The following is a 449,000-nucleotide window of genomic DNA, read 5'->3' on the forward strand; positions in this document are numbered from 1 at the left end:
GGTCGAACAGCCAGAAATCGTAGTAGCCGAGATCGAACAGAATGAGGGCGCCAGCTACCCACTCGCCGGTGGGTAGCTGGCTCCGTTCATGGGTGCTCGCGTCGGTCGTCCGAAATCGCGTTGGAAGTCCCGTTGAGAGCGATTCGGTGAGATGGAGTTTCGCCCCGGCTCGGTCATCATCGAGTGCGTAGACATCTTTGGCGTCTTGGTAGAGCGAGATGATCGTCGCGTCGACGATGAGGACGTCTCGAAATCGTTCGAGACGTCCGCTCAGCTCGGTTTGGCCGGTGTCGAGATTCTCGATGGCCTCATCGAGAATCTCTCGAAGGAGTGCGACGAACCCTGGTTTGAACCAGCCGTGAAACGTCGCATACGAGAGTTCGTCGCAGTCAGCCATCTCGACGTAGCGTTCGAGAAACGCCTGAATGGATCGATCAGAACCAGCGGCAAAGCCGAGGGAGAGCGTGTAAAACAACGCGACGACGTCGAGTTTCCGCTCTCGCTGGATAAGATTCGTTGCGCGAGCACGCTCGCGCAACTCATCGGATGGAAACGCTCTTTGAATTCGGTTCACAACTACTGAATCCGGTGGTTTGTACACACTTCCCACCGGATTCTCACATTCCTAGTTACTGACGATTCTAGCTTGGCGTCTCTGGATACCCCGACCTGTTAAACTAGAACGGATGGACTCTGGGCATACGTTCGAATCAGGATTACAGCTACCATCACACGAGCAATTATCCACATCTTTTGGATTCCAGCGGCAGCTCGTAGCTTCGTACACCCATCGCCGAAGTGTCGACCGAGATGCCCGTCCGTATTCTGTCGCAAATAGCGGCTCTCGACCGTACTCGTCAGTAACGTCAGGCCGTTCTGTCTCGATATACAATTGAATTGCGCTTATGACCTCGTCTTTAATCACGATGTTTCGCTCACCATCACCAGCTGTGTTCGAATTTTTGTTTCCATTCTTTAGCCTCGTTCCTGTTTCCGGTCTGTGACGGAAGCGGAGTTCTTTCTTCTTGGGATCAAAATCAGGGACATCAAGAGAGTGTACGCCACCAATACGTGGTCCACCATTCCAGAGAAGCTCTGTGAGAGCATGCATACCAGAACCTCGTCGACGTTGCCGGAGTCGATGAAGGATACCTGTGGCTTCAGATTTCGGAATCGCCTCGTCACGAGCTCTTGGAGTCAGACCGAGTTCCTCCTTATCGAGGATTCTGTAAATTGATTCGTCGCATAGTTCCCGTTGGCTGAGCCACCGAAGCCATGTGCGTGCGTTCTTCGTATACGTAAGGATCGTTGCGTCAGAGTCATATTCCGACTGTAAGTAGTCGACGTACGCATCAACCAACGGTGAAGAAATCTCTACTGGGTTCGTAATGTCATTGTCTGCTGCGAATTCAACGAATCGAGGAATTGTTCGCTTGTACTGGGCCCGCGTTGACGGGCTCCGATTCTGCCTGCGTGAAAGAAATCGCTTGTAGAGATCAGAGAGGGTGGCTTGAGCAAATCTATTTCGAGGAGAACTCTCTTGGGACGTATCGTCCACATCCATTTGCTTCAGCACTTTCTCGATAGTCTCAGGGTCATCGATCTCCGACAGCAGATGGACAATATTCTCGTTCATTGTCCCTCCAGGAACTGCAAAATTGAATACTGCCAAATTTCACTGGGCACGACGCAACTAGTTTGGTGTCGTGTGTGAGGTGACGCTACACCAGGATATTCTTCCGCTCTCTCACTGGCTTGTTTCACTTCCCGTCGAAGCGTCGATTCACTCGCTCTCCCATGGGAAGTCGTCAATAATGGGTTATCAGAGATTTCTGTAGGCTTTTTCCGTTCATAGGCTATGAACTCTTCAAGAGCTTCAGAAGTTTCTGGAGAAATATTTGCAACTCTCTGTGTTACGAGACCAGCCTTGCTTACAAGGTGCGTTTCTGGGATCGAGATTACGATAGTACCGTTATCCGAATTGGCGTTTTCAAGCTCGAGATTTCGTACACACCCTGCTTGGCTACATGTATCAAGTATGAGTTCTACATATACGTGGACCCGAGTACCAAACTGACGCTCACGGAGGTAGGTTACCAACGATGAAATCCGATCGGATAGACTTTGGATGTCAGCACCTGTAGAGATACCGAGAATGTGTTCATCGATCTCACTATAATCTATCACATCTGATGATTTGATTTCCGAGAGCAATATTGCCTTGAGAATGTTTGGATCCTCTTGGTGAATGAATGACTGAAAGTTTATTAGAGAATTCATATGTCCACAGATAGTAGTAATATCCTGAGCAGTATTCTCTGCCAGGTACTCAACAAATCGGCACAGTTGATGACTTTCTAACCAAGCTTCAGAGGAACTGGGTTCTGGAATCCACTCTCTGAGTTTAGTGATTACAGTTTGATGTGACCAAAAAGTTGAGTCGGGTGCACTACTTGACAATTCACTCAGGTAGGATTCAGCTGCACTGTCGAGAGACTCAAAAGAGTCACTCGTTCCCTCGACCTGCTCAAAGCAGGTCATTGTATCACCTCCAGAATTATTCGACTAAGATAGAACCTCCAGCTGAAATTATGCCATTTCAGGGAGTTCTCTGATAAGTGGTCACTCAGTGACCACTCCGGTTCCAAGAATTCGTGTTTGTAGAAGTGCAGTGGTCACTCAGTGGGTACTGTCAAAGTGTATCTTGAGAGTTGAGGTGCAGATAGTGGTTAAGGTCGTTACCTGACAGAGATCTCTATGAAAAGAGTATAGAAGCAAACATCCGTCTTTAGTTAATACTCACAGTAATACCCAGCAGCATCATTTTCTGTCCAGATTCAGCCTTTTCAAGTCGGCTGCGGGAAGAAAATAGCGTTTGCGAGGAGAACTTATCGATCGATATCGACAACACCAGAGTCCGAGCCATGACTCTTCTCGTCCCTGATACTGGTGCGCATAATCCATAGCCAAGTATTACTACTGGGCTTAACTAAAGACCAATGAGAAGCAAATGATGGGGTTAGTTGTCTTCGTTGTTCCGTTCCTTGTGCAGCAACTCTCTTATTAATTCTTTATACTCAGTACTATTGCTTGAATAATACTTCTCAGTGGTTTCTGTAGACTTATGGTTTAGAGCGTCACGTCGGGCTTCAGGCGAGAGCCCTGCTTCTTCCATTGAATGACTGAAAGTGTGGCGAAGTGCATGGACTGTTACTTTTTTCCATTTTCGAACATCTGAATCAATACCGAGTACATCTTTTTCTCGCTCAGACACCTTCGACTCTCCAAGATTTTCCTGTATTCCTGCGTTCCGAGCTGCTTCTTTAACAATTGCCAATAGACGACTTTCAGAGAGGTGTCCGCCGTGTTTGGAGGGGAATACGTAATCGTGATCCTCTGAAGACGGATACGTTGGTCGATACAAAGTCAACCAGTGTTTGAGCTCCACTGATAACGCATCACTGATTGGGAGAGAGTACCTATCGCTTGTCTTTGTATCTGATAGGCAGATTGTTCTGTTCTCAAAGTCAACGTCTCCAACTCTAATTTTTCGGAGATCGATATTACGTGGGCCCAGTTCTGCTCCAACTGTGACCATCAACCGATCTCGAAAAGTATCCAGTTCATCATACAGAGCCTCTAATTCGCTTTTATTTAGGGGCTCTCGTTCGATCGCTGGGGGTGTACGGAACCGTTCGATATCTATGTTCTCAAGAAAAAGATAATCAATTTGAGCCTCTTTTTCTGTTTCCAACCGGATCCATTTGTACAGCCCCTTGATTACCGTTAGATCTGATCTAAGTGTAGCTTTTCGCTTACCCTGTCGAGCTCTCTTCTTCAAGTAAGAGCGTACATTCTGAGATTTTGCCGTGAGAGCTTCTACCGAATTCTCATCTAAATGCTCAATATACCCTCTTAAATACGACTGATAGGTTTTCGCAGTGCTTCTAGATATTGTTGCCCCGCATTCGGAATACAGATATTCATTTCCTAGTTTTGATCTTGTATTCAGCTCTAACTTATCTTTAATTTCGCTGTTTCTCTCATTCATCGTTTGACACCCCAGCCATATTAATTTCGTATTCTATTCGCCCTGATGACCTAGTTTTACTGACTAAACCTTGATCACACAAGGTCTGGAGTGTGCTCTTGAGCTCTACCAGTGATCCATCAACCTGCGATGCGATCTGATCAAGTGAGATTGATCCTTGGCTGCGAATGAGGTCATATATTCGGCTCTGCCTTCCCGAATCCTTGCTCTGATGTTGGGAAATTTTCCTAAGGTCCTCATCAGTTGATTTTTCTTCTAAATTTTCTTGTAATGATTCCTGGAGGTCGCCTATTTTTCCCTCCAAATCTTGTACTGCTGTTACTAACTGTTTGACCTTGAATTCGTTCTCTCCTTCAAGTGATTTTGCATGATCTTCTATGGCCGCTCGTAGACATGCACTTCGATTTCCGGCGTATCTCTCGGCTGCCATTTTGTCAAGCAATTGTATCTGCCGCTCCAGAATCGTCACACTCGGACGGACGACATCCGAAGGGTGATTCTCTGTCTGATCTCCAGAAGACCCGTCAACCGCATCTCTGGTCAACACAGGCCACCCCCCTTTAGCGGTGCTTCGTAGAGATATTCGGTGACTCTTTGTGCAGCAATCTGGCGTTCTGAACAGCTAATTCTACGCGGCCCATAGGGCTTATCTCTGTACAACTGACAGTTCTTATCGGGGTTTGCGATTATCATGTATCGTAGACTCCGCCTCCGGGGCGTGGGGGCGCCCCGGCCCCTCCCAGCAAGAAGACCACACCTGTGGCTATTGGTAAGGGAGAGAGGCGGTCGGAGCATGTTCACACGGAGTTTCCTCCGTGTGGACTACTGTTCTCTGCCCAGCCTCTTATTTTGTCGCATTTGTCAGATTGGAATTTTCTACAATTCTCAGAATATGGGGAATAGTACGGAGTATACGGCTCGAAAACGGTTAAAAAGTAATATTCGAAAATCTAATGTGAAATAACATCGGTAGAGCGAGTGGAAAATTCTGGTTGAAACACCCTAAATGTGTTTCACGAAAATACAAAATCTAAAACCGAAAAAAGGAGTCGAATGTCCAATATGTTCTGTATGGGGGAGACATTCCTACCTTGGTGGCACGAATCTGTCCCGAACCGTCGAAAAATGATCTTCAGTCAGATGAGTGTACTCGCGCGTCGTTTCTGCGCTCGCATGATTGGCAACTAGTTGCCTGTATGATATATCTATACCTGAATCCGCAAGAAGAGTGATAAACGAATGGCGGAGCGTATGGGGTGTCACTCGGTGCCATTGTCGGACATCCCTTTCTAGCATTGACCCGTCATTCCGTTGAATCTGTGATTCACCAATTACCTCTTGCAATCCAGCCTGCTCAGCTGCGTCACGAACTATCTGATTAAAACTACTGTTCGTTTCTAATTTCAGGCCACATTGGCTCGGAAACACATATGGACTCTCATCCGACCTCGCATAGCCGGTTCGATGATGTTGAAGCCAGAACTCTAACTCATACGCCAATTTGTCACTTATTGGGACATCATAGGGTTTCGATCCCTTCGGGTCAGATATATGAATCTGTAAATAGTCAAAATCTAGATCTGCTATTTTGAGGTCCCGTAAATCTGAATTTCGAAGGCCAGTCTCAACTGCAACCACTGCCATGAGCCGATTTCGATAGGAATCGAAGGCATCGAACAACCGGCGTAACTCCTCCCGAGAGAGAGCTTCTCGCTCGATTGGTTCTGGCGTCTGGTAGCGGCTTACATCGATATTTCCTACTCGTAAGGGTTCTAATTGTAGCTGGTCGCCTTCCTCCGTTCGGAGTCGAATGTACTTGTACAGTTCACTAATTGTCGTTACTTTCCCCTCAATTGTCGATCGGCGATTCCCGAGTCGGACACACTCCTCGACGAACTCTAGCACGTCTGTAAACGTCGCTTCGAGGACTGATGTGTTATCGTCGTGAAGAAATATAACGTACCCTCTGAGATTGGATTCGTACGTCTTCGTGGAACTGGACGCCAGCTTTAGATCCGCTGCGTGCTGTAGATATTCTTTTGCGTACTTGTTCGGTACCGCAAAACAGCCTGTTTCGATGTCTTGTGTCATTATTTTGTTCCTCGGTTTTGTGAGGAAATATTCTGACCAGCATGTCTGTATCGTTGTTTTCCATCAGTTGTCTCGACCACGAATCCCAGGTCAACTAGCCGGGCTATACTTTCCTGAAGCTGTGATGGATTCAGCTCGGTCTGCTCGAGGAAATCCTCCATCCGTAACGGCGACCCAGAACTGTCTAGAGCATCAATTATAATCTGCATCCCCTCCGTCAACTCGACGCCCCATACAGCTGAGCGTAGCTCTGTTTCTTTCTGACCTTCGTCCCTCCCTACGCTGGCATTATCGACATCTGCCTGGAGCTCCTGCATTCCTTGCTGGAGTGCATCTAACTGCCGCGCAACTTGGCGAGCTGCAAATTGGCCATCCCCTTCGAGAGTTTTTCGATGGCTTTCAATTGCTGCACGCAGACATAGACTCACATTTCCCTGATAGTGCCGAGTCGCCATTTTCTGTAACGTTTGATCGAGTCGCTCCGTGATTGTGAATTTCCGACGGACGAACGTTGGATCCGCTTCAGTCATAGCCACTCACGAGTGTTATCCTCAGAGAGATCGTGGTTGATTTGCTGTTGGGCATGGTCATAGCGGCGTCCCCTCAAGTACAGTGCTCGGGACTAAACGATACATACGTGTCCAGACTTCCCAGACACGCTCTGCTGTTCCGTTGCTTACGACCTGTTGTTGCGCGTCATCCGTTACGCGGGGACGACTTCGACCTTCTTCAGCAAGTCCGTAGTCAGAGAGTGACTGTCCGAACTGGGTCTGCAGTTGTGACTCAACGTCAACGTGTGTGAACCCCCGGAGAGACGGTTTCTCAATTTCTGATGTTATGAACCCCGCCCGAAGCCGCTGTAGCGTTACTTGATCTGGTGTAACGAGCAGTGTATCCTGATAGCGATATGCCTGCAGTTCGTTGTGGAGTTTGGTGAGAAGATCGTCTCGAGAGTAAATACGTTCTCCAGCCAAACTCGATGCCGCCGTTTTGACTAATTTCACCGGGTTTCCGACACCAATCTCCCAGTACTCAATTTCTCCAACAGAATTCTGCAAATCCCCTGGATTATTGGATTGCTTAGTCCCTCCTGTAATGAGGAATAGCCAACTCTCCCGAAGATCGTCGAGATGCAGCCAGCTATTCCGTGACACGACTGTCACCTCCCGTTCCCTGGGTGGGAATCGAGTCCCCCCTCAGTGTAGCTGGGACCTCGTTATTACAACAAGACGGACAGAGAGGTGGTTCAGAGAGGTCACCGGTCCAATCGACCGAGTCGTACGGATAGGACTTATCACAGCGCTCACATCGCCAATCGTGTACCTCAAACCTGTCCGCTAATTCTGGATATTGATCTGAGAGGGTCGGTGTGAGCTTTGCATCCTCGTGACTCTCCAGATGACGTATAGCCTCTTCTCGGGGGTATTCATGCAGCGGCAGTAATCCTACAGAATCTACGCTCTCGTAGGTTGCATTTCCTTGACCACACCGATCTCTAAAAGAACAAACGCTACACTCCCAGCCGTACTCGGGATTTGCCGGTGGCAACTCCTCGTCAAGTCGGTACGACGTATGTGTCTCCGTCCAGGCTAGGACCGTATTGCGCCAGAACCACGGATCGAATTCGATGTGGAACGCTTTGACATTGAGAGTTTCTCGACTTCCGTACAGAACGACTGCTTCCGTCACTTTCCGGTTGTGTTTCTCACTCAATCCCTTCATGTAGGCATGCGCTTGTGCCCGATGATGTCTATTCGGCGATCGAACGTTGTCTACGGATTGTTTGGTTTTGATCTCTGTGAGAAGCAATGGCTCACCATCTGAATCTACGATCACAGGATCCGTTTCTCCCTTGATCTGGATCTTACCAGTGTCCGTTTGGACGGTGAAATCGACCCAGAGCGAGTTCGAGACGTATTCGTGGTTGTCAACTACAGCTTCCCTAAGAAAGGTCAACACGAGATCTTCCTCAAATTGTGACCCGAACCAGAAGATCCCCGCTGGGTCCGGCTTTTCTGCTGGTGCGTTGTGTTGTCGATACGCGATTTTTCGGTGACACTGCAGTAGTTGGCCTGGACTGTGTTTTCTGGGGGATGGCACCGGCGAAGGACCGTTGAAATACGGTTTTCCGTCTTCGATGTTCCGCCTGAACTCCCTTTCTCGATACCAGTCTCGAAATCGTTCTCCAGAAATCTCGTTAACCAGGTTGCCCACGGGCATCTGGTGTTCCTCTTCACTATCTCCTTCGCCCATTGTGTTCCTCTTCTCTGGTGGCTTGATCGTTGGCCATGCAGGTGAGAAACACACGGAGAAGTCACTTGATCAATAGGCGATTGTGTTCACGAGTCTGATCCATCGGGATTCACGTCCTCGAGATTCTGTAATGTTCGGAATGCTGTTTGATTGAGATTGTTCAGCAGAAGGGTGATCGCGAGGTTCGGCCCAGCGGCAACAGTCTGGCGCTCGGAGTCATAGATGATGACGTCGGCGTCCGATAGTGTTGATAGATGCGTCTGAGAAAGTGCATTGTACACGTTGCGATACGGTTCACCAGTCGCGCGTTCCAACGGGACATCTTGTTCTCGAGCAGCGATCTCTCGAGCGAGGGTTCGAACCGAGAGGTCTCTATCGCTCTCTGCAACCAACTCGATCACGTAGCGGCGTCGTGGCGCTCTGAGGGAGTGATACACCCTCGAGAGATAGTCGTCACCGCAGTTGTTACGGCCCATAGTGAATTCGTTGGCCGGGCTCGAGAGAGTGGGACGGCTGTGCTCCGAGGGGGATTCTCCGGGTGATTCCCTGCATGGACGTTTGCAAACCCATCCAGCGGATTAGTTCTTTTGAAAGAACTAATGACGGTTAGTTCTTTCAAGAGAATAAATGGCTAACTACGATCTGACCAGGGGTTTTCATAATGAGCGATGGACCTGGTCGGAAACCGACGGTCACTGACGACGACATCCTCGACATCTTTCGTTCGAGTTCTGATCCCGTTCTGACTACGTCAGAAGTGGCGTCTCATTTTGATATCACACATCGAGGTGTTCGAGATCGGTTGGAGAAACTCGAGCAAGAGGGAATACTTGAGTGTAAGAAAGTTGGAGCTCGAGGAATGGTCTGGTGGTATCCTGGAAACACATCGACCCGTTAACATTTTAACTCATTCACTATAGGGTTGTATATAGGGGGTCGGGATTAAGTTAAATTGATCCGGGTGCCTCATCATCCATGAAGTTCTATAAAGCTATCCAACCTACTGCTAGCGAATTATCGGTTTCTCCAATGATGTTCTGACAGCCATCATTGCGTCAGCAAGTGAGATTATTGACGAACTTCTATCCAGTCCAAACAATACGTTGGTCGTCCCCACGTCCATGGCGCTCGATCTCTTCAGTAATGTTCTCAAGCACGACCAATGACATGCTGGTCCCGCCACCATCAGACGCATAGCCTAACTCCTCGTCAACCAAGCGGTCGAACTCTTCGCGATCCAGTTCTTGGTGCTCGTGGATTAGTTGTCGGATTTCGCCGGGCTGCGAATCGGGCGAGTTGCGCATTCGCTCGTAGAAGCTACGACGCCCTCCGACGTCTATTTCAGACACATCAACATCAGGGACAGGAGGGAGTTCGCCACCACTTTCGCTATTCTGGCGAATTGCTGTCTGTACCGACGGAAGTTCTTCGAACTCGAGAGTGAGCGATTCAATGTTTCCATCGTCCCCAAAATCAACATCTACGAGTGACTCTAGGGACACGAATCCGCCTGTATCAAGTTCTATCTCGAAGTCGCCGTGCTCAGAATATTCGATCGAGAGTTCTTCAGTTCGACGTTGTCCAAAGGCTTCGATCTCTTCTTGGAGGATGACACCTTCGCCGTTGAATTTGATCTTGTTCATGGCTGTGGCCTGCTCTCAGTGGGATGGGCAGATTAATATATTCTGGGATTTTCAGTGAGTCTCTGAGATTCAGTGAGAAAGAGAGAGGCGATTATTATATGATTGGAATGCCATAGTGGGCCGTTGGTTGGATCAATCACTGACGCAACGAAGTGTGATGTGTCGTAATTCCCTGTTTTGCAGCACCGGCGGTAATGTCGATGATGAGGAAATACTATACATGTTGGGTGTCACTAACCAATAGAAGATACCAATGACTTCCGTGGCAAATATGAGAGACAAGATCAAGCAGAGTGTGGCAAGTAACTGGGGGTTCATGGACACACCAGAAACTTGGGTCCTACGAGGGGAAGATCTAGTGATTGAAGAGGTTGGTACAGATGGATTCGGTGAAACAAGAAGTATTTCTCAACCATCCTTTGCATCCTTACCTGATCCAAACCATGACGAGGAAACACAAATCAGAGTGAAGCATAAAGGGACTCCCTTTGACCAGTTACCTGTCCTGAGCCTAGATGGCCATAAGATCACGATGATCCAACCGAAGACTGATCACAATCAAGGAGTGAGGTACCTCTCCGACTACGAGGCCAAACTTAGCCAGATAATGTCACAGGACGACTTTATGGCTAAACAGGGCAATACGATTGACGTCCAGATCCGATAGATCTGGATTTGGTTTTGAGGTGTCGTATAAGCTCGTATCTGCGACACTCAGTCAAGATTATACTGTTCTCCGGTCACTCCCTGAAGCTGGGTGCAATTTCACTTCCAACCCAAGGCACACCACTATGTGCCTGTTTCACAAACTATTAGACAGGCCACAATAAAAACCCTGGACGTAATAGGACCGAATCCAAAGAACCCGATACTGAACCACGACAATGGATCTTGACCCCGACCGGTACCGGCAGATGAGTAAGAGAGAAATCCTTCGAGAGCTCATCGAACACGTCTCCACCTCTGAAGAGAATCAAGAGGAGAAGGAACACCGGAGCGGGAGTTCTACAGACCTCAATCTCTATCTCCTGGACAACCGTGGGTACGAGATTGGCTCACTCGACGATTACATCAACCACATCACGAAAAGCGGGCGAGTGAGTGGGCACGCCAAGAATTTCGTATCGAATCACACCTTCTCAGAAGAGAATTTGGGTCCTGAAACTGCGCTTGTCAGCATCACAACACCGGAAAAATCGAGAACTGACGACTCTATTTGGATTCAACAGGGCGAGTACATTTGGGTTCTCACAACCGAACGCCAAGATTGGCGAAAGAAGACAATTGAGAACCTCATCAAGTACCTACCACAAGTCGAACGGTTATACCTCTCGTCAGAGTACCTTGACGCCCTTACACAGGAAGATATCATCCGAGACTCCTACATCTCAGGGTTCACTTCCCAATATCACGCCCCCTACGCGGATCGACATGCGACACTCCGCTTCCACGGAGGTCGCAGGGAGGATCTCGAGAAGGCAGAGAGGTATTTCAATGCCAAACCAACCCGGATCGAGTTCGACCAAACAAACAGTCCCGAAGCCGCGATTCAGGGAGCGAGTACGAACGACGGTCGCCTAACACTCCAATCAGTTGTTGATGGATCACAGGACAAGGCTGTTGAAACGCTGCTAAGCGTTTCTGAGGAATACCAGGAGCTGGACAAGGCGAACTTCGAGGTTGATCACGAGCCGACACACAACAGCTTCGAGAACGGATTTTCGGTAGACGGATTTACGGCTATCGAACTTACTGACCCAGATCGGTCCACTGAGACGGGTGAAGCGCTGGTTGAAGAGTTGAAGGAGAACGTCCTCAATGGTCCGCAGTACAAGTTCGGCCAGCGGGATCGGAATACCCTACGAGTGTTCGACACTCAGCATGACGAGATTTTTGATCTTGCTGTTGAGGGCCCGAACATCATCGTCTACCCGCGTGAGCCAGCAACTGCGATGAGTCTCAGAGATATCGTGCAGGAAATTTACGAGTACGACTCGACGTACTCGCAAAAGAAGGTCGAGAATCCTGTTGCGCGGCCCTGATAGAAATGTCGGAGTCACCAAACGTAGATCGGCAGCTTAGGGAGAAACAGACCTATAATCTGTTCTATAGCGCGATGACAGCTCGCGCGACCCCCTGCCTTGCTGATCACGGTTGGCGAATGCCGATCAAGTTTGGCGAAATCCATGATACATACGCTGGTGTTATTTCAGAGCCGGATTTCGTGCTGTATGATGGGGACACCTGCCTGCTCGTCGAAGTCAAGTCGGGAAACAATATCGAGGAGAGACACATCAGGCAGATGCGACGGTGTAACGAACTCACTATCGACGGTGTAGAGGACGAACTTGAAGCGGCAGATGTGCAGGAGAAGACACCGTACGATGGATCAGTTCGGACGATTGACCGTTGCATTGTATACCAGGACATCGATAAAGAGTGGGTTGGGAACTGTCGTAACGAGTGGGAGAATTGCCGAGAGCGTCTCGAGGAACTCGAGGAAGAAGCTGCGGTTCTCACACAGGACTTCGGTGGGAAGTTACGACGGGTAGCTGGTGAATTCAAGTCAGGTCGTCTCCAGAACCGGTTCGATGAAGGGGTTGAGTTGCCCGAGAACCCGAAAGAGGAGTTCGTGTTGACCGAGAATATGGATAAAGAGATTCTCGCGATTGCCATCTGCGGGATCTGGGGCGAGCAATCGATTGGGCATGAGATCCCTGTGATGGTGAACGTGAACCAGATCCGTGATTACTTCTCACCGACGTTCAATGTGCCTCCTGACAGGGTTAATCGGGTTCTCTATTATTTGCAGGAGATCGGTGCTTGTGATCACGTAGAGGACTTGACTTACGAGTTCTCGCGTGACCATATTTCGGAGATGCTGCAAATCATGCAGACGGTTCGTAGGGAACCGGTTGAGGATGTGCTTGAGGACGTGGATGAGGACCACATTCCGGATGAGCATCAAGCGACACTCGATATGGTTTCTGAAGAGGGAATCGCCGATGGTGGTGACAAGGACGATACTGACGAAGATGACAACGACGACGAGGAAGGCAGCCATGAGGAAGATAGCGACGGGGAAGAAGGCAATCCTGACGAGTCAAATCAGGGATAAAGTGGTCAAAACACGATCTTGACTGCGCTATGTGTCGTGTTTTGCGGTGATGAGGTGAAAACGACGCTAGCCGGCCGGCTAGACCGGAACCGTATCTGCATCAGTTTCAATATCGCAATTGTTGAAGTCACCAAAATGTATACACAATTTCGTAAGAGAGTGCGTCAATTGTTTATTGATTAAATGGCTTCTCGACGTCGACTATCAAAGAAGGCACGACAACAGCGACCCGCGTCTAACAGCTAGATGAACTCCAAACACGACCCGAGGGTCAATCACCACCCAAAATCAGAAAATAAGGGATACAAACGCTGTACCCTGCAGGTGCGTTGGCTCAGAACCGTGCAGTTTCTGGATGGGCCCTGACGGATTCGAACCATCGACCACTCGGTATCCCACGAAACCCGACTGATCGAGTTCCGATATGAGCCGAGCGCTCTAACCAGACTGAGCTAAGGGCCCGTACTCGGATGAAATCGTGGTTCCAAGTTAACCCTTACTCTCCGCCGGCACTCGAGTCGCCCCATCCACCGCCTGCCTGATCAACTCGAGTCGCCAGTCCTCGAGTGGACCCGTATCGGCAGGTCGCCCAGACCACGCAGGTAGGACAGAAAGAGGTCGGTGCGTTCGTTGGATCTCGACTGGCAGCGAGAACGCGAGTACAGACGGCGACGGGACTATGGTGCTGGCGGTCGAATCCAGAGCCGATGTCGGATCGCCGCCTCGAGCGAGTCTTGCGGTCGACGCTCCGCGAAGCGGGTGAGAATTTCGAGCGGCTTCGGGAGTCGACCGACGAGCAGTTGACAGAGGCCAGGGAGGCCTATCGAGTGGCCAAGAACGCCCGGCAGTTACCCGAAGACGAGGAGGGGCGTGCCAGGATCGTCTGTCGGCGCTTTGCCGAGCGACGAGCGGCGACACTCGACGATCGGTATCGGCCGGCGTGTTTCGAGGCAGGCCACCCCGATTGTGAGGGGTGTGCCGAGGACGTCCGCGAGGGGCGGATCGAAACCTGGTGAGTCGTCGACTCGTCAGCCACCAGACGAGGCACAACCGTCGGAAAACCGGCGTTTCGAGAAATCGGGCGAAAAACGGTCGAGCGCCGCGAGCGTCAGCTCGAGCTCGAGGCGTCGGGGCTGTCGTCGGCTTCCGGCCAGAACGCGTAGACCAGGAGCGCGGCGATCAGCGCCAGTCCGAGGACGAGGCCCTCGAAGACGGAGATTTGCACGCCGAACCACGCGAGGATGGTCCGGAGTTCGACCACGATCGGGACGGTGAAGGCGATCGCCACGAGCAGTGCACCGCCGGAGATGCGCATCAGCGAATCACCCCCGTGAGGGTAGCGATGGTGGTGTCGGCGAACTGTGCCAGACTCGAGACGGGATCGATCGTCGCGAGCGAGTCACCGACCACACTGACGGCCATCGACGCGACGAACTGGATGTGCTGTGGGAACGCAGTGACGTCGGGGCCGAAGAGGCCGCCGCGTTCGACGATGCTGAGCAGCGGGAGCGAGTAGGCGAAGACGACGAGGACGAGCGCGATCGCCGTCCAGAGTTTGAGGTTGTCGAGGACGAGTGGAGAGTCCTCGGGGCCCGAGAGCGTGTCGGCGTAGCTGTTGTCGGGCAGGTCACTGCGTTTTCCGGCGACCGCCGTGAGGACGACGTTCGTGAGGAACAGCACGATCGAGATGGCAAGCAGCGCACCCCCGATTGCGATCTGGGCGTCGAGTTCGGCGACGCTGCCGACGCCGGCCTGGAATTCGAATCCTTCGTACTGCGGTTCGGCCGTACGTCGGGGCATCCCGAGAAGCCCGGCGCGGTGCATCGCGTTGGTCATGAACGTCATGCCGACGAACCAGAGGACGACCTGGACGAGGGCTACCGAGCGGTTCCAGAGGTCACGGCCGGTCAGCTGTGGCATGAACCAGTAGGTAGCGGCCATTAACGTCAGCGCCACGGCGGTGCCGACGGTGAGGTGGAAGTGGCCGGGGACCCAGAGAGTGTTGTGGACGAGGTAGTTGATGTTCATCCCGGCGTTGATCATTCCGGAGAAGCCGCCGGCGGCGAACATGATGCCGGCCAGCGCCATCCCCGCGAAGACGGGGTCACGCCACGGCAGGGCCTTCAGCCACGCGAGTCGGCCGCTGCCACCGCGCTGGCGCGCACCGTGTTCCATGCTGGCGACGACGGTGAAGGCGGTCAGCAGGCTCGGCAGCAGGAGGAACATCGTGTTCGTCATCGCGATGAACTTGAATCCCTCGGAGATGCCGGGGTCGAGATACTGGTGGTGGATCCCGACCGGCGTCGAGAGCAACAAGAAGAGGACGAACACGACGCGAGCGAGCGGGTCGCTGAACAGTTTCCCGCCGGAGACCTTTGGCAGCAGGACGTACCACATCATGTACGCCGGCATCAGCCAGAAGTAGACGACGGGGTGGCCGAAGAACCAGAACAGCGTTCGGGTCAGCGTCGGGTTCACGGAGTCGATCAGTCCGAGCGACCACGGCAGCAGGAAGACGAGGATCGCCGTCGCGACGCCGAGGGTCGCGATGTACCACATGATCATCGTCGTCAGGACCATGAACGTCGGCAGCGGGATCCGCTCGCCGGGGTTCTCCTGTTTCCAGTTCCACCACGAGCGGAACCAGTCGGCGCCGGCGAGCCACGTGCCGACGACGAAGATAACGAGCCCGGCGTAGAACAGCGGGTGGGCCTGCATCGGCGCGTAGAACGTGAACAGCACGTCCGCGCTGATGTCGGTTGCATCGGTGAAGCCAGCCAGGATCGCCCCGCCGGCCATCACGGTGCCGAGACTCATCAGGCCGTACCAGAGCCAGGTAAAGCGGATGTCTTCGACCGGGCGATCGAGACTCGTGGTCACCGCCCAGGTGAACACGCCCACGAGGAAGAAGATCGTGAACGTAATCACGAGGAAGACGCCGTGTGCGGTCAGGACCGTATAGTAGGTCTCCGAATCGATGAAGCGGTAGATGTCCGTCCGGTGGAGCGTCTGGATGATCCCGAACAGGCCCCCGAGCGCGAGCGCGAGGAACGAACTGTACAGGGCAGAGCGAATCACCTTCGCCTCTGCGGGGAACTGATCGAGGTAGATACCGCCCTCGTCCTCGGTAGTCGCGTCTGTCGATTTCACGGCCGCTTCACTCATTCGTCGTCACCTCCGTCGGTGTCGGCGTCGTCGGTTGCTTCATCGTCATCAGTTTCCGTGTCGTCGCCGTCGTCAGCATCCTGGTCGTCGGATTCCTCGTCTTCGTCGTCCTCGAGTCCGTCGACGACGCTGACGGTGCCGGATTCCTCGTAGTCGTCGACCGTGACGGTCCAGTCGTGGTCGCCCTCGCCGAGGTCGGCGGCGGGGACGGTGAACGTCCGTTCGATGGTCTCCTGGCCGTCGATCGTGACGGTCTCGGTCTGGCTTTCCTCGCCGAGTTCGAACTCGATCGTCGCGTCGATGGCCTCGAGCTGTCGGTTCTCGACGGTTGCCTCGATCTCGACGTCGTCTTCGAGGTCGACCTCGTCGGCGGCAGCGTCGGCCTCGAGTTCGGTCAGGTCGAACTCGTCTTCGGAGACGACGTACAGCTTCCCTTCCATGTCGTGATGGCCGGAGCCACAGTACTCGTTACAGACGATGCCGTACTCGCCGGGGTCGTCGAACTCGACGGTCATCGTGGAGATCTCCCCGGGGATGACCATCGTGTTGATGTTGGTACCGACGACGCTGAAGCTGTGAATCACGTCGGGGCTGGTGACGTAGAACGTCACTTCGCTGTTTTCGGGGACGACGATCTCGTTCGGGTTGTACGTGAACGTCTGGGCCCGCACGTAGACCTCGTATTCGTCCTCACCGACCTGTTCGACGCGTGGTTCGCCGAACCGGTCGTCGTCGAAGACGTCGCCGGGTGAGATCGTCTCTTCGGCGTCGTCGATCATCGCGACCCCGAGGCCGACGGCGCCGTAGGTGATCGTCGCGATGAACACGACGATCAACAGCATGGCGGCACCGAGCCAGAGTTTTTCGTAGCTGTGAATGTTCACGCCAGCCCCACCCCGGTTGCGAGCGTCCCGATGACAGTCGGATCGTTCCCGAGGAACTCAACGAAGTACATGAATATCCACAGCAGGAGCAAGAGGACGAAGTACCCGAGGATCAGAGTTAGCGTCCCGATCGGGTCGTACTCGTCGTGACCGATCTCTCGCACCGGCTGGTCGGTCCTTCCCCCACCAGCGTCACGTTGTTCAGTCGCCGAACTCATAGGGTCCCGTTGGGAGCAACGACTACTTACTCCTGAATCCGGTTCCTACCCACTGAGAACGGCTAGGTGGTTTAAGTAACTCCTGTCCCGAGGGTCCGGTATGGCGTTCGACTCGCTTACCCCTCGACACACGCTTCCGATCGGTGCCGTCGCCCTCCTGCCGCTGATCTGGTACGCACTCGGGAGTTCGCTCACCGCTGGCGTGGTCTCGACGGTCAACGTTGTCATTATCCTCGCCTGTATGTACGTCGCATTCTCGCCGGTAGAGAACGGACACGGCGATCACGACTCGGGCGGCACGCCGTCGTAAGCACCGCGCGCACCGTTCGACGAGCGAGGCCGGTCAACTGACACTCGCCACTCAGGCCGGTCTGGATCGACGCGGTACGGTCTTCATCGCACTCGAGTGCGGGAACGGCGAGAACCTACCCGGCGGCCACCAGTTCGGCTCGTCGTCGCATCCGTGCGTGCACCACCTATTCACGACTGGCCATCGTGGCCTTCCGTAGCTGAAGCGGTTCGACGCGACCCTCGAACGGACGACCTCCCTCCGACGAACGAATGTCCGACGCACAACCCCCGGCGACCGACGACGCCTCGAGTCTCGAGGCGTCCGTGACCGACGACCCTGACCAGTGTACGCTCTGTGGCTTGCCGACGCCGGCAGAGCCGATCACCGACGACGCAGCCGACGGCGACGACGGCGCCGTGCCGGGGACGTTCTGCTGTCAGGGCTGCCTCCAGGTCTCCCGGGCTCTCGAATCGGTCGAGGGCGGATCCGACGGCGCAGGCGGCGACCTCGGGGTCGACGCTGCGGCGATCAGAGAACGGATCGCAGACGAGGGGACCGGCGTCGATCTGCTCGAGGAGGGCGACAGGGACGGGGACGACGATCTCGAGGACGGTGAGGAGACGTTCCTCCGGGTCGACGGGATGCACTGTTCGACCTGTGAGGCGTTCCTCGAGAGTCGTGTGGCCGCACTCGATGGAGTCGCCGGCGCGCAAGCCAGTTACGCGACCGAGACGATGCGCGTGGTCTACGACCCCGACCGGGTCGACGGGCAGGAGTTGCCCGACCTCGTCTCGGGATACGGCTACCGTGCGTCGGACCGCGCCGACGACGACGACGGCGCAGACGAGGGGCAGGCACTCGTGAAGTTCCTGATCGGCGGCGGGCTGTTCGGCATGATGGTGATGGTGTGGTACGCCGTCTTCCTCTACCCGAGTTACTTCGGCTACGACCCGTTCGTCGAGTTCGGGAGCTACGACGGCTACTACGTCGCGGTCAACATCTGGCTGATGACCTCGTTCGTCCTCTTCTATACGGGCTATCCGATCCTCCGTGGTGCGTACGTGAGCGTACGGGCCGGCGTCCCGAACATGGACCTGCTCGTCAGCACCGCCGCTCTCGGCGCCTACGCCTACAGCACGCTCGCGATGGCGCTCGGACGAACGGACCTCTACTTCGACGTGAGCGTCGCGGTGATTCTGGTGGTCACCGCCGGGACCTACTACGAGGGCCGGATCAAGCGCCGCGCGGTCTCGCTGCTCTCTGACCTCACCGAGCAGCAGGTCGACGAGGCGCGACTCGAGAGCGGTGAGACGGTGACACTCGAGGAGGTCGCACCCGGCCAGCGACTGCTCGTCAAACCCGGAGAACGGATCCCGCTGGACGGTCGGCTGGTCGAGGGGGCAGCCGCAGTCGACGAGTCGCTCGTCACCGGCGAGTCCCTGCCCGTCCAGAAGGAGGCAGGCGACCCCGTCCGCGGAGGCACCGTCGTCACCGACGCGCCGGTCGTCCTCGAGGTCGGCCCGGAGGCCGAGAGCACGCTCGATCGGCTGGTCTCGTTGCTGTGGTCGATCCAGAGCGCTCGCCCCGGCGTTCAGCGACTCGCAGATAAGCTGGCGACGATCTTCGTTCCGCTCGTATTGACGCTCGCAGCCGCGGCGACGGTGCTGTTCTACGCGACCGGTTCCGGGCTCTCTTCTGCCCTGCTGATCGGACTCACCGTCGTGATCGTCTCCTGTCCCTGCGCGCTCGGGCTGGCGACCCCGCTGGCGATCGCCTCTGGAGTCCAGTCGGCCGCCAGCCGCGGGATCGTCGTTGCCGCCGAGACGCTCTTCGAGGACGCCCCCGAGGTCGACGTCGTCGTCCTCGACAAGACTGGCACGCTCACGACGGGCACGATGGACGTCGTCGACGTCCACGCACCCGACGACGCGCCGGAAACTGTCCTCCGGCGGGCCGGTGCCGTCGAGTCCCTCTCGGAACACCCGATCGCAGACGCGATCGTCGAGGCCGCGCGCGAAGACGAGGACGGAGACCCGGGTGAGGACGGGGGGACTGGCCCCACAGCCGACATCGGGGTCGACGTCGACAGCTTCGAACGTGACCGTCGCGGCGTCGCCGGCGTCGTCGACGGAGAGTGCGTCGTCGTTGGCCACCCCGACTACTGTCGCGAACGAGGACTCGCGGTTCCCGAGGGGCTCGAGTCGACGGTCGACGCGGCCCGCGCGGCGGGCGACGTCCCGGTCGCCGTCGGCTGGGACGACCGCGTTCACGGCGTGATCGTCGTCGGCGACGCGCCACGGGCGCGCTGGCGCGAGGCAGTGTCGACGCTCGCCGACGGTCGTGAGGTCGTCGTGCTCACCGGCGACGAAGGTGCCGCAGCGGAGCGCTTCCGCGAGGTCGACGGCGTCGACGAGGTGTTCGCGGGCGTCCCGCCGGAGGCGAAAGCCGAGACTGTCAGGCGACTCCGCGCCCGTGGCACCGTCGCCATGGTCGGTGACGGCTCGAACGACGCGCCCGCACTCGCGGCCGCCGACGTCGGTATCGCGATGGGCAGCGGGACGAAACTCGCGACCGACGCCGCCGACGCCGTCGTCGTCGGGGACGACCTCGAGTCGGTCGCGGAGACGTTCGACGTCGCCGCGGGGACGAACGCACGGATTCGTCAGAACCTCGGCTGGGCGTTCTTCTACAACGCCGTCGCCATCCCGCTCGCGATCACGGGCCTGCTCAATCCGCTCTTTGCGGCCCTCGCGATGGCGACGAGCAGCGTCCTCGTCGTGATCAACTCCTCGCGGTCGATCTGATCAGGACTCCCGCGTCGAGACGTCTTCGAGTATCCGGCGCTCGTCGTCGTCGTAAACGTAGGTCGTCTCCGGGTCTTCGTCTCTGGTCTGGCGATGGTTCCCGTCACAGAACGGGAACGAGTCGGACAGACCACACTGACAGACCGCGACGTTTCCCTTCTCGTCGTCGAGGTCAGAGGGGTCGAGTTTTCGCGGGCCGGTCGCGTCGAGTTCGACGAGTCGTGCCATCGTCGGCCCTTGGACCCGTGCCGACGAAAGGGCATCGCGGACGACGGCGCGGCACCGTCAGATAGAATGCTGTGTGCTATCGACACCCTCGAGATTGGCCTCGAGAACGCTCGAGCGGTGGGTCACCGTCGCCCAAACGGCAAACTACTTGGTCGTCCTCCTGAATTTCTTCGGTAGCAGCTATGAGCCCGGAGGCCGGCGGCACGGAGGCCGCCATCGCACTCGCGATCGTAAAGACCCTCAGTCTGGTCGTCGGCGGCCTCATCACCTTTCTCGCGTTCCGGGCCTATCGTCGCACCCACCAGCGGGCACTCGGCCTGCTGACGGTCGGCTTTGGACTCGTCACCCTCGGGCTGGTGCTCGCGGGAACGCTCTACGAGATTCTGGGCGTGTCACTGTATGTGGGTATCCTGCTCGAGAGCCTGCTGATGCTCGCGGGCTTTCTGGTGATCGCGTACTCACTGTACGTTACTTGATCGCTGGATAGCAGCGGTCAGGCGGTGTGTCTCGGTAACCGAAGCGAGCGAGGATCCGCCGGTGAGACGGCACCCGTGAGACACACGGGTGAAACGACGACAGCCGTCGCGACCACGAGTTGCCCGTCGCGCTGGGTCGGTCGTGAACTACATCCTTCTTGGACCCTATCTCGACAGCATGACCCGGCGTGTCACGGCCTCGCTCGACGACGATGCAGAGACAGCACTCGAGACCCTGTTATCGGAGACGGGGGCAGGCCAAAGCGAGGTCGTCCGTCGTGCGCTGACCTTTTACGCGGCGAACCTCGAGGCGGCAAGCGGGAGACCGAGTGAAAATCTGGAGCAGTACTACAGGATGCTCTCGTCGGGCGAACACGTCCTGCTCGACGTCGATTTCCTGCACGCGTTCCTCGAGTTCTGCTACGAAGACGGCGAACCGGATCCCGAATTCGTCGAGGCGGCAGACCGCGTCTCGGACTACCACGTCCGGGAGTACGCAGAGCGGTTCGAATCGGTCGGTGACGTGCTCGAGTGGCTCTCGTTCTGTGGCTTTCTCGCTGTCCGGGAGGAGGGTGACGGCGTCTATCACGTGGTCTTTCCCTCGGAGCCCATCCGGTGGTTTATGACGCGATTCGTGGAGCGTGCCACGGCAGATCTGCCCACAGAGATCGAGATCGACCGCGGCGTCTCGAAGGTGATCGTTACCGAACGGGCAACCGACTGAGTCGACCCGCACAAAACATTCACACACATTCATACAGATTCATAACCCATATGTTCAGTGTAGTTCCGATCTAATAGGCATATGACTGCCGCTTAACGGTATTTTTAATACGGAATCGGAGAAGTGTGATGCCGTAACATGGGAATAGCAGACAGAATCAAAGCGATCGGTCCGGGAGCGCTCGTCGCAGCGGCGTTCGTTGGACCGGGAACCGTGACGACAGCGAGCGTCATCGGTGCGGAGTACGCGTACCTGCTCGTGTGGACGATCGCGTTCTCGATCGTGGCGACGATCGTCCTGCAGGAGATGAGCGCACGACTCGGCCTGATCTCACAGGAAGGACTGGGAGAGGCGCTTCGGAACGAGTTTTCGAACCCGTTCGTAAAGTGGGGAGCGGTTATCCTCGTCGTGTGGGCGATCGGGATCGGGACCGCAGCGTTCCAGACGGGCAACATCGTCGGTGGGGCCGCTGGTCTCTCGACGATTACCGGCGTCAGCGAGAACGTCTGGGGACCGGTCATCGGCCTCGTCGCCGGTGCCCTGCTATGGTCGGGTAACTACAAACTGATCGAGCGAGTCTTCATCGGACTCGTCGCGATCATGGGACTCGCGTTCGTGATCAACGCCATCGTGGTCGGACCGGACCTCGTTTCGCTGTCGGTCGGGCTCGTCCCTACAGTTCCCGACGGATCGGCCTACCTGATCGCCGGCCTGATCGGCACGACCGTCGTCGGCTACAACCTGTTCTTACACGCCAGTACGGTCCAGGAACGCTGGGACGGCGCCGAGGACCTCGCGGAGTGTCGGACCGACACCGTGGGAATGATCATCGTCGGCGGGATCATCACGACGGCCATCGTCGTCACTGCCGCGGCCGTCTTCCCCGAGGGAACCGAGATCGGCGACGTCGGCGCGATGGCCGACCAGCTCGAGCCGGTCTTCGGTGGCTACGCACTCACGTTCTTCGCGATCGGGCTGTTCGCCGCCGGATTCACGAGCGCGATGAGTGCGCCGCTGGCCGGTGCGTACGCGACCGCTGGTGCGCTCGGCTGGGACCGTGACCTCACCTCGACGAAGTTCCGCGCGATCTGGATGACGATCCTGGGCGTCGGGATCGTCTTCTCGGGACTCGGACTGAACCCGGTCGAAGTAATTATCTTCGCACAGGTCGCCAACGGGCTCCTGTTGCCGATTCTGGCCGTCTTCCTCATCTACGCGATGAACAACGACGAACTGCTCGGCGAACACACGAACAGCACGCTCCAGAACGCACTCGGTGCAGTCGTCACGCTCGTGGCGATTGGCATCGGGCTACAGACGCTGTACGACGTTCTCGTGCTCTAACGACAGTTCCTGATTTCGATCTACATGAACGACGTAAACGACAACGATTCCCCGCAAGCGGTTTCGACTACGAGTATGAACACCGACGACACCCGAATCGGCGTCGACGTCGGCGGCACCTTCACCGACGTCGCCCTCTCGGTCGACGACCGGCTCGTCACCGCGAAGGTGCCGACCACCGACGACCAGAGCGTCGGGGTCCTCGAGGGTATCCACAAGGCCTGCGAGCGCGCCGGGATCGACCCCGGCGAGATCGACGACTTCGCCCACGCGATGACCGTCTCGGTCAACGCCCTCCTGGAACGTGGCGGCGCGAAAACCGCGCTCGTGACGACCGAGGGGTTCCGGGACGTCCTCGAGATCGGCCGCCAGAATCGGCCGGATCTGTACGATCTCGAGGCCGAAAAGCCAGATCCGCTCGTCCCGCGCGAACTGCGGTTCGAGGTGGCCGAACGGACGACCGACGATGGAATCGAGTCGGAAGTCGCTCCGGAGGACGTCCGCGAGCTGGCAGAAACGATCGACGAGCGCGACGTCGAGGCCGTCGCCGTCTGCCTGCTGCACGCCTACGCCGACACCGAGAACGAACGGGTCGCCGCATCGATCCTGCGGGAGGAACTCGACGTCCCGGTGTCGGCCTCCCACGAGGTGCTCGCGGAGTTTCGCGAGTTCGAACGAACCTCGACGACGGCCGTCGACGCCTACGTCCGGCCGGCGATCGACAGCTACGTCGGCCGGCTGGTCGACGAATCCGAAAGCGAGGGCATTCCAGCGCCACGGATCATGCAGGCAAACGGCGGCATCGCCGACCCCGAGACGGTGCGTGAACACGCCGTCACGACGACGATGTCCGGTCCCGCTGCGGGCGTCGTCGGCGCGGCCGCGACCGTCCCCGACGACGACGTCGCCGGGCTCGTCACCTTCGACATGGGTGGCACCTCGAGCGACGTGAGCCTCGTCCGTGACGGACAGGCCGAACGAACGACCGACGCCGAGATCGCCGGCCTGCCGATCCGGACGCCGATGGTCGACGTCAACACCGTCGGTGCGGGCGGTGGCTCGATCGCCTGGGTCGACGCCGGCGGCGCACTCCGGGTCGGCCCCCAGTCCTCGGGTGCCGACCCCGGCCCCGCCTGTTACGGGAACGGCGGAACGGACCCCACCGTCACCGACGCCAACGTCGTGCTGGGCTACATCGGCCCCGAAACCGCACTCGGCGGCGAGATGACCCTGGACGTCGAGGCGGCTCACGACGTCCTCGATGGACTGGCCGCGGAGGCCGGTCTCGAGGACGCACTCGAGGCGGCCCAGGGCGTCTACCGGGTCGCGAACGCGACGATGACCCGGACGATCCGTGCGGTGACCGTCGAACGCGGCCACGACCCACGGGAGTTCGCACTCGTCGCGTTCGGCGGTGCCGGCCCGATGCACGCCGGGGCGCTCGCGGACGCGCTCGAGGTCGACCGTGTCGTCGTCCCACGTCCGGGCGGCGTCCTCTCGGCGTTCGGTCTGCTGGCAGCCGACGAGAGCTACGACGCCGTCCGAACCGTCGGCGTCGGTCTCGAGGAGGCCACACCCGCGACGCTCGAGGACGTGTACGGCGACCTCGTCGCCGACGTGCTCGCCGACGCCTCCGATCCAGACGCCGCACGGGTCGAACGCGCCGCAGATTGCCGGTACGCCGGCCAGAGCTTCGAACTGACCGTCCCCGTCGGTGACTCGTTCAGCGCCGCCGCGGTCGAAGAGCGGTTCCACGAGTCACACGAACGGGCCTACGGCTACGCGATGGACGAGGCGATCGAGGTCGTCAACCTGCGGACGACGGCGACGATCCCGGGCACCGAACCGACCGTCCGCCACCACGGCGAGGGCGACGCACTCCTCGGCACGCGCGAGGCGTACTTCCCCGGTGCAGGTCCACGAGAGACCACAGTCTACGAGCGCGATCGACTCGCACCCGGCGTGACGATTTCTGGACCCGCAATCCTCGAACAGGCAGAGAGTACGACCGTCGTTCCCCCGACGTGGGCGGGCGACATTCTGGCAGATGGAAGCCTCGTGATGACCCGTGAGGGGGTGGACGACCGATGACTGATACGACCGACACCGACGCAGGTATCGACCCGGTAACGCTGGAAGTGCTTCGCAACCAGCTCGAGAGCATCGCCGAGGAGATGGGCCAGACCCTGATCCGCGGTGCCTACTCGCCGAACATCAAGGAACGGCGGGACTGCTCGACGGCGCTGTTCGACGCGGAGGGACGGATGATCGCCCAGGCCGAACACATCCCGGTCCATCTCGGGGCGATGCCGGCGGCCGTCGAGGCCGTCCGCGACCTCGAGCCCCAGCCGGGCGACGTCTTCGTGCTCAACGATCCGTTTACCGGCGGGACGCACCTGCCGGACGTGACGATGGTGTCGACGCTGTCGGCCGACGACGAGATCGTCGGCTACGCCGTCTCCCGGGCCCACCACGCCGACGTCGGTGGGATGACTCCGGGCAGTATGCCCGCGGGCGCACGGGAGATCTATCAGGAGGGGCTGCGGCTCCCGCCGACCCGCCTCGTCGAAGGCGGCGATCGCCGTGAGGACGTCCACTCGCTCGTCCTCGCGAATGTCCGTAACTCCCGCGAACGGCGCGCCGATCTGCGAGCGCAACTCGCCGCGAACGAACGCGCCGCGGAACGACTCGAGGCACTGTTCGTCGAACACGGCCGCGAGACCGTCCTCGAAGGCTTCGACGCCGTCATCGACTACTCCCACGAGCGGATGGTCGACGAGATCGCCGACCTGCCCGACGGCAGTTACGAGGCGACCGACCACCTCGAGGGCGACGGCGTCACGAACGACGACATCGAGATCAGCGTGACCGTTACCGTCGACGGCGAGGAGATCGACGTCGACTTCTCGGGAACCGACGACCAGCTCGCGGGCAACCTCAACGCACCGCTCGCGGTCGCCAAGAGCGCGGTCTACTTCGTGGTTCGCTGCGTCACCGACCCCGAGATTCCGCCGAACCACGGCTGTTACGAGCCGGTTAGCGTCGACGCCCCCGAGGGATCGATGCTCAACCCCGAGCCCCCGGCAGCGGTCGTCGGCGGCAACGTCGAGACCAGTCAGCGCGTCACCGACGTCGTCTTCACCGCGCTCGCAAAGGCCGCTCCGGATCGCGTCCCCGCCCAGGGGCAGGGGACGATGAACAACCTGACCATCGGTGCGCGCGACGGTTCGTTTACCTACTACGAGACGATCGGCGGCGGCTTCGGCGCTCGAGCGGACCGCGATGGGATGGACGGCGTCCAGGTCGGGATGACCAACACGCTGAATACGCCCGTCGAGTCGATCGAGACCGAGTACCCGCTCCGGATCGAGCGCTACGCGCTCCGCGAGGACAGCGGCGGTGACGGCCAGTTCCGGGGTGGCCTCGGCCTCGAGCGGACCGTCACCGTCGAGAAAGACGCCACGGTCTCGCTGCTGACCGAACGACGTCGGCACGCGCCAGCAGGGGTTGCCGGCGGCGAGGACGGCGCGACCGGCGAGAACCTGATCGACGGCGAGTCCGTCCCCGCGAAGAGGACCGTCGACGTCGAGGCCGGGACGACCGTCACGGTCCGGACGCCCGGTGGCGGTGGACACGGCGACCCTGACGAGCGTGACGAGGCGGCACTCGAGGCAGACCGACGCGCCGGAAAACGGAGCGACTAGGACCGTGCCAGCCAACGTTACCGCGCCCGGACGGTTTGGACTGATCGTCCCCTCCTCGAACACGACTGCCGAACCCGAGTTCCGGGCGGCGCTTCCCGACTCGGTGACCGTCCACGGCGCTCGGATGTCCCTCGAGTCGGTCACCGTCGACGCACTCGACGCGATGAGCGACGACGTGCGTCGGGCGGCCGACCTGCTCGGCCACGCCGACGTCGACGCCGTCGCCTACGCCTGCACCACCGGGAGCCTGCTTCACGGTCCCGGGTTCGACGCCGAACTCGAAGACGAGATCGAGTCGGTCACCGACGCGCCCGCCGTGGCGACCGCACGGTCGGTCGTCCGCGCACTCGAGGCCCTCGAGGTCGAACGCCTCGCCGTCCAGACGCCGTACACGGCCGATCTCGACGAGAAGGAACGCGACTTTCTCGAGGAATCGGGCATCGAGGTCGCGAGCATCGACGGCCGCGGCATCGAGGCGAACGTAGAAATTGGTGCGCTGACGCCCGACGACGCCGCCATACAGGTTCGCGAGGGAGTCGACGCTGCAGACGTCGACGCCGTCTTCGTCTCCTGCACGAACTACCGGTCGCTCGCGGCGGTCGAGGAACTCGAGGACGACCTCGGCGTACCGGTGGTGACGAGCAACGGCGCGACGCTGTGGGACCTCGGGCGGGCGGCAGGATTCGCGGTCGACGGGCCCGGCATGCTGTTCGACCTCGAGTAGGGTGCCACCGACACCGTTTCGCGGAAGCGAGCCCGAGACCGCGGTCGACCTCCAGAAGCGGATCCTAGCCGGTCCAGATTCGAAGTGACGAGTCCGATCTGCAGAACGGAGATTCCAGTTCGGGGCCGCTCAGAGCCCGACGCCCATCGTCTCGTTGGTCGTTTCGATGCTCTCTGCAGCGTCGGCCTCGCCGAGGACTGCCCGGATCGCGTCGACGTTCTCGGGGACGACGTCGGACTCCTGGTGGATCCCCTGGAAGAGATACAGGTCGCGGTCGACGGTCGAGATCGACTCCTCCCAGATGCAGTTCTCCCAGATGTCAGCCCGCGGCCGACCGGCGTCCATCGCGAACTCCTTGAGCTTACCGCTGCCGTCGATCGCGAGGCGCTCGGGGATCAGGAACAGGCGCGACTCGTCGGAAAGCAGGTCACGGACGTCCGCGGCGTCGACCTCCGCCTCGAGGGTGACGTTCAGGCTGTGCATGTGCATCAGCGTGGCGGGCACTTTCATCCCGAGGGTGTCGATGTCCAGATCGTCGAAGATCGTCTCGACGTCGGGGCCGTGGTGGGAGGGGATCGTCACCGGGTTCGGGAGGATATCGTTGATCGGGCCGCGGCCGGTCTGGCCGGGGTCGCCGCCGCGGCGGACGAGGGTCGCCCGGACCTTCTCGACGCCGTACTCCTCGCGGAGGGGGGCGATGACCCGCGAGAGACCGGTCGTGTTACAGGAGACGACGCGGACGTGGTCGGCACCCGTCGCCTCGGCGTAGTTCGATCGGGCGTTGAAGCTCACGTCGGCGACGTCGGCGTCCTCGCCACCCTGATAGAGCGCCGGCGTGTCGTGGTCCTCGTAGAGAGACCTGTTCTCGGCACCGATCCCGGAGGGCGTGGCGTCGACGACGACGTCCGCCTCGGCGACGAGTTCGTCGACGAGGCCCGCGATCTCGAGGCCGGCCTCCTCGAACTGGTCGGCGCGTTCCTCGATCGCGGCGTACAGCGGGAAGCCCTTCTCGATGGCCGTCTCGGCCTCGAAGTTCGGCCGGGTCTTGGCGACGCCGAGGACCTCCATGTCTGGCTGGAGGGCAACGGCATCCGCGACGCGCTTGCCGATCGTACCGTAGCCGTTGATCGCGACCTGTATCATGTACCCGGGTGTCCAAGACGGAAGCGGATAACCGTTTCGAGGCGTCTCGACGCGGATTTACTCGCCAGAGAGTACTACCGGAATCCGGCGCGGGTCGACCACCACCAGCACGTCACGAGACGAGCGGAGAGGCCGTCTCGGGCCGACTCGTCACCTATCAGGTCGTCGCAAGCCGAACCATCATCGACCGTGACCGACACGTGTGATCGACACTCACTGCTTCGATATCGAAGGGCGGAGGGGAAGAGCTATCGGTCCGCTTGCGTGACTAGTAGCCATGTCCGAACTCGACGCGGCTGCCAGCACCGCCGTCAGGCAGTGTCTGGCGCTCGAGGCCGGCGAGTCCTGCGTGATCGTCACCGACGACGAACGCGAACCGATCGGTGAGGCCCTCTACGAGGTAGCGAGGGAGATCACCGACGACGCGACTGTCGTCCGCTTCCCGCCGGGTGAACAACACGGTGCCGAGCCCCCCGAACCGGTGGCTGCCGCGTTCAGCGGTGCAGACGCCTTCCTCGCACCGACGACGAAGAGCCTGAGCCACACCCGCGCCCGCTCGGATGCCACCGACGCAGGTGCTCGCGGCGCGACCCTGCCGGGAATCACCGAGGAGGTGTTCGTCACCGGCCTCGACGCCGACTACGACCGCATTCTCACAGAGTGCGAACGGATGCTCGAGCGCGTCGCTGACGCCGACGAGATTCGCGTGACGACCGACCGCGGGACCGACCTCACGGTCATCCTCGGCGACCGCGAGTGGCACGACGACACCGGCGACGTGGGCGACCCCGGCTCGTTCTCGAACCTCCCCGCTGGCGAGGTGTTCATCAGCCCCGTCTCCGCGGAGGGGACCTACGTCGTCGACGGCACGATGCGCCCCCACGGCCTGCTCGAGGGCGAGGAACTCGAGTTCGTCGTCGAAGACGGCCTCGTCACCGAAATCTCGGACGACGAGATCCGCCGGCAGGTCGAGGAGGCCGAGGAAGAAGCCGGCGACGCGGCTCGCAATCTCGCCGAACTCGGCATCGGGACGAACGTCGGCGTCACCGACCTCATCGGGTCGGTCCTGCTGGACGAGAAGGCCGCCGGGACGGTCCACGTCGCTATCGGTGACAACGCCGGCATCGGCGGCGAGACCGACGCGCCGCTGCATCTGGACGGCATCATCCGGAAGCCCACCGTGTTCGTCGACGGCGAGGAGATCGAGTTGCCGACGACTGACGAGTAGTTCGGCGACCGAGAGGGCTGACCGGCACGTATCAGCCGGACCGCGTACCAAGAATTATCACCCGGACTCGAGTGGAACCTCCCATGAACGGTGAGGACGACTCGAGCGACGACGAGGTGACTCGACTGGAAATTCTGGTGACAGTCACCGTCACGTCCGTCACGCTCGCGGTCGGCCTCGGCTTGCTGGCCGTCGGGGTTGCCCCGTTCTGGATCGTGTTCGTCGTGGGGTTCGCCGGCGTGCTTCCGATGGCACTCGCCGCCGCGAGTCTGTACGAAGAGCGTCAGGACGGGCCATCCGGCGGCTCGAGCGACAGCGAGCGTGAGGCCGAGGACGCCCTGGCAGAGCTTCGCCAGCGGTACGCCCGCGGCGAACTCAGCGAACTGGAGTTCGAACGCCGGGTCGAACGGTTGCTCGAGACGGAGACGATCGACGACGCACGGCGGTACGTTGGCACGAACGACGAACGCGTCACGACGGGCCGTAGACGTGCCAGCGATCGAAACCGGACTCGAGATCAACGGCGAGGACGGGATCGAAGTCGGGATCTGGGGCAGGATCACGACGGGACCCGAGATCGGAATCGGGATCGAGAGCCAGCGGACGAGCAACGCTGATCGGCGGCGCTTCCCACGACCAGCAACCGGTCGGGCGGTACTGGGTGACGTCGTCGTGGGCCGCAGCCGGGACTGTACGTGCATCCGCGGTCCAATCGCCTTTTACGGGTGTGGCGTCTACGGCGTGCTATGACCGATGTTCAGGACACCCCCGACAGGGTGCCCACGCCGTGTCCGTCGTGTTCGCCGGACCTCGAGACGGTCCACGAGATACTGACCGTCACCGAGGGCGGCGGCACGTTCACCGTCCGCTGTACCGAGTGTGGCCACGTCCACAAGGTGACTCCCGACCACACGCGCGAGGTCACCCTCGATGTGATCGTTTCGCAGGAAGGCGAGTCGTTCCCTGCGAACGTCACCACGCCCGAAGACGAGACCATCGAGGTCGGCGACGAGTTCATCCTCGAAACCGAGGAAGTGCTCTCGACGGTCCGGGTGACGAGCCTCGAACTCGAGGGGCACAAACGGGTCGAGGTTGCTCCGGCGGAGGAAATCGAGACGGTCTGGAGCCGCGAGGTAGACAACGTGGCGGTCAACGTCACCGTCCACCCACAGGACGGCCGCCGAGAGGACAGTCGTTCGATCACGGTCTACGTTCCCGGCGATTACGAGTTCGAAGTCGGCACCGTCGAGGAGTTCGGCGACGACGAGTTCGAGATCGACGCCTTCGTCGTTCGCAGCGACGCGACCGGGTACGACCGCGACCGCTACGAAGAACGCGGCGACGCAATCGTCGCGAAGGACGCAAAGCGCATTTACGCCTACGACGAGACGAGCACCGCCTGGTCCGCCTGGTAGTCGTTTCGAGAACCGGCGTCAGGCCTCGAACAGGTTCCGTGACGAACACCTTGACGACTGGAACGGTCACGCGAAAGACGCCAGCACCGACGAGCGCCCCATAGCCTATTGCTCGAGCCGTGGTATACCAGCCCATGATCGACCGGTTCGGTTCCGACGATGCGGGTACCGCGTCCGATCCGACCGACGACGACCTCGCGGCCGCACGAGAGCGGATGATCGATCGGTTGTCGTCACGAATCGACGACGAGGGGGTGCTCGAGGCGCTCGCTGCGGTTCCGCGGCACGCGTTCGTCCCCGAGGGCCGCCGGGAAAGCGCCTACGTCGACCGACCGTTGCCGATCGGTGACGGGCAGACGATCAGCGCACCGCACATGGTGGCGATCATGGCCGACGTGCTGGACCTCGAGGCCGGCGAGGACGTCCTCGAGATCGGCACCGGCTGTGGCTATCACGCCGCGGTGACGGCAGAGATCGTGGGTGCCAAGCACGTCTATAGCGTCGAGTACAGCACGGAACTTGCCGAACGGGCCCGCGGGACGCTGGCGGAGATCGGATACGGCAAGGTCTCGGTCCGCGTCGGCGACGGACGTGAGGGGTGGTCCGAGCACGCACCGTACGATGCGGCCTACCTGACCTGCGCCGCTTCCGAGTTCCCGGCGGCAGTTCGCAAGCAGGTCCGACCCGGCGGCCGACTGCTGGCCCCGATCGGGACCGCGTTCCAGACGCTCATCGAGGCGCGAAAGCGCGAGGACGGCAGTCTCGAGCGCGAGGACCACGGCGGGGTGCAGTTCGTGCGGATGCGAGGCTGATCGATCGCGGTTGCCGGCCGACACAGTTCGATCAGTCGTCTGCGAACATCGTTCGCCGGTCCCGTTCGTCGGGTGCGAGCAGCGGCGTACCGTCGGCTTTCGGGCCGAGTTCGGGACCGAACGGCGGGTCCTCGGGGTCGATCACGCGTCGTTCGGAATAGTCGGTCGAGCGTTCGACCGGCACGCGGCCGATCGAGGTGATCATCTCGACGTAGTCGGCGAACGAGCGGAACTCGCCGTGTTGGCCGCCAGCGCGGGTCGTGATTTCCTCGGAGAGGATCGTCCCCATGTAGTCGTCGGCACCACAGGAGAGCATCTTCAGCCCACCTTCGTCGCCGTACTTGACCCACGAGGACTGGACGTGATCGATATTGTCGAGGAAGAGCCGCGCGACGGCGATCATCAGTTCGTCCTCGTCGCGGGAGGCCCCGCCGGAGACGACGTCGTGTTCGAAAAGCGGCGTGTTCTGGTGGATGAACGACAGCGGCACGAACTCCGTCACGTTGCCCGTTCGGTCCTGCAGGTCGCGGATGCGCTCCAGATGGAGCGCCCGGTGGGCCTCGTTCTCGACGTGGCCGTACATGATCGTCGCGGTCGTCCCCAGTCCCACGTTGGCCGCCGCTTCCATCGCGTCCATCCAGCCGGCGGTGTCGATCTTGCCGGGGCAGATCACGTCACGGACTTCGTCGACCAGAATCTCGGCTGCGGTGCCGGGAACCGTATCGAGTCCGGCGTCTCGGAGTCGGCGGTAGACCTCCTCGTAAGACCAGTCGGTCCCCCGTCGGGCGTGGTAGGCCTCTTCGGGCGTCATCGAGTGGACGTGGACGCCGTCGACGCTCATCGCCGAAATCTGTTCCGTGTAGGTACCCGGACTCGTCTCGTACTGCGCTGGCGGCCTGTAGTTGACCGCCTTCGGGGCCGGGTGGGCCTCGAGGATCTCGCGGTGTTCCGCGTCCAGTGCGAACGCGGGATGCAGTCCCGAGACCGAGGTGACCTCGTAGATGCCACGGTCGACCGCGTCGGCGACGATTTCACGGGACTCGGCGGGCGTCTTCGTAAAGCCAGCCGTCTCGACGTCCGAATCGACCTCGAAGGTGTGTGCGGCGTCCTTGAAATTGCAGAAGAGACAGCCCACGTTACAGGCCGTCGTGACGTTGTTGTTGAGGTTCGCGACGAAGGTGACCTCCTCGCCGACCACGTCCGCACGCCGGTGGTCGGCCGCCTCGAGAACCCGCTCTTTCCGCTGGCGGTCGATCCCCTCGACGTCCGTGCCGGTGGTGAGTAACTCGATCGCGTCGTCGACCGTCAGCCGGTCGCCGTCGCGGGCCTTCTCGAGGGCGTTCTCGAACGACTGGTCGGTCTCCGGAACGTGCTCGAACTCGAGGTCGGCCTCGGTCACCGGTCGCGCCATCGTGGTGACGATACCGATACAGCGAGAAAAGGGTGCTGGTCCGTTCACGTCGGGGATACCGGCTCTGCTTGCCGGTGAAGCGGTCGAGAGCGATCGAGTCGACTCCGGGAGCAGTCCGGGTTACTCGTCGGTGCCGTCGTCACCGACGATCTCGGACTCGTCGTAGTCGAACGTCTCGATGTCGGTCGGCTGGTTCTCGTCTTCGTACGGTTCGATGTCGGTCGGCTGATCCTCGTCTTCGTACGGTTCGATGTCGGTCGGCTGATCCTCGTCTTCGTACGGTTCGACGTTGGTCGGCTGGTCCTCGTCTTCGTACGGTTCGATGTCGGTCGGCTGATCCTCGGCGTCGTAGGGCTCGAGGTCGGTCGGCTGGTCCTCGTCTTCGTACGGTTCGACGTTGGTCGGCTGGTCCTCGGCGTCGTAGGGCTCGAGGTCGGCCGCTGTTTCCGCGGCGTCGTCTTCGACGGTATCCGGAGCCGTCTCCTCGGCGTCGTCACCCGCGAGCGTATCCAGCGCAGAAGCGTCTGGGTCGTCGACGGCGAGCGTGTCGAGTGCGGACGAATCCGTGCCGGGGTCGCTGGCAAGGTCCTCGGTTCGGGACGTCGACTCGAGGCCGGCGTCGGTTCCCCCGTCGAAGCCGCTGTCGACTCCCGATCCCGAGCCGGCGGTATCGACGGCGTCGGCGTCGACCTCGAAGGCGTCGAGCGCCGAGCGGAGTTCGTCGGCCATCTCGGTCAGCGAGTGGGCACCCGAGGCGACTTCGGAGATCGAGGCCGTCTGCTCTTCGACGGCAGCAGCGACGGTCTCGGTCTCGGCGTTGGTCTCCTCGCTGATCTCGGTCGCCTCGTCGACCATCGTCACGACCCGCTCGCTCGCCCGGGCCTGTTCGTCGGTCGCCTCGTTGATCGACTGGACGCCGTCGTTGGCCCGGTCGACCTGCTCGGTAATCTCGTCGATGGCCTCGATCCCCTCCTCGACGACCGTCACGCCGTCGTCGACCTGATCGCGCATGCGGTCGATCTCTGCGACGGTTTCGTCGACCGACTGCTGGACGTCGGCGATCAGGGTGTCGACCTCCTTGGTGGCCTCGCCGGTTTCCTCGGCGAGGGATTTGACCTCGTCTGCCACGACGGCGAACCCGTCACCGCTGTCGCCCGCACTCGCCGCCTCGATCGAGGCGTTCAGCGCGAGCAGATTCGTCTGCTCTGCGATGTCGTCGATCAGGTCGACGACGTCGCTGATCTCGCTCATCTCCTCGTCGAGTTCGGCGACTTGCTCGGTGATCGCTTCCGCGCGATCCTCGAGGCGGTCCATTTCGGTCCGGATCTCGCCGGTCGCTTCGCTCGCACGATCGGCCTCCTCGGCTGCGCCCTCGGACACCTCGGCGACGTCGTTCGCCGTCGCGGCGATCTCCTCGACGGTCGCCGAGAGGTCGTTCATCTCCGCGTTGACCTCCTGGAACCGGTCGCTCTGGTCGGCCGTCGCCGACGCGATTTCCTCCGTCGAGCGACTGACGTCGTCGCTCGCCCGTTCGATCTGGCCGACGCGCTCGGTCACGTCCGCACTCGTCCGATCGACGTCCTCGGCCAGTTCCTGTACGTTCACGACCGTTCGCTCCAGGTCCTCGAGCATGCCGTTGAACGAACTGGCGATCTCCGCGAGTGCGTCGTTGTCGACGTCCTCGTCGAGGCGCTGGGTGAAGTCGCCTGCCGCCGCACGACCCATGACCGTGCCGAACTCGGTCGCTTTCTGCTCGAGTCGCTGTGCGAGTTCCTCCGCATCGCGGCGGGCTTCGGCGGCCTCTTCCTGGGCGACTTCGGCCTCGGCCTTCGAGGACTCGAGGTCATCGATCGAGGACTCGAGGTCGGCCCGCATGGTCTCGAGGGAGTCGCCGAGTTTGCCGGGGACCTCCTCCTCGAGGATCGGCGCGTCGAACTCCTGACGGGCGATGGCATCGGCCTGATCGGCTGCCGTCTCGAGGTACGCCCGGATGTCGGCGAAGGAGTGTCTGACCTGTCCGACCTCGTCGATCCGGTCGTCCGCTTCGAGGTCGAGGTCGAGTTCTCCGTTCGAAAGGGCGTGTGCGTTGCCCGCGAGTTCGTCCATCGATCGTGCCGTCGATCGACCGATGGTGGCGCCGATGATGAGGAATCCGGCGAGGGCGATGGCGATGAGTCCAGCCAGCGAGGTCGCGACGTCCTGGGTGATCGCGTACGCCTGACTCTGTGGGACGTGGTAGATGAGTACCCAGTCGGTGCCATCGACCTGCGCGTACCCGATGAGTTCGTCGGTTTCGTCGTCCTCGGTAACTCCCGTGATGCCCGATCCCGAGCGGGTCGCGCTGACGATCAGGTTCGTCGATCCCTCACGGTACGTCGAAAGGATGTCGTCGTGATACTGGGCGATCATCACGTCACCGTCGCTGGTGTCGACGACTTTGACGCCGCCGTCTTCGTGGGGCGTGTGGAACAGGTTACCCATCTGGGTCACGTCCGCTTCGATCATCACCGCCCGTTCCTCACCCTCGTCGTTCTCGTAGGGTGCAATGAAGGCGACGAGGTAGGCGCCGTCACGCTCGTAGGTGTCGGAGAACGACGGTTCGTCGGGCATCGAACCGGTGTAACCGAACTCCGAAACGCCGCCGCCAGCCGTCTGTCTGAGGTGTAAGTCGAGATCGAGATCGACCAGATTGACCCCGATGGAGTCGTAGTCCGTACTATAGCGTATTTCGTCGGTTTCGGCGTTGACGTAGTGGACGGCGACGATCTCGTCCGGTAAGTTCTCTTCTTCCTCGTCGAGGGCGTTCTCTATCTCGAGTCCCGACCCGGAGACGAACTCCTCTCGAGCGGCGATCGACTCTGCGTTACGTTCGTTCGTCTCCACCCAGGTTGCAAGCTCGTCGGCGTCGTCGCTGGTCGTCATTTCCGTTTCGTACTGGACGTTCTCCGTGAGTTCGCCCGTAATGTCGAGGTAGAAAAATCCAGCCGCAGCCACGGTGACGACGAGCACAGCGACGATGACGAGCGCGAATTTGGCGACGTAGCTTCTGCGTATCCGATCCGGGAGGAGTCGGCCGAGTAACGACGACATTAGCGAAACGATGCCGCTAACGCAGGATATTAGTTGTGGCCAGTAAATTCTCCGGGAATGACGTAATCGGTCGAAACGGGCTGGAACCCGGCGGTTTCGAGAAAACGCGTCGGTACAATCGTCGGGCGATACTGAAACCTTCTTGGCGCGCCGCATCAGGACTACGAGTATGAACGACGGCAACCGGACCGAAGCGAGGTGCCTGCCGTGACGAGCGTCAAGGAGTTCCGCGTCGACGAACCGCCAACCGAGGGCGACCTCGGCCGCGGTGCGTTCGTCTTTACCGACGACTACTCGGTGTTCGACTGGGGCCCGATGCCCGACCCTATCCCTCAGAAAGGCGCGAGCCTCTGTACGATGGGGGCGTTCAACTTCGAACTGCTCGAGCGCGAAGGCGTTTCGACCCACTACCGGGGCGTCGTCGCAGACGGCGAAGTCGTCCCGCTGGCCGAGGTCGACGAGCCGCCACGCGAGATGGCGATCGACCTCACGCAGGTGCCAGACCTCCCTCACGAAGGCCGAGAGTACGACTACGAACACTACCACGAGGCGGCCGGCGAGAACTACCTCGTCCCCCTCGAAATCGTCTTCCGCAACCGCGTCCCCGTCGGCTCGAGCCTCCGGCGACGAACCGACCCCGAAGACCACGGCCTCGACCTCGAGGAGTGGCCCGACGAGGCCGTCGACCTCGCGGAACCGATCGTCGAGTTCTCCACGAAGTACGAAGAGAGCGACCGGTACCTCTCACGGGCGGACGCCGACGAGATCGCGGGCCTGGCCGCCGTCGAGGACCTCGAGTCGATCGCGCTCGAGGTCAACCGGGTCGTCACCGAGCAGGCCGACGACGCCGGCCTCGTCCACGAAGACGGCAAGATCGAGTGTCTCTACGTCGGCGGCGAGATCCGCGTGGCCGACGTCGTCGGGACCTTCGACGAGAATCGTTTTAGCTACGAAGACGTCCAGCTCTCGAAGGAAGTGCTCCGCCAGTACCACAAGCGCACCCAGCCGTCGTGGGTCGAGGCCGTCGACGACGCCAAGGCGGAGGCCAAGCGTCGGGACGTCGCCGACTGGCGCAAACTTTGCGACGACGACCCCGAGCCGCTCGCAGAGTCGGTTCTCGAGACTGCTCGCGACCTCTACTGTGCCGGGACCAATGCCTACACCGGCGAAGAGTGGTTCGACGCACCGCCACTGTCGACGGCGATCGGGTCCGTCAAGCGACTCTAGACGGCCGCCCACAGTTTGTGCCGTGATATCGAGACCCACCCACGGCGCAAAAAGTAACCCTCATATTATGGGCCTGTAGATATCCGGACGACTCCAATGACCCTCGCCAGTATCGTCGCCTCGAGTCTCGTCCCGTTCGACCTCACGATCGCGATCGCGGGCGTCGCAAGCGTCGCTCTGACGATTTTCGTCGCGTTCATCGCCTTCCTCGCGCTGGCACCCGTCGTCTCCGACACCTGGACCGAACGTCTCCACGCCGTGCCCGCAGGTGGGGCGGCGCTCGAAGCCGAAGCCAACGAAGCGGACTAACCGCGACGTTCGCCGCCGACGTTTTTCCGTTCTTCCAACCCAAACTTGGCGATCGCACAGCGGCTAGACTATATGCTCGACGTTCGTCACGAAATTCGGCGTCGAGGATACTTCCAGTGACCGTTCCGTCGCTCTCGACGCCGTCGGTGGCCGATACCGCCGCAACGGGACCGTTCAAGTCGTTCTCGACCGACCTCACGATCGATGACCGAGACGATGGACGAGGCGTCGAACGGACCACGCTGTCGAGAGTGTGACGACGACCTGGCCGACGCGACGCTTCCGCGTACCCTCACCTGGATCGAGGACGGAACCGTCGTCTCTCGACGATTCTGCAGTGACGAGTGTCTCGAGGCGTGGCGCTCCTGAGTACCGGGTCTCGCAAAAACTGAACTGAACGGTACCGTCCTCGGTCGTTATCGGCACTCCTCGAGTGATGCGGCGTCTGTCGCGCACATCGAGAGCCAGGCGCCGTCTCGCGCGAGATCGGCGATGACGAGCTGTCGCATGCCGTCGACCTCGTCGATGGCTGCGACTACCTCACGGTCGTCAGACGATCGCTCGCCGACCGATCCCACGTTGGGTGTCATACCCACTGGTTACCCACCGGCAGGTAAGAACGTTCCGAAATGAACTCGAGCGTCTGACGATCGCTCAGTAATCGGCGATTACCCGAAAATACTGCCACCAAATATGACGCGAGCGTTCGTAATGTGAAATTGCATTAGGGACCCTCAGTGATAGTTATTCACATAGCGCCGGCGAACGGCGGATAGCGGTCGAGACGGGACAACAAGGAACCGAGAAGTGGCGCGTCAGGATTCGTCGGAGATGGCGCTGGCGAGGCCGTCGACCGGTCGATCCGGGGTGAACTCCTCGAGTTCGTCGGGGAGGCCGAGCTGGTAGGCCGTGCCGTTCTCTCGAACCGTCGTCCGGCCGCGGTGGACGGAGACGTCGCCGTTCAGGTGCAGTTTGACGGCCTCGAGCAGGGCGTCGGCCTCGAGTGGCTGCCCCCGACGTTTCACGGCCGCGACGTCGGCGTCGTCCGGGACGTCGAACGCGCGCTGGGTGATGATCGGGCCCTGATCGAGGTCCGTGGTCACGTAGTGGGCGGTGACGCCGGCAATCCGGACGCCCTCCTCGACGGCTTGACGGTAGGCTTCTGCGCCGGGGAACGCGGGCAGCAACGAGGGGTGGATGTTGATGATCCGGTCCTCGTAGCGGAAGACGACGTTCGGACTGAGAATGCGCATGTAGCGGGCGAGGACGATGAGGTCGGCGTCGTACTCCGCCAGCAGGTCGAGCAGCCGGTCTTCGTTCTGCTGGCCGCCCTCGTCGCCGATGTCGTGGAACGGGATGCCGTACTGGTCGGCCAGTGGTTCCAGGTCGTCGTGGTTACCGATGACGACGCCGATGTCCGCCCCCAGTTCGTCGTTGGCCCACGCCTCGAACAGCGCCTCGAGACAGTGGCTCTCCTTCGTAACGAGGACGGCGATCTGCTGGGTCTCTCGGTCAGCGGGGAACCGGACCTGCACGTCCAGTCCGAGGTCGTCGCCCAGTTCGTGGAGGGCTTCCCGGAGCTTCTCTTCGGTACAGACCATCTCCGAGGTGTCGACGGCGAGGTACATCCGGAAGACGCCGTCGCGAACCGCCTGATCCAGGTCCTCGATGTTGATTCCGCGCTCGAACAGGAGGCTGGTCACGCGAGCGACCAGTCCGGTGTCGTCCTCTCCGATCACCGTAATTTCGGTCACGTCGGTCGTCATCGGGGCCACCTCCGCTCGAGCGTACGTCGATGCATCAGTACGACCCTCAGTCTACGCGCCGTGAAAAGTCCTGCTTTCCGCGATTCCCGTCGAGGATCGTCGCCTATTAATACCATCTCCCGACCCATAGCACAAATATTGTTAACCCCATACTCAAAGTTGTTAAGTGCGCAGGGCGAGAGGTCACGACTATGACGACCACGACCGCACACACGTGCGACCACGACGTCGCGATCGTCGGCGCCGGTCCCGCCGGGATCGGAACCGCGGTCGCCCTCGAGCACCTCGACGTCGACTATGGTGTCCTCGAGCGCGACTGCGTCGGTTCCTCCTTTCGTCGATGGCCAGACGAGATGCGGCTGTTGACCCCGTCGTTCCCGGGGAACGCGTTCGGCGTCCGGGACCTGAACGCGATCACGCCCGACACCTCGCCAGCGCTCGCCCTCGACAGCGAACACCCGACCGGACAGGAGTACGCCGGCTACCTCGAGGCCGTCGCGGAGTTTCACGACCTCCCGATTCGAACCGGGACGGACGTCGAACGCGTCTACCCTCGAGACGACGCCGAGGGGTTCGTCCTCGAGACGGCGGACGGCGCGATCGCGGCCCGGTACGTGGTGTGGGCCGCCGGCGAGTTCCAGTATCCGGCCGACGGCGCGATTCCGGGATCGGCCAACGCCGTCCACGTGGCGTCGATCGACTCGTGGGCCCGACACGCGCGACTCGTCTCACCTGCAACCGGGGAGAGTGACGAGACCAGCGGTCGGTCGCCGACCGAGCGTCCCGCACCAGATGGTGGAGAGACGGCCTCCGGGATGGGCGAGTCGATCGCTTGCCCGGACGACGACACGGACAGGGTGGACGACGTGGTGGTCGTCGGCGGCGGGGAAAGCGGGATCGACGCCGCACTCGGACTGTCCGACGAAGGGCTCTCCGTAACGGTGGTCGACCCCGACGGCCCATGGCGGTACCGCAGTCCCGACCCGAGCGAGGTCCTCTCCCCGCGGACGACCGATCGACTCGAGTGCGCACGCGAGGCCGGCCGACCGATCGACCTCGTCGCCGAGACGCGCGTCGAGCGAATCGAACGCCGCGACGGAGACCGCTATCGCGTCGTCACCGACCGGGACGACGTCGTCTCACGAACGCCGCCGGTCCTCGCCACCGGGTTCGAGGGGAGTGTCGGACTCGTCGACGACCTGTTCGCGTTCGAGCGCGTTGACGGGGGTAAGAGGGGGAACGGGGACGTCGACGCCGCCACTGATGAAGACGAAAACGGAGGCAACGCCACGGCCGGGACACCGGTGCTCACCGACCGTGACGAGTCGACCGAGACGCCGGGACTCTTCCTCGCCGGCCCACAGGTCGCCCACGACGGCCAGCCGTTCTGTTTCATCTACAAGTTCCGCCAGCGGTTCGCCGTCGTCGCCGAGACGATCGGCGACAGACTGGGCGTCGACACCGGACCGCTCGCAGCCTACCGAGAGAAATCGATGTTCCTCGAAGACCTCTCGTGCTGTGAGCCTGACTACTGTGACTGCTGACGACGGTGGCTCGACGCGCCCGGAGGCGACGGCGACGCAGTACCGCGATTTCCGAAACAGACCGTCGAGGAACCAGGAGCAGAATCGACAGACGGGACGGCGTATGACGGACGTCACCGTCAGGACCCGGTACCAGTCGTGGCCCTCAGCTTATTTCGTCTTACATAGTTTCGTAAATTGTCTGACAGGGATTTATACTGGAGATCGTGGTAGCCCGTTTCGTCATCGGAGCTGACAGTCAGGCCCCGATAGGTGAACACGATGACGGTAACACCGGAAACCAACTGCGCCAGCCAGATCGATCCCGAGGACCAGACCGCGATCGCCTCCCACGACTGGGAGACCGACGAGTCACTGTCGGAAACGATCGTCTCGACGGTCGCGACGCTCTCCGGGACCGAACCGGACGAACTCGATCGTCTCTACGACCGCGTCGATCCGGACAGCCTCGAGACCCTGTTCGCCCCAACCGGAGGCACGGCCCGACGGAACGCCGGTCGCGTCTCGTTCCGGCTCGCCGAGTACACGGTGACGGTCCACGCCTCGGGCACGATCGTGGTGACGGCTGCAGACTGACGACCGGGAACACCGCTGTGACGTCGGCTCGAGACGACCCACCCTGCCGATCGTCCGTCGGCCTCGTCGATCCCCGGTTTTCGACGTAGAATAGCGCGGTGATCGAACCCCCTGCGGTGGTGGCCCCGATCGAGGCGGTCACCGCATCTGTTCTCGCGAGACGAACGCGTCGCCCCAGGCCCTGATCCATTGCTCGCGGGCCGTCCGCGCCGTCACCGACGAGTAGATCGTACACGTATCCGGACGATAGTCTCGCCGTTCGACGTAGGCCTCGTCACAGGGCGAGGGTCCCGGTGACGAGGAGTCCATCCCGGTGTCCGCCGTCCGAGCCGCTGCGTCATCCCGATCGTCGGCGTCGCGGTGCCGACCATCCCCGCCGTCGTGGTCGCTCACGTCGTGTGTCACCTCAGTCTGCCAGCCCGATTTCGGCCTGTTCGTCTCGAGCGTCGGCCTCCGTCTCGGCCGCTGCACCACCTCGCTCGGCGTCTCCGTCCGGGTCGTCGGCTACGGCCTCGAACGTCGGGAACCGATCCTCCCAGTCGGAACGATCGGCCTCGAGTTCGTCGTCACGGAGCAGGCAGTCCGCGAGGGCCTCGCGAAGCGCATCGTGGTCCATCTCGACGCCGATGACGACCAGCCGGACGTTGCGGTCACCCCAGCGATCGTGCCAGCCCTCCTCGAGAGCCGGGTTCTCGGAGACGTGCTGCTCGCGTTCTGCGGGTGGCAGGGACGCGACCCACTGACCGCCGGGTCCGACCCGGATCGACTGTCCGGCGACGTTGAACGTGAGCGCCGCGTCCGGGCGAGTTGCAAGCCAGAAGTGCCCCTTCGCACGGACCACCGCATCCGGGAACTCGTCGAGCAGGTCGGCGAACCGTTCGGGGTGGAACGGCCGCCGGGCCTCGAAGACGAACGAGGTGACGCCGTGTTCGTCCTCGGCGCTCTCGTGGGGCTGCTCGAGTTCCCGGATCCAGCCTGCAGACCGGCTGGCGTCCTCGAAGTCGAACCGCTCGGTCTCGAGAATCGCGTCTGGATCGATCCGGCCGTGTTCGGCCCGGAGCAGTGTCGCGCGGGGCTGGAGGACCTCGAGCGTGGACTCGATCGCCTCGAGTCGGTCGGCAGCGACCAGATCACACTTGTTGAGCACGAGGACGTCGCAGAACTCGACCTGTTCGACCAGCAGGTCTCCGAGGTGTTTTTTCGTGCCGTCGTCGTCCAGAATCTCGTCGGACTCCATCGCTGCGTCGAACTGGTGGGCGTCGACGACGGTGACGGTCGTATCGAGGTGACAGCCGGAGAGCGGTTCGATGCCGGTCTCCTCGTAGAATTCGGTCGGCTCGAGGTCGGTCTGGTCGAATCCGAGGGTGAGCGTCTGGGCGACGGGCAGCGGTTCCGCGACCCCGGTCGATTCGACGACGATGGCGTCGAACTCGCGGTCTGCAGCGACGAGTTCACCGATGGCGTCGAGCAGGTCGCCGCGGAGTTCACAGCAGATACAGCCGTTCGAGAGTTCGATCACCTCCTCGTCCTCGTCGGCGATGTTCGAGGACTCGGCGACGCGGTCGGCGTCGACGTTCACCTCACCCATGTCGTTGACGAGGACGGCGAGGTCGCGGTCGGTTTCACGCAGAACGTGGTTCAGCGTGGTCGTCTTGCCAGCGCCGAGTGTTCCGGACAGGACGGTGACGGGAATCGAGTCGTCGGTCATCTGGTTGTCAACAACATCTTGCACAGTAATAGTAGTTATTATCTGGTTCGCCATTATTATTAACAATGGCCGAGACGTCCCAGCGATGACGTACAGATCGTTCGCCGACTGCATCGAGAGGCAACAGCGTCGACCGGCCCGGACGAGAGACCGCCACGACCCGTCCCGTAGGGTGACCGATCGATGACCGGTCGGGACCGGAACACGACCGGAGCGGAACCGGAGCGAGACCGCGTCGTCCTGATCGGTAAAGAGAGCGTCGGGAAATCGGCCCTCGCGGCCGGTCTCACCGGTGCGGCCGCGACCGACCGGAACGTCCAGGGAACGACCGTCTCGAGCGAGGTCTACCGTACCGACGACCTCGAGGTCGTCGACACCCCCGGAATCACCCTCGAGGCCGACACGGAGACGACCCGGCGGGCCCTCGCCGCGCTCGAGCCGACCGACGAGGTCGTCCTCGTCGTCCCCGCGACGGACCTCGATCGGGACCTCGCGACCTCCTGGCGCTGGTCGCGGGGCGAACGGGATCGATCGTCGTTACCTTCTGGGACAAGGTCGCGAGCCCGGAGGCCCGCGAGACGATCGCCGCACTCGAGTCTGACCTCGGGCTTCCGGTCGTTCCGGTCGACGCCCGGTCCCTTCGGCCGGTTGCGGCCGACGGCGGCGCAGGGATCGACGTCGACGAAGTCACGCCAGCCGATGCCGCAGGCGTCCGCACGGCGATTCGCTACGGTGGGACGATTCCCGACGGGACCGACGTGACCGCGGGATGGGAACTCGAGGCCACGGAAACGATCCTCGAGCGGCCGTACCTCGGTCCGGTGGCGGGAGCGCTCCTCCTGCTCGTCCCCGCGGCCATCGCCGTCTGGTTCGCGAACACGATCGCCGGGCGACTCGATCCGCTCGTCGGCGCGGCGCTCGAGCCCGCGGTCGGGTGGGCAGCAGGTCTGCCCGGACCGCTCGCGGCCATCCTCGGCGGCGAGTACGGCCTCCTCGCGATGGGACCGTTCCTGTTCGTCTGGGCGCTGCCGACGATGCTGATCTTCGCACTCGTGATCGGTGCCTACACCGCGAGCGGACTCGTGACCCGCATCACGGTCGCACTCCACCCGGTAATGGCCCGGATCGGCCTCACCGGCCGGGACCTCGTCCGTATCGTAATGGGCTTTGGCTGTAACGTCCCCGCCGTGACGAGCACCCGGAGCTGTTCGGACTGTACCCGCTGTACGACCATCTCGGCGATCTCCTTCGGGTCGGCCTGTTCCTACCAGTTCCCCGCGACGCTGGCCGTCTTCGCTGCCGTCGGCATGCCGTGGCTCGTCGGCCCGTACCTCGCGATCCTCGCCGCGACGACGCTGGTGTACGTCCGCCTGATCGCTCCACCGACGGCCCGAACGACCGGCCTCGCAGTGGACCGCCGGACCTACCTCGAGTGGCCCCGTCCGCGAGCGATCTGGCGGGAGGCCCGCACCTCGCTCGCCAGTTTCGTGACCACGGCCCTGCCGGTCTTCGCGGGCATCTGCGTCGTCGCCGCGGTGCTCGAGTACGTCGGCGCGCTCTCCCGGCTCGGCGTCGTGCTTGCGCCGGCCATGGGTGCGTTCGCGCTGCCGGCAGAGGCCACACTTCCGATCGTCCTCGCGGCGATCCGCAAGGACGGGATCGCGCTCCTGACGGCCGAGACCGCGGGCGTCGCTACCCTCTCACCAGTCCAGGTGCTGGTAGCAGTCTACCTCGCCGGCGTCGTCCTCCCCTGTCTGGTGACCGCGGTTACGGTGGCTCGAGAAGTCTCCTGGCGGTTCGTCGCGTCGATGCTCGGCCGGCAGGCTCTGGCGGCAGTGGGGTTCGCACTGGCTATCGCCTGGACCGGGACGCTGCTGTTCTGAGCTCCTAGCGCCGGTCGAGCTCCGGATCCCGGCTGGCCTCGCGTTCGACGGGCTCTCCCCTCCGATCACGGATCTCGCCGACGTACCGTTCGACGTCCTCGACCCGCTCGGTCGCAACCAGCGTCTCGAGTTTGCGCTCGAACTCGAGATCGGTCAGTTCGCCGGCGGCGTAGCGCTGGCGGAGAATCTCGAGGGCCTCGGTTCGGCCGTCGGCTCTCCCTCCCGGGGGATCGGCCGTGACGTACTCGGCGACGTCGCTGGCCTCGAGGTCGGTCGTCACGCGCTCAGCGAACTCGGTTCCGAAGATGAGCAGGAAGATCGCCAGCATGATCGCGATGCCGGTGTTGATCCAGGCCAGCGCGACCGTCGCCACGAGGGCCGCGAGGACGATCACCACGATCGCGGTCGTCGAGACGTGGATAACCGGTCTGACCCCCTCCTCATCGGTCATACGTCGACAGTCACCTCACACGCACAAAAAGTCACTGCGATAACACTTCGTTCCGATAGCTTTGCCTCCGTACGCTTATCAGTTGTTCACACGGCGACCGCCAGTGAGCTGCCTCAGTGAGCCCAGAGTACCAGTCTGGTCGGGTCACACGCAGGTGCGCGTGCGGACCGAGGGCGGCGGCCGTACCATAATATCCAGCCAATACAAGCTAGCCACGATTATTAACTAGAAGGGGTAAAGTAATAGCACCGTCTATCGTCGGACAACGATCCATGCTCGAGTGCGCACTCGTCGGCGGTGGCATCCACGGAACGGTTCTCGCACAGCGGCTCCTCCAGGAGACCCGGTTCGACCGATCCGATATCCGGATCCTCGACCCGAACGAGCGACTGCTCGCGTCCTTCCGGCGAAAGGCAGCGGCCTGTGAGATGGAGGCGATGCGCTCGACGTTCGTCCACCACGTCGGCACCGAACCGTTCGGTCTCGAGGACTTCGCCGAGGCCCGTGGACGGGAAGACGAGCTCCTGCCGACCCGGGAATACCCACCGCGACCGTCGCTCGCACTCTTTCTCGACTACGCCGACGACGTGATCGAGCGCCGCGATCTCGCCGCCCTCCACCGGCAGGCTGCCGTCACGGGTATCCAGCCCCGGGGCGACGGGCAGACGGGGTTCGTCCTCGAGACAGACGCCGGCGAATCGCTCGCAACACGCCGGGTCGTCCTCGCCATCGGCCACGGCGGCCGGTATCGTCGACCGTCGTGGGCCGAGGGCGTCGAGGGAGTCACGCACGTCTGGGACGACGAGTTCGATTCCCGTACGGACGGAGAGAGTGAAGACGACAACAGGAACGGAGACGGGGACGACGACTGGAGCGAGGGCGAAGACGTGAACGAGGCCCAGGGCAGGACCGAGGACGACCGCGAGACCGTCGTCGTCGGCGGCGGCATCACCGCCGTCCAGCTCGCGACCTGCCTGGCCGAGCACGAATCCGTCACGTTGCTCTCGAGAGACGACCCCGCAGTCGCGACCGCCGAGGCCGACCCGCGGTGGATCAACTGGGGCCACGTCAGTCGCCACCTCCACCGGCATCCACCGGGGTCGAAGCGGCGATTCGAGGTCGTCGAGGACGCCCACAACGCCGGGACGATTCCCCCACGGCTGTCCGAGCGCCTCGAGTCGCTCGTCGACGACGGCACGATGACCCACCGGATCGGCGACGTCCGGTCCGCCCGACGCGTCGACGGTCGCGTACGACTCCTGCTCGCAGACGGTGGCTGTCTCACCGCCGACCGCGTGGCGCTGGCGACCGGATTCGAGCCCGTCACCGAACACCCGTTCGTCGAACGAGTGGCAGCAGCCTGTGACCTCGAGCGAGGCTATCGCGGGATGCCGGTGCTCGAGGACGAGACCCTCGCGTGGCTGGGGACCGACGGCGACGCGCGGGAGCTGTACGTCTCCGGTGGGCTGGCCCGCGGCACCGCCGGGCCGCTCGCCGGGACCGTCGTCGGTGCGCGCCGTGCCGGTGATCGAATCGTTCGTGCGATCGATACTCGCACCCTCGTGACCGCCGACTGAGACGGGCCATATCCGTCAGTTCCGGTGGGACCGCCACCCGGGGCACACTCCCGGTACATCGGTCCAGCAGTCCGTCCGAGCGGTGACCTGGACCGCGGGCGGAACGGGCAAAACCGTACGGAACCTGCACGGTTATCGACGAACGGCAGAAACATCGCGGTGTGCCACCGGACCCCAACCGCGTTCAGGCCCGCCTGCTCGAGGCCGACCGATACTACGGGTGGTTCGTCGTCGTCGGCTGTTTCGCGCTGTCGCTGATGACCGCCGGCACGATGTTCTCGTTCAGCGTCTTCCTCGGACCGGTGCTCGAGACGTTCGACCAGTCGTACGCGAACGCATCGCTCGTCTTCAGCGTCCAGTCGTTCGTCACTTTCAGCGGTGCCGCCGTCCTCGGGTTCGCGGTCGACCGCTACGGGTTAGGGCGGTTGCTCGTCGTCGCCGCCGTCTTGATTACCGTCGGACTCGTCGGGGCGAGCCAGTCGCCGTCGTTCGCGTGGGTGCTCCTCTCCTACAGCGTCGTCGCCGCGGCGGGCATGGGTATCACGTTCGTGGTCGCGTACACGACGACGCCACGGTGGTTCGAGCGTCGCCGTGCCCTCGCGACCGGGGTCGCCGTCTCGGGCTGGGGTGTCGGTATCGTCGCCATGCCGCCGTTCGTCGAGGTCCTCATCGCTCGACTCGGCTGGCAACCGACCTACCTCGTCCTCGCCGGCCTGTTCCTCGTCGCCATCGCCGTCGCGATGGCCCTGCTCGCGAACCGACCGCAGGAACTCGGCGTCGACACCGGCGACGAGTTCGAAACGGCACCGAGCGTACTCGACGGCGGCCACCCCGCCTCCGTTCGAAGACAGCTCCAGAAGGCACTCGAGGCCGTCTGGACGCCGCTGTTCGCGCTCGTGTTCGCCGCGCTCTTGCTGGCGTTCGTCCCGGCGAACGCGATCCTCGTCTACCTCGTCGACTTCACCGAAGCCGCGGGCGTGAGCCGACAGATCGGCGTCATCGCCGTCAGTATCGTCGGCGGAATGAACGTCGTCGCGAAGTTCACCGCTGGCTGGGCCGCCGACCGGATCGGCACCGACTGGATGATGGCCACCTGCGTCGTGTTGATGTGCGTCCCGACGCTGTTGCTCGTCGCAGTGCCAACCCCGACGACCGTCCTCGTCCTCTCGGCCGTCTTCGGCTTCGGCTACGGTGGGATCGCCGCGCTCATGTCGCCGCTCGTCGCGAACCTCTTCGGGACGGGCGACCTGAGCACCCTCTTCGGGATCACCTGCATCGGGTTCGCAGTCGCCGGCGTCTCCGTCCCCTACGCGGTCGGCCAGGGTCTCGACACGTTCGGGAACTACGAGATCCCGTTCGTGGTCACCGCCGCCGTCGGCCTGCTGTCTGCCGTCCTCTTCGTCGGCGTCAGGCGTGCTCGAGCGGACGTCTGATCCCCTGAGCTCCGCCATCAACCCATCGCCGGTGTCGCAGTCGACCGATTCCGCCCACGTTTTGTACTCGTGTAGAGTAGTGGACCATATGAGCAAGATCAGTCCCCCCGAACTCGAGGCCCGACTCGAGGGTGAGGACCCGCCGTACGTCCTCGACATCCGTCCGCGTGCGGGCTACCAGCGCGAGCACGTCCCCGGCAGTCACAACGTTCCGGTGTACGGTGACCTCCGGTCCGGTGACGACGCCGACCTCCGCGCGGCGATCGAGGACGTGCCGAACGGGAAGGAGGTCGTCACGGTCTGCAAGGCGGGGATCGTCGCCCGGAAGGCGACCGCCGTGCTCGAGGAGGAAGGCTACGAGGCCACGACGCTCGCCGGTGGAATGCGCCGCTGGCGGGGCTACCAGAACGGGTCGCTCGGGTACCGCATTCGATCGGCGCTAACCGGACTGTTGCCGTAGTACCGTTCCAGGCGTTGACTGCAGGTCGAACCGGCCCGTGGCGACGGGTTCGACCCAGCAGTTCAGGCGTGGACCGCCACCAGTACCAACGGGCGACGCCTGCGAGCCACGCTGGCGGACGAGCACGTGATCGACGGGTCGAGTATCCACGAACGTGTACTACGCGGACAAGGCGAAAGCGTTTTTGAGCACGGATACGGGGTTTCAGGTGATGACCGCCTACACCGCGACGGTGACGGTTCGACTCAAACACGGCGTCCTCGACCCCGAGGCCGAGACGACCAAGCAGGCGCTCGAGCGGCTTGGCTTCGAACTCGAGGACCTGCGCTCGGCCGATCGGTTCGAGGTCGACCTCGAGGCCGACGACGCCGACGACGCCCGCGAGCGTGCAGACGAGATGGCAGAACGGCTGCTGGCGAACCCGACCATCCACGACTACGACGTGGAGGTCGACGAACGGTAGATGACCGTCTCTCACACACCGATCGAAACCGTCGGCCGAAACACCACGGGGTGGCGACTGTGACGGTTTCGATCATACGCTTCGGCGGTTCGAACTGCGACCGCGACGCCGAACGCGCACTCGGCCACCTCGGGATCGACGCCGAAATCGTCTGGCACGAAGACGGCCTCCCGGCAGCGACGACCGGAATCGTCCTCCCCGGCGGCTTCTCCTACGGGGACTACCTCCGTGCGGGCGCGATGGCCGCTCGCTCGCCCATCATGGACGAGGTCCGCGAGGCCGCCGCCGACGGCGTTCCCGTCCTCGGCATCTGCAACGGCGCACAGATCGGCTGTGAATCCGGCCTCACCGAGGGCGCGTTCACCACCAACGAGAGCGCCCGCTTCCAGTGTGAACACGTCTACCTGCGGGTCGAACGCGACGACACCCCGTGGACCGAGGCCTACGAGGAAGGCGAGGTCATTCAGGTTCCTATCGCCCACGGTGAAGGCCGCTACGAGGTCGACGACGAGCGCCTCGGGGAACTCGAGGACGAGGATCGAATCCTGTTCCGGTACTGCGACGCCGAGGGCGAGACGAGCCCCGACGTCAATCCGAACGGTTCGAAGCACAACGTCGCGGGCGTCGTCGGCGAGCGCGACACCGTCGCCGTCCTGATGCCCCACCCCGAACGCGTCACGCTCCCCGACGTCGGCCCCACCGACGGACAGGGCGTCCTCCGTGGATTCGAGACCGCAAACGACTGACTCGAGAAGAGCGGTTCGCTCGCGTCGCCGCCGTCAGATCCACTTGACGCCGACGTCGTGCATGTCGTCGTTGTACTTCGCGATGTTGATCACCAGCGGCGTGACGCTCTCGGCCTCGGCGGCGTTCGCGAGCGGGCCGGCGTCGAGCGCGCGCAGGCCCTCGATCTCGTTCGAGAGGTCGAGGATCCGCTTTTTGGCATCCCCGTCGTCACCGACCACGAGCGTGTCGAGGTCGAACTCGAGATCGAGGTCGGCGAGTTTGCCGGCCGCGAGGTTGTGGTATGCACCGACGACGGGCACCTCGTCGGGAGCCTGCTCGGCGACGAGTTCGCTCACGCTGCCGACGCCCGGCGGGTGATAGTGCATCCCGTCTTCGTCGCCTTTCATTCCGACGGCGGGGGTGACGAGGATCGTCTCCTCGTCGAGTTCGTCTTCGACGGCCTCCACGGTATCGGCGACGTGATACGGCGGGACCGAGAGGATCACGACATCGGCCCGGTCTGCGGCCATCTCGTTCGCGAAGCCCTTGACGTCGGCCTCGAGACCGCGGGCTTCGAGGTCGTCCTCGTAGTCGGCGACGGCGTCGCGGGCTTTCTCAGGGTCGCGCGAACCGATCAGGATCTCGTGGTCCGTATCGCGTGCAAATCGGAGCGCCAGTCCTTCGCCGATGTCGCCAGTGCCGCCAAGTAGTGCGAGTCGCATACGCGAGGTCAGGACGGGAAGTGAATAAAAGGGAGGGAGCGCGGCCGATCTAGCCGGTACTGGAGTCGTCCACTGCTCGACCAGCCACCGACTCGCCGGTCAGGGCCAGTCGTCACGGACGTCGCCGGCGTCGTCGTCCTCCTCGTCCATGGTGGCCGCGAGGATCCAGTCTGCGGCCTCGGCGGCGTCTTCGACGTCCAGATACTCCCAGCCGACTTCCTCGGCGAGTTCCTCGTCTTCGTCGTCGGCGCCGATGTAGACGTAGCGGCCGGTCTGGAACTGGTCTTTGACGCCCTCGAGACTCTCTGCTTTCCCGCGTGGGCCGGAGAAGAAGTCCTGACGAATGCGGTTCTTGCGGGTGAAGTTCGTCACGACGTAGGTGGGTTTCTCCGAGACGACGCCGATGTACTCGGTCCAGCCTCTCGCGTCCTCGAACACGCGCTCGGGCGAGGCGAGCCGTTTCAGCGCCTCGAGTTCGAACGCGAGGGTCATGTCAGAGTCGCCGTTCATACGGGATCGAACGGCAGCACCGGGGAAAACGGCTTCGATACGGGCGACAGCGGGTCCTCGACCGCTCCCGTGGGAACCGGTCGCGAAGCCTCAGTAGAACGTCTCGCCGGCCTTGGCCTTCTCGACCAGCAGATCACACGGGAGCGTCTCGGCGAGCTTGTTCGTGTCCTCGTGGCGACTGGCGACCTCGGTCAATTTCTCGAGGATGACGTCTGCACCGACCTCGTCTGCCTTCTCGAGGGGACCCATCGGCCAGTTGCCGCCGAGTTTCGCGCCGGTGTCGACGTCCTCGACGCTGGCGACGTCGTTTTCGACCATCTTCGCGGCCTCGTTGACGATCGGGGCCCAGACGAGCAGCGTGTCGAAGCCCTGGCCGGCGTCGACGGAGATTGCCGGGGAGTCCTGCTCGCTGTAATCGTAGTAGCCTGCGCCGGCTTTCTGCCCGTAGCGACCCTTCTCGTAGAGCTGTTTGAGGATCGGACAGACCTCGGTCTCGTAGGACATCGGCCGGGTGTCTTCGAGGTGGTCCTGTTCGCCCTCGACGCGCAGCTGGATAGCACCGGTGTAGTCGGCGAGTTCGAACGGGCCCATCGGGAAGCCCTCCCTGTATTTCATCGCGGAGTCGATCTCCTCGATCGAGTGTTCGCCGCGGTAGACCATCCATGCAGGGCCCTCGCCGTAGGGACGCATGAGCCGGTTGACGATGAACGAAGGGATGTCGATCTTGCAGCGGATCGGCGTCTTGTCGAACGACTCGATGAGTTCCTCGGCGGTGTCGGCGACCTCGTCGGGGGTGTGTTCGGTCATGATGACCTCGACGAGGTCCATCAGCATCGGCGGGTTGAACCAGTGGGTGCCGAGCACCTGACTCGGCCGGCTGGTCGATTCCGCAAGCTGGGTGATGTTTAGCCCGGAGGTGTTCGTCGCGAGGATGGCGTCCTCGGGGGCGATCTCGTCCAGATCCTGAAAGATGTCCTCTTTGACCGACTGCTGTTCGACCGCAGCCTCGGTGACGAACTGTGCGCCGGAGACGGCCTCCTCCTGATCGGTCGTGAACGTCAGCCGGTCGAGTGCGGCCTCGACGTCTTCCTCCGTGGCTCCGCCTTTCTCGGCGGTCTTCTCGTAGGACCACTCGATCTCGCCGCGAGCCTCCTCGAGTTGCTCGGCGTCGATGTCGTTGACGTAGGTCTCGTAGCCTGCGAGCGCGGCCACGGCGGCGATCCCACGGCCCATCTGTCCGGAGCCGATCACTGCGATAGTCTCGATCTCCTCAGTCGTGACAACCATGTCGGAGGGTTCTCGTGGGTCACCAAAAATAACCACGTTCTCGATCGGAGACAGCGTCGCGATCGGCCGGCCACTCGAGGACGGCGCGACGGAGATCCATACGGGTTACTGTCCGTCAGTCTAGTACCGTTCCAGGCGTCGACTGATAGGTCGATCCGACTGACGCCGATCGGTTCGACCGATAGTAGCCACTGCACGTCAGTGCACACCTGATCGTCAGACGGATCGGCGATCAGTGTGTGAATCGTTGCAGTTGTTACTATAGCAGTTCAGGCGTGGACCGCCACTAGGCGCAACCGCGACCCGGGCCGCGGTCGCACCGGGACGTCGCGACAGGAATCCGTATCAGTCGGCTCGCTCGAGCCCGCCGTCGAGTCCGAGTCGGGTTGCCAGCCACTCGAGGAGCGCCGACGCGATGGCGTCTGCGAGCCGATCGGGAGCGTCGGTGAGATCCCAGACGTACTCCCCGGACCGCGTGAGCGCCGTCCACTCGAGGTAGCCCCGTCGATCGGCCGCGAGCAGGAGCGACTCGAGGGTAGCCTCGTCGGTCGAGAGACCGACGTCCTCGAGGGCGCTCGTCAGTTGGCCAGTCGTCGCGAGGACGCGACCTGCCTGCGGGCCGGAAGGTGGCGGGGACGAGGGAGTCGACGATGCAGGCGAGGTCGCGTCGGGACCGATCGACGGCGTCGGCGGCGTCGGTGGTGGAGGGGGGTTCGACATATTCGAGACGAGTGAACGCGAGCCCAAAAGGGCAGCCACTAGTTCCGACAGGCTTGAAGCCGCCGTACGTCGGGAACATACCCAAGGGGGCAGCGCTCGAACGTCCGATTATGGAAGAAGATACCACGGCCGACGATGCAGCTTCGATCGACGATCCGACCGACTCCCTCGATCTCGAGTGCACCGAGCGAGTCGAGATCGGCGTCACGCGCGGCGAGACGGACCTCGAGATGGGGCCGCCACGCGACTATCCGGACCGGGCCGACGTGGCGGTCCGACCGGTGGCCGACGACGGCGATCGGATCGTGTTGAGCATCGACGCGATGGCGGGCGATCACGCGACCGGGCACGCCGACGTGACGCTGACGCCAGCGGAAGCGCGTACCCTCCGGGATCACCTCGAGCGGACCGTCCGCTGGATGGCTGGTTCTGATGGAGAGGGAGCCGACGAGTAGCGCAACCCGTCGAAATCGACGATACCCGGCCGGCCTTCCGGTCGGGTAAACGACGGAAATCGAGTATAATATGCATATATGTTACCACGCACGCAACAAAGGGCCTGTGAAAACCGTGTCAGGGTGCGATTTTAAACAAATCAACGAACAGGTGGGACCGTTTGCGGCAACCGCACTCCTGATCGGGACGGCCGTGGGGATGAGCATCTTCTTCGTGCCGACCCAGATGGCCGCGAAAGCTGGTCCAAGCAGATGAAGAGCCGACGATGATCAGTCGCCGCCGTCTGCCGGTCGCGACCCAGTTTCGCAGCCGGACGCCGATTCGGCCGCTCGAGCGTCGGTCGACGTGTCGACGGTCGGCGTGAACTGCCCGGTTTCGTGGTGGAGACCGGCGAGCAAGACGGCACCGGCGAGGATCGGGAGGACTGCACACGCGAGGTAGACCGGCCAGAACCCCATCACCTCGATCAGCGGCAGGGAGACGATCGGGCCGAGGCCACCGCCGACGTCGCCGAGAACGTTGTTCGTCCCCACGGCCCGACCCATCCGTTCCTCGGGCGTCAGATCCGCCAGCAGGGCCATCAGCGGGCCACTCGTCCCGCCCTGTCCTGCGCCGATGAACAGACAGGCGACGGTCAGCGTCGCGATCGAGTCGGCCATCGCCAGCAGGACGAACCCGACGAACGATATCGAGAGGAAGGTAACCAGCGTGGGAACCCTCGAGCCGGTGCGGTCGGTGACCCAGCCGCCGAGAAACATGAAGATCCCCGCGGCGACGACGGTGACGGCCATGAAGATCCCAGAGGAGCCCTGTGCGTCGAACCCGAAGACGCCCAGCTCGTTTGCGTCCAGAAAGAGCACGAGCGTCGCGAACAGCGCGCCGATGTAGGCAAACAGGACGGCGAAGTTCACCAGGCCGACGGTGAGCGAGGGAACGCTGACGTCGATGTCCCACGCGGCGACCGATCGGTGTTCGTCGCCTTCGACGTGGGTTTCGGGAATCGTCGCGTAGGCGACGACCGTCGCGATGATCGCGAACAGGGTCGCGACGGCGAACGCCGGCACCTCGCCGGCGAGTTCGCTGATCACGCCGCCGATCACGACGCCGCTCGGAAACCCGAAGAGGACGCCGCCGCGAATCAGCCCCATGCTGGCACCGCGGGAATCGTCGTCGCTGACGTCGGCGGCGATGGTGTAGGCCGTCGCGAACACGGCGGCGCTGCCGACCCCCCAGCCGATCCGCGAGCCGAGGAACCACGCCTCGGGAACGTCCGGCAGGAACCAGAGGTCGGGGTGGGCGGCGACCATCGCGACGACGTAGCCGAAGGTCGCGATCGCCTGGATGAGCATCCCGACGACGAACGGCGTGCGAGTTCCGATGCGATCGACCAGTACGCCCGCAGGCGCGTTGGCGAGGAGCCGGGAGAACCGGTTCGCACTCAGGATTATTCCCACGAGCAGCGGAGAAATGCCGAGCACGGCGCCGAGGTTTGGCAGGATCGGAAAGATCACACCACCGCCAAAGCCGACGAAGAACGTACTGAGGATGACCGCACCGACGACGAGTCGCCGGCTGCTGTCGGCGCTCACGACGTCGGATCACCGAGACCACGGTGGCCTCGACGTCTTCGAGTCGGCCGCTGGGTTCGGCTGGTCGACAGAGGCCGGTCGCTCACCCGACCGCCGGGGTCGGCCTCGCCACTCTCGAGTGGCAACCGCCGGCGATCGAGCCGGTTCGGACGCATTTGACTGACTAGTCAGTCAGCGGCCAGCAAAAGCGTTCGGGTTGCGGTGGTCGGCTGACTCACGCGCTCACAGTTCGACGGGCTCGAGGCAGTCTGTCCCGCGACAGACGGGACACGACAGTTCCGAGACGTCGAAGTCCTCGGGGACGTCGTAGGTATAGTGGTTCTCGAACAGGTCGAGGAAGCAGTCGTCGTCCGTACAGACGATCTCTTCGGTCGGTGGCATGGGCAGATAGACGCGTGCTCGACACATCAAGGCTATGAGTTGATTGCCGACGGGCCGATCACTGGGTGGGTCGGCGGGTCACAGCCGCGTGATCGTCGCTCGAGGGTGACGACTCGGCGGTCACCGCGTCGAACGCGGTCGCGTTTCTGAGGACGAACCCGCCGAATCCGAGGAAGATAATCACGTCCGCGTACGACGCGACGAGCTGTCCGGCGAACGTATCGAGCAGTGCGAGGTTCTGTTCGGAGGCGACGCTGAGGGTCACGAGGATGGCCCAGCCGAGCACCAGCAGGTACTTGAGCTTGCCGTAGAGGAGCGCCCGATCACCGTGACGGGCAGCGGCCGCACGCTGGATAGGACCGAAGAGGAGGTAGACGACGCCCAGCAATCCCCCGAAGATGACGGCCGTGGCGACGGTCTCGAGGATGCCCTCGAGGAGCCAGCTCGCGAGCGATACCCACAGGTTCACTGCGGTGAATCCGAACAGCAACAGGGTCCGCCGACGACCACAGCCAGAGACGACACCGATGAGGTAACAGATGCCGCCGAAGGCGACGGTGTACCCGAGGAACCGAGCGAGCGACTGGTCCCGGCCGGTCGTCTCGACGGCCAGCACGTCCCCGGCCATCGCCAGATACGCGAGCGCCATGCTCCCGGTCGCGACGACGGTCACGAGCCCATACCGGCGGTGCACGGCCGGTAACCGGGACGCCATCGCGGCGAAGGCCACGGCCGCGACACCGAGTGCGAGACTCGAGACGAAGTAGATCGTCGAGACGTCGATCACTGCCGCCCACCTCCGAGCGATCGGCGGGTACTGGTGAGTCGCCAGCAGCGTCGGTCGATCCCCCGGTTCCTCCCGTCGTCCACGGCCGTTCTGTTCTCGAGTGGTCCCATGGTCGATAATTCCACACGAATGTAGAGTATCAATTCACATAGTGTTTGTTGTTGACGAATGTCATGCTGTCGGAGCCGTCACACCGGTACCTGCCAGCCCCCTCGAACCGCGAGTCGACGCCGGGATGGCCAGTCTGGTGGTACACTCGTCCGCGTGTAGTCACCGTTTTACCGCTCGAGGCGCTACCAGCGGGCATGACTGACCCCGAAACGCTGTCGGTGACGATCGTCGACGGCTACGTCGACGAACCCGCCCACTTCGGGGTGCCGCCGTACGTCTCGACGTACCCACGCTACACCGCGGGTGCACTCGTCGACGCGGGCGTCCCTCGCGAGGGAATTACGTACCACACGATCGACGGCCTCCGTGAGGAACCCGACCGCTGGCGCGACGTCGACGAGGCCGACCTGACGATCTACCTCGGCGGGATGACCGTCCCCGGCAAGTACGTCGGCGGGACGCCCGCCGAACCCGACGAGGTCCGCAAACTGGCCTGGACGGCGAGCGGGACGAGCCTGATGGGCGGCCCCGTGAAGTTCGGGGTCGGCGACGAGAACGCCGGTGCGACCGAAACGGAGCGCCAGGACCTGGACTTCGACTTCGTCGCCAAAGGCGACGTCGAGGCCGCCGTCTACGACCTGGTCGAGAGCGGCCTCGAGGGCTTCAACAACCGGATGCGCGACGTCGAGGAGGTCACCCGCTGGGCCCGGAACGGGGCGTTCATCGTCGAACAGCACCCGAATCACCCGGAGTACCTCATCGCCGAACTCGAGACCTCGCGAGGCTGTGCTTACCGGTGTTCGTTTTGCACCGAACCGCTGTACGGCAATCCGTCGTTCCGACCGCCAGAAACCGTCGTCGCGGAGGTCGACGCCCTCTCCGATCACGGCGTCAAACACTTCCGGATCGGCCGACAGGCCGACATCCTCGCCTACGGCGGCGATGGCGAGGCCCCGAACCCCGACGCCCTCCGGGAACTGTACGGCGGCATCCGCGAGGTCGCACCCGACCTCGAAACGCTCCACCTCGACAACATGAATCCGATCACTGTCGTCGAGTGGCCCGAGAAGTCGAGGGAGGCAATCCGGATCATCGCCGAGCACAACACGCCCGGCGATACCGCGGCGTTCGGCCTCGAGTCGGCCGACCCCGTCGTCCAGGAGGAGAACAACCTGAACGTCAGTGCCGAGGAGTGTTTCGAAGCCGTCCGGATCGTCAACGAGGAGGCGGGGTGGCGACCGGGCGAGCCGGGAGATCCGAGTTCTGCCGACCGCGCAGGCGACCCACCAGCGGGGACGGACGAAGACCCGCCACGACTCCCCAAGCTCCTGCCCGGCATCAACCTCTTACACGGCCTCAAGGGAGAGCGCGAGGAGACCTACGAGCGCAACCTCGAGTTCCTCCGACGGGTCTACGACGAGGGCTACATGCTCCGCCGGATCAACATCCGGCAGGTGATGGCCTTCGCCGGCACCGACATGAGCGACACGGGGGCCGAAATCGCCAACGACCACAAGAAGCTCTTCAAACGGTACAAGCGCCAGGTTCGCGAGGAAATCGACCAGCCGATGCTCGCCCGCGTTGCGCCGCCCGGAACCGTCCTGTCGGACGTCCACCTCGAGTACCATCAGGACGGGAAGACGTTCGGCCGCCAGCTTGGAACGTACCCGCTGCTGGTTGGCATTCCCGGCGAGCGCGACCTCGGACAGACGATCGACGTGGCCATCGTCGACCACGGCTACCGCTCCGTAACGGGAGTCCCCTATCCGCTCGACCTCAACGAGGCCTCGATGGACGAACTCACCACCATCCCCGGCGTCGGCGACCGGACCGCCGGCGACCTCGTCGTCAATCGCCCCTACGATAGCCTCGCAGCGGCCGACCTCGAGACCGAGACCGACGTCGACCTCTCGACGTTCGTCACGACCCGACCGTCCGGCTCCGCAGACTGATCGGAAAGCTGATCGATCGTCGAAGTGGACAGCCCGTCGACCGGTCGTCCGCCTATCGAATCGGGACCCAAATTTCCTGCCCAGCACACGAGAGAGCCGACCGCGAAAGCACCCGAGACCGGTCGTTCCGGCAGATTCGTCGGTAGTTCTAATACGAATGAGCGTCAGAGGTCGACGTGAGGGTCTACCTGTGGAGATATCTGAAAAACTCCTGTGTCTGTTCAGTACGGAGGTTTCGACCGAGGAGGATCGATACGTCATCGAAGTACCACGGCAGGAAGTCGAGACCGGTGACGTCGAGGCCGGCGAGGTCTACCGCGTCGCACTCATCTCGCGTGCCGAGGCAGCGGAGGCGTCCGACGCGAACGAGAACTCGAGTCAGGTTCCGTCGGAGCCACAGCCGCCGGTCGACGTCGGCGAGACGCGCTACGTCGAGATCGAAGACATCGGCAAGCAGGGCGATGGCATCGCTCGCGTCGAACGCGGCTACGTCATCATCGTCCCGGGTGCCGACGTCGGCGAACGCGTCAAGATCGAAGTGACCGAGGTCAAGTCGAACTTCGCCGTCGGCGAGATCATCGAAGAGACGTTTTGATCGCGTTCGATCCGGTCGGCGTTGCCGACCGGGCACGTGTTCACCGACCGCTACTGCTATAGTAGCCACTGCACGTCAGTGTACACCTGATCGCCAGACGGACCGGCGATCAGTGTGTGAATCGTTGGAGTTGTTACTATAGCGACTGGCTGTCGTTCTCCCGGCTACTTCTGACGATACCGGACGGTACGATCACTCGAGGGTCGGCCGTCGCAACCGGGCGGCCGGGCCGTCGGGAAACAGCCGACCGAGTGCGACCCGGAGTAACACGAGGAGAGCGAGGACGCTCCCGAACACGGCCGCGACGAGGTGACCCATGAGCACGCCACCCACCGAGGCGAAATACACGGCGTAGACGGTACCGAGAGACCACCACAGCACGTATGCTGCGAGCGCGCCGAACGCGAGCGAGACGAGAATTCTCAGAGGCGAGACGTCCCCGGGCCGACGGAGCTGGTCGTGGCCGACGACCGGCGCGACGAGACGCACCACGTGTGCCAGTGCCCGGAGGACGACCACCGTGGCGAGGAGGACGGGGGCGACGAGACCGGCACCGAACCAGAGGGCGGCGAAGACGGACGGTGCGTCGGCGAGGAACGCGGGTTCACCGAACAGCCCGACAGCTGAGAGGGGGACGACGATGGCGAGTGCGACCTCGAGGGTGCGGAGACTCGGGAGGGCGTCGAGATCCATACCGTAGAAATGTTCTAATAGCCAATAAGTGTTTGTGAGAGACGTGTCGATAGCAGGTGTGGCGCGAGCGAGGGGCTCCCGCGTCCCTACCGGGGAATCGTCTCGCAGAAGGCGTCGGGGTCGTCGTGGAAACAGTCGCCGACGACGATCGCATCCGCCCCGGCCGCGAGGATCGCCTCGGCTTTCTCGGCGCTGTCGATGCCGCCACCGTAGAGCAAGGTCGTCTCCTCGAGATAGCGAGCGGCGGCTTCGACGTCCTCGGGCCCCCCGTAGGTGCCCGAGTATTCGACGTAGAAGATCGGGAAGCCGTAGAACGATTCCGTCGCGAGCGCAGCGCCGGCGACCTGGTCGGGCGTGAACCGTTCCTCGACGCGGGCGCGGTCGGCCGCCGCCGACTCGAGGTGCTGGACGACGTAACCCTCGCCGACCAGTTTCGAGGCGAGGTCGGTCACCAGCCCCTCGGCTCTCGACGTGACGACGTCGCCGACGAGCGGAACGCCCGCTCCGAGCAGCGCGTCGGGTTTGCGCCCGACCTCGGTGAAGAGCTCGAGGTGCTTGCCGACGAAGTGTTCGCGATCGCCGTTGTAGACGGCCGGAACGGCGACGGCGTCCGCGCGTTCGATAGTCTCCCGGGAGACGTGTGCTGAACTGTATGGCTCTTGCAGGATGGGGACTGCCGCCTCGAGCGATCGCACCGCATCGATCGTCTCGAGGACGTTCGCCTCGGTGACGTCGTCGGAACCGCCGACGACGATCAGGTCGGTGCCCTCGAGGACGCCCAGGTCGGATGGGAGCGGCTTCGCGGGGTCGACTTTCGTCACGTGGGTGACGGCGTCCCAGTCGATGTCCATGGGATTCGTTCGACGACGGCCGTCAACTTCCTATCGATATCGGAGCTCCTGTATCGATTCGAACACGACTGGCCGATCAGTCGGTCGACTCCTCGTCGGGGACCGAGAGATCCGCCGGCGAAGTCGCGTAAACAACCACGGGTCAGGTGACCCGTGGAACTCTCGCTGTTCCTTTTAGAAATTGCGAATTTCGCACTCGCGCCTACTGTTTATTTCGCGGTGATATTCGAGTCGATGGTGAGTTTCCGCAGTAGAGAGGGCGATACGGTCACAGAAGACAGTCCGACCGATCACTCCTCGACCAGGTGCGAACCGAAGTGATTGAACGGCTGGATGCGGGCGCGCTTGACCAGGTCGACGGATCGGATCTCGAGATCCAGTTCGGTGAGCTGGGCCGTGATCCGGTCGGCCTCGTCCGAATCGGTACCGACCGCTTCGATGTGCACGTTGGCAGTTCCAGTAAGCATTTCCCGGACCCCGACGATTCCCTCGATCTCCATGACGGCGTCTGCGACCTCGGCGCGCCGACCCACCGGTGCGTGACAGATGAGCACCATGAAGTGCTGGTAGTTGGCACGTTCGTAGTTGACCCGTGGGACGTAGCCCTCGATCACGCCAGTAGCCTCGAGTCGTTCGATCCGGTTGCGAACCGTGCTGGGTGACACGCCCACGGCGTCGGCCATCTCCGCGGCCGTCGTCTCGCGGGCGTTCCGCTGGAGCATATGCAAGATACCGCGGTCGACATCGTCCAGCTCGGCCGTGCTCATACACGAGACGTCACCGAACCGACGGGTAAGGGTTCGGCCAACATGTGCCGCGGATCGTCCCCGCACGGGGTCGGCCGCCGGTGAGTCGGGTCACTCCTCGCCCGGTTCGTCGTCACGGGGCGTCCCGTCGATCCGTTTGGCCCCCTCGGAATCGTGGACGACGACCTCACCGGGGCCCGGACTCGAGACCGGGGGCTCGTAGGCGTCTCGGACCGCGATCGCCTCCTCGAGTTCGCGGACGGCGCGGGTTTTCAGCGTCCGGGCGAGAGCCTCGGCGTCGGCACGGGAGATGTCACGGCCCAGCCCCTCACACTCGTGAGCACGGACGATGCCCGCCTCGTCCACTGCCTCGCCCATCGGCTGGCTCGTTCCCGCCAGCGCCACGCTAAACGGATAGGTCTGACAGATCAGCGGCCGGTCACCGTGGACGCTACACGCGCCGAGCCCGTCGTCGTCTTCCGTGTAAAAGACGCAGTCGCCACAGCCGTCGGTCTGGAGTGCCCACTCGAAGGTCTCACCCTCGAGGCCGTCGGCACCCTCGTGGAGACCGTAGGGCATCGGCCGGGCGACGTCGCGCCAGTCGCGCTCGTGGTCGCGTTCGGGAGCCTCGTCGGCGTCACTGTCGACTCGGTCACCAGCGTCAGCCGAAGCTGCCTGTAACCGGCGGATTTCGTCGGGGAACACGGTCGCCGTGTGGGCCTCCCCGTCGTGGCTCGTACAGCAGGCCCCACACCGAGTGCACTCGAACCCGATCGATTCGATCGCGTCCGCGAGTTTCGCGACCTCGAGTGCCCGCGCCTGCTCGAGGTCGGCCTCGAGAGAGTTCACGAGAGACGTGACGGGCCGAGGCGGAAAAAACCAGTCGGTGCCCGGTCACAGGTCGACAGCAGGACGAACGGTCCGAACGGATCAGTGCGAGCGATCGGTGGTCGACCCGTCGCCGGCATCGGCGTCGGCGTCGACATCAGCGGCCCCGTCGGCATCGTCGGCGTCCGGGTCACCCGACGGAAACTCGTAGGTCGCGATTTCGGCGGCGCCACAGACCGGGCACTCGGTAATCGGATCGTCGAACTTCGAGCCACAGTGGCGACACTCGTGGAGGACGGCCGTCTCCGGCCGATGGTCAGAGTCGGTGGCGGGCTCGCGGTGAAGTAGTTCAGAGAGGAGTCTCTCTACGGGCATGTTAGCTGGAGGACGTGGCGGGCCGTGAGGACGGATCGCGGAAGGCGTTCAGTGCTGGCTCGCCAGCGCCGTCGGGCGAGAAGACGGTCACGACGTCCTGTGGCTGGACGACGGTATCACCGTGTGGGGTGAGCATCGCGTCGTCGCGCTCGATCGCGATCACGAGCGTTCCGTCGTCGAGGATTCCCGCCTCGGCGGCGTCCTCGAGGGTGGTGCCGGCGATTGGGGCCGCTTCGTGGACGGTGACTTCGACGACCTCGGCGCCGCCGGTGAGGCTGATGTAATCGGCGAGGGGTTCGAGTCGGCGCTGGTCGGCCGGGCCGTACGGCGCGTAGGGGAAGTTGTGTTCGTTTTGCAGGAGGAACTCGTCTTCGATCTCGACCTCGAGGTTCTCGAGTTCGCGGCCGATGCGCCGGAGGTCGCTCGTGTCGGTGCCGACCGCGAGGACGTGGAGGTTCATCCGGCCGCCCATCAGTTCCCGGACGTTGATCACGCCGGGGATCGAGCCGATCCGGCGGGCAGCCCCCTCGACGTCGCCGAAGGGGGCGTGACAGAGGAACAGGTTCATCAGCGAGCCGTCTGCGTGTTCGAAGTCGACGGTCGCGTGGTAGCCCTCGATGATGCCGTGTTCCTCGAGCTGGGCAATCCGGTTGCGGATCGTCGCACCCGAGACGCTGACGTCTTCTGCGATCGCGGGTGCGGAGGTGTTGCGGGCGTCGGCCATCAACGCGTAGACGATCCGCCGATCGATCTCGTCGAGGCGATAGCCCCCGGTCCCGTCTCCCATACGATCCCCTCCGAGATCGTTGGATAAATAACTATGGTAGTTTTCGTTCCGGAGCCAGAGGGCGGATTGTTTTCGATCCGAAAGAAGCGGGGGCAGGTCGTCTCACTCCCGTCGATCCCCCGATTCGATGCGTTCGCCGTCCCACTGGAGGTTTCCCTCGACCGCGAGTTTCTCCACGTGCGCCCGGATCGTCGCCGCCGCGAGGTCGCGGACGCCGGTCAGGTCCTTCTCGTAGGCCGCCGCGAGCACTTCGTCGATCGACCGGGCACCGTCGTCGACAGCCTCGAGGACGCGACGTTCACGACGATACCGGTGAGTCAACAGTCGCTCGAGCGTCTCGCGTGGCTCGTCGATGGTGGGGCCGTGTCCGGGGTGGAGCGCTGGCGGGTCGATCGCGTGGAGTCGTCGGAGCGTCGAGAGGTACGCGCGCATGTCTCCCTCGGGTGCGCCGACGACGACGCTTCCGTCGGCGATCGCGCAGTCACCACAGCAGACCGGGCCGCCGCGACCGGCCTCGAAGGCGACGTGATCAGGCGCGTGGCCCGTCGCCTCGAGGACGCGTACCCGGTCGCCGCCGAGTGTGATCGTGGTACCGGGCGTGAACGTTCGATCCGGGTCGCGACCGGTCGCCTCGCGGAAGCGGTCGGTTCGGCCGTACCGGGCCCAGACGGTCGCACCGGTTTCGGCGGCGTAAGCGTCGACGGCACCGACGTGATCGTGGTGGGTGTGGGTGACGACGACGTGGGCAACGTCGCAGTCGGCAACGGCACGGTCGAGATCCTCTGTGCGGCCGGCCGGGTCGACGAGGATCGCCGGGTCGCGACCGAGCAGGTAGGCGTTGGTGGTTCCAGTGGGCACGCGTGCCCCAGCCGGGATCGAAAAGCGCGCCAGACGCATACGACGAGGTTGGAACGCGCGAAAAAATAGCTACCGGACGGTCGCAAAGGCGACGCCGGGTTCGAGACCGAAATCTGCAGGCCCCGCAGGGTCCAGCCCAGTCAGTGCTTGAGGAAGTAGACCTGCTTGCGCGCGTCGCGGAAACTGTAGCGCGAGCCCACGAGTTCGACTTCCTCGAGACGGTTGAGCGCGTAGCGGACGGTTCGGTCGGGCAGGAGCGATTCTTCTGCGAGCTGCCCCTGCGAGAGCGGGGAGTCCGACTCGAGCACCTTCGCGACGAGCTTGGCACTCGGCGGCAGGTCACGGAGTCGGTCGCGGTACTCCTCTTCAGAGAGGAGGTCGTCGGCGGCTGCAGCACGATCCTCAGCTGTACTCATGCTCATACCTACTTGAGGACAGACGTCGATGGTAAAGCTTCCCTATATGTGGATACGAATAATGCTGTTTGTATAAGGCATATAAGTGTAGTATAAGGGTGAAATCGACAGTTCGGTCGAGACCGCCGAAAACGGCCGAGTGTTCGATCGCCCGCGGGACCACCACCGACCGATTTGCGAGCGGACTCCAGTATCGTTTTATCCCACCGGGACAGTAGTTGCGCCCAGCGTGAAAGGACAGGAGTGGTACCAGGCCGACGAGGTGGCCCAGGAGTACGACGACAAGCGGTTCTCTCAGGGCGGACAGCTGATCGATCGACGAGAGAAGGAAGCGGTCCTCGAAGCGATCATGCCGGTCGAGGATCGGTCGATCCTCGAGATCGCCTGCGGAACCGGGCGGTTCACCGTCATGCTCGCCGACCGCGGCGCCGACGTCGTCGGTCTCGACATCTCGGCGGCGATGTTACAGCAGGGTCGACGAAAGACACAGGGAGCAAACCTCGAGGGAACGCTCGAGTTCCTCCGCGGGGACGCCGGTCGGTTGCCGTTTCCGGACGATCACTTCGACACCGTCGTTGCGATGCGGTTTTTCCACCTCGCCGACGATCCGGAGGCGTTCCTCCGGGAGATGCGGCGAGTCTCTCGTGAGCAGATCGTCTTCGACACGTTCAATCGCTTCAGCGCCCGGAGCGTCTACAACTGGGCGCTGCCGATGGGGTCGCGGCTGTACTCCAAGAGCGAGGTGAGCGAACTGCTCGCGAAGACGAACCTGACGCTGGTCGACGTCGAAGACGACTTCCTCGCTCCCTACGGCCTCTACCGGTCGATTCCCAACGGACTCGCCGAACCGATCCGAACGATCGACACGGCCCTCGGCGGCCACCCCGTCACCGACCACTTCGCGTCGGTGTCCTACTGGAACACGCGCCTGCGGTAGTCTGCGTCACGGGGCCGTCGCTAACCACTCCTCGATTCATCTGTTCATCTGCTGCACCCTGCTCCCGACCCGACGCGTGCGTCCTCGCTGTCCGGGGCAGACGTCTCGAGATCGGTGTCGATCCCACCATTTTTGTATTATTGGGGCGTTCGGTCGGACAATATGGCGCTCTCGGTAGTGATTTCGACCCTCAACGACCGGGAGCGACTGCTCACCTGTCTCGACGCACTCGACGAGCGGACGCCGGCCTCGACGGAGGTGATCGTCGTCAACGGCCCCTCCTCCGACGGGACGACAGGTGCCGTCAGGAACCGAGACGACGTCGACGTCCTCGTGGAGATCTCCGAGCGAAACCCGAACGTCTCGCGCAACGCCGGGCTCGAGGTGGCCACGGGCGAGGCCGTCGCCTTCCTGGGCGGCGAGTACGCGATCGACCACAGCTGGTACGACGCGGCCGAACGGACGCTCGCCGGCGACGCGGCCGTCGTTACTGGGCCGATCACCGGCGAACGCCCCGGCGGGTCGAATGGCGATCCGCGCATTCCCACGAGGATGGCCGGTCGGGACGTCACCCAGTTTCCCGGATCGAACGTCGCGTTCGACCGGACCGTCCTCGACGCCCTCGACGGCTTCGACGAGTACCTCACGACCGGTGGCGCCCGTGACTGTGCCCACCGCGTGGCCGGACTCGGCTTCGAGGTCGACTGGGACGCGGCGATGGCTGTCCGGGGACCGATCGGAACCGACGGCGGCCACGACGGTCCGGAACGGGACGACCGCCACCGGGGGCTGGCCTATCGACTCGCGAAGAACTACGGCCTCTACCCGACCGTCGTCGGCCGAATCGTGCACACTGCCGTCCGTGACAGTGCGGCCGGAACGCGGCGAGCTCTCGCCGGGCAGACGCCGCCGACCGAGTGGCTCACGAACGGTCTCGAGGGAGTAAGCGACGTCGCAGCAGGTTTCCGTGACGGAATGCAAGCGCGATACGCCGATCGATCCGCGCGGCGGAACCCGAACGGCATCTCGGCCAGACACGACCGGGCGGTCATGGTGTACGACCAGCGACAGGCCGATCGCTAATTCTGTCGACCGCTACTCGGGATCGAAGCCACCGGCGAGGCGATCGAGTCCGAACAGCGTGACGGCACCGACGACTCCCCAGACTGCGAGCAGCCCCAGCACCTCCGTCGTCAGCGCGTGATACGCTGTGACCTCGTGCAACGGTGCGGGAACTGACCCGGCGACGAGACCGACGAGAAAGAGCAGCGTCGGCTCGCGGGCGTACTCGAGCGAGCGGCGGACGGCCCGTGCGATCGTCAGGAGGCCGACGAAGCCCCCAAAGACGAAGACGACGACGGCCGTTCCCGGGTCGGCGATGGCAGCGAACGAGCCGTTGCCGGAGGCGAGACTCCCGATCGCAGTGAGGAAGGCGGTGAGCTGGTCGGACATGTAGACGTACTGGCCGAGCAGGATCAGGATGAGCGCCCCCGAGATGCCGGGCAGGATCATGGCGCTGATCGCGAGCGCGCCCGCGACGAAGATAACAGCAGGACCGCTGCCCGGAAGCTGGAAGACGTCGAGACTGACGAGGACGGCGAGGGTGATTCCGGTGGCGGCCGCCACGGCGTGGCGTGCCGTCGAGACGCTGAGACTCCGGAAGAGGACGACCGCGGAGGCCGCGATGAGTCCCATAAAGAAGCCGAAGATCACGATCGGGTGGGTTTCAGCGAGCGTCGAGACCGTCCCCGCGATGAGGGCGACGGCGGTGACCATCCCGACGCCGAGTGGAAGCAGAAACTGAAGGTCCATCTCGAGGAGAGCCTCCCGTGCCCGGTCTCGTCGGCCGGCATCGTAGGCCCGGAGGACGTCGACCGCCCGGCGAGGCGTCAGGGCCGTGATCGCCGCGATCAGTCGACCGTAGAAGCCGAGCAAGAGCGCGACCGTCCCGCCGGAGACGCCGGGGAGGGCGTCTGCAGTGCCCATGCAGAGGCCGTAGGCGTAGATCCGAAAGGTTTCGCGCTGGTTCCGGACGTGACGCCAGACGGTCCGTCGCATCGTCACCGACCGTCACCGCCGGCCGTCCGCCCGTCGCCACAGCCACGGTTCCGCATCATAGATAGGCAGAATGCCACCACGGCCATAAAAGATTCCACCTGTTGCAGCGAGCAACGAAGCCACTCGGCGTGGTCGGACCCCAGACACGACGGTGGGGTTAACTGACGCCGGGTCGGAGTCAGGATATGGCCGAGGACGGCCCGGGACGAGCCCGCCTCTCGGAGGACTGGCACCGGGTGTTGACGACGCGTGCGGCGGTGGTGCTCGCGCTGATGGTCGCCGTGCTCTCGGTAGCGACCGCCCTCGTCAACATCGGGGTGGACGCCACCGGCCCGCTCGAGCCGTACGTCCCCCACGCCGTGCAGGATACGGCCAGTTTCACCGGGGCCGTAACCGGGTTCATGATGGTCGCCAGCGCATTCTCGCTGCGTCGGAGACTCCGTGCCGGCTGGTGGGCGACCGTGCTGTTGTGTCCGGCGACGGCTGTCCAGGGACTGTTACAGTCGAGCCCGTACTCGTTTCCGCTGATCGTCATCTCGTTGCTCGCGATTCCGGTGCTCCTGTTTACCCGGTCGCACTTCGACCGGGACCTCTCGCTGACGACGACCCAGATCGCTGCGGGTGCAGCCCTGATCGGCGTGCAAGCCTACGGCACCATCGGCGGCTACACCCTCCGGGACGACTTCGAGGGAATCGACACCATCCTCGACGCCTTCTACTTCACGCTGATCACCTCGAGCACGGTCGGCTACGGCGACATCACCCCCGAGACCCACTCGACGGAGGCAATGCTGTTTACGATGTCCGTGCTCGTTCTCGGCGTGGCCAGTTTCGGTTTCGCGATCGGATCGCTGGTCGGCCCGGCGCTCCAGAGCCGCATCACCAACACACTCGGACGAATGACCGACTCAACACTCGACCTCGAGACCGAGCACGTCCTCGTGCTCGGCTACGGCAGACTGACCGAACCGATCGTCGACGAACTCGAGCGCAGCGGCCGGGAGTTCGTCGTCGTCACCGACGACGCCGACGCAGCAGAGACACTCGACGACCGGGGAATTCTCGTCGTCACCGGCGACCCCAGCAACGAGGCCCCGCTCGAGCGCGCCCACGTCGACTCCGCAGGGGCCATCCTCGTCGCGACCGACGACGACGCGACCGACGCACTCGCGATCCTGACCGCCCACGAACTCGCCCCCGACACCCGGCTCGTTGCCGCCGCGACAGACCGCGAGAACACGCGAAAGCTCGAACGCGCAGGCGCGGACGTGGTCATCAGTCCGGCCGTCCTCGGCGGGAGCCTGCTCGTGCGCTCGGCGCTCGGCGAGGACGACTCGGCGCTGCTCGAGGACCTGCTCAGGGACTGACACTGGCGAAATAGAACGCGAGACGCGATCTGTCGAGCGATGAGGTTATGTCCCGGATCAGAGGACGATACTCTTCGTGCGCATCAACTCGTGGATGGCGGCGTCGATCCCCTCGCGGCCGATGCCGGAGTCGCGATTGCCGCCGAAGGGGATGTCGCCGAGCCCGTGACTCGGCGCGCCGTTGATCCGGACCGCGCCCGCGTCGACGCGGTCTGCCACCCGCATCGCGCGGTCGTAGTCGCTCGTGAACACAGCCGCGTCGAGAGCGAGGTCGGAGCCGTTGGCGATCTCGAGGGCCTCCGCCTCGTCCTCGAACGTGGTGACGGCGGCGATGGGGCCGAACTGCTCTTCGTGGACGATCCGGGCGTCGTGGGGGACGTTCGCGAGCAGCGTCGGCTCGACAAACTGGTCGGCGAGGTCGTCTGGGACGCCCTCGGGTGCGCGACGTTCGCCACCCCGAATCAGGTCGGCCCCCTTCTCGACGGCGTCGTCGACGAGCGTCTCCACCCAGTCGGCCTGCTCGGGGCTGATCAGCGGGCCGAGTGCAGTCTCCTCCTCGAAGAGGTCGCCGACCGGCCAGGCGTCGAGTTCGGCCTCGAGTGCGTCGACGAGCTCGTCGTGGACGGACTCGTGGGCGAGCACGCGCGAGACCGCAGAGCAGCGCTGGCCCGCGTACTTGACCGCCCCCTTCGCACAGTTGCCCGCGACGTCGGCGAGGTCGGCGTCCTCGAAGACGATCGCCGGCGCGTTACCCCCGAGCTCGAGGTGGAGGGTGACGATGCCGCTCTCGCGGGCGACGTGCTTGCCCGCGCCGGAGGAACCGGTCATCGCGATGGCGTTTACCCGGTCGTCGCCGGCGAGCACGTCGCCGATTTCGCGTGCCTCGCCGGGAACGAAGTTGAACGCGCCCGCGGGGAGGGCTGCAGTCTCGTCGATCACTTCGGCGAGGATCGCAGCCGACACCGGCGTGTTGCTCGCGGGTTTGCAGACGACCGCGTTACCCGCTGCGAGTGCAGGCGCAACCTGTAACGCCGTCGTGGCCAGCGGGTAATTGTACGGCGTGATACAGAGCACCGTCCCCACCGGCTCGTGTTTGACGATCGCCTCCCAGCCCTCGTGGCCGGGCGTCGAGCCCTCGCGATACTCGCCTTTGCTAACGACGTTGCGGGCCTCCTCTGCGGCGCGGTCGAACCGATCTGCGGCCTGTTCGACCTCGCCACGAGCCGACGAGATGGGCTTGCCAGCCTCGCGGACGATCACCTCCGCCAGTTCCTCCCGACGCTCGCGAATGCCGTCTGCGATCGCCTCACACCAGCGGGCGCGCTCGACGATGGTCGTCTGCCGAAGTTCGGGTTCGGTGGCGTTCGCCGCGGCGAGGGCGTCCCGCGCTGCCGCCGGGTCCGCCGCCGCCACTCGAGCGAACGAACCGCCGGCCGCGAGGTCAGCCACCTCGATCGTTCCGCCGGTCTCGGGCTCGCGCCACTCGCCGTCGACGTACAGCCCTGCTCGGCGCTGTGCGGCTCTCGTTGCCATACTCCCCGTAGAACGCGCAGCTTCAAAATATTTACTCATATAAGAAAAAAGAACCAGTCTCGAGAAGCGGTGGAAACGGCGAACGACTGGAGAGTGAGCTCTCGTAATACCGAAACTAATTTTTCTCGATTGGAAAATGTTGTTTCGGGTTAGAAAACGCTTATGTGGGTGGCGATCGTATCGATCAGATACGATGAGCACCCAGAAGACCGTCCGTCAGCCCGCAGACGTCGTCGAAGAGAACGCCCTTCGACTCGACCAGGAGAAGGCCGAACAGATCGTCGACGCACTGAACACCGAACTGGCGAACTCGTACGTCCTGTACCACCAGCTCAAGAAACACCACTGGGTCGTCGAGGGTGCGGAGTTCCTGCCGCTACACGAATTCCTCGAGGAGGCCTACGAACACGTCGAGGAGGGCGCAGACGCCATCGCCGAGCGCGCCCAGGCACTCGGTGGCGTCCCCGTCTCGGGGCCGACGAACCTCGAGCGACGTGCCACCGTCGAGTTCGAAGGTGAAGACGTCTACGACGTCCGCACCATGTTCGAAAACGACCTCGAGATGTACGGCGACATCATCGAATCGATGCGCGACAGCATCGAACTCGCCGAGAACCTCGGCGACCACGCCACCGCCGAGATCCTCCGTGAGATCCTCGTCACGCTCGAAGAGGACGGTCACCACTTCGAACACTACCTCGAGGACGACACGCTCGTGCTCGAGGAGGCGACGAAGTAACGCGACGACGGCAGCGACGAGCGGACGATCCGGGTTCGGCAGGGCTCCCGTTTCGGCAATTCTTATAGCCCCGTGGGATATGATACCAGTATGGAAGACATCTTCGTCGCACGAGTCATGTCGACGTCACTGAAGACGGTGTCGTCTGACACGCTCGTCGAGGATGCCGCAGACGTAATGCTCACCGACGAGGTCAGTTCGGTCCTCGTCGTCGACGATCAGGGTGGACTCGAGGGGATCTTGACGTCGACTGACTTCGTCGATATCGTCGCCAAGAGCAGTCCAAAAGCGAAGACGACGGTCGAACGCTACATGTCGACCGACGTGGTGACGGCGACGGCACAGGAGTCGATCCGCGACGTCGCAGACACCATGATCGAACACGGGATCAAACACGTCCCCGTCGTCGACGAGGACGAGGGCGTGATCGGCATCGTGACGACGACGGACCTCGCGTCGTACCTCTCGCGAGTCCAGCGGCCGAGTCCAACCTGAGAGGGACTGTCGAGCCCCAGTCCATCAGTCGCCAGAGATGGCGTTTTCAGCTGCAAAATGCGGAACGTCGAGGGTCCGAGTGGATTCTCCCGTACGATCCAGCAGTGAGACTCGGCGAAAACCGCGTTCTCAGTCGCCGTCCGTGTCGCCGGTGGCGTCCGCGCCGTCGCTAGCTGTCTCCGCACCGACGTCGTCGTCACCGTCCGAGTCCGCGTCTTCGGAACCGTCGGCGTCACCCTGACAGAGCCACTCGCGGACGATTGCCTCGAGGCTCGCGGACGTGAGGTCGGCGACGTCGTCGCGTTGCAGGCTCACCTGGTAGATTCGCCCCCCGTTGATCGCGGTCAACAGGAGCGTCGCGACCATCTCGGGGTCGACGTCGCGGAAGTCACCACGTTCGATCCCCTCTTCGACGATGGCGACAACGGTAGCCACGACCGTCTCGTAGTTGCGGCTCAACTGGCGGCGAAACTCCTCGTTGTGGGGCGCCTCGGAACGGACCTCGAGCATCGCGGTCGTGAGTTCCCAGTGGTCGAACTCGCCGCGTTCCGGGGGGCCAAAGAGGAGGGTGTCGATCAGCGACTCGAGGCGTTCGCGAGGTGCCTCGTCCTCGTCGATGGCGATGTTTCGCTCGAAGGCGTCCAGCAGGTACTCGAGGAAGGCGACGAGCAGGTCCTCTTTGGTGTCGTAGTGGTAGTGGATGACGCCTTTCGTCTTGTCGAACTCGTCGGCGATGGCCTGCATGGTCAGGTTGGCGTAGCCGTGTCGACACAGCGCGCGGTAGGTGGCCCGCATGATCGCCTCTTGCGTGTCGACGGGACCGTCGCCGTCGTCGTCACCGCCACCGTCACCGTTTGCCCCCATGTCACATTTGTCGTCGTAAAACCGAGAGAAAAGGATTTGGATATCGGAACCCCGACCCCCGCTCCGTCACTCGGTCGGGCGCTTCTCTTCGACGATCTCGAGGACCTCCTCCGGCGAATCGATCCGGTAGGAGACCGCGGGGCCCTCCTCGGCCCCGAAGGCGACGCCGTGCATTCCGACGTCGGCGGCTCCTTTCACGTCGTGGTCGTACCGATCGCCGATCATGAGCGAGCGCGCGGGATCGGCGTCGGCCTTCTCGAGGGCCGTCTCGAACATCGCCGGATCGGGTTTGGTGCGACCGACCTCCTCGGAGGTAGTGATCGAGTCGAACACCTCGCGAACGCCGAAGCGCTCGAGCATCTGCTTGCCCGCAGCGTCGTCGACGTCGCTGCACACGCCGACGTGGATCGGTCGCTCCGCGAGCGTCTCGATGGTTTCGACGGCACCCGGGATCGGCTCGATGGCAGATTCGACGTGTTCGTCGAAGGTAGGTCGCCACTCCTCGGTCAACACCGAGTCGCCGACCAGTTCCTCGACTCCGATCTGGTAGGCCTCCCGTGCGGGCCGGAACGTCGTCCCGTCGCGCTCGCGGAAGTGGTTCCCCACGGCAGTCCGCCAGACGTCGACGGCCTCCTCGACGGAGTACTCGAGGTCGTGGTCGTCGACGAGGTCCGCGACGAACGCGGCGTGGGCCGACTGGACCGATTCGAGTTCGAGGACGACGCCGCCGATGTCCCAGAAGACGGCCTCCCAGCCGGTATCGATGCCGCCGTCGGTGATCGGGACTCGTCCACCCCGTCGGTCGACACTCGCGCTCGAGCCGTTCGTCCAGCCGATACTGCCGGTTCCTGTGGTGTCTCGAGGTAACCTCGAGTCGGTCGTATCCGGTGAGTTCGTCATTGTGTATCACGTCGTGAGTCGATCAGTTAGGTGGTCCGGCTCCGGCAGGGGCGAATCCGGATTATCGGGTGAGCCCACTCCGGATCGATTCCGAACCGTCCTGACCAGCGTCGCTGGTCACCCGTAGCCACACACATTTATTAACAGTTGCTGCTAGACATCCACTGTGAGGAAACAATGGTAACGAAACGCCAGCTTCGAACACCAGTTGCAGGTGATCTCGCGTGAGTACGGATCAGTTCAGCGTCGACGGCGACGTCGCCATCGTCACTGGCTCCTCGAGCGGGATCGGGAAAGCGATCGCCGAACAGTTCGCCGACGACGGCGTCGACGTCGTCGTCAGTTCGCGCGAACAGGAGAACGTCGACCCCGTCGCCGAGGCGATCACCGACTCCGACGCCGAGGGCGAGGCACTCGCACTCGAGTGTGACGTCACCGACCGCGAGGCCGTCGACGCGATGGTCGAGCGGACCGTCGAGGAGTTCGGGGGCATCGACGTCCTCGTGAACAACGCCGGCGCGTCGTTCATGGCCGACTTCGACGACATCTCCGAGAACGGCTGGAAGACCATCGTCGACATCAACTTGAACGGCACCTACAACTGCACCCACGCGGCCGCCGACTCCCTCAAAGACGGCGGTGGCGCAGTGATCAACTTCGCGAGCGTCGCCGGCCAGCGCGGGTCGCCGCTGATGAGCCCCTACGGTGCCTCGAAAGCCGGCGTCATCAACTTCACGACGACGCTCTCCCACGAGTGGGCCGACGACGACGTTCGCGTCAACTGCATCGCCCCCGGCTTCGTCGCCACACCCGGCGTCGAGAGTCAGATGGGCGTCTCCGCCGACAACATCGACCGTGAGGAGGTCTCCCGACGCATCGGTACCGTCGAGGAAATCGCCGACGTGACCCAGTTCCTCGCCAGTCCAGCCTCGTCGTACGTCGTCGGCGAGACGATTACCGTCCAGGGCGTCCCGCAGATCTCCGAAGAACACGACGTGTAATCAGTTCGATTACTTCGAACGACTTTCGTTCCCCAGAGATTGTCACTTTCGCCCCCATATCGCCTCTAGCGTCTGATATCGACATTTCGGCCGAGACAGGGTGGATTCGCGCTCGTCCGAAAAACCGTATCAGGATTCCAGACCAAACTGTTTTGGAAATGTGCTTAACCCGGTAGCGCCGGTGATTCCGGGTATATGAGTTCGGACGCGCACCTCGGCGGTTCCAGCGAGCTGAGTTCACTGACCGGCGTTCCGGCAGAGCGGTACGACGTCCTTCGACATCCACACCGCATCCGACTGCTCGAGGTGCTCGAGGAAAGCGACGGCCGACAGTCCCTCACCGAACTCACGACGGCGCTGCTCGACCGCGAAGACGACGACCCGGGAGACGGCAAGCGCCGCCACGAGATACGGATCGAACTCGTCCACAACCACCTGCCCCGACTGGCCGACGCCGACCTGATCGACTGGAACACCGAGGATGGCGCTGAACTCGTCGCGGAACCACCGGTCTGCCCGTCGGCGCTCACCGTCTTGCTCGAGAACGATCACGACGTCGAGGACCTCGTCTCACAGGTCCTCGATCCGGTTCGCCTCCGACTGCTCGAGGAACTCGAGCAGCGAACCGGCCCGCACACGCTCGAGGAACTCGCCAAGCGGCTCGCGACCCACGAGCCGGCGGCACCGCCCGACTCCGAACGCGCGAAGATCGACCTCCATCACTCACACCTGCCCGCCCTCGCCGACGTCGACCTGCTCGAGTACGACCGCGAGGCTGGGCTGATCGAGTACGAGAGCCACTGAACGTCGATCGAATCCGATCGGACGGTGGACGAACATCGAAGTGAGCGTCGTCAGTCGGTGTCACGACGCTCGGCACGTGACTCACACCTCGAGAGCGGCGAGTTCGTCTCGAGGCAGGGCACACCCTGCCAGTGCAGCGACGGCGACCCCGGCTGTCGAGGTAAGAACCGAACGGCGGAGCATACGACACCTTGCTACGCGACGGTCAACAACGGTTCGGCCGTCGTCACCCTCGAGAGGCACCGATTGCGGCCGCTCGGTTACTGGATTGGCAGTCGTCGACGGTGGCGACGGTACGATCCAGAGAGACAGACACTCCACCGGAGGGAAACGTGTTTGTGGGGCCGCTCTGATTGCAGTGTATGAGCGATCTGGGCGATTTCACCGACTTCGACGCAAACAGCGGCTCCTCGGGCGACGGGTCGGTCGATTCGGATCACGGAACCAGCGATGGGGCTACCAGTACCGATCCCACCGACGCGGCGTCGGCTGCAGACGCAGACCGGTTCGACCGTCCCGACGTCGAACGCGCCGGCGAGGACGTCGGCATCGGCGCACTCTGTGTCTCCCGTGGCCTGCGCGTCGCCGAGGACGAAGACGACACGACCCTTCAGGCTTACGTCACCCGCGGCAACCGGTCCTCGATCCGCATCGGGAGTTATCTGCTCGCACCCTATCCCGACGGGGCGGCTACCGCCGCCAGTCAGGAGCGTGCCGGGAGGCACGCGAACGGCGAGACGCTGTTCTGTCGCATCTCGGGACTCGAGTACGCCCAGCTCTACCACGCCGACGACGCGACCGAGATCCACGCCCGTCGGGCGATGCGCTCCGATGGCATCGAGGAAGCCGACTACCGGTTTCTCGCGACGCTCGAGCCCGTCGCGATCCTGTACGACGACGATGGCGAACTCAAACGGCGGATGACCGACCGGGTCCCCAAACCCCAGACGGTTATTCGAACCGCCGACGACACAGAACAGATCAAGACCGGCCTCAAGATGCCCGAGGATGGCGTCTTCCTCGGTCACCTCTCGGTCGGTGGCGAGAAGGTCAGAACTGCGGCGAGCCCACCGACGATCGACTACCGACTCAAAGACGACTACGACGCGGGCGATCCCCTGGTCTTCCGGCATACGCTGGTCGCCGGCGGCACGGGTTCGGGCAAGACCCACGCCGCGAAGAACGTCCTCCGGCAGTACCTCGATTCGGACCTGACCTACCCGATGGAAGACGGCCGGGACGTCCAGCCCGCGGTCGTCCAGTTCGACCCGCAAGACGAGTACGCCCAGATGCACGACGACAACCCCGACCTCGACGGCGACTTCGCCCGCCGACTCGAGCGCGAGGACATCGCCTACGGCGGCGTCGAGAACACGACCGCATTTATCCCGAAAGTCGGGGACGCGACCTACGCCGCGAGCCACCACCGCGCCGAGCAAGTCGAGTTCACGATTCCGTTCGCGATGTGCCGAACCCGGCCGTGGCTCGTCTCCGGCGGCTCGCTCAACGACAATCAGTACGGCGCACTCACCTACCTCATCGACCGCTTCTTCGAGCAGTACGGCGACGGCGGCACTTACTCGGCGTTCAAATCCTTCCTCGACGACCCGGCGCTCCGGGAGGAACTCGACGAGTCCGGGCGGGTCCACGAGGCGACCTACGACGCCGTCCGCCGGCGCGTCTTCGGCTTCGATTCCGTCTTCGATCAGGACGCCCGCCCGATCACCGACCTGATCCACCAGTTCGTCCGCCCCGGTGGGCTCTCGGTCGTCCCGACCTACCACGTCAACGATTCGCGAGCCACGGAGGCCGTCGTGCTCGCGCTCTCTTCCCTGCTGATCGACGAGAAACTCTCGAACGATCCGACCTACGACCGGATCAAGGAGACGCCCCTCATTCTGGGGATGGACGAGGCCCACAACTTCCTCACCGACGCCGACAGCGTCCAGGCACGCAAGGTCATCACCAAGTTCACCGAGGCCGCAAAACAGGGGCGGAAAGAACGGCTGGGCCTGTTCCTTATCACCCAGGACCCACAGGACATCGACGACGCCGTCTTCAAGCAGATCAACACCACCGTCGTCCTCAACTTAGGCGACGAGGACGCCATCAAGAGCGTTAACATCCCCAGCAACCTCGAGTCCAAGGTGCCGTACATGGAGAAAGGCCAGATGGTCGTCTACTCGCCCGATAATTCGGAACCCGTGGAGTTGATCGGCCTCTCGAAATGTCTGACCCGTCACGGGCGGGAGTGATCGATTCCGGATTGCGTAGCGGTCGAACGGGTATCGTGGGTCGTCAGCGACACCAGTTCACCCGGGCGGCGGAATTCTTTTGTGACGATGCGGTATCGATTCACGTATTGATACGAGCGACGAGCGTGCAACCGCGCTCGCCACGCTCGAGGATTCGCTCAGTCGTGATCCGGACGTCGAGTTTGCCGTGGCGTTCGGTTCGCAGGTCTCGGGCGATCCCACCCGATCGTCCGATTTCGACGTTGCCGTCAAATTCGCGAAGAAGTTGTCACCTCGAGAGCGATTTCGAAAGCGGTGTTTCCTCTCCGGGGACCTCCAACGCGAGGGGGAACCGTTCGTCGATACTTCAGATATCGAAGAACTTCCGCTCGAGGTCGCCGCCGACGCCGTCGATGGCTCCTTCGTTTGCGGTGACGAACAGGCGTTTCGGCAGTTCAAATCTGAGATCGAAACTGAATTTTCCGAGCGTCGATCCGACATCCGTCGACACCAGCGCGACGTTATCGATCGAATCGCGGAGCGTGGCTTGCGTGGCTGACGAAGGAGTCGTCGCGGTGAAACTCGAGCAGATCGAACAGTACCACCGCGAACTGAAAGAAAAACAGGCGACACTCTCTTGCCAGGACCTGCGCACGAATACGACCGAACAACGCGCTGTCGAGCGAATGTTTGAGAACGTGATCCAGGCGTGTGCCGACCTCGCCCAGCACGTCGGCACCCACGACTTCGGGTACTATAGCCACGTCAATCGGGTGGGTGAGCGACGCTTGTTTATCGTCATCAGTTGTTTTCTCGTCGAGGAGATGCGCTGCATCGGTCGAAAATTCGAGTTCTGTCTTGAGTTCGATGTCGCTTCCATCGGCCGTGAGTACGACATCGCCGTGGACGGTAGCCAGTAGGTCTCGATCAGGAACTACCGATAAGCCGTCTCTATCGTGCGATTTTTCCCTAAATAAAGTCGACCAGCCACAACGACTTATTGAGTCAATTCCCACATCAAACATCATGGGACATAAAATCCAATAGTAATATCCAAAAGATATATATATACATATATATATAGATAGATAGAGTTTTGAAACAATCATGGATAGAAGAACTATCTTGCAATCGATTACTGCAAGCATCGCAACAGGAACGGGCATCGGCAGTGTGAGTGCTGAATCTCCTGGAAGGAAGTCGGGAGATAAAACGTGGAGAGAATTAAGGGGAATAGAACATAAAAGGACACTCACTATCATTAAAAACGATGGTGATGTGAAAGAGCTTGTAGACAAAGTTGCTGACGACGGTTGGGAACCAATGTGGGGTGAGACTGTTGTTTACCGTACATCGCTTGAAATCGATGGCCAAGAAGGAACATCCGATTCAACCGCTGTGCCCTTCAAGCATGAAGAGGACTTAGCAGATGAAGAAATGTTTTTAGTTTGGCTCGGTAACAGTACCATTAACGTGGATGAGGGGGCTGCACTCCATCATTTGGAATATGATGCTGGGCAGCTTGAAACTTTCTCGGATGTAAAGACCAATGAAGGTCCTTCCACAAATTTTGAACGATCTACAGCATATACCATCTCCGAAAGCGGAATCGAAGCTGAAATCACTGATCAGGATGCTGAATCCACTGATATTCCTGAATTGTCAACTGCATCAACCGGATACTGCACGGTTAATGTATGTGAAACCACCTCAGGCGATTGGGATACCGCATGTATTGCAAGACTCGCCTTAGCAGCTACCGGTTCAACACTTGGATGCCTTGGATCAGCAATAAAGCCATCCCTAATCGTTGCCTGTGCGATATCTGTTGGACTGACCGCTGATCAACTAGCCCAGTGTTCAGGCGTATACGACGGCTGTCAGGGGGGTGGGGTGCAAGAGATGACCATTGAACAGGAATGGCTTTGGAACTATGCAAGTTGGGCACCCGGCCAACATGCTAGCGCCAACCCATGTAACCGATATGCTCCTGGGACCGGTGCCTATATGCCAATCCACGAAGACGACATTGATGATGCACCAACTCGATAGTATTGATATAATTGAATAAACGGCAACCTCCGTCACATATTGTTATGAACCGTTTTTATTGGAACTTGATGATCGGGTTATTTATGTTCTCATACGGCATTCTTGAATTTACGCTCTCGTGGACAGAGGGGAGAACAATTCGGGGGATTTTAGCCGGTATACTCGCCATGTACGGATGCGTTCATATTTGGCTTACGATCAAAAGTTGAGTTCTATTCGGCATTGTTTAAACGCCCCACTTCATCGCCTGCTGAATCGCTGGGTTCAAATTCGACTTTGCAGACGAAGCGCAGTTCCCACTCGTCGCTGTTCCAGACGGCACAAACGTTCTGTACTCGGGTAAATTCTGAGAGGTCAACGTCTGGACGGGTCAGATACTCACAGAGGATGAAGTCAGACCAACTCTCTGTGAGGTTTGACCCTTTAGCGTGAGACCGTCGGTCTCACGGACCATTCGAACGGGCGCATAGCGCCCGTGAGAAGAAGCCGGGGGGTTTGCCTCTGGGTATTTCTGTCGCAGGTCGAACCACGACTGGAACGCATCAGACAGTTCTTCGATGACTTTCTGTGCTCAAAAATCTTCGATTTCTGAGGACGCCGTGAACGGTGGACTTCTCTCGCTGTTCAAAGATAGGCTACAGCGAGGTGTGCGAACTGCTCTATAGTAACAACTGAAACTGTTTGCACACCGATCGCACAGCCGTCGTGCGATCGGGTGCGCACTGACTTTCAGTGGCTACTATAGAACGACCTCTCGGTTTACGATGCCTACAGCCAGCAAATTGCCAAGTGGATCCAAGCCGACTACAAGCGTTCCGGATTCGAGAATTCCTAATTATCCCTTCATCCGCTTGGCCAAAACGAGTGACTGGCCGGCCTCTCGAGGTGTCTGACCCGGTACGGTCGGGACTGAGCGGTCTCGAGCCCGCGACGAGAGAGCACTCGGTCGGTTCCCAACGTTTTTCGTAGCTGATTGATACGATACGAACGATGTACGACCTGATCCACCGGTTCGCGCCCTCGAGTCCCGCCGGTCGGACGGCCGTCGCCATCGTCGCCTCTCTGGTGGGCGTTCCGGCGGCGGTGCTGGGACTCCTGATGGTGTTGGGCGGGGGCGGGCTGGCGGGGCTGGCGTTTCTCTTCGTCGGCCTCGCGACGCTGGCCGTCGCCGGAACGCTGACCCTCGGCGTCGTTCGTCAGGCCAACGCCGCCCCCGACGCGACGCCGCTCACCGCGCCGCGAACGGACAACGACGGTGGGAACCGCCCGGGGAGGCGGAGACGCCGGTCGAGACGATTCGGCGCCGCTACGCGACGGGCGACCTGAGCGACGACGAGTTCGCCCGGCGCCTCGAGCGACTTCTCGAGACCGACGAACTGGGCGACACGACTCGCGAACCCGAACGAGAACTCCGCTGAGGTCCCGCCGGTGAGCCCCTACGAGCGATCGAAGCCGAAGCCTTTTCGCGCCGTCGAGCCACACTCGAGGTAATGACCGGAGACGACCCACTCGAGGAGTCCGCGTCAGGGGAACCGCGTACCGACGGCGGGACGGAAGCAGGCGCTGATGACGTCGCGCTCGACCCCTGGGGCTCGTCGACCGTCTCCGACTACCGCAAGCTCTTCGAGGAGTTCGGCATCGAGGAGTTCGACGAGATACTCGAGGAGGTGCCGAACCCCCACTACCTGATGCGCCGCGGGGTCATCTTCGGCCACCGTGACTATCGCCCGGTCGCCGAGGCCCTCGCAAAGGGCGAACCGGCGGCCGTCCTCTCCGGGTTCATGCCAACCGGCGACCCCCACATCGGCCACAAACTGGTCTTCGACGAGATCATCTGGCACCAGCAACAGGGTGCCGAGGCGTTCGCCCTGATCGCCGACCTCGAGGCCAACGCCGCTCGCGGAATGAGCTGGGAGGAAATCGACGAGCACGCCCGGAGTTATCTGCTCTCGCTGCTCGCACTCGGATTCGATCCCGAGAAAGGGACCCTCTACCGCCAGTCGGAAAACCGCGAACTGCAGGATCTGGCGTTCGACCTCGGCGCGGAGGCGAACTTCTCGGAGTTCCAGGCCATCTACGGCTTCGACGGCGAGACGAGCGTCTCGCACATGCAGTCGGTCGTCACCCAGATGGCCGACATCTGCTACCCGCAACTCGAGGAACCGATCCCGACCGTGATCCCCGTCGGCCCCGACCAGGACCCCCACGTCCGGCTCGCCCGCGACCTCGCCGAACGGATGCGCTACTTCAAGGTGAGCGAGGCCTACGCGAGCTTCGAACTCGACGCTGACGAGCGCGCCCTCGTCGCCGAGTGGTACGACCGGCTCGACCCCGCCGAGTTCGACGACGACGACCTCCGCTGTGTCCACCTCGCCGAGACGCTCGCGGAGACGCCGCTGTCCGAACTGGAGACCGACGCGGCCACGCTCGATTCCGTGCTGACGAAACTCGAGGAGGCCGGCATGGAGCCGCTTCGTCCCCGCGTTCGCTTCTTCGACCGCCGGGCCACCGACGAGGCCTTCGAGGCGCTGATCGACGCCATCGAGGGCGAAAAGCGCGTCTACGAGGGCCACGTCGACGCCTTCGACGTAGAGCGCGCCGAAGCCGAGGAGCTGGCCCTCGAGGTCGAGGTCGCAAACGGCGGCTACGGCTTCCGCCCGCCGTCGTCGATCTACCACCGGTTCATGACCGGCCTGACTGGCGGCAAGATGTCCTCGTCGATCGCCGCCAGTCACATCTCGCTGCTCGACGACCCCGAGGAGGGCTACGAGAAGGTGAAGTCGGCGACCACGGGCGGGCGCGAGACGGCCGAGGAACAGCGCGAACTCGGCGGCAAGGCCGACGAGTGTCCGGTCTACGAACTGTACGCCTACCTGCTCGCGGGCGACGACGACGAGTTCGCAAAGCGCGTCTACGACGAGTGCGTCGGGGGTGAACGCCTCTGTGGCGGCTGCAAGGAACAGGCCGCCGAACTTATGCGCGAGTTCCTCGCCGAGCACCAGGAGAAACGCGCAGAAGTCGAAGAGCTACTCGAGGAGACGGGGATCGAACTCGAGTCCTCGCGGCGTCGGTAACGGCGCTGACCGAGCGCCACTATTGCAGGCGACCGTGACCCGTGGGACCCCATCGCAATATTTTTGGCCCGGCCCACGTACGTTCGACCGATGACGACCGAATCCCACGAGAGGGAGGTAGACGGCGTCGACGTTCGAGTACGACACGTTCGCCCGGGATTCGGTTTTGTTTTCGATCGGTAGCCGGATCGGTGGACCCCCCTCGAGCGCTCGAGGGGGTGAAACCGTCTGGATCGACAGGTCGGCTCCCGCATTCGGCCGCCCGTGGCGGTTCGAGTCGGGAGCGAGTCGGAACCGCTAACTGACAGCCCATCAGCCTTCAACACAAGCGAATGCAACTACCAGAATCACAGGTCGCGGTGCTCGAGGCCGCGAGCGCCGACGAGGCGACGTCCGTCGACGCCCTCGCCGCGGCGACCGACCTCCCCCCGGAGACCGTCACCGGGGCCGCCTTCGAACTCGAGGAGGAGGGACTGCTCGCCGTTTCCGAACGCGTCGACGAAACGATCACGCTCACCGACGAAGGTGCCGGATACGCCGACACGCAATTGCCCGAGGTCCAACTGTACCAGACCGCCCTCGAGGCCGGTGCTGACGAACAAGCGGCCCAGATGGGACAGGTCATCGGCCAGTCCGGACTCGAGGGGCCACAGGTCGACATCGCGCTGTCGAACTACGCCCGGAAGGGATACGGCGCGATCGACAGCGGTGAAATTACGGCCGACCCCGACGCCGATCCCGGCGCTGACGCCGAGGCGAACGCACTCGAGGCCCTTCCAGCGGCGGAGGACGCGCCGATCGACAGCGTCGACGTCGGTTCGGAGACGCTCGAGCAACTCGAGCGCCGCGGCCTCGCAGAACGCCGGGAGTCGACCGTCCGCGAGGTGACGCTGACCGAACGCGGCGTCACCGAGTTGATGGCCGGCCTCGAGACCGCCGAGACGGTCGGGCAGGTCACACCCGAACTCATCACCAGTGGCGACTGGCAGGACGTCGAGTTCGCCGAGTACAACGTCGAGGCCGACGCCGAGCGCTTCGAGGGTGGTAACGTCCACATCCTGCGCCAGACCGCCGAGCGGGTGAAAGACGTTCTCGTCGGCATGGGCTTTCAGGAGATGGAAGGCCCGCACGTCGACGCGGACTTCTGGATCAACGACTGCCTGTTCATGCCACAGGACCACCCCGCGCGCACCCACTGGGACCGGTTCGCCCTCGAGTCGCCGACCCACATCGACGACCTGCCGGACCAGCTCGTCGAAGACGTCGAACGCGCCCATCGCGAGGGCGTCGGCGCAGACGGCGAGGGCTATCGCTCGCCGTGGGACGAGGACTTCGCGCGGGCGCTGGCGTTGCGCGGACACACGACGTCGCTGTCGGCACGCTACCTCGCCGGCCACGAGATCGGCGAGATCGAACCGCCAGCGCGGTATTTCAGCGTAGAAAAGGTTTACCGGAACGACACGCTCGATCCGACTCACCTGCTCGAGTTCTTCCAGATCGAGGGCTGGGTGATGGCTGAAGATCTCTCGGTGCGGGACCTGATGGGAACCTTCGAGGAGTTCTACGCCCAGTTCGGGATCACGGACATCGAGTTCAAGCCCCACTACAACCCCTACACCGAACCGTCGTTCGAACTGTTCGGTACCCACCCGACGACGGGAGAACTGGTCGAAATCGGCAACTCGGGCATCTTCCGCGAGGAGATGTTAGAGCCGCTGGGCGTCGAGTGTGACGTGATGGCCTGGGGACTGGCCCTCGAGCGTCTGCTGATGCTCATGTACGGCTTCGAGGATATCCGGGACATCCACGGGACGCTGTGTGACCTCGAACTGCTGCGGAATACGGAGGTGACCTACTGATGCCCACGGTCGACATCGACCCCGACGAACTGCGCGAACTGACCGGTGCGGAGGCGAAAGACGACGATGAACTCAAAGAGGACCTGTTCGGCCTCGGCCTCGAGTTCGAAGGCCTGACCGAAGACGGCACGTTCGAACTCGAGTTCGCGCCCGACCGGCTCGATCGGCTCTCCGTCGAGGGTGTCGCCCGCTCGCTGCGCTACCACTACGGCGATTCTCGCGGGGTGCACGTCCCCTCGACGAACGACCCCGACTGGACGATTCGCGTCGACGACTCCGTTCCCGAGGAACGGCCCTACGTGACGGGCGCGGTGATCCGCGACGTAAATCTGGACGAAGAGAGTCTCGACTCGCTCATCCAGCTCCAGGAGAAGCTGCACGCGACGATGGGACGCAAGCGCGCGAAGGGGGCGATCGGGATTCACGATCTGGCAATGCTCAAAGGGACCGCCGCGACGGAGGGGACCCCAACGATCGAGTACGTCGGCGTCGAACCCGACGGCGAGACGTTCGTCCCGCTGGACTTCGACCGGGAGGTCACGCCGGCGGAGGTGCTCGAGGAACACCCCACCGGTCGCACGTACGCCGACCTCGTCGAGGAGTACGAGCGCTACCCGGCGATCTACGACGACCTCGGGCTGTTCTCGTTCCCGCCGGTGATCAACGGCAAGCGTACGGAAGTCACGACGGGCTCCCGGGAGCTATTCGTCGAGATGACCGGCACCGACCAGTGGACGATCGACAAGATGCTGACCATCGTCTGCTACGCGCTCGCGGCCCGGGGGGCGACGATCGAACAGGTTCGGATCGAATATTCGAACGACGAGATCGTCCGTCCTGACTTCTCGACGAAACAAAAGACGGTCGCCCACGACCGCATCGAGGCCATCCTCGGCATCGGGCTCGCACCCGACGAGGTGATCGACCTCGCCGAACGCTCGGGTCTCGAGGCCGAAAAGCGCGAAGACGAGGAGGAGAATCTCGTCTACGACGTCACGATCCCACCCTACCGCGTCGACGTCCTCCACCCGCTGGACGTCATCGACGACCTCGGGCGGGCCTACGGCTTCAACGAACTCGAGCCGAAGTACCCCGACGTCGGCACCGTCGGCGGCCGCCACGAGCGCTCCCGGCTCGAGCGGTCCGTCCGCGAGCAACTCGTGGGGCTGGGCTTCGAGGACCTGCTGAACTTCCACATGATCAGCGAGGCGGAGAACTTCGATCGGCTCGGGATCGCGCCCGACGACGACGTCTTCGGTGCTGGCGACCCCCCGACGATCAAAGGGCCCTACAGCGAGGACTACACCATGCTCCGGACGTGGGTGACGCCCTCCTTGCTGATGGTGCTCGAGCGCAACACCCACCGCGCATACCCGCAGGACCTCGCCGAGATCGGCTTCACCGCCGCCCTCGACGACGCCGAGAATACGGGCGTCGGCGAACGACGTCGCGTCGGGGCCGTCCTCGCGAGCCACGACGCCGGCTACGAGGACGCCAAGGCGCGTCTGCAGGCGCTCTGTCGGCGGTTCGACGTCTCCCTCGAGACGCCGCCCACCGAGCACCCGACCTACATCCCCGGTCGGACGGCGAGCGTCGTCATCGGCGGCGAGGACGTGGGTGTCATCGGCGAAGTCCACCCGAAGGTGCTGGTGGAACACGACCTCGAGGTGCCCGTGGCGGGCTTCGAGTTCGATCTCGCGGCGCTTCGCTGACCCGGCTTCTGTTTTCGACCGCTTACACTCGCCGCGTCAGGTGGTCCCGCACGGCTCGCTGACAGTCCGCACAGGCTCGCTCGAGGCGCAGCGTGGTCGACAACACAGGATACGAGACTGGGAACTCACAGTAGAGGTAGCGAGTGACCGAGCGCTGCCGGACACCAGCGCTGGCGTGATGTGAGGCAGTCCGCTGGAGCGTCGACTGGCGCTTCTCGAGCAGTCGCCGGCAGCGCTCGCGATGCTCGGCGAGGGCCTCGTGGCGTTCCTGGAGGTCGTCGAACCCGAGGTCCAGCAGCGGCGTCTCGTCCGCACGACAGAGCCATTCCGTAATCGAGTCGACCGTGGTCGCCGCAGCCTCGAGCGACTCGGCCTCGCGAGCGACTGCTCGCTCGAGGGCCAGACACTCGTCTCGGCGGTCGGTCGCCGCGGCGAGAGTCGCCCGTTTTACCTGTGGGGTGAACGCGCTCTCGGTCTCGGCGGAGAGCGCCACGGCCACGTCGGTTCCGAGCTCCTCGGCGATGGTCTCGAGGAGCGGTTCGGGCTGGTCGATGTCGGCGACGCTGTAGGGCCGGATCGTATCGGCGAACAGGTCACGAACCTGCTCACAGCGGTCGTCAGTCTGGTCGCCGCCCCACTGCGATCGCGCCGCGAGGACCACACCGCCATCGGCGAGCGGCGGCGTCCCCGCGGAGCCGGGTGGGCTCACCGGCGATAGCTCCCGGACACCGGCTGCGAAGCGCTCGATCGCCGCCAGATTCCCCTCGAGGTGGTCGCGCTCGTCTGCGACGCGCTCGGTCGCCCGGTGGATCGGCGTTCGAACGGTCACGGCTCACACCCCGGCGTCGCGCGAACGATCCCGTTCGCAGCCGACGGTGCCGTCGACGAGACGACGAGTCGCCACGATGCAGACCGGTCGGCCACTCGTTCGACGCTCGAAATCGCGAGGCCGTCACCCGGTTGCCGTCGGAGCAACTCGAGGCCGAGCGGAAGCGTGACGAGTCGATCCGCCGAGCGACCGAAGGCGTACTGCTCGAGTGTGACGCTCCAGGAGCCACGTCTCGACCCGGTTGCTGGCGTCGGTTCCAGCGAATAACCAGTGACTGCCGCGACGGCCTGGAGTCGCGAGAGGGTGGCCTCGAGCGGCGGCCCGGTCGGCTGGGACGATGGAAGCCGTGTCGCGGCAGACTGGAGGAGTTCGAGCTGTGCTGCGGGCTCGAGTGCCGTCTCGAGTTCCGTCGCCATGCTCTCGACGAGCGTGAGACACAGTTCGTCCGGGTGGCTCGTCGACTCGGCGACGTCGAAGTAGGTGTCCATGATCGCCCGTTCGACGTCGGCGTGTGACGACGCCGCGACGGCCTCAAAGACCGCGCCAGCGACCGCGTGACAGAAGTCGATCGTCGACGGCTCAGTGCACGTGTCCGACTCGATCGACCGGCCCGTCTCGGGGCTGACGAACCCGTCGGCCCCGACGCCGTCGTACGGACGCTGGCAGGCGATCACGTCGTAGTACGGAAGCTGTGGATCGTACCGCCTGAGCGCCGCCCGATACTGTTCGGTCGCTCTCGCGGCCGCGCGGGCGGTCGCCCGCGTCTCGAACGTGAGTCCCGCTGCGGGAACGGGACGTTCGCCCGTTCGCCCACAGATGAGACCGTATTCGCCCGAATCGCTCGCGAGCGATTCGACGTACCGCCGGATGTCGTCGAGTGTCGCGCCGACCATTTTAGGCCACCCTAAAATCCGAGAGCTATTAAATTTCTAGGTGTGCCTAAATAGGGGGAAGGAACGGCAGAGGGCCACCGGATCCTGGAGCGCTCGAGCAGAAGCGTGGGAGAACGACTGCGTTCACGGAGGAAGCGGCCTCGAGGTGCTGGTGCTGGCTTTGAGTTCGGCTCGAGGCGCTGCAGTAATCGGCGCCCTTCCGCATTCTCGAGACTGGGGACCGTTGTCTACCGGGGAACCAGCGTATCGTACCGCGAGCGACCGAAGTGAGCGAGCGGCTCTTTTTAGTCCAGATTTTTGCGCTCAGCGCGGGACCTCCGGTCCCGCGAGCCGTGCGAACGGGCACTCTGTGCCCGTGAGCAGAGAGTGGTTCGCTCGCGGAGAGCGAACCCGAGGCGTAAAAAGGTGGGTTCTAGAATTCGTGTTCTACGTCATCTTCGTCGGCTTTCTGGATGATGATCTTCCCGTCCCGGACGCGGACGAAGACCTCGTCGCCGATATCCATGCCCGCGACTGCGAGTTCGTCCTCGTGCAGGTTGAGGTGGACGTTGTGGTAGTTTCCGTCTTCGTCTTTCGCACCGCTCGGACTCAGCTTCTTTTTCCGTACCATCGCGGGATTCTACGTCGAACTTCGCCGTACCATATACTTAAGTGTTTTCTACCACAGAGCAAGCAAGCGGACGGGCCCGTTCCGGCCTCGTGCCCGGAATCGACACGCTGAGCGGATAGTGCGGACTGATTGGAGGTTCGACCTACATAAATATACCGGCGCCCTCGGTCGCTTTTCGGGGATATCTTTATGTCGGGCCGTGTGCTGAATTGACACGGAGGCGAAACCATGGTACGTGAAGACGGTAAGCGAAACTTCGCACTGCGCGAGTCGAACGGGGAAGAGTCGAGCGTCTTTTCGGGGAATACACCACGCCAGGCGGCGCTGAAAGCCGCCCGGCGTCTCGAGCCGGGCTCGAGCGAGGACGACGCCGAGCGTGTCGAGCTCAGGCTCCGAGAGAAGGGCACGGACAAGGTACACATCTACGACGGCTGGGCGTGGGAGCAGACCGCGCCGGACGACAAGCCGGACTGGATGCCCGACGAGATCACCGAGGCGAACGTCTCGAAGAAGGGGATCGAACACCTGGACGAGTGACCGAGACGATTCGTTGTTCTGTAACCGGCGTGAGAGAGCCATCTCCGGTGACTGCGCCGGTCTACCGGTGATCCGATCACTGGCTGACTCGCGCGTACCGCCAGGCCGCGAGACCGTCTGCGCGGGGTTCGGACTGTTTTCTGCGATCGTCGTCGGACGGTTCGAGTATCGAGCAGGCTGCAAGGGAGGTGCCGGTCGCTTTCGAATCGAGTTGCGGCGTGAAACGGAGAGACTGAGACGAAGGCGTGATCGGGCGAGAAAAAGACGGCGTCTGTCAGCCTGCGGCGTCGGGTTCGGCACCGTCGACGCGCTCGAGGGAGCCGACGGTGTCGGTCGTCCAGCCGGCGTCGGCGAGGTCCTCGAGCGCGTCGGCGTTCGTCAGGGTCAACACGCCGAAGGCGGTGACGAGGAGGATCTCGACGTAGACGACGGCGACCTGGCCGACGAAGTCGGTCGCGATGAGCCCGAGTCCGTCGGCAGCGACGAGCCCGTTGACGACGAGACCGATCCAAGCGAGGACGACGAGGTACTTGAGCTTGTCAAACAGCAGTGCTCGTGCGTCGGTCGTTGCGGTCGCCGACTCGGTGTACGGCCCGAACAGCAGGTAGATGCCGGCGGCGAGCAGGGCGAACGGGACGAGTGTCGCGAGCAGCCCGAGGATGCCATCGAGGAACCAGGCGATCAGGGTGATCCAGACTCGGCCAAGGACGATTCCGAGGAGCGTGAGGAACAGCGTTCGGCCGACGCCGGCGACGGCGGCGAGCACGTAGACGATCGGCACCCACATCACCGTGTAGCCGATGAACCGAAGGAAGTCAGTCTCGACCCCGAACTGCGTCTCGACTGGCGTCATCAGGAGGTACGCAATCGCCATCGCACCGGGTGCGAGGACGATTGCGTAGCCGAATCGCCGGCAGCGAGCCGGAAGCGACCGCGTCCACGCGAAGAGCGCGACCGTCACGGCGACGAGAACGAGCCCAGAGAGTTCCAGCATATACGTATCCATGAACTCGATCATGGCCGCTTACCTCCATCTGTGCTCACGGCGGCCTGTGGCCGCCGGGACTCGCGGTCGATCGTGAACGCGTCGATCAGCTGACGGAGGTCCTCTGCGTCGTCGCCGAGGTCGGTCGCGGTCTGGGAGACGGAGTCGACCGTCGCGCTGGTCTCCTGTGAGGCAGCAGCCACCTGCTGAGCCTTGTCGCTGGTCTCGTCTGCAACCTGCCCCACGTCGTCGACGATGACCGACAGCTCCTGGGCGGCATCGGCCTGATCGTCGGCCGTGCGAGCGATCTGCTGGATGCTCCCGTCGACGGCGTCCATCTCGGTCGCGATCGTCTCGAGTCGAGACTCGAGGTCGTCGACGACGGTCGCCGTCTCCTTCATGCTCGAGTCGACCTCCGAGATTTCGTCGGCGGTCGTCTCCGTCCGGTCTCTGATCGACTCGAGGGTGGTCTCGATGTCGTCGACGGCGGACATGGTCTCTTCGGCGAGGGACTTGATCTCGTCGGCGACGACGGCGAAACCGCTACCGGCCTCGCCCGCCGTCGCGGCCTCGATCGAAGCGTTGAGTGCGAGCAGGTTCGTCTGGTCGGCGATATCGTCGATGAGCGCGATGATCTCCTCGATCTGTTCGGTCTCGTCGGCGAGCGCATCCGCGGTGTCGACGACCGTCTCCGTGTTGTCGACCAGTTCGTCGATGTTCGTCGCCACCTCGGAAGCGGCCTCCTGTCCCTCGTCGGTCAGCGTCGCGACCTGTTCGGACTGGTCAGCGATCTCGCTGGTGGTCGAGGCGACCTCTTCGGTCGCGGCGGACAGTTCGCTGACCTCACCGGCAGCGTCGTCGAGGTGCTGTGACTGTTCGGCTGCACCGTCGGCGATCTCTTGCACCGAGGAGGCGACTTCCTGGCTGGCCGTGCGGATCTCCCCACTCGAGTCCTCGAGTTCGATCGAGACGGTCTCGACCGTGTCGGCGGCATCTTTCACTTCGGCGATCGTCTCGCCGATCCGATCGAGCATCTCGTTGAACGAGGTCGCGATCGCCTCCATCGCTTCGTTGTCGACCGACGGGTCGAGTCGTCGGCTCAGGTCACCCTCTGCACACGCGTCCATCACTTCGGAGAAGTGCTGGGCCTCCGCGACGAGTTCCTCGTTCTGGCGTTCGACCTCTTGACGGGTTTCCTGGAGACGCGCTCGTTCTTCCTCGAGTTCGTCCGCACGCGTTTCGGCCGCTTCCTGGGCCTGCTGGGCCCGCTGCTGTTCGGCCTCCAGGTCCTCGAGGGTCCCCTCCAGAGAATCACGCATCGTTTCGATCGAGTCGTAGAGACGGCCGATCTCGTCGACCCGGTCGCTCTCGAGGTCGACGTCGAAGTTTCCGTCGCCGATCTCTTCAGTGCGATCGCTGAGTCGGCGCAGCGCCAGCGAGACGTTGCCACCGAGGACGATGCCGAGCAGGCCGAGGTTCATGATAAACACGACGACCAGCCCCGTTATCGCGGAGATGGCTCGCGTTTCGGCTTCGTCTGCTGGTCCCGTCGTTGCGTGAGTTCCGAAGAGAACCGCGAAGGCGAGCGTAAGGACGAGAACGCCCCCCACCATCGCGGCGATCTTCGCACTGTACCGCCTGCGTATCCGATCCGGAGTGAGTGTATCGATCACCATACGTTACCCGACCGAACGATCCCACCATCGCAGTGAGTTTCGGCTAGTTGAGACGAGTGTCTTGAATCAAGATAATAGTTATCGCCGATTAGAAGAGGACGAATCCTGTCCCCAGACGGAGTATTAGTCCATGTGAGTGGATTGGACCTCTCGTGAAACAAAAAACCGAGTCTTGGTTTGTAAGGATTTAGACACGGAGATTTAGCGGCAGCCGACCGTTCGATTAGCACCGGGGCGAGTCGAACGACGCCGGCCAGTCGGAACCCGACGCGCTTTTGCCACTCTCGCCGTTACCACGTGTCAATGGCTATAGTGACACTCGGTCCCGAAGGGACCTATTCCCATCGTGCAGCGCGAGCGATCGCTCACGGTGACGAGATTACCTTCCGCCAGTCCGTGACCGCGATCGTGGAAGCCGTCTCCGGTGGCGAGTGCGACCGCGGCGTCGTCCCGATCGAGAACAGTATCGAGGGATCGGTCACCGAGACGCTCGACGCCCTCGCCGACCACGACGTCGCCGTCGTCCGCGAGGTCGTCACGCCGATCAGACACGCCCTCCTCGCCCAGGGCGAGAGCTTCGACACGATCGCCAGTCACTCACAGGCGCTCGCACAGTGTCGCCCCTACCTCGAGCGGGAGTATCCCGACGCCACTCTCGAGGCCGTCGCGAGCACGGCCCAGGGCGTCGAGTTCGCCCGTGAGGACCCGCAGGTCGCGGGGATCGGACACCCGGCGAACGCCGAGAACGGACTCGAGGTGCTGGCCGAAGACATCCAGGAGCAGGATTCGAACGCGACCCGATTCTTCGCGATCGCACCGGCCGATCAGCGGTCCGACGGTGGCGGCAAGACCACTCTGGTCGTCTACCCGAACACGAACTATCCCGGGCTCTTGCTCGAGCTGCTCGAGCCGTTCGCCGACCGGGACGTCAACCTCTCTCGCGTGGAATCACGGCCCAGCGGCCGCCGCCTCGGCGATTACATGTTCCACGTCGACGTCGAGGCCGGACTCTACGAGAGCCGGACACAGGAGGCCATCGAAGAGCTCGAAGCGCTGGCCGAAGACGGGTGGGTTCGACGGCTCGGCTCCTACGACACCGAACACGTCGTCGAGTGAGGGGTCAGGGAGGGTAATCCGTGAGAATAGGCGTCGTGGCAGGTATCGGACCGGTGTCTGTGGCGGGTCCAGTCTCCTCTCGCCGAGTGGAGACGGTCGGGCAGGAGAGAGCCCCGACGAGATAGTTAGACCACGAGCTACGGGCTGGCCGATGGCGGGACGCGTCCACGCTGGCTACCGAGGTCGGGTCGAACCCGAAATCGGCGACCAGTTAGGCGTCGACGTACTGGCGCTCCCACTCCCGGCGGCGCTCGATCGCCTCGAGTCCGTCGTCGGTGATCGCGTAGTAATTCGTTCGGCGATCGAGTTGTCCCTTCTCGACGAGCTCTTTGTTGACGAGCGTGTCGAGATTCGGGTACAGGCGACCGTGATTGATCTCGGCGCTGTAGTAGGTCTCGATCTCGCTTTTGACGTCCTGGCCCGACGGTTGATCGGCCCCGGCGATCACGTAGAGCAGGTCTCGCTGGAACCCGGTCAAATCGTCCATGGTTCACCCATGTGACCCGCCCAACCGTTCGGCTATTTGTTATCTACGGCGTATCGACCCCCGAGAGAGCGTTTCAGACGGCCAATAGGCCGTTGTGGCCGTCGTTACTATCGCCAGTTCACCCGAGGGCGCGACGGTCGGGTGTCGGCTGTCGGCCGACGACTGAACCCGGTCACGATCCGGCATGCGAGCCGCTACCCGATACCCCCCTCGAGTGGAAGCTCCGTAGCTCTCGAGCCGATTTCGATCGGTTGTCGATCGGGCGTAAGTCGAGCCTTTCGTCCACCACTCGCGGCCGTTGTTCGCGCAGTAGTGGCCGCCGATTCGTCGATAATCGGCTGATACTCGACGTCAGGTCGGCGCGGACCGGTCTCGAACGGTTTACGTCAGTCCGATCGCTATGCCTGCAGTATGACGAGCGGAACCTCTCAAGAGGGCGTCCCGACGATCGCGCAAGTTGGCCTGATCGGCCTCTTCGTGACGGCGCTGGTGACGGCCCAGCTGACGGCGTCGAAGGTGCTGGCGTTCGAACTCCCGGTCGCGTTGCCGGTGACGGGTGCGGAACTGGTCCTCCCGGGGGCTGCACTGGCGTACGCGCTGACCTTCCTCGCCAGCGACTGTTACGCGGAGCTGTACGGTCGACGAGCGGCCCAGATCGTCGTCAACGTCGCCTTCGCGTTGAACTTCGTCGTGCTCGTCCTCGTCTGGTCGACGATCGCCGCCCCGGCAGCGCCGACCAGCGTCGACCCCGGCATGTTCGAGACCGTCCTCGGCGCGTCGACCAACATCGTGATCGGGAGCCTGCTCGCCTACCTCGTCAGCCAGAACTGGGACGTGGTCGTCTTCCACCGAATTCGTGAGTACACCGGCCGCGAGAAGCTCTGGCTTCGCAACGTCGCCTCGACGGCGAGCAGTCAGGCCATCGACACCGTCATCTTCGTCGCGATCGCCTTCTCGCTCGCGCCGATGGTCGTCGGCGTCGGTCCCGTCCTCCCGGTCGGGGAACTGCTCGCGCTCATGATCGGCCAGTACATCCTCAAGTTGCTGATCGCACTGGTCGACACACCGATCGTCTACGCCATCGTCCACCTCGTCCGGACGCGCAACGGCGAAACGACAGCAGACGTCCCGGCCTGATCTGGTACCGCCCCCGTTCGTCGTCGAGTCATCGTCGACGACCGGACCGCCGAACGTTTTGTCTCCCGCCCTCGAGACTCCGGCATGGACGAACGCGTGAGAGAACACGCCGAGGTACTGGTCGACTGGAGCGCGCGCGTCGAACCCGGAGACGACGTCGTCCTCTCGGTGGGGCCCGACGCCCACGAACTGGCGGTCGCCGTCGCGGAGTGTCTCGGCGAGCGCGGCGCGAACCTGCTCGCGACGTACAGCTCCGGCGAGGTAACGAGAGCCTATCTCCGTGCTCACGACGGGGACTTCGCCGAACCGGATCACGAACGCGCTCTCTACGAGGCGGCCGACGTCGTCCTCTCGCTCGGCGGCGGCCGGAACGCGAGTGCGACCGCCGACGTCCCCGGCGAGACCCGACAGGCCTACGCCACCGCTCGAGCGGACGTCCGGGAGGCCCGCTTCGACACGCGCTGGGTGTCGACGCTCCACCCGACCCGGTCGCTCGCCCAGCAGGCGAACATGGCCACCGAGGAGTACCGCGAGTTCGCCTACGACGCCATCCTGCGCGACTGGGAGTCACTGGCCGAGAAGATGGCCCGCGTGAAAGACCGACTCGACGAGGGCAACGAGGTGCGTCTCGTCTCGCCCGGGACAGACCTCACCATGTCCATCGACGGGCGGACGGCAGTCAACAGTGCCGCCTCGGTCGCTTACGACTCCCACAACCTCCCAAGCGGCGAGGTCTTCACCGCGCCGTACGCCACCGAAGGCGAGGTCACGTTCGACGTTCCGATGACCATCCGTGGCGAACCCATCCGCGACGTCCGCCTCGAGTTCGAGAGCGGCGAAGTCGTCACCATCGAGGCCGACCAGGGCGAGGGCGTCATCCGGGAAATCGTGGAGACCGACGACGGCGCGCGCCGACTGGGCGAACTCGGCATCGGGATGAACCGCGGCATCGACCGCTACACGAACACGATCCTCTTCGACGAGAAGATGGGCGACACCGTCCACCTCGCGCTCGGCCGGGCCTACGACGCCTGTCTCCCGGAGGACGAGTCGGGTAACGAATCGGCCGTCCACGTCGACCTCATCACCGACGTCAGCGAGCAGTCCCGGCTCGAGGTCGACGGCGAGGTGATCCAGCGCGACGGAACCTTCTGGTTCGAATCGGCCGAAGACGACCGGTGAATCCGTTCCGTCGCTGGCACATAGCGGGCGGTAAGCGATGCCTAGCCACACCGTAGGCAGTCCCCAACGCCGGAAGTCTGTGGATAGTAATGTGACCGGTCGACGACCACTCGAGTACCGCCCGTGACCGGTGGCGGCCAGTAACCGGTCGGGGCGTGACGCTCGCCCCTCCCCGTTCCCCGATTCCACAGTTGTCTGCCCGCCCGGCCGGAGGCGGCACGTATCCGGCATCCCCGTTTCCTCGCGGCCGTTTCTCCTCGAGCGACCGGTCTCCGGTCGACGCGATCGAATAGCCGTTCGCACCGAGCTACGAGCACTCCTGCGAAGGAGCCGACGATCGATCGTCAAACCGCGTGACCGTCGCTCGAGACGACGGGTTTTTGCGGCGTGATTCCAGTCACGAGTCATGGACGACGAGACGATCGGGGTCGCGCTCGTGGTGGCCTCGGCTATCGGGTTCGGAACGCTGGGGATCTTCGGGGTGCTCGCCGCCGAGGAAGGACTCTCGATCCCGACCGTGCTCGCGTTGCGGTTCGCCATCGCCGGACTCGTCGTCTGGGCCGTCCTCTGGCTCCGCGGACGGCTTCGACGGCTCCGCGGGCGGATGCTCGCGATCGCGTTCGCGCTGGGGGCGGTCGGGTACGCCACCCAGAGCGGGCTCTACTTTCTCGGCCTCGAGTTCATGACCGCCGGGATGGTCGCGATCGTCCTCTACACGTATCCGGCGTTCGTCGTCTGTCTCGTCGCGGTCGCCCATCCCGACCGCGTGACGACGACTCTCCTGATCGCCCTCGGCCTGTCGATCGGCGGGGTCGCGCTCATCACCGGTGCCGACCCGGCCGGGGCCGACCCGCGGGGCATCCTCGTCGTCCTTGGCGCGGCGCTCGCGTACTCGCTGTACATCGTCGTCAGCCAGCGCGCGCTCGAGACGGTCGACGCCGAGACGCTGACGGCGTTCGTCCTGCCCGCTGCGGCGATGAGTTTCGTCCTCTTCGGCGCTGGGACCGACACGCTGGCGCTGCCGTCGACTGCCACCGCGTGGGGAGTGACGCTTGCGATCGCGGTCGTCGCGACAGCGATTCCCGTACTCACCTTCTTCGCCGGAATTACGAAGGTCGGAGCCAGCCGGGCGAGCATCATCAGCACCGCCGAGCCCGGCGTCACGGTCGCACTCGGTGCGCTCGTGCTGGGAGAGCCCGTCACGGCAGTCACGATCGTCGGGGGTGCGCTGGTCGTCACGGGCGTCGTCCTCATCCAGCGCGAGGGCGGGTGAGCGGCGAGCGTCCGCTCGTGCCGATACGCTCTCGAGTCTCGAGCCCGAACGCCGGATATGGACGAGGTGCTCCGGGCGGGCGCCGCCATCTACAACGCCGGGTACTACCACGCGGCCCACGACGCCTGGGAAGACCACTGGCTCGAGCTCGAGGCCGGCACGGAAGACGAGCGCCTGCTCCACGGCCTGATCCAGGTCTCCGCGGCGGTCCACCACGCCCGCGAGCGCAACTGGGAAGGGACCGTGGGGCTGGCCGAGAGCGCCCACACGTATCTCGAGGGAGTCCCCGACGACTACCGGGACGTTCGCCTGCCGCCGATACGGGCGTTCCTCGAGACGCTCGCAGCTGACCCCGAGGTCATCGACCGCCGCCAGCCCGTCGCGCTCGCGGTCGGGGGCTCGGTACCGACGCTCGCCGATCTGGGACTCGCGGGGACAGCCATCGCGGCCGTCGTGCTCGCCGAAGAACTGGGGTACGACGAAGCGCCAGTCGAGCGGGCGCGTGCGTACGCGACGGCAGACCTCGCTGCCGGTGACGACGACAGCCGGTTCATCGCGTTGCTGTTCGACTTCGTGCGCGAGTCGGCGAATCGGGGAGTCGTCTACCAGCGACTCGAGGGACACGTCGAGCGCCGGGACTCGAGAGAACGAGACGTCGAAGGGTTGTTCTGATACAGACCGATAGCGCATACCTCCGTCTTCAGGCGCGGGAGGAGGTCAATACTCGTGCTCGGCCGAGTTGTCCCGGGGCTCGTAGCCCAGCACGTCTTTCGCGCGCTCGATCGAGTAGTACTTGCGGTCGTTGTCGGAGATTCCGTAGACGATCTCGTAGTCGTAGTCGGCGCGGATGCAGCGATCGAAGAGGTGGGCGCAGTCGCGATATGAGAGCCACATGGCCTGGCCGCGCTCGTAGTCGATCGGCGGGTGGCCCTTCGTGAGGTTGCCGATGCGGACGTTGACGACGGAGATGCCGTACTCGTCGTGGTAGTAGCGACCGAGGGCCTCGCCGGTGACCTTCGAGACGCCGTAAAGGTTCCCCGGCCGCGGGAGTTCGGTCCCGTCGAGACAGAACTCGTCGTTGGTGCGGTACATGTCAGGCGTGCGCTCGTCGGTTTCGTACCCACCGACGGCGTGGTTCGAGGAGGCGAAGGCCACCTTCTCGACGCCAGCGTCGACGGCCGCCTCGTAGACCGTCTGGGTGCCGTCGATGTTGTTCGGCAGGACGCTCTCCCAGGCGGCGGTCTTCCGGGGGTCACCCGCGAGGTGAATCACCACGTCGATTCCCTCCATCGCTTCCCGGACGGCCTCCTCGTCGGTGATGTCTGCGACGACGAACTCCCCCGGTTGCTCCTCGGTCGGCGGGTCACGATCGAGCAAGCGCCACTCGTGGTCGTCTGCGATCCCGCCGAGGATCGCCTGCCCGACGCCGCCCATCGCCCCCGTGAGCAGGACCGACTGTGCCATTCTCGTGTGGAGGCAGGCACACCGACGATAAGAAGCATGCGATTCGACGAGCGATTTCGCAACTGCAATACAAATCGGGCGCGACGAGAACACATGAGCGATCGCGACCCGACGCCCGCAGAGGCACTCTGCTTCGAGGCCGGCATCAAGTTCGGCACGCTGTACCACCAGTTCGCCGGCACCCCCGTCAGCCCCGCGAGCGCCGACAGCCTCGCTACCGCCATGGAAGACGCCATCGAGAACCAGCCCCACTGCCGATCGGTCACCGTCGACGTCCGCCACGACGAACTCGAGGCTGCCGTCGCCGACGGGGCCGCAGAGTACGTCGAACTCACCGGCCGCTTTCTCGAGGTCGAAATCGTCGTCGACGAGAACGAGGGACTCGAGGTCGTCACCCGGATGGAGATGGACGGCGGCTATCCACTCATGACTGTCGAAACGGTCCGTGAGACGTCGGCGGGAGACGCCAGCGACCGATAGACACGGGTTGAAATTATCCTGCAATCCCGAGAACAGAACTATTAAATTATCTACGTTGGAGTTCCGACGTATGTTGTCGATCATTGCGAGAGGAACGTCGCTCGCGGTCGTCACCGTGCTCGTCGTAGGGCTGTTCGGTGGCACCGTCGCGACCGTTGGCGCACAGGCAGGCGGATACACCGCCGACTCCGAGATTACGATCACGGTCTCCGACGATGGTGAGGTCGAATCCGAACACGTCGTCTACGAACTGCCGGCAGAGCTCTATCAGGGAATGGAGATGGCCGCCGGGATGGACGGCCACGACAGCGTCGCCGACTACTTCGGCTCGATGGCCGTCGAGACCAGAGCCGGCGTTGGGGACTACGAGAACGCCGGAGATTACGAGAGCGGCGACAGCTACGTCGTGGAGTTGACCCTCGTCGATATCGAGACCGACGACCTCGAGGACGTCGAGACGTCGGTCGCCGACGACGGCACCGTCTCCGTCGAGGTGATCGCCGCCGAAGACCCCGTCTATCAATCCGACGCGATGGACGAAGAGACCATCGCGGCCACCGGCGAGTACAGCCTCGTCGTCGAGATGCCCGACGACGTCAGTGAGACGAACGCACTCGAGACGGAGGGGCAGGTCGCAGTCTGGCACCTCCACCAGGACATGCCCGACCGCCTGACCGTCGCGTCCGGGCCGGGCGGCGGTGACGCCGGTTCCGGTGGCGACGCGACTGACGCCGATGACGGTGCGGACGCGTCCGAGGAGGACGGACTCCCCGGCTTCGGGGTCGGTACCGCGGCTATGGCCGCCGTCCTCTGCAGTATTGCGCTGGTACTCGATCGTCGACGCTGAGCCACAGTCGCAACGTTACGACCACGTCGTCATCATCACTATAGTAACAACTGCAACGATTCACACACTGATCGCCGATCCGTCTGGCGGTCAGGTGTGCACTGACGTGCAGTGGCTACTATAATCCGATCGAGTACCGTTTCGAAATCGAACCGACGTTCTGCCTGCTCCGACGCTCTCGAGCCAGTTTTCACTTTCACTTTCGGGCGACCTTTTAACCCTCGTGGCGGTGAACCGACGACTATGACGCAAGCGACCCTCGGCGACGACGAACTGTTCGGCGAAGCCGCCAGCGAGATGCGCGAGGACGTCGAATCCTCGCTCGAGGCAGGCTGGGCGGCCCTCCCCGAGGCAGACGACGTCTGGGAGACCGACGCCGAGAACGTCCTCGGCGTGCTCAACGGCCTCAACTCGGCGCTCGACGCTGGCGACGCCGAGGACCACCTCCGCGATGCCAAGAAGTGGTTCACGATGGGCCAGCGCGCCGACGCCTTCGACGACGCCGACGACTTAGAGGCAGAAATTCTCGACCTCGAGGAGACGATCGAGACCGTCGCCGACGCGGGCGAACAGGTGAGCGAACTGACGGCAACGATCCCCCAGCTTCGTGGAACACTCGAGGAAGCAGGTGCTGCAGACGCTGACGCCGATGCCGACGAGACAGACGCCGAGAGCGATGCAGAACCCGATCCGGACGCGGACGGAACCGCGGAAGAAGCAGACGCCGACTGATCCGATCGGGCCCAGTCGTCACAGATCGCGGTTCCGACGGGGGCCACGACCCCGGTCGAGATCGCTCTCCCACTCACGAGCCACGATCGCCTCGAGCAGCCGCTCGAGGGAGTCGACAGCCAGTTCGAGTAGCTCGTCGCCTCGCGCTGCCGACCCGTCCCGCGGGTCGCCGACCACGCCGTTTTCTGCAAACGCTGCCGAGTCGTAGGCCAGATTGACGTGGCTGACCCACTCGCCCCAGCCGTCGGCAGCGCCGGCGCTCGCCTCGTCGATCCGGCCCTCGCGAACGAGGTCGGGATCGATCGCCCGAAGGAGCGCCGTCTCGAGCGGGCCGCCGTGACCCATGTCGCTCGAATGGTCGCCGACGGCGTCGAACCAGGTGAACGGGACGGTGTAGGCGGTGCCGTCACGGGTGAGCCGCGCGCCGACCTCCCGGAGCGCGTCGACGTTGCCCCCGTGGCCGTTGACGATCACGACGCGGTCGAAGCCGTGGTGGGCGAGACTCTCGATCGACTCGCGGACGTACCGGCGGAACGTCTCCGGGGAGACCCACATCGTTCCCGGGAAGTGGCGGTGTTCCTCGGCGATTCCGACCGGGATGGCCGGCGCGCGGACGACGTCCTGGTCGACGCGCTCGAGCGTAGCGTCGGTGATCGCCTCGGCCGTCACGACGTCGGTCCCGAGGGGGGCGTGCGGGCCGTGCTGTTCCGTGCTGCCGACCGGCAGGATCGCGAGGTCGGTCTCGCAGTCGGCGACGTCCGTCCAGGTGGCCGCCCTGAGGTCCATGTGGCTCTCGAGGAGTGGTCGGGCCTTGTAACCATCGTCCGTGAGTGCCACAGCGGTATTCCCGCGGCGCGCCACGGCAGGCCGAAGACCCTTTTGCTGGTCCCCCGACCGCCCACACATGACCGACGACTCTCGCACACTCGGCGTCGAACTCGGCGACCTCGAGGACCAACTCGAGTCGGCGGCGTACCCGCTCGAGCACGACGAGTTACTCGACGAATACGGCGACGCCGAAATCGAGATGGACGACCACGAGACGACGCTCGAGGAGCTGATCGGCCCGTTAAACGAAGACGAGTACGGCGGCTACGACGAGGTCGAACAGGCGATCATGAACATGGTCGGCGACGAGGCGATCGGACGGAAGAACTACAGTGACCGGACGCCGCCAGCGAGCGGTGAGCAGCGTCAGGACGAGGGGGCACCGGGGCAAGACGATCAGCGAGAACAGCAGTCGTTCTAGCGGTTAGAGCCGACCGTTCGACTCACTCAGTCGTCGTCCCCGGCGTCCGCGTCCACCTCGACTTCCGTCCGCGCCTGTCTGCGCTGGGCACGCTCGATGAACTCCTGTGGGAGGTCGTCGATCTCGCCGGCCTGTACCCCCCAGAGATGGGCGTAGAGGCCGTCTTCCTCGAGCAGTTTCGCGTGGGTGCCGCGTTCGACGATCCGTCCGCCCTCGAGCACGAGGATCTGATCGGCCCGTTGAAGGAGGACAAATACAGCGGCTACGACGAGAGCAAAACCACGATCATGAACATGGTCGGCGACGAGGTGATAGGTCAGAAGAACTACAGCGACCGGACGCCGGCCGCGTCCGGTGAGGAGCGACAAGATGAGGGGACGCCGGATGACGAAGGACACAGAGTCCTGAAATTATTTTAGCAATCAAATTCGGCATTAATGGAAGAAATTGTGTATAAGACACTGATAGGCCGAGACCACCGACTATAATAGATAAATCCATTCAGCTCTGGTTAGGATGCCAGATTACGTCAGTTCAATTATTGGCTTTCAACATCCGAAACCCTACCGGTCAGTATACCAATAGCATCTTCTACAATTTGTGGGTTTTCACTGAAGCCTAAACACACTTCACCGGGAACAACTGGTATGTCAGTGCAATTACGGGCCCACCTGAATGTAAACTGGACACCTAGCTCACGGTCCCCGGTATCACCCTTCTCGTGATCAAGTCGGCTCACAGAGATTCCGTCTTGGAAGGCGAGCACTGCCAATGCCGCGGCGACTATGTACCCTTTTGGACCAAATTTTGTTGCGATAGTTGCGGCACCACTTTCGAGACCAATACGCCCTAACATTACCTCTTGAGCTAACTGGGTATTATCATAATCCAATTTGATCAGGTGGGTTTGCCAAGGAGTTCCAGATGTACTCCTATCATCTGAAATGTAATTTTCGTTTCCACTACTGTGTGGTGTTAAACCTTGGTATTGTTTCTCTTCTAACCCCTGTTCAGTGGGAACTAAGATTACCCCGTTATCCTTTTCTTCAACATCAATGAGACCATTTTCTTTTTGTTTGTTTACTTGCTGTTCAATTCCCTCCAAGTTGTTTTCACTCTCTTCTTTGATTGATTGCTTAAATACAAGCTTGCTATCTTCCATTTTGAAAGCTGGTTCCTCATCTTCTCCAGAAAGATGTTCCTTTTTTTGGTTCGGTCGACGCGGCCACTGACGGGATTCCAATTAGCGTAACTGATCCTGCCGCTACAGACAAAATTCGTCTTCGATTCATCTTTGTTTTGTGGGACCTCTTTTTTCTAACCATCCATACCAATATCCTATGGTTATAATTATAATAGTTTCTATTAACTATTTAGGTGTATAGAATATAATATTTGAATTATGGTCCCCCATAGTGCATTGTTGATTTCGATTGTAGCTCAAATAGCGTGTTTGAGCGGGGCTCGCTCGGGTTTTGGGCATAACTACCGCCGTAGTTGAAACGCTCTGAAATACGGTGTCAGTTTGTTCTTGGAGATTCCTCGATCTAGCGAGAGCCGCCGTCGCGTCAGCGACGCGTGGCCCTCACAAGTGTTGACGTGTGTTTCATCGTCGGTGTATTCGCCATCACCGTGGACGACGTATTCACGGTTGGATGCGTCGTCCTCTTCGAGCGGTTCGTACGCTCGAAAGCCGTTAGTATAAACGGTGAGCGACTCCTGCTGAGTATTGGCCAGCAGGAGTCAGATCGTCGATTCGTCGGCAGCTTTTGCTGGGATTACGTACCGTTGGTCTGTTCCGCGACCAGCGAGAATGAACGGCGACGACCTCTCGAACCGATAATCCAATCGAATGCAATCGCACCCCGACACCTGTTAGGGTGGTCGGGGTGCGCTCGTCTCCCAAACCTCACTACAATTCACGTCCAAGGTTTTTCTGAGCTGATCGGCGAGTTGCGTGAGCACTTCTCGCCACTACCTGCTCGTCCCTCAAACTCTCATCTAGACAGTGCCGTTGCGCCATACTACTAGTTTGACAGCGATAGAGTCTCCAAAGAACAATATAGCAATTGACACCCGATTTCTAATAAACCAGCGGAAGAATAACACAACTATTTCATTCGTTAGATCTGTCATTCAGTAATTTACTCAATATAATCTATTCGCAATATATGATGCAGAGGGAGAAAGTGAGTAAATGAAAATGAGCGTCACGACAAAGGTTGAAAATGCATATCCCAAACTACCGGTTATTATATATCCATAACCTAAGATAATTAAAGACCCAGTGGAATAGACTAACAGATATACATCCCCCAAAATACCAAGCCACTTGATCAATATTATAGTAAATGTATAGGACAGAAATATATTCATTATTAATAATTCAATATTGTTTTGATCGTATGACCGATACCCAAGACCAATAGTCAGTATTAGAAGTGAGAGCATAAGTAAAATCCCAGCATATTCAACGACCGATTTATAACTTACCTTATTGTTAACCACCATTGTAATTACCCTCAACGTATTACACACCCTTGTATCAATTAAATTTTTGTGTCCCCTCTGAGTTTGCTTTCGAGGAGCGTTTTGCACTGTTTAGATGAGAGTTTGAGGGACGAGCAGGTAGTGGCGAGAAGTACTCACGCAACTCGCCGACCTGGTCAGAGAAACCTTGGACGTGAATTGTAGTGAAGTTTGGGAGAACGAGCGCACCCCGACCACCCTAACAGGTGTCGGGGTGCGACTGCATTCGATGGAATTGGCGGTCCGAGAGGTCGTCGCAGTGCTCAACTTACTCGGTATTGACCGTTCTCACGGCGCAATCTGGAATTGGACGCACAGATTCTCGGAGCACAGAGCGACTCTCCGACGGCATAGCCGTCGCGCATCGCGGTCAAAGAAAAACAGATTGTGGTAGACGGCAAGAGAAAATGGCTGCATGCTGCGCTATCCGCCATGATTTGAATTGCTTTTTCCAAAAGAACCGATGGTTAGATGGGGTTTTAAATCGAAATCACACGGCCAGAAATAGAGGTTTGGGGATTTGAACCAGAGCGTTCAATTAGTTTAGTCGTACTGTTTCGCTTCCGTCCGCGCCTGCCGCCGCTGGGCACGCTCGATGAACTCCTGTGGGAGGTCGTCGATCTCGCCGGCCTGTACCCCCCAGAGATGGGCGTAGAGGCCGTCTTCCTCGAGCAGTTTCGCGTGGGTGCCGCGTTCGACGATCTGCCCGCCCTCTAAGACGAGGATCTGGTCTGCGTCCTTGATCGTCGAGAGGCGGTGGGCGATGGCGAACGTGGTTCGGTCTTCGGTGAGGTCGTCGATCGAGCGCTGAATGAGCATCTCGGTCTCGGTGTCGACGTCGCTGGTTGCCTCGTCGAGGACGAGGATGTCGGGGTCCTCGAGCACCGCGCGGGCGATGGCGATCCGCTGGCGCTGGCCACCCGAGAGTTTGACGCCGCGTTCGCCGACCATGGTGTCGTATCCATCGGGGAGGTTCTGGACGAAGTCGTGGGCCTCCGCCGCTCTGGCGGCAGCCTCGATCTCCTCGCGGGAGGCGTCGAACGAGCCGTAGGCGATGTTCTCCTCGACGGTCCCGTAGAAGAGAAACGACTCCTGACCCACGTAGCCCATCGACCGACGGAGACTCGAGAGCGAGACGTCCCGGACGTCCTGCCCGTCGATGCGGATGGTCCCCTCGTCAACGTCGTACAGCCGCAAGAGGAGTTTCAGGACCGTGGACTTCCCGGCGCCCGTCGGCCCGACGAGCGCGACCGTCTCGCCACCGTCGACCTCGAAGGAGACGTCCTCGAGGACGGGTTCGCCGTCGTCGTAGGCGAAGCCGACCCGCTCGTAGGCGACGCGGCCCTCGTAGACCTCGAGTTCGTCGGCGTTGGCGTCGCGCTCGATCCGCCCCTGTTCGTCCATCAACCCGAAGATGCGCTCGCTCGAGGCCTCGGCACGCTGGTACATGTTGATGACTTGCCCGAACTGGGCCATGGGCCAGACGAGTTGCTGGGTGTACATGATGAAAACGACGAACGTCCCGACGGCGAGTTCGCCCGTGATGGGACCGGGGCCGGTCCCGGTGAAAACCCAGTAGCCACCGACGAGGAAGGTGAGGACGAACCCGATCCCCGAGATCAACTGCAGCCCGGGAAAGAACTTGATTCGCAGCCAGATAGCTCCCCAGTTGGTGTCGTAGTACTTCCGGGAGACGTCCTCGACGCGACCGGACTCGAAAGACTCGGTGTTCGAAGATTTGATGACGTTGATCCCGCCGAGGTTGTTCTCGAGTCTGGAGTTTACCTTCCCGACCGACGAGCGGACGGCGGCGTACTTCGGCTGGATCTTCTTGACGAAGAGGTAGGTGAACATCGCGATCAGCGGGACCGGGGCGAGCGAGACGAGTGCGAGCTGGGGCTCGAGCCAGAACAGCAGGACGGTGATGCCGACGACCATCACGATCAGCCGCGTCGCGGAGTTCATCCCCTCGTTCAGGAAGCGCTCGAGCTGGTTGACGTCGTTGCTGAGCACCGACATCATCTCGCCGGTCTGCTTGTTCGCGAAGAACTCCATGTCGAGACGCTGCATCTTGTCGTAGGTGGCCGTCCGGACGTCGTGTTGAACGCTCTGGGAGAAGGCGTTGAACCCCCAGTTGCGTAGCCAGTGGAATATCGCCCCGAACGCGAACGAGCCGGCGATAACGACGACTACGAACGTGAACTGTCCCATCTCGGTCGTCGGCAGCCACGCTTCCGGCAGCGCCGACAGCGGCACCTGTTCGGCGAACGCGGCGTCGGAGAAGACCGCGTCGATCGCTACCGCAAGCATCAACGCGGGGAGCAAATCGAGCGCCCGCGCGAGCACGCTCGCGATCAGTCCGATCGACACCGAGAACCAGTAGGGACGACCGTACTCGACGAGGAGTCGGCGCATGGGACTCTCGACGCTGTCCCGTTGCTCCTCGAACGGATCGTCTTCGTCCCAGTCGACGCCATCCATTGTGGCTCGCTCCGGGAGCGCCACCAATAAGGGTTTTCGAGGGGGAAGATTCCGTTCTCAGACCGGGGCGCGACCGATCGACTCGAGACGGGCCGAGAGCAATCACTCGAGTGGGGCCGGTTCCGACGGTCCTCCTCGAGAGACGAGCGATACAGAGCTGGCTCACCAGCTCGTTACTCCTCGTAATCGATTTCGAGCGTATCGCCGACGGCCATCTCGGTCTCGTTCGCGTAGCCCCGTGGCACCTCGAGCACGTACTGGGCATCGCCAGTGTACCGGAGGTTCTCGCCGTCCTCGCCGGGTTCGGGTGCGCGAGCGTGCTGGATCGACGTGATCTCGCGATCGGCGTCGACGAAGACGATGTCGATGTCGAAGTCCATCTCGCGCATCACGTACGTCCGCTCGTCTTCGTCGTCGTGGACGAAGAGCATCCCGTCACCGGGCTCGAGCGACTCGTGGTCGCTCAGCCCCGTGTACCGTTCTTGCTGGGTGTCTGCGACCTCGACGTCGACTTCGGCTTTGAGGTCGCCGTCGTCACCGAGGACGCGGACGTCGGCTGCGTCGTCACTCCACGGGGCCGAAACAATTCCAAGCTGGAAGACGGCCGCCACGAGGATCGCAACTGCGACCACGAGGAGGAGCCCCTTCCAGACGCGCTCGAGGACCATGCACCCCGGTGCAACGCGAGAAAGTAAAGGTTATTCGCACGGGGAGACTTGGTCCGGGTACGGGCTCGTGGTCTAGCTGGTCATGACGCGGCCTTTACAAGGCCGAGGTCGGTGGTTCGAACCCGCCCGAGCCCATATTTCTGCCGCGAACAACTCGTGAGCGGCAGAAATTTGTTGCGAGTGGTGGTTCGAATCAGGGAGGAGCTTTCTCCGACCGTGGTTCGAACCCGCCCGAGCCCATTTCCGGAACGAACGAACGTGAGTTACAGGTTCGAACGAGGATCGATCGTTCGATTCAGTTTCAGCGTCCTAGTGGCCAGAAACCGACGCTAATCAGTGCTTGAGTCGGGCCACGTTCTCCTTGAGCTGACTGATGAAGCCGTCGCTCGAGTCGTCTTCGAGAGCGGCGTGTAACGTCGAGTTTTCTGGCTCGTCCTGGACGACAACTCGCAGGTACGGCTCGAGTTGATCGAAGTTATCGCCCAGGACGACGGTGTGGTTGTCCTCGTCGTGGTCGACGACGCCGGCGTCCGCCAGCTTTGGCACGTGACACTGGACGGAAGAGACGTAGACGCTCTTGTACTCGTTTTTTGCCACCTCGTCTGGTGGCACGTCGTGTTCCCAGCCTGCGATCTGCTCGGCCAGCGTCGACAGCTCGATCGGGTCCTCTCGTCCGCGGAGGGCGTACAGCAGGTACCGACGGCGCCGGTTGGCCAGCAGCTCGAGGATGGTGTCGGCCGAGAGTTGCCGACCGCCACTTCTCGAGGCTAGTGACTCCATAACAGGGAGTAACTTCCCGACGCGCAAAAGGGTGTCTTGAATATCCACAAATCCAACAGTCGGCGGGACGGCGTGGAATCGCGCGGCTGTATCCTCGGGTTACCACGCAGGTGCAGGCACGGCGGGATCCACCCGGGCGACGAGTACTCCCGACCGATTTCGATGCGACGACGAAACCGCCATCTCGAGGCGACACAGTGGGATGCTGTCGTCCGATCGTATCGGAAACTCGAGTCGTCTCGATTCGAAATCCTTTTTTATACCATGCACGGAGTGTTAGATGCGCCGCCTTAGCTCAGACTGGGAGAGCACTCGACTGAAGATCGAGCTGTCCCCGGTTCAAATCCGGGAGGCGGCATGTTTCAAACCCGTGAGCGTAGCGAACGGGTGTAGGGACTGACGTCGAACGGATTTGAACTAGAGACGTCGCAGCGCGAGCGAAGCGAGCGACCGTCTTCGCGTGGTTCAAATCCGGGAGGCGCATTTTCTCGCGAACCAGGCGCGAGCGGTATATTGTACGATTCGTCCGGATTCGAACCGAGTAGCGCACAACGACGTGAACACGTCTCGACGTGGTGCGAATACACGGTGGAGATCGTCATCGTGTAGCAAGCAGTGCTGTTTTGTCCGCCGAACGCAGGAGTGCGGCCGTATGACTCGCGCTGACGATATCGATCTGACGGAAGAAGAACGGCAGGCACTTCACGAGCTACAACTCGGTGTCGAGCACCTCTATCGGGGATACGGAAGCCTCCTCGACTTCCATCATGCTATCGGCCGTGGAATGGATCATCTGTACGACGCAGAGGAAATACTCAGGAAAGCCGGACACGAGGAGCGAGCGGACCTGCTGCGCGACGAAGCGCTACCGACCGGTATCCTCGAGAATATGTGGACCTACGAAATCGTCGAGTCGTTCAAGCGCGATTTTTTGACCGAGGTAAGCGGATTTGAGCGGGACGTCCGAGAAGACCTCGCAGACGGGAAAGAGCACATCACAGAACGCAGACAACAGGCGAGCTGGCGTGACCGGGCCGAAAATCGATACGAGGAGTGACCGTAACAGTGAACCGTACTGCCGTCCGAAATGTCGAGAGACGTCCTTTATCCCGGCAGGTGAGGTGGATTCGAGAGTCCCGTTCGACATTCGTTTCACCGAAGTGCCCATGTGAAGGCGCGAGAGTCGCCCCTGGTCCCGCGAGCGTTGCTCGCCAGGTTTGAATCGGGGGAGACGCTTGCTCGGACCGTGGCTCACATCTGGGAGGAACTGTTATCCACCTCGAGAGCCGGCGGCCTGTTTCCGGAAGCGACTCGAGCGGGAGGTCACCACAGGTCCCGCGTTGGGCGGTCAGAAGCCGCCTCGAGAGATCAGTCACGACCTGACGACAGTCAGTGGTCTCGAACTGTCCGGCGTGGATAGATAGCAACTGGGAGTGGGTCCCACGAGGGGCTGAAACGTGTGGGCACAATGCTCGAGCGCTCAATGCCGCCCACAGCGGAACGTCCCCCGCTCTCGTACTATCCGACCGTCGCGTATCGGCGGCTCAGCCACTACGCCGAGAAACGGCTCCGGGGATATACGGATCGAGGACCTCTCGAGTGCGCCGCCGAGGAAATACTGCGTGATGGTGCCAGACGAGGGTTCAGCGCCGGGAGTCACTTTCCGGGCGTCTGGCCACGAGACCTCTGTTTCGCGGCCGAAGGAGTCACAGCAGCGGGATTCGAGGAATCGCTCCGGTCGGTTACCGAGCGGATGCTCGACGCGATCGATACCACCTTCTATACCGACTTTCACGCGGGCGGGAACGTCGCCACGCCCGCCGAGGGTGTCGATACGTTTCCGGCGCTCGTGATTCTCCTCGAGGTGGTGGGCAGACTCGAAGCCCGTGCTGCCGACGTCCGGTCGATGGCCGCCCTCCATAGAGCGCGATTCTTCGACGAGCACACGCCATCGTGTCGGGAGCAGGGAGTTCCTGGTTCGATTCGGCGTCGGGGCCGCGGGAAGCCTACAACACCGCGATGCTGCTGGCTGCCGTCGAGCGACTGGAGCGACGCGGGATCGAGACGACCTACACCGGCCACTCGGACGCGATTCGCGGTGGACTCGTCTCACAGCTCTGGACCGGCGATTACTTCGCCGAGCGGCGGGGATCGCCGGTACTGGCCTGTGATGCCAACGTCGTCCCGCTGTACTTCGGACTCGTCGACCAAGAACGGGCCGACCGAATCGCAGACTCGATACAGGTGCTCGAGACCGAGTGTGGGACGCGACTGCGCGCGAAGCCGTTCGCTCCGACGGCGGTGCGCCCAGTCTTTCTCGCCCACCGCGATTATCACGCGTGCATCTGGCCGTGGAACAGCTTTGCGTACGCGATTGGGCTCGCCCAGTACGGGTACCACGACCGCGCCTGGCGGGAAGTGAACCGAATCGAACGCCAGCTCGAGCGCTACGGCACCTTCCTCGAAGTGCTCACACTCGAGGGGGAGCCGTACCTAAAACGGGGCTACGCGAGCGCCGAGGAGTTCACGGCCGCGGCTGCGCTGTGGATGGAATTTCACCGGCGATCTGGCACGCTCACGCCCACGTCGTCGAGGGAGAGCCAGCGTTCCGGTCGGCGGTGCTAACGGACTGCTATCGACGCGAAAAAAGCGGTGTGAAACCGGGTGGTCCGGTGGTCAGTGATCGATTCGCGAAGACGGTTCCTTACTGACGGCGGAGTGCCAGCATCGCGGCGGCAAGCAGTGCGACGACAGCGACGGCGAGGCCGAAGCCTGGGACGCCGTCCTCGTCGTCGTCAGTCGGCTCGTCGACGCCGTCGTCAGCCGGCTCGTCGACGCCGTCGTCAGCAGGTGCGTCGTCATCGGTACCGTCGTCGTCAGCAGTGTCGTCGGCACCGTCATCAGCAGGCGCGTCGTCGCCATCGTCGACCAGTTCTTCGACGAAGATCCCGTCGGCGTCGTCGACGGAGCTACCGTAGACACGGAAGTCGAGTTCTGCTTCGTCGTCTTCGTCGCGCTCGCTGAAGTCGACTTCTTCGCTCTCGAAGTCGCCGTCGGAGTTGATCTCGGCGTCGACCGTGTGCAGGAAGCTGTCCGTGTCACCGGCGTTGGTGATGCGGATGTCGGCTTCCGAGCCGGGTGCGACGTTGGTCTCACCCGTCACGACGGCCGAGTCGCTGGTCTCGAGCTGGACGTTGTCGTCCTCGTCTAAGTTGTCGAACCAGACGTCTCGGTCGACCATCTCGAACTCGGTGCTCACGGATTCGGTTGAGTCTGCGGCGAAGTACGGGAACGCCGCTTCGTCGGTGTCACCGTCGCCGGCGCTGTCACCAGCACCGCCGGTCCAGCCGTCGCCGGCGAAGTAGAACCGGTCGTCCTCGTCGGTCTCGTACTCGATCACGGCTTCGAAGGCGTCACCGTCTTCGTAGCTGCGATCGAACGCGTTCGAGGAACTCGTGTCGACGACGATGTAGAGTTCGCCTTCCTCGTTGTTGGCGAAGACGATCACGTCGTCATCGTCAGCGTTCTCGAAGTCGACGTAGTTCGGGTCCTGGTTGCCGACGCGGTCGTCGCCTTCGATTTCGATGGTGACGCCCTCACCGTCGAGCTGGTTCAGCTCGTGGACCGTCTGCGGTTCGAAGCCGTCCTCGAGTGGGTCGTACTCGTCTTCTTCGAGTGCGATCATTGCACCGAAGATCCCGGAGGCTTCTGCGCGGACGATGAGACGGTCGTCCTCGGCGATGTCGGTGCGCTCGGTCATCGTGGCTTCTTCGTCGTCGTCGCCGAGCAGTTCCGCGAGGTCGTGCTCGTCGGCGCTGTCTTCGGGTGCGACGAGGGTCGAAATTTCTTCGACGCTCGGGGTCGTCAGGTCGACGGTCGCGGCGTCGAGTTCGTTGTCGACGTCGGCCTCGCCGTCGTCGGCGACGAAGTGGCCGTCTGCGCTGCGAAGCGGGTAGTCGGTCGCCTGCAGCGGGCGGACGAGCTGGTCGAACGCCGCGCCTTCCTCGTCGTCGGCGAGGTCGAGTTCGTCGAGGTACTCGTTGAAGCTGATCGTCTCGTCGTCGTCGACCTCGTCCTCGTAGAGGACCAGTCCGGAGAACGCGCCGCCGACGTTGGCGGAGTCGGTGTCGCGGGCGTCCTCGTCGGCATGGTCGACGAGACTGACGACGTCGTCGTCGTCGGAGAAGACGGCGTGGTCGTGGCCAGTCCCCATCAGTCGGGTGTTGAGCGTCAGATCGACTTCGCCGTTGTCCGAGTCGTCTTCGATGTAGATGAAGTCGACGTAGCCGCTGTCTTCGTCACCGAACTGCAGGTAGGCGTCGTCGGTGTCTTCGAGGTCCACGTTGACGTGGATGATGTCACCAGCGGTCTGGCTGTAGACGCTCTGGTCGAAGTCGGCCGTCGCGTCGGATTCGGTGACTTCGACGTCGACGGAGTCCGAAGCTTCGGTGTCAGTGACGTTGAAGTCGAACGTGTACTCGTCCTCGTCGATGCCGTCGAAGGTGACGTCACCCTCGACGTCGCCGCCGATGAGGAGTGCGACCTTCTCGTCGCCGTCGAGGTCGTCACCGTCGGCGTCCTCGTGGTAGAGTGCGACGTCGAAGTCACCGTAGGTGTACCCGTCGTAGTCGTCTGGGTCTTCGTCGACGCCGATGTAGTAGCCCTCGTTGTAGACGGCTGCGGCGAAGTCCTGTCGGTCACCGATATCGTCGTCATCGTCGATGGCGTCGCCGATCGTGTCGTAGTCGTCGAAGCCGGATGCGTCTGCCTCGTCAGTCGTGAAGATTGCAAACAGCTCCTCGGCGTCGAGGTCGCCGTCGGCGCTTGCGTTCACGTGGTAGCTTCCGCGACGGGAGTCGAACTCGACTTCGGTGTCAGCGTCGGGCCCCGAGTCGGTGACCGTGGTGTCGTCGAAGTCGACGTCGAGGTCCTGAACGCTCACTTCGAAGGCGTCGCTGCTCGAGAAGTCGTTTCCGAGCCCCATCGCGCTGCTGTCGACGAAGTAGTACTCGTCCTCGAGGTCGTCGGTGTCGATCGGAACGACGACTTCGTCGGAGCTGATGTCATCGTGGCTGTCAGCACCGACGTCCTCAGCGAGTGCCGTGGACAGTTCCTCGTGGAAGGTACTGTCGTCGTCACCAAAGCTGTCGACCTCGCGGAGTTCGACGTCGTCGCCGACGTCGTGGTTGTCGTCGATCAGTTCGCCGTACGCGACGACGTCCTGTCCCTGCCAGACGACGCTGCCGACGTGGTCGTAGTTGATTCCGTCAGCGACCTCGGCCGGGGGTTCCTCGACGGAGACCGTCTCGGTGTCGGTCTCACCGAGGAACGAGGCCTCGATTTCGAGGTCCTCACCGGCGTCGTCGTCGGAGACGTCGTAGGTTTCCTCGATGTCGCCGGCGAAGTCCTCGCCGAACGTTCGGTCCTCGTCGAGGAAGATGGTCTCGTCGTCGACGATGATCTCGACGTCACCGGTTACGTTGTCGTCTTCGTTGTTTTCGAAGGCGACGGTGACATCGAGTTCGTCACCGGCGCTCGGTTCTGCTGGGTCGACGTCGATGATTTCGACGTCGACGTCTACGTCCTCCTGGGCTGCCGTCGCGCCCGCGAACGCTGCGGACATCGCGACGACAGAGAGGACCATCATCGCGGCCAGGAACACGGCACGTCCCTGTTCGCGATATGACGTTTCGCTCATGTTGTCGTTGAATTTGGGGTTGGGGTTGGTGATTAGCGGGCGATCCATCTGTGGAGGCGGTCGTCGGCACTCGTCCAACGGCACGTCACGCGCCGACAGGGCCACCCGGGAAGGGGTACTCGAGTGGTCTTTCACCGCCCGCAATAAGTCTTCTGTTATTACATATTTACTATAAAATCTATGTTCTGTTCGGAGAATGTATTTAAGGGCGAGATTGGAAGGCGAGTCGAAATGAGAAAACGGCGTCCACGGGCAGTGTAGAGACTCGCCTCGGAGAAGAGACGGTAGACACCACAAGACTAATTTGAATTGCATATCCAGGTGCGAGCGTGGGTGCACGTGGTGTACCCACTCGCTCAGCAAAACGGGGTTGGGCGACCATCACGCCGTCACGGCAGGGCCTCCGGGAAGAGTTCGTTCCTCCTGTGACGGCGTTTCTGGACGAAATCGGCGTCTCCAGTGCCGACAGTGGAGGCAGCTACGGTCGGTCGGTGGCGGTTTTTCGAACGGCGAACTCACCGTCGACCTCGAGAGGGGCACAGTCGAAGACGCCGGCTTCGCAGAAGTAGCCGAGGGCGTACTGGACGGCACCGTCGACGGCGTCGTGGTCCCGGAGGTCGGATTCACAGATCGGGTCATCGAGGTGGGCGTAGAGGTCGTCGAGCGCGACGCCGGGGTCGATCCGGACGGACCGGCCGTTGCTGGTGGTGTATCGGCGACGTGGGCGGTCCTCGAACTGGAATCGGTCGACGACCCACTCGGTGCCGCCGGGACGGCGCTCGTAGACGACCGACTGGTACTTTCGCAGACGGCGTTCGCCCAGAAAGTGGAGGATCCAGTCGTACACCTCGCGCGGAACCGACGACTGGACCACGTCGGGGTTCGAGACGTCGATTGCCTCGAGTTGCTCGCGGTTCTCGGCGACGAACCGGCGTGCAGCGGCGCGTTCGTCACCTGCGAGGTAGTAGATGGAGGTGAACTGGCCGCGGTACTCGGGCGGGACGTCGCTCGAGCGGTTCACGCGCAGGACGCGGAGGGCGGCGCGTTCGTCGGGGGACAGCTGTGCGCGATCGATGTCGGTCCGGGGGCGATCACACAGCCGCTCGTATGGGGCGGTCATCGGCACTGGTTGTAACCTCGATTGGTAGTAACTATAACACTTCGACTTAACGCATTCTGTACTCGAAATTATATTATGCATTTCCCAGTGGTTTTATCCATAGGCTCGATGGTGGCGAACGAAGCGTGAGGGGCGAGAATCGTAAAAGAGAGCCGATAACGAGTGAAACGGAAGACCGAACGGGAGAAATGACGGGACGACGCTACCTGACTTTCTCGCCGACGTCGGCGTCACCGTGGGTCGTCAGCAGGTCGGCCTCCTCGCCTGCAGCCAGAATCATGCCGTTGGACTCGACGCCGAACAGTTCGGCGGGTTCCATGTTCGCGAGCAGGACGCACTTTTCGCCCGGCAGTTCGCCGAGGTCGTGCAGTTGCTTGATTCCGGCGACGACCTGGCGGGTCTCGAAGCCGATGTCGACCTCGAGGCGAGCGAGGTCGTCTGCGCCGTCGATGCCCTCTGCGGTCTCGATTCGACCGACCCGGATGTCCAGGTCCTGAAAGTCCTCGAAGCTGATACGGTCCTCTGCGAGCGGCTCGAGGTCGGCTGCGTCTGTCATGTCGTCGGCTTCGTCCGCGGCGGTGTCGTCGCTTTCGGTTTCATCGTCGTCACCGTCCGCAGCCGCGGCGACGCGCTCTTGGAGTTTCGCGTTGAGTTCGTCGACACGGTCGTCTTCGATCTTCTCGAAGAGTTCACCGGGTTCGTCGAAGTTCCGTGGTGGCGCCTCGAGAGCGTCCTCGAGGTAGGCGTCGGCGATCTGGTCGTCCTCGCCGAGCTGTTCCCACAGGTTCTGGGCCTTGTCGGGCGTGATCGGCTCGAGGAGGACGGCGACGGCCTTGGCGATCTGGACGCAGTCGCGGATGACCTGCGCGGCGCGTTCGGGCTCGTCGTCGGTGAGCTTCCAGGGTTCGTTGCGCTGGATGTACTCGTTGCCAAACTGTGCGAGCTGGGTCGCCGCCTGACCGATCCCGCGGAGGTCGTAGTCGTTGACGGCCTCGCGAACCTCTTCGATCGCGCCGTTGATCCGGCTCTCGACTTCCGCGGAGACGGCTGCGTCGGGCGTTCCCTCGTAGTTCCGGTAGGCGAAGAGCAGCGAGCGGTACCAGAAGTTGCCGACGGTGCCGACGAGTTCGCCGTTGACCTTCTCCTGGAAGGCGTCCCAGGAGAAGTCCACGTCCTGCTGGAGACCGCCCGTGGTGGTCAGATAGTACCGCAGCAGGTCGGGATGGAAGCCCTCCTCGAGGTACTCTCTGGCCCAGATCGCCCGGTTTCGGCTGGTCGAGAGCCCCTTGCCATTGATCGTGATGAAGCCCGTCGCGGCGACGGCGCGCGGCGCGTTGTAGTCGGCGGCCTCGAGCATCGCGGGCCAGAAGATAGTGTGGTGCTGGATGATGTCGCGGCCGATGACGTGGACGATGTCGCCGTCCTCGCGCCAGACTCCCTGCCAGTCGTACTCCTCGATGCCGACGCGTTCGCTGTACTGCTTCGTCGAGGAGATGTACTCGATGGGTGCGTCGACCCAGACGTAGAGCACGAGATCCTCCCCCACTCCGGCGGTTTCACCGCCTTCGTCTCGTTGCTCCTCCGGAGCAACGCTCTCCCCGGGATAATCGATCCCCCAGTCCATATCGCGGGTAATACACCAGTCCTGGAGGCCGTCCTCGATCCACTGGCGGGGCTGGTTGCGCGCGTTCGAGGTTCCCTCGAGGCCGTCGAGAAAGTCGGTGAGATACTCCTCGAACGCCGAGACCTCGAAGAACTTGTGGGCGCGCTCGCGGTACTCGGCGGGGTTGCCCGTGATCGTGCTCGTGGGATCTTCGACCTCACCCGGCTCGAGGTGGCGCTGACAGCCCTCGTCACACTCGTCGCCGCGGGCAGCCTCGCCGCAGTAGGGGCAGGTGCCGACGACGTAGCGGTCGGGGAGGTACTGGTCGGCGTCGGGGTCGTAGGCGACCTGGATCTCCTTCTCGTAGACGTAGCCCTCCTCGTCCAGCGTGCGGACGATCTCCTGGGTGATCGCGGTGTTCGTCTCGTCGTGGGTGTGGCCGTAGTTGTCGAAGTCGACGTTGAACTGCGGGAACGTCTCCTCGTACTGCTCGTGCCACTCGAGGGCGAACTCCTCCGGGTCGACGCCCTCCTCCTCGGCGTTGACGGCGACGGGCGTGCCGTGCATGTCGGAGCCGCTGACGTAGGCGACCTGCTGGCCGAGCGTGCGCAGTGCGCGCGTGAACGCGTCCGCGCCGATGTAGCCACGGAGGTGCCCGATGTGCAGGTCGCCGTTGGCGTAGGGCAACCCGCAGGTCACCACCGCGGGGCGGTCCGTCGGGAAGTCGTCTGTGCTCATACTCCCACACTGTCGCTGCCGGGCGTAAAACCCGCCGGTTTTCGTTGCAGGCGGCGTCGACCCACCGCGACGGGCCGCTGGCTCGACACTCGACGATCGCACTCGACACTCGAGCCGTCGTCACCGCTCGCGGCCCACTGTGTCCTCTCGAGTCTCCGACGCTCCGCCGTCAAGTAAGCGAACGCTACTGGGCGCAAACGCAGATTGTCGCCGGAGACGGTCGTGTGACATTTTTCCACCTGGTCTCGAGGGGTCGGATGATGGGCCTCGCTGATTCGCCTCGTGAGACGTGGGCGACGCGCCTCGGATTCATCTTCGCGGCCGTCGGGAGCGCGGTCGGTCTCGGGAACATCTGGCGGTTCCCGTTCCAGGTCGGGCAGGAAGGCGGCGCGGCGTTCCTGTTGATCTACCTGCTGTTCATCGCCCTGATCGGCTTCCCCGCGATGCTCGTCGAGTTCGTCGTCGGCCGGTACACCGAACGGAATCCCGTCGGCGCGCTGAAAGCGGTCGGCGGCGGTGCCTGGAAATACGTCGGCTGGGTCTTCATCGCCACCGGTTTCGTGATCCTCTCGTACTACAGCGTCGTCGCCGGATGGACGATCCGCTACGCCATACTGGGGCTCCAGGACGGCTACCTCGCCGACGCCGGCGAGGCAGAAGCCCAGTTCGTCGACCTCGCGAGCGGGCTCGACGCCATCCTCTTGCACGCCGTTTTCATGGCCATCGTTATCGCCATCGTCGCCTACGGCATCCAGCGCGGAATCGAACTCGCGGTGAAGGTGATGGTCCCCGCGATCATCGTCATCACCGTCGGTCTGGCGGTCTACGCCTTCACGCTCGAGGGTGCGAGTGAGGCCTACACCTACTACCTCTCGCCCGAGTGGGGCGTCATCGCCACCGAGTGGACGAGCATCCTCCCCTCGGCGGCAGGGCAGGCCTTCTTCACGCTCTCGCTGGGGATGGGCGTGATGATCACCTACGCCTCCTATCTCGGCGAAGATCGGAACCTCGCCGAAGACGGCGCGATCGTCATCGGCTTCGACACCCTGATCGCCTTCGTCACCGGCCTCATCGTCTTCCCCATCCTCTTCACCGCCGGCGTCGATCCCGCAGATCCCGGTGCCGGTGCCATCTTCGTCTCGCTGGCGGCCGCCTTCGGCGACCTCACGCTCGGCTGGCTCGTCGGCTTCGTCTTCTTCGCCACCGTCGCCATCGCCGCCCTCTCGAGTGCCATCTCCCTGATGGAGGTCGTCGTCTCCTACGCCATCGACGAACGCGGCATCCAGCGCCGGAACGCCGCGTTCGTGATCGGTGGCGGAATGTTCATACTCGGGATTCCCTCGGCGACCGACCTCGTGTTGCTCGACCTCTTCGATCTGTTCGCCGACCAGATACTGCTCGTCTTCGGCGGCCTCATGCTGATGATCCTCGTCGGCTGGGCCCGGTCGCAGATCGCCGTCGAGGAACTCTCACTCGGGATCGGCGACCTCGGCAGCCTCGGCACCGCCTGGATCTGGGCCGTCAGGATTCCCGTGATCCTCGTTCTGATCGTCGCGCTCGTACTCGGGATTCTGGAATACGTCGACTTCCTCACCGGACCGTTCGCGGAGTGGGTCGGGGATCTCTGAACCACCTCGGCTATCGTAACAACTGCAACGATTCACACACTGATCGCCGATCCGTCTGGCGATCAGGTGTGCACTGACGTGCAGTGGCTACTGTAGTCGCCTCTCACCCCTATCGAGGTTCTGTCGGAATCGGGTATATTATGTGAACTACCCAACCCTACCGCGCTCGGGCTTACCCAGCCCTCGCTTGTCGAGGATGGGGCTTCCTGTTTCTGTGTCGGAACTTGCAGGAACAGATCCCACAGTGGTTCCAGACTCCGCAGGCGATTTCCCTTTACGGGCAGTTCGGAGTGTCCCACTCCTACCGATTCGACACCCGGCTACAACCGCCGTTGCAGGCTTCTTGTCACGTTTGAACAACGCCGGAAGCATGGTGAGCGCCTTACTTTCTGGTAATTGTGGGGGAATTTTGGGAAGTATTCTCGAGCGATTCCTGGCCGAGGTGTATCGAGACGGCGACGCAGAACCCATCCACCTCCCGAATCGACTAGTCGACGCTCCAGACGTCCACCAGAATGCCGAATCGACCGCCGAGGAGGGCTATCACGCCGAGGCCGCCGAAGACGACGACGGCGACAAGCGTCGCCATCCCACCGAGGTCGAGGATAACGGCGACGGCGGCGACCACCCAGGCGAGCCAGCCAAGCGCTTCCCACGGCCGCCCACCGTAGAGCCGCCAGACAGACAGCGACAGCAAGAACCCACCGAACGCTGCGGTCACGAGCAGCGGCTCGAGTGCCGTCGTCGAGAGGGCGAGCAGCGAGATGCCGACGATCGCAACCGTGTCGATCCGGTCCATCGACTGCAGGAACTCGGCGTGTGGGAAAACGTGTGTCGGTTCCGCGTCAGGGCGACTACTGGCCGCCGCAGGTGTCGACTCCCAGCAGCGAGTACAGCGGACACAGTCGCATCGTTCCGGTTCCCAGTAATACGAGCCCGACGAGTAGCGCACCGACGGCAGCGGTCGTTCCGACGGCAATCACCTCGAGAAACGCTACGAGGCCAACGACGACGAGGACGACGCCGAGTGCGACTCGAACCAGGCGGTCGATCGAACAGACGTTCGGTTCCATGTGCGAGGACACCGCCGTTCGGGCAATAGGTCGACTGGTTCGGTTCTCGAACCAGCGAGGGAAGAAAACCACGACGGGTCGCAGGGTCCGGTGATCGCTCAGTCGTCGGCGACGACCGGCACGCTGGCGCGCACCTCGAGTCGGTCCAGATCGGCGACGAAGGCAGCGAGCATCTTCCGGGTGACGTGGGGCATGCAGACGACCCGGAGTTCGCCGGTGGCGGTCCGGGAGATGCGCCAGCCACGCCCACGGAGCGCGTCGAACGTCGACCGGGGGACGTCCGCGGCGACGAGCGGCAGCGTGGGATCGACGACCTCGTAGCCGCGCTTCTCGAGGGCGTCTGCGAGCCACTCGGCGTTGTTCTGGGAGCGAACGTACTGGGTTCGGTAGCCGCCCGGCCACAGCTCCTCCATCGCGGCGACGGCGCTGGCGACGCCCGCACCCGACCGGGTGCCGGTCAGGGTCGCCTGCGAGGTCGACTCGAGATAGGGCGTGTCCACGGCGAGTTCGTCCAGCAGGTCACTCGAGCGGACGAGCAACCCGCCGGCGGGGACGGCGGCCTGTCCCATCTTGTGGGGGTCGATCGCCATCGTGTCGATCGGCGCGTGGGCGAAGTTCCACTCGTAGTCCGTAAAGGGGAGGACGAACCCACCCCAGGCGGCGTCGACGTGGCAGGTCGCGCCCACCTCGTGGGCAATTTCGGCGAGTTCGGGGATGGGATCGACCCGGCCGTACTCGGTCGTGCCGGCGACGCCAACGACGGCGGCGGTGTCGTCGTCGACGCAGGCCCGGACGGCCTCGAGGTCGGCCCGGTGGTCCTCGTCAGTCGGCACGATCCGCAACTCGATCTCGAGGAGGTCGGCCGCTTTGCGGAAGCTGAAGTGGCCCGACTCGGGCATCACGACGTTCGGCCGGTCGGTATCGGCGCGTTCGCGGGCGATCCGCATCGCCTGGATGTTGGCTTCGGTCCCGCCGCTTGCGAGGTAGCCCGCAGGCTCTTCGAGACCGGCGATCTCGCCGAGGATAGCGATGGCGTCGTCCTCGAGTGCCGAAATAGTCGGGTAGGTTCCGGGGTCACCGGGATTGGTCGCGAGAAACCGTTCGGCCGCCTCGCGAGCGACCGGGTGTGGCTCCGTGCACATCGAGGAGAGCACCCGATCGAACGCCTGCGGCTCCGCTTGCATACCACGGGGAAAGATCATCAACGGCTTAGTACTTGCGTTTGTCCGTCGCATACTGGCACGGAACCAACCGACGCGGAGCCCAATTCGGCCTGTCAGAACCGATGTCCCATCACGGGAGCCCACAGCAACGCGATCACGGAAACTGCCTCGCAGGGAAGGGGCCACAGAAATCGAGACCCTGAAAGCTCACTGCCGGGCGCTCGAGACGAACTCCCGGAGGCCACCGTCAGCCTGATCGTAGCGTGCCCAGAGGAACAGCGCTGGCGGGAGCGCGACGACGGCCCCGACGAACGAGTAGAACACGCTGAGCGCGATCAGGAGCCCGAAGTCCCCGAGGACGGGCGTAATCGCGAACGCGAGCGCGCCGGTTCCGAGCGAGGTCGTCAGCATGCTGCCCGCGAGCGCGCCGCCGGTCCCCGACAGCGTCGTGGTGAGCGCGGTGAAGACGTCTGCATCTTCGCCGTACTCGTCCAGGAATCGGGCCGTCGCGTGGACGGAATAGGCGATTCCGACCCCGATGGAGATCGAGAGGATCGTCGCCGTCATCGCGTTCAGCGGCATCCCCAGTGCGCGCATCGTCCCCAGCAGGAACGCGACGGCGATGGCAATCGGGAAGACGTTCACCACGCCGAGCAGGGGCTTGCCGTCGAGGATGGCATACGAGATGACGAGGAACACCGCCGAGAGGACGATCGCGAGGACGAGGCCCTGGATCGCCGACTCGAAGATGATGTCCGAAACTGCATCGAAGATCACGACCATCCCAGTCGCCGTCGCCGTGTAGCGGAACTCCTCTGCGAACTCCGCGCCATCGGCTGCGACTTCCTCCTGCGTCGCGCTGGCGTCGATCGAGTACTCGACCTGCACGCTGCGGCGATCCTCCGAGAGGTACTGTTCTGCCTGTGGCCCCGCTGGCGAGGCGAACAGTTCGTCGTAGATCCGATCGAGGTTCCGGTCGGGGATCCCGCTGCCGCTACGGTCGTTGCGATCGACGAGTTCGCCGAACTCCGGATCTTCGGCCGCATAGGACTGGATCACCGTCACGATACTCTGGGCGTCGGCCGTCCCGCCCGGCCCGACCGCGAGGCTATCGGTGGGCTCCTCGTCTGGCGCCACGAGCGCCTCGAGCGCGTGATCCTCCTCGAACGGCCCTTCGACGTATATCGTGATCGACTCGTCTTGATTCGCCTCGAAATTGTCCTCGAGCGTGTTGATCGTCGAGGTGACGGTGTACTCGCCGGGGGCGAACGGCTCGGGGATGTGCTCGACGTACCAGGCTTCCTCTTCGGGTGGGAGGAAGTCCTCCTGATCGAAGCTGGTGTCGACGCCGGCGCCGTAGAGCCCCATCCCGCCGCCGACGAGGAGGAGGGCGACGACGAAGACGACCGGCGCGCGCTGGCCGACGATGGCCGAGATCGAGAGGGCGCGACCGAGCGAGGAATCCTCGGAGGCGATCGGCGTCGAGTTGAACTCGGGGACGCCGTAGCGTTCGCGAAACTCGTCGACCTCGAGTTTCGCCGCGGGGAGGAAGAAGCCGAAGATGAGGAAGGTAAAGACGATGCCGACGCTCGAGACGATCCCCATGTTCCGGATCGGCTCGAGGTCGGAGACAACGTTCGCGCCGAAGCCGAAGACGGTCGTCACGGTGACGATGACGAACGCGGTCATGAGCTGCGTGCTCGCCGTCTGCATCGCCGCGATCGGATTGTACCCCTGAACCGTCTCCTCGCGGTAGCGATTGATGATGTGGATCCCGAAGTCGACGCCGACCGCCAGCAACAGGACTGGAACGGCGATCAGTTGCTGGTCGAACGGAATCCCAGAGAAGCCGAGGAAGCCGAACGTCCAGATGATCGTCAACAAGAGCGCGAACAGCCCCAGCGCGAGGTCGATCGGATCGCGGTAGGCAGCGATCAGGAACGCGAGCAACAGCACCATCACGATCGGCATCACGATCGCCAGCGAGTCGCCGATGATGTTCTCGAACTCCTCGTTGACGATCCCGGCACCGAACGCCCGGATGTCACTCGACTCACCGTCGGCGATGGTAGCGACGCTCGTCTGCAGTTCGGTGAGGTCGTCGTCGTCGAACTCAGGTGGCACCTGGTGGGAGACGACCGTCATCGACGCCGACGCCGTCGCCTCGTTCGGGTTGAAGTCGTCGGAGACGATCGCCTGGAACTGCGGATCGTCGCTGACGGCCTGGATGGCCTGTCGAACCTCCGTCTCCGTCGCACCCTCGACAGCCCGTCGCTGTTCTGCGGCCGTCTCGGCCTCCGGGTCGATCGCCTGCGCGACGATCGTCGCCGGTCCGTTCGCCGACTCCATCCTGAGCTGTGGATCGTCTTCGACCGCCTCGAGCGTCCGGAGGACGGCGAGCAACTCCTCTCGTGTGAGGACGTCGCTGCCGGTGTGCAGCAGCTGGGTGCTCTCCTGATCGACGGTGAACGGTCCCTCGAACTCCTCGTTGATGGCATCCAGAGCCTCCTGTTCGGGCATGCCTTCCGTGAAGGCGTCGGTCGCGTCGGCCTCGGACGTGATCATCGTCATGCCGCCAGCGAACACGACCGTCAACAGGAGGAACGCGACGACGATCGCTCGCGGTCGCGAGACGATCAACTCGCCGAGCCGGGCGGTCTCCCGTTCGATCCGGTCACCGAGTGACTGTGACATCTATCGCCTCTGGTAGACGTACGCGCCGGCTCCGAGACCGGACACCGTGAGGATGGCGATCAACCCGAGCGGGAGCCCGCCGCCGCCGTCGGTGACGTCGACCGCGACGCGGGTCGTCCCCGAAAGGTGGCTGTTCCCGCGCTCGTCGTCGTACCGGAAGTCGAAGGAGATCGGGTAGGTCTTCGCCGTCGCGCTGCCGGCCGCCTCGAGGTCGAACGTCAATGTCACCGTCTCGCCGGGATCGAGTCTCTCGACGAAGGCCTCGTCGTCGTCGCTGTCGAGTGGGTCGCTGGCGAACAGCTTCGCCTCGACGTCCGTGACCGTCTGATCGAGGTTGTTCGTCACTTCGACGTCGACGAGCGTGGAGTCACCGGCGGCGATCTCGGTCGGCGTCACGTCCACGAGGAACTCGTCGCGCTGTTCGGCGACGCTGACCATCGCCGCTGCGTCCTCGAACAGGCGAGCCTCGAGGTCCTCGTTGCGGTACTGGACCGCGAGATCGATCTCGCGGTCGATCGCCTCGGCCTCGCCGCTCACGTCCACTGGGAGGCTGAACGAAGCGGATTCGCCGGCCTCGAGCGAGCCGACGGCGATCGCAGTCTCGATCGGGATGACGTTCTGTGACTCCTCGGTGTACCGGACGACGACGTTCTCGGCGTCGCTCGGGCCTTCGTTGGTCACGTATCCCTCGAGGTGGCCGTCCTCGCCGACGTGGAGAGTCGAGTGAACGTCGGTGATCGAGAAACGCTGTTCGGCACCCGGCATCACCCCGGCGGCGAGGCGCTCGTCGACGCGGTCGAGTCCGTCCTCGGTCTTGAACTGAACGGTCGCCTCGAGCGGGTAGTTGCGGACCGAGGTCCCGTCGGCGAAGGCCGCGTCGTAGCTCACGGTGGCGGTGTCGCCGGGCTCGAGTTCGTCGACTCGGGCCGCGCTCTGGAGGCTCTCGCCGAAGACGAGTCCCTCGTCGAACGACTCGAGGACGACGTTCAGGTCGGTGGCCGTCTCCTCGCCGATGTTCTCGAGTTCGACGTCGATCGTTCCCATATCGCCGACCTGGGCGTCGGTGTTGACGTCGACGATCTTGAAGCGGGCCTCGTCGTCGACGACGACGTCGAACGACGTCGACCAGGTTCGGGTTCGGTCGTAGGTCACACCGCTGCCCGATTGCTGGTACGTGTAGGCGTAGGAGATGTCGGCGTCGATCGTGTACTCGCCGGCGTCGACGTCGTCGGGGACGCTGATCGCGATCGGTGCCTGACCCGGCTGGGCGTCGGTGACGGTTCCGATGGCTTGCTCTCCCGATTCGACCGTCAGGGGCGTCCCGCTCGCGTCGGCCTCGACCGTGACGTCGCGGGCGGCGGTCACGACGTCTCGAGATTCGGCGGTGCCGATGCTGAGGTCGCCGCCGTTGGAGATCACGAGGGTGACTTCCTGGGTTTCACCCGGGTGAACGGTCGGGTTGGGGACGTGGAGGTCGAGGTCGGGCGAGCCGCGCAAGAGCGGACGGTCCTGTTGTTGCTGCTCAGCGGCAGCCATCTGCCCCTCTAACCCGGCTAACTGTTCGCGAAGCTGGGTGTTCTCCTCACGTAGCTCCTCGAGTTCCTCTTCCGTCTCTCCGTTTTCGCCGGCGGCAACACCCACCGTCGCAAGGCTCGTGACGAGCAACAGTGCGACCACGAGCGCGCGGACCGAGCGCCCGGTCATTCGACCGCCCCCGACGAACTCACCGAGAACGTCGACGACACCGCCTCGAGCGAGGTCGCTGTTCGGCACCGACGGTCGCTGGAGGGCGCATTCGACATTTCACCGACAGGAATAGTCCGTTCAGCTTCCATATCAACACTCCGTACCTGCGAATCAAAAACGTTTTGATTTCTGAGTTTGTGTATTCATCATGGATCAGCCAACCCGGTGGGGAGTGGTGGGACAACTGTCACGGCGCGTCCGGAATAGCCACGAACCAAACCGTACATACACACAGCTACCGTTCACGACGATAGCCAAATGAGAGGGTTCAGCGACGACGAGCGCGAGCGGATCACCGAGGCCCTCGTCGAGGCCGGCCAGCGGCAGTTCGCGCAATTCGGACTCGAGCGCACGCGCATCAAGGATATCACCGACGAGGTCGACATCGGGACGAGCACGTTCTACCAGTTTTTCGACTCGAAAGAGGAACTCTACGTGGAGGTACTCCTCCGGGAGCACAGAGCGTTTCACACGGCAGCCGAGGAGGCAGTCGAGGACGTCGACGAGCCGCGCGAACAGGCTCGAGCGGTGCTCCAGACGATGTTCGAGGAAGTCGAGAGCAACCCGCTCATCTACCGGCTCATCGTCGAGGGCGAGTTACGATCGCTCCAGTCACGCCTTTCGGATGCAGAACGAGCGGAGATCGTCGATTCGATACGCGGCCGACGATTGAGCACGCTCGAGGAGTGGGTCGACGATCCGGCGTTCAGGATCGACGATCGGGAGATGGTCGACGCGCTATTGCGGAAACTCGTGTTTGTCAGCCGGGCGAAAAACATCCCCGTGGCCGCGAACACGGGGCCGGAGTACGAGGAGACCCGCGACGTCCTCATCGACGTCGTCGTCAACGGCCTGTTTTCGGAGCCTCGAGACGGCGACCGGTGACGAAGTTGTGGTCGTATTCGGACGGTGCTCCCAGAGCGAAACGAGATACCAGCCGAACCATCGAAACGGCCACCGATGGTATCACCCGGCTCGACTGCGACTAACCGTTCGACTTTTTGGCTCGGGTGTCCCGGTTACAACGAGTTTTGCGAAATCAGGCCTCACTGTTCCAGACGTCGACCCTGCCACATATCACCGGGCCAGTCGACGGTCGTCTACGTGAGGAACACATAAGTACGGGCGCAGAACATTAATAAATAAACATTTTTATTGTGGACGGGCGGGACGTTCCACTATGCCGCGAGACTACGACCCATCCGAAATTCCATCCGTATACAACTTACAGGACATCGCACCGTACCGTGATGAACCGGGGTTCGAACAGGTGCTCTTTCGTGGGATCGACCAGATGGTCGGGTTTTCCAAGATCAGTCCCGAGAAGCCCGACAGTGAGCCACATACTCATCCATACGAGCAACTGAATATGCTCGTCGAGGGTCGCCTCGACTTCCTCGTTAACGGCGAGCGAGTCGAGCTCGAGCCCTACGATACACTGGTGATTCCGCCGGAAGTACCCCACACCTCACGAGCAGTTGAGGGAGAAACCGCGACGTTGGTAGCGTTCTGGCCGCTTCGAGAGGACCGACTCGAGGCGACGACCTATCAAGCGGAGTTCCCTGCGTTGTAGCGGCCCAGGCGGCCGACTCGAAGCGGTTGTGTTCGGCTGCATCAAGGACGAGCGGCGGCAGCCGTGAGCGAGTAGGGATGATGTCAGTATGAGGCTGTTCGACACTCGGCGCGAGCATGTTCTGTCCACGAGGTGCTTCGCACACCCAGTAACCACGCTGACACGGTGTACAATCTCACCTTCAATAGTGAAACTATACTTTGGCAACTAGATTTGTACTAGCACAATCTAGGATTAGTTTTATCAGTGACGAATTCTTCCCCAGGACCGTGGTGAACGATGATGAAAGAATGCAGTCCGTGTCGGCGGTTCGTCGTGAACTCACCACCAGCATACACATGACTCGCTCCAACAAGACGACAGAGGTCAACGGTTCACAACCGATCGAACAGGATTCACCGGACGCCTCACTTTCGGCGCGCGGTGGAACAGACGGGGTCGAAGATGCAGGTGCACCACTCACCCCGATGAGCCTGTCCGGTGACACGGTCACTGGGCCCCGTATCACCGAAACCCCAGCGACAAACCAGTCCCGGGATCGGACGCTAGAAGCCGAGCAAGAGGCACCGCTCGTTCCTGATCTTCGACCGCTCGAACGAGATCGGCGGTCACAGCCGATGGACTAATTTCACAGCACAATGTATCCGTCAAAACTCGACGACGACGTTTTCACTCGAAGTATCGACAATCCAGCTGGCAGACAGTTTCGCGAACTGCTCGAGGAGCAATCGTACACGTTCGCACCCGGAATCTATCACGCACTCGACGCCCGCCTTGCGGAAATGGCCGGTCTCGACGCCGCGTACATGAGCGGGTATTCGACCGTTCTCGGTCAGTTCGGATTCCCTGACCTCGAGATGGTGACGATGACCGAAATGGTCGAGAACGCCAAGCGGATGGTCGAGGCGACGAACCTTCCCGTGATCGCCGACTGCGACACCGGTTACGGCGGAATTCACAACGTCCGCCGCGCCGTTCGCGAGTACGAGAAGGTCGGCGTCGCTGCCGTCCACATCGAAGACCAGACTTCGCCGAAGCGCTGCGGTCACATCGCCGGAAAACAGATCGTCAGCCGCGAAGAGGCCCGATCGCGTTTCGAAGCCGCAGTCGACGCGAAACAGTGTGAGGACACGGTCATCATTGCGCGAACCGACGCGTACGGGTCGGCTAACGGCGACTGGGAGGAACACCTCGAGCGAGGCCGCATCTACGCCGACGCCGGTGTCGACCTCGTCTGGCCGGAGATGCCCGATCCCTCCCGCGAGGACGCGATCAACTACGCAGAGACGATCCACGAGACCCATCCCGACCTCGACCTCGCGTTCAACTACTCCTCGTCGTTCGCCTGGAGCGAGGAGGACGAACCGCTGACGTTCGAGGAACTGGGTGACCTCGGGTATAGTTACATCTTCATCACCCTCTACGGGCTGCACTCCGGTGCCCACGCCGTCTACGAGGACCTCGTGAACATCGCCGAGAACGACGAACAGGCGCAATTCGACCTCGAGGACCGGTATCTCGGTCACGAGACCGAGAGTCACCACGAGCTGTCGTTCGTTCCCCGGTATCAGGAGATCGAAGCCGAGTTCGATCCCGAAGCCCGCGAGCGAATGTCTGAATCCGCAGGGTACACCGAAGAAGAGTCGGATCCCCTGACGTCGGAGACCGACGACTGACTCCAGCGAGACCATGAGCTACTCACAACACTACGAACGATCGTTCGTCCGGACGTTCTTTACGTCCCCGACGGCCGTGGAGGGGAAAGACGATTCCGCGGCGATGTTGCGGCGTGCGGCCCAGCTTCGTGGCATGGAGGCCCCCGACGTGTGGGTGCCGGACAACGAGGACGCGACTGCACCGTCGATGCGTGACGAGGGTGCCGAGAACATCATCGACGTCGTCTCCGAGCACGGAGCGGACGTCCCCGGCGAAATCCACCCTCGCGTCGTCTGGCACCGGGATAGCCCAGAAACGAGATTCCAGGGCTTTCAGCACATGCTCGAGATCGCCGATCCCGACCGGGGGGCCCTCGAGCACCTCGACGGGTTCGTTATCCCCGAAGTCGGTGATATCGACGACTGGAAAAAGGCCGACGAGTTCCTGACGATCGTCGAGCGCGAACACGGACTCGAGGAACGCCGACTTTCGATGTCGGTCATCGTCGAGAGCGGACAGGCCGAGCTGGCACTTGCCGACCTCCGCGATGAGATTGGCAAACCGACGAACAACCTCGAGCGGCTCTTCCTCCTCGTCGACGGGGAAGTCGACTACACGAAAGACATGCGCGCGATCACGTCGACAGGCGGGTTACCGCCGTGGCCAGAGCTTCGCCACAACACCTCTCGAGCAGCGAGTGCCAACGGACTCATCGCAGTCGACGGTCCGTACGACGACATCCGGGACGTCGACGGCTATCACGAGCGTATGACCGACAACCGGATGAAAGGAATGCTCGGTATCTGGTCGCTAACACCCGGTCAGGTGATCGAAGCGAACGAGTCACCGCTTCCACCGGCGACCGGCCAGTGGCTGCTCGATGTCGGTGACCGCAACGTCGAACTCGTCGACACTGGCGGGCGGTATGCCTGCGAGGGCGACGATCTGGAACTCACGACGATCGGCGAAGGGACGTACGAGGTCGATACCGGTGACGGCGTGCGAAAACTCGACGCCGACGAACTTCACGACACGCTCGTGGAACTGACCGAATACGTTCCGAGCCTGAGCGACATCGTCGATTCGATGGAACAGTTCGAAGCGGCCAAGGAAGCTGGCGAGGGTGCAATCGCGATGGAACGGTCGGCGACCCTCGAGATAGGAGACGTCACGGTTTCCATCACCAGCGACCGCATGTGGGACGAAGCGACCTATCAGGCCGCAAAGACACCCATTGACCTGTTTCAGGACGTTTACGAACACCGTCCCGACCAGCGAGAGACCCTTCAAGAAAGGTACGGCGAATCGGTCGTCGAGCGGGCAATGAACGTTGGATAGCTGTGCCGAGGTGGCGGCGAGCTGACATCCCACACGCTCCCTACCGGCAACCGATAGCGTAACTCATCTCCGAACCGGTGACCGATCGGCCCAGAGTGGGTCCGAACCGGTTATCGTATTCTGGCTGCGTGATCGGGTCACCAGTATCCGGCAGAGTTCATCCTCGACGGGAAACGCCCGACAGGGCACGGTTCTCGACCAGCAGATCCGTCGAACAGACAGCTACAGGATCGGAACTGGCATCGACGAGTAGCTACCGCACCGACTCGAGCAGGAGGCGCTGTTCTTCGCGTTTGACCTCGTGCTGGACGTCGCGGACGGCGTCGATGTTCGCCGAAATCGAACTGATCCCCTCGTCGACGAGGAACTGGACCATTTCGGGCTTCGAGCCAGCCTGCCCACAGATACTGGTGTCGACGTCGTGTTCGCGGCAGGTCTCGATGACGTCGCCGATCAGGGCCAGAACGGAGGGGTGGAGTTCGTCGAACCGATCGGCGACGTTCTCGTTGTTACGGTCGACCGCCAGCGTGTACTGGGTGAGGTCGTTCGTGCCGAAGGAGGCGAAGTCGATGCCCGCGGCGGCCATCCCCTCGACGGCCAGCGCGGAGGCGGGCGTCTCGATCATCACACCCCAGCGGCGCTTGTCGGGGTCGATCCCCGCTGCCTCGAGTTGCCGTTTCGCGGCGTAGACGTCCTCGGCGTCGTTGACCAGTGGGAACATGATCTCGACGTTGTCGTAGCCCATCTCGTAGAGGCGGCGGAACGCCTCGAGTTCGTACTGGAAGATCTCGGTGCGATCGAGCGAGCGCCGGATGCCACGGTAGCCGAGCATCGGGTTGTGCTCGTGGGGTTCGGCGTCGCCACCCTCGAGCTGACGGAATTCGTCCGTCGGGGCGTCGAGGGTGCGCACGCGAACCGGGCGCGGATAGAACTCGTCGGCCACGCTCCGGATGCCGTCGACGAGTTCCTTGGTATAGGCGTCGGGACCGTTCTCCTCGACGTAGCTCTCGGGGGTCTGGTTGAGCGAGAGGATCATGTGCTCGGTCCGGAGCAGCCCCACGCCGTCAGCACCAGTCGCGGCCGCGCGTTCTGCGGCTTCCGGGATGGAGACGTTCACCTTGACCTTCGTCGCGGTCATCGGCTTGACCGGTGACTGCGGGCGAACCTCCTCGACGGGTTCGGTCTCCTCGTCCGGCTCGACTTCCTGACCCTCGAGCACGGAGCCCTTGTCGCCGTCGAGCGTGACGACCTGGTCGTCCTCGAGGACGGTCGTGGCGTTACCGGTGCCGACGATGGCGGGAACGCCGAGTTCCCGGGAGACGATGGCCGCGTGGCTGGTCATGCCGCCCTCGTCGGTGATGATCCCCGAGGCGCGTTTCATCGCCGGGACCATGTCGGGCATCGTCATCTCGGTGACGATGACGTCGCCTTCGGCGACTTTCGCCAGGTCGTCGAGCTTGGTGACGATCTTGGCCGGCCCGGAGACGACGCCGGGGCTCGAGCCGAGGCCGTCGACGAGGACGTTTCCGGAGGGCTGGCTGGTCGAGCCGGCGGTCGCGCCCACGGCACCACTGCCGTCGGTGACCCCGCTTGCAGCGTTGACAGTGTCGTCGACCGGGTCCGGCGCATCGGAGGACTCGTCGATCGTCGTGATCGGGCGGGACTGGAGCATGTAGACGTCGCCGTCGGCGATGGCCCACTCGACGTCCTGTGGGGCGTCGTAGTGATCCTCGACGCGTTCGCCGAGCGCGACGAGCTGGTCGATCTCCTCGTCGCTGATGACCCGCGCGTCACGTTTGTCCTCGGGAACCGGCTTCTCGACGGTCTCGCCGGTCTCCTCGTCTTTGACGTGCATCACCTTCTTCTCGGCCACCGTCACGTCGAGGTCGCCGTCGTCACGCGGGACGACGTAGTTGTCGGGCGAGACCGCCCCGGAGACGACGGCTTCACCGAGTCCCCACGCGGCCTCGATGATCATCGTCGCCTCGCCGGTCGAGGGGTGGCTGGTGAACATCACGCCGGATTTCTCGGCGTCGACCATCTGCTGGACGACGACGGCGATGTTGACCACGTCGTGTTCGAAGCCCTGCTCCTGGCGGTAGTAGATCGCTCGCTGGGTGAACAGCGAGGCCCAGCATTCTCGGACGCGGTCGAGCAGGTCTTCCTCGGTGACGTTGAGGAAGGTCTCCTGCTGGCCTGCGAAGGAGGCATCGGGCAGGTCCTCGGCGGTCGCCGAGGAGCGAACGGCGACGAACGCTTCGCCGTCGCCGACCTCGCGATAGGACTCGAGGATTTCCTCACGAAGGTCGTCGGGGAACGGCGTCTCGAGGATGAGTTCCTGTGCGCGGTCGGCGGCGTCGGCGAGCGCGGCCGAGTCGTCCGCGTCGACGTCGACGGCGTCGAACAGGTCCTCGTCGATCTCGGCCGATTCGATGAACGACCGGTACGTGCCCGCGGTCACCACGAACCCCGGTGGGACTGGCAACCCCGCACCAGTAAGTTCGCCCAGGGAAGCACCTTTGCCGCCGACCGTCTCGAGGTCGTCGGCACCGATCTCGTCCAGCCAGAGTACAGCCATCTCTATCTGCAGGGACAGGTGAGCGAATAAAGAAGGTTGCGAACGACCGCCGTCAAACGGTACTCGAAGGTGAATGAGTCCTCGTACGGAATGCTGTGCCGGATAGCGCACAACCGCCCTGTGGACCACGGGTACACTGGAGTGAGAAAGCAGAATAGGTCACTCCAGGTTCGGGTCGAACCAGACGACGGCGGCGAGCAGCGGGACGACGATCCACAGTGCGACGATCGGGTAGACGGCGAACTGGTGGAGCGTCAGCGGGAGGTCGGCCGCGGCCGCCTGTGGTGGCGCGTCGCCGGTGACGACCTCCCCTAGCGCGACCCGGGAGATGCGTGGCACCGGCTCGAGCACGCTCGAGATGGTGACCATGTGCATCCCGTCTGCGATCACGTTGTAGAGGTTCAGCCGGGTGACGATCGTCGGGAGGCCGTCCCACGGAGCCGCGAGCGCGGCCTCGAGTATGGTCTCACGGTCGGCACTGGTGGTCCCGAGCGGGTTACCCGCGAGCGCGAACGGGACGAGCCAGACGCCGACGCTCCCGACGACCGCCGACTTCCAGCCGCGGGCGACCGAGCCGACGAGGACGCCGAAGGCGACGAAGATGCCGACGCAGGCGACCGCAAAGAGGCTCGCGGCGACGTACGAGAGTCCGACCGGTGCCTGCTGGTGCCAGACCGCCAGTGCGATCGCGAGCGCCGGCAAGACGACGACGATCGAGGCCGCAGCCAGTCGACCGAGGAACGCCCCGAGAACGACGTCGTGGGGGCGATAGCCCGCCTCGAGCAGCCGATCGAACGAGCCGTCGCTGCGTCGTCTGAGAATCGAGGGGACCGTCACCGCGAGCCCGACGACGGGACCGAGCGCGAGGATGAGCGTCGAGAGAACGGTCACCGCGAGGACGTCACCGGACGCCTGCAGCGCCTCGAGCGTCGCGGAAACGTCTGTGAGCGTCGGATCCGTACCGAGGACGAGTTCGAGCGCCTCGAGTTCGTCGGCCGTGGCGACCTCGTCGAGGGACACCTCGGTCGCCTCGACGGCTTCGAGCCCCGTCTCGAGGGCGCTCGCGTAGAGACGCGAGGCGAGGAACGCGGCGATCCCCGTTATCCCGGCCGCGAAGACGGCGAGGATCCAGAGTGAGGCACTCGAGAGCCCCGCCCGTGCCTGCCGAACCCCGAGTTGGAGCCAGGAGAGTCGGCCTGCCGGATCGGGCTCGGCGGTGCCGTCCTGATCGTGGCCGCGAACCAGTCCGCTGATACCGACCCCCAGTGTAGCCGGGAGTTCATCGTCGGTCGCGTACCGATAGAGGGCGGTCTTGACGACGCCCGAGGCGGTGAACGTGACGAAGATCGCGGTCGTGACGCTCCCGCCGAGGACGGCCAGTGCGAGCAGCGGGAGCACCGCCAGTCCCACCGAACCGACGAGGGCGTTGGCACCGGCGTACCACCAGAGGGCAACGAGGGCCGCGGCGGTGACGAACCCGCCCAGTACGAGCGTCGCGCCGAAGAACCGGAACCCGACCGCCGCGATGGTCGCCGTCCCGAACTCGCGCTCTACGGCCTCGCGCAGCGATTCGAACGTCTCGCCGATGGAGTCGTCCTCGTCGGCGCAGGCGACCGCCGGATAGGCGAACATGCTCACGACCTCGATGCCGACGGCGACGACGCGCTCGAGTCCGGGAACGAATCGGACGAGCGCGCTCGCGTAGTAGACGAAGAAGCCGGCCGGGCCGAACGCCAGCGCGGCGATGGCGACGAGTCGGAGGCGCGCAGCGGCGACGCCAATCCCGGCGGCCAGCGGTGGCCGCCTGCCGTCGAACCGTTCGTTCAGTTCGTAACAGTACGCGACCATGAGGAAGGCAAAGAGAAACGGCATCCCGACGAGATAAGCGACGAGAACGATCGGCATGATCGGCGGGAAGAAGATGATAAGCGCGAAGACGACGACCGGCGTCGTGAGTGCGAGCGCCGTTAATACCGTCGGGTAGAGCAACAGCTGTGGCGTCGAGGCGACGACGCGCAGGGTGTTCCACGCCAGCCTGAACTGGGTGCGGGCTCCCGTCACGACTGGACCACCGGCCCGCGTCGGCCGCTCGTGCCGGGAGCAAGGATGTTTCGCCCGGTGGAAACCGTCCCACTCGAGCCGACGCCCATCGGACTCGAAGATACCGGACTCGAGGGTTCCACGAGCAACGGGGTCACCCGCGATCGCCGACTCGAGGCATGGAGCGATACGGATCGGCTCGCTGGTCCGTTCCTGATTCGCTCGATTCGATACCGTCGTGTCGACAGTGACCAGTTCGGTTCGATCATGGATTCGCCGCCGTCGAGAGGCCCCTCCCTGCGCCGCGGAGATTCGTCTCGCGGTCGCCACACGCTGGCACCTGCGGGACACCCCCCGAACGGCAGTCGTGTCTGCTCGTTCACACGTCCACTATTTAATTATTTCTAAGGTGCTGGAGTTAGAACAACTCGTGGAGCCGACCAGATCAGTTGTGAGTGGCCGACTCAGACCTCGAGAATGTCGTCTTCGGCGGCCTCGGGGGCGAGCAGCGACCCGTCGAGAACGGTGACACCGCGGCCACCGACGCGAACGCGGGGGCCGACGCGCACGCGAACGACTCCCGGTCGATCGACGTAGTGGCCCTGCTCGAGGCGCAGTTCCTCGGGGAAATCGTCGTCGAACGCGCCGTAGTGGTCGAGGTAGGCACCGACCGCACCGCTCGCGGTTCCGGTCACGGGGTCCTCGTCGACCCCCGAACCGGGAGCAAAGGCCCGCCCGTGGAGCGTCGACTCGGCCTCGAGGGCGTCGAAGGAGAAGAGATAGACGCCGGCCGCGTCGAGGTCGTCGGTGAGCGACGCCACCGCCTGGAGGTCTGGCGCTGCGGAGCCGACGTCCGAGAGGTACGTGATCGGGACCATCAGCCACGGGAGGCCAGTCGAGGCGACCGCGGGCGGGAGGTCGGCGCTGACGCCCTCGAGCGCCGCGCGGTCGACGCCCAGCGCCTCGGCGAGGCGGTCGTAGCCGACGTCGACTTCCCTGACCGTGGCGGCGTCCTGGGTCATCCAGACGGTGCCGTCGGTCTCGAGGTCGATCTCGAGGACGCCGACGTTCGTCTCGAGGGTCGTCGTTCCGGGTTCGAGACCCTCGTCGTGGAGGTGGGCGAACGTGCCGATGGTCGCGTGCCCGCAGAGGTCGACCTCCTGCGTGGGGGTGAAGTAGCGCACACGGCGGTCGGCCTCGAGGCTCTCGGTGAGGAACGCGGTCTCGCTGACGGCCATCTCGGCGGCGATGGCCTGCATCTGGTCGTCGGTCAGGTCGTCGGCGTTCGGGACGACGCCCGCAGGGTTGCCCGAGAGAGGGTCGTCGGTGAACGCGTCGACCTGCAGGACCCGGATTGTGGAATCGGTCATATCGAGTGGGTGAGCCAGCAGCGGTATCAATCCTCGGTCCTCGAGCCACGGTCACGGTCCGGGAGCAGCCGTCCCGCCCGCGATCAGCCGTCGACCGCCGCCCGAATCTCCGCGGCTGGAGCGACTTTCTCGAGCGTCTCCGTCGAGCCGTCGGCCCGGCGAACGACGAGTGGCGACTCGGCGTGGACCGAGATGTCGTATCCGAACTCGTCGACGAGCGCGTCCACGAGCGCCTCGCTGGCCACGGCGAACCACCACTCGTAACCGTTCTCCGCGGCGTGGGCAGCGACGTCGGCTGGCTCGTCACCGTCCGTAATCGCGAGCGAGACGATACTGGTGTCGGCCCCATCGTCCGCGAGGTCGTCCCAGACCGCCCCCAGTTCGTCCTCCTGACGCTGGCAGGTCGGACAGTAGCTGGCGAACGTGTGGACGACGACCGGCGGCTCGAGGTCGGCAATCGAAAACGACTCGCCGGTCGTGACGTCCTCGAGTGCGGTCTCGTCCCATGCGTCGACGGTTGCGTCCCCGCCATCCTCGGCGGAGGTCCCGTTCTCGGACACGCCACTGGACTCAGAATCCGACTCGAGGGTCCCCTCGAGACAGCCACCGAGTGCAGCCGTTCCGGCGACGGCCGCGAGAACCGATCGGCGTGCCTGACTGTCGAGCATGCCCTTCCAGACACCGGCCGGTCACCTAAAACGAGTGCCCGGCAACACCCGGTATGGGCGTCGCGATCTGCCACTGGTCACGGGCGTCAGGCCGCGACCAGCCTCCGAAAACGGCAAGAACCATTATGCCGGACGCCACGCCCGGATACACTATGCAGCTCCAGGGGGACGAACAGGGGGAACTCGAGGAAGCGCTCGAGCACGTCGAGACGATCCGCCGACACATCGACGAGACCGACGAGTTGACGACGGTCCAGCACGAGGCGATCGCCGACATCTACCGGGAAATCTCCGAACTGAGCGCCTCACTCGAGGAGGTCGCGGCCAGTTCCGAGGAAGTGGCGACTGCGGCGGAGAACGCCCGTGAGGCCGCCGAGCGAGGCAACGAGACCAGTCGTGCAGTCTGGCAAACGATGGCCGAAGTCGTCGACTCGGCCGGGCGACTGTCCGAGACTGCCGAGACCCTCGAAGCGCAGATGGACGAGATCGACGCGATCATCGAGATCATCGGGGACGTCGCCGACGAGACCAACCTGCTCGCACTGAACGCCGCGATACAGGCTGCAAAGACGGGCAGTGACGGACAGGGGTTCGGCGTCATCGCGGACGAAGTCAAGTCGCTGGCGACCGAGACCAACGAGCACGCAGACGCAATCTCCGACGAACTGACGGATCTCCAGCAGCAGGCAGACCAGACGAGCCGGGAAGCCCAGCAACTCGACCAGACCGTCCGCGAAGCGAGTGACGAACTCGAGTCCGTCATCGATCGGTTCGACCAGATCACCGAGACCGTCGACGAGGCCGCGGTCGGGATCGGAGAGGTCGCGTCGGTCACGGACGATCAGGCCGAGACCGTCGAGGGTATCACCGACGGGATCGAGTCGATCGACCAGCGGTCGGAGCGAGTGACCGAGGAGATGACCCACGCAGGCGAGTTGATCGACCGACAGACGACGATCGTCGACCACCTCATCTCCTACATACACAACCTCCCGGGAATGGCCTACCGGGTCGAAAACGAGGACGGCTGGCCCGTGATGTTCGCCTCCGACGGCACCGAACGACTCACCGGCTACACGCGGGAGGCGTTACTCTCCGGGGAAGTCTCTCTCGGTGACGATATCATTCACGACGACGACGCCGACGCCGTCTGGGAGGCCGTCCAGGAGGCACTGGACGACCGGGACACGTTCGACATCGCCTACCGGATCACGACCCGACGCGGGACGGTCGTGGCCGTCCGGGAGCGTGGACAGGGCGTCTACGACGACCAGGGGAACGTGATCGCCATCGAGGGCTTCATGTCCGAAGACAGCACTGACCGCGTCACGAAACTCTACTGAGCGCGGCTGCATCCGGTCTGCTGTCCGTCAGTTCCGGCGCAACCGCGACCCGTCCTGCGGGTGCTCCGGCACATCGGTTCAGCAACCCGTATCAGTCGTCACTCGAGGCCTCAGCGGCGTCCGTCGACGATTCGGAGTCCTCGAGGGACGGCAGCGACCCCGACTCGTGAGTGCCGACCGGCGGGAGGTTCACCTCTGCGGCGGGCGAGGACTCGAGGTCCGTGGTCGACTCGAGGTGTTCCATCTCACCGGCATCTCTGGCGTCCTGATCGATTCGCATGGAGCAGAACTCGACGCCGCACATCGAGCAGAAGCGGGCCTCCTTGTAGTTGTCCCCGGGAAGGGTCTGGTCGTGGTAGTCGCGGGCGCGCTCGGGGTCGAGCGCGAGGCGGAACTGCTCGCGCCAGTCGAAGTCGTAGCGGGCTTCCGAGAGGGCATCGTCCCAGTCGCGCGCGCCGGGCAGTTCGTTCGCGACGTCTCCCGCGTGGGCGGCAATTCGATACGCTGCGAGGCCGTCGCGGACGTCCTCGGCCTCGGGTAACCCGAGGTGTTCTTTGGGCGTGACGTAACAGAGCATCGCCGCCCCTGCCTGCGCGGCCATCGCCGCACCGATCGCACTCGTAATGTGGTCGTACCCCGGCGCGATATCGGTCACGAGCGGGCCCAGCACGTAGAACGGCGCGCCATCGCAGACCGCCTGCTGGCGCTCGACGTTCTCGGCGACTTTGTGCATCGGGACGTGGCCCGGTCCCTCGACCATCACCTGCACGTCGTACTCCCAGGCGCGACGGGTCAGTTCGCCCAGCGTGTCGAGTTCGGCGTACTGGGCCTCGTCGCAGGCGTCGGCGAGACTTCCCGGCCGGAGGCTGTCGCCGAGGCTGAACGTCACGTCGTGTTTGGCGAAGATCTCACAGATGTCGTCGTACACCTGGAACAGCGGGTTCTGCTCGCCGTGGGCCTCCATCCACGAGGCCATGATCGACCCGCCACGGGAGACGATGCCCGTCGTCCGGCCGTCGGTCAGCGGCAGGTGCTCGGCGAGGATGCCCGCGTGGATCGTCATGTAGTCCACGCCCTGCTCGGCCTGCTTCTCGATTACCTCGAGCAGCAGGCCCGGGGTCAGGTCCTCGGGACTGCCTGCCCGCTTGACGGCCTCGTACAGCGGCACTGTGCCGATGGGAACCGGCGAGTGATCGAGGTGGGCCTCCCGGATCTCGTCGAGCTGGCCGCCAGTGCCGAGGTCCATCACGGTGTCGGCACCGTAGTGGACCGCGGTGTGCAGCTTTCGAAGTTCGGTCTCGAGGTCGCTCGTCGTCTCGCTGTTGCCGATGTTGGCGTTGACTTTCGTCGCGAACTCGCGGCCGATGATCGTCGGGTCGAGGGCGTCGTGGTGGCGGTTGGCCGGGATCACGGCCTGTCCCGTCGCGACCTGCTCACGGACGAACTCGGGGTCACGGTTCTCTCGCTCTGCGACGCGTTCTATCGCCTCGGTGATCGTTCCCTCGCGGGCGGCGGCTAACTGGGTTCGAGCCATCGATAACTAGGTTGTACTAGCCAGTTATAAATACGTATCCCACGGGAATTTCGTGGTTTCTGCCAGCGGACTCGCTGGATATGGAGTCCGACCCGCAACCGTGCGTGACGGTGACGACGGCGTTTCCGCCCACTTATGGGGGTGCCACACCCTCACTCGAGTAGGTGGCCACCAGATGTCCGATCTACCGGACGACTTCGACTGCACGATCACGAACTGGGAGTACATCTACGGGCTGTGCCGGGACGTCGCCGACGAGGTTCGCGACGACGAGTTCGAGCCGGACGTCATCGTCGCGCTCGCCCGTGGGGGCTGGTTCGCCGGCCGGTGTCTCTGTGACTTCCTCGGGCTCGACGACCTGACGAGCCTGAAGATGGAACACTACGTCGGGACCGGCGAGAAGGCCGACGAGCCGACCGTCCGCTACCCGATGCCCGAGGGCAGCGTCGCGGGCAAGGACGTCCTCGTCATCGACGACATCGCCGACACCGGCGGCTCGATCAGCCGCGCCTACGAGTACGTCGACGACCGCGACGCCGGCGAGGTCCGGACCGCGACGCTCCAGCTCCTCCAGACCAGCGAGTTCGAACCCGACTACGTCGGCGAGCGCCTCGAGGAGTGGACCTGGGTCGTCTACCCGTGGAACTTCATCGAGGACATGATCGACCTGATCTCGGGGGCGATGGAACAGGCCGATCAGGAGACGTTCACGGTCGACGAGATTCGCCACGTGCTCGCCGAGTTCCACGGCATCGACCGCATCGAGATGGAGATCGCCCAGCCTGACCGCCTGCTCGAGGTGATGGCGGAGATGGAACGGCGGGAAGTCCTCGAGTCGGCGGGGACCGACGAGTGGCGGCTGGCCGACGACTGATTTCTCCCCTGCCGGCTTCGGCGGCGTCACTCGAGCAGCGGCCGGGACGCACTCGCGGCGACCAGCCCGGCGGTCAGGGCGGCCGCGCCGGTCGCGAACAGCGGCGTCATCACGCCCGCGAGCGCGATCGGGATCACGACGACGTTGTAGGTGAACGCCAGCGCGGCGGTCCGACGGAGCCGGCTCCGGGCTGCGCTCGCGAGACGAAACGCCCGCGAGACGCCGGCGAGGTCGTCCTCGAGGATGGCGAGATCGGCGGCCTCCGAGGCCAGTGCGGTGCCGCTGCCGAGTGCGATCCCGAGGTCGGCCGCGGCGAGAGCCGGCCCGTCGTTGGTGCCGTCGCCGACCATGGCGACCGTGGCCGGTTCCGGGGCCTGTTCTGGGTTCTGTTTTCCACCCACGCCAGGCTCCTGTAGTCGCCGAACCGCCGCCGTCTTCCCCGCCGGTGAGACGCCCGCGAAGACGTACGTGACGGCAGGATGAGCCTCGAACGTCGCGGCCGCGGTCGCGTCGTCGCCGGTGAGGACGACGACGTCGACGCCGGTCTCGGCCAGCCCCTCGAGCGCGTCGTCCCACGCCGCACGCGGCTCGTCGCCGACGACGACCAGTCCCTCGGCGGTTCCGTCGCGTCCCACGACGACCGGAAGTCGGCCCGACTCGCGGACGCGCTCGAGTCGCTCCGCAAGGGTACTCGAGAGCTCCCATCCCCGGTCACGAAACTCGTCCGGGTGACCGACGAGCACCTGCTGGCCGTCGACGACGCCGGCGACGCCGCGGGCGTTGCTCTCGAAGTCCTCGACGGTGACGGTCGCCCGCGTCTCGTCGTCGACGGCGGCCGCGACGGCCCGTGCTGCGGGATGAGCCGCCCGATCCTCGAGCGCTGCGGCGGCCGCGAACAGGTCGTCGGGGGCGTCGGTCTCGTGGACGACCATCTCGCCGGTCGTGAGGGTGCCGGTCTTGTCGAAGACGACGACGTCGACCTCGCGCAGACGCTCGAAGATCGACTCGTCGAAGACGACGATACCCGACTCCAGCGCCTCGCGGACGTGCTGGGCGACCGTAATCGGCGGGGCAAACGCAAGCGCCCACGGGCTGACGACGACGATCGCGAGCAGGCCGGCCAGCGCAGCGTTGGTCACATCGGCTCCGAGTGCGTAGCTGCCAGCGGCGACGAGCGCACCGGCGGCGAGGACGATCGGCGCGAGGATCGCCGCGACTGCGTCGACCTGCCGACCGACGCCGTGGGTGGCGCTCTGGACGTCCCAGACGGACTCGGTGAGGCGATCGATCCGGCTCGAAGGAGCGTCGCCGACCGCGATAATGGCGGCGTCGCTCCGGACGACGGAGCCGCCGACGAGGTCGTCGCCCGGCTCCTTGGGGACCGGCAGGGACTCGCCCGTGACGACGGTCTCGGCGACCGTACACGAGCCCTCGAGCAGCCACCCGTCGACCGGGATGCGCTCGCCAGCCCGGACGAGCAGGTGGTCGCCGGGCGCTACGTCGTCGACCGGGACCGTCTCGGTGGTTCCGTCGTCGGCGTACCGCCGGGCGTGGGCGACACGTGAGCTAGTGAGGTCCGTCAGTCGGTCGCTGGCGTGACGTTTGACCGCCGATTCGTAGTAGATCGCGGCGACGACGACGGCGGCGACGACGATGGTCACGTCGTAGTAGACGTCCAGTCGCCCGGCGGCGAACGCGAGCGTCCCGTAGGCGAAGGCGGCGACGATTGTCAGTGCGGCCAGGAGGTGGGCGTTGGGTCGGCGAAGCCGGAGGCTGACGTAGGCTCCCCGGAGCAGCGGCATCCCGGCGAGATAGAGGACGGCCCCCGTGACGACGAGGAGGACCGGAACGACGGCCACGCCGCCGAAGTCCTCGAATGTGCTGTAGTGGGCGAGCACCCCCCAGTCGGAAAACGAGGCGAGGTAGACCGGGTAGAAGACCGCCGCGTAGGGGACGAGCAGGAAGCCGCCAAAGACGACTCCGAGGACGTAGCGCAACTCGAGGACGTCCGCGCTGCGGCGTTCCCGGAGGTCCCGGCTGACCTGTTCTCTGGGCGGGGTGGCACTGTCGGGGACGGTCCGGGTGTCGGCCCCGGTTTCGGCTCCGGTCTCACTGTCGGGCTCGTTGACGGCCCTGGTTTCGGCCCCGGCCTGGCTGTCGACACAGGCCCCCGTGGTGGGACTCGAGGCGTCGCCGTCACGACTCGAGTCCCCCTCGGTCGGACCACCGGTCGCCTCGTCCCGGATGTAGGCCGTATAGCCGAGGCGGGTCAGAGCAACCTCGAGGTCCGCCGGCGAGACCAGGTCCGGGTCGTGGTCGACGCGGACCGTCTCGGTGACGTAACTCGCCGAAGCGTCGACGACCCCCTCGAGTGACTCGGCGGCCGACTCGAGGTAGGCCTCGCACGTCGCGGCGTACGTGCCGTCGACCCGGAGATAGGTTCGGACGAGGCCCTCGTGAGCGGGACCGACAGTCTCGTCGCCCGGTTCGCTCTGCAGAACGGTCGCGTCGGCACGCCGGTCAGGAGCGTCCCCGAGTGCGGTCGCGACGTCACGACAGCCACTCGAGCAGTACCCGGACGGGGCCGCCGAATCGTCGGCTGGGCTATCCAGTGGCTCCCCACAACAGGCACACCGCACGGGCGTCGACTCGCTCTCGGTCACTGGTCGAGGAGACGACTCGAGGGCACGATACTATTTGGGTCGAGTGGCGGTGAAAGCCGGAGTCAGCGACGACGGACGGATCGATTCACTCGGCGGCGAGTTCACGCTCTCGGCCGTCGTCTGCCCCCTCGTCGTCGACGATCGCTTCTTTCCAGGTGCCACGGGTGAACCACGCGACGGCGGCGATAGCACCCACGATGTCCCCGAGGACGACGCCAGCCCAGACGCCGGTCGGTCCGAGGTCGAGGACGAAAACGAGGGCCAGCGTCACCGGGACCCGCACGAGCCAGAGGCCGAACACCGAGAAGGCCAGTGCCGTCTTGGTGTTCCCCGCGCCGCGGAACGCCCCGAGGACGACCTGCATCACGCCCATGAAGACGAACCCCACGGCCGCAAACTGCAGGAAGGTTATCCCGTGAGCGATCGTGGCCGCGCGGCCGGCTTCTTCGGCCGTGAGGAACACCGCGACGAACGGCTCCGGGAACGCGAACGCGATCGCGCCGACGACGGCCATGATCGACCCGACGACGCTCGCACCGATCCAGGTCGCCTTTTCCGCCCGGTCCGGCCGCTCGGCACCGAGGTTCTGGCCGACGATAGCGTCCATCGACTGCCCCACGCCCATCGCCGGCAGGAACGCGAGCGAGATCAGCCGACTTCCCAGCCCGTAGGCGGCGACGACCGCCGGCGGGAACGTCACGACGATGGCGATCATCGCGACCATCGCCAGCGCCGTCATCGACTGCTCGAGGGCCGTCGGCGTCCCGATGCGCAAAATCTCTCGCACCCACTCGAGACGCGGCCGCAGGTGTGGAAACTGAACGTCGGGGCCGACGTCCGTGAAGTACAGCAAACCGACGCCGACGACGGTCGCCAGCCCACGCGAGATGACGGTCGCGACGGCCGCGCCGGTGACCTCGAGCCGTGGGAAGGGGCCGACCCCGAAGATGAACAGCGGGTCGATGACGATGTTGAGGACGACACTGCCGAACATCACCCACATCGGAACGCGAGTGGTGCCGTAGCCGCGCATGAGTGCGACGAAGACGTAGAAGCCGAAGACGAACGGCAGGCCGAGAAACAGCACCCGCAGGTAGTCAGCAGCGAGCGGGATGATCACGTCCGCGGTTTCGGGATCGGTCGGGAGGGCCGCGAGCATCGGGTCGGTCGCGAAATAGCCGACGATCCCGAGGACGACGGCGATCAGACCGACGAACGAGAGCGTCTGGCCGGCGACGAGTCCCGTCTTGCCGGTGTCCGCGCCGATATGCTGGGCGACCAGAATTGCACCCGCCGTCGTGAAGCCGCCGCCGACGGCGATCAACAGGAACAACAGCGGAAACGCGAGGCTCACCGCACCGACGGCCTCCGGTGAGAGCGCGCCCAGCCAGAAGGTGTCGCCGACGTTGTAGGCGACCTGCAGCAGCTGGATGGCCACGAGCGGCCAGGCCAGCACGAACATCGGCCGCAGGAGCGACCCCTGGGTCAGGTCACTCGAGGTCGACGCGTCGCCGGAGGGCATATCCCCACAGAGTGGCTCGTCACACTTTACCGCTCGTGAGACCTGATGACACGCACGGTGACAGTCGACGGCGGGCGCGACGGGAACTCGAGTCCGGCACAGAAGAGATACGACTCACCGGTGAGAAGTCGACGGTGAACGTGTCGACTGAACATCCAAATCAGGTGAGAAGACGAGTCGAGATCACGTCGATACTCGCCGCCGCCGGGATGGTGCTCACGGCAGGGTGGCTCCTCGTCCCCGGCGTGATCGCCGCGTGGCCGCCGACTGCCGTCATCGGCTGGTACGCCGCCACCATGATCGTTCCCGGCGCACTCTCGGTCTGGGCGCTCCGTCGCGCGATCACGGACGGCCTCGAGATTCTCCTGCCGATCGATGACGACACGGACTGGAACGACCTCGTCGCCGACGGAGAGTTGGAGGGCCTCGAGGACACCGAGAAAGCGCTTCGAGAGTGGTTCCCAACACTCGTCCTCGGCGTTTTCGGCGCACCGAGCCTCTGGCTGGCCGTGACCGGACTCGCCGCCATCGTCCCGCCCCCAGCATCGAATTCGGTTCCTTACCCATTCGCGATAGCCCTCGCCGGTGGCTGTCTCTGTGCGCTCGTGCTCTTCGAGCGTCGACTCCGGTGACGACCGCTCAGAGTCGGGCCGGGGCTGGCAGGATTGGTCAGGATCGCTCCGACTCGAGGGACTCGAGAGGAGAGCCGCGTTCGACGTCGACGTCTTGCTCGCGCCCTCCTCCGTCGTCGGCGACCCGGGCGTACGAGTCCTGTGGATCGACGGCACACTCCTCACAGTAGACGTTCAACCCGGATTCGGAAACGGCGATCGTGCTTCCGAACACTACCCGGCGCTCCTCGTATCGGCGGTATTCACCACCGGCTGCCGGTCGGCCGCACTCGCCACACGAAGCGCGTGGGTCGTCGACTCGGCCCTTCCGGACCTCGCGTTTCGTGCCGATCGTGTAGACCGGATCGCTCGAGGCCCCGGCGGCCAGCCAGCAAACGATCAGGCCGAGGACGAACAGCGCGACGCCGAGCCACCAGAAGCCGAGCCACGTCGGCAGGATCAGCACGGAGACGAGAATCCAGCACCAGAGCAACGCGAACCCCGCGTGGTCTGCGACCCGGCGGAGGCCGGCGGAAACGCTCGAGTGACGGTCCGGTCCCGACATTCGTGCGGAATGTCGAGTGGTCGACGAATAGCTCTTGGCCTTCTCCGCTCGCCGTCTTCGCCGCCGACCGACGCCCGGGCGACGCTCACCAGTCGTCGGGGGACGCATGGACACGGACAGGACAGTCAGTCCGCGATCGCTTCCTCCGGCTCGGCCTCGAGGGTCACCGGGCTGATCCAGAGGTCGCCGAACAGGTCGTCCTGCGCTAGGGTGAGTCGGCCGCGGTGGGCCAGAAAGAGGAGCGCGAGATAGGTCATCACGCGCGTGCCACCGACCTCGTCGATTTCGGCGTAGAGCACTTCGTCGCGCCCGTTCGCGTAGTGGGTCTCGAGTTCGGCCTCGACGTCGTCGATCACCGCCTCGATGTCCTCCTCGTGAGTGGTGTGGGTGACGTCGTCGCTGGTCGGCTCGTCGTCGACGCGGAACTGGTCTTCGGCGTGGTAGGACAGTTCCTGAACGCCCCGGTCGTACCCGCGCGGCGAGTCACTCGTGTCGTACGTTCGGGACTCCTTCCACCAGCTGTCACGCTCGGCACTCCGGAGTTCACGGACCAGTTCGTCGAGCGTCTCCGGCTTCCCGCGGGCGTGCTTGCGCTCGAGTCGCCGCTCCATCTCGGCCTCGAGGCCCTCGACGGGGTCGAACCCCGGCGGGTGGTCGGGGTCGCCACCCTCGACCGGCCCGTCGTCGGCGAAGGGGGCCTCCCACGGCGGGAGTTCCTCCTCCTCGGGCTCGTCGGGGGCGAACAGCTCGTCGCTTTTCATCCGCAGGAGGACGCTCGCGTAGAACAGTGCCCGCCCCGAGGTCCGGAGGTCCCGGTCGTCGAGCACCTCGAGGAACTTGTCGGTGACCCGGACGACGTCGATGTCCCACGGGTCGATTTCGCCCTCTTTCGCGAGCTGAACGAGCAGTTCGACGGGTTCGACGTCCTCGTCTTCGTCCGCAGTGCCGTCGTCACCATCGTCCCCCGCGTCGATCACGTCCTCGGCCTCGGCGATCGGATCGACGGGTTCGTCGGCGTCGACGTCTGCCTCGGAAAACTCGAGAACCGTTCCGTCGTCCCCGCTCGAGGACCCGGAGCCACCGTCAGGTGACTCCCGCTCTCGTGGGTCGCCTTGCTCACCGCTCGAAGAATTAGAGCCGCCTGACGGCGGCTCCCGCTCTTCGTGCCCGGCGATGTCCAGCGGAATGTCGTCGCCATCGGTCATTCAGCGCTACCTCCGGGCCCCTCCCTAATCATCAGCCGGCACCTCCCCGCCACTCAGGTCGATGCCGGTCACCGCACTCACGTTGTTCTGTTGCATCGTGACGCCGATGGCCCGCTGGGAGCGCTCGAGCATCGCCGACCGGTGGGAGACGACGACGAACTGCGCCCGGTCGGCCAGTTCCTCGACCATCTCACCGATCCGTTCGGCGTTGACGGCGTCGAGGAAGGCGTCGACCTCGTCTAACGCGTAGAACGGTGCCGGGTTGTGGCGCTGGATCGCGAAGATGAACGCGAGTGCGGTCAGGGACTTCTCGCCGCCGGACATCGCGTCTAACCGTTGAATGGGCTTGTCGCCCGGCTGGGCCTTCATCGTCAACCCACCGTCGAACGGATCGTCCTCGTCTTCGAGGTGGAGCGTACCGGTCCCCTCCGAGAGTTTCTCGAAGATCTCGGTGAAGTGTGCGGCGATCGCGTCGTAAGCCTCCATGAACGTCTCTTTCTTCTGGGTCTCGTACTGTTCGATCCGATCGCGGATCCCCTCGGCTTCCTCGACCAGCGTGGCCTTCCCCTCCTCGAGTTCCTCGAGATCCTCGCGGACCTCGTCGTACTCGTCGATCGCGAGCATGTTGACCGGCTCCATCGCCTCCATGTCCGCGGTCAACAGCTCGATCATCTCGAGGACGGTCTCGTGGTCGGGGACGTCCTCGGGGTCGTACTCGCCGACGTCGGCCTCGAGCGACTCGATCTCCCACTCGAGGGCGTCGACGCGCTCGCGTTTGCCCTCGAGTTTGCTCTCGACGTCGTTGACCCGGTCCTGTTGCTGGTCGCGTTTCGTCCGGGCCTCCGAAAGCTCGTCTTTCAGCTCCGAGCGCTCGTCTTTGAGTTCGGTCAGCTCTTCCTCGAGATCGGCGACGGCCTCGCGTTTGTCCTCGAGTTCGGACTCCTTCTCTTCGATGGCCTCCTCGCAGTCGGCGATCCGCTCTTCGTGTTCGGCCTTCCGGTTCTGGGCCGCCTCGATGTCGTCGTGGAGGTCCTCGATCGCGTCCTCTGCGTACTCCTTCTCGAGTCCCAGTTCGTTGAGTTTGCTGTCGAGGTCGTCCATCCGGTCTTCGCGCTCGTCGATCTCGGCCTCGAGGTCGTCGATCTGGGCGGTGAGTTCGGGGATCTTCGAGTCGGCGAGTTCGCGCTCTAAGTCGGCGATATCGGCTTCGATCTCCTCGATCGTCGCCGTCTTGGCCTCGATCTCTTCGCTGATCTCGTTCATCCGCTCGTCGACGGATTCCCGTTCTTCGCGAAGCTCCTCGAGGTCGTCCTCGAGCCCCTCGATCTCGGACTCGATCGCCGCCCGACGGTCGTCGAGTTTCTCGAGTTCCCCCTCGATCGAACGGACCTCGTCTGCCGCGTCGGTCTTGCGGTCTCGGGCGTCGTCGAGTCGCTCCTCGACGCTGCGCAGGTCGTCGCGCAGGTCGTTGCGTTCGTCCTGTAACTCGGTGATCTGTGTGGCGACGCGCTCGAGTTGGCCCTCGCCACCGCCGGTGAAGGAGTATCGCGAGCCCTTGCGGGAACCGCCGGTCATCGCGCCGCTTTTCTCGACCAGGTCGCCGTCGAGGGTGACCATCCGGTAGTCGCCCATGTAGTTGCGGGCGGTCTCGATGTCCTCGACGACGAGGGTATCCCCGAGCACGTACGAGAAGACGCCGGCGTACTGCTGGTCGAAGTCGACGAGGTCGTAGGCGAAGCCGACGACGCCCGGATCGGTCGGTGCGTTCGGCAGTCGCCGCTGGTGCATCTCCGTCAGCGGCAGGAACGTCGCCCGGCCGGCGTTGCGGGACTTGAGGTGCTCGATACACTGCTGGCCGACGACGTCGTCGTCGACGACCACGTTCGCCAGCCGGCCACCCGCCGCCGTCTCACAGGCGACGGCGTACTCGCCGGCGACGCTCCCGAGCTGGGCGACCGCGCCGTGGACGCCCTCCATCCCCGCGTTCAGGATCGTCGTCACCGCACGACCGAACGAGGAGTCGCCGCTCTCGCCGGCGTTGGCCTCGAGTTCGGCGTACTCCTGTTGTTTGGCCTGGAGCTCGTCGTCGAGGTCGTCGATCCGATCCTGGACCTCGCGTTTCTCTGCTTTCAGGTCCTCGACGACGCTGGCGATGTTCTCGCGGTTCTTCTCGGCCTTCTCGAGTTCCCGCTCCAGATCCGAACGGTCGCGCTCGAGTTCGGGGATCTCCTCGCGGCGCTGCTCGATCGTGGCCTCCTTCTCGCTGATCGCGTTCGACCGGCGGCGGGCCTCGTCTAACAGGCGGTCTTGCTCGCGCTGGAGGTCGTTCTTCTCGGTCTTTTCTTCCTCCAGGGCGTCCTTCCGGTCTGCGAGGTCGGCTTTCAGTTCGTCGAACTCGGTGTCGACGGCCTCGATTTCGGCCTCGAGTCGCTCGCGTTCTGTCTCCCGTTCGGCGATTTCGCTCTTGAGCGAGGCCTTCTCGAGTTTGTGCTCGCGCATCTCGCTTTCGAGTTCCTCGATTCGCTCTTGCTTGCGATCGATGCCGACGAAGGCCTCACGGCGGTCCGCCTCGGCGGACTCGATCTGTTCCTCGCTGGCTTCGATCCTGTCTTCGAGCCGGGAGACGTCGCCTTTGAGTTCCTCGATCTCGCTTTTGATCCGGAGCTGTTCGTCCTCGCCTTTGCGCTCGATCTCGGCGTTTAGATCCTCGAGGTCCTCTTGCAGGCGGACGACCGTCCCCTGGCGCTGGTCGAGTTCGCGCTGGCGTTCCTCGAGGTCGGCCTCGAGTTTCTCGACGGCGTCTGCGGCCGTCTCGAGGGCGTCGCGTTTCTCCTCGAGTTCGCTGGCTTTCTTGTAGCCTTCGTACTCTTCTTTTTCCTCGCGGAGCCGGCGATATCGCAGCGCCGTGCGACGCTCGTCTTCGAGTTGCTCGAGGCGGTCGCGCTTCTCCTCGATTCGCAGCGAGGCCTCGTCGATGCGTTCTTCGACGACCTCGAGTTCCCCGAAGGCGTCTTCTTTTTTCGCGTCGAACTCGGCGACGCCTGCGATTTCGTCGATGATCTCCCGCCGGGCGTGGGGAGTCATGTTGATGATCTCGGTGACGTCGCCCTGCATGACGACGTTGTAGCCCTCGGGGGTGACCCCGGCCTGGGCCAGCAGGTCCTGAATGTCAGAGAGGTTGACCGCCCGGTCGTTGAGGTAGTAGTACGAGTAGTAGTTGTCGTCGGTCTCTTTGACCCGGCGGCGGATCCGAATTTCCTCGACGTCGCCGACGTCATCGGTGCCGGCGGCGTTGACGACCTGCGTGCGAGAGAGGGTGTCGTCGCTGTTGTCGAGGATGACTTCGACGATGGCTTCGCGCGGCCCGCCGGTGGCAGATCCGTCTTCGTGACCGGGATTGTAGATGAGATCGGTCAATTTCTCGGCGCGGATGCCCCGGGTCCGGGCGAGGCCGAGCGCGAAGAGCACGGCGTCGATGATGTTCGATTTCCCGGAGCCGTTCGGCCCGGTAACGACCGTAAAGTCCTCGTAGAACGGAATCCTGGTCTTTCGACCGAAGCTCTTGAAGTTGTCCAGAACGACTGCCTTGATGTACATTCTCTCGCCTCGAGTCGCAGGTCAGCGGGGTTTCGACCGTCGGAATTCAGGGGTCGCCCCGAACCGGGCCACCCGACCGACGGTCGACCGTGGTCGCGTCTTACGCAACGATGATGTCGTCGCTCCGTGAGTCTTCCGTTTTCTCCCCGTCCGTCCCGGTGTCGGCATCGGCGTCGGCTGCGGCTTCCGCAACCTCGTCGGGCTCGGCTTCCGTCGTCTCGCCCTCGCTCCGACGCTCGGGGACGCGCGTCGGGGTTTCGGTGTCGAGTTCGGCCTCGAGGACGCGAATGCGCTCTTTCGCCTCGATCAGTTCGTCTGTGAGTCCCTCGACGGTCGACTCGAGTTCCGCGACCGTCGACTCGAGCTGCTCGACGCGGTTGTTCGACATACGTTCTAGCCCTTGTCCCGAACACATAAACGTACGTCAGACACGAGTCTGGAAACTGATACGAGTTCGAGGACCGTCCGATCGGTCGCCGGAAAGGGCTGCTCGACGAGAGCGACGGGTGGTCCGACACGGCTGCTGCTCGAGGCGGTCGACCCAGATCAGGGTACGAGCAGTGTTCGCTGTTAACATATTCACGTCGCCCTATTTGGATTGGTACTTTGTATCATATACATGGCGAGCCAGCCACTGGACGGTGTCTTTGAACGATGACGACTGAACGAACCGACGATTCGATGGCAGGGGGTATGGACAGACGAACGATTCTGAAAGCGGTCGGTGGGTCCGCAATCGCGGTCGCACTCGCCGGCTGTACGGAACTGCTCGAGGACGAAGACGACGCGATCGAAGACGCGGAAGTACCGGACGAACCGATCGAAGCCGGACTCCAGACGTTCCTCGAGGGGGCGCCGGCGGTACTCGGCGTCCAGGCACAGTACGGCGCGGAGACGGCCGTTCGCCGGATCAACGACAACGACGGCATCGCCGGTCGCCAGATCGACCTCGACGTAATCGAGGAGGGCGAAGAGGCTCTCGAGAACTACCAGCAGTTCGTCAACGACGGGAAGGAAGTCACGTTCGGGCCGATCTCGAGCGGGAACCACGAGGCGATGGTCCCCGAGATCAACGCTCAGGGCGTGATCAACGTCGCGACTGACGGGACGGTGACGACGCTGTACGAGGAAGACCATCCGCCCGACGAGAACACCTACTCGTTCCGGTTCCAGAACCACGACGTGATGGAGGCGCTCGCGGCGGCCGTCGAGGCCGTCGAAGTGCTCGGTGCCGACGAGATCGATACCTACGCAGGGATCAACCCCGGCTACGCGTTCGGGTTCGACGAACACGACGTCTTCTCTGCAGGTATCGAGCAACTCACTGGAGCCGAGGAGGTGTACGACGGGTTCCCCGACCTCGGCACCGACGACATGTCGACGCACATCGAGGCGGTCAACAGCGAGGAACCGGACGTACTCTTCTCGAGTTGCTGGGGTGGCGACGCGACGCTGTTGCTCGAACAGGGCCACGGTGCCGGCATGTTCGACAACATCGAGTTGATGGTCGGGCCGGTACTGTACGGCTCCGCGAACGACCTGAGTGAGGGGCTCGTCGACGGTCCGATCCGCTCGGGGTCGCGGAACTTCTACTGGGACGAACCTGACACCGACCGCTGGTCGCCCGCGGCTGCCCTCTTCGAGGAGGTCCAGGACGAGTACGGCGTCGTGCCGACGGCACACTTCATGAGCGGCTACGGGGCAGTCACCGCGTGGGCGACCGCTGCGGAGAAAGCCGTCAGGCCCCTGGGTCGGTGGCCCGAACAGGACGAACTCGCCGAGGTGCTCACCGGCCACGGCTTCCACACACCCGCCGGCTACCACACCATGGCGAACGATCACCAGTGTTACTCGAACGCTCACTTCGGCGAGCTGGGCTGGTCCGACGACCTCGACGCAGCGGTCATCGAAAACGTGAACGTCTACGCCCCCGAGGAGGTCTCGCCACCCCAGGGAGAGGTCTCACTCGAGTGGATCGGGGGCTGGTGAGCAGCCGGGGCACACGCGCTATTCAACCGCACACATGATTCAGTTACACGCAGAAGAAAGCTGCCAGAGCGCGTTACAGCGGAGGTGTGAACCGTGATCGAGTCGTTCGCAGTTCACACGCTCAACGGGCTCTGGTACGGCGTAATCCTGTTTATGATCGCATCGGGGCTGACGATCATCTTCGGGGTGCTGGGTATCCTGAACCTGGCCCACGGCGAACTGTACGCACTCGGCGCGTTCGTCGTGTTCAGCGTCGTCGGATACGCGACGGGGTTCGTCGCCAGTCCAGACGATCCGGTTTCGGCGGTGATCTTCGGCGTCGTCGTTCTCGTCGCGGCGCTCATCGCCGCTACCATCTTGCTCCCGGTCGGTGCGTTCATCGAGGCCGTCTTCGTCAGGCCGATCTACGACCGGGACGAGGTCTACCAGCTCCTGTTGACCTACGCGTTGTTGTTGATCTTCATCGACGTGATGAAGTTCGGCTGGGGGACCTCGCCGCTCGACGCCGGCACCTACCGCGGGCTCAACCAGATCCCCACGACCGAGATAGTCGGCTTCGGGTACCCGAGCTACAACATCATCGCGATGGTCGTCGGCGTGGCGGTGTTCGCCTGGCTCGTCTGGTTCTTCGATCGGTCGAAGACCGGACGGATCATCCGGGCGACCGCCATCAACCGCGATATGGCGACGGCGATCGGCGTCAGCACGGACCGCACCTTCACGCTCGTCTTCGCGATGGGGGCGTTCTTCGCCGGCTTCGGCGGTGCGATGGTCAGCATCGGGCCCCAGACGGCCTTCCTCGAGATGGGGCTCGACCCGCTGGTGCTCTCGTTCGTCGTCATCGTCGTCGGCGGGCTCGGGAGCCTGAAAGGGGCGTTCGTGGGCGCGTTACTCGTCGGGGTTATCAGTCGGTGGGCGATCTGGCTGTGGCCGGCCGTCGAACTGGCCGCGCCCTTCGCCGTGATGTTGCTCATCCTGCTCCTGAAACCCGAAGGACTGTTCGGCACGTGGGGTGAGATCGAATGAGTCGATTCTCACCGCTCGAGGAGCGCGACGGCAAGACCGTCGTTCGCGTCCCGTTCACGAGAGGACTCACGCTGACGAGCGGTCAGACTGCCCTCGCGCTCGTCGGCCTCGTCGTCCTGTTCGGGCTGCCGTTTCTCGCCGGACTCGTCGGTCTCTCGTGGGGCCGGCTGTTCAGGGGACTCCTGTTCGGGATGGCCGCCGTCGGCCTGAACCTGCTACTGCGCCATACCGAACTCGTCTCGTTCGGTCACGCCGCGTTCTTCGGCGGCGGCGCGTACGCGGTGGCCGTGATGGCGGCCCATCTCGAGGTCTCCGAGGGGATCCTGTTGCTCCTGTCGGCCGTGATCGTCGGCACGCTGCTGGCGGCGGTTATCGGCTACTTCGTCGCGGGCTACGTCGACATCTACTTCGCCCTGCTGACGCTCGCGTTCAACGCGGTCATCTTCGCGACCGTCTTCCGGAGCGCGTTCTTCAACTACAACGATGGGCTCGCGGTTCGGGTCGGCGGCGACAACCCGACGCTGTTCGGACTCGCCTGGACCGACCTCGGCTACGACCTCGTGTTGTACTACACGACGATCGTTCTCATGATCGTCATGCTGGTGTTGATGTGGCGGCTCATCAACTCGCCGTTCGGCCGGGCGCTCGACGCGATCGGACAGGACAGAACCCGTGCCCGGTTCATCGGCATCCCGGTCGAGCGCTACGTCTGGTACTCGTTTACCATCTCCGGGCTATACGGCGCGTTCGCCGGCGGTGTCTACGCACTCCAGCGACTCCACGTCCAGCCCGAACCGACCCTCTACGTCTTCGTCTCCGGTGAGATCCTGTTCATGGCGATCCTCGGTGGGTTCACCACCCTCGTCGGACCACTCATCGGTGGCGTCCTGCTGGTCTACCTGCTCGAGGCCACCCGGTTTTCGTTCTACTACTACCACGCGCCCATCGGCATCATCCTGCTGGCGATCGTCCTGTTCATGCCGAAAGGAATCATGGGCTCGTTGCCGGACTTCTTTGCAGGGCTCAGGCGACGGGTGGCTGATCCCGGACGTCTCGGCGACGACGTCCGTTCGATCCGGTCGATGGTTCGTCAGAGCCTGACTCGCGCGACGACCACCGTTCGAATTCTGGTATTCGGGGTGAAATGAGATGCTCGAAGCACGAAACCTGCGAAAGGAGTTCGGAGAACTGCGCGCGACCGACGACGTCTCCCTCCAGTTCGGGACGACGCCGGGCGAGATGGTGTTCATCGTCGGCCCGAACGGGGCTGGCAAGACCACGCTCGTCAACCTCCTCACGGGGTTGCTCGAGCCCGATCAGGGATCGGTCGTCGTTCACGAAGCGAACGGTGACGGAACGACCGTCGAACGGGATATCACCAACGTCGACCCCGAACGGCGGGTCAACGAGGGGCTCGTCAGGAGCTTCCAGATCGTCCACGTCTTCGAGGAGATGACGGTTCGAGAGAACGTCCGCGTCGCCGTCCTCTCACGGTACGACAGGTTGCTGAACGTTCGCTCTCGCGACGATCAACACGAGGACGTCGAAGCCACGGTCGACGACTTGCTCGCGCAATTCCGACTCGAAGAGACCCAGCACGAGGTGGCCGAGACGCTGCCACACGGCGACCGGAAGCTGCTGGACGTGGCGATGTCGTTCGGCCTCGATCCGGAGTACCTGTTGCTCGACGAGCCGACCTCGGGGGTGGCGACCCGCGAGAAAGAGTACGTCATCGAGACGATCGTCGAGGCCAGCGAGGCACGGGACGTGACGACCGTGACGATCGAACACGACATGGACCTCGTGAAAGCGTACGCCGATCGGCTGGTGGTGCTCGTCGAGGGGCGCGTCTTCCGCGAGGGTGAACCGACCCTGCTCGAGACCGACGACGAACTTCGCCGCGTCCTGCTGGGGGTGACCGAATGAGCGCTCCGCTGCTCGAGGTGACGGACCTGTACGCCGAGGTCGAGGGCTTCGAGGTCACGCACGGAGTCGATCTCGAGGTCCACGAGGGCGAGGCCGTCGCCCTCGTCGGTCGTAACGGCGCGGGCAAGACGTCGACGTTCCGTTCGATCATGGGATTGACGCCCGTCTCGAACGGCTCGATCCGGTTCGACGGCGAGGAGTTGCTCGACCTTCGGCCGGAGGTGATCCCCAAACGCGGCATCGGCTACCAGCCCGAGGGCCGGGACCTCTTTACGGGTATGACCGTCGAGGAGAACTTCCGGCTGCCCATCTGGACCTCCGGCGACGCTCGCAGCATCGACGACGAGGACGCCGTCGTCGAGGACATCTTCGACCTCTTCGGGGAACTCGATCACCGCCGCGATGCCGAAGTACAGAACTTGAGCGGCGGACAGGGGAAGATGACCGCCATCGGCCGCGCGCTCGCGCTCCGGCCCGACCTCCTCATCCTCGACGAACCGCTCGAGGGACTCGCCCCGGTCGTCGTCGAGAACGTGAAATCGTACATCCACGAGATCATCGACCGTGACATCTCGGTGCTGATCGCCGAGTCGAACGCGAGTCACGTTCCCGAGATCGTCGACCGGATGTACGTGATCGAACGCGGCGAGATCGTCGACAGCGGCGATCCCGAGGTGCTCGCCGAGGACGAAGAGATCCAGCTGCTCATGCAGGGCGGCGGCGAGTAGTCGACTACCGCTCGCTGGCACGTTCTCGGCGATCCGCCCGTCGAAAACCAGGTGTCGACGACGCGATTGGTTGCTTACGTTAACTCGTCGTCCAGTTCGTTCAGTGCCGACAGCGCACCCTTGAGGATCTTGCGCTCGCTCCGTCGAAGGTTCATCGAGACGGCCGTCTTCGAGACGTCGAAGTGGTCGGCGAGGTCGTCGAGGGTCGTCGCCCGGGGCGTCTCGTAGTACCCACGGCGGGACGCAACCTCGAAGGTCTCCCGTTCGGTCTCGGTCAGGGACCGACAGCCTTCGAGCAACTGCATCGCGCTGTCTGCGTTCTCGAGGAGGTCGAACAGTGTCGTCGCACCGAAGTGATCGCGGTTCTCGACCTGGTAGTCGTTGTGGCGCTCGAGTTCCGCGAGCGCGCGGTCTTCGGCCTCGTCGTCGTCGAAACCGACGTGCCACTGCTCGCGGCCGTCTTCGATCTGGAAGGGGCCGGTGATATAGCCGTCGTTTTGCTGAATCGTCTCCATCGCGTTCGTCTGTTCGATCGTGGTCCCGATCTGGGCGACGTTCTCGCGCTTCGAGAGGATGTAGCAGTCGTTCATGTTCGGGTGGTTCCGAAGCACGCGCAACCCCTCCTCGAGTGCCCCCCTGTCGACCCCTTTCGCGATGAGTCGCGTCTCGAGTTGCTCGTCGCTCGTGTCCAGTTGCCACTGGACCGCCGAAAACGCGACGTCGACGTCGTCCGTCGTGTCGATGAACGGACAGTCGTACTGTCGCATGTCGATGTCGAGGTCGATCATCAGTGGTAAGAAATGACATGCAATGACTTAATATTAATCCAATTAATCATGTTGGTCCGGGCGGCATCGAACCATCCGGGGCCGACGGCCGCGCTCGAGCCGACGACGTGGGGCCCCAACGCGTGGCCAGACTACCCGGTGAGGCGTGGTTGTACATGTTAACGGCCGAGTTTTAGCGCGTCACGCGTGAACGTATTTCGTGTGTCGACGATGTCTCAGGACCAGGTCACGCCGCCGACAGTCTCACGTGAATCGATCCACCAGTTCGACGACGACGCGTTCACGCCGGAACACGTCTGCCTCGTGACCGGCGCAGGATCGGGAATCGGCCGCGCAACAGCACTCGCCGCAGCCGGGAACGGCCTCACGGTCGCCGCGACGGATATCGACGAGGACGGTCTCGAGGGCACGGTCGAGCGGGGCGACGACCTCGACCTCGAGGGCGAGATTCACTCGCTTCCCGGCGACCTGACGGACGATTCGGACCTCGAGGCGGTCGTCGAGCAGGCGGCCGGCCTGGGTACGATCCGATACCTCGCGAACGTCGCCGGGATGCAACACATCGCTCCGATCGAGGAGTTCCCGATGGACACCTACGACCGGATGCACCGGGTGATGCTCCGGGCTCCACTGTACCTCTCGAAGCTGTGCATTCCCCACTTCCGGGAGACCGACGACGGGCAGGGCTGCGTCGGCAACATGGCCTCGGTCCACGGCCACTACGTTACGAGCGACAAGGTCGCCTACAACGTCTCGAAATTCGGTCTGCGGGGGCTGACCCAGTCGATCGCCGCCGAGGGCGACGGGCTGATCCGCGCGTTCTCGATCAGCACCGGCTACGTGAAGACACCGCTCGTGCTGGACCAGCTCGAGGACACCGCCGAACAACGCGGCATCTCCGTCCAGGAAGTGATCGAGGACGTCATGCTCGGCCAGTCACGGGTGACCGAGATGATGGAACCGATCGACGTGGCGAACCTCTTCCTGCTCGGCTTTTCCGACCTGGGTCGGCACCTCGACGGTGGCGACCTGCTGTTTGATGGCGGTATGACCCAAACGTACGAGTGAGAGTGAAACCATGACTGAGAATCCCACGCTCGAGGGCGTCGACGAGATCGTCCACGAACCGAGCGAGGCGTTCGTCGACTCGACGAACGTCGCCGACTTCATGGCGACCCACGACATCGACGACTACGACGCGTTGATCGAGCGCACCACGACCGACGTGGAGGGCGTCGAAGCGTCAGGTGTCGACTGGTTCTGGGACGAAGTGGTCGACTACCTCGGCCTCGAGTTTTACGAAGAGTACGACGACGTGCGAGACGACAGTGAGGGACCCCAGTTTACGGACTGGTACCCCGGCGGCAAGCTCAACCTCGCGCACAACCTCGTCGACCGTCACGCCGCCCTCGAGTCCGAACGCCGGAACACAGTCGCCACCATCTGGGAGGGCGAAGACGGCGAGGTGCGCGAACTTACCTACCACGAACTGCATCGGCAGGCCAATCAGGTAGCTAACGCGCTCGAGCAGCGAGGCATCGAGACCGGCGACACCGTCGGGCTCTACATGCCGATGGTCCCCGAGGTCGTCTCGATTCTCTACGGCTGTTTCAAGGTCGGTGCGATCGCCGTCCCGATCTTCTCGGGGTTCGGCGTCGACGCTGCCGCAACCCGCATTGCCGACGCCGAGTGTTCGGTGCTCTTTACCGGCGACGGCTTCCTGCGACGGGGTGATCCGGTCTTCCTCAAATCCGCCGGCGACGACGCCATCGAGGAGGCAGGGCACGTCGAGCACACGATCGTTTTCGACCGGTTAGGATCGAGCAACCGGAAAAGCGAACACGAGATTCCCTGGATCGACGACCGCGACGAGTGGTGGGCCGACGCCGTCGAGAGCGCTGACGATGACTACGAGACCAAATCGCTCGACTCGAGCCAGGAGTCGATGCTCCTCTATTCCTCCGGAACGACCGGCAAACCGAAAGGGATCGTCCACACCCACGCCGGCGTCCAGGTCCAGTGTGCCAAGGAACTGTACTTCGGATTCGACCTCAAACCCTCGGATCGGTTCTGCTGGGTTTCCGATATCGGCTGGATGATGGGCCCCTGGACCCTGATCGGGACCCACACCTTCGGCGGCACGGTCTTCATGTACGAAGGCGCACCCGATCACCCACAGCCCGATCGGTTCTGGGAGATGATCGATCGTCACAGGCTGACGCAGTTCGGCATCTCGCCCACGGCAATTCGAGCCCTTCGTGAGCACGGCGACCAGTGGCTCGAGGGCCACGATCTCTCCTCGCTGCGAATCCTCGGTTCGACGGGCGAACCCTGGGACCCCGAATCCTGGCAGTGGTTCTACGAGCACGTCGGCGGCGGCGAGTGTCCGATCATCAACATCTCCGGCGGCACCGAGATCTGTGGCTGCTTCCTCATGCCGATGCCGATCCAGTCGCTCAAGCCCTGTACCCTCGGCGGACCCGGGCTCGGGATGAACATCGACATCGTCGATCACGACGGAAATTCCGTCAAAGACGACCACGAGCGCGGCTTCCTGGTCGCGCGCGACTCCTGTCCCTCGATGACCAAATCGCTCTGGAGCGGCGACGAGCGCTACCTCGAGGAGTACTGGTCGACCTTCGAGGACATGTGGGACCATGGCGACTGGGCCCAGCAAGACGAGGACGGCTTCTGGTTCCTCCACGGTCGGGCCGACGACGCCCTGAACGTCGCCGGCCGCAAGGTCGGTCCCGCCGAGGTCGAGGGTGCGCTCATCGACCACCCCGCAGTGACGCAGGCCGCCGCCGTCGGTGCGCCCGACGACACCACCGGCACGGCCGTCGTCGCCTACGTCGTCCTCGAGCCTGGCCACGACGAAACCGACGACCTCCGCGCGGAACTGCGAGAGCAGGTCGGCGACGAGCTAGGAAAGCCGTTCCGCCCCCGCGAAATCCTGTTCGTCGACGAGTTCCCCAAGACCCAGTCGGGCAAGATCATCCGCCGGGCCATCGAGGCGACGTATACCGGCGAAGACCTCGGGGACATGAGCAGCATCGAGAATCCCGGCGCGCTCGAGGAACTCGAGGCCGCACGCTGAGTCGGAGACGGCGTCGACTCGAGCCGATCGCCGCCCCGGGACTCCGGCTCGAACTGACCCTCGACGACGGGACCGATACGGTAAACTGTCCGGCGAGTCGCTACTCGAGTATGCCGATCGAAGACCGGGACGATGCGTACCTCGTCACTCACGCACTGGCCAGAGACACTCTCTCGCGGTTGCGAGACGTCGAGACCGAGCAGGTCAGCTTCCGGAAAGGCCTCGTGAAACTCGGGCGGATCTGTGGCTACGAGATCATCGACGGCCGCATGGAGACCGAGTACGTCGAGATCGAGACGCCACTCGAGCCCACGATGGGCGAGCGCGTCCGCGGACTCGACGACGTCGTCATCATCAACGTCTTGCGCGCGGCGACCCCGTTCGTCGAGGGGCTGTTGAAGGCGTTCCCACGCGCCCGTCAGGGCGTCATCAGCGCCAGCCGCGACGAGGAGGCCGGCCGTGACGAGAACGGCTCGTTCCCCATCACGATCGACTACGTGAAACTGCCCGAAATCCACGAGGAAGACACGGTGATCGTCGCCGACCCGATGCTCGCGACTGGCTCGACGATGTGTACCGTCTTAGAGCACGTCACCGAGAACGCCCCCGAACCGGAGAACCTGATCGTCCTCTCGGCCGTCTCCGCACCCGAGGGACTGCTCCGGGTCGACGAGGCGTTCGACGAGGCCGACCTGCTCACGGTCTCGATCGACGACCGACTCGACGACGACGGGTTCATCGTCCCCGGCCTCGGCGACGCCGGCGACCGCGCCTTCCGCACGACCTGATCCGACGGTGGAAATTACTCGGCGACGAACCGCTCGAGCGGGTCCTGCCCCTGCCACCGCGCGTAGGCGTAGGAAGCGACCAGCAAGATCGCTCCGAGAGCGAGAAACGCGAGCGTTCGTGCCATCAGATCGAGATCCTGCGTATCGAAGAGAAACACCTTCGCGGTCGCGAGCGCGAAGACAGCGACGCCCTGCATTCTGAGCCCGCGAACGTCGGCCGTGAGCCCCGTCGTGACGAGCACGAGCCCGAACGCCGCCCAGGCGACCGAGATTCCTGCGCCGGAGAGTTCGAGCCCGAGGAAGACGACGACCAGTCCGGTGGCGAGCCACGCGTAGGGCACCGCCAGCGGGGTGCGACTGGAACCGCTGAAGATTTCCACCTCGGTTCGACTGAACCACCACGCGAGCCCGTAGCTGGCCGCGATGACGATCAGAAACGCGCCAGCCCGGCCGGTGGCGATCGTCTGGGGGTCCGCCTCGAGCGCCGGCAACTGAGTCGCGTCGACGGCGACGAGTTTGAACGCGAGAGCGGCGGCGACGACGTGGGCACCGTGTCGAACCGCGACGGCGTCGAACCGGGAGGCGACGGCGACTGCACCGCAGACGACCGCGACCAGTCCCACGGTCGAGGCGAAGACACCGCCCGCGAGGACGGCACTCGCGCCGAACAGGACGACCGCCAGTCCACCGGCCATCTGGTCTCGCCGACTCGAGCCGGCGTCGGTCCACACGTACAGGCCAGCGAGCGCGATCGCGACGACGGCCGTCGGGGCCCCCTCGAGCGGCGCGTCGGGTGCCCACTCCCAGCGCGCAAACTCGAGCAGGGCCGCGGCCGGGAGCGCAGAGAGAAGCGTCAGCGCCCGGTTTTCGACGGTGGCCAGTCGGGATTCCGGTGGGTCGCGGTGGAGGACGGACGCTCCCGCGAGGGAGAGTGCGAAGGCGACGAGCGTGACGGCCGCGAGGGCGAGTGCCCCCGGCTCGAGGTCGACGAACCAGACCCAGACGAGGCCGTAGGTGAGCGGGACGCTGGCCACGAGGTGTCGACGCCACGGGCGAACGGTGCTGACGGCGACGAGTCCCGCCGCGAGAGCGAGGACGTACGCGGGCGTGAGGACGAACGAGCCGGCGTCGATGCTGAGCCAGGCCGTCACGTACCCGAAGAGGAACGCCTCGCCCCCGACGACGGGTGCGCTGGCCCGAATGGACAGCCCCACGGCGCCGACGACCAGTGCCGTCAGCGCGAGGAGAACGAGCCACAGGGGCGTCCCGAGCGCCACCCGGTAAGCGTCGAAGCCGTAGGCGGCGTAGATGCTGAAGTAGGCGATCGCGAGCCCGACGCCGGTCGCGATGTGGCCCCACCGAACGTATCCCTGACGGGTCGTGACGAACCGACCGACGCCAGCGAGCAGGAGACCGCCCGCCGTTCCTAGCAGGACGCGTCCGAGCGGTCCGAGCCAGCCGGCTTCGATCGCCAGCTGGACGAAGAAGATGACGCCGACGACCAGCGCGAGACCCCCGACCAGTCCGAGCCACCTGATTCCGACGTCGCGCTCGATATCCCGCCCTCGTTCCGTGGCCTGGCCGTCGGTCGCCGTCGGTTCGGAGGACTCGCCGTCGAGAACCGTTTCTCCGACCACCGACTCGGCCGTCGAGTCGATCGCTGGCTCACTCGCCGACTCGGCTGTCGAGTCGACAGCCCCCGACTCGTCGGCAACCGACTCCCGGAGGGTGTCCTCAGCCGGCCGCTCCTCGTCGTCGAGGGCCGCCTCGAGTGTCTCGACGCGACGATGTAGCGACTCGAGATCCGACCGGAGGCGACGGACTTCCGACGCGAGGTCGTCGTCCATGATACCGGGACCCACTCTCGTGGGGGGCAAAAAAGATATCGAGTTGATACGATTTCGATTCAGAGAACTGGATCGGCAGTCAGCAGTCAATCTGGACCGTGTCGATGTCGGAGCGTTTTTCGTTCGCCGTCTGGTACCACTCCCCATGACCGACAACTACGCCGTCGTCGACCCGGACGACCTCGAGCCCGAGGACGACCGCCCCTGCGATATGCGCCGGCTGAGCGAGCCGGCCGGACTCGAGCACGTCGCTGTCAACCGGTTCCGCGCCGAACCCGGCCAGCAGGTGCCACTGGCGTATCACTACCACGAAACTCAGGAGGAGGCGTTCGTCGTCACCGCGGGGACGCTCCACGTCGAGACGCCCGAGGGCGAGCGCACCGTCCACGAGGGGTCGATCTTCGCGGCACAGCCGACTGCGCCCCACCGGGCGTACAACCCCGACGACGCGGACGAGACCGTCGAGGTGATCGCCATCGGTGCCCCGCCGGCCGAGGGCGACGCCGCCGTCTACGAGCCCGACGAGTGAGGCGACCGGATTGGCACACCGCCGATCTACCCGCAACCGGGGCAGGTGTCGATACCGAGCACGGCATTTACCGGACACCGCTGGATGACGGCGGTCGCCAGAAGATCACTCCCGGCGACGAACGCGAGCGTCCCGGCCGTTCGCTCACGGTTCGGTAGCCGAACACGAGCAGTGCGAGCGCGAGCACCACGCGCCCCAGCCGATCCAGACCGCCGACGTTCCGATCCATACCGAAGCGAGTGCCTCGAGCGCCGTGACGGCTGTCCCTGAGCGTGCTCGCCCCCCGCTGCCGGTCACCGATCGCAGCGGCAGCGACCGGTCCCGCGTGGCTCACGCGGCGTCGTCGCCCTCGAGTCCGCTCCCATCGGTCGACCACTCCCGGGCGTCCGCCCGGACCATCCCCAGTAGTTTCCGCCGACGGTCGGCACTCTCGGCGATGGATTCCTCGAACGACTCGTCCTCGACCGTCGAGACGTCGGCCTCCCGGAGCGTCTCGAGCGCTGGGGCGGGAGGCGGCGGCACCTCCTCCGCGGGGTCGACGAACGCCGTCTCGAGGGTCTCGAGGTAGCTGTCGACGCTCGCGCGGGCGTCGGTGACCAGCGTCTCGTTGGGCGGGTCCGCGACGACGCCGTGGCGGTAGACCGACAGCGACTCGTCGAGGATCGCGACGCCGACGGCCGAGGCGCGGTCGCGGTCCTCGCTGTGGTAGTAGTGGAGGATCGGGTACGACTCGTGCTGGTCTGCCAGCAGCGAGAGCTGGTCGGCCATCGACTCGAGGGGTAACTCGAGGCCGCGAAAACCCTCCTCGCTCAGGCTCGAACGGACGAACGCCTCGGGAGACTCACCGAGGCCGGTGACGTCGCTGGCGAACGACCGCTTCTCGGAGACGGCCCCGAGGACCGAGAGGACGTACGAGACCGCGAGGGTGACGAAGGCCATGCCCGAGGCGGTGGTCAGCGCACTGGCGATCTCCCAGCTGCCGGTGGTGGGCGTGTAGTCGCCGTTGCCGTTGGTGAACATCGTGTAGGCGACGTAGTAGAGTCGGCCCGTCCAGTCGGCTGGCTCGCCGGTATGGGTGCTGACGAGGGCGGGCTGACCGCCCGCAAACAGGAGCGTCCAGCCGAGCCAGAGCAGGCCGATCCAGACGACGAGCGTCGCCGCGAGGATGAGCGGGCCGGCCAGCGACAGCGCCCGCGATCGGTCGCCCGAGGCGATTCGCAGGCCCTGCCAGATGCCAGTGGTCAGTCGACTCGAGAGCGGGCCGGAGCCGCCGTCGACCCACAGCGTCGTCCAGAGGACGTCGAGGACGACGAGTGCGAGAACGAGGGCCCCGGCGACGAGGTACAGCGGGTCCATAGCCCCCGCCTTCGGGACGCAGGCCCGTCAACGGCTGGCCGGCAGGCTCGAACGGAGACTCGAGAGACGGACGTGAAACGAGAAAACGAAGATCGCCAGCGGTAGAACTCGGGTGGGTCGACCTACTCGAGCAGGCCGAGGTCCTCGAGACGGGAGACGATCTTGTCGACGGCGTGTTCGGCGTCTTCGGGCTTCTTGCCGCCCGTGATAACGAGCTTACCGGAGCCAAACAGGAGGGCGACGACCTCGGGTTCGTCGAGGCGGTAGACCAGTCCGGGGAACTGCTCGGGTTCGTACTCGATGTTCTCCAGGCCAAGCCCGATCGCGATCGCGTTCAGGTTGAGGTTGCGCCCGAGGTCCGCGCTCGTGACGATGTTCTGGACGACGATCTCCGGGTCTTCGTTGACCTGAATCTGGAGTTCACGAAGCTTGTCGAAGACGATCCGCAGGCTCTCGTGGACGTCGTCGGTGCTCTTCGCCCCGGTGCAGACGATCTTTCCCGAGCGGAAGATCAGGGCTGCAGACTTGGGGTTCTGTGTTCGGTAGACGAGACCGGGGAACTGTTCGGGGTCGTAGTCGGCCCCCTCGAGGTCCATCGCGACGCTCTGGAGGTCGAGTTCCTGTCCGATGCCGGTCGACGCCACCACGTTTTCGATATTGATGGTGTCCTTCGGATCCGTCATAACCGCTTAAAAAGACGTATTTAAGGTTTATAAAGGTTGGTACCGCCACCCGAGATGTCCGGTACTCGTGAAGGTTTCGGCCGGCAAAATGTCGGGGACTGGAACCGGTTCGTAGGCGGTTCAGCGGACAATAGTCAGCCGCGAACGACGGTTACGCTCACCGGCGAGCGCCTGACGACGGACTCGGCGACGCTCCCGAGTAGCACGCGGCTGACGCCGGTGCGGCCGTGGTTACCGATCACGACGTGATCGACGTCGGTTTCGGCTGCGCACTCGACGATCGCTCGCGCTGGATCACCCGCGAACAGTTCCGTCGAGAGTTCACGATCGTACCCCGCGGCGATCGCCCGCGCCTCCTCGAACACTGCCGCGGACTGACTCGAGTCGCGACGCTCCTCGCTCGAGGACCTGTCGGGTACTCGAGTGAACAGCGACGCGTCGACCGGGTCGCTCACGTGAACGACCGTGAGATCGGCGTGCGGGTAGTGCTCGCAGGCGTGGCGAAGTGCCGCCCGGGCGGGATCGGAGTCGTCCATCGCCACGAGGACGTGGGTCATCGGCCTGACGTTCGGCGACGGGCGGTATAAATCCGCCTCACGACTCCCAGAGCGCGCCACCACGGCCCGCGAGCACGGTCACCCCGGCCCCGCCGATCCCCGCGACGATCGCACTGGAGAGGAGCACCGAGTCCGTCACCACGACCACGCCACCGCCGACGACCGCGACCGGGACGAGGACCAGCCAGCGGAGATGGTGGTCTGCAACCGGATTCGATCCCGCACGCACGGTCAGGAGTGCGCCGATCCCCGCGGCGGCCGGAACGATCGTGTCCTGGTCGAGACAGAGCGGGCCGAGGCAGGCCGTCCGCGGCGTCGGTCCGAAGACGATCCCGACGAAGACGCCGCCCAGTCCGAGCGCCGTCGCGAGCCAGAGCGTCCGCTCCGGACCCGACCGGCGAATCCGATCCACGGCGGCGAGGTAGGCGACGCCGACCCCCAGCCCCACGACGACGTCGACGAGGTAGTGAACCCCGAGGACGATCCGGGAGAGGGCAATCGCCACGACCAGCGGCGCGACGACCGCGACCGCCAGTCGTCGGCCACGCTCGAGTGCGAGCGCAAGCCCGCCGTAGACGACCGCCGCGCCGAGGGCGTGCCCGCTCGGAAATCCGGTCGTCGCAGTCTCGATCAGGTGAACCTCGCCCGGGGGTCGCCCAAGTGCCAGCGCGGCTTTCAGCCCACCGAGGATGGCGAACCCGCCGATCACGATACCGAAGAACGCGAGCGCGCGGTCACGCTCGAGCACGACGGTGACGACGACCGTCACAGCGACGAGGACCGAGACGTCGCCGAGTCTGGTGATCGCCTCGACGGCCGGGTAGAGGACGTCCGGCACGAGGCGCTGTGCGAACTCGATTTCACCTACGCTGCGGTCCATCCAGCCGACGTACCACACGAAGCTGTTTGTGGATTTCGCCGGGTCGACTCTGCCAACAACTGCAACGAGGGACACACTGATCGTCGCCACGTCTGCCGATCAGGTGTGCACCGACGTGCAGTGGCACCTGTACCTGCTCGAGACGCAGTCGGAAGCCACTGGGTGAAAAAGCGGTAGGCTGATACTCGAGCCCCGGCGACCAACGAACGTGTACCTGCTCGAGTTCGGCGGCGAGGACGACGCGTTCGCAGCCTGCGAGGCCGCGAGCGCCGCCAGCGGCGTGAGCCGGATCGCACCCGGACTCGCTCTCGCCGACGCTGTCGTTCCCCGGCGCGTTCGGGGACTGGCCTACACCCACCGCGCGAGCGACCTCGTGGGCCACACCGACGCCGACCTCGAGAGCGCCCGCACCCTGCTCGAGACGGCCCCGCTCGAGCGCGAGGGATCGATCGCCGTCCGCGCGGTCGACGTCCACGGGTCCACGGGTGTGAGCACCACCGAGACAGAGCGCGCGCTCGGTCAGGTGCTCGTCGACCGCGGTTTCTCGGTCGACCTCGACGACCCCGACCACGTCCTGCGAGCGGCCTTTTCGAGGGGCCGTCTCGAGCCCGGTGGGACGGTCGAAGCCGACGCGGCCACGGGCGACCTCGTGAGGCCGCTCGAGGGAGGAGACCAGCGGGGCGAGCACACCTCGGTCTGTGCACTCGGCTGGCTCGAGGCCGCGAGCGTCCGGGACTTCGGCGAGCGCGCCCCGACCGACAAGCCGTTCTTTCAGCCCGGCAGCATGGACCCGCTGCTCGCCCGCGCGGTCGCGAACGTTGCCGGCGCTCACCCCGGGCGAACGGTTCTGGACCCGATGTGTGGCACCGGCGGCGTCCTCGTCGAGGCCGGCCTCGTCGGTGCCGACGTGATCGGCACGGACGCTCAGGAGAAGATGGCCCGCGGCGCACGGGAGAACCTCGCGCACTTCCTCGAGCCGACTGAGCCCTCGCCCACGGGCGTCTCCCGGGGATCGTGGCACGTCGGCCGCGGCGACGCCACTCGCCTCCCGCTGGCCGCCGATTCGGTCGACGCCGTCGTCTTCGACGCCCCCTACGGTCGCCAGTCGAAAATCGATACCCACCGGCTTGCAGACCTCGTCTCGGGCGCGCTCGCGGAGACCCGGCGGGTCGCCTCGCGAGCCGTCGTCGTCGCCGACCGCTCGTGGGCGACGGAGGCCCGGGACGTGGGTTGGGACCTCGAGGCCGCGTTCGAACGGCGGGTCCACCGCTCGCTGACGCGGTACGTGCTCGTGTGCGAGTGAGGGAAACCGCCGTCGGTTGGACCGGACACTCCCCAGCCGCTGGCAACAGAGACCCGGATTTATACCCATCGCCACCCTATCAGTGACCGTCATGGACCCGGAACGACTGCGCGAGAAACTCGAGGAGAGCGGCGAACTCATGATTAACGTGGGCGAGATCGACGAGCCGATCGAACTCCACCTGCACGACACCGAAATCGGCGACGAGCTCATCACCCTCGAGCTGGCCGACGGCACGCTCGAGTTCGAGGTCGACGAGGTCGTCGCGGCCTGGAAGCACTACCACACGCTCGACGACTACGGACTCGACTGATCGGTGCGACGGCGGACGGCAGCGACACTCGATCCCGTTTTCGAGAACTCAGGCGTCCCGCCCCAGCTCTGCCAGGAGGTGTGAGACGTGGATCCGGTCGCTCGAGCCCTCCTGCATCTCGAACTCGACGTCGGCGGCGAGCCGGTGAAGGCGGGCGAGTTTCTCGCCCTGATAGCGCTTGCGGGCGATCGCCAGAATCTGCTGGATCACCTCTTGCCCATCGAGTCCCTCGTCGACGAGCAGGTCGTCGAGAGTCTTGCGGGCGTCGGTGAACTCGCCTGCCTCGGCGGCCTCGAGCATCGACTCGATCTCGTCGTCGAGGCCGACCTCACCGATGGTCTCGTAGGCTGCGCTCATGGTGAGTTCGTCTGCGTCCTCGACGGTCGTCTGGGCGGCCAGGATCGCCGTGCGTAGGTTGCCGCCGGCGTAGCCAGCGACGAACTCGAGGCCGTCGTCGTCGTAGGTGACGCCCTCGGCCTCGACGATTCGCTCGAGGACGGCGACGGTCTCTGCGGTCGTCGGCGATCGGAACGAAACGGGGAAACACCGCGAGCGGATCGGTGGGATGAGCTTCGTGGGCTGGCGGGTGGCGAGGATAAACTGCGTCGTCCGGTGGTGCTGTTCCATGATCCGGCGGAGCGCCTGCTGGAAGTCCTCACGGACGTCTTCGGCGTTGTCGAGCAGGATCGTCTTGTACTCACCCGAAACCGCGGCGTAGCTCGCCGATTCCTTGAGCACGCGGTTTATCATGTCGCGTTTCGACATCGAGGAACGCCCGACGAGAAACTGGGCGAACCGCGGGTCGTTCTTGATTTCGGTCTTCGTCCGTCCGAAGAAGTCCGCGACGTTGATCTCGATCAGGTCGTTCTCGGGGTCGGAGTGGGCCTCCCGGGCCAGCGCACGCGCCGCCGCCGTCTTGCCACTTCCCGGCGGCCCCTGCAGGAGGAGGTTGATCGGCTCCTCGACGGCCCGCTGCAGGTACTCGCGGGCGTCGTCCTGTGGCAACTCGGCCAGCTCCGGGGCGTGGGTGTCGGTCCACAGCGGCGCGTCCATCGCTCTGGGCTACGAACGCGCCGGGTAAGAATCGGTCGATTGCCCACTGGGGCTCGCCGACCTGACCTCGAGTCCGTCGGACGTCACTCGACACGTCCTACCGACGACGAGGCCGGCCCAATCCCCGACTACTCGTCCGGATCGACGGCGTCGTCTGCGTCCTGCACGTCGTCGAGGTCGGGGTCGTCGGTATCGTCATCGTCGGGATCGTCGTCGGCGAACGCCTCGATCGTGAACGTCGTCTCGACGACGTCGTCGTCGTGTTCGATCGGCATCGCCTCGTCGGGGTCGTCCGGATCGCCCTCGTAGAGGACGGCCCGCAACTCGTCGTCGTCGGCCGGGTCGGCGTCGGCCAGCCCGATCGAAACGTTTTCGTGTTCGCCAGCCTCGAGCTCGTCGCTGACCCCGAGCGTGGCGTTCGTCTCGGCGTCTTCGATGGCGACGAAGCCGGTCGCCGGGATGGCTGCGTCGACGGTGACGCGACCTGCGTCGGCGTCGACCACGCTGACGTCCGGATCGGTGTGGAACTCGAGGTCGACCGTCTCGAGCAACCCGTCGCCCTCGGTGTAGACGCCGAGCGTCCGCTCGCCGGGTTCGAGCGAACTCGCGTCGACCTCGGCGGTGACCTCCTGTGACTCGCCGGGTTCGAGGTCGAGGGTCTGCTGTTCGATCAGCCGTCCGTCGACCCGGATCTCGACGGGGCCCTGGAGATCGAGGTCGGTCGGGTTCGAGATTTCGGCGACGACGCTGATCGAATCGTCGGTCGTGGCCGTCGCGGGGACGCTGAGCGAGTCGACCGCGAACGAGTCGGTGAACGGTCCCTCCTCGTCGTCGGTTTCGGGAGCCACGGCAGCGCTGTCGCTGACCGGGAATCCGTCCTCGAGGTAGGGGTGGTCCTCCTCGCCGTCGGTCTCCTCGTAAGCGTACGTCTCGTCGTCGGTCGTGTCCTGGTGGACCGTCGCGGTCAGGCTGCCAAGCAGTTCGGGGCCGTCCTCGTCGCGTTCGACGGCTACGTGCTCGTGGGTACCGGCCTCGAGATACTCGGAGACGGTGAGCGTCTCATCGTCGTCCGCGATGACGACGAAGCCGCCGTCGGAGAGCGTAACCTCCTCGACGACGACGCGCTCGCCGTCACCCTGCTGATCCTCGAACGTGATGGTGGCCTCCGGCGCTTCCTCGACGCCGAAGATCGCGGGGGCCTGACCCACGATCACGCCTGCCGCGAGCACGATCGCGATCGCGAGCACGATCGCGACGATCCGTTTGATCGTTGCCAGTGTCGATCTCGTACTCATCTGGGGGTCGCTTGCGATACGATTACTACGAACGCGGGAGGCCTTAAACACGCGTACCGTTTCGCCGATCCGATCGGGTTCGAACCGTTCACGATCGTTCACCCCGGTCGCCGACTGCGGGATCACCGGTCGCTCGAGAACGACCCGATCGAAGCGGGTTTAGCCACGCGGCGTCGAACACGAATCCGATGCCACTGCGCGTGACGTTTCTGGGGACGGCCGGGGCGGTGCCGACGACCGAACGGAACCCGAGTAGCCTCTTCGTCGCTCGCGAGGGCGACCAGTTGCTGTTCGACGCCGGCGAGGGAACCCAGCGCCAGATGATGCGCTTTGGGACCGGGTTCTCGATCTCCCACCTGTTCGTCACGCACCTCCACGGCGACCACGTCTTCGGAATTCCCGGCCTCCTCCAGACGATGGACTTCAACGACCGCGAAGAGCCGCTGTCGATCCACACGCCACGCGGCACGCGCCGGGACATTCGCGACCTCGTCACCGCGCTCGACAACAGCCCCTCGTTCCCGGTCCACGTCACCGAAGTCGGCGACGGTGACGTCCCCCACCGGGCCGACGAGTACGAGGTCCGGGCCTTCGAGACCGACCACGACACCCGCTCGGTCGGCTACGCCCTCGTCGAAGACGACCGCAAGGGCCGCTTCGACCGCGAACGCGCCGAAGAACTGGGCGTTCCCGTTGGCCCCAAGTTCTCGACACTCCACGAGGGCCAGTCCGTCGAACTCGAGGACGGCACCGTCGTCGACCCCGAGCAGGTCGTCGGCGAGCCCCGTCCCGGACGGACCGTCGTCTACACGGGCGACACACGACCGACCGTCTCGACCATCGAGGTCGCAGCCGAGCCGGACCTGCTGATCCACGACGCGACGTTCGCCGACGACCGTGCCGAACGCGCGACGGAGACGGCCCACTCGACCGCCCGCGGGGCCGCCGAAATCGCCCAGCGCGCCGGGGCGAAACGCCTCGCGCTGATGCACGTCTCCTCGCGGTACGCCGGCTACACCGACGACCACGTAGAGCAGGCACGGGAAGTCTTCGACGGCGAGGTGCTGATCCCCGACGACGGGACGGAACTCGAGATTTCGTATCCTGACTCCTGACAGCGCGCCCACCGGACTATGCGACGTCGCGTAAGTGTGGTTACTCCGGCACGTCCGTCGCGACCGGGAGCGTAACGGTCGCGACCGTCCCGTCGTCGGTCACCTCGAAAGAGAGGTCGCCGCCTGACTTCTCGATCACCCAGTCGGTGAGCCACAGGCCCGCACCGCTGCCGTGCTCGAGCGGGGCTTCCCGGCGACTGCGGAGCGCCTCGAGTTCGTCGAGCGGAATGCCGGGGCCGTCGTCGGCGACCGTCAGCTCGATCGCTTCGCGGGTGGCCCCCGCGTCGTCGCCGTCGGCGTCCGCCCCGTCGCGGTCGGCGCTCGTCCCGTCACGTCCCGCGAGCACACCGTCACGACCGACGGCTGCGTCATGGTCGCTCCCTGCGGTCGCAACGGAGACGTCGACGCGAGGAGCGGCTACCTCTGCGTGGACGGCCGCGTTCTCGAGGAGGTTCTCGACCGCACTCCCCAGTTCGGGATGGGCGCGAACCCAGATCGACTCGACGTTCGCGAGCCGAACGTCGACGCCGGGATACGACGACTCGAGGTCGTCGACACAGCGCTCGAGCAGCGATTCGAGGTCGAAGACGGTGTGTTCGTCCTCGGTGCCGATCACGCCCTCGATCCGTCTGGCCTTCTGGCTCGTGCGCTCGAGTTCGTCGGCTCGCTCGACGATCGTCTCCGCGTGCGAAACGACGTCCTCGCGATCGGCCTCGTCGGCGATTTCCTCTGCGTAGCCTCGGATGTACTGCAGGTCGGTCCGGAGATTGTGCCGGAGCACTCGCGAAAAGAGTCGTTGCAAGAGCGCCAGTTCCTGCTGGCGGCTCTTGAGCGAGGTGACGTCCCGGAGGATCACGATCGTTCCCACGCCGGGGCCACCGTAGTCGACCGGCGTCACCGTCACCGAGAAGTGTCTGACCACCCCGTCGTCGACGACGCTGATTTCCGCGTCGAACTCCCGCTCGCGGCTGAAGCGCTCGAGCAGGGACGGGTACTGCCCGAAGAACACCCGGGCTTCGGATCCGATATCGGCCTTCGTCGCGTCGAAGAGGTCCATGGCAGCGCCGTTTAAGTCGACGACGACGCCGTTGACGTCGATGGCGATCATGGCGTCGGGGATCGTCTCGACGGCGGTCCGTCTCGCGACCGGCACGAGGTTGAACAGCTGGTGGCGAAACACCGCGTAGGTCCAGATCGAGCCGGTCAACAGAAAGCCGAAGGGGGCTGGATCGACGTACGACGGGAGCGGGAGCGGAACGAGGAAACCGACGGACGCCCCGATGGCGATTACCATCCCGGCGAGGAGGACGAACGTCTGGCGGCGGTGGATACCTGCAGAGCGGACGAGGTCGCCGACCAGCAAGATGGCCGTCCCGGCGACGAGCACACCGTAGTTGTAGATCGCGTGGACGTAGAACCAGCCGCCGTGGTCGATCTCGAGGACTCCCGCAGCGGTGACCGAACTGGTCGGCTGGACGACGAGGTGATGCCAGGTGTTGGTCGCGTACAGCAACTGCGTACAGATCGGAATCGCGAACAGTAGCCCCCAGCCCCGGTAACCGATCTCGAGGCGGCGGCGACGGGTGTACTCGAGGACCATCACTGCCCAGCCGATCGCCGCGAGATTGGCGGCGAACAGATGGACGCCCCACAGCGCGCTGAACGTGGTCGTCGTGGGTCGCAAAATGAGTAGCCCGGAGACGACGTTCCAGCAGAGAAATCCCGCCAGCGTGATCCGCAGTCCGCGCGACCCGGGCGTGTGGCTGTGACGATAGGTGAGCCAGCACATTGCCGCGAGCGGAAGGGTCGTCCCGAGGACGACCCACCCCACGACGAACTGTCCAGGTTCCATGATCGCGTCAGCTGGCACCGGCCGGCTGGACGGCACCGCATCTAGTATCTCTGGAACGTCAGAACAGCTTAAACGATGTGGCCAAGCATGGTGATTCCCGGTCGCCACACGGAGTCGAAATCCGCGCCGGATTTATACCGAACTCGGCCCTAGGGCCGGACGTGAGCACGCGAACGAGTGCGCTCGACGCAGTCGTCTACGGCGTCGACGTCCAGAGCGGTGACGTTCGCGGTGACGCCCCCTCCTACGCGCTGGTCAGGTACGACGGCGAAGGCGTCACCCGCGACGTCGTCTCCCATCGGAAACTCAGACGCCTGATCGACGACGAGGAGCCGGCGATCGTCGCGACTGACAACATGTACGAGCTGGCCGCCGACAAAGACCAGCTCGTTCACTTCCTCGGCACCTTACCGAGCGGGACGAAACTCGTCCAGGTGACCGGTGCCGAACAACCCGAACCCCTCTCCCGGGTCGCGAAACGCCACGGCATCCCCTACGGCAAGGAACCGATGAAGGAAGCCGAGGCCGCGGCCCGACTGGCCGCCCACAACGTGGGCCACGAGGTTTCGGCCTTCACAGACACCACGACCGTCAAGGTCTCGAGAGGTCGCTCGACGGGCAGCGGCGGCTGGAGCGAGGATCGCTTCACCCGCCGCATCCACGGCTCGGTCAAGAAACGCGCCCGCGAGGTCGAGTCCGAACTCGAGACGGCGAACCTCGAGTACGACGTCGATATCCGGGAGGCCTACGGCGGCTACGCCAACGCCGTCTTCACCGTCGAGGCCCGGCCGGAGGACATCCCCGTCTCGCGGAATCGATCGGGCGACGTTCGCGTCGAGATCGAACGCGAACGACGCGACGGCATCGAGTTCCGCCCGCTGGCGAAACGCCACGACCACGTCGTCGTCGGCATCGACCCCGGGACGACGACCGCCGTCGCCATCGTCAGCCTCGAGGGTGAGGTGTTAGACGTCTGGAGTTCGCGGCTGAGCGACACCGCCGACGTGATCGAGTGGATCGTCGAGCGCGGGCGACCGATCGTCGTCGCGGCAGACGTGACGCCGATGCCCGAAACGGTCGAGAAATTCCGCCGGAGCTTCGACGCTGCCGGCTGGACGCCCGCCCGAGACCTGCCGATCGACGAAAAGCAACATCGCACGCGCGACCATCCCTACGACGACGACCACCAGCGCGATGCGATGGCCGCCGCGCTGTACGCCGTCGACGCCCACGAAGACCAGTTCGACCGGATCGCCGCCAAGCTCCCCCCGGGGGTCGACCGTGGCGAGGTCACCGCCCGCGTCGTCGCCGGCGGGGAGAGCGTCGAAGCCGTCCTCACCGACCTCGAGGACGACGACGGCACCGACGAGGAGGAGACCGAACACGAGCCCCGGGAACTCACGGCCGAGGAACGCCGCATCAAGGACCTCGAGCGGCAGGTCGAGCGGCTCCAGTCACACGTCGAGACGCTGAACGAGCGCCTCGAAGAGCGGGACGGCCGGATCGCCGACCTCGAGTCGGAACTCGAATCGGCCCGCCGGCAAGAGCGCAAAGAGGTGCGCCGGGACCGGGAAGTGACCCGGTATCGGCGCAAGGCCGAACGCCTCGAGTACGAACGCGACGAGGCTCGCAAGGAGGTCGAGGCCCTCGAGAAAAAGGTCGAGCGCATGAAGGCCCTCTGGAAGCTCGATCACTCGAACTTCAGCGACGTGTCGGCGAAGAAAGAGGGGCTCGTCCCGGTGAAGGTAATCGAGAAGTTCACCAAGGGGGCGATCCGCGAGGCCGACGAGCAGTACGGCATCGCCGCCGGCGACGTGGTCTATCTGCGGGACGCGAGCGGGGCCGGCCGGTCGACGGCCGAACTGCTGGCGGGCTTCGAACCCCGAGTCGTCCTCAAGGACGGCGGCCTCTCGGAGATCGCCGACGAGATCCTCTTCGACGAGGAGATTCCCGTCGGGCCGGCCGACGACGTCGCGATGCAGGAAGTCGACGAACTCGCAGTCGCCCGCGAGGACGACGTCGAGGCCGTCATCGACGACTGGCACGAGCGCGCCCAGAAACGGAAACTCGACCGCAAGGCCGCGATGGTCGACCAGCTCATCAGCGAACACCGAGCGGGGAACAACGAAGTAACCTGACGCCCCTCTGCTCTACAGTAACACCTGCAACTATTTACACACTGATCGCCGATCCGTCTGGCGATCAGGTGTGCACTGACGTGCAGTGGCTACTATAGCTACTCGGGCGACTCGAGCGGTGAGAGTACCTGCGGGACCGCCTCGACCGACACCTCCTCGGAGAGTTCCGCCGGCTCACCGACCGGGCCGTCGACGAACAGGGCGTGGAGGATGAACGCGATCGCGACGAGCCCGACGCTCGAGTCGGCCGTCAGAACATCCCGAACTGTCGGAGCATGCCGGTGACCAGCGACTTCACGACGAGGCCGAGTCCGGCGAGAACGAGGGCGATTCCGCCGGCGATGAGGAGGTTCTGAGAGGCGATCAGGACGATTCCCGCGAGGAGAACGACGATACCGGCGATCCCGAGGGGACCGAGTTGTTTTAGCATATCCGGGATGACGTGGCGAGTGAAATAAACGTCGTGATTCGCCCTCGCGGGGAGACGGTGGCTGTGGTCGGAGTCGACCGATCGATAAAGGGTTAAACCCCTCGCTGGCCAATCCTCGCGTATGAGCGACGACGGTAACGGCGGTCGCAAGAACCTCCGGATGCCGGACGAAGACGAGGTCTTCGCGACCGTCACGGACATGCTCGGGGCGAATCGGGTGAAAGTACGCTGTGCCGACGGGAAAGAACGCACCGCGCGCATTCCCGGCAAGATGCAAAAGCGCATCTGGATCCGCGAAGACGACGTCGTGCTCGTCTCCCCGTGGGACTGGCAAGACGAGAAGGCCGACATCACCTGGCGCTACGAGAAGAGCGACGCCGACCAGCTCCGGGACGAAGGCCACATCCGCTGATACGGACCCCTGGACCGATTCTGTACTACAGATCGAACTCACGAGCGAGTGAGCCGAGCAACCGACTCCCGGGAGACTGGAGGAAAAACTCGGCGTCACGTTTCGACTCGAGAACGTGTTTCCGGATAGCCCCGTCTTCGTCCGCGGCGAGTGACTCGAGTTCGGTTGCGAACGCGGCGATCGATTCGTCGTCCTCGAGGGAATCGTAACACCGATAGACGTCTTTCAGCCCCCGGGTTGCCGACTGTCGAACGCGACCATCCGCGTCCAGAATCGCCTCGAGAAAGAAGCCACCGGCCGTATCGGCACGCCGTTCGACCGCCTCGCGCTCGAGTCGACCGTCGTCGATCAGGAAGGCCGCCGAGAGACCGGGACACAGCTGGTCGGCCGCCCGAACGACCGACTGGCGCACGTAGCCGTCGTCGCTATGGTCGTAGATCGCAGCGAGGTCCGACACCGTTTCGTCGAGCAGTGCTCCCCGCTCGGCCGGCTCGAGGTTGCCGACCCGGTCGATGGCGTCGTTCACCCGGTCGGCGTCGCTCGAGCGAACGGCCTCGAGGAGGTCGTCTGTGCCGTCCATACTCGTCGTTCGACATCGACCTACTCAAACGTGTGGTGAGTGCCCAACTGTCGACAGATCGTCGAACGCAATCGTCCGGACAGGAAGCGTCGTACCCGCAGTAACTGTCTGCTGATGGGGCGTCGAGAACGATGCGTTACCAGTCGGATTTCGCTATTCGATCCGGACCTCCCGGCGGAAGTGATTTTTGTGCGATCCTCCGACAGGTACCATGGTCGTTCCACTCGAGATGGGCTGGCGTCACCTCCTGTTCGAGAACTGGCCGGTCGACCCGGCCGTGATGAATGCGCACCTGCCCGAGGGCCTCGAGCCCGACGTCTACGACGGCTCGGCGTGGCTCTCGGTGGTCCCCTTTACCAACGTCGCCGTCAGGCCCCGCGGGCTTCCCGCGTCACTCGGCGTGGAGTTGCCCGAACTGAACCTCAGGACCTACGTCTCCCGCGACGGCGTCCCCAGCGTCTACTTCTTCAGCCTCGACGCACAGGGTCTCGCGAGCGTGCTCGGCGCGCGCGTCTTCCACCACCTCCCGTACTACTACGCCCGGATCACCCTCGAGGTAGCCGACGGCCGAATCCAGTTCAGCAGTCGCCGACGACACCCCGGCGCGCGACCGGTACACTTCGAGGGGACCTACTGGCCGACGGGCGAGCCGTTCGCGGCACCCGAGGACCCGTTCGCCGCGTTCCTCGTCGAGCGGTACCGATTCTATACCGAAGCCCAGGACGGGTCGATCCGGTACACGGACGTCGCCCACCACCCCTGGACGCTCTACCCGGCCACCGCCGACGTCGAAACGAACACGCTGTTCGCCGCCCACGGGTTCCCCGAGCCGGACGCCGATCCGGTGTACTACTATAGCCCGGGTCTCGACGTGGTCGCCTCGCGAAGCAGTCGGTCGGAGCCGTCCGGCGCGTCCGCTCCAGCGGACGAATCGACGTGACGGTGAACTCGAGGGATCGAATCCGGCGTCGAAAAAGCGGAATTCAGGCGCGGCGCGGTTCGCCCGCCGGCGCGCCAGCCTCGAGCTTGCGGCCGGTGTAGGCGACGGTGACCATCGAGACGCCGGTCACGAGGATACCGACGCCCACGAGGAGGCCGAGCGCCCAGGTCGCGTTGGTCGGGAAGCCAGCCCAGATGAGGCCGGCGAGGACGAGCGAGACGAGGCCGCTCAGGGCGATCGCGGCGCGGCCGGGCTGGTCGGCCATTCGGACCGCCATCCACAGCTCTGCGAGGCCGTCGACGAGCAGGTACGCGACCAGCAGGATGGTCAGCGTCGCGAGGCCGACCAGTGGGTTGACCAGCAACATGAGACCGGCGACCACCGAGACGACAGCGAGGGCGGCCTGCCAGAGGGAACCACGCCAGCCGCGGGCAGTGAACGTGTGGACGCCGTGGACGATCCCGGCGACGACGAGCAGCGCCCCGAGCCCGATCGTCACCGAGAGGCCGGTGACGAACGGAAGCGCGATCGCGAGGATGCCGACGAGGCCGACGGCACCGCCCGCGAGTGCGAGCGTCCGCCAGCCGTGCTCGAGGGAGTATCCCTCGGGAACTTCTGTGGGTGTTTCAGTCATGTGAGTCACCGACGTGGTATACGCCCCCAGTGGGGATAAAACAGATTGACGATTTGACAGTCTATCCGGGGAACGGACCGGTCCAGAAACGGGACAGAGAGACTCTCGAGCCCGGTTCCGTTGGGATTCGAACGACGAATATTCACCGGGGAGGGGAGCCCACGTCGACTCCCGTCGTCAACGGTGGTGTGATAGACGAGACGGCCGACGACGAGCGCCGGAACGAGCGAGCGGCGAATGGCACCGCCGATTACCTCGAGTGTGAGGTCTGTCACACCCGGGTTCCGGCGTCGGTCCACCGCGAGCACCTGTTGAAGGCGTGTCCGGGCGAGTGGACTCGTGTGCTCGGTAGCAGTGGTGCTCACTACCGCGCAGAAGTTTGCCAAGGGGAATTATTGATTTTCGATACCAGAACTATATTTACGAATACGTAAATACCTCCAGCTCCTTGGACGTACATGGAAGATTCTCCCTCCAGAGACCCGATCACCGGCGTTTCACTCGAAGACGACGACGTCCCGATCTACCTCCCCGGGACGCCGACCCTCTCGTTCGTCAGGTACATCGAACGGGCGATTAGTATGCTGCGTCGGTAACGCGACACACAGTAGCGATCCCACCGTACGGAACAGTGAACCGGCACGAACGTCTCGAATCCTCGATACCGAAAGAGCGCTCGAGTCAACTGACTGGAACGGTGGTGTCGAGGACGCGTGGATTTGCAGAATTGGCTGACTACTTCTCCTCGACGTGACGAATTTCGACGGCGATTCCACGTGTGCTCTCGGCCATCTCTCGGCCGAACATCTCCGCCCGGCCGATGCCGAAGGCCTTCGGCCCCTCGACAACGACCTCGTCACCGACGCGGATGTTCTCGTCCGCGTCGACGACACCCGGCGCGAGCACGCTCCCGTGGGGGACGAAGCCGTCGATCTCGGCGCGTTTGACCGGCACGTCGCTGTCGACCCACCGCTTCGCGCCCTCGAGCGTAAACGAGAGCGTCCCGTACTGGGGCACCATCGTCGCCAGTTGCGTGTCCTCGCGGTCGCGAACCTGGATCTTCGGATACCGACTCGTGGTCTGGATGTCGTCGAAAATCTCGTCGCCAGCGCCGTCACCGAGCAGGTAGTCCGCGATGGCCCGGACGGTGTTGTGTTCGCGCTCGCGTTTGCTGTACTTCAGTTCCCCCTCGAGCGCCGCAGACAGGTTCGACAGCGACTCGTCGTCGGTCGGGTGGCCACCCTCGGGGACGGTGTAGGTGATCTCGAGGTCTTCCTCGCCGTTCCAGGACTCCTCGACCCGGGAAACGATGTCGCGGTAGCCCTCGTCCGGGACGTGCGCGACGACGTAGGGGTAGGTGTCGGCGTTGCGCTCGAGGTACCGCCGGAGCACCTCGCTCACGAACTCCTTCTCGTCTTCGGACCACCGACCCGTCACCACGGTGTCGTAGTGCTGGGCCGGGTAGGTCGTCTCGAGTTCCTGCGGAACGACGCCGATGGGGCTGGTCATCGAGACGAGGTGGGCCCGCCACCGGATGGCGTCGTGGAACTGCCCGTGGCTCTGGGATTCGCTGTAGGGCTTCGTCGCCGAACACGGCACGAGCACGAGTGGATTCCTGAATCGGTTCCGGTACCGGGAGGTCACCCGGTCGGCGTAGCGCTGGATCTCGACCCGGCGCAGGGTGTCCTCGGTCGCGGCGTTGATCTGCGCATCCCGGAGAATTGGCGTGCGCTCCTCGATGTAGCCCCACTGGGAGTCGAGCCGACGCATCGCCGCGGTGAGCCACTGGTCCTGGCGGGCCTGTCCCTCGAGGTAGTCGCGCAGGCGACCGTCACGGATGCGCCGGCGGACGATTCCCAGTTCGGCCTCGAGTGCGTGGCGGTTGTGCTCGGCGCAGTCTTCCCGGGTAAACTCCGCGCGGGGCTGCTGGCAAGCCGGGCAGGCACAGGGCAGTTCCTCGAGGTCCTCGAGGAAGTACGCCTCGTCGGTGGTCAGGTATCGACCCTCAGTCCCTCTGACGACTGCTGCAGTCGCGTCGAAGCAGTCGACACCGGCGTAGGCGAGCAGCGCGACGTTTCGCGGGGTAGCGACGCCGGAGAAGTAGAGTGCGGTGTCGGCCGGGATGGCCTCGCGGACGTTCACGACGGCCTCGATGAGCGCCTCGCCGTGGCCGACGATCGACTGGACGTCAGAGACGACGTAGGCGTCCGTCCCCTGACCGTCGACGTGGTCGCTCGCGACGACTGCCACGCTCGGGTAGTCGACGTCGGGGGCGTCGACGGCGAACGACTCCTGGACCTCGTCGGCAGTCCCGCCCGGGAATCCCCGGTGGGGCAGGACGGTCAGGGCCGACTCGTCGCCCTCGGGAATCTCCCGGTCGGCCGCCCAGAGCGAGCCCGCGTCCTCGAGAATATCGTCGACGAGCGCGGGCGTCGTCCGGGGCGACTCGAGGCGGAGTTCGCCCACGCGCGCGGCCCCGTCGCGTGCGTGTACTTCGAAGTACTCGGTCATATGGAAACTGGGTGGGGCAGCGAGAAAGAGGCTGTCGGTCCAGCGTCGCCGCTCGAGGCCGCGTCGTCAGGCCCGCTCGAGGAACGCGGCCGTCGCCGAGGTGTGCCCGCGGTTGAACGACCGGATCTCGGCGACGATTACGTCGCCTTCTGCGAGATCGCGTGGGACGTCTTCGACGAAGACGACGAATCCCTCGACCTTGCAGACGGCGTGGCGCTCGCCAGAGTGGTGCTCTGAGAAGTCAGTGATGGCGACGCGTCGAGTCTCACCGAGGTCGACCGGCGGCTCGCGTCGCTGGGCCTCCCGGTGACGCTCGGCGGAGCGTTCACGGTCGGATCCGGTTCCCGACGCACCCCCCGAGCGGAGGCGGCGAGCGATCCCTGCAAACAGGACGACGAGCACCACGGTTCCGATCACGAACGAGGACGCGCTGAACATTCGATAGTCGGAGTCGAGTCGGCACCCACATCTCGGTTCCGGTCCTCGCTGGAAACGAGGGCGGCGCTGGTCGCCGCCTACCCGACGACGGTCGTGTCCTCGATCGGCCGTCGAACGCCTTAGCAGGGCTACAACTCCCGTCGCTCGTTTTGAGAACCGGCGGAGTGCTTATGAGTCCACAGCCTCTTCCACCGGCAGTGAAGCAGTCCTCCATCGACGAAGCCGACGAGTGTGCCGATGGCGCGAGCATGGCCGTCGTGAACGCCGTCGCGGCGCGACGGAACGTCGATCCGCTCGAGCTTCCACCACTGTACGACTGGATCGACCCCGAAGCCCTCGACGCGCTGTTCGATCCGCCCGAGGAGGCAGCGAATCGGCGACTCGAGTTCGTCTACGACGGGCACCTCGTGACGGTCGAGGGCTCCGATTGTACGATCCTCGTCGACGGCACGCCCGTGACGGGTGACTTCGAGTACGTCGAACTCGGAGACGAGTAGGGCAACGGTCACTCACCAGTCAGGTCGACCAGCGACACCCCGTCGGGCAGAGTCGCGAGCACCGCCGCAGGCCAGTCACGGTGACCGAGGGTGATCTCCGTCCCCGGATTCGCCTCGGCCAGCCGCGTGACGCCGTCGGCAGCCGCCTCGAGAGCCGCGCGGTCGGTCCGGTCGGGAACTTCGGCGGTGAGCGGATAGGTCTTCGAGAGCGCCCTCGGGAAGGGGCCAAACGGCGGCTCGACCCGCCAGCAGGCGTCGAACTCGTCGCTTCGGGTGGGGCTCCCTTCGGTGAGAAACAGCGAGTCGGGCACCGAGAGCCGCTCGAGTCGGTCGTGGTGGCGGGCTACTTCCGGACGACGCGCACTTTCGTGAGAGGTAGAAAAGAACGAGCCCTTCGAGACCGGGTCGTCGGCCTCGAGCTGATCGGTATACTCGAGCAGCGTGCGGTAGCCGTCGAGCATCGTCGGGTGCGCACGGGCGCGCTGGTCGACCAGTTCGAGGAGGTTCCCCTCGCGAATGGCCTGTTTGATGCGGCGCAGTTCCTCGAACGTGACGTGGAGGTTGTGTGCGGCGAGTTCCGTCTCGCGGCGCTGGTCGTCGAGCGCCCGGAGTTCGTCGGGTGAGAACTCCGTACAGACGGGACACGAGCAGGGGAGATAGTCGAGGTCCTCGAGGTGACGGGTCCCCCGGACCGTCAGGTAGCGGTCGTCGCGAGCGTACAGCGCGTAGGCCGCGGAATCGAAGAGGTCACAGCCCAGCGCGACGCCCAGCGCGAACATCATGGGATGGCCCGCGCCGAAGAGGTGAACTGGGGCGTCGCCACCGAGCCCGCGTTTCGCGGCGGCGACGGCGTCGACCATGTCGTCGTAGCGGTAGTCGTTCATCAGCGGGACGACCGCACCGACGGGGAAGACGTCGAGTGCGGTCGCGTCGGCGTGTCTGGCCGCTTTCTCACGCAGGTCGGGGTAGGTCGATCCCTGGACAGGCGCAGTAACCAGCATGTCGCCAGTCTCGACGGTTTCGGCGAGTTCGAGCCGCTCCTGCGTGGTCTCGAGTTCGGCCTCGGCCTGTTCGCGGGAGACGTCCGGCGGGGTCGGGATGTCGACGGGCGTTCCGATGTCCGAGCCGATCGCGTGCTGGAACTCGAGGATCTCCTCGGTCGTGACGCTGATCTCGCCGTACTCCGAGAGCTGGAAGGAGCCGGAGTCGGTCATGATCGCCCCCGGGAAGTCGAGCATCTCGTGGAGCCCCTCCGAGAGCGCGCGCTCGCGGACGTCCTCGGTGCCGTGGATGATGTAGGAGTTGGTGATGAGGATCTCGGCGCCGAACTCGTCGGCGAGCCGCCGCGGGCTGATCGTATCGAGGTTCGGATTGATCACGGGCAACAGCGCCGGCGTCTCGACGGTGGTCCCGGCTCGAGGGACGGTGAGCTCGCCGATTCGGCCGGCGGCGTCGGTGTCCCGGATCTCGAAGTGCTCGCGCATTGTGCCCCCTTGGAGGGAGGGACGTAAGTCACTGAAGATTCGGCCGGACTGCGCCGGGTCGGGAAGAACGACCGCGGGAGAACGACCGTATGGATCGCATTCCCCGATAGACGTATCCCCGGCGGCCAGCGCAAGGCGAACGATCAGGTGCGTCGAGCGGTCGCCGGAGTGGGCAAACGCCGATCGTCGGCTCGACGAGCGACGGCAGCGGGAAGTGAAATTGCCATTATCGACCGTTTCGAGGTTCAAAGTCCGCATTTCAGACGGAGAATCGCGTAACGGTCGCCTCGTTTTAGGCAGCCGTGGGCCGGTAGCACTGGCTGCATGCGTTCACGATCACAGACACTCGGTGTCGCACTGGTCGCACTGATGGTCGCCCTCTCCGGAGGGCCGGCCCTGGCCGGTGCGGCGTCGGCACCCGCTGACGGAGACGTAACGCTTCAACTCGAAGATACAGACGTCGAGACACTCGAACTCGATGACGTCACGATCGAAGACGCGACGATCGAGGAGTTAAACGTTGAGAACCTCGACGTTGACGAGGAAGAACTCGAGCAAATCGTCGAAGAGGAAACCGATGCGAACGACGATGACGACGCGAACGACGAAGACGACGGCCTCCTCAACGACGAGAACGAGAACGACGCTGACGAAGACAACGACGTCGCTGACGACGAAAACGGTATCGAGGACGCTGATGTGACGTTCACCGACCTCGAGATCGAACAGCTCGAACTCGAGGACGTCACCGCCGAAGACCTCGAATTAGGTGACGAGGTCGACGAGGAAAACGACGTTGACGAAGACGACGAGGAAGACGATGACCTCCTCAACGACGACGAGGAAGACGATGCAGTCGACGCTAACGACGACGAGAACGACGTTGACGACGAGGACAACGACGTCGCAAATGACGAAAACGACGTCGATGACGAGGACGTCGATCTCGAGGCTGCCGACTCGGTGACCGTCAGCGACCTTACCATCGAGACGATGGACGTCGATGACCTCACCATCGACGACCTGACCGTCGAGGACGTCGAGGATGACGAGAACGACGTCGCTGACGACGAAGACGACGCGATGGACGATGACGAGATGAACGACGACGATGCGATGGACGATGACGAGATGAACGACGACGTCACTGACGACGAAAACGACGAGATGGATGACGAGAACGACGTCGCTGACGACGAAAACGGTGAGCACGAAGAGATCGACTCACTCACCATCGAGCACTTCGACGTCGACGAGATCACAGTCAGTACGATGACCGTCGAAGCGGTCGACACCGAGAACGACGTCGACGACGAGATGAACGACGACGATGCGATGGACGATGACGAGATGAACGACGACGAGATGGACGACGATGCGATGAACGACGACGAGATGGACGACGACGAGATGAACGACGAAACCATCGAGCAGGCATCTGCGACCTCGATCGACATCGGTGACGCGACCGCCGACGCGATGAGCGCCGCCGAAGCCGAGGGCCTCGAGGTCGACGAGGAGGAGGTTGACGACGACGAAGAGGACGATGACGTCCTCGACGATGACGAGGAAGAAGACGACGAAGAAGATCCTGACGACGACAACGACGACGGACTCCTCGGCTAACGCCGTCGGAATTACCATCGGTTCGCTCGCACGATAACCGAATCCCCGCTTCGTTTTCTCGGCCGATCGCTGGTCGAACGACAGCACCAGCGCCGTCGAGACGAGCCACCAGCGGCGGTAACCACTCGTTCTATCCAGTTCGTGGTCGCTGCGACCGTCGAGTCGCCGTAGTGGACGTCTGAGCGGCGGTCGATCGCTCGAGCACTCCCGATCACGACGGCCACTCGGCGGTCGTAACCGCCCGATTAGCAGCCGCGACCGGTGGGGCAACTGGCTGTTTCCAGCCGAGAGCGTCGAAACGGTCGGCTCGTTTTAGCCGAGCGAACCCGGTAGGTCAGGCCGCATGAGTTCACGATCGCAGACAGCTGGGACGGTGGGGGTCGTCCTGATCGCACTGCTGGTCGCCCTCGCCGGCGGCCCCGCCCTCATCGGCGCAACGACGGCAACGGACGCTGGCGCGGGCGAATCGACGAGCACGACCGCAACGCTCGAGAACGTCCAGGTCGAGAGCCTCGACCTCGACGACGTCCTCGTCGAAGACGCCACCATCGAGGAACTCGTCGTCGAGGAGTTCCAGATCGACGATCCGGAGCAACTCGAGGAGGCGGTCGATGACGACGAAGACGACGAGGTCGCCGACGAGGAGCAAGAAAACGACGACCAGGAACAGGAAGACGATGACGTGCCTGCCGACGACCTCGCGACCGCCGAAGACGTCACGCTGACCGACGTCCACCTCGAAGAACTCGAGCTCGAGGGCGTCGCGTTCGACGACCTCGAGGTCGAAGAGGAAGGGGAGGAGGACGTCGATGCGAACGACGATGACGATGCGGACGATGCGAACGACGATGACGACGAACTCGGCGTGATCGACGAGGACGCTGACGCGGCGACGATCGAGGACCTCACGATCGAGACGATGGAGACCGAACAGCTCACGATCGACGAACTCGAGGTCGAAGACGACGGGATCATCCAGCAGATCAGCGACTGGTTCGACGACCTGATCGGTGACGACGAGAACGACGACGACGCTGCCGACGAGAACCAGCAGAACGACGACGCTGCCGACGAGAACCAGCAGAACGACGACGCGATCAACGAGGAGAACGGCGTCGCCCAGCAAGAAGAAGACGACGAGCAGGACACCGACATCGCTGAGGACGAGGACGACCGCGAGGAGATCGGCGAACTCACCATCGAGCAGTTCGACGTCGAATCCATTGCGATCGATTCGATGACGATCGGTGAGTTCCGGGAGGACGACCCGGAGGCTGACGAAAACGACGCTGACGAGAACGAAGCGCAGCAGAACGACGATGACGAAAACGATGCCGAAGCAGACGGCGACGGTGACCGCATCACGCAGGCGACCGCGAGTTCGCTCTCCGTCGGTCACGCCGACGCCGACGTCGTCACCGTTGCAGACGCAGCGCCGCTCGAGGAGATCGAAGACGAGGAAGACGATGAAAACGTCGAGAATGCCGATGACGACGGTGTCGGCGACGCAGACGAGAACGACACCCAGAACGAGGCCAACGAGTGAATCTCCTCGGTGTCACGTGGTTCGAGACACCGGAGGTGTCTCCTCATCACGGAAATCAAAGAGTTCCGTACGACCCCGAGGAACTCGGCCTGCTCAGCCTGTAGACGGGTGATAGGGCCGGCTTCGACGAGTCAGGCCACCGACTCGAAAATGAGTCGGGAAGCGACGCGTCCACTACCGAGGGGGCGTCTCACTCGGACGACTCGAGCAACCGGTAGTAAGAGACGGCGAGTACCGTCCGGCCGTCGCGAATCTCGCCCGCTCTGACCGCTTCGAGGAGGTCGTCGAAGGCCATCGGCTGCACGCGGATGGTCTCGTTGTGGTCGAGTTGCTGGTCGGCCGTGGGGCGACAGCCGTGGGCGACGAAGAAGTGCATGATCGAATCGGCGATTCCGTTGGCCGGTTCGACGGTCACGAGCCGCTCGAGTCGGTCGGCTTCGTGGCCGGTCTCTTCGGCGAGTTCGCGCTGGGCGGCGGCCTCGAGGTCGGCGTCGTCGGGTTCGGTGCCGCCGACGGGGAGGCCGCGGTTGACCCGGGAGACGGCCTGTCGCCACTCGTCGATGCAGACGACGTCGCCGTCGGGTGTAAACGGCAGGACGCAGACGCTCGCAGGTTCAGAGAGGTAGTCGAACTCGGTTTCGGCGCCGTCTGGCAACGAGACGGTGTCGGTGACGACGTCGAAGCCGGGGCAGGTGTAGGAGGTTGTCGACTCGAGGGTGTCCCAGGCGAGCGGATCAGCTGGCATACCCGCAGGTAGGTGTGACTGGATGAAAAGCGGCCCGTCATGGTGGCGCCCACGCACTGGCTACTGGCCGTCGTCCGGGCACTGATCGTGCGCTGATCGGACACTGACCGTGCCTACTCGCGCCTACGCGAACCATTCCGGTCGTCGACCCTGCGTACAGCCGCCTATAACAAAGCCACGAAGCGATGACCGTCGCTATTCAGAGGACATCATGGATCAGCTGACCGGATTCCAACGCGACCTGCTGTACGTCATCGCTGGCAAAGATCGTCCCTCGGGACAGGAGATTCTCGACGACATCAACCGTTACGTCGACCAGCCGGTCACTCACGGCCGGTTGTATCCGAATCTCGACTCGCTCGTCGAGATGGAACTCGTCGAGAAAGGACAGCTCGACCGTCGGACGAACTACTACGCGCTGACGCCGAAAGGGAGACGTGAACTGGAACGTCGACAGCAGTGGGTCGACCAGTACGTCGACGTCTAGTCCGAACCGCGCCTGCGTCGTCCATCGTCTCCGGCGCACCCGTACCACGAGCACCTGCAGCGTCTGTCTCCAGCCGATCTTCTGTCACTCGAGCACCGATCGACGAGGTGCCGATTAGCCGAGAGGTAGACGCCACCATCTGGATCGAACGACGGACCCGTCGTGGGTTCGCGTGTAGGCCGATCGTACGTGGAGAAACGGCACCGTACGGGTCCCGACGGCGCTGCTGTACGGGACCGTTACCGCGTGCCAGTCCCGGGAACCGGCTCGCCACAGCGGGCCGGTCAGTGCGGAGACCGACCGGTCGACCGGGGGATTAGTCGTCCGCGGCTGGCGGGTCCTCCGGCTCGTCTTCGACCGGCGGTTCGTCTTCGGGCTCGGGCTCGGGCTCGGGCTCCTCCACCGGTTCCTCGGCGGGCTCTTCGTCCACCGGTTCGTCGTCCGGCTCGACTTCCTCGGGTTCGTCGTCGATTTCTTCCTCTTCGAGCTCCTCTTCTTCCGGCTCGAGCTGATCCTCCTCGGGTTCGACGTCGTCTTCTTCGTCCTCCCGCGTGCCGTCGACGAGAGGCCTGACTTCGAACGGGCGGTCGTCCTCGTCGTCCTCGAGTCCCGTATCGTCGTCGGGAGCCATCTCGTCGTCTTCGGCCTCCTCGTCGTCCTCGAGGTAGCCGATCGCGAACACCGTGTAGGCCAGGCCCTCGTCGAACTCGACGTCGGCTTCGGCGACGGGATCTTCCGGTTCGATCACGTCCTCGTCGGCGTCGAAGTCGACCTCGTCTTCGTCTTCGGTCTCGAACTCGTCGTCGGCTTCGTCTTCGGTCTCGAACTCGTCGTCGGCTTCGTCTTCGGCCTCAGCCTCTCCGGCCGGGTAGACGCCGATCGTGCGGTCGCCGGGCTCGATCGCGCGGTAGCCCGTGGGAACGGCAAACTCGGCGTCCTCGACGAGCGTTCGACCGTCGTCTTCGTCGACGATGTCGACGTTCGGAGCGCCGGGAGACGCGTGGAAGAATCGAAGGTCTGCGGTCCCGTCCTGGACGTCCTCCGGTTCCCGATCGACGAGCAAGAAGACTTCGAAGGTCCCCTCCTCGGGATCGTCTTCGACGTCCTCATCTTCGTCGAATGGGTCGTCGTCCATTGCCGGATCGTCCTCGTCGTCGGCCTCCGGCTCGTCCTCGTCAGTCTCGAGGTCCATCTCACCGAGTTCGCCGATCGCAGCGGCGGTGTAGTAGCCGCCGTCGACGACGAGCGTCCCCTCGAAGACGACGGCATCTTCGTCGCCGGCCGCCGTGATCGTCACCTGGTAGGAGCCGGACGCGATCTCGAGGTACGGCGAAACGTCGTCGTAAGCGACGTCCGCGAGAACGTGCTGTTCGTCGACGTAGACGTCGACGTCCGGTGCGTCCGGCGAGAAGTGAGCCACGCGGAAGCCACCGATTTCCGGTTCCTCGGTCTCGTCGCCCGGTTGGTCCTCGTCTGCGGTCTGTGCCAGTACGGTCCCGGAAAACGCGCTTCCGGCACCGACGACGCCGAGCGTTTTGATCGTCGTTCGTCGTGATATCGTCATCGGCACCCAATTCGGGGGTCGTGAACGGGAAAAACCGGTTAGTCAGTTACCCTGATTTTCGGCCTGTTAACATCGTCGCTCTGCGTGGTCGTTCGTCCCTACCGACCGAAACATCCGCCTACGAAGGCAGTACGCACGGCCACAGCGAGTCCGGCGTCGCGATCGACAGACCGGCGTTTCAGGCCCAGAGAGTCCAGAATACCGGCCCGGCTGGCGCGTCTCCCCCGTCGCGTGGCCGAAGCGAAAGCGAACTGACGGACTACTCGAGTACAAGGGACGCCCTACTGGCGGTGATCTGGAGCCTGCACTTGCAAGGTCGATCGCGGGTGAGACGGCAGGAAACGTCGCGTCGCCGCTCCGAACGTTCACCCGTGCCTACCCGACTTCGAATGGGCGTTCTCACTCGGTCTCCGGGTCGTCGTCGACGTCCTGACCGTTTCCGGTTCCTTCCTCCGCATCCGGTTCATCGTCGTCCGCACCGTCTGGATCGAGACAGCCTGCGAGCAGCAGGATCGAGATCGAACCAGCCGAAGTGAGTACCCGTCGTCGACGTCTCCGATTCGATCGAGTCACGACGACCACTCCGCACGCGAGCGTTCAAACTGCGTCCCCGACACACGCGAGCAGTTCACGTCGGAGTCGGCCTCGAGCGCCTCTCGAACGGGGAAACTCACCCAAGCGTTCTTCTCTGCGCGGCCGATAGAGGACGTATGGAGACGGAATACGCCGTCACTCGCGACGGAACCGCTCTCGTGACCCTCCACGGTGGCTCGGAGACGACCGCCCGTTCTGACGCCGTCGACGAGCTAGAACGCGAACTCGAGGCCCTGACCGACGACGGCGCGATCGAGGAGTGGGAACTCGGTGACGACGGCGTGTACGAACACCCGACGGCCCCGTTCGAACCCTACACGATCGCCGTCGACGTCTCGGTGACGGTCGCCGTCGAGGCTCCAGACGAGCACGAAGCTGGCGAGCGCGGCGCGAACGCGATCGATTCCGCCCTCGCGAACGCCGGCGCCAACGACGTGTCCTACACTGAGCCGCCGGCGGTGACGACACGCTGATCGACGCTCGCCCGGACGTAGGCTTATGCACTGGGCAGTCCTCCACCACGTATGGGCACGAGCATGGAACTCCAGTTACGCCTGTTCGCTACCTTCCGTGAGATCGTCGGCGGCAAAGAACACACCCTGACCGTCGACGAGGGAGCCAGCGTCGGCGACGTCCTCGCCACGCTCGAGGCAGAGTACGACGAGCTCGAGGAGCGGTTACTCGAGGACGGGACGCTCCGACCGCAGTTGAGCGTGCTGAAGAACGGCCGCGACGTGATCCATCAGGAAGGAGCAGCGACGCCGCTCGAGGACGGGGATACGCTGTCGGTGTTTCCGCCGGTCGCTGGCGGGTGAGAGCCGTTCGATCCGACCCGCCCGACCGAACCGGTTCGGCCAGATTGGGCCTCGTCAGGGGTGTGAGCCCCCAGCACGGCCACGACGATTCCGAGATCGCTTTAGGGCTCGGCGGTCCGAGTCCAGCTAGACCGAACCGATGGACACAGACGACTCGCCGGGAGCCGCGGTCACCTTCGACCGCGAGGGACTGCGGACGGGATTTCTCACCTGCGTGCCCGTCGCCGCAGGCGTCGGAGGTTACGGCGTCGCCTTCGGCGTCCTCGCCAGTCAGGCCGGGCTGAGCGTCGCCGAAGCCGCGCTGATGAGTGCGACCGTCCTCGCCGGCGCCGCCCAGATCGTCGCGATCGAACTCTGGGCGGACCCGGTGCCGGTCGCCGCGATCCTCACGACCGTCTTCGCGATCAACCTCCGGTACTCGCTGATGGGGGCCGCCCTCCAGCCGTGGTTCGAACACATGCGCGCGAGCCGCGTCTACGGGAGCCTGTTCTTCCTCGTCGACGAGAACTGGGCGCTGACGATGCGCGACCTCAAGTCCGGGAGCGGCCGGGGTGCCTACCTGCTCGGCAGCGGCATCGCGATGTGGGTCTTCTGGGTCGGGTCGACCATCGTCGGGGCGTTCGCCGGCGGCGTGATCGGCGACCCGTCCCAGTACGGCGTCGACTTCGTTCTCGCTGCCGTCTTCGTCGCCCTCGCCGTCGAACTCTGGGATGGCAACTCCTCGCTCGTCCCGTGGCTCGTCGCCCTCGGGGTCTCCGTCGGCGCGGCCGCGATCGTCCCCGGCCAGTGGTACATCCTCCTCGGCGGGCTGGCCGCCGCCGTCGTTGAGGTGATCCGCTTTGACGGGTGAACTGGCCGTCCTCCCTGCGAACCCGCTCTCGCTCGATCCATTCGTCGTGGCGATTGTTCTCGCGATGGCCGCGGTGACCGTCTTCACGAAAGTAAGCGGCCTCTGGCTCGTCCGCCACGTCGAGGTCAGTGACCGACTCGAGGCGGGACTCGAGGTGTTGCCGGGCGCGATCGTGATCGCCGTCCTCGGTCCCGAACTCGCAAGCGGCGGGCCCGCCGAGTGGAGTGCCGCCGCGGTCGTCCTGGTCGTGATGTGGCGAACCGAGAGCATCCTGCTGGCACTGATCGCTGGCGTGCTCAGCGTCGTCGCGTTCCGATCGATTCTCTGACCGGCCGCTGGCGTTCGCTGACCACCGACTCGACGCCCGAAATCCGACGGCGGCTTTATCCCAACTGCGCGCCAACTGGCCGCATGGTCGAACGGCTCGAGCGGTCGTTCCGCGGCATCTCGACGCGCCTCGCGGTCCGGTACCTCGAGCGCCTCGGGGGGACGTGTCTCGACGGAGACGGTGCGCACAGAGAGGGGAGTGACGACGCGGATGGAGACGCGGACGGTGACGCCGACGATGACGCTGCGGCCGACGACGTCGAAGCCGTCGTCACCGCCGACGAGTGGACCGCGTCGATCACCTCGAGATCGGTCGAGATCGGGCCGACGCTCACGCTGACGGAGGTAATCATCGTCTTCGAGGGCGACTCCACTGTGCTCGAGGCGCTGCTCGAGCGGTTCGAACAGAAGGCGATGCGAGCCGGTGGCTAGGACGGACGCGGCAGTTTCGGTTGGAACGTGGGCACCGAATCGGGAACGAGAACCAAACCGGGACTCGAGTGAGCGGTCTCAGTCGTCTGCGGTCGCGAACGACGCGCCAGCGCCGGCGTCGGCGTCGCCCTCCGCCGTGGCAATCTCGACCTCGAGGCCGCCGTCGGCGATCGAGACCACGACGTCGTCGAAGCTCGTCCGGTATTCGGTGGCGTGTTTGCCCGTCGTGTTGATCCGGACGCGCTCGTCGACCAGATCGGCCTCCGCGAGCATCTCGACCTTGCGGTAAGCGGTCGACATCGGAATGTCACAGCGTTCTGAAATCTCGGTCGCCGTCAGAGCGTCGTCGGCCGTCGCCTCGAGGATGAGCCGGCAGGCGTCGTCTTCCAGTGCAGTCAGCACGGCCGCCGGAGATGCCTGATCGTCGTCGGTGCCCCATCCTCGCGCAGCAGTCGGATTCATCGCGGTCATCGTTATCTGTTGGTCGTGGCGGTGCCCCCTCCAAATGAGTCCCAATAAATACAGGGCCCTTTATAACGGGTCTGATGATCTGACGCCGGACACGCTGTCGATCGTTCGTTCCGCGCTGGTCCGACGGTCGGACGGAGGGTTTACGGCGACGCAGTTCGGACTCTCTCCCGAGCCCATGGCCTCGGGAATCCGCGCGGAAGTGACGGTCGACGATCCACCGGAGTGTGTCGTCACGCAGGTCGCCACCGAGGCAGACGGTAACGTCCACTCGGTCACCAAGAGCGCCAACCCGAACGCACCCGAGCGCGTCACCGAGGAACTCGTCCTCGAGGCCGACTCGGAACCCGACTCGTTCGACCTCGACACGGCGGTCTCTGCGATCTTCTCGTACGGGTCCGGGTCGGTTTACCGGTTCGAACGCGACGTCGACCGCGGCTGTCCCTGCACGGTCGTCGAAGCGTTCGACTGTCCGGTCGTCGACGTGCGCGCCCGCGGGTCGTCGTTACACATGGCGTTCCACGTCCCGGATATGGAGGGACTACAGGCGGTCATCGGGGAGTTGACCGACCAGTACACCGTCGACGTCAGGCGGCTGCTCCAGTCCCAGAAAGACCACGGCGAATCGAACCTCGTCTTCGTCGATCGGAGCGCACTCACCGACCGCCAGCTCGAGGTGCTCGAGACGGCCCACCGGATGGGGTACTTCGAACACCCGAAGCGCGCGAACGCAGGCGAGGTCGCAGCGGAACTCGAGATTACGGGTGCGACGTTCACCGAACACCTCGCGGCCGCCCAGTCGAAGCTACTCGATGCGATCCTCGACTCCGCCTGATTCGGCCCGCCAGCGCTGTTTCCCGGGCCACGCTGAAGGATTCTCGCCGCGAGAACCACGCCGACGGATCGCCGTTCAAGAACCCTTCGACAACTTCCCGCCGTCGGTAGTGAACCCCACTTCTATATATACCGGCCGCGCAGGACTACTCGTAGCCAGAAACTCGTCTCCCGAACACGAACCCCGTCATGAGTAGATACGAATTCAGCTGTCCGGAGTGCGGACAAGAGATCGAAGTAAACGAATCGATGCGCGAGGCGATGCTCGAGCACGGCTGCCCGGTCTGTGGCGCGACCGTGACGTCGGGGACGTTCGCGACGAAGCCATCGAACTAGTCGATTCGAGGTGCCCTCGAGTCAGGGGTTCGGATTCGGTTTTCTCACTCATCACACCGCTTCGACCGAGCCGTCTCGCGGTCGTCACTGGTTCGCCATACCACTGGATAGCGCTCGTCAAAACTGACCGACGACGGTGCGTCTCACTCGTCGCGGTCGACTTCCGTTCGTCGACCCTCGAGTGAGGCTGGATCGAGCCGGTAGAGTTCGATGTCGAGTTCGTCGCGACCCATCGCCCAGATTTCGAACAGCGGACGCTTTGCCTTTCCGTACTGTGCGATCTGGTCCGGCGACAGTTCGGCCGGCGGGATGTCCTCCAGAGTGCCGCTCGCGACGACGCTCTGATAGGTCGAGCCGTCCTCGTCGTACACCACGAGTCTGGCGGTCGGCGAAGACGCCAGAAACCGTCGCTTCTCGCTCTCGGGGGTCGAAACGAGTCGCATGTAAAAGACGCGCTCGGCGTCGTCGTAGCCGTAGGAGATCGGGATGGCGTACGGCTCGTCGGCCTCGGCGAGCGACAATACCCCCGTCTCGTGACGAGCGAGGAAATCGTCGATCTCCGCACCGGTCATATCGACTTCCTGATTGATTGCCATCGTCTCAATGGCTGTGCAAAAGCAGACCACTACCTTTATCGTTGCCATCGCCAGCGCGCGCTCGCCGACGCTCGAAGAATCGACTCGGGGTCGGAGAGACCGGATGCCTGACCGTTAGACGAACACCTGCGGCGCGTACTCGAGGACGTGGGTGACTGCAAACGTGAACGATTCGGGATCCTGTCCGGGACCGGGCCCGGGTTCGGTGGTCGTCTCGCCCAGGTCGAGAACGAACGCCGCGAGGACGGCTACCAGCAGGACCCCGCCGGTCGGGACGACGAATCCCGCGACGAGCGTGGCGACGACGGCAGCGATCGCCGCCTGTCCAGTCGAGAGGCTGTGAAAGGCCGCCAGCCCCTTGATCTGGAGGTAAAGCCCGTACAGGCCGAGAGCGATATTCACGAGCGGAACCCACCACAGACCGTATCTGATCAACGTCGGAAACGCGTAGGCCTCGAGCGTCAGGACGACGCGGTCGGTGCCGAACAGCGAGGCGATGGCGTGGGCGAGCAGTGACTCGATCACCGTCGTCAGCCAGAAGAGAAGCGCAAGACCGAGCGACAGGACTACGACGGAAAGCGCCCCCATCGGTGACGTAATGTTCAGGATCGTTCCGATGGCCATCACCGGGAGGACGACGACCACGAACGAGACGAGCATGAACGCGAGTGGGTACCCCACCCCGTGGCGTTCCCGGTACTGGTCGAAGAACAGATCCGGGTCCCGGATCATGTAGCCGTTGACCCCTTTCCACTGTTTGGCAAATTCCATACATCAATCGTCAAACTTCTTCGAGAAGTAATTTACTATCCGGTAGAACGAATTCATGGGCGGCAGATTCGACTGCGCCGTCACTCGAGGGCGAGACTGGATCGGTACGGCGGCGGCTCGGATCGTCGACGAGCAGGCGAGCACACAAGCGCGCGAAAACGGAGGATCTGCGTGACCGGTTCAGTCGTCGCCGACAGCCGTCCCAGCGCCGTTCGAAACGCCCGTTCCCGGCCCGATCTCGATGCCGAGGTCGGCGAGTTTCTCGTCGGGGACGACGCCGTCGACCCAGCCGCGGTGGTCGTAGTACTCGGCTTTCATCTCCTCGAGTTCGCAGTACTCGTCCTCGCTGGCTCCCTGTCCGCGGATGCCGTCTTCGAGGAACCGGTCGGGCAGTGAGTCGTCCTCACCGTCGAACCCGGCGAGGTTGTTGTAGTAGCGCTCGAGCGTGTAGATCCGCTCGCCAGCCTCGAGCAGGTCCTCCTCGGTGACGTCGCGACCGGTCATACCGTTGTACTGGAGGACGTATTCCTCGATCCCTTCGGCGAAGGCGTTGAACTTGCAGATGTCGAAGCTGTCGCTTATCGCGTGGAGGTCCTGGAACGCGGCCGTCAGTTCGCCTTTGCCCTCCCACTCGTAGGGGTCGACGGGTTCTGGAATGCCCAGAATCTCCGCTGCGGGAGTGTACCCGCGCAGGTGACAGGCCCCGCGGTTCGAGGTGGCGTAGCCGATTCCCATACCCTTCAGGGCGCGCGGGTCGTAGGCGGGGATCGTCTGGCCCTTGACAGCCAGCGAGTTGTCGGCAGCGTCGCGGGCCTCGGCGATCCGACGGGCCCCCTCCGCGAGCAGGTCCGCGAGGTCGCCGTCGCGGTGGCCGATCTGCTCGAGCATGTCGATCATCGTCTCGGTGTCGCCCCACTCGATCTCGCCGACGTCCTCGAGTTTGCCTTCCTCGGACATCTCCATGGCCATCGCGAGCATGTTGCCGGCCTCGATGGTGTCGATCCCCATGTCGTTACAGCGGTCGATCATCACGGCGACGGCGTCGCGGTCGGTGTGTCCGGAGTTCGGGCCGAGTGCGTAGGCCGACTCGTACTCGTAGGACTCCATCCGGACGTTCATGTCCTCGCCTTTGTGCATGTAGTCGACCTCGACTTCCTTCTTGCAGGCGACCGGGCAGGAGTGACAGGTCGGCTCGTCGACGAGGATGTTCTCGCGAACGTTCTCCCCGGAGACGCGCTCGGCGTCGATGTCGACGCCCTCGGCCTCGCGCATGCTCCCCGTCGAAGTGTACCGCCCGTTCTTCGTCGGCAGGCCGTCCATCTCCTCGCCGACGTTCATCAGGACGTTCGTTCCGTACATCGAGAGCCCACCCTCGTTGGGCGCGGTCACCTCCGATTCGGTGATCGCCTGCATCGCCTGCTGATGTCCCTCCTGGAACGTCTCCGGATCGGCTGGCTGGGGCATGTCCGTCGTCGACTTGACGACGACCGCCTTGAGGTTCTTCGACCCCATGACACAGCCAGTGCCGCCACGCCCAGACGCCCGGTCGTCCTCGTTGACGATACAGGCGTATTTCACCTGGTTCTCGCCGCCCGGACCGATCGCCATGATCGAGAGGCTCTTGCCGTATTCGCCCTCCACGTCCTCCTCGATCGTATCGCGGGTCTCGTGGACGCCCGTCCCCCAGAGGTGGGAGGCGTCCCGGAGTTCGACCTCACCGTCTTCGACGTACGCGTAGACTGGGTCGTCGGCCTGTCCTTCGAACAGCAGGCCGTCGAAGCCAGCCCACTTCAGGCGCGCTCCGGACCAGCCGCCGTGGTGACTGTCCGTCACGGTACCGGTGAGCGGCGACTTCGTACAGACGGCGATCCGACCGCTCATCGTCGTCTGGGTCCCCGATAGCGGCCCGTTCATGAAGGCGAGCAGGTTGTCGGGGCCGAGCGGGTCGACGTCCGTACCTTGCTCGAATACGTACTTTACTCCGAGGCCACGTGCCCCGATATACTTCTCTGCATCCTCGTCGTCGATCGACTCGTAGTCGACCGTCCCCTCGGAGAGATCGATTCGACCGACTCGGTCCTGGAAACCACCTAACGTAGTCATGATACTGCTCGTGACTAGAGTAGGGCCGCCATCCTGTTAGCTGTTGCCAAGAATCAGTAACTGCATATGGTTACCCGCTGCAACGGAGTGATTCAGAAAATACGCCGAGTTGAGCGAGAATATCGTGATATTCTAGCAATTGGCTACGTTGGCAATATTTGTACAATCGTAAGAGCAGACTGTTTCGGCGCTACCGGAAGAGGTGGCTCACCGCCCCGGATGAACCGACCGTCGATCGGTGGTACGGACTCGAGTCAGAGCAGGAGGGCGACGATCGCCAGCACGATGAAGATCAGGACGAAGATCCGTGCGATCTCCATCGAGATGCCGGCGACGCCGCGAGCGCCGACGGCGGCCGCGAGGATCGCCAGCACGAAGAAAATCACCGCCCAGTACAGGAACCCGCCACCGCCGACTTGCATCGGTGCGACTGCGTCGTACATGCCTCCGGGGAGCACGCTCCAGATCATAAACGGCCGACACCGTCACAGACGATTCGACGGTGTAATCGGTGGCTACTCGCCGATCGCCGAACTGCGCAGGTATCGCAGCTGCAGGCGCTCTCGAGCGGGCGCTTTCCGATATCCCCTCCTACGGACGATAGCGTGACGGGACCCAGTTCGCCGAAAGCCCGACAGGACCCGTCGGTCCGGCCGGTTACGACGAGTTACCTTCGAAGAACGCGCTGCAGAGCTTCGCCTCTGCCGAACGCAGGTGCTCGTGGAAGGTCGGGCGTGAGACGCCCATCGTCTCGGCCAGTTCCTCGCCGGTCGTCGGCCGCGGCCACTCGAAGTATCCCCCGAGGTACGCCCGCTGTAACGCGACGAACTGGCGCTCGGTGAGTTCCGACTCGAGCCGCGCGGCGAACTCCTGACGGGTGTCTCCCCCGGGCTCGCGCTGGTGGAAGGAGACGACGTCCGACCCGTCGTAGCGGTCCTCGATCCCCTCGACGACCGACCGTACGTCGGCCGAGCGGGGAATCTCGAGCGTGAGACGCGCCCGGCCCTCGTCGCCTTCGATCGCCACCAGTCGGACGCCGCGGTCGGAGAGCCAGGCGACCGGATCGTCCTGATCGGTTACCTCGAGCAGACACTCGCCGTCGCGCTCGACGACGACTTCGCCCTCGAGTCCCGCCTTCTGGAGCGCCGACTCGAGCGCCTCGGCAGTGGCGTCGGGGCCGGTAACCGTGTACAGCGAGGCGGTCCGGTCGCCGGTCCGGTGGGACGATCGGCGGTACTCGAGGCGACAGTCGACGGCGCTCGAGATGGCGACCGGGGCGAGGTCGGGGTCGGTGACGTCGACGTCGACGGCCACGACGGCGTCGGTCGCGAGCACGCGACTCGTCTCGCGAGCGTTGATCCCGCTCGCGACCGCGCGGGCCAGCGCCGAGAGGATTACCGACTCGCGGTCGTCGATGGCCGCCTCGGGTGCTGCCTCGAGGACCAACACCCCGTACTCGACGTCGTTGTAGACGAGCGGGAAGGCCGCGCGCGTCCGACCGTCGGTCTCGAGGACGGATTCACCGGATCGAACTGCAACCGCGGCGGGGTGTTCGTCGGCGGTCGAAATCGTGGCTGACGGGTCGTCGCCCGACGGTGGCGACACGTCCCCGGCGCGTTCGCGAACGACGATCTGCTCGGTCGCCGGATTCCGCTCGCCGATCCAGGCCCCCTCGTAGTTCGGCTCCTCGACGAATCGTTCGCAGACGGCTTGCTCGAGCGTCGACCGGTGAGTCGAGCCCGCGACAGCCGTGGTGACGTCCTGGATGAGTCCCTCGACACGGTCGAGGACGAACTCGAGTTCGGCGGTCCGGCGCTCGAGAGCGAGTTCGGCCTCCTTGCGCGCGGTGACGTCGTTCTGGAAGCCGACGTAGTTCGTCAACTCGCCGTCGTCGTCGTAGACCGGCGCGATCGTCACTTCGTTCCAGAACTCGGTGCCGTCCTTGCGGTAGTTCAGAATCTCGACGGTGACGGGGCGTTCCTCGTCGACCGCAGCGGCCATCTCGGCGATCGTCGACTCGTCGGAGTCTTCCCCCTGCAAGAAGCGACAGTTCCGGCCGATGACCTCCCCGGTATCGTAGCCGGTGATAACCTCGTAGGCCTCGTTGACGTACACGAGCGGGTTATCCTCCTGGTCGGGATCAGAGATCGCGATCCCGACCGGTGCCTCGTTCATCGCCCGGTCTTTCACCACACGATCGTCGGCCGGCGGCTCGTGACTGCCGGTGGATTCGAAGACGAGCGTCGTACCATCGACACCACGGTGGATCCGCGCGTCGAAGCGCTCGCCGGCCAGTTCGACCGTTCGCGCCGTGCCTGCCGTCGCGTCTGCGATCGCCTGCTCGAGCAGCGGCCACTCCTCGAACGCGCTCGCAGGATCGTCCCCCGAGGACACGTCGAACGCCTCTCGCGCGGCCTCGTTTGCCTCGGTGATCCGGCCCTCCGCGACCCCGACGACGGGGTCGACCAGCCGCTCGAGCGCCAGCGCTGACTGTGAGTTCCGTCCCCCGGCCCCAGGATTCGTGTCCACGTCGTCCATGCGATACCGTAGAACAGCCACTGGCAAGAAAGAGTGTGATTCGGCCGAGTGTCGCCCGCGAACACGGGTATCCCCCGAGGTTAAGCCGCTCCATGTCGTATGGTATCGTATGTCAGTGTATAGATCACCCTTCGAACGACTCCGGCAGACCTACGAGGCCGACCAGATCTGTGGCGCCTGCGGGCATCAGGACACCGATACCGAGGGCGGGTGGCGCGTCTCGACGACCGGCAGTCGCGTCCAGTACCAGTTCGTCTGTCCCGTCTGCGATGCCGTCGAGACGCGGGAACTCCGCCTCGAGCGCCGGCGCTGACTCGCACGCGACAGATCGAGTTGCGTCCCACCGCGTCGATCCCGGGCCACGGAGTTCCGGGTACCTCGTTCTGATCCAGCCCGTCGCACGATCCTCCACCGAGCAACAAGGTTAATTTCGGTCGCGCACCCTCGAGTAGACGAGAACTCCGTCCCCCTCTCGTATGTCAGGACGCTACCCGCCCGGTGACCGTCGTTCGGCGGCGACGAGCTTCGCCGCTCACCGTCGCGTGCGCCCGCCTCGAGCACGCCGGAGGTGGATCCCGTGACCGAAGACGACGACTGGTTCGAACGGGCCATCACGACCGACGATGGTGACGAGGGCGACGACGGCAGCGAGGAGGACACAGATCGCGACGACCGTGCCGACGCGTCGAGAACGGCTGCCGGGGACGCTGTCGAGGGGGCCGAGGAATCCGTCGACGAGGAACTCGAGTTCGACGAGGAGGACGAAGCAGGTGACGCCGAAGAGGCCGACGCGAGCGACTCGCTGTTCGCCGACGACTTCGGTGCGGCGATGGAGAGTGCGCCCGACCTCCCCGGTGGATCGCCCGGCGGGGATCTCGACAGCCCCGGCACGGCCGACGTCAGTCCGGCCGAGCCAACCAGCGCTGGTGAGGACCTCGAGTTCGGCAGCGCCGACCCTGCGTTCGCCACCACGGAAGAACCCACCTTCGACGACGAGATCGACTCCGACCTCCCCCGGATCGACCTCGGGATCGAGGGACTCGACGGGATGATTCAGGGTGGCGTCCCCGAACGGACGCTGATGGTCACCATCGGCGGCGCAGGCACCGGGAAGACGACCTTCGGAATCCAGTTTCTCGATCACGCCCTCGCACAGGGCGAGAGTGCGGTGTACATCACGCTCGAGGAGAGTCGCCGACGCGTGATCAACAGCGCGACGGAGAAAGGCTTCCCGTTCGACGAGTACGTCGACGAGGGTCGACTGGCGATCGTCGACCTCGATCCGATCGAGATGGCAAACAGCCTCGCATCGATCCGGTCGGAACTCCCCGCGCTCGTCGAGCAGTTCGGCGCGTCCCGACTCGTCCTCGACTCGGTCTCGCTGCTCGAGATGATGTACGAGAATCAGGCCAGCCGTCGTAACGAGATCTACGACTTCACCCGGAGCCTGAAAAACGCAGGCGTCACGGCGCTGTTGACCAGCGAGGCGTCCTCGGAGACGCCGTATGCCTCCCGGTACGGCATCGTCGAGTACCTCACCGACGCAGTCTTCATCCTCCAGTACGTCCGTGCCGCAGACGACTTCCGGGAAACGCAACTCGCCATCGAGATCCAGAAGATCCGTGACGCGAACCACTCGCGACACAAGAAGCCGTACGAGATCACCGGCGAGGGGATCTCGGTCTACCAGCAGGCCAACCTGTTCTGAAGGGAATACACCGACGTCGCGTCGACCATCGAGCGACGCCACGCCCGCTATCCCCGGCCGGCGAGGAGAGAAGGAAGGTCTTTTTCCCTCCACGCGAGTGGTCCGACTAGAGACTCGATGTACGAGACGATCCTCTTTCCGACGGACGGGAGCGAACACGCCGAGACGGTCGCCGAGCACGCGTTCGAAGCCGCCCAGGTGCGGTCGGCCACGTTGCACGTCGTCTCCGTCGTCGACGACCGCGCGTTCCTCGTTCTGGACGACGACCGCGTCGAAGAGGTCAGGAGCGACCTCCGACGCAACGCCCGCGCGGCGGTCGACGACGCCACCGCCCTCGCCGCCGAACACGACCAGGACCTCGAGATCGAAACGGCGATCCAGACTGGCCACCCCGCCGAGTGCATCGTCGACTACGCAGCCGAAAACGACGTTGACCTGATCGTCATGGGAACGAGCGGCGACGAGTACGAGAACAACGTCGTCGGGAGCGTCTCCCAGCGCGTCGTCCGGACCGCTCCCGTTCCGGTCACGACCGTCGGCCCGGACGCCTGATCCGCGCTCCGACCTCGTCGAGCCCCGAGGGTCTCCGTCGCCGTCGACACGTCCCGCCCGGTTTTATCATCACTCTCGGTTAGCTTTCGGCTTAACGTCCATGGTAGAGTTTCGGGAACTCGAGACGGACGCGTCGCCAGTCCGTCCGAAGACCCGTCATCGGTAAACAACCACGGGTCAGGTGACCCGTGGAACTCTCGCTGTTCCCTTTAGATCACATCCTCAGAGATCAAATTGATAAGTGATGACTCGTAAAGTGGTGAAGAATGCGCCGTTCGATCGTCGTCGCCGCGGCCCTGCTCGCCATCGCGTTCCTCTTCGTCGGAGGGCCCTCGCTACTCTTTTCGCCATCGGCAGACGAACTCGCGCCAGAGGAAACAGACGATCCCGAACCGGAGCTCGTCTCGTTCGACGGCGTCGACAGTGGGTTCTGGCCCTACCTCAACGCTCGTGAAGCCCACGAAAAACGGAGTCCACTGAACGTCGTCGTCCGCGGCGACGCTAACGAGACCCTCTGGCTGCTTGCAGAACACGGCGACGGAGACTGGGAAGAAGCCGACCACGACCACTTCGAGGCCGAGGAATTACTCGACTTCAGTGGCAACGATACCGACTCGGCGATGGATCCAGACATAGATCCAGACGAGGCAAACACGACGATAGAAGAGCACCGCCCCATAGAACCGACCGAAATCCCGTGGTCGGAAGCTGACGGTGCGACGCGGTATGCCTACCTCGACCCCGGCCCCGACGAGGACGCCTACTGGACCACCGAAACCCTCCAGCTCGAGGACGGCGAGTACTACGGCTACCGGTACCACGTCCGGATGTACGAGAGTCCGAATCCAGACGACGAGTGGGTCGTGATGCAAACTCACTCCGAACATTTCGACTGGTTCACCCTCCGCCACCGCGTCGACGGCGTCGAGCAGGCACAGGCCCGCCTCGAGGCCGACCTGATGGCCATCCCCGGTGTCGACGTGCAAGAGAACGTCCAGCGGATATTCCTCGACAACCGTGGCCCCTCCGACGCCGACGGCTGGGCGACCAAGGTCGATCTCACCGCGATGGCGGTGCTCCCACTGGCGCTCGGTCTTGCGGCCCGGCGGAATCGCGGCCGTACTCGCGACGGCAGTTCAGGTCGCGGACAGTACGCACGTGCCGAAACAGGTGGCGGAGCACTCGGCCGGATCGGCAATCCGGTCGACGACCGACTCACGGAATACGACCGGGAGCGACTCGCGGCCATCGCCGAGCGGATCGAGGTCGGCCACCTGCTGCTCGTCGTCACCATCTTCGCGGTGATCCTCGGCGTCCGTGCGGGGGGCATCCTGCTCGACAACACCGTCGACACACTGACCGTCCACATGATCGCCGCACTGCTGTACCCCATCATCGCCATCGGCCTCCCGGTCGCGACCTACACGATCGCCAACGGCCTCGAGCGCCGGATGGACGCCGCACTGGTGGCCTCGACGTCGCTCGCGGCGGCCATCTGGGTCGACTATTCGGTCATGGGCGTCGACGTCCTGCCGGTCGACGTGGTCTTCCAGCGTGCACTCGTCGTCGTCGCCCTCGGGCTGATCGCCGCCGGGGCCGCAAACCGGGCAACCCGCGGGTCGCGGTTCAACGACATGGAGATCGCCGGCGCAGGCCTCTGGGCGCTCGTCCTCGTGGCGACGCTACTCGGGTACCTGTGAGCCGGTGGCTCGAGGGCCCGGTACCATCGACGTCATCTGGTCACGTCAGACGTCACAGACCCCGACGGCCTCGAGATGAAGATCACCGTCGCATCGTCCGAGTTGTGAGTCGAAAGCCGAGCGCCAACAGCCGGGACCGGACTCGAGTTCGAGCGGTTCGCCGCCCGGCGGAGTCGACGGCTCGAACCGTTCATCACGAGGGAAACAATTACTGTCGGCCAGTCTAGTTGTCGAGACGACTCCATGCAATTCGACGTCGACGGCGGCAAACTCCTGTACGTGCTCGGTGTCGTCTTCGCACTCGGCGCACTGACCTACTTCGCGCGTGACGTCGTGTTCGGCCTCTCGATCACGGTAACGGCCGCTCTCCTGTTCGTCATCTTCCTGTGTTTCCTCGTGGCCGGGTTCACGATCGACCGCGACGTCCTCGACGTCGTCGCCTTCGCCGTCGCGGGACTCGCCTACGTGGTCTTCCTCTGGTACGTCACCATGCGGTACGGGCTCACTGACACCGGCATCTTCCTCCTGCTTTCCGCCTCGGCCGTACTGTTCGTCGGCCTCGGCTACGGCGTCCGGACGGTCGGGATCGACCTCCCCGTTCGACGGGCCGGCGCGATCGTACTCGCGCTGGTCCTCCTCAGTACGCTCCTCGCGGCGGCCGACGTCGTCAGCGGCGACGTCACGACCGAAATCGAACTCGAGGACACCGTGACGGTGTCAGTCTCGGACGCCGACGCCGATCGGGACGACCACGTTCGGGTCAGCCAGCAGGTCGGTACCGTCACCGTCAGCAACCCCTCGCCCTTTACCCGTCCGGTCGACCTTCCCCGCGCCCACGGCTGCGTCGTCGGCTGGGACGACCACCCCGACGACCGACTCCCCGTGCAATTCGAGCCGTCACAGTACGAGACCGCCGATCACCTCGAGCGTGGCGATAGTCGGACCTACGACCTCGAGGTCTCGCTTGCCCTCCCCGCGAACGAAACCGACGAACAGACGCTGGCCGTCGAGCGTGGCGAGGACTGTGACGTCAGCCGCTCGGAGCCGACGCTCGTCGTGGTCCTCGAGGACGACGATATCGTGGCCGTCTGATCAGCCTCGAACCTCGAATCGGACGAGAGCTCGGGGGTCGATGGCGTGTTCTTCGTGGATGTTCGGGTGAATCGCCTCGGGGTCAAGTGGTTCGAGAATCGAAGATTCTCGTCATCACGAGAGAGCTTTGCTCTCTCGATCGACCCCGAGGCTTCCTGCTTCCACGACGCGCTTTGCAGACACCTGAGTGGTGTCCGTAGGGAGCGCAGTCTCGACAGGCGTCTCTTCGGGCCATCCCAGCCCTAGTTCAGAAAAGCCGCGTTGCAGGACGTTCATCGCTGCGTTCGCGTCACGATCGCATTCGAACCCACACGAGGGGCACGAACGGTCTCGCACCCAGATGGGTTTTGCCGTCTCCACACCGCACGACGCACATTCCTTTGTCGTTCCCTCGGGTTCGACCTGTACGACGTGCGTGCCGTACAGGTCGCCTTTGTATTCGAGGAGTGTGATGAATTGTCGCCACGCTGCATCCTGCTTGGTCCGGGCGTTCCCCTCTCCCTGAAGCATCCCAGCTACATCGAGGTCTTCGACGAACACGGCGTCGTGCTCACGGACGAGCCACGTCGTGATCTTGTGCTGATAGTCGAGTACCTTCCGCCGGATGTGACGCGTGATCTTCGCCACTTCTCGACGTTGCCTCTCGTAGTTGTTCGACCCCTGCTCTTTGCGAGAGAGTTTGCGTTGCTCACGGCGGAGTCGCTCGTATTCGTCTTCGAGATCGAGCCACTCCACGGTCGTCCCGTCACTCGTGTGGATGTAGTTCAAGATGCCGAGGTCGATGCCAACGCTATTGCTCGTGTCGAGAGTCTCTACCGCGGGTTTCTCGGGGAGATCGGCATCGTCGACTTCGAGGCTGAAGGAGACGAACCACTCGTCGGTCGTCTCCTTTTTGATCGTGACTTCTTTGATGGTTGCTTCGTCAGGGATTTCGCGGTGGTAGCGGATGCGGATATCTCCGATTTTCGAGAGCCAGAGCGTCGCATGTCGGCCACTCGTGTTTGTGAGTTCGAAGCCAGACTGTGAGTACGTCATGCTCTGGAACTCCCGTGGAGACTTCCAGTTGAGTTTCCCGACCGTGTTTCCATTTCGTTTCTGTTCGGAGCGTCCATCGAGGTTCTGGTAGAATCTGGTGACGGTTCGTTGCAGCGCCTTCGAATTAACCTCCGAAAAGATGGGGAACTCGTCTTTCCACCCGGGAAGCCTGTAGTGATGCTTGTACGCGGAGCCAATGTCATCGGCGTCCACGTTTTCGTATTCGTACAGGGTGTAGTTGTACGCCTGGCGATGAACGTCGATGTGGTAGTCCAGTGCAGCCACTACCTCTTGTGTCGGGTAGGCGGGGTAGCGGTGACTGTATTCCATCGCTGTCTACTGGTTTGGGACGTGTCTACTCAATGGTTTGTCTGGTTGCCTATCGGATTCAACCCCCGGGAATTCTCCTTGTACTTCTGGAAACTGTCCCTGCCGGCCGCCGTGTGGACACTGTCATCGAGAACCTGTCCACTGCCGGCGACAGGGTTCGGCAAAGCTTACCCCATCCCAGATTAAACAGGAATAAAGATTGTCCGTACAGATTTGATCACTAGTGGGGAAGAAAATGGGCGATTCATTACACTCCAATCGGAAAGACTATTACTCCCTATTGGAATTGCATGGTTTATGCGTACAAATTCACGCCGATCATTCCTTCGATCGGTTGGTGCAACAGGTGCTGTTGGGACGGCCGCTCTCGCAGGCTGTGCCGGTGTAGACACTGGCGCTGACGAGGATCTCGGGGAGCCAGTTCCGGAGATCCAGTTTGTCTTCCAGACTGCCGGAGCGAGTCCAGACCGGAACGAACTCGGTCATCTCGTCGCGGACAACCTCGAGGAGATTGGCTTCGAAGTCGATCGGCAAGAGCGTGAGTTCGATCCGCTCGTTCAGCAGTCCGTCGTCGAACAGGACTTCGACGTCTCGCTGCTCGGGTGGGGTGGAACACCGGAACGGATCGATCCGCACATCTTCCTGATGGACATGCACCACTCGGACTTCAGCATGGAAGGTGGACGGAACACGCCGGGCTACAATAACCCCGAGTACGACGAAATCGCCGAAATGCAGGCCCAGGAGGTAGACGAGGACGCTCGACGCGAACTGGTGTTCGAGGCACAGCAGATGCTGTCGGAAGATCAGCCACGCTGTTACATCGCGAACGAGGGTGGCGACCATCCGTACAACTCCGAGCGTCTCGACAGCGTGAATCCGACGTTGGGCGAAGGGCTCAACGGGTTCTGGAACTTCTTAGAGCTGGAGCCGGCCGACGGCGTCGACGAGGTGACGTTCGGGTACGGGGCCGACATCATCTCGCTGAACCCGATGCAGGACCTGGCGACGCCGGACCGCCAGTTCATCCGGCTCATCTACGATCAGCTCTACCGCTTCGGCGAGGACGGCGATCCGGTTCCGTGGCTGGCCGTCGACGAACCGGAGATTTCCGACGACGGGACGGCCTTCACCGTCGAAATCCGCGAGGGACACACGTTCCACGACGGCGAAGAAGTGACGATCGACGACGTCGAGTTCTCGTTCGAACTCTTCGCCGAACACTCCCCGACGTTCCAGACCTACCTCGAGGGAATCGAGGAGATGGAGACCAGCGGCAACGAGATCACCTTCCACCTCGACGAACCCGACGCGACGTTCGTGAGTAACGCGCTGGCACAGATCTACATCTTCCCCGAACACATCTGGGCCGGGATCGACGACCCGACCGAACAGGGAGACGACGAGTACATCGGCAGCGGCCCGTTCGTGTTCGAAGACTGGGAGCGCGAGGTCGAGATGCAGTTGCGCAGGTTCGACGACCACTTCCAGCCGCCGAACGTCGAGCGGCTCATCCGCGTTCCCGGCGACGCCGGCACCCTGATCGATCAGATCGAGGCACACGAGATCGACATGTTCGGCAACGAGCCGACGCCGGTCCAGGCCGAACGGATCGCCGACGATCCCGATCTGGGTCTGGCTACCTTCGAAGACATCGGCCACGTGAAGCTCTCGTACAACATGCGTCGCGATCACATGGACGACGTCCACCTCCGACGCGCGATCTCCTACTGTGTCCCCAAAGAAACCTTCGTCGAGGACATTCGCGGCGGGATGGGGACGGTAACCCACTCGCCGATCGCTCAGGCAGTCGAGAACTGGCACAACCCCGACGTGCGCCAATACCACGAGAACCTCGAGGCGGCCGAAGAAGAACTCGAGGCTGGCGGTTACGAGTGGGGAAGCGACGGCCGGCTCTACTACGGGGAATAACCGCTGGCCGTCCGACGGGAGCCACGAACGGGTGAACTCCCGTCTACAACCGAACGGAACGAACGAGAGCGACCCGAATTGGACCTCGTTTCGCGACACTACTGACCCGATTCGACCCGTCGACTGACGGGACTGAAAAACGAACGACCGATGCACCACATTGACCATATTCGATGCGATCGAACGATCCCGCGTGATGGGATAGGCAGACGGATGGAAACGAACGCACAACCGAGTGTACCAAGCGAGGACGACAGATGGGATTGAGAGAGTACATCGTCCGACGCATCCTCCAGCTCGTGTTTACGCTGTGGGCGTTCGTCACGCTCCTGTTCGTGTTGTTCAGGATGGTCCCGGGTGATCCGACGACGCGGTTCGTCATGGAGTATCCCACGCCCGAGGCACGGGAACAACGGATCGAAGAGCTCGGGCTCAACGAGCCGCTGCACGTCCAGTACATCGAATACATGAGTCAGCTCATGCGGGGGGAGTTCGGCGACTCGACACACTACCGGGAGCCAGTGAGCGAACTCATCTTTCCGCTGTTCCTCAACACGATCGTGCTCATGTTCACCGCGTTGATCATCGCCTATACGTTCGGCGTGATCTTCGGCGCGGCTATGGGTTGGTTGCGAGGCAGCCGCTTCGAACGCGGCGGTATCGTCGCCACGCTCATGGCCCGCTCGTCGCCAGAGTTCTGGATCGGCGTCATCCTAGTCTGGATCTTCGTCTTCCAGCTCGGGGTCCTCCCCCGAAGTGGGATCGGCGGGTACGGCGACGAGTTGACGATGAACGTCATCGACCGGTACGTCAACGTCGACTTCCTCCGACACCTGATTCTGCCAGCGCTGACGGGAGCGATCTACTACATGGCGACGCCCGCCCTCCTGATGCGAAATACCATGCTCGAGGTCCTGAAGGCCGACTTCATCGAGATCAAAAAGGCCGAAGGGCTGCCCGAGCGAACGGTACTGTACAAACACGCCGCACGCAACTCCGTGTTGCCGCTCGTGACGGTCGTCGCGATCGCAACCGGTGCCGCGATGGGCGGTTCGGTCATCATCGAGACCGTCTTCAACTGGCCGGGGATCGGCCGTGAGATGGTCGCGTCGGTGACCAGAAACGACTATCCGGTCGCGATGGCGGCCTTCTTCCTCATGGGAACCGCCGTGATCGTGATGAACTTCGTCGCCGACCTGGCGTACCTCTATCTCGACCCACGGGTGAAATACGAATGAGTCTTGAAACCCCTCCCACGGATACCGACTCGCTGGACCGACGCAAACTTCGCTGGCAGCGCCGCCTCGAGGCGGTCCGCAACTGGCTGAACGTTCTCAAAGCGGACCGAATGGGCCAGATCGGACTCACGATTCTGGCGGTGTTTTTCTTCATCGGGGTCTTCGCCCGTCCGATCGAGATTTCGGTTGGGCCCGTCTGGGCGACGGTCCAGCCGTTCTCGCTCGCACCCTACGAGCCCGGTGCCCGGGTCGCCGGAACGGGGCTCCAGGGGCCGTCGTGGGACCACCCGCTCGGTACGACACACCTCGGTCGGGACGTCCTCTCCCAGCTGCTCGTCGCGACTCGAGTGACGCTGATCGTCGGCGTCGTCGCAGCGTTCATGGCCGTCTTCATCGGTGCGAACGTCGGCATCATCAGCGCCTACTACGGCGGCTGGGTCGACGACCTCCTGATGCGCATTACCGACGTCGTCTACGGCGTTCCGTTCCTGCCCTTTGCCATCGCACTGGTGTTCATCATCGGTGCCAGTCTGGTCAACGTCATCTTCGCGATCGTATTGATCCTCTGGCGTGGCACCGCCCGCGTCGTTCGGTCACAGGTACTGAGTCACAAACAACGGCCGTACGTCGAGAGCGCCCGAGCGATCGGCGCGAGTGACTTTCGGATCATGTACGTCCAGATCATGCCGAACGTCCTGCCACTGATCTCGCTGTACGCCGCCTTCGCGGTGGCGTGGGCGGTGATCGCAGAGGCGAGTCTCTCGTTCCTCGGACTCGGCCCACCGGGGATGATCTCCTGGGGCGAGATGATCTACGACGTCCGCAGCGCCGGTGCCCTCCGCGAGGCGTGGTGGTGGGTGTTCCCACCGGGCATCGCCATCATGCTGTTCGTGATGTCGGTGTTCTTCATCGGCCGCTCGCTCGAGAAAGTAGTCAACCCAGAACTGCGCCACTCCGAATAAGACAATGACGCTACTCACAATCGACGGATTGCAGATGTACTACCGGAGCGAGGACGGATACGTCCGTGCCGCCGACGACATCAACCTCGAGCTCGAGCGCGGGCAGACACTCGGACTCGTCGGCGAGAGCGGCTCCGGAAAGACGACCATCGCCCGGTCGATCATCCGGCTGTTGCCGGACAACGCCGAGGTCGTCGACGGATCGATCGACTTCGACGGTACCGAGATCACCGACCTGACCGACCGGGAACTGCGCAACCAGATCCGATGGCAGGAGGTATCGATGATCCCGCAGAACGCGATGAACGGCTTCGACCCGGTCTACACCGTCGGCCAGCAGATCGTTCAGGTGATCAGACACCACGAAGACGGCGTCTCGAAGGCCGACGCGAAAGAGCGCGCCAGAGCGCTGTTCGACGAACTCGGCATCGACCCCGACCGCGTCGACGACTATCCCCACCAGTTCTCCGGTGGAATGGCCCAGCGAGCGATGATCGCACTGGCGCTGTGTCTCGAGCCACGGCTGATCCTCGCCGACGAGCCGACGACGGCACTGGACGTGGTGATCCAGGACCGCATCCTCGACACCATCAAGGAGATGCAAGCGGAGTACGACAGCGCGATGATCCTGATCACCCACGATATCTCGGTGGTCAGTGAAACTTCCGACCGAATCGCCGTCTGTTACGGGGGACGGATCGTCGAACAGGCCGACGCGGCCACGATCATCAAGAATCCCCGCCATCCCTACACGCTCGGACTGCGCAACGCGTTTCCCGACATCGGGGACTCGAACGACGAACTCATCTCGATCCCAGGTACGCCACCCGAACTCGTCGATCCGGGCGAAGGCTGTCGGTTCGCCCCCCGGTGTCCGTTCGCCGAAGAAGAGTGCTGGGAGGTCACGCCGGAACCCGAAGAGTACGACGACGGACACATCGTCGAGTGCCACCGCGCCGACGAGGCCGACGAACTCCGACCGCTCGCCGAACAGCGAGAGACGTGGATGGGCGAGGAGAAACCGGAAACAGCCCCCATTCAGGGAGGTGACGACTGATGTCGCTTACGTCCGAAACCGACGAGCGCGCAACGCAGGCCGACGACGTGAAACTCCGACTCGAGAACCTCGATAAACACTTCGCCGTCAATCAGGGTATCCTCTCGCGAATCCTCCGCGGAGAGTCCTCGCAGTACGTCCACGCTGTCGACGACGTCTCCGTCGAAATCGCCGACGGGGAAGCGTTCGGGCTGGCTGGCGAGTCCGGCTGTGGGAAGACGACCCTTGGAAAGACCGCCATCAAGCTGACCGAGCCCACGAACGGTCGGATCATCTTCGACGGCGAAGACGTCACCGACCTGAGCGGCGGTGACCTCAAGGCATTCCGACGAGAGGCCCAGGTGATCCACCAGAACCCGTACGACTCGATCAACCCCCGATTCACGGTCTACGAGTGGGTCGAAGAACCCCTCATCGTCCACGACATCGGCACGCCCGAAGAACGTGAAGCGCGCGTCCTCGAGACCCTCGAGATGGCCGGACTCGAGCCACCGGAGGCCTACGCCCACGAGTACCCGACAGAACTCAGCGGTGGTGAGCGCCAGCGGGTCGGCATCGCCCGCGCGCTGGTACTCGAGCCGTCGTTCCTGCTGGCTGACGAACCCGCGAGCATGCTCGACGTCTCGATCCGGGCGAGCATCCTCGAGGTCTTCGAACGGCTGCAGGACGAACTCGGCCTGACGGCGCTGTACATCAGCCACGACCTCTCGCTGTTGAAACACATCTGTGACCGCATCGGGATCATGTACCTCGGCGAGCTCGTCGAGGTCGGCCCCGCAGACGAGATCATCGACAATCCCCAGCACCCGTACACGCAGGCGCTGGTTTCGTCGGTCCCGCGGGTCGACCCCGACGTCGACCGCGAGCGCATCGAACTCGTTGGCGAGGTTCCCGACGCCGTCGACGTCCCCAGCGGCTGTCGCTTCCACCCCCGGTGCCCGAAGCTCATCCCACCGGAAGACGTCGACCTCGAGCAAGACGTCTGGCGAGCCGTCGCCAACCTCCGGCGCGACCTCCTCGAGGACGACCTCGCACTGGCCGACGACGAGACGCCCACCCCCGCAGCGATCCGGGCAGAGTACGGCGTTCCGGACGAACTCTCCGATTCCCACGTCGACGAGGTGCTCTCGGCGGCCCTCGAGACCTACACACAGAGCGACGAGGCGACGCTCGACCGGCTCAGGGAGGCACTCGAGAGCCCGTGTGAACGCGGCTCGATCCCGACGTATCAGGCCACTGGCGTCCAGCGCTCGCAGTGCCTGCTGCACGACCCCGACGGCCCATATCAGGTCGAGTAACTCGGCGAGCGGGCCGATCGGACCGCCTCGAGACCTCGACGCGCGTTCTTCGACGTTGTTCCCTCTTCGGTGCAGCCACCATTATCCCTCCAGACGGCCAGTAGACACTCAGAACGCACCTCCGAAGACAGTGCGCCGACCGGGAGTCGAACCCGGGCTATGAGCTTGGGAAGCTCATGTCCTACCACTAGACTTCCGATGGACTCGCTCCGCTCGTCCATCGACCTTCGCCTCGCGACGCTCGGCTCAGCACCGGCGCTGTTACGGTCGAAAATGCGCCGACCGGGAGTCGAACCCGGGCTATGAGCTTGGGAAGCTCATGTCCTACCACTAGACTTCCGATGGACTCGCTCCGCTCGTCCATCGACCTTCGCCTCGCGACGCTCGGCTCAGCACCGGCGCTGTTACGGTCGAAAATGCGCCGACCGGGAGTCGAACCCGGGCTATGAGCTTGGGAAGCTCATGTCCTACCACTAGACCACCGGCGCTCACTCACTTCGTTCGCTCGCGCTGAGGATCGCAACTCCTCCGGGGTTGCTCACCACCGGCACGCGTCGTCCTCCGGGGTTGCTCACCACCGGCACGCGTCGTCCTCCGGGGTTGCTCACCACCGGCACGCGTCGTCCTCCGGGTCCGCTTCGTTCAGCGAGACACCGGGTTACTCGAGTAGTAGCCACCGCCGACACTTCAACGTAGCGCTCCGAGCGCGCCCGTCGCTCCCGTTCCGAACACCAGTGGAGGCGACTCACCACGAGATCCCGTCACTCGAGCCCCTGACCGAACGTCCGTCCACTTTTTCGGGCGAATGCGAGGCTATTAGGGCGGTGCGGCCGTACAGATCGGCAAATGATCGACCTTCGGTTCTCTGAGGCGGAACTCGAACAGCGACGCGAGCACATCACCGACTTCATCCGCGAGCAGGCCGACGCCGCCGGCGTCGACGGGGCCGTGCTCGGCCTCTCGGGTGGGATCGACAGCACGCTCACGAGCTACCTCGCCGTCGAGGCGCTGGGAGCCGAGCACGTCCACGGCCTCGTCCTCCCGGCAGAGGTCAGCAGCGACGAGCACATGAGCGACGCCGAGCGCGTGGCCGAGGACCTCGAGATAGAGTACGACGTGATCGAGGTCGAACCGATCGTCGACGCGTTGCTCGCGGCCTACCCCGACGCCGAAGGCGACCAGATGGCCGTCGGGAACGCCCGCGCTCGCGTCCGGGCCGTGCTGAACTACCTCGTCGCGAACCACGAGGAGCGGCTGGTGCTCGGTACCGGTAACCGCAGCGAGGCCGCCGTCGGCTACTTCACCAAGTACGGCGACGGCGCGGTGGACTGTCACCCGATCGGGAACCTCTACAAGGCCCAGGTCCGCCAGCTGGCTCGCCACGTCGGCGTCCCCGAGGACCTCGCGACCAAGACGCCGACGGCGGAACTGTGGGCCGACCAGACCGACGAACAGGAGATGGGGATGGGCTACGACACGCTCGACTCGATCCTCGTCACCCACATCGACGGCCCGCTCTCGGTCGACGCCACCTCCCGCCTGCTCGAGGTCGACACAGAAACCGTCGAGCAGGTCCGCGAGATGTACGCGGCCAGTACCCACAAGCGTCACGTTCCGCCAGCGCCGGAGCCACTCTCCTGAGCGGCGGTTCGATTTGGTTCCGCTCGCGTCTCACGCCGACTCGAGGACGGCCACGACCCTGAGCCGTCGGTAGTCGGCGATCCAGTGATCGTCGTCCACGTACAGGTCCTCGCGCGCCTCGTCTTCGACCGCCTCGAGGAACCCGTCCCGTTCGTCGTCGGGAACCGGCCCCAGTAACTCGTCGCCGAACATCTCGAGCCATCCCGACAGGCCATCGTCGCCGTCCTCGAGCGGCGTCGGGCGGTCGAACAGCCGGGCGTGGCGAACCTCGAAGCCGTGGGCCTCGAGTGCGCTGGCGTACTCGCCGACGCTCGGGAAGTACCACGGGTTCGCGGCCGGATAGCCCCGGCGCTCGAGTTCGGTGGCGACCGCGTCGACGATCGTCTGGACGTTGCCCGTGCCGCCGAACTCGGCGACGAACCGGCCACCGGGGCCGAGCGCGTCGGCGACGCACTCGAGGACGGCGTCCTGATCCTGTTCGTCGATCCAGTGCAGCGCGGCGTTCGAGAAGACGGCGTCGAAGGGGTCGTCGAAGGCGAACTCGCGGGCGTCGGCCCGGACGAACGCGTGCTCCGGGTACCGCTCCCGGGCCTGTGCGAGCATCTCGGGGGAGCGATCGAGACCGACGACGTCGGCCCCCACGTCGGCGATCCGTGCAGTCAGGTGGCCGGTCCCACAGCCGAGGTCGAGAATCCGCTCGTCGGGAGTTGGCTCGAGCAGGTCGAGGACGTCCTCGCCGTACTCGTAGACGAACGAGTGGCTGCCGTCGTAGGCACTCGAGTCCCACCCGTCGGTGCGCTCGCCCTCGTTCTCGCGGCCGGTCGACTCGGGGTCGTCGCTCGAGGTGGTCATAGCTCTCCTTTCGCCGGAGGGGACGTAAATCCTCGAGTCGCGGCGACGGGCAGTGGTCAGAGTGAACCGACGCAGCGCAACCGGAGAGAAACGAAGCTACTCGAGCAGCGCGTCGACGTCGTCGGCGTGGGCCGCCACGAGGTCGCCGAAGGCTGCAGCCTCGCGTCGTTCCTTGGTCGCCTCGCCAGCGCAATCCCGGATACGGCGCTTGAGGACGCCGAGCGCATCGTGGGCGTTCGCCGCGATTTCCTCGGCGACCGTCCGCGGCTCGTCTTCGATCCGGGAGATGAGCCCCATCCGGAGAGCCTCCTCGGCATCGACCGAGCGACCGGAGAGGGCGAACTCGAGGGCGTCACCTTCACCCAGCACGCGCGGCAAGCGGACGGTTCCGCCCCAGGCGCCGAACAGACCGAAGGTGACGCCCGGTTCGCCGTACGTCGAATCGGGCGTGCCGACGCGGACGTCGCAAGCGAGCGCGAGTTCGAGACCGCCGCCGCGTGCGGGACCGTCGATGCCGGCGACGACGACCGCGGGCGACGCTTCGATCGTCCGGGCGACCCGCTGGCCCAGTTCGGCGAACGCGACTGCGGCGTCCGGATCGCCATCGAGGTCGGCGACGGCGTTCAGATCAGCACCGGCGCAGAAGGCCGGTCCTTCGCCGGTGAGATAGATTACCGGTTCCTCGGCGTCCGCGATGGCCGCCTCGAGGGCCTCGAGAGCGTCGAGGGTGAGAGCGTTACGGGCGTCGGGCCGGGCGAGCGTGACGGTTCGAATCGACTGCCGTTCGTCAGTCGTTACCCCGATCATACCCCGGAGTGAATCGGGCGTTTCCAAAGGCCTTTGCTTCCTCCGTCGTAAGCCACCGCCAATGGAGACGGCCGACAACTGTCGGCGTGCCGCGTTCGAAGCCGTCGCGGACGTCGAACCACCGCGGTTGCACGACCTCGTCGAGACCATCCTCGAGGACGCATCGATGGTCCCCGGCGCGCTCACGATAGAGAGCGCCGCCTGCGCCACGTCCGAGACGGGGAGCGTCCGCGAGGAAGCACGCGAGAACGGCGACCGCAACCAGGAGAACGTCGATACCCACGCCGCCGGCGTCCAGCTCATCTACGAAGGGCTGCGGCTCACCCGAACGCTTGCCCACGAAGAACCCTGGTCGACCGGCGAGGAGACGGCCCGGACCAGCGAAGCCGACCTCGAGATCCTCGCCGCCGACATCCTCGTCGCCCGCGGATTTTACCTCCTCGCGCGCACGGAGGCCGCCGACAAGGCCGTCCAGACCGTCCGGGCGTTCGGCCGCGATCAGACTCACAGGGTCCGCGATCACCCGACCGTCGGTTCCGAAGACACCGCCGGTGACTCACGAGAAACCGACGGAGTCGACGCATCGACCCTCGACGGCGAAGCCAACCTCGAGCGCGACGTCCTCGAACTCGCCGTCCGAACCGGCGCCGCAGCCGTCGGCGAGCACCCCTCCCCCCGACTCCTCGCACTCGCGGACGATCTCGCACGGAGCGTCGGCCCCTCGTTCCCACCGACCGAGGAGTGCCTGTCCGACGGCGACCTCGAGGCCCGCCCGTCCGACGCCACGCTCGATGATGGGACCACCGACCGGGCGACGTCGGCGACCGACCACTGACCGATACGGATCCCCGCACCCGCGCTCGGGCCCCGACTGCGGTGAAGACGTAACTATTATAACACGACTCGCTGACATCTAGGCGATGCCTTCGCTGCCCTCCACCAGCGACGACGAAACGACAGATACGAACACCCGGTTCCCGATTCCGACTGGCGGGCTCGCTCGCCGCCGTTTCCTCGCGGCCGCCGGCGCGACCGCCTCGGTCGCCCTCGCGGGGTGTGCCACCGTCGTGGACTTCCTCGCTGGCATGGTCCTCGACGACGTGAACCTCATGAACGGGACCGACCAGGTCCTCACCGGCTCGATCGTCGTGCGAAACCCCGACGGCGAGACCGTTCTCGACGACTCGTTCGAGGTCGAACCGGACGAGGACGACGGTGGACCCGACCCCGACGAGGAGTCCCAGGCCGTCTTCGGCGACGTCTTCGACGGCCCCGGCGAGTACACCGTCGAGATCGAACTCGACGAGGATAGCGCCATCGACGGCGAAACCGAGGCGACGCTGACGGCCACCGTCGACGATCCAGAAGAAGAACACATCATAGTCCTCTTGGGTGCCCCCGAACACCCGGAGCCGGTCGACGTCGTCGTCATCGAGAACTTCTCGGAGATGGCCGAGCGACTCGAGGAGTGAGCCGCTCCGGGCCGTATCTGCTTCCAACGCGAGTTTCGAGCGCTCGAAGGTCGGTCACCGGCGACGGACCACCAGACGGCACTCCGACACACCACCACACGGGGCAGGCGAATCGAAACCCATAAAGACGACTCCGGACAACCAGTAACTGCGCGCCTGGGTAGCTTAGCGGTAAAGCGCGTCCTTGGTAAGGACGAGAGCCCGGGTTCAAATCCCGGCCTAGGCTTTTTCGTTTCACGCGTTGGTTCAAGTGCTCTGTTGAATGGCTGCTGAATGATGGTTAGAGAGGCTCACAGAGTTATTCTATGCTAATGATAGCGAACACGAGGACAATTTCACGGAACCGTCGATACCAGCCCAGTGCTCGCACGGCATCGCCGAGCGAGCGCTTCGTTGTCGAGTACGAAGTTTCGGCCATCCAGCGCTGAGAGTAGTCTTTTGTCTGGATGAGCGCGTTGTTCCCCATCGTGAGTGGTCTCGATCCGCGCTGTAAGATCAGGGGTTCGACACCGGGGGCGTAAAACTCGCATCTGGTGTGCCAGTTGTGGAAGGCTTTGTCAGCTGCCACTGAAAGCAGGTCGTCCGCGTTCCGGCGGACGACCTGTGGCCCTGTCTTCGTATCGTGTTTCCACCGGGCCGAGATATGGACGGCAAGAACTGCAAGAGACTCCACATCGGTTAGTGTCGTCACTTTCAGCGTCTGAACGCTATTCCCGGATCGTTGACGGGAGTATGAGGAAGCAGCGCGTCGGTCAAAGAACGTACTGTCGAGAGCAACGTGCCCGCCATACCCACATTCTCAGCCGATCGAACGACTTGTAGATCGTGCTGTAATCCGGCAACTCGTCCCGATCGAGGCCAAGTACGTCACGAACCTCAGACATGTACTTCAGCCGGTTCGGCGTTTCACTGTAGCTATGGCCCCCTCGAGCCGACAACTGTACAAAATGACGTGCATCCAGCGGACGAACCCGCTGCTGGCGTACTCGCCCGCGTGTTTCCCAAACGCTTGTTTTGTCAGGTCTCGACACTTCTCAACGAAGTCGAGGATATCGATCTCAAGTCCAAGCTCGATCTTCTCGGGTTCGTCTTTCTAACCCGTAATGTCTGTCGGTTAGATCGTTCTGAAACAGAGCAGTTTTCACCGTCCCTCGGTTCGCCAATAGCATTCTCGAACGACAGGTGTATCCTGAAGACACGGATATGGGCTTCCAGCGCTTCGGCGCAAATAACTTCATTAAACACAAACGATATACCACCGACTAAAATCAATATATTAAATGGGATCCAGAAGCTATATTTTGCTCTTTGTCGTCCTTGGAATAATCTGGGGCGGTGCATATCCAGCGATCAGAGTAGGAGTTGAGACAGTTCCACCCGTGTTCTACGCGGCAGTGAGATACGATATAGCAGCCATCATTATGCTCATATCCATATACCGTTCTGTTGACTATTGGTATCCACAGAACACAGGCGATTGGATCAACGTCGGGTTTGGAGGATTACTCATCATTGGGGCGTACAACGCCTTCCTCTTTACCGGACAAACAATCATACCAAGTGCTGTGGCAGCAATTCTTGTCGGCCTAATGCCAGTTTTTACAACATTCTTTTCACAGACACTCGTCTCCGATGAAAATTTGACACTTTCTGGCGTTAGCGGCATCCTGCTAGGTTTCGTTGGAATTATAATTATATCCCGACCCGATCCGTCCCACCTTCTCGGTGGCGATACATTCGGACAAGTACTGGTGATTGCTGCAGCAGCCAGCATGGCGCTCGGGAGCGTTCTTACGGAGCGAGTCGATTCTGACCAGCCGGCGATTACGATGGAGACGTGGTCGATGGCCGTCGGAGCAATCGTGTTACACGTAGCCTCGTTTCAAACTACCACTTCACCGTGGGCGATCCAGTGGACTCCGTCAGCAATCCTTATGCTGGTGTATCTGTCCGTTCTTGCGAGTGCAGCCGGTTACTTCATTTACTTTTATCTGCTGGAGGAGTTAGGCGCGTTCGAAATGAACTTTATCGCGTACTTAGCAGCGGCGTTCGGTGTCATTATCGGCTGGGCAGTGCTTCAAGAACGAATCACCCCGTACACGCTGATTGGGTTCGGCTGTATCTTCTGTGGGTTCCTCCTGATGAGAAAAGATGAGGCCAAACGAGTAGTGTCTATCATTCGTATGGTTCCAAGATAATTGCCATTTGCTGGGACGAAAACTGGTTTGATCACACGGTGGTGGTGCAGAACTGGCCGTGTTTAGTTAAGGCTGAAAAGCGAGGCGGGAGTGATTTTCAGCTTGCCCCTGGCGAAAGTCGCTCAACTCAGAGGTTGTAGCGAGTGGATCGAGGTGGATTTTGTGGAGCGAGATCGGACACCAAGCGAGCTGATGAAGCTCGGCACTCGACTCCATCTGGCTGGACTCTCACTTTCGAATACCATTCAAGAAATTGAGAAGCTCGGTGTCAAAGGTCACGGAAAGCCGTCCACGGTTGGGTGAAGGAAGCCGATCTACAGCCGACAGACGATGCCGGTCCGGATCACATCGCGCTTGACGAACCCGTGATCCGAATCAATGGATAGCAGTGGTGGCTGTACGCCGCTGTCGACCCGGACACGAACAAAGTTCTCCATATGAGGCTGTTTAGGACCACTACAACCAAAGTAACGCAGCAATTTCTACGAAAGCTCCAAGGGAAACACGACATCGAAGACGCCGTGTTTCTCGTCGATTGCGCCCAGCATCTAGCCGCAGCACTTAGTCGAGCAGGACTCCGATTTCAGACGGTTCGCCATAGAAATCAAAATGCTATTGAACGTGTCTTTAGAAATGTGAAAAGCCCCACATCTTCGTTTAGTAATAGCTTCAGACACGTGCAGCCGACGACCGCAGAAACATGGCTGCAAGCCTTCGCCGTCTGGTGGAATTCACTTAACCAAACACGATGGTCACGGATGTTCCCCAGCCAGCCTGCTATAGCAGGTTCTAGGTTTACTCGGCAAGGGACACCCCCCATGACACATGAGGTTTGACCTGACTAAGGACCAACAGGCTCTTCGAGATGAGGTTCGGGTGTTCACAAAAGAAGAGATCAAACCAAAGACGAGAGACCTTGACCGGGAAAAAGAGTATCCGAACACGATCCTCGACGAACTCGGCGAACACCGTTTGACGGGTGTGACAATCCCGGAAGAGTACGGGGGACGTGGCGAAGGCTTCGTCGAGCTCGCGTTAGTGATCGAAGAGCTATCGGCTGGGCTAATGTCCGTGGCGAGCATTATCGGGCTCCATCTCGGAGTTGCGGAAGTTGTCGAACGCTTCGGAACCGAGGCACAACGCGAGGACTTTCTTCCCGAGATGGCGTCTTTCAACACTGTCGGCGCTCTCGGCTTGAGTGAGGCGAACGCAGGGAGTAATAAACTGGAGATGGAGACTAGGGCCGAACGTGACGGCGATGAGTGGGTTCTCAACGGTCACAAGCAGTGGGTGACGAACTTTCTCGAGACGGACTACGTCCTCACGTACGCGAAGACCGGCCCCGATGAGAACGCACCACACAACATCAGTGCGTTTCTTGTCCCGACCGACGACTTCGAAGTCGAGACGGTGTGGGAGACGCTGGGTGCGAACAGTGTGAAGTCCCCGTGTGTCTCTCTCTCTCTCGGATGTTCGTGCTCCCGATGATCGACTCATCGGTGAGGAGGGTGAAGGCTACGTTCAGCGTGGTGGACTTCACACTGGGGTGAACGTCCCTGCTCGTGGCGTCGGTATCGCTCGCGCTGCCCTCGAAGATACGGTGGCCTACACAAGCAGTCGTGAGCAGTACGGCCAGCACATCAGCGACTTCCAAGGGGTTAGCTGGGAAGTCGGCAAGATGGCCGAACGAGTCGATACCGCCCGGTTGCTCACTCTCCGCGCAGCCGACCGTGCAGATCGCGGACACGACGCCGCACGCGAATTCAGTATGGCGAAAATCACTGCGACACAGGCCGCTGTGGACAACGCGAACGAGGCAATGCAACTCCACGGTGGTATTGGTTACACGACGGAACACCACGTCGAGCGGTATCTGCGCGATGCGAAACTTCTCACGATCGCTGGCGGTCCGAATGAAGGCCACAAGAATACGCTCGCAGAAGCAGTCTTTGAGCAGTACGAGAAGTAATCGAGAAAACAGCCATTTTCCGAGTCGTCGATTCCAGTACTTCCAGATATCCTCGTCGGTGATACCGTCGAGGTATTCGAGGACGATGACTGGGTTCTCGAACTGGAAGGCGTATTCGACGGCCTTTGTAGAGGCTTTCACGATTTCGTTGACCGCACTCGTTGTGTCGCACCCGCCATCGAAATTCTCGTTGAGTAGCGATTCGTATCGGTCGTACTCCTCGTGGAGCTTGCGCTGCTTGTACTGAGTGGGTGGGGCAAGATACGCTTCGAGCGTCTTGCACTCCGCGCTCATTCTTCAGCAGCGTCGAGTCCCCGTTCGATGCGTTCGGCGCATACGTAGTCCGTTCGCAGGCCGTTCTCGCGGGAGTACTCTCTCACAGAATTACCGAGGCGGATACCACGGGGCTTGACCCGAGGCAGTTGACTGACAAGCTCCGTACCTGCCAGACGGGGCCGTTGACATCCGGGCTTAGACGCTTCCCGGTATCCCACCTCTCAACGAGCCACCGCACTTCTCGGGACGAAAGAGAACCCTCGAGACGGCAACGCTCAATACTGCCTGTGACGTACCCGTTACCGGCCGATGACGAAGGACTGCGGTGCCGAGGGCGTCGGGGCCGGACGGGGGTCGCTCCGTTCCTCGCGCTCGTCGACGAGTTCCCGAAGGCACTGAGGCCGCTACCTTCCTGCAGCGCCTGCCGGTCGAGCGCCAGCCTTGGTGGGCCACAACAGGAGAGGTCGACCGTTCAGAGCTCGAGTCGGCTCAGCCTCGCGGAGTTTGTGATGACCGAGAGGCTCGAGACGAACATCGCGACGACGGCGATGACGGGGTGGAGCAGGCCGACGAAGGCGATTGGGATGGCAAGGGCGTTGTAGACGAACGCCCAGAAGAGGTTCTGTTTGATCTTCGAGAAGATGCGCTCGGAGAGGGAGTAGGCGTCGACGAGTGCAGCGAGCGAGCCACGGACGAGGCTGACGTCGCTCGACTGGATGGCGACGTCGGTGCCGGTGCCGATGGCGACGCCGACGTTGGCCTGCTTGAGCGCCGGGGCGTCGTTGATCCCGTCGCCGACCATGGCCACGTGTTTGCCTTCTTCCTGAAGGTCCCGGACGGCCTCGATCTTGTCCTGCGGGAGGACGCGGGCCTTCACGCGCTCGGGATCGATGTCGACCTGATCGGCGATGGCGCGAGCCGTTCGCTCGTTGTCGCCGGTGATCATCCAGGTCTCGAGTCCGCGGTCGTGGAGCGTCCGGATCGCCGCCCCGGAGTCGTCCTTGATCGTGTCGGCGGTTGCCACCAGCCCCGCGAGGTCGCCGTCGACGCCGACGAGGACGGTCGTCTTCCCCTCGGCCTCGAGGTCGACGACCGTTTTCTCGGTCCGCTCGGGGATCTCGATACCACGGTCGGCGAGGAACGATGCGTTGCCGACGGCCACCGTTTGCCCCTCGATGGTCGCCTCGATACCCTTGCCGGGGACGCTGTCGAACGACTCGAGGTCGGCGAGGTCGATGTCCTCCTCCTCGGCGTGGTCGACGATTGCCTGCCCGATCGGGTGTTCGCTGCCGCGTTCGGCGGAGGCGGCGAGGCGGACGAGGTCGCGCGCTTCGACGACGGCGGGATCCGCACGATCGGCGGCGTCACCGGGGCCATCTTCGAGGCGGTCTTGATCCTCGAGGGAGCCACCGTCCGCGTGGGCGTGGTGAGCCGGGACGACGTCGGTAACCGAGTGGTCGCCCTCGGTGATCGTTCCCGTCTTGTCGAGGACGACGGTGTCGACGTCCTTCAACGTTTGAATCGCCTCGCCGTCTCTGAAGAGGACGCCGTACTCTGCGGCCTTGCCGGTGCCGGCCATCAGTGCGGTCGGCGTCGCCAGCCCGAGTGCGCAGGGACAGGCGATGACCAGCACGGCGACGGAAGCGAAGATGGCCAGCGTCAGCGGGTCGAGCGCGAGGTCGACCCACGGGAGGGCGGGCGCGGCGACGCTGGCGACGGCTCGCATCGCGTCGGGGAAGACGAACCAGACGAGAAACGACAGCGTGGCGAGCGTGAGTACGATCGGGACGAAGACGTTCGTCACGCGGTCGGTCAGCGCCTGAATCGGGACCGTGGTCCCCTGGGCTTCCTCGACGAGGTCGACGACCTGCGAGAGGAACGTGTCGTTGCCGACCTTCTGGGCCTCGACGCGGAGCAACCCGGAGCCGTTGACCGTCGAGCCGATGACCTCGTCGCCGTCCGTCTTCGAGACGGGGTCGGACTCGCCGGTGACCATCGACTCGTCGACGGTGCTTCTGCCCTCGAGCACGACGCCGTCGACGGGCACTTTCTCGCCGGGGCGGACGACCAGTTCGTCGCCCACGTCGACCTCTTCGACCGGCACCTCGAGTTCCTCGCCGTCGCGGACGACGCGAGCGGTCTCGGCCTGCATCGAGACCAGCCCCTCGATGGCGGCGCTGGCCCGGCCTTTCGCCCGGTCCTCGAGGTAGGTACCCACGAGGTGGGAGGCCATGATCATCGCGCCGACGCCGGCGTAGTTCTCGATCGGCGAGACGAACACCATCACACCGGTCGCCCACGCGACGACGGTACCGAGCGCGATCAGCGAGTCCATGTTGAACGAGCCGTTTGTCACCGCCCGGAGGGCTGAGGCGTGGGTGTTGCGCCCGTAGTAGAAGACGACGGGCGTGGCGAAGACGAACAGCAGGACGTCGATCTGGAACCCGGTGAGCGGGTCGATCGGCGTCCACATGAACACCATCAGGAGCAAGATTGGCGAGGTGACGATCCAGGCCCGGATCGCCAGTCGCCGCTGGGCCAGGAGGTCCGCGTCCTCCTCGTCGTCTTCGAGTGACTCCTCTCGGACGCCGTATCCCACGTCCTCGACGGCTTCGACGAGTTGCTCGTCCGGGAGGCTCTCGTCGTGGTGGACGGTCGCCCGCTCGGTGGCGAAGTTGACCGCCGCCTCGTCGACCTCCTCGAGGTCCTCGAGCGATTCCTCGATCGTGTTCGCACAGGTTGCACAGGACATCCCCGTCAGGGAGAGGTCGGTTCGCTCACGGCCGGCCGCTGTCGATGACATGGTTGCTCACCCTGTGTGAAGATACGCCATCACCGTTCATGCGGTTTCGTGCTCAGAGTCCTCGGTTCGAGCGAGCGAAAACTTTCGAATCCAAAGTGCGAGAGTCGATCGGAGTTCGGCTGCGGTATACGTAGACGAGTTCGCCTCAGTCCTCGTTCACGCCCTGCTCGAGTCGTTCGTACTCCGCCTCGAACGACGCCTTGCAGGTTTCACAGCAGAAGGCCCGCGTCTCGCCGCCGACCTGCGAGATGGCGCCGTCGCTTCCGACGTCGTTCCCGCAGACGACACAGGAGAGCGCGAAGTCCGCCGGCGAGACGCCGACGCTCCACTCGTACCGGGCCAGCGGCGTGACCTCGTACCCCTCGAGGACCTCGAGATCGACGTGCTCGCGGAGCCAGACGTGGACCGGCTCGTCGGGGATGGCGACGTGGGCGAGGATCGTTCCGTCGAGCAACTGGAAGACGTGTTCGGTCGCCTCGAGGTCCCGCAGGTCCTCGAAGACGCGCTCGACGGCCGCCGGCGTGACCTCGAGCCGAAGTACCAGTGGCTGTCGGTTCCGGAACGCCGTCCGGTCGACGTCGATCGTGAACTGGCGGATCACGCCCAGTTCCTCGAGGCGGGAGACGCGGTCGGAGACGGCGGGCGGCGAGAGGCCGACCGCGTCGGCGATCTCACTGTACGGCCTGCGGGCGTCCTCTTGTAAGAGGCGGACGATCTCGAGGTCGGTCTCGTCGAGGTCGCGCATGTGTTCTACTCGGTGGGCAATTTTCATGAACCTGTCCCCGGATTCGACCCGGAAATCCAAAGTCGAGGTGACCGGCCAGTTCGAAATCGAAACAGGAGTCGCCCAGCAGCGAGGTCGGTCGAATGTCGGACCATTTATTCAGCAGGGAAGAAGTATCCGTTACCCGTGATCGACTGGGCGTTACTGGTGGGCGTACTCGTGGCGTGTTTCGTCGCGTACAACATCGGCGGGGCGACGACCGGACCAGCGTTCGGACCGGCCGTGGGTGCGGACGTGCTAAGCAAGACCACGGCGGCGGCGCTGATGTCAGTCTCGTTCTTCGCAGGTGCGTTCACTATCGGTCGCCGCGTCGTCGACACGCTCGGCGAAGACATCGTCACCGATCCAAGCGTGTTTACGCTCGAGGCCAGTATCGTCGTGCTCGGATTCATCGGTCTCGCGCTGCTGGTCGGCAACATCACGGGCGTGCCGGCGTCGACCTCGATGACTGCAGTCGGGGCAATCGCCGGGCTCGCCGTCGCTGGCGGAGTGCTCAACCGCCCGGTGCTGACCGAGATCGTCTCGTGGTGGATCCTCGGTCCCGTGATCGGCTTCTGGGTCTCGGTGATGATCGGTCGGTACCTCTATCCACACGTGGATCGGCTTATCGCGATCGATCGAACGGACGAGCCGCTGGTGACGATCGACCGAACGGGATCGGTACCGAAACCGGCGGTTCACGAGGATGCGAGCCGACGCGAGCTCGTCGGCGCGGCGATCGTCGTCGGGATCGGCTGTCTGATGGCGTTCAGTTCAGGCGCGAGCAACATCGCGAACGCGATCGCACCGCTGGTCGGCAGCGGGCAACTGGCGATGAATCCCGGGATCGTCGTCGGCTCGGCGGCCGTCGCCGTCGGCGCGTTCACGATCGCCAGACGGACGATGGAATCACTCGGCAACGACATCACCGACCTGCCGCTGACGGCCGCGATCATCGTCGCCGTCGTCAGTTCGACGATCGTCGTCTTCCTCTCGGCGATCGGCATCCCGGTCCAGTTCGTCATCATCGCCACGTTGAGCATCGTCGGACTCGGCTGGGGCCGCGCCACGCGAACCGTGACTATCGCCGACGCGGTCCGTCGGCAGGACGTTCCCGTGACTGCCGGTGGCCTCCAGATGGACGCGGAGGCCCCGACGGTCGGCGAGCCCGACCTCGAGAGTGACTCCGCTGACGACGTCGATCCGATCGGCGAGGAGTCACCGGAGACGGTTCCCGCAGCGTCGGACCTCTTCGATCTCGGGGTGACCGCGCGAATCGTCGTGATGCAGTCGATCGTCCCGGTCCTCGCGACGATCGGCTGTTATCTGACCTTCGAGTTCGTGGTGTTCGCCTGACGACGTGGCCACCCCAAGAGAGCCACTGGAGTCGACCGCCGGGTGACCGCCGACCTGATAATCCCCGCCGCCCAACGAGGGTGGTATGGTGAGCACACTGCGGGGTCGGCAGACGCAGTTCTACATCGACATCTGTTACGGCATCGCGTTCTCCGCTGGCTTCGGGTACTTGCTGGTGTTCGGGATGGACCCACGTGTGGCGGCGTTCATGGGCGGACTCGTGCTCGGGTACTTCCTGCGGGTCTGGGAGAACATGAGCGTCTACGAGCGGATCCTCGAGGAAGAGGTCGCCTCGAAAGCGGAGACGCAGGTTGCCGAGGAACTCGACGAACAGGTTCCCCAGCGCGTCGAAGAGCGCGTGACCACCGAAGCCGAAGAGCGAGTCGCCGAGGAACTCGACGAGCGTGTCGAAGAACGCGTGACCACCGAGGCCGAGGAGCGAGTGACGGAAGAGCTCGACGAGCGCGTCGAGGACCGAGTGACGACGGAGGCGGAAGAACAGGTCGCCCACGAAGTCGAAGACCGGGTCGCCGACGAACTCGAGGCACAGATTAGCGGGGCGGACGAACGCACGGTCGCGGACAACGTCGAAGCGGAGCTGTACGATCGAATCGCCGCGGTCGACGAGGAACTGGCCGAGACGGTGCGCGAGCACCTGGCGGACGCCGACGAAAACGGCGGCGCGCGAGAGGAACCCGAAACCGCGGAGTGATCAGTCGCCGGTGGAGCGTGCGGCCTCGAGCGCGCGTCCCGCCTGCAAGACCGTCGCGTCGTCGAACCGGGAGCCGACGAGCATGAGGCCGGTCGGAAGGCCGTCGGCGGTTCCAGCGGGAACGCTGATCGCCGGGTGGCCGGTCCGGTTGAACGGCGTGGTGTTGGCGAGGACGTCCTGGCTCGCGAGGCGGTCGAACTCGTCGCGGTCGCGGTCGCGTTCCCGCGCGGTCACGAGCGTCGTCGGCATGGCGAGCAGATCGTGTTCCTCGAGGACCTCGTCGTACCGGGTGGCGAGTTCCACGGTGAGGTTCATTCCGTGGGCGTAGTATCGCGAGTGGTACTCGTTGTTCGTGTAGGCGCCGAGGAGGACCAGCAGTTTGAGCGCCGCCGGGAAGTCGTCGGCCTGTGCTCGGCGGGCTTTCCCGAAGGCCTCGATCCACGACCGGTTGTACCAGGCCTTCCAGCCGTGACCGAGCCCCTCGCCGAGGAACGCGTCGAGCAGCCCCTCGGCGGCACAGACCGAGTGAATCGCGCCCGCGTCGTCGTGCATCGGGACCGAGACGTCCTCGACCGAGGCGCCGGCGTCGGCGAGCAGGTCGATCGCCTCGCGGGCGTTCTCGAGCACGCCAGATTCCGCGTCGGGGTCGTCGAAGCCCTCCTCTAAGACGCCGATCGAGAGCCCGTCGACGCCGTCGTCGAGCCCCTCCTCGTAGCGCTCGACGGGTACCGGCGCGTGCGATCGAAGGTGCTGTTCGTTGCTCCCGGCGATGACCGAGAGGACGCGCGCGACGCTCTCGACGTCGGGCCCCATCGGTCCGGGGTGGTCGATAGCGTGCTCGATGCCGATACAGCCCGTGTAGGGGACGAGTTCGTAGGTCGGCTTGTGGCCAACGATCCCACAGAGGGCGGCAGGGATGCGGACGCTCCCGCCCTGATCGGAGCCGATGGCGGCGTCGGCCTCGCCGGTCGCGACGACGACCGCGCTCCCGCCACTCGAGCCCCCGGCGAGGTAGTCGTCGTCCTCGGGGTGGCAGATCGGCCCGAACGCGCTGTGGCCGGTCCGGGTCATGGCCATGTCGTCCATGTTCGTCTTGCCGACGATGTCTGCGCCAGCCTCGAGCAGCCGGGTGACGACGGTCGCGTCGCGGTCGGGGACGTAGCCCTCGACGACGTTCGAACCGCAGGTCATCTCGACGCCAGCGACACAGACGTTGTCCTTGATGGCGACGTCCCAGCCGGCGAGGTCGCCGTCGTCGCCGGCGACGAAACAGCGATTCACCCAGGCGTTGTGCGGATCCTCGTCGCTCGAGACGCGGCGACCGGCGCTCCGGACGCGGGATTCGGTCCCGCCGAGTCGCGGCTCGAGGCTGTAGTTCGCGACCGTCTCGTATCGGTCGACCCGGTCGGCAGCCAGTTCTGCGAATCGCTCTCGCTCGTCGGGGGTGAGATCGAGGTAGAGGTCTTCGGCAAGCTCCGCGAGGGCGTCTTCGGTCGGCGGCCGCAGTGGCATAGAGGTGCCTCACGGGTCTGGCGGAAGTGATCGTGGGGTGCATTCGCAAGCCAGCATCGGGATGGAAGACTCGAGCAGGTGTCGTCTTCCTCACTCGAGCCCACCGCCGGACACCAACTCGAGCGGTGGCCGACTTCCGTCGGCGTCGTCGCGTGCGACCAGCGTCACTCGCGGTTCGCCGTCGACCAGCGATTCGTGGTAGTACAGCACCCGCAGGTCGCGACAGGCCTCGAGGAGTTCGTTCGGCGCGAACCGGTAGTGGTCGCCCGGACCCGGTCGGTGGTCCGCATCGGAGTCCGAGCCGCGGTATCCAGCCGGCGACTCGAGGTAGTGTTCGTAAAAGAGGATGCCACCGGACGCGAGGGTCGACTGGATCGCGGGGAGCCTGTCGCGAACGTCGAGGAAGCTGATCGTCACGAGGTCGTAGGCATCGCCGGGGAACGCGTAGCTGTCGACGTCGGCGAGGATCCACGCGATTTCGCCCGCCTGCTGTCCCACACCGTCGTGATCTCGGCTCACGGTTCGATCGCGAGCGCGCTCGAGTTGCGCCCGCGAGAGGTCCACGGCGTCGACGGTCCACCCGCGAGCCGCGAGGGCGCGGGGGTTCCGCCCCAGCCCGGTCCCGAGGTCGAGCGCCCGGCCCGGAGGAAGTGACTCGAGGAGCGTCCGGAGGACCAGCGCAACGTCGTACGTCGACGGATCGTGACTCACGTCGGTTCGTCTCCGACGACGGCGTACTTGAATACTGGCTGGTTGCACTGGCTCGAGCTGGCTGTACTGGCTCGAGCCGCAAGCAATGCGCTGTGACCGATTTATGGTCGCCACGCTGATTGGCACATATTTCTGGAGTGGAGAAAAGATATATTCGTTCCCGCGCCAAAGTGCGGACAATGCCAGAGAGTCCGGATGCCGCGAGCGATCCGTCGGCCCGGTGGCAGTCGGATCGGACGACGTTCCAGCGCGTCTACGACGTTCTCGTGGGGACGACCGATCCCGCGTCCGCACAGCAGTTCGCAACGCGGGCGGACTGTTCCGAAAACGGTGCTCGACAGGCGCTCGAGCAACTCGTCGAGATGGGGATCGCCGATCGAACGGATACTCGTCCGCGCCAGTACGTCCGGAACGAGTCGTACCTCCGGTGGAAACGCGTCGAAACGCTCGCACGCGAACACAGCATCGGTGAGCTTCGGTCACGTCTCGACGACCTCATCACCGCGGATTCGGAGTTGCAGGACAGATACGACGTCCCGGACCCGAACGCGGTCGTCGTCTCCGACGATCCGGATACGGACCACGAGACGGTCCACGAACGCTGGGACGACCTCGCTGACTGGCGAACGATCCGTCGAGACATTCCGATCCTGAAACGCGCCGTCCGGCGGGCCGAATCGGCGAGCGACGGCCGCGTGAACTCGAGTTTGTGATGGACGGAGGCGAAAACGAACGTAATCGGTACGGGGGTCAGTTCGTCAGCGGCTGGTTGAACCCGCGCTCGCGCTCGAGGACGGTCTCCCAGGTGAGTTCACAGTCACAGGAGACCTGCTCGAAGACGGTGGGGTCCTGTCGGAGGCCGAAGTCCTTGATTGCCTTCTGGACGAGGTCGTCGCACTCTTTGCAGTTGTGCGGGCCGCGGTCGGAGCCGTGGCCGACGGGGTCGGAGACGACGATGGCGTCGACGTCGGCGGTCTGCTCTAAGACGTGGGCGACCGACCAGAGCCACGGCGGGCGATAGCCCCCGCGGAAGTAGAGGTCGTCGACCATCGTGTAGCGCTGGACGTTACAGGGGTTCATCGAGACGGTGTGACAGCCGGCAACGTCGGCACAGCGTTCGATCGAGGAGATCATGTCCTCGACGGCCTCGGATTCGGTGAGGAACGGCGGCTTCATCAGGAGATAGGCCTTGATCCCGGCATCGGCGTCCTCGCCCGCCTCCGAATCTGCGGCGGCGGCCTCCGCGCAGGCGTCCTCGAAGTCCGCGAAGTCGAAGTACTTGTTCACGCAGTCGTGACGGACCCGATCCGTGGCCGTCTCGAGGCCGATCGCCATGTCCGTGTCGATCCCGTGCTGGGTGAAGTCGCCGATCTTCTCGCGGGAGACGAAGTCCGGCAGCGACTCGAGGACGATCCGCTCGCGGTCGGCGAACGTCTCGGCGATGGCTTCTCGGGTGCGGGCGCCGACCTCGCGCTCGTCCAAAAAGGAGCCGGAGGTGTAGATCTTGATGAGTTCGGCAGGCTCGTCGGCGTTTTCACTTTCGTGCTCGAGACAGACGTCGATCTGGTCCAGCAGGGCCTCGTGGGAGACGGAACCGCCGTCGACGCTCTCGGCGACGTAACCACACATCGTGCAGCCGCCGGCTCGAGCCCAGCGGCAGCCGCCGGTGTTGAGGATGATCGTGAGGCTCTGCTTGACCCCGTCGGGGGTGTTGTCCTCGTCGAGCCAGACGCGGGTAGGCTCGTGGGGGTCGTAACTGGCCTCCTTGCGCGAGCGGATCTCGCGCATCACCTGATTGTGGGCGTCCATGCCCTTGCCCTGCTCGTAGACCTCGGGCGTGGGAGTGCTCATTACTCGATCTGAGCGGCCCAGCAGGTAAAGCCCCTGCGCCTCGCCACTGGTCAGATACGAGTTCGGCGCTGCAGAGACATCAGTTCGCAACACCACGAAAGCCCCCGTCTCGCTCGACCATCCGCGGCTCGTTGTCGTTCGAGAGAGCGAAGCTCTCTCGTGATGACCAAAGACCTCCGGTCTTTCGAACCACGGTCCTCGCTTCGCTGCGGTCCTTACGTCGCCGAGGATGGACCGACCGAGACGGCCCCTTTCATTCCCACCCGTGTCGACTGCTCGAGCAAGCTACGTGGGTGGGAATGAAAGGGGCTGCCCTGGTCGCTGAGCGAGACGACGTAAGCACCGCAACATTGTGAGGAGCGCAGCGAGTCGCAGCCAGCGACCAGGGCAGGGGCTTTCGTGGTGTTCATCGGCGACCAATCGAAACATGGTTCGCAGAACAATCGCACGACTAGCGACGCGTCTTTTTTGACGACGGCCGCGCAATCGGAAGGCGATGGACGTCGCCGTCGGCATCGTCGCCCAGCGAGGAAACGAGCGCGCACAGAGACTCGCCGGAACCCTCCTCGAGACGCTCGAGCGGGACCACGGCGCTGACGTGGTGGTGGACGAGGCGACCGCCAGCGCGGCGGCTGCCGACGCGACGGACGAAACGGACGACCTCCCCGGCGTCGCCGTCGAGGAGATGGCCGACCGTGACCTCGTGGTCAGCATCGGCGGCGACGGCACTCTCCTCTTCGTCGCTCGAGCGATCGGTTCGACACCGCTCGTGGGTGTCAACCTCGGAGAAGTGGGCTTTCTCAACGCAGTCGATCCTGCAGACGCGGAGGCCGTGGTCACCGATCTCGTCACGATCATCGAGGCTGGCGACCCGGTCCCCGGTCGCGACCTCGTCCGCCTCGAGGCGAGCGCTGCCGGCGAGTCGTGGATCCTCGAGCCAGCGCTCAACGAGGTGCTCGTCCACGGGCCGCGACGGGGCCACAGCGGCGGGGCGACGATCGAGATCCGCGTCGACGGGACACAGTACGTCGAGACCCACGCCGACGGGGTTCTCGTGGCGACGCCGACCGGTTCGACCGCCTACAACCTGAGCGAGGGCGGGCCGCTGGTCCACCCCGATGCGGACGCACTCGTCGTCACGGGGATGGCCCCCACCGAGCCGATAGCACCGCTGGTCGTCGATCAGGACGCGAGTCTCTCGATCACGGTCTCGAACGCCCCCGAGGCGTTCGTGATCGGCGACGGGCGCAACCGTCGAGCGGTCGAGCCCCCAGTGACGGTCGCGGTGTCGACCGCCGACGAACCAGGGAAACTCGTCGGCCCGGAGTCGAACGTCTTCGAGGCGCTCGAGAAACTCGAGTGAGCCCGATCAGTTCGATCACCCCGCGTCGACCAGCCGCCCGAGCTGTGACGGCGGCACCGCCCCGCGGGCGACGCGCCCGTCGGCGACGAACGTCGGCACGCCGGTGATCCCGCGTCGATGGGCGTCGGCGAACCGGTCCTCGAGAGACGCGCGCAGGTCGTCGTCAGCGATTGCAGTCCTGATCCCCTCGCTCGAGAGCCCAACGCGGTCGGCGAGGTCGGCCAGTACGTCGACCTCGCCGATGTCGCGTTCGTCCTGCCAGAGCGCGGTGTAGATCGCCTCGTCGAACGCGGGCCACGTCTGGGGATGCTCCCGAGCGACGTACAGCGAGGCCTGCTGGGCCGGCAGCGAGTCGACCTCGATCGCGAGTTCCTGTGCCATCTCGACGCCGTACTCCGCCTGCAGTCGACGGACGTTCTGGCGGGCCTGCTCGTAGTAGGCATCGTCCTTACCATCGTCGGCGTCGTGATCGATCGAGCCGTCCGGGTTCCGCTTGTCTCGACGCAGATCGAACGGGTGCCACTCGAGCGCGAGCGGTTCGGTACGCTGCTCGCGGTACTGGGCGAGCGATCGTGTGCCGAGATAACAGAATGGGCAAACGTAGTCGGCGTAGACCGTGAGCCGGTCGGTCGCCCCGGGAGTCGACGGGGTGTCAGACATACCTGCGATAGGAGGCGTCGACGGAAAAACGACCGGACGCCGGCAGTCTGGCCCGCGTCGGGTGTGGGCCGACTCGAGTTACGCGCCGTCGCGGTTGGACGGATCGGCTGCGGAGTCAGCACCGACGACATCGGCATCCGCGTCTGCGTCCCTGTCGACCGACACCGGCAGGTTCGGATCCCGGTACGGGTTGTGCCCGTAGGCCGGAAGCTCGTCCTCGAGTTGCTCTTTCAACACGCGCCGAAGGCGATTGAGGCTCGTCGTGTCGAGGCCGTGTTTCGACGCGAGTCGCTTGAACGTCGGCTCGTCGGTGACGTCGTGCGCACGGTACTCGGCGAACAGCTCTTCCATGCGGTCGGCCGACAGCGACTGGACGTCGACGTCGTCCAGTCCGAAGTACTGTCGCCGATCGACGTCGACAACGTGGCGAATGACGACCAGCGCGACCTTCTCGATCGCCCGCTGGCTCCCGAACTCGGTGAGGTCGATCTCGTCCATCACACCGAGCGCAAGATCGCGCTGCCACGGCGTCACCTCGAGGGCGTTACACAGCGCCTGCGTCGTTCGCAGGCGATCGAGGTGGTGGGCACGCTCGCTGTAGCCCGGCGTCGCGGCGTGCTGTTCGTCGTGGAGGCGGCGAACGCTCTCGGAGAGATCCCCGTCGGGCGACTCCGCCCGCCCGATCACCGTTGCACTCGGCGTGACGACCCCCCAGCGCCGGACCGTCGCGTCCCGCTGGGCCGCCGCTCGAGAGAGCGAGCCCGCTCCCGGCCGGGTCTCGAGGTGGTGCGTCGACTCCTGCTCCGGCGTGACGCCGCCATCGGCTCGAAGATCCGACGAGGATCGCGAACCGTCGGTCTGGAGGGGCTCACCGCGACCGGCGTCGGGCGCGGATCCGTCGGGTTGCATCTCGTCTGAGGGTCAGCGGGCGAGACTGAAAAAAGCTCGTGCTCGTTCGCGTACGCCGTCAGGTTTGTTCGGCCGTAGGATCGTCGAACGCGGACGCGAGCACGGTGGCGGTCTCTCCACACCGCACCCATCGGAATTGTCCGCTCTGGAACTCGAGTCGGTGTTCGACGCTCGAGCGCTGTCTGAAGTATCGACTCGACGGAGTGGCAACTCGACGGTGATGAGCCACCTTCGAAAATCCCTTCGTAGCTCTACCTTGTGACCAGAGGTACGTAAAGAGCGTCGGCGGTCGACGTCGCTCACGGGGTGAAATCTCGGGCTCGTCGCCCGAAGAAAGTCGTCGCGTCGACAGCGGCCGCTCGAAACTCGTGAGCGCGTGAGAACGGCCGTCTTCCCGCCATAGCTCCACCTTGTGACCAGAAGTACTTAAAGAACGAAGGCAGCTTGCAACTGAGAGACGCGGGTTCGAATCGACGAGACCGTCGACAGTAGCTACTCGAGAGCTGTAGAGACTGCGAGAACGGCCGTCTTCCCGTCATAGCTCCACCTTGTGACCAGAAGTACTTAAAGGAAATACGCTCCACCGGTCCGACCACGGCCCCGAGTCGACCGACACCGTGTCTCGAGTCGACCGACACCGTGTCTCGAGTCGACCGACACCGTGTCTCGAGTCGACCGACACCGTGTCTCGAGTCGACGAACGTCGACAGCAGTCGCTCGAGGTTCGTGAGTACGTGAGAACGACCGGCCTCCCGTCATAGCTCTACCTTGTGACCAGAGGTACTTAAATGAGGGTCGGGCAGCCGACAGGCGAGCGTCAGCCCCGACTCGCGTCGATCAGGTCGTCGACGAACGCGTCCAGTCGGTCCCGATCCGGGCCACCACGAGCGTGGATCGACGGATCGATCGCTCGCGGCGGGGTGGCGAACGACCGGCCGACGAGGTCGCCCACGACCTCGCTCCCCTCGCCGCGGCGCTTCCGCTCGAGCAGGTCGCGAGCCCGGTCGATCCGGTCGGCGTCGAAGACCGTGGGTGCTTGCTCGTCGAGGAACGCCTCGAACTCGAGGGCGGGCAGGTCGTGATCGCCCCGCTCGCCGGTTGCGAGCAGGTAGCGGGCGGACATCGCCGCCCGGCAGACCGTGAGGTTGCGTTTGACCGTTCGGTCCGTGGCGGTCTCGGCGTATCGCTCGTCGTCGGCGTCGATCCGTGTCGTCCCGTCGGGTGCGTCGACGAGGAAACCGTCGTCGTCTCGCTCGCGGATGGGATAGACTTCGCCGTCGCGCACGAGGTGACAGGAGAGGTACTTCCGGTAGTTGTTCCTCGCGATCGCCCGCCAGTCGTGGTACAACTCGATCGGATCGAAGGTCCGTTCGACGAACGCGCGGAGCGGGGCAGGGTCGACGGTCGTCCGATAGCGAACGGGACTTCGGAGGAGGTCGATCGCCCCCTGGTTGGACTCGGCGAGCAACCGGGCGAACGTGGTGACGTCCCAGCCGTGGCACTCGAGGTCGACAGTCGGCGCGTTGCCCCGGTCACCGTCGTCGTCAGAATCTGGCTCACTCGAGTCGTCGAGCACCGTCGGTGGCCCCTCGAGGTGGGCGTACCGGCGCAAATCGGTCGCGACGAAGACGAACCCGACGTCGTAGTCGCTGTCGGGTCCGGCCGCCCCCCAGGCGTGACTCCCGCGGGCGGCCGCGAAGACGATCGAGACGTCGTGGCGGCGCTCGAGGCTCGAGAGGGTGTCCTCGACGGCCGCGTGGACTGCTGGTGGGATCGAAGGCCGGGGAGCGGGCATCGGTGAGACGGACGGGTCGAACGGTAAAAACGATCAGGTCGATCGCGAACCGGGATACTCGTGGCCGACCACGAGCGCGACCACGTTCACGACGAGAAGGCCGAGAAACAGCGAGAAGGTGAACGCGGAGTCGAGGCCGAGGAGAAAGACCGGAACGTACGTCAGCGGCATGACGGTGGCGACCCAGAAGCTTGCAGCGGTGATGGCATCGCGTAGACGCATCACCCTAGCGCATCGAGTCGAGGCCGACGAAGGAGTCCTCGTGGGCCGAGATCCAGGTCGTCATGAGTTGTTCCTCGCTGGCGTTCCGGGGGAAGATCGCACACTCGTCCGGTGCATCGTCGTTCTCGACGGTGACGACGTCGAGTTCGAGGGCGTCCCGCGGGGGTTCGTCCATCCGTGGTCGGGTGTCACCGTTAGAGGTCATCGGTCGGTCGACCCCGACTACCCCGGTACGGGTAATTGTTATCCAGTAGTTTACAGTCCACTGGGGGCAAATTTTCCCCGGTGGACGGGAGAAGAAGAGGCAGGAGCCGGGTATCTGGAATTTCCGGCATACGATGACTATCGCGTCGATCGGGACCGTCTTAGCGGAGCGTTAGCGAAACGTTAGTGAGAACGTAACCAGCCGTTTCCGCAGGTGGATCGTCGATCACAGTCCCGTCGTGGTCGCCCCCACCTCGAGCCGCCGCAGACGCGATCAGTTCTCGGGGCGTTCACCGAGCGCAAGCGGCTCGGTAACCTCCCGACCGTCGCGCCAGATGCGCAGGTCGATGGTCTGGTCCGGACTCGTCTCGAGTGCGAGGAACGTCGAGAGGGCGTGGCGATCCGGAATCGGCTCGTCGTCCATCTGGACGATGACGTCCCCGCCGACGGGGACCGGTTCGCCGCCCCGTTCGACGAGGCCGTCGGCACCCTCGAGAACCCCATCGGCGGGACCGTCGGAGATGACGTCGGTGACCATGATACCGGTCGCTTCCGGCAGGTCGTTTTCCTCGGCGATGACGCGGTCGACCGTCGCGAGGTGGATACCCATGTACGAGTGGCGAAACTCGCCGTCCTCGATCAGGGTGGGAACGACGCGACTGGCCAGCGCGGCGGAAATGGCGAAGCCGATGTTGTTGCCGCCGCCGGCGTGGACGACGCCCACGACGTCGCCGTCGAGGTCGACCAGCGGGCCGCCGCTGTTACCCGGGTTGACCGCGGCGTCCGTCTGGACGACGTTGGGGAACGAGAAGTTGCGTCCGGGCGCGTCTGTCGTGCGATCGACGCCGCTGACGATGCCGGCCGACATCGACCCCTCGAGCCCGAAGGGGTTGCCGATGGCGAGGACCTGCTGACCGACGACGGGGTGTTCGGCGCTGAACGACAGCGGTGTCGTCGACTCGGGAACGTGGTCGACTTCGAGAACTGCGAGGTCGCTAAAGCGGTCCGTGCCGACGAGGCGGGACCCCGACCAGTCGCCGGTGAGGTACTGGAGTTCGACTGCCTCGGCACCGGCGACGACGTGATCGTTCGTGACGACGTGGCGGTCGTCGACGACGAATCCGGAGCCTTCGCCGCGGCCTTCGGCGTCGGACGTCGGATCCTCGACGCCGAACGCCCGGACCTGCGTGACCGAGTCGATGACGGCCTCGTAGACGTCGGTGAACGCCGAGCCCTCGGCGACGTTGTCCCGGTCGATCTGGTGGGAGGAACTGCCGTCGATCTGGCTTCTGGAACGGGGCTCTGCACAGCCGGCGACGGCCGCCGAGAGGCCGGCCCCTGCGAGGGCCAGAAAGCCCCGACGGTCCAGCCGATTCGTCCTCATGTGCGGGCGAAAGGATCCCTGCTATTTCAACCCGGGTGTCTTTGAGCAGCGGAGACCCGGCGACCACGACTTCCGGCCGGAACCCGAACGACTCGAGCACCGGGTGATTCCCCGCCGCTCGCTTCGAGTCGTCCTCCCGTGAAGATAAGTCACTCCACCGCCGATGGGCGGGCATGAACGCCCGCGAGACCCACACGAGAGGTCCCCCCGTGCTCGAGTCGTCAGCAGTCGCGACGTTACCCGGTGTCTGCGGTGGTCGGCGATGAGCGACGACCCCGACCTCGCCGTCGGTGCCGACGCGTTCACAGACCGCGGCGCAGGGCTGGCGGTCGCCGTCGTCGGCGCAGGTGCGGTGGGCGCGACCGTCGCGTACGAACTGGCCCGTGAGGGTGCCGACGTGACGCTGTACGATCGGGGCGGAATCGCGAGTGGCTCGAGCGGTCGCGCGGCGGGCATCTGTTACGACGCGTTCGCCGATCCACTGGACGCCGAGATCGCTGGCGAGTCGATCGAGCGGTTTCGCGCGCTCTCGGGCGACGAGACGTTCCCGTTCGTCGAGTGCCCGTACGTCTGGCTGGCCCGCGAGGGCGACGCGGAGGCCGCCGACGCGATCCGCGGGCAGGTCGACCGGATGCAAGACGCCGGCGTGATCGCCCTCGAGATGGACGCCGACGCGCTCTCCGAGCGGTTCCCGTCGGTCCGGACCGACGACGTCGCCGTTGCCGGGATCGCTGGCGCGGCCGGGTACACCGATCCGGCCCGGTATACGGCGTGTCTCGCGGCCGCTGCGACCGGGGCCGGCGCGACGCTCGAGTCCGACTCGCCGGTATCAGTTCGGGCAGACCCCCCTCGAGTGCTCGAGGAAGACGGCACCAGCCACGAGGTCGACGCCGTCGTCGTCGCCGCCGGCGCACGCACGCCGTCGTTGCTCGCCGACGCCGGCCTCGGGATCGCCGCCAAACCCTACCGGGTGCAGGCGCTCGTCGCGAGCGGCGTGTTCGAGGAACCGATGTGCTACGATGCGACGGCCGACTTCTACGTTCGGCCCCACGCCGAAGGGCTGCTCGCCGGAAACGGGACCGAAGAGCGAGAGGCCGAGCCTGACGCGTACGACCGTGACGCCGACCCGGACTTCGCCGACGGCCTCGTCAAACGAGTACGCCACCGGTTCCCGGGCCTCGAGGGGAGTGTCGACCGGGCGTGGGCGGGACTCTGTACGGCGACGCCGGATCGTGATCCACTGGTCGGAGAACGAGCAGAGGGGGTCTTCGTGGCGACGGGGTTCCAGGGACACGGGTTCATGCGCGCGCCGGCGATCGGTGCGCGGCTGGCCGAGGAAGTCCTCGGCGGCGACGGTATCGATGCCTTCGATCCGACGCGGTTCGACGGTGACGAGACGTTCGCGATTCGAGAGGGACTCCACCTCGAGGAACAGAACTGAGCCGGCCAGTCGAGGTCACGTGGCCGGGCCGACTCGAGGTCACTCCCCGACCTGGAGGCCGTCACGTCGGTCCGGACGTTCGGACGAGGCGGTCGTCGCTTGCGGATCGCGATCGGGGCCCGTGTCGGGACCTCCGCCGGTTGCTCGATCACTCGCTGGAGCGGTGGTCGTTCCGGGGCCCACGTCGTCGCCGACGTCCGTCACTGCGTCGGCGTCCGAATCGACGTCCGATTCGACTGCGGTACCCCCGCTGACGGTCGACTTGGGGATGTCGATCCGGAGCGTACCGGCTTCGGAGAGGTGTGCGGTGCCGGCGTCCGGGTCGACGTGGGCGTCGTCGGGGAGGTCGACGTCACCCTCGAGAGTCATCCCGCGACCGGGATAGCGCACCTCGTAACCGTCGCGGTACTCCCGGAATCGATCGATTCGAACCCGGACAGCGCCATCGACGTACCGGACCTGCACGTCGTCGGGGTCGGCACCCGGGGCGTCGAAGACGACGCGGTAGGACTGTTCGCCCTCGAGAACGTCGACGGGTAACGATCGGGTCGTCTGGAGGTGACCGTTCGCGCGGCCGAGCTGCCGATAGAGGACGGTTCCGATGGTCGACGTCAGGTCGTCGAGGCTCACACCACCTCACCCCCGGCGGCGCTCGAGGCGCTCGCCGGAACCGGCTGGAGGGCCCTGCTGGGCGCGTGGAACATCTTGTCTCTTGAGGCTACGAGAGCCACGGCTTTAGTGATTGTGCTCACCCCGATTCCCTTCGTCGAAGCATCCCGGGACTGGACAACAGATTGTGATCACGCATCCTATACGACAGGATCAATTCTATATCATATAAATTACTAACACCGAGCTTTTATATAGTGGACAGATACGATCGGATCGTCGAGGGTCGCGGTGTCGAACCCGTCACGACAGCCTGTGTGGCCTCGAGAGCCCCGTCGAACGAGTTGCCGACGGTCGGTTGACGGTCGGCGGCGGGACGAACGTGGCGGAGCGACTGCCGGTTGTCGACCGCGTTTGAAACCCGGTGGACCGGTTTCGAGCAGGATCAGAGGGCGGTAGGCGTTCGGCTGGCCAGAGAGAGAGCACCCAACAGGTATCCAGATATCGAGTGTTTTCGGATTTAGTCAGCTTGTTTATCTGTAGACCGAGAGCGACGCCGGTGGGTAGCCCTCGGCGAGGTCTGAGACAGCGTCCCGACGTTCGAGCGAGGCTCGAGCGGCGGACCTGGCGGGGCGAAACCCCGTGGTAGTCCACCGCGCGGTCGTCGGGACGGCCACGAGATGCCACCCTCACACGATACGGAGCGGTCACGGACTCGGATGCCATCGGAGCGGACCACTCGAGAGCCCGGCGGTGGGACCGGGCGATCCCTGGGCAGGATCGGAAAGCGGTATGGTGGCTTGGCGGCGCAGCGTGGCACGGTCCGGTGGCTGAAACGCGGACCGAGCTACGTCGCCGTGTTATACCGTGACGTCGAGTCGCCTAAGTGTACGGGATGCGGCGGGCGGTTCCGGTTCCGCCGGCTCCCCGAGCGGGGGCTGGAGATCGGTCTGCTCGTCACTCGAGCGCGACGGCGATCGGGGCGCTCGACCAGCAGGGCTGGCTCACTCGAGGTTGACGTTGACGTTCTTGGCCTGGGTGTACTCGGAGATCGCTTCGGTGCCCTGTTCCCGGCCGTAGCCGCTCTGTTTGAAGCCGCCGAAGGGCGTCTGGGGCTGGGTGACCGGGTACTCGTTGACACTGACCATCCCGTAATCGAGGTGCTCTGCGACCGTGTGGGCCGTCTGCAGGTCCTGTGTCCAGATGCCGGCCATCAGGCCGTACGGGGAATCGTTGGCGATCTCGATGGCCTCCTCGCGGTCGCCGAACTCGATGACCGAGAGCACCGGACCGAAGATCTCCTCCTGGGCGATCGTCATGTCGTTGCTGACGTCGGTGAACACGGTCGGCTCGACGAAGTAGCCCTGGTCGCGATCGGCCGGGACGCCGCCGCCGGTCGCGACGGTCGCACCTTCCGCTTTGCCGGTCTCTATGTACTCGAGGACGTCCTGCTGGTGGCTCTCGCTGACGAGGGGGCCCATCCGGCCGTCGTCGTCGATGCCACTGCCGAGCGTGGTCGCCTCGGCCTGGGCGACGATCTTCTCGACGAGATCGTCGTGAACCGACTCGTGAACGAGTACGCGCGAGCCCGCCCAGCACATCTGGCCGGCGTTCATGAAGATGCCGTAGTGACAGCCGCTGGCGGCGTCCTCGAGGTCGGCGTCGGGGAAGACGACGTTCGGCCCTTTGCCGCCGAGCTCGAGCGTGACGCCGGTGACGTTCTTGGCGGCGCGTTCCATGACGCCCTTGCCGACGCCCGTCGAGCCGGTGAAGGCAATGTGGTCGACGTCCGGGTGCTCGACGAGGTGGTTGCCGGCGACGCTCCCGCGACCGGGGACGACGTTGAGGACGCCGTCCGGAAGGCCGGCGTCCTCGGCTGCGACGGCGTAGTAGAGCGCCGACAGCGGTGTGGTGCTCGAGGGCTTGAGCACGGCGGAGTTCCCGCAGGCGAGCGCGGGAGCGAGGCTCCGACCGGCGAGCTGGAACGGGTAGTTCCACGGGATGACGTGGCCGGTGACGCCGACCGGTTCCCGGAGCGTGTAGTTCAGTCGGTTCCCGGGGACAGGGACCTCGTCGCCCTGTATCTTGTCGGTCCAGCCGGCGTAATAGCGGAACGTGTCGATCACCATGTCGACGTCGATCGAGGCTTCGAACGGCGTCTTGCCGTTGTCGTAGGACTCGACCGTGATGATCTCCTCCTTGCGGTCTTCGATGGCGTCGGCCATCCGGTGGAGCGCCGCCCCGCGCTCGCGAGGTGCGAGCGACCGCCACTCGCCGTCGCGGGCAACGGCGCGGCTGGCTGCCTCGACTGCAGCGTCGACGTCGTCCTCGGACGCCTCCGCGAGTTCCGCGTAAACGTCTTCGGTTGCGGGATCCTCGGTCGTGAACGTCTGGCCGTCGGCCGCAGCCGTCCACGAGCCGTCGATATACAGGTCTGTTGGGCCGTCGTAAGTCATGCACTCGAGGATACAGAGCCAACGACCGTAAATGATGTGATACCGTCCGGCACGACCGAGTGGCGACGTAACGGATAGCCGTTACCCGAGCGGGTTGGCATCGGCCACGGCAGTACTCGAGCAGTCGGTCGCTCACGCCACCAAAGACGCCCGCGAGGAGTCGATGGCGGCCGTCGAGGGCGTCCGTGAGAGTGCCGACCGGGTCGCCCGCACGACCGAGCAGGCCGTCGAGGAGACGGGACGCCAGAAGGCGGGAGTCTTCGGCCTGGCTGAGCGGTTCGAGAATCCGGCAGACCAGTCAAACCCCGGCGAACGAGAGCGGCGAGAGTGGTTCCCGTCGTGATCCGGGGCGACCCCGTGATCGATGGCGGAACCTGACGAGCCACGAGTCGTTTACATCGATCGTATACACAGCTCACAGTTTCGAGTTGACGGAGCCTGTCCAGGCCATCGAGTGTACCACACGAAGGAACGCACTGGGAGTTTCTTGCACGGTCGTTCGGTCGTTACGGACGTACAACCGTAATTCGACGCGTGTTCGTATACTCCCTTCGTATACAGGGTTCCAGAGCGCGAGACCCAGCGGTCACGTCGCGAAGCGAGAGCGTCGCTACGGCCGAACCGGGGTGAAAACAGCAGGACGAACGGTTCGAGGGCCGCTCACGAAGAACGGCCAGCGGACCGATCAGAGCACCCGATCGGCGATGATGTTCTTCTGGATCTCGCTCGTGCCCTCGTAGATCTTGGTGATCCGGGCGTCGCGGTAGAAGCGCTCTGCGGCGTAGTCGGTGACGTAACCCGAGCCGCCGTGGACCTGGAGACCCTCGTCTGCGACCTCGACGGCGACCTCGCTCGCGAACAGTTTGGCCATGCTCGAGTACCTCGCAGCGACCTCCTGGTTGTTCTGTTCGACCTCGGTCGCGGCGCGGTAGGTCAGCGAGCGGGCGGCCTCCGTCCTGGTCGCCATCTCGGCGATCTTGTGTTCGATCGCCTGGAAGTTACTGATCTTCTGGCCGAACTGTTCGCGCTCGTTGGCGTACTCGACGGCGGCGTCGAGTGCACCCTGGGCGGCACCGACGGCCTGGGCGGCGACGGCAGTCCGGGCGGACGCGAAGAACTCCATCAGCTGGTAGAAGCCCTGATCGACCTCGCCGATGACGTTCTCCGCGGGTACGCGAACGTCGTCGAGGACGACCTCCGCGAGGTCGGAGGCGTGGATGCCGAGTTTGTTGTCGATCTTCTCGGTCTGAATCCCGTCGGTGTCCATCGGCGCGAGGAAGGCGGTGATGCCGCGGTGGCCCTCGCCGGGGCTGGTCTTGGCCATGATCACGCCCACGTCGGCGACCGTCCCGTTCGTGATCCACATCTTGTTGCCGTTGATGACGTACTCGTCGCCGTCTTTTTCGGCGACGGTATCCATACTCGCGACGTCAGAGCCGTGCGCCGGCTCTGAGATCATCGAACAGGACGCAGACTCACCGCTCGTGACCCGCGGGAGCCACTCCTCTCTCATCCACTCGTCGCCGAACTCGCGGATCATGTCCATCCCGAACCCGGCGCTCTCGATGGCGATGCCGATACCGGGATCGGCCCGCCAGAGTTCCTCGGTGACGATCGTCGCCGAAATCTTGTCCATCCCGGCACCGCCGTACTCGACCGGTACCTCCGGCTCGACGAAATCGTACTCCGCTGCCTTCTGCCGCAACTCGACCGGATAGCGGTGTTCACGATCGTACTCCTCGGCGACGGGTTTGATCTCGTTCTCGCCGAACTCGCGAACGGCCTCGCGAATCGCCTCGTGTTCTGGTGATAGGCTAAACGACATACGAGACCACACGACACGATCCGTGATAATCGCTCCGGAACGGCGGCGACGGTGGAACAGCAGCGACGATGGGGCGGCCGTAAAGACGGAACGGCCGCGAAAACGAGACGGCGACCGTCGACTACAACTCGAGCGCCTGCCCGGCGATCGTCGTCTTCTGGATCTCGCTCGTGCCGCCGATGATGCTCAGGATCTTCGCATCGCGGTAGTAGCGCTCGAGCGGCAGGTCCTTGCGGTAGCCCTTCCCGCCGTAGATCTGGATGGCGTTGCGAGTGACGTACTCGGCGACCTCGCTGCCGGCGTACTTGGCCTTGCTCGAGGTACGGGTGTCGCCGTTGCCGTCGGCGAGCGCCGCCGCAGAGTCGAAGACCAGATGGCGCGCACCGTCGAGGCGGGTGTCCATCTCCGCGATCAGGACCTGAACCGCCTGGTATTCACCGACTGGGCTGCCGCCCTGCTCGCGGTCGCCAGCGTAGTCGACGGCCTCCTCGAACGCGCCGCGGGCGATGCCGGTACCGATCGCGCCCAGCGCCGTCCGAGCCATATCGATCGTCCCCATCGCGATCCGGAAGCCCTGGCCGATCTCGCCGAGGACGGCGTCCTCGGCGACGGGAACCTCCTCGAGCGTCGAGTCGCCGGTGACGTGCCCGCGCATGCCCATGAACTCGACGCGGTCGAACGAGAAGCCCTCGACCTCGTCGACACCGGGGACGAGGAAGACGCTGACGCCGTGGCCCTCCTCGGGAGCCGGCCGTTTGCGTGCGACGACGAGGTGGACGTCCGCGACGCCGGCGTTGGTCCCGAAGGACTTCTCGCCGGTGAGCAAGTAGCCGTCGTCGGTCTCTTCAGCAGTGGTGGACAACTCCGTCGGCGAACTCCCCGCGTCGGGTTCGGTCAGCAGCATCGAGCCGACCGTCTCACCAGTGGCCATCGGCTCGAGCCACTGCTCCTTCTGGGCCTCGGTGCCGAACTGGGCGATCGGCAAGGCGGCGAAGGTGTGGCCCTGAATGGTCTCGGCGACGGCCCCGCTGACGCTCGCGATCTCCTCGACGGCCAGACAGTACGAGAGGAAGTCAGAGCCCTCGCCGCCGTACGCTTCGGGCAGGAGGATGCCGAGCAGCCCGCGGTCGCCGGCCTGCTCGATGACCTCCCGGGGGAACTCGTCGGTGCGTTCGATGCGGTCGGCCTCCGGCGCGACGACTTCCGCCGCAAACGTCGCTGCCCGGTCGCGGAACTCGCGGTGCTCGTCCGAGAGCGCGTTCTCGATGAGTGTCATACTCGCATCTCCTCGGGAACGGCCTTAAAAGTTCTCGAGTCGGCTAGTCTCCGTAGCTGGGTTTCAATGTCGTGGATTCGAATGGACTGAAAACACCACGAAAGCCCCTGCCGGTATCCGGTCGATGGGCTCGCTGCGCGCGCTCGCTTCGCTCGCGTGCTTACGTCGCCCGTCTTCGCGGATACCGGCAGCCCCGTTCATTCCCACCCGCGTAGCTTGGCCGGTCTGCCGATACGGGTGGGAATGAAGGGGGCCGACCCGCTCGGTCCTTCCCCGACGAAGTAAGCACCGCAGTGGAACGAGGAGCGTGGTTCGAACGTCGGAGACGTTTCGTCATCACGAAAGATCGAAGATCTTTCGAACGACAGCGAGTCGCGGATGGTCGAGCGGGTCGGGGGCTTTCGTGGTGTTCCCAGTGGGAAACGATACAGAAAACGTGACACCAGCGTATACGAGGGCTATTCGCCGGTAAAGTCGGCGTCGCGCTTCTCGCGGAAGGCGGTGATCCCCTCACGGTGGTCCGCAGTCTCGAGCAGGGTGCTCTGGGCGAGCGATTCGATCAGGCCGGCGGTCTGGGTGTCGGTGTCTCGAGCGGCGTTGACGACGCGCTTGGCGAGGCCGACGGCCTGTGGCGGCTGCTCGAGCAGATTCGCTGCGTATTCGTCGGCAGCGGCCTGGGGGTCGTCGTCGACGCGTTCGACCAGTCGGATCTCGCGGGCGCGCTCGCCGTCGATGAGTTCGCCGCTGAGGATCAGGTCCTTGGCGACGCCGGGGCCGACGAGCTGGACGAACCGGGAGCAACCGCCGAGGCCGGGGATGAGGCCGATGTTGTGCTCGGGGAAGCCGAGGGTGGCGTCGGGGCTGGCGATACGGACGTCACAGGCCAGAGCGAGCTCGAGGCCGCCGCCGACGCAGGTACCCTCGATGGCGGCGATAACCGGCTTCTCGAGGGTTTCGATGCCGTCGAAGGCCCGGCCGAGGATGCGGGAGTTCGACCGGAACTCGTGGGTGGTCCACTCCTGGGCCTCCTCGAAGAGGCCGACGTCGGCCCCGACCGAGAAGACGTCGGCGCTGCCAGCGAAGACCCCAACGCGGACGCGGTCCTCGCGGAGGACGTCGACCGCTTCGGCGAGTTCGTGGCGCATCTGCTGGTCGATGGCGTTCACCGGGTCGTTGTCGATACGGACGGTCGCGACGCCGTCGTCGACGGTGACGTCGAGCGTGTCGAAGGACATGGGCTTGGAAACGGGTGACGAGACCTTGAATCATGTGATCGTCGTCGGGGCGGGAGTCGCTCTGGTCACCGCCAGCCGTCTCCGCTTACTGCTCGTCGTCACCGGTCACATCCGCGAGAAACGCCGCCACAGCGTCGTTGAACGCCTCGGGGTGCTCGCGCATCACCATGTGCGCGCCGTCGGGGATCGTCTCGAGGCGGGCGTCGTCGACCTCCTCGACCAGATACTCGTGATACGCCGGCGGGGTCAACTGGTCTTCCTCCCCGGCGAGGGCGAGAACGGGGACGTCGATCTCCGCGAGCCGGCCGCGGACGTCGAACCGGTCGCAGGTGACGAAGTCCCGGCGGGTCACCGCGCGGCCAGTGTCGGTCATCTCGGCACGCGCCGCCTCGCACCCCTCGGCGTCGGGGTCGACGAAGAGCCGCCCGGGGTCGTGGACGAACTCGAGCGCCCGATCGAAGTCCTCGGCGAGCCACTCGAGCAGGTCGGGGAGCACGGCCAGTTTCGCGCCCGTGCTGGTCAGGACGGCCGCCTCGAGGTCGACGTCGCGCTCGAGGAGTACCTGCAGGGCGACCGCGCCGCCGAGGGAGAAACCGACGACGACGCGTGCGCCGGTCGCCTCGAGCACGGCACAGACGTCCTCGACGTAGGCCTCGAGAGCCTCCGCGCCCGGTTCGGCGTCGACGTCGTCGGAGTCTCCGTGACCGCTGAGATCCATCGTGACCACGGGATAGCGGTCGGCGAGGTCGCGCTGGCCGACCCAGGTCTCGCCCGTGCCGCCGCTGCCGTGGACGAAGCAGATCGGCGGGCCATCGCCGCCCTCGTCGGTGACGCGATACGCGGTTGCTCTGCCGTGGTGGGTGACCGTCTCCATGCAAGGCGAATGCGTGGCCTGTGAGATAAACGCTCCCACTCGATTCCCCTCCCGACGACGATACCGTCCATCACTGTCGAACGTGGTGCCGGCAGAACGGCGGACGGTAACCGAAGCCGGACGGGACTCGGCGTGATCAGTCGCGATTCCGGCACAACAGGATGTTCGTTCCGATCCAGCTGAGCACCAGTTCGTCGTCCTGATTGTACGCTCGAGTCTCGTTTCGAACGTAGCCGCGGTCCTCGCGGGTGGTCGATGGCTCCGCCGAGAGGATCTCGTTCTCGACGGTCAGGGTGTCGCCGGCGTAGACCGGTGCCGACCACGAGAGTTCCTCGAGTCCCGGCGACCCGATACTGTCGCTCTGGGCGAGGAAGCCGTCGACGAACAGGCGCATGCAGACGCTCGCGGTGTACCAGCCGCTTGCGATCACGTCGCCGAAGGGCGTCTCTGCGGCGGCCGCCTCGTCGACGTGGATCGGCTGTGGATCGTAACGCTCTGAGAACGCACGCATCTCGTCTTCGGGAACCGTGTAGCTCCCGAGGTCTCTGACGGTGCCTTCCTCGACGTCCTCGAAGTAGATCGTCGCCATGGCCGGGACGAAAGCGCGCGGAGAGTATAAAACGGTGCGATTAGTCGGCACGACGGTGCGTCGATCAGTCGTCGCCGAGCCCCAGTTCGTCGCCCAGTGCGTCGATAACCTCACCGGTGCTCCAGCCTCCCTCGCGGGTGACCGTTCGCTCGATTTCGGGGTCCGGCACGACACCGATCTCGTCACCGACCGCGCTGATGGTTCGTCCAGTGATATCGGACGCGTCCTCGCTCATGAGGGCAGCGACGACTGGTGCGACCTTCTCGGGAGCGAGCGAGTCGTCCTCGAGGATACCCTCGGTCATCCGGGTCGCGGCGACGGGGAAGAGGGCGTTCACCCGGACGTTCGAGCCGGCCAGTTCCATCGCAGCCGTGCGAGTGAGTCCGAGGACGCCTGCTTTCGCTGCGCCGTAATTTGCCTGCCCGACGTTGCCCAGCGCCGACGGACTGGTGACGCCCAGGAACGACCGTTCTCGCTCGAGGCCGCCTTCGGTTTCCTCGTTGCGCTGTCGCCAGTGGCGCGCGAGATTGCGCAGGAGCGAGAAGTGCCCCCGGAGGTGGACGTGGATCACGGCGTCCCACTCCTCGGCGCTCATGTTCGTCAGGTAGGAATCCCGGAGGATGCCCGCGAAGTTGACCGCGCCGTCGATTCGACCGTACTCCGCGAGCGTGTCCTCGACGAGCTGGTCGGTGTACCCGAGATCGGTGACGTCGCCGACGTGGACCATCGCGTCGCCGCCGGCCGCTTCGATCAGGTCGACCGTCTCCCGTGCGGGCCCCTCGTCTTCGCCCTCGCCGTGGACCGAGGTTCCGAGGTCGGAGACGACCACCGAGGCACCCTGGTCGGCGAGCTCTCTGGCCGCCGCCCGGCCGAGGCCACCGCCGCCGCCCGTCACGATGCAAACCGTTTCGTCCAGCGCGTCTGTCATGCGAACTGGTGTGTCGTCCACGATTATCAAACGTGCGGGTTCGTCGAGAGGAGTTACCACCACTCAGGGGGTCGGGCGCGTGGGGCGTCGGGCGAAGACCCCTCGAGGGCGCGCCGACGGTGAGCGATACCACAACATTAATTTGATCTGTAGGGGTTGTTCGGTATGGAGTACCACAGGAGCCGTGAGTCCTGTCGACCGATCAGGACCACCATCGAAGACACCCATGAAACAACCACTGCTCACCACCGACTTCCTCGACCGTGCAGTCGACCTGTTCGCAGACGACGTCGGCATCGTCGCCGAGGACGGGACCGAATACACCTACGGCGAGGTCGGCGACCGCGTCAATCGCCTCTCGAACGCCCTGCGCGAGCGGGGCGTCGAGAAAGGCGACCGCGTCGCCCTCCTCTCGAAGAACTCCCACTACTTCATCGAGACGCTGTACGCCACCACCCAGCTCGGCGCGCTGTTCGTCCCGCTGAACTTCCGCCTCCAGCCCGAGGAGTACGACTATCTCGTCGGCGACAGCGACCCAGACGTCTTCATCACCGATGCCGAACACGCCGGCACGGTCACTCACCTGCAAGACGAGGGCGGCGTCGACGAGTGGATTTGCTACGACGCCGACGACGCCGAAGCGGGCCAGTGGGATGACTACGAGGCCGTCCTCGAGGCCGCTTCCCCCGACCAGCCCGAACGCCCGGACATCTCCGAGGACGACGACGCGACCATCCTCTACACCTCCGGGACGACCGGCGACCCGAAGGGCGTCGTCCACACCCATCGAACCCAGCACTACCACGCGATGGTCCACGCCCACCACGTCGAGTTCGAAGACGACGACGTCCTGCTGTGGACCTCCCCCATGTTCCACATCAACGGCTGGGGCCACATCTACGGCCTCACCGGCATCGGTGGCAAACACGTCATCGTCCGGGACTTCGATCCCCAGACCGTCTTCGAGCGCATCGTCGAACACGACGTCTCCTTCCTCGGCGGCGCGCCCACCGTCCTCAACTTCCTGCTCGAGCACAACGAGGAACACGACGTCGAGACGACCGGCGCGAACCCGGTTCGCGTCGAGACTGCCGCGAGCCCGCCGCCGAAGCGGACCATCCGTCGCACCGAGGACGAGCTCGGCTGGCGGATCATCCACGCCTACGGCGCGACCGAGACCGGCCCGCTCATCACGACGAGTAACTCCCCGCGGCGAATTCAGGACGGCGACAAGTACGACATCGTCAACAAGCCCGGCTTCGCCACCATCAACACCGAGGTGCGCGTCGTCGACGAAGACGGCAACGACGTACCCTGTGACGACGAGACCAAAGGCGAGGTGATCGCCCGCGGCAACCAGATCCTCGACCGCTACTGGAACAAACCCGAGGCGACCGAGGAAGCGTTCACCGACCGCGTCGAGGGCTGGTTCCACACCGGCGACATCGCCACGATGGACGCAAACAAGATGCTCACCATCGTCGACCGCAAGAAAGACGTCATCATCTCCGGCGGGGAGAACATCTCGAGCATCGAGGTTCAGGACGTCCTCTACGACCACCCCGACGTCAGACTCGCCGCCGTCATCGGCGTCCCTCACGAGAAATGGGGCGAGACGCCGAAGGCACTCGTCGTTCCTCACGACGGTGCCGACCTGACCGAAGAGGAGATCATCGAGTTCACCCGGGACCGGCTGGCCCACTACAAGTGCCCGACGAGCGTCGAGTTCCGCGAGGACCTCCCCCAGACCTCGACGGGGAAGATCCAGAAGTTCGAACTCCGCGAGGACTACTGGAACGACGACGAGGACCGGCGCGTCAACTGACCAGCCAACACCGCATCACTTACGCCACTCGAGTGCCGACGGACGACGGGCGATCGCCACCCAGCACCCGCCGCGTCATCACCGGCACGCACGTCTCGCGTCGGCGATCGCTTTCCGTTTCTGCACCCCCAGTGGGACCAGCGGCGTGGACACCGTCGGCCGAGTCGACAGCTATTTTGCTCACTCGAGTGCAGACGGTAGTGGCATGGATTCACACGACGTACCCATCCGCGTCGACCACGTCGGCATCGCCGTCGAATCGGTCGCCGACGCCGAACCGGTACTGGCCGCTCTCGGCTGTGAAAAGATCGTCGACGACGTCGTCGAGGACCGATTTCGGTGGGTCTACTACGAACTCGGGAACGCCTCCCGGATCGAACTCATCGAGCCCGTCGCCGAGGAGAGCTTCCTGACGACCTATCTCGAGGAACACGGCCCCGGCCTCCACCACGTCACACTCGAGGTTGGCGACATCGAGGCGGTGATGGAGGTACTCGAGGCCAAGGGGATCACGGTGGTCGACTACGCCGAGTACGAGGGCTGGAACGAGGCGTTCGTCTCGCCGCGAAACGCGACCGGGACGCTGTTCCAGCTGATGGAGTACGCCGACGAATATCCCGAGAGTCAGGGCCTGTCGGGCGAGGAACTGTACGTCGGCGGGAGTCGGGTCGATTCGGACTGAGTCCGTCGCCTGACCACCGACTCGACTCGAGTTCGACACCTCACCACCGACTTAGGCCGAGCCCGCCGCCGGACTCCACTCGAGCGAGAGAAAACAGCGAAACGAACTCAGACGCCGAGGTACTCCTGTTGAAGCTCCTCGTCGGCCCGCAGTTTCTCGGTCGTTACCTCGTCGACGATGTGGCCTTCCTCGATGATGTAGTGGCGGTCGGCGATCGCCATCGCTGCCGCGACGTTCTGCTCGACGATGAGGACCGTCACGTCGCGGTTCTCGTTGATCCGCTGGATCGCCGACTCGACCTCGCGGACGATCAGTGGGGCCAGCCCCTCACAGGGTTCGTCGAGCAACATCAGGTCCGGGTTAGCGACGAGCGCGCGAGCGATCGCCAGCATCTGCTGTTGCCCGCCGCTCAGGTTCTTCGCCGCCCGATCCCGGATGTCGGCCAGGTCCGGGAAGACGTCGTACATCTCGGCCTCCGGGAGTGGATCGTCGGCCGCCGTCGCGGCCACGTGGATGTTCTCCTCGACGGTCAACCGGGGGAAACACCGCCGCGCTTCCGGAACGTAACTCAGTCCCATGCCCGCGATCTCGTGGCTCTTGCGCTCGAGCAACTCCTCACCCCGGAAGCGGATCGAGCCGTGGAAGACGGTCGGCATCTCCGCGCCGACGATCGACCGCATCGTGGTCGTCTTGCCCGCACCGTTGCGCCCGAGCAGCGACACCGTCTCGCCGGCCTCGATCTCGAGGTCGATCCCGAACAGCACGCGACCGGTCTCGTAGCCCGCCTCGAGATCCGACACCTGTAGCAGGGTCATAGTTCGTCCTCCATGCCGCCGAGGTAGGCCGTCTGGACCGCGTCGTTCGCCTGGATCTCGTCGGGCGGCCCTGTCGCGAGGACCTGGCCGCGGTTGAGAACCGTGATCCGATCGCTCATCGAGAGGACGATGCTCATGTCGTGTTCGATCAACACGAGCGTGAGGTCGTACTCGGACTGGAGCGACTCGATCATCGCCGCCGTCTCCTCGGTCTCGGTCGGACCCATGCCGCTGGTGGGCTCGTCGAGCAACAGGACCGACGGATCGGTCGCCAGCGACATCGCGATCGTGAGCCGCCGCTGGTCGCCGTGCGAGAGGTTCGCCGCGGATTCGTGGGCCTGTTCGGCGAGGCCGACGCGCTCGAGAATCTCGTAGGCATCCTCCTCGGCGACCCGGCGGCCGGTGCGGAACAGGTCGAACGAGAACGGCCCCTGTTCGATCGTCTGGGCGACGATCCGGACGTTCTCGAGGACGGTCTGCTCCTCGAACAGCTGGTTCGACTGGAACGACCGAACGAGCCCCATGTGTGGGCGCTCGTGCTGGGGCACGTCGGTGATCTCCTCGCCCCCGAAGTACACCTGCCCGCCGGAGGGCGTGAGGGCGTTCGTGAGGACGTTGAACAGCGTCGTCTTGCCAGCCCCGTTCGGACCGATGATCGAGCGCAACTCGCCTTCCTGGACCGCGAGGTCGACGCCGTCGACGGCGACGAAGCCGCCGAAGGACTTGGTCAGTCCCCTGGCACCGAGCATCGCTTCTGCGGGGTCGCCGACGGTCGACGACGCGGCCCGGTCGGTCGCCTGGGCCTGATTCTGGTCTCGGTCCTGTTCCTGGCGCTGCGTCTGGTCTGTGCCTGTCGTCGCGGTGTGCATGTCAGTCTCGTTGTCAGCCATCGGTTCGCCACCTCCGTGCGAATGCGAGTGCGGTCAGCGTTCGGTCCCGGACGAAGCCGTAGATCCCGCCGCGAGGCGACGCGAGGATCACGATCACGAACGCGAGCCCGAAGAAAAACTGCCAGTAACTGAGGACGCCACCGACCTCGAGGGCACCCACGCCGGGGACGGTGACCGTCCCCAGCGAGAGCAGGTACTCCCGGACGAGGTACCAGGCGCCAGCGCCGACGGCAGGGCCGAAGAAGAAGCCGATGCCGCCGAAGATCGCCATCAGCAGCACCTCGGCGCTGGTCATCGGCCCGAAGTTCTCCAGCGAGGCCCCGTGGTTGTTCACCATCAGGAGCGCTCCGGCGAGCGCCGAGAACGCTCCCGAGAACGTGAGCGCCCAGACCTTGTACCGGTAGATGTCGATCCCCATCGCGCTCGCCAGCTCCTGATTGTCGTGGATGGCCACGAGCGTCCGCCCGAACGGCGAGCGGACGATCTGCCAGAGGCCGAGCATCGCGACGACGAAGACGATCGCGACGAACCAGTAGTAGTCCGGCTCGAGGCCGAGATAGCCCAGCAGCGTGGCGAACCAGTCGACGTCGATGACGCGCTCGCCGCGCAGGCTGGTGATCCACTCCGGGGTCGTCCCCGACCGGATGCCGTCGGAGCCGCCCGTCAGGCCGCCCGGGTTGGAGTTGACGAAGAAGTGAAGCATCATCCCGAACGCGAGTGTGAGCATCGCGAAGTAGATCTCGCCGTACTGGACGGTGAGTCGCCCGATCAGGTACGCGATGGTGGCCGCGAGCACGATGGCGAGCACGGTCATCACCGAGAACGGCATGTCGAAGTACGCCAGCCCGATCGCGGTCATGTAGACGCCCGTGCCGAGGAACATCGCGTGGCCGAACGAGAGCAACCCGGTGTACCCCAGCAGGAGGTTGAACGCCGTCGCGAACAGCATCCAGATGAGGATGGTCGTCGCGATGTGTGGGCTACCGAGCAGCAGGTCGCTGCCGATGACCGGCCGGATGAGCAGCGCGATCAGCAGGATGCCGATCGGGACGCGCAGCAGGCGGAACACCTCCATGGCGTCGAGCCCGCGAACTCGTTCGACCAGTGAGGTTGATGCGGAACTCATTCGAGTAATCCCTCCTCACCGAAGAGACCGCGCGGTCTGATCAACAGGATGGCGAGCATGATCAGGAACGGGACGATGCCGCCGATTCCGGGGACGGCGAGAGCGTCGATCCCGGTGGCGGTCGCGAGCGCACGGACCATCACCGGGGCGACGAAGACGCCGATGCCGATCAGGAGGCCGGCAACGACGCTCCCGAAGATGCTGCCGACTCCGCCGACGATCACGATGACGAACGCCAGCAGGACGTACTCGAAGCCCATCGCGAGGTCCATCCCCGTCTCAGCGCCTCGAAGGACGCCCGCGAGGCCGGCCATGGCCGACCCGAGGAAGAACACGATCGTAAAGCGCGTCGGGATGTCGATGCCGATGAAGCCCGCCATCTCTCGGTCCTGCAACCCGGCACGGATCGTGAGTCCGAAGTCCGTCCGGTACATGAGCAGGTAGGTGCCCACGATCACGAGCGTCGCGACGACGATCGTCAGCAGCCGAATCGTGGCGATGCGGCCGACACCGAACGTGATCGAGCCCTGGAGGACCGCCGGCAGGTCGAACGTCAGCGGCGTGCCGCCCCAGCGCGCCCGCGTCGCCTCCTCGATCATGATGAAGACCCCAAAGGTCGCCAGTAACCCGATCAGGGGGTTCTCACCGTAGAGTCGACGGAGGACGCCGACTTCCATCGCGACGCCGACTGCCCCGACAGCCAGTGGGACGACGAGGAAGGCAACCCAGAACGGCAAGCCCTGCATGGCGATGATCTCGTAGGCACCGTAGGCACCCAGCATGAAGAGACCACCGTGAGCGAAGTTCACCACGCCGAGCAGGCCGAGGATGAGCGCCAGCCCGAGCGCGATGAGCGCGAGTACCAGTCCGTAGACGACGCCGCCGAGAAGGTTCTGGGCGAACAGCCGCGGGTGGACCGCGACGGTCAGCACGATCAAGATTGCAGTAGCCACAAGCAACGCCTTCGTTAGCGGCGACTGTGACTGAAACTGTAGTCGAAACGTCTCGAGTGTGGATGTCGGTGTCGATGTCGTCATATCTCCCATCCGTCGTTCGTATGTTCCATTGTGTCGTGTACTGAAATCGGAATCCCAACCGTCAGTCGCGATACGGTCCCCGCGCTTGCAGGTGGTTACAGTTCACACTCCGGGTCCGGTTCGGGCGAGGCCTCCTCGCCTTGCATCACGTCTGTCACCTCGAACCAGACGTCGTACGGATCGGTCTGCTGATCGTCGACGTCGAGCCCGCGGGTAACGTAGGTCGGCTGGACGAGCTGGTTGTCCGCCTCGCGCCAGTACAGCTGTTCGTCGGTCGGCTGGAGGTCGTAGATCAGGTCGTTCTCGATCACGTGGCCACGCAGTTCGTCGCGGATCGCCTCGCCCTCGAGCGAATCCGCACGCATCGACGCCCGGACGAGCTGATCGACCGAGACGTAGCCCATGTAGTGACGGACGAACGGGCTGTGATCGGAGACCTGTGCGATCTCGTCGAGCCAGTCTTCGGGCACGTCGAGTCCGGCGCTCCAGCCCTGAGCGTTCACGTCGAGCAGCGCCGCAGACGCCGGGTCGATTCCGAAGAGCGAGACGTCCTCGGTCTGGTGCATGCTGAACGTGTACTCGTCTTCGATGCCGCGACTGAGAATTTCCTGGGTCACCGACCGCTGGTCCAGCCCAGCGGTCAGCAACGCGATTCCGTCGGCTCCGGACTGCTCGGCCGCGTTCAGGTACGGGCCGTACTCGGTCTCGGGGAACGGCACGCCTTCCGCTCCGATGACATCCGCTCCTTCGGCCTCGAGCGCTTCCTCGTAGGCGTCACGTGCCGTGTGTCCCCACGTGTAATCGGAGTACAGCAGGAACCACTCGTCCTCGAGGTCGGCCATCGCCGGCGCGGTGGGCGCGACCTGCATCGAGTTCGACATGTAGGGGCTGAACATGTAGGACGCACACTCGGCACCGGTGATGTCGTCGCTACCGCCGTGGACCGAGACGGGTACCTGGTTCTCGGTCCCCCAGCTACCGGTCGCGATGGCGACGGCGGAACTGACGCCGCCGAAGGCCATGTGTGCGCCGTCGTTGATCACCATGTCCTCGATTCGCTCGACGGCCGCGTTCGGGTCGGCCTCGGAGTCGCCCTCGACGATCTCGATCGAGACGTCGAACTCCTCTTCCAGGTGCTGGGCAGCGAGGATGCCACCGTCGCGTTCGGCCTCACCGTAGGGCGCGAATGCACCGCTCAACGCCGTCGGGCAGCCGATGACGATCTCGTCTGCGTCCTCGGGACTCTCGCCGTTTGCACCGTTTTCACCGCCAAGGCACCCTGCGAGGCCAGCAACACCGATCGAAGCCACGCCTGTTCGGGTGAGAAAGCTCCGCCTGTTGATCCCACTCATGATTGCGACTATGCAATAACCCCCATCGCATATATAGGTTGTGTAGAATAGCGGGGAATTGATACGAAACTCGGAGCAGGGATCGACCTGCTGGTCCCCCTCGAGTGTGAATCCGGGGCGAGCGACCCAACCGGACCGACGGCTACCAGTTGGGACTGCGCTTCTCGAAGAACGCCTCGAGCCCCTCGTCGAAGGTCTCGGAGTCGCCCATCCGCGTAATGACCGAGCGTTCTTCCTCGAGGTGGTCGTCGAGGTTGGCGCTAAAGCCCGAGTCGACGAGTTCCTTCGTCCGGGCGTACACCTCGGTCGGCCCCTCGGCCAGCCGGCCCAGGTCGTCGGTGACGGCGTCGACGAACTCGGATTCGGGACCGGTGTAGACGTCGTTGGCCAGCCCGAGGTCGACTGCGGTCTCGGCGTCGATCGGCTGGGGGTCGAACAGCAACTCCCGCGTCCGATAGGGACCGAGCGTCTGGACGAGGAAAAACGGCGTCGCGTTGTCGGGCGTGAGTCCGATCCGGGCGAACGCGGTGTCGAAGGTCGCGTCTTCGTGGACGTAGATCAGGTCAGCAGCGAGTGCGAAGCCGAGACCGCCCCCGGCGGCCATGCCGGTGACGGCGGCGACGACCGGTGCCGGGAAGCTTCGAACCGCCCGGATGAAGCGGTTCGACGCGGCCGCGATCGTGTCGATTCTGGCCGAACGCATCTCGTCGGGCTTCTGGTCGATCTCGTGTAAGTCGGCACCGACGGAGAAGACCGGTTCGCCGTAGACGACGAGACAGTCGACCTCGCCGGCGAGCGACTCGACGGCCGTCGCCATCGTTTCGACCTTCGACGGTGAGAAGGCGTTCAACGATTGCTCGCTTCCTTCCATGACGAGACGGGCGATACTGGCTCCGCTCTCAGCGTCGGTGCTGGTCGCGGTGTCGCCGTCGTCACTGTCGACGTCGCCGTCGCTATCGGCGTCGACGTCGACGTATTCGATGCGTAGGTTCTCGTGAACGCGCTCTGTGCTCGAGATCATTGGCTTTCGTACTCGTGGTCGTGATCGTGATCGGCAGTCTCGGTCGCGCCCGGTCGACTCAGGCCGAACCCGCGTTCCGCAGATCGACGCGTGGGAGTGCACGTGAGACGCCGCCCCAGTGGTTCCGGCACCCGCTCGATCTGGGTAGTCGAGTCGAGTCCCGCGCCGACCCGGAGTAGTACCCGTCCCGCGGACCGATTACCGATCGTCATCGTCGGTCGCGTAGGCGGTACTCTCCACGCCGCGTGTAATGACGATTTCGGTGGAGACCTGGACGACGACATCTCGCTCACCACCAGCCCGCTATTTGACGCCGAGATAGCTCTCCATCGCCTCACGGTCCTCGAGCAGGGCCGAGGCCGGCGACTCGTGGACGATGTTCCCGTTCTCGAGCACGTAGGCGTGGTCGGACAGCTCGAGGGCCATGTTGGCGTTCTGTTCGACCAGCAGGATCGTGACGCCTTCCTCGTTCAGTTCGCGGATGATGTCGGCGACGTCCTCGACGATCTGCGGGGCCAGTCCCTCGCTCGGTTCGTCGAGCAACAGCACGTCGGTGTCGGGGCCGAGTAACGAACGCGCGATGGCGAGCATCTGCTGTTCGCCCCCGCTCATCGTCCCGGCTTTCTGGCCCCGCCGCTCGTCGAGTCGCGGGAAGCGCTGGTAGATCTCCTCGAACCGTTCGCTCTGGTCGTCCGCACCGCTGTGGGCGGCCAGCCGCAGGTTCTCCTCGACGGTCAGCCCGCCGAAGACGCGTCGGCCCTCCGGAATCCACGAGATTCCCTCTTTCCGGGTCTCGTGTGGCTCGAATCCGGTGATATCCGTCCCGCCCAGTGTCACGGTGCCAGCCGCGGGCGGGGTCAGTCCCATGATGCTGCGGAGGGTCGTGGTCTTGCCGGCCCCGTTCCGGCCGACGAGCGCGACGATGTCACCGCGACCGACCGACAGCGAGAGGTCGAACAGGATGTGGCTCTCGCCGTAGTAAGTATCGATCGAGTCGACGACGAGCAGATCGTCCTCAGACACTGCCACCACCTCCGAGGTAGGCTTCCTGCACGCGGTCGTCGCTGCTGATCGTCTCGGGTGGCCCCCATGCCAGCAGTTGTCCCTCGTTCAGCACGCCAATCTGGTCGGAGATGTCCATGACGATATCGACGTCGTGTTCGATCAACACCACCGTCGCCTCCTCGGAAATTGCTTCGATCAACTCGACCATCTCGCCGGTCTCGTCCGGGCTCATCCCCGCAGTCGGCTCGTCCATCAACAGCAAGTCCGGGTCGGCCGCCAGCGCGATTCCGAGTTCGAGGTGCCGGCGCTGCCCGTACGCGAGATTCGCAGCCGGCGTCGCAGACTCCTCTGCAAGCTGGATGCGCTCGAGGATGTCGCGAGCGTCCGCGATCGGTTCCTCGAGGGCGGCGTGGTGGCGCGTGAAGTCACTCGGCGCGAAGCCGGAGTAGTGTGCCTGGGTCGCCAGACGCACGTTCTCGAGGACCGTAAGATCCTGGAAGAAGTTGTTGATCTGGAACGAGCGCACGATCCCCCGGTTGACGATCCGGTGGGGCGACTCGCCGACGATGGACTCACCGAAGAACTCGATCGTCCCCGACGTCGGCGTGTGCTTGCCCGTGACCATGTTGAAGAAGGTCGTCTTGCCGGCCCCGTTCGGACCGATAATCGACGTGATCCCGCCGGCCGGAATCTCGAGTGAGACGCCGTCGACGGCAGTGAGCGTCCCGAACTTCTTGGTGAGGCCCTCGGTCTTGAGGGCAACATCGGTCATCCCGGTGTCGGTCGACGCTGCAGTCTGTGATTGAGTAGCATCACTCATTATCCTTTCACCTTCTCGATGTAATTGCGAAGCGTTTTTCTGGCGTTCGTGAGTGCCTGACTCGGATCGTTCCGGATCGAAATCAGGATCCCGGCAAGTCCTCGTGGTGCGAAGATCACGACCACGATGAAGATGCCACCGAGGATGATCTCCCAGCTGGCCACGCCGCCGAGGAGGTCCTCGACGAGGACCACCAGACCGGCCCCGAGCATCGGCCCCCAGAGGGTGCCGAGGCCGCCGAGCAGGAGCATGACGATCAGTTCACCGCTGATCTCCCAGTGGAGCAGGCCGGGGTGAGCGACGCTCTGGAACGGCACGTAGAGACCGCCCGCGAGGCCGGCGAAGCCGCCGCTAATCGAGAAGGCGATCACCTTGTAGCGGGTAACGTTGTACCCGATGAACTCGACGCGCTCTTCGTTCTCGCGGATCGCCTGCAACACGCGACCGAACGGGGAGTTCGCGAGCCGAACGATCGCCGCCAGCGACACCACGACGAGCGCCAGCGTCATGTAGAAGTACAGGAGCCGGTGATCGAGGCCGGCCAGCTGGTGAATCGGCTCGCCGAATAGCTCGAAGCCAGCGACCCCGACCAGTCCGTCGTCAGCGCCAGTTACCTCGTCGACGTCGAGGATGGTCGCTGGCAGGTCGGTAAACGCGATGACGTAGAACATCTGGGCGAAGGCGAGCGTCAGCATCGCGAAGTAGATTCCCTTCGCACGCACGCTCAGCCAGCCGATGATCGCGGCGACGATGACACCCACGACGATGGAAGCTGGTAACACGACGAACAGGTTCTGGGTGTACTCCCGCATCAGCAGTGCAGCCGCGTAACCGCCAGCCCCGAACATCGCGGCGTGACCGAACGAGAGCAAGCCGGCGTAGCCAAAGATGAAGTCGAGGCTCAGTGCGAGCAGTGCGAAGATCAGCATCCGCACCAGGATGTTCAGCCAGAACGGCTCGAACACATTGATGACCGGTGCGACGACGGCCAGCAACACGACCGCGATGGCCACCGCGAGCCGGCCGCGAGAGGAGAGGATCTCGCTGCCCGTCTCGAGCGCGTGACTCCGATCGAAGAAGTCGGTGAACCACTGCATCTATGCTGCCTCCGTGGCCCCGAACAGGCCACTTGGTTTGATGATCAGGACGATCGCCATCATCGCGAACAGGAACAGCTCCGTCAGAGTCGGTGCGATCACGGAGCCGTAGGCCGTGACGAGCCCGACCAGCAGGGCCGCGTAGACGGCCCCGCGGAAACTCCCCAGCCCGCCGATGACGACGATGACGAACGCCTCGATGATGATTCCCATCCCCATCCCGGGGTGGACAGAGCGCGAACCCCCGAGCAGGACACCGGCGATTCCGGCGAGTATGGCACCGAAGACGAAGACGCCGGTAAACACCTTGTTGACGTCGATGCCGAGGGCGTTGACCATCTCGGTGTCGTGGGCGCTCGCACGCATCAGGATCCCGAGGTTGCTCCGCTCGATTCCGATCCAGATCAGGGCGATCAGGACCGTGCTGACGATCAGCACGAACAGCCAGTAGACCGGATAGGTAACTGGGCCGACCTGAATCGTGCCCTCGAGAACGGTCGGGACGTCGATCCGTCTGGATTGGCCGCCGAAAATCAGGACGATCGCCCCCTGAATCGCGATCGCAAACCCGAAGGTGAGCAGGATGTGATACAGCGGGTTGCGGCCGTAGAGCGGGCGAAGCGAGAAGATCTCGATGGCCGCCCCGATCAGGCCCACGAACAGCGGTGCCAGGAGCAACGCCAGCCAGTAGTTCCCGAACGTGCCGGCGATGACCGTTCCGAAGTACGCACCCAGCATGTAGAGCGCGCCGTGGGCGAAGTTGATGACGTCCATCATGCCGAAGATGAGCGTCAGCCCCGCGGCGATCAGGGCGAAGGTCATCCCGAGCTGGAGGCCCAGGAACGTCGATCGAATAAACACTTCTAGCATACTATAATTTCACCTGTCTCTCTGAAGCCAGTCTGTGACTCCGCTCGGCCCGTTCGATCGCGACGTACTCGAAGGCATCGATCTAGAGGCTGCAGCCCCAGGTGGGGCCCTCGATGTCTTCGAACGTCTCGATGACCTCGTTCTCGGGACCATCGTCACCCTCGACGACCTCGCGGACGTAGAGGTTGTGGACCGGGTCGTGCGTCTCGGAGTTGAACGCCAGCGGTCCACGCGGGCTGTCGATCTGGAGTCCCTCGAGTGCGGGGATCAGGTCGTCGGCGTCGGAACTGCCCGTTTCCTCGACTGCGGCGGCGAACGCCTGCGCGGAGTCGTACCCCTGACACGCGTACACGTTCGGTCCCTCGCCGTAGGCGTCGGCGTAGGCGTCGTAGAACGTCTGGTTGCGATCGGTGTCGAGCGTGTCGGCGTAGTGCAACAGCGAGTACATGCCGAGTGCGGAGTCACCCTGGGCGGGCAGGGTGTCACCCGAGAGCAGGAAGCCGCTGCCGGTCTGGGTCATCTCCTCGTCGAGGCCGAAGTCACTGAACTGGTTGACGTAGTTGACCGCGTCGTCACCCGCGAAGAACGAGAACACCGCCTCCGCACCGCTGTCCTCGATCTGGCCGAGGTACGAGGAGTAGTCGTCGGTGCCAAGCGGCGCACCGACTTCGTCGACGACCTCGCCGCCGAGGTCCTCGAACTCCTCGGCGAAGAAGTCCTTCGAGTTCACGCCGAACGCGTAGTCAGCGTAGGCCAGACAGACGTTGTCGGCGACCTCGTCGTAGACGAACTCCGCGAGCGGCGCGGAGGTCTGCCAGTCGTTGAACGAGGTCCGGAAGTGATACGGCGTACAGCCGTCCTGTGTGACCCGGTAGTCGCCAGCGTTCGCATTGAACCAGATTGAATTCGCCTCGGACTGAACGGTGTCGATCATCGCCATCGCGACCGCACTCGAGACCGGGCCGACGATGGCGTCTGCCTGGTACTCGACGAGCAGTTCGCGGGTGACGTCGACGCCGCGGTTCGTGTCGGCTTCGGTGTCTCGCTCGACGAACTCGACCTCGCGGCCGTTTACCTCGCCATCGTGTTCGTCGATATACAACTCGAAGCCGTTGGTGATGCTCTCGCCGAGCATCGCGTAGGTCCCCGTGTACGGAAGCGCAAAGCCCACCGTCAACGTGTCGTCGTCTTCGCCGCCGGCACAGCCAGCCAGCGCCGCCGCACCGACGGCTCCAGCACCTGCGAGATAGCCTCGTCGTGAAATCGTTTGTGATGTCGTCCCCACGGTTCGCGATTCGCTCGTACCACTGTCTCCCTGAGACATACCCGGCTATCCATGCCGGATCGGTATATAATTTTTGATCAGCGGCGTTGACAGCCGGTGACAGTACACAGAGTAGAGAACTTTATACGTCCCTGTTCGGAACGTGTGGGTACATGGCAACAGACTCGGAGCCACTGGCCGAGGCTGTGTCTCGCATCGAGCCCGGAAGCTCGATCGCGACCGGCCTCGCGCTCGAGCACGCCATCCCGTTTGCCGCGGGACACGAACTGCTCAGACAGGGAATCGACGATCTGACGCTCATCGGGCCGATCAGCGACCTGCTGTTCGACCAGCTCGTCGGCGGCGATGCGGTGTCGGCGGTCCGGGCCGCGTGGGCGGGCAACGTCAGCGCCGGAACCGGCTACCGGTTCAGGGAGGCCGTCGAAGACGGCCGCATCGAGGTCGAAGATCACTCGAACTTCAGTATCGCCCTCTCGCTCAAAGCGGCCGCAATGGGCGTCCCGTACCTGCCGACGCGCTCGATCCTCGGCAGCGACATCTTCGAGCGCAACGACCGCTTCCTCGAGTCGACCGATCCGTTCACCGAGGAGACGGTGGCGCTGATTCCCGCCATCTCCCCCGACTGGACGATCGTTCACGCCCAGCGAGCCAGCCCGCAGGGCGACGCTCACCTCTGGGGGAATACCGGCATCACCGATCCCGCCGTCGGTGCCGCCGACAACGTCCTCGTCACCGCAGAGGAGATCGTCGACCCCGAGGTCATCACGAGCGACCCGAGCCGGGTCGCCATCACTCGCGAGCAGGTGACCGCCGTCGCCGAAGTCCCCTTCGGCGCTCACCCCTCGCCCGTCGCCGGCTACTACAACCGGGACAACGAGTATTACCTCGAGTACAGCCAGCAGACGAAGACACAGGAAGCGTTCGACGAGTGGGCCGAGACGTGGGTCTACGGCGTCGACAGTCGCGAGGAGTACCGCGACCTCGTCGAGGCAGACCTCTCGATCACCGAACCGACCGTCGCCGCGGAGGTGCAGTATGGCCAGTGAGTACACCGACCGGGAACTGATGGTGACCGCCGCCGCGAGCGAGATCGACGACGGCGACGTCGCCTTCGTCGGGATGCGCCTGCCGCTGATCGCCTTCCAGGTCGCCGTCAGCACCCACGCCCCGAACGCGATGGCCGTCTACGAGAGCGGCGTCGTCAGGGACTCTCCCGCCGACGGCTTCATCCACACGATGTGCGACCTGCCGAACCTGAACGAGGCCGTCTCGACGACCGGCATGATCGACATCATGTCCCGCCTCCAGCGTGGCGACGTCGACGTCGGCTTCCTCGGCGGTGCCGAAATCGACCGCTACGGCAACCTCAACACGACGTGGGTCGACGCCGGCGACCGGGAGATCCGGCTGCCCGGCAGCGGCGGCGCCTGTGACATCGCCGCCATGGCCGGCCGGACGGTGCTGCTCATGCCCCACGAACCCCGCCGGTTCGTCGAGGAAGTCAACTACGTCACCAGCCCCGGCTACGCCAGCGACGGCTCCGCCCGGGAGAACCATCCCGCACCCGGCGGCGGTCCAAGTGCCCTCGTCACCTCGAAGGCCACGTTCGGCTTCGACGACGCCGGCGAACTCTACCTCCGGAGCCTCCACCCCGGCGAAGACGCCGACGAGGTTCTCGAGGCGTTCCCGTGGGACGTCAACACCGCCGAGGACGTCGGCGAGGGAAGCGTGACCACGACGGCCGAACCGACCGCCGAGGAACTCGAGCTGGTCCGGACCTTCGATCCGGACGGGTTCTGGACCTGAGCTGGCACGAGCGGACGCTGTCTCGGCGTCTCACCCGGTTCGTGGGAAGCCGAACGAACGAGGTCGCTGTCGGAGACAGTAATACGTTCTTCCCCCATGAACGTAAAATGAACGGGTGGTCGGCCGTAGTTACGCACGTACCACCGTAAATAAAAAACGGCGTATAAATTTGCAGGAATTGTGCCCGGGTGGCGACGACCAGTCGTCGGTGACTGTGGCCTCTCAGCCGGTCACGGACGGTACCGAACTGCCCGGCGTGGTACTATTCTGGAAGGAGTGGGCGAATGAAAACCAGTAGCTATATAATTTGCTGCTCTGTTGGTTTACCCAGCTATGCAGCCTACCATTCCGGAGGAGTACTTGCCAGACGAATCGGCCGCTCCGGACTACGTGTACACCACGCCAGAGGTGCACTACCCGAAGCACGTCAACGTCGCCGACGAACTCGTCGACCGCCACGTTCGCGAGGGACGGGGAGACAACGTCGCGATTTACTTCGAGGACGAAGAGATCACCTACGCCGACCTTCAGGAGCGAGTAAACCGGATGGGCAACGCCCTGCGTGACCTCGGCATCGAGGCCGGCGACCGGGTCGTCGTCCGCTTCCCGAACCGACCCGAGGCCGTCGTCACCTGTCTCGCCGTCCAGAAGATCGGTGGCGTCGCCCTCCCCTCGATGAAACTCCTGCGCGCGAAGGAACTCGACTACATCATCAACAACGCCGAGGCGAAGGCCGTCGTCGTCTACGACGATCTCGTCGACGAGATCGACAAGGCACTGCCCGACCTCGAGACCGTCGAGAACGTGATCGTCGCCGAGCGAAACGACGTCGACCACGACCACCACAGCTACGACGAGCTTGTCGAGGCGGCCGACTCCGAGCTCGAGGCCTACGAGACCGAACGCGACGACCTCGCGTTGATGCTCTACACCAGCGGGACGACCGGTCGCCCGAAGGGCGCGATCCACACCCACCGTCAGATCCTCGCGACCGCGGACACCTACGCGCGATACTGCCTCGAGCCGACCGAAGACGACGTCTTCGGAGGCAACCCGCCGCTTCCGTTCGCCTACGGCTACGGCGACCTCGTCACGTTCCCGCTCCGGTTCGGCGCCAGCACCAGCCTCGTCGAAGACGCGAGCCCGGCAGACCTGCTCGAGGCCATCGAGAACCACGGCATCACCGTCCTCTGTTCGATCCCCACCGCGTTCAACCAGATCCTCTCCCAGCACCCCGACGGCCCCGAAGAGTACGACGTCTCCTCGCTGCGCGTCGGCATGAGCGCCGGCGAGCCCCTGACGCCGAACACGTTCGAGAACTTCGAGGAGGCCTACGGCATCGACCTCCTCGACGGCATCGGGACGACGGAGATGCTCCACATCTTCATCAGTCACCGCCACGACGACGAGGAAATCGACCCGACCGCGACTGGCTTCCCGGTCCCCGGTTACGAGGCCAAGATCATCGACCCCGACACCGGCGAGGAACTCGAGCGCGGGGAGTCCGGCCTGCTCGCCGTCCGCGGCCCCACTGGTATCGAGTACTGGGACCGCCCCGAGAAGCAAGCCGACGCCGTCGAGGACGGCTGGTCGATCCCCGGCGACATCTTCGTCATGCGCGAGGACGGCCGCCTCGAGTACAAGTCCCGGCGCGACGACCTCATCATCTCGAGTGGCTACAACATTCCCGGACCCGAAGTCGAGGCCGTCGTCGAGGAACACGAGGCAGTCTCGGAAGTGGCCGTCGTCGGGAGTCCACACGAAGAGCGCGGTGAAATCGTGAAGGCGTTCGTCGTCCTCGAGGAGGGCCACGAGGGCTCCGACGACCTCGTCGACGAGATCCAGAACCACGTCAAGAACACCCTCGCACCGTACAAGTACCCGCGAGACGTCGAGTTCTGTCAGTCGCTTCCCCGCACGGAGACGGGCAAGATCCGCCGCACCGAACTGCGCGATCAGGAACGCGAGAAAACGGCCGAAGCACAGTAGTCGGCAGGCCCGACTGCCGTCGATCGCTCCTCGAGAACTCGTCACCGTCGTTCTTTCCGATTCGACCGTGTCACGCTGTCGTCGACCCTCGGCGAACGGTCCTGTCAACGTCACATACCATTACGAATGGCGTAATCGGGTAGCGTATACGTATTTCGTAATGCCCGATTCGAGTCGTCCCGACGTTGAATTTGTCATGAACAATCTGATCCTACTGGGCAGTCTCCAGCACGGTTCGCCGGTATTTACACAAGTACACTTGTAATTAGATGAGTGTCGAACGACCGACGTCCGCACGTGATTTCACGTACCGTATACACGACCAGCACGCGCTCTTGGTAGAGATTTCGGCCGATCGACCGTCTCGCCAGCACGGCGTTTCGCCGACCGACGTGACAACAGTTACAGCAGTACGACTGTAATAATTCGATCGGCGAACCTCCGACGGCAGTCGAATGAAACGGCTCCGCTAGAAGCGGTGGGCATCGGGTGACGTGCCAGCGCGTCGAACGGTCGTCGAGATCGAATAGTCGGTTCCACGACGCGACCGGGAGTATGCAACTGTTGTATACATCATTCGTATACACTCGACGGGTGCCACTCCGGGAGATCGGCGAGCACCACCGCCGGCAGCCGACCCGTCACGTGGCAATCGACCGGCCTCGAGGACAGCCGAACGGCGACCGAAGCGGGCCCGGAGGCAATGGTCCTCGCGCGCGTGAGCGGAATCGAGAACTGGTGGCCACAGCTCGAGCATACGGGGCCAGTAGAGCGGAGAGTCACCACGAAACGGGGCCGGTCCGGCGGGCCACGAGCGCCAGCGACGGCTCCGGTGAGGACGAACGCAGGGAAGACGGAGAATGCGTCGACAGAAGCTCAGGGGCTCTCGTCGGTGCGAAGGCGAAGGTCCGACCGCGGTTTCGCGATACAGGTGAGGACGTAGCCTTCTTCCTGCTCTGAATCCGAGAGGAACATCCCCTCGGACTGATCGACCTCACCCTCGAGCAACATCGCGCTGCAGACGCCACAGACGCCCATGCGACACTGGTAGGAAGGGCGCAAGCCAGCTTCCTCGGCTGCCTCGAGGATCGGCTTGTCCTCCGGGACCTCGATCGTCCGGTTCTCGTCGACGAATTCGACGGTGTACGTTTCGACCATCGCTCACCGCTCCGATTCCATCGAGCGTTCGTAGACGTGTTCGACCGCGTCGAATCCGTTCGCCTCGTAGAACGTCGCGGAGTCGTCGTCGCCGTCGATCACGTCGACGCGGTAGAAGTCCACGTCCTTGCCGGCGTCCTCGAACCAGTCGTGGACTGCCTCGAGGAGCGCGCTGCCGATACCTTCGCCGCGGTGGTCGTCGTCGACGAAGTGACCGTTGATGTAGCCGTGATTCTGCAGGCGGAAGATCGGGTGATTGCCCATGATCCGGGCCTCGAGGACGCCGACGAGGTCGCCCGACGCTTCCTCTTCGGCGACGAAGACCGCGCCGTACTTCGCGTCGAGCAACTGGCTCTCGAAGTACTGGAGCCAGCGTTCGTCCGCGCTCTCTTTGTGGTGATAGCGGTCGTCGTACTCCGAGAGGTGGTCGGTGAAGCCGTGCCAGAGTTCGAGCAACTCGTCACCGTCTTCTCTCCGGGCCTTCCGTATCTCGTACGTCATGGTCTACCCTCTGACGTGGACCACCAAAAAAGGCACCGATAGCTCGAACCACGTTCACGACAGCCTGCTGGCAGGAAAACGACCCGTCGAATGGCGGGAATCGTGACAGGTCCTGCGAGCGATCGAAATCTGGCCAGACGGTACGCTCAGCGTATACAGAAAACAATTATAACCCTGGCGTGATAACGATCAGTCGAAGGCCTGAACCTATGCCCAGTGAGAAGCAATTCAAAGAAGAGTTACAGAACGGGCGGATGATCGAATCGGTAGACGAGATGACCGACGGCTACAAACAGGCGCTCAAGCAGATTCTGACCGTCTCGGCAGACACCGAACTGATGAGCGCACCGGCGTACTACGAGCAGTCGCTCAACGCGCCGTCGCTCGACGCCCGCGCATCGTGTGTTAGCGTCATCCAGGACGAGCTCGGCCACGGCCACATCGCCTATCGCCTGCTCGAGGACCTGGGAGAGGACCGACACGAGCTCATCTACGAGCGCGAACCCCACGAGTTCCGCAACACGTACGGGTTCGACCAGCACATCGACACCTTCGCGGAACTCGTCACCGCGCACGGGCTGTTCGACCGCGCGGGCATCACGCTGCTCGCGGACGTCCACGAGAACACCTCCTACGCGCCGTGGAAGCGCGCGCTCACGAAAGTCAGCAAGGAAGAGCAGTTCCACCTCCGCCACGGCGAGACCTGGATGCGCCGACTCGCCAACAACAACGAGAAGACCCGCGAGAAGGTCCAGGACGCCGTCGACTGGATGTTCCCGATGGCCGTCGAGTGGTTCGGTCTGCCCGACGACAAGAAGAAACACGACGACCAGCTCGAGTACCGCCTGAAGGGACTGAGCAACGACGAACTCCGTCAGGACTGGCTGCACCGCGCCATGCCGTTCCTGACCGAACTCGACCTCGACGTCCCGGCGCACTACGACGAGGAGCAAGAAGAGTACGTCCTCGAGTACGACATGCCAGTCGCCTTCGACGAGGACAACAAGGAGTGGCTGTTCGACGAACCGATCTCGTGGTCGGACGTCATGGACCGCTGGCGGAATCGGGGCCCGGCGAACGAACACTACGTCGACCTGCTCCAGTCGGGCACCGTCGAGGTCCAGATCTAGATCATGTCCAGCACACAGCGAAACGCCAGCGAACGACGACAGTTCGGCGAGCCAGACCCAGACGCAGACGTCGGTGGCTCCGAGGTCGGCGAGTTCGTCCGCTCGCGCCGAGACGACTCGACCCCGTTCGAACGTGAACTGTGGGACGTCCTAGATGGAATCCCCGACCCCCACATCCCGGTCAGCCTCGTCGAGATGGCGATGATCTACGACGTTCGCAACGACGACGGGCACGTGACCGTCGAGATGAGCTTCCCGTGTATGGGCTGTCCGGCCTACGACATGATTCACAACGACATCCGGAGCTGTCTGACCGTACTCGACGGCGTCGACGACGTCGAGGTCGACGTGGTCTGGGACCCCGTCTGGAGCAAGGACATGCTCACCGACGACGTCCGAGAGAAGCTCCGCAACTCCGGAATCAGCATCTGAACACGACCGTAGCACCTGAAAACCCATGCAAAAGTACGACGTATTCGCACGACTGCACCCCGGTGACGACACGATTCACATCGGCAACGTCACCGCACAGAACGAGAGACTCGCAAAGATGTACGCATACGAAACCTTCGACGAAGAGGACTGGGACTACATGGCGGTCGTCGCCCAGGACGACCTCCACGAGGTTACCGGAAAGATGCCCACCGCGGGGGTGAGCCGATGAGCGACTGGTCCGCCGAAGCGATCGACTACGTGCAGGCCGTCACCGACACCAAGCTCGTCCTCAGCCAGCGCTACAGCCAGTGGAGCCTCGCCGGCGACACGCTCGAGGACACCATCGGTGGCTCGAGCGCCGCACAGGACGAGATCGGTCACATCCGCCAGCTCGCGAACGAACTCGAAGACCAGGGTCGCGACATGGAGTGGATCCGTGGCGCACGCGACCCCGAGGAGTTCGCCAACGCCGCCTGCCTCGACGCGATCGACGGCGACTGGGCGGCCTTCATGGCGACGGTCGGGCCGGCCGACCGCGCCGCGTGGTACCTGCTCGACGCCATCGATCAGGAGGACCTCGAGGGGCTGCTCACCAAGATCGGCGAAGACGAGTACTTCCACCTCGAGTACCACGACGCCCGCCTCGAGACGCTGGCCGAGGAGAAACCAGAGGAGATCCAGGCAGCGCTCGAGGAGACGCTGCCCCAGGCCCTCGCGTTCATCGGTCCCCAGAGCTACGACGAGGAGACCGATCCGGTCTACCAGGCCGGCTTCACGAACCGACCGGTCGCCGAGATCCGCGAGGCGTTCGCCGCTCACTACCGCGACCTGTTCGCCGACACCCCGGTCTCGCTCGAGAACGTCGACTGGGACGTCGCCGCCGACGACGACGAGTGGGACGCGACCCGCCGCCGCGTCGACGACGGCGCGATCGCCGAAGAGGACGTCAGCCAGATCAGCGGCGAGCGCAACGAGCTGTACGCGATGAACTGATACCATGTCAGCAAACGCAACCGAACCGACCGCCGTCTGCCCCTTCTGTGAGTCGACGGAGACGGAACGGTACTCCCAGTTCGGCGGGGAAATCTCGAAGCGCCAGTACTACTGCAACGGCTGCCACACCGTCTTCGAGCGCATCAAGTACGACGGTGCGACGCCCGACACCGGTCGGTAATCGACCTCGTCGTTCACGACGACGGTCGCCCACCGATCGTCACACCACGAACTCCCCATCGTCGACTCGAGCCGGCCGACCGCCCCGAAGCCGGTGGCCACCGCGGGGAGGTCGGCACCGTAACTCACCCCACCTCATCTCATCGCGCCGCCACGAACCCGTCAGCGGCCGCTCGAGCGGTTCACGGCGGCGTGACGATTGGGAAACCTTCTTATAGCCCTGTGTCAATCTCTACCCTGTATGCAACTGAAAGCGTTCGATGAGCTAGAGCTAGAGTACTTCACGACGGAGGTCGAGGACCACATCGGCACCCTGCGTCTCGACCGACCACCGGCCAACGCCCACGACATCAACGTTCTGCTCGAACTCCAGCGAGCAGTAGAGGCCGTCCGCTTCGACGAGGACGTCCGCGTCTGCCTGTTCGGTAGCTCCAACGACAGGTTCTTCTCGACCGGATTCGACATCAACGAGCTCAACGAGAAATCGGGCCGACAGGTCGGCTACGCGAGCCAGACCAGCAAGGAAGTCATCATGAAGATGCGCACCACCGACACCATCTTCATCGCGATGGTCAACGGCCACTGCATGGGTGGCGGGCTCGAGCTCGCACTCGCCTGTGACTTCCGCTACGTCGGCAACGACGACGACTACAACATCGGCATGCCGGAGATCTTCCTCGGCCTCATCGCCGGCGAGGCCGGTACCCAGCTGCTCCCGCGCTACATCGACCGCTCGGAGGCCCTGCGCCTGATGCTCACCGGCGACACCCTCACTCCCGAGGAAGCCACCGAGAAGGGCATCTTCGACGAACTCCACGACCCCGACGAGGTCGAGGACGCCGCCCGCGAATTCGCCGCCGAAATCGCCGAGAAGCCCGCCGTCGCCGTCGGCAACAACAAGCTCGCCGTCAACGAGGGCCTCGAGATGCCGCTGTCGGACGCACTGGCTCACGAGCGCGAACTCCAGAACCGCCTGCTCGGCTCCGACGTCGCCAAGGAAGGCACCCAGGCGTTCATCAACGACAAAGAGCCGGACTTCATCGCCGTCGAGAAAGGCGAGAAAGAACCCGGCTACGACGAGTGATCGACGACCGCTGAGCCGTCGTCTCGAGCGCTCGACCAGCCGCGCAACTCGCGTCACGAGTCTGCCACCGAACTCCCTGCTCCGTCGTCGCGGGGACACCACAGTCGACACCCACCACAGCCCATTTTTGCGATCGACCGGGACACGACGAGCAGTGCGTCCGTTCGATCGCCGCGCGTGAAAACCAGGTTGCGCTACGGCGTCAGCGACTCCGGTGACGGGTACTCCTCGACCGCTTGCCGGTACCGGATCGTCGATCCCTCGAGTCGCTCGACGACGCCCAGTTCGGCGAGACGCTCGAGGTGGGCGGCGGCCTCGCCCGCGCCGAACTTCGCGTGGAAGCCCTGCAGATCGCCGAAGAGGTCGCCGGCGACGGCCCACGGAGTGGTTCCGGGCTCGTCGCTGGCAGCCCCGCCCCCGCCCCCGCCGTCGCCCTCGCTACCGCTCGAGAGCGACTCGAACGCCGCGGCAGCCCGCTCGCGGTGGTGTGCTCTCACGTCTGCGATCTCGGGGGCGAGTTCGAGCGCCGTCCCGTGACCGGGCTGGCCGTGGGTGAACCCGTGTTCGTCGGCGACGGCCTCGAGGCGCTCGAGTGAGGTCAGGTAGTCACCGAGCGGGTCGTCGAGTCGGGTGTCGCTCCCGCCGACGTTCGGCGTGTACGTCGGCAAGAGGAGATCACCCAGGAAGAGGGTCTCGTGGGTCCGGAGCGCGAGGTGGCCGGCCGTGTGGCCGGGGGTAGACAGGAGTTCGACACCACCGACGGTATCGCCGTGGTCGTGGGTCTCGACGGGGAACGAGTCCGGCATCGACGTCGGCGTATCGGTCTGGGCGATCGCGTCACGGGTCGACTCGGGAACGCCCCACTGCTGGAGGGTGCGGTCGTCGCGGTCGACGCGCTCGGGGCGGCTCTCCGCGTAGTCGCCGACGAGCGGGGCGTCGACCTCGTGCATGTGGACGGTCGCCTCGGCCTCGCGGGCCAGCCGGGTAGCGAGCCCCGAGTGATCGACGTGCCAGTGGGTGACGACGACGTGGTCGACGTCGGTCACCGCCATCTCGACGGCCTCGAGTTCGTCGGTCAGGGTCTCGAAGGCTGGCGGCGACGGCGGACCGGGGTCGATCACGACGCCGTGGTCTGGCAGGACGTACGCGCTGTTGATCCCCTCGGGCGTCCCGTAGCCGACCGGGACGCGGACGAACTCGGCGTCGGGCTCACGCCCGTTCTCGCTCTCGCGCTCACTCTCGGTCATCGGGCGCATCGAGGGGCCGATCCGCCAAAAGATCGTCGAGTCCCAGTTCCTCCCACCGATCGGCGATCGACGAGAGGACGTTCTCCGAGAAGGAGGTCTCGAGGGTCACCCGCGGGGCGATGTACTCTTCGTCCCAGCGCGGGTCCCAGGTCGCGTTGATGTAGAGCCGGGAACCGGTGGTGCCGTCGCGGCGGTAGAACGGCGCCGTGGCCGCGGGCGCGTTCGGCTCGCTGAACGTCCAGTCGTTCGCCGGATGGGCTTTCACCCACATGTCGTCGACCGCTCGAGCGAGATTGGTGGGATCGGCCTGCTCGTCGAGGACGAGCACCTTGTCGAAGAGGTCCGAGAACGAAAAGAGCATGTTCGCTAGCTGCCACTCGAACCCGGCGTAGAGGATCTCACTCGAGACGATACAGAGGCCGAGTCGGGCCTCGACGGGGAGGCGAATCCACTCGACGGGTGAGACCCCCCAGTAGTTGTTCGCCCGGCGTGAGAGCTGGGCGGCCTCGACGAGGCTCTGGAAGTGGACGTCGGCTGTGAGCGGTTTCTCGAGCGGCGTGAACGCGACGACTGGCTCCGGCCGGGTCGCGATAGCGTCGACGTGGAGATCGACGAGTGCCACCTCCGAGGCGAGTTCCCAGGCCGCCCGTGGCGCGCCGGGGCCGGCGTCGACGGCGCTGAGCCAGCCGTCGATACAGACCTCCGCGTCGGCCGGAACGAGCCTCGAGTCGGCCCGTGCCACCGGCACGTCGGCGAGTTCGCCCGCCCGGTCGGGAACCGCTGGATCGATCCGGTCCTGGGTCCACCCCTGCAGGGCCGCCACGAGCGCACCGGCGGAGACGCCGAGGACGACGCTCGCCTCGACGTCGGTCAGCCGCTCGTCGGCGGGCCACTCGAGGACCGCCTCCGGAACCGCGAGCCGAAGCTTCGAGCTCCTGATGGCGTGGCCGCGGATCGGAGCCCACGTCGTCTCGCCGCCACAGTCGAGGACGAGCAGGCCGAGATCGACCAGCGGCGCGACGTCGCGGTCGAGCGGGAGCCCGAGCCGAGTGAGGTCGGCGTCGGGGAGTGCCGACAGGTCGGGCTCGTCGGTCAGGCGCTCCTCGAGCGGTGGGGCCTCCCGGCGGGTCGAAAGGTGCTCGAGGAGGTCGACGTACGAGCAATTTGCGCCGAGGTCGAGCGCGCGAGCGAGTCGATCCCACGGCCGCCGGTCGCGGTTCTCGAACTGGTCGAGGCTCGCGTACGCGCCGCTCGCGAGGCGTACCTTCCCGGCTGTGTTCTCGAACAGCGTCGCGGGACAGCTGTGACGGACGGCCTCGCTCGCGACGGTCGCAGCCGTCCCATCCCAGTGGACGTGTTGATCGATCGTGACGAGGTCGTCGGCCTCACGCAGGGCCGCGAGGTGGGACCTGAGCGAGGTCATCGGTCGACCTCCCCCGGATCGACGAACGGGAAGTGGTCCGGATCGACCCCGGCATCCGTGAGGATCTGCTGGGCGCGGTAGGTGACCTCGACGTCGTCGTGGCGGCCCGTCGGTCCACCCTCGCGAAGATCGGCAAACCCTCGAGTCGCGCCACGGTCGTTCTCGCCAGCGTCGCCGTCTGCGTAACCGTCCCGGGTCGCGTCGATGTAGGCTTTCGCCGTCTTGGCCTTCGACGTTCCCGTCTGGACGTCGCCTTTCTCCGTGGGCGTCTGGTAGATGTTCAGCGGCACTTTCGGCATCGTCTCGACGCCGAACTGGTGGAAGTCGCTGTCGGGGTCGGCGTGCAGCGCCAGCGCCTCGAGCACCTCTCGCTGGGAGAGGGGGTTGACGTCTGCGTCGACGAAGATGAAGAAGTCGACGTGCAACATTCCCCAGGTCGTGAAGATGAAGTTCGCGAGTTCGTGGAGGTAGCCGGGGTCGGTCGTCTCCGTCGAGATGACGTAGACGGTTCGCGGGGTTGACTTCCAGGGGACGCAGTACTCGACGTCGAAGCCGGCCGCCCGGAGGCCGAGGGTGGCGTCGGGGCCGACGCAACCGATCTCCATCGAACTGGTGGAGTTCTCGGAGTAACCGACGCCGGTCCCCTCGACGCAGAAGGGGATGATCGGGTCTTGCTGGTGGGTGATCGCCGTCACGCGCAGCAGGGGCATCGAGCGCCGGGGACCGTGCATGTAGCCGAAGTAGTCACCGAACGGTCCCTCGTCGCGGCGTTCGTTCGGGACGATCTCACCCTCGATAATCAACTCGGCCGTCGCCGGCACCTGCAGGTCGCTGGTCTCGCACTCGACGAGTTCGATCGGTTCACCCTTCAGTCCGCCGGCAAACTCCGCCTCGTTGCGTCCCGTCGGGATCCACATCACGGACGTGTACTGGACGGCCGGTTCAGCGCCCACTGCGATAGCGACGGGCATCGGTTCGTCCCGGCGCTCGTACTTGTAGTAGTAGAGGTTCGGCGTCTGCTCGCCGGCAAGTAAGAGCACGCTCGCGGACTTGCTGTCGTGGATCATCGACCGGTGGTACGACCAGTCGGTCCACGCCGAGTCCGGATCCGGCGCGACGAGCGTGTGGAGGTTCGAGTAGCGCCCGCCGTCGCCCGCGTGGATGTACGGCCACGGAAACTCGAGTAAGTCCACGTCGTCCCCGGTTCTGACGACCTCCTTGCAGGGGGCCGCGGCGGCGTCGACGTGTTCCGGCTCCTCCGGATTCTCGAGGCGCTCGATGACGAGTTCGTAGAATTCGCGGTAGGAGAGCCCGCGAGGTAACTCGAGGCCGAGGGCGATCCGGTCCCACGGGCGAGACTGGCTTCCCCGGTAGGGATCGCCGATCAGCCGCGCCGACTCGACGTCCTCGAACAGGGGGACCGTTCCGTCGTCTTCGTTGGCCATCATGGTGACCGCGCTGGCCTCCAGGTTCCAGGAGACGGGTTCGGAAACACGATGGAGGTCGCCATCGTTCTCGAGGGCGTGGACGTACTGGCGCAGGCTGTTGATCGTCATCGCTGGTCGTACAGCTCCTCGGCCAGTTCACTGCGTTCGTTCTGTACTTTGAGATCGATGTACTCACTGACGAGGTTCGGATGGGTCTCCGAGAGGTACTCGAGCATGATGGTCCGACTTGCCTCCGAGACGGAGGTGAACTCGCCGGTCTCGGTGAGGTACTTGAGCAGGGTCTTCACCTCCGCCGAGCGCGTGTTGATCACGGTCGATTCGTCCTCCAGATCGGCCATGATCGACTCGAGCAACTCCGCGTCGACCGTCTCGTCGCGTTCGGTCTCCAGAATGTCGATGTACCACTCCTCCTCGATGTTCTCGTGGGGACCTTTTACGACAGTCAGCGTATCTGGATCGGACAGACCCGCTGGGGTTTTGTCGATCTTCGCCCGGACGTTCGAGATCTCTTTGGTCTGTTCGTCACTGACCTGAAGTTCGATCTCCTTGCCCGCCGGATCCTCGGGCAAGTTGTTTTCGGAGGTGACGTATTTTCCCACCATGCGCGTTGTCATCTCTTGAGCCTCCCAACAGATAAAAAACCCTAGTCTCACCGTGTCACGGGAGGCCCCCGTCGGCTGACCGCCCGACCCCGATTCGATCGACGAACGAGACGAACGAGTACGCCTTCGAGCGCAGGATTCAAGTTGCATTCGACGGGTCTGCGGTCGCGTTCGGCCGAACCCAAACCAGCCGGACACGCCGCTCGAGTGAGCCCGTCAACGGCACCCGTCACGGGGGCAGCCCGCGACGCGATTCGGACGGCAGTCCGGCGAGCCAGCGACCGGAGAGCCGGACGACGCCGTCGAGTCGGCCCGCCTCAGACGGCAGATGTTTTACGACGATCGTCGAAACCAGACAGTCGTGGCCCGGTTATCACGAGCGCCGTACTGACCCGTTCGCCCCCCAACATCTCGGGTACGTGAAACGAGAACGAATCCGCCAACTGCTTCGCACTCTGGGTGATTCGTGTGTCGAGGCTGGGTTCCACCCGGAACGCTGACCATCACCGTCGATGCGAACGCAGTGCGCACTCGAGCCGAGGTCGCTTATGAAGGCCCCCGAAATACCGGACACCAAGTTATGGGAAACTAGAGCGACACTGGACGTATGACCGATCGATCCTCCGACGACGAGCCACCCGGGGCAGGCGGGGACGACCCTGCCGCCGCTGGGAAGACCAGCCAGTGCCGTCCGGCGAGCACCGACGTGGACAGAGATTGGGGCACAGCCATGGGCACAGGCACGGACTCGAGCGTCGCCTGCACCTGGGACAACGGCTCCTGTGAGGGAACGCCGCTGTGTCCACCGCGTTGTCCCCGGTTCACCGACCGCGAGGGCCACCCGATGCTGGTCCGTCCGTCCGAGCCCGCCGACTTCGACGCACTCGTCGAGATGTACGAGGACCTCGACGGGCACAGCCGAGCGATGGGACTTCCGCCAGCGACCACGCCAAAACTCGAAGCCTGGCTCTCCCGCCTGTTGGATACCGGCTGGAACCTCATCGCGCTGGACGGCGACCGGGTCGTCGGTCACGTGGCCGTCATCCCCGCGGAATCGGCCGATCCCGAGTTCGTCATCTTCGTCCACCAGGACTACCAGAACCGTGGCGTGGGGTCGGAACTGGTCAAACAGCTGATCGCCCACGCCGGTGACCGCGCTCACGACGAACTCACGCTCTCGGTCTCGAGCGGGAACCGACGGGCGATCACGGTCTACCAGAACGTGGGATTCGACGTCGTCGAACGGCAGGTCACGGAACTGGCGATGGCACTCGACCTGCAACAGCCGATCGTCGAGCAGGTTCAGCAGCCACCAGCGGCGCGGAACTGACCGGCACTGGTAGCCGGTGGGTACTACGAGGAGAGACGAGTCGCTGTGGCGTCGAGTCGCCTGAGAACTGCGCCGGAAAACGATCGGTTTCGTTACTCTTCGGGGTCGTTGCCGGCGATCAGGACGGGACGGTCCGTCCCGAGGATCACGTCCTGGGTGACGCTGCCGAACAGCGCCTTCCCCGTCGGCGACCGCTTTCGCCCCGCCAGACAGATCAGGTCGACGTCGTTCTCGGCGGCGTGGGTCAGGATCTCTTCTCCCGGCTCGCCACTGCGCTCGTCGAGAGTCACGTCGTAGCCGGCCGCTTCGAGTCGTTCCTCGGCCCTGCGCGCGGTCTTGAGCTGGTTGACCGAGGCTCCCGAGGGATTGTCCGAAAACACGTAGAGGGCGGTGACGCTGGCCCCGTCTGCGAGCGCGAGGTCCTCGAGCGTCTCGAGCTGTCTGTTCACGCGATCTTCCGCTTCGTCGATGGCCAGTAGGACGTTGGTCATGGGTAACTAGAGGCACGAGACAGGTAAATATTCCGGGGGTAATTCCCCCGTCGTGATAGTTTTGACACCTCGTCGAACGCGCCGACCGCGCCGTCTGGAGTCAGTCCGATCCCTCGAGAAACCGGTTGACGCCGTCTTCGTGCTCGGGAGAGCCGTAAGCGAGCGTCTGGGCGAGCAGTTCGTGGTCGAGAGCCTCCTGCCACTGCCGGCCGAGATTCTGGTGGATCGTCCGCTTGGCGAGGCCGACCGTCGCCGACGGTCGCTTCGCGAGCGTCTCGAGCAGGTCGTCGACGCGCTCCTCGAGGTCCTCCTCGGGGACAGCCTCGTTGATCAGCCCGAGGTCGGCCGCCTCCTCGGCGTCGACGAACTCGGCCGTCAGCGCGAGCCGTTTCGTCTCCCGGAGCCCGATCAACTGGGGTAGCAGGAAGGTCCCGCCCGTATCGGGGACGAGCCCGACCCGGACGAACGCACAGCTAAACGACGCGGAGTCGACGGCGTAGGCGAAGTCGCTGATCGCCGTGATCGACAGCCCCGCGCCCACCGCGTCGCCGTTGACCTTCGCGACGATCGGCACCTCGGTCAGCAGCGCCGCCTCGACCACTTCACCGAGAGTCTCACAGAGCCGATCGTAGGACTCCTTCGGCGTCTCCTCGCGGGCAGCCATCGCCTCGAGGTCGCCCCCCGCGCTGAACGCGTCGCCCTCGCCCGTGATGACGATGGCGTGGTACTCGTCGGGGCCGACCTCGAGAATGGCCGCCGCAAGCTCTCTCGCGACGTCTTCGGTGACGGCGTTCATCGATTCGGGCCGGTCGAACGTGATCGTCCGGACTCCATCCTCGTCTGTAACGTCCATACCCACACACCCCGGCTCGAGGGGCCTAATTGTTCCGAGTTCAGCGCTAGTCGTGTTCGGATATGCCTGTAGGGGCTCGTTCTTCCGGTAGAACACCACGAAAGCCCCCGGCCCGCTCGACCATCCGCGGCTCGCTGCGCGCTCACTCTCGTTCGCGTGCTTACATCGCCGGGGACGGATCGAGAGGGCGGTCGGTGGAACCGACCGCTATGACGTGGCGGTGGAGCCGCCACGCACGCGTCGGCCCCTTTCATTCCCTCCCACGTAGCTTGACTGGCCAGCCACAGCGGGTGGGAATGAAAGGGGCTGCCGGTATCCGGGAAGACGGACGATGCAAGCACCGAGCAACGCGAGGCGCGCAGCGAGGCCCTCGACCGGATACCGGCAGGGGCTTTCGTGGTGTCCACAGTGCATGATAACACGCCAGCGGATCGTTCGTGAATAGTGTCTAGGCACATCGCATTCCTTAACAGGTTCTGGAGCAAACCCTACTGCAATGCCCGTCGCGGACCGTATCCTCCGAGTCGACCTCAGCAGGGAGACCGTTACGAGCCGGCCGATCCCCGAGCGCTGGCTCGCACAGTACGTCGGCGGGAAGGGAATCGGCGCCCGGTACCTCTACGAGGAACTCGAGCCGGGCACCGACCCCCTCTCGCCGGCGAACGCCCTGCTGTTTATGACCGGCCCGCTGACCGGCCTCCTGCCCGGTGAGCAACGGTACGCGGCGATCACGAAGTCCCCGCTGACGGGGACGTTTCTGGACTCCTACGGCGGCGGGACCTTCCCCGGGAGACTGGCAGGGTCGCTCGAGAACCACATGGGGATCGTCGTCACCGGCGAGGCCGAGGAACCGGTCGTCCTCTCGGTCGCAAACGGGGAGGCGACGCTCGAGTCGGCCGCCGACCTCGCCGGACTGGACGCTGCGGGGACCGACGAGGCGTTCCCGAACGCGGCGGTCGCCTGCATCGGACCTGCCGGCGAGAACGGCGTCAGGTACGCGACGATCGCCTCCGACGGCGGCGATCACCACGCCGGTCGGGGCGGCGCGGGAACCGTCATGGGCGCGAAGAACCTGAAAGCCGTCGTCGCCCACGATCCCCCGGCAGAGCCCGACTCGCGGACCGTCGAAGCCCTCAAAGAGCGCGACGACGAGGCCTTCGCCGCGAGCGACGCCGGCCAGTGGCTCACCTCGAGCGACACCCTCGAGACGGTCGACTTCGCGAACGAGGTCGGCGTGCTCCCAACGCGAGGGTGGCAGGAAGACCGATTCGAGGGAGCCGACGACATCGGTATCGAGCAGGCCCGCGAGGCGGCGACCGAACGCGAACGGCCCGAGGACGCCGTCCCGGGCGGGTTCCGAGTCGAGCACGACGACGGCGAGAGTGTCGTCCGCGGGGCGACACCCATCGTCTTCGGGGCGGGACTCGGCATCGACGACTTCGACGCGGTCGCGACCCTCGGGGCTCGCTGTGACCAGCTCGGCATGGACGTCATCACCGCCGGTAACGCCGTCGCCTGGGCCATCCGCGCCAGTCAGGAAGGGCTGCTCGAGCGCGACCTCTCCTTCGGCGACGAGACGGCCGCCCGCGAACTGGTCGACGAGATCGCCACCCGCTCGAGCCCGCTCGGGGACGCACTCGCCGACGGCGTCGACCGGGCAGCCGAGGACATCGGTGGCGAGGATCTCGTCCCGACGGTCAAGGGGATGGAGCTCTCCTCGTACCACCCGGGGAACGCCAAGGCGATGGCGCTGGCCTACGCGACGAGCGACCGCGGCGGCTGTCACCGCCGGGCCCGACCGGTCGAACTCGAACCGGTGGACGCCGAGACGTGGTCACGAGACCGGGCCGCCGAGCGCGTGATCGACGAGCAGGACCGCCGCGCCGTACTCTGGAGCCTGATCGCCGACGACTTCCTCGAGGATGTCCTGCAGGCTGATCTCGGGAGCGAGTGGCTCACGGCGGCGGGATACGACCACGAGCCGACCGACCTCGAGCGCGTCGGCGAACGGATCTGGACGCTGGTGCGACTGTTCAACGTCCGCGAGGGGTTCTCGCGGGAAGACGACGCGTTGCCGGGCGCTCTATCGGCCGACGAAGAGGACTCGAGCGATCACAGCGAGGCCGCAACGGACGAACCGAACGGCATCGACGCGGCCGTCTTCGAGTCGGTGCTCGAGCACTACTACGACGCCCGCGACTGGGATCGCGAGGGCCGACCGACTCGGGACCTCCTCGAGCGCCTCGACCTCGTGGACCTGGTCGACGATCCCGGAGCGCTCGAGTCGCTGGATACAGGCCCGGACCCGGACGAGAACACCCGCTCGTCGGCGGAAACCGGGGCGTGGTCCCGATGACCGCTCTGGCCGACGCCCTCGAGGCCGGCCCGGGGATGACCTGCGTCGTCGGCGCTGGCGGGAAGAAGACGACGCTCTACACGCTGGCAGACCGGCTCGAGCGGGCGATCCTCACCGCGACGGTCAGGATTCCGATCTTCGACGAGCAGGTCGCGAACGTGGCGGTTACGGACGAGCCGCTCGTAGTTGCCCGGGAAGCCGGAGCAACCGGCGAGTGGCCGCTCGGACTGGTCGCCGCGCGCGATCGGTCAGACCGGTACGAGGGCTACGACCGCGACGTCGTCGACCGGCTCGCCAGCGAGGGCCCGGACGTCCCCGTGCTGGTCAAGGCCGACGGCGCCCGGACGCGCCTGCTCAAGGCACCCGCGGAGCACGAGCCACGAATCCCGGAGGGTGCCGACACCGTCGTCCCGATCGCGAGCGTACAGGCCGTCGGGAAGCCCCTGACCGACGAATACGTCCACCGGCCAGAACGGGTCGCCGCGCTGACCGGGCTCGAGGTCGGCGACGAGATCGGCTCCCGGGACATCGCGACAGTGCTGACGGCCTCCGACGGCGGCCTGAAGGACGTCCCACCGGCGGCGACCGTCGTCGCGCTCCTGAACATGGTCGACGACGACGCAGACCTGGCCGTGGCACGCGAGATCGCAGACCCCGTTCGAACGGACGACCGCGTCGACCGCGTCGTCCTCACCAGTATGGTCGCCGACGAGCCGGTTCGAGCGGTCCTCGAGTGAGCGAGCACCGAATCAATCCACAGACACTCCTACTGCCGACCCAGCCGCCAGAGCGCCCGGTACAGCGTCCACAGGTCACACTCGAGCCGATCGGCCACCGATCGAATCGTCTCGAGGTAGGCCTCGTACTCCCCGACGGTCGGCGAATCGGGGTACGGTGCCTCGAGTTCGCCCGCCTCGTGGAGGGCCGTCCACTCGCGGTCGCTCATCACGAGGAAGCGATCGGGGTCGAGGAAGAAGCAAAACGCCGAGGCGACCGGGACGCCGACGCCCTCGAGGCCCCGGAGGTGATCTACGGCCGTCTCGAGGTCGGCACCTGCGCGGACGTCCGTGCCGTCGCTGTCCGATTCCAACCCGCCACTCGTTGGGCCAGTCGCGTCCTCACCAGCCGTCGCCGAGCCAGTTTTTTCCTCGGCAGCCGCCTCCGTATCGGTCTGTAACGCCGTCCCGGCGGCCGTCACTGCATCGACGACGTCCCGGTAGCCGTTTTCCTCGAACCGATCCTCGAGGTCGTTCGGGATCGAGTCGGGAACGTTCCCGAGATACCGGCGACGGAACCATCGAACCACCCAGATGCCGTCGCGGCGGCCGAACTCGCCGGCGGCCAGCGCGTCCGGGAGCGTCTCGACGTGCTGGGCCTCGACCGTGTACAGCGGCTCCTCACGTTCGTATTCGGCTGCGGCGTCACGGACGGTCGCTCGAGTCAGATCCATCGGTCGAGCGTTGGACGAGTACCCCCGTAGGCGTTGCGCTGGACGGGCAATGCGCTGGACGGGCGGTTCCGGCATAGTGTCTCGAGCACCCGGAGGCTCGCGGGCGTGCGAGCCAGAATAACATAGATTGAAATGCACTCGCGAGTATTGCCATACTGTGAGTGGTAGCGATGACTGCTAACAGCGGGGTATCCAACAATGTCTAGTGAAGAACCAGTAAAGACGATCTGTCCGTACTGTGGTGTCGGCTGTGGCATCCAGGTCCAGGCAGACGAAGAATCCGGCGACGTTTCCTTCATGCCGTGGGGCGACGCGCCGGTCAACTCCGGGCGAATCTGTATCAAAGGCGGCGCCGCCACCGAGGTCGTCAACCACGAGGATCGGCTCACCGAGCCGCTGATCCGCGAAGATGGCGAGTTCCGCGAAGCCACCTGGGAAGAAGCCTACGAGCGCGTCGTCGGCGAACTCGAGCGGATCAGTGGAGAGTACGGCGCCGACGCGCTGGGCTTTTTCGGCTCCTCGAAGGTGATGAACGAGGAGAACTACCTCCTCCAGAAGCTGGCCCGTCGTATCGGCACCAACAACGTCGACAACTGTACGCGGATGTGCCACGCCTCGACGGTCTGGGCGCTCCGAACGAGTCTGGGCGCCGGTGCGATGACCAACAGCATGGAGGACTTAAGCGAGGAGGCCGACGTGCTCTGGATCCAGGGGGCGAACCCGGGCGAACAGCATCCGATCGCCAACAGCGTCTACTTCCGTCAGGCCGTCCTCGACGGCGCGACCGTCATCCAGGTCGACCCCCACGCGAACAAGACGACCCGGTCGTTCGACATCGAGGACACCGACCGCCACCAGCACCTCCAGTTGAACCCGGGAACCGACATCCCGCTGCTGAACATCGTCCTCAAGACCATCCTCGAGAACGACTGGGTCGACGAGGAGTTCGTCGAAGAGCGAACCGAGGGGTTCGAGGACCTCGTCGAGACGCTCGAGGACTTCGACACGGAAGCGGCGGCCGAAGAGTGTGGCATCCCGCTCGAGGACATCGAGCGAGCCGCCGAAGCGTACGCGACGGCCGACAACGCCGCCATCTTCACCGGTATGGGGATGAGCCAGCACGCCTGCGGCGTCGACAACGTGCAAAACGAGATCAACCTCGCGCTAATCACGGGCAACCTCGGCCGACCCGGAACCGGCGTCAACCCCCTGCGTGGCCAGAACAACGTCCAGGGGACCTGTGACGTCGGTGCGATGCCGAACGTTTTGCCGGGCTACCAGCTGGTCGACGACGACGAGGCTCGCGAGTCCGTCGAGGAGGTCTGGGGCTTCGAGGTACCCGACGAGCCGGGGCTCACCAACGTCGAAATCTCCAACGAGTTCGGCCAGGGGATCAAGGGGATGTACGTGATGGGCGAGAACCCCATCATGTCCGAGCCGGACGCCAACGAGGTCGCCGAACGCATCCAGGACCTCGAGTTCATGGTCGTCCAGGACATCTTCATGACGGAAACGGCCGAGTACGCCGACGTGATCCTCCCGGCGACGACGTGGGCCGAACGCGGCGGAACCGTCACGAACACCGACCGGCGCGTCCAGCGAATGCGCGGCGTCGGCAAGGTCATAGAGAACACCAAACACGACTTCGAGATCCTCTGTGAGGTCGGCAGTCGGCTGTTCGACGACGGCAGCTTCGACTTCGAGGACCCAGAGGAGGCCTTCGAGGAACTCCGGCAGGTCTGTCCGAGCTACTACGGGATGACCTACGACCTGCTCGGCGAGGAGGGGCTGCACTGGCCCTGTTACGACATCGGCGACGAAGGCGACCCCTTCCTCTACGAAGACGAGTTCGACACCGAGAACGGTCTCGGCCGCATCGTTGGCGTCACCCACACGCCGCCGGCGGAAGTTCCCGACGAAGAATACCCATTAACGCTGACGACCGCCCGGCTCGAGGAACACTACAACACGGGGACGATGAGCCGCCGCTCGCCGACGCTCAACCGCCAGTACCCCGAGAACTTCGTCGACATCCACCCGAACGACGCCGAGGAGTTCGGCGTCGAGGACGGCGACTACGTCACCATCAGCTCCCGGCGCGGCGAGATCACGGTCAAAGCGCAGGTGACGACCGACATCAAGGAGGGCTCGATCTGGACGACGCCACACTTCGCCTCCGCGTCGGCCAACGTGCTCACGAACGACGTGCTCGACGAACGCGCCAAGATCCCCGAGTACAAGGCCGCCGCCGCCGACATCGAGGTCAGCGTCGAACCCTCGAGCGACGATTCCGCCCCGGCAGACGACTGAGCGTACGGTCGATTTTCCTGCGAACGGTTTCGGTTTTCTTCCGCACTCGAGACAGCGGGTTCTGCCCACCCTAATATCAAATATAGTATTGGAATTGTATCCTAGCAGGAATTCATAACTTCCACTCGAAACTCCTGACAGCCCACCGACTCGACCGGTTCGAAACGCAAACAACCGAGATATCGCGGGTAGAATCGACATATCGGCATTCCTTCTGGAAATAGCCAAAGTGTTGTCCACTCTGTTCAGTCCGTCGGCCGACGACACGATGACGGTTCCGGGAACCGCCACACACACGGTTTCGAGCCCTGTAGGGCAGACTGTGCCCGTTCAGACACCTCGTCAGGAGTGGCCGCCACGATCGGAACAGATCGAGGTACCGACTCGAGCGAGGGAGTTCTTTTCACTTTCGTATCTATACTGTGATTTCGATAGTATTCTGTCTGAGAATCGTGGCCAGAGCGACGAACGAACCGGGAGGAAAGCAACCGTCGGGGCGGGAACCATCGGCCTTTAGAGGGGAGCGAGACAATCCCTCGAGCGAGACGATGGCCCGGAGAGACCCAGCGGCCGACGGGGGCGTGAGCGACGACGAGCGCGCAGACGGTTCTGGAGGAGAGAGTGCAGACGAGGGAGGCCAGAACCCCTACCTTCGGGACCCACCGACCGAGTTCGAACCGGTCGACTCCCTCTCCGAATCCGAGGCCCGCGAGCAGACCGCGTTGCTCCGGGAAGCCATCCGCGAACACGACCGGCGCTACTACGTCGAGGCCGACCCGTTGATCGCCGATCGAACCTACGACAGCCTGTTCGCCCGCCTGCAGGAACTCGAAGACGCCTTCGACCTCACGCATCCCGACAGCCCAACCCGGCGCGTGGGGGGCGAACCGCTCGAGGCCTTCGAGACGGTCGCACACGTCGCGCCGATGCTCTCGATCGACCAGAGCGGCGAGGCCGACGACGTCCGAGAGTTCGACGAACGGGTGCGACGGGAGTTAGACGCAGCGGACGGCGACGCCGCGGACGACCTCCAGTACGTCTGTGAACCCAAATTCGACGGCGTCTCGATGGCGTTCGTCTACGAGGACGGCTCGCTCGAGCGCGCGGTCACCCGCGGCGACGGCCGCGAAGGCGACGACGTCACCCGGAACGTCCGGACGATCGGCTCGGTTCCCCAGCGACTCCACGGCGAGTATCCCGACTCTCTCGCGGTCCGCGGCGAGGTCTACATGCCCAAAGACGCCTTTCAGGCGTACAATCGCGAGCGGATCGAACGCGGCGAGGAACCGTTCGCGAACCCCCGGAACGCGACCGCAGGGACGATCCGCCAGCTCGATCCCGCCGTCGTGGCGGACCGCCCGCTCGACGTGTTCTTCTTCGACATTCTGGACTCGAGCGACGGCATCGACGCCCACCACGAAGCGCTCGAGCGGTTCCCCGACTGGGGACTGCGAGTGAACGACCGCGTCGAGGTCGTGGATTCGATCGACGAGGCCATCGCCTACCGCGACGCCCTGCTCGAAGAGCGAGACGACCTGAACTACGAGATCGACGGTACCGTCATCAAGGTCGACGACCGCGAGGCCCGCGAGGAACTCGGCCAGACTGCCAGGCACGACCGCTGGGCGTTCGCCTACAAGTTCCCCGCCCGCGCGGAGGTGACCCCGATCGTCGACGTCGCCGTGCAGGTGGGTCGGACGGGCCGACTGACGCCCGTCGCGCTGCTCGAGCCGGTCGACGTCGGCGGCGTGACGGTCTCGCGGGCGAGCCTGCACAATCCCGAGGAGATCGCCGAGAAGAACGTCAACGTCGGCGATACGGTCCGCGTCCAGCGCGCCGGCGACGTCATCCCCTACGTCGAGGAGGTCGTCGAGAAGGGCACCGAGGGCCACTACGAACTACCCGACCACTGCCCGGTCTGTGAGAGCCCCGTCGAGCGCGACGGCCCCCTCGCCCACTGTACCGGCGGGCTGGCGTGTGACGCCCAGCTTCGGCGGTCGGTCGAGTACTACGCCAGCGACGACGGCCTCGACCTCGAGGGACTCGGCGAGAAGAGCGTCCGCCAGCTCGTCGACGCCGGCCTCGTGGGCTCGATCGCCGACCTCTACGACGTCGAGCGCGAGGAGCTAACGGCCCTCGAGGGCTGGGGCGAGACGAGCGCCGAGAACCTGCGATCGGAACTCGAGGCGGCGCGGGAGCCCGCGCTTGCGGACTTCCTCTCGGCGCTCGGCATCCCCCACGTCGGTCCGTCGACCGCCCGCGAACTCGCCCGCGAGTTCGGGAGCTTCGAGGCCTTCCGCGACGTCGCCGAGAACGACCCGGAACGACTCGAAGGCGTCGACGACGTCGGCGAAACCGTCGCCCGGCAGATCAACGAGTTCTTCGCGAGCGAGGCCAACGCCGCGGCGATCGACGACCTGCTGGCGCGGGTCTCTCCGCAAGAAGCCGAGACGGACGCGGGCGGCGACGACCTCGAGGGGCTGACCTTCGTCTTCACCGGCTCGCTCGAGGGCGTCACCCGCGCGGAGGCCGCCGAGACCGTCGAGGCCCACGGCGCGAACGCCACGAGCAGCGTCTCGGGCAACACGGACTACCTCGTCGTCGGCGCGAATCCCGGCCAGACGAAACGCGACGACGCCGAGGCGAACGACGTCCCGATCGTCGACGAAGACGAGTTCCGGGAACTGCTCGGGGAGTACGGAATCGACCTCGAGTGACCGGACGAGTACCCACAGGTGGCACCAGCCGAACACCCACGAACGAGTCTACGGGCGTCTCAGGGCCCTCGACTGACGAGAGAGGTCCGCGTCAACCGGTACGTTGCACGCTGCAGGTTGTGAAACCAGCCCTGAATCTTCATTAGTGATCATCGTGTACCGGACTACCGTGGCCACGTCCTCGTCGGTGGCTCGAGGCGATTCGCCTCACCGTCGACGACGCGACAGGGATACAGGACCCGACGACAGACGGCGTGTCCGGGCCGGCGACGGTCGCCGGCTCGGCCGTCGAACGGACGGTTCGACGTGGCCCGGACCAGGTCCGTTCTCGTGGTGACTCCGACGCGGAGTCGACCGGCTGTGCAACAATTTATACCTGAAGGGTGTCCTAGACCAGTGCAATGGCACAATCGGGCAACGCTGAACTCGTCGACGCCTTCGAGCAGTTTTTCCGCGATTACTACGACAGCGAGATCAAGCAGCTTGCCCAGCGGTACCCCAACGAACAGCGGTCGCTCGTCGTCGACTGGCAGGACCTCTACCGGTTCGACCCCAACCTGGCAGACGACGTTCTAGAGCACCCAGAACAGCTCCAGCGGTACGCCGAGGAGGCCCTGCGGCTCTACGACCTCCCGATCGACGTGAGCCTCGGGCAGGCACACGTCCGGGTCCAGAACCTCCCCAGCGAAGAGGCCCCCGAGATCCGCGAGATCCGCGCCGAGCACATGAACAAGCTCGTGCAGGTCCGGGGAATCGTCCGGAAGGCGACCGACGTCCGCCCGAAGATCGAGGAAGCGGCCTTCGAGTGTCAGCTCTGTGGCACACTCACCCGAATCCCGCAGTCGACGGGCAACTTCCAGGAACCCCACGAGTGTCAGGGCTGTGAACGCCAGGGCCCCTTCCGCGTCAACTTCGACCAGTCCGAGTTCGTCGACTCCCAGAAGCTGCGCATCCAGGAGAGTCCAGAGGGCCTCCGCGGTGGGGAAACCCCCCAGTCGCTCGACGTCCACGTCGAAGACGACATCACCGGCGAGGTGACCCCGGGCGACCACGTCTCCACGACCGGCGTGCTCCGCCTCGAGCAACAGGAGAGCCAGGGCGAGAAGAGCCCCGTCTTCGACTTCTACATGGAGGGGATGGCCGTCGACATCGAAGACGAGGAGTTCGAGGACATGGACATCACCGACGAGGACAAAAAGCAGATCTACGAGATATCCAATCAGGAGGACGTCTACGAGCGGATGGTCGGCTCGATCGCCCCCTCGATCTACGGCTACGATCAGGAGAAACTCGCGATGATCCTCCAGCTCTTCTCGGGCGTGACCAAGCACCTCCCCGACGGCTCGCGAATCCGCGGGGACCTGCACATGCTCCTGATCGGTGATCCTGGTACTGGTAAGTGCGTCAGCGGCGACACGAGAGTGACGCTGGGGGACGGGCGAGACGTACCCATCCGTGATATCGTCGAATCGAATCTAACAGATCCGAAGTCGATCGACGATGGCTGGTGGGACGAGGTCGACCTCGAGGTCCCGTCGCTGCAAGCTGACGGGTCGATCGCTCCGCAGCGGACGACCAAAGTCTGGAAGCGGGAAGCGCCGGACGAGATGTATCGGATACGGACCTCGAGCGGTCGCGAACTCGAGGTGACGCCGTCGCATCCGCTGTTCGTGCAAAGCGAGGGGAAGTTCGAGCCAGTCGTCGCGGAAAATCTCGACGAAGGCGAGTTTATCGCTGCGCCGCGAACACTTCCAGCAAACGGTGACGACTCGATTAACGTCGATTTCCGAAAGTCACAATCGCGTAACGCAGTTCAGCTCAAATTACCCCAGGAGTGGACACCGTCGTTGGCCCGTCTAATCGGATACATCGTTGCAGAAGGATACGTAGAACAGCGAAACGACAACACAGGCTTTGTTTCCATTACGAATAACGATAGGGAAGTTTTGGACGACGCGACAGATGCTCTAGAAAGCTTAGGACTCAACACGACAGAACGAGAGTCTCATGAGTCGAAGAACGCACGTGAGGTGCTCTGTTCCGCTGGAGAGTTCGTAAGCTTCCTCAGGGAACTCGAACCGTGCATTCTCAAACCGTCCAACAAACAGCGTGTCCCTGATGCAATCTGTACGGCATCCACGCAGACAAAATCGCAGTTCCTCAAAGGTTTCATCGAAGGAGAGGGCCACATATCAACGTCTCAGAGAGAGATTTCGGTTGCATCAGTGAGCCGTGAGTTGCTCGAAGACGTTCGGACGCTGCTACTCTCTGTCGGGATTCGTTCACAACTTCACCGACGACGAAACGGTAGTTATCGGCTCAGGATTAGCGGAAACGAATTTGCGAAGTACGTCACCCAGATTGGCTTCGTGACCGATCGAAAACAGAAGGCTGCGTTACAATACGGTGAGACAACCGGTAACACGAACGTCGACGTCGTTCCGAAAGTTGGCCCAGTGCTTAGGCAGATTCGGGAGGCGTTATCACTGACCCAAGCCGATTGTGGTGTGCCACGGTCGACGTATCAACATTACGAGAGAGGATCGAGAAATCCAAGCCGTGAAAGTCTTCGAAAAGTCGTCGGAACATTTAGAGACGCGTTGCCATCGGCACATAGCCAAGACGGAGAAACAGCCATCCGAGCTGACGGCGGATCACTAACCGAGAGTGTCGAAGCCCTCGAACAAATCGTCACAGGCGACGTTTATTGGGAGCGAATCGAATCCATTGAACCAGTCGAACCCGACGACGACTGGGTGTACGACCTCGAGGTCGCCGGCACCCACAACTACGTTTCGAACGGAATTGTCTCGCACAACTCACAGATGCTCGGATATATCCAGAACATTGCACCTCGATCTGTCTACACCTCCGGCAAGGGTTCGTCCTCGGCCGGTCTTACGGCCGCCGCTGTAAGAGACGATTTCGGCGACGGTCAGCAGTGGACCCTCGAGGCCGGCGCGCTGGTACTGGCAGACCAGGGAATCGCGGCAGTTGACGAGCTAGATAAAATGAGGTCGGAGGACCGCTCCGCCATGCACGAGGCCCTCGAGCAACAGAAAATCTCAGTCTCGAAGGCCGGCATCAACGCCACCCTCAAGTCTCGCTGTTCGCTGCTCGGCGCGGCCAACCCCAAGTACGGCCGCTTCGACCACTACGAACCCATCGGCGAACAGATCGACCTCGAGCCGGCGCTGATCTCGCGATTCGACCTGATCTTTACGGTGACCGACGAGCCCAACGAGGAGAAGGATCGAAACCTCGCCGACCACATCCTGACGACGAACTACGCGGGCGAGTTGACCACCCAGCGCGAGCAGATGGCCTCCATGGAGGTCAGCGCCGAGGAAATCGAGGAGATGACCGAGTCCGTCGATCCGGACATCGACGCCGAACTGCTGCGCAAGTACATCGCGTTCGCCAAACAGAACTGTCATCCGCGGATGACCGAGGAGGCTCGCGAAGCCATCCGGGACTTCTACGTCGACCTGCGATCGAAGGGGACCGACGACGACGCGCCGATTCCCGTCACGGCGCGGAAACTCGAGGCGCTGGTGCGGCTCTCGGAGGCGAGTGCGCGCGTTCGACTCTCGGATACGGTCGAGCGTCACGACGCGGAACGCGTAATCGAGATCGTCCACTCCTGTCTGCGCGACATCGGGGTCGATCCGGAGACCGGCGAGTTCGACGCCGACATCGTCGAGGCGGGGACCTCCAAGTCCCAGCGCGATCGGATCAAGAACATCAAACAGCTCATCGCGGACGTCGAAGAGGAGTACGACGACGGCGCGCCGATCGACATCGTCATGGACCGGGCCGAGGAGATCGGCATGGACCAGTCGAAAGCCGAACACGAGATCGAGAAACTCAAGCAGAAAGGCGAGGTCTACGAGCCGAGTACGGATCACCTCCGAACGACGTAATCCGGTTCGAGGCGTCCGCTCTGGATCGAGCCGTCGCGACGTCCTAGGCCTGCTCGACGTCCTCGCGGTAGTTTTCGGTCGCCTCGAGCGCTCGTTCGATCCGTTCTTTCGTGTCGCCGTCGACCTCCTCGCGAACCTGCCTGAGTGTGTTGAGGTGGGAGTCGAGCACCGCGTGGTCGGGGGTGTGCTCGCCGATCACGTAGTCTCGAAACGCTTCGGCAGTTTCCCGAATGTCCTCGCGAACGTCGTCGTCAGCGGTCTTCTCGGCCTGTTTGAGGTCGTCGCGGGCTTGTTCGAGGGATGCTGGCATAGCCGTGTCTATCACCACCGTCCCCATAATCGTTGGCCGAGCACGGTCCGGGCCCCCGATGTATCGCCGTCGACGCGTCGGAATCGTTCCCCTACAGGTCTGTATGGGTTTCTTACTGACGCTACGTGGGACATACGGGCGCAGACTCCACCCGGGGCTGGCGTCCTCGAGCTGACCAACGTCGCACTGACTCGTCGGCGACCTGTTCACGGCGCTATTTCCGCGCTCCCTCTCGGAGAAACGAGGGAACAATCTCCGTTACTGACAACCGGGTTTTTCCGAGCCTGGTCCTCCTACTCTTACGTATCATGGACGTATCACGACGTTCGACGATCAAAACGATCGGCGTCGCCGGTGGCCTCGTGGCCACCAGCGGAACCGCCTTCGCAACTGGAGAGTACGGCGACGATCAACCGAAAAAAGGAGCAGTAGAAGACGACAAACGACCGGAGGAACCAGTCGACGCCGCGTTCGTCCGGGTCGCACACTTCTCGCCGGACGCGCCGAACGTGGACGTCTACGTCGACGGCGCACCGGTGCTCGAGGACGTCGCATACGGTTCCATTTCGCCGTACCTCGAACTCGAACCCGGGACGTACACGGTCGCGATCACGGCCGCGGGCGATCCCGACGCCGTCGTCTTCGAAGACAAGGTCGCGGTCGAAGCGGCCTATTACACGGTCGCCGCTATCGGTGAACTCGAGGCTGGCACGTTCCGACCGGAGATCCTCGTCGATGCCGACCCGCTCCCGGCGGACGGACCCGACGCGGCGTACGTCCGGGTCGCACACTTCTCGCCGGACGCGCCCGCAGTGGATATCTGGGCCGACGACGCGCCGCTGGTCGAGAACGTCTCCTTCGGCGACGTCTCGGAGTACCTCGCGGTACCGGCGGGCGCATATACGCTCTCGGTCCGGCCGGCCGGCGACCCCGTAACTGACGTCGCGACGTTCGACGTCGAACTCGAGGCCGGGACGGTTTACACCGGGTTCGCGATCGGCTACCTGGAGCCACCGCAGGACGTCACCGATCGGGAGTTCACCGTCGAACTGGCAGTGGACGGGGAAGGCGTCGGGGAAAGCCCTGACGACGGACCGGCAGAGAAAGGCGACGACAAAAAAGCCGACGAGAAAGCAGACGACCACGAATACGACGACAAAAAAGCCGACGAGAAAGCAGACAACCACGAATACAACGACAAAAAAGCCGACGAGAAAGCAGACAACCACGAATACGACGACAAAAAGCACTACGACAACGTAGAGGACCAGAAATACGACGAGAAAAAAGCCGACGAGAAAGCAGACGGCGAGAAAGTCCCCGAGAAAGCGGACAAGAAGCCCCACGCCTAGAGTCACTCGAGTCGAGTGATTCGGGACACGGACCGCTTCGTCACTGACCGACGCCGATTTTCGAACCCTCTCCAGCCACCCGGACCTCACGTCGATGGGGCGCTCGAGGTGCTGATTCCCTCGACGGGCCGGCAGCGGCCAAGGGTGACTGGACGCTGAACGCAGGTCGGGAAGGAGCGATTCACGTACTGCGGCGAGACGACGGTTCGAACCCGCCGAACGGTCAGAGCATCGTCGGGATGTTCCCGTCGAGTTCCCTGAGATCGCCGTCGATCGGTTGGGCCAGACTCAGGTCCAGGGGGGAGACCGAGAAGGTCAACCGAAGGTCCGCTCCGCCCTCGGTGAACGTGAGTTTCTTCTGGTCGTACTCCGCGTCAGAACCAGCCTTCAGCGGCACGCGAATTGAACCCCAGCCAAGAAATCGATTTTCGTCGGACGGTCGTCGCTGTACGAAATCGCCCCGGACGACGAGGTAGGGATCACGTTCGTCGACGTTTTCGACGGCTTCGTCCGGAAACTCGATCGTTACAGGTGTATCGATTGCCGTCGACGAGCCGTCGGTCAGGGAGATGGCGTCGTCCTCCTCGAGGTCCCAGATTTCCCAGGTGGAGTGTCCTCGTGGGGTGATGTACTCGTCTTCGTCGTAGATCCCTCTGGCACTGATTTTGCCGTAGACGTCCATATCACCCGACGTTGTGGTCAGTTCGAAGTCGTGAATTCGAACGTTCGGGAGCGCAGTGCGGTCGGTTTCTGCATCGTCGGATTCCGATTCGTCGTCGTCTTCGACCGCTTGGTCGTCGTCGGGTTCCGATTCGTCGTCGTCTTCGACCGCTTGGTCGTCGTCGGGTTCCGATTCGTCGTCGCCGTCGTCACTGTCGCCCGATTCGTCCGCTTCAGCGTCGTCGTCCGGTTCGTCAGCCCCATCGCCGGGAGCGTCGTCGGTGTCACCGTCTCCGGTCGAGTCTCCGCTGTCGTTGGTCGGGTCGGCCTCGTTCGACCCCTGGTTCTGTTGGGCCGTCCCATCGTCGTCGGCAGTCTGCCCGCTGGTCTCTTCCGACGGCGTCGACTCACCACCGTCACTCCCGGCGTTCGTCGAGTCCCCAGACGCTCCGGTGGAATCCTCGGCGTCGCCATCGTCGGGCGCTGCAGGCTCCCCCGACGCGCCGTTTGCCGACGCAGGATCGGTTCCAGCACCACTAGCATCGACTGGGTCGTTCTCGGCGTCGCCATCGAAGGAGATTTCGATTCCGTCGCTACTGACCGTACACCCGGCCAGCGACACAGCACCCGTCGATGCGACGGCACCGAGCAGCTGTCGCCGATCGAGTCCCTCGGCGTCGCTCGTCTCCCTCGTCGCCTCCGCAGAGCCGTCTCGAGTTTTCGGCTCCTCCAGTTCGAACGCGTCGTCGTTCGTCATCGTCTCTCAGTGAACGTCCTCACACAGACCCGATAATTGTTTTCTGCAGAATAATACAGTGATGAAACATCTCGTGTGCGAGTTCCAGTCCCCACCACATACGAAACGCAGACACCGGCAGCCGGCTCGAGGTTCGTACCAGACACCCTCACCCCACGAAATCGGCAGCTCGAGACGAGGTCGCGGTAGCGCCGTTCGGCAGTGTTGGCAATAAATTTACTATACTGTCGTGCAGTCGAAACGGAGAGGTGTCGATCACACCACGGCGATGGCTTGCGATCCCAGTAGTGGCTGGACGACGGCGAACGTCGGGGATATCGTCACCGCTCGACGACGGTCAGCGTCTCCAGTAGGTCATCGGCGGGTCCGGCCGGCCGACGAAGCAGTAGCTGGTGAACCCGTAGTGTTCGATGATCGCTTTCGCCGTCTCGGCGTTCTCCTTCTCGTCGAAGATCAACAGCGCGCTCGATCCGGACCGGATGCGCCACCGACCGCCGCTGATCGAGTCGATGGACAGGTTCGTCGGATCGACGTTGATGCAGTCCTCGCTGAAGCCGGGCGAATCTGAGGCCGACGGTGCGGAGCCGTCGACGAGCCAGTAGGTCATCGGCGGGTCCGGCCGGCCGACGAAGCAGTAACTGGTGAACCCGTAGTGTTCGATGATCGTTTTTGCCCTCTCGGCGTTCTCCTTCTCGTCGAAGATCAACAGCGCGCTCCTCCCGGACCGGATGCGCCACCGACCGCCGCTGATCGAGTCGATGGACAGGTTCGTCGGGTCGACGTTGATGCAGTCCTCCGAGAACGTCGGTTCGGGGTCGCCATCGTCCTCTCCGTCTGCATCCGAATCGTCAGACGCGTCTTCCTCGTCATCCGCTCCATCTTCGCTCCCCTTTTCTTCCTCCTCGTCATCCGCACTATCACCGGCCTCTTTATCCGCGCCATCGTCCTCTCCGTCCCCCTCCTCGTCATCCGCGCCGTCTCCGCTCTCCCCTCCCGCTCCTCCGTCATCCGCGCCGTCTCCATCGCCGGAATCGGGGTCCGTCGAGCCGGCACCGTCACCGGAATCGGGGTCCGTCGAGCCGGCACCGTCACCGGAATCGGGGTCCGTCGAGCCGGCACCGTCACCGGAATCGGGGTCCGCCGGGTCGTCACCAAAGGAGATTCTGATTCCGTCCTCGTCGATCGTACAGCCGGCTAGCGCTACGGTCCCCGCCGATCCGGCGAGGCCGAGGAGTCGTCGACGATCGACATCCCAGTCCGACGATCGTTCACGGTCGTCGGTCGCCCCCACGTCACTGTTCGCCTCTTCCCGGGTCTCGTCTTTCGTCATCGATCGAGTGACAGTCACGCTGAACGATTATGAGCGTATGCTGTGATTCGTTACAGTCAGCCAGATATCACGTCTGTGGGGTGGGAGTAGCCGATCGACGACCAAGCGCATCCGTCAAGTGGCTGCGCTGCCTACCGACGATACCGTGAGCGACACCCAGGGACCACTCCAGCCGGACCGTCCAGACGTCGATCGGCCGTTCGAGGTGGACGCCCCGTTCGAGCCCGCCGGCGACCAGCCCGAGGCGATTTCTCAGTTAGCAGAGGGGTTCGCGTCGGGGATGGACCGCCAGACGCTGCTCGGCGTGACCGGGTCCGGGAAGACCAACACCGTCTCGTGGGTGATCGAGGAGGTCCAGCAGCCGACGCTGGTCATCGCCCACAACAAGACCCTCGCCGCCCAGCTCTACGAGGAGTTCCGGAACCTGTTCCCGAACAACGCCGTCGAGTACTTCGTCTCCTACTACGACTACTACCAGCCCGAGGCCTACGTCGAACAAACTGATACCTACATCGACAAGGACGCCTCGATCAACGACGAAATCGACCGGCTCCGCCACTCCGCGACCCGCTCGCTGCTGACTCGAGACGACGTCATCGTCGTCGCCTCGGTCTCTGCGATCTACGGCCTCGGTGACCCGCGAAACTACGTCGACATGTCGATGCGACTCGAGGTCGGCGAAGAGGTCGGCCGCGACGAGTTACTGAAGGGGCTGGTGGACCTGAACTACGAGCGCAACGACGTCGACTTCACGCAGGGCACCTTCCGGGTTCGGGGTGACACCATCGAGATCTACCCGATGTACGGCCGCTACGCCGTCCGCGTCGAACTCTGGGGTGACGAGATCGACCGTATGGTCAAGGTCGACCCGCTCGAGGGAGAGGTCAAAGGCGAAGAGCCAGCAGTGCTCGTTCACCCCGCAGAGCACTACTCGATCCCCGACAGCAAACTCGAGCGGGCGATGGAAGAGATCCGCTCGGACCTCGATTCCCGAATTTCGTACTTCGAACGCAAAGGGGACCTGATCGCCGCCCAGCGCATCGAGGAACGGACGACGTTCGATCTCGAGATGATGGCCGAGACGGGCTACTGTTCGGGCATCGAGAACTACTCGGTCTATCTGGACGACCGCGAGTCCGGCGATACGCCCTACACCTTGCTCGATTACTTCCCGGAGGACTTTCTGACGGTGGTCGACGAGTCCCACGTGACGCTGCCGCAGGTCCGGGGTCAGTACGCTGGCGACAAGTCCCGCAAGGACTCGCTGGTCGAGAACGGCTTTCGGCTCCCCACCGCCTACGACAATCGACCGCTCACCTTCGAGGAGTTCGAGGCGAAGACCGACCGGACGCTGTACGTGAGCGCGACGCCGGCTGACTACGAACAGGAACAGAGCGAGCAGATCGTCGAACAGATCGTTCGCCCCACTCACCTCGTCGACCCGAAGGTCGAGGTTTCGCCCGCCACCGGACAGGTCGACGACCTGATGGACCGGATCGACGAGCGCATCGACCGCGACGAGCGGACCCTCGTGACCACCCTCACGAAGCGGATGGCCGAAGACCTCACGGAGTACCTAGAGGAAGCAGGCGTCGACGTCGCCTACATGCACGACGAGACGGACACCCTCGAGCGCCACGAGATCATCCGCTCCCTTCGGCTAGGGGAGATCGACGTCCTCGTCGGGATCAACCTCCTGCGGGAGGGACTTGACATCCCCGAGGTCTCGCTCGTGGCGATCCTTGACGCCGACCAGGAGGGCTTCCTCCGCAGCGAGACCACCCTCGTCCAGACGATGGGCCGGGCGGCGCGAAACGTCAACGGCGAGGTCGTCCTCTACGCCGACGGGCCCTCGAACGCCATGCAGTCTGCGATCGAGGAAACCCAGCGCCGCCGCCGCATCCAGCAGGAGTACAACGAAGAGCACGGTTACGAGCCGACGACGATCGAGAAGGAAATCGGCGAGACCAACCTCCCCGGGAGCAAGACCGATACCTCCGACGTCTCCGGGCGCTCGCTCGAGGACGACGACGAGGCCGCCCGCTACGTCGCCGACCTCGAAGACCGGATGCAGGAAGCCGCTAGCAACCTCGAGTTCGAACTCGCCGCGGACATCCGCGACCGCATTCGCGAGGTGCGCGAGGAGTTCGACCTCGCAGGCGGTGACGAGGAGGAGGGAATCGCGCCGCCGAGCGAGGAGTTCTGACTCGACGTCGATCCCCGCCAAGCGACGCCGCTCCGACTGGCTCGACACCTCACAGCTCGAGGGTGTACACCGCCTCGGTGTGCGTCTCGTCGCCGAGTTCGACCTCGGCCTCGTCGGTCTGCTCGAACCCGAGATCCTCGTAGAACTCGCGGCTCGCGTCGTTGGACTCGAGGTCGATCGCACGCATTCGATTCATGTGGAAGTCTTCCAGGTCCTCGCGCAGGCGTTCGTGAAGTGCCGTGCCGATCCCCTCACCCTGGTGGTCGGGGTGGACGTACATCCGGAGAACGTCACCTTCGTCCTCGCTGACGACGCCGTGGGTGAAGCCGACGAGTTCGCCGTCGCGCTCGGCGACGAGGACGGCCGTCCCCGGCCTCTCGAGGGCCTGCTCGAACGGCTCGTCGCCGTACCAGTCGTCGATGATCTCGTCGATCAGGTCCGACTCGAGCTCGTCGTAGGTGTCGTGCCAGGCGTCGCGAGCGACGGCCCGGATTCGGTCGCAGTCGTCGACGGTGGCTGGTCGGATCTCCATGCGCGCGAGTACGTAGTCGAGTGCGAAAATGGTTCCACCGACCCATGTCGGCACGGTCGTCTCAGCTGCGGTGTCCACCTCACCACAGGCAAAACGAAGCTTTCGAGCTGAATATTCAAGAGGCGGGCCTGCGAACGGTGACCGATGAACGCGGTTCGCGAGGCGACGAGTCGGTCCACCTCGGCCACGAGGGAGCGCCTCGCGCTCCACACGGCCGCCGGCCTGACGGTCACGGCGGTCGGGATCGTCGCCTACCAGGTGCTTACCGTCGGCTACGGCGACAGTTCGCCCGTGTCGGTCGGGCTAGGACTCGGTCTCCTCGCACTCTCACTCACCGCCGGTGTCACGCGTCGACTCTGGCTCGTCGCTGCCGGGTACCTCGCGGCGATTCCGCTGTTACTGCTGTTCGCCGTCGGGTTGATGATCCCGATGGGAGACCCGACCCCGCCGCCGTGGGTGATAGACGCCTGGTGGCTCTCCATCGTCGTCATGGTCGCCGGCATCGCCGTCGCCATGCTCGCGATCAGCTACCACGTGGCCGTCAGGCTCGTCGACTACCGGAGCCGGACCGCGCAGGCCAGATGAGTCGCGCTGGCTCGAGCACCGCTCTCGAGCCGCGAGGCGGCAGTGTCCACGCTACGCCGCGACGAATCGCTCAGAGCTCGAGTGCGTACACCGCCTCGTCGTAGGACTCGCCGTCGATGACGACCTCACCACTGTCGGCGCGTTCGAAACCCAGTCCCTCGTAGAATCGGCGGCTCGCATCGTTGAACGCGAAGTCGAGCGCGCGAACCTCGTCGACGTCGTGGGCCTCGAGTTCCGCGAGCAGTCGCTCGTGTAACTCGGTACCGATCCCCTCACCCTGGTGGTCTGGGTGGACGTACATCCGGAGGACGTCCGCGCGCTCGCCCTGGGCGACCGCGTGGGTGAAGCCGACGATCTCCCCACCGCGTTCGGCGACGAGGACGACGGTCCCGGGGGCCTCGAGGGGCATCGAGTCGTCGGTGTACCAGTCGTCGACCGTCCGGTCTATCACTTCCGACTCGAGTTCGTCGTAGGTGGCGTGCCAGGTCTCCCGGGCGATAGCTTTGATCGCGTCGAAGTCGTCCGCCGCCGCAGATCGAACGGTCATGCTCCCACCTTGTCAGGGGAACGATAAAGTGACTTCGCCCGACAGATCGTCGCCCCGGCTCGAACGTCGCGAACCCGTCTCCTCACGTCCGCACCTCGAAGCCGCGGTCCCGGAGCAGGGCCGGGACGCGGTCCTGGTGGTCTCCTTGCAACTCGATTCGTCCCGAATCGACCGTCCCGCCCGTCCCGAGTGACTGCTTTAGCTCCGAGGCGAGTGACTCGACCTCGCTGTGCTCGAGGTCGAACCCCTCGACGATCGTCACCGGCTTGCCGTACCGGCGGCTCTCCATCCGGATCGAGAGAACCTGCTGGGCGGTCTCGAGGTCGTGCTGGCTGTCGAGTTCCGCGAGGAGGTCCTCTAAGTCGTCGTCGCTGGACATGGGTGAGAGTCGGTCACACGCCGGGGTGAGGACACACCTTGCGCTCGCCGGTCGGCTGTATTCGCACTGGAGACACCGGCTAGTCGCGGTCGGTATACGCTCGCCAGTCACCCGACGTGACGACCGGTGCGTTCTCGACGTCCCGGTTGTAAACGTAGGTCCAGGCGTCGACAGGCGGCTCCTCAAGGCGAACCAGCTGGCGGACGTACAGCGATCCCGCTGGATTCGCCGGAGAGTAGCCTTCGTAGGCGTCCAGCTCGTGAACGACGGTCTCGTCGTCGACGCGGTACAGTTCGCCGGTGACGAGAGTGTCGCTACGGTCGGCGTCGGGCGCACCGTCGTCAGTGGTACTCCCCTCGGCGTCTCTCACCTCGGGCTCGAGAACCAGCCCCGGGTACTCACCGAGGTCGTAGAGGAGGCCCTCGAGTGTGCACTCGCCGACGTAGGTCAGGCGGTCCTCGAGGCCGAATTCGACGTATTTCTCGGAGCCGCGTCTGAGCGTCCCGTACAGCACGATCGGGCGCACCGACGTGGGTTCTACGGACTCTCCAGTCATGCGTTCTGGTCCGTGCCGGTGACCCAACCCCCGGTCCGAAAAACGTGACGGTCAGGACAGGTCGAGAAGCTGGAGGTACTGGTTGCAGGCGGTACTCAGGGTGCCTCGATCCGATTGTAGACGCGTCCCCAGAGAGCGGCGTCGATAGCGTACCAGTAGAAGATGATCAGCGGCCAGATGACGATCCAGCCGACGATCGTCAGCAGCGAGACGGTCATGAGGAACACAGCGACCAGGAACCCGATACCGTTGATGACCAGCACGTACAGCAGAAGTCCGATCGCGTAGGTCCGGTGGGTGAGCAACCGCTGCAGTCTCCCCGTGTCGTAGGCTCCGAACCAGGAATCGCTCACCGCGTAACTGAGGTATATGGATGGGGCGACGTACGCGAACGCGAGCGCGACGAGGACGTTCAGCAGCCAGTGGATCTCACCGGTCACGAAGAGGAGTAGCCAGTAGACGATCAGTACCGGGATGAACACGACGAGCAGTCCGAGTCCGTCGACGAAGATGTCACCCCAGTCGTCGAACGCCGGTGGTTCGGGCTCACCGCGTATCGCCGCCCGCGTCAATCGGACCATGTACCCAGCGACGAAGAACGCGGGGATGATGAGGATTGAAAACAGCGTGAAAACGGTCCCGATCAGGAGTGGTTTGAGCCCTCGCCGCGAGGGATAGCCGATCGCAAAACGAAGTAACCCCTCCTCCGGGCCGGGGCCATCCGGCGGGCCAGTCGCCCGCTCGTTCGCACCGCCAGCACCGCCTGCGCCGGGAGTCTGTGAACCCATATCGTTCGAAACGCACTCGTCAGTGAAAAATAATGCAGTCTCGAGCGCTCGAGCGGCCGGCCGGGTGCTCTAGAGCCGGGATTTGATCGTCTCGGCCGTCTTCTCGCCGACTCCGGGGACGCTCTCTAAGTCCTCGAGACTCGCCTCGCGGACGTTCTCGACGCTCCCGAAGCGCCCGAGTAGCCGCTTTCTGGTCTCGGGACCGACGCCCGGCACGTCGTCCAGAACGGTCGCGACCTCGTCGCGGACGGTCTGGTGGTACTGGACCGCGAAGCGATGGGCCTCGTCGCGAACGCGCTGGAGCAGGTGGAGGTGCGGGGCGTCACTCGGCCACGAGAACTCCCGGTCGGGCGTGATCACGCGCTCTTCGGCCTTCGCCAGCGCGATGGTGGGCACCTCCCAGCCGACTTCAGCCAGCGCGTCACGGGCCGCCTCGAGCTGGCCCGCCCCGCCGTCGATCACCAGCAGGTCCGGGTCCGGGCGGTCGTCTCGACCCTCGACCGCGCGGGTGGCGCGCCACTCGAGGAGGGCGCGCATGTTGTCGTAGTCGTCGTTCTGGTCGGTGAGCTTCTTCCGCCGGTAGTGGGCCTTCTCGGCGCTGCCGTCGACGAACGTGACGTTGCTGCCGACCGCGGCCGTGCCCTGGGCGTGGCTCACGTCGAAGCCCTCGATTCGTCGTGCGGCGTCGAGGGAGAGCGCATCGGCAAGCATCCCGCACTCGTCCCGTCGCCCGACGTTTCGCCGGGCGTTTTTGAGCGCGAGTTCGACGAGTTTCGCCTCGCGGCCAGCACCGGGGACCCGAACCGAGACGCCCTCGGCTGCGAGCCAGGCGTCGACCTCGCTGTCCCCGTGACGCTCGGGCAGGAGGAGCGCGTCGGGCAGGTCACGTTCGGCGTAGTACTGGACGATGAAGGCCGCGAGGACGGCCGGCACGCCACCCACGTCGGCCACGCCGCCGTCCGCGCTGGTCCCCGTCGAATCGGCGCTCGAGCGCGCGACGCCGCCCCCGGGTGCCTCGAGCGTGTGGCGATCCCGATCGACCAGCTTCCCGTTCTCCGCACGCAGGCGGGCGACCGTGGCGTCCTCGCCCTCGATGGCGACGCCGAGGACGTCGACTGCGCGCTCGTCGCCGACCGACTGGACGGCCTCGCCGCCCTCGCCGTGGAAGGTCTCGACGGTCTCGAGTCGGTCCCGGAGGTTCGCCGCGCGCTCGAAGTTCTGTTCGGCGGCGGCGGCTTCCATCTCGCGGCCCAGCGGATCCGCGAGGACGCCGGTCTCGCCCTCGAAGAAGCGTTCGACAGAGGTGACGTCGTCGGCGTAGCTTTCGCGGTCGATCTCACCGGTACAGGGAGCTGTACAGAGCCCCATCTCGTAGTCGAGGCAGGGGCGGTCGCGGTTCGCGTACTTGTGGTCCGAACAGCCGCGGATGCCGTAGGTCTCCCGCAGGGCCTTCACGACGGTGTCGACGGCCCCCTTGCTGGTGAACGGGCCGAAGACGGTCGCCGACTCGGCTGGATCGCGCGTGACCTCGATCCGCGGGGCCTCGTGGTCGGTCACCTGGACCATCGGATAGGACTTGTCGTCCTTGAGCCGGACGTTGTACCGCGGCTGGTGGCGCTTGATCAGGTTCGCCTCGAGCAGTAGCGCCTGTGTCTCGGTGTCGGTGACGGCGATCTCGACGTCGTCAGCGCGGTCGACCATCCGCCCGATGCGGGCACTTCGCGGGTCGGCGTAGGAGGTGACCCGACTCCGCAGGTCGACTGCCTTCCCGACGTAGAGCGTGGTCCCGTCGGCCCGGAACTGGTAGACGCCGGGCTCGCGCGGTAACTCCCGTGCACGCTCGCGAACCGCCTCGGCGTTCATCGGCGGGCCTAGGTGGTCGGTGGGTTTCAGCCTGACGTCACCGATCGGCCACCAGACGGACAGGGAGGCTAAGTAGTCGCCGGCAAAACGCGAGAGTATGACCAGAAACACGCTGTTACTCGACCGATCGACCGTGGAGGCCTACGCGGAGCCAGCGGCGGTCGTCGACGCCGTCGAGCAGGCGTTCGCTGCGGCTGCCGACGGCGACGCGATCCAGCCCGCCAAGTCCTACGTCGAACTGCCCCAGTACAACGGCGACTTCCGGTCGATGCCGGCCTATCTCGACGCCGGTGAGTGGGACGCCGCCGGGGTGAAGTGGGTCAACGTCCACCCCGACAACCCCGCCGACCACGACCTGCCGACGGTGATGGGGACGATGCTCTACGCCGACCCCGAGACCGGCGTCCCGCTGGCCATCCTCGACGGCACCGCCCTGACGATGGCCCGCACCGGGGCGGCCGCCGCCGTCGCCACGAAGTACCTCGCACGCGAGGACGCCTCGAGCCTCGGCCTCGTCGGTGCCGGCGCACAATCGTACAGCCAGCTCGAGGCCATCGCGACGGTCCGGGCGATCGACGAGGTCGTGGTCGCAGATCAGGACGACGAGCGCGTCGCGGCGTTCCTCGAGCGCTACGACGGCCGGTTCGACGTCCGGGAAGGAGACGTCGCCGACGCCGTGGCGAGTGACGTGGTCTCGACGGTGACGCCCGTCCGGGAGCCGATCGTCGATCGGGCGGCCGTCGGCGAGCACACCCACGTCAACGCCATCGGTGCCGACGCGCCCGGAAAACACGAACTCGCGGACGACCTGCTCACGGCGGCGACCATCGTCATCGATGACCACGAGCAGTGCACCCACTCCGGCGAGATCAACGTCCCCTACGCCGAGGGCGTGCTGACCGACGCGGACATCCACGCCGAACTCGGCGACGTCGTCGTCGGCGACGCGCCGGGCCGGACCGACGAGACCGGGATCACGGTGTTCGACTCGACCGGGCTCGCCATCCAGGACCTCGCTGCCGCCCACGTCGTCTACGAACACGCACTCGAGGGCGAGGAGGGTCGTGACGTCGACCTCTACGGACTCGCGTAGCCGTCTCGAGGGGTCAGACTCGCCGGGGAATCGCCGCCGTCATCTCGAGGTCGTCGCAGTAGTGGACGATCGGCTCCCCTTCGGGACGGGGGAGCGGCTCGATTTCGAAGAGCGCGTTCTCGTGGATCGTCGCGGTCGCCGGCTGGAGCGGCCACGGCTCGTGGGACACCTCACCGACCAGCATCGATCCGCTCGAGGGGGCGAAAAAGCGTCTGCGTTCGACGAGCCAGTGGGCGAGGCTCCCCGGCTCCGGACGGGACGGCTCGCCCGTCGCCTCGTAGGTGATCGCGAAGTGGGCGGGGACGTCCGCTGGCGAGTCGGGCCCCTCCGTGCCGCCGACCGTGCCCGGCCGCGCCGGGGTGCGACTCACGAATCCGACGCGGTCCTCGCCGGCACCGACCGTCATCCGGGCGTACTCGACGGGCATTCGGGTGGTTCGGCCGAGCATCGCCGCGAGCCACGGCGTCCCGAGTTCGATCCTGAAGAAGTACACTCCCGGGTCCTCCCGCCACCGAACGTAGGTCCTGACGTTCAACTCCGCGACCGCCGTCCGAAGGAGCGACGGCGTCCCCCGGAGCCCCGCGTTCACGAACACGAACGGGAGGACGCCGATCCAGGCGTTCCCGTCGTACGTCTCGAGGGTCAGTTGACCGGGGAGGAGCGCCTCGAGTGCCGCCGGATCGACCGGCCAGTGGACGAACGCGCCGTGTCGCCACGTCGTCGACGCGACGTGGGGGCCGATGCGGTTTCGAGGCCGGGTCGATTCGACTCGACGTCGCTGTGCAGAACGGGGATCGGTCATCGCGAGCCAGTGGGGACCCAGTCTACGACGAGAAGACTCATAAAACGGACAGGCACCCCTCAGAACCGATGATATCCACGAGATCGACGACCTCCGGCGACCCCTCGAACGCCCCCGGCGCCGTCCGACGACCGTGGACGAGCGACGATCGCGGACTCGAGTCTGCGCTCGACCCGGTTCCTGACAGTGGCAGATCCAGCCGATTACGGCCGGTCGCCGTCGGTTCCTGCCACAGGAAATTAATTACATAACCAACAGATTAAATATAACTGCAACCATAGGAAGTCGCAGATAGAGATTTCCAATGGGCGACCTGGACGCGTCCGTGAGCTGTCCCGAGTGCGAGGGCAGGGTACGGGAAACGGGGACCGAAACGGTGTGTGAACGATGTGGCCTCGTCACGGGAGAACGAACGATCGACCGGGGGCCGGAGTGGCGATCCTTCGGCGACGAGGTGAGCGACCGGCGTCGAACCGGCGCACCGCTCACGCGCTCGAGACACGACCGCGGCCTCTCGACCGAAATCGGCTTCGGATCGGGAACCGACTCGAGTTACGACGGCCGAATCACGGGCCGCAAGCGGCGACAGCTCGCACGCCTCCGCCGGGAGCACAACCGGGCGCGAATCTCGACGAAGGCGGATCGAAATCAGGTCTACGCGTTCGGCGAGATCCGTCGAATCGTCACCGGCCTCTCGCTTCCAGACGGGATCCGCGAGCAGGCCTGCGCACTGTTCGACTCCGCCCAGTCGGAAAACCTGCTGCAGGGCCGGTCGATCGAAGGCTTCGCCGCCGCGTCGATCTACGCCACCTGCCGTACGCGGGACATTCCCCGGACCGTCGGCGAGATCACCGCCATCGCCCGTGCCGACGACGACGAATTGAAGGTCGCCTACGACGCCCTGAATCGGGAACTCGGGCTCCCGACTGGGCCGATCGATCCCGGACAGTACCTCCCCCGGTTCGCCTCAGAACTCGAGGCCGGCACCCACGTCGAACGGCGCGCTCGCGATCACGTCGAGACGCTGCTCGACGAGCGCCTGATCGGCGGGCGAAATCCAAGCGGCGTCGCCGCGGCCTGTCTCTACTACGCCGCCGGCGAACGCGAGGAGTGGCCGACGATCACGCAGGCCACAGCCGCCGAGGTCGCCGACGTCGCACCCGTCACGATCCGGTCGACAGTCAGGACGCTCGAAGAACACGGGTGAGCCGCTATCGGCTTCCGGCGGACGGTTCGATCAGGCGCGCCCACGGAAGCGCGAGATTCTTCCCGCTGGATCGGGTACCGACCGTATGGACCCCGCGGTACTTCGAGACGACATGGTCGACGGCCTCGAGTCGCCACCACGCGAGGTGATCGAGAGCGAGGCCGTCGCCGAAGCGATGCGGGCGGTCCCGCGTCGTCTCTTCCTCCCGGACGACCGGAACGCCTACGCCGACAGCGACCACGAGGTCCGCGGCAGTCGCATCCTCGCCCCCAGTACGGTCGCCCGCCTGCTCGAAGCCCTCGCACTCGAGCCCGACGACGACGTCCTCGTCGTGGGCGTCGGCGTCGGCTACACGGCCGCCGTCTGCGCCGAGATCGTCGGCGAGACGAACGCCCACGCCGTCGACATCGCCCGCCCGCTCGTCTTCGACGCCCGAGAGAACCTCGAGCGTGCCGGCTACGGTGGCGTCCTCGTCGACTGCCGAGACGGCGCGAACGGGCTCCCGGAGTACGCCCCGTTCGACCGCATCCTGCTCGAGGCTGCCGTCGCCGAGTCGCCACGAGCACTCCGCGAGCAACTCTCGCCCTCGGGCCGACTGGTCTACCCACGACTCCGGGACGCACGGGGCCAGCGACTCGAGGTGCAGACGGCCGCCGGCGAGCGGTCCCCGCGCGGGATCGTCGAGTTCGATCCGTTGCTCGTCGCCGGCGAACAGACGGGTGCAGTAGAGCGAAACCGAACCGCGCGAGAGGACCGGGAGTTCGCTGCGCGACGTGCGGAGTCCCGGCGCGGCTGGGAACAGGAGTGGATCGAGTGGGACGCCGGTAGTCGTCGCTCGAACTGGCCCTCGCGGTGAGTCGGAGACGCCGTCGGTATTTCCAGAACGCCACAATCGCTCTGCAGGAGAAAAGTCGGCTGCGGCGACGTGACTGACGACCGCCATCGACGACGCAGACGCTCGTGGACCAGTCGTCGAGCAGTGCCAGTGGCAATCGCTCTCTGAGAACGTAGTGTCTCGCGAAAGTGGGGGTGGGGGATTGGGGGTGGCGACAGTCTATCGCGAATCGCCATCGTATCCTAAGGACGGGGAGGGATTAACGATACTTCCTATCTGTTTAGTACACTTCTCGAACAGGTGCTAAACAGCTAGAGGTCACTCGAAGACCAGCTCCACGAGCTTTCGCTGGGCTGCTCGCAAGTGGTAGTGATACGTCGGCGCCGAGATGTCGAGTGCGTCGGCAAGTGCCTCGCCCGTGCTCTCGCGTGGCCACTCGAAGAAGCCGCTGTAGTGAGCGGCCTGCAGTGCCTCGAGTTGGCGCTCGGTCAGGCGCTCCTCGAGGTAGGTATCTAGCTGTTCGGCTGAGCGCATCCGAGTGGTCTCACGCTTTGCAACCAGTTCGGTCTCGGGGAAGACCTCCCGGAGGGCATCGACCAGCGATCGCGTCTCGGCCGACTGTGTAAGCTCGAGGACGAGTCGCGACCCCTCGTCGTCTGCGGTCGCCGTCTGCAGTCTCGCGTCGTAGGAGCGAAGCACCTCGAGCAATGGAATCGCGGTCATCGTCACCTCGTAGAGGCGCTCGTCGTCCCCGTCGGAGACGAGCGATACGCCGTCGACGGCCGCTCGCTCGTCGGCGAGACCAGTGAGATCGACCGACGCCGACGTGCTGAGGAAGGCAACGATCCGGTCACCGCGGTCGAGGACGCCCTCGACGGCGACCGAGCCCGGGACGCGCGCAGCGAGCTGGTTGAGCAACAGGCGCTCGTCGCGACACTCGAGTTCGAGCTGGAGGTGGCCGTCGGCGAGCATGGCGCGCGTCCGTTCGACCGACCGGAGCGCGTGTCCGATCGTCTCGCCGAGTTCGACGAACACGTCGCGTTCGGCGTCGGCGATCGAATCGACGCCGCCGACGTGGACGACGAGGACGCCGTACTGGCGCTCGTCGGTCGACAGCGGAACGCCCGCGACGGTCTGGAAGCCGTGGGTCAGCGCCTCGGACCGGCGACGCTCCCAGTGGTCGTCCTCGAGGACGTTCCGGACGACCTGGACCCGTTCCGACTCGAGGACGCGGTCGATCAGGCGACGTTCGGGCGCGCCGGGTTCGCGGACGCGGTCGACGTAGGTCGCGTCGACGCCGGCCCAGGACCGCGGCTCCGGTGGGTCGTCCGCCAGCGTGGCGATCCAGGCGAACCGATAGCGGTCGGTGTCGGCGAGGCGATCACAGACGATCGACTCGATCTCAGAACGGGTCGACGCCTGCGCGATCCCGTGGTTGATCTCGCGGACGATCTCGTTGATGTGGTTGAGCCGGGTCAGTTCCTCGTTCTGCCGGGTGAGCGTCCGGTCGTGCTCTCGCAGGAGGAGTTCACGCTCGGCGCGGTCGAGGGCCGCCTCGGCGTTGGCCGCGAGCACGTGAAACAGCTCGGTCATCAGCTCGTCGAACCTCACCGCGGCGGTGCCGACGACGATCGCGCCGTGGGCCCCGAGCGGAACGACGAGTTCGCATCGAACGGCGGGCCCGGACCCGGTGATCGACCGGCCATCCGCGACCGTCGCGGATTCACCAGCGGAGAACGCCTCCCAGATTCGACCCTCGCCGCGCTCGAACCGTCGCGGCGGACCCGCCGCGTCACCGGCGGTCGACGTCGACGCCGCGCGCTCGAGCGCGCCCGTCTCGGGGTCGAACGCGTAGGCCACCGCGATCGTTGCATCGAGGATCTCGCCAGCGGTCTCGACGGCGTGGCGGTAGATCTCCGTCTTCGTCTCCGCACGCATCAGCCGGCGAGTGACGTCGTGGAGCGTCTCGACGGTCCGTTCGTATCCCTCTGCAGCATCCGGCGGGCCCGACTGCGCTGACGACGGAACCGGTGGGTGTGTCGGCTGAGACGCGGCCGAAACCGCAGCCTCGAGCTGATTTGCCAGCAGTGCAAACTGGTCGTACTCTCGAGCGGCGTCGCGGGTACCGGCACCGTCTCCAGCCCCACCCGGACCCATCTCGAGGTCGAGCACGAGGGTCGCACCGGCCTCGATCGCTCCACCCGAGCGTTCGGACCGGGACTCGCCCCACGTCACGAGGAGGCAGGGCACCGACGGGGCACACTCGGCACACCGCTCGGCCAGCACGTTCCCCGGTGGCTCGCCGCGCTCGGCGTCGGCGACGAGACAGTCCACGGCACCGGTCTCGAGTCGGTCGAGGGCCTCGGTGCCGTCGGTTACGGTGTCGACGGCGAATCCGGAGTGGGCGGTCTCGAGTCGGTCGGCGACGTGGTCGGCGATGGACGGGTCGGGGTCGACGACGAGGATGGCTATCGAGTCGTGCATAGATCGAGGGTGCGGTCTCGGGCGTCGCGGTCGGCGACCGATCGCGACTGGTTATCACCTCATTCAGTCAGGATTACTAAATAGTTAGTATCGGGCCAGCACGGTCGCTGTGCAGCGGCGGGTTCGCAGTCGTACCGGTCCGTCGACGTAGCGTCATCCGGACTCGCGTTACAGATCAATCTCGAGTTCGTGCGCCCTGAGCACGTCTTCGAGGGCAGACTCGGGACGACTCTCGATGTCCTCGTCCGGTTCGATCGGCTCCCGGCCGTCGAAGGTCTCGTGGACGATGGCGACGCTGTCTGCCAGCACGTCCAGGCCGTAACCGCCCTCGAGGACGAACGCGAGGGCGGCATCGAGGTCGTCGGCGAGCGAGCGCATTCGATCGGTCATCAGAGCGTAGGCTTCCGTCGAGAGGCGAATCCGGGAGATAGGATCGTGGCGGTGGGCGTCGAACCCCGCACTGATAATCAGCAAGTCGGGACCGTAGGCCTCGAGTGCGGCCGTGATCGGCCCCTCGACGGCGGCGAGGTAGGCGGCGTCGCTCGTCCCGGCGGGCATCGGGAGGTTCATCGTCGTCCCCTCGCCCGCCCCCTCACCGGTCTCGTCGACGGCTCCGGTCCCCGGGTAGAGGCCACGTTCGTGGATCGAGACGAAGAAGACGTCATCCCGGTCGTAGAAGATATCCTGCGTGCCGTTGCCGTGGTGGACGTCCCAGTCGAAGATGGCGACCCGGTCGACGTCCTCGCGGTCTAACGCCTGCTGGGCGGCGACGGCGACGTTGTTCGCGAAGCAAAAGCCCATCGCGTCGTCGGGAACGGCGTGGTGGCCCGGCGGCCGACCGATCGAAAACGGCGTGTCGCGTCCCGTCGCCCCCTCGAGCGCTTCCTCGATCGCCCAGCAGGCGAGGCCGGCACTCTGACAGACGGCGTCCCAGGTCTCTTCGACGGCGACGGTGTCCGGGTCCCAGTTACCTCCGCCGTCGGCGCAGAACTCCTCGACGGACTCGACGTACTCGCGGTCGTGAACTCTCGAGATCTCCCCCACCCCCACCGGGTCGGCCTCGACGTAGGACACGCCGTGTTTGGTCTTCAGGCGCTCCCGGATGGCCCGCAACCGGTCCGGTGCCTCCGGGTGGCGCGGACCGGGGTCGTGTGCGAGACAGGTCTCGCTGTAGCCAAACTGCATCTCACTCTCACTCGAACAGCGAGAAGTACGTCTCGATGTCGTCGTCGGTGATGGTTCGACGATCGGCGTGGCGGGCGAGGATCGCTGCCGCCCCGGCGACGTTGTCCGCATAGTCCTCAAGGATGTCGGCGAGGGCGATGCGGGCGTCCATCGAGACGCGGTATCGGTCGTCGATCTCGATCCTGGCGATGCGGTCGACCGGTGCGACTGGCAACTCGAGGTCGTCCTTATCGACGACCTGTTCGACGCCGAAGTCCGCGGCCATCAGCGTCTTGCGCCCGTCCGCAGTCGCGCGTTCTGCGGCGTCGACCGCCAGCTCGCTCCCGTGTTCCTGGATCCGCGTCGCGAGTTCCCTCGACGCATCGGCGCTCACCCGAAGATCGCCCGCGTTCCGGCGGATGATCGTATCGACCGGGGCGAACGGGAGTTCGACGTTCATATCATGATAGGCGAAGCTAACTCCCTTAACGCTTTTCCTAGGCGCTCGATGAGGTTTCTCGCGGCATCTGAGGAACGGATCCGTTCAACTCGTCGAGACGTTCACACGAAACCGATACTGATGGGTGGCCCGTCGATCAGAACACGTCCGTCGCCTCGAGTCGCCCGTCCCGGACGACGCCGCGGGCGGTGACCTCCTCGCCGAGCCCGACGTCGGCGCTCGTCACGACCGTCATCGTCGTCTCGCCGTCGTCGAGAACGACCGGATCACCGGCCTGAACGACGACGCCCGTGAACTCGAGTTCGTCGCCCTCGTCGGGGTCGTCGAGCGTCGCTGCATCGGCGGCGTCGGTCTCCGGCTGGGCGCTCGAGGTCGCATCGGTGTCGGCTCCCGCGTCGTCGGCCGCACTCGAGCCCTCGCCTTCCTCGTCTCCGAACGCCGAGAGCCCGGTCGACTGGCCGTCGTCGGCACCCGCGTCACCGTCGGTACCAGTGCCGGATCCGCCGTCGGAATCGAGCACCGTGATCGTCGACTGCCAGCCCGCAGACGCCTCGAGGTCGTCCTGCCAGCCGTCCTGGATCTCGACGTCGCCGAGGGCGACCTCGTCGCCCGGCCCGAGGTCGGCGTCGGCTTTCTCACCCCACAGCGCGACGCGAATGTCGCCCGTCGCGTCCTGCACGCGGACGTTTCGAACCTGCCCTTCCGAGCCGTCGTCGCGGTCGAACGTGCGCTTGGGATCGGCCGAGCGAACGACGCCCGCGAGGTCGACCGTCTGGCCGATCTCGAGTGCCTCGATCGGCGTGCTCTCGGGGACGTACTCGACGTCAGCCTCGACTTCCTCGACCGTCCCGCGGTTGCCAACGTGCAACTCGAGGTTGCCGTCGCGTTCCCTGACGTAGCCGTCGACGACCTCGACGGTCGTGCTGGGCTCGAGTTCCTCGGCGAGGTCGGCCCGTTCGTCCCAGAGGGTCACGCGAACGCGTCCAGTATCGTCGCCGAGGGTGAGGTTCGCGACCTTCCCCTCGGAGCCGTCGTCCCGGTCGAACGTCCGGACACTGTCGGTGTCGAGGACGACGCCCACGAGGTTCACGTTCGAGAGACCGAGCGAGAGGTCCTCGACGCGGTGGGTGTCCGAGACGGTGACGTCGATCTCGGTCTCGTCGTCCGGTTCGACGTCGTCGACGCTGACCTCGACGCCCGAGAAGCCCTCCTTCGGCCGGCCCGCGATCTTCAGCACCTGTCCTTCCTCGAGTTCGGAAACGGCGGCCTCGGCGTGTTCGTCCCAGAAGGCCGCCCGGATGGAACCGGTCTCGTCTGCGACCTCGACGTTGACCACGCGGCCGTCCTCGTCGTCGCCGTCGCGTTCGAAGGTTCGCAACTCGCCGATCGAGACCACCTTGGCGACGAACTTCGCCTCTTCCATCCCCGGCTCGACGTCGGCGACCCCACCGACCTCGCTCTCGCCGATCTCGTGAGCGACGAGCATCGCTGCCGTCTCCTCGTCCGCGAGTCCACCCATCTGCTCGACTTTCGCCTCGACGGCCTCGCGAAACTCCTCGAGGGAGACGTCAGCCTCGAGGTCCTCGTAGACACCCTCGATGTCGCTCATACTATCCTCGAGCATGCATAGCCCGCGCATAAGCGTTGTCCATTCGGCGTCCGTTCGCGCGAGACGACAGGGCTCGAGGGCCATCCGAAACGGCGACGATCGGGTCCATACGGCCGTTCGCCGCGCCTTCCTATTTCAACCCCTCGCCTCGGCAGCGACGATCGCTGTCGGGCGTCACAGGCGCGGCGCTCGAGGCGTGCCAGCCGTCGGCACGCCCGCCACCCTTTCGAAAGGGCTTTAATACTCAGCCGGCTACGAGTAGATGAGTCCTGATAGGGTAGTGGACTATCCTCTTGGCTTGCGGAGCCAGGGACCGGAGTTCAAATCTCCGTCAGGACGCTCACTCTTTGCGAGTGCTTCACGTTGTTCAGCACTCGCTGCATCGTTCGGTCCTGACGTGCCCAACGCTCGCTCGCGCTCGCGTTGGACTCCGTCAGGACGTTTTCGGAGCACTACGCGACGAGCGCAGCGAGGAGTCTGTGCTCCGAGAACTCCCCGGAGATTTGAACACGAGAGTCGCAGCCCGCGCAGGGCCGAAGGCCCGAGCAGGAACGTCTCTCACCTGTTCAAATCTCCGTCAGGACGCTCACTCTTTGCGAGTGCTTCACGTTGTTCAGCACCGCTGCATCGTTCGGTCCTGACGTGCCCAACGCTCGCTCGCGCTCGCGTTGGACTCCGTCAGGACGTTTCTCTGCAACACAATACCGCGAACGTAGTGAGCGGTCTGTACTGCAGGAAACTCCCCGGAGCGACACTGGAAATCCCACGTACCAGTGCCGGAACGAGACCCCGAAGGAGACACACGTCCGGCCAGTTCGTCGTACTGTCTGAGTAACGTCGTAGTTGGCGCATACTGTTGTTGCTGGCAGTATGTCCGGGCTACTGACCGCAATTAATATACTTTGGAACAATGATGATGGGTGGAGTCGCCGTATCGTGAAGCACAATGAGCACTCACGAAAGCGGGACCGAGAAAACCGTCGCCGTCTGTCCGGAGTGTGGCGAGATGTACGTCGCCCACGCCCAGCCGAACGGGACGATTCGCCCCCTCGGCGTGACCGAATGTAGCTGCGGCGAAACAGACCTGCAACCGATACGATAACGACACGGGTTCGATACCGATGTACGCCCCCGACGTCGATCCGATGGATCCACGCGTACTGGAACGAAACTACGACTATGCGCAGCGAAACGTCCGCCTCCTCTCGAGGTGGTACGACCGCGAGATCGACGAGATGGTCGAACTGCTGGCGCGACACGGGATCGAACTCTCGAGAAACGACCGATTGCAGTTCGGGTTGTTCTATCAGGCGATCCGGGAGTCATCCGACCGACTCGAGTGACGGCGCGAGAGCGGAACGCAGCGTCGCCTCGAGTGTGGCCACTCGAGTACGAAAAGCGGGTGAGAGGAGTAAGCCCCCTTCTGTTCGTCCCGGCATTCGGCTGAGCGTCCGCGCCGTCCGCGGCCTCGATGCGGCCGCGGGGCGTTCGGGCTACCACGGTGCGGACTTGCACCGGTGAGGGTTCGCCGTTCCATCGATCCTCGGCCGTCAGTCCACAGTCGACCGTGTCGGACACGGTCTGCGGTTTCGAACCGCGAGTTTCGACTGCGGGCCCGTCAGCGGGTTCACTCCCCTTCCTTGCGGTCGGGTTCGCGCGCATCATCGGTCGGGCCGAGACGTGTCGTTTCTGTTCCAGAGCCAGTGGTCTCCCACTCCGGACTTGCGTCCGGTCACCTGCCCGAACAGGTGGGGGGACTTTCCTCGCGTGCGTGGGACGACTCGAAGAGTCGGCCCACGCTGAACGAGCGCGTCGTCACCGACACACTCGCCGCGGCGGCCAGGCTCTCTCTCCCAGCCGAAGTAGGTGCTGGCCGCGAATAAGTCACTCGGTCGGCTGGCTCGCGGCGAGTGGCCGCGTCGCTCAGAAGCATAAACCAACACCCGAAGTATGTAGGTACTCGCGGCTCGAGTCAATGGAAGCGTTTTAGGAGCGGTATTCCCATGTACACCTGTATGTCCCAGCGACAGGGCGTCGACCTCTCTTACGAGGACGGTGCGCGGGCGGTCGAACTCGCGCGCGAAGCCGTCGAATCCTACGTACAACACGGGCAACGAGAACAGCCGGGCAGCATGCGCGAAGCCTTCTACGAGCGAACGGGGGCGTTCGTTCGACTCGAGTCTACGCGCGGCCGCGGAAGCCTGCGGGGCTGTGCCGGCGGCTATCGATCGGGTGAGCAACTCGGGCACGTGATCGTCGACTCGGCGATCGAGGCCGCGAGCGAGAACTCCTGTGGGTCGGAAGTGACACCCTCGGAGCTGCCGAACCTGACCGTCTCGGTCTGTGCCGTCCGGAACGTCGTCCTGACGGACGATCCGCTGGCGGATCTCGAACTCGGTACCCACGGCGTCGCAATCGACGCCGGCGAGGGCGGCTGGCTCTACCCGACAGTGCCGGTCGAAAACGGCTGGACGGAACGGGAGTACCTCGACCGGACGTGCCGGAAGGCGAAACTCGCGCCGGGGGCGTGGGAGGACGACGACGTGATCGTGACGCTGTTCGAAGGGCAGGTCTTCCGCGAGCGCGAGGCCGACGGCAGCGTCGAGCAGGTCTGAACTCGAGCGACGAGAGTGTTCTCGTAGGGGTGGCGGTCACCGTGCCAGCAGAGACCTCACTGCGTCTCGCTGCGGATTCGCTCGCCGGGCAATCGTCGGTCAGTCTTCGCTCAGCGACTCGAGCGTCGTCTCGATCAGGACGGTCGTCGCCTCGAACCAGAGCTGGAGAGCGATCCACAGCGCCACGGCAGCGACGACGAGAGCCGCGACGAGCACGCTGTCGGGCCCCACAAGCGACGAGAGGAGACTCGAGAGGACCGACCACGCGTACAGCGAGCCGATAGCGAGGACGACGAGGCGAAGGCCGAGCCAGTTCGCGAGTTCGACCCCCGACGTCGTCGGGTTCGGGCGAAGTGCAGCCATGCGTAGAAGTAATTGTGGAGCGTGATTATCGTTCTGGAAATATCGATCACTGACTCGAGCCGATGTGACCGTGTGTGTACTGGCAACGTGGCGAAGACGGCCTACTCGCCGGCCAGCGGATCGAATCCGACCGCCTCGGCGTCGGCCAGACACCGCTCGGTCGCGGCCTCGAGGTCGAACTCCCGGACGACCTCGCCGTCGCGGAGCAGGGGCTCGAGCAGCGCCTCGCCGTCGTCGGGGCCCTCGCTGTCGGCGAGCGTGACGTGGTGGCCGCCCTCGGCGGTCCGATAGACGTCCTTGACGCCAGAGAGTTTGCCGCGTTTGGAGATCGGTTTCCCGTCTATTTCGACGATGTCGAGACTGAAGTCGACCGGATCGCGGTTCGTGATGTGGCCACCGACGCCGAAGCCGTCGGCGAGGCCCCGAAGGTCGTGGAGCTGTTCGGGCCCGAGGCCGCCACTACAGAAGATATCGACGTCCTCGTGGCCGCGGGCGTCGAGTTCCCAGCGGACCTCGCGAACGATGTGGCGAAAGTCGCCCCGTCGAGAACTGGTCGTGTCGATGCGGACGCCATCGAGGTCGTCGCCGAGCGTTTCGGCCGCGAGCAAACTCTCGCTTTTTTCGTCCCAGAAGGTGTCGACGAGCGCGATGCGTGGGGTCTCCTCGGGGACGGCCTCGTCGAAGGCCCGCCAGGCGTCGGACTGGTTCCCCTCGCCGAAACAGAACATGAGCGCGTGGGGCATCGTTCCACTGGCTTCCCGGTCGAGTAACTCGCCCGCGGCGACGTGGGAGAAGCCGTCGAAGCCAGCCAGCAGGGCCGCGCGCTCGACGACGGCCGCGAGAGCGGGGTGGACGTGCCGGGCCCCGAACGAAAGGACGAGCGAGTCAGGGGCAGCCAGCCGGGCCTCGAGTGCGGCCGTCGCGAACCCGCTCGGCTGTGAGAGGAGGCCGAGCAGGGCGGTCTCGAGTTCGGCGAACGCGAGGTACGGTCCCTCGATGCGCATGACGGGGCCGCCGTCGAAGAGCTGGCCGTCCGGCAGGGCGTCGACGTCGACGTCCCGCCCGGCGAGCAGTTCGGCTGCCTCGGCGACGCCGGTGAAGACCTCGAACGCGCCGGTGGGGAACTGGTCGGCGGTCACCTCGGCGACGACGTGGGGGTTCTTCCCGGCGTGCTGGAGCGTCGTCCGGGTGCGCTCGAAGTAGGCGTCGGTCGCGGTCCCCGCGGCGATCGCCTCGGCGGGAACGGTACCGAACGAGCGTGTCATGGCCTCGAGTTTTCCGGGCAGTGCAAAAAGGTGCTCGTCTGCGGCCGACGCGTCGTGACGGGACAGGCCGGGAGACGGTTACTCGCCAGCAACTGCACCGGCGTCGACGTCCTCGAGGTCGTCGACCGAGGGCGCACGCACGATCGTCACCGTCTCGTCGTCCTGCGTAATTGCGTAGGCACCGGGGTAGTTCTCGTCGATCTCGTAGACGTCGGCATCGCCGCCGTCCACCTCGATTTCCTCGGCACCGTGGTACTCGAGCAGTTGCTCGTAGCCGTCGACGAACTCGGCGGCGTCGTCCTCGGAGACCCACTCGCTCTGCCAGACGAACCCACTGTGCTCGACGGCTGCGAGGGGGTCGTCGGTCGCGTCGGCGTCCTCGTGGACGTAGGTGACGAACTCGTCGCCGGCCCAGCCGTCGGTGTAGGGCTGATCGTAGTCGAGGTCGGCGAGGACGCCGGTCCGGCCTTCGAAGAACGCGTCTTCGCTCACGACGCCGGGACGGGCGGGGTCGACCGCGCCGGCGGCGAACATGGAGGCTTTCCCGACCTCGCCGAGGGTCTCGTTTGCGACCGCGCCGTCGATCTCGTACTGTCGCCACTCGTCGCTCGAGCGGTCCGCGACGTCGATCGAGACCGGCTCGCGCTCGTCGCCGGGCCGGATGATCTCGGAACTGCTGGCTGGCGGCTCGTCGTAGGCCGCGTCGACGGCATCCCAGCCGCCCTCCTCGAGCAGGTGATCGACGTAGTCGGGGCCGTCGTCGTACGGCTGCAGGACGATCAGGTACAGCCCCCAGTTGATCGCAGGCGAGCCACCGGCAGAGATGCTGGGCTCGAGGCAGTCCCACTCGCTCGCACACCGGTCGGCGTACTCGGTCTCGACCCAGACGGCGTCGCCCTCGATCAGGCCGTTCTTCGCGGCGTCCTGGTCGATCGTCTCGCGATCGTACTGTGAGAGATCGAAGTGCTGATCCTGGAGGGCGTGGAGGAGTTCGTGCCCGAGAACGATCTCGTCGGTCTCGGGTTCGTCGGGGTCCTCGGCGACGAGGACGATTTCGTTCGTCGCCGGGTCGTAGTAGCCGCCGACGGTCCCGTCGTAGAGCGCTTCGACCTCGCTATCGGCGGGCGTCTCACGGTCGGCGAGGAACAGCGCCTCGAGGTAGACGTTCTGGTGGAGCCGCTGCTCGTCGGTGACGTTCCCGAAGAGGTCCGCTTCCTCCTGGAACTCATCGCGGGAGAGGACCTCGACGGGCACCTCCTCCTGGAAGGTGAGCCCCCGGATGTGCTCGACGCGGGCCATCGAGCGGTAGACCACCGCCTCGAGCTCGTCCTCGGTCAGCGCGGCCGAGTCACGGTCGTCGACGGGGAGGTCGTCGTCGTACCAGTAGCCCTCGACGTAGCCGACGGTCTCGCTGGTCGACGGTTCGTCGGGTCGGTCGTCGGCAAGAAGATTGGGGCCGTCCCCCGGGAGGACGGCGAACAGCGCGCCGGACGCGAGGGCAACGGCGAGGAGGGCGACTGCGGCCACCGCGAGGATGGCGAGAACCTGGTTGCGGCTCGAGTGCATGCGAGATAGCATTCGATAGGGAGGCGACTACAAAAAGCGCGGTGATCGTCCACGTGCCGCGTGGCAGGGAGAGGACGGCCACGCTACCACTGGTCGTCGTGGTACAGTTCGGCGGAACTTACCACGAGCTGCGCAATCCGAGACTGTACTCGAGGGCGGTATCGACGTCGTCCATCCGTTTGTCGGGGATGGACCCGACGACACGTTCGATCCGGTGTTCGATCGACACCGTTCGGATCTGGCTGCACATGGCGACGGAGTCCTCGCGGAGGTTGCTTTCGTCGGCCGTCACGAGCACTTCGAACGGATACAGTTCGTCGTCGAACGACGACGTGAACGGAACGATGATGGTCGTGGGTGCCGTTTTCGTTCCCGACGTTGTTCTGCACGGCGAGACACGGTCGTGTCCCGCGCTGCTCCGATCCTTCCGTCGGATCGGGTTCGACGATTACGATGTCTCCCCGGCGTACCTCCATCTACTCCCACTCCGGCGCGTCGCCGAGATACTCGTCGGCCTCTCGTGAAACGCCATCCATCTCGTTGGTGAGTTGTCGGAGGTGGGCAGCCCGTGCGCGGTATCCGGCTGCCATCTCCGCTCGAGAGATCGGTTTCTCGATGACGATCTTTCCCGATTCTTCGCGGATTTCGACCTCGTCACCGCCGCTGATGTCGAATTCGTCGCGAAGCTCCTTCGGGATCGTGACCTGCCCCCGGTCGCCGACGCGGCGTTTCGTACCCTGACCCATACACATTCATATCATATTCATACCCTGAAGTGCAGCGGTCGGCGAGAACCGTTTCCGATTACCTCGGCGGTCGAGTCGGTGGTCTCGAGCGGTGTAGCCGTCGGGGTTCGGCCACCACAACAGCACCGCCACGAACGTTTTTACGCCCGAATCCGAATCCCCACACATGAGCCCGACCCTCGAGCCAGCACAGACGGCCGTCGTCGTGGTCGACATGCAAAACGGCTTCTGTCACCCCGACGGCTCGCTGTACGCACCGGGCAGCGAGGCCGCGATCGATCCGATCGCCGACCTCCTCGAGCGCGCCCGCGAGGCCGGCGTTCAGGTGCTCTACACGCGAGACGTTCACCCGCCCGAACAGTTCGCAGACGCCCACTACTACGACGAGTTCGAGCAGTGGGGAGAACACGTCCTCGAGGGGTCGTGGGAGGCCGAGATCGTCGCGGAACTGCCGGTCGAAGACGAGGACCACGTGATCGAGAAGCACACCTACGACGCCTTCTATCAGACGGAACTCGAGGGGTGGCTGAACGCCCGCGGCATCAGGGATCTCGTGTTCTGCGGGACGCTGGCGAACGTCTGCGTGCTCCACACCGCCGGCAGCGCCGGTCTGCGGGACTTCCGGCCGCTCCTCGTCGAAGACTGTATCGGCCACATCGAGGAGGATCACCGGGAGTACGCTCTCGATCACGCCGAGTGGCTCTTCGGCGAAGTCGTCTCGAGCGACGACCTCGAGTTCTGATCGTCGGCTGGATCCCCGAGTTCGGGTGCAGTTCCCGGGTTCTGCCTCCCGGGTTCTGTCATGCCGACCCGAGAGCATGTGACGGACTCGAGTCGCTTGAGAGGGTTTTTGGTCGCGCTCCCGAAGAAGTCGGTATGGTCGACCGAGCACCCACCGTCAGCGCGGGTGAGTCCCGGTGACGGGCTATCACGTCCGACTGCTGTACGTCGTCGGCATCGCGTTCAACGCTATCGCGCTGTACGTCTCGTGGGAGTCGGGCGAACTCCTGTTTGCGGTTACGTTCGCCATCATCATGGTGTATCTCGCGATCCGGTACTGGATGGTCGCGACGGGAACTGACGGGACGTGACCAGAGAGTTGGCAGGAGATCCAACGGAGAAGGTCCCGAAGGTCGCGACAGAGACAGCGTCTCGAGGGGAGCGTGGAGACCAGTCATCGTAGCTAAAATCCGATTTTTACCTTACGCTGGGTATAATGACTGGAAGCCCGTACTCCAGCATGCGTTCCAGGGAGCGCCCGACGATCACCCTGCCCGCGAGCGGTCCCCACTCCCGCTGACTCGCTTCGGCCCTCGGTCCCCCGACAGCCCTCCCCACCTGCCCCATCGGACCTCACCCCGCCCACTCGATCCACCAGCCCCGCTGACACTCGAGACGGTTCGGCCCCCACTTCTGTTGGGCTCTCGGTGACTGTGCGCTCGCGTCGATTTTCTCAGACGGTTCCCGTGACGTCGAACGACTCGAGGAGTGTCCCGTCCGGTTCCCTGATCTCGCCCTCGAGTCGGCCCTCGCCATCCACTGCAGGCTCGAGTACGGCGAATCCCGGCCGGTTCCCGCGCGGCTGGGCGTGACTGCCGGGGTTCAGGAGGAGACAGTCCTCGGCGTCGATCACGGTCGGTCGGTGGCTGTGCCCGAAGACGACGACGTCGGCAGCCTCCGCCCGGCCGAACATCGCCAGTCCCGTCTCGCTGCCGTCGCGTCGGTGGGTGACGGCAAAGCGGACGCCACCGGCCTCGAGGACGCGACTCGTCGGGAGGCGATCACTGACGGCGGCACTGTCGGCGTTGCCGTGGACGGCGTAGAATCGATCGCACTCGTTCTGGAAGGCCTCGAGCGCGGCGACGCTGGTGAAGTCGCCCGCGTGAATCACGACGTCGGCCTCGCGAGCGGCCGCCAGCGCCTCGCCGGTGAGTTCGTGCCCACGGTGGCTGTGGGTGTCCGAAAAGATCGCGATCATACCCGTGATTCGGTTGCCGACGCCACGTGGCTTTCGACTTCTCGCTCCACTCGGGTGGCGGGGTCGAGATCACTCGAGCCGTTCGGCCAGCTCCTCGGCGAAGTAGGTGAGGATCAGGTCGGCACCGGCGCGTTTGATCGACAGCAGCGATTCGTGGGCGACGGCCTCGAGGTCGAGCCAGCCCTTCTCGGCGGCGGCGTGGAGCATGGCGTACTCACCGGAGACGTTGTAGGCGGCGATCGGGTGGTCGAACTCCCGGCGCAGCGAGGCGACGATGTCGAGGTACGGGAGGGCGGGTTTGACCATCAGGACGTCTGCGCCCTGTTCGACGTCGAGGCGGACCTCTCGCAGGGCCTCGCGGGCGTTCGCCGGGTCCATCTGGTAGTGCCGGCGGTCGCCGAAGGAGGGAGCGCCGTCCGCCGCGTCCCGGAACGGGCCGTAGAACGCGCTCTCGTACTTCGCCGCGTAGCTCATGATCGGGACGTGCTCGTAGCCCTCGCGGTCGAGCGCGTCGCGCATCGCGGCGACCATCCCGTCCATCATCCCGCTGGGGGCGACCATGTCCGCCCCCGCCTCGGCGTGAGAGACGGCGATTCGCTCTAACGCCTCGAGCGTCGCGTCGTTGTCGACCGTCAACGTGGGGTCGTGCTCGCAGTCGGGGCCGTGTTCGTGGCCCGTTTCCCCGCGCAGTTCCTCCTCGAGCGGCCCGCAGTGGCCGTGGTCGGTGTACTCACAGAGGCAGACGTCGGTGATGACGTAGGCGTCGGTCTCGGCCGTGATCCGTCGGGTCGCTTCCTGGACGACGCCGTCGTCGACCCAGGCGCGGGTCCCGTCGGGGTCCTTGGACTCGGGGATGCCAAAGAGCATGACGGCCTCGACGCCCGTCTCGAGGACCTCCTCGACGCGGGCGACGCTCTCGTCGATCGGGACGCGCTCGTGGCCCGGCATCGACTGGATCGGGACGCGCTCGTCGGTCGTCGCGTCGACGAACACCGGCGCGATGAAGTCCGACGGCTCGAGGCTCGTCTCGCTGACGAGACCGCGAACCCGGTCCTGTCGGAGTCGCCGAGGTCGGTGGGTGAGAGTGTGGTCCATACACCGAGTTCTCGCGGCGGTCGCAAAAGCGATGCGCTCTCTCGAGGGATCGTTCGTCGGTTGCAGCTGGGCTCGAGCGGTTACTCGCGATCCTGTGTCACCGTTCGCTCGCGTTCGCCGTCCGGGGCTCGCGCCGGCGGCGTGCGACTGGCGACTCGGCCGAACAGTGCTCGACGGTCGGCGACCTCCCGGTACAGGGACTCCCGGACCGTCTCGTTGCCGGGAAGTCGGCGGAACGCTCGAGCGAGAAAGCGGGAGGGCGTCTCGACGCGAGCGAGCGTCTCCTCGATCGCTTCGCCACAGGAGTGGACCCGCTCGGCCGTCAACAGGTGTGCACACTCCTCGTAGTCGTCGGGGAGCCGCGCAAGCTGGTCCGGCGTGAGTTCCTCGAAGCCCACGAGTTCGAACTCGCCGCGCGCGGCCGCGTACTCGGCACACCACGTGCAAAACCCGCAGTCATCGTCGTAGACCAGTCGGGGCGGTCGCTCGCGGGCGTCGAGGCCACCGGCCGGATCGGCGTCGGTCATACCACTGTCGACGACCTCGAGGCGGAAAAACGCCGTCCCGACGGTGCCCGGTCGACGGTGTGAGACACCGGTAGGCCGCCCATTCTCGAGATGCAGCGAGTCCGTACTTTTAAGTTCCCGTCGACCGTCTGGACCTGTTAGCAATGGCCATAGATCCACAGTTCAACGAGAACCGCGAGAAGGTCGGTGAAGAAAACGGCGTCGCCGTCTGGGGCCCCGTCGACGAACCCGAGGAACTCGGCATTCGCGGCACCCACGTCGCCGTCGACTTCGACCTCTGTATCGCCGACGGTGCCTGTCTCGAGGACTGTCCGGTCGACGTCTTCGAGTGGGTCGAGACGCCCGGACATCCCGAGAGCGAGGAGAAGGCCGAACCGACCAACGAGGCCCAGTGTATCGACTGTATGCTCTGTGTCGACGTCTGTCCGGTCGACGCGATCGACGTCGACGCCGGTCGGACGGCCTGACTCGAGAGTCGATCGCGGAGAAACCAGCGACAGTCAGCGGAGAATCCTTACTCGGCCCGGTCGACGTCGACTTTCTCTTTCAACGTCTCGAGGCCATCGGCTTCGGCGAGTTCCTGCAGTCGCTCGCGGAAGTGCTCCTCGCAGAGCCCGACTTTGAGGCCTTCGGATTCGGCGGCGAAGGCGGCCTCGCGGTCGCAGTAGTGGCAGTGCATGAGCGGTCCTATGGCCCACGTCGCATTGAACCCTCCGCTCCCGGCTATCCGGTTCGCGGCACCGATCGAGAGTGTTCGGCAGACTGTCACTCACGACAGCCCGAGTCGTTCGAAGGCCGCCCGAGAGAGTCCGGCGCGCCCCAGCTCGTCGTCGTGGGCGTCACTCCCGCCGGTCGCGAGCAGGTCGTGGCGCTCGAGCACCTCGTCGACGAGCGCGAGACCGGCGTCGACGTCCCGTCCGTAGGGATACCACCGTTCGACGGCGTCGAGTTCGGGGGCGATCTCGAGTGCGCCTTCTGAATCGCTGTACCGGAGTGGATGGGCCAGCGAAACGACCCGGCAGGCCCCGGAGAGGACCTCGAGCCCGCGGTCGAACGAAGGAATCTCGCGAGGGACGAAACACGGGCCGTCGCTGCCGATCAGGTGAGCGAACGCGTCGGCGTAGTCGTAGTCGGCGTCGGGATGGGCGTCGATCGCGCGGGCGACATGCGGACGACCGAAGCCGTCGGTGACGGTCACGCCGAGGTCGACCTCCAGACGGTCCTCGACGCAGTCGACGATCGCCTGCCCGCGTTCGATCCGGTTCGCCTGGATCTGGTCGACCACTGACTCGAGGGCGGACGTCGACTCGACGCCGTACCCCAGCAGGTCGAGTCGCTGGCCAGTCTCGCGTTCGACGCGCAGTTCGATGCCGTGGACGATCGTTACGCCGTCGCGCTCGACGGTTGGGCCGTCGAACGGCTGGAGCCGATCGTGGTCGGTCACCGCGACGACGTCCACGCCGGCGCGCTGGGCAGCAGCAGGGACGGCCTCGAGTTCGAGCCCCCCGTCAGAGCGCGTCGTGTGGACGTGCAGATCCGCATAGACCATACGGACTCGAGCAGGCGGCAGGAGAAAGGCGTTTCTCGAGACGACCGACGCCGACCGGACGTGATCTGCCACCATCGATCGTGCCAATATAAGCCATACAAGGAATGGGGTGTGCCTAGAAAACGATTATGGACAATGTTTATAATCATTGTTCACACAGTAGGAGACGTAATGTTGCCCAACGGCGCTGGCGAGGTCATCGACGACCACGAGTACCCCGCAACCACCGAGGAACTGATCGAGGCCTACGGCGACCGGACCCTCGAACTCCCCAACGGCTCGGAAACGGTCGGCGACGTACTCGCCCGCCTCGAGAGCGAAACCTTCGAAACGCAGGAAGACGTCGAGTTCGCCGTCACCTGTGCCCTGAGCGACAAGGCAATCGGCCGCGTCGGCTACAGCGACCGCGACCCGAACCCGGTCGGTAGCCCGTACGGTCCCGAGGTCGTCTCGTTCTAGGGGTATCCCCGGCGAGGCGCGTGGCTCACTTTTCTGACGCAGCGACACCGTTTACCGTCGAGCGGTCAGTACGTCCGGACGCCTTCGAACGGTAACCACTCGGGCGTCGACGCCCCAGCGGATCGAAGCGAACCGACAGCCGGCGCTCAGAACTCGTCGATGACCGGAATCCCTTCCGTCTCGTAGTCGGTCATCGCCTCGAGTTTGTCGGAGACGTCCTCGAGGGCGATCGTCTCCGAGACGACGTCCGCGGGGCGGAGTTTGCCGGTCGCGACCATCCTGAAGATCTCGTCGTAGCGGGTCGGTGGCATGCCCAGCGAGCCGATGAACTCGATCTCCTGCATCACCATCGCGTCCGAGGGGACGGTGATCATCCCCTGTTCGTCCTGCGTGGTGAGCCCGACCTGGATGTGCTGGCCGCGGTTCCCCAGACTCTGGATGGAGTTCTGTGAGGTCGTCTGGATTCCCAGCGCGTCCATCGAGACGTCCGCACCGCCGTCAGCGATCGCCTTGACGTGGGCGGCGACGTTGTCGACGTCGCTCGCGTTGACCGTTTCGACTGCGCCCAGTTCGCGCGCCTTCTCGAGTTTGCCGTCGTCGAGGTCGACGGCGATCACGTTCGCGCCGAGCGCGTCGGCGATGTGGACCGCCGAGAGGCCGACGCCGCCGACGCCGTGGACCGAGACCCAGTCCCCAGCGTCCACGTCAGCACGGTGGGCCAGCGCGTGAAACGACGTCATGAATCGACAGCCAAGCCCGGCCATGTCGACCGAGGAGACGCCGTCGGGGAGTTCCACGAGATTGTGGTCGGCTGCAGGAACGTGGACCTGCTCGGCGAAGGCCCCCTGAACGACCGAGATGAAGCCAAGCGGCATCACGTTCTCGCAGGTGTTCGAGTGGCCGCGTCGACACTCGTGACAGGTCCCGTCGCCGAGGTTGAACGGGACGGCGACGTGGTCGCCCTCGGAGACGTTCTCGACTTCCTCGCCGACGGCGACGACCGTTCCCGCGGGCTCGTGGCCAAGGATCTGTCCCGGCTGTGTCTCGAGCCCGAGCCAGCCCCAGTCGCCCTGCCAGCCGTGCCAGTCGCTCCGACAGACGCCACAGGCCTCTACCTCCACGACGGCACCCGTCGCATCGGGCTCCGGTGCGTCGACGTCTTCGATCGATAACGGTTCACCGTGTTCCTCGAGAACTGCAGCTCGCATGGTCGTTCGTGTTCCATGTCACCGATGCCCATATAACTATGCGTCCATCACAGCGGGTGCAACGGGAACAGGCGTCGAAAACGCTGCCAGCCGTCAGTCGACGAACTCGAGCGCCGACTCGAGCTCGAGGGGCACCGAGCCTTTCCGGTAGCCCTCGACACGTCCGTTCGGCCGCGCGCGGTAGACGACGGCCGGGCGGTGGTGGACCTCGGGGCGTTCGCCGCGGACGGCGTTCCAGGCGTCGTCACGGAACGACGAACAGTCGACGAAGAGGACGGCACCGCCGCCGTGGCGGGCGAGCTGGCCGTCGGTTTTCGTCTCGGCAGTGTCGCGGACGGCGGCGACGGGACCGGCGGCCGCGCGGTTCGTCGGCGGCTGTGGACGGGTGACCTCGACGAGGACGTTCGTCTCGTCGTCGGTCGCCCGGAAGTCGAGTGAGTGGCCCGTCGTGACCTCGATCTCGGGTTCGACGTCGTAGCTGGCGTCGACGAGAATCTTCGCGGCGATGAACTCGCCGACGGCGGCGCTCATACGGACGCGGTCGACGTGGCTGCTCGTGCCGAGTTTTCCGGACATGACGTGTCGGTACTCGTCTAACGCGCCGGTCGCGAGCAGATCCTCGACGTACCGGGTCGTCTCGCGCCGACCGGCGTCGGGGAAGCCGGCGGCGTGTTCACGGAAAAATGCACGGGTCGCGTCGCGGCCGTCCTTGGACATGAACACCGGGAGGAAGTACCACGAGAGGTGCGGGTAGTCGGCGAGCCACGGGTCCTCCTCGTGGAGCGTCGCGAGCAGTTCTCGCTGGGTCCACCGCGAGACGTGATAGGGCACCTCCCGCCAGCCGAACTTGTCGGTGCGCCACAGCGAGGAGGGCGTCTCCGTATTGCCCATCCAGTAGGCTTCCTCGCCGTTGCGGGCGAACAGCGCGAGGTCGCCGTTTTTCATCTCGAAGCGGTGGGTCTCCCAGTTGCCGCCGATCTCGAACCGCGGAGCGACGGCTCGAGCGCCGATGTTCGACCGGAGCGGCTGGAGTATCTTCTGTCTGACGCGTTGCTCGCTCCAGTGTGTGGGCGAGTATCGAAAGCGAAGCGGCCGTGCCACGCCTGTCGATAGGAGACGGTGCCGGATATACTGTTCGTTGTGCCGACACCCAGCCCTCGAGAAGTCACCGAGTGTGACGAGAACTCGGCGATGGTCACCCGATTCAGACGTTTCAGCGAGCGTGGATGAACGACCGTTACATTCATGTGCGACAGTCGCCAATGTGTGTATACCTACCATGTCAATGGGTGCCTATGACGAAGACGAGCACGAGCGCCGTGAAAAGCAGGCCTCGAGAGTGGACGCGGACTTCGACGACGAGCGGACGATCTACCACGGCGAAGTCGAGTACGACTCGGGCGACTCTGCAGAGGAACTGCTCAGCAAGTTCGAAGAGATCAAGACGGACTAGCGCTTGCCGACTGGTTTTCGTCCGTTCGTCTCATCGCTCCGCCCGAGTGCCATCGACAGTGTTGCGACGACGACCACCGCGACGACGTGTCCACAGAGCGTCGCGAGCAAAAGCGGGTGCTCGACCAGAAACGGAACCAGCAGTAACTGCACTCCCGCGAAGCCGACGTTCAGCGCGTCGACCCGCCGGTAGCCTCGTGCCGTCTCCGCGTCGAACTCGTAGACGAGCGCACGCCAGAGCCCGACGACGCTCGCCCACCAGCAGGTTCCGATCCGATAGACGACGTCCCACAGCACGAGCAACGCCAGTGCAACAGCGATCGCCGGCGGCTCCGCCCCGAACAGTTCGGTGACGAGCCCGTTGTCGCTCCCAGCCGGGTCGAGCACGAACAGGTACGTGACGAGTGCCACGAACGCGAACACGCCGAGAACGACGTCGATACTCGAGCCGAACAGGAGCCGCCGGTACCCCGTCGGCGTCGGTAGATCGCGCACTCGGCGGCTGAATCGCACCATGAGCCAGCTCCCGATCGTGGCGACAGCGACGGCGACGGTCCCGGGAATCACGGCCGCCCAGAGGTCGTAGACGGCCGCGACGATCAGGATCGCAGCCTCGAATCCGACGAACTGGATCGCAATCGCCGTCCGTGCAGCGACTCGCAGCCCCGGCACCGTCCCGAGGAGGCTCTCGTATACCCAGGTCTCGCCGTACTCCGGGCGCGAAGTCGACGTCATTCGGCGATCCGCCCACCGGATACCGTCGTCTCGGCAGCGTCCCCGTCGACTTCGAGCCCCGCGGCCCGTCTGACGGCGACGTCGAACGGCGTCGGCTCGAGCCCGACCAGCCGTTTCAACCGGTCGTCGTCGACGACCACGGGGTTTCGAAGGCCGTCGATCAGTGGATAGGCAACCGTCGGTGACACGTCGGTGACCAGCCCGACCCAGTACGCCGAGACTCTGGGACTCAACACCGGAACCGGGACGATCAGCGGGCGGCGACCGACGACGATTTCGGCAGTCCTGATCAACAGCTCACGGTAGGTGAGGACGTCCGGGCCACCGATTTCGTAGGTCTCTCCGGCCGTCTCCGGTCGCTCGAGGACGGCCAGACAGTAGGCAACGACGTCGTCGATCGCGATCGGCTGACACTCCGTGTGAATCCACCGGGGCGTCACCATCACCGGGAGTCGGGTTGCAAGCTGTGTCAGCAACCGGAAGCTCGCGCTCCCGTCACCGACGATGATCGCGGCCCGGAGGACGGTCACCTCGGCAGCCCCGTCTGCCAGCACCGATTCGACCTCGCGCCGGGAGGCAAGATGTGCCGAGAGTTCGTCCACGTCGCTGCCGAGTCCGCTCAGGTAGATCACCCGCTCGAGTCCTGCGCCAGTCGCCGCCCGTTCGAAGTTCCGGGCGGCGCGTCGATCCCGTCCGGCGAAGTCGCCGCTCGCGTCCATCGCGTGAATCAGGTAGAAAGCGACGTCGACGTCCTCGAGCGCCGGCTCGAAGCTTCCCGGCTCGAGGACGTCGCCTTCGACGACGGTGAGCTCACCCGGCGGCTCGTAGCCGTCGGCATCTCGCACGAGGACGGTCACCTCGTGGTCGGTCTCTGCAAGCAACGCGGCCACGAGTCGACCACCGACGAATCCCGTCGCCCCCGTCACGAGTACGTTCATGCCTGCGTTTGGGTCGCTGCCGGCTTAACCATCGCCACGAACGCGCTGCAGCCGATCACTCGAGATCGTCCCATCCCGGCGTCGTCGGTGCGCCGCGAGCCTCCTCGATTTCGACTGCGACGGCTGGTGACGGCGTTCCGTCCGCTCGCTCTCGGCGACGGTGCCACTCGCAGATCGCGGGTTCGACCCAGGTAGCGCCGTCCGTCTCGGCTGGCTCATCGAGTGCCTGCTCCCGGCCCCACTCGCGGTGATACTCGGAAATCGCGAACGTACCGGGGCTCGAGGCGGCCGCGACGGCCAGACACGTCGCCCGATCCTCGCGGGTCGCCTCGCCAGCAGCGAGCCGCTCGATGACGCCCTCGAGTGCGTCGGGATCGGGGTGACAGAAGAGCTTCTGTCCGATCGCCTGCGTGCCGAGCAGCAGGTCCTCGAGGTCTCCCGGGCCGGGAACCTCGTCGTCTATGAGGCGGTCGCCGCCGGCGACGGCCTCGACGCGGCGACACTCCGGCTCGGCCTCGAGCGCGAGGGTGTGGGCCGGGTAGGCCCCGCACTCGGCCGGGAACAGGTCGGAGTCGTGGATCCGACACTGGAGCGTCGTCGGATCGAGGAAGACGCAGGTCGGGAGCCACACGGGCTCGTCGCGACCGAACGGCGCGACGGGTTTGGAGGGTTTTCGCAGGCCGACGAGGAACGCCGGCCGACCCGCGACTGCGGCGACCGAGCGTCCGTCGATCTCGAGACCCTCGCACTCGTCGCTGACGGTGAAAAAGCGAGGCGTCAGGGCCGCAGCCAGCCCCGCCTCGAGGAACGCCCGGACCTCGTCTCGAGTGAGCGGGACGAAGTTTGGGTCGTCGTCGAGGGGCTGACGGCGTGGGGCGTCCCCGGCCTCACGGTCAGGGGTATCGACGTCATCGGCGGCTTCCGCTGCGACGAACGGCCCGCGACCGCCACGGGTGGCGCGGGGACCGTAGCCACCTCGAGTGGAGCCGTCGCGTTCGCGATCCTCGGGATCGGTACCCGACAGGAGTCCGCGCCAGTCCATACAACAGCCCGCACAGCCCTCGCAGTTCACCTCCATCGCCAGTGGACTACGGGACCCATCGACGTAAGTCGTGCCCTCAGTGAGGAGCGGTTCAGGCTCGAGCAGGGGTCGTCGCCGACCACGGTCCCTCTCGCCCAGGGGAACGACTTTCCCACCGGAGCCCCGACCGGAGGACATGGCACGGCACACCTGCGACGGCTGTGGGCGACGGGTCAGCGTCGCGGGCGGCATGGAGAACCTCTGGACGTTCGGTCAGGACGACGGCAGCGCGGGCACGGCGATGACCCTCGAGTTCGACGACGGGGCCGAGTACCTGCTGTGTTACCCCTGTCTGCAGGTGCTCCCCGACGAGCCAGCCGAGGGCGACGTCGATCGTCTCGAGCAGGTCGACGAGGAGACGTCGCGCCTGCGGTCGGCGTGAGCGGGTGGATACGGGTCCGGCGCTCGAGTGCCTGCGCTCGGGGCGAATGGTTCCGGGACGGACAGGGGAAAGAACGGGTAGGGGTGTTTGGGGGAGGCGGACACTGGCACGCAGCCCACCGAGGGTGCGGGCACGGTCGCAGATCGCAGCCGTGATCGACGGCACGGCACTGTGGACGCTGGTTAGCGGGCGACTCCGCCACCATGGCGTCCGAAGCGGAAGGGGTGGGATTTGAACGCCACGAGGCTGTGAAGCCGCCGCGGGCCAGGTGGCACCGCGGTGCTCTACCGCTGAGCGACCCTTCCGCACGTCGATCCGAAGGCGGATTTCGTATTTGTAATCGGTCGGCTACCCGGTCGTAACCCCGGCCTACGGCGACGAAATGGACGCCGACGGGCAGGTAGGCAAGCGATACCAGCCCTCGTGTCCCGCGAATCGCGGGGCGGCGGAAAGATAGTCTTTAGGGCCGGCACGTGCAAGCACGGAGACGGTGAACCCCGACCGGATCTTCGAGGCCTTCCCCGCACCGAGTTATCGCGGGGCCCAGGAGCAAGCCCTCCGGGACATCCGCGACGCGTTCGCGGCTGGTAACGACGTCGTCCTCGTGCGCGCACCGACCGGCAGCGGCAAGTCGCTGCTGGCGCGAGCGGTCGCCGGCTGTGCCCGCGAAATCGACGAGGCAGCACCGAGCGAGGCCACGGGTGCCTACTACACGACCCCGCAGGTTTCACAGCTCGACGACGTCGCCGAGGACGACCTCCTCTCCGATCTGAACATCATCCGCGGGAAGTCGAACTACACCTGCATCCTTCCACACGAGGAACGGACCCCGGTCGACCAGGCCCCCTGCGTGCGCGAACGGGGCTACGACTGTGCGGTCAAACACCGCTGTCCGTACTTCTCCGACCGGGCGATCGCCTCCAACCGAGAGATCGCAGCGATGACGCTCGCGTACTTCATGCAGACCGCCGGCAGCGAGGTGTTCCGCAAGCGTGACGTCGTCGTGATCGACGAGGCCCACGGCTTAGCCGAGTGGGCCGAAATGTACGCGACGATCCAGCTCGGGCCGCGAACCGTTCCGTTCTGGGACGAGTTGCGCGTCCCGCAAGTCGACTCGATCGACCGCGCCGCTCGCTACGCCGAGAACCTCGCCGGTACCTGCGAACGCCGCAAAGACGACCTGCTCGGTCAGCAGTCGCTCACCCCCGGCGAGGTCCGCGAACGCGACCGCCTCCAGGAACTCATCGGCGAACTCGAGTGGTTCGTCAGAGACTACCGGGACCCCCAGAGTCCGACGACGTGGCTGGTCGACCAGAGCGACGCGGACTCGAGCGACGGTGGCGGCGGTGACGACGACGGGGACGAGCAGGGCGGACCGCTGACGATCAAGCCGATGAACCCCGAGAAGTACCTCGCCCACACCGTCTGGGACCGGGGCAACAAGTTCGCGCTCCTCTCGGCGACCATCCTCAACAAGGACGCCTTCTGCCGACACGTCGGCCTCGACCCGAGCAACGTCGCGCTGGTGGACGTCGAGCACACGTTCCCCGTCGAAAACCGCCCGCTGTACGACGTCACCCAGGGGAAGATGACCTACGAGCACCGCTCGGAGACCATCCCCAAAATCGCGCGGACGATCGTCCGGCTGATGGCCCGCCACCCCGACGAGAAGGGACTGATTCACGCCCACTCTTACGACATCCAGGCCCAGCTGGCCGAACTCCTCCGCGATTTCGGCGTCGGCGAGCGCATCCGCGTCCACGACCGTGACGGCCGCGACGCCGACTTCGAGTCCTGGAAAGCCAGTGACGATCCCGACGTCTTCATCTCGGTCAAGATGGAGGAAGCCCTCGACCTCAAGGGCGACCTTTGTCGGTGGCAGGTCATCTGCAAGGCCCCCTTCCTCAACACGAGCGACTCTCGCGTCGCCCACCGCCTCGAGGAGGGCCAGTGGGCCTGGTACTTCCGGGCGGCGCTGCGAACCGTCATCCAGGCTTGCGGGCGAGTCGTCCGCGCGCCCGACGACCACGGCGCGACCTACCTCGCCGACTCGAGCCTGCTCGATTGCTTCGAGCGGGCCCGCACCGACATGCCCGACTGGTTCACAGAGCAGGTCGACCGAATGCAAACGCCGGAGTTGCCGCCGTTCGATCCGCAGGCGGCACTCGGGGGGTCGACGCCGACGGGTAAGTCGGCCGGCTCGAGTGCGGGACGGGCAGGCGGCGGGTCTCGAACGGGGTCGACCGCGGCTAGTTCCGGGACCAGCACTCGAAACGGTTCTGGCAGCGGATTCCGGTACGGCCGCTCGAGCAACGGGGACGGAGACGGGGACGATGGCGGCTCGCGCTCGAGTCCGCTGGCTGACGTCTGGGACACGGACTGACAGCGTGCCCGCTCGAGAGAGGAAGCAGCCCCAGAACACGAAGAGTCACTGTACCCGAGCAGTACGCCTCGAAGGAGTCGTCGCCGACGGTGAGCGTCGCTCAGAACGCCGCGAGCGCGCCCCAGGCGATCATCGACGTCATCATCAGGACCGCAAAGAGGACGGCCATGATCTGACTGATGTTCATACGGGTCGGTACAGCCCCCTGGAGCATGAATGTCACGACCCACCCTCGTGACTGGGTCTCTCCGCCGAGACGAAAGCACGCAGCCCGGTTACTCGAACCGGGCGTCCACGACGACGTGTTCGACGCCCGCGCTGTGGCTCTTGACCCGTCGTTTCTCGAGCACCTCGAGCTCCCGGTCAGCCCGATCCGCGGCGGTCTCGAGGCGCTCGAGCGGGCGATCCCACAGCCGCGGTTCGGGCGTCGCCTCGTGGTAGTGGACGACGCCGCCGGGGGCGAGCGCCTCAAGGGCGTCGGGGAGGAACTCGTGGGCCTCGTCGGTGCGGGTGGCGTGGGGGCCGTCTGAACGAGCGGCGTGGGCCTCGTCGCTGGGGGGTGCAGGTTCGTCCGACTCCGCGTCGTGGCCGTCGTTTCTCGCCCCCGACGAATCGCTCGAGCCGTAGTAGCCCATCACGATCCGGTCGACCTCGAGGTCACCCGCGAGGTCCCGACAGTCGGTCATGTAGGCGTCGACGCGATCTGGGACGTCGTTCAGCATGGCGTTCTCGAGCAGGTAGCGGAAGGCAGTCGGGTTCAGTTCGGTAGCGGTGACCGAGGCACCGGCGCGAGCCATCGGGAGGGTGAAGTAGCCGATGCCGGCGAACATGTCGAAGACGCGCTCGCCCTCGCTCGCGAGGTCGCCCATCCGCGCGCGTTCGGCCTGGTTGCCCGGCGAGAACATCACCTGCGCGGGATCGAGACCGTAGCGGGTGCCGTGTTCGGTGTGGATCGTCTCGGTATCTGCCTCGCCCGCGAGCAGTCGCGTCCGGGGCTCGCGGTAGGTTCCAGCCGCGCCGTCGTTCGCGATGCCCTCGTCTGCGAGCACGCTGTCGGCCTCGCCGTGGCACTCGAGCAGCGCCTCGGCGACGTCGGTCTCGTCTGCACAGTCGTCAGGCAGGCGAACGAGGATCACCGAGCCGATCACGGCCCACGAGCCCGGTGCAGACTCGAGGTCTGCGTCGCTCCAGCCCCACTCGGCGAGCAGGTCCTCGAGGTCCGGACTCCGGGGTTCGGGATCGACCTGTCGGACGACCTCGAGCACGCGCGTCTCCGCGGGTGGCTCGAGGACGGGGAGAGCGACCCTGTCGGGGCCATCCTCGCGGGTCTTCGACCCGTTCGGTTGATTCGAGGGCTCCGCGTCGCGTCGCCCTCGCGCCTCCATGACCTTTCGGGAGTCGTCGTAGACGCCTTCGGCGCGAAGGGACGCGATGGCCGTCTCCGTGCGCGGCTTCTCGACGACGGCGGCGAGTGGCGCGTCGTCGGCTGCTGGCGGGAGCACGGCCTCGAGGTCGTCGGTCGCCGGCTGCTCGCCCCCGTCAGTCATCGCCCTCGTCGCGGTTCGCGTAGGGGTCGTAGGGCCCGGCGTCGTCGCCCCCGGTGTCCGGATCGGGGTCGGGGAGGATGTGAAGCCCGGCGCGGCTCTTGAGCACGGGAACGGTCTGGGCGTCGGGATCGAAGTAGTCCGGCCGCGAGACCGTCTTCGCCTGATAGGTTTCGGGATCGAGAATCTGGACCGCGTTCTCGTCCTCGACGGTGACGACCGTCGTCTCGACGCCGTCCTCGAGTCGGCCCAGTCGGCGCGCGTCGGGAGAGTTGCCCTCCTCGTAGCTGGCTTCGTAGCGCTCGCCGGTGGTGACGCGGGTGCCCTTGAGGTTGCCGTGGGCGCTGCGCACGAGGACGGGGCCGTCGTCGTCGCCGTTCGTGAGTTCGATGACGTCGCCGGGGATGTACGGCGGCAGGCGGACGGCGAAGGTGACCCGGTAGACCTCGTTGCCGTCTTCGTCCTCCGTGACGAGCGTCTCGGCGTCGTTGACGGTGCCGCCGAACTCCTCGACCATCTTGTTCGAGATCTTCTTGCCGATCTTGTTGGTCGAGACCTTCATGTTCAGCCCCTCGTCGACCTCGCCCATCTCGGTGACGAAGGCGTTGCGGTCGCCCGTCGCCTCCATCTCGGCGACGACGGTGTTGGCGATTTCCTTCGCGCGGTCGATCTCCTCGCTCGTCGGCGTCCGATCCTCGGCACGGATCTGGACGATGCTGGCGTAGTAGTCGCCGGCGATCCGGCCACAGCGGGTACACGTCTGGCGGGCGATCTTCACCGGGATCATCACCTCCTCCTCGACGGGCGTCCCGCGGACGACGCCCGTGAAGTAACAGTGCATCCGGATCGTGTTCGGGTCGACCTGCTCGGGTTCGACCTGCCAGGCGACGTCGTCGACGTCGACGTGAACCCCGAGGGCCGCACTGACCTCCTCGATCGCGACGTCGGTGTAGTCGTCTGCACCGACGTCGACCCAGCGGTTCCCACGATAGACGGCCCCACACTGGGCACAGACCCGCACGTCGATCCGGTCGGGGGCGTCGACGAAGTCGAAGTCCTCGAAGTAACAGGCGTCACAGAGGTCGACCTCCGCACCCGGCCGAAGGGGATCGGCTGCGTCGCTCCCGGACCGATCCGGCACCGGGTCCCCACACCGGGGACAGAACGCACGCGACTCACTCATTGTCCGTACTAGTTAACTGAGCGAGTTAAGCACCGCGCTCTCGAGTTCGTCCCTCGAGTCTATCGGCCGGATTTCACAGTCGTCTCGAGATTCCTAGATTTCCACCCGAAACAGAGGGGTTCGAAACGGGAGTGGAGAAACTCGAGAAACGTCGATATGGGGCCCCAGAGGGCACTCATATGCGAGTTCTCGGAGTTCGAGAGACCAGTTCCCCTGCCGCTCGAGCAGGGGGCGTCGCTGTGTCAGACGCACGTCAGACACAGCCGTGCGAGTGGCTGTCAGACGTGGTCGCGTCCCGGGGTCTCCACGCGAAATGGAGGGGTTCAGCGCGACCGCTCGCGTAGTGACGGAGTCTCGAGATGTCACCGATCCCAGTGGTGAGGCTTATTCGGCTCGAGCGCCTAGGGAGGGGTATGAACTGGCAGGCGGACTGGGGTCTTCGCTTTCGGATGTTCCTGACGATGTTCCTGCTGTTCGCCCTCTATATCGTCTTCGCGGGCGTGATTACCGCCTATTACGGCGGTGGGCTGGCGGTGTTCGCGTTGCTTTTCGGCGGCATGTCCCTCGTCCAGTACTACTTCAGCGACACGCTCACCCTCAAGACGATGGGGGCGAAGGAAGTCTCCCCCGAGGAGTATCCGCAACTGCACGGGTCGGTCGAACGACTCTCCCAGCAGGCCGACCTCCCCAAGCCCAGAGTAGCGGTCATCGACTCGAACGTCCCCAACGCCTTCGCGACCGGTCGCAACCAGAAGAACGCCGCCGTCGCGGTGACGACCGGCCTGATGAATACCCTCGAGCGCGACGAACTCGACGGCGTCATCGCCCACGAACTCGCCCACGTCAAGAATCGGGACATGATGGTGATGACCATCGCCTCGTTCCTCTCGACCATCGCGTTCATGATCGTCCGCTGGGGGGCACTCTTCGGCGGCGGTCGAAACCGACAGGGCGGCGGCATCGTCGTCGCCATCGGCGTCTCGCTGGTCGTCTGGATCATCAGCTACATTCTGATCCGCGCGCTCTCACGGTACCGCGAGTACGCCGCCGACCGCGGTGCCGCCGCGATCACCGGCAACCCGACTGCGCTCGCCTCCGCACTCATGAAGATCGCCGGCGAGATGGACCGCGTCCCCAAAAACGACATGCGCGAAGAGGCCGAGATGAACGCCTTCTTCATCATCCCGATCAAGTCCGGCATCGTCGGGCAACTCTTTAGCACCCACCCGCCGACCGAAAAGCGCGTCGAACAGCTTCGGGACCTCGAGCGTGAACTGGCGACCGCCTGAGACTGCTCTCGGTACCGAACAGCCCTTCGAAGCCCTTTTGCACTGGCCCCCGGAACTACCAACCATGCTCGAGCGCGAGCGGATCATCGAAATCGTCGTCGCCGTCGCTGCAGTGTTCGTCATGATCGGCGCGATGCTCTGGATCGGTACGACCTACGGCGGCGACAACGGCGTCCTCACGACCGACGGTGCCGAAGTTCTCGTCGGCGCGATGGTCGGATTCATCGTCCTCCTGCTGGGCGTTGGGCTCGTCCTGGCGTACGTCATGAACGAACCCGAAGGGTTCGACGACGACGCAGACGCCCAGAGCTTCTGAGTGGCCGCGTTTCGGATCCAGTCCGGTGCAAGGTGCGCGCCGAGACGCTCACGGCGTCGGCGGGTCGCCATCGTAGGCGTCGTGCCCGCCGTAAAAGTTCAGCATCGCGAACTTCAACTTCTCCGGGTCGATATCGACCAGTTCCTCGCGCTCTTCGTGGGGGAACGTGCCGTTGACGCTGTATCGACCCAGATCTGACTTCGCACTGCGGGAGTAGCGTGCGTCGAGTAGCGCGCGGACGCCGACGTCCTCTGGCGAGCGGATCACCCGGCCGAGAGCCTGCCTCGTCTTCCTGATCGTCGGAATCTCGACGGCGTAGCGCCAGCCAGTCTCGGTTCCGTCGAACGCCGCGTCGTAGGCCTCCTGGACCGCTTCCGCACGGTCGTCCAGGTGCGGGTACGGAACTCCCACGACGAGCACCGTCTGGGCATCGTCGCCGTCGAAACTGACCCCCTCCGCGAGGGTTCCCCACAGGGAGGTACAGAGAATCGCGTCGTCGTCGGCGACGAACGACTGGCGGACCGCCTCGACCGACTCACCGGGCTCGTCCAGATAGACCGTCGCCGACGACAGGCGCTCGAGGCGCTCGGCGTAGCGGCTGGCCTCCCCGTAGTTAGGGAAGAACGCGAGCGTGTTCCCCGGCGTCATCCGGACGGCGTCGTGGATCGTCCCGGTGACCGTCTCCTGGACGTCGGCGTCGTCCCGGTCCGAGGCGAACAGCGGCGGGGTCTCGACGGCGAACGTCTGTCGGTTCTCGGCCGGGAACTGCAGCCCGTAGGCCATCGTCACCGGATCGGAGAGCCCGAGGACGTCCTCGGTGACGTCGAACGGCTGGATCGTCGCGCTCATCAGGACCGTCGCGGAGACCTCCTCGAAGAGCTGGCCGGTCACCTGCCGCGGCAGGCAGGTGTAGAGTTCGGCCCGGCCGTAGACCTCGTCGGTCCCGGCGTCACGGGTGACCGAGACGACGGGATAAAGCCCCTCCGCCGCCCCTTCGTCCATCCAGGCGCTGACGAACGCCGCCGACTGCAGGGTCTGACACTCCGCCCGCGTGGCCGTCTCGCCCTCGCGATAGGCCTCCTCGTACTGCTCGTCGAGTTCACGGCCAAGCTTCGCCGCCGCCTCGAGGTCGTCGCCGATCCCCCGGCCCGAATACCGCTTCAAGAACGCGAGCGTGAGGTCGTCACGACGGTCCTCGTTGGCGATGGGGACGTCCTCCCACGTCTCGCCGACCGATTCCCGGTCGCCAAAACCGAAGGAATCCTCGTAGGTCTCGACGAGTGCGTCGTAGAACGCCCGGATGACGTTCGCCGCGTCCTCGGCACGCGGGTCGTCTGCCCCCTCGAGTTCGTCGAGTGCCGACTCGAGCGTGCGCTCGGAGCAGGTTCGGGTCGCGTGCTCTCGAGCGGCGTCCTCGACGTTGTGGGCCTCGTCGAAGACCGCGATGACGTCCTCGGGGTCGCGCCCGAGCCAGCGGAAAAACTGCTGGCGAATCGTCGAGTCGAGCAGGTGGTGGTAGTTACAGACCACCAGATCGACGCCCTCGATGCCCTCCTTCAGGAGTTCGTAGCCACAGAAGCCCTCGCGCTCGGCGTACTCGTAGATCTCCTCGGGCGTCCGGACGTCGTCGTACAGCCACGCGAAGAAGTCGTCCGTGTCCCCGGTCAGGTTGTTCCGATAGTAGTCACAGACGTTCGCTTCTTCGAGGTCCGCGAGTCGGTCCTCGACCGACTCGAGTTCGTCCATGACGGCCGCACGGGCGTCTGCCGCGCCAGCGTCGCCGTCCCGACTCTCTGCGAGCAGGTCGCGCTGGCGACGCTCGAGCTGGGACCGGTCGCGTTCGGCGTCGACGAGCGCGCGGGTGTTGTCACGCAACGCCTGACACTCCTCGTAACCGACGTCGATGTGACACATCGACCCCTTTCCCTTGAACACGATGGCGCGGATGTCCTCCTCGCGAGCGATTGCCCGCGCCTCGGCGACGAACTGGCGCATCTGCTGGTGGACGTTCGTCGTGATCACGACCGTCTTGCCCTGCTGGCGAGCCACCTCGAGGGCCGGCACGAGCGACGAGAGCGTCTTGCCGGTCCCGCAGGCCCCCTCGAAGAGGACGTCCTGCCCGCGGCTGAGCGCGTTGGCGATCCGGTCCATCGCCTCCTGCTGGTTCTCGTAGGGCCGCTCGTACGGAAAGAACCGCATGTACCCGCTCGAGTCTGCCACGATACGTGAGTGGTTCCCGCTCCGATAAAAGCGTTCGTCCCTGGTCGCTATGCTATGGGTCACTCGAGGATGCGGCTGTGGCGGGTGGCAAAGGAACGCTGAATCCGTGGTCAACACCACGAAAGCCCCTGCCGGCGTCCAGTCGATGGCCTGGCGAGACGCTTCGCGCCTCGCTGGCATTCGCTTACTCCGTTCGCGAATAGCTCGCTGCGCGCTTCGGTCGCTCTGCTCCCTCCAGTGCTTGCGTCGCCCGTCTTCCCGGACGGCGGCAGCCCCTTTCATTCCCACCCATATCTCCAGACCGATCAGCCACAGCGGGTGGGAATGAAAGGGGCCGATCCGCTCGATCCGTCCCCGACGACGCAAGCACTGCAGTGTAACGAAGCGCGCAGCGAGTCGCGGATGGTTGAGCGGATCGGGGGCTTTCGTGGTGTTCAGAAGAAAAACCGGTCACCCAATCGAGTAACTGAATACGGCTCGTCGAAACGAACCCACAGATCCGATCCAAGATTCAATAGCCTCGCCGACCGACGACCACGTATGCGACTGTTCGTCAGCGTCGACCTGCCCGACGACCTCGCGGAACCGGTCGCGGACCTGCAGTCGGAGTTCAGCGAGGCAAGCGGCCTCAATTTCACCGATCCCGAACAGGCCCACGTCACGCTGAAGTTCCTCGGCGAGGTCGACGAGGATCGCGTTCCAGACCTCGAGCGCGAACTCGAGGCCGCCGTTTCCGACGCGGACGTCGACTCCTTCCGGGTTCGCTACGGCGGCCTCGGCGTGTTTTGGAGCCTCGAGTACATTAGCGTCGTCTGGCTCGGGGTCGAGGAAGGCGGTGCAGAACTGACCCGGCTCCACGAGGCCATCGAATCGCGGACGACCGCGATGGGGTTCGACGCCGAGGACCACGACTTCACGCCCCACGTCACGCTCGCCCGGATGGAACACGCCGGCGGGAAGGAGCTGGTCCAGAAGCTGGTCACCGAGCGCGAGCCGACGGTGGGCGAGACGACGGTCGAGTCGGTCCGGCTCACCGAGAGCACGCTGACGGACGAGGGACCGGTGTACTCGACGGTCGCTGCGTTCTCGCTCGAGTAGTCGGACACCCAGCGAGGTGAGTCACGATCACCGCTACCCCCGCGAAACGCGCCCGGAGGCGGCCACAGGGGCCACTCGAGGGCCCGCCCCCCAGATGGACAAGATTTTAAGCCAGCGTGGGCTACGTGCGGCTACTATGGGCAAGAAATCGAAGGGCAAGAAGAAGCGGCTTGCCAAACTCGACAAGCAGAACAGTCGCGTGCCGACGTGGGTCATGGTCAAGACCGACATGGAAGTCACCCAGAACCCGAAGCGACGCAACTGGCGGCGTAGCAACACTGACGAGTAACCATGAGTGCCAGTGATTTCGACGAACGCGTCGTGACGGTTCCGCTGCGCGACGTCAAGAAAGGCCCCAACCACGAGGCCGCAGACCTCGCGATGCGACTCGTCCGTGAACACCTCGCGAAACACTTCGCGGTCGACGAAGACGCCATCCGCCTCGACCCCTCGATCAACGAGGAGATCTGGGCAAACGGGAAATCCAACCCGCCGCGCAAGCTCCGCGTCCGCGCCGCACGCTTCGACGAGGAGGGCGAGGCGGTCGTCGAGGCCGAGGTCGCCGAGTAAACTTGCAACGTCTCGCCTTCGCCGGGTCGTCGTACGTCGGCGTCTTCGCCAGCGCGACGAACTCGAGCGTGCTCGTCCGCCCCGACGTCGACGACGACGTCCTCGACGAGCTAGAAGCCGAACTCGAGGTCCCCGTCGTCCCCACGACCGTCGGCGGTTCCTCGACGGTCGGTGCGCTAGCAACCGGTAACGAAAACGGCATCCTCGTCAGCGCGCGCGTCCTCGAGTACGAACGCGAGCGGCTCGAGGAGACCGTCGACGTTCCCGTCGCGGAACTCCCGGGAACGATCAACGCCGCCGGCAACGTCGTGCTCGCCAACGACTACGGCGCGTACGTCCACCCCGACCTCTCGCGCGAGGCGATCCAGGTGGTCAAAGACGCACTCGAGGTGCCCGTCGAGCGCGGCGACCTCGCAGGTGTCCGCACCGTGGGGACGGCCGCCGTCGCGACCAACACCGGCGTGCTCTGTCACCCGAAGGCGACCGACGGAGAACTCGACCATCTGGAGGACGTCCTCGACGTCCGGGCCGACGTGGGCACGATCAACTACGGGGCCCCGCTCGTGGGCTCGGGACTGGTCGCCAACGAGGCCGGCTACGTCGTCGGTGAGGACACCACCGGCCCGGAACTCGGCCGTATCGAGGACGCACTCGGCTACATCGACTGAAACCAACTCGAGGGCTCGACGCCCGTTCTTCTCCCGGTTCGCTCTCCGAGCACTGGAAACGCGACTGCAGAGAGCCAGCGATAGCGCGTCTCGATGACTCAAAACCGATTTTGAGCCTACGTGACGATGTTATGATAGTACCACCAAGGGGAAGATGCTATGGCAGTACTCCCCGCGTTCAAAGACGGATTGACGATCCTCCGAACCAACCCCGTGATACTGCTCGCCGGGTTGCTGTTCGCGCTCGCCAGCCAACTCGCGACCGCTGGTGAACTGGTCGGCTCGCTGGTCGTCGTCGGCGTCGGCTTCGTCGTCGCGCTCCTCCTCGGGCCGTTCTTCCTCGGCGGCCTCATCGGCATGGCCCTCGAGGCCCTCGAGGGCTCGACGACGTCGCTCGGGCAGCTGGTCGAGTCCGGGAGAGCCTCCTACGTGTCGCTGCTCGGTGCCTCGCTCCTGTTCGGGGCCCTGCTGTTCACCGTCACCGTCGTCGGTATGTTCGTGGCGATGTTCGGTGCCGTCTTCGGATTCGCCGTCGGCGGAGCCGAATCGGGAACGGTGGCGATGCTGGCGGTCGGCCTCGGCATCCTCCTCGTACTCGCCGTGATGGCCGTCGCGTTCGTCCTGTTCATGTTCCTGCAGTTTTTCAACACGGCCATCGTCGTCGACGGCAACCGGGCGTTCGAGTCGTTCTCCCGGAGCATCTCGCTCGTCCGATCGAACCTCCGCTCGGTCGTCGGCTACTCGCTGCTCTGGATCGGCATCTCCCTCGTCGCGTTCGCACCGGTGATGGGCCTCGAGTTCGTGTTCATCGACCCCGAACTCGCCGCAGCCGGTGAGCAGACCGCCACTCGAGCCGCCATCACCGGACTCGCAGTGGTTCTGACCGGCATCCTCTACTCGTACCTGTACGCCGTCCACACGTCCTACTACACGCGACTCGGCTCGAGAACCGACGCGCCAGACGCCGAGTCCGTGGGTGCCTAGTGGCGGTCCAACCCTGAACTGATGGGTGAAACCGAACGCGGGTGCCCGGTTTCACTCGTCAGTCGACGCCTGGAACGGTACTGGTGCGAGCTGAGCCGTCAGTGAAACGTCACTGGCGCTCGAACCGGTGTAACACGACCTCGCTATCGTCGTCCCACTCGAAGTTGTCGTGAGCGCGCTCGAGCAGACCGCGATAGGCCTCGAGGTCGGGCATCCCCTCCTTCTGGGCGTCCTCGTCGGTGAGGTCGCCGAGGGTACGGTCGGTGACCTCGACGACCTCGAACGCCGTGCCGTCGATTGCGAATGTGTCGCCCTCGTCGGCGTACTGCTGGCCGCGGTGGATCTGGGTGACCTCGCCCTCGAGTGCCTGTTGTTCCATGCGGTCGTTCGGAAGCAGGGTGCCGGAGTCGAGTTCGCTCATAGTCGGCTGTACGGAGGCGCGGGTAAAGTGGTTCTGCCTTACGACGTGCTGGGGTACTGCCGTACGGGGTGCTGGGATGGCGTGTACGAACCGTACGCGCGAGTACTCGCCGGGTTTCGTGGACTGCGCCGTAGATCCCGATCGAGAGAACGGAAGGGAAGATTCTTCCGACTGCCCGCCGGATGAGGAGACATGAGTCAGTTTACGGTTACCGGTCGGTTCAACACTCGAGACGACCACGCCGCACTCGGGACGACGATCGATGCCGAAAACGAGGAGGTCGCAGCACAATGAGCCAGCAACAACTCCAGCAGCTCTCCCAGGAACTTCAGGAGATCGACCAGCAGATTCAGGCACTCCAGACAGACGTCGAGAACGTTCAGGACGAGAAGTCGAACGTCGACGAGGCCATCGACGCCCTCGACCAGCTCGAGACCGAGTCGACGGTGCAGGTGCCGATCGGCGGCGGCGCGTACCTTCGAGCGACCATCCAGGACATCGACGAAGTGATCGTCGACCTCGGTGCCGACTACGCCGCCGAACTCGAGGAAGACGACGCCGTCTCCGCACTCGAGAGCAAGAAGGAGAATCTGGACGAGCGCGTCAGCGAACTCAACTCCGAGATCGCCGAACTCCAGACCGAGCAGGAAGAACTCGAGCAGCAGGCCCAGCAACTCCAGCAACAGGCGATGCAACAGCAGCTGCAGGGTCTCGGCGGCCAGGGCGAAGGCCAGGGCCAGCAGGACGACGAGTAAGCCGCGAGACGCATGTTCGACAACCTGAAGAAGAAACTCGGAAGCTTCCGCAAGGACGCCGAGGAGGCGGCTGCAGAGAACGTCGAGGAAGTCGACGACGACGAACTCGACGAGGTCGAGGCCGCAGACGCCGCCGACGAAGCACTCGAGGCCGGTGACGGCGAAGCCGAGGCTCTCGAGGGCGACGCCGCCGACACACAGGCGGCAGCCGTCGACGAAACCGGGAGCGACGCGGTCGGTGACGATGCCGACGAAGCGGTCGAGCCGGACGTCGAAGCGGAGCCCGTCGGCGGTGTGGAAGCTGACGCAGACGACACCGGGGCTCCAGCCGCCGTCGGCGCGGAAGCCGACGAAACCGATTCAGACGAAGCCGACGCCGACGACGAGGAATCCAACTCGACCGGCTTCGGCCGGAAGGCCAGGTCGCTCGTCAAGGGCAAGTTCGTCATCGAGGAAGAAGACCTCGAAGGGCCCTTGCACGAACTCGAGCTGGCGTTACTCTCGAGCGACGTCGAGATGGGCGTCGCCGAGGAGATCCTCGACAACATCCGCGAGGAACTGGTCGGCGAGACGCGCACGTTCACGACGTCGACCGGCGAAGTCGTCGAGGAGGCACTGCGAGATGCGATCTACGACGTGATCAGCGTCGGGCAGTTCGATTTCGACGAGCGCATCGCCGTCGAGGACAAGCCAGTCACCATCGTCTTCACCGGTGTCAACGGCGTCGGGAAGACCACCTCGATCGCCAAGCTCAGCCGTTACTTCGAGGAGCGAGGCTACTCGACCGTGATGGCCAACGGCGACACCTACCGCGCCGGGGCCAACGAACAGATCGAGGAACACGCAGCGAACCTCGAGACGAAGCTCATCACCCACGAGCAAGGTGGCGACCCCGCGGCCGTACTCTACGACGGCGTCGAGTACGCCCAGGCGAACGACGTCGACGTCGTGCTGGGCGACACCGCGGGCCGTCTGCACACCAACGAAGGCCTGATGGACCAGCTCGAGAAGATCGACCGCGTCGTCGACCCCGACATGACGCTGTTCGTCGACGAGGCCGTGGCGGGTCAGGACGCCGTCAACCGCGCCCGCGAGTTCAACGAGGCTGCTGAGATCGACGGTGCGATCCTGACGAAAGCCGACGCCGACTCGAACGGTGGGGCGGCCATCTCGATCGCCCACGTCACCGGGAAGCCGATCCTGTTCCTCGGCGTCGGACAGGGCTACGACGACATCGAGCGGTTCGACCCCGAGGAGATGGTCGACCGGTTGCTGGCCGAAGACTAGCCGGCAGCGTCGTTTTTCTCCCGCTGTTCTGTCGCTCGAGGTACGGACTCTCCGATAGAGTTACCGCGTTGGCCCGGGCCACGGGTTCACGTCGAGTGACGACGCGGCGACTCGAGCGCGGGGCCCGCGGCCACACTTGCCGGGAGCGGTGACGGCGCTGGCCGGGAGGATCGGAAGATCGGCGCGTTCGGCGCGCTACGTTCGATTCGGTGACTCGAGTCGAGACGGCAGCCACTGCGATCAGGCAACATTGTCCGGCTCGGGGGACCCCCGTCAGTGTTCGCCCCATTACGGAGAGGTATACTCACGGCGGCAGTGGCCCCGTATACGATGAGTTCTGCATGCAGGTGTGCGGTCCCGGTTCCTGACTGGCGCTCGAGCGGGTGGTACCGATGAATTCGACGGAACAGAAAAAACAGGAGAAACACCCGCTCGACGTGATCGACGACGTCTACGAGTACGCCGCCGAGGGGTGTACGTTCGAGGAGATCGAGGAGCGAGCGGGCGACGGCGAGTGGGAGCGCCTGAAGTGGGCCGGCATGTACGCCCAGAAGCAGGAGGGGTTCTTCATGATCCGGACGAAGGTGCCGGGTGGCTACCTGACGCCCGAGCAGGCCGAGGTCATCGGGGAGTGTGCCCAGGACTATGCCGTCGCGCCGGAGGAGTACGGCGGCGAGACCCAAAACGAGCTGTGGGGTGACGCCTACGTCGACATCACGACCCGACAGGACATCCAGAAACACTGGATCCGCGTCGAGGACATCCCAGAGATGTGGGACCGCTACGACGAGGTCGGACTGACGACCGTCCAGGGCTGTGGCGACTCCGCCCGGAACGTACTCGGCTGTCCCGCAGCCGGGATCAGCGACCACGAGTGTTTCGACGCCCAGCCCGTCGTCGACGCCGTCTCCGACTACTTCACGGGCAACCGCGAGTACGCGAACCTCCCGCGGAAGTTCAAGCTGACGATCACCGGCTGTGCACACGACTGCGCCCAGTCTCAGATCAACGACATCGGGCTCGTGCCGGCGAAGAAGGAACTCGAGGGAGAGTTCTACTACGGCTTCCACGCCCGCGTCGGTGGCGGGCTCTCCGACGGCCCGCGAATGGCCTCCGAACTCGACGTCTTCATCCCGCCGGAAGACGCCGTCGAGTTCTGCCGCGCCGTCGCCCAGACGTTCAAAGAGCTGGGCGACCGCCACAACCGCGGTCTCTGCCGGATGCGCTATCTCGTCGAACAACTCGGCCCCGAAACGTTCGAGGAGGCCGTCCGGGACCGTCTGACGGTGGCCCTCCCCACGGCTGGCGAGAACCTGACCGTGGGCTATCAGGGTGACCACGTCGGCGTCCACGACCAGAAACAGGCCGGACTCAAATACGTCGGCTTCAACGTCATCGCCGGTCGCATGGGCGGCGACGAGTTCGCGGAAGCAGCCCGCGCCGCGACGAAGTACGGCACCGACGAGGCCTCCGTCCGGCTGGCGACCGACCAGAACTTCCTGGTTACCCACATCCCCGAAGAGAACGTCGACGACCTGCTCGCCGAACCGTTCGCCCAGGAGTACAGCCCCGACCCTGGCCCGTTCTCCCGCGGTGCGGTGGGCTGTACGGGCAACGAGTTCTGCACGTACGCCATCATCGAGACCAAACAGCGCACCAAACGCTGGGCGCGCGAACTCGACGAGCGCATCGACGTCCCCGACGAGATCGAGGCCATCCGGATGCACATGTCCGGCTGCTCGGCGTCCTGTGCCCAGCCTCAGATCGCCGACATCGGCTTCCGGGGCGAGACGGTCAAGCTGGACGACGAGGGCGAGCCGCCACGCGGCTCGGATGACGCGAGCGGGCAGCGCCCGCGAGCGCAGGACGGGAGTTCGATCGTCGAAGGGATGGACTTCGGCCTCGGCGGTGCACTCGGTGCCGACAACGAGTTCTTAGACTGGATCGAACGCGCCGTCCCCGCCGACGCCGTCATCCCAGCCATCGAACAGCTGTTCGAGTCCTACGCCGCCGAACGCGACGACGGCGAACGGTTCTACGAGTGGGCCCGCCGGACCGACAACGACCGCCTCCGGACGATCATGCAGCGTGCCGAGGCACCCGTCGCTCGAGGTGTTGCCCATGGGGATTGACAGCGAGGGCGAACGCAGTGAGCCCTCGGATCGGGCGAACGGCGAAGCCGTGAGCCGCGAGGCCGACCGACGGGAGGCCTCGAAAAATCGAGCGGGGAGTGCTGGGACCGAGCGGAGCGACCGCGCCTTCCCCGGCGTCCCCGACTCACAGACGGAGTCGTCCGACGACGAGCGCGTGCTCGTTTCCGGCGGCGCGGCCGACGAACCGACTCGAGACGGCGCGACCCACACCGCCACCGACACCGACAGTGGCTGTGGCCCCGAGACGTGCACCTGCGGCGAGAAGACCGCCGACGTCGCGTCTCCTGAGGTCGGCTCGAGCGCCTCGAGGAAGCCGAACGGATCGGTCGGCTCGAGGCCCGTCGCCACGGACGGCGCGGGCGTCGCGAACGTCGACGAGGACGGCCAGCTCGGCGACCTCGAGTTCACCGAGCCCGCCGAGGGTGTCAGTCAGGACCTCTACGAGGGCGATCCGACCCATCGCGTGGGCGTTCCCGAGGGCGTCGACCTCGATACCCCCGAGTACTCGATTCGCTCGGAGATGAACGACATCGAGACGCCCGACGAGAAGACCTGGTTCCACGAACTCGACGAGGCCGTCATTCAGGACGGGCGCTGTATCCAGTGTGGGACCTGTGTGGCGGCCTGTCCCTCCGACTCGATCGGCGTCGGTGAGGACGACCACCCCGAACTCGTCAAGATGTGCACCGGCTGTTCGCTCTGCTGGGACTTCTGTCCCCGCGGCGGCCTCCGGTACGAGCGCCAGTGGGTCGTCACTGGCGGCGAGGACAACGTCAAGGGTGCCGGCGACCCGATCACGGAGTTCTCCGCGCGCGTCGACGAGGAGTGGACCGACGAGGCCCAGGACGGCGGTGTGGTCACGCACATCCTGGCGACGCTGCTCGAGAAGGGAGAGATCGACGGCGCGCTCATCGCCACCGAGGACGACGACGAGCCCTGGAAGGCCGTCAGCTACCTCGCGACGAGCCGTGAGGACCTGATCGCCAATGCGGGGACGATCTACAACCAGACGCTGGCCGTCGGCAACCTCGACCTCGCCCAGTGGGAGCACAAGCTCCCCGACAAGGACTGGGAGGACCTGAGCCTCGCGTTCGTGGGCACCCCCTGTGAGATCGAAGGGCTGCGCGCCCTGCAGGACTTCGACTGGCACCACGACTCCCACGAAGAGGGAATCCGCGCCGTCGACTACATGATCTCGCTGATGTGCACGAAGAACTTCAACTACTACAGCCTCATCGGCGAGTTACTCGAAGAGCAACGCGGGGTCTCACCCGACCAGATCGGCAAGATGGACGTCCTCCACGGCAAGCTGATGGTCTACGACCACGACGACGAGATGATCGTCGAGGAGGACGTGACGAACTTCCACGACGCCGCGCTCAAGGGCTGTAACGAGTGTGCCGACTTCACCGGCTTCTGTTCAGACGTTACGGTGGGATCGGTCGGCTCTTCCGACGAGTACTCGAGCGTCATCATCCGAACCGAACAGGGGATGAAGGCGTGGGAACTCACCGAACCGAGTCTGGACTACCACGACCTCGAAGATCGGTCGGCGGTCGGCAAACTCCAGGGCTGGGACAAGAAGCAGGCCTTCGAGAGCCTCGAGCGCCCGTTCGACCCCGACGCCCCGCGGTTCATCGACTACACGGATCACGCCGAGAACTACGGCGTCAGGACGAATCCCCACGACGGGGTCTGAGTCCCCCCATCTCTTCGTTCGCAGCGGCTGATCGGGACCGTTCCTTCGTACCTCGCTCGAGAGGAATCGTGCTTCGCTGACGGGTGGTGAACAGACTCGAGAATCCGCCCTGAGAACGATCACGTCGCGTTGGACTACGTTTCAGTCAGATAGTCACGGATCTCCGTCAAAAACCGAACGAACCACTCGAGTTGATTTTGGAGGTGGTTGTAAACGACGTCGTGATCGAGGTCGTCACCGTAGTTGTGAGCGAGGACGGTTCGAAATCCAGCAGCACCGCGCATCTTTTCACTCGTCTCTGGAGAGATGATGCCGAGTTCTTCGAGTCGTCGGAACCGACCGGCGTACGTCTCCGGCATCTGTTCGTCGGTTGCAGTCAGGACCAATCCTGCAATATCGAGGCACGCTTCGATCGCCGTCTGGAACTCTCGTTCGACGATCGCGCGTTGTTCCCGGTCGTTACGGTAGGCATCAGGTGATAGCGATTGCTTTCGGGAGAGAACGGTCAGGGCCTCCTCGACGTACGTTGCGTTGTGCAAAATTCGCCGCTCGGTATCCTCAGGGACCGTCACGAGTCGACGCGCGCCTCCAGTCGATCGAGTATCGAATCGAACCGTCGCATCCTCGTTTCGTGAGTGTCGTCGTCCGGTCGATCCTGCTCGAACTGCGATCGGTACGCCTCGAGAACCTCCTGATCACCAGCAAGAACGGTACCAGACGTGACTGCCGACCGGCCGACTGCCGGATCGAGACGGTCGAGATCGACGACGTCGATCGCATCTCTGCCGAGCGCTTCCATCAAATCGACGATCAGTTGGACTCGCAACTCGAGTCGATCCGAGGGAGCGTGATCGCCGGCAAACGCCACGGCGACGTCGACGTCGCTCTCGGCAGTCTCGGTCCCCGTCGCGTGGGATCCAAAGAGCAGTGCCAGGGTGACTGGATACCGGTCGATAACTTCCCTCATCGCCGCCAGATCACGTTCCTCGAGGGAGTGAGGCTCCGATCCCGTGCTCATACGTTTCTGTACGAACGCGGCCAGTAAATCAATTCCCTGGGGAAACGGCCAGGGTCGCCTGCTCGAGTGTGCGTTCGTCGATCGGCATCCCCTCAGCCCGTTGCGGAGATGCTCGAGAAGCCTCTTCGAGAACGATTCCGTCCTGGTCCGCAGGTGGTCGACTCACTCGAGTGCGTCAGTGACTGGATCGACGACGGTGAGCCACTCGAGACGCTCACCGAGGCGCTCGAGCCCGGAATCGTGCGTCCAGAGGGTGGAGACGTCGTGGCGGTCCATCGCTGCGACGACCGTCGCGTCACGGCCGCCGATCCCGGTGTTCGAGTGGTTTCGGAGGAGGGCTGCCGCGTTCGAAACGTCGTCGCGAGTCAGCGTCGCGACGGTGGTGGCCTCGAGGTCGAGAAATCGATCGATTTCGGGCTGGCTATCGGCGAGTTGGCGCTGGAGGTAGTGAACGACCTCCATCTGCAGAACAGTCGTGGTGAACAGTGGCTCGTCTTCGAGCAGTCGTCCGACGGGCCTGCGGACGGAATTGTGTTCTGGAAGGTCACTATCGAGGTAGTAGATCCAGACGTTCGCGTCGAGACAGATCATTCGGTCGCGTCTGGAAGATCCGACGTCCAGTCGGCTTTCAGTTCGTCGGGAGCGAGTGAGCCGGCGGGTTGTCGTCGCGTTTCTGCCGTGATACAGCCCTCCATCGTCTCGACGAATTCCGAACGGGAAACCTGAGATGTGGGTCGGATTACGACTGCACCCTCCTCAATAGCGACTTCGACGTGTTCCCCGGCCTCGAGCGCGAGGCGTCGTCGGATCGTCTTTGGAATCGTTACTCGACCTTTCGGATCGATTCGTCGTTCGTCGGTGTCCGTTCCCATCGTTCTCGTTCCCACTTGGGTGGGAGCGGTCAAAACGGTTGCCCCGGTCGGGGAGCGTGCAGTGTCCAGATTCGGCGGGCGTGGTTGGCGATCAGGTTTTGTCCCACCGGGGTCGGCAGCATCCGTGCTCGTCAGTACCACCAGGGAGACCCATCGCGACTCAGCCTCACGCAGAGCAGGCGTCCCGTTTGGTCACCAAGTCGTATTCGTTCAGTGCTGCTCGAACCACCGAGAGCCGATTCTCGAGGTGTTCCCACTCGCTTGCGACGTCTCGTCGCTGGTCGATCTCGGCTTCGTCCTCGAGTTCCGCGATACTCGCTCGCAGTTCGCCCGGCGTTTCGACGTCGTACGTTTCCTTCCAGTCTCCGATCTGGATTCGAATCGATTTGAGTGCGGCGGTGAGTTCCTCGCGGTCGTGTTCCCGCTGGAGGGAGGCAACCTCCCGATACGTCGCCATCAGTTGATCGATGCAGTAGTGAGTCTGGTCGCCTCGCTCTACGGTTCGGAGGACGGAATCCTCGACGAGCTGGTCGAGGTACTTCCGCGCGGTCTTCACGGAGACTCCCGTCTCGTCGGCGACCCAGGAGGCGGTTCGGGGCTCCCGAAGGGTGCGTGCTGCGGCCCGGACGCGCTCTCCTCGAGTCCTCGAGGGGCGCTCGCGACGACCGTTTTCTCGGGCATCGTCGGTCATACCGTCTCCTACGGGGGTGGCGAACATATATTCACTGGGTTGGATATTTCTTCGAGAGATGGTGTGGGGCGTTCCGAGGGCGTCCGGTGTCCAGGGTGACCGTTCGTGAGACTCGAGTGAGCGGGTGCCCGAATCACCAGCGCTCGAGTCCGGTCTGTACTGGCCTGACTCGAGGTCGGGCGTCGGCGACGGGCGACGAGGGATGCGGTGAGTCGGTGGGACTCGAGCGCGCTCGAGTGACGGAGACGGGTGTGGCACTGAGCGAGTGAGTGCTGTCGCTCATCGGGTCGTGACGCGCGAAGAAAATTCGGTGTGTCGCAGGTCGCAAGGGCCGGCGTGAGCCGGTGGTTGATTACCGCTTAGTTCTGGCGGCGGAGTGCCAGCATCGCGGCGGCGAGCAGTGCGACGACAGCGATGGCGAGGCCGAAGCCTGGGACACCGTCGTCCTCGGGCTCGACGTCGTCAGCCGTGTCGTCGGCTGGTGCTGGGTCGTCGTCTTCGTGGTCGTCGACGTGGTCGTCGGCGTCGTCAGCGTGGTCGTCTTCGTGGTCGTCGGCGTGGTCGTCTTCGTGGTCGTCGACGTGGTCGTCAGCGTCTTCGACTTCCTCGACGAAGATCCCGTCAGCGTCGTCGACGGAGCTGCCACCGACGCGGAAGTCGAGTTCGGCCTCGTCGTCGACGTTGCGGTCACCGAACTCGAACTCTTCGGACGCGAACGTGCCGTCAGCGTCGATCGACACGTCCTCAGTCGAAAGGAAGCTCGGCGTGTCACCGGCGTTGGTGATACGGAGACTGGCATCGGAACCAGGTGCGACGTTCGTCTCACCCGTCACGACGGCCTCGTCGCTGGCCTCGAGCTGGACGTTGTCGTCAGCGTCGACGTTGTCGAAGTTGACTGCACGGTCGACCATCGTGAACTCGGTGCTCACGGACTCGTCAGAGTCGGGGCTGAAGTACGGGTAGGCTGCATCGCCGGATGGGTCTTCACCGGCGTCACCCAGCCACGGGTACTCGGCGAGACCATCGTGGCCGAAGTAGAACCGTTCGTCGCTGTCGGTTTCGTACTCGATAGTTGCCTCGAACGTGTCACCGTCTTCGACGTCGCGGTCGAACGCATCGGACGAACTCGTGTCAACTACAATTAACATCTGACCGTTTGTCGGGTCAGCCCAGATCAGAATGTCATCGTCGCTGGCTTCACCGAAGTCGACGTAGTTCGGGTCCTGGTTACCGACGCGATCGTCGCCTTCGATCTCGATGGTGATACCCTCACCGTCGATGTTGTTGATGGTATCGATCGTCTGTGGGTGGAAGCCGTCCTCAGTCAGTGGGTCGTAATCGTCCTCACCGGAGTGGGCGACCATCAGACCGTAGATGCCCGAGAGTTCGGCCTGAACGATGAGTCGGTCATCCTCGGGGATGTCCGTGCGAGGCGTCATCGTCGCATCGTCGTCGTCCTCACCGAACAGTTCCGAGATGTCGTGCTCGTCGGCGCTGTTCTCAGGTGCGATGAACGTGTTGATCTCGCCGATTTCGGGCGTGACCAGGTCGACCGTCGCCATGTCGAGTTCGTCGTCGACCTCGAGATCGCCGCCGTCGTCGACGGCAAACACGCCGTTTCCGCTAGCTACGACCGGGTAGTCGGTCGGCTGGAGCGGTCGGACCAACTGATTGTACGCACCCTCATCAGTGATGTCGAGTTCGGAAAGGAAGCTGTTGAAGCCGACTTGGTCTTCCTCATCCATGTCTTCGTCGTTGTAGAACTCGACGTCATCGAAGGGTTCTGGAAGGTCCTCAGCAACGTGGTACTGACCGATGAGTGCATCTCTCTCCGCATCGGTTTCCTGATCATACAGACCAATTCCATCGACCAAGCTCTCAACTTCGTCGTCACCGGAAACGACAGCCATCGGGTGGCCAGTTCCCATTAGACGCGTGTTGAGCGTCAGGTCGACTTCACCGTTGCCGGTGTCGTCCTCGACGTAGACGATGTCGACGTAGCCGACGTCCTCGTCACCGAAGACGAGGTAGGCGTCGTCGGTGTCCTCGAGGTCGATCGTCATGGAGACCGTATCACCGGCGGTCTGCGTGTAGACGCCCTGGCTGAACGAGCCATCAGCGTCGTGTTCGGTCACGTCGATCGAGGCAGTGGCCTCGGCTTCCGTGTCGTCGACTTCGAAGTCGAAGTCGTACTCACCAGTGTCGATGTCGGTGAAGTTCAGGTCGTAATCATCGTCGCTGGGAATCCAGATGGTGATGCGGTCTTCGTCGTCGTCAACACCGTCCCAGTCGTTGTCAGTGGCGAGGTCGAAGCTGTCGTCCTCGTCAGTAGTGAATATATCCTGAAGGTCCTCGACGTCGAGGTCACCGTCGGCGCTGACGTTCAGCGCGTAGCTGCCGCGGTTGGAGTCGACTTCCATCTCGGTGAGTGCGTCAGCACCGGCGTCCGTGACGGAGTCATCGTCGAACTCGACATCGAGGTTCTGGACACTCACTTCGAAAGTGTCGGCGCTGGCGATGTCGTTGTTCTGTGCTGGGAAGGACTGGTCACCGGTGATGAAGTAGTTCTCGTTCTCGAGACTGTCAGTCTCGATCACGACCACTGCCCAGTCAGAGACGTCGCCTTCGACATTGGCGTCGTCAGCGACGACATCCTCGACGTCAGCGTCTGCAGCCGTCGTGATTGTCTCTTCGGACTCGAAGGTACTCTCTCCGTCACCATCGCCGAAACTGTCGACGACGCGGAGCTCAACTTCGTCCTCACCATCACCGTCATTGTAGTAATTGTCAAGGTCTTCGCCGTAGGCGACGACGTCCTGACCCTGCCAGGCGACGCTACCATCGTAGGCGTACTCGACACCGCCGGGGGAGGCAACTGGTGGCTGCTCGTTGACAGTCACGTCAGCAGTGGCCTGATCCTCGTCACTGCGAACAGTGACCGTAGTGTCTTCACCGACATCGTCACCATCGGTTTCGTACTCGAGGGTAATCGATTCGGTAACAGCACCCTCAATGGTTACCTCTTCTTCAGCGACTGCTTCGTCCTCGCCGAAGTCGAGATAGATCGTTTCTGTGTTGTCACCATCGTCGGGGTCCGTCACCTCAACGTAAACCTCGAGGGTCTCACCCTCCGTTACTTCTGAGTTAGTCCCTGTAATCTCCACGTCGAAAGGACCTTCTGCTGCCGCCGAACCCGCGAACGCTGCGGACATGGCGACGACAGAGAGAACCATAATCGCGGCGAGGAACACCGCCCGTCCCTTTTCACGATATGATGTGTTGTCGTTCATTGATTGTGTATTGTTGTATTTCGTGTTTGTGATTGGTTAGCGTGCGATTCTCCGCGGAGGCGACCGTCGGCACCCGCCCTACGTTACAGCACCGTCCGACCCGGCCACCCAGGTAGGGGTACCCGGAGAATTAATCAGAGTATATTAAAAGTCTTGTGGGAACAATTTTCCTATTTACGCGATTGTGACTGATCCATTACAGTCAAAACAGTCCTAACTAGTCTCGAGTCTCGAGTTAGTTCTGGTAGTCAAACCCAGCAGCTGTGGCCGCTTTTAGCGGCGTGTAGCAGGTCGATTACGAGTGTTAAGTATTGGCAAGATCACCGCTCGACGAATAGAATCGAGCTCGGCGGAGTGCCGTCGCTCGAAAACGTGTACAGCCAGAGAAGTCCACGTCGCGTATTCCGCGTACGAAACAGAGCGTTACCACTGACTGCAGAAGTGTAGTGGACGCGAAGAAAAATCGGTGTGGCGCAAAAGCCGGCGTGAGCCGGTAGTCAGTTACCGCTTAGTTCTGGCGGCGGAGTGCCAGCATCGCGGCGGCGAGCAGTGCGACGACAGCGATGGCGAGGCCGAAGCCGGGGACACCGTCGTCCTCGGGCTCGACGTCGTCAGCCGTGTCGTCGGCTGGTGCTGGCTCGTCGTCAACGCCGTCGTCAGCTGGCTCGTCAGCTGGCTCGTCGGCGTGGTCGTCTTCGTGGTCGTCGGCGTCGTCAGCTGGCTCGTCGTCAGCGTCTTCGACTTCTTCGACGAAGATCCCGTCAGCGTCAGTGACGGAGCTGCCACCGACGCGGAAGTTAATCTCGGCCTCGTCGTCAACGGCGCGGTCGCCGAAGTCGAAGGCCTCGGTCTCGAAGGTTCCGTCGGAGTCGATCTCAGCGTCCTGCGTCGAGAGGAAGCTTGGCGTGTCGCCAGCGTTGCGCACGCGGACGTCACCTTCGCTGCCCGGTGCGACGTTGGTCTCACCGGTCAGGACGACGTCCTCACCAGCCTCGATCTGGACGTTGTCGTCAGCGTCGAGGTTGTGGAATTCAGCAGCGGGTTCGACGATCGTGAACTCGGTGCTCACGGACTGGTCAGAGTCGGTGCCGAGGTACGGGAAGGCTGCGTCAGCGTTGGCGCCGCTGGAGTCACCAGCACCGCCGTCGAACGGTCCGTCACCGAACTCGTAGCGGTCGTCGTCGTCGGTCTCGAACTCGAATTCAACGTCGAAGTCCTGACCGTCCTCGAGGTCGCCATCGAAGGCGTCACCGGAGGACGTGTCGACGACAACGTAGAAGACGCCTTCGTCGTTGTCGATCAGGACGAAGATGTCGCCTTCGTCCTCAGTCTCGAGTTCCAGTGCGGTGGGCTCCTGGTTGCCGATGCCGTCGTCGGCTTCGACTTCGAAGTTGACACCCTCACCGGAGTTCTCTACGAGGTGGTACAGCGCGGAGGCTTCAGTACCGTCCTCGACGATGTCGAAATCGTTGCTGGAGTTGTCAGCCAGGAAGCCGAAGATACCGCTCGCTTCGACTTCGATGATCAGACGGTCGTCTTCAGCAACGTCGGTTCGCTCCGTGATCACGTCGCGGAGTTCGTCGAGTTCGTCGTCTTCGTTGGCACTGTCTTCAGGTGCGACGTGCGTGGTGATTTGTACGAACTCCGTGCGGTCGGGATCGTCACCCTTGGGGTGGACGTTTGCCGATAGTCACCGTGTGTCGACCCCGACGAGATCGTCGGAAGCGTCCGGCCCGACGCCGAGAACCTCGTGTGGCGTCTCGGCAAGCTTCCCGTCGCTCGCCGTCTCGAGGCCCACGCCCGCCGAGATCGGTAGCGCCGCTCGAGGCCTCGTAACGTACCACTACACATGCGGACGCCCGTGACGCGCGACGAGCCGAGTCGGACTCGAGTCACCCACCGACGACCCCCTCGAGTGGTTCGACCCAACGCCCGCCGACCCCACGAGGGCCACGATGACCACCCACTGCTTCTGGGCCGACGAGGCGGATCTCCCCGACGACACCTCCCTCCCCACCTGCCCCAGCTGTGGCACCCCGATCACCCACGTCACCAGCACCGGCCCCGGCACGCACGTCGCCACCCCCTGTGGCTGTCCCGTCTCCCCGGACGTCCTCGAGCAGGACGAGTAGGCCGGGTGCTCGAGGTGACTCGAGGACTGGGGAGCGCTCGAGTGGGTGAAACGAAGCTCACTCCACGAACTGACGGGGCCACTCGTAGCGTCGAGGCTATCTCAAGATGGTCATTCCGAGCACTGCCCGTCGACGATGTCGAGAAATGTGGCGGGGTTGACAATCTCGATTCCGTCGTACGAACCAAGATCCAGCAAATGCGAATCACCGGAAACGACGTAGTCAACATCGGCGGCGACCGCACACTCGACGAACTTGTTATCGTCAGCGTCCACCACGACGTCGAGGTCCGTTTCGGGCGTGACGAAGTCGGCGTGATCAGCGTACAGAAAGAGGACTTTGGATTTGTCATCGGCCGAGAAGTCGAATTTCGGATAGTTGAGGACCCGGTGGAGTTCGTTCAGCATCGCCTGTGACGCAGCGAGCGAAACTTCGCCAGTCAGCACCAACTCGACACACTCTTCTGGAGTGCCACCCCATCCGTACGCTGAGATGACGACGTTCGTGTCGAAAACAGCAGTTATCTCGCCCATTCGATCGCTCGTTCCACTTCGTCCTGCTCGATTCCCTTCTCTTCGAACCGACGCTGGGTTCGCTCACGAACCTCACGAGAGACGCCAACTGGGTCGTCTTCGATAGTGGCCTGGAATTCCAGAAGCCGGCCCACGAGATCGTTCAGCGCACTCACGCGAGTCGATCCCTCGCCAACGACGCCAGTCTCACTATCCACCGCCTCGAACTGGCCGTCGATCTGTGAGACTTCGACAGTCGAGGTCGTGCTCATTAGTATCGTTTACTGCCTACTCCGTGGTAAAAGCTTCTGCGCCGCCGTTCATTGTCGTGTGCGCGCCCGCTCGAGGGCAAGGTGCCCGTCGATGACCGACTTCGACTGCTTCTGGGCCGACGAAGCGGACATCCCCGACGACGTGGACCTCCCCATCTGCGGTGGCTGTGGCACCCCGATCACCCACGTCACCAGCACCGGCCCCGGCACGCACGTCGCCACCCCCTGTGGCTGTCCCGTCTCCCCGGACGTGCTCGAGTGCGAGTAGGCCGGATGCTCGGGCTGACTCGAGGACTGCAGGGCCGCTCGAGCGCCGGCGAACTACGTGACCGGGAATTTGATTACGACCGCACACGAACGAATCGATATGACCATCGTCCACGACCCAGCCCACAGTGATGGTTCTCCGACGGTGGATGGGACCGGCATCCGGGTGAAAGATATCGCGGTCGCGTACGAACGGAGTGGGTACGACCCTGACGAAATTACACAACTGTACCCCGACCTCTCGTTGAGCGACGTCCACCGAGCGCTGGCGTACTACTACGACCATATCGACGACTTCCGGTCTGTCGCCTCGACACCGGCATGAGGCCGCTATACTGCGACGAGAGTATCTGGATTCCCGTTGCAGACGGACTCCGCCGTCGTGGCTGGACCATCCACACCACCCGTGGAGAGTCGATGCTCGGTGCTCCCGACCGGGAGCAGTTAGCGTTCGCGGTCGACAACGACTGGGTGCTGGTGACCTTCGACGACGACTTTCTTTCACTCGTCGAGAGCGAACAGCTCGAGCACAGCGGTATCATCTACGTCAGACAGGCCGGGCGAGATATCGGTGACGTCGTCAAAGCCGTCGACGCCCACCTCGAGACGCGGTCGCCCGACGATCGAGATATCGCCTACTGCTGATTCTCCAGCGGACAGACGAGCACGTCGCCACCCCCTGTGGCTGTCCCGTCTCCCCGGACGTCCTCGAGGGCGACTAGGCCGGGTACTCGGGCTGGCTCGAGGACTGGGGGCCGCTCGACGACCCCACTGCACCACTGGCTTCAGACGGCGACTGGAAGTATCTCGTCTCCGTCGACGTCGCGACTCCAGTTCGTGAGAACCCTTATTACGACACCTGCGTAAAGCACGTGTATATCATGTCCGGCACAGACACAGCCAACGGCGGGGACGAACCGGAGACGGTCCAGATCAACCTTCGGGTGAGCAAAGCGTTTCTCGAGGACATCGACCAGACCTGGAAGCGCCACGGGTTCAATTCTCGAAGTGAATTCCTCCGGTATGCAGCCCGCGACGCGATCAAGCACCCGGAGTTCTCACGGGAGGGGTGGAAACAGATCGCCGCGAGTGAACACGAGCTGCGAACAGGTGCCGAGGAACTCGTTTCGCGTGAGGACGTTCTCGAGCTGATGGCGACAGAAGATGACGAGTGACGAAGACTGGACGTGGAAGTTTACCCCTCGAGCGGCGGATCAGTTCGCGTCCCTCGATCCACACATTCAGGATCGGATCGTGTCGAAGCTCGACGACGTCGTCGACTCCGACTGGCGCAATCCAGATGATTTCCTCGAACCGCTAACCGGCGGGCCATTCGACAAACTACGCGTTGGCCAGTACAGAGTAGCCTGCGTCCCCAATCACGGAACCGCTACACTCGAAGTTCATCGGATCGAACATCGAAGTGGTGCGTATACTGCTGACGACGATTGACGTGCCGTTCGAAACGAGCGGCGGATTCTGAACAGACCCTCAAGATCCCCATCTGCTCTGGCTGCGGCACCTCCCATCACTCGCGTCGCCACCCCCTGTGGCTGTCCCGTCTCCCCGGACGTCCTCGAGCAGGACGAGTAGACCGGATGCTCGGGCTGGCTCGAGGACCGAGCGCCGCTCGAGTATCCACGTGTGAAGTCGAGGCCCGCTCGAGCCGACTCTTTAAATATCGTGCCGACCAAGTACTGACACAACATGGCGACTGTCGTCCGGACGGATGACGTTCTCGGTGGCGAGCCACGGCTCGAGGGAACACGGGTCGGCGTCCTCGACGTATACGAACTCGTCGTCGGCGGTGGCTATCCACCCGCAGACGTTGCAGACCAGCTCGATCGGTCACTCGGTGAGGTGTATACGGCACTCGCCTACTATCACGAGCACCCGGAAGAAATGCGTGAGTGCCGTCGGGAACGTGAGGAAGCAGTGGCCGAACTCGCTGACAGGGCACTCCAGCCACCAGAACCCGCACAGTGACCTGTTCGTTTTGCACCGACGAACACGTTCCCAGTGTCTTCGTCACGACCCTTCGATCTGGTGGATACGAGGTCGTGACCGCAAACTCGGTGTTCGGCGAAGGGACCGACGACCGAAGCCTGCTCGAGTACTGTAGCGATGCAGACCACGTGTTCATCACGCACGATAAGAAGGATTTTGGAGGAGTTCTCGGTTCTGTAGTCGACCACGCAGGGATCGTAATTTACACGGATCCGGTGTTTCTCCGGGCAGAGCCAGATTCTGCAGTTCGAACACTCGAGTGAGCACTCGAACACTTTTCGCCGGAAGAGATTCGTGGTGAACGGATCTGGCTCGATCAGTGGCGTCGAGAAAATCGGTAGGGCTCAACAGTATCGGTACGAAAACAGCAGTTATCTCGCCCAGTCGATCGCTCGTTCCACTTCGTCCGGCTCGATCCTTTCCGCGGCAAATCAGCTCTGGGTTCGCTCACGTACTTCACGAGAGACGCCAACTGGGTCCGCTTCGATATCAGCTTGAAATTCCAGCAGACGACTCACGAGATCGTTCAGCGCACTCACGCGCGTCGATCCCTCGCCAACGACGCCAGTCTCACTATCCACTGCCTCGAACTGGCCGTCGATCTGTGAGACTTCGACAGTCGAGGTCGTGCTCATTAGCATCATCTACTGCGTACTCCTTCGAAAAAGCTTCTCCGTCGCCGTGTGACGTGGTGGAGGCTACTTGACAGGTGCCCGCCGATGACCGACGTCCAGTGCTTCTGGGCCGACGAGGCGGACCTACCCGACGGCCCGGACATTCCCATCTGTCCGCGGTTTCACACCCCATCACCCACGTCACCAGCACCGGCCCCGGAACCCACGTCGCCACCCCCTGTGGCTGTCCCGTCTCGCCGCGCGTGCTCGAGCGCGAGTAAGCCGGGTGCCCGGGCTGGCTCGAGGACGAAGCGCCACTCGAGAACCCGGCGTCCGGAATCACCGGTAGACGTGGTCGGCCACCGGTGCTCGAGTAGCCGTCGACAGCCAGCGTACAATCGACCGCTCGAACGAAAGCGAGTCCCCTGCTCCCAAGAGGCTTTGTATCCGAGCCACCTATCTCATCGTATGCGGACGATCGAGGTTCCAGCGGACGTGTACGACTCAGTCTCCGTTCCAGAAGGTGAACGGGAAGACGTACTCAGACAGGAGCTAGCACTGTCGTTGTATCGAGAACGAATGCTCTCGTTCGGAAAGGCGCGAGAACTCGCCGGGATGTCCCACCGGGAGTTCCAGCGGCTCCTCGGCGAGCGCGAGGTCGAGCGCCACTACACTGACGACGAACTGGCAGAAGACCTCGAGTATGGGCGACGATAATCTGATCGTTGCGGATACATCGCCCCTTTTAAACCTCGCGTTGATCGACCGACTCGAGTTCGTCCGTAATCAGTTTTCGACGGTCGAGGTTCCAGAACAGGTCTGGACTGAGCTGATGGATGGCGTCAATGGCGTCGAGACGCTCCGTACCGCCCACAACGACGGAGTGCTCGAAATCGTCCCGGTCGAGAAAACACCACTCTTCGAAGAATTTCGACGGAATCTCGACGTCGGAGAGGCAGCAACACTTGCATACGCGATCGACACGAACGCGGATCTCGTACTGCTCGATGAGCGTGACGCACGCCAGACTGCCCGACGCCACGGGCTCGAGATGACAGGTGTGATCGGCATACTCCTGCGCGAGTTTGGAGGGGAGCCAGACGCGTTACGGACGGAACTCGATCGACTCCGGAGTGCGGGGTTCTGGATCTCCGAAAGCCTGTATGAGACTGCCATCGAGCGTGCCAGAAACTAATTCGGTTCCAGATCACGAAACCGCCACACTCGACGTTCATCGGATCGAGCAGCGAAGTGGTGCGTATACTGCTGCCAACGATTGACGTGCCGTTCGAAACGAGCGACGGGTTCTGGACAGGCCCTCAACATCCCCATCTGCTCCGGCTGTGACACCCCCCATTACCCACGTCACCAGCACCGGTCCCGGCACCCACGTCGCCACCCCCTGTGGCTGTCCCATCTCGCCGAGCGTGCTCGAGCGCGAGGACTAGAGCCGGGTGCCCGGGCTGGCTCGAGGACGAAGCGCCACTCGAGAGCCCAGCGTCCGGAATCACCGGTAGACGTGGTCGGCCACCGGTGCTCGAGTAGCCGTCGGCAGCCAGCTGCACATCTCCAGCGGCCGTGGGTCGCTACACGGGTGAGAAACCTACACAGCCGGCTCCCCGACTGACCCGTCGAAAAATATTCACACCAGATCCATTAGAAGAGCTATTTTGAAACTAGGTTCAATAGAAACAGCGTTTATATTTTTAATTCTCTAGTTCTTGTATATTTATTAATCTCCGCGATTAATCATCCTGTTATCCCGTGGCACGTAGCGTGCGGGAGTCGATCCGATCCAGTGAGCCGTCGCTCTCGCGTTCGCACGTTGGGATCGACCAGCGCCACACGGGACCCACAATGGACGAGCATATCTATGACACAGACAACGTACCGTGACAAGGGACGAGCGGTAACGCTGGCCGTCCTGCTGATCGTATCGGTCGTTGCGATGTCCGCGACGGTTGCGGGCGGCGCAGCGGCGATCGACACAGTTGAGGAATCGCCAGGACAGAGCACAGCACTATCGACGCACTCGAGCGTTGCGAGCGTCGAAGAAATCGACGGCGGGAGTTTCGAGGCGACGAACACGCACCAGGAGTACGGTGGGTCGATCGCCATCGGCGCGGAAAGTGAAGGTGACTTCCAAGACGAGGGACTGGAGTTCTCGAACGACGAGGGCGACCACATCGCCATCGAGGCCGAGATCGACGACGACGGCACGTGGGAGTCGACCGACGTCCAGTTCCCTGAGATCGATCACGACCTCGCAGACGAGGTCATCGCGGAGACACCGGACGGACTCGCCGGTGAGATCGACGTCGAAAACGACGAGATGACGATCGAGGAGGGTCTGTTCGAGGTATCGGTCGAGACCCTCCTTGGAGATGGTGAGTTCGAGTTCGAGGCTTCACCCACGAGCGGCTCGAGCGGTGCCCTCGAGGGCGAGGCGGACTTCGATTCGGAGTCCGGAACCGCGGTTCTCGTCGATAACGAGTACACCGTCGAGGACACGTCCGGTGATGGAACTATCGACGATGCGCTCGGCCTCCCATCCGAGAACGCTGGCGAGAACTGGATGGAACTCCCACTCGAGTTCGAGTTCGACCTCGAGGAGGGAGAAGATCCAGAGCCAGAACCGGAACCAGAACTCGAGATCGACCTCGCTGACACCGACATCGAGGAAGACGAGACGACCGCGGCGACGGTGACGCTGCTCGAGGGCGACGAGGAAGAAGACGTGACTGCCGCCGCCGACCTGTCGTCGAGCGACGAGAGCGTCGTGACCGTCGACGACGACGGCACCGTCGAGGCAGTCGCCGACGGTGAGGCCACCGTCGAAGCCGAGTACGACGGCGAGAGCGCGAGCGCGTCGGTGACCGTCGACGACGCAGACGACGGAGACGACGAAGACGACGAGGACGAAACCGATCCCGGGACGCTGCGCTACCTCGAGGGCGACGGCTCCGATACTGGGAGCGTGATCTTCCAGGGCCAGACCGTTTACGCCGTCGGTGAGGCGTTCGACGCCGAGGGCGAGGAGTACGAACTCCGCGAAGCCGACTCCTTCGACGACGGTATCGTCGACGACAGTAGCTTCGAGGAAGAGCTGACGAGCGAACACGTCGAGGACCTCGGCATCGACGCCGCTCTCGCAGACGGCGACTACGGCATCGAGATCGAGACCGACGACCTCGAGGACGGCGACTTCTTCCTGACCGGGCCGGGGCTGGACGCGAGTCCATCGCAGTCGGACACCGTCGAAGTGACGGCACAGAGTCTCGATGCCGACTTCGACGCGGAGACGGTGACCAACGAGGGTGCCGACACTGACGTCGACCTCGAGCTCGACTCCCAGCGCGGGAGCTACTCGGTGAACGTCAGCGCCGACGGCGACCTCGACGACGAGGAGCTATTCGCAATGTTCCTCGCCGAAACGTACGACGATCGAACCGACGTCTTCGAGGACGACCTCGTCGGCGACCAGCTTGGACTGAACGCAGACGACCACGACGTCGGCGATGTTGTGGCGGCACTCCGCGACGTGGGCGCGGTTCTCGAGCCGGATGCGACCGGGAATCCACAGCTGTACGAGGGCGTCGACGAGGACCTGAACGTCGGCGAATCGGACGTGACGTTCGGGGCCTTCGACGTTGGGCTCTGGCACGACGACGTCGACGAACTGGTTGTCCTCTACGACGTCTCCGACGGCGAACACGGCGTCGACGTCACCGGCATCGACGAGGACGAGTACGACTTCGAGTTCGCGGTCACGGACACCGACGCCAGCTCGAGCGACGAACTCACGGTCACCGACTCCGACGTCGAGGCCGAATTCGTCGCCCACGAGTGCTGTCCGGACGACGACAGCGTCTACACGCAGGCAGCCGGAGATCCGGTTCACCTGACCGTCGACCTCGAGGACACCGACGACGCCTTCCTCGTCTTCGGTGACGAGGACGTCGGCTACGCTGACATCGTCTACGTCGAGGACGGCACCGGCAACGGCGAGGTGAACGTGACGCTCAACACCCGGATCATGGGAACCGGGAATCCCTACGCCGTCGTCGACGACGAGGACACCGTAAAGAGCCTGATCGACACGATCGACCTCGACGATCCGCTCACGTGGATCGCTGCCCACCACGTCGACAGCGTCGAGGGTGACTCCTTCGCGGACGACCCGATCATGCAGCAGGCGCTCGACCTCGACGACGACGGGACTCTCGAGTTGCCCGAGCCGTTCGACGAACTCGAGCTGTACGAAGACGACGTCGACGGGGACAGCCTGAGTTTCGTCGAATTCCTCGGCGAACTCGAGCTCCTCTCGGATCCCGCCGACGATCCCGGCGAGTTCGTCGACCTCGACGGGATCGATCCGGGTTCGATCGGCGGCGACGACGATCTCGAGGAGGTGATGGCCGAGGCGGTCGACTTCGAGGCTGCAGACACGGCCTACGACCAGCTCGATCGGCCGCTCCAGCCCACGGCGTACACGATCTCGAGCAGTAGCGACGGCGTCTTCGTCGCCGACGACGGCGACCTCGAGGTCGACGACGAACTCGACTCGGCCGTCGTCGACCTCACCGAACCGGGACTCGGCGAGGCCGAAGTGCTCGTCGCACCCGGTGACGACGCCGACGCCCACCACCTCACGGAGTACCTCGATCCGGAGGTCGAGGAAGCGACGCCGACGCCGCGTTCGGAGGTCGCCGAAGACGACCGGCTGATCGTGCGAGCGGACGCCTCCGGCATCTTCGGGCACATGGTCGTCATCGCCGACGAAGGCGACTACGACCCGCTCACCGAGGACGGATTCGAACCGCGCGTGATCTACGACCTGAACGAACTCGAGGGCGAGGGGGTCACCCTCGAGATCGAAGCGAGCGATTCGACCGGCAACCAGGATCCGAACGCCGTCGACTTCGAGAACGCAGAGATCGACGAGGTAGTCGCCTTCGCGAACCACCTCGATGGCGAACTGTACGTCGTCGTCGACACGAGCGCCAGCGGCGCGTTCGAGCGTGATCTCGAGGACGGCGAGACGTTCGAGGCGTCGATCGAGTACGCGGCCGACGAGGACGAACGCTTCTCGCTCCACGGGATTCAGCACTTCCTCGATCCCGAGGATCCGATGCCGTGGCAGGGTGACGCAGACGACGGGATTACCGGTGACGCGGCGTTCCCCTACTTCGAGCCCGACCGAACGGAGACCGTCACCACCGAGTTCAGCGTGGCCGAACCGACGGTCGAGTTCGCCCACCTCGACGACGAGGGCGACGTCGAGATCGAAGCCAGCGACGAGGCCGTCGTGATGGGTGAGACGAACGTCGCCCCCGGGTCGACGGCCGACGTCCGCATCACCAACGCCGGTGAGACCGAGAGCTTCCTGACGACGACTGAGGCAGCGATCGGATCGGACGGCAGCTTCAGTACCGACACCATCGACTTCAGCGAGCGCGACGTCGGCGACGAAGCCGAGGTCGAGTTCCGCGTCGACGGGAGTGCAGTCGGCGACGAAGATGGCGTCTTCGCCGAACAAGTCGAGGTCGAAGCACCCGACGACGAGGACGACGAACGCGGCCCCGGCGAGACGCCACGCGCTGACGACCCCGAGGAGGTCGCAGCGACGATCAACGAGGAGTACATCGCGCCAGTCAACGCCGGGCTCGAGGACGTCAACGACGGCCTCGAGAACGCCGACGACCTCGCGTACGTCGAGAACGTGAGCGCGAGCGACTGGGACGAGGCCGAAGCGGAAGCCGATCGCCTCCGCGAGCGCGCGCCGGAACTGCAGGACGAACTGTACGACGCCGTCGTCGAGGAAATCAACATCCAGGCGGCAGACACGCCACTCGGCGGCGACATCGCCCGGGACGTCGAGACGCCCGACGAGGCGCGAGCCGAAGCCGACCGCCTCCGTGAGGAGTACGGCCTCCTCGGTGGCGACGACATCGAGGAAGCAGCCGAGTCACTCGAGTTCGCGGCAGATCTCGGTGAGGCGATCGACGAGAACCTGCTCAGAGCCGCAGATCAGCTCCAGCCCCCCGAAACCGGCCAGCTCGAGGGGACCGTGATCGACGAGAACGGCGACCCGATTGCCGGCATCGACGTCACCCCGGTCGAATCGAGCGCGTCCGCGACGACCGGCGACGACGGCGCGTTCTCACTCGAGGTCCCGGAAGGCACGCAGCCGATCCGGGTGAGCGGTGACGGGTACGAAACGGTCGAGGAAGTCGTCGAGATCGACGGCGACGAACCGGCCACGCTCGAGGTCGAACTCGAGCGTGCTGACGAGCCCGACGACAGCGTCTCCGGATTCGGACTCGTTGCCGCCGTCGGCGCGCTGCTCGCGGTCGCCCTGCTGGCACGTCGCGCCGGCACCGAGTAGCGCTCGACGCGACCGGTTCCACCGAGCGCGGATTCTTTCGCTGCCAGACACCCCTAGAAACGCTTTTCCGGCCGACTGGAATAGCTGCGAGCGAATGCGACGACAGGATGGCCAGCCACCGATCGCCGACGAACGGATCCTCGTCACCGGTGGCGCAGGATTCATCGGGAGCAATCTCGTGGCCGCGCTCGCCCCCCACAACGACGTTCGCGTGCTCGACGACCTCTCGAGCGGATCGCGCTCGAATCTTCCCCCCGAGGTTACCGTACTCGAGGGCGACATCCGCGACGACGAGGCACTCGACCGCGCGACCGAGGACGTCGACCTGATCTACCACCAGGCGGCGCTGGTCAGCGTCACCGAATCCGTCGACCGCCCAGAAGCGACCCACGAAATCAACGTCGCCGCCACGGTGAAACTCCTCGAGCGCGCCCGCGCCGAGGACGCCCGATTCGTCTTCGCCTCGAGTGCGGCGGTCTACGGTCAGCCCGATGGCGTACCGGTCGCAGAAGACGCCTCGGCCGATCCGGCCTCGCCGTACGGGCTCTCGAAGCTGGCTGCCGAGCGGTACGTCCGGCTCTACGACGACCTCTACGACCTTCCGACGGTGGCGCTGCGATACTTCAACGTCTACGGCCCCGGACAGCTCGACAGTGACTACAGCGCCGTCATTCGCGTCTTCGTCGAGCAGGCGACGAGTGGCGAGCCGATCACCGTCGAGGGCGACGGTACCCAGACGCGAGATTTCGTCCACGTGGAGGACGTCGTGCAGGCGAACCTGCTCGCGGGCGCTGGGGACGCCACCGGCGTCTTCAACGTCGGCACCGGTGAGAGCGTCACGATCCTCGAGCTGGCGGAACTCGTCGCCGACGCGGCCGACTCGTCTCCGGAAATCGTCCACGTTCCGGCCCGACAGGGTGACATCGACCGGAGCCGCGCGGACGTCTCGAAAATCGAGGCCACGCTGGGATACGAACCGACCGTCCGGCTCGCGGACGGACTCGAGGACGTGGTTCGAACGGCTGCGACCGGCCAGCCCGGAGACGGTTCCTGACGGCTCGCGGTCGGACGCTCGAGAGCTGACAGCACCGGGTTCAGACGCTCGAGCCCCGCCGGCCTCGGCCCAGACGCTGTGAGTCGGTGCGTGCAATCGAACGGAACGCTCTTTGTGGTCGATCACGAGCCTCTAGCTGTGGGTGCGTGCGTGACAGTTCGACCCACACTGCGACAGCGGAACGATGCTGTGAGACGATGGGACTCACAGCGTCTCCCCGTTCGACCGCTCCGGGCGACTGGCCACCCAGGTATGTTACGTCAGTTCCCGGACGGACGTTTTCAGCACCCGGCGAACGAGAAGCCGCAGCACCCGTGCCGTCGAACGGCCAAAATAGTTAATTGACACGTCACCCAAGTTAGGAGTGGCGAGGGGGTTGGGGGTTCGCCTCATCCGAGCCGAACGGGACATTCGGCATTCGACAACCACTCTCGCCTTCGATCACCATCTGCACACCCGTGGTGTCTCACCCGCACCACCGGATTTTCGGGGGTGTCGCCCGTCTGATCGTCGGTTTTCGCTTCTGTGAACCGTTCGAACGTGTCAGCGACAGCCGCGCGGAGACCGAAGCCACAAGGTGCCACGTCACACGTCTACGGGTATGACCCGGGATCCCTCGTCCTACAGCACCTACCTCGTGACCCAGGAATCGGCATCGAGCGGCCGCTCGACCCTCGAGATCGTCGAGGCGACGATCGCAGGCGGGATCGACGTCGTCCAGCTTCGAGAGAAAGCGACGCCCGCTCGAGACCGCTACGAACTCGGCCTCGAGTGTCGCGAACTGACAGCCGAGGCGGGGATCGACCTGATCGTCAACGACCGGATCGACATCGCACAGGCCATCGACGCCGACGGGGTTCACGTGGGGCAATCGGACCTCCCGGTCGCGGTCGCTCGCGACCTCCTCGGACCGGACGCGATCGTCGGCTGCTCGGTCGCCACCGTCGAAGAGGCCGCCCGGGCCGAAACCGACGGCGCGGACTACCTGGGCATCGGAACGATCTACGGGACGACCTCGAAGGACGTCGACGATTACAAGGACGAGGTCGGTCCGGAGCGCGTCGCCGAGATCACCGACGCGGTCTCGATCCCTGCGGTCGGCATCGGCGGCATCACTCCCGAAAACGCCGGACCCGTGGTCGAGGCCGGCGCGACGGGCGTCTCCGTCATCTCGGCGATCACGGCCGCCGACGACCCGCAGGCAGCGACCGAGGCACTCGTCTCGAGCGTCGAAACGGCCCAAAACGCGACCGAACCGGACGGGGTGGCACGATGAGCGACGCGAGCCTCGAGCTGACTGCCGACGGCCTCGCGACCGCCCTCGGGCGCATCGCGTCGGACCCCCCGCTCGTCCAGGCGCTGACGAACACGGTGACGATCAGCGAGGTCGCCAATATCATCCTCCACTGGGATGCCCTCCCGGTGATGGCCGACACGCCGGGCGACGCCGGCGAGATGGGGGCCGCGGCCGACGCCGTCCTGTTCAACACCGGACAGGTCCCGGAAAACCGCGTCGAGGCCATGCTCGAGGTAGGACAGGTAGCCAGCGAGCGCGGAATCCCGATCGTCCTCGACCCCGTCGGGGTGGGGTCGACACCGACGCGCCAGACCGTCGCCGAACGCCTGCTCTCGGAACTCGAGTTCGCCGCGATCAAGGGCAACTACGGCGAGATCAGCGCGCTCGCGGGCGTCGAAGCCGACGTCCGGGGCGTCGAATCCGTCGGCGAGTACGACGAGATCGAGGCGACCGCCCGCTCGCTCGCTGACTCGACGGGCGCGGTCGTCGTCGCCTCCGGCGTCGAGGATATCGTCGCGACCGGCGACGCCGCCCACCGGCTCTCGGTCGGCCACGAACGTCTCGGCGAGGTCGTCGGCACCGGCTGCATGCTCGGCGGCACCGTCGCCGCCTTCTGTGGCGCACTCGAGGACGACCACGCGGCAGCCCTGCAGGCCACACTCACCTTCGGTATCGCTGGCGAACGCGCCGCCGAGATGGACCACTCGGGCCCGGGAACCTACCGGGCAGCGTTCGAGGATGCCGTGGCCGGATTCGGTCCAGACGCCGCGGGTGAACTCGAGGGTGAGATCGAAAAGCGAGTCGACCGGCTCGAATGAGGTAGAGGGGCTCGAGTTCTTCAGGACACACAACCACGCCGAAGTGAGTCTTCGGGCATCATACACCACGAATGCCCCGATCCGCCCGACCATCCGCAACTCGTTATCGTTCGAAAGATCTTCGATCTTTCGTGATGACAAAACGTCTTCGACGTTTCGAATCACACTCCTCACTCAGTTGTGGTGCTCACATCGTCGGAGAGACCGAGCGGATCGGTCCCTTCATTCCCACCCAGTCACCAGGCCGGTCAAGCTACGTGGGTGGGAATGAAAGGGGCTGTCACGCTCGCTGAGCGAGACGATGCAAGCACGCGAACGAAGTGAGCGCGCACAGCGAGTTGCAGCCAGCGAGCGTGGCAGGGGCTTTCGTGGCAGCATCAATCGGGGCGTTGGTGCACCGAAGCTGCGCACATACGACACCATCCAACGCTTCTGGAACTAGAGTCCGAATCGCTCAAGTACGGGACCCACATACCCCAACGCGTGTCGAAGCAGGTTCAGGAGGTCGAAACGATCTTCTGTCACGAGACGGGCGACGACTACCTCGTCGTCGTCGAACGTGACGGCAATCGACTCTTTCGGGCGCGACTCGGACTCTCGGAGACCTCGGCCGGTCCCCGGCCAGCGAAGTTCCGGCTGAAAGACGGCTCGAGCGAGGAGCCACGCCAGCCCGACGAGTTCGTCGAACTCGCACGGCGAGCGCGGCGAATTCGCATTTCGGAGCAGACCTCTCGAGGGGCACGTGAGGAACTGCTCGAGATGCTCGCTGGCTACCAGCTCGAGGAGAAAGCCAAGGCCGTCCGGACCTGCCGCTACTGTGCGTCGGCGGGACGCTACTCGCCGATCACGACCGAGACCGCGATCAGGGACGACGCCGACTGGATCTGTACGGACTGCGCTCGACAGGAACTCGAGCGCCAGCTTTCCTACTCGAACGCGGGCAGCGTCACGGGCGCGGCCAGGGAACGCTTAGAGGAGCTGATGCTCGAGGTGCAGGATCTCCAGCGGATCGTGAACTTGCTCGAGGGGCAACTGGACCCGGATCTGACGAAGTTCGATACGATTTCGGCGACGGTCGAGGAGGTCGATCCGGTCCGGGTGGACTCGCTTGACCTGCACCCCGGCCTGCAGACCCTGCTCGAGGACCGATTCGAGACGCTGCTGCCGGTCCAGAGTCTGGCGGTGGAAAACGGTCTCTTCGACGGGGAGGATCAACTGGTCGTGTCGGCGACGGCGACCGGGAAGACGCTCGTCGGCGAGATGACGGGGATCGACCGGGTGCTGAACGGCAAGGGCAAGATGCTCTTTCTCGTGCCCCTCGTCGCGCTGGCCAACCAGAAGTACGAGGACTTTCAGGACGAGTACGGCCACCTCGTCGACGTCTCCATCCGCGTGGGTGCGAGTCGGATCAACGACGACGGCAACCGGTTCGATCCGAACGCCGACGTGATCGTCGGCACCTACGAGGGGATCGACCACGCCCTCCGGACGGGCAAGGACATGGGCGACATCGGTACCGTGGTCATCGACGAAGTCCACACCCTCAAAGAAGACGAACGGGGCCACCGGCTCGACGGGCTCATCTCCCGTCTGAAGTACACGTGCGAGCAGCGGGCAAAGCGTCGGGAGGACTACAGCGGCGCCCAGTGGATCTCCCTCTCGGCGACTGTCGGCAACCCCGAACAGCTCGCGGTCGCCCTCGAGTCGACGCTGATCGAGTTCGAGGAGCGGCCGGTGCCGATCGAACGCCACGTCACCTTCGCCGACGGCCGCGAGAAGGTCCGCATCGAGAACAAACTCGTCAAACGCGAGTTCGACACCGAATCCTCGAAGGGATACCGGGGCCAGACGATCATCTTCACGAACTCCCGCCGGCGGTGTCACGAGATTTCCCGGAAACTCGAGTACGCCTCCGCACCCTATCACGCGGGGCTCGACTACAAGCGCCGGAAGAAGGTCGAACGCCAGTTCGGCGACCAGGACCTCGCGGCCGTCGTCACGACCGCGGCGCTGGCGGCGGGGGTCGACTTCCCCGCCTCGCAGGTGGTCTTCGACACGCTCGCGATGGGCATCGAGTGGCTCTCCGTCCAGGAGTTCCACCAGATGCTCGGCCGCGCAGGCCGTCCCGACTACCACGACGAGGGGAAGGTGTACGTGCTGGTCGAACCCGACTGTTCGTACCACAACTCGATGGAACGCACCGAAGACGAGGTCGCCTTCACCCTGCTCAAAGGCGAGATGGAGTCGGTGATGACCCACTACGACGAGGCCGCCGCCATCGAAGAGACGCTCGCGAACGTCACCGTCGGTGGCAAGGCGGCCAAGGCGCTCAACGACCGCATGCTCGGCGAGGTGCCCACGAAACACGCCGTCGGAAAACTGCTCGAGTACGACTTTATCGACGGCCTCGAGCCGACGCCACTGGGCCGGGTCATCACCGAGCACTTCCTCGACCCGACCGAGGCGTTCACCCTCCTCGACGGCATTCGGAAGGACGCCCACCCGTACGATCTCGTGGCGGACATCGAGTTGCAGGACGCGGAGTTGTAGTCGACCGCGAGCAGAAAACAATCAGAACGCGATTCCGAACAGCGAGAGCACCAGCACGACCAGCGCGCCGGGAACGCCCCCGATGGCGACGATCAGGAGGGCGATCGGCGTGACGGTAACCGAGAGGCCGAACAGGAAATTTGCGAGAAAGAGCACCACCAGTCCCACGACCGCGTTGATCACGAACGGCCGCACCGTCTGGACGATATTCGCAGCCACGAGCACGGCGACGAGCACGGCTGCGAGGAGGAGGATCTCGAGTCCGGTAACCATACCGAAGGAAGGAGCGCTGGCGGCAAAACCGTTCGGGACGGAACGAAACCCTTTATGACCTGCGCGCAGAAGTGGGGGTACGGGATCGTGGGTTAGCCTGGTATACTTCGGGCCTTGGGTGCCCGTGACCGCGGTTCAAATCCGCGCGATCCCATAGCGAGAATAAGGGTTACGCAACCCTTATACGCCGGTTTTACCCGTTTCCCAAAACTCTACTGGGTCCAGTCTGTCCAGTGTCTTCGCTCTCGAGTCGATCTTCTCCTCGAGCTGCTGGTCGCGATCGTCCTCGAGGAGGAACTCCCGACCACAGCAGCCCCGGCACCCTCCCCGGCGGTCCTGTCCCGTAACGGTTCGGCACCAGCATCGACCGAGCGGCGCGAGTGCCGGATGGACGGTAGCCCGGAACCCGCAGCGCGTCGACGCCGTGAGCCTGCGAACGGCGCCGACGACGCGAGGGAAAGCCCGGACCGTAGGGAGCGCAGCGAAGCGAGCGACCGGCCTCGTTCCGGCCAGGGAGCGACGCGAGGGAGTTCCTCTACCAACACTCTGGATCGCACACCGCGTATTCTCACAGACGGTGGATACGTTCGAACGGAATTCTCCCCGTATCGTCGTCCGTTCACGAAACCGCCGACGGTCTCTCAGACCGGTGCAGGGTATCGCTACGTTCGCTGTACTCACGGGGATTCCGACGACACTGTGTATATCCACCAGCTGTGTGCGATCGCCGCTGGTGCAGACCCACACGACGTATTCAGCGATCGCTACGACGTCCGTCACATTGTCCCGGATAACTGGCTCAGCTCTGACGTGCAAACTGCGGCCGGGAAACCCTACCTCAACACTCCCGAAACGGTCGCACTCTTTCCGATCTGGGCGCGGTCAGAGAACTTCGATCGCTCCTCGAGCGACGGAGGTGCCCGATGACGGTTTACTGTCGTCACTGCCATCGCTCGATCTCCGATCACGGGACGATGGTCCTCGAGGAGCGCTATCTGCTACACATCTGCCCGACAGCCAGCGGTCACACGCTGGTGGACGCGCAGTGAATGGCCGCACTCGTGGGCAGTCAGCAGGGTTGTAACACATCCACAGTAGTCCAGTACCTTGCTGACCACGGCCTGATGGCCTACGGCCAGCGCGATACCGACGCGCTGACCTCCCGCAATAGCGACCGCGTTCGTATTCTCAAGTTCCTCGCGCGTCATCCCGAAGGGATCTCTCAGACCGCGCTGTGTCATTTCGTGCTCAAAGGCGTCTCCTCGAGCGACTACACTGGACTGTACGATCTGTCCGGTGATGCCTACGAACGCCACGACGACGCTGCACAGTACATCTACACCGGAAGCGACTGGATTGCGCTCGATGGCTCCGACGACGACTACCAGTTTCTCAACCGCTTCATCAACGACCTCGAGGAAGATACCAACCTCGTGCGGCTCGAGCACGTCGATCGCGACGGCGAGCGTGGTCGATGGGTCTACCCGACCCACCGCCTGCTTGACTTGATTTCAGCAGGCATAACTGAAACGACCACCCACTCGAACGACCTCGTTTACGACCGTGAGTTCTGCCAGAACATCCTCAAAACCACACGTTCGAAGCGTTTGACGCTTTCCGACCCGCAGAAGGAAACCCTCGCTCGGTCGCTCCGTCGTTACATCAAGCGCGTTCGTGACTACCGACTCGCGTTCAACGTCCATCTGGCGAACCGGTCCGGGCACGAAACTCGCCGGATGGTCAAGCCAATGGCTACGCGCTTCTCCGATCGCGGCCGCGTCGATCGGACGTTCGCCATGCTCCAAGACTCCCTCGAGTGGGGAGCCGAACACGCTGACACAGCCGCATTTTGTACGTTCACGACCGATCCGAAGAAGTTCGATAGCCTCTGGGACGCGGTCATGGCTATCAACGAGAATTTTCACGCACTGAATCAGTGGCTCAAATCAGACCCGTCGACAAAGCTCGACACACGGAAGGAAAACGTGCGATCGTGGCGAGGCCCCGGCGACGACGTAACCGGCCGTCCGCGTGAAAAGCTCGAGTACGTCAAAGTCCTCGAGTTCACGTCTCGTGGCTATCCGCACCTTCACGTTCTCTATTTTGATCCCCCGAGGCGAGAGATCGACGGGATGCCGTGGCTTTGTGACAAAGCAGAACTCTCCCACCAGTGGAACAAGGACACCGAGACACGTACCGGCCAGGGGAGAATCGTCGACGTCTACCCGCTGGTCTTTCGCGACGATCTCGACGACCTCGAGGACGCCGAGTTCAACTCGTCCAACGGATTCGTGAGCTGGTATCGGTACGGCGATCACGAACACTCCCAAGAGTGGGTCGAAGATCGCGTTCGGTTCCACCAGCGTGAGGGACAGATCGATTTCGACGGAGACACCGATAATCCGATGCAGAAGACGGCCGGTTCATACCTTGGGAAATACTTGAGCGAAACCTACGCGCTGCTCCTCGATCTCGACAGTCTCGACGATCCCGACTTCCAGGGGACCATCGAGACGCCTTCAAAATCGGCGTGGTGGAAACTCGCCATGTACTGGTGTACACAACGTCGTTTCTGGTCGCCCTCGAGGACGATCCGGCGGGATATCGACCTCGACGAAGACAGGACCGATATTCGCCGTGGCGTCGCCGACGCCACCAGGTCCTCGCTGCTCTATCATTCAGAACGTCTCGATGATGGTCATGCACTTTACCCTGATCTCGATCGTGAGCGAGCTGACTCGATACTCTACCGACTTGCTCGCGATCTCGTCGCAGAGAAGGAACTCGAGGCTATGCAAGCGTCAACTACTACGACGACACTTGCAAATGTCGAATATCTCGGTGCGTACCACTTCGACGATCTTCCATCGTCTCCTGATCGACGTGTGCGTCCCGATGTGTTTCAGGCTGCAGTTCATGACCCGAAAGAACCTGTCGTACTTGCTTCAACAGGTGACAGACCTCCTCCGCTAAAGCAAATGTGATACCTGTTTGCTAGTCCTGTTAGCTACAGGTAAACATATCCACCAGATACATAACAATAGAACCACATTTCAAAGTCAATGAATCACGACGAGATTAATACAATTATCGGAATATCTACTCTTCTCGTAATGATAATATTTGTTGGTATTCCTACCGCAGCGGAATATTATCCCAACCTATTTCCAACGTTTTTAGCATGGATACCATTTAGTTTACTACGTTCAATTAGTATTCCAGTTGTTTCCATCTCAATTGGATTCATTATTGGCTGGTATCTTCGCGGAATAAACGATCGTGATTATTCTAATGGACCCGAGACCTCCGAGGATAGCTCCAACTCTATTAATGAAATAGAGGGGTGTGTTGAAAAAGATGGCATAATATGGAAGGGGTTAGCACAAATACACAATAGGAGAGTTGGGAACGTTGATTTTCCTTTCGAACCACGTTGTCCTAAATGTCGGAAAGAGATGAACATGGAATCGTACAAAATCAACTCTATGAGCGCTCGTAGAGACCCATTTGGTCGTTCATCTACACAAACACGCCGATTGTGGGAGTGTCCTGACGAAGACTGTGGCCATTCTACGTCAAGAACTACAGACCAACAAAAAGAAGCGCGCAAGCTTTTCAAAGGAGAGGTTGAAAAGCTGGTGGAAAGTAAAGGGGAGGAGCACTCATTAGAAAATATAATTGAAAGAATTGATGGTGAGATTTCACCGAGAAGTATCTGGGAGGAATATGCTGAGGTTGTTGATTCCTCACATGTGTCAACTAATTGCTTTCCGTAGTTCTTGAATTATTGACTATTTTATTAACTTGCAACTATTCGATTTCTCGCATTTATTGGCTATCTGATCAGTTCTCACATTACCAAATTACGTAGCCGGAACGTACCGCCTATCTAGCTTTTACCGGCACTTTCGATTCTCAAAGTAACTACGTCGATTCCTTCGGCGTGGTTACGCAACCATGGCAACGGAAGAAGCACAGCCCCCCGAGGGCTTCACGAAGGCTACTGCACCGTCTACGAATAGCGACGACTACGATACCGAATGGGTCGAACGGCCCGAAGTCGGCGAGATAGTTCAGGGCACGCTCCTGGACATGAAGCCCGAGTGTGGCGACTACGACACCACGATTCTCGAGCTGCGGCTGTCCGCTCCGTACGGCGACCACGACGAGGGCGACCTCGTCTGCTTCTGGTCGACCAACGGGATCGACGCCGCCCTCGAGGAGAACGACGTCGCTCGTGGTGAGGAGATCGCCGTCGCCTGTGAGGGCACCTTCGAGATCGACGGCGAAGACCGTCGCGAGTTCGCGCTGTACACCCGCGACTGAACCACTTCCCCTGTCCTGAGATTCCGATATTATGGCAACTAGAAACGGATTCGACATCGGCCGCATGACGAGTAACTACGCAAATCTCCGCACTATCCCGGCGGTACTCGGGGTCCTGTTCGGGCTGATGAGCCTGTACCAGTTCGGCGCGTTTGGCGACACGCTCGGCTTCGCGTGGTTCGACTACGAACTCACCGCGATGCACGCGATGGTTGGCTCGCTGATCGTGTACGTGATCGCGTTCGCCTCGAGCGAAACGCGCTCGTTCGATCACTACCACGACGGCGAGAAGGTCCTGATCGCAGTGTCTGTCCTGCTGATCTTGCTGTACCCGCAAGTCGACTACGCAGTCACACTCGTTGAGTACCACGACCCCGGCACCATGATCGTCGCGTGGCTGGTCACGATCTCGGGCTACGGAGTCGCCATCCGGTGATTCACGTGGACGATTTCAACCGCGCACTCGCGCTCTCCGGCGCTGCCCTGCTCACCATCGGCATCCTGTTAACAGGATTTCTGATGGTCGGCACGGCTGCGGCAGAGAGCACGTTCGACGACGAACTCGATCTCGAGGACGGCGACACACTCGTTGTGAACACCTCGTTCGCCGAGGACGGCACCGCCGATCTCGAGGCGACGATCGAGAACGAAGACGGCGACGAACTCGACGACCTCGAAGACGAACTCGAAGCGGACGCAAACGAGTCTGACGAGTGGACGTACGACTTCGACGCTGACGAGTACGACGACATCGGTAGCAACGACACTGCAACTGCCTTCGTCACCGTCACGGCTGACGAAGACGTCGTCGACGAGTATGCCATCATCGTCGCCGAAGACGACGATGACGGCACGGACGCACCGTCCATCCCGATTTCGAGTGACGACACCGGCTACATCGTCGGCGGTGTCCTGCTCATCTTCGCAATCGGGCTACTCGTCGCCAACAGCGGAAACGGTGGTTCTCGGAGGTACTGATGCTACCACAACTGATCGCAGCACGCGGACTGATCGGCCCTGTCCTGAACGCACTGTTCTGGCTGGGCATCGTCGCAGCACTCGCCGTCGCCGTGGGGGTGCTCTCGCTATGAGCGATGACACCATCTCGCGACGGTCCTATCTCCGACGAGTCGGCACCGTCACAGGTGGCGCTGCTGCGACGACGGCTGGTGCGACGCAGGTTCATCCTGACGCCTCACCAGTCGGCAACGCAGAAGCCGCAGTGCCCGTTGCGCTGCTCGCAGTCGGTGTCGCCGGCGGCGCAGTCAGCCTCGCGTGGACGCAATCGGACTGGAACCCATTCACAGCCGAGGAACCACCCGAGGGCATGACTGCCGAAGCCGCGTACACCTACTGCATCGACACGGCACGCGCACGGCTCTCGAACAACAAGTCCACGATCATCGACAACAAGAACATCATCCAAAACCTCGATCACCGTCTCTACGGTGATGGCAAGCTCGTCGCGATCGAGAAGATCAACGAGCAGGTTTCACAGGATGAGGTCGAAGAGGCCGCGATCGAGGAGGCTCGCGAACAAGCAACGACGATCATCAAGAACTACCTCAAATCGTGGAACGAAGGCGTCCGCGAGTGGGGTTCGATGATCGAGATGCTTGAAGAGCACCCGGATGCCGAAATCACAGACGTCTTCCCCAACGCCTCGTACGACCACAACAACTCCAACGACGGATGGGTCTTCGAGGACGGTGAGGAAGAGGACCACGACTACGAACTCCCGAACGGCGAGACGTTCTACGTCAACACGCCCGCTATCGAGAACTCCGACCACATGGGCGGAGGTCCGTGGTTCCACCAAGGCAGCCCGATCGACCCGTACAACACGGACAGAGTCACCAACGACGAGCACTGGGTCGCCGTCACTCACCCTGACGACGATGAGCGCCACAGGTTCAACTACTTGAACCCGTACGACTGGCTCCCAGTCCTCGAAACGCTCGAGGACATCGTCGAGGAAGTCGAAGAAGGACTCGAGACGTGGGTCGACGGCGTCTACGGCGACGTTCAGTCCGGCGACCTCGATCCCGCCGACCTCATCGGACCTCGCGAACTCGCAGAGATGTCCGCAGAAGAGGAAGGCGTCGATCGAGCAATCGCCGACCTGATCTCGCTCAACGCCGCCGTCAATCTCGACCGCGAGGCCGAACTCTACTTCCCCGACCTCGGGATTTCCGTCGTTGGCATGATCGCGCTCAGCGGCGAACAGACGCTCGAGGCCGGTGACGTGATCGACCCGAACGAAGCCGACCAGACGTTCTACTTCAACTACGACGTCTCCTCCGGCACTGGCGACTGGGACGAATGGGACGCCTATGACCAAATCGAAGCGGGCGTGATGTACTTCACCGAAGAACCGCTCGAAGGGATGGAGTACCACATCTCGACGATCTCCGGCGAGGTGGCAGTCGTCACACTTGACGACTTCACACCTGTCGACGAGGACGACGAGCACCTCGACCCCGACGATGACGACTTCGACGAAGACGACATCGAGAGATGGGAAGTGGACCTCTCCGACCAACTCGACGACCGCATCACGGAAGTCGACGACATCTCCGCCGAAGCGATTCAGGACGACACTGAGTACGAAATGCTCGTCCTCAATCGCGAGTTCGAGATTGTCACCTTCCGTGACGAAGACGGAGAAGAATACGAGGAAACAACGTACGAAGAGACCATCGAACAACCGCACGACGACGATAACTACATCACCGAAGAAGAGTGGGAAGCGGCCGCCGATCGGCATCTCGATCTCATCGAGAGGTACGAAGAGAGCCAACAGGATGACGGCTTTCAGTGGCCGACCATCGACTTCGACAGTGACCTGAACCCGTTGGCGTTCGCACTCGGTGCTGGCGCACTCCTCCTCGCTGCACTTGCTTCGCAAGGCAACGGAGGCGGAGGCGGCGGCATCAACGTTCACAACCACGATTACGGCAACCACGACGACGACCGGAACCGCAACCACTGACCATGACCCACACACGTTTTTTCGTACTTGCCTGCGTAGCGATCGCGCTCCTCTGCGTGCCGATCGCGACCGTGGCAGCAGACGACACAGAACAGCGCGGCCAAACGATCGACGAGTACGCAGCCATCGAAGACTGGACGTACGAGGACGGCGCGTATCACGTCGAACTGAACGGCTCTGAAGGAACCACGGTCTACGCGCTCCCCCCGCTCGACAGCGATGGCGAAGCCTCCTCGAACGTCAACCCGACCTCGGCGACGCTCGACGGCTCGTCGACGACGACCATGGTCATCGAAGGCGATGGTGACGTGCAACTCGTCACCGAGAACTTCTTCGACACCGTCGGCGTCGCGACGCTCTCGAGCGGCACCGGAGCACTCGTACCAAACCCCACGGCGGTCCACCTGTGGATCGTCGGGGGCGCGACCGCAGTCGGCATGGCTTCCATGACGATCGGGCGCGTCGTCGCAGCGATGCTCGGCGTCGGACAGACCACGGAGCGGGTAGCATGACGCGCAAAGTCCTGCACACGCCAAAGCGCAGCGAGGCAACGTCAACGAAGGTGCTCGGATGGCTCCGTCGAAACTGGATGTGGATCGTCGCCATCATCCTCGGCGCAGCCTCCGTCGCACTGATGCTCGGGTTCTCACCAAACGTGTCGACAGAAGTCCTGCTCGTCGCACTCTGCCTCGGATGGGGACTCGTCGCCGGATACCCCGTCTCCGGCGTCGTCATCGACAAGATCGGCGACGAACCCGGCGTCTTCGTCGTCGACGTCGCAGCTGAAACCCTCGAGCACGATTCGGGACTCTACTGGATGCCGTACACCGAGTTCGTCGAGTACGACGTGCTCGACGGCTCACTGGACCAAGTGGCTCCGTTCCTCTACTTCGCTCGCAACGTCGACTCCGAAGCGATGACAATGGAAGGGACGTGGCGCGGCACGCTCACCGATCGCGAACTCCTCGCCGCACTCTCGGCAGTCAAAGAGTGCCGGGGGATGCTCGAGGAGGACGCTCGTCGAGCGTTCGCACTCGAGACGAACCTCTGGAGCGTCGTCTACCGCGCGTCCAAGCACGCAACCAAGTCGGTCGTGAGAACTTTCGAAGAAGGATTGCTCCCCGACGAAGGCGAGGGCGTCGACCGTGCGGTTTCCGACGCGATGGAGCAGTTCGATCTCGAGCGCATGGCTGACCGACTCGACGACGAGAACGCCGACCTCGAGGAGCTGGTCGACGCTGCTGGTGACGACCAGGACTCCGCGCACGCTGACACCGAGGAATCGCTCGACGAACCACTCGAGAGCCCACTCCCAGCCGATGACTGACGAACACCTCCTCACAATTGCGAAGCTTCGAGAGGTCGTCGACGGCGATCTCGACAACCGATCTGCAATCAAACCCCACGCCGGACTGACTCAGAACGATCGACAGCGAGCGGCACTGAACTTCGTCGACACGATCGTCCACGAGTCCGACGCCTTCGACGCGACCAGTCTCGAGGACACCGCACTCGGCCGGGAGTTGTACCCCAATCTCGCGACCAACGCGGCGTCCGAGGCGGTCGCTCGAGGCGATACTTCGCTGGCGTCGTACCTCGTCGGAGTCACAGAAACCGATTACGACGGGTCGGCGCTGACAGTGACGCTCGAGCTGGTCGACGCGCTCCACTTCGATGGCGCACCGTCGTTCTGGTCGGTTTCCGGCAACCCGAACACCGGGAAAACGAACTCGATGTTCAAAATCGTCGACGTCGCCGATCGCGCTGGCGGGGTGATCGAGCAGGTTCCCGACGATCTCCTCGTCCTGAGTAACGCGGAGTCCTGGCGACGAACGGATATCGTCGTCAAGTCGATGCACGACCTGATGGTCCAGCTGCTCGAGCATCGCGACCACCCGAAGATCGTCGTCATCGACGAGGCCTCGACGCACTTCGACGCTCGCACCTACAACTACGAGGTGTCCCAGCAGTGGACGCCAGCAGCGAAGCGGTTCGCGAAGGTCGGCGTCTACGCTGTCGGCCTGATCTGTCACACTGGGAAAGACCTGCACCCGGAAGCGAAACGACTCACGACAGCCGCGATGTGGAAGGAAACGAAGAAAGAGGTCATGTTCTATCAGAACTGGCCGGGCGACGCCGATCGGCCCACGGACCCGCTGTTTCCCGATCCCGTCACCGGGTTCGAGAAAGCAGTCGGGTACGATCCGGACGACGCCGCACCGTGGTCGTGGAACCTCCGCGCCGAGCTGTTCAGCAACGATGCTGACTGGCCCGAACTCCTCGATCTCCTCGAGGAGCGTGGTCCAGCTGATGAGTGATCGGTCTCAGGTTTCGGATAAGAACAGTAATCAGAAATACCGGAACTATCGGAACTGACCCACCCAACCACTCACCCACCCCCATCGGTGAGTTGCTGCTGATCTTTCTGCAGGCAACGAGGATAGAAGCGGCCGAAGCTTCCCCTTGTGGGGGGCTGAGGGCGCTTCTGTTGAAGATATTAAATATAACCGATAGCATACATTATTATGATAATTACCAATATTGTAGACACGAAAAAGTTTTTCATCGTATCATCTGCCCTTAACAAATTGAATCGTTTGTAGCGGAGCAGTTTCTGGTTATGTTCTATCACATCTTCAATGTCACCATGATGGTCCCGTTCGTACTCAATAGCAGAGATTATTCTCATTCTTTGCTTTTTTCTAAACATAAAACTCTTAACGCCGATTAGATCGTGATAAAATAGCTCAACGGTTAGATCATCCCTATCTATTTCTGAAGAACGGATCGCTCTGACAGCATAATACGGAGCCGCCAGGTAGAACAAAACACCTATCACCACCAAACAACCGAAAACGAGAGTTATTAAGAGAACAATAGAAATCGTGATGGTGGCTGGCAGTGTTTCATTGATACTGGTTAAAATATCGATATCAAGTAACATTGATTCGTTCGAATAAATAAGACCATGTTCTAAGAATATGAACTCTGTTGTTTTTTCAACATCAATATTCAAAGCAGCACCAGCGACCAGCACAGAAAGTATTAACAAACATATTTTATATATGTCTCTGGCTTTTTCATCAAGTGAATCAGCTCGTTCAGCTTGTTTATTTAGCTTTTCTAAACGTTCGTCCATAATGGAACCCCCGAGATTGGATTAGTAGCAGAGAGCGAATTATAGAACACGTATGAAGTTCGCGTTTTTGAATATTCTGCTTATGGATCAATCAACTCGAGATTCGAGTACTTGTACGGGTAAGTCCTGATATTCTGGTCGTCACAGTACGACGCGAGCTTTGCAGGATGAATCTCCTTCCAGTCGCCGGGTCCGTCGTCCAACTGCGGGATGAACGCGACGGCGACCGCTTCGTAACTCAGCTTCTCTGGTGGTACCCGCTCGATCACGATCGCGTCGTCCCCGTCGCCCTCGATCTTCCGAACACGGTCACCAGGCGTGAATGGATTCTTCGGTCGCTGATCCATGTGCGCGGTACTCGGTCCAAGCTCGAGCAGCTGGTTCATCGGTCGAGCCGCGAGGTGATCCAGTTTCTCCGGTTCGTCGCCAGAGAAGTTCTCCTGAGTTTCTGCCTTCGATTTCAGCGTCTCGATCCGCTCCCAGCCGAGCAGAATCAGGGCGTCCTCGTTATCTCGGTGCCACGCCATCACTACGATGTCGTCACCGTCGTCGGCCTCGAGGATTCTCTCCGGCAGGAACGTAGACACGTCCCTCGAGGTTTTCACGTCGACCTCGTACCCGAAGACCTCGAAGTCGTAACTCGAGAACATTTCAGGGTTACACCGCCGGATCGCGAACTCGTTCTTCCAGTTCCACATCTCGACCGGGATGAACTCGCGACAGAACTGCTCGAACGCCAGCTCACCGAGGTTCCCGATTCGTTTCACGTCGATGTTCCCTCGATTCGTCTCAGAAACCTGTTTCAAAGCCTGATGATTGGCACGCTCTCGGTCGATCTCGTCCGGTGTATACCGATACATATCTCCAAATCAAATAAGCGAAAGTAGCAACCTGATAAAGTTCTATGCAATATTGCAGATACGTTACCCCCGAATCGCATCGGGTGACGGCCGTGGACGAAGTTCGACGTCCACACCGCCAACAAGATAATCCCTCCCGTCGCCGGTCAGCTCGTACATCTCGCTTCCCTCGTAGATCGGCACGATCAACCCGACCTGGGCCAGCATTTCACAGCGTTCCTCGACGCGACCTCGCGAGGCGTTGAACTTCATTCGCTGAGAGATGAGCTTCGGCGTCGACCAGCCTTCCTCCTCGAGGTACTCGAGTATTCGCTCGTCGAGCGTACACATCCATCGGGCCGGTTTCCGGTTCATTATGTTCTGGAGCGCTCTGTAACATTCGTCTCACTCTCCCCTTCTTCTTTGTTCAGGTACATTTCGTTCTCAGCATCATACTCCTCGTCTAAATAAGCTTTCCCCGTATTTGTAATCACATAAGCACCATTTCCGATCGCTCGCAGTAATCCCTTCTCTGCGAGTTTTTTACACCTTCGTGAGACGTGTGTATTTGAGACACGAATTGAATCGCTCTGGGAGATCTCGCCGACCGCCGCCCCCTCGTTCTCCCGCAGATACTCCAGAATCCGATCGTCCCAGATAGTCATCCACGTTCCCGATTCTCTCATTACCACCCCTTCGTGTATCACCTCCCTTTTTGTTCGCATTTTCCCTTATACGCAACCTACTACCGTTTCAGTGTCTGCATAACATATATGTAATACGGCCCCATTGGGGTGACTGCGGAACTACCGAATAGGCTGAAGATGTGTCTCGCTGGCACGTGAGGCCGGGCGGCGCTGCAACGCCGCCCAGAAGGTGGTTCCCGATTGCAACCATGTACAACGGAACCAGCGCGGGGCAGTCGCCCCACGAGCGAAAAGTGGCGTCGCCGTCAGATAACGATTCCTCCTCTACGCAGGCGGGTACGCACGGGAACCGACCGTCCCGATCGACTCCGTTCGGCAGAGGTGTTTCCGCGTGAGTCAGCGCTGTACCATCTGCCTCGAGCTAGCTGACGTTCAGCTGGCAGTCACTCGCGAGTACGGAACATGCTGGCTCTGTACCGAGTGCGACAAACGGGAGTTCCCGAACGAGACACCGATCGTAGAGGGACGATAATGGTTCGCGGCCCGAAGGACCTCACCCCCCGCGAAGCGGTGCGTCGGTACATCGACGGCCGACGGACGGAACTCACCGAGGAAACAGCGTCCTCGTACTACTACCGGCTCAAATTATTCGTCGAGTGGTGCGAGCGCAACGCAATCGATCGAGTAAGCGAACTCGACGGCTGGCTGCTCGATCAGTACGAGTCCCACCGGTCCGGCGTCGGTGTCGCCCCCACTACGCTGAACAACGAGATGGACACCCTCCAGTCGTTCGTCGAATACCTCGAGCGCATCGAGGCCGTCGACGACGGACTCGGCGAGCGAGTGAACGTCCCAGACGTTCGGCGCGAAGACCGATCTCGCGAGACAAAGCTGGACACCGAGCGAGCGGTCGCGTTGATCCGTCACTACCGATCGACCGACGTCCTTCGAGGGACCCTTCGTCACGCGCTACTCGAAACGGCGTGGCACACTGGTGCCCGGCTCGGTGGGCTTCGATCGGTCGATCTCCGTGACTTCGATCGCGGAGACCAGACGATCGAGTTCGTCCACCGTCCGGAGTCGGGGACTCCGCTGAAGAACAAGCGAGAAGGTGAGCGCATCGTCGGTCTGAACGAAGCCGTCTGCGAAACGATCTCGACGTATATCCAGAACCACCGGTTCGACGTCCACGACGATCACGGACGGCAACCCCTGTTCACGTCCCGTGAGGGTCGACCGAACCCGAATACGGTGCGCGTCTGGATGTACCGCGCTACCTTCCCCTGCGTTCGAACGGAGTGTCCCCACGGTCACGATCCCGACGGGTGCGACTACCGGAACCACTCGAAGGCGAGTCAGTGTCCGTCGTCTCGAGCTCCCCATCACGTCCGTACCGGCTCGATCACCTGGCATCGAGATCGCGGCGTTCCCCGTGAAGTCACCGCTGACCGGGTGAACGCGACACAGGACGTGATCGACGAATACTACGACAAAGCAACGAAGCGCGAGCGGATGGAGAGCCGCCGCCGACCCCACCTTGATAAACTCGACATCGAGTAGACCAATGACAGCCACTCAAACCCCATCGTCCAGTGTTCAGCACCGTGAAAACAGCAGTAAGTCAATCCCGCGCGATCCCATGTTTCTGCCGCGAGCAAATCCGCGAGCGCCAGCTGCTTGACAGCGCGCGGATTTGAATCAGCCATCACCGCGAGATTCCGGCCAAATAGTTCACACGGTAACCGATCAGAATCTATTTGAGTATCTACGGGAGAAAACTCGGACTGATGGTAACACGGAGACGGGTACTTGGTGCAATCGGTGCAGTTGGTGGGACAGCCGTACTCGCGGGGTGTGCCGGGTTGACCGGCCCCAACCCGCAGGTTCGCGACGCCGACATGGAGCAGGATTTCCTCGGGGCACTCACGGGAACGGGGACCGTCGAAGTACTGGTCGAGAACGACGGCCAGGAAGGACAGGTCGAGGTCGTCGTCGAACTCGAGGACAACCACGGCGAGGTAGTCACTCGCGAGATCGAGTCGATCCACATGGAGGAAGGTGAACAGCGACGAATCTCGGTGGACGTCGAGGTTACCGAGGAAGTCGAGGCCTACGAGGTCGAAGCGCGGGCTGGCTGATCGGGGTCGCCGGTGTGTCGTCGGGTTGCGGCCGCAGGTCGTCGACCTCGAGGGCAGGTGTACACGGGTCGAGCGCGCAGTTCGGTGGCCGCGGGACACGGAAACGGGTTGTCGCGAGTGCACACTCCACTGTGAGCCGTGCACACTCCACTGTGAGCCGTGCACACTCCACTGTGAGCCGTGCACACTCCACTGTGAGCCGTGCACACTCCACTGTGAGCCGTGCACACTACTCTCGTGGTAGATTTATATACACGGTCGTGGCCGGTTGTGGTACGATGTTGTCCACGAACGAACACGACCTAGCGGTGCCGAACGACCTCGGATCAGCGGATGCGAAACTCGTCTACGTCGCGTTGACCGTCGCCGGCGAGGCGACGGTGACCGAACTGCAAGACCGCCTCGGGCTATCGAAGCTCACACTGTTGCCGATCCTCTCTGCGCTCGTCTCGGCGAACTACGCGCGACGGACGGAGGGCGGGTATGCGACCAGGTGAGTCACCGGGCGCGAGCGTCGCCAGCGAGCAACGCGACGGACCGGCCCCGACCGCAGCGACCGTTGCCGACTCCCACGTCGTCTGTTACGTCCGGTCGACGGTTCCCGGCCCGGTGGTTCCGACGGTCGACGCCGTCGTCGGTCGCCTCGAGCGGCTGGCCGAGGCAGGCCTGATCGGGTCGGTCGAGGTCACCCACTGGCCGCCGGAGCGCCACGCGGTGCTCGCCGGCGACGGGACGACTCGCGAGGAACTCGTCGACGCGTTCGAGTGCTGGGCGGCCGAGTGTGGCTGCTCACTCGAGCCAGCGTTCAGTCGCCGGGAGCGACCGACGTCCCCCTACGGCGCGAGTGGCGAGGTCGGCACCGACGGCGGTGAGAACACACTCGAGCGGGTTCGCGTCCCGCTCGTCGCGCTGGCGATCTACGACGAGCGAGTCGCCGGGGACGCGAACGGACTCGAGCAGCACCATCCCGACGCAGTCCGGGGGGTCGTCCCGTACACGGAACCCCAAGAGCGAGGCGACGACTGGACCTGTACCGTCGACGAGTGGCTGGCCACGCTCGAGCCGAGCGGCCGAGCGTCGGCTGCGGGCGGGGCCGGAGACGCGTCGTCGCCGGTCGAAAGCTGGCAGTAGGCCGGCAGTTGTGAGGTACTCGCCCTGTCGAAGTATCGACGAGCGTCGCGGCCAGTCATCGGATCGACGCCGGAACGAGGGAACGAAGCGACGCGACGAGTCGCTGGCTGTGACCGACACGGAGCATTATATGTTTCTCGCGAGTATAGTCGTCTCGAGCAATGCCCTCCGTCAGGACTGCACTCCTCGTCGGTGCAGTCGCCCTCGCGCTCGTCGCCGTCGGCGCGTTCACCGCGATGCCGCTGTCCGGCGAGTCCCCCGCCGACCAGCCGCCGGTCGCCGACGAACACGACGGCCCGACCGGCGACGGCGTCACCGTCGCGGTCGTCGACTCCGGAATCGACGACAGCCACGCCGCCCTCGAGGGGCGTGTGGTCGATCGGGTCGATCTGACCGACGACGGTGGCGCTAGCGGTGGAGGTGACGGTGAAACGGGCATCGACGAGCACGGGCACGGCACCCACGTCGCGGGCATCGTCGCCGGTAGCGGCGCGGGTGACGGTGACCCCGGCGTCGCTCCCGGCGCTGCTCTCGTGGACGTCCGCGTCCTGAGCGAGGAAGGCGAGGGCGACGCCGAGCGGATCGCCGAGGGTATTACCTACGCCGTCGAGGAGGCAGGCGCCGATATCCTCGTCCTGAGCCTGAACGTCGAGGGGATCGACGCCGGGCCGATCGACGAGAGCGTCGCCAGTGCGACCGATCAGGGCACGCTCGTGGTCGCCTCCGCGGGGAACGCCGGCGCTGACCGGTCGATCACCGATCCGGGGACCACCCCCGAACTGCTGACCGTCGGTGCGACTGCCGCCGACGGCTCCATCCTCGAGCACTCTTCGCGCGGACCGACCGACGACGGTCGCCTGAAACCCGAACTGGTCGCTCCCGGCGAGCGAGTCCCCGGTCCCGAGGCAGGGACCGACGACGAGTATACCACGCGAACCGGGACGAGCGTCGCGGCCCCGCAGGTCGCCGGCGCGGCGGCCGTGCTGCTCGAAGACGACCCCTCGTTGACCCCCGGCGAACTCGAGGCCCGACTCGTCAGTACGGCTCGCCCGGTCGCGGACGCAGACCCCTACGCGTCCGGTGCGGGCGAACTCGACCTCGAGGCCGCACTCGCAGCCGACGTGATCGTTCGCGACGGCGTGATCGACTACGGACTGCTCGAGGACGACGAACCGGTCACGAAGCGCGTCACGCTCGAGAACCTCGACGACCGGCCACGCGAGGTCACGCTCGCGACTCGCCTCGAGAACCTCGACGCGGACGCCCAGATTCCGGAACTCGATCCCGGCGGTGGCGACGACGGCGACCTCGGCCTCCCCGAGGACCTGATCGCCGAACTCGAGGACGCCCAGCGAGACGACGCCGGCGCAGTCGCAGCCGACGGAGGGACGCCGATCTCGTCCGGCGATTCGGACGGAGATCCCGCCGAAGCCGGTGGGGAGTGGACAGCGGGCGACGACGGACCCAGTGCCGACGACCTCCTCTCGCTCTCTCGAGACGAGGTGGTCCTCGAGCCCGGCGAGACGGCGACCGTCGAGGTGACCGTCGACAGTGGTGCGGCGTCGGGGATCCACGCCGGCGCACTCGAGTACACGGTCTCGTCGGACACTGAGTCCCGGTCGGTCCCGATCGGGTTCGTCCGCGGCGGCACGGTCACGGTCGAAAAGGTTCCCTTCTCCGAGGGTGATCGTGTCGACGGTGACCCGCTGTTTTTCTTCACCGAGGACGGTACCCACTCCGGCATCCAGGACTTCGAGGACGGCGAGACGTCGTTCGTCGCGGGAGCCGGCACCTACGTCCTCTGGTCGAAAGGGGTCGACCGCGAGACGGGGTCGATCGTCTTCCTCTCGGAACGCCTCGAGGTCGACGGCGAGGAACACGTCGTCCTCGACGAAGCAGATACGATTCCAGTCGGCGTCGACGCGAGTCCGATCGTCGAGGAGTATGGCCCCCTCGAGAACGTCACCGTCGCGGCATCGATGAGCACGGCCGTCGGCGACCGGACCAACCAGCTCTCCCGGACGCTGCTGGACGCCGACAACCGGACCGTCCGGGTCTCGGAAGATCCAGCAAACGCGATCGCGACGACGTACCTCCTGACACCCGAGGACACCGACGAGCTCGCCGCCGAGGACGTCTTCCAGCTTCACTACGAGGCCGCCAGTTCCCAGTGGACTTCGCCGGCCGAGGTCCACCCCGACGACCTCGAGACGACCACGTATCGCATCCATCGGACGACACAGGATCACTCGCTGGAGGCCCAGGATCGGACGACCACGACCTTCCAGTGGAACGACCCCGCCCGCTACTGGTTCGACCTCGGCGACCGCGGAACCCAGCACGTCCACCGGACCGACCGCGGGGCCAGCCACGAGCGCGACCTCCGGGGCGACGGCGTTCGCGCGGCCGTCAGCGATCGGACGCGCGAGGAGGGACCGATCGACGTCCTCGCGCATCCCTACGTCGCGGTCGTCGACCTCGAGGTCGATATCGAAGAGGGTGTCGCGACGGTCGGTGGCGAACCGCTGGCCGACGGCGCCGGGAGCGCGATTTCGGTCGACGGGACACACTCGCTTACGGTCGCGGTCGACGACGAGGTCCACGAGACCGTCACTGTGAGCGATCCCGAACTCGAGACTCGCGACGTTCCGATCGAAGCCGACGCGCCGCTGACCGTCACTCTCGAGGGGTCGAACCCCGACGGGCGGCTCTCGCAGAATACGACGACGGAGGTCAGACTCGAAGAACCCGGCGTCGGGGCCCAGGGCGACGATCGACGCACGCCGCTCGTCCGCGACGTCGCCGTCCCCGACGCAGACGAGACGAACGCGGTCGATCCCGGCGAGGTGACCGTCACGTACGCGGTCGACGACGCACGGTCGGTCAGGGATCGGACCGTCTGGTACGCGACCGACGCAACCAGTACGGGCGACGATGGCGACGTGGCGCCACCCTGGAAACTCGAGGAACCGGCCGAAGCGGGCTGGGCCGAGGCCAGTACGGGCTACGCCGACGGCCGGCTCACCGCCACACTCGAGGTGCCCAAGGACGCGACGACCGTCTCGCTCGCGGCCGAGTTCGACGCCGACGACCGCGTCCGCACGACCACGACCGACGCCTTCTACGTCGGGGCCGCACCGAACACGTCGACGCGAACGATTTCGGGCACGGTCACGACCCACGACGGGACGCCCACCGCCAACGACACCGTCCTCGCCGCACCCGTCGATGGAGACAGCGATCCGACGATCTCCCGGACCGACGACGACGGCGCGTTCGACCTCGAGGTGCCGAAAGACGAGACGTACGACCTTGTCTACCGGGCGGGCGAGCCGTGGACGCTCAACCGCTCGCCCGCCGACGGCCGACCCGCGTTCGCCGGTCTCGAGCGGGTGACCGCCGACGAAGATCGAACGCTCGAGGCGACGCTCCCGGCAGCGAGTCGGTTCGATCTCGAGGTGGTCGACGACCGCGGCGAGCCCGTCCCGAACGCGACGGTCTCGTTCGGTCACCACGCGCCGGACGTCTCGGTCGGCGCTCGCGGAGAAACGGACGGAACGGGCCGGCTCCGGGTCGACGGTGACGGTGACGGAGAGACGGGAATCACCCTCGGTGGCAGGCTCTCGTACACGGTCGCGGCGCCCGACGGGGACCCGTACGCCAACGAGACCGTGTCCGGTAGCGTGCAGGTCGACGAACCGACCGTCGAAACTGTCGAACTCCCCACGCGCCCGCCCGAGGCGAGCCTCGAGCCGAATCGCAACTGGCTGGTCGAGGGGACGGCCGTCACCCTCGACGCGGGCGACAGCGACGTCCCCGCGGGGGCGGCCGAGTACCGCTGGGACTACACGGGCGACGGCGAGGTCGACGAGGTGACCAACGACTCCCGGCTCCGGACCGAACTCGAGCCCGGGACGACCGAGGTGACCGTCACCGTCGTTGACGGTCTGGGTCGAACGGACGAGGCCAGCGCGACGGTTCGGGTCGATCCGCTCGACTGAGTGTGTGACGCGGTGTCATCACGGTCAGCGCTCGGCCGGCAGTCGCGCCGCTACCTCCCGGACCGCCTCGAGTCCCTGCACCTCGCCGACGCGTTCGGGGAGCGTCACGACCTCGCGGTCGGGAAACGTCTCGCGAATATCGGCCACGCGCTCGACGTGACGCACTCGACGTGACTGACAGCGCGAGCACTCCTCGTCGGGATCCTCGAGCACGCGGTTGACGACGAGTCGGCCGATCGGGACCTCGGCGTCTCCGAGGCGGTCGACCAGCCGTTCGGTCTCCGCGATCGCCATTCCTTCTGGTATCGTCACCACCCGGAACTCGGTGACTGCCGGATCGACGAGCAGTTCGCGAGCGCGCTCGAGGCGGGCCTGGAACGCCTCGAGGTCGTCGTCACGGCGCGAGCCCGACAGCATCCCCATCGGTCCCACCAGCGCGCTGCGGGCAGCGGCCCCGATTCGGCGAACCTGCCCGCGAAGCGAGCGAGTGGTCTCGAGGGCCAGCCCCATCACCGCGGGGGTGTCGAACAGCCGCAGGGTGTGGCCCGTCGGCGCGGTGTCGAAGACGACGACGTCCCACGTCCCCGCGTCGACGTACTCGACGAGCAGGTCGAGCGCGGCGAGTTCGTCGCCTCCGGCCGGCGTCCCGGCGGCGAAGATCCGTTCGACCTCCTCGTCGTCGAGTCGGATCCCGGCGCTGCGCAGGTCGGCGGCGAGCGCCCGGGCGATACTCTCGAAGCGCTCCCGCCGGACCTCGGGGTCGATCTCGACGGCCCAGAGCGCGCCGTCCCCGTCGGCCGTTCCGTGCTGGCCGTCGCGCTCGCGCTCGCGACCGTGGTCGCGACCCCGGTCGCGATCGAGGTCGAGTTGTCCGGGTTCCGACTCGAGGTCGACCTCGAGGGAGTCAGACAGCGAGTGTGCGGGGTCTGTCGAGACGACGAGGACGTTCAGTCCGGCGTCGGCGAGTGCGAGACCGGTGGCGGCCGCACAGGTCGTCTTGCCAACGCCGCCTTTGCCGCCGTAGAAGATGCAACGAGTCACGCCGGGTGCTACTATCGATGGGGTCCTACGTTCCACCCCTGCACTCGAGGCGTGTCGAAGAGGACGAAGTGAAAATCTGGCCGGTCAGAGGTCGACCCGATCGAACCGGTAAGCTGCGATCGCGATCGGGATCGCGATCCACGCGAGGAGGACGACGAGTGCGAACCAGTCCTGGAGGTAAAACGGGATGGTGCCGTCGAACATCGCCTCGAGCTGGGCGACGGATTCGTCGTCGAGTTCGGCGACGGACGTCACGAGCGACAGGACGTTCCCGTACGCCGCGTTGGGATTGAGCGACTGGAACAGCATGAGCAACTCGGCAACGAGTTCGGAGTCAGGGAGGTACTCGAACACCACGAGGAGTACGGCGGCGAAGACGGCGGCCGGCCAGACGACGTAGAACAGGACGAAAACGCCGAACGCGGCCGCGGCCGCTAGCGTCGTCGATCGGATCAACGTCGAGACGGTGATCGCGAGTGCGGTGTAAGCGACGCCGTAGAGGACCGACACCAGCAACAGCCCGACGTAGTCAGTGACGTCGAAGGTGCCGAGTAACGCGGCGACGGGGAGCGCAGCGAGAACGAAGCCGATGAGCAGCGACAGCGACAGGACCGCAGACCGACCGAGGAGTTTGCCGACCACGACGTCGGTCCGGGAGTGAGGCAGCGACAGCAGGATCTTGATGCTCCCCGACTCGCGCTCGCCGGCGATTGCCTTCCAGCCGAGCACGAGCGCGATCACCGGGATGACGAGCGATCCGATGCTGAAGACCCGCTCGACGAGGACCGCCGTCGTCGCCTCCTGACCGATGATCACGTCCCCCTCGAAGTACGCGAGGAGCCCGGTCATAGTGACCAGCAGCAGGAAGAAAAACGCGCTCAGACCCATGAACAGCCACGAACGCACGGCGTCCTGAAAGTCCTTCTTCGCGATGGCGAGAACGCTCTCGAGCGAGACCGAGTTCACGAACCGGCCACCCGAGGCGGTCGCTCCCGCATCCGGGGCGGTGTCTGCGCTCATCGGGCCTGCACCTCCGACTTCCCCTCTCCAGCACCGTTCGGTCCGGACGTGTAGGCGTGGAAGACGTCCTCGAGCGAGGCCTCGCGGGTCGAGAAGTCGGTGACCTCGACGCCTTCCTCTTCGAGCGCGCCGAGGACGGCGGTCTTCGAACCGTCGACCTGAACGATCAGGGTCGCCGGGTTCGTCCCCTCGAGGCTGACCCCCGAGACGTCCGGGAGTGAGCGGACGGTCGCGAGGGCGTCGTCGTCGACCGCGTCGACGGTAACCCGGAGGACGGTGTCGCTGCCGGCAGCTTCCCGGAGGCCGGCGACGGTGTCGACGGCGACCATCTCGCCCTCCCGGAGGATGCCGACGCGGTCGCAGACGGCCTCGACTTGCTCCATGACGTGACTCGAGAAGAAGACCGTCGCGCCGCGTTCGTTCTCCTCACGGACGATTTCTCGCATTTCGCGTGCGCCGTTGGGATCGAGGCCGGTCGAGGGCTCGTCGAGGATGAGCAGGTCGGGATCACCGACGAGCGCCATCGCGAGCATGAGCCGCTGGGACATCCCCTTGGAGAAGCCGCCGGCTTTCTTGTCGATCGCGTCTGCGAGGCCGACGCGCTCTAAGAGTGCCACCGGGTCGTCGTCGGAACCTTTCGAATCGATCGCGAACTCGAGGTGCTTTCGTGCGGTGAGGCGATCGTAGGTCTCGACGCCTTCCGGGAGGACGCCGGTCCGGGAACGGATCGTCCGGCTGTGGGCCTGGGCGTCGAGCCCGAGAACCTCGACCGAGCCGGCGGTCGGCCGGATGAAATCGAGGAGCACGTTGATCGTCGTCGACTTCCCGGCCCCGTTGGGGCCGAGGAATCCGAACACCTCCCCCTCTTCGACGGTGAAAGAGAGGTCGGAGAGGGCGAGGAACTGACCGTACGATTTGGTCAGATCGTCAACTCGAATAGCGGGCATGGGTCCACTGTCAGTGCCGATTCCGATAAGGGTTGTCACTCGAGATCGTTAATACACTGCCGTCCGGGCTCGGATTAAGTGCCAGGCGGCGTCGACACGTCCTCGTTCGCTCGTATCGCCGGGCAAGCCGACCGGGCGAACCCGGCCCGACGACGGCTGACCAGTGGGATCAGTTGCCGTCGGACGGTTCCCCGCTCGAGAGGACGATCGGCTCGCCCGTCGACGTCGGTGCCCCGTTTTCGAACGTCGACCAGTCGTCGTCCATCTCGTCGTCGGTGAGCAGGCAGTCGTCGAGTCGCTCGAGCAGGGCGTCGCGGTCGAGGTCGCGGCCGATCAGCGCCAGTCGCGTCTCGCGGTCGCCCCACTTCTCGTCCCACTCGAGGTCGGGCTGGCCGCGGCGGTAAGTTTCCTGGCGGTCTTCGGAGAGGCTGGCGATCCAGCGGCCGGTCACCTCGAGGGTAGTCTGGTCGCCGGCGTGGCTCATCGTGATGGCCTGGCGCTCCCGGCCGGCGATCCAGCACAGCCCCTTCGCGCGGACGAGTTCGGTCGGGAGCGACTCGAGGAGGGCGGTCAGACGCTCGGGGTGAAAGGGGCGTCGGCGGTGGTAGCTGTCGACCGTGATGCCGTACTGGTCGGGTGGGTGTGCGTGATCGTGGCCGTCGTGACCTCGATCGTCGCTGTGGTCGCCCTCGTGGTCGTGCCTATCATCGTGGTCGTGGTCGTGGTCGTGGCCGCCCTCCTCATCGTCGCCCTCGAGTGCGCGCTTCCAGCCTGCGGCCTCGGTGGCGCTCTCGAGGTCGAATCGCTGGACGCCAAGGAGATTCGGTGGATCGAGCGACCCGTATTCGGTCGTCACGATCTCGGCACGGGGCTGGAGCGTCTCGAGCAGCGCGACGACGTGCTCGCGTTCGGCCTCGGAGACGAGATCGCACTTGTTGACCACCAGCAGGTCGCAGAACTCGACCTGCTCGAGGACGAGGTCTTCGAGCGGGCGGGTGCCGTCGTCGTCGGGGCCCGACGGCGTCGGGAGGTCCAGTTCACCGTCACCCGCGTCGGCGTCACTGGCCGCGAACCGGTCGAAAAACCGGCGCGCGTCGACGACCGTCACGACGGCCTCGAGGTCGTAGCTCCCTGCGGCGGGACCGCGGACGAACTGGCGGGCGATCGGTTCGGGTTCGCTGACGCCGGAGGCCTCGATCACGAGGTGGTCGAACGCGCGCTCGCGCTGGAGGCGAACGACCGACCGGGAGAATTCGCCGCCGATTCCACAGCAGATACAGCCGTTCTCGAGCGCCAGGACCTCCTCGCCGGTCTCGAGTTCGGTCCGGGCTTCCACGAGGTCGGCGTCGACGTTTATCGCGCCGACGTCGTTGACGAGGACGGCGAGTTCGCGGTCGGTCGACTCGAGCAGGCTCGAGAGCAGCGTGGTCTTTCCGGCACCGAGTTCGCCACAGAGGATCGTGACCGGCGTCGACATCGTTACCGGTTCGCGAGCGCGCGTTCACGTGGCTCTTGCGGTTCGAACGGGTCGGCGTAGGTAGACCAGTCCTCGGTCATCTCGGCGTCGGTGAGCAGGCAGTCGTCGAGGCGCTCGAGCAGGCCCTCGGCGTCGAACTCGCGGGCGATGAACACGAGGCGAGTCATCCGGTCACCCCACTCGTCGTCCCAGTCGTCTTTGAGACCCGGGCGGAGGGTGAAGTAGCGTTGACGTTCGGCCTCGGGGAGCGTGGCGAGCCACTGACCCGACGGCCCGGCCCGGACGGATGTGCCGGCCTTGTCGACCCCCATCGCGACGTCCTCGCGGCCGGCACTCCAGAAGAACCCCTTCGCGCGGACGATTTCGTCGGGCATGTCAGACAGCAGGCTGGCGATCCGCGTCGGGTGAAACGGCCGGTCGCGCTCGTAGACGAACGAGGTGACGCCGTGTTCCTCCTTTGGGTCGTGGTGGTGATCGTGCTGGAGTTCGTGCTTCCAGCCCGCGGAAGTCTGGGCCCGTTCGAAGTCGAACCGACCCGTCCCGAGGATCTCCTCGAGGTCGACGTCGCCGAACTCGGTCCGGTGGATCACCGCGCGTGGTTGCAGGCGTTCGAGGACGGCCTCGATCTCGTCGAGCGCGTCGTCGGGGACGAGGTCGCACTTGTTCAGCAAGAGGACGTCACAGAACTCGATCTGATCGAGCAACACCTCCTCGGGCACGCGGCTGGCGTCGGCCCCGGGCTGGTCCTCGACCAGCGCCGTGCCGGCGTCGAAGGACTCCCAGACGCTGTAGGCGTCGACCACGGTCACCATCGTGTCGAGTTCGTACGTCCCCGTCGGGTCGAAGTCGGCGTCCTCGAACCCCATCGCGAACGTCTGGGCGACGGGGATCGGCTCCGAGATGCCCGAGGACTCGACGAGCAGGTAGTCGAACTCGCGACGGTCGGCGAGTCGACCAACCTCCTCAAGCATGTCGCCACGGAGTCGACAGCAGATACAGCCGTTCGAGAGTTCGACGATCTCCTGGTCGGTGCCGAGATCGGACTGCTGGGCGACGTGCTCGGCGTCGACGTTCACCTCGCCCATGTCGTTGACCACGACGGCGACCTCGAGGCCGTGATCGGCGGTCAGGACGTGGTTCAGCACGGTCGTCTTGCCCGCGCCGAGCGGGCCGCTGAGGACGGTCACGGGAATGCGGTCGTCTTCCATCGCGTTGTGAATGCCACCCCGTGGCTTGTTAATGTTAGTTATTACGTAAGCAGAGAGATATGAATAACAATCACTAATATTCCACCCCCTGTTTTTCATAGTATGCCAGTCGTCAGCGTCTCGATGCCCGACGAACTGCTCGCGCGCCTCGACGGCGTCGCCGAGGAGTACGAGTACACCGGCCGCAGCGAGGTCGTCCGCGAGGGAACCAGAACCCTGCTGTCGGAGTTCGACGACCCCTCGCTCGAGGGCCGGCCGCTTGCCGGGACCGTGGCCGTCTTCTCCCGGCCCGGGGGCGACCGGCACGACCACCACGTCGGCACGCTCCGCCACGAGTACGAAGCTACCATCGTCTCGAGCGACCACAGCCACGTCGGCGGGTGCTGCCTCGACCTGTTCGTCCTCGAAGGGCAACTCGAGACGATCTCGACGTTCGTCGGCACCTGCCGGGCGCTCGAGGGCGTTTCGGCGGTCGAGTACTCGCTTACTCCGCTCGACGACCTCGGGTGATTGGTACTCGAACGGTGAACACCAGACGCGACCCCATCAAATGAGTCCGGTGACGAAGGCGAGCCCCATGCCAACCAACGCGATAGCCGTGATCGTCGGCAGGTACGGCGTCAGGCGTTCGATCCGCTCGCGGTGTCGTTCGTAGCCGGCGATCAGCGCCAGCGTGGGAGTGACGATCGCGACGATGACCGCGAGCGAGTAGATCAGCATCAACTCGAGGCAGGCGTCGGTGCCCGCACAGATCGCGAGGATCTGGATCGGTTCTTCGTGGGCGAAGCCGAGCAGGAGGGCAGTCGTCCCGAGCGCGAGCAGGCCGCGTTCGGCGTGTTCCTCGCGGAGATGCTGGTGGCCGCCGCCGGGGAGGATCGACCGGAGGCGTGCGAGGATGCCGTGATCGTGGTCGTGGTCGTGGTCGTGATCGTGGTCGTGGTCGTGGCCGTGGTCGTGGTCGTGGTCGTCGTGCGTATCATCGCGTTCGTGCCCGCCGTGAACGTGTCCGTGCCCACCGTTGCGGTACTCGTGGATACCGAGCAAGATGAGGATCGACCCCGCGAGGACCCCCATCCACCGGCTCTCGGCGAACTCGGCGACCGTCGCGAACCAGAAGTACGCCAGCACGAGCACGACGCTACTGATCAGGTGGCCCACGCCGAGAATCACCGCCGCGAGAAAGCCGTAGAACAGCCGATACTGCCGATTCAGCGCGTACGTCGCCGCGATCGGCCAGCCGTGATCCGGGAGCACCCCGTGGACGAACCCAACCGCGATCACGCCGAGGACGACGAACAGTTCCATACCGAAACGGGAGTCTCGAGCCCCTAAACGGGTTGTTATGACCAGATCGCCGATGCCGTAATACCGCTACCAAAGGTTGCTAATCGAGTGGGCAGGGCTGTGAAAATCGACCTCAGTTGCCGTCGTCGTACTCGTACTCCGACCGGGGGTCCTCGACGCCCTCCGTCCGGGAGCCAACCCACGCCCCGAGTGCGAGGCCGTAGACGAGGTGACCCGCGTGGAACAGCGCCAGTTCGTCGGCGTCGAGTCGAACGTCGAGGACCTCCTTGAGCATGATCTGCGAGCCGAACGCCGACAGACCCATGCCGTAGACTGCGCCCCAGACGAGCCCCCGCTGTTCGGGTTCGATGGAGCGTTCCGCGTCTTGCAGGGCAAACAGCGCACCGAAGACCGCTCCCGCCTGCGTCCCGTAGACGAGGTGCAAGAACAGGCCCGCGAGGGGGTGATCGCCAGGGTCGCCGCCGGCGACGTACTGCGACCAGAAGTTCGCCGACGGCGGGAGCGAGCGCATGATCGGCAACCGGAACGCGGTCATGACGATCGTCGCGACGAACCCCGCCTGCAGCCCCCGGAGGCCGGCGTAGGCGGCGTGCTCGAGTCTCGAACGGTGGTCGCCCTGTTCGGTTCGGTCGTCGACCTCGCCACCCGGCTGGAGTCGTCGGAACCGATCGGATACGGACATCGTGAGGGCGGTCCTACCACGGTCGGCGACGTAAGTGTCGGGCGCGCTGGTGACGGGTTCGGGCTCGAGTCGAGAAGCCGAATGCGTGGCTATTAGTGGTCGCTCGGTCGACGTGAAACCATGAATTTCGGCGTTCTCGGCACCGCAGGCATCGCCCGGAAGGCGTTTCTCCCCGCCGTCGAACCAACGGAGCACGCAGTCACCGCCGTCGCCTCGAGGGACGGCGACCGGGCGCAGGCCCTCGCCGACGAGTACGGAATCGACGCCGCCTACGGGAGCTACGACGACTTGCTCGAGGACGGGTCGGTCGACGCGGTCTACGTCCCGCTGCCGAACGGACTCCACGCGGAGTGGACGAAACAGGCGGCCGACGCCGGACTGGACGTCATCTGTGAGAAACCGCTGGCGGTCGACGCGGCGCAAGCGCGATCGGTCGTCGACCACTGCGCCGACCGTGGCGTGACCCTGATGGAAGCGTTCATGTACCGCTACCACCCCCGGACCGAGCGCGCGATCGAACTGGCCCGCGAGGACCTGGGGGACGTCCGCTCGGTCTCGGCAGCGTTCAAGTTCCCGCTGTTCGACCGTCCGGACGACGTGCGCCTCTCGCCCGACCTCGACGGCGGGAGCCTGATGGACGTCGGCTGCTACGCCGTCTCCGCCGCCCGGCAGTTCCTCGGCGAACCCGACCGGGCCTACGCCCACGCCCACGACTCCCGCGGGGCCGGCGTCGACACCGAACTCGCGGGCATCCTCGAGTACGACGACGGAGCCTCGGCCCGGATCGCCTCCGGGTTCGACACCGAGTCCGTCCAGCGCTACCGCGTCGAGGCCGCAAACGGCTGGCTCGAGGTCCGGGACGCCTACAACCCGCCGGACGGCGAACCGCTCGAACTCGAGTACCGGATCGACGGCCGCCACGGCGTCGAGACGTTCGAGCCGGTCGATCAGTACCGCCTCGAGATCGAGGACTTCGTCTCGAGCGTCGAGTCCGGAGAGCCACCGCGGGTCGACGGCGAGGAGGCGGTCGCGAACGTGCGCGTGATCGACGCCTTGCAGGCGAGTGCCGAGCGCGGGGAACCAGTCGACCTGTAGCAGGAGACGAGCGAACGCAACGTCCTTTTGCCCGTTCGCCCCGAACGGCGGGATATGACATCGGTCGAGGCGAAACTCGAGGCCGCCCGCGAGGATCTCGCGGGCCACGACGGCGTGCTCGTGGCGTTCTCCGGCGGGGTCGACTCGAGCGTGGTGGCCGCACTCGCCCACGACGCCGTCGGCGAGGACGCCGTCGCCTGTACGGCCAGAAGCGAGACGCTTCCCGAGGCCGAACTCGAGGACGCCAGACGGGTCGCCGGGGAGATCGGCATCCGCCACGAGATCGTCTCCTTCTCCGAACTCGAGAGCGAGGCGTTCGTCGCGAACGACGACGATCGCTGCTATCACTGCCGGACGATGCGACTCGGCGAGATGATCGAAACCGCCCGCGACCTCGGCATCGAGACGGTCTGTGACGGGACGAACGCCGACGATCCGGGTGCGGGCCACCGCCCCGGCCTCCAGGCGGTCGACGAACTCGAGGTCTACTCGCCGCTACTCGCTCACGACGTCTCGAAGGCGGAGGTCAGGGAGATCGCCGCCCACTACGGGCTCTCCGTGGCGGACAAGCCCTCGATGGCCTGCCTCTCCTCGCGCATCCCGACGGGGCTAGAGGTGACCGACGAACGCCTCACGCGGGTCGAACGGGCCGAGGCCTCGCTGCGCCAGTGGGGCTTCGACCAGTTCCGGGTTCGCGACCACGACGGCCTCGCCCGGATCGAGGTCGCCGAGGACGAACTCGAGCGCGCGCTCGACCCGGCGTTCGTCGAGACCGTCCGCGAGGAACTCTCGCGGCTGGGCTTCGACCACGTCACCCTCGACCTCCACGGCTACCGGACCGGGAGTGTCAGCCCAGCGAGCGAGTGAGTGGGGAGGTGGGTTCCCGAACCGGCGACGCCGAGTGACGGGGCGTCCGAGAACCGCGCCACGTTGCGGTGGTGTATCACCAGACGTTCGATAGTCGACGCCCATAGTGAACGCACGTCCGAAATATAACCGAATTCTGGCCATCGAACCCACCATTGAATAGATTGTGCTACTAACGGGCGGGAATATTGCACAATACGATACGAACGTCCCACCAGGCGCGGTAGATGTGATCGATGGACGCGGACGTGCCGCCCGAGTGGCGTATCGAGACGAGTCGGAGCTATACCCCCGCCGACTCGGACCGGGAACTGGAGTACCGGGCCTACAAACACGAGTCGGGCGACCTCCGGGTGAAGGTCGCCCCGGCCGCCCTCGACGGCGGCGATCACCCCGGCTACGCACTGACGACGACGACCTACCCCGGCCTCGAGCTTTCGGAGGCGCGACTCGTCAGGACCGTGCTCACGTTCGACCGGTGTAACCGGATCGCCCGCTCGTTCATGGACCTCTTTCTCGCCCGTTACGACGGTCCCGGCTCACTCGAGGACGCCGTCGAGTACGCCTACGACCGGACGCGGGAGCACCGGTGATGTGGCGGCTTGGCGACGACGTCGGAACCGATACAGTGGGGCCGGCGGTCACTCCCGTCCGATCCACTTCAGGATCAGCAACGTCCCCTCGAACAGCAGGATCATCGTGATGCCGACGATGATCGGTGCCATCGCGGTCGGATCGAAGGTGAACATAAAGGCCAGCCCGAAGAAGGCCGCCCAGAAGTACAGGCGCTTTGCGGCCAGCCAGCGACGGGTGGTCACGCCCATCATGATCGCCAGCATGATGAAAAGCGGGATCTGGAAGACGATGGCGAGAAACGCCGTCAACGTGATCACGAGGTCGAACGTGTCCGAGAGCGCGTAGGCGATGCCAGCGCTCCCCTCGGCGTAGAACGTGAAGTAGTAGAACAGGACTGGCAACACGAACAGGTAGGAAAAGACCATCCCGACCGCCGCGAGCACGACGCTCGTCGGCACGGCCGCGAGGTAGTACTTGCGCTCGTGGGGGTACAGCCCCGGCTTCATGAACCTGTAACACTGGTAGACGAACATCGGAATGCCCACCATGATCCCGAGCAACGCGGCGACCTTGATCCGGGTCAACCACAGCTCGAGGGGGTGGTAGACGTGCGGCGGTGGCACCCGCCCTTCGGCCTCCATGTAGGGGACGACGTCGTTCCAGATGAACGCGATGGCGTCGGAAGCCCACAGGACGCCGATCGCAGTCCCGGCTGAAGCAAAGAGGGCGACGACCGCCAGCCGGAGGACCATCTCTTCGATGTGATCGGCCAGCGGCATCTCCTCGTCGTCCGGCGGTGCCGACAGCCCACCGATGTCGTCGTCTGGATCGGGGAACTCCGGCTCGCCAGACTCACCGGAATCGTGGCCGACGACGCCCTCGCCGTCGGTCTCGAGCGGCGGGTCGTCGGCGTCTCCGGACTCTGCCTCGTCCGTCGAGCCGGCACCGTCGCTGGCGTCGGCGTCGCTCGAGTCCACTGGTTCGGACTCGGGAGCGGACGCCAGCTCGTCCTCGCGGTCGTCGGGAGTCTCGTCGTCGGGGGCTCCCGCCGTCGCCGACTCGTCCGTCATCTATCGAGATATAGATAGGGCGCCGGTTATAGGCCTTTTTCTTACGCGCACTCTCAGAGAGCCAGAAGCCGCGTGACCGGTCGGGAACGCGACCGGTCTGCGACGGGCTGGTATCACCGGCAACCGCGAGCAGTCCTGCAGTCTCCGACGCCGATCCAGTCCGGTCCGTATGGAACCACGGCGGACAGCGACCCGGTCGCGGCCGGGCAGGCGAGGGAGGCGAAATTTTCGAAGCTACACGAAAGGTTGATAACTGGAAATCGGGTATCCACGAGCAGTCAATGAGTTCTGTCGTCGACGAGGACACCGCCCGAGCGTTCTACAGCGGGCGGGAAACCATCGGTGCCCTCCTCTCGAGCGCCCAGACGCACCTCCAGAAGGTGTTCATCGTCTTCGTCCTCGGGTTCATGGGGACGTTCTGGGCGCTTCGGCTGTACATCTGGGACTTCCTCGAGGCGACCGCGGAGGCGCAGATGGAGCCCGAGGTCGCAGAAGCGACCGACATCATCACCCGGACGCCGTTCGAGGTGATCCTGTTACAGGCCAAAATCGGGCTCATCATCGGTGGGATCGTCGCCCTGCCGGTGTTGCTCTACCTCTCGCGAGACGCGCTCAAACGCCGCGGGATCCAGCCGGCGATGCCGGTCTCGCGTGGCTACATCGCCGCGTTCGCGCTGGCGTCGTTCTCGCTGTTCTGGATCGGCGTCGTCTACGCCTACGCCGTCTTCTTTCCGTTCGCGTTCAACTTCCTCGGCGACGTCGCCTTCCACGCGGGCGTCAATCCGAGCTGGGGGATCACCGAGTTTACCGAGTTCATCGTCCTGTTGACCCTGTCGTTCGGCCTCGCCGCACAGCTTCCGCTGTTCATGGGCGTCCTCTCGTACACCGAGATCGTCCGTTACGAAACCTTCCGGGACAAGTGGCGCCACGCCGTCGTCGGCATCACCGTCTTCGGCGCGCTGTTCTCCCCGCCGGACCCGTTCACGCTGATCATGTGGGCGCTGCCGCTGGTTGCCCTCTACGGCTTCAGCCTCGGCCTCGCGAAGGTCGTCGCCAACATGCGCCGCCGCGGCGCGGCCGAACTCGACACCGGCGTCGGCCTCGTCAAACGACGCCTCCTCCAGTTCGTCGGCATCATCGTCGCCGTCACCGTCGCTGCAGCCGCCTTCGTCAACCAGGACGGATTCGACCAGCTCGAGGAGTCGGTCTTTCCGCTGCTTCCCGACATCGTGAGGCCCGAGGGAACGACCAGCCTCGAGGCAATGGCCATCGAATACGGCCTCCTCGGTGACGTCGCCGTCGGTCTGGTCGTCGCCGTGATCGTCGGCCTGCTCGTTCTCGTACTCTACACGATCCGGGTCCTGCAAGCGCCCGTCTACCCTCGCGAGGGTGACCTCCGGGCGGCCGAGAGCGCCGACGACGTCGACTTCGAGACGATCACCGCCGACGACGTGGACGAACTCCCGGCGACGATCTTCCTCGAGATGGACGAGGAGACCGCCCTCGATCACTCCCGGACGGCACTCCAGAACGACGACCGCGAGAAAGCTCAGGCGATCATCAACCGGTACGACACACTCCAGGAACAGGCGAACGAACGCGAGGAAGCCACCGATGGCGCCGCAGGAGCCGCCGGGGACGCCGCGGCCGCCGCGGGCGGGTCGGGCGGCGAAGAGAGCGAAAACGTCGTCTCGAGTACCGCAGCCGGAATGCTCAACCCGTTCACCGAAGAGGAGACGACCGAGGAGGACATCGGCGGCTACGCCTACGACCTCGCCTTTATCGTCGACAGCCTCACCTCGAAGACGATCTACATCGTCGGGGTCTTCATGGCCGTCCTCGGGGGGACGTTCATCGCGCTCTACCGCGGCGGGTTCGGCGTGATCCTCACCCAGTTCGTCGACCGCGTGCCCCCGGAGGTGTTAGACGAACTGGCCGACAACGGTGCGGACACGGGAGAGGTAACAGAGGAGTTGATCGCCGACCTCGGGCTGGTCATCGCCTTACACCCCGTCGAGGTGCTGATCTTCATGGTGAAAGTGAGTACGATCCTCGCGATCATCGCCATCCTCCCGATGATCCTCTACTGGGCGTGGCCGCCGGCGAAAGAACGTGGCCTCGTCCGTGGTGACCCCCGGGTGTTCCTCGTCTGGGGTGGGACCCTCTTCGCCGGGTTCGGCCTCGGCCTCTTCCTCGGGTTCTACTGGATCGCCCCGACGATCATCTCGTACCTGATCACCGACGCCATCCGCAACGAGATGGAAGTAACCTACCGGATCAACAGCTTCTCCTGGCTCGTGATCTACACCACCATCGGCGTCGGCTTCCTCTTCAACATCATCGTCACGATGGCGATGTTCCACGTCGGCAAAATCCTTCACTACCGGACGATGCTCGCCCACTGGCGGCCGGTCACCGTCGGCATCTTCGTCATCGCGGCCTTCGCCAGCCCGAAGGGCATCCTGACGATGTTGCTGCTCGCGATCCCGATCGCACTCACCTACCTGCTCGGCCTCGCGATCCTCTACGTGCTCACTGCCGGCGGCCGACTCTTCGGCGGCGGTGGCGGCGGTCGCGACCTCGAGACGGGACTGCTCGGTAACTGATCGGCCGTCCGAGAGCAACTACGCTTTTCTACTGGCAGGCCCCGAACGAGGATATGCCCAAGATCAGCGTCGAAATCCCGCAGGAACTGCTCGACGACCTCGACGAACACGTCGGCGACGACGGCAAGTTCGTCAACCGCAGCGACGCCATCCGCGCGTCGATCCGGAAAACGCTCGACCTCCTCGACGAGATCGACGAACGTCACGACCGACTCGAGACCGAAGAATAGCTCAGTCCCGATCCAGCCGCTGTGCGAACCCGAAGTTCGGCTTGACGTCGTCGACCCGAACCGTCACGGTCTCGCCGTCCTCGGCCGAGGGGACGAACAGCCGGTAGCCGTCGACCGAGGCGATACCGTCGCCTTCGCTGCCGACGTCGACGATCTCGACCTCGAGTTCGTCGCCGGGCCGGACGGGGGCCGTGATCCGGCCTTTTCCGACGAAGTAGATCTCCGAGGATTCGTCGCGGGAGGCCTTCGGGCTCGTCGCCCGGACGTAGCGGAACTCCTCTTCGACGTCCGCGCGGAACTCCTCGACGTCGGGACCCTGGAAGACCTTCACCACGAAGTCGCCGCCGGTGTCGAGCAATTCGAGAGCCGTTTCGAAGGCCTGCCGGGCGAGGTGCAGCGAGCGCGCCTGATCGAGGGAGTACTCGCCGGACATGTTGGGTGCCATGTCGGAGACGACCGCGTCCACGGGCCCACCGGCGGCGTCGATCACCCGTTCGCGAGTCCGGTCCTCGGTCATGTCACCCCGAACCGTCTCGACGCGTTCGTTCAACGCCTCGTCGTCGAAGGGCTTGATCCGCTGGAGGTCGACCCCGATGACGGTCCCCTCGGGGCCGACGTTCTCGGCCGCGACCTGCAGCCACCCGCCCGGCGCGGCACCGAGGTCGACGACCGTGTCGCCGCTCTCGATGACGTTCTCGAGGTCGTCTAGCTGTTTGAGCTTGTAGGCCGCTCTCGAACGGTATCCCTGCTGTTTCGCCTTGTTGTAGTAGTGGTCTTTTCGAGCCATGGTATCACGACTGTCTCCCGTGGGTGTGACTGGTCGTCGAGCCGATCAGCGACCCGAACGGGAGTCGAGTATAGAACCAAAGAGGGGGCTCGGACAGATAGGGTTGACGTACTCGAGTCTCGACACGCCGTCCTCCGACAGGGCGATACGAGCAGGTGGGCGTCTCGAGCCGGGTGGGGTAGCATTCTCGTGCCGATACCTTACGACCGATGGCGACGCGAGAGAGTGTATGGAAACGCCACCAGAACTCGAGGCCGCCGCCAGCGAGCGAGAGGAGATCACGATCACGAAGCGCGAGTACGACGACGAGCAGATCATCGCCGTCGACTTCGGCCCGGTCGTCGGCGAGGTCGAACTCGACGTCGTCGACGACACGGCCATCGTCGTCGCCGGCGACAGGCAACTCGAGTTCGACGTGCCACCGGATGCAGACGACGTGACCGTCAACGACGGCATTCTGACGATCAAAAACTGATCGAGTCGGCCAGCGTGGTCGCGCCCGGGTCGACCCCGATCCCGGCTGCCCGCGCGCTCTCCCGTTCGACTCCCGGTGCTACTCGAGGTCGGAGTCCGGGTCTTCGCCGCCGGCCTCGTCTTCGTCGGAATCGAAGTCGTCGGGGTGGTCGGGTCGCTGCTCTGGTGCACCCGGAATCTCGGCGTCGATCGACCCCGCGTCCTCGGGCGTCGAGCCGTCGTCCGTCGTGGAGCCGCCCCGTGAGCCGGGGCCCTCGCTTGCTTCGTCCCCCGTCGGTTCCATCGAACCATCAGTCCGGTTGCCCACGTCCTCACCCGCTCGAATGTCTGCCTCGTCGTCCGTCGTAAGTTCGGACGGATCGACCTCGAGCCCGCGGCTCGCGTCGTCCTCGATCGCGTCCAGTTCGTCGGCGTCGAACGGCTCGTCCGCGGTTCCCTGCTCGCCCACCTCTCCGGAAGCGGCCATCTCGTCGTCCGGGTCGACGCGCGCGCCACCCTCGGGTGCGTCGGAGAACTCGTCGTCCTCGAGTGGCGCCTGCGGATCGGGGTCGCCCGTGGGTGGTGTCTCCCCGGGTACGTCGGCGTCCCGCTCGGCCTCCGGCGGACTCGATGCAACGGGCTCACCGGGCTCGTAGTCGTCGGTCCCGCGGTCGCCCTCGGATTCGATCGCATCGCCCTCCTCCACCGCACCGGACGTGATGCTCTCTGCCGGGACGTCGGCTGCGAGGCGGATCGTCTCGTCGCCGATCTCGGCGACGGCGTCGTCGGTCAGGGGGACGACCTGTGGGTCGCCCTGTCCCCAGTCGAGGACGGCCCGGGTCGACTCGATCGCGTCGGGTTCGGGATCGACGTAGGCGGTCTCGGCTTCGACCTCGACGACGACGCCCAGCACGTCGCCGGTCTCGGTTTCGACGGTCTTGTCGACGTCGTCGGGAGTGAACGTGGTCATGGCGACGGCTACCGCCGAGAACGGCAAGCCGTTCGTGCCTGCACAGCACGGGGCCTCGAGGGCGTCGGAACTCGAGCAAACCGCTAAGTGCCAGTCCGTTCAACGGGCTATCATGAGTCCCTCGAGGCGGATCCCGGCCGTGCTCGACCGCCTGCAATCGGCCCGCACTCGAACGGCCGCGCCGACCACCGGCGACGACCATCCGTCCCGCCGCGAGGTCACGCCGGTGCGCCGCGAACTCGTCCCCCCGGACCCGGCCCCGGCCGACGTGAGTCTGGGCTACGATGGCCGGACGGCCGGACTCGAGGCCGCGGCCATTTCCCGGTTCGCCCTCGAGATTCGCGAGCTTCGATTCGTCGTCGACGAGACCCACTACGTCGACGCTGGCGGTGGGCTGGCCACGCTATCCGACGCCTACGAGATCGGGATGGTTCCGTTCGAACCAGTTCCGCTGTGTGAGACGGTAGCAGTTCCGACCTGCGACCTCGAGTCGATCCAGCTTCTCTATGCGATCACCGACCTCGAGTGCGACCGCGAAGTTAACGTGGTGCGTAAGAAGGGCATCGTCGAAGTCCCGCTCGACCGCGAGATTGCGACCGGGGAGAGCTACGAGATTCGGCTGTTCGTCCGATTTCGGCAGACGGGGACGGGGGCGGGATCAGGAGCCGGGTTCGAATCAGAGACGGCGTATCGGCTGGAACTGCACGAGGTCGGGATGCTACCGGCGAGACCGTAGTCGGACAGACTGGCACTCGAGGGTCGGTCGCGGCGAACGGGTGTTCGGCCTCGGGTTGGCGGCGTGACCGATCGCTCGAGGTGTTCGAACGAGGGTCAGGCGGGTTCCTGTCCGTCGGGTTCGGGGTCTTTCGGAGCAGGGTCCGAGGACGCCGTGGGATGGGGACGGTGGCCTGTCTCACCGGAGGGATACTGTTCGACCCGTTTTGCGCTCGTCCAGTCGAACTCCCGGTCGGAGAGGACGTCGACCATACACCGCAGGTTGAGCGCGTCGTGAAACTGCTTGTAGCCGACGACGAGCAGGGGCGCGTAGACGAGCAGTCGCCAGTCTTCACCCTCGATCTGGATCCCCAGCGCGGCGATCAGGAAGACGATGCTCGTGAAGAAGACGAAGACTGCCAGGACGATCATCGCGTAGCCCGCGAGGATGAGCCAGCCGATGTACGCCAGGATGACCACGCTCGCCATCGGCAGGAAGAACATCTCGACCAGCCGGAACGGGAGCGCGATTCGGCTCAGATAGCCGTACTCGCCGTCGGTGACCACCGAACGATGCTTGAGGATAGTCATGTAGTTGCCCCGGTACCAGCGCAGTCGCTGCCGGTAGAGGTCCCCCCAGGTCGCAGGCGCTTCCGTGTAGACGCGAGCGTCGCTGACCGAGACGCGATAGCCCGCCCGGAGCACCTTCATCGTGACGTCGAAATCCTCGGTGAGCGTGTCCGGGTCGTACGCGAACACCTCGGTCAACACCTCTCTGCGATAGGCTCCCAGACAGCCAGGCACGACCATCACGATCCCGAAGTAATCGAGCGCCCGCCGGTAGATGTTGACCCCAATCGTGTACTCGAGTTGCTGACACCGGGTGACGAGCGAATCGCGGTTCCAGATCGTGACGTTGCTCGCGACGGCACCGATCGTCTCGGAGGCGGCAAACGGCGCGACGATGTACCGAAGCGCGTCGGGTTCGAGAATGCTGTCGGCGTCGACGGTGACGATCACGTCGCCGCCTGCGAACAACAGCCCGTAGTTGAGCGCGGAGTACTTGCCGCCGTTTTCCTTGGTGAGAACTGACACCCGATCGTCGGCCGCGGCGTACGCACTCGCCTCCGCGAGTGTGCCGTCGGTGCTCCCGTCGTCGATCGCGATGACCTCGAGGGCGTCGATAGGATAGTCGGCTGCCAGGATCGACTGGATCGTCCGGCCGACGTATCCTTCCTCGTTGTAGGCGGGGATCAGGACGGTCACGTCGGGGTAGGGCGGGTGCGGTTCGTACTTCGAGCGACCGAGCTGGTCGTGAAAGAGCGCGATGAACGCGATGAACCAGTAGTAGACGAAGATCAGCACGACCGCCCCGAGGTGAACGATCGCGAGCGGCGACGGGGCGAGCCAGCCGAGCCAGACGATGACACCGAGGTAGCCCACCACGACGACCGCGAGCGCGCGGGTTCCGAACCAGGAGCCGTACTGCGGTGCGCGCTCGACGACGTAGTACGACCAGACGAGGTACGCGAGCAGGAGGCAGCCGAGCAATCCGATCGCGTACAGCGTCCCGGGGGCCATCACGTCGATCAACAGCCCGAACGGGACCAGTGCCGACAGAAAGAGCGCGACCGAGCGCCACTTCACCGCGCGGAGGATCCGACCGAACCGCCGGCCACTCTCGAGGAGGCTGGCGGCAGATCGCTCGAGCCGGTCACCGACGGTACCGACGACCGCGTCGACGACCGACCGCGGTGCCGTCATTGGGTCACCTCGGCGATCGGCTCGTGAACGCGCCAGCCGTCGTCGGTCTCCTCGATCGCACCCGTCTCGAGGCCGGCCGAGAGCTGTTCGACCGTCATGAAGGCGACGTCGTCTTCGCCTTTCATGTGCTGGATCAGCGACTCGAGGAGCTCGAGCCGCTCGTCGGTCGTGAAGTACTGGTAGTGTAACATGACGACGTGGACGTCCCCGTCGGCGTGGGAGTCGTCGAACGAGTCGGTCAGCGTCTCGAGGTCGTGGAAGGGGACGTCCTCGTGGGCGTCCTCGGTTTCGGCCTCGTCCTCGTCACCGCTGTCGCCGTCATTGTCGTTGCTGTCGCTACCGTTGTCGCTGTCATCGGTGTCGCCATCTTCGGCGTATTCGTCCTCCGCGTAGGCGCTCCAGTCTTCCATCGACTGGGTCTCGGGAACGTGAATCACACCACTGTCCTCGAAGACGGTGCCGTTCGGCTCGTCGTAGTACTGGTCTGTGAACCACTGGCCACCGGAGACGGTCGTGTAGTTCGCCGCCGCGCTCACCTCGACCGTCGTCTCGTCGTAGGTGTTCATCGGCGGAACGAACGTCGACGAGGGCGATTCGACGCACTCGTCGAGGATAGCCGCCCCCTCGCCCAGTCGCTCGCGTTGCTCGGATTCGGAGAGCCCACCGAACTCGCTTCCGCCGTAGAAATCGGTCTCCGACTCGTGCGTGTAGCCGTGCAGGGCCATCTCGAACTGGTCGGGGTGATCGGTCTCGAGCGAGCGCAGGTACGTACAGAGGTCAGGGTCGTCGGTGAGCGGTGCCTCGCCGCCCGTCTGTGGGATGATCGCGAGGGTGACCGGTACCTCCTCGTCGATGAAGACCCGATCGACTGCTCGCATCGCCTCGGGGTTGTACCAGGGCTGGATGTCGTCGTTCCTGAAGACGACGATCGAGTCGTACTCCTCCCAGCTCGTCTCTACCGTCTCCGGATCGCCCTGACTCTCCTGTAACATCGGCGTGACCGACACTGCCCCAGCGATGCCTGCAGCGAGGACGACGAGCACGAGCAGAGTGCTGAACAGCTGGCGTGAGCGACGGGAGTCCGGAAGGAATCGCGCCGGGACCCAGTTCAGTTGCTCGTCGGGCGACGGGAGCGTCGGGACCGAGACCGCAGGGAGCGGCCCGATCGATCCGGTCGCGAGAACGGGAGCACGCACGCCGCAGTCACGACAGCGGTCGACCGTCTGCACTGCCGAGAGGTCTTCCGCCGCCGTCTCACGGCCGCACTTCGGACAGGCCTCGGAGAACGCGTCGAACGAATCGACGTGCCCACAGCCGTGCTCGACGATCCGGTCGACGTCGAGCGACCGCGACCCACAGTGCAGACAGCGGTCGGGTGCGGTGTCAGTCATTGGAGAAGATAGCCACCGGACGGCCCTATACTGGCAGCGAGCCGTACGTACCCCACCGGGGTTACCTCGAGCATACCGCCCGCTCGAGAGGTACCGGGGCCTGCAGTTTATCCATACAGCGACAGTATGAGAGAACAGTGTACAGGGTCACGAGCACACCGAACGGAAACTGACCAGTCAATGGAACGAGAGCCGGATCCGGCACAGACGACGGCAGGGTCGATCCTGGGAACGAAGTGGAAACCGCGGGTGCTCCTCGCGCTCGCGACCGAGGGGCGACTCGGGTTCGGCGACCTGCAGACCGAACTCGAGGGCATCTCGAACAAGGTGCTTTCGGACGACCTGTCTGCCCTCCGCGAGCACGGCGTCGTCTCGCGGGACGTCGTCCAGGAACAGCCCAGACGCGTCGAGTACGAACTGACGGCGGCCGGTCGGGAACTGGTCGAGATCCTCGAGTCGATGGCCGCGTGGGACGCAGCCTACGTCGAGGGAACCGGCTCGCCGACGGTGCTCCTGGCGGAGGACGACGATCGGTTGCGCACGCTCTACTCGCTGTGGCTCGAGTCCGATTACGACGTCGTGACCGCCGCGGAGGGCCGCGACGCGTTACGCCGCCTCGACGACGCGATCGACGTGGCAGTACTCGACCGGACGCTGCCGACACTCCCGGGCGAGGAAGTCGCGCGAACGATCTCGAGTCTCGCGAGCGGGACGGCCGTCGCGCTCCTGTCGTCCGCGCAGGTCTCGCCGGCGGACGTCACGCTCCCTGCCGATCGGATACTGGAAAAGCCGGTGACGAAGACGGCGCTTTGCGACGCCGTCGACGAACTCCAGCGGCTCGCCGACGCGTCCCCGCTGGCCCGTGAGATCGACGCACGACGCCACAGGCTGGCGTTCGTCGAGCGTCACCTCGGGTCCAGCGTCACCACGACCGAGTCCTACCGACAGGTCAGCGCGGAACTGGATGCACTCGAGGCCAGGCGGGAACAGGCTCGCGACGAGCGCGAGCCCTGGCGACGGTTGCTGGGCCACCAGCGCGATCCGGTGGAGGGCGATTCGACGCCGGGTACGGACGTCGGTGTCGGCGGTGACGGCAGCGGCAGTGCCACCGGGAGTGCCACCCGCGACGGCGAAGATAGTGACGACGATTCAACCGATCCACGCGTTACCAACAGAAACAACCAGAGCACACACGAATCGGCCTCTCGAGGGGGTGAACACCCCGATTATTAAGGATGCTCGAGGTGGTCCGACGGCTATGGGTGGGATGGATTCCGTTTCCGAGTCGGGTTCCGGTAGTTCGCTGCGGCTGTTACTCGTCGAAGACCAGGAGCTCGAGTCGCGGCTCTACCGAACGATGCTCCAGCAGTACGTTGGGGACGGGAAAGGCGGTTCGGGAAGGTCAAGCCGGGACGTAACGGTCGAGACGGCGGGTGACCTGACGAGTGCGCGCTCGAGCCTCGAGGACGCGAGCGATCCGTTCGACCTCGTGATACTCGATCTGAACCTGCCGGACTCCTCCGGGCTCGACACGCTCGAGGCGGTGCTCGAGGCGGCTCCGGAGCGACCGGTCGTCGTGCTGACCGGGACTGACGATACACGCCTCGGGCAGCGCGCGCTCGAGCGGGGAGCGCAGGATTACCTGGTCAAATCGCACGTCACGCCACGGTTGCTGGCCCAGACGGCAACCTACGCGATCGAGCGGCGACAGCGAACCGCGCTACTCGAACGCCAGCGCCGTGAACTCGCGGTGTTGCACTGGCTGGTCTACCACGGGATCAGGGACGACGCCGGCGTCATCCTCGGCTGGGCAGCCGAACTCGAGCCGGCCACGCCCGCAGAAGAACGGATCGTCTCACAGCTCGTCGACGCTGGCGAGCACATCGTCGAACTCACCGACTCCGTCGATCTGGCGGTTACCACGATCGAAGAGTCGAATCCGGCGCTCCGATCGGTCGATCTGGGGACGGTCCTCGAGGAAGAACGCGAACGAGTCGAAGCGCGACGCGACGACGTTCGCGTGACGATCGATCGGCCGGAGGGGCCGATCCCGGTGCGCGCAGACGAGAATCTCAACATCCTCGTTCGAAGCGTGCTGTCGGCGGTGGACGGCGTCGAAGAGACCGGCAACGAGCGCACCCTTCCGGTCTCGGTCTCGGTCCCGGACCCGAACGCAGATCGGGTCGAGGTCGCTGTCGTCGATGACGTCACCGCCGTACCGGTGGGCAGTCTGGACACAGCGACGGACGAAGTCGCCCAGAACGTGGATGCCACCGTCCGCCTGCACGTCGTCAAGCAGTTCGTCGAGCGATACGACGGGAGCGTGGAACTCACCGGACGGGAAGACGGACGGACCGCGATCGTCGTCTCCCTGCCGCTCGCGTCCGCTGGCGAATCGTGAGCGGTCGGTGCGGATGGCCTCGAGAGGCTATCGGCTGGCCCACCGACGCAGTCCGGGAGGTCGTCAACACAGTCAGGTTTCTGATCGTCGGCGACGGGACGCTGGCTCACGACCGTCAGAAACGCCAGCAATCTGCAAAAAAGGTTACCCGGCCCTGTGTCGTACGATCGGTATGCGTACCGAGGCCGACGAGCCCGGTCAAGTCCTCTACGTCGACGACGACGAGACACTGCTCGAGCTGACGGCTGCGACCCTCGAGACGACGTCGCTATCCGTCGAAACGGAGTCCGATCCGACCAGGGCACTCGAGCGCGTCCGCGACGGCTCGTACGACTGTCTGGTTACCGACTACGAGATGCCGGGACTGTCGGGGATCGAGCTGCTCGAATCAGTGCGCGACGTTGGCGAGGACCTGCCGGTGATACTGTTTACCGCCACCGGATCGGAAGCAGTCGCCAGCGAGGCGTTCGCTGCCGGCGCGACGGGATACGTCACGAAAGGGCGTGGCACCGACCAGTTCGAGCTTCTCAGGAACCAGATTCGGAAGGCGGTCGTCCAGCACCGGACGCGACGCGAACTCGAGCGCAAAACCGCGGCGATGGACGAAGCGCCGGTCGGGATCACGATCACCGATCCCGGTCGGGAGGACAACCCGTTGATCTACGTCAACCAGCAGTTCGAACGCCTGACGGGCTATCCGCGCGAGGAGATTCTGGGACGAAACTGTCGGTTCCTGCAGGGTGAACGAACCGAACAGGGACCCGTCGACGAGATGCGGGCGGCGATCGATGCCCGCGAACCGGTGAGCGTCGTGCTCAGGAACTACCGGCGAGACGGAACGATGTTCTGGAACGAGGTAACGATCGCGCCGATCGGAGAGACGGGCGACGGGAGCAGCGACGACGACCACGGGAGTTCGGAAGGTGACGACGCCGGGAGCCACTACTTCGTCGGATTCCAGCGCGACGTCACCCGTCGGAAAATGGCGGAAGATCGCCTCAGACGACAGAACGAACGCCTCGAGGAGTTCTCCGGTACCGTCTCCCACGACCTTCGCGGGCCGTTGACCGTCGCGAGTGGCTACCTCGAGCTGGCTCGAGACGAAATCGACGGCGAGATCCCACACGTCGAAGCGATCCAGACAGCCCACGAGCGAATGGGGTCGCTGATCGACGACCTGTTAGAACGGGCCCGGGCGGGAACGATCGTCGACGACGTCGAACCGGTCTCGCTGGCCGAGGCCCTCGAGACGGCCTGGCACCCACCGCCGACGGTCGAAGCGACGCTGAACGTCGCGGTCGACGAGGACGTGACGGTTCCGGCCGACGAGACTCGACTCGTACAGTTACTCGAGAACCTCTTCGGGAACGCCGTCGAACACGGAGCGACGGTGAGCAGCGTCGAGGAGTCGGGGGGCGAAACCGGAGACGTGACAGCGGCTCACGTCGAGGCCGGAGACGACGACGAGCGCGAGAATGGCGACGAATCCGAGCGCGGGCACGCCGGGAGCCCACGCGTAACCGTCACCGCCGGACTGCTCGAGGACGGGTTCTACGTCGAAGACGACGGCCCGGGGATCGACCCGGAGTCCCGGGAACAGGTGTTCGAATCGGGCTACACGACCGGTTCCGACGGGTTTGGGCTCGGCCTGCAACTCGTGAGAGACGTTGTCGACGCCCACGGGTGGGAGATCGGCATCCTGGAGGCCGCAGGCGGTGGTTCCCGGTTCGAGATCAGCCAGATCGACGGGATCAGAGGACGGTAACGCTCTTGGCCAGGTTTCGCGGCCGATCGATCGGCCGGTCGAGCGCGTTCGCCAGCCAGTAGGCGACCAGTTGCAACTGGACGTTTGCGACGATCGGAACGACCGACGGCCGGGTTTCGGGAATCTCGAGGACGTACTCCGTGTGGGGGGCGACAGACTCCGGGTCGTCGGTGACGGCGACGACCGGTGCGCCGCGAGCGCGAACCTCGTTGACGTTGCCGATCGTCTCGGCAGTCTTCGATCGCCCCGACACGATCGCGAACACCGGCGTATTCGGCGTGACGAGAGCGAGCGGGCCGTGTTTGAGTTCACCGGCGGGGAATCCCTCGGCGTGCTCGTAGGAGATTTCCTTGAGCTTCAACGCACCCTCGAGGGCGACGGGAGCGTTGTCGCCGCGGCCGATGAAGAAGTATGCGTCGGCGTCGGCGAGCGCCTCGGCGACTTCCCGGGTGCCGGTATCGTCGAGGACGGACTGGACGTACTCGGGAAGTCGGCGAAGTTCGCGAAGGTGCGCACGCGAGGTGGTGTCGGCGAGCGCGTTCGCGAGCAGCGACAGCGTGACCTGCTGGGAGGCGAACGACTTGGTCGCCGCGACCGAGATTTCCGGCCCGGCGCGGATGTAGAGGACGCGATCGCACTCGCGAGCGGCGGAACTCGCGACGACGTTGGTCAGTGCGAGCGTCGTCGCCCCCGCTCGACCAGCGCCGCGAAGCGCTCGCATCGTATCTGCGGTCTCTCCACTCTGGGTGATGCCGACGACCAGCGTCCCGTCGTCGATCGGTACCTCCGCCGCGTCGTACTCGCTGGCGACGAACGTCTGGGCGTGGATGCCACGGCGTCGAAGGAGTCGCTCGCCGAAGAGCCCCGCGTGATAGGACGTTCCACAGGCGACGAACTGGACCGACGACGGCGTCTCGAGGCCCTCGAGTTCCGGGAGCGACACCGTCCCCTCGAGTTCGGTGACGCGACCGCGAAGACAGTCCCTGATAGCGCGGGGCTGTTCTGCGATTTCCTTTCGCATGTAGTGGTCGTAGCCGCTCTTTCCGGCGGCGTCGGGATCCCAGTCGACCGTCTCGACCGGTTTCTCGACCTCGGTTCCAGCGGCGTCAGTGACGGTCACCGACGACGGCGAGCACGCGACGAACTCCCCGTCGTCGAGATAGCTCACCCGGTTCGTCCGCTCGAGAAACGCCGGGACGTCGCTCGCGAGATAGGTGCCGCCGTCGCCGAACCCGACGACGAGTGGCGACTCCCGGCGTGCCCCGAAGATCGTCTCACAGCCGGCGAAGACCGCCGCGATCGCGTAGCTGCCCTCGAGACGGTCGATCGCACGCCGGAACGCCGTCTCGCGCTCCGCGCCGTCGCGACGCTCGCGCTCGATGAGGTGGGGGACGACCTCGGTGTCCGTCTCACTGCGGAACTCGACGCCAGCCGCAGTCAGTTCGTCACGGAGGACCCGGTAGTTCTCGATGATGCCGTTGTGGACCACGGCGACCGTGCCGTCGCCGGCGACGTGAGGGTGAGCGTTCGCGTCGGTCGGCGGCCCGTGCGTGCTCCAGCGAGTGTGTCCGATTCCGGCCGGCCCGTCGAACCCGGTGGCGTCGGCTGCGACCTCGAGAGGCTCGAACCCGTCCGCGTCGGGGCTCTCGTCAGCACCCGCGCCGGTGTCGTTCTGACCACGGTCTTCGGCGAGCGTGATCGCGAGGTTCGACAGCTCTCCTTCCCGCTTTTCGACGGAGAGCGGATCGGTCGCCACCGCGACGCCAGCGGAGTCGTACCCCCGGTACTCGAGATTCGACAGCCCCTCGAGCAGGCGCTCGAGGATCGATCCGTCGCCGGTGTAGCCGATGATGCCACACATCAGCCGAGCACCTCCGTCTCGTCCTCGATGGTGCCACGGACCGTCGCCCCTGCAGCGACCGTCACTTCCGCGCCGACGATCGTCCCCGGAACGTAGGTGACACCCCCGCCGTCTGTCACCCGATCTGCGAGCAACGCGCCGATCGACTCCTCCCCGAAGAAGCGATCCCCGACGCGAACGGCTCCGGGACCACCCGGGATCGTGCTGGCGGCACCGATCGAGACGCCCGTCCCGGTCACGCAATCGATTACGGTGGCGTTCTGGCCGACTCGAGCGTTGACGTCGACGAGGCTGCGCTCGACGACGGCCCCAGCGCCGACCGTCGCGTTCTCCCCGAGGCTGGTGTAGGGTCCGACGACCGCGCCGGGGCCGACCTCGCAGTCGCGTCCGATCACGACAGGCGAGCGAACGGTCGCCGACTCGTGAACCGTCGCAGAGGGGGCGACGTCGGCGGCGATCTCGCCGGTCTCGAACAGCGTCGCTGTCACCTCGAGTAAGTCCCACGGGTACGTCGCGTCGAGCCAGAGTCCATCGGAGACGACGCCACGAACCGTCTCGCCGTCGTCGATAAGCGTCGAGATCGCGTCGACCAGCGAGCGCTCTCCCGCGACTGGTTCCGTCCGGTCGATCGCCTCGAGGATCGCCGGCTCGACGGCGTAGACGCCGGCGTTGAGGAGATAGGGCCGATCTTCGGTCGGGTTCTCGACGATTGCCGAGACGGTCCCGTCGGACTCGAGGAGTGCGCCACCGTACTTGCCGATCTTCTGGCGGCTGACGAGCCCGATCGTCACGGCGGCACCGGGTTCGTGGGCCGCGACGACGTCACGGACGATCCGGCCGTCGGCGAGCTGGTCGCCGTTGACGACGACCGTCGTTCCGTCGATTGCTTCGGCGGCGGCGCGAAGCGCGTGGCCAGTCCCGAGACGGCGAGACTGGGTTACGTACTCCAGCTCTACGTCCCGGTAGCTCGGACCGAAGTGGGTGCGGATTCGGCTGCCGCGGTAGCCGACGACGACGGTGATCGCGTCGATTCCGGCGTCGATCAACTGATCGAACACGTGCTCGAGGATCGGCTTCGTTCCTGCCGGAAGCATCGGCTTCGGCCGGTTCCGGGTCAGCGGACGTAACCGGGTCCCCTCCCCTGCCGCGAGAACGACCGCGGTATGGTCGACCATACCGCATCCGGGCATGGGCTGTACTTCGTTCACTGCAGCATACACGCGGGGTCAGAAAGACAGTCTGAACGGCTGTTCTGGCCAAACTGAAGGGAGACCGGACGGCAGGAAGACCTCGAAACCGTTTCAGGAGGAAACGGAGGGTTTCCGACGGGTGGCACAGACCGGCGGTGAGGCCGGAGCGCGACACTCACGACGCGATGGATCGGAACGTTCAGTTCCGGTCGCTCCAGTCGGTTTCACTGCCAACGACGCGTGATTCGGACGCGGATCCGTCCCTGACTCACCTGAACGTCGCGACGACCGCCACCGACGCCGCACTCGCCGCCCCAACAGTCAACACACCCCACGGTGGAGCGACGACTATGGCCGACACGAGTCTCGTGACAGACATCCCACTCGAGGACGCGACGCTCGAGGGGGAACTCGTCGTCCCCGGGAGTGCGTCGGGGCTGGTCGTCTTCGCCCACGGGAGCGGCAGCAGCCGACACAGCCCGCGAAACAACGTCGTCGCCGAGACGGTCCGCGAGCGCGGCCTCGGTACCCTTCTGTTCGACCTGCTCACCGAACCAGAGGATCGCGACCGGGAGAACCGGTTCGACATCCCGCTGCTAACAGCCCGCCTCGTCGCGACGACTGCGTGGGTTCGCGACCACCCCGCGGTCGAGACGGACTCGATCGGCTACTTCGGCTCGAGCACGGGCGCGGCGGCGGCGCTCCGCGCGGCGGCACGCTCCGAGACGTCGATCGATGCGGTGGTCTCCCGCGGCGGCCGGGTCGATCTGGCGAGCGAAGTGGTCGGCGGCGAGGGGGCTCGAGAAGACGGCGGAACCGTCGACGCACCGACGCTGCTCGTCGTCGGCGGCGAGGACGAGTCCGTGCTGGCGGTGAATCGCGAGGTGTACGACGCGCTCTCCTGTGAGCGCGAACTGCAGGTCGTCGAGGGGGCCGGCCACCTCTTCGAAGGCGAGGGGGAACTCGAGGCGGTTGCCGACCACGCCGCAGACTGGTTCGCGACGCACCTCGGCCCGTAACCGTCGGTGCGTTTGCGACCGAGGGACGGATCCGGACGCGCTGGCAACGAGTGCGGATGGCGGCACACACTCAGAGCAATCACCGACGAGGAGATTCGGCTACGCGAAGCGTACTGATCTGGCGAGCGGGATCGAACCGGATCGGCGTCCGGTTGGTCCGAGATCACCGTCCGGGGGGACCGAAATCGGTGTCCGACCGGATCGAGACCGGCGTCGGGGAGTGACCAGTGCGGGCCGAACCGGCGACGGGCGCACCCCCGTCCTCGGGCGTAACGGATGGCTTTTTAACCTGACCGTTCGTATCCACTCGCATATGTTCAAGGCCATCGTGAGCGCGGAAACGCTCACCAGCGCGCTCGACTCGGTGAGCGTGCTGGTCGACGAGTGCAAGATCCACCTCGAGGCTGAGGGCCTCGAAATCCGTGCCGTCGACCCGGCGAACGTTGGAATGGTCGATCTCTCGCTCGACGCGGCCGCGTTCGAATCCTACGAGGCCGATGGCGGGACGATCGGCGTCGACCTCTCGCGACTCGAGGACATCGCTGGCATGGCCGAATCCGGCCAGCTCATCCAGGTCGAACTCGACGAGGAGACCCGCAAACTGCACATCCAGATCGACGGGCTCGAGTACACCCTCGCGCTGATCGACCCCGACAGCATCCGTCAGGAACCCGACATCCCGAACCTCGACCTGCCCGCAGAGGTCGTCCTCGAGGGCAAGGACGTCAACCGCTCGGTGACGGCGGCGGACATGGTGAGCGACCACATCGCACTCGGCGTCGACGACGCCGAGGAGTACTTCTACGTCGACGCGGAGGGTGACACCGACGACGTCCACCTCGAGCTCACCCAGGAGGACCTGATCGACCTGCAGGTCGGTGCTGCCCACTCGCTTTTCAGTCTCGACTACCTCAAGGACATGAACAAGGCGATTCCCGGCGACGCCGAGGTCACGCTCGCACTCGGCGAGGAGTTCCCCGTCAAGATCTACTACGGCTTCGCGGAAGGACAGGGGCAGGTCACGTACATGCTCGCGCCGCGGATCCAGAGCGACTGAGTCTCAGGGTACTCACAGCGAGGGTCGCCGACCGCTGTCTTCGTACTGACACGATATCGCCACGTGAACTGGACCCCCGGAGCTAGCCCGTTCGATCTCGTCAGCGTGTCGCGATGGTTACGTTCGTCGAGTTCACCACAGCCGTCCCGGCGATCCCGTTCGACGCGCTATTCTCGGCCGCTCCACGGGCCACCATCGAACTCGAGCGTGACGCTGCGCTCTGCGATCGGCACCCGTGACGGCTGGACGGTTCATATCCGAGCCGACGACCACGACCACCTGCGATCGTTCCAGCGGCGGTGTCGCGATCGACAGGTAGGAATCTCCATCTCACGGTTACACTCACTCGAGGACGTCTCGGCGGACGACCGGCTCACGACGCCACAGCTCGAGGCGCTCGAACTCGCGTTCAGGCGGGGGTACGTCGACGATCCGCGGCGGGTGACCCTCGACGACCTCGCGACCGACCTCGAGATCACGCGCCAGTCACTCGCAGGTCGACTTCGACGGGGACATCGCAACCTGCTGGCCCGCGTCTTCGGGTCGGACGGGCCGCCGCTCGAGCGGGTGCCGTCACACTCGTTCGCCGAAGACTGATCCCGCGAGAGTCCACTGGGAAAAACTCGCTACATAGTAAGGATCAAAGGCAACCGGACAGCCGTTCTAGAACGGGTATGCCCTCCGCAGACGACCCAACAGACAGGGCCGTAAAGCGAGCCACGGCGACAGACGGGTTCGTCGTCACGTTCGACCCACTCCGTGAGCGGCCGAGTACCGCCGTCGTAAGCGGCGTCGCCTCGCTACTCGAGACCGATCCGCTCGAACTCGAGCCCATCTACGAGGGGGTCGAGCCGACCGCACTCGATTCGTTCGTCGAGCACGCCCAGCGAACCGGCGTCGACGGCGTCCACGAGCTGTGGTTCACCTACGAGGGATTCGACGTCGGCGTCCAGACCGACGGTCGAATCGTGATCCGGGAGGCGACGGACGATCCGGCGAGCGTGGACTGGTCCGACGACGAGTAGCGCCGGATCTCAGTCGTGATCCGCCAGAAACCCGGAGAGGACCTCGTTGACGCGATCCGACGCCTCGATAAAGACGCAGTGTGAGCCCCCCTCGAGCAGTTCGAGTCGGGCGTCCGGAAGCTGGTCGGCGAGCAGTTCCGCGTTCCCGACGGGCACGACGCGGTCGTTCGTCCCGTGGCAGACGAGCGTCGGCACGCGAATCTCGCCGAGTCGGTCGCTGACGTCGAATCCGAGGACCGCCGCGGCCTGTGCCTCTCGAGCGGGCTCGTCGGCGTCTTGCTCGAGTCGCCACTCGAGAATGCGGTCGATCAGGTGTGGATTCCGGTTGGTGAACTGTTCGTTGAACGCCGGCCGCATCCGCTGGCGGAACGTCTCGCGTTCGCTCGCGCCCTTTTTTACGTCGAACATCGCTTCTCGGGTCTCCTCGGGCACCGGAATCGCCTCCGGGCCGCCGGGGGTCGTACACAGCAGCGTGAGCGTCTCGACGCGGTTGTACTCGAGGGCGTACTGCAGGGCGATCATCCCGCCCATGCTCGCGCCGACGAGGTGGACGCGACGCGTCCCGACGTCGTCGAGGACGGCCTCGAGGTCGGCGGCCAGTCCGGCGATGGAGTAGCCGCCGAGTTTGCGCATAAGTGGGGTTCGCAGCTTCCGGGGAAGCCGTGGCAAGAGCGGGGGCAAGCCGGCGTCCGAACGGCCCGTCCCGCGGTTGTCGGGTGCGATCACGGGGCGCTCGCCGGCGACCGCTTCGCGTTGCCAGCGCCACATCCACCGACCGAAGCCAAGTCCCTGCACGAAGACGACCGGCGTCCCCACCGCGTCGGCCTCGTGTTCGTAGTAGATCGACACGCCGTCCCGGGTCGCACGTGGCATAGACGAACCGACGTGTCGGGTGCCCTTGAAATCGACCCTCTCGGCGAACCGGCCGCCTGCGGCGACTTCCCCCGTTCTGGAGGTCGTTTCGAACGTCTGTAATACGGTTTTACTCTCGCCGGCCCGACCACCGATCCAACCAGATAGCTTATCCCACCGGAGTAATATCGTTGTACCGATGCAGCGACTCCACGCCCGGTATCCGTTCCTCGAGGCGGCCCGTGAGTCGGTGGCAGCGGAGGCCGTCGACCTCGCGAGCGTCGTCCAGTCTGACCGGGCGGTGGTCGAACGAGCGAGCCAACGTGTGATTACCGCCCTCGAGGAGGGCGAGACCGGGCCAATCCACCGCGACCCGCGCACGGAGTTACTCTCCTACCCGGTCGCCCGCGTCCTCGTCTCGCTGGTCGACGAACGCGTCCTCGTCCGGAAGTACGCCCGTGCGGAAGCAGCGACGGCGTTCGACCGATTTGCCACCGACCTCGAGGACACGACGGAACTGAAGAGCGTGGAGACGACCGGCCTCGAACTGGCGGACCTGCTCGCTGAGTTCGACCTGACAGACGCCGTTCGAGAACGAGCCGTCGTCGACGGTGACAGCGAGCGAACGGAGTACCTGATCGACGTCGGCACCTACCTTCCGCTCGCAGCAGACCTCTGGGGAGACGAGTGGCGACTGGTCAATCGGTCGGTACGAGACGGCGAGGTCGTCGTCGACGAGGACGACCTCCACGCGCTCGTCCGCGAGGCGATCCGCGAACGGATCGAGGACGGGCTTCCCTTCGACGTCCCGGAGACCATCGCGAGCGAACTCGAGGCCGAAGCCGGGGCCGTCCGCGAGGTGCTCGCCGACCTCGACCTGACCCGCGACATCGACACCGTCGTCCCGGACCTCTTCCCACCGTGTATGAAGGCACTGCTCGACGACGTCCAGAAGGGTGAACACCTCCCCCATCACTCCCGCTTTGCGATCACGGCCTTCCTCGCGAGCATCGGAATGAGCACCGACGAGATCGTCGACCTCTACCGGGTCAACTCCACCTTCGGCGAGGAGATGACCCGCTACCAGACCGACCACATCCGCGGAGAGACCTCGCCCACCGAATACTCACCACCTTCGTGTGCGACGATGCAATCGTACGGCGACTGCGTCAACAAGGACGACCTCTGTGAGCGAATCCCGCATCCGATGGCCTACTACGAGCAGCGGATCGACGACACCGAAGACGACGACCTAGAGGACTGGCGCGAAGGACGAGACGGAAGCGACGAAGACGAATCGGCGAGTGCAGACTGATCGGTGGACGCCGTTCGGACCGTGAAACGCGACCCTCGAGCGGGCTTCTCAGGGCTCGCGAGAGGGATCGTCAGAGAGTTCGTCGGCCTGTTCCTGGATGTCCCTGAGCGCCCGTTCCTGTTCACTACGGGTCAGTCCCCCGGATTCGACGTGGCGACCCTCGTACTGCCACGACGGGATCGCGTTCCAGACGCTACCGTCGCCCCCGTCGGCGTCGTCCGTCGAGGGGCGGTCGAGCGCTGCCCTGCGGGAGTCAGCCCCCGAGCGCCGCCGTGCGAGCACGAGTGCGAGCGCGAGGAAGAGACCGAACCCGGCGACGACGATCCACGGCTCGACGACGGACGCAGACCGAAGGAATACCGACGAGGCGAGCACCGCGAACACGACGGCGACGGCGAGCCAACGGAACGGGGAGCTCCGGCCGTCGCCGTCCGGGTCGGTGTTCGGTCCGGGATCCGAACCAGCCCCCGGGTCGTCGCCCATACCGGCAACGTCACTGGACATACAGCTATTCGGACGGCTACGTCGAAAAGGGTACCGCCGTCGGTCGGTCACCGGGCGTTCGGCGGTCGAAACCCACCGACAGCAACTCGAAATCGAGCAGTGGAGTGGCTACTCGATCGTCACGTCGGCCGTTCCGCCGATGATCATCACGGTGTGGGTGCCGCCGTCGTCGACGGTGAGCTCGAACGTTTCGCTGTCGTGGACCGTTCGGGTTTCGATCGGACCAGCTCCCTGACGGTCGATCCGAATCCCGACTCCTTCTCGCTCGAGGCCGTCCATCTCGTCCTCGAGATCCAGATCGTCAACCTCGACGACGTCGACGGTGACTGTCAGTTCGGCACCGTCGTCGGCTTCGAACTCGACCAATTCTTCGTCGCTGATCGTCTCCTCGACACCGCCACCGAGGAGGCCGCTACACCCTGCCAGCGGGACGACGGCAGCAAGTGAAATGAAGGCACGTCGGCGCATAGCTGGCGACTTTCGAGACGAGCGGGGAATAGTTTCTGGCCGACGAGGCCCGATGAAAGCACTTCCCGACGCGAGGCGGCGAGGAACGCTTGGCCCACCGGACTGGACGGAACCGACACGCCTTTTCCACTCACCCGCTCACCTGCGACTATGTACGTCGGACGATTCGTCGTCGTCGGCCCCGAGGTCGGCGCCTACCGCGTCTCCTCGAGATCGTTTCCCAACCGTGAGATCACCGCCCGCGAAGATGCCCTGACCGTCGGCCCGACCGACGACGCGCCCGAAACGGACAACCCGTACGTCGCCTACAACTGCCTGCGCGTCGTCGACACCCCAACTGGCCAGACGGTCGCGTTCGGCAACGGCTCACAGGTCGATCCGATCGCCGAGAAACTCGAGCTCGGGTACCCCGCTCGAGACGCGCTCGCGGAGTGTCTGCTCGCACTCGATTACGAGAAAGACGACTACGACACGCCGCGGATCGCGGCCACGATCGACGACGACGGCGAGGCCCTGATCGGGACGGTCCGGAAAGACGCCCTGCTCGTCGAGACGGTCGAGGAACCGACACTCGTCGCGACCTACGAGAAAGATACCCCCGAGGTGTTCGACTTCGAGGCCGCCGACGCCGCCGACGCTGCGACTACGGCCTACGACCTCGAGTTCGAACACGCCGTCTGTGCGGCCGGCGTCGTCCGGACTGACGATGGGTTCGAGACGGCCATCGAGAACGGCGACAGTGACTGAGGCCGTCTCCGCCTGAGACACTACCAACGTATCGTGGCAGTGGGTTCTTGCCAGCAGCTACCCTCGACGAGATAATGAGTAACGAGTCGGCTTCCAGCGCCCACCGACTGTCGGGGGTTCCCGATGGGGGAATCAGCGACGCGCTGACCATCGAGAGCGGACTGGAAGCCCTTCGCTCGAGCCCGGAGTTCGACGGGACGATCGAACCGCTGGAAGGTCTAGAGACGCTCGAGAGCTGCGAGCACATCGCACTGTTCTACCGGGATCGTGCGGAACGGTTCGCAACGGTGACGCCGTTCGTCCGACAGGGGATCGAACGGGGCGAACGAGTCATGTACGTCGTCGACGACATGACCGACGAGGAGGTTCTCGCCGAACTGCGCGAGCCGGACGATCCACCGGGAGACGAGTTCGGCACCGACGTCGACCTCGAGGGCGCACTCGAGTCCGGCCAGTTGACCTTCCACACGCTCGAGGAGACCTACCTCAGGACCGGCCGATTCGACGCCGACGACATGCTCGAGGTTTACGCACAAGCGATCGAGGAAGCCAGGGAGGAGTATCCGGGCCTCCGGGTCACCGCGAACACGAACTTCGTGCTCGACGAGGAGGCCACGCTCGAGGAGTTCCTGGCCTACGAGAGCCGGGTCAACGAGCTCTTCAAAGGCGAAGACTGCATCGCCCTCTGTCACTACGACTGCGACCGCATCCCCCCGGAGATCCTCGTCGACGTCATCAGAACCCACCCGCACCTGGTGTACGACGACACGGTCTGTCACAACTTCTACTACACGCCACCGGAGGAGTTCTTCGAACCCGGCGAGTCGACCCGCGACGTCGAGCGTATGCTCTACACGCTGGTCGACCGCGCGCAGGCCCGGGCCGAACTCGAGGAGACGATCGACGAACTCGAAGCCTCGAACGAACGGCTCAGACGTTTCGCTTACGTCGCCTCCCACGACCTGCAAGAGCCCCTGCGGATGATCTCGACGTACCTGCAGTTGCTCGAGTCCCGTCACGCCGCCGACCTCGACGACGAGGCCCAGGAGTTCGTCGACTTCGCCGTCGACGGCGCAGAGCGGATGCGTGCGATGGTCGACGGCCTGCACTCGTACTCCCGGATCGATATGGCCGACGACGAGTTCGAGGCCGTCGAGACCGACGACGTCGTCACGGGCGTGCTGAACGGTTTTCGGGACCGAATCGACGGCACGGACGCCGCCATCGCCGTCGAGGACCTGCCAGCGGTCCGTGCCAACCCAGCCCAGCTCGAGCAACTGTTCGCCAACCTCGTTTCGAACGCACTGACTTACAGCGGCGACGCGCCCCCGACCGTGGAGATCACCGGCCAGCGTCGAGGAGACCGGTGCGTGTTCGCCGTCGCCGACGACGGGATCGGGATCGATCCCGATCACACCGACCAGATCTTCGAGATCTTCGGACGGCTCCACGCCACCGACGAGATCGACGGTACCGGCGTCGGCCTCTCGCTGTGCCGAAAGATCGTCACCCACCACGGCGGCGACATCTGGGTCGATTCCGAACCGGGTGAGGGATCGACGTTCTGGTTTACGCTCCCGGCTGCACCACTCGAGTGCTGAGCACCCCACGGCCACGCACTTGGGGCTCGAGCCCGTATCCTCGACCATGCGAGTCGGGCTCATCTCCGACGTTCACAGCAACCGGGTCGCCCTCGAGGCCGTCCTCTCGGACATGCCACCGGTCGACGAACTGGTCTGTGCGGGCGACGTGGTGGGCTACAACCCGTGGCCCGCCGCCTGCGTCGACGAACTCCGCGAACGCGCGGTCCCGACCGTCCTCGGCAATCACGACGCCGCTGTACTCGAGGAGTCGGCGCGCGGGTTCAACCCGATGGGAAAAGCCGGCATCGAACACGCCCGGAAACGCCTCGACGACGACCAGCGCGCGTGGCTCGAGTCGCTCCCCACCGAACGACGGGCGTGCGACGAGCGAGTGAAGATCGTCCACGGCCACCCCGACGACCCACAGCGATACCGCCGGTACACCTACCCCGAGGAGTTCTCGCCACGACTGCTCGGCGACGAGGACGTCCTCGTGCTCGGCCACACCCACGTTCAGGGCGTCCGCCAGTTTTCGGAGGGGATCGTCGTCAACCCCGGAAGCGTGGGCCAGCCCCGCGACGGCGACCCCCGGGCCGCCTACGCCGTCGTCGACCTCGAGCGCCTGTCGGTCGATACCCACCGCGTCTCCTACGACGTCCAAGCGGTTCAGGAGGCGGTCAGGGAGGCCGGATTGCCCGAGCGAATCGCGACTCGACTGGCTCGTGGGGAGTGACTCGACTGCTAGACCTGTGTACCAGTGCCATCGGAGAACGGGGCCTCTCCCGACGTATTCACTGGGAGAACGGATCAGAAGCGGATTCGATGGTGGATCAGGATCGCTGCCGGAAGCGAACCCTTTTGGGGCCGGTCTCGATACGTTCGACCATGGACGACACCGACCACGTCGTGCGTATCGAGCGGAAGCGAGCGCCTCGCGTCGCGGGTCGGTGTCGCTGTCACCGTCACAGCCACCACTCGAGTGGCCGACCGGAAACCACCCCGACTACCACACCCACACCACCTGCAACCTCGAGCCATGTTGGGACGACTGCGTGAGGACACGCGGGCGATGTGCGACCGCGACCCCGCCGCGAAGCGGTGTCTCGAGGTCGCGCTCACCTATCCGGGCGTCCACGCGGTCTGGGGATATCGGATCGCCAACCGACTGTGGAGCGCGGAACTGAGACTGCCCGCTCGGCTCTTCTCACACCTCGTGCGCCTGCTGACGGGCGTCGAGATCCATCCGGCAGCGACGATCGGTCGCCGGGTGACGATCGACCACGGGATGGGCGTCGTGATCGGTGAGACCGCCGAAGTCGGCGACGACGTCCACATGTACCACGGGGTCACCCTCGGTGGCGACGTCAACGAACCCGTCAAGCGACACCCGACGCTCGAGGACGGCGTCCGGGTCGGCGCGAACGCGACATTGCTCGGCGACATCACGGTTGGCGAGGGAGCGACCGTCGGTGCCGGGTCGGTTCTCACCCGGGACGTCCCGGCAGGTGCGACCGTCGCTGGCGTCCCGGCGAAACGAGTGGACGGGAGCGACTGACCACCATCTCCGAGTTGCCTCGCTGAGAGAGCTCAGCGACGATCATCGTCACTCGAGTCGATCAAGGTTTTTGACCCGTCCCCCGCAACCGGATCGCATGCCAGTCCGCCCGACGCGACTGTACCTCCAGATGGTCGCCGCCCTCCTCGGCCTCCTCGTGGTCACGGTCGGCTTCGTCGTCGGCGTCTGGGCCGTCTTCGCCCTCCTGTTTGCCTCCTTCGAGGTCGACGCCCCCGGAATCGTCGCGCTCGTCCCCGCAGTAGTGACGCTGATCGCCATCGCTGGCCTCGAGTACGTCCAGCGGGGAACGGTCGAACGGCTCGCAGATGCCCACCCCGTCGACCACGAGGCTGCCCCAGAGCTTTACGAGACCACGACGCGCATCGCTGCCCAGCTCGACGTCCCTGTCCCCACCATCGCCGTCTCCGACCGGGACGCTCCCGAGGCACTGGTCGTCGGCTACCGGCCCAGCGACGTCCATCTCGTGCTCTCACTCGGGACGATCGAGGCCCTCGAGCCGGCGGAACTCGAGGCCGTGATCGCCCACGAACTCGCCCACGTCAGGAACCGGGACGCGATGGTGATGACCGCCGTCTCGGTGCCCGTCGTGCTCGCCGACGGCCTGCGCTCTCGACTCACCGCAATCGAAAATCCCGGGTGGGGCGTGATCGTCGTCGTCCCGCTGGGGCTCGTCTCGAGCGTCGTCTGGGTCCTCGGCCGGACGATCACCGCCCGACTGGCACGCGTCCGGGAACGAGCCGCAGACCGTACCGCAGCCGAGGTGACCGGCTCACCGGCCGCCCTCGCCGGCGCGCTCGAGCGTCTCGACCGCGAAATAGCCGAGACTCCGGAACGGGACCTGCGGGAGGTCTCCGGGGTCTCCTCGCTGTCGATCCTCCCGCTCACGCCCGACGAGCCCGAGAAGGTCATGCTCGGGCCCGAAGGCGACGTCGAACCCGCCTACTGGCGGGCCCGAACGCTGCTACACCGACTCGAACGCTGGCTCTTCGAGTCGCACCCGCCCACTGAGCAGCGACTCGAGGCGCTCGCGGCGATGCAACGCGAGAGATGAATTTCGACTCCCGTTACGTCTGTTCTCCGTCGACCGTTCCGTCTGTCCCGGGAGGAGTGCCCTCCGCGGCGACTCCCTCGTCGGTCTCGGCGTCGCTCGCGGATTCACCGGGAGCCTCGTCGGTGGTCGCCGGCTCGGGATCGGACGTGTAGCCGAGTTCGAACCAGAGTTTCGCGGTGCAGTCGAACGTCTCCTCGTCGAGTTCCGTCTCCTCTTCTCGCTGGTCCATGTAGCCGTTGCAGCGGCCGTGTTTGACGACGTTCATCAGTGACGCAGCCGAGCCACACTCCGGACAGTCGATGTAGTAGTTCCCCGCGTCGTTCTGGTGCCACGCGTCGGGCGAAAGTTCCGTGTACGCGGCGTCTTCGCGGGATCGTCTGCTCATGTCCCTCACGTCGGGTGCGAGTCCGGTAACGCCCGACCCGGACAGTGCAAGCGCTCCGTGTCCGGTCGGTCGATGGGGCCTGACGGAACGAGCCTAGACGAGCGGCTCGAGCAACGCCTCACCGGCCGCGAGCAATTCCCCTACCCGCTCGGCGTCGGTCGCCTCCGCGTACACCCGGAGGACGGGTTCGGTCCCACTCGGGCGAACCAGCACCCACGAGCCGTCCTCGAGGGCGAGTTTGAAGCCGTCGGCCGTGTTCACGCCCTCGACGGTCGTTCCGGCGACCGAATCGGGGATTTCGGCCTCGAGGTCGTCGATAACGCGGGCTTTCTCGTGATCCGGACAGGGGACACTGGTCTTGTTCTGGACGACCGTCCCGTGGGCCTCGAGCAGGCGGTCGACGCGGTCGTCGAGCGGCTCGGCGGCGTCCATGGCCGCAGCCAGCAGGGCGACGAGGACGCCGTCTTTCTCGCGGACGTGGCCGCGGACGGTGAACCCGCCAGACTCCTCACCGCCGACGAGGGCGTCGTGGTCGGCCATCGCGCCAGCGACCCACTTGAACCCGACCGGAACCTCGTGGACGTCCTCGCCGTGGGCCCCCGCGACCCGGTCGATCAGGAACGTGGTGGAGACGGTCCGGACCGCCCCACCGGTATCGTCCTCGAGCAGGTAGTCGTACAGCGCCGCGAAGAAGAGGTTCTCGTCGAGATAGCCCCGTTCGGGGGTGACGATCGCGATCCGGTCGGCGTCGCCGTCGTTCGCGATTCCCAGGGTCGCTTCGCCGTCGCCAGTCACGCGATCGACCAGGTCCTCGAGATTCCCGGGCGCGGGCTCCGGCGCGCCGCCACCGAACGTCGGGTCGCGATCACAGCGAAGGCACTCGACGTCGGCACCCGCTCGCTCGAGCAGGGCGTCGGTGGTCCCGCGTCCGCTGCCGTGCATCGCGTCGTAGGCGATCGTCCGCCCGTCGAGGTCGACGCCACCGGTGATCGCTGCGACCAGCTCGAGGGCGGCGTCGGCGTGTGGCGTGGTCAGGTCGACCTCGCGGACGCTCCCGTGGTCGTCGGCCGGGAGTGGGTCGGGTTCGGCGAGTCGATCCGCGATGGCGTCGGTCACGTCGGGAAGCGCCGGCGCGCCGTCTGCGGGGATGAACTTCACGCCGTTGTACTCCGGCGGATTGTGCGAGGCCGTGACAGCCAGTCCGCCGCCGAGATCACGTTCGACGATGGCGTGGGCAACCAGCGGCGTCGGCCGGTCACGTTCCGGGATCAGGACGTCGAATCCGTTCGCACACAGCACCCGTGTGAGTTCCTCGGCGAATCCGCGAGAGGTCTCGCGAGCGTCGTAGCCGACGACGAGCGTTCCCTCGAGACCCTCGTCTCGCAGGTAGGTCGCGACCGCCTGCCCGACCATCCGGACCCGCGGCGTCGTGAACTCCTCGAGGGTGGCCCGCCAGCCGTCCGTGCCGAACCTGATCGTCTCCATAGCCGTGGGTCGACGGCCGGTGGGAAAAAAGCGCCGCCGGCGCGTTCTCCTCGAGTGGGCCGAATCAGGCCTCGGCGCGATCGAGTCGCTCCTCGAACAGCCGCTCGCCGGTCTCCTCGCAGGTCACCGCCATCACGTCGTGGGACGTACAGCACGATTCGACGACCTCCTCGCCCAGTTCCACGTCGCCGCCGGTGGGGCAGCGCTCGAGGAACATCCGCAGGGCGTTGAGTACCCGTCCTCTCGTCTCGGGACCGAGTGCATGCCAGTCGTCGACCCAGTCCTCGAGGGCGCGGCTGGCAGCGACGTCCGCGACGACGGCCGCGTGAGAGGGCCAGCGGCCGGCGATTCCACGGTTCCCGACCAGAAACCGGGCTTCGTCGCGGGCCTCGAGGTCGAACGCCTCGGGATCGACGTCGAAGCCGACGGCCTCGATCACGGCGGCTGCGTCGACGGCGTCGGCCGTTCGATCCGCTGCAGGGGCATCGTCCGCCCCGGTTTCGTCCGGTTCGGCGCCGGCAGCGTCGCCGGTCTCGAGGATCGTCCCGATCTCGGCGAACCAGCGATCTTCGAACCCGTCGGTGAGACAGAGGTCGTCGATCTCGGTACAGGGCTCGAGCACGTCGCGTTCGAGGAAGTACCGCTCGAGGTCGAAGACTCCGGGTTCGGAACGGCCATAGCCGTCGGTGGCAGCCACGTCTGGCCCCGGTCGTTCCTCGGGAGTGGGTGGTTCCGTCCGCACGTCTACGTCGGGACCGGGTGGCTCGACCATCGGATCGAAGTAGGCGCCGTCGTCGGCCGCGTCGGCCGAGTCGATCGTATCGGAAGTAGCGTGCGTGTCAGTGGCCGCAGCGTCGGCGTCGACACCATGGAAGCCACTGGCGGTCTCGAGGTCGGGCTCCTTGCCGAACAGGCGGAGTACGCCGGCCGGCAGGTAGCGTCTGGTCAGCGTCGGCGTCCCGGGAACGAGATACCCCCGAAGGGAGATGATCGCAGCCGAGACGACGAACACGAGGACGCCAGCGATCCGGTGTTTGCGAGCGACGAGCCAGCCGAGGGCCGCGGCGATCGTCAGGTTGACGACCGTACACGGCAGACAGCGGTTCTCGCCAGTATACTCCGGCTGTTTGAGATCGTCGAGATCCATATCACCCGGACGAACGACGAGTAGTCCCATCTATTTTTCGGAGATTTCGATACGATACTATCGTCGACGCCGTCGTCGACGGGGCCGTCGCGGGGGAGTCACTCGAGGCCGACGAGTCGTTCTTTCTCACGCCGTCGCAACTGCTTGATCTCGTACTCGCGTGACATCGCCGCCGAACGGGTCTCGTAGCGCTCGTGATAGCGGAGTTCGACCGGCGTCCGGCCCCGGGTGTACTTCGCGCCCTCGCCAGCGTCGTGTTCGGCGACGCGGCGCTCGAGGTCGGTCGTGTAGCCGGTGTAGAAACTGCCGTCGGCGCACTCGAGGACGTAAACGACGTGGTCGCCAGCCATCGCTCGAGAGGAGGAAGTCGACCACGAAAAGGGTCACGTCGTGGGAGAGTGGGGGTCGGTGGGGTGTCGTGGAGCCCTGGGTGGTCTGGTCGGTCGTCAGTCCGAACGAACCCGGGTGCCGCGGCCGCGTTCTCGCGACACTTCCGCGATTCCCGCGTTCGCCGAGCAACTGACACACGCGTGGATCTCGCCGTCTGCGTCGGCGAAGACGCGCGCAAAGCGTTCGGAAACGTGTGCGCCACAGTGGTTGCAGGTGGGCATTGGTCTCACCGGCGATCGCCGGTATCCGGTACTACCCAGCAGTAGCATAAAAATGCTTTGCCAAACGCAGTAAGGAGTTTTTCAAACAGAGTGTATCGTTTTCGAATAGCCAACTATATTTTTACTGTGGAGAGTTTTCCCCCCGCGCCGCGTCGACGGCCTGGGCGACGAGCGTTGCCTGTCCCCCGGCGACGAATCCTGCGTCGACGTTGACGACCGAGAGGACGGTACAGGACTGGAGCATCCCCGCCAGTGCAGCCTCTCCGTCGCCACCGAAACCGTAACCACTCGAGACCGGCAGCCCGATCACCGGCGTGTCGACGAGCCCGGCAATCACGGTCGGGAGCGCACCCTCACGGCCGGCAGCGACGATCAGTACGTCCGCCTCGCGAAAACGATCGACCTGATCGAGCGTCCGGGAGAGCGCCGCGACGCCGACGTCGTCGACGCGGTCGACCGTCGCGCCCGCGTCCGAGCAGACGACGTGGGCCTCGTCCGCGATGGGCACGTCGACCGAACCAGCCGTGACGATTCCCACCGTCGCCTCGAGCGACGGCGGATCGTACGAGCCGGTCATCAGCCGAACGGTCCGGCTGCGACGCTCGAGAGTGACCGACGAGTCGGCGGGATCGACGAGCCGCGACCCGATGGCGGCGAGCTGATCGTCGGTCACCCGTGTTACGAGCGCACGATCGGTCGTCTCGAGTGCGGTCGCGGCCAGCGAGCAGACCTGCTCGACTGACTTGCCATCGGCGAGGATGGCCTCGGGGATGCCCCGGCGCTGCTCGCGAGCCGCGTCGAATCGCCCCGCCTCGTCGGTTGCGTACCCTCGCAGTCTTGCTTCCGCCTGTGCCGGGGTGAGCGAGCCGTCGGCGACGGCCTCGAGGAGTTCTCGCATATCCGAGGTCGGTCCCGAAGCTACTCGAATCCGTCGACCCGTCCGGTCGTCGACGACCGCGAGCGGCCGCGAGAGCGCGCGCGAGCCGGTTCGCCCCGGCTCGAGCGGATAGGGCGAACCCAAGCCCAGTCATTGGACATATACTTTCCGGTCACGATGGCGGTCGAAACGGTCGAATGAACCCCTGCAACCCCCGTATTTCCATCGATAACCACAACATTTATACCACGGAAGGGGAAACGGATACATCGTATGGCAGACCTTATCGTCAAAGCCGCCGTCAAGGAAGCGCTCGATGACAAGAACGTCGCCTCGGACTTCTACGATGCCCTCGACGAGGAAGTCGACCAGCTGCTCGAAGACGCTGCCCGCCGAGCTGAGGCTAACGACCGGAAGACGGTCCAGCCCCGCGACCTGTAAGGCCAGTCACTCGAGTATCGATTTTTTGCGTCGGCTGCTCGGTGAGCCGCTGCTGTCTCCTCCGAACGACAGCAGTACCAGATGCAACGAGTTAGCATGACCGCCAGACTGATCCGCGATCAGGTGTACACTGACGCGCAGTGGCTACGATAACAGAAGAGAGCGACGAACGATCGGCTACCGACGTCGTTGCTCGAGATACTCCTGGGTCCGGCCGAGGACGACGTAGTCGGTCTCCCGCAGTTCCTCGACGGTCGCCGAGCCCGTCACGAACATCGCGGTCCGAAATTCGAGTTCGAGGGTCTCGAGCAGGTCGACCACCGCGTCGGTGCCCTGCCCGGCCGGCGAGAGGAACGGTTTGGCGAGTCCACCCGCGCGAGCGCCCAGTGCGATCGCTTTCGCCACGTCGAGCCCAGATCGAACGCCGCCGCTGGCGATGACGCAGTCGTGTTCGTCGGCCGCCTCGAGCGTGCTGACGGCCGTCGGAACGCCCCAGGCGCGGAATCGCTGTCCGACCTGTTCCTGGCGGTCGGCACCGACGGCTGCCGCCCGGTAGGCCTCGATACCCGACCACGTCGTGCCACCCTTGCCCGCGACGTCGATGGCGTCGACGCCAGCTTCGGCGAGCCGTCGGGCCGTGTCGCGAGCAATCCCGTTGCCCGTCTCCTTGACGACGACGGGGACCGAGAGGTCGCTCGCGACGGCCTCGATCGCCTCGAGACAGCCCCGGGCGTCGACGTCGCCCTCTGGCTGGACGGCCTCCTGTAAGAAGTTGAGGTGGATTGCCATCGCATCGGCGTCGATCATGTCGACGGCCGCCTCGACGTCAGCGACGTCGTACTCGAGCAACTGGGCCGCACCCACGTTGCCGTAGAGGAAGGCGTCCGGGGCGACGTCCCGGACGACGGTGTAGGACTCGAGGAGAGCCTCGTCGTCGAGCTCGAGGCCGGCACGCTGGCTGCCGACGCCCATGGCGACGTTCTGTTCCTGGGCGGCTTCCGCGAGCGCGCGGTTGATCTTGGTCGTCGCCGGGTGGCCCCCGGTCATGCTCTCGATGACGATGGGGGCCGCGAGTTCGTGCCCGAACAGCGTCGTCGTCGTGTCGATCTCGTCGCGATGGATCTCAGGCAGCGCCTCGTGGACGAGGTCGACGTCGGCAAACCCCGTCCCCGAGGTCTCGACGTCCTCTTCTTCGATGATTCGGATGTGGTCGTCTTTCCTGTCGGATGTCTCGGGCATCGAATCGTCTCCAGTGGAGCCTAGCACGACGGGATTGAAAAGGTGTCCATCGACGTCTCCGCGTCTGCCCCGATCGCTCGACCGATAGTTTCGGTGACCGACCTGTTCTCGAGGCGAAACGAAGGGGTTGCAGTGGCGGGGATGCTGCCGCTCCAGATGCGCCCCCACTGTCACAGATTTTGCCACCGGAAACGTTCAGGAGACGAAGACGACCGACCACGCGAACACAGGTTACTCGATCGACATATTGAATAGCGCACGGGAAAACCGTTACACCGACCCATGTCCCCGCTTGACCTCCTCCCGCGCCTGAAGACGAGGGTATGCGCTCGCACTATGTATCAGGTGCTTCGTGACGCCCTCCGAGACGAGTCTCTGCGGATACCAATCCTCGTCGGACTCGTTACGGTCCCGATCACCGTCGGGCAGTCCATGGGGTCCGTCGTCACCGGACCCGGAACGTTCGACGCCACCATTTCGGGTGGACCGTTCCCGCTCGCAGGCATCCTCGTCGGCCTCTACGCCACCCGTCGGCCGGTCGACGCGAAACGCGCCGGCGTCTGGACCGGACTCGCCGCTTCGATCGCCGTACTTCTGGTCTACGGCCTCGGCTCGATCTCGACCATCCTCGCGACGAGCTGGCCGCTGGCCGCGGTTGCGATCGTCCTCGCACCCCTCACCATCGCCTTTGGCGTCGGTGTCGTCGTCCTCCTCACCACAGTCCCGGCGGTCGGAACCCACTGGCTGGTGACCAGACTCCGGCACGATCACCGCGTTCGGCGGGACGACGAAGGCGAGGATACTGGCGGTGAACCACGCTCCCCGGGGTCGACGTGGCGACCCGTGCTCGCGTGCTACGCAGTTGCCGCACCGATCGTCCTCCTGCTCGCGCTGGTCGTCCACCCCGACGGATTCACAGGTGGTCTTCTCGTCGCACTGTCGATCGTGATCCTGTTTCTGCTCTCACTCGTCACCCTTCCCGCACTGTTCGCCGACGCAACCCATCCCCGAAACGCCACCGACTGGCTCCCCCAGGTCTGGCTCTACGTCGGCGGCCCACTCGTCGCCACGGCACTCGTCTACGCCGTCGCCACGGCTCGAGCGGCGGACTTCCCGACCGGCTACGCACAGTATGGGTACCTGATCACACTCTGGATCGCCGTGGCGGTCTACCTGATGAACGAGCGTCGGCGCGGCGACCGCCAGCGCGCCAGTCCGTCCTGAAACACTGCGATCAGTACGCCCGGATCTCGACGCCGTCGTCGGTCCCGACGTAGGTTGCGTCGGCCAGCCCGACGAACAGTCCGTGCTCGAGTACGCCCGGGATCGCCGAGAGGTCGCGGGCGAGGTCGGCAGGTGACTCGATCGCGCCGAAATCACAGTCGAGTACGAGATTTCCGTTATCGGTGACGACCGGACCGTCCTTGCGCTCGGCCGCCCGGAGCGTCGGCTCACCACCGAGGACACGCGCACGATCGGCGGCGACGGTGCGAGCGTCGGGCAGCACCTCGAGCGGGACCGAACGGTCGAGCCTCGCGGTCAGTTTCGACGGGTCGGCGACGACGACGAATCGGTCTGCCGCCGCGTCGACGAGTTTCTCCCGGGAATGGGCTGCGCCGCCACCCTTGATCAGCGTGCCGTGAGCGGTCGCGTCTGGATCGTCGACCACCTGATCGGCGCCGTCGATGGCGAGGTCGACGCGGTCGACGGCATCGAGCGTCGTCAGCGGAATCCCCACCTCGAGTGCGAGTTGCCGGGACTGAAACGACGTCGGGATTGCCCGGATCTCGAGGCCGTCGGCGACGGCGTCGCCGATCGCCTCGATCGCGTAGGCCGCCGTCGAGCCGGTCCCGAGCCCGACGACGGTACCGTCTTCGACCTCCTCGGCTGCCCGTTCACCAGCACGGCGTTTCGCCGCCGCGTCGCCACCTGCCGTTTTCATCTGTTGTTCTCTCACGCGCGCGGAAGGGGCAAAAGCGTTGATCCCTCGGGCGCGGCGCTACTCTCGATCCGTTTCGGGGTCGGCGTCGCGGTCGGCGCGGTCTGACTCCGCCCGAGCGCACTCGTCGTGCCAGCGAGCCTGATCGCCCGGGCCTCGAGATCCCTCGTCGAGGTCGTGGTCCGGAGGGGGAGACCGTGGCCCCGACGGCGTCCGCGGTTCGTGTGCGTCGTCCCACGGCTGTGGGTCGTCTGCGCGTCCGGTCCACTGATTCGAGTCCTGCGGTGGTCGCTGCGCCCCGGAACCGTCGCTCGAGCGAGCGCCGCGCGGGCGGTCCGACAGCCCGATCGATCGGCGGGTACTCACCCTGCGGTCCGGGTACTCTCTGGCGAGTGCAGCGCCGAGGAACCCGCCGACCAGTGCCAGCCCGACGGTGTAGATCAGGATCGTCGCGAACGCGAGGACGACGCCGACGAACAGGACGGCCGCTCCCTCGATCGGGATCGCCGCGAACGCCGTTCCGAACCCGACGAACGCGAGCGCGAGCAAGGCGATGCCCGCTGCCGGGAGGAACGTGATCGCACCTGCCAGTGCGCCGGCGAGCGCGCCATCCCGGTGATTCGGACCCTCGAGGAAGCCGGCCACGGCGCCGCCGATGACCGTCGAGAACGGGATGAACGAGAGAAGGATGCCGACGATGGCTCCCACGATCGCGTGCACGAGTGTCCCGTGGGTACTCATATGACACCATACGACGACCATCGGCAAAAAGTGGTGGTTACGACACGAGTTACCGGTCGTTTTCCCCGCCAGCGTCCGCAGGATCTGCATCACTGGCCACACTCGAGTCGGGGGCGGAGTCGTCGTAGGTGGTCACGGTCGCCGTCGCAGCGTCGGCAGGCGATTCACTGTCGTCGCCGTCGTCGTCGGAATCGGCGTCGAACTCGACGGGACCAGCCGGTTCGTCCGTCTCGTCGTCGACCGCCTCGAGTTCGTCTTCGACGAGTTCGGTGAAGCTGGTCTCGAGGTTGACCTCGTCTGCGAGGAGGTCGACGGCCTCGACGAAAACGGCGACGATCAGCGGGCCGACGACGATCCCGATCGGGCCGAGCGTGAAGAGCCCGCCCGTGAAGCCGACGAAGTAGAGGCTTCCGGGAAGGCCAGCCGATCGCCGTGCGAGTCGCGGACGGACGGCGATGTCGGGGAGCCACGCCACGAGCGCGATCCCAAAGACGCCGACGAGCGCGGCGGCCAGCAACTCACCGGCCGCGACGTGGTAGGCCGCGACCGGGACGATCAGGAGACTCGGCCCGATGATCGGGACGAACTGCAAGATTGCCGCGATCACCGCCATCGTAAACGGGATCTCGTAGCCGAGCGCCCAGAAGAGCGGATACCCGATCACGAACGTCGCCATAGAGGTCGCCAGTTGCAACACGTAAATCGCGTACAGCGTCTCTCGAGCGCGTCCGGCGAGCGCGTAGACCACGTCGCGGTAGGCTGGCGGGACGGGCGCGACTGCGGCCTTTCCCGCAGCGTCCCCCTTGAGCAACAGCCCGAACAGCAAGATTGCAAACAGCGCGAACTTGATTCCCAGCACCGGCAACTGCGTCGCAATCGCGACTGTCACGTCCATGAGGACGTCGATCGCGAGCGCCTGTGCCTCCGCGGCGTCGATCGTGTACGTGTACTCGAACGCTGTCACCGGAATCTCCGGCGGCAGCGACTCGAGAATGGCGATCACCTGGTCGACACGGACGACGAGGGTGTACACGATCGGGGCGAACACCGCAACGGCACCGGCGAATCCAATCAGCGTCGCCGCGGCGGCAGCGAACCACTCGCTCAGCCCGCGCCTGACGAACCAGCCATGGACGGGGATCAGAACGTACGCGACCGTGAGCGCGAACAGGATCGTCCCGAGTACCTCGAGCAAGATTGCGGCCGTGATCGCCCCCAGCGCGACGACGATCCCCGCGAGGACGTACCGTCGCGTCCGGTCTGGATTTCGAGTATCCCCGGTAGTCGTCACAGGAACGACTCTCGTTGAATCGGTAAAGTCTTTCTCACCAACCTGGATCGTCCCGGTCACGCAGCAGCGAGCGTCTTCACGAGTATCCGGGGGTCCCGGATCGAGCCAGAACCGACGATGCGGGAACGAGTATAAGCCGCCAGAGTACGAGTATCAGACAATGAGACGACGGCCGTTTCTCGCCGGCGTATCCGGGTCAGCCGTGGTCGGACTCGCAGGATGTGCGACGTTCGACAACGACGATCCGGACGACGATGCGACGGTCCCCGAGGTCGAAGACGACGCCGACGAGGTCGAGAGCGACGGCCCCCTCCGTATCGCCACCTACAGTTCCATGGTGACCGGCGAGGAGTCCTTCGGCAGATGGCTCACCGACGCCTTCGAATCTGCGTACCCGGACGCCGAACTCGAGTGGACGGTCCCCAACTCGGGTATCGATCACTACCGTCAGCGGGCCAGCTTCGGCGCCGGAATCGACGCGGACGTCTACCTCGGCCTCTCGGCAACAGACCTCGCGCTCGTCGACGACGTCGAGATCGCGCGCGAGGCTGACGACGACGCAGACGACGCCGACCCAAACGACGAGGAACTCCCCGCCGACGGTTCGCTGTTCGAACCACTCGATCACACTCGGCTCGAGCGTCGTGACGACCTCCGCGAAGACCTCGAGATACCCTTCGGTGGTGGAATCTCGGACGTCGTTCCGGTCGGCTACGGCTACGTCACGCCCGTGGTCGACGATCGTGAACTCGACCTCCTCGAGACCGAGTCGCTCGCCGACCTCCCCGGGGCCGTCGCCGACGACGGCCTCCTCGTCCAGCATCCCCGGTACTCGACGCCCGGCCGTGCGTTTCTCTGCTGGACCGTCGCCGCCGCTGGCGACGATTTCCTCGAGTTCTGGCGCACACTTTCGGATGGCGACCTCGAGATTCGCGATCAGTGGACCGACTCCTACGAGGCGTATCTGGCTGGCGACAGTCCGATGGTCGTCTCCTACTCGACCGACCGGGTCGGAGCCGTCGACGACGGCCGCGACCTCGCGGGCCACCGGGTACTCACGCCGGCCGACCGGGGGTACCTGACCGTCGAAGGCGCGGCGATCGTCGCCGGAACGGAACAACCGGACCTCGCGTACGCGTTCCTGAACTTCCTGCACACCGACGAGGTCCAGACCGAACTCGCCGTTCGAAACCGCCAGTTTCCGGCGATAGAGCCCGAGGTACTCGATCGACCCGCCCTCGTCCGGGAGTACGCCGTCGAACCCGAGACTCCAGTAACGATTCCGTACGAGGAACTCACCACGAATCTCGAGAGCTGGATCGACGAGTGGGAGCGAGAAATCCCCACCTGAGCCGACCGAGCCGGGAGATACCGGGTCCATGTTTACGGCGACGGACGTGGTGGCGCCGTCCGTGCAGCTCAAATCACTCCTCACTGGCAACCCGTCGCGAACGTCGAAACTCTACCTGGGGATCGGCCTGCTCTCGCTGATCAAGGCCATCGCCGTCCGTGACGACCGGAACCGGTTCAAGCGAGAACTCGTCGACGCAGGGCTCTACCTCGCGATCGGCGTCGCGCTCCACCGATACGCTCGCTTTACGGAACGAAAACGGACAGAACTCCAGTCGCAGGCCCCCGACTGGCTGACCGGCATCGTCGGTGACCAGAGCGGCTCGAGCGGGCAGGGGCCAGTCGGCCGACTCACTGGCGAGACGACGTCGCAGTCTGAATCGTCCTCGGTGAGCGACCGGGTTCGCGGAATGCTCGCCTAGTACCGTTCCAGGCGTCGACTGCAGAGTCGAACCGACCTGCGGCGACGGATCCGACCCAGCAGTTCAGGCGTGGACCGCCACTAGACAGGTCGGTGCGACCCCGGTCGGCGCGGTAGTCGACTCGAGTGGCCCGTCGGGATCAGCCGGCGTTCGGGGCTCCGAATCGGTCGTCACCGATCCGCGTCGTGGTCGGATCAGGACCGACGAGTTCGAACCCGTCGTCGGCCCCGGCGCGCTCGTCGCGACGGCCGTCAGTCGATCCGGTCGTCGGTCGACCGCGCTGAAGAGCCCTGAGCCGTTCCGTCGCCCGTTCGACAGATCGATCCTGCCGGCAGATGACCGTGTCCGGGTGGCCGACGAACGTCCAGTCGGCTCCTGTAGTGTGGTTCGAGGTGGTGGACTCGGCTGGGGCGGTCGGGAACATCTCCTCGGGTGAGTCGATGCCGTACGCCTCGAGCACCGCGTCCGGGTCCGGCTCGACGTACTCGAAGACGGTCCGTCCCGTGTGCTCCGATGTCATACGAGGCGAACCACCGGGACCACCCTTCGTTACGATCCAATTACCGTAAATTGAACGGTGGTTTTCACCGGTGTTCGAAATCGCAGACGGCCCGACGGTAAGGAACGCATTCCCGTTCACCGGCACCCTCGAGTCTGCCGGTCGGACGGTCGATCGGACAGCTAACCTCGATCGACCGCGAACCGAACGCGAGTTGGAGACGGATCCGTGACGGGACAAATGCGGTGCCCGTCGACGGATCAGAAGAGGTCCTGTGTGATCTCCAGGGTCTTCTCGCCGTCCTCCCAGTTGACGAACAGGGCGACGCTCGTCGCGCTGGTGATGACGTCCTGAAGGTGGATGCGTTCGTCGGCCAGCGGCGTTACGATCTCGCTGATGATCCCCGGCTGGTCGGGGATCGCACCGCCGGTGACGCGAACGACGGCGATCGGCGAGTCGACGGTCACGCTCGAGAGTTCGTCCCGGGCGATGACCTCCCGGTGGAGGACGTTCTCGCCTCGCTGGGCGTCTTCCTCGTCGATGTAGAAGGTTACCGAGTCCATCCCGCTGGCGACGGCGTCGACGTTGATCTCTTCGTCGGCGAGCGACGAGGAGAGGTGGTGGAAGATCCCCGGCTGGTTACGGATCGCCCGGCCAGCGACGGTGAGACAGGCCAGCGGCCGTTCTCGCAGGTCGACGAGGTTCTCGAACTCGCCTTCGATGCTCGTGCCACCGGCCATCAGGTCGCCGTGCTGGTAGTGGACCACGCGCACGTCGAGATTGCCGTCCTTGTACGACAGCGCGGAGGGCGCGACGACTTCAGCACCGCGGAACGAGAGGTTTCGCAGTTCGTCGACCGAGATTTCGCCGACGTTGCGCGCGCCTTCGACGACGCGCGGGTCGCCGGTCATCACACCCTCGACGTCGGTCACGATGACGACCTCGTCGGCCTCCATGTACTTGCCCATCATGACGGCCGTCGTGTCGCTGCCACCGCGACCGAGGGTGGTGACCGAGCCGTCGTTTCCTTCCGCGAGGAAACCCGTCAGGACGGGAACGGTGTCATCGAGGTCGTCTGCGATCTCGAGTGCGCGTTTCTGGGTCTCTTCGACGTCGACCTCGCCGTACTCGTCGGTGATGACCGGCCAGCCATCGGCGCCGGGCTCGAGGAAGGTCGCGTCGATTCCCCGGGCCGAGAGGGCGGCTTTGAGCATGCGAACGGAGGTTCGCTCGCCCATGCTGACGATCTGGGCGCGGTCCTGTTCGTCGGCCTCGAAGGTGATGTCCTCGAGGAGGTCGTCCGTGGTCGATCCCATCGCGCTGGCGACGACGGCGATCTCGTGGCCGTCTTCGACCGCCTTGGCGACGGAGTCGGCCGCCCGGTTGATCCGGTCGCCGCTACCGAGACTGGTGCCGCCGAACTTCGCGACTACGCGCATACTGACACCTCGAGTGGAACGTGGCTGTGCCGCGATGCTCGCTTACCGGTGGCGTGGCTCATACCCAGCCCGTTACCAGAGCGTGCAAATAACTGTGTCCCATTGGATCTGGACCGCCTCGAGGCTGACTGTCCAGTTTGCTAAGGAATCGTCGTCGATCACTCGATCGTCGATCGGGCCACCGAACCCAGCCGAACGGGATACGGGATTTATGGTCGTGCGCGCCATTACCACACGACGATGAACGTCCGGGACGCCCTCGAGGCCGACGCCGACGCGCTGGCGGCAATCGCGGATTCACCGACCGACGTGATGCGCAATCTCGTCCACGACCGGACGGTCCGCGTCGCAGCCGACGGGACCCACGATCCCCACGCCGACGTCGATGGGTCGCAGTACGACGGCTCCGATCCGGACGACCTCCTCGGGTTCATCAGTTTCGACGCCCGGGACGACACCGTCCACGTCACCCAGCTCGACGGGACGCCCGAGGCCTGTAAACGCCTGCTCGCCGAACCCGTCCGATTCGCCGACCGCGAGTCGATGGCCGTCGAGGTCCTCGTCACGCCGGGCAGCGAAGGTATCGAGAACGCCGCCGACGAACTCGGATTCGAGCGACACGGCTTCGGCCCCCGATTTCAGGGCGAGCGGACGGTACGGTTTCGACTGGAACGATAAGTACACGGTACGGATCAACGGCACTGATTTCTACCGCGAGCAGCCACAGGCTGCGAGCGTGCCGA

430 protein-coding genes, 10 tRNA genes, 1 other RNA gene and 12 pseudogenes (1 of these 453 running past the window's edge) are annotated in these 449,000 nt (G+C 64.3%); 224 read left to right on the forward strand and 229 right to left on the reverse strand.

The features are described from left to right. The 8 genes from B1756_RS05915 to B1756_RS20305 form a co-directional block, all read right to left on the reverse strand. Nucleotides 1-610, reverse strand: partial view of an IS4 family transposase gene (locus B1756_RS05915; protein WP_086887708.1) — the 5' portion only. The gene continues 719 nt to the left of window position 1, outside the view; the window shows 610 of its 1,329 coding nt (coding positions 1-610); it begins with the start codon at nt 608-610; its stop codon lies beyond the left edge, outside the window. A gap of 1,022 nt (nt 611-1,632) precedes the next feature. After that, entirely contained in the window at nt 1,633-2,541 is a 909-nt protein-coding gene (locus tag B1756_RS19160) for a site-specific integrase (protein ID WP_152031260.1), read from the reverse strand. A gap of 478 nt (nt 2,542-3,019) precedes the next feature. Next, nucleotides 3,020-4,051 carry a tyrosine-type recombinase/integrase gene (locus B1756_RS05925; protein WP_086887712.1) on the reverse strand — a complete coding sequence of 344 codons (1,032 nt, stop codon included), beginning with the start codon at nt 4,049-4,051 and terminating at the stop codon, nt 3,020-3,022. After that, nucleotides 4,044-4,520: a helix-turn-helix domain-containing protein gene (locus tag B1756_RS19165; RefSeq protein ID WP_152031261.1), complete on the reverse strand. Its 477-nt coding sequence runs from the start codon at nt 4,518-4,520 to the stop codon at nt 4,044-4,046. The genes B1756_RS05925 and B1756_RS19165 overlap by 8 nt, the downstream gene beginning before the upstream one ends. A gap of 617 nt (nt 4,521-5,137) precedes the next feature. Continuing rightward, the gene (locus B1756_RS20205) at nt 5,138-6,142 is read right to left on the reverse strand and encodes a tyrosine-type recombinase/integrase (protein ID WP_086887713.1); all 1,005 of its coding nucleotides are present in this window, start codon (nt 6,140-6,142) and stop codon (nt 5,138-5,140) included. Continuing rightward, nucleotides 6,142-6,672, reverse strand: coding sequence for a hypothetical protein (locus B1756_RS05935; protein WP_086887714.1), 531 nt, complete (start codon nt 6,670-6,672; stop codon nt 6,142-6,144). Before B1756_RS05935 ends, B1756_RS20205 begins: the two co-directional genes overlap by 1 nt. A gap of 610 nt (nt 6,673-7,282) precedes the next feature. Further along, nucleotides 7,283-8,395 carry a CRISPR-associated protein Cas4 gene (locus tag B1756_RS05940; RefSeq protein WP_086887715.1) on the reverse strand — a complete coding sequence of 371 codons (1,113 nt, stop codon included), beginning with the start codon at nt 8,393-8,395 and terminating at the stop codon, nt 7,283-7,285. Nucleotides 8,396-8,481: 86 nt separating this feature from the next. Next, nucleotides 8,482-8,871 carry a DUF7344 domain-containing protein gene (locus tag B1756_RS20305; RefSeq protein ID WP_422656509.1) on the reverse strand — a complete coding sequence of 130 codons (390 nt, stop codon included), beginning with the start codon at nt 8,869-8,871 and terminating at the stop codon, nt 8,482-8,484. Between the two features lie 185 nt (nt 8,872-9,056). On the opposite strand from B1756_RS20305, the gene B1756_RS05950 reads away from it, so the two are divergent. Further along, entirely contained in the window at nt 9,057-9,293 is a 237-nt protein-coding gene (locus B1756_RS05950; protein ID WP_086887716.1) for a FaeA/PapI family transcriptional regulator, read from the forward strand. A gap of 184 nt (nt 9,294-9,477) precedes the next feature. Here B1756_RS05950 and B1756_RS05955 read toward each other — a convergent pair whose 3' ends face one another. Further along, nucleotides 9,478-10,038 carry a hypothetical protein gene (locus B1756_RS05955; RefSeq protein WP_086887717.1) on the reverse strand — a complete coding sequence of 187 codons (561 nt, stop codon included), beginning with the start codon at nt 10,036-10,038 and terminating at the stop codon, nt 9,478-9,480. Nucleotides 10,039-10,309: 271 nt separating this feature from the next. Between B1756_RS05955 and B1756_RS19170 the strand changes: the two genes are divergently transcribed. The 3 genes from B1756_RS19170 to B1756_RS05970 all read left to right on the forward strand — a co-directional run bounded on the left by B1756_RS19170 (nt 10,310) and on the right by B1756_RS05970 (nt 13,156). Next, the gene (locus B1756_RS19170) at nt 10,310-10,705 is read left to right on the forward strand and encodes a hypothetical protein (RefSeq protein ID WP_152031262.1); all 396 of its coding nucleotides are present in this window, start codon (nt 10,310-10,312) and stop codon (nt 10,703-10,705) included. 217 nt (nt 10,706-10,922) lie between these two features. Next, complete coding sequence (locus B1756_RS05965) at nt 10,923-12,080, forward strand: hypothetical protein (RefSeq protein ID WP_086887719.1); 1,158 nt, start codon at nt 10,923-10,925, stop codon at nt 12,078-12,080. Nucleotides 12,081-12,199: 119 nt separating this feature from the next. Continuing rightward, entirely contained in the window at nt 12,200-13,156 is a 957-nt protein-coding gene (locus B1756_RS05970; RefSeq protein ID WP_152031263.1) for a hypothetical protein, read from the forward strand. 356 nt (nt 13,157-13,512) lie between these two features. Here B1756_RS05970 and B1756_RS05975 read toward each other — a convergent pair. Next, a tRNA-Ile gene (locus B1756_RS05975) sits at nt 13,513-13,618 on the reverse strand. 245 nt (nt 13,619-13,863) lie between these two features. On the opposite strand from B1756_RS05975, the gene B1756_RS05980 reads away from it, so the two are divergent. Beyond that, nucleotides 13,864-14,172, forward strand: a complete 309-nt coding sequence (locus B1756_RS05980) for a DUF7091 family protein (protein ID WP_086887721.1) — start codon at nt 13,864-13,866, stop codon at nt 14,170-14,172. Nucleotides 14,173-14,264: 92 nt separating this feature from the next. Here the strand turns inward: B1756_RS05980 and B1756_RS05985 are convergent, their stop codons facing one another. The 4 genes from B1756_RS05985 to B1756_RS06000 are packed head-to-tail and all read right to left on the reverse strand — an operon-like array spanning nt 14,265 to nt 17,423. Continuing rightward, the gene (locus B1756_RS05985) at nt 14,265-14,471 is read right to left on the reverse strand and encodes a CbaC protein (protein WP_086887722.1); all 207 of its coding nucleotides are present in this window, start codon (nt 14,469-14,471) and stop codon (nt 14,265-14,267) included. After that, a complete protein-coding gene (locus B1756_RS05990) occupies nt 14,471-16,321 on the reverse strand; it encodes a b(o/a)3-type cytochrome-c oxidase subunit 1 (protein WP_086887723.1) in 1,851 nt (616 codons plus the stop codon). Before B1756_RS05990 ends, B1756_RS05985 begins: the two co-directional genes overlap by 1 nt. Further along, nucleotides 16,318-17,205 carry a cytochrome c oxidase subunit II gene (locus B1756_RS05995; RefSeq protein ID WP_086887724.1) on the reverse strand — a complete coding sequence of 296 codons (888 nt, stop codon included), beginning with the start codon at nt 17,203-17,205 and terminating at the stop codon, nt 16,318-16,320. The genes B1756_RS05990 and B1756_RS05995 overlap by 4 nt, the downstream gene beginning before the upstream one ends. Next, nucleotides 17,202-17,423, reverse strand: a complete 222-nt coding sequence (locus tag B1756_RS06000; RefSeq protein WP_086887725.1) for a hypothetical protein — start codon at nt 17,421-17,423, stop codon at nt 17,202-17,204. The genes B1756_RS05995 and B1756_RS06000 overlap by 4 nt, the downstream gene beginning before the upstream one ends. Before the next feature lie 100 nt (nt 17,424-17,523). On the opposite strand from B1756_RS06000, the gene B1756_RS06005 reads away from it, so the two are divergent. Then, on the forward strand, nt 17,524-17,733 hold the full coding sequence (locus tag B1756_RS06005) for a DUF8131 family protein (protein WP_086887726.1): 210 nt from the start codon (nt 17,524-17,526) through the stop codon (nt 17,731-17,733). A gap of 251 nt (nt 17,734-17,984) precedes the next feature. Continuing rightward, on the forward strand, nt 17,985-20,519 hold the full coding sequence (locus B1756_RS06010; protein WP_086887727.1) for a heavy metal translocating P-type ATPase: 2,535 nt from the start codon (nt 17,985-17,987) through the stop codon (nt 20,517-20,519). On the opposite strand, the gene B1756_RS06015 is transcribed toward B1756_RS06010, so the two are convergent. Next, entirely contained in the window at nt 20,520-20,747 is a 228-nt protein-coding gene (locus tag B1756_RS06015; protein WP_086887728.1) for a CDGSH iron-sulfur domain-containing protein, read from the reverse strand. A gap of 182 nt (nt 20,748-20,929) precedes the next feature. Here B1756_RS06015 and B1756_RS06020 point away from each other — a divergent pair, with 182 nt between their 5' ends. The 6 genes from B1756_RS06020 to B1756_RS06045 all read left to right on the forward strand — a co-directional run bounded on the left by B1756_RS06020 (nt 20,930) and on the right by B1756_RS06045 (nt 27,719). Continuing rightward, nucleotides 20,930-21,223: a DUF7521 family protein gene (locus B1756_RS06020; RefSeq protein WP_086887729.1), complete on the forward strand. Its 294-nt coding sequence runs from the start codon at nt 20,930-20,932 to the stop codon at nt 21,221-21,223. A 178-nt stretch (nt 21,224-21,401) separates the two neighbouring features. After that, a complete protein-coding gene (locus B1756_RS06025) occupies nt 21,402-21,947 on the forward strand; it encodes a ribbon-helix-helix domain-containing protein (RefSeq protein WP_086887730.1) in 546 nt (181 codons plus the stop codon). Nucleotides 21,948-22,085: 138 nt separating this feature from the next. Next, a complete protein-coding gene (locus tag B1756_RS06030) occupies nt 22,086-23,291 on the forward strand; it encodes an Nramp family divalent metal transporter (RefSeq protein ID WP_086887731.1) in 1,206 nt (401 codons plus the stop codon). 75 nt (nt 23,292-23,366) lie between these two features. Beyond that, on the forward strand, nt 23,367-25,382 hold the full coding sequence (locus B1756_RS06035; protein WP_186336505.1) for a hydantoinase/oxoprolinase family protein: 2,016 nt from the start codon (nt 23,367-23,369) through the stop codon (nt 25,380-25,382). Then, nucleotides 25,379-26,995 (forward strand): hydantoinase B/oxoprolinase family protein, encoded by a 1,617-nt coding sequence (locus B1756_RS06040; RefSeq protein ID WP_086887733.1) that lies wholly within the window; start codon nt 25,379-25,381, stop codon nt 26,993-26,995. Before B1756_RS06035 ends, B1756_RS06040 begins: the two co-directional genes overlap by 4 nt. A gap of 4 nt (nt 26,996-26,999) precedes the next feature. Next, entirely contained in the window at nt 27,000-27,719 is a 720-nt protein-coding gene (locus B1756_RS06045) for a maleate cis-trans isomerase family protein (protein WP_086887734.1), read from the forward strand. A 129-nt stretch (nt 27,720-27,848) separates the two neighbouring features. On the opposite strand, the gene B1756_RS06050 is transcribed toward B1756_RS06045, so the two are convergent. Beyond that, the gene (locus B1756_RS06050; RefSeq protein WP_086887735.1) at nt 27,849-28,862 is read right to left on the reverse strand and encodes a type II glyceraldehyde-3-phosphate dehydrogenase; all 1,014 of its coding nucleotides are present in this window, start codon (nt 28,860-28,862) and stop codon (nt 27,849-27,851) included. A gap of 277 nt (nt 28,863-29,139) precedes the next feature. Here B1756_RS06050 and B1756_RS06055 point away from each other — a divergent pair, with 277 nt between their 5' ends. From B1756_RS06055 to B1756_RS06070, 4 genes are all read left to right on the forward strand, one after another. Beyond that, a complete protein-coding gene (locus B1756_RS06055) occupies nt 29,140-30,090 on the forward strand; it encodes an aminopeptidase (RefSeq protein WP_086887736.1) in 951 nt (316 codons plus the stop codon). Nucleotides 30,091-30,173: 83 nt separating this feature from the next. Then, nucleotides 30,174-30,707, forward strand: a complete 534-nt coding sequence (locus B1756_RS06060; RefSeq protein WP_120649695.1) for an SHOCT domain-containing protein — start codon at nt 30,174-30,176, stop codon at nt 30,705-30,707. Nucleotides 30,708-30,836: 129 nt separating this feature from the next. Continuing rightward, complete coding sequence (locus tag B1756_RS06065; RefSeq protein ID WP_086887737.1) at nt 30,837-31,505, forward strand: HVO_0476 family zinc finger protein; 669 nt, start codon at nt 30,837-30,839, stop codon at nt 31,503-31,505. A gap of 134 nt (nt 31,506-31,639) precedes the next feature. After that, nucleotides 31,640-32,317 carry a protein-L-isoaspartate(D-aspartate) O-methyltransferase gene (locus B1756_RS06070; protein WP_086887738.1) on the forward strand — a complete coding sequence of 226 codons (678 nt, stop codon included), beginning with the start codon at nt 31,640-31,642 and terminating at the stop codon, nt 32,315-32,317. 31 nt (nt 32,318-32,348) lie between these two features. Here the strand turns inward: B1756_RS06070 and cofH are convergent, their stop codons facing one another. Then, nucleotides 32,349-33,728, reverse strand: coding sequence for a 7,8-didemethyl-8-hydroxy-5-deazariboflavin synthase subunit CofH (cofH, locus tag B1756_RS06075; RefSeq protein WP_086887739.1), 1,380 nt, complete (start codon nt 33,726-33,728; stop codon nt 32,349-32,351). Nucleotides 33,729-33,848: 120 nt separating this feature from the next. After that, nucleotides 33,849-36,818, reverse strand: coding sequence for a methyl-accepting chemotaxis protein (locus B1756_RS06080; RefSeq protein ID WP_086887740.1), 2,970 nt, complete (start codon nt 36,816-36,818; stop codon nt 33,849-33,851). A gap of 207 nt (nt 36,819-37,025) precedes the next feature. On the opposite strand from B1756_RS06080, the gene B1756_RS06085 reads away from it, so the two are divergent. The 3 genes from B1756_RS06085 (at nt 37,026) to B1756_RS19360 (ending at nt 38,723) form a co-directional block, all read left to right on the forward strand. After that, on the forward strand, nt 37,026-38,045 hold the full coding sequence (locus B1756_RS06085; RefSeq protein WP_086887741.1) for a phosphoribosylaminoimidazolesuccinocarboxamide synthase: 1,020 nt from the start codon (nt 37,026-37,028) through the stop codon (nt 38,043-38,045). A 96-nt stretch (nt 38,046-38,141) separates the two neighbouring features. Beyond that, complete coding sequence (locus tag B1756_RS06090) at nt 38,142-38,354, forward strand: hypothetical protein (protein WP_086887742.1); 213 nt, start codon at nt 38,142-38,144, stop codon at nt 38,352-38,354. A 204-nt stretch (nt 38,355-38,558) separates the two neighbouring features. Then, on the forward strand, nt 38,559-38,723 hold the full coding sequence (locus tag B1756_RS19360) for a DUF7576 family protein (protein ID WP_161493151.1): 165 nt from the start codon (nt 38,559-38,561) through the stop codon (nt 38,721-38,723). Nucleotides 38,724-38,770: 47 nt separating this feature from the next. Here B1756_RS19360 and B1756_RS19560 read toward each other — a convergent pair whose 3' ends face one another. Together B1756_RS19560 and B1756_RS06095 are read right to left on the reverse strand one after the other, a co-directional pair. Continuing rightward, entirely contained in the window at nt 38,771-38,944 is a 174-nt protein-coding gene (locus B1756_RS19560; protein ID WP_186336506.1) for a DUF7556 family protein, read from the reverse strand. 225 nt (nt 38,945-39,169) lie between these two features. Continuing rightward, entirely contained in the window at nt 39,170-40,120 is a 951-nt protein-coding gene (locus B1756_RS06095) for a formyltetrahydrofolate deformylase (RefSeq protein ID WP_086887743.1), read from the reverse strand. Nucleotides 40,121-40,311: 191 nt separating this feature from the next. Between B1756_RS06095 and B1756_RS06100 the strand changes: the two genes are divergently transcribed. Together B1756_RS06100 and B1756_RS06105 are read left to right on the forward strand one after the other, a co-directional pair. Beyond that, nucleotides 40,312-41,664 carry an NAD(P)/FAD-dependent oxidoreductase gene (locus B1756_RS06100; RefSeq protein WP_086887744.1) on the forward strand — a complete coding sequence of 451 codons (1,353 nt, stop codon included), beginning with the start codon at nt 40,312-40,314 and terminating at the stop codon, nt 41,662-41,664. 261 nt (nt 41,665-41,925) lie between these two features. Then, complete coding sequence (locus B1756_RS06105) at nt 41,926-42,240, forward strand: DdfA family disk-determining factor (RefSeq protein WP_086890067.1); 315 nt, start codon at nt 41,926-41,928, stop codon at nt 42,238-42,240. A 138-nt stretch (nt 42,241-42,378) separates the two neighbouring features. Here the strand turns inward: B1756_RS06105 and B1756_RS06110 are convergent, their stop codons facing one another. Both B1756_RS06110 and B1756_RS06115 read right to left on the reverse strand, forming a co-directional pair. Then, nucleotides 42,379-42,633: a DUF7511 domain-containing protein gene (locus tag B1756_RS06110; RefSeq protein ID WP_228434492.1), complete on the reverse strand. Its 255-nt coding sequence runs from the start codon at nt 42,631-42,633 to the stop codon at nt 42,379-42,381. Between the two features lie 13 nt (nt 42,634-42,646). After that, nucleotides 42,647-43,948, reverse strand: a complete 1,302-nt coding sequence (locus tag B1756_RS06115; protein WP_086887746.1) for a GTP-binding protein — start codon at nt 43,946-43,948, stop codon at nt 42,647-42,649. Nucleotides 43,949-44,131: 183 nt separating this feature from the next. Here B1756_RS06115 and B1756_RS06120 point away from each other — a divergent pair. Continuing rightward, nucleotides 44,132-45,831: pseudogene (locus tag B1756_RS06120) on the forward strand (nucleoside recognition domain-containing protein). 4 nt (nt 45,832-45,835) lie between these two features. Here the strand turns inward: B1756_RS06120 and B1756_RS06125 are convergent. Beyond that, nucleotides 45,836-46,282: an SHOCT domain-containing protein gene (locus B1756_RS06125; protein WP_086887747.1), complete on the reverse strand. Its 447-nt coding sequence runs from the start codon at nt 46,280-46,282 to the stop codon at nt 45,836-45,838. Nucleotides 46,283-46,554: 272 nt separating this feature from the next. Between B1756_RS06125 and B1756_RS06130 the strand changes: the two genes are divergently transcribed. From B1756_RS06130 to purQ, 5 genes are all read left to right on the forward strand, one after another. Then, nucleotides 46,555-47,859, forward strand: a complete 1,305-nt coding sequence (locus tag B1756_RS06130; RefSeq protein ID WP_086887748.1) for an FAD/NAD(P)-binding protein — start codon at nt 46,555-46,557, stop codon at nt 47,857-47,859. A gap of 161 nt (nt 47,860-48,020) precedes the next feature. Then, nucleotides 48,021-49,292 (forward strand): MFS transporter, encoded by a 1,272-nt coding sequence (locus B1756_RS06135; protein ID WP_228434498.1) that lies wholly within the window; start codon nt 48,021-48,023, stop codon nt 49,290-49,292. A gap of 88 nt (nt 49,293-49,380) precedes the next feature. Next, on the forward strand, nt 49,381-49,752 hold the full coding sequence (locus B1756_RS06140) for a rhodanese-like domain-containing protein (RefSeq protein ID WP_086887749.1): 372 nt from the start codon (nt 49,381-49,383) through the stop codon (nt 49,750-49,752). A gap of 211 nt (nt 49,753-49,963) precedes the next feature. Next, complete coding sequence (gene purS, locus B1756_RS06145; RefSeq protein WP_086890069.1) at nt 49,964-50,215, forward strand: phosphoribosylformylglycinamidine synthase subunit PurS; 252 nt, start codon at nt 49,964-49,966, stop codon at nt 50,213-50,215. A 59-nt stretch (nt 50,216-50,274) separates the two neighbouring features. Continuing rightward, a complete protein-coding gene (gene purQ / locus B1756_RS06150; protein ID WP_086887750.1) occupies nt 50,275-50,961 on the forward strand; it encodes a phosphoribosylformylglycinamidine synthase I in 687 nt (228 codons plus the stop codon). Between the two features lie 33 nt (nt 50,962-50,994). On the opposite strand, the gene npdG is transcribed toward purQ, so the two are convergent. The 4 genes from npdG to B1756_RS06170 form a co-directional block, all read right to left on the reverse strand. Then, nucleotides 50,995-51,663, reverse strand: coding sequence for an NADPH-dependent F420 reductase (npdG, locus tag B1756_RS06155; RefSeq protein WP_086887751.1), 669 nt, complete (start codon nt 51,661-51,663; stop codon nt 50,995-50,997). Nucleotides 51,664-51,762: 99 nt separating this feature from the next. After that, the gene (locus B1756_RS06160) at nt 51,763-52,173 is read right to left on the reverse strand and encodes a DUF7124 domain-containing protein (protein WP_086887752.1); all 411 of its coding nucleotides are present in this window, start codon (nt 52,171-52,173) and stop codon (nt 51,763-51,765) included. Nucleotides 52,174-52,263: 90 nt separating this feature from the next. After that, complete coding sequence (locus B1756_RS06165; protein ID WP_086887753.1) at nt 52,264-53,460, reverse strand: 3-hydroxyacyl-CoA dehydrogenase; 1,197 nt, start codon at nt 53,458-53,460, stop codon at nt 52,264-52,266. A gap of 345 nt (nt 53,461-53,805) precedes the next feature. Continuing rightward, nucleotides 53,806-54,180, reverse strand: a complete 375-nt coding sequence (locus B1756_RS06170) for a hypothetical protein (RefSeq protein ID WP_086887754.1) — start codon at nt 54,178-54,180, stop codon at nt 53,806-53,808. 110 nt (nt 54,181-54,290) lie between these two features. Here B1756_RS06170 and B1756_RS06175 point away from each other — a divergent pair, with 110 nt between their 5' ends. Next, nucleotides 54,291-54,635, forward strand: a complete 345-nt coding sequence (locus B1756_RS06175; protein ID WP_086887755.1) for a hypothetical protein — start codon at nt 54,291-54,293, stop codon at nt 54,633-54,635. 270 nt (nt 54,636-54,905) lie between these two features. Here the strand turns inward: B1756_RS06175 and B1756_RS06180 are convergent, their stop codons facing one another. The 3 genes from B1756_RS06180 to B1756_RS06185 form a co-directional block, all read right to left on the reverse strand. Beyond that, nucleotides 54,906-56,225: an MFS transporter gene (locus tag B1756_RS06180; RefSeq protein ID WP_086887756.1), complete on the reverse strand. Its 1,320-nt coding sequence runs from the start codon at nt 56,223-56,225 to the stop codon at nt 54,906-54,908. 222 nt (nt 56,226-56,447) lie between these two features. Beyond that, nucleotides 56,448-56,606 (reverse strand): DUF7559 family protein, encoded by a 159-nt coding sequence (locus B1756_RS19565; RefSeq protein ID WP_186336507.1) that lies wholly within the window; start codon nt 56,604-56,606, stop codon nt 56,448-56,450. A gap of 58 nt (nt 56,607-56,664) precedes the next feature. Then, nucleotides 56,665-57,393, reverse strand: coding sequence for a bacteriorhodopsin (locus B1756_RS06185; RefSeq protein ID WP_161493152.1), 729 nt, complete (start codon nt 57,391-57,393; stop codon nt 56,665-56,667). Nucleotides 57,394-57,698: 305 nt separating this feature from the next. Between B1756_RS06185 and B1756_RS06190 the strand changes: the two genes are divergently transcribed. Together B1756_RS06190 and B1756_RS06195 are read left to right on the forward strand one after the other, a co-directional pair. Beyond that, the gene (locus B1756_RS06190; RefSeq protein WP_086887758.1) at nt 57,699-59,456 is read left to right on the forward strand and encodes a radical SAM protein; all 1,758 of its coding nucleotides are present in this window, start codon (nt 57,699-57,701) and stop codon (nt 59,454-59,456) included. Nucleotides 59,457-59,646: 190 nt separating this feature from the next. Further along, nucleotides 59,647-60,051 (forward strand): TRAM domain-containing protein, encoded by a 405-nt coding sequence (locus B1756_RS06195; RefSeq protein ID WP_086887759.1) that lies wholly within the window; start codon nt 59,647-59,649, stop codon nt 60,049-60,051. 192 nt (nt 60,052-60,243) lie between these two features. On the opposite strand, the gene B1756_RS06200 is transcribed toward B1756_RS06195, so the two are convergent. The 8 genes from B1756_RS06200 to B1756_RS06235 all read right to left on the reverse strand — a co-directional run bounded on the left by B1756_RS06200 (nt 60,244) and on the right by B1756_RS06235 (nt 65,611). Then, on the reverse strand, nt 60,244-60,744 hold the full coding sequence (locus tag B1756_RS06200) for a hypothetical protein (RefSeq protein ID WP_086887760.1): 501 nt from the start codon (nt 60,742-60,744) through the stop codon (nt 60,244-60,246). Nucleotides 60,745-60,830: 86 nt separating this feature from the next. Then, nucleotides 60,831-61,595, reverse strand: coding sequence for a geranylgeranylglyceryl/heptaprenylglyceryl phosphate synthase (locus B1756_RS06205; RefSeq protein WP_086887761.1), 765 nt, complete (start codon nt 61,593-61,595; stop codon nt 60,831-60,833). A gap of 290 nt (nt 61,596-61,885) precedes the next feature. Further along, nucleotides 61,886-62,362 (reverse strand): Lrp/AsnC family transcriptional regulator, encoded by a 477-nt coding sequence (locus B1756_RS06210; protein WP_086887762.1) that lies wholly within the window; start codon nt 62,360-62,362, stop codon nt 61,886-61,888. Nucleotides 62,363-62,452: 90 nt separating this feature from the next. Further along, entirely contained in the window at nt 62,453-63,190 is a 738-nt protein-coding gene (locus tag B1756_RS06215; RefSeq protein ID WP_086887763.1) for a YkgJ family cysteine cluster protein, read from the reverse strand. Between the two features lie 81 nt (nt 63,191-63,271). Further along, nucleotides 63,272-63,544, reverse strand: a complete 273-nt coding sequence (locus tag B1756_RS06220; RefSeq protein ID WP_086887764.1) for an FmdB family zinc ribbon protein — start codon at nt 63,542-63,544, stop codon at nt 63,272-63,274. Between the two features lies 1 nt (nt 63,545). Further along, complete coding sequence (locus B1756_RS06225; RefSeq protein ID WP_086887765.1) at nt 63,546-64,331, reverse strand: Lrp/AsnC family transcriptional regulator; 786 nt, start codon at nt 64,329-64,331, stop codon at nt 63,546-63,548. 102 nt (nt 64,332-64,433) lie between these two features. Next, nucleotides 64,434-65,228 carry an MBL fold metallo-hydrolase gene (locus B1756_RS06230; protein ID WP_086887766.1) on the reverse strand — a complete coding sequence of 265 codons (795 nt, stop codon included), beginning with the start codon at nt 65,226-65,228 and terminating at the stop codon, nt 64,434-64,436. Nucleotides 65,229-65,329: 101 nt separating this feature from the next. Further along, on the reverse strand, nt 65,330-65,611 hold the full coding sequence (locus B1756_RS06235) for a MarR family transcriptional regulator (RefSeq protein ID WP_086887767.1): 282 nt from the start codon (nt 65,609-65,611) through the stop codon (nt 65,330-65,332). 223 nt (nt 65,612-65,834) lie between these two features. On the opposite strand from B1756_RS06235, the gene B1756_RS06240 reads away from it, so the two are divergent. Then, the gene (locus B1756_RS06240; protein WP_086887768.1) at nt 65,835-66,542 is read left to right on the forward strand and encodes a class I SAM-dependent methyltransferase; all 708 of its coding nucleotides are present in this window, start codon (nt 65,835-65,837) and stop codon (nt 66,540-66,542) included. A gap of 162 nt (nt 66,543-66,704) precedes the next feature. Continuing rightward, nucleotides 66,705-67,625: a glycosyltransferase family 2 protein gene (locus tag B1756_RS06245; RefSeq protein ID WP_086887769.1), complete on the forward strand. Its 921-nt coding sequence runs from the start codon at nt 66,705-66,707 to the stop codon at nt 67,623-67,625. 12 nt (nt 67,626-67,637) lie between these two features. Here the strand turns inward: B1756_RS06245 and B1756_RS06250 are convergent, their stop codons facing one another. Next, nucleotides 67,638-68,600, reverse strand: coding sequence for a DUF368 domain-containing protein (locus B1756_RS06250; protein ID WP_086887770.1), 963 nt, complete (start codon nt 68,598-68,600; stop codon nt 67,638-67,640). A 185-nt stretch (nt 68,601-68,785) separates the two neighbouring features. Between B1756_RS06250 and B1756_RS06255 the strand changes: the two genes are divergently transcribed. Beyond that, entirely contained in the window at nt 68,786-69,967 is a 1,182-nt protein-coding gene (locus B1756_RS06255; protein ID WP_086887771.1) for an NAD-binding protein, read from the forward strand. Between the two features lie 57 nt (nt 69,968-70,024). Here the strand turns inward: B1756_RS06255 and B1756_RS06260 are convergent, their stop codons facing one another. Continuing rightward, complete coding sequence (locus tag B1756_RS06260; RefSeq protein ID WP_086887772.1) at nt 70,025-71,500, reverse strand: aldehyde dehydrogenase family protein; 1,476 nt, start codon at nt 71,498-71,500, stop codon at nt 70,025-70,027. 193 nt (nt 71,501-71,693) lie between these two features. Here B1756_RS06260 and dpsA point away from each other — a divergent pair, with 193 nt between their 5' ends. Next, nucleotides 71,694-72,239 carry a DNA starvation/stationary phase protection protein DpsA gene (gene dpsA, locus B1756_RS06265; protein WP_086887773.1) on the forward strand — a complete coding sequence of 182 codons (546 nt, stop codon included), beginning with the start codon at nt 71,694-71,696 and terminating at the stop codon, nt 72,237-72,239. Nucleotides 72,240-72,329: 90 nt separating this feature from the next. Beyond that, nucleotides 72,330-72,734 (forward strand): CBS domain-containing protein, encoded by a 405-nt coding sequence (locus tag B1756_RS06270; protein WP_086887774.1) that lies wholly within the window; start codon nt 72,330-72,332, stop codon nt 72,732-72,734. Nucleotides 72,735-72,863: 129 nt separating this feature from the next. Here the strand turns inward: B1756_RS06270 and B1756_RS06275 are convergent, their stop codons facing one another. Further along, nucleotides 72,864-73,598 carry a TetR/AcrR family transcriptional regulator gene (locus B1756_RS06275; protein WP_086887775.1) on the reverse strand — a complete coding sequence of 245 codons (735 nt, stop codon included), beginning with the start codon at nt 73,596-73,598 and terminating at the stop codon, nt 72,864-72,866. Between the two features lie 66 nt (nt 73,599-73,664). Next, entirely contained in the window at nt 73,665-74,498 is an 834-nt protein-coding gene (locus B1756_RS06280) for an HAD family hydrolase (RefSeq protein WP_086887776.1), read from the reverse strand. Nucleotides 74,499-74,722: 224 nt separating this feature from the next. On the opposite strand from B1756_RS06280, the gene B1756_RS06285 reads away from it, so the two are divergent. The 6 genes and pseudogenes from B1756_RS06285 (at nt 74,723) to B1756_RS19175 (ending at nt 80,589) form a co-directional block, all read left to right on the forward strand. Beyond that, nucleotides 74,723-75,499, forward strand: coding sequence for an SDR family NAD(P)-dependent oxidoreductase (locus tag B1756_RS06285; protein ID WP_086887777.1), 777 nt, complete (start codon nt 74,723-74,725; stop codon nt 75,497-75,499). Between the two features lie 195 nt (nt 75,500-75,694). Next, on the forward strand, nt 75,695-76,303 hold the full coding sequence (locus B1756_RS06290) for a DUF7344 domain-containing protein (protein ID WP_086887778.1): 609 nt from the start codon (nt 75,695-75,697) through the stop codon (nt 76,301-76,303). Nucleotides 76,304-76,665: 362 nt separating this feature from the next. Beyond that, entirely contained in the window at nt 76,666-78,558 is a 1,893-nt protein-coding gene (locus B1756_RS06295; RefSeq protein WP_086887779.1) for an ATP-binding protein, read from the forward strand. Nucleotides 78,559-78,664: 106 nt separating this feature from the next. Further along, nucleotides 78,665-78,892: pseudogene (locus tag B1756_RS19805) on the forward strand (nucleotidyltransferase domain-containing protein); the annotation flags it as partial. Nucleotides 78,893-78,950: 58 nt separating this feature from the next. Beyond that, complete coding sequence (locus B1756_RS19810; RefSeq protein ID WP_228434499.1) at nt 78,951-79,457, forward strand: HepT-like ribonuclease domain-containing protein; 507 nt, start codon at nt 78,951-78,953, stop codon at nt 79,455-79,457. A gap of 187 nt (nt 79,458-79,644) precedes the next feature. Continuing rightward, nucleotides 79,645-80,589: a hypothetical protein gene (locus B1756_RS19175; protein WP_152031264.1), complete on the forward strand. Its 945-nt coding sequence runs from the start codon at nt 79,645-79,647 to the stop codon at nt 80,587-80,589. Nucleotides 80,590-80,813: 224 nt separating this feature from the next. Here B1756_RS19175 and B1756_RS19815 read toward each other — a convergent pair. Then, nucleotides 80,814-81,148 (reverse strand): annotated as a pseudogene (locus B1756_RS19815) (RNA-guided endonuclease TnpB family protein); the annotation flags it as partial. 431 nt (nt 81,149-81,579) lie between these two features. On the opposite strand from B1756_RS19815, the gene B1756_RS19820 reads away from it, so the two are divergent. The 4 genes from B1756_RS19820 (at nt 81,580) to pheT (ending at nt 87,234) form a co-directional block, all read left to right on the forward strand. Next, nucleotides 81,580-81,915, forward strand: coding sequence for an SHOCT domain-containing protein (locus B1756_RS19820; RefSeq protein ID WP_228434501.1), 336 nt, complete (start codon nt 81,580-81,582; stop codon nt 81,913-81,915). A gap of 164 nt (nt 81,916-82,079) precedes the next feature. Then, nucleotides 82,080-83,663, forward strand: a complete 1,584-nt coding sequence (locus B1756_RS06320; protein WP_086887781.1) for a tryptophan--tRNA ligase — start codon at nt 82,080-82,082, stop codon at nt 83,661-83,663. 332 nt (nt 83,664-83,995) lie between these two features. Next, nucleotides 83,996-85,522, forward strand: coding sequence for a phenylalanine--tRNA ligase subunit alpha (pheS, locus tag B1756_RS06325; RefSeq protein WP_086887782.1), 1,527 nt, complete (start codon nt 83,996-83,998; stop codon nt 85,520-85,522). Continuing rightward, the gene (gene pheT, locus B1756_RS06330) at nt 85,522-87,234 is read left to right on the forward strand and encodes a phenylalanine--tRNA ligase subunit beta (RefSeq protein WP_086887783.1); all 1,713 of its coding nucleotides are present in this window, start codon (nt 85,522-85,524) and stop codon (nt 87,232-87,234) included. The genes pheS and pheT overlap by 1 nt, the downstream gene beginning before the upstream one ends. A gap of 22 nt (nt 87,235-87,256) precedes the next feature. Here pheT and B1756_RS06335 read toward each other — a convergent pair whose 3' ends face one another. The 3 genes from B1756_RS06335 to B1756_RS06345 form a co-directional block, all read right to left on the reverse strand. Continuing rightward, complete coding sequence (locus B1756_RS06335) at nt 87,257-88,063, reverse strand: DUF7260 family protein (RefSeq protein ID WP_086887784.1); 807 nt, start codon at nt 88,061-88,063, stop codon at nt 87,257-87,259. Beyond that, the gene (locus tag B1756_RS06340) at nt 88,060-88,956 is read right to left on the reverse strand and encodes a DUF7551 domain-containing protein (protein WP_086887785.1); all 897 of its coding nucleotides are present in this window, start codon (nt 88,954-88,956) and stop codon (nt 88,060-88,062) included. Before B1756_RS06340 ends, B1756_RS06335 begins: the two co-directional genes overlap by 4 nt. A 412-nt stretch (nt 88,957-89,368) precedes the next feature. Continuing rightward, nucleotides 89,369-89,566 (reverse strand): hypothetical protein, encoded by a 198-nt coding sequence (locus B1756_RS06345; RefSeq protein ID WP_004215684.1) that lies wholly within the window; start codon nt 89,564-89,566, stop codon nt 89,369-89,371. A gap of 228 nt (nt 89,567-89,794) precedes the next feature. Here B1756_RS06345 and B1756_RS06350 point away from each other — a divergent pair, with 228 nt between their 5' ends. After that, nucleotides 89,795-90,103, forward strand: coding sequence for a non-histone chromosomal MC1 family protein (locus tag B1756_RS06350; RefSeq protein WP_086887786.1), 309 nt, complete (start codon nt 89,795-89,797; stop codon nt 90,101-90,103). Nucleotides 90,104-90,377: 274 nt separating this feature from the next. On the opposite strand, the gene B1756_RS06355 is transcribed toward B1756_RS06350, so the two are convergent. After that, nucleotides 90,378-91,121, reverse strand: a complete 744-nt coding sequence (locus B1756_RS06355; RefSeq protein WP_086887787.1) for a bacteriorhodopsin — start codon at nt 91,119-91,121, stop codon at nt 90,378-90,380. Beyond that, entirely contained in the window at nt 91,118-92,764 is a 1,647-nt protein-coding gene (locus B1756_RS06360) for a methyl-accepting chemotaxis protein (protein ID WP_086887788.1), read from the reverse strand. Before B1756_RS06360 ends, B1756_RS06355 begins: the two co-directional genes overlap by 4 nt. 303 nt (nt 92,765-93,067) lie before the next feature. Here B1756_RS06360 and pheA point away from each other — a divergent pair, with 303 nt between their 5' ends. Next, the gene (pheA, locus tag B1756_RS06365; protein ID WP_086887789.1) at nt 93,068-93,880 is read left to right on the forward strand and encodes a prephenate dehydratase; all 813 of its coding nucleotides are present in this window, start codon (nt 93,068-93,070) and stop codon (nt 93,878-93,880) included. A 211-nt stretch (nt 93,881-94,091) separates the two neighbouring features. Here pheA and B1756_RS06370 read toward each other — a convergent pair whose 3' ends face one another. Then, complete coding sequence (locus B1756_RS06370; RefSeq protein ID WP_086887790.1) at nt 94,092-94,367, reverse strand: PadR family transcriptional regulator; 276 nt, start codon at nt 94,365-94,367, stop codon at nt 94,092-94,094. 411 nt (nt 94,368-94,778) lie between these two features. Between B1756_RS06370 and B1756_RS06375 the strand changes: the two genes are divergently transcribed. The 4 genes from B1756_RS06375 (at nt 94,779) to B1756_RS06390 (ending at nt 98,631) form a co-directional block, all read left to right on the forward strand. Then, nucleotides 94,779-95,504, forward strand: coding sequence for a queuosine precursor transporter (locus B1756_RS06375; RefSeq protein ID WP_086887791.1), 726 nt, complete (start codon nt 94,779-94,781; stop codon nt 95,502-95,504). Nucleotides 95,505-95,588: 84 nt separating this feature from the next. Next, on the forward strand, nt 95,589-96,686 hold the full coding sequence (locus tag B1756_RS06380; protein ID WP_086887792.1) for an aminopeptidase: 1,098 nt from the start codon (nt 95,589-95,591) through the stop codon (nt 96,684-96,686). A 406-nt stretch (nt 96,687-97,092) separates the two neighbouring features. Beyond that, nucleotides 97,093-97,959: a DMT family transporter gene (locus B1756_RS06385; RefSeq protein WP_086887793.1), complete on the forward strand. Its 867-nt coding sequence runs from the start codon at nt 97,093-97,095 to the stop codon at nt 97,957-97,959. Between the two features lie 57 nt (nt 97,960-98,016). Next, nucleotides 98,017-98,631: a DUF309 domain-containing protein gene (locus B1756_RS06390; RefSeq protein WP_086887794.1), complete on the forward strand. Its 615-nt coding sequence runs from the start codon at nt 98,017-98,019 to the stop codon at nt 98,629-98,631. A 45-nt stretch (nt 98,632-98,676) separates the two neighbouring features. On the opposite strand, the gene azf is transcribed toward B1756_RS06390, so the two are convergent. After that, nucleotides 98,677-99,423, reverse strand: a complete 747-nt coding sequence (gene azf, locus B1756_RS06395) for an NAD-dependent glucose-6-phosphate dehydrogenase Azf (protein ID WP_086887795.1) — start codon at nt 99,421-99,423, stop codon at nt 98,677-98,679. 93 nt (nt 99,424-99,516) lie between these two features. On the opposite strand from azf, the gene B1756_RS06400 reads away from it, so the two are divergent. From B1756_RS06400 to B1756_RS06410, 3 genes are all read left to right on the forward strand, one after another. After that, entirely contained in the window at nt 99,517-99,903 is a 387-nt protein-coding gene (locus B1756_RS06400) for a dihydroneopterin aldolase family protein (protein WP_086887796.1), read from the forward strand. Between the two features lie 70 nt (nt 99,904-99,973). Beyond that, nucleotides 99,974-100,750: a hypothetical protein gene (locus B1756_RS06405; protein ID WP_086887797.1), complete on the forward strand. Its 777-nt coding sequence runs from the start codon at nt 99,974-99,976 to the stop codon at nt 100,748-100,750. Nucleotides 100,751-100,993: 243 nt separating this feature from the next. Continuing rightward, complete coding sequence (locus tag B1756_RS06410; RefSeq protein ID WP_086887798.1) at nt 100,994-101,482, forward strand: DUF5790 family protein; 489 nt, start codon at nt 100,994-100,996, stop codon at nt 101,480-101,482. Between the two features lie 18 nt (nt 101,483-101,500). Here the strand turns inward: B1756_RS06410 and B1756_RS06415 are convergent, their stop codons facing one another. Further along, entirely contained in the window at nt 101,501-102,268 is a 768-nt protein-coding gene (locus B1756_RS06415) for a creatininase family protein (RefSeq protein WP_086890070.1), read from the reverse strand. Nucleotides 102,269-102,386: 118 nt separating this feature from the next. On the opposite strand from B1756_RS06415, the gene B1756_RS06420 reads away from it, so the two are divergent. Then, nucleotides 102,387-102,731, forward strand: a complete 345-nt coding sequence (locus tag B1756_RS06420; RefSeq protein ID WP_086887799.1) for a DUF5789 family protein — start codon at nt 102,387-102,389, stop codon at nt 102,729-102,731. Nucleotides 102,732-102,757: 26 nt separating this feature from the next. Here the strand turns inward: B1756_RS06420 and B1756_RS06425 are convergent. Next, a pseudogene (locus B1756_RS06425) lies at nt 102,758-102,970 on the reverse strand (ABC transporter ATP-binding protein); the annotation flags it as partial. Between B1756_RS06425 and B1756_RS19570 the strand changes: the two are divergent. After that, nucleotides 102,971-103,150, forward strand: coding sequence for a hypothetical protein (locus B1756_RS19570; RefSeq protein ID WP_186336543.1), 180 nt, complete (start codon nt 102,971-102,973; stop codon nt 103,148-103,150). Between the two features lie 119 nt (nt 103,151-103,269). Here B1756_RS19570 and B1756_RS19180 read toward each other — a convergent pair whose 3' ends face one another. The 3 genes and pseudogenes from B1756_RS19180 to B1756_RS06435 form a co-directional block, all read right to left on the reverse strand. Further along, on the reverse strand, nt 103,270-103,893 hold the full coding sequence (locus tag B1756_RS19180) for a hypothetical protein (protein ID WP_152031265.1): 624 nt from the start codon (nt 103,891-103,893) through the stop codon (nt 103,270-103,272). 323 nt (nt 103,894-104,216) lie between these two features. Then, nucleotides 104,217-104,549, reverse strand: a pseudogene (locus B1756_RS06430) (transposase); the annotation flags it as partial. Then, nucleotides 104,548-104,696: pseudogene (locus B1756_RS06435) on the reverse strand (IS6 family transposase); the annotation flags it as partial. The pseudogenes B1756_RS06430 and B1756_RS06435, both read right to left, overlap by 2 nt. Nucleotides 104,697-105,393: 697 nt before the next feature. Here B1756_RS06435 and B1756_RS06440 point away from each other — a divergent pair. Continuing rightward, nucleotides 105,394-105,686, forward strand: a pseudogene (locus B1756_RS06440) (IS6 family transposase); the annotation flags it as partial. A 117-nt stretch (nt 105,687-105,803) separates the two neighbouring features. On the opposite strand, the gene B1756_RS06445 reads toward B1756_RS06440, so the two are convergent. Together B1756_RS06445 and B1756_RS06450 are read right to left on the reverse strand one after the other, a co-directional pair. Further along, complete coding sequence (locus B1756_RS06445; protein ID WP_086887800.1) at nt 105,804-107,741, reverse strand: ABC transporter ATP-binding protein; 1,938 nt, start codon at nt 107,739-107,741, stop codon at nt 105,804-105,806. A 173-nt stretch (nt 107,742-107,914) separates the two neighbouring features. Then, nucleotides 107,915-108,409: a DUF192 domain-containing protein gene (locus B1756_RS06450; protein WP_086887801.1), complete on the reverse strand. Its 495-nt coding sequence runs from the start codon at nt 108,407-108,409 to the stop codon at nt 107,915-107,917. Nucleotides 108,410-108,470: 61 nt separating this feature from the next. On the opposite strand from B1756_RS06450, the gene B1756_RS06455 reads away from it, so the two are divergent. Then, nucleotides 108,471-108,544: transfer RNA gene (locus B1756_RS06455), tRNA-Val, on the forward strand. Between the two features lie 198 nt (nt 108,545-108,742). On the opposite strand, the gene B1756_RS06460 is transcribed toward B1756_RS06455, so the two are convergent. After that, nucleotides 108,743-109,189: a DUF7344 domain-containing protein gene (locus B1756_RS06460; protein WP_086887802.1), complete on the reverse strand. Its 447-nt coding sequence runs from the start codon at nt 109,187-109,189 to the stop codon at nt 108,743-108,745. A 284-nt stretch (nt 109,190-109,473) separates the two neighbouring features. On the opposite strand from B1756_RS06460, the gene B1756_RS06465 reads away from it, so the two are divergent. Both B1756_RS06465 and B1756_RS06470 read left to right on the forward strand, forming a co-directional pair. After that, nucleotides 109,474-109,547: transfer RNA gene (locus tag B1756_RS06465), tRNA-Phe, on the forward strand. Nucleotides 109,548-109,841: 294 nt separating this feature from the next. Next, nucleotides 109,842-110,246, forward strand: a complete 405-nt coding sequence (locus tag B1756_RS06470) for a hypothetical protein (RefSeq protein WP_086887803.1) — start codon at nt 109,842-109,844, stop codon at nt 110,244-110,246. 423 nt (nt 110,247-110,669) lie between these two features. On the opposite strand, the gene B1756_RS19825 is transcribed toward B1756_RS06470, so the two are convergent. After that, nucleotides 110,670-111,134: a hypothetical protein gene (locus B1756_RS19825; RefSeq protein WP_228434503.1), complete on the reverse strand. Its 465-nt coding sequence runs from the start codon at nt 111,132-111,134 to the stop codon at nt 110,670-110,672. A gap of 8 nt (nt 111,135-111,142) precedes the next feature. Between B1756_RS19825 and B1756_RS19830 the strand changes: the two genes are divergently transcribed. Beyond that, nucleotides 111,143-111,814 (forward strand): glucosidase family protein, encoded by a 672-nt coding sequence (locus B1756_RS19830; protein WP_228434505.1) that lies wholly within the window; start codon nt 111,143-111,145, stop codon nt 111,812-111,814. A gap of 79 nt (nt 111,815-111,893) precedes the next feature. Here B1756_RS19830 and B1756_RS06480 read toward each other — a convergent pair whose 3' ends face one another. The 3 genes from B1756_RS06480 to metG form a co-directional block, all read right to left on the reverse strand. Further along, nucleotides 111,894-114,887, reverse strand: coding sequence for a BGTF surface domain-containing protein (locus B1756_RS06480; protein ID WP_161493153.1), 2,994 nt, complete (start codon nt 114,885-114,887; stop codon nt 111,894-111,896). 478 nt (nt 114,888-115,365) lie between these two features. Next, entirely contained in the window at nt 115,366-116,007 is a 642-nt protein-coding gene (locus B1756_RS06485; protein ID WP_086887805.1) for a hypothetical protein, read from the reverse strand. Nucleotides 116,008-116,209: 202 nt separating this feature from the next. Next, nucleotides 116,210-118,348: a methionine--tRNA ligase gene (metG, locus tag B1756_RS06490; protein ID WP_086887806.1), complete on the reverse strand. Its 2,139-nt coding sequence runs from the start codon at nt 118,346-118,348 to the stop codon at nt 116,210-116,212. 260 nt (nt 118,349-118,608) lie between these two features. On the opposite strand from metG, the gene B1756_RS06495 reads away from it, so the two are divergent. Further along, a complete protein-coding gene (locus tag B1756_RS06495; protein WP_086887807.1) occupies nt 118,609-119,976 on the forward strand; it encodes a sodium-dependent transporter in 1,368 nt (455 codons plus the stop codon). A 487-nt stretch (nt 119,977-120,463) separates the two neighbouring features. On the opposite strand, the gene B1756_RS06500 is transcribed toward B1756_RS06495, so the two are convergent. From B1756_RS06500 to B1756_RS06520, 5 genes are all read right to left on the reverse strand, one after another. Next, entirely contained in the window at nt 120,464-120,775 is a 312-nt protein-coding gene (locus tag B1756_RS06500; protein WP_086887808.1) for a hypothetical protein, read from the reverse strand. 55 nt (nt 120,776-120,830) lie between these two features. Next, entirely contained in the window at nt 120,831-121,049 is a 219-nt protein-coding gene (locus B1756_RS06505; RefSeq protein WP_086887809.1) for a YgaP-like transmembrane domain, read from the reverse strand. 98 nt (nt 121,050-121,147) lie between these two features. Further along, nucleotides 121,148-122,233 carry a tyrosine decarboxylase MfnA gene (mfnA, locus tag B1756_RS06510; protein WP_228434507.1) on the reverse strand — a complete coding sequence of 362 codons (1,086 nt, stop codon included), beginning with the start codon at nt 122,231-122,233 and terminating at the stop codon, nt 121,148-121,150. A gap of 186 nt (nt 122,234-122,419) precedes the next feature. Continuing rightward, on the reverse strand, nt 122,420-124,906 hold the full coding sequence (locus B1756_RS06515) for an efflux RND transporter permease subunit (protein ID WP_086887811.1): 2,487 nt from the start codon (nt 124,904-124,906) through the stop codon (nt 122,420-122,422). Further along, a complete protein-coding gene (locus B1756_RS06520; protein WP_228434509.1) occupies nt 124,907-126,679 on the reverse strand; it encodes a COG1361 S-layer family protein in 1,773 nt (590 codons plus the stop codon). A gap of 231 nt (nt 126,680-126,910) precedes the next feature. Here B1756_RS06520 and B1756_RS06525 point away from each other — a divergent pair, with 231 nt between their 5' ends. The 4 genes from B1756_RS06525 to aceB all read left to right on the forward strand — a co-directional run bounded on the left by B1756_RS06525 (nt 126,911) and on the right by aceB (nt 131,219). Continuing rightward, entirely contained in the window at nt 126,911-127,537 is a 627-nt protein-coding gene (locus B1756_RS06525) for a TetR/AcrR family transcriptional regulator (protein ID WP_086887812.1), read from the forward strand. A gap of 295 nt (nt 127,538-127,832) precedes the next feature. Then, on the forward strand, nt 127,833-128,225 hold the full coding sequence (locus B1756_RS06530) for a cupin domain-containing protein (protein WP_086887813.1): 393 nt from the start codon (nt 127,833-127,835) through the stop codon (nt 128,223-128,225). 638 nt (nt 128,226-128,863) lie between these two features. Beyond that, the gene (aceA, locus tag B1756_RS06540; RefSeq protein WP_086887814.1) at nt 128,864-129,901 is read left to right on the forward strand and encodes an isocitrate lyase; all 1,038 of its coding nucleotides are present in this window, start codon (nt 128,864-128,866) and stop codon (nt 129,899-129,901) included. A 13-nt stretch (nt 129,902-129,914) separates the two neighbouring features. Then, nucleotides 129,915-131,219, forward strand: a complete 1,305-nt coding sequence (aceB, locus tag B1756_RS06545) for a malate synthase AceB (RefSeq protein ID WP_086887815.1) — start codon at nt 129,915-129,917, stop codon at nt 131,217-131,219. Between the two features lie 253 nt (nt 131,220-131,472). Here aceB and ppsA read toward each other — a convergent pair whose 3' ends face one another. The 4 genes from ppsA to B1756_RS06565 all read right to left on the reverse strand — a co-directional run bounded on the left by ppsA (nt 131,473) and on the right by B1756_RS06565 (nt 137,875). Continuing rightward, complete coding sequence (gene ppsA / locus B1756_RS06550) at nt 131,473-133,797, reverse strand: phosphoenolpyruvate synthase (RefSeq protein WP_086887816.1); 2,325 nt, start codon at nt 133,795-133,797, stop codon at nt 131,473-131,475. Nucleotides 133,798-133,956: 159 nt separating this feature from the next. Next, nucleotides 133,957-135,858, reverse strand: a complete 1,902-nt coding sequence (locus tag B1756_RS06555) for an ABC transporter permease (RefSeq protein ID WP_152031266.1) — start codon at nt 135,856-135,858, stop codon at nt 133,957-133,959. 443 nt (nt 135,859-136,301) lie between these two features. Further along, nucleotides 136,302-137,207 carry a PhzF family phenazine biosynthesis protein gene (locus B1756_RS06560; RefSeq protein ID WP_086887818.1) on the reverse strand — a complete coding sequence of 302 codons (906 nt, stop codon included), beginning with the start codon at nt 137,205-137,207 and terminating at the stop codon, nt 136,302-136,304. A gap of 83 nt (nt 137,208-137,290) precedes the next feature. After that, nucleotides 137,291-137,875 carry a thioredoxin domain-containing protein gene (locus tag B1756_RS06565; protein WP_086887819.1) on the reverse strand — a complete coding sequence of 195 codons (585 nt, stop codon included), beginning with the start codon at nt 137,873-137,875 and terminating at the stop codon, nt 137,291-137,293. A gap of 152 nt (nt 137,876-138,027) precedes the next feature. On the opposite strand from B1756_RS06565, the gene B1756_RS06570 reads away from it, so the two are divergent. Beyond that, a complete protein-coding gene (locus tag B1756_RS06570; protein ID WP_086887820.1) occupies nt 138,028-139,218 on the forward strand; it encodes a methyl-accepting chemotaxis protein in 1,191 nt (396 codons plus the stop codon). Between the two features lie 91 nt (nt 139,219-139,309). Here B1756_RS06570 and thiC read toward each other — a convergent pair whose 3' ends face one another. After that, nucleotides 139,310-140,752 carry a phosphomethylpyrimidine synthase ThiC gene (gene thiC / locus B1756_RS06575; RefSeq protein WP_086887821.1) on the reverse strand — a complete coding sequence of 481 codons (1,443 nt, stop codon included), beginning with the start codon at nt 140,750-140,752 and terminating at the stop codon, nt 139,310-139,312. A 175-nt stretch (nt 140,753-140,927) separates the two neighbouring features. Between thiC and B1756_RS06580 the strand changes: the two genes are divergently transcribed. Next, entirely contained in the window at nt 140,928-141,626 is a 699-nt protein-coding gene (locus B1756_RS06580; RefSeq protein ID WP_086887822.1) for a phosphoribosyltransferase, read from the forward strand. A gap of 26 nt (nt 141,627-141,652) precedes the next feature. Here the strand turns inward: B1756_RS06580 and B1756_RS06585 are convergent, their stop codons facing one another. Together B1756_RS06585 and B1756_RS06590 are read right to left on the reverse strand one after the other, a co-directional pair. Further along, complete coding sequence (locus B1756_RS06585) at nt 141,653-144,289, reverse strand: heavy metal translocating P-type ATPase (protein ID WP_186336508.1); 2,637 nt, start codon at nt 144,287-144,289, stop codon at nt 141,653-141,655. Between the two features lie 85 nt (nt 144,290-144,374). Beyond that, on the reverse strand, nt 144,375-145,811 hold the full coding sequence (locus B1756_RS06590; protein ID WP_086887823.1) for an MATE family efflux transporter: 1,437 nt from the start codon (nt 145,809-145,811) through the stop codon (nt 144,375-144,377). A 164-nt stretch (nt 145,812-145,975) separates the two neighbouring features. On the opposite strand from B1756_RS06590, the gene B1756_RS06595 reads away from it, so the two are divergent. Then, nucleotides 145,976-146,443 carry a hypothetical protein gene (locus B1756_RS06595; RefSeq protein WP_086887824.1) on the forward strand — a complete coding sequence of 156 codons (468 nt, stop codon included), beginning with the start codon at nt 145,976-145,978 and terminating at the stop codon, nt 146,441-146,443. A 37-nt stretch (nt 146,444-146,480) separates the two neighbouring features. Here the strand turns inward: B1756_RS06595 and B1756_RS06600 are convergent, their stop codons facing one another. The 4 genes from B1756_RS06600 to B1756_RS06615 all read right to left on the reverse strand — a co-directional run bounded on the left by B1756_RS06600 (nt 146,481) and on the right by B1756_RS06615 (nt 152,177). Then, complete coding sequence (locus B1756_RS06600) at nt 146,481-146,987, reverse strand: DUF8108 domain-containing protein (protein ID WP_086887825.1); 507 nt, start codon at nt 146,985-146,987, stop codon at nt 146,481-146,483. Nucleotides 146,988-147,112: 125 nt separating this feature from the next. Beyond that, nucleotides 147,113-148,192, reverse strand: coding sequence for a segregation and condensation protein A (locus B1756_RS06605; protein ID WP_086887826.1), 1,080 nt, complete (start codon nt 148,190-148,192; stop codon nt 147,113-147,115). 24 nt (nt 148,193-148,216) lie between these two features. Further along, nucleotides 148,217-151,789, reverse strand: a complete 3,573-nt coding sequence (gene smc / locus B1756_RS06610) for a chromosome segregation protein SMC (protein WP_086887827.1) — start codon at nt 151,787-151,789, stop codon at nt 148,217-148,219. Between the two features lie 100 nt (nt 151,790-151,889). Then, complete coding sequence (locus B1756_RS06615; protein WP_086887828.1) at nt 151,890-152,177, reverse strand: DUF7518 family protein; 288 nt, start codon at nt 152,175-152,177, stop codon at nt 151,890-151,892. A 266-nt stretch (nt 152,178-152,443) separates the two neighbouring features. Between B1756_RS06615 and B1756_RS06620 the strand changes: the two genes are divergently transcribed. From B1756_RS06620 to B1756_RS06640, 5 genes are all read left to right on the forward strand, one after another. Further along, nucleotides 152,444-153,778 carry an ABC transporter substrate-binding protein gene (locus tag B1756_RS06620; RefSeq protein WP_228434511.1) on the forward strand — a complete coding sequence of 445 codons (1,335 nt, stop codon included), beginning with the start codon at nt 152,444-152,446 and terminating at the stop codon, nt 153,776-153,778. A 93-nt stretch (nt 153,779-153,871) separates the two neighbouring features. After that, a complete protein-coding gene (locus B1756_RS06625) occupies nt 153,872-154,804 on the forward strand; it encodes a branched-chain amino acid ABC transporter permease (RefSeq protein ID WP_086887829.1) in 933 nt (310 codons plus the stop codon). Further along, complete coding sequence (locus tag B1756_RS06630; protein ID WP_086887830.1) at nt 154,801-155,952, forward strand: branched-chain amino acid ABC transporter permease; 1,152 nt, start codon at nt 154,801-154,803, stop codon at nt 155,950-155,952. Before B1756_RS06625 ends, B1756_RS06630 begins: the two co-directional genes overlap by 4 nt. A 1-nt stretch (nt 155,953) precedes the next feature. Beyond that, complete coding sequence (locus B1756_RS06635; protein WP_086887831.1) at nt 155,954-156,730, forward strand: ABC transporter ATP-binding protein; 777 nt, start codon at nt 155,954-155,956, stop codon at nt 156,728-156,730. Beyond that, nucleotides 156,727-157,458 carry an ABC transporter ATP-binding protein gene (locus tag B1756_RS06640; protein ID WP_086887832.1) on the forward strand — a complete coding sequence of 244 codons (732 nt, stop codon included), beginning with the start codon at nt 156,727-156,729 and terminating at the stop codon, nt 157,456-157,458. Before B1756_RS06635 ends, B1756_RS06640 begins: the two co-directional genes overlap by 4 nt. Before the next feature lie 74 nt (nt 157,459-157,532). Here the strand turns inward: B1756_RS06640 and B1756_RS06645 are convergent, their stop codons facing one another. Next, complete coding sequence (locus tag B1756_RS06645) at nt 157,533-158,246, reverse strand: helix-turn-helix domain-containing protein (protein ID WP_086887833.1); 714 nt, start codon at nt 158,244-158,246, stop codon at nt 157,533-157,535. Nucleotides 158,247-158,456: 210 nt separating this feature from the next. Between B1756_RS06645 and B1756_RS06650 the strand changes: the two genes are divergently transcribed. The 3 genes from B1756_RS06650 (at nt 158,457) to upp (ending at nt 162,131) form a co-directional block, all read left to right on the forward strand. Continuing rightward, nucleotides 158,457-159,314, forward strand: a complete 858-nt coding sequence (locus tag B1756_RS06650; protein WP_086887834.1) for an SDR family NAD(P)-dependent oxidoreductase — start codon at nt 158,457-158,459, stop codon at nt 159,312-159,314. 10 nt (nt 159,315-159,324) lie between these two features. Next, nucleotides 159,325-161,343: an AMP-binding protein gene (locus B1756_RS06655; RefSeq protein ID WP_086887835.1), complete on the forward strand. Its 2,019-nt coding sequence runs from the start codon at nt 159,325-159,327 to the stop codon at nt 161,341-161,343. A gap of 110 nt (nt 161,344-161,453) precedes the next feature. Further along, nucleotides 161,454-162,131 (forward strand): uracil phosphoribosyltransferase, encoded by a 678-nt coding sequence (upp, locus tag B1756_RS06660; protein WP_086887836.1) that lies wholly within the window; start codon nt 161,454-161,456, stop codon nt 162,129-162,131. Nucleotides 162,132-162,145: 14 nt separating this feature from the next. Here the strand turns inward: upp and B1756_RS06665 are convergent, their stop codons facing one another. After that, nucleotides 162,146-163,978 (reverse strand): DUF2339 domain-containing protein, encoded by a 1,833-nt coding sequence (locus B1756_RS06665; RefSeq protein WP_086887837.1) that lies wholly within the window; start codon nt 163,976-163,978, stop codon nt 162,146-162,148. Nucleotides 163,979-164,123: 145 nt separating this feature from the next. On the opposite strand from B1756_RS06665, the gene B1756_RS06670 reads away from it, so the two are divergent. Then, complete coding sequence (locus B1756_RS06670) at nt 164,124-164,507, forward strand: cupin domain-containing protein (RefSeq protein ID WP_086887838.1); 384 nt, start codon at nt 164,124-164,126, stop codon at nt 164,505-164,507. Nucleotides 164,508-164,533: 26 nt separating this feature from the next. On the opposite strand, the pseudogene B1756_RS06675 reads toward B1756_RS06670, so the two are convergent. The 5 genes and pseudogenes from B1756_RS06675 to B1756_RS06695 form a co-directional block, all read right to left on the reverse strand. Beyond that, a pseudogene (locus B1756_RS06675) lies at nt 164,534-164,736 on the reverse strand (YgaP family membrane protein). A gap of 101 nt (nt 164,737-164,837) precedes the next feature. After that, nucleotides 164,838-165,863 carry a potassium channel family protein gene (locus tag B1756_RS06680; RefSeq protein WP_086887839.1) on the reverse strand — a complete coding sequence of 342 codons (1,026 nt, stop codon included), beginning with the start codon at nt 165,861-165,863 and terminating at the stop codon, nt 164,838-164,840. A gap of 122 nt (nt 165,864-165,985) precedes the next feature. Further along, complete coding sequence (locus B1756_RS06685; protein WP_006671604.1) at nt 165,986-166,546, reverse strand: TATA-box-binding protein; 561 nt, start codon at nt 166,544-166,546, stop codon at nt 165,986-165,988. Nucleotides 166,547-166,680: 134 nt separating this feature from the next. Then, on the reverse strand, nt 166,681-167,103 hold the full coding sequence (locus B1756_RS06690) for a universal stress protein (protein ID WP_086887840.1): 423 nt from the start codon (nt 167,101-167,103) through the stop codon (nt 166,681-166,683). Nucleotides 167,104-167,140: 37 nt separating this feature from the next. Next, a complete protein-coding gene (locus B1756_RS06695; protein ID WP_152031267.1) occupies nt 167,141-167,983 on the reverse strand; it encodes a phosphatase PAP2 family protein in 843 nt (280 codons plus the stop codon). 208 nt (nt 167,984-168,191) lie between these two features. Between B1756_RS06695 and B1756_RS06700 the strand changes: the two genes are divergently transcribed. Next, nucleotides 168,192-169,286 (forward strand): methyltransferase domain-containing protein, encoded by a 1,095-nt coding sequence (locus B1756_RS06700; RefSeq protein WP_086887842.1) that lies wholly within the window; start codon nt 168,192-168,194, stop codon nt 169,284-169,286. A 91-nt stretch (nt 169,287-169,377) separates the two neighbouring features. After that, nucleotides 169,378-169,599 carry a hypothetical protein gene (locus B1756_RS06705; RefSeq protein ID WP_086887843.1) on the forward strand — a complete coding sequence of 74 codons (222 nt, stop codon included), beginning with the start codon at nt 169,378-169,380 and terminating at the stop codon, nt 169,597-169,599. Nucleotides 169,600-169,647: 48 nt separating this feature from the next. On the opposite strand, the gene B1756_RS06710 is transcribed toward B1756_RS06705, so the two are convergent. Both B1756_RS06710 and B1756_RS06715 read right to left on the reverse strand, forming a co-directional pair. Further along, a complete protein-coding gene (locus B1756_RS06710) occupies nt 169,648-170,652 on the reverse strand; it encodes an AAA family ATPase (RefSeq protein WP_086887844.1) in 1,005 nt (334 codons plus the stop codon). Nucleotides 170,653-170,780: 128 nt separating this feature from the next. After that, on the reverse strand, nt 170,781-171,947 hold the full coding sequence (locus tag B1756_RS06715; RefSeq protein ID WP_086890075.1) for a DUF7282 domain-containing protein: 1,167 nt from the start codon (nt 171,945-171,947) through the stop codon (nt 170,781-170,783). Nucleotides 171,948-172,135: 188 nt separating this feature from the next. Between B1756_RS06715 and rnz the strand changes: the two genes are divergently transcribed. Next, a complete protein-coding gene (rnz, locus tag B1756_RS06720) occupies nt 172,136-173,062 on the forward strand; it encodes a ribonuclease Z (protein WP_086887845.1) in 927 nt (308 codons plus the stop codon). Between the two features lie 40 nt (nt 173,063-173,102). Here the strand turns inward: rnz and B1756_RS06725 are convergent, their stop codons facing one another. Beyond that, entirely contained in the window at nt 173,103-174,914 is a 1,812-nt protein-coding gene (locus B1756_RS06725; protein WP_086887846.1) for a histidine kinase N-terminal 7TM domain-containing protein, read from the reverse strand. A gap of 161 nt (nt 174,915-175,075) precedes the next feature. Here B1756_RS06725 and B1756_RS06730 point away from each other — a divergent pair, with 161 nt between their 5' ends. Next, a complete protein-coding gene (locus tag B1756_RS06730) occupies nt 175,076-177,052 on the forward strand; it encodes a DUF460 domain-containing protein (protein ID WP_086887847.1) in 1,977 nt (658 codons plus the stop codon). A gap of 250 nt (nt 177,053-177,302) precedes the next feature. Here B1756_RS06730 and B1756_RS06735 read toward each other — a convergent pair whose 3' ends face one another. After that, nucleotides 177,303-177,482, reverse strand: a complete 180-nt coding sequence (locus B1756_RS06735; RefSeq protein WP_086887848.1) for a DUF7470 family protein — start codon at nt 177,480-177,482, stop codon at nt 177,303-177,305. Nucleotides 177,483-177,603: 121 nt separating this feature from the next. On the opposite strand from B1756_RS06735, the gene eif1A reads away from it, so the two are divergent. Beyond that, nucleotides 177,604-177,894, forward strand: coding sequence for a translation initiation factor eIF-1A (gene eif1A, locus B1756_RS06740; protein ID WP_086887849.1), 291 nt, complete (start codon nt 177,604-177,606; stop codon nt 177,892-177,894). Nucleotides 177,895-177,919: 25 nt separating this feature from the next. Here eif1A and B1756_RS06745 read toward each other — a convergent pair whose 3' ends face one another. Beyond that, a complete protein-coding gene (locus tag B1756_RS06745; RefSeq protein ID WP_086887850.1) occupies nt 177,920-178,474 on the reverse strand; it encodes a hypothetical protein in 555 nt (184 codons plus the stop codon). A 211-nt stretch (nt 178,475-178,685) separates the two neighbouring features. Between B1756_RS06745 and B1756_RS06750 the strand changes: the two genes are divergently transcribed. Next, complete coding sequence (locus tag B1756_RS06750) at nt 178,686-179,414, forward strand: YqjF family protein (RefSeq protein WP_086887851.1); 729 nt, start codon at nt 178,686-178,688, stop codon at nt 179,412-179,414. A 43-nt stretch (nt 179,415-179,457) separates the two neighbouring features. Here the strand turns inward: B1756_RS06750 and B1756_RS06755 are convergent, their stop codons facing one another. Further along, entirely contained in the window at nt 179,458-180,048 is a 591-nt protein-coding gene (locus B1756_RS06755) for an HdeD family acid-resistance protein (RefSeq protein WP_086887852.1), read from the reverse strand. A 458-nt stretch (nt 180,049-180,506) separates the two neighbouring features. Here B1756_RS06755 and B1756_RS19575 point away from each other — a divergent pair, with 458 nt between their 5' ends. Then, a complete protein-coding gene (locus B1756_RS19575; protein ID WP_186336509.1) occupies nt 180,507-180,644 on the forward strand; it encodes a hypothetical protein in 138 nt (45 codons plus the stop codon). 139 nt (nt 180,645-180,783) lie between these two features. On the opposite strand, the gene arcS is transcribed toward B1756_RS19575, so the two are convergent. Together arcS and B1756_RS06770 are read right to left on the reverse strand one after the other, a co-directional pair. Then, nucleotides 180,784-182,559, reverse strand: coding sequence for an archaeosine synthase subunit alpha (gene arcS / locus B1756_RS06765; protein ID WP_086887854.1), 1,776 nt, complete (start codon nt 182,557-182,559; stop codon nt 180,784-180,786). A 66-nt stretch (nt 182,560-182,625) separates the two neighbouring features. Then, nucleotides 182,626-182,997: a TRAM domain-containing protein gene (locus B1756_RS06770; protein WP_086887855.1), complete on the reverse strand. Its 372-nt coding sequence runs from the start codon at nt 182,995-182,997 to the stop codon at nt 182,626-182,628. Between the two features lie 197 nt (nt 182,998-183,194). Here B1756_RS06770 and B1756_RS06775 point away from each other — a divergent pair, with 197 nt between their 5' ends. Beyond that, nucleotides 183,195-183,494: a DdfA family disk-determining factor gene (locus B1756_RS06775; protein ID WP_394340693.1), complete on the forward strand. Its 300-nt coding sequence runs from the start codon at nt 183,195-183,197 to the stop codon at nt 183,492-183,494. A gap of 8 nt (nt 183,495-183,502) precedes the next feature. Here B1756_RS06775 and tgtA read toward each other — a convergent pair whose 3' ends face one another. Further along, nucleotides 183,503-184,978, reverse strand: a complete 1,476-nt coding sequence (gene tgtA / locus B1756_RS06780; RefSeq protein WP_086887856.1) for a tRNA guanosine(15) transglycosylase TgtA — start codon at nt 184,976-184,978, stop codon at nt 183,503-183,505. A gap of 324 nt (nt 184,979-185,302) precedes the next feature. On the opposite strand from tgtA, the gene B1756_RS06785 reads away from it, so the two are divergent. Together B1756_RS06785 and B1756_RS06795 are read left to right on the forward strand one after the other, a co-directional pair. After that, nucleotides 185,303-186,604 carry a hypothetical protein gene (locus B1756_RS06785; protein WP_086887857.1) on the forward strand — a complete coding sequence of 434 codons (1,302 nt, stop codon included), beginning with the start codon at nt 185,303-185,305 and terminating at the stop codon, nt 186,602-186,604. A gap of 343 nt (nt 186,605-186,947) precedes the next feature. Next, on the forward strand, nt 186,948-188,150 hold the full coding sequence (locus tag B1756_RS06795) for a hypothetical protein (protein WP_086887859.1): 1,203 nt from the start codon (nt 186,948-186,950) through the stop codon (nt 188,148-188,150). Between the two features lie 190 nt (nt 188,151-188,340). Here the strand turns inward: B1756_RS06795 and B1756_RS06800 are convergent, their stop codons facing one another. Beyond that, on the reverse strand, nt 188,341-188,895 hold the full coding sequence (locus B1756_RS06800; protein WP_086887860.1) for an NUDIX hydrolase: 555 nt from the start codon (nt 188,893-188,895) through the stop codon (nt 188,341-188,343). Nucleotides 188,896-189,106: 211 nt separating this feature from the next. Between B1756_RS06800 and B1756_RS06805 the strand changes: the two genes are divergently transcribed. Continuing rightward, complete coding sequence (locus B1756_RS06805) at nt 189,107-189,382, forward strand: PadR family transcriptional regulator (protein ID WP_086887861.1); 276 nt, start codon at nt 189,107-189,109, stop codon at nt 189,380-189,382. A 316-nt stretch (nt 189,383-189,698) separates the two neighbouring features. Here the strand turns inward: B1756_RS06805 and B1756_RS06810 are convergent, their stop codons facing one another. Together B1756_RS06810 and B1756_RS06815 are read right to left on the reverse strand one after the other, a co-directional pair. Further along, a complete protein-coding gene (locus B1756_RS06810) occupies nt 189,699-190,946 on the reverse strand; it encodes a DUF4397 domain-containing protein (protein ID WP_086887862.1) in 1,248 nt (415 codons plus the stop codon). A 399-nt stretch (nt 190,947-191,345) separates the two neighbouring features. After that, nucleotides 191,346-191,519, reverse strand: a complete 174-nt coding sequence (locus B1756_RS06815; protein WP_228434513.1) for a hypothetical protein — start codon at nt 191,517-191,519, stop codon at nt 191,346-191,348. Between the two features lie 137 nt (nt 191,520-191,656). Here B1756_RS06815 and B1756_RS06820 point away from each other — a divergent pair, with 137 nt between their 5' ends. From B1756_RS06820 to B1756_RS06840, 5 genes are all read left to right on the forward strand, one after another. After that, nucleotides 191,657-192,013, forward strand: a complete 357-nt coding sequence (locus B1756_RS06820; protein ID WP_086887864.1) for a hypothetical protein — start codon at nt 191,657-191,659, stop codon at nt 192,011-192,013. Between the two features lie 63 nt (nt 192,014-192,076). Beyond that, the gene (locus tag B1756_RS06825) at nt 192,077-192,355 is read left to right on the forward strand and encodes a ubiquitin-like small modifier protein 1 (protein WP_086887865.1); all 279 of its coding nucleotides are present in this window, start codon (nt 192,077-192,079) and stop codon (nt 192,353-192,355) included. A 139-nt stretch (nt 192,356-192,494) separates the two neighbouring features. Beyond that, on the forward strand, nt 192,495-193,205 hold the full coding sequence (locus B1756_RS06830) for an AzlC family ABC transporter permease (protein WP_086887866.1): 711 nt from the start codon (nt 192,495-192,497) through the stop codon (nt 193,203-193,205). Further along, complete coding sequence (locus B1756_RS06835; protein ID WP_086887867.1) at nt 193,195-193,533, forward strand: AzlD family protein; 339 nt, start codon at nt 193,195-193,197, stop codon at nt 193,531-193,533. The genes B1756_RS06830 and B1756_RS06835 overlap by 11 nt, the downstream gene beginning before the upstream one ends. An 83-nt stretch (nt 193,534-193,616) precedes the next feature. Further along, nucleotides 193,617-193,964 carry a MoaD-like domain-containing protein gene (locus tag B1756_RS06840; RefSeq protein WP_086887868.1) on the forward strand — a complete coding sequence of 116 codons (348 nt, stop codon included), beginning with the start codon at nt 193,617-193,619 and terminating at the stop codon, nt 193,962-193,964. A 78-nt stretch (nt 193,965-194,042) separates the two neighbouring features. On the opposite strand, the gene B1756_RS06845 is transcribed toward B1756_RS06840, so the two are convergent. Next, nucleotides 194,043-194,435 (reverse strand): winged helix-turn-helix domain-containing protein, encoded by a 393-nt coding sequence (locus B1756_RS06845; protein ID WP_086887869.1) that lies wholly within the window; start codon nt 194,433-194,435, stop codon nt 194,043-194,045. A gap of 175 nt (nt 194,436-194,610) precedes the next feature. Here B1756_RS06845 and B1756_RS06850 point away from each other — a divergent pair, with 175 nt between their 5' ends. Beyond that, a complete protein-coding gene (locus B1756_RS06850; protein WP_086887870.1) occupies nt 194,611-195,267 on the forward strand; it encodes a helix-turn-helix domain-containing protein in 657 nt (218 codons plus the stop codon). Nucleotides 195,268-195,455: 188 nt separating this feature from the next. Next, complete coding sequence (locus tag B1756_RS06855) at nt 195,456-195,602, forward strand: DUF7560 family zinc ribbon protein (RefSeq protein WP_086887871.1); 147 nt, start codon at nt 195,456-195,458, stop codon at nt 195,600-195,602. A gap of 143 nt (nt 195,603-195,745) precedes the next feature. On the opposite strand, the gene B1756_RS06860 is transcribed toward B1756_RS06855, so the two are convergent. The 5 genes from B1756_RS06860 to B1756_RS06880 form a co-directional block, all read right to left on the reverse strand. Next, nucleotides 195,746-196,198, reverse strand: coding sequence for a pyridoxamine 5'-phosphate oxidase family protein (locus B1756_RS06860; RefSeq protein ID WP_086887872.1), 453 nt, complete (start codon nt 196,196-196,198; stop codon nt 195,746-195,748). A gap of 114 nt (nt 196,199-196,312) precedes the next feature. Further along, nucleotides 196,313-196,969, reverse strand: a complete 657-nt coding sequence (locus tag B1756_RS06865; RefSeq protein ID WP_086887873.1) for a YIP1 family protein — start codon at nt 196,967-196,969, stop codon at nt 196,313-196,315. 180 nt (nt 196,970-197,149) lie between these two features. Beyond that, nucleotides 197,150-199,072, reverse strand: coding sequence for an aldehyde ferredoxin oxidoreductase family protein (locus B1756_RS06870; protein ID WP_086887874.1), 1,923 nt, complete (start codon nt 199,070-199,072; stop codon nt 197,150-197,152). Between the two features lie 254 nt (nt 199,073-199,326). Further along, nucleotides 199,327-199,515: a DUF1328 family protein gene (locus tag B1756_RS06875; RefSeq protein WP_086890077.1), complete on the reverse strand. Its 189-nt coding sequence runs from the start codon at nt 199,513-199,515 to the stop codon at nt 199,327-199,329. 214 nt (nt 199,516-199,729) lie between these two features. Continuing rightward, complete coding sequence (locus tag B1756_RS06880; protein WP_086887875.1) at nt 199,730-201,610, reverse strand: bacterio-opsin activator domain-containing protein; 1,881 nt, start codon at nt 201,608-201,610, stop codon at nt 199,730-199,732. A gap of 109 nt (nt 201,611-201,719) precedes the next feature. Here B1756_RS06880 and B1756_RS06885 point away from each other — a divergent pair, with 109 nt between their 5' ends. From B1756_RS06885 to B1756_RS06905, 5 genes are all read left to right on the forward strand, one after another. Beyond that, nucleotides 201,720-201,923, forward strand: coding sequence for an HVO_0649 family zinc finger protein (locus tag B1756_RS06885; RefSeq protein WP_086887876.1), 204 nt, complete (start codon nt 201,720-201,722; stop codon nt 201,921-201,923). A 255-nt stretch (nt 201,924-202,178) separates the two neighbouring features. Next, nucleotides 202,179-203,318, forward strand: a complete 1,140-nt coding sequence (locus B1756_RS06890; protein ID WP_394340694.1) for a KaiC domain-containing protein — start codon at nt 202,179-202,181, stop codon at nt 203,316-203,318. 117 nt (nt 203,319-203,435) lie between these two features. Further along, nucleotides 203,436-203,870 carry a universal stress protein gene (locus tag B1756_RS06895; protein WP_086887877.1) on the forward strand — a complete coding sequence of 145 codons (435 nt, stop codon included), beginning with the start codon at nt 203,436-203,438 and terminating at the stop codon, nt 203,868-203,870. A 266-nt stretch (nt 203,871-204,136) separates the two neighbouring features. Further along, complete coding sequence (locus B1756_RS06900; RefSeq protein WP_086887878.1) at nt 204,137-205,570, forward strand: hypothetical protein; 1,434 nt, start codon at nt 204,137-204,139, stop codon at nt 205,568-205,570. Between the two features lie 243 nt (nt 205,571-205,813). After that, nucleotides 205,814-206,662 (forward strand): hypothetical protein, encoded by an 849-nt coding sequence (locus B1756_RS06905; protein ID WP_086887879.1) that lies wholly within the window; start codon nt 205,814-205,816, stop codon nt 206,660-206,662. A 114-nt stretch (nt 206,663-206,776) separates the two neighbouring features. Here B1756_RS06905 and B1756_RS06910 read toward each other — a convergent pair whose 3' ends face one another. Next, the gene (locus tag B1756_RS06910) at nt 206,777-208,027 is read right to left on the reverse strand and encodes an RNA-guided endonuclease InsQ/TnpB family protein (RefSeq protein WP_086887880.1); all 1,251 of its coding nucleotides are present in this window, start codon (nt 208,025-208,027) and stop codon (nt 206,777-206,779) included. Nucleotides 208,028-208,324: 297 nt separating this feature from the next. Here B1756_RS06910 and B1756_RS06915 point away from each other — a divergent pair, with 297 nt between their 5' ends. From B1756_RS06915 to B1756_RS06935, 5 genes are all read left to right on the forward strand, one after another. After that, the gene (locus tag B1756_RS06915) at nt 208,325-209,959 is read left to right on the forward strand and encodes an ABC transporter substrate-binding protein (RefSeq protein ID WP_086887881.1); all 1,635 of its coding nucleotides are present in this window, start codon (nt 208,325-208,327) and stop codon (nt 209,957-209,959) included. 257 nt (nt 209,960-210,216) lie between these two features. Then, nucleotides 210,217-211,197 (forward strand): ABC transporter permease, encoded by a 981-nt coding sequence (locus B1756_RS06920; RefSeq protein ID WP_086887882.1) that lies wholly within the window; start codon nt 210,217-210,219, stop codon nt 211,195-211,197. Beyond that, a complete protein-coding gene (locus B1756_RS06925; protein ID WP_086887883.1) occupies nt 211,194-212,159 on the forward strand; it encodes an ABC transporter permease in 966 nt (321 codons plus the stop codon). Before B1756_RS06920 ends, B1756_RS06925 begins: the two co-directional genes overlap by 4 nt. A 4-nt stretch (nt 212,160-212,163) precedes the next feature. Beyond that, on the forward strand, nt 212,164-213,216 hold the full coding sequence (locus B1756_RS06930; RefSeq protein WP_086887884.1) for an ABC transporter ATP-binding protein: 1,053 nt from the start codon (nt 212,164-212,166) through the stop codon (nt 213,214-213,216). Further along, nucleotides 213,216-214,514, forward strand: a complete 1,299-nt coding sequence (locus B1756_RS06935; protein WP_086887885.1) for an ABC transporter ATP-binding protein — start codon at nt 213,216-213,218, stop codon at nt 214,512-214,514. Before B1756_RS06930 ends, B1756_RS06935 begins: the two co-directional genes overlap by 1 nt. Nucleotides 214,515-214,645: 131 nt before the next feature. Here B1756_RS06935 and B1756_RS06940 read toward each other — a convergent pair. The 3 genes from B1756_RS06940 to B1756_RS06950 form a co-directional block, all read right to left on the reverse strand. Next, nucleotides 214,646-214,711, reverse strand: a tRNA-Gly gene (locus tag B1756_RS06940). Between the two features lie 77 nt (nt 214,712-214,788). After that, nucleotides 214,789-214,854 (reverse strand) — tRNA-Gly (locus B1756_RS06945). A 77-nt stretch (nt 214,855-214,931) separates the two neighbouring features. Further along, nucleotides 214,932-215,002 (reverse strand) — tRNA-Gly (locus B1756_RS06950). 358 nt (nt 215,003-215,360) lie between these two features. Between B1756_RS06950 and B1756_RS06955 the strand changes: the two genes are divergently transcribed. Then, nucleotides 215,361-216,155 (forward strand): NAD+ synthase, encoded by a 795-nt coding sequence (locus B1756_RS06955; RefSeq protein WP_086887886.1) that lies wholly within the window; start codon nt 215,361-215,363, stop codon nt 216,153-216,155. Between the two features lie 30 nt (nt 216,156-216,185). Here B1756_RS06955 and B1756_RS06960 read toward each other — a convergent pair whose 3' ends face one another. Both B1756_RS06960 and B1756_RS06965 read right to left on the reverse strand, forming a co-directional pair. Continuing rightward, nucleotides 216,186-217,007 (reverse strand): class I SAM-dependent methyltransferase, encoded by an 822-nt coding sequence (locus B1756_RS06960; protein WP_086887887.1) that lies wholly within the window; start codon nt 217,005-217,007, stop codon nt 216,186-216,188. Nucleotides 217,008-217,103: 96 nt separating this feature from the next. Continuing rightward, nucleotides 217,104-217,814 (reverse strand): enoyl-CoA hydratase/isomerase family protein, encoded by a 711-nt coding sequence (locus B1756_RS06965; RefSeq protein ID WP_086887888.1) that lies wholly within the window; start codon nt 217,812-217,814, stop codon nt 217,104-217,106. Between the two features lie 61 nt (nt 217,815-217,875). Between B1756_RS06965 and B1756_RS06970 the strand changes: the two genes are divergently transcribed. From B1756_RS06970 to B1756_RS06980, 3 genes are all read left to right on the forward strand, one after another. Continuing rightward, nucleotides 217,876-218,649 carry a DUF7114 family protein gene (locus B1756_RS06970; RefSeq protein WP_086887889.1) on the forward strand — a complete coding sequence of 258 codons (774 nt, stop codon included), beginning with the start codon at nt 217,876-217,878 and terminating at the stop codon, nt 218,647-218,649. Nucleotides 218,650-218,734: 85 nt separating this feature from the next. Beyond that, complete coding sequence (locus tag B1756_RS06975) at nt 218,735-219,286, forward strand: hypothetical protein (protein ID WP_228434515.1); 552 nt, start codon at nt 218,735-218,737, stop codon at nt 219,284-219,286. A 154-nt stretch (nt 219,287-219,440) separates the two neighbouring features. Further along, nucleotides 219,441-219,512 (forward strand) — tRNA-Thr (locus B1756_RS06980). Nucleotides 219,513-219,584: 72 nt separating this feature from the next. Here B1756_RS06980 and B1756_RS06985 read toward each other — a convergent pair. After that, nucleotides 219,585-220,361, reverse strand: a pseudogene (locus B1756_RS06985) (transposase). 205 nt (nt 220,362-220,566) lie between these two features. Between B1756_RS06985 and B1756_RS06990 the strand changes: the two are divergent. The 4 genes and pseudogenes from B1756_RS06990 to B1756_RS19840 all read left to right on the forward strand — a co-directional run bounded on the left by B1756_RS06990 (nt 220,567) and on the right by B1756_RS19840 (nt 223,453). Beyond that, entirely contained in the window at nt 220,567-221,484 is a 918-nt protein-coding gene (locus B1756_RS06990; protein WP_086887890.1) for a DMT family transporter, read from the forward strand. A 108-nt stretch (nt 221,485-221,592) separates the two neighbouring features. Further along, a pseudogene (locus B1756_RS06995) lies at nt 221,593-222,224 on the forward strand (IS6 family transposase); the annotation flags it as partial. Between the two features lie 85 nt (nt 222,225-222,309). Then, the gene (locus B1756_RS19835; protein ID WP_228434517.1) at nt 222,310-222,972 is read left to right on the forward strand and encodes an acyl-CoA dehydrogenase family protein; all 663 of its coding nucleotides are present in this window, start codon (nt 222,310-222,312) and stop codon (nt 222,970-222,972) included. A 58-nt stretch (nt 222,973-223,030) separates the two neighbouring features. After that, a complete protein-coding gene (locus B1756_RS19840; protein ID WP_228434518.1) occupies nt 223,031-223,453 on the forward strand; it encodes an acyl-CoA dehydrogenase family protein in 423 nt (140 codons plus the stop codon). 748 nt (nt 223,454-224,201) lie between these two features. Here the strand turns inward: B1756_RS19840 and B1756_RS07010 are convergent. After that, nucleotides 224,202-226,532, reverse strand: a complete 2,331-nt coding sequence (locus B1756_RS07010; protein ID WP_228434520.1) for a heavy metal translocating P-type ATPase — start codon at nt 226,530-226,532, stop codon at nt 224,202-224,204. A gap of 145 nt (nt 226,533-226,677) precedes the next feature. Continuing rightward, nucleotides 226,678-227,277: an AsnC family transcriptional regulator gene (locus B1756_RS07015; RefSeq protein ID WP_086887891.1), complete on the reverse strand. Its 600-nt coding sequence runs from the start codon at nt 227,275-227,277 to the stop codon at nt 226,678-226,680. A gap of 165 nt (nt 227,278-227,442) precedes the next feature. On the opposite strand from B1756_RS07015, the gene B1756_RS07020 reads away from it, so the two are divergent. Both B1756_RS07020 and B1756_RS07025 read left to right on the forward strand, forming a co-directional pair. Beyond that, nucleotides 227,443-228,651, forward strand: a complete 1,209-nt coding sequence (locus tag B1756_RS07020; protein WP_086887892.1) for an inorganic phosphate transporter — start codon at nt 227,443-227,445, stop codon at nt 228,649-228,651. An 88-nt stretch (nt 228,652-228,739) separates the two neighbouring features. Next, complete coding sequence (locus B1756_RS07025; protein WP_186336510.1) at nt 228,740-229,363, forward strand: hypothetical protein; 624 nt, start codon at nt 228,740-228,742, stop codon at nt 229,361-229,363. Here B1756_RS07025 and B1756_RS07030 read toward each other — a convergent pair whose 3' ends face one another. Next, nucleotides 229,364-230,875 (reverse strand): amidase, encoded by a 1,512-nt coding sequence (locus tag B1756_RS07030; RefSeq protein ID WP_086887894.1) that lies wholly within the window; start codon nt 230,873-230,875, stop codon nt 229,364-229,366. It abuts the gene before it with no gap. Between the two features lie 90 nt (nt 230,876-230,965). Beyond that, a complete protein-coding gene (locus B1756_RS07035) occupies nt 230,966-231,586 on the reverse strand; it encodes a class I SAM-dependent methyltransferase (RefSeq protein WP_228434522.1) in 621 nt (206 codons plus the stop codon). A gap of 179 nt (nt 231,587-231,765) precedes the next feature. Here B1756_RS07035 and B1756_RS07040 point away from each other — a divergent pair, with 179 nt between their 5' ends. Further along, nucleotides 231,766-232,299 (forward strand): DUF7342 family protein, encoded by a 534-nt coding sequence (locus B1756_RS07040; RefSeq protein ID WP_086887895.1) that lies wholly within the window; start codon nt 231,766-231,768, stop codon nt 232,297-232,299. A 37-nt stretch (nt 232,300-232,336) separates the two neighbouring features. On the opposite strand, the gene B1756_RS07045 is transcribed toward B1756_RS07040, so the two are convergent. Next, entirely contained in the window at nt 232,337-233,437 is a 1,101-nt protein-coding gene (locus B1756_RS07045; RefSeq protein WP_086887896.1) for an archaeosine biosynthesis radical SAM protein RaSEA, read from the reverse strand. 496 nt (nt 233,438-233,933) lie between these two features. On the opposite strand from B1756_RS07045, the gene B1756_RS07050 reads away from it, so the two are divergent. Beyond that, the gene (locus tag B1756_RS07050) at nt 233,934-234,800 is read left to right on the forward strand and encodes an NAD(+)/NADH kinase (protein ID WP_086887897.1); all 867 of its coding nucleotides are present in this window, start codon (nt 233,934-233,936) and stop codon (nt 234,798-234,800) included. A 15-nt stretch (nt 234,801-234,815) separates the two neighbouring features. Here the strand turns inward: B1756_RS07050 and B1756_RS07055 are convergent, their stop codons facing one another. The 6 genes from B1756_RS07055 to B1756_RS07080 all read right to left on the reverse strand — a co-directional run bounded on the left by B1756_RS07055 (nt 234,816) and on the right by B1756_RS07080 (nt 239,974). Next, nucleotides 234,816-235,460: a DsbA family oxidoreductase gene (locus tag B1756_RS07055; RefSeq protein WP_086887898.1), complete on the reverse strand. Its 645-nt coding sequence runs from the start codon at nt 235,458-235,460 to the stop codon at nt 234,816-234,818. Nucleotides 235,461-235,538: 78 nt separating this feature from the next. Then, entirely contained in the window at nt 235,539-236,369 is an 831-nt protein-coding gene (locus tag B1756_RS07060; RefSeq protein WP_086887899.1) for a DNA-directed RNA polymerase subunit epsilon, read from the reverse strand. A gap of 817 nt (nt 236,370-237,186) precedes the next feature. Continuing rightward, entirely contained in the window at nt 237,187-238,164 is a 978-nt protein-coding gene (locus tag B1756_RS07065) for a nucleotidyltransferase domain-containing protein (RefSeq protein ID WP_086887900.1), read from the reverse strand. A gap of 33 nt (nt 238,165-238,197) precedes the next feature. Further along, entirely contained in the window at nt 238,198-238,386 is a 189-nt protein-coding gene (locus B1756_RS07070; protein ID WP_086887901.1) for a DUF8028 family protein, read from the reverse strand. A gap of 4 nt (nt 238,387-238,390) precedes the next feature. Next, nucleotides 238,391-238,591 (reverse strand): DUF7511 domain-containing protein, encoded by a 201-nt coding sequence (locus B1756_RS07075; protein ID WP_086887902.1) that lies wholly within the window; start codon nt 238,589-238,591, stop codon nt 238,391-238,393. 273 nt (nt 238,592-238,864) lie between these two features. Beyond that, entirely contained in the window at nt 238,865-239,974 is a 1,110-nt protein-coding gene (locus B1756_RS07080) for a S1C family serine protease (RefSeq protein WP_086887903.1), read from the reverse strand. A 262-nt stretch (nt 239,975-240,236) separates the two neighbouring features. Between B1756_RS07080 and B1756_RS07085 the strand changes: the two genes are divergently transcribed. Next, on the forward strand, nt 240,237-241,415 hold the full coding sequence (locus tag B1756_RS07085) for an NAD(P)/FAD-dependent oxidoreductase (protein ID WP_086887904.1): 1,179 nt from the start codon (nt 240,237-240,239) through the stop codon (nt 241,413-241,415). A gap of 281 nt (nt 241,416-241,696) precedes the next feature. On the opposite strand, the pseudogene B1756_RS20210 reads toward B1756_RS07085, so the two are convergent. Beyond that, nucleotides 241,697-242,045: pseudogene (locus tag B1756_RS20210) on the reverse strand (Hsp20/alpha crystallin family protein); the annotation flags it as partial. Between the two features lie 983 nt (nt 242,046-243,028). Next, nucleotides 243,029-244,480, reverse strand: a complete 1,452-nt coding sequence (locus B1756_RS07095; RefSeq protein WP_086887906.1) for an aldehyde dehydrogenase family protein — start codon at nt 244,478-244,480, stop codon at nt 243,029-243,031. Between the two features lie 94 nt (nt 244,481-244,574). On the opposite strand from B1756_RS07095, the gene B1756_RS07100 reads away from it, so the two are divergent. Further along, the gene (locus tag B1756_RS07100; protein ID WP_086887907.1) at nt 244,575-244,823 is read left to right on the forward strand and encodes a hypothetical protein; all 249 of its coding nucleotides are present in this window, start codon (nt 244,575-244,577) and stop codon (nt 244,821-244,823) included. Nucleotides 244,824-245,165: 342 nt separating this feature from the next. Here the strand turns inward: B1756_RS07100 and B1756_RS07105 are convergent, their stop codons facing one another. The 6 genes from B1756_RS07105 to B1756_RS07130 form a co-directional block, all read right to left on the reverse strand. Next, nucleotides 245,166-246,305, reverse strand: coding sequence for an acyl-CoA dehydrogenase family protein (locus B1756_RS07105; protein WP_086887908.1), 1,140 nt, complete (start codon nt 246,303-246,305; stop codon nt 245,166-245,168). Between the two features lie 121 nt (nt 246,306-246,426). Continuing rightward, on the reverse strand, nt 246,427-247,581 hold the full coding sequence (locus B1756_RS07110; RefSeq protein WP_086887909.1) for an acyl-CoA dehydrogenase family protein: 1,155 nt from the start codon (nt 247,579-247,581) through the stop codon (nt 246,427-246,429). Nucleotides 247,582-248,039: 458 nt separating this feature from the next. Then, complete coding sequence (locus B1756_RS07115) at nt 248,040-248,816, reverse strand: enoyl-CoA hydratase/isomerase family protein (protein ID WP_086887910.1); 777 nt, start codon at nt 248,814-248,816, stop codon at nt 248,040-248,042. An 85-nt stretch (nt 248,817-248,901) separates the two neighbouring features. Next, nucleotides 248,902-249,690, reverse strand: coding sequence for an alpha/beta fold hydrolase (locus B1756_RS07120; RefSeq protein WP_086887911.1), 789 nt, complete (start codon nt 249,688-249,690; stop codon nt 248,902-248,904). Between the two features lie 136 nt (nt 249,691-249,826). Further along, nucleotides 249,827-250,279 (reverse strand): MaoC family dehydratase, encoded by a 453-nt coding sequence (locus tag B1756_RS07125; RefSeq protein WP_086887912.1) that lies wholly within the window; start codon nt 250,277-250,279, stop codon nt 249,827-249,829. Between the two features lie 64 nt (nt 250,280-250,343). Next, nucleotides 250,344-251,207: an SDR family oxidoreductase gene (locus tag B1756_RS07130; RefSeq protein ID WP_086887913.1), complete on the reverse strand. Its 864-nt coding sequence runs from the start codon at nt 251,205-251,207 to the stop codon at nt 250,344-250,346. A 226-nt stretch (nt 251,208-251,433) separates the two neighbouring features. On the opposite strand from B1756_RS07130, the gene B1756_RS07135 reads away from it, so the two are divergent. Then, the gene (locus tag B1756_RS07135; RefSeq protein WP_086887914.1) at nt 251,434-253,032 is read left to right on the forward strand and encodes a long-chain-fatty-acid--CoA ligase; all 1,599 of its coding nucleotides are present in this window, start codon (nt 251,434-251,436) and stop codon (nt 253,030-253,032) included. Nucleotides 253,033-253,237: 205 nt separating this feature from the next. Continuing rightward, the gene (locus B1756_RS07140) at nt 253,238-253,714 is read left to right on the forward strand and encodes a VOC family protein (RefSeq protein WP_086887915.1); all 477 of its coding nucleotides are present in this window, start codon (nt 253,238-253,240) and stop codon (nt 253,712-253,714) included. Between the two features lie 107 nt (nt 253,715-253,821). On the opposite strand, the gene B1756_RS07145 is transcribed toward B1756_RS07140, so the two are convergent. From B1756_RS07145 to B1756_RS07200, 11 genes are all read right to left on the reverse strand, one after another. Next, entirely contained in the window at nt 253,822-254,529 is a 708-nt protein-coding gene (locus B1756_RS07145; RefSeq protein ID WP_086887916.1) for an ABC transporter ATP-binding protein, read from the reverse strand. Then, the gene (locus B1756_RS07150; RefSeq protein ID WP_086890082.1) at nt 254,526-255,278 is read right to left on the reverse strand and encodes an ABC transporter ATP-binding protein; all 753 of its coding nucleotides are present in this window, start codon (nt 255,276-255,278) and stop codon (nt 254,526-254,528) included. Before B1756_RS07150 ends, B1756_RS07145 begins: the two co-directional genes overlap by 4 nt. Nucleotides 255,279-255,411: 133 nt before the next feature. Next, nucleotides 255,412-256,545, reverse strand: coding sequence for a branched-chain amino acid ABC transporter permease (locus B1756_RS07155; protein WP_228434526.1), 1,134 nt, complete (start codon nt 256,543-256,545; stop codon nt 255,412-255,414). Next, a complete protein-coding gene (locus B1756_RS07160; RefSeq protein WP_228434528.1) occupies nt 256,542-257,498 on the reverse strand; it encodes a branched-chain amino acid ABC transporter permease in 957 nt (318 codons plus the stop codon). Before B1756_RS07160 ends, B1756_RS07155 begins: the two co-directional genes overlap by 4 nt. Before the next feature lie 179 nt (nt 257,499-257,677). Further along, nucleotides 257,678-258,934, reverse strand: coding sequence for an ABC transporter substrate-binding protein (locus B1756_RS07165; RefSeq protein ID WP_086887919.1), 1,257 nt, complete (start codon nt 258,932-258,934; stop codon nt 257,678-257,680). Nucleotides 258,935-259,076: 142 nt separating this feature from the next. Next, nucleotides 259,077-259,955 (reverse strand): enoyl-CoA hydratase/isomerase family protein, encoded by an 879-nt coding sequence (locus tag B1756_RS07170; protein ID WP_086887920.1) that lies wholly within the window; start codon nt 259,953-259,955, stop codon nt 259,077-259,079. Between the two features lie 303 nt (nt 259,956-260,258). Further along, nucleotides 260,259-260,987 carry an ABC transporter ATP-binding protein gene (locus tag B1756_RS07180; RefSeq protein ID WP_394340695.1) on the reverse strand — a complete coding sequence of 243 codons (729 nt, stop codon included), beginning with the start codon at nt 260,985-260,987 and terminating at the stop codon, nt 260,259-260,261. Next, nucleotides 260,971-261,780, reverse strand: a complete 810-nt coding sequence (locus tag B1756_RS07185) for an ABC transporter ATP-binding protein (protein ID WP_086887923.1) — start codon at nt 261,778-261,780, stop codon at nt 260,971-260,973. The genes B1756_RS07180 and B1756_RS07185 overlap by 17 nt, the downstream gene beginning before the upstream one ends. After that, nucleotides 261,780-262,877: a branched-chain amino acid ABC transporter permease gene (locus B1756_RS07190; RefSeq protein WP_086887924.1), complete on the reverse strand. Its 1,098-nt coding sequence runs from the start codon at nt 262,875-262,877 to the stop codon at nt 261,780-261,782. Before B1756_RS07190 ends, B1756_RS07185 begins: the two co-directional genes overlap by 1 nt. Continuing rightward, complete coding sequence (locus B1756_RS07195) at nt 262,878-263,747, reverse strand: branched-chain amino acid ABC transporter permease (RefSeq protein ID WP_086887925.1); 870 nt, start codon at nt 263,745-263,747, stop codon at nt 262,878-262,880. It abuts the gene before it with no gap. Nucleotides 263,748-263,829: 82 nt separating this feature from the next. Further along, a complete protein-coding gene (locus B1756_RS07200; RefSeq protein WP_086887926.1) occupies nt 263,830-265,071 on the reverse strand; it encodes an ABC transporter substrate-binding protein in 1,242 nt (413 codons plus the stop codon). 113 nt (nt 265,072-265,184) lie between these two features. On the opposite strand from B1756_RS07200, the gene B1756_RS07205 reads away from it, so the two are divergent. The 3 genes from B1756_RS07205 (at nt 265,185) to B1756_RS07215 (ending at nt 268,827) form a co-directional block, all read left to right on the forward strand. After that, nucleotides 265,185-266,078 carry a CoA transferase subunit A gene (locus B1756_RS07205; RefSeq protein ID WP_086887927.1) on the forward strand — a complete coding sequence of 298 codons (894 nt, stop codon included), beginning with the start codon at nt 265,185-265,187 and terminating at the stop codon, nt 266,076-266,078. After that, nucleotides 266,068-266,838 (forward strand): CoA-transferase subunit beta, encoded by a 771-nt coding sequence (locus B1756_RS07210; RefSeq protein WP_086887928.1) that lies wholly within the window; start codon nt 266,068-266,070, stop codon nt 266,836-266,838. Before B1756_RS07205 ends, B1756_RS07210 begins: the two co-directional genes overlap by 11 nt. 333 nt (nt 266,839-267,171) lie before the next feature. Then, nucleotides 267,172-268,827, forward strand: coding sequence for an acetate--CoA ligase (locus tag B1756_RS07215; RefSeq protein WP_086887929.1), 1,656 nt, complete (start codon nt 267,172-267,174; stop codon nt 268,825-268,827). A gap of 876 nt (nt 268,828-269,703) precedes the next feature. On the opposite strand, the gene B1756_RS07220 is transcribed toward B1756_RS07215, so the two are convergent. Together B1756_RS07220 and B1756_RS07225 are read right to left on the reverse strand one after the other, a co-directional pair. Next, a complete protein-coding gene (locus B1756_RS07220) occupies nt 269,704-269,985 on the reverse strand; it encodes a 2Fe-2S iron-sulfur cluster-binding protein (RefSeq protein ID WP_086887930.1) in 282 nt (93 codons plus the stop codon). Between the two features lie 3 nt (nt 269,986-269,988). Next, nucleotides 269,989-270,486, reverse strand: a complete 498-nt coding sequence (locus tag B1756_RS07225; RefSeq protein WP_086887931.1) for a GNAT family N-acetyltransferase — start codon at nt 270,484-270,486, stop codon at nt 269,989-269,991. Nucleotides 270,487-270,695: 209 nt separating this feature from the next. Between B1756_RS07225 and B1756_RS07230 the strand changes: the two genes are divergently transcribed. The 6 genes from B1756_RS07230 to B1756_RS07250 all read left to right on the forward strand — a co-directional run bounded on the left by B1756_RS07230 (nt 270,696) and on the right by B1756_RS07250 (nt 274,308). Further along, nucleotides 270,696-271,616 carry a 1,2-phenylacetyl-CoA epoxidase subunit PaaC gene (locus B1756_RS07230; protein WP_086887932.1) on the forward strand — a complete coding sequence of 307 codons (921 nt, stop codon included), beginning with the start codon at nt 270,696-270,698 and terminating at the stop codon, nt 271,614-271,616. A 3-nt stretch (nt 271,617-271,619) separates the two neighbouring features. Continuing rightward, nucleotides 271,620-272,048, forward strand: a complete 429-nt coding sequence (locus B1756_RS07235) for a metal-sulfur cluster assembly factor (RefSeq protein ID WP_086887933.1) — start codon at nt 271,620-271,622, stop codon at nt 272,046-272,048. A 25-nt stretch (nt 272,049-272,073) separates the two neighbouring features. Further along, entirely contained in the window at nt 272,074-272,280 is a 207-nt protein-coding gene (locus tag B1756_RS07240) for a phenylacetic acid degradation PaaB family protein (RefSeq protein ID WP_086887934.1), read from the forward strand. Continuing rightward, nucleotides 272,277-273,044, forward strand: a complete 768-nt coding sequence (locus tag B1756_RS07245; RefSeq protein ID WP_086887935.1) for a Phenylacetic acid catabolic protein — start codon at nt 272,277-272,279, stop codon at nt 273,042-273,044. The genes B1756_RS07240 and B1756_RS07245 overlap by 4 nt, the downstream gene beginning before the upstream one ends. Nucleotides 273,045-273,048: 4 nt before the next feature. Continuing rightward, complete coding sequence (locus B1756_RS19580) at nt 273,049-273,225, forward strand: PaaD-like zinc ribbon domain-containing protein (protein ID WP_186336511.1); 177 nt, start codon at nt 273,049-273,051, stop codon at nt 273,223-273,225. A gap of 240 nt (nt 273,226-273,465) precedes the next feature. Continuing rightward, nucleotides 273,466-274,308, forward strand: coding sequence for an enoyl-CoA hydratase/isomerase family protein (locus tag B1756_RS07250; RefSeq protein WP_186336512.1), 843 nt, complete (start codon nt 273,466-273,468; stop codon nt 274,306-274,308). A 194-nt stretch (nt 274,309-274,502) separates the two neighbouring features. On the opposite strand, the gene B1756_RS07255 is transcribed toward B1756_RS07250, so the two are convergent. From B1756_RS07255 to B1756_RS07270, 4 genes are read right to left on the reverse strand one after another with little or no spacing between them, the layout of a single operon-like run. After that, nucleotides 274,503-275,555 (reverse strand): MBL fold metallo-hydrolase, encoded by a 1,053-nt coding sequence (locus tag B1756_RS07255; protein ID WP_086890084.1) that lies wholly within the window; start codon nt 275,553-275,555, stop codon nt 274,503-274,505. Beyond that, nucleotides 275,542-276,978, reverse strand: a complete 1,437-nt coding sequence (locus B1756_RS07260; protein ID WP_086887936.1) for a UbiD family decarboxylase — start codon at nt 276,976-276,978, stop codon at nt 275,542-275,544. Before B1756_RS07260 ends, B1756_RS07255 begins: the two co-directional genes overlap by 14 nt. Then, nucleotides 276,975-278,534 (reverse strand): UbiD family decarboxylase, encoded by a 1,560-nt coding sequence (locus tag B1756_RS07265; RefSeq protein ID WP_086887937.1) that lies wholly within the window; start codon nt 278,532-278,534, stop codon nt 276,975-276,977. Before B1756_RS07265 ends, B1756_RS07260 begins: the two co-directional genes overlap by 4 nt. Then, nucleotides 278,531-279,040, reverse strand: a complete 510-nt coding sequence (locus B1756_RS07270; RefSeq protein ID WP_228434531.1) for a hypothetical protein — start codon at nt 279,038-279,040, stop codon at nt 278,531-278,533. Before B1756_RS07270 ends, B1756_RS07265 begins: the two co-directional genes overlap by 4 nt. Before the next feature lie 595 nt (nt 279,041-279,635). Between B1756_RS07270 and B1756_RS07275 the strand changes: the two genes are divergently transcribed. After that, complete coding sequence (locus B1756_RS07275; protein WP_228434533.1) at nt 279,636-280,358, forward strand: GNAT family N-acetyltransferase; 723 nt, start codon at nt 279,636-279,638, stop codon at nt 280,356-280,358. 92 nt (nt 280,359-280,450) lie between these two features. On the opposite strand, the gene B1756_RS07280 is transcribed toward B1756_RS07275, so the two are convergent. Both B1756_RS07280 and B1756_RS07285 read right to left on the reverse strand, forming a co-directional pair. After that, entirely contained in the window at nt 280,451-280,849 is a 399-nt protein-coding gene (locus B1756_RS07280) for a universal stress protein (protein WP_086887940.1), read from the reverse strand. A gap of 100 nt (nt 280,850-280,949) precedes the next feature. Then, entirely contained in the window at nt 280,950-281,702 is a 753-nt protein-coding gene (locus B1756_RS07285) for an enoyl-CoA hydratase/isomerase family protein (protein ID WP_086887941.1), read from the reverse strand. Between the two features lie 496 nt (nt 281,703-282,198). On the opposite strand from B1756_RS07285, the gene B1756_RS07290 reads away from it, so the two are divergent. Further along, nucleotides 282,199-284,058, forward strand: a complete 1,860-nt coding sequence (locus tag B1756_RS07290) for an aldehyde ferredoxin oxidoreductase family protein (RefSeq protein WP_086887942.1) — start codon at nt 282,199-282,201, stop codon at nt 284,056-284,058. After that, nucleotides 284,055-284,795, forward strand: coding sequence for a selenium cofactor biosynthesis protein YqeC (yqeC, locus tag B1756_RS07295; protein WP_086890085.1), 741 nt, complete (start codon nt 284,055-284,057; stop codon nt 284,793-284,795). Before B1756_RS07290 ends, yqeC begins: the two co-directional genes overlap by 4 nt. 29 nt (nt 284,796-284,824) lie before the next feature. On the opposite strand, the gene B1756_RS07300 is transcribed toward yqeC, so the two are convergent. Further along, nucleotides 284,825-285,508, reverse strand: coding sequence for a hypothetical protein (locus B1756_RS07300; RefSeq protein WP_086887943.1), 684 nt, complete (start codon nt 285,506-285,508; stop codon nt 284,825-284,827). Nucleotides 285,509-285,706: 198 nt separating this feature from the next. Between B1756_RS07300 and fdhF the strand changes: the two genes are divergently transcribed. The 3 genes from fdhF (at nt 285,707) to B1756_RS07315 (ending at nt 294,458) form a co-directional block, all read left to right on the forward strand. Further along, the gene (fdhF, locus tag B1756_RS07305; protein WP_086887944.1) at nt 285,707-287,818 is read left to right on the forward strand and encodes a formate dehydrogenase subunit alpha; all 2,112 of its coding nucleotides are present in this window, start codon (nt 285,707-285,709) and stop codon (nt 287,816-287,818) included. A 548-nt stretch (nt 287,819-288,366) separates the two neighbouring features. After that, a complete protein-coding gene (ligA, locus tag B1756_RS07310; protein ID WP_086887945.1) occupies nt 288,367-290,535 on the forward strand; it encodes an NAD-dependent DNA ligase LigA in 2,169 nt (722 codons plus the stop codon). 401 nt (nt 290,536-290,936) lie between these two features. Beyond that, nucleotides 290,937-294,458 (forward strand): LAGLIDADG family homing endonuclease, encoded by a 3,522-nt coding sequence (locus B1756_RS07315; protein WP_086887946.1) that lies wholly within the window; start codon nt 290,937-290,939, stop codon nt 294,456-294,458. 43 nt (nt 294,459-294,501) lie between these two features. Here the strand turns inward: B1756_RS07315 and B1756_RS07320 are convergent, their stop codons facing one another. Next, complete coding sequence (locus B1756_RS07320) at nt 294,502-294,768, reverse strand: DUF7553 family protein (RefSeq protein ID WP_086887947.1); 267 nt, start codon at nt 294,766-294,768, stop codon at nt 294,502-294,504. 308 nt (nt 294,769-295,076) lie between these two features. Between B1756_RS07320 and B1756_RS07325 the strand changes: the two genes are divergently transcribed. After that, nucleotides 295,077-296,120, forward strand: coding sequence for a DUF4397 domain-containing protein (locus B1756_RS07325; RefSeq protein ID WP_086887948.1), 1,044 nt, complete (start codon nt 295,077-295,079; stop codon nt 296,118-296,120). Between the two features lie 223 nt (nt 296,121-296,343). Here the strand turns inward: B1756_RS07325 and B1756_RS07330 are convergent, their stop codons facing one another. Continuing rightward, nucleotides 296,344-297,537, reverse strand: a complete 1,194-nt coding sequence (locus B1756_RS07330; protein WP_086887949.1) for a hypothetical protein — start codon at nt 297,535-297,537, stop codon at nt 296,344-296,346. Between the two features lie 337 nt (nt 297,538-297,874). Continuing rightward, nucleotides 297,875-298,867 (reverse strand): hypothetical protein, encoded by a 993-nt coding sequence (locus B1756_RS19365; RefSeq protein WP_086887950.1) that lies wholly within the window; start codon nt 298,865-298,867, stop codon nt 297,875-297,877. Between the two features lie 145 nt (nt 298,868-299,012). Between B1756_RS19365 and uvrB the strand changes: the two genes are divergently transcribed. After that, the gene (gene uvrB / locus B1756_RS07340) at nt 299,013-301,073 is read left to right on the forward strand and encodes an excinuclease ABC subunit UvrB (RefSeq protein ID WP_086890086.1); all 2,061 of its coding nucleotides are present in this window, start codon (nt 299,013-299,015) and stop codon (nt 301,071-301,073) included. A 49-nt stretch (nt 301,074-301,122) separates the two neighbouring features. Here the strand turns inward: uvrB and B1756_RS07345 are convergent, their stop codons facing one another. After that, the gene (locus tag B1756_RS07345; protein WP_086890087.1) at nt 301,123-301,605 is read right to left on the reverse strand and encodes a GNAT family N-acetyltransferase; all 483 of its coding nucleotides are present in this window, start codon (nt 301,603-301,605) and stop codon (nt 301,123-301,125) included. Nucleotides 301,606-301,749: 144 nt separating this feature from the next. Here B1756_RS07345 and B1756_RS07350 point away from each other — a divergent pair, with 144 nt between their 5' ends. Then, entirely contained in the window at nt 301,750-302,190 is a 441-nt protein-coding gene (locus tag B1756_RS07350) for a hypothetical protein (RefSeq protein WP_086887951.1), read from the forward strand. A 70-nt stretch (nt 302,191-302,260) separates the two neighbouring features. Here B1756_RS07350 and B1756_RS07355 read toward each other — a convergent pair whose 3' ends face one another. The 5 genes from B1756_RS07355 to B1756_RS07375 form a co-directional block, all read right to left on the reverse strand. Then, nucleotides 302,261-302,737: a GNAT family N-acetyltransferase gene (locus B1756_RS07355; protein ID WP_086887952.1), complete on the reverse strand. Its 477-nt coding sequence runs from the start codon at nt 302,735-302,737 to the stop codon at nt 302,261-302,263. An 82-nt stretch (nt 302,738-302,819) separates the two neighbouring features. After that, nucleotides 302,820-303,116, reverse strand: coding sequence for an SUI1 family translation initiation factor (locus tag B1756_RS07360; RefSeq protein WP_086887953.1), 297 nt, complete (start codon nt 303,114-303,116; stop codon nt 302,820-302,822). 79 nt (nt 303,117-303,195) lie between these two features. Then, nucleotides 303,196-303,672, reverse strand: a complete 477-nt coding sequence (locus B1756_RS07365) for a gamma-glutamylcyclotransferase family protein (protein ID WP_086887954.1) — start codon at nt 303,670-303,672, stop codon at nt 303,196-303,198. 95 nt (nt 303,673-303,767) lie between these two features. Further along, a complete protein-coding gene (locus B1756_RS07370; RefSeq protein ID WP_086887955.1) occupies nt 303,768-304,460 on the reverse strand; it encodes a DUF4013 domain-containing protein in 693 nt (230 codons plus the stop codon). A 69-nt stretch (nt 304,461-304,529) separates the two neighbouring features. Then, nucleotides 304,530-306,323 (reverse strand): excinuclease ABC subunit C, encoded by a 1,794-nt coding sequence (locus B1756_RS07375; protein WP_086887956.1) that lies wholly within the window; start codon nt 306,321-306,323, stop codon nt 304,530-304,532. A 97-nt stretch (nt 306,324-306,420) separates the two neighbouring features. On the opposite strand from B1756_RS07375, the gene B1756_RS07380 reads away from it, so the two are divergent. After that, on the forward strand, nt 306,421-307,416 hold the full coding sequence (locus tag B1756_RS07380; RefSeq protein WP_086887957.1) for an ornithine cyclodeaminase family protein: 996 nt from the start codon (nt 306,421-306,423) through the stop codon (nt 307,414-307,416). Between the two features lie 13 nt (nt 307,417-307,429). On the opposite strand, the gene B1756_RS07385 is transcribed toward B1756_RS07380, so the two are convergent. Next, nucleotides 307,430-308,218 (reverse strand): YqjF family protein, encoded by a 789-nt coding sequence (locus tag B1756_RS07385; protein WP_086887958.1) that lies wholly within the window; start codon nt 308,216-308,218, stop codon nt 307,430-307,432. 304 nt (nt 308,219-308,522) lie between these two features. On the opposite strand from B1756_RS07385, the gene B1756_RS07390 reads away from it, so the two are divergent. Both B1756_RS07390 and B1756_RS07395 read left to right on the forward strand, forming a co-directional pair. Further along, nucleotides 308,523-309,425, forward strand: a complete 903-nt coding sequence (locus tag B1756_RS07390) for a transcription initiation factor IIB (RefSeq protein WP_086887959.1) — start codon at nt 308,523-308,525, stop codon at nt 309,423-309,425. 85 nt (nt 309,426-309,510) lie between these two features. Further along, nucleotides 309,511-310,281, forward strand: a complete 771-nt coding sequence (locus B1756_RS07395) for a protein-L-isoaspartate O-methyltransferase family protein (RefSeq protein ID WP_086887960.1) — start codon at nt 309,511-309,513, stop codon at nt 310,279-310,281. Nucleotides 310,282-310,578: 297 nt separating this feature from the next. On the opposite strand, the gene B1756_RS07400 is transcribed toward B1756_RS07395, so the two are convergent. The 4 genes from B1756_RS07400 to B1756_RS07415 all read right to left on the reverse strand — a co-directional run bounded on the left by B1756_RS07400 (nt 310,579) and on the right by B1756_RS07415 (nt 315,977). Further along, nucleotides 310,579-312,744 (reverse strand): bacterio-opsin activator domain-containing protein, encoded by a 2,166-nt coding sequence (locus B1756_RS07400; protein WP_086887961.1) that lies wholly within the window; start codon nt 312,742-312,744, stop codon nt 310,579-310,581. 168 nt (nt 312,745-312,912) lie between these two features. After that, nucleotides 312,913-313,929 (reverse strand): histone deacetylase family protein, encoded by a 1,017-nt coding sequence (locus B1756_RS07405; RefSeq protein ID WP_086887962.1) that lies wholly within the window; start codon nt 313,927-313,929, stop codon nt 312,913-312,915. A gap of 7 nt (nt 313,930-313,936) precedes the next feature. Beyond that, on the reverse strand, nt 313,937-314,368 hold the full coding sequence (locus tag B1756_RS07410) for a histone family protein (protein ID WP_086887963.1): 432 nt from the start codon (nt 314,366-314,368) through the stop codon (nt 313,937-313,939). Between the two features lie 136 nt (nt 314,369-314,504). Further along, nucleotides 314,505-315,977 (reverse strand): single-stranded DNA binding protein, encoded by a 1,473-nt coding sequence (locus tag B1756_RS07415; RefSeq protein WP_086890088.1) that lies wholly within the window; start codon nt 315,975-315,977, stop codon nt 314,505-314,507. A 266-nt stretch (nt 315,978-316,243) separates the two neighbouring features. Here B1756_RS07415 and B1756_RS07420 point away from each other — a divergent pair. The 3 genes from B1756_RS07420 to B1756_RS07425 all read left to right on the forward strand — a co-directional run bounded on the left by B1756_RS07420 (nt 316,244) and on the right by B1756_RS07425 (nt 317,320). Next, a tRNA-Arg gene (locus tag B1756_RS07420) sits at nt 316,244-316,316 on the forward strand. 607 nt (nt 316,317-316,923) lie between these two features. After that, nucleotides 316,924-317,079, forward strand: a complete 156-nt coding sequence (locus B1756_RS19585; protein WP_186336513.1) for a hypothetical protein — start codon at nt 316,924-316,926, stop codon at nt 317,077-317,079. Between the two features lie 19 nt (nt 317,080-317,098). Then, nucleotides 317,099-317,320: a hypothetical protein gene (locus B1756_RS07425; RefSeq protein ID WP_086887964.1), complete on the forward strand. Its 222-nt coding sequence runs from the start codon at nt 317,099-317,101 to the stop codon at nt 317,318-317,320. A gap of 57 nt (nt 317,321-317,377) precedes the next feature. On the opposite strand, the gene rnpB is transcribed toward B1756_RS07425, so the two are convergent. Continuing rightward, nucleotides 317,378-317,832, reverse strand: an RNA gene (gene rnpB / locus B1756_RS07430) — RNase P RNA component. A gap of 160 nt (nt 317,833-317,992) precedes the next feature. Here rnpB and B1756_RS07435 point away from each other — a divergent pair. Next, nucleotides 317,993-318,592 (forward strand): TIGR00296 family protein, encoded by a 600-nt coding sequence (locus B1756_RS07435; RefSeq protein WP_086890089.1) that lies wholly within the window; start codon nt 317,993-317,995, stop codon nt 318,590-318,592. 99 nt (nt 318,593-318,691) lie between these two features. Here the strand turns inward: B1756_RS07435 and B1756_RS07440 are convergent, their stop codons facing one another. From B1756_RS07440 to B1756_RS07460, 5 genes and pseudogenes are all read right to left on the reverse strand, one after another. Further along, a complete protein-coding gene (locus B1756_RS07440; protein WP_086887965.1) occupies nt 318,692-318,955 on the reverse strand; it encodes a hypothetical protein in 264 nt (87 codons plus the stop codon). A gap of 101 nt (nt 318,956-319,056) precedes the next feature. Beyond that, nucleotides 319,057-320,220 (reverse strand): nicotinate phosphoribosyltransferase, encoded by a 1,164-nt coding sequence (locus B1756_RS07445; RefSeq protein ID WP_086887966.1) that lies wholly within the window; start codon nt 320,218-320,220, stop codon nt 319,057-319,059. A 78-nt stretch (nt 320,221-320,298) separates the two neighbouring features. Beyond that, complete coding sequence (locus B1756_RS07450) at nt 320,299-321,786, reverse strand: Hvo_1808 family surface protein (RefSeq protein ID WP_086887967.1); 1,488 nt, start codon at nt 321,784-321,786, stop codon at nt 320,299-320,301. 118 nt (nt 321,787-321,904) lie between these two features. Next, a pseudogene (locus tag B1756_RS07455) lies at nt 321,905-322,262 on the reverse strand (type II toxin-antitoxin system PemK/MazF family toxin). Beyond that, a complete protein-coding gene (locus B1756_RS07460) occupies nt 322,263-322,532 on the reverse strand; it encodes an AbrB/MazE/SpoVT family DNA-binding domain-containing protein (RefSeq protein WP_086890090.1) in 270 nt (89 codons plus the stop codon). Between the two features lie 166 nt (nt 322,533-322,698). Between B1756_RS07460 and B1756_RS07465 the strand changes: the two genes are divergently transcribed. Then, nucleotides 322,699-323,274: a cysteine hydrolase family protein gene (locus B1756_RS07465; protein WP_086887968.1), complete on the forward strand. Its 576-nt coding sequence runs from the start codon at nt 322,699-322,701 to the stop codon at nt 323,272-323,274. A 175-nt stretch (nt 323,275-323,449) separates the two neighbouring features. Further along, complete coding sequence (locus B1756_RS19370; RefSeq protein ID WP_161493155.1) at nt 323,450-323,623, forward strand: hypothetical protein; 174 nt, start codon at nt 323,450-323,452, stop codon at nt 323,621-323,623. Between the two features lie 362 nt (nt 323,624-323,985). On the opposite strand, the gene B1756_RS07470 is transcribed toward B1756_RS19370, so the two are convergent. From B1756_RS07470 to B1756_RS07480, 3 genes are all read right to left on the reverse strand, one after another. Next, nucleotides 323,986-324,510 carry a metallophosphoesterase gene (locus B1756_RS07470; protein ID WP_086887969.1) on the reverse strand — a complete coding sequence of 175 codons (525 nt, stop codon included), beginning with the start codon at nt 324,508-324,510 and terminating at the stop codon, nt 323,986-323,988. Nucleotides 324,511-324,579: 69 nt separating this feature from the next. Then, nucleotides 324,580-325,605 (reverse strand): porphobilinogen synthase, encoded by a 1,026-nt coding sequence (gene hemB, locus B1756_RS07475; RefSeq protein WP_086887970.1) that lies wholly within the window; start codon nt 325,603-325,605, stop codon nt 324,580-324,582. Nucleotides 325,606-325,685: 80 nt separating this feature from the next. Beyond that, the gene (locus B1756_RS07480; protein WP_086887971.1) at nt 325,686-326,132 is read right to left on the reverse strand and encodes a thiol-disulfide oxidoreductase DCC family protein; all 447 of its coding nucleotides are present in this window, start codon (nt 326,130-326,132) and stop codon (nt 325,686-325,688) included. Nucleotides 326,133-326,275: 143 nt separating this feature from the next. On the opposite strand from B1756_RS07480, the gene B1756_RS07485 reads away from it, so the two are divergent. Next, nucleotides 326,276-326,599 carry a 4Fe-4S dicluster domain-containing protein gene (locus tag B1756_RS07485; protein ID WP_086887972.1) on the forward strand — a complete coding sequence of 108 codons (324 nt, stop codon included), beginning with the start codon at nt 326,276-326,278 and terminating at the stop codon, nt 326,597-326,599. 47 nt (nt 326,600-326,646) lie between these two features. On the opposite strand, the gene B1756_RS19590 is transcribed toward B1756_RS07485, so the two are convergent. Further along, nucleotides 326,647-326,811, reverse strand: coding sequence for a DUF6757 family protein (locus tag B1756_RS19590; protein ID WP_186336514.1), 165 nt, complete (start codon nt 326,809-326,811; stop codon nt 326,647-326,649). 90 nt (nt 326,812-326,901) lie between these two features. Then, nucleotides 326,902-327,681 carry a PHP domain-containing protein gene (locus B1756_RS07490; RefSeq protein ID WP_086890091.1) on the reverse strand — a complete coding sequence of 260 codons (780 nt, stop codon included), beginning with the start codon at nt 327,679-327,681 and terminating at the stop codon, nt 326,902-326,904. Nucleotides 327,682-327,852: 171 nt separating this feature from the next. On the opposite strand from B1756_RS07490, the gene B1756_RS07495 reads away from it, so the two are divergent. Beyond that, complete coding sequence (locus tag B1756_RS07495) at nt 327,853-328,140, forward strand: DUF5789 family protein (protein ID WP_086887973.1); 288 nt, start codon at nt 327,853-327,855, stop codon at nt 328,138-328,140. Between the two features lie 146 nt (nt 328,141-328,286). Here B1756_RS07495 and B1756_RS07500 read toward each other — a convergent pair whose 3' ends face one another. Next, the gene (locus tag B1756_RS07500; RefSeq protein ID WP_086887974.1) at nt 328,287-329,348 is read right to left on the reverse strand and encodes a zinc-dependent alcohol dehydrogenase family protein; all 1,062 of its coding nucleotides are present in this window, start codon (nt 329,346-329,348) and stop codon (nt 328,287-328,289) included. Nucleotides 329,349-329,441: 93 nt separating this feature from the next. After that, nucleotides 329,442-330,449, reverse strand: a complete 1,008-nt coding sequence (locus B1756_RS07505; RefSeq protein WP_086887975.1) for a DUF5784 family protein — start codon at nt 330,447-330,449, stop codon at nt 329,442-329,444. Nucleotides 330,450-330,627: 178 nt separating this feature from the next. On the opposite strand from B1756_RS07505, the gene B1756_RS19595 reads away from it, so the two are divergent. Further along, nucleotides 330,628-330,801 carry a DUF5786 family protein gene (locus tag B1756_RS19595; RefSeq protein ID WP_228434535.1) on the forward strand — a complete coding sequence of 58 codons (174 nt, stop codon included), beginning with the start codon at nt 330,628-330,630 and terminating at the stop codon, nt 330,799-330,801. Here B1756_RS19595 and B1756_RS07510 read toward each other — a convergent pair. From B1756_RS07510 to B1756_RS07520, 3 genes are read right to left on the reverse strand one after another with little or no spacing between them, the layout of a single operon-like run. Next, entirely contained in the window at nt 330,798-331,535 is a 738-nt protein-coding gene (locus B1756_RS07510; protein ID WP_086887976.1) for a DUF7530 family protein, read from the reverse strand. The two genes, B1756_RS19595 and B1756_RS07510, sit on opposite strands and share 4 nt — an antisense overlap. Beyond that, a complete protein-coding gene (locus B1756_RS07515; protein ID WP_086887977.1) occupies nt 331,532-332,473 on the reverse strand; it encodes an NAD(P)H-binding protein in 942 nt (313 codons plus the stop codon). Before B1756_RS07515 ends, B1756_RS07510 begins: the two co-directional genes overlap by 4 nt. 55 nt (nt 332,474-332,528) lie before the next feature. Further along, a complete protein-coding gene (locus tag B1756_RS07520; protein ID WP_086887978.1) occupies nt 332,529-333,551 on the reverse strand; it encodes a YkgJ family cysteine cluster protein in 1,023 nt (340 codons plus the stop codon). Nucleotides 333,552-333,690: 139 nt separating this feature from the next. Here B1756_RS07520 and B1756_RS07525 point away from each other — a divergent pair, with 139 nt between their 5' ends. Then, nucleotides 333,691-333,936, forward strand: a complete 246-nt coding sequence (locus tag B1756_RS07525; RefSeq protein ID WP_086887979.1) for a DUF7561 family protein — start codon at nt 333,691-333,693, stop codon at nt 333,934-333,936. 216 nt (nt 333,937-334,152) lie between these two features. Here B1756_RS07525 and B1756_RS07530 read toward each other — a convergent pair. Next, nucleotides 334,153-334,241, reverse strand: a tRNA-Gly gene (locus B1756_RS07530). A 185-nt stretch (nt 334,242-334,426) separates the two neighbouring features. On the opposite strand from B1756_RS07530, the gene B1756_RS07535 reads away from it, so the two are divergent. Then, the gene (locus B1756_RS07535; protein ID WP_086887980.1) at nt 334,427-336,319 is read left to right on the forward strand and encodes an ATP-dependent DNA helicase; all 1,893 of its coding nucleotides are present in this window, start codon (nt 334,427-334,429) and stop codon (nt 336,317-336,319) included. 275 nt (nt 336,320-336,594) lie between these two features. On the opposite strand, the gene B1756_RS07540 is transcribed toward B1756_RS07535, so the two are convergent. Then, the gene (locus B1756_RS07540; protein WP_086887981.1) at nt 336,595-337,866 is read right to left on the reverse strand and encodes a class I SAM-dependent methyltransferase; all 1,272 of its coding nucleotides are present in this window, start codon (nt 337,864-337,866) and stop codon (nt 336,595-336,597) included. Continuing rightward, the gene (locus B1756_RS07545) at nt 337,859-339,046 is read right to left on the reverse strand and encodes a 60S ribosomal export protein NMD3 (RefSeq protein WP_086887982.1); all 1,188 of its coding nucleotides are present in this window, start codon (nt 339,044-339,046) and stop codon (nt 337,859-337,861) included. The genes B1756_RS07540 and B1756_RS07545 overlap by 8 nt, the downstream gene beginning before the upstream one ends. 413 nt (nt 339,047-339,459) lie before the next feature. Here B1756_RS07545 and htpX point away from each other — a divergent pair, with 413 nt between their 5' ends. After that, the gene (gene htpX / locus B1756_RS07550; RefSeq protein ID WP_086887983.1) at nt 339,460-340,335 is read left to right on the forward strand and encodes a zinc metalloprotease HtpX; all 876 of its coding nucleotides are present in this window, start codon (nt 339,460-339,462) and stop codon (nt 340,333-340,335) included. A 64-nt stretch (nt 340,336-340,399) separates the two neighbouring features. Next, nucleotides 340,400-340,651 (forward strand): DUF7472 family protein, encoded by a 252-nt coding sequence (locus B1756_RS07555; protein WP_086887984.1) that lies wholly within the window; start codon nt 340,400-340,402, stop codon nt 340,649-340,651. Between the two features lie 48 nt (nt 340,652-340,699). On the opposite strand, the gene B1756_RS07560 is transcribed toward B1756_RS07555, so the two are convergent. Next, a complete protein-coding gene (locus tag B1756_RS07560) occupies nt 340,700-342,850 on the reverse strand; it encodes an ATP-dependent DNA helicase (protein WP_394340698.1) in 2,151 nt (716 codons plus the stop codon). Nucleotides 342,851-343,411: 561 nt separating this feature from the next. On the opposite strand from B1756_RS07560, the gene thpR reads away from it, so the two are divergent. From thpR to B1756_RS07585, 5 genes are all read left to right on the forward strand, one after another. Next, nucleotides 343,412-343,969 carry an RNA 2',3'-cyclic phosphodiesterase gene (gene thpR / locus B1756_RS07565; protein ID WP_086887986.1) on the forward strand — a complete coding sequence of 186 codons (558 nt, stop codon included), beginning with the start codon at nt 343,412-343,414 and terminating at the stop codon, nt 343,967-343,969. A gap of 136 nt (nt 343,970-344,105) precedes the next feature. After that, a complete protein-coding gene (locus B1756_RS07570; RefSeq protein ID WP_086890092.1) occupies nt 344,106-344,258 on the forward strand; it encodes a 50S ribosomal protein L39e in 153 nt (50 codons plus the stop codon). Nucleotides 344,259-344,260: 2 nt separating this feature from the next. Continuing rightward, complete coding sequence (locus B1756_RS07575; protein WP_086887987.1) at nt 344,261-344,539, forward strand: 50S ribosomal protein L31e; 279 nt, start codon at nt 344,261-344,263, stop codon at nt 344,537-344,539. Nucleotides 344,540-344,541: 2 nt separating this feature from the next. After that, nucleotides 344,542-345,207 carry a translation initiation factor IF-6 gene (locus B1756_RS07580; RefSeq protein ID WP_086887988.1) on the forward strand — a complete coding sequence of 222 codons (666 nt, stop codon included), beginning with the start codon at nt 344,542-344,544 and terminating at the stop codon, nt 345,205-345,207. 159 nt (nt 345,208-345,366) lie between these two features. Next, complete coding sequence (locus B1756_RS07585; protein WP_086887989.1) at nt 345,367-346,191, forward strand: DUF7847 domain-containing protein; 825 nt, start codon at nt 345,367-345,369, stop codon at nt 346,189-346,191. A 109-nt stretch (nt 346,192-346,300) separates the two neighbouring features. On the opposite strand, the gene B1756_RS07590 is transcribed toward B1756_RS07585, so the two are convergent. Continuing rightward, a complete protein-coding gene (locus tag B1756_RS07590) occupies nt 346,301-346,612 on the reverse strand; it encodes an ASCH domain-containing protein (protein ID WP_086887990.1) in 312 nt (103 codons plus the stop codon). 290 nt (nt 346,613-346,902) lie between these two features. Between B1756_RS07590 and pfdA the strand changes: the two genes are divergently transcribed. The 4 genes from pfdA to B1756_RS07610 all read left to right on the forward strand — a co-directional run bounded on the left by pfdA (nt 346,903) and on the right by B1756_RS07610 (nt 352,506). Then, nucleotides 346,903-347,367, forward strand: coding sequence for a prefoldin subunit alpha (gene pfdA / locus B1756_RS07595; protein WP_086887991.1), 465 nt, complete (start codon nt 346,903-346,905; stop codon nt 347,365-347,367). A 12-nt stretch (nt 347,368-347,379) separates the two neighbouring features. After that, nucleotides 347,380-348,654, forward strand: a complete 1,275-nt coding sequence (ftsY, locus tag B1756_RS07600; RefSeq protein WP_086887992.1) for a signal recognition particle-docking protein FtsY — start codon at nt 347,380-347,382, stop codon at nt 348,652-348,654. A 392-nt stretch (nt 348,655-349,046) separates the two neighbouring features. Beyond that, a complete protein-coding gene (locus B1756_RS07605; RefSeq protein ID WP_086887993.1) occupies nt 349,047-350,786 on the forward strand; it encodes a nitrite/sulfite reductase in 1,740 nt (579 codons plus the stop codon). Continuing rightward, nucleotides 350,776-352,506, forward strand: a complete 1,731-nt coding sequence (locus B1756_RS07610; protein WP_086887994.1) for a Coenzyme F420 hydrogenase/dehydrogenase, beta subunit C-terminal domain — start codon at nt 350,776-350,778, stop codon at nt 352,504-352,506. Before B1756_RS07605 ends, B1756_RS07610 begins: the two co-directional genes overlap by 11 nt. A 134-nt stretch (nt 352,507-352,640) precedes the next feature. Here the strand turns inward: B1756_RS07610 and hepT are convergent, their stop codons facing one another. The 8 genes from hepT to B1756_RS07645 form a co-directional block, all read right to left on the reverse strand. After that, nucleotides 352,641-353,078: a type VII toxin-antitoxin system HepT family RNase toxin gene (gene hepT / locus B1756_RS07615; RefSeq protein WP_161493156.1), complete on the reverse strand. Its 438-nt coding sequence runs from the start codon at nt 353,076-353,078 to the stop codon at nt 352,641-352,643. Continuing rightward, complete coding sequence (gene mntA / locus B1756_RS07620; protein ID WP_086887996.1) at nt 353,075-353,524, reverse strand: type VII toxin-antitoxin system MntA family adenylyltransferase antitoxin; 450 nt, start codon at nt 353,522-353,524, stop codon at nt 353,075-353,077. Before mntA ends, hepT begins: the two co-directional genes overlap by 4 nt. Nucleotides 353,525-353,686: 162 nt before the next feature. Beyond that, the gene (locus B1756_RS07625) at nt 353,687-354,115 is read right to left on the reverse strand and encodes a type II toxin-antitoxin system VapC family toxin (RefSeq protein WP_086887997.1); all 429 of its coding nucleotides are present in this window, start codon (nt 354,113-354,115) and stop codon (nt 353,687-353,689) included. Then, complete coding sequence (locus B1756_RS07630; RefSeq protein ID WP_086887998.1) at nt 354,112-354,396, reverse strand: AbrB/MazE/SpoVT family DNA-binding domain-containing protein; 285 nt, start codon at nt 354,394-354,396, stop codon at nt 354,112-354,114. The genes B1756_RS07625 and B1756_RS07630 overlap by 4 nt, the downstream gene beginning before the upstream one ends. A gap of 166 nt (nt 354,397-354,562) precedes the next feature. Then, nucleotides 354,563-355,087, reverse strand: coding sequence for a DUF7342 family protein (locus tag B1756_RS07635; protein WP_086890093.1), 525 nt, complete (start codon nt 355,085-355,087; stop codon nt 354,563-354,565). Nucleotides 355,088-355,220: 133 nt separating this feature from the next. Next, nucleotides 355,221-355,370, reverse strand: coding sequence for a hypothetical protein (locus tag B1756_RS19375; protein WP_161493157.1), 150 nt, complete (start codon nt 355,368-355,370; stop codon nt 355,221-355,223). Nucleotides 355,371-355,446: 76 nt separating this feature from the next. Continuing rightward, nucleotides 355,447-358,377: a BGTF surface domain-containing protein gene (locus B1756_RS07640; protein WP_086887999.1), complete on the reverse strand. Its 2,931-nt coding sequence runs from the start codon at nt 358,375-358,377 to the stop codon at nt 355,447-355,449. A gap of 508 nt (nt 358,378-358,885) precedes the next feature. Further along, on the reverse strand, nt 358,886-359,944 hold the full coding sequence (locus tag B1756_RS07645; protein WP_161493158.1) for a BGTF surface domain-containing protein: 1,059 nt from the start codon (nt 359,942-359,944) through the stop codon (nt 358,886-358,888). 388 nt (nt 359,945-360,332) lie between these two features. On the opposite strand from B1756_RS07645, the gene B1756_RS19600 reads away from it, so the two are divergent. After that, nucleotides 360,333-360,509, forward strand: a complete 177-nt coding sequence (locus B1756_RS19600) for a hypothetical protein (RefSeq protein WP_186336515.1) — start codon at nt 360,333-360,335, stop codon at nt 360,507-360,509. A gap of 110 nt (nt 360,510-360,619) precedes the next feature. Here the strand turns inward: B1756_RS19600 and B1756_RS20215 are convergent, their stop codons facing one another. Next, entirely contained in the window at nt 360,620-361,042 is a 423-nt protein-coding gene (locus B1756_RS20215) for a putative toxin-antitoxin system toxin component, PIN family (RefSeq protein ID WP_086888001.1), read from the reverse strand. Then, complete coding sequence (locus B1756_RS07655; protein ID WP_086888002.1) at nt 361,030-361,293, reverse strand: hypothetical protein; 264 nt, start codon at nt 361,291-361,293, stop codon at nt 361,030-361,032. Before B1756_RS07655 ends, B1756_RS20215 begins: the two co-directional genes overlap by 13 nt. A gap of 91 nt (nt 361,294-361,384) precedes the next feature. On the opposite strand from B1756_RS07655, the gene B1756_RS19605 reads away from it, so the two are divergent. The 7 genes from B1756_RS19605 (at nt 361,385) to B1756_RS07685 (ending at nt 363,830) form a co-directional block, all read left to right on the forward strand. Further along, nucleotides 361,385-361,561: a hypothetical protein gene (locus B1756_RS19605; protein WP_186336516.1), complete on the forward strand. Its 177-nt coding sequence runs from the start codon at nt 361,385-361,387 to the stop codon at nt 361,559-361,561. Nucleotides 361,562-361,660: 99 nt separating this feature from the next. Beyond that, the gene (locus B1756_RS07660; RefSeq protein WP_086890094.1) at nt 361,661-361,885 is read left to right on the forward strand and encodes a DUF433 domain-containing protein; all 225 of its coding nucleotides are present in this window, start codon (nt 361,661-361,663) and stop codon (nt 361,883-361,885) included. Next, nucleotides 361,882-362,205 (forward strand): DUF5615 family PIN-like protein, encoded by a 324-nt coding sequence (locus B1756_RS07665; RefSeq protein WP_086888003.1) that lies wholly within the window; start codon nt 361,882-361,884, stop codon nt 362,203-362,205. Before B1756_RS07660 ends, B1756_RS07665 begins: the two co-directional genes overlap by 4 nt. 236 nt (nt 362,206-362,441) lie before the next feature. After that, nucleotides 362,442-362,735, forward strand: coding sequence for a ribbon-helix-helix domain-containing protein (locus B1756_RS07670; protein WP_086888004.1), 294 nt, complete (start codon nt 362,442-362,444; stop codon nt 362,733-362,735). Then, nucleotides 362,725-363,012, forward strand: coding sequence for a type II toxin-antitoxin system RelE family toxin (locus B1756_RS20180; protein ID WP_086888005.1), 288 nt, complete (start codon nt 362,725-362,727; stop codon nt 363,010-363,012). The genes B1756_RS07670 and B1756_RS20180 overlap by 11 nt, the downstream gene beginning before the upstream one ends. A gap of 255 nt (nt 363,013-363,267) precedes the next feature. Next, on the forward strand, nt 363,268-363,546 hold the full coding sequence (locus B1756_RS07680; RefSeq protein ID WP_086888006.1) for a DUF433 domain-containing protein: 279 nt from the start codon (nt 363,268-363,270) through the stop codon (nt 363,544-363,546). Next, a complete protein-coding gene (locus B1756_RS07685) occupies nt 363,543-363,830 on the forward strand; it encodes a DUF5615 family PIN-like protein (protein ID WP_086888007.1) in 288 nt (95 codons plus the stop codon). The genes B1756_RS07680 and B1756_RS07685 overlap by 4 nt, the downstream gene beginning before the upstream one ends. Before the next feature lie 168 nt (nt 363,831-363,998). Here B1756_RS07685 and B1756_RS07690 read toward each other — a convergent pair whose 3' ends face one another. Then, nucleotides 363,999-364,202 (reverse strand): hypothetical protein, encoded by a 204-nt coding sequence (locus tag B1756_RS07690; protein WP_086888008.1) that lies wholly within the window; start codon nt 364,200-364,202, stop codon nt 363,999-364,001. 447 nt (nt 364,203-364,649) lie between these two features. On the opposite strand from B1756_RS07690, the gene B1756_RS07695 reads away from it, so the two are divergent. From B1756_RS07695 to B1756_RS07725, 7 genes are all read left to right on the forward strand, one after another. Then, on the forward strand, nt 364,650-364,898 hold the full coding sequence (locus B1756_RS07695) for a UPF0175 family protein (protein WP_086888009.1): 249 nt from the start codon (nt 364,650-364,652) through the stop codon (nt 364,896-364,898). Further along, nucleotides 364,885-365,376 carry a PIN domain-containing protein gene (locus tag B1756_RS07700; RefSeq protein WP_086888010.1) on the forward strand — a complete coding sequence of 164 codons (492 nt, stop codon included), beginning with the start codon at nt 364,885-364,887 and terminating at the stop codon, nt 365,374-365,376. The genes B1756_RS07695 and B1756_RS07700 overlap by 14 nt, the downstream gene beginning before the upstream one ends. Nucleotides 365,377-366,054: 678 nt before the next feature. Continuing rightward, nucleotides 366,055-370,569 carry a BGTF surface domain-containing protein gene (locus B1756_RS07705; RefSeq protein WP_086888011.1) on the forward strand — a complete coding sequence of 1,505 codons (4,515 nt, stop codon included), beginning with the start codon at nt 366,055-366,057 and terminating at the stop codon, nt 370,567-370,569. A 94-nt stretch (nt 370,570-370,663) separates the two neighbouring features. Beyond that, entirely contained in the window at nt 370,664-371,623 is a 960-nt protein-coding gene (locus tag B1756_RS07710; RefSeq protein ID WP_086888012.1) for an NAD-dependent epimerase/dehydratase family protein, read from the forward strand. Between the two features lie 601 nt (nt 371,624-372,224). After that, nucleotides 372,225-372,899, forward strand: a complete 675-nt coding sequence (gene thiE / locus B1756_RS07715; protein WP_086888013.1) for a thiamine phosphate synthase — start codon at nt 372,225-372,227, stop codon at nt 372,897-372,899. Further along, nucleotides 372,896-373,738, forward strand: a complete 843-nt coding sequence (gene thiM / locus B1756_RS07720; protein ID WP_086888014.1) for a hydroxyethylthiazole kinase — start codon at nt 372,896-372,898, stop codon at nt 373,736-373,738. The genes thiE and thiM overlap by 4 nt, the downstream gene beginning before the upstream one ends. 483 nt (nt 373,739-374,221) lie before the next feature. Beyond that, complete coding sequence (locus tag B1756_RS07725; protein WP_086888015.1) at nt 374,222-376,288, forward strand: DEAD/DEAH box helicase; 2,067 nt, start codon at nt 374,222-374,224, stop codon at nt 376,286-376,288. Between the two features lie 21 nt (nt 376,289-376,309). On the opposite strand, the gene B1756_RS07730 is transcribed toward B1756_RS07725, so the two are convergent. Beyond that, nucleotides 376,310-376,561 (reverse strand): pro-sigmaK processing inhibitor BofA family protein, encoded by a 252-nt coding sequence (locus B1756_RS07730; RefSeq protein ID WP_086888016.1) that lies wholly within the window; start codon nt 376,559-376,561, stop codon nt 376,310-376,312. An 81-nt stretch (nt 376,562-376,642) separates the two neighbouring features. Here B1756_RS07730 and B1756_RS07735 point away from each other — a divergent pair. The 11 genes from B1756_RS07735 (at nt 376,643) to B1756_RS07780 (ending at nt 386,197) form a co-directional block, all read left to right on the forward strand. Beyond that, a tRNA-Pro gene (locus tag B1756_RS07735) sits at nt 376,643-376,715 on the forward strand. A 769-nt stretch (nt 376,716-377,484) separates the two neighbouring features. Then, nucleotides 377,485-377,610 carry a hypothetical protein gene (locus tag B1756_RS20035; RefSeq protein ID WP_267128233.1) on the forward strand — a complete coding sequence of 42 codons (126 nt, stop codon included), beginning with the start codon at nt 377,485-377,487 and terminating at the stop codon, nt 377,608-377,610. Further along, complete coding sequence (locus B1756_RS07745; RefSeq protein ID WP_152031270.1) at nt 377,611-379,545, forward strand: DUF8148 domain-containing protein; 1,935 nt, start codon at nt 377,611-377,613, stop codon at nt 379,543-379,545. A 78-nt stretch (nt 379,546-379,623) separates the two neighbouring features. Beyond that, the gene (locus tag B1756_RS19185) at nt 379,624-380,337 is read left to right on the forward strand and encodes a hypothetical protein (protein WP_152031271.1); all 714 of its coding nucleotides are present in this window, start codon (nt 379,624-379,626) and stop codon (nt 380,335-380,337) included. A gap of 181 nt (nt 380,338-380,518) precedes the next feature. After that, nucleotides 380,519-380,887 (forward strand): hypothetical protein, encoded by a 369-nt coding sequence (locus B1756_RS07750; protein ID WP_086888019.1) that lies wholly within the window; start codon nt 380,519-380,521, stop codon nt 380,885-380,887. A gap of 31 nt (nt 380,888-380,918) precedes the next feature. After that, nucleotides 380,919-381,323 (forward strand): DUF8023 family protein, encoded by a 405-nt coding sequence (locus B1756_RS07755; protein ID WP_152031272.1) that lies wholly within the window; start codon nt 380,919-380,921, stop codon nt 381,321-381,323. A gap of 5 nt (nt 381,324-381,328) precedes the next feature. Next, complete coding sequence (locus B1756_RS07760) at nt 381,329-381,865, forward strand: hypothetical protein (protein WP_086888021.1); 537 nt, start codon at nt 381,329-381,331, stop codon at nt 381,863-381,865. Between the two features lie 109 nt (nt 381,866-381,974). Then, complete coding sequence (locus B1756_RS07765) at nt 381,975-383,879, forward strand: Env/VP5 family phage fusion protein (RefSeq protein ID WP_086888022.1); 1,905 nt, start codon at nt 381,975-381,977, stop codon at nt 383,877-383,879. Between the two features lie 2 nt (nt 383,880-383,881). Beyond that, complete coding sequence (locus tag B1756_RS07770; RefSeq protein WP_086888023.1) at nt 383,882-384,391, forward strand: DUF8063 family protein; 510 nt, start codon at nt 383,882-383,884, stop codon at nt 384,389-384,391. Beyond that, complete coding sequence (locus B1756_RS07775) at nt 384,388-385,206, forward strand: DUF8125 domain-containing protein (protein WP_152031273.1); 819 nt, start codon at nt 384,388-384,390, stop codon at nt 385,204-385,206. Before B1756_RS07770 ends, B1756_RS07775 begins: the two co-directional genes overlap by 4 nt. Beyond that, nucleotides 385,199-386,197, forward strand: coding sequence for a hypothetical protein (locus B1756_RS07780; protein WP_086888025.1), 999 nt, complete (start codon nt 385,199-385,201; stop codon nt 386,195-386,197). Before B1756_RS07775 ends, B1756_RS07780 begins: the two co-directional genes overlap by 8 nt. A gap of 179 nt (nt 386,198-386,376) precedes the next feature. Here B1756_RS07780 and B1756_RS07785 read toward each other — a convergent pair whose 3' ends face one another. The 4 genes from B1756_RS07785 to B1756_RS07800 form a co-directional block, all read right to left on the reverse strand. Then, the gene (locus B1756_RS07785; RefSeq protein WP_152031274.1) at nt 386,377-387,018 is read right to left on the reverse strand and encodes a hypothetical protein; all 642 of its coding nucleotides are present in this window, start codon (nt 387,016-387,018) and stop codon (nt 386,377-386,379) included. A gap of 80 nt (nt 387,019-387,098) precedes the next feature. After that, entirely contained in the window at nt 387,099-387,878 is a 780-nt protein-coding gene (locus tag B1756_RS07790; RefSeq protein WP_086888027.1) for a DUF7961 domain-containing protein, read from the reverse strand. 63 nt (nt 387,879-387,941) lie between these two features. Next, a complete protein-coding gene (locus tag B1756_RS07795; RefSeq protein ID WP_228434539.1) occupies nt 387,942-388,208 on the reverse strand; it encodes a hypothetical protein in 267 nt (88 codons plus the stop codon). 23 nt (nt 388,209-388,231) lie between these two features. Next, the gene (locus B1756_RS07800) at nt 388,232-388,543 is read right to left on the reverse strand and encodes a winged helix-turn-helix domain-containing protein (protein ID WP_086888029.1); all 312 of its coding nucleotides are present in this window, start codon (nt 388,541-388,543) and stop codon (nt 388,232-388,234) included. Nucleotides 388,544-389,035: 492 nt separating this feature from the next. Here B1756_RS07800 and B1756_RS07805 point away from each other — a divergent pair, with 492 nt between their 5' ends. From B1756_RS07805 to B1756_RS07825, 5 genes are all read left to right on the forward strand, one after another. Continuing rightward, nucleotides 389,036-390,064, forward strand: coding sequence for a tyrosine-type recombinase/integrase (locus tag B1756_RS07805; protein ID WP_086888030.1), 1,029 nt, complete (start codon nt 389,036-389,038; stop codon nt 390,062-390,064). Nucleotides 390,065-390,291: 227 nt separating this feature from the next. Further along, nucleotides 390,292-390,642, forward strand: coding sequence for a hypothetical protein (locus tag B1756_RS07810; RefSeq protein ID WP_152031275.1), 351 nt, complete (start codon nt 390,292-390,294; stop codon nt 390,640-390,642). 278 nt (nt 390,643-390,920) lie between these two features. Then, nucleotides 390,921-391,139, forward strand: a complete 219-nt coding sequence (locus tag B1756_RS07815; RefSeq protein WP_086888032.1) for a helix-turn-helix domain-containing protein — start codon at nt 390,921-390,923, stop codon at nt 391,137-391,139. Continuing rightward, nucleotides 391,126-391,773, forward strand: coding sequence for an HTH domain-containing protein (locus tag B1756_RS07820; RefSeq protein ID WP_186336517.1), 648 nt, complete (start codon nt 391,126-391,128; stop codon nt 391,771-391,773). Before B1756_RS07815 ends, B1756_RS07820 begins: the two co-directional genes overlap by 14 nt. Nucleotides 391,774-391,934: 161 nt before the next feature. Continuing rightward, a complete protein-coding gene (locus tag B1756_RS07825) occupies nt 391,935-395,774 on the forward strand; it encodes a S8 family serine peptidase (RefSeq protein WP_086888033.1) in 3,840 nt (1,279 codons plus the stop codon). A 24-nt stretch (nt 395,775-395,798) separates the two neighbouring features. On the opposite strand, the gene B1756_RS07830 is transcribed toward B1756_RS07825, so the two are convergent. The 5 genes from B1756_RS07830 to B1756_RS07850 form a co-directional block, all read right to left on the reverse strand. Beyond that, nucleotides 395,799-396,815 carry an ArsA family ATPase gene (locus B1756_RS07830; RefSeq protein WP_086888034.1) on the reverse strand — a complete coding sequence of 339 codons (1,017 nt, stop codon included), beginning with the start codon at nt 396,813-396,815 and terminating at the stop codon, nt 395,799-395,801. A gap of 84 nt (nt 396,816-396,899) precedes the next feature. After that, nucleotides 396,900-397,835 (reverse strand): ABC transporter permease subunit, encoded by a 936-nt coding sequence (locus B1756_RS07835; protein ID WP_086888035.1) that lies wholly within the window; start codon nt 397,833-397,835, stop codon nt 396,900-396,902. Beyond that, nucleotides 397,832-398,782 (reverse strand): ABC transporter ATP-binding protein, encoded by a 951-nt coding sequence (locus B1756_RS07840; RefSeq protein ID WP_086888036.1) that lies wholly within the window; start codon nt 398,780-398,782, stop codon nt 397,832-397,834. Before B1756_RS07840 ends, B1756_RS07835 begins: the two co-directional genes overlap by 4 nt. A 169-nt stretch (nt 398,783-398,951) precedes the next feature. Continuing rightward, nucleotides 398,952-400,259, reverse strand: a complete 1,308-nt coding sequence (locus B1756_RS07845; protein WP_086888037.1) for a CobW family GTP-binding protein — start codon at nt 400,257-400,259, stop codon at nt 398,952-398,954. A gap of 2 nt (nt 400,260-400,261) precedes the next feature. Next, on the reverse strand, nt 400,262-401,467 hold the full coding sequence (locus B1756_RS07850) for a GTP-binding protein (protein ID WP_086888038.1): 1,206 nt from the start codon (nt 401,465-401,467) through the stop codon (nt 400,262-400,264). A gap of 102 nt (nt 401,468-401,569) precedes the next feature. Between B1756_RS07850 and B1756_RS07855 the strand changes: the two genes are divergently transcribed. Beyond that, entirely contained in the window at nt 401,570-401,977 is a 408-nt protein-coding gene (locus tag B1756_RS07855) for a CopG family ribbon-helix-helix protein (RefSeq protein ID WP_086888039.1), read from the forward strand. A 36-nt stretch (nt 401,978-402,013) separates the two neighbouring features. Here the strand turns inward: B1756_RS07855 and B1756_RS07860 are convergent, their stop codons facing one another. Both B1756_RS07860 and B1756_RS07865 read right to left on the reverse strand, forming a co-directional pair. After that, nucleotides 402,014-402,772 carry an ABC transporter permease gene (locus tag B1756_RS07860; RefSeq protein ID WP_086888040.1) on the reverse strand — a complete coding sequence of 253 codons (759 nt, stop codon included), beginning with the start codon at nt 402,770-402,772 and terminating at the stop codon, nt 402,014-402,016. A 112-nt stretch (nt 402,773-402,884) separates the two neighbouring features. Beyond that, the gene (locus B1756_RS07865) at nt 402,885-403,454 is read right to left on the reverse strand and encodes a DUF6789 family protein (RefSeq protein WP_086888041.1); all 570 of its coding nucleotides are present in this window, start codon (nt 403,452-403,454) and stop codon (nt 402,885-402,887) included. 120 nt (nt 403,455-403,574) lie between these two features. Between B1756_RS07865 and B1756_RS07870 the strand changes: the two genes are divergently transcribed. The 3 genes from B1756_RS07870 (at nt 403,575) to B1756_RS07880 (ending at nt 406,009) form a co-directional block, all read left to right on the forward strand. After that, nucleotides 403,575-404,549 carry a Gfo/Idh/MocA family protein gene (locus B1756_RS07870; RefSeq protein WP_086888042.1) on the forward strand — a complete coding sequence of 325 codons (975 nt, stop codon included), beginning with the start codon at nt 403,575-403,577 and terminating at the stop codon, nt 404,547-404,549. Between the two features lie 54 nt (nt 404,550-404,603). Continuing rightward, the gene (larE, locus tag B1756_RS07875; protein WP_086888043.1) at nt 404,604-405,416 is read left to right on the forward strand and encodes an ATP-dependent sacrificial sulfur transferase LarE; all 813 of its coding nucleotides are present in this window, start codon (nt 404,604-404,606) and stop codon (nt 405,414-405,416) included. A gap of 236 nt (nt 405,417-405,652) precedes the next feature. After that, nucleotides 405,653-406,009: a hypothetical protein gene (locus B1756_RS07880; protein WP_086888044.1), complete on the forward strand. Its 357-nt coding sequence runs from the start codon at nt 405,653-405,655 to the stop codon at nt 406,007-406,009. Between the two features lie 48 nt (nt 406,010-406,057). Here B1756_RS07880 and tatC read toward each other — a convergent pair whose 3' ends face one another. Then, entirely contained in the window at nt 406,058-407,062 is a 1,005-nt protein-coding gene (tatC, locus tag B1756_RS07885; RefSeq protein WP_086888045.1) for a twin-arginine translocase subunit TatC, read from the reverse strand. A gap of 281 nt (nt 407,063-407,343) precedes the next feature. Between tatC and B1756_RS07890 the strand changes: the two genes are divergently transcribed. Beyond that, a complete protein-coding gene (locus tag B1756_RS07890; protein ID WP_086888046.1) occupies nt 407,344-409,668 on the forward strand; it encodes a twin-arginine translocase subunit TatC in 2,325 nt (774 codons plus the stop codon). Between the two features lie 53 nt (nt 409,669-409,721). Continuing rightward, nucleotides 409,722-409,898, forward strand: a complete 177-nt coding sequence (locus tag B1756_RS07895) for a ribbon-helix-helix domain-containing protein (RefSeq protein ID WP_086888047.1) — start codon at nt 409,722-409,724, stop codon at nt 409,896-409,898. Nucleotide 409,899: 1 nt separating this feature from the next. Here the strand turns inward: B1756_RS07895 and B1756_RS07900 are convergent, their stop codons facing one another. Beyond that, nucleotides 409,900-410,685: a 23S rRNA (uridine(2552)-2'-O)-methyltransferase gene (locus tag B1756_RS07900; protein WP_086888048.1), complete on the reverse strand. Its 786-nt coding sequence runs from the start codon at nt 410,683-410,685 to the stop codon at nt 409,900-409,902. A 229-nt stretch (nt 410,686-410,914) separates the two neighbouring features. Between B1756_RS07900 and B1756_RS07905 the strand changes: the two genes are divergently transcribed. After that, complete coding sequence (locus B1756_RS07905; RefSeq protein WP_086888049.1) at nt 410,915-411,160, forward strand: DUF7127 family protein; 246 nt, start codon at nt 410,915-410,917, stop codon at nt 411,158-411,160. 78 nt (nt 411,161-411,238) lie between these two features. Here B1756_RS07905 and B1756_RS07910 read toward each other — a convergent pair whose 3' ends face one another. After that, complete coding sequence (locus B1756_RS07910; RefSeq protein ID WP_086888050.1) at nt 411,239-412,108, reverse strand: hypothetical protein; 870 nt, start codon at nt 412,106-412,108, stop codon at nt 411,239-411,241. On the opposite strand from B1756_RS07910, the gene B1756_RS07915 reads away from it, so the two are divergent. Next, nucleotides 412,107-412,844, forward strand: a complete 738-nt coding sequence (locus B1756_RS07915; RefSeq protein WP_152031276.1) for a hypothetical protein — start codon at nt 412,107-412,109, stop codon at nt 412,842-412,844. The two genes, B1756_RS07910 and B1756_RS07915, sit on opposite strands and share 2 nt — an antisense overlap. Nucleotides 412,845-412,939: 95 nt before the next feature. On the opposite strand, the gene B1756_RS07920 is transcribed toward B1756_RS07915, so the two are convergent. Continuing rightward, a complete protein-coding gene (locus B1756_RS07920) occupies nt 412,940-414,586 on the reverse strand; it encodes a glycosyltransferase family 2 protein (RefSeq protein WP_086888052.1) in 1,647 nt (548 codons plus the stop codon). Further along, a complete protein-coding gene (locus tag B1756_RS07925; protein WP_086888053.1) occupies nt 414,583-415,977 on the reverse strand; it encodes a DUF2334 domain-containing protein in 1,395 nt (464 codons plus the stop codon). The genes B1756_RS07920 and B1756_RS07925 overlap by 4 nt, the downstream gene beginning before the upstream one ends. Before the next feature lie 180 nt (nt 415,978-416,157). On the opposite strand from B1756_RS07925, the gene B1756_RS07930 reads away from it, so the two are divergent. The 3 genes from B1756_RS07930 (at nt 416,158) to B1756_RS07940 (ending at nt 420,143) form a co-directional block, all read left to right on the forward strand. Further along, nucleotides 416,158-417,210, forward strand: a complete 1,053-nt coding sequence (locus B1756_RS07930; RefSeq protein ID WP_086888054.1) for a winged helix-turn-helix transcriptional regulator — start codon at nt 416,158-416,160, stop codon at nt 417,208-417,210. Between the two features lie 25 nt (nt 417,211-417,235). Beyond that, nucleotides 417,236-418,378, forward strand: coding sequence for a response regulator (locus tag B1756_RS07935; protein ID WP_161493159.1), 1,143 nt, complete (start codon nt 417,236-417,238; stop codon nt 418,376-418,378). A gap of 172 nt (nt 418,379-418,550) precedes the next feature. Beyond that, on the forward strand, nt 418,551-420,143 hold the full coding sequence (locus B1756_RS07940; RefSeq protein WP_086888056.1) for a receiver/sensor box histidine kinase: 1,593 nt from the start codon (nt 418,551-418,553) through the stop codon (nt 420,141-420,143). On the opposite strand, the gene glmS is transcribed toward B1756_RS07940, so the two are convergent. Next, nucleotides 420,130-422,004, reverse strand: a complete 1,875-nt coding sequence (gene glmS, locus B1756_RS07945; protein ID WP_086888057.1) for a glutamine--fructose-6-phosphate transaminase (isomerizing) — start codon at nt 422,002-422,004, stop codon at nt 420,130-420,132. The two genes, B1756_RS07940 and glmS, sit on opposite strands and share 14 nt — an antisense overlap. After that, entirely contained in the window at nt 422,004-423,179 is a 1,176-nt protein-coding gene (locus B1756_RS07950; RefSeq protein ID WP_086888058.1) for a sugar phosphate nucleotidyltransferase, read from the reverse strand. The genes glmS and B1756_RS07950 overlap by 1 nt, the downstream gene beginning before the upstream one ends. A gap of 365 nt (nt 423,180-423,544) precedes the next feature. On the opposite strand from B1756_RS07950, the gene B1756_RS07955 reads away from it, so the two are divergent. From B1756_RS07955 to B1756_RS07970, 5 genes are all read left to right on the forward strand, one after another. After that, nucleotides 423,545-424,213, forward strand: a complete 669-nt coding sequence (locus tag B1756_RS07955) for a dienelactone hydrolase family protein (protein ID WP_086890095.1) — start codon at nt 423,545-423,547, stop codon at nt 424,211-424,213. Between the two features lie 313 nt (nt 424,214-424,526). Next, a complete protein-coding gene (locus tag B1756_RS07960) occupies nt 424,527-425,270 on the forward strand; it encodes a DNA polymerase sliding clamp (protein ID WP_086888059.1) in 744 nt (247 codons plus the stop codon). A 113-nt stretch (nt 425,271-425,383) separates the two neighbouring features. Continuing rightward, nucleotides 425,384-425,509 (forward strand): hypothetical protein, encoded by a 126-nt coding sequence (locus B1756_RS20040; RefSeq protein WP_267128235.1) that lies wholly within the window; start codon nt 425,384-425,386, stop codon nt 425,507-425,509. Next, on the forward strand, nt 425,478-425,867 hold the full coding sequence (locus tag B1756_RS07965) for a helix-turn-helix domain-containing protein (RefSeq protein ID WP_161493160.1): 390 nt from the start codon (nt 425,478-425,480) through the stop codon (nt 425,865-425,867). The genes B1756_RS20040 and B1756_RS07965 overlap by 32 nt, the downstream gene beginning before the upstream one ends. Before the next feature lie 77 nt (nt 425,868-425,944). Beyond that, on the forward strand, nt 425,945-426,295 hold the full coding sequence (locus B1756_RS07970; protein ID WP_086888061.1) for a HalOD1 output domain-containing protein: 351 nt from the start codon (nt 425,945-425,947) through the stop codon (nt 426,293-426,295). A gap of 9 nt (nt 426,296-426,304) precedes the next feature. On the opposite strand, the gene B1756_RS07975 is transcribed toward B1756_RS07970, so the two are convergent. Next, nucleotides 426,305-427,168 (reverse strand): alpha/beta fold hydrolase, encoded by an 864-nt coding sequence (locus tag B1756_RS07975; RefSeq protein ID WP_086888062.1) that lies wholly within the window; start codon nt 427,166-427,168, stop codon nt 426,305-426,307. A gap of 178 nt (nt 427,169-427,346) precedes the next feature. On the opposite strand from B1756_RS07975, the gene priL reads away from it, so the two are divergent. Next, nucleotides 427,347-428,462 (forward strand): DNA primase regulatory subunit PriL, encoded by a 1,116-nt coding sequence (gene priL, locus B1756_RS07980; RefSeq protein WP_086888063.1) that lies wholly within the window; start codon nt 427,347-427,349, stop codon nt 428,460-428,462. Between the two features lie 48 nt (nt 428,463-428,510). On the opposite strand, the gene B1756_RS07985 is transcribed toward priL, so the two are convergent. Next, nucleotides 428,511-428,966, reverse strand: coding sequence for a hypothetical protein (locus B1756_RS07985; RefSeq protein ID WP_186336518.1), 456 nt, complete (start codon nt 428,964-428,966; stop codon nt 428,511-428,513). Between the two features lie 108 nt (nt 428,967-429,074). Next, complete coding sequence (locus tag B1756_RS07990; protein ID WP_086888064.1) at nt 429,075-429,434, reverse strand: hypothetical protein; 360 nt, start codon at nt 429,432-429,434, stop codon at nt 429,075-429,077. Between the two features lie 150 nt (nt 429,435-429,584). Here B1756_RS07990 and B1756_RS07995 point away from each other — a divergent pair, with 150 nt between their 5' ends. The 5 genes from B1756_RS07995 (at nt 429,585) to B1756_RS08015 (ending at nt 434,391) form a co-directional block, all read left to right on the forward strand. Next, the gene (locus B1756_RS07995) at nt 429,585-430,181 is read left to right on the forward strand and encodes an IMP cyclohydrolase (protein ID WP_086888065.1); all 597 of its coding nucleotides are present in this window, start codon (nt 429,585-429,587) and stop codon (nt 430,179-430,181) included. Between the two features lie 74 nt (nt 430,182-430,255). After that, nucleotides 430,256-431,782 carry a sensor histidine kinase gene (locus tag B1756_RS08000; RefSeq protein WP_086888066.1) on the forward strand — a complete coding sequence of 509 codons (1,527 nt, stop codon included), beginning with the start codon at nt 430,256-430,258 and terminating at the stop codon, nt 431,780-431,782. Between the two features lie 46 nt (nt 431,783-431,828). Next, the gene (locus B1756_RS08005; RefSeq protein WP_086888067.1) at nt 431,829-432,497 is read left to right on the forward strand and encodes a metallophosphoesterase family protein; all 669 of its coding nucleotides are present in this window, start codon (nt 431,829-431,831) and stop codon (nt 432,495-432,497) included. 303 nt (nt 432,498-432,800) lie between these two features. Then, on the forward strand, nt 432,801-433,319 hold the full coding sequence (cysE, locus tag B1756_RS08010) for a serine O-acetyltransferase (protein ID WP_086888068.1): 519 nt from the start codon (nt 432,801-432,803) through the stop codon (nt 433,317-433,319). Nucleotides 433,320-433,416: 97 nt separating this feature from the next. Continuing rightward, nucleotides 433,417-434,391, forward strand: a complete 975-nt coding sequence (locus tag B1756_RS08015) for a M48 family metalloprotease (RefSeq protein ID WP_228434541.1) — start codon at nt 433,417-433,419, stop codon at nt 434,389-434,391. 13 nt (nt 434,392-434,404) lie between these two features. Here B1756_RS08015 and B1756_RS08020 read toward each other — a convergent pair whose 3' ends face one another. From B1756_RS08020 to larB, 6 genes are all read right to left on the reverse strand, one after another. Then, nucleotides 434,405-434,776 (reverse strand): hypothetical protein, encoded by a 372-nt coding sequence (locus B1756_RS08020; RefSeq protein ID WP_086888069.1) that lies wholly within the window; start codon nt 434,774-434,776, stop codon nt 434,405-434,407. A gap of 93 nt (nt 434,777-434,869) precedes the next feature. Continuing rightward, entirely contained in the window at nt 434,870-436,261 is a 1,392-nt protein-coding gene (locus tag B1756_RS08025; protein ID WP_086888070.1) for a phosphohexomutase domain-containing protein, read from the reverse strand. A gap of 64 nt (nt 436,262-436,325) precedes the next feature. Then, nucleotides 436,326-437,408 carry a DUF8054 domain-containing protein gene (locus B1756_RS08030; protein WP_086890097.1) on the reverse strand — a complete coding sequence of 361 codons (1,083 nt, stop codon included), beginning with the start codon at nt 437,406-437,408 and terminating at the stop codon, nt 436,326-436,328. A gap of 98 nt (nt 437,409-437,506) precedes the next feature. Next, entirely contained in the window at nt 437,507-437,758 is a 252-nt protein-coding gene (locus B1756_RS08035) for a GIY-YIG nuclease family protein (RefSeq protein WP_086888071.1), read from the reverse strand. A 96-nt stretch (nt 437,759-437,854) separates the two neighbouring features. Continuing rightward, on the reverse strand, nt 437,855-438,019 hold the full coding sequence (locus B1756_RS19610) for a DUF7563 family protein (protein ID WP_186336519.1): 165 nt from the start codon (nt 438,017-438,019) through the stop codon (nt 437,855-437,857). Nucleotides 438,020-438,140: 121 nt separating this feature from the next. Continuing rightward, nucleotides 438,141-438,917 (reverse strand): nickel pincer cofactor biosynthesis protein LarB, encoded by a 777-nt coding sequence (gene larB, locus B1756_RS08040; protein ID WP_086890098.1) that lies wholly within the window; start codon nt 438,915-438,917, stop codon nt 438,141-438,143. Between the two features lie 252 nt (nt 438,918-439,169). On the opposite strand from larB, the gene B1756_RS08045 reads away from it, so the two are divergent. Continuing rightward, nucleotides 439,170-439,337 (forward strand): DUF1931 family protein, encoded by a 168-nt coding sequence (locus tag B1756_RS08045; protein WP_086888072.1) that lies wholly within the window; start codon nt 439,170-439,172, stop codon nt 439,335-439,337. Nucleotides 439,338-439,514: 177 nt separating this feature from the next. Here B1756_RS08045 and fni read toward each other — a convergent pair whose 3' ends face one another. Continuing rightward, nucleotides 439,515-440,576 carry a type 2 isopentenyl-diphosphate Delta-isomerase gene (gene fni, locus B1756_RS08050; protein WP_086888073.1) on the reverse strand — a complete coding sequence of 354 codons (1,062 nt, stop codon included), beginning with the start codon at nt 440,574-440,576 and terminating at the stop codon, nt 439,515-439,517. A 432-nt stretch (nt 440,577-441,008) separates the two neighbouring features. Between fni and B1756_RS08055 the strand changes: the two genes are divergently transcribed. Beyond that, on the forward strand, nt 441,009-441,800 hold the full coding sequence (locus B1756_RS08055) for a hypothetical protein (RefSeq protein WP_152031277.1): 792 nt from the start codon (nt 441,009-441,011) through the stop codon (nt 441,798-441,800). 10 nt (nt 441,801-441,810) lie between these two features. Here the strand turns inward: B1756_RS08055 and rpiA are convergent, their stop codons facing one another. Genes rpiA through B1756_RS08070 form a run of 3 tightly spaced genes read right to left on the reverse strand, consistent with a single transcriptional unit; the run spans nt 441,811 to nt 444,547 of the window. After that, the gene (gene rpiA, locus B1756_RS08060) at nt 441,811-442,518 is read right to left on the reverse strand and encodes a ribose-5-phosphate isomerase RpiA (RefSeq protein ID WP_086888075.1); all 708 of its coding nucleotides are present in this window, start codon (nt 442,516-442,518) and stop codon (nt 441,811-441,813) included. A gap of 57 nt (nt 442,519-442,575) precedes the next feature. Beyond that, nucleotides 442,576-443,256, reverse strand: coding sequence for a DUF5518 domain-containing protein (locus tag B1756_RS08065; protein ID WP_086888076.1), 681 nt, complete (start codon nt 443,254-443,256; stop codon nt 442,576-442,578). A 49-nt stretch (nt 443,257-443,305) separates the two neighbouring features. Then, nucleotides 443,306-444,547, reverse strand: a complete 1,242-nt coding sequence (locus B1756_RS08070; RefSeq protein ID WP_086888077.1) for an AI-2E family transporter — start codon at nt 444,545-444,547, stop codon at nt 443,306-443,308. Between the two features lie 160 nt (nt 444,548-444,707). Here B1756_RS08070 and B1756_RS08075 point away from each other — a divergent pair, with 160 nt between their 5' ends. Both B1756_RS08075 and B1756_RS08080 read left to right on the forward strand, forming a co-directional pair. Next, nucleotides 444,708-445,898, forward strand: a complete 1,191-nt coding sequence (locus B1756_RS08075) for a thiamine ABC transporter substrate-binding protein (RefSeq protein WP_086888078.1) — start codon at nt 444,708-444,710, stop codon at nt 445,896-445,898. Between the two features lie 61 nt (nt 445,899-445,959). Beyond that, nucleotides 445,960-446,319: a hypothetical protein gene (locus B1756_RS08080; protein ID WP_086890099.1), complete on the forward strand. Its 360-nt coding sequence runs from the start codon at nt 445,960-445,962 to the stop codon at nt 446,317-446,319. A 139-nt stretch (nt 446,320-446,458) separates the two neighbouring features. Here B1756_RS08080 and B1756_RS08085 read toward each other — a convergent pair whose 3' ends face one another. Both B1756_RS08085 and B1756_RS08090 read right to left on the reverse strand, forming a co-directional pair. After that, nucleotides 446,459-446,839: a hypothetical protein gene (locus B1756_RS08085; protein WP_086888079.1), complete on the reverse strand. Its 381-nt coding sequence runs from the start codon at nt 446,837-446,839 to the stop codon at nt 446,459-446,461. 239 nt (nt 446,840-447,078) lie between these two features. After that, nucleotides 447,079-448,257: an aspartate kinase gene (locus B1756_RS08090; RefSeq protein WP_086888080.1), complete on the reverse strand. Its 1,179-nt coding sequence runs from the start codon at nt 448,255-448,257 to the stop codon at nt 447,079-447,081. A gap of 240 nt (nt 448,258-448,497) precedes the next feature. On the opposite strand from B1756_RS08090, the gene B1756_RS08095 reads away from it, so the two are divergent. Then, entirely contained in the window at nt 448,498-448,935 is a 438-nt protein-coding gene (locus B1756_RS08095; RefSeq protein WP_086888081.1) for a hypothetical protein, read from the forward strand. Nucleotides 448,936-449,000: the final 65 nt, after the last annotated feature.

The organism is Natrarchaeobaculum aegyptiacum (assembly GCF_002156705.1).
GTDB lineage: Archaea > Halobacteriota > Halobacteria > Halobacteriales > Natrialbaceae > Natrarchaeobaculum > Natrarchaeobaculum aegyptiacum.

What these genes read in the sequence shown, in the direction of transcription:
- B1756_RS19160 (WP_152031260.1), bottom strand. Translation starts at nt 2,541, where the DNA reads ATGACCTGCTTTGAGCAGGTCGAGGGAACGAGTGACTCTTTTGAGTCT.
- B1756_RS05925 (WP_086887712.1), bottom strand. Translation starts at nt 4,051, where the DNA reads ATGAATGAGAGAAACAGCGAAATTAAAGATAAGTTAGAGCTGAATACA.
- B1756_RS20205 (WP_086887713.1), bottom strand. Translation starts at nt 6,142, where the DNA reads ATGACACAAGACATCGAAACAGGCTGTTTTGCGGTACCGAACAAGTAC.
- B1756_RS05935 (WP_086887714.1), bottom strand. Translation starts at nt 6,672, where the DNA reads ATGACTGAAGCGGATCCAACGTTCGTCCGTCGGAAATTCACAATCACG.
- B1756_RS05940 (WP_086887715.1), bottom strand. Translation starts at nt 8,395, where the DNA reads ATGGGCGAAGGAGATAGTGAAGAGGAACACCAGATGCCCGTGGGCAAC.
- B1756_RS20305 (WP_422656509.1), bottom strand. Translation starts at nt 8,871, where the DNA reads ATGGGCCGTAACAACTGCGGTGACGACTATCTCTCGAGGGTGTATCAC.
- B1756_RS05950 (WP_086887716.1), top strand. Translation starts at nt 9,057, where the DNA reads ATGAGCGATGGACCTGGTCGGAAACCGACGGTCACTGACGACGACATC.
- B1756_RS05955 (WP_086887717.1), bottom strand. Translation starts at nt 10,038, where the DNA reads ATGAACAAGATCAAATTCAACGGCGAAGGTGTCATCCTCCAAGAAGAG.
- B1756_RS19170 (WP_152031262.1), top strand. Translation starts at nt 10,310, where the DNA reads ATGAGAGACAAGATCAAGCAGAGTGTGGCAAGTAACTGGGGGTTCATG.
- B1756_RS05965 (WP_086887719.1), top strand. Translation starts at nt 10,923, where the DNA reads ATGGATCTTGACCCCGACCGGTACCGGCAGATGAGTAAGAGAGAAATC.
- B1756_RS05970 (WP_152031263.1), top strand. Translation starts at nt 12,200, where the DNA reads ATGCCGATCAAGTTTGGCGAAATCCATGATACATACGCTGGTGTTATT.
- B1756_RS05980 (WP_086887721.1), top strand. Translation starts at nt 13,864, where the DNA reads ATGTCGGATCGCCGCCTCGAGCGAGTCTTGCGGTCGACGCTCCGCGAA.
- B1756_RS05985 (WP_086887722.1), bottom strand. Translation starts at nt 14,471, where the DNA reads ATGCGCATCTCCGGCGGTGCACTGCTCGTGGCGATCGCCTTCACCGTC.
- B1756_RS05990 (WP_086887723.1), bottom strand. Translation starts at nt 16,321, where the DNA reads ATGAGTGAAGCGGCCGTGAAATCGACAGACGCGACTACCGAGGACGAG.
- B1756_RS06000 (WP_086887725.1), bottom strand. Translation starts at nt 17,423, where the DNA reads ATGAGTTCGGCGACTGAACAACGTGACGCTGGTGGGGGAAGGACCGAC.
- B1756_RS06005 (WP_086887726.1), top strand. Translation starts at nt 17,524, where the DNA reads ATGGCGTTCGACTCGCTTACCCCTCGACACACGCTTCCGATCGGTGCC.
- B1756_RS06010 (WP_086887727.1), top strand. Translation starts at nt 17,985, where the DNA reads ATGTCCGACGCACAACCCCCGGCGACCGACGACGCCTCGAGTCTCGAG.
- B1756_RS06015 (WP_086887728.1), bottom strand. Translation starts at nt 20,747, where the DNA reads ATGGCACGACTCGTCGAACTCGACGCGACCGGCCCGCGAAAACTCGAC.
- B1756_RS06020 (WP_086887729.1), top strand. Translation starts at nt 20,930, where the DNA reads ATGAGCCCGGAGGCCGGCGGCACGGAGGCCGCCATCGCACTCGCGATC.
- B1756_RS06025 (WP_086887730.1), top strand. Translation starts at nt 21,402, where the DNA reads ATGACCCGGCGTGTCACGGCCTCGCTCGACGACGATGCAGAGACAGCA.
- B1756_RS06030 (WP_086887731.1), top strand. Translation starts at nt 22,086, where the DNA reads ATGGGAATAGCAGACAGAATCAAAGCGATCGGTCCGGGAGCGCTCGTC.
- B1756_RS06035 (WP_186336505.1), top strand. Translation starts at nt 23,367, where the DNA reads ATGAACACCGACGACACCCGAATCGGCGTCGACGTCGGCGGCACCTTC.
- B1756_RS06040 (WP_086887733.1), top strand. Translation starts at nt 25,379, where the DNA reads ATGACTGATACGACCGACACCGACGCAGGTATCGACCCGGTAACGCTG.
- B1756_RS06050 (WP_086887735.1), bottom strand. Translation starts at nt 28,862, where the DNA reads ATGATACAGGTCGCGATCAACGGCTACGGTACGATCGGCAAGCGCGTC.
- B1756_RS06055 (WP_086887736.1), top strand. Translation starts at nt 29,140, where the DNA reads ATGTCCGAACTCGACGCGGCTGCCAGCACCGCCGTCAGGCAGTGTCTG.
- B1756_RS06060 (WP_120649695.1), top strand. Translation starts at nt 30,174, where the DNA reads ATGAACGGTGAGGACGACTCGAGCGACGACGAGGTGACTCGACTGGAA.
- B1756_RS06065 (WP_086887737.1), top strand. Translation starts at nt 30,837, where the DNA reads ATGACCGATGTTCAGGACACCCCCGACAGGGTGCCCACGCCGTGTCCG.
- B1756_RS06070 (WP_086887738.1), top strand. Translation starts at nt 31,640, where the DNA reads ATGATCGACCGGTTCGGTTCCGACGATGCGGGTACCGCGTCCGATCCG.
- cofH (WP_086887739.1), bottom strand. Translation starts at nt 33,728, where the DNA reads ATGGCGCGACCGGTGACCGAGGCCGACCTCGAGTTCGAGCACGTTCCG.
- B1756_RS06080 (WP_086887740.1), bottom strand. Translation starts at nt 36,818, where the DNA reads ATGTCGTCGTTACTCGGCCGACTCCTCCCGGATCGGATACGCAGAAGC.
- B1756_RS06090 (WP_086887742.1), top strand. Translation starts at nt 38,142, where the DNA reads ATGACCCTCGCCAGTATCGTCGCCTCGAGTCTCGTCCCGTTCGACCTC.
- B1756_RS19360 (WP_161493151.1), top strand. Translation starts at nt 38,559, where the DNA reads ATGACCGAGACGATGGACGAGGCGTCGAACGGACCACGCTGTCGAGAG.
- B1756_RS19560 (WP_186336506.1), bottom strand. Translation starts at nt 38,944, where the DNA reads ATGACACCCAACGTGGGATCGGTCGGCGAGCGATCGTCTGACGACCGT.
- B1756_RS06095 (WP_086887743.1), bottom strand. Translation starts at nt 40,120, where the DNA reads ATGACGACCGACGTGACCGAAATTACGGTGATCGGAGAGGACGACACC.
- B1756_RS06100 (WP_086887744.1), top strand. Translation starts at nt 40,312, where the DNA reads ATGACGACCACGACCGCACACACGTGCGACCACGACGTCGCGATCGTC.
- B1756_RS06105 (WP_086890067.1), top strand. Translation starts at nt 41,926, where the DNA reads ATGACGGTAACACCGGAAACCAACTGCGCCAGCCAGATCGATCCCGAG.
- B1756_RS06115 (WP_086887746.1), bottom strand. Translation starts at nt 43,948, where the DNA reads ATGACCGACGACTCGATTCCCGTCACCGTCCTGTCCGGAACACTCGGC.
- B1756_RS06125 (WP_086887747.1), bottom strand. Translation starts at nt 46,282, where the DNA reads ATGACCGATGAGGAGGGGGTCAGACCGGTTATCCACGTCTCGACGACC.
- B1756_RS06130 (WP_086887748.1), top strand. Translation starts at nt 46,555, where the DNA reads ATGCTCGAGTGCGCACTCGTCGGCGGTGGCATCCACGGAACGGTTCTC.
- B1756_RS06140 (WP_086887749.1), top strand. Translation starts at nt 49,381, where the DNA reads ATGAGCAAGATCAGTCCCCCCGAACTCGAGGCCCGACTCGAGGGTGAG.
- purS (WP_086890069.1), top strand. Translation starts at nt 49,964, where the DNA reads ATGACCGCCTACACCGCGACGGTGACGGTTCGACTCAAACACGGCGTC.
- npdG (WP_086887751.1), bottom strand. Translation starts at nt 51,663, where the DNA reads ATGCGACTCGCACTACTTGGCGGCACTGGCGACATCGGCGAAGGACTG.
- B1756_RS06160 (WP_086887752.1), bottom strand. Translation starts at nt 52,173, where the DNA reads ATGAACGGCGACTCTGACATGACCCTCGCGTTCGAACTCGAGGCGCTG.
- B1756_RS06165 (WP_086887753.1), bottom strand. Translation starts at nt 53,460, where the DNA reads ATGGTTGTCACGACTGAGGAGATCGAGACTATCGCAGTGATCGGCTCC.
- B1756_RS06170 (WP_086887754.1), bottom strand. Translation starts at nt 54,180, where the DNA reads ATGTCGAACCCCCCTCCACCACCGACGCCGCCGACGCCGTCGATCGGT.
- B1756_RS06175 (WP_086887755.1), top strand. Translation starts at nt 54,291, where the DNA reads ATGGAAGAAGATACCACGGCCGACGATGCAGCTTCGATCGACGATCCG.
- B1756_RS19565 (WP_186336507.1), bottom strand. Translation starts at nt 56,606, where the DNA reads ATGCCACCGACCGAAGAGATCGTCTGTACGGACGACGACTGCTTCCTC.
- B1756_RS06190 (WP_086887758.1), top strand. Translation starts at nt 57,699, where the DNA reads ATGACTGACCCCGAAACGCTGTCGGTGACGATCGTCGACGGCTACGTC.
- B1756_RS06200 (WP_086887760.1), bottom strand. Translation starts at nt 60,744, where the DNA reads ATGGATCTCGACGCCCTCCCGAGTCTCCGCACCCTCGAGGTCGCACTC.
- B1756_RS06205 (WP_086887761.1), bottom strand. Translation starts at nt 61,595, where the DNA reads ATGGACATCGACTGGGACGCCGTCACCCACGTGACGAAAGTCGACCCC.
- B1756_RS06210 (WP_086887762.1), bottom strand. Translation starts at nt 62,362, where the DNA reads ATGAGCACGGCCGAGCTGGACGATGTCGACCGCGGTATCTTGCATATG.
- B1756_RS06220 (WP_086887764.1), bottom strand. Translation starts at nt 63,544, where the DNA reads ATGCCCGTAGAGAGACTCCTCTCTGAACTACTTCACCGCGAGCCCGCC.
- B1756_RS06225 (WP_086887765.1), bottom strand. Translation starts at nt 64,331, where the DNA reads ATGGGAGACGGGACCGGGGGCTATCGCCTCGACGAGATCGATCGGCGG.
- B1756_RS06230 (WP_086887766.1), bottom strand. Translation starts at nt 65,228, where the DNA reads ATGCGTCTGGCGCGCTTTTCGATCCCGGCTGGGGCACGCGTGCCCACT.
- B1756_RS06235 (WP_086887767.1), bottom strand. Translation starts at nt 65,611, where the DNA reads ATGAGCATGAGTACAGCTGAGGATCGTGCTGCAGCCGCCGACGACCTC.
- B1756_RS06245 (WP_086887769.1), top strand. Translation starts at nt 66,705, where the DNA reads ATGGCGCTCTCGGTAGTGATTTCGACCCTCAACGACCGGGAGCGACTG.
- B1756_RS06250 (WP_086887770.1), bottom strand. Translation starts at nt 68,600, where the DNA reads ATGCGACGGACCGTCTGGCGTCACGTCCGGAACCAGCGCGAAACCTTT.
- B1756_RS06255 (WP_086887771.1), top strand. Translation starts at nt 68,786, where the DNA reads ATGGCCGAGGACGGCCCGGGACGAGCCCGCCTCTCGGAGGACTGGCAC.
- B1756_RS06260 (WP_086887772.1), bottom strand. Translation starts at nt 71,500, where the DNA reads ATGGCAACGAGAGCCGCACAGCGCCGAGCAGGGCTGTACGTCGACGGC.
- dpsA (WP_086887773.1), top strand. Translation starts at nt 71,694, where the DNA reads ATGAGCACCCAGAAGACCGTCCGTCAGCCCGCAGACGTCGTCGAAGAG.
- B1756_RS06270 (WP_086887774.1), top strand. Translation starts at nt 72,330, where the DNA reads ATGGAAGACATCTTCGTCGCACGAGTCATGTCGACGTCACTGAAGACG.
- B1756_RS06275 (WP_086887775.1), bottom strand. Translation starts at nt 73,598, where the DNA reads ATGGGGGCAAACGGTGACGGTGGCGGTGACGACGACGGCGACGGTCCC.
- B1756_RS06280 (WP_086887776.1), bottom strand. Translation starts at nt 74,498, where the DNA reads ATGACGAACTCACCGGATACGACCGACTCGAGGTTACCTCGAGACACC.
- B1756_RS06290 (WP_086887778.1), top strand. Translation starts at nt 75,695, where the DNA reads ATGAGTTCGGACGCGCACCTCGGCGGTTCCAGCGAGCTGAGTTCACTG.
- B1756_RS06295 (WP_086887779.1), top strand. Translation starts at nt 76,666, where the DNA reads ATGAGCGATCTGGGCGATTTCACCGACTTCGACGCAAACAGCGGCTCC.
- B1756_RS19810 (WP_228434499.1), top strand. Translation starts at nt 78,951, where the DNA reads ATGGCTCCTTCGTTTGCGGTGACGAACAGGCGTTTCGGCAGTTCAAAT.
- B1756_RS19175 (WP_152031264.1), top strand. Translation starts at nt 79,645, where the DNA reads ATGGATAGAAGAACTATCTTGCAATCGATTACTGCAAGCATCGCAACA.
- B1756_RS19820 (WP_228434501.1), top strand. Translation starts at nt 81,580, where the DNA reads ATGTACGACCTGATCCACCGGTTCGCGCCCTCGAGTCCCGCCGGTCGG.
- B1756_RS06320 (WP_086887781.1), top strand. Translation starts at nt 82,080, where the DNA reads ATGACCGGAGACGACCCACTCGAGGAGTCCGCGTCAGGGGAACCGCGT.
- pheS (WP_086887782.1), top strand. Translation starts at nt 83,996, where the DNA reads ATGCAACTACCAGAATCACAGGTCGCGGTGCTCGAGGCCGCGAGCGCC.
- pheT (WP_086887783.1), top strand. Translation starts at nt 85,522, where the DNA reads ATGCCCACGGTCGACATCGACCCCGACGAACTGCGCGAACTGACCGGT.
- B1756_RS06340 (WP_086887785.1), bottom strand. Translation starts at nt 88,956, where the DNA reads ATGGTCGGCGCGACACTCGACGACATCCGGCGGTACGTCGAATCGCTC.
- B1756_RS06345 (WP_004215684.1), bottom strand. Translation starts at nt 89,566, where the DNA reads ATGGTACGGAAAAAGAAGCTGAGTCCGAGCGGTGCGAAAGACGAAGAC.
- B1756_RS06350 (WP_086887786.1), top strand. Translation starts at nt 89,795, where the DNA reads ATGGTACGTGAAGACGGTAAGCGAAACTTCGCACTGCGCGAGTCGAAC.
- B1756_RS06355 (WP_086887787.1), bottom strand. Translation starts at nt 91,121, where the DNA reads ATGATCGAGTTCATGGATACGTATATGCTGGAACTCTCTGGGCTCGTT.
- B1756_RS06360 (WP_086887788.1), bottom strand. Translation starts at nt 92,764, where the DNA reads ATGGTGATCGATACACTCACTCCGGATCGGATACGCAGGCGGTACAGT.
- pheA (WP_086887789.1), top strand. Translation starts at nt 93,068, where the DNA reads ATGGCTATAGTGACACTCGGTCCCGAAGGGACCTATTCCCATCGTGCA.
- B1756_RS06370 (WP_086887790.1), bottom strand. Translation starts at nt 94,367, where the DNA reads ATGGACGATTTGACCGGGTTCCAGCGAGACCTGCTCTACGTGATCGCC.
- B1756_RS06375 (WP_086887791.1), top strand. Translation starts at nt 94,779, where the DNA reads ATGACGAGCGGAACCTCTCAAGAGGGCGTCCCGACGATCGCGCAAGTT.
- B1756_RS06380 (WP_086887792.1), top strand. Translation starts at nt 95,589, where the DNA reads ATGGACGAACGCGTGAGAGAACACGCCGAGGTACTGGTCGACTGGAGC.
- B1756_RS06385 (WP_086887793.1), top strand. Translation starts at nt 97,093, where the DNA reads ATGGACGACGAGACGATCGGGGTCGCGCTCGTGGTGGCCTCGGCTATC.
- B1756_RS06390 (WP_086887794.1), top strand. Translation starts at nt 98,017, where the DNA reads ATGGACGAGGTGCTCCGGGCGGGCGCCGCCATCTACAACGCCGGGTAC.
- azf (WP_086887795.1), bottom strand. Translation starts at nt 99,423, where the DNA reads ATGGCACAGTCGGTCCTGCTCACGGGGGCGATGGGCGGCGTCGGGCAG.
- B1756_RS06400 (WP_086887796.1), top strand. Translation starts at nt 99,517, where the DNA reads ATGAGCGATCGCGACCCGACGCCCGCAGAGGCACTCTGCTTCGAGGCC.
- B1756_RS06405 (WP_086887797.1), top strand. Translation starts at nt 99,974, where the DNA reads ATGTTGTCGATCATTGCGAGAGGAACGTCGCTCGCGGTCGTCACCGTG.
- B1756_RS06410 (WP_086887798.1), top strand. Translation starts at nt 100,994, where the DNA reads ATGACGCAAGCGACCCTCGGCGACGACGAACTGTTCGGCGAAGCCGCC.
- B1756_RS06415 (WP_086890070.1), bottom strand. Translation starts at nt 102,268, where the DNA reads ATGGACCTCAGGGCGGCCACCTGGACGGACGTCGCCGACTGCGAGACC.
- B1756_RS06420 (WP_086887799.1), top strand. Translation starts at nt 102,387, where the DNA reads ATGACCGACGACTCTCGCACACTCGGCGTCGAACTCGGCGACCTCGAG.
- B1756_RS19180 (WP_152031265.1), bottom strand. Translation starts at nt 103,893, where the DNA reads ATGGAAGATAGCAAGCTTGTATTTAAGCAATCAATCAAAGAAGAGAGT.
- B1756_RS06445 (WP_086887800.1), bottom strand. Translation starts at nt 107,741, where the DNA reads ATGGATGGCGTCGACTGGGACGAAGACGATCCGTTCGAGGAGCAACGG.
- B1756_RS06450 (WP_086887801.1), bottom strand. Translation starts at nt 108,409, where the DNA reads ATGGTCCTCGAGCGCGTCTGGAAGGGGCTCCTCCTCGTGGTCGCAGTT.
- B1756_RS06460 (WP_086887802.1), bottom strand. Translation starts at nt 109,189, where the DNA reads ATGGAGTCACTAGCCTCGAGAAGTGGCGGTCGGCAACTCTCGGCCGAC.
- B1756_RS06470 (WP_086887803.1), top strand. Translation starts at nt 109,842, where the DNA reads ATGACTCGCGCTGACGATATCGATCTGACGGAAGAAGAACGGCAGGCA.
- B1756_RS06480 (WP_161493153.1), bottom strand. Translation starts at nt 114,887, where the DNA reads ATGAGCGAAACGTCATATCGCGAACAGGGACGTGCCGTGTTCCTGGCC.
- B1756_RS06485 (WP_086887805.1), bottom strand. Translation starts at nt 116,007, where the DNA reads ATGACCGCCCCATACGAGCGGCTGTGTGATCGCCCCCGGACCGACATC.
- metG (WP_086887806.1), bottom strand. Translation starts at nt 118,348, where the DNA reads ATGAGCACAGACGACTTCCCGACGGACCGCCCCGCGGTGGTGACCTGC.
- B1756_RS06495 (WP_086887807.1), top strand. Translation starts at nt 118,609, where the DNA reads ATGGGCCTCGCTGATTCGCCTCGTGAGACGTGGGCGACGCGCCTCGGA.
- B1756_RS06500 (WP_086887808.1), bottom strand. Translation starts at nt 120,775, where the DNA reads ATGGACCGGATCGACACGGTTGCGATCGTCGGCATCTCGCTGCTCGCC.
- B1756_RS06505 (WP_086887809.1), bottom strand. Translation starts at nt 121,049, where the DNA reads ATGGAACCGAACGTCTGTTCGATCGACCGCCTGGTTCGAGTCGCACTC.
- mfnA (WP_228434507.1), bottom strand. Translation starts at nt 122,233, where the DNA reads ATGCAAGCGGAGCCGCAGGCGTTCGATCGGGTGCTCTCCTCGATGTGC.
- B1756_RS06515 (WP_086887811.1), bottom strand. Translation starts at nt 124,906, where the DNA reads ATGTCACAGTCACTCGGTGACCGGATCGAACGGGAGACCGCCCGGCTC.
- B1756_RS06525 (WP_086887812.1), top strand. Translation starts at nt 126,911, where the DNA reads ATGAGAGGGTTCAGCGACGACGAGCGCGAGCGGATCACCGAGGCCCTC.
- B1756_RS06530 (WP_086887813.1), top strand. Translation starts at nt 127,833, where the DNA reads ATGCCGCGAGACTACGACCCATCCGAAATTCCATCCGTATACAACTTA.
- aceA (WP_086887814.1), top strand. Translation starts at nt 128,864, where the DNA reads ATGTATCCGTCAAAACTCGACGACGACGTTTTCACTCGAAGTATCGAC.
- aceB (WP_086887815.1), top strand. Translation starts at nt 129,915, where the DNA reads ATGAGCTACTCACAACACTACGAACGATCGTTCGTCCGGACGTTCTTT.
- ppsA (WP_086887816.1), bottom strand. Translation starts at nt 133,797, where the DNA reads ATGGCTGTACTCTGGCTGGACGAGATCGGTGCCGACGACCTCGAGACG.
- B1756_RS06560 (WP_086887818.1), bottom strand. Translation starts at nt 137,207, where the DNA reads ATGACCGATTCCACAATCCGGGTCCTGCAGGTCGACGCGTTCACCGAC.
- B1756_RS06565 (WP_086887819.1), bottom strand. Translation starts at nt 137,875, where the DNA reads ATGCTCGACAGTCAGGCACGCCGATCGGTTCTCGCGGCCGTCGCCGGA.
- B1756_RS06570 (WP_086887820.1), top strand. Translation starts at nt 138,028, where the DNA reads ATGCAGCTCCAGGGGGACGAACAGGGGGAACTCGAGGAAGCGCTCGAG.
- thiC (WP_086887821.1), bottom strand. Translation starts at nt 140,752, where the DNA reads ATGGCTCGAACCCAGTTAGCCGCCGCCCGCGAGGGAACGATCACCGAG.
- B1756_RS06580 (WP_086887822.1), top strand. Translation starts at nt 140,928, where the DNA reads ATGTCCGATCTACCGGACGACTTCGACTGCACGATCACGAACTGGGAG.
- B1756_RS06590 (WP_086887823.1), bottom strand. Translation starts at nt 145,811, where the DNA reads ATGCCCTCCGGCGACGCGTCGACCTCGAGTGACCTGACCCAGGGGTCG.
- B1756_RS06600 (WP_086887825.1), bottom strand. Translation starts at nt 146,987, where the DNA reads ATGTCGGGACCGGACCGTCACTCGAGCGTTTCCGCCGGCCTCCGCCGG.
- B1756_RS06605 (WP_086887826.1), bottom strand. Translation starts at nt 148,192, where the DNA reads ATGACCGATGGCGACGACATTCCGCTGGACATCGCCGGGCACGAAGAG.
- smc (WP_086887827.1), bottom strand. Translation starts at nt 151,789, where the DNA reads ATGTACATCAAGGCAGTCGTTCTGGACAACTTCAAGAGCTTCGGTCGA.
- B1756_RS06615 (WP_086887828.1), bottom strand. Translation starts at nt 152,177, where the DNA reads ATGTCGAACAACCGCGTCGAGCAGCTCGAGTCGACGGTCGCGGAACTC.
- B1756_RS06620 (WP_228434511.1), top strand. Translation starts at nt 152,444, where the DNA reads ATGACGACTGAACGAACCGACGATTCGATGGCAGGGGGTATGGACAGA.
- B1756_RS06630 (WP_086887830.1), top strand. Translation starts at nt 154,801, where the DNA reads ATGAGTCGATTCTCACCGCTCGAGGAGCGCGACGGCAAGACCGTCGTT.
- B1756_RS06635 (WP_086887831.1), top strand. Translation starts at nt 155,954, where the DNA reads ATGCTCGAAGCACGAAACCTGCGAAAGGAGTTCGGAGAACTGCGCGCG.
- B1756_RS06640 (WP_086887832.1), top strand. Translation starts at nt 156,727, where the DNA reads ATGAGCGCTCCGCTGCTCGAGGTGACGGACCTGTACGCCGAGGTCGAG.
- B1756_RS06645 (WP_086887833.1), bottom strand. Translation starts at nt 158,246, where the DNA reads ATGATCGACCTCGACATCGACATGCGACAGTACGACTGTCCGTTCATC.
- B1756_RS06650 (WP_086887834.1), top strand. Translation starts at nt 158,457, where the DNA reads ATGTCTCAGGACCAGGTCACGCCGCCGACAGTCTCACGTGAATCGATC.
- B1756_RS06655 (WP_086887835.1), top strand. Translation starts at nt 159,325, where the DNA reads ATGACTGAGAATCCCACGCTCGAGGGCGTCGACGAGATCGTCCACGAA.
- upp (WP_086887836.1), top strand. Translation starts at nt 161,454, where the DNA reads ATGCCGATCGAAGACCGGGACGATGCGTACCTCGTCACTCACGCACTG.
- B1756_RS06665 (WP_086887837.1), bottom strand. Translation starts at nt 163,978, where the DNA reads ATGGACGACGACCTCGCGTCGGAAGTCCGTCGCCTCCGGTCGGATCTC.
- B1756_RS06670 (WP_086887838.1), top strand. Translation starts at nt 164,124, where the DNA reads ATGACCGACAACTACGCCGTCGTCGACCCGGACGACCTCGAGCCCGAG.
- B1756_RS06680 (WP_086887839.1), bottom strand. Translation starts at nt 165,863, where the DNA reads ATGGACCCGCTGTACCTCGTCGCCGGGGCCCTCGTTCTCGCACTCGTC.
- B1756_RS06685 (WP_006671604.1), bottom strand. Translation starts at nt 166,546, where the DNA reads ATGACGGATCCGAAGGACACCATCAATATCGAAAACGTGGTGGCGTCG.
- B1756_RS06690 (WP_086887840.1), bottom strand. Translation starts at nt 167,103, where the DNA reads ATGACCCACGTCCTCGTGGCGATGGACGACTCCGATCCCGCCCGGGCG.
- B1756_RS06695 (WP_152031267.1), bottom strand. Translation starts at nt 167,983, where the DNA reads ATGGACCGCAGCGTAGGTGAAATCGAGTTCGCACAGCGCCTCGTGCCG.
- B1756_RS06705 (WP_086887843.1), top strand. Translation starts at nt 169,378, where the DNA reads ATGGACCCGGAACGACTGCGCGAGAAACTCGAGGAGAGCGGCGAACTC.
- B1756_RS06710 (WP_086887844.1), bottom strand. Translation starts at nt 170,652, where the DNA reads ATGGACGCGCCGCTGTGGACCGACACCCACGCCCCGGAGCTGGCCGAG.
- B1756_RS06715 (WP_086890075.1), bottom strand. Translation starts at nt 171,947, where the DNA reads ATGAGTACGAGATCGACACTGGCAACGATCAAACGGATCGTCGCGATC.
- rnz (WP_086887845.1), top strand. Translation starts at nt 172,136, where the DNA reads ATGCCACTGCGCGTGACGTTTCTGGGGACGGCCGGGGCGGTGCCGACG.
- B1756_RS06725 (WP_086887846.1), bottom strand. Translation starts at nt 174,914, where the DNA reads ATGGAACCTGGACAGTTCGTCGTGGGGTGGGTCGTCCTCGGGACGACC.
- B1756_RS06735 (WP_086887848.1), bottom strand. Translation starts at nt 177,482, where the DNA reads ATGCTAAAACAACTCGGTCCCCTCGGGATCGCCGGTATCGTCGTTCTC.
- eif1A (WP_086887849.1), top strand. Translation starts at nt 177,604, where the DNA reads ATGAGCGACGACGGTAACGGCGGTCGCAAGAACCTCCGGATGCCGGAC.
- B1756_RS06745 (WP_086887850.1), bottom strand. Translation starts at nt 178,474, where the DNA reads ATGGACGGCACAGACGACCTCCTCGAGGCCGTTCGCTCGAGCGACGCC.
- B1756_RS06750 (WP_086887851.1), top strand. Translation starts at nt 178,686, where the DNA reads ATGGTCGTTCCACTCGAGATGGGCTGGCGTCACCTCCTGTTCGAGAAC.
- B1756_RS06755 (WP_086887852.1), bottom strand. Translation starts at nt 180,048, where the DNA reads ATGACTGAAACACCCACAGAAGTTCCCGAGGGATACTCCCTCGAGCAC.
- B1756_RS19575 (WP_186336509.1), top strand. Translation starts at nt 180,507, where the DNA reads ATGGAAGATTCTCCCTCCAGAGACCCGATCACCGGCGTTTCACTCGAA.
- arcS (WP_086887854.1), bottom strand. Translation starts at nt 182,559, where the DNA reads ATGACCGAGTACTTCGAAGTACACGCACGCGACGGGGCCGCGCGCGTG.
- B1756_RS06770 (WP_086887855.1), bottom strand. Translation starts at nt 182,997, where the DNA reads ATGTTCAGCGCGTCCTCGTTCGTGATCGGAACCGTGGTGCTCGTCGTC.
- tgtA (WP_086887856.1), bottom strand. Translation starts at nt 184,978, where the DNA reads ATGCGCGAGCACTTCGAGATCCGGGACACCGACGCCGCCGGCCGAATC.
- B1756_RS06785 (WP_086887857.1), top strand. Translation starts at nt 185,303, where the DNA reads ATGCGTTCACGATCACAGACACTCGGTGTCGCACTGGTCGCACTGATG.
- B1756_RS06795 (WP_086887859.1), top strand. Translation starts at nt 186,948, where the DNA reads ATGAGTTCACGATCGCAGACAGCTGGGACGGTGGGGGTCGTCCTGATC.
- B1756_RS06800 (WP_086887860.1), bottom strand. Translation starts at nt 188,895, where the DNA reads ATGCCAGCTGATCCGCTCGCCTGGGACACCCTCGAGTCGACAACCTCC.
- B1756_RS06805 (WP_086887861.1), top strand. Translation starts at nt 189,107, where the DNA reads ATGGATCAGCTGACCGGATTCCAACGCGACCTGCTGTACGTCATCGCT.
- B1756_RS06810 (WP_086887862.1), bottom strand. Translation starts at nt 190,946, where the DNA reads ATGACGATATCACGACGAACGACGATCAAAACGCTCGGCGTCGTCGGT.
- B1756_RS06820 (WP_086887864.1), top strand. Translation starts at nt 191,657, where the DNA reads ATGGAGACGGAATACGCCGTCACTCGCGACGGAACCGCTCTCGTGACC.
- B1756_RS06825 (WP_086887865.1), top strand. Translation starts at nt 192,077, where the DNA reads ATGGAACTCCAGTTACGCCTGTTCGCTACCTTCCGTGAGATCGTCGGC.
- B1756_RS06830 (WP_086887866.1), top strand. Translation starts at nt 192,495, where the DNA reads ATGGACACAGACGACTCGCCGGGAGCCGCGGTCACCTTCGACCGCGAG.
- B1756_RS06840 (WP_086887868.1), top strand. Translation starts at nt 193,617, where the DNA reads ATGGTCGAACGGCTCGAGCGGTCGTTCCGCGGCATCTCGACGCGCCTC.
- B1756_RS06845 (WP_086887869.1), bottom strand. Translation starts at nt 194,435, where the DNA reads ATGACCGCGATGAATCCGACTGCTGCGCGAGGATGGGGCACCGACGAC.
- B1756_RS06850 (WP_086887870.1), top strand. Translation starts at nt 194,611, where the DNA reads ATGGCCTCGGGAATCCGCGCGGAAGTGACGGTCGACGATCCACCGGAG.
- B1756_RS06855 (WP_086887871.1), top strand. Translation starts at nt 195,456, where the DNA reads ATGAGTAGATACGAATTCAGCTGTCCGGAGTGCGGACAAGAGATCGAA.
- B1756_RS06860 (WP_086887872.1), bottom strand. Translation starts at nt 196,198, where the DNA reads ATGGCAATCAATCAGGAAGTCGATATGACCGGTGCGGAGATCGACGAT.
- B1756_RS06865 (WP_086887873.1), bottom strand. Translation starts at nt 196,969, where the DNA reads ATGGAATTTGCCAAACAGTGGAAAGGGGTCAACGGCTACATGATCCGG.
- B1756_RS06870 (WP_086887874.1), bottom strand. Translation starts at nt 199,072, where the DNA reads ATGACTACGTTAGGTGGTTTCCAGGACCGAGTCGGTCGAATCGATCTC.
- B1756_RS06875 (WP_086890077.1), bottom strand. Translation starts at nt 199,515, where the DNA reads ATGTACGACGCAGTCGCACCGATGCAAGTCGGCGGTGGCGGGTTCCTG.
- B1756_RS06880 (WP_086887875.1), bottom strand. Translation starts at nt 201,610, where the DNA reads ATGGACGACGTGGACACGAATCCTGGGGCCGGGGGACGGAACTCACAG.
- B1756_RS06885 (WP_086887876.1), top strand. Translation starts at nt 201,720, where the DNA reads ATGTCAGTGTATAGATCACCCTTCGAACGACTCCGGCAGACCTACGAG.
- B1756_RS06895 (WP_086887877.1), top strand. Translation starts at nt 203,436, where the DNA reads ATGTACGAGACGATCCTCTTTCCGACGGACGGGAGCGAACACGCCGAG.
- B1756_RS06900 (WP_086887878.1), top strand. Translation starts at nt 204,137, where the DNA reads ATGCGCCGTTCGATCGTCGTCGCCGCGGCCCTGCTCGCCATCGCGTTC.
- B1756_RS06905 (WP_086887879.1), top strand. Translation starts at nt 205,814, where the DNA reads ATGCAATTCGACGTCGACGGCGGCAAACTCCTGTACGTGCTCGGTGTC.
- B1756_RS06910 (WP_086887880.1), bottom strand. Translation starts at nt 208,027, where the DNA reads ATGGAATACAGTCACCGCTACCCCGCCTACCCGACACAAGAGGTAGTG.
- B1756_RS06915 (WP_086887881.1), top strand. Translation starts at nt 208,325, where the DNA reads ATGCGTACAAATTCACGCCGATCATTCCTTCGATCGGTTGGTGCAACA.
- B1756_RS06920 (WP_086887882.1), top strand. Translation starts at nt 210,217, where the DNA reads ATGGGATTGAGAGAGTACATCGTCCGACGCATCCTCCAGCTCGTGTTT.
- B1756_RS06925 (WP_086887883.1), top strand. Translation starts at nt 211,194, where the DNA reads ATGAGTCTTGAAACCCCTCCCACGGATACCGACTCGCTGGACCGACGC.
- B1756_RS06930 (WP_086887884.1), top strand. Translation starts at nt 212,164, where the DNA reads ATGACGCTACTCACAATCGACGGATTGCAGATGTACTACCGGAGCGAG.
- B1756_RS06935 (WP_086887885.1), top strand. Translation starts at nt 213,216, where the DNA reads ATGTCGCTTACGTCCGAAACCGACGAGCGCGCAACGCAGGCCGACGAC.
- B1756_RS06955 (WP_086887886.1), top strand. Translation starts at nt 215,361, where the DNA reads ATGATCGACCTTCGGTTCTCTGAGGCGGAACTCGAACAGCGACGCGAG.
- B1756_RS06960 (WP_086887887.1), bottom strand. Translation starts at nt 217,007, where the DNA reads ATGACCACCTCGAGCGACGACCCCGAGTCGACCGGCCGCGAGAACGAG.
- B1756_RS06965 (WP_086887888.1), bottom strand. Translation starts at nt 217,814, where the DNA reads ATGATCGGGGTAACGACTGACGAACGGCAGTCGATTCGAACCGTCACG.
- B1756_RS06970 (WP_086887889.1), top strand. Translation starts at nt 217,876, where the DNA reads ATGGAGACGGCCGACAACTGTCGGCGTGCCGCGTTCGAAGCCGTCGCG.
- B1756_RS06975 (WP_228434515.1), top strand. Translation starts at nt 218,735, where the DNA reads ATGCCTTCGCTGCCCTCCACCAGCGACGACGAAACGACAGATACGAAC.
- B1756_RS06990 (WP_086887890.1), top strand. Translation starts at nt 220,567, where the DNA reads ATGGGATCCAGAAGCTATATTTTGCTCTTTGTCGTCCTTGGAATAATC.
- B1756_RS19835 (WP_228434517.1), top strand. Translation starts at nt 222,310, where the DNA reads ATGAGGTTTGACCTGACTAAGGACCAACAGGCTCTTCGAGATGAGGTT.
- B1756_RS07010 (WP_228434520.1), bottom strand. Translation starts at nt 226,532, where the DNA reads ATGTCATCGACAGCGGCCGGCCGTGAGCGAACCGACCTCTCCCTGACG.
- B1756_RS07015 (WP_086887891.1), bottom strand. Translation starts at nt 227,277, where the DNA reads ATGCGCGACCTCGACGAGACCGACCTCGAGATCGTCCGCCTCTTACAA.
- B1756_RS07030 (WP_086887894.1), bottom strand. Translation starts at nt 230,875, where the DNA reads ATGCCACTGCGGCCGCCGACCGAAGACGCCCTCGCGGAGCTTGCCGAA.
- B1756_RS07040 (WP_086887895.1), top strand. Translation starts at nt 231,766, where the DNA reads ATGCCAGAGAGTCCGGATGCCGCGAGCGATCCGTCGGCCCGGTGGCAG.
- B1756_RS07045 (WP_086887896.1), bottom strand. Translation starts at nt 233,437, where the DNA reads ATGAGCACTCCCACGCCCGAGGTCTACGAGCAGGGCAAGGGCATGGAC.
- B1756_RS07050 (WP_086887897.1), top strand. Translation starts at nt 233,934, where the DNA reads ATGGACGTCGCCGTCGGCATCGTCGCCCAGCGAGGAAACGAGCGCGCA.
- B1756_RS07055 (WP_086887898.1), bottom strand. Translation starts at nt 235,460, where the DNA reads ATGTCTGACACCCCGTCGACTCCCGGGGCGACCGACCGGCTCACGGTC.
- B1756_RS07060 (WP_086887899.1), bottom strand. Translation starts at nt 236,369, where the DNA reads ATGCAACCCGACGGATCCGCGCCCGACGCCGGTCGCGGTGAGCCCCTC.
- B1756_RS07065 (WP_086887900.1), bottom strand. Translation starts at nt 238,164, where the DNA reads ATGCCCGCTCCCCGGCCTTCGATCCCACCAGCAGTCCACGCGGCCGTC.
- B1756_RS07070 (WP_086887901.1), bottom strand. Translation starts at nt 238,386, where the DNA reads ATGCGTCTACGCGATGCCATCACCGCTGCAAGCTTCTGGGTCGCCACC.
- B1756_RS07075 (WP_086887902.1), bottom strand. Translation starts at nt 238,591, where the DNA reads ATGACCTCTAACGGTGACACCCGACCACGGATGGACGAACCCCCGCGG.
- B1756_RS07080 (WP_086887903.1), bottom strand. Translation starts at nt 239,974, where the DNA reads ATGAGGACGAATCGGCTGGACCGTCGGGGCTTTCTGGCCCTCGCAGGG.
- B1756_RS07085 (WP_086887904.1), top strand. Translation starts at nt 240,237, where the DNA reads ATGAGCGACGACCCCGACCTCGCCGTCGGTGCCGACGCGTTCACAGAC.
- B1756_RS07095 (WP_086887906.1), bottom strand. Translation starts at nt 244,480, where the DNA reads ATGACTTACGACGGCCCAACAGACCTGTATATCGACGGCTCGTGGACG.
- B1756_RS07105 (WP_086887908.1), bottom strand. Translation starts at nt 246,305, where the DNA reads ATGTCGTTTAGCCTATCACCAGAACACGAGGCGATTCGCGAGGCCGTT.
- B1756_RS07110 (WP_086887909.1), bottom strand. Translation starts at nt 247,581, where the DNA reads ATGACACTCATCGAGAACGCGCTCTCGGACGAGCACCGCGAGTTCCGC.
- B1756_RS07115 (WP_086887910.1), bottom strand. Translation starts at nt 248,816, where the DNA reads ATGTCCTTCGACACGCTCGACGTCACCGTCGACGACGGCGTCGCGACC.
- B1756_RS07120 (WP_086887911.1), bottom strand. Translation starts at nt 249,690, where the DNA reads ATGGAGACGGTCACCCACCACGGCAGAGCAACCGCGTATCGCGTCACC.
- B1756_RS07125 (WP_086887912.1), bottom strand. Translation starts at nt 250,279, where the DNA reads ATGGCGACGATCTACTTCGAGGACGTCGAGGAAGGCACCGTCAGAGAC.
- B1756_RS07130 (WP_086887913.1), bottom strand. Translation starts at nt 251,207, where the DNA reads ATGACAGACGCGCTGGACGAAACGGTTTGCATCGTGACGGGCGGCGGC.
- B1756_RS07135 (WP_086887914.1), top strand. Translation starts at nt 251,434, where the DNA reads ATGAAACAACCACTGCTCACCACCGACTTCCTCGACCGTGCAGTCGAC.
- B1756_RS07140 (WP_086887915.1), top strand. Translation starts at nt 253,238, where the DNA reads ATGGATTCACACGACGTACCCATCCGCGTCGACCACGTCGGCATCGCC.
- B1756_RS07145 (WP_086887916.1), bottom strand. Translation starts at nt 254,529, where the DNA reads ATGACCCTGCTACAGGTGTCGGATCTCGAGGCGGGCTACGAGACCGGT.
- B1756_RS07150 (WP_086890082.1), bottom strand. Translation starts at nt 255,278, where the DNA reads ATGCTCGGTGCCAGGGGACTGACCAAGTCCTTCGGCGGCTTCGTCGCC.
- B1756_RS07155 (WP_228434526.1), bottom strand. Translation starts at nt 256,545, where the DNA reads ATGAGTTCCGCATCAACCTCACTGGTCGAACGAGTTCGCGGGCTCGAC.
- B1756_RS07165 (WP_086887919.1), bottom strand. Translation starts at nt 258,934, where the DNA reads ATGAGTGGGATCAACAGGCGGAGCTTTCTCACCCGAACAGGCGTGGCT.
- B1756_RS07170 (WP_086887920.1), bottom strand. Translation starts at nt 259,955, where the DNA reads ATGATCTCGAGCACAGAGCGCGTTCACGAGAACCTACGCATCGAATAC.
- B1756_RS07185 (WP_086887923.1), bottom strand. Translation starts at nt 261,780, where the DNA reads ATGAGTGATGCTACTCAATCACAGACTGCAGCGTCGACCGACACCGGG.
- B1756_RS07190 (WP_086887924.1), bottom strand. Translation starts at nt 262,877, where the DNA reads ATGCAGTGGTTCACCGACTTCTTCGATCGGAGTCACGCGCTCGAGACG.
- B1756_RS07195 (WP_086887925.1), bottom strand. Translation starts at nt 263,747, where the DNA reads ATGCTAGAAGTGTTTATTCGATCGACGTTCCTGGGCCTCCAGCTCGGG.
- B1756_RS07200 (WP_086887926.1), bottom strand. Translation starts at nt 265,071, where the DNA reads ATGTCTCAGGGAGACAGTGGTACGAGCGAATCGCGAACCGTGGGGACG.
- B1756_RS07205 (WP_086887927.1), top strand. Translation starts at nt 265,185, where the DNA reads ATGGCAACAGACTCGGAGCCACTGGCCGAGGCTGTGTCTCGCATCGAG.
- B1756_RS07210 (WP_086887928.1), top strand. Translation starts at nt 266,068, where the DNA reads ATGGCCAGTGAGTACACCGACCGGGAACTGATGGTGACCGCCGCCGCG.
- B1756_RS07215 (WP_086887929.1), top strand. Translation starts at nt 267,172, where the DNA reads ATGCAGCCTACCATTCCGGAGGAGTACTTGCCAGACGAATCGGCCGCT.
- B1756_RS07220 (WP_086887930.1), bottom strand. Translation starts at nt 269,985, where the DNA reads ATGGTCGAAACGTACACCGTCGAATTCGTCGACGAGAACCGGACGATC.
- B1756_RS07225 (WP_086887931.1), bottom strand. Translation starts at nt 270,486, where the DNA reads ATGACGTACGAGATACGGAAGGCCCGGAGAGAAGACGGTGACGAGTTG.
- B1756_RS07230 (WP_086887932.1), top strand. Translation starts at nt 270,696, where the DNA reads ATGCCCAGTGAGAAGCAATTCAAAGAAGAGTTACAGAACGGGCGGATG.
- B1756_RS07235 (WP_086887933.1), top strand. Translation starts at nt 271,620, where the DNA reads ATGTCCAGCACACAGCGAAACGCCAGCGAACGACGACAGTTCGGCGAG.
- B1756_RS07240 (WP_086887934.1), top strand. Translation starts at nt 272,074, where the DNA reads ATGCAAAAGTACGACGTATTCGCACGACTGCACCCCGGTGACGACACG.
- B1756_RS07245 (WP_086887935.1), top strand. Translation starts at nt 272,277, where the DNA reads ATGAGCGACTGGTCCGCCGAAGCGATCGACTACGTGCAGGCCGTCACC.
- B1756_RS19580 (WP_186336511.1), top strand. Translation starts at nt 273,049, where the DNA reads ATGTCAGCAAACGCAACCGAACCGACCGCCGTCTGCCCCTTCTGTGAG.
- B1756_RS07250 (WP_186336512.1), top strand. Translation starts at nt 273,466, where the DNA reads ATGCAACTGAAAGCGTTCGATGAGCTAGAGCTAGAGTACTTCACGACG.
- B1756_RS07255 (WP_086890084.1), bottom strand. Translation starts at nt 275,555, where the DNA reads ATGACCGAGAGTGAGCGCGAGAGCGAGAACGGGCGTGAGCCCGACGCC.
- B1756_RS07260 (WP_086887936.1), bottom strand. Translation starts at nt 276,978, where the DNA reads ATGACCTCGCTCAGGTCCCACCTCGCGGCCCTGCGTGAGGCCGACGAC.
- B1756_RS07265 (WP_086887937.1), bottom strand. Translation starts at nt 278,534, where the DNA reads ATGACGATCAACAGCCTGCGCCAGTACGTCCACGCCCTCGAGAACGAT.
- B1756_RS07270 (WP_228434531.1), bottom strand. Translation starts at nt 279,040, where the DNA reads ATGACAACGCGCATGGTGGGAAAATACGTCACCTCCGAAAACAACTTG.
- B1756_RS07275 (WP_228434533.1), top strand. Translation starts at nt 279,636, where the DNA reads ATGACCGATCGATCCTCCGACGACGAGCCACCCGGGGCAGGCGGGGAC.
- B1756_RS07280 (WP_086887940.1), bottom strand. Translation starts at nt 280,849, where the DNA reads ATGACCAACGTCCTACTGGCCATCGACGAAGCGGAAGATCGCGTGAAC.
- B1756_RS07285 (WP_086887941.1), bottom strand. Translation starts at nt 281,702, where the DNA reads ATGGACGTTACAGACGAGGATGGAGTCCGGACGATCACGTTCGACCGG.
- B1756_RS07290 (WP_086887942.1), top strand. Translation starts at nt 282,199, where the DNA reads ATGCCCGTCGCGGACCGTATCCTCCGAGTCGACCTCAGCAGGGAGACC.
- yqeC (WP_086890085.1), top strand. Translation starts at nt 284,055, where the DNA reads ATGACCGCTCTGGCCGACGCCCTCGAGGCCGGCCCGGGGATGACCTGC.
- B1756_RS07300 (WP_086887943.1), bottom strand. Translation starts at nt 285,508, where the DNA reads ATGGATCTGACTCGAGCGACCGTCCGTGACGCCGCAGCCGAATACGAA.
- fdhF (WP_086887944.1), top strand. Translation starts at nt 285,707, where the DNA reads ATGTCTAGTGAAGAACCAGTAAAGACGATCTGTCCGTACTGTGGTGTC.
- ligA (WP_086887945.1), top strand. Translation starts at nt 288,367, where the DNA reads ATGGCCCGGAGAGACCCAGCGGCCGACGGGGGCGTGAGCGACGACGAG.
- B1756_RS07315 (WP_086887946.1), top strand. Translation starts at nt 290,937, where the DNA reads ATGGCACAATCGGGCAACGCTGAACTCGTCGACGCCTTCGAGCAGTTT.
- B1756_RS07320 (WP_086887947.1), bottom strand. Translation starts at nt 294,768, where the DNA reads ATGCCAGCATCCCTCGAACAAGCCCGCGACGACCTCAAACAGGCCGAG.
- B1756_RS07325 (WP_086887948.1), top strand. Translation starts at nt 295,077, where the DNA reads ATGGACGTATCACGACGTTCGACGATCAAAACGATCGGCGTCGCCGGT.
- B1756_RS07330 (WP_086887949.1), bottom strand. Translation starts at nt 297,537, where the DNA reads ATGACGAACGACGACGCGTTCGAACTGGAGGAGCCGAAAACTCGAGAC.
- B1756_RS19365 (WP_086887950.1), bottom strand. Translation starts at nt 298,867, where the DNA reads ATGACGAAAGACGAGACCCGGGAAGAGGCGAACAGTGACGTGGGGGCG.
- B1756_RS07345 (WP_086890087.1), bottom strand. Translation starts at nt 301,605, where the DNA reads ATGGAGATCCGACCAGCCACCGTCGACGACTGCGACCGAATCCGGGCC.
- B1756_RS07350 (WP_086887951.1), top strand. Translation starts at nt 301,750, where the DNA reads ATGAACGCGGTTCGCGAGGCGACGAGTCGGTCCACCTCGGCCACGAGG.
- B1756_RS07355 (WP_086887952.1), bottom strand. Translation starts at nt 302,737, where the DNA reads ATGACCGTTCGATCTGCGGCGGCGGACGACTTCGACGCGATCAAAGCT.
- B1756_RS07360 (WP_086887953.1), bottom strand. Translation starts at nt 303,116, where the DNA reads ATGTCCAGCGACGACGACTTAGAGGACCTCCTCGCGGAACTCGACAGC.
- B1756_RS07365 (WP_086887954.1), bottom strand. Translation starts at nt 303,672, where the DNA reads ATGACTGGAGAGTCCGTAGAACCCACGTCGGTGCGCCCGATCGTGCTG.
- B1756_RS07370 (WP_086887955.1), bottom strand. Translation starts at nt 304,460, where the DNA reads ATGGGTTCACAGACTCCCGGCGCAGGCGGTGCTGGCGGTGCGAACGAG.
- B1756_RS07375 (WP_086887956.1), bottom strand. Translation starts at nt 306,323, where the DNA reads ATGAACGCCGAGGCGGTTCGCGAGCGTGCACGGGAGTTACCGCGCGAG.
- B1756_RS07380 (WP_086887957.1), top strand. Translation starts at nt 306,421, where the DNA reads ATGACCAGAAACACGCTGTTACTCGACCGATCGACCGTGGAGGCCTAC.
- B1756_RS07385 (WP_086887958.1), bottom strand. Translation starts at nt 308,218, where the DNA reads ATGACCGATCCCCGTTCTGCACAGCGACGTCGAGTCGAATCGACCCGG.
- B1756_RS07390 (WP_086887959.1), top strand. Translation starts at nt 308,523, where the DNA reads ATGGGCGACCTGGACGCGTCCGTGAGCTGTCCCGAGTGCGAGGGCAGG.
- B1756_RS07395 (WP_086887960.1), top strand. Translation starts at nt 309,511, where the DNA reads ATGGACCCCGCGGTACTTCGAGACGACATGGTCGACGGCCTCGAGTCG.
- B1756_RS07400 (WP_086887961.1), bottom strand. Translation starts at nt 312,744, where the DNA reads ATGCACGACTCGATAGCCATCCTCGTCGTCGACCCCGACCCGTCCATC.
- B1756_RS07405 (WP_086887962.1), bottom strand. Translation starts at nt 313,929, where the DNA reads ATGCAGTTTGGCTACAGCGAGACCTGTCTCGCACACGACCCCGGTCCG.
- B1756_RS07410 (WP_086887963.1), bottom strand. Translation starts at nt 314,368, where the DNA reads ATGAACGTCGAACTCCCGTTCGCCCCGGTCGATACGATCATCCGCCGG.
- B1756_RS07415 (WP_086890088.1), bottom strand. Translation starts at nt 315,977, where the DNA reads ATGAGCGACATCGAGGGTGTCTACGAGGACCTCGAGGCTGACGTCTCC.
- B1756_RS19585 (WP_186336513.1), top strand. Translation starts at nt 316,924, where the DNA reads ATGAGCACTCACGAAAGCGGGACCGAGAAAACCGTCGCCGTCTGTCCG.
- B1756_RS07425 (WP_086887964.1), top strand. Translation starts at nt 317,099, where the DNA reads ATGTACGCCCCCGACGTCGATCCGATGGATCCACGCGTACTGGAACGA.
- B1756_RS07435 (WP_086890089.1), top strand. Translation starts at nt 317,993, where the DNA reads ATGTCCCAGCGACAGGGCGTCGACCTCTCTTACGAGGACGGTGCGCGG.
- B1756_RS07440 (WP_086887965.1), bottom strand. Translation starts at nt 318,955, where the DNA reads ATGGCTGCACTTCGCCCGAACCCGACGACGTCGGGGGTCGAACTCGCG.
- B1756_RS07445 (WP_086887966.1), bottom strand. Translation starts at nt 320,220, where the DNA reads ATGACACGCTCGTTCGGTACCGTTCCCGCCGAGGCGATCGCCGCGGGG.
- B1756_RS07450 (WP_086887967.1), bottom strand. Translation starts at nt 321,786, where the DNA reads ATGCACTCGAGCCGCAACCAGGTTCTCGCCATCCTCGCGGTGGCCGCA.
- B1756_RS07460 (WP_086890090.1), bottom strand. Translation starts at nt 322,532, where the DNA reads ATGGGTCAGGGTACGAAACGCCGCGTCGGCGACCGGGGGCAGGTCACG.
- B1756_RS07465 (WP_086887968.1), top strand. Translation starts at nt 322,699, where the DNA reads ATGAGCCCGACCCTCGAGCCAGCACAGACGGCCGTCGTCGTGGTCGAC.
- B1756_RS07470 (WP_086887969.1), bottom strand. Translation starts at nt 324,510, where the DNA reads ATGATCGCGATCTTTTCGGACACCCACAGCCACCGTGGGCACGAACTC.
- hemB (WP_086887970.1), bottom strand. Translation starts at nt 325,605, where the DNA reads ATGGACCACACTCTCACCCACCGACCTCGGCGACTCCGACAGGACCGG.
- B1756_RS07480 (WP_086887971.1), bottom strand. Translation starts at nt 326,132, where the DNA reads ATGACCGACGCCGATCCGGCCGGTGGCCTCGACGCCCGCGAGCGACCG.
- B1756_RS07485 (WP_086887972.1), top strand. Translation starts at nt 326,276, where the DNA reads ATGGCCATAGATCCACAGTTCAACGAGAACCGCGAGAAGGTCGGTGAA.
- B1756_RS19590 (WP_186336514.1), bottom strand. Translation starts at nt 326,811, where the DNA reads ATGCACTGCCACTACTGCGACCGCGAGGCCGCCTTCGCCGCCGAATCC.
- B1756_RS07490 (WP_086890091.1), bottom strand. Translation starts at nt 327,681, where the DNA reads ATGGTCTATGCGGATCTGCACGTCCACACGACGCGCTCTGACGGGGGG.
- B1756_RS07495 (WP_086887973.1), top strand. Translation starts at nt 327,853, where the DNA reads ATGTTGCCCAACGGCGCTGGCGAGGTCATCGACGACCACGAGTACCCC.
- B1756_RS07500 (WP_086887974.1), bottom strand. Translation starts at nt 329,348, where the DNA reads ATGCGAGCTGCAGTTCTCGAGGAACACGGTGAACCGTTATCGATCGAA.
- B1756_RS19595 (WP_228434535.1), top strand. Translation starts at nt 330,628, where the DNA reads ATGTCAATGGGTGCCTATGACGAAGACGAGCACGAGCGCCGTGAAAAG.
- B1756_RS07510 (WP_086887976.1), bottom strand. Translation starts at nt 331,535, where the DNA reads ATGACGTCGACTTCGCGCCCGGAGTACGGCGAGACCTGGGTATACGAG.
- B1756_RS07515 (WP_086887977.1), bottom strand. Translation starts at nt 332,473, where the DNA reads ATGAACGTACTCGTGACGGGGGCGACGGGATTCGTCGGTGGTCGACTC.
- B1756_RS07520 (WP_086887978.1), bottom strand. Translation starts at nt 333,551, where the DNA reads ATGGAGGTGAACTGCGAGGGCTGTGCGGGCTGTTGTATGGACTGGCGC.
- B1756_RS07525 (WP_086887979.1), top strand. Translation starts at nt 333,691, where the DNA reads ATGGCACGGCACACCTGCGACGGCTGTGGGCGACGGGTCAGCGTCGCG.
- B1756_RS07540 (WP_086887981.1), bottom strand. Translation starts at nt 337,866, where the DNA reads ATGACTGACGGGGGCGAGCAGCCGGCGACCGACGACCTCGAGGCCGTG.
- B1756_RS07545 (WP_086887982.1), bottom strand. Translation starts at nt 339,046, where the DNA reads ATGAGTGAGTCGCGTGCGTTCTGTCCCCGGTGTGGGGACCCGGTGCCG.
- htpX (WP_086887983.1), top strand. Translation starts at nt 339,460, where the DNA reads ATGAACTGGCAGGCGGACTGGGGTCTTCGCTTTCGGATGTTCCTGACG.
- B1756_RS07555 (WP_086887984.1), top strand. Translation starts at nt 340,400, where the DNA reads ATGCTCGAGCGCGAGCGGATCATCGAAATCGTCGTCGCCGTCGCTGCA.
- B1756_RS07560 (WP_394340698.1), bottom strand. Translation starts at nt 342,850, where the DNA reads ATGCGGTTCTTTCCGTACGAGCGGCCCTACGAGAACCAGCAGGAGGCG.
- thpR (WP_086887986.1), top strand. Translation starts at nt 343,412, where the DNA reads ATGCGACTGTTCGTCAGCGTCGACCTGCCCGACGACCTCGCGGAACCG.
- B1756_RS07570 (WP_086890092.1), top strand. Translation starts at nt 344,106, where the DNA reads ATGGGCAAGAAATCGAAGGGCAAGAAGAAGCGGCTTGCCAAACTCGAC.
- B1756_RS07575 (WP_086887987.1), top strand. Translation starts at nt 344,261, where the DNA reads ATGAGTGCCAGTGATTTCGACGAACGCGTCGTGACGGTTCCGCTGCGC.
- B1756_RS07585 (WP_086887989.1), top strand. Translation starts at nt 345,367, where the DNA reads ATGGCAGTACTCCCCGCGTTCAAAGACGGATTGACGATCCTCCGAACC.
- B1756_RS07590 (WP_086887990.1), bottom strand. Translation starts at nt 346,612, where the DNA reads ATGAGCGAACTCGACTCCGGCACCCTGCTTCCGAACGACCGCATGGAA.
- pfdA (WP_086887991.1), top strand. Translation starts at nt 346,903, where the DNA reads ATGAGCCAGCAACAACTCCAGCAGCTCTCCCAGGAACTTCAGGAGATC.
- ftsY (WP_086887992.1), top strand. Translation starts at nt 347,380, where the DNA reads ATGTTCGACAACCTGAAGAAGAAACTCGGAAGCTTCCGCAAGGACGCC.
- B1756_RS07605 (WP_086887993.1), top strand. Translation starts at nt 349,047, where the DNA reads ATGAATTCGACGGAACAGAAAAAACAGGAGAAACACCCGCTCGACGTG.
- B1756_RS07610 (WP_086887994.1), top strand. Translation starts at nt 350,776, where the DNA reads ATGGGGATTGACAGCGAGGGCGAACGCAGTGAGCCCTCGGATCGGGCG.
- mntA (WP_086887996.1), bottom strand. Translation starts at nt 353,524, where the DNA reads ATGAGCACGGGATCGGAGCCTCACTCCCTCGAGGAACGTGATCTGGCG.
- B1756_RS07625 (WP_086887997.1), bottom strand. Translation starts at nt 354,115, where the DNA reads ATGATCTGTCTCGACGCGAACGTCTGGATCTACTACCTCGATAGTGAC.
- B1756_RS07630 (WP_086887998.1), bottom strand. Translation starts at nt 354,396, where the DNA reads ATGGGAACGGACACCGACGAACGACGAATCGATCCGAAAGGTCGAGTA.
- B1756_RS07635 (WP_086890093.1), bottom strand. Translation starts at nt 355,087, where the DNA reads ATGACCGACGATGCCCGAGAAAACGGTCGTCGCGAGCGCCCCTCGAGG.
- B1756_RS19375 (WP_161493157.1), bottom strand. Translation starts at nt 355,370, where the DNA reads ATGAGCGACAGCACTCACTCGCTCAGTGCCACACCCGTCTCCGTCACT.
- B1756_RS07640 (WP_086887999.1), bottom strand. Translation starts at nt 358,377, where the DNA reads ATGAACGACAACACATCATATCGTGAAAAGGGACGGGCGGTGTTCCTC.
- B1756_RS19600 (WP_186336515.1), top strand. Translation starts at nt 360,333, where the DNA reads ATGACCACCCACTGCTTCTGGGCCGACGAGGCGGATCTCCCCGACGAC.
- B1756_RS20215 (WP_086888001.1), bottom strand. Translation starts at nt 361,042, where the DNA reads ATGGGCGAGATAACTGCTGTTTTCGACACGAACGTCGTCATCTCAGCG.
- B1756_RS07655 (WP_086888002.1), bottom strand. Translation starts at nt 361,293, where the DNA reads ATGAGCACGACCTCGACTGTCGAAGTCTCACAGATCGACGGCCAGTTC.
- B1756_RS19605 (WP_186336516.1), top strand. Translation starts at nt 361,385, where the DNA reads ATGACCGACTTCGACTGCTTCTGGGCCGACGAAGCGGACATCCCCGAC.
- B1756_RS07660 (WP_086890094.1), top strand. Translation starts at nt 361,661, where the DNA reads ATGACCATCGTCCACGACCCAGCCCACAGTGATGGTTCTCCGACGGTG.
- B1756_RS07665 (WP_086888003.1), top strand. Translation starts at nt 361,882, where the DNA reads ATGAGGCCGCTATACTGCGACGAGAGTATCTGGATTCCCGTTGCAGAC.
- B1756_RS07670 (WP_086888004.1), top strand. Translation starts at nt 362,442, where the DNA reads ATGTCCGGCACAGACACAGCCAACGGCGGGGACGAACCGGAGACGGTC.
- B1756_RS20180 (WP_086888005.1), top strand. Translation starts at nt 362,725, where the DNA reads ATGACGAGTGACGAAGACTGGACGTGGAAGTTTACCCCTCGAGCGGCG.
- B1756_RS07680 (WP_086888006.1), top strand. Translation starts at nt 363,268, where the DNA reads ATGGCGACTGTCGTCCGGACGGATGACGTTCTCGGTGGCGAGCCACGG.
- B1756_RS07690 (WP_086888008.1), bottom strand. Translation starts at nt 364,202, where the DNA reads ATGAGCACGACCTCGACTGTCGAAGTCTCACAGATCGACGGCCAGTTC.
- B1756_RS07695 (WP_086888009.1), top strand. Translation starts at nt 364,650, where the DNA reads ATGCGGACGATCGAGGTTCCAGCGGACGTGTACGACTCAGTCTCCGTT.
- B1756_RS07700 (WP_086888010.1), top strand. Translation starts at nt 364,885, where the DNA reads ATGGGCGACGATAATCTGATCGTTGCGGATACATCGCCCCTTTTAAAC.
- B1756_RS07705 (WP_086888011.1), top strand. Translation starts at nt 366,055, where the DNA reads ATGACACAGACAACGTACCGTGACAAGGGACGAGCGGTAACGCTGGCC.
- B1756_RS07710 (WP_086888012.1), top strand. Translation starts at nt 370,664, where the DNA reads ATGCGACGACAGGATGGCCAGCCACCGATCGCCGACGAACGGATCCTC.
- thiE (WP_086888013.1), top strand. Translation starts at nt 372,225, where the DNA reads ATGACCCGGGATCCCTCGTCCTACAGCACCTACCTCGTGACCCAGGAA.
- thiM (WP_086888014.1), top strand. Translation starts at nt 372,896, where the DNA reads ATGAGCGACGCGAGCCTCGAGCTGACTGCCGACGGCCTCGCGACCGCC.
- B1756_RS07730 (WP_086888016.1), bottom strand. Translation starts at nt 376,561, where the DNA reads ATGGTTACCGGACTCGAGATCCTCCTCCTCGCAGCCGTGCTCGTCGCC.
- B1756_RS20035 (WP_267128233.1), top strand. Translation starts at nt 377,485, where the DNA reads ATGACGGTTTACTGTCGTCACTGCCATCGCTCGATCTCCGATCACGGG.
- B1756_RS07745 (WP_152031270.1), top strand. Translation starts at nt 377,611, where the DNA reads ATGGCCGCACTCGTGGGCAGTCAGCAGGGTTGTAACACATCCACAGTA.
- B1756_RS19185 (WP_152031271.1), top strand. Translation starts at nt 379,624, where the DNA reads ATGAATCACGACGAGATTAATACAATTATCGGAATATCTACTCTTCTC.
- B1756_RS07750 (WP_086888019.1), top strand. Translation starts at nt 380,519, where the DNA reads ATGGCAACGGAAGAAGCACAGCCCCCCGAGGGCTTCACGAAGGCTACT.
- B1756_RS07755 (WP_152031272.1), top strand. Translation starts at nt 380,919, where the DNA reads ATGGCAACTAGAAACGGATTCGACATCGGCCGCATGACGAGTAACTAC.
- B1756_RS07765 (WP_086888022.1), top strand. Translation starts at nt 381,975, where the DNA reads ATGAGCGATGACACCATCTCGCGACGGTCCTATCTCCGACGAGTCGGC.
- B1756_RS07770 (WP_086888023.1), top strand. Translation starts at nt 383,882, where the DNA reads ATGACCCACACACGTTTTTTCGTACTTGCCTGCGTAGCGATCGCGCTC.
- B1756_RS07775 (WP_152031273.1), top strand. Translation starts at nt 384,388, where the DNA reads ATGACGCGCAAAGTCCTGCACACGCCAAAGCGCAGCGAGGCAACGTCA.
- B1756_RS07780 (WP_086888025.1), top strand. Translation starts at nt 385,199, where the DNA reads ATGACTGACGAACACCTCCTCACAATTGCGAAGCTTCGAGAGGTCGTC.
- B1756_RS07785 (WP_152031274.1), bottom strand. Translation starts at nt 387,018, where the DNA reads ATGGACGAACGTTTAGAAAAGCTAAATAAACAAGCTGAACGAGCTGAT.
- B1756_RS07790 (WP_086888027.1), bottom strand. Translation starts at nt 387,878, where the DNA reads ATGTATCGGTATACACCGGACGAGATCGACCGAGAGCGTGCCAATCAT.
- B1756_RS07795 (WP_228434539.1), bottom strand. Translation starts at nt 388,208, where the DNA reads ATGTGTACGCTCGACGAGCGAATACTCGAGTACCTCGAGGAGGAAGGC.
- B1756_RS07800 (WP_086888029.1), bottom strand. Translation starts at nt 388,543, where the DNA reads ATGAGAGAATCGGGAACGTGGATGACTATCTGGGACGATCGGATTCTG.
- B1756_RS07805 (WP_086888030.1), top strand. Translation starts at nt 389,036, where the DNA reads ATGGTTCGCGGCCCGAAGGACCTCACCCCCCGCGAAGCGGTGCGTCGG.
- B1756_RS07810 (WP_152031275.1), top strand. Translation starts at nt 390,292, where the DNA reads ATGGTAACACGGAGACGGGTACTTGGTGCAATCGGTGCAGTTGGTGGG.
- B1756_RS07815 (WP_086888032.1), top strand. Translation starts at nt 390,921, where the DNA reads ATGTTGTCCACGAACGAACACGACCTAGCGGTGCCGAACGACCTCGGA.
- B1756_RS07820 (WP_186336517.1), top strand. Translation starts at nt 391,126, where the DNA reads ATGCGACCAGGTGAGTCACCGGGCGCGAGCGTCGCCAGCGAGCAACGC.
- B1756_RS07825 (WP_086888033.1), top strand. Translation starts at nt 391,935, where the DNA reads ATGCCCTCCGTCAGGACTGCACTCCTCGTCGGTGCAGTCGCCCTCGCG.
- B1756_RS07835 (WP_086888035.1), bottom strand. Translation starts at nt 397,835, where the DNA reads ATGAGCGCAGACACCGCCCCGGATGCGGGAGCGACCGCCTCGGGTGGC.
- B1756_RS07840 (WP_086888036.1), bottom strand. Translation starts at nt 398,782, where the DNA reads ATGCCCGCTATTCGAGTTGACGATCTGACCAAATCGTACGGTCAGTTC.
- B1756_RS07845 (WP_086888037.1), bottom strand. Translation starts at nt 400,259, where the DNA reads ATGTCGACGCCGGTCACGATCCTCTGTGGCGAACTCGGTGCCGGAAAG.
- B1756_RS07850 (WP_086888038.1), bottom strand. Translation starts at nt 401,467, where the DNA reads ATGGAAGACGACCGCATTCCCGTGACCGTCCTCAGCGGCCCGCTCGGC.
- B1756_RS07855 (WP_086888039.1), top strand. Translation starts at nt 401,570, where the DNA reads ATGCCAGTCGTCAGCGTCTCGATGCCCGACGAACTGCTCGCGCGCCTC.
- B1756_RS07860 (WP_086888040.1), bottom strand. Translation starts at nt 402,772, where the DNA reads ATGGAACTGTTCGTCGTCCTCGGCGTGATCGCGGTTGGGTTCGTCCAC.
- B1756_RS07865 (WP_086888041.1), bottom strand. Translation starts at nt 403,454, where the DNA reads ATGTCCGTATCCGATCGGTTCCGACGACTCCAGCCGGGTGGCGAGGTC.
- B1756_RS07870 (WP_086888042.1), top strand. Translation starts at nt 403,575, where the DNA reads ATGAATTTCGGCGTTCTCGGCACCGCAGGCATCGCCCGGAAGGCGTTT.
- larE (WP_086888043.1), top strand. Translation starts at nt 404,604, where the DNA reads ATGACATCGGTCGAGGCGAAACTCGAGGCCGCCCGCGAGGATCTCGCG.
- B1756_RS07880 (WP_086888044.1), top strand. Translation starts at nt 405,653, where the DNA reads ATGGACGCGGACGTGCCGCCCGAGTGGCGTATCGAGACGAGTCGGAGC.
- tatC (WP_086888045.1), bottom strand. Translation starts at nt 407,062, where the DNA reads ATGACGGACGAGTCGGCGACGGCGGGAGCCCCCGACGACGAGACTCCC.
- B1756_RS07890 (WP_086888046.1), top strand. Translation starts at nt 407,344, where the DNA reads ATGAGTTCTGTCGTCGACGAGGACACCGCCCGAGCGTTCTACAGCGGG.
- B1756_RS07895 (WP_086888047.1), top strand. Translation starts at nt 409,722, where the DNA reads ATGCCCAAGATCAGCGTCGAAATCCCGCAGGAACTGCTCGACGACCTC.
- B1756_RS07900 (WP_086888048.1), bottom strand. Translation starts at nt 410,685, where the DNA reads ATGGCTCGAAAAGACCACTACTACAACAAGGCGAAACAGCAGGGATAC.
- B1756_RS07905 (WP_086888049.1), top strand. Translation starts at nt 410,915, where the DNA reads ATGGAAACGCCACCAGAACTCGAGGCCGCCGCCAGCGAGCGAGAGGAG.
- B1756_RS07915 (WP_152031276.1), top strand. Translation starts at nt 412,107, where the DNA reads ATGGCGACGGCTACCGCCGAGAACGGCAAGCCGTTCGTGCCTGCACAG.
- B1756_RS07910 (WP_086888050.1), bottom strand. Translation starts at nt 412,108, where the DNA reads ATGACCACGTTCACTCCCGACGACGTCGACAAGACCGTCGAAACCGAG.
- B1756_RS07920 (WP_086888052.1), bottom strand. Translation starts at nt 414,586, where the DNA reads ATGACGGCACCGCGGTCGGTCGTCGACGCGGTCGTCGGTACCGTCGGT.
- B1756_RS07925 (WP_086888053.1), bottom strand. Translation starts at nt 415,977, where the DNA reads ATGACTGACACCGCACCCGACCGCTGTCTGCACTGTGGGTCGCGGTCG.
- B1756_RS07930 (WP_086888054.1), top strand. Translation starts at nt 416,158, where the DNA reads ATGGAACGAGAGCCGGATCCGGCACAGACGACGGCAGGGTCGATCCTG.
- B1756_RS07935 (WP_161493159.1), top strand. Translation starts at nt 417,236, where the DNA reads ATGGGTGGGATGGATTCCGTTTCCGAGTCGGGTTCCGGTAGTTCGCTG.
- B1756_RS07940 (WP_086888056.1), top strand. Translation starts at nt 418,551, where the DNA reads ATGCGTACCGAGGCCGACGAGCCCGGTCAAGTCCTCTACGTCGACGAC.
- glmS (WP_086888057.1), bottom strand. Translation starts at nt 422,004, where the DNA reads ATGTGTGGCATCATCGGCTACACCGGCGACGGATCGATCCTCGAGCGC.
- B1756_RS07950 (WP_086888058.1), bottom strand. Translation starts at nt 423,179, where the DNA reads ATGGTCGACCATACCGCGGTCGTTCTCGCGGCAGGGGAGGGGACCCGG.
- B1756_RS07955 (WP_086890095.1), top strand. Translation starts at nt 423,545, where the DNA reads ATGGCCGACACGAGTCTCGTGACAGACATCCCACTCGAGGACGCGACG.
- B1756_RS07960 (WP_086888059.1), top strand. Translation starts at nt 424,527, where the DNA reads ATGTTCAAGGCCATCGTGAGCGCGGAAACGCTCACCAGCGCGCTCGAC.
- B1756_RS20040 (WP_267128235.1), top strand. Translation starts at nt 425,384, where the DNA reads ATGGTTACGTTCGTCGAGTTCACCACAGCCGTCCCGGCGATCCCGTTC.
- B1756_RS07970 (WP_086888061.1), top strand. Translation starts at nt 425,945, where the DNA reads ATGCCCTCCGCAGACGACCCAACAGACAGGGCCGTAAAGCGAGCCACG.
- B1756_RS07975 (WP_086888062.1), bottom strand. Translation starts at nt 427,168, where the DNA reads ATGCCACGTGCGACCCGGGACGGCGTGTCGATCTACTACGAACACGAG.
- priL (WP_086888063.1), top strand. Translation starts at nt 427,347, where the DNA reads ATGCAGCGACTCCACGCCCGGTATCCGTTCCTCGAGGCGGCCCGTGAG.
- B1756_RS07985 (WP_186336518.1), bottom strand. Translation starts at nt 428,966, where the DNA reads ATGTCCAGTGACGTTGCCGGTATGGGCGACGACCCGGGGGCTGGTTCG.
- B1756_RS07990 (WP_086888064.1), bottom strand. Translation starts at nt 429,434, where the DNA reads ATGCGCCGACGTGCCTTCATTTCACTTGCTGCCGTCGTCCCGCTGGCA.
- B1756_RS07995 (WP_086888065.1), top strand. Translation starts at nt 429,585, where the DNA reads ATGTACGTCGGACGATTCGTCGTCGTCGGCCCCGAGGTCGGCGCCTAC.
- B1756_RS08000 (WP_086888066.1), top strand. Translation starts at nt 430,256, where the DNA reads ATGAGTAACGAGTCGGCTTCCAGCGCCCACCGACTGTCGGGGGTTCCC.
- B1756_RS08005 (WP_086888067.1), top strand. Translation starts at nt 431,829, where the DNA reads ATGCGAGTCGGGCTCATCTCCGACGTTCACAGCAACCGGGTCGCCCTC.
- cysE (WP_086888068.1), top strand. Translation starts at nt 432,801, where the DNA reads ATGTTGGGACGACTGCGTGAGGACACGCGGGCGATGTGCGACCGCGAC.
- B1756_RS08015 (WP_228434541.1), top strand. Translation starts at nt 433,417, where the DNA reads ATGCCAGTCCGCCCGACGCGACTGTACCTCCAGATGGTCGCCGCCCTC.
- B1756_RS08020 (WP_086888069.1), bottom strand. Translation starts at nt 434,776, where the DNA reads ATGAGCAGACGATCCCGCGAAGACGCCGCGTACACGGAACTTTCGCCC.
- B1756_RS08025 (WP_086888070.1), bottom strand. Translation starts at nt 436,261, where the DNA reads ATGGAGACGATCAGGTTCGGCACGGACGGCTGGCGGGCCACCCTCGAG.
- B1756_RS08030 (WP_086890097.1), bottom strand. Translation starts at nt 437,408, where the DNA reads ATGGATCTCGACGATCTCAAACAGCCGGAGTATACTGGCGAGAACCGC.
- B1756_RS08035 (WP_086888071.1), bottom strand. Translation starts at nt 437,758, where the DNA reads ATGGCTGGCGACCACGTCGTTTACGTCCTCGAGTGCGCCGACGGCAGT.
- B1756_RS19610 (WP_186336519.1), bottom strand. Translation starts at nt 438,019, where the DNA reads ATGCCCACCTGCAACCACTGTGGCGCACACGTTTCCGAACGCTTTGCG.
- larB (WP_086890098.1), bottom strand. Translation starts at nt 438,917, where the DNA reads ATGCGAGAACTCCTCGAGGCCGTCGCCGACGGCTCGCTCACCCCGGCA.
- B1756_RS08045 (WP_086888072.1), top strand. Translation starts at nt 439,170, where the DNA reads ATGGCAGACCTTATCGTCAAAGCCGCCGTCAAGGAAGCGCTCGATGAC.
- fni (WP_086888073.1), bottom strand. Translation starts at nt 440,576, where the DNA reads ATGCCCGAGACATCCGACAGGAAAGACGACCACATCCGAATCATCGAA.
- B1756_RS08055 (WP_152031277.1), top strand. Translation starts at nt 441,009, where the DNA reads ATGGGGTCCGTCGTCACCGGACCCGGAACGTTCGACGCCACCATTTCG.
- rpiA (WP_086888075.1), bottom strand. Translation starts at nt 442,518, where the DNA reads ATGAAAACGGCAGGTGGCGACGCGGCGGCGAAACGCCGTGCTGGTGAA.
- B1756_RS08065 (WP_086888076.1), bottom strand. Translation starts at nt 443,256, where the DNA reads ATGAGTACCCACGGGACACTCGTGCACGCGATCGTGGGAGCCATCGTC.
- B1756_RS08075 (WP_086888078.1), top strand. Translation starts at nt 444,708, where the DNA reads ATGAGACGACGGCCGTTTCTCGCCGGCGTATCCGGGTCAGCCGTGGTC.
- B1756_RS08085 (WP_086888079.1), bottom strand. Translation starts at nt 446,839, where the DNA reads ATGACATCGGAGCACACGGGACGGACCGTCTTCGAGTACGTCGAGCCG.
- B1756_RS08090 (WP_086888080.1), bottom strand. Translation starts at nt 448,257, where the DNA reads ATGCGCGTAGTCGCGAAGTTCGGCGGCACCAGTCTCGGTAGCGGCGAC.
- B1756_RS08095 (WP_086888081.1), top strand. Translation starts at nt 448,498, where the DNA reads ATGAACGTCCGGGACGCCCTCGAGGCCGACGCCGACGCGCTGGCGGCA.